426 protein-coding genes, 2 tRNA genes and 11 pseudogenes (2 of these 439 running past the window's edge) are annotated in these 451146 nt (G+C 60.1%); 198 read left to right on the top strand and 241 right to left on the bottom strand.

Going from position 1 to position 451146, the window contains the following annotated elements:
- Positions 1 to 933, top strand: partial view of a phospholipase D family protein gene (locus ABRP30_RS18045; protein WP_349975060.1) — the 3' portion only. 45 nt of this gene lie to the left of the window's left edge; only the last 933 of its 978 coding nucleotides appear in the window; its start codon lies off the left edge, out of view; its stop codon occupies positions 931 to 933.
- A 70-nt stretch (positions 934 to 1003) separates the two neighbouring features.
- Positions 1004 to 5023, top strand: coding sequence for a hypothetical protein (locus tag ABRP30_RS18040; protein ID WP_349975059.1), 4020 nt, complete (start codon positions 1004 to 1006; stop codon positions 5021 to 5023).
- A 61-nt stretch (positions 5024 to 5084) separates the two neighbouring features.
- Here ABRP30_RS18040 and ABRP30_RS18035 read toward each other — a convergent pair whose 3' ends face one another.
- From ABRP30_RS18035 to mobH, 4 genes are all read right to left on the bottom strand, one after another.
- Positions 5085 to 7025 (bottom strand): DUF3732 domain-containing protein, encoded by a 1941-nt coding sequence (locus ABRP30_RS18035; RefSeq protein WP_349975058.1) that lies wholly within the window; start codon positions 7023 to 7025, stop codon positions 5085 to 5087.
- Entirely contained in the window at positions 7022 to 7507 is a 486-nt protein-coding gene (locus ABRP30_RS18030; protein ID WP_349975057.1) for a three component ABC system middle component, read from the bottom strand. Before ABRP30_RS18030 ends, ABRP30_RS18035 begins: the two co-directional genes overlap by 4 nt.
- Before the next feature lie 3 nt (positions 7508 to 7510).
- The gene (locus tag ABRP30_RS18025) at positions 7511 to 8722 is read right to left on the bottom strand and encodes an ABC-three component system protein (protein ID WP_349975056.1); all 1212 of its coding nucleotides are present in this window, start codon (positions 8720 to 8722) and stop codon (positions 7511 to 7513) included.
- A 116-nt stretch (positions 8723 to 8838) separates the two neighbouring features.
- Positions 8839 to 10551 (bottom strand): MobH family relaxase, encoded by a 1713-nt coding sequence (mobH, locus tag ABRP30_RS18020; RefSeq protein ID WP_349975055.1) that lies wholly within the window; start codon positions 10549 to 10551, stop codon positions 8839 to 8841.
- Positions 10552 to 10774: 223 nt separating this feature from the next.
- On the opposite strand from mobH, the gene ABRP30_RS18015 reads away from it, so the two are divergent.
- Both ABRP30_RS18015 and ABRP30_RS18010 read left to right on the top strand, forming a co-directional pair.
- A complete protein-coding gene (locus ABRP30_RS18015; protein WP_349975054.1) occupies positions 10775 to 10969 on the top strand; it encodes a hypothetical protein in 195 nt (64 codons plus the stop codon).
- A gap of 124 nt (positions 10970 to 11093) precedes the next feature.
- Positions 11094 to 11459, top strand: coding sequence for a histone-like nucleoid-structuring protein, MvaT/MvaU family (locus ABRP30_RS18010; RefSeq protein ID WP_349975053.1), 366 nt, complete (start codon positions 11094 to 11096; stop codon positions 11457 to 11459).
- 87 nt (positions 11460 to 11546) lie between these two features.
- On the opposite strand, the gene ABRP30_RS18005 is transcribed toward ABRP30_RS18010, so the two are convergent.
- From ABRP30_RS18005 to ABRP30_RS17995, 3 genes are all read right to left on the bottom strand, one after another.
- Entirely contained in the window at positions 11547 to 12485 is a 939-nt protein-coding gene (locus tag ABRP30_RS18005) for a zincin-like metallopeptidase domain-containing protein (RefSeq protein WP_349975052.1), read from the bottom strand.
- Between the two features lie 87 nt (positions 12486 to 12572).
- Positions 12573 to 12896 (bottom strand): hypothetical protein, encoded by a 324-nt coding sequence (locus ABRP30_RS18000; protein ID WP_349975051.1) that lies wholly within the window; start codon positions 12894 to 12896, stop codon positions 12573 to 12575.
- Between the two features lie 299 nt (positions 12897 to 13195).
- The gene (locus tag ABRP30_RS17995; RefSeq protein ID WP_210014334.1) at positions 13196 to 13561 is read right to left on the bottom strand and encodes a DUF3085 domain-containing protein; all 366 of its coding nucleotides are present in this window, start codon (positions 13559 to 13561) and stop codon (positions 13196 to 13198) included.
- Between the two features lie 465 nt (positions 13562 to 14026).
- Here ABRP30_RS17995 and ABRP30_RS17990 point away from each other — a divergent pair, with 465 nt between their 5' ends.
- Positions 14027 to 14383 carry a hypothetical protein gene (locus ABRP30_RS17990; protein ID WP_372490336.1) on the top strand — a complete coding sequence of 119 codons (357 nt, stop codon included), beginning with the start codon at positions 14027 to 14029 and terminating at the stop codon, positions 14381 to 14383.
- 4 nt (positions 14384 to 14387) lie between these two features.
- On the opposite strand, the gene ABRP30_RS17985 is transcribed toward ABRP30_RS17990, so the two are convergent.
- From ABRP30_RS17985 to ABRP30_RS17970, 4 genes are read right to left on the bottom strand one after another with little or no spacing between them, the layout of a single operon-like run.
- Positions 14388 to 15926, bottom strand: coding sequence for a conjugal transfer protein TraG N-terminal domain-containing protein (locus ABRP30_RS17985; protein ID WP_210014335.1), 1539 nt, complete (start codon positions 15924 to 15926; stop codon positions 14388 to 14390).
- Between the two features lie 9 nt (positions 15927 to 15935).
- Positions 15936 to 16241, bottom strand: coding sequence for a hypothetical protein (locus ABRP30_RS17980; RefSeq protein WP_349975049.1), 306 nt, complete (start codon positions 16239 to 16241; stop codon positions 15936 to 15938).
- Positions 16238 to 17593 (bottom strand): integrating conjugative element protein, encoded by a 1356-nt coding sequence (locus tag ABRP30_RS17975; RefSeq protein WP_349975048.1) that lies wholly within the window; start codon positions 17591 to 17593, stop codon positions 16238 to 16240. Before ABRP30_RS17975 ends, ABRP30_RS17980 begins: the two co-directional genes overlap by 4 nt.
- The gene (locus tag ABRP30_RS17970) at positions 17593 to 18570 is read right to left on the bottom strand and encodes a TIGR03756 family integrating conjugative element protein (protein ID WP_349975047.1); all 978 of its coding nucleotides are present in this window, start codon (positions 18568 to 18570) and stop codon (positions 17593 to 17595) included. Before ABRP30_RS17970 ends, ABRP30_RS17975 begins: the two co-directional genes overlap by 1 nt.
- 339 nt (positions 18571 to 18909) lie before the next feature.
- On the opposite strand from ABRP30_RS17970, the gene ABRP30_RS17965 reads away from it, so the two are divergent.
- Both ABRP30_RS17965 and ABRP30_RS17960 read left to right on the top strand, forming a co-directional pair.
- Complete coding sequence (locus tag ABRP30_RS17965) at positions 18910 to 19257, top strand: phage holin family protein (RefSeq protein ID WP_210014339.1); 348 nt, start codon at positions 18910 to 18912, stop codon at positions 19255 to 19257.
- Between the two features lie 179 nt (positions 19258 to 19436).
- A complete protein-coding gene (locus tag ABRP30_RS17960; RefSeq protein WP_349975046.1) occupies positions 19437 to 20432 on the top strand; it encodes a hypothetical protein in 996 nt (331 codons plus the stop codon).
- A gap of 100 nt (positions 20433 to 20532) precedes the next feature.
- Here the strand turns inward: ABRP30_RS17960 and ABRP30_RS17955 are convergent, their stop codons facing one another.
- Positions 20533 to 21531 carry a hypothetical protein gene (locus ABRP30_RS17955; RefSeq protein WP_210014341.1) on the bottom strand — a complete coding sequence of 333 codons (999 nt, stop codon included), beginning with the start codon at positions 21529 to 21531 and terminating at the stop codon, positions 20533 to 20535.
- A gap of 100 nt (positions 21532 to 21631) precedes the next feature.
- Entirely contained in the window at positions 21632 to 22360 is a 729-nt protein-coding gene (locus ABRP30_RS17950; protein ID WP_349975173.1) for an SOS response-associated peptidase family protein, read from the bottom strand.
- A 102-nt stretch (positions 22361 to 22462) separates the two neighbouring features.
- On the opposite strand from ABRP30_RS17950, the gene ABRP30_RS17945 reads away from it, so the two are divergent.
- From ABRP30_RS17945 to ABRP30_RS17935, 3 genes and pseudogenes are all read left to right on the top strand, one after another.
- Positions 22463 to 22891, top strand: a complete 429-nt coding sequence (locus ABRP30_RS17945; protein ID WP_210014342.1) for a LexA family transcriptional regulator — start codon at positions 22463 to 22465, stop codon at positions 22889 to 22891.
- Positions 22881 to 24155, top strand: a complete 1275-nt coding sequence (locus ABRP30_RS17940) for a Y-family DNA polymerase (protein WP_349975172.1) — start codon at positions 22881 to 22883, stop codon at positions 24153 to 24155. Before ABRP30_RS17945 ends, ABRP30_RS17940 begins: the two co-directional genes overlap by 11 nt.
- Positions 24149 to 24339: pseudogene (locus ABRP30_RS17935) on the top strand (hypothetical protein); the annotation flags it as partial. The gene ABRP30_RS17940 and the pseudogene ABRP30_RS17935, both read left to right, overlap by 7 nt.
- A 304-nt stretch (positions 24340 to 24643) precedes the next feature.
- On the opposite strand, the gene ABRP30_RS17930 reads toward ABRP30_RS17935, so the two are convergent.
- The 17 genes and pseudogenes from ABRP30_RS17930 to ABRP30_RS17850 all read right to left on the bottom strand — a co-directional run bounded on the left by ABRP30_RS17930 (position 24644) and on the right by ABRP30_RS17850 (position 43224).
- Complete coding sequence (locus tag ABRP30_RS17930) at positions 24644 to 27385, bottom strand: conjugative transfer ATPase (protein WP_210014343.1); 2742 nt, start codon at positions 27383 to 27385, stop codon at positions 24644 to 24646.
- Complete coding sequence (locus ABRP30_RS17925) at positions 27385 to 27804, bottom strand: TIGR03751 family conjugal transfer lipoprotein (protein ID WP_210014344.1); 420 nt, start codon at positions 27802 to 27804, stop codon at positions 27385 to 27387. Before ABRP30_RS17925 ends, ABRP30_RS17930 begins: the two co-directional genes overlap by 1 nt.
- Positions 27767 to 29275 (bottom strand): TIGR03752 family integrating conjugative element protein, encoded by a 1509-nt coding sequence (locus ABRP30_RS17920; RefSeq protein ID WP_349975045.1) that lies wholly within the window; start codon positions 29273 to 29275, stop codon positions 27767 to 27769. The genes ABRP30_RS17925 and ABRP30_RS17920 overlap by 38 nt, the downstream gene beginning before the upstream one ends.
- Complete coding sequence (locus tag ABRP30_RS17915; protein ID WP_210014346.1) at positions 29265 to 30071, bottom strand: TIGR03749 family integrating conjugative element protein; 807 nt, start codon at positions 30069 to 30071, stop codon at positions 29265 to 29267. Before ABRP30_RS17915 ends, ABRP30_RS17920 begins: the two co-directional genes overlap by 11 nt.
- Positions 30068 to 30709 carry a PFL_4703 family integrating conjugative element protein gene (locus ABRP30_RS17910; protein ID WP_064492718.1) on the bottom strand — a complete coding sequence of 214 codons (642 nt, stop codon included), beginning with the start codon at positions 30707 to 30709 and terminating at the stop codon, positions 30068 to 30070. The genes ABRP30_RS17915 and ABRP30_RS17910 overlap by 4 nt, the downstream gene beginning before the upstream one ends.
- Complete coding sequence (locus ABRP30_RS17905) at positions 30706 to 31107, bottom strand: TIGR03750 family conjugal transfer protein (protein WP_196154927.1); 402 nt, start codon at positions 31105 to 31107, stop codon at positions 30706 to 30708. The genes ABRP30_RS17910 and ABRP30_RS17905 overlap by 4 nt, the downstream gene beginning before the upstream one ends.
- A 7-nt stretch (positions 31108 to 31114) precedes the next feature.
- On the bottom strand, positions 31115 to 31492 hold the full coding sequence (locus ABRP30_RS17900) for a TIGR03745 family integrating conjugative element membrane protein (RefSeq protein WP_210014347.1): 378 nt from the start codon (positions 31490 to 31492) through the stop codon (positions 31115 to 31117).
- Positions 31493 to 31507: 15 nt separating this feature from the next.
- On the bottom strand, positions 31508 to 31747 hold the full coding sequence (locus ABRP30_RS17895; protein WP_349975044.1) for a TIGR03758 family integrating conjugative element protein: 240 nt from the start codon (positions 31745 to 31747) through the stop codon (positions 31508 to 31510).
- Complete coding sequence (locus tag ABRP30_RS17890) at positions 31734 to 32069, bottom strand: RAQPRD family integrative conjugative element protein (protein WP_182375173.1); 336 nt, start codon at positions 32067 to 32069, stop codon at positions 31734 to 31736. The genes ABRP30_RS17895 and ABRP30_RS17890 overlap by 14 nt, the downstream gene beginning before the upstream one ends.
- A gap of 769 nt (positions 32070 to 32838) precedes the next feature.
- Complete coding sequence (locus ABRP30_RS17885; RefSeq protein ID WP_349975043.1) at positions 32839 to 34749, bottom strand: UvrD-helicase domain-containing protein; 1911 nt, start codon at positions 34747 to 34749, stop codon at positions 32839 to 32841.
- Complete coding sequence (locus ABRP30_RS17880; protein ID WP_183675021.1) at positions 34746 to 36665, bottom strand: ATP-dependent endonuclease; 1920 nt, start codon at positions 36663 to 36665, stop codon at positions 34746 to 34748. Before ABRP30_RS17880 ends, ABRP30_RS17885 begins: the two co-directional genes overlap by 4 nt.
- Positions 36666 to 37079: 414 nt before the next feature.
- Positions 37080 to 37535: a GIY-YIG nuclease family protein gene (locus ABRP30_RS17875; RefSeq protein WP_210014352.1), complete on the bottom strand. Its 456-nt coding sequence runs from the start codon at positions 37533 to 37535 to the stop codon at positions 37080 to 37082.
- Positions 37536 to 37826: 291 nt separating this feature from the next.
- Positions 37827 to 38006, bottom strand: a pseudogene (locus ABRP30_RS17870) (flavin reductase family protein); the annotation flags it as partial.
- Between the two features lie 870 nt (positions 38007 to 38876).
- The gene (locus ABRP30_RS17865; RefSeq protein WP_349975042.1) at positions 38877 to 39188 is read right to left on the bottom strand and encodes a hypothetical protein; all 312 of its coding nucleotides are present in this window, start codon (positions 39186 to 39188) and stop codon (positions 38877 to 38879) included.
- Positions 39189 to 39301: 113 nt separating this feature from the next.
- Complete coding sequence (locus ABRP30_RS17860) at positions 39302 to 40618, bottom strand: OprD family outer membrane porin (RefSeq protein ID WP_349975041.1); 1317 nt, start codon at positions 40616 to 40618, stop codon at positions 39302 to 39304.
- 77 nt (positions 40619 to 40695) lie between these two features.
- The gene (locus ABRP30_RS17855) at positions 40696 to 41997 is read right to left on the bottom strand and encodes an MFS transporter (protein ID WP_349975040.1); all 1302 of its coding nucleotides are present in this window, start codon (positions 41995 to 41997) and stop codon (positions 40696 to 40698) included.
- A 48-nt stretch (positions 41998 to 42045) separates the two neighbouring features.
- Positions 42046 to 43224, bottom strand: coding sequence for a M20 aminoacylase family protein (locus tag ABRP30_RS17850; RefSeq protein WP_349975171.1), 1179 nt, complete (start codon positions 43222 to 43224; stop codon positions 42046 to 42048).
- 133 nt (positions 43225 to 43357) lie between these two features.
- Between ABRP30_RS17850 and ABRP30_RS17845 the strand changes: the two genes are divergently transcribed.
- Positions 43358 to 44311: a LysR substrate-binding domain-containing protein gene (locus tag ABRP30_RS17845; RefSeq protein WP_349975039.1), complete on the top strand. Its 954-nt coding sequence runs from the start codon at positions 43358 to 43360 to the stop codon at positions 44309 to 44311.
- Positions 44312 to 44785: 474 nt separating this feature from the next.
- On the opposite strand, the gene ABRP30_RS17840 is transcribed toward ABRP30_RS17845, so the two are convergent.
- Positions 44786 to 45256, bottom strand: coding sequence for a MarR family transcriptional regulator (locus ABRP30_RS17840; protein WP_349975170.1), 471 nt, complete (start codon positions 45254 to 45256; stop codon positions 44786 to 44788).
- A 198-nt stretch (positions 45257 to 45454) separates the two neighbouring features.
- On the opposite strand from ABRP30_RS17840, the gene ABRP30_RS17835 reads away from it, so the two are divergent.
- From ABRP30_RS17835 to ABRP30_RS17815, 5 genes are all read left to right on the top strand, one after another.
- The gene (locus tag ABRP30_RS17835) at positions 45455 to 46285 is read left to right on the top strand and encodes a p-hydroxycinnamoyl CoA hydratase/lyase (RefSeq protein WP_349975038.1); all 831 of its coding nucleotides are present in this window, start codon (positions 45455 to 45457) and stop codon (positions 46283 to 46285) included.
- Positions 46286 to 46360: 75 nt separating this feature from the next.
- A complete protein-coding gene (locus ABRP30_RS17830) occupies positions 46361 to 47809 on the top strand; it encodes an aldehyde dehydrogenase (RefSeq protein WP_349975037.1) in 1449 nt (482 codons plus the stop codon).
- Positions 47810 to 47897: 88 nt separating this feature from the next.
- Positions 47898 to 49781, top strand: a complete 1884-nt coding sequence (locus ABRP30_RS17825; RefSeq protein ID WP_349975036.1) for a feruloyl-CoA synthase — start codon at positions 47898 to 47900, stop codon at positions 49779 to 49781.
- Positions 49778 to 51019, top strand: coding sequence for a thiolase family protein (locus ABRP30_RS17820; protein ID WP_349975035.1), 1242 nt, complete (start codon positions 49778 to 49780; stop codon positions 51017 to 51019). Before ABRP30_RS17825 ends, ABRP30_RS17820 begins: the two co-directional genes overlap by 4 nt.
- A gap of 14 nt (positions 51020 to 51033) precedes the next feature.
- Positions 51034 to 52776, top strand: coding sequence for an acyl-CoA dehydrogenase family protein (locus tag ABRP30_RS17815; RefSeq protein ID WP_349975034.1), 1743 nt, complete (start codon positions 51034 to 51036; stop codon positions 52774 to 52776).
- Here ABRP30_RS17815 and ABRP30_RS17810 read toward each other — a convergent pair.
- The gene (locus tag ABRP30_RS17810) at positions 52757 to 53782 is read right to left on the bottom strand and encodes a formylglycine-generating enzyme family protein (RefSeq protein ID WP_349975033.1); all 1026 of its coding nucleotides are present in this window, start codon (positions 53780 to 53782) and stop codon (positions 52757 to 52759) included. The two genes, ABRP30_RS17815 and ABRP30_RS17810, sit on opposite strands and share 20 nt — an antisense overlap.
- Positions 53779 to 55443: an arylsulfatase gene (locus tag ABRP30_RS17805; RefSeq protein WP_349975032.1), complete on the bottom strand. Its 1665-nt coding sequence runs from the start codon at positions 55441 to 55443 to the stop codon at positions 53779 to 53781. Before ABRP30_RS17805 ends, ABRP30_RS17810 begins: the two co-directional genes overlap by 4 nt.
- 260 nt (positions 55444 to 55703) lie before the next feature.
- On the opposite strand from ABRP30_RS17805, the gene ABRP30_RS17800 reads away from it, so the two are divergent.
- A complete protein-coding gene (locus ABRP30_RS17800; RefSeq protein ID WP_349975031.1) occupies positions 55704 to 57095 on the top strand; it encodes an alginate export family protein in 1392 nt (463 codons plus the stop codon).
- 33 nt (positions 57096 to 57128) lie between these two features.
- Positions 57129 to 58361: a 3-(3-hydroxy-phenyl)propionate transporter MhpT gene (gene mhpT / locus ABRP30_RS17795; protein WP_349975030.1), complete on the top strand. Its 1233-nt coding sequence runs from the start codon at positions 57129 to 57131 to the stop codon at positions 58359 to 58361.
- 222 nt (positions 58362 to 58583) lie between these two features.
- Here mhpT and ABRP30_RS17790 read toward each other — a convergent pair whose 3' ends face one another.
- The 4 genes from ABRP30_RS17790 to ABRP30_RS17775 all read right to left on the bottom strand — a co-directional run bounded on the left by ABRP30_RS17790 (position 58584) and on the right by ABRP30_RS17775 (position 65632).
- Entirely contained in the window at positions 58584 to 60185 is a 1602-nt protein-coding gene (locus ABRP30_RS17790) for a sensor domain-containing diguanylate cyclase (protein WP_349975029.1), read from the bottom strand.
- 103 nt (positions 60186 to 60288) lie between these two features.
- Positions 60289 to 60579, bottom strand: a complete 291-nt coding sequence (locus ABRP30_RS17785) for a hypothetical protein (protein WP_349975028.1) — start codon at positions 60577 to 60579, stop codon at positions 60289 to 60291.
- Positions 60580 to 60623: 44 nt separating this feature from the next.
- A complete protein-coding gene (locus ABRP30_RS17780; protein ID WP_349975027.1) occupies positions 60624 to 62156 on the bottom strand; it encodes an EAL domain-containing protein in 1533 nt (510 codons plus the stop codon).
- Between the two features lie 92 nt (positions 62157 to 62248).
- Positions 62249 to 65632, bottom strand: a complete 3384-nt coding sequence (locus tag ABRP30_RS17775) for an autotransporter outer membrane beta-barrel domain-containing protein (protein ID WP_349975026.1) — start codon at positions 65630 to 65632, stop codon at positions 62249 to 62251.
- Positions 65633 to 65787: 155 nt separating this feature from the next.
- Here ABRP30_RS17775 and ABRP30_RS17770 point away from each other — a divergent pair, with 155 nt between their 5' ends.
- A complete protein-coding gene (locus ABRP30_RS17770) occupies positions 65788 to 67527 on the top strand; it encodes a response regulator (protein WP_349975025.1) in 1740 nt (579 codons plus the stop codon).
- A 389-nt stretch (positions 67528 to 67916) separates the two neighbouring features.
- Here ABRP30_RS17770 and ABRP30_RS17765 read toward each other — a convergent pair whose 3' ends face one another.
- The 13 genes from ABRP30_RS17765 to ABRP30_RS17705 all read right to left on the bottom strand — a co-directional run bounded on the left by ABRP30_RS17765 (position 67917) and on the right by ABRP30_RS17705 (position 79096).
- A complete protein-coding gene (locus ABRP30_RS17765; protein ID WP_349975024.1) occupies positions 67917 to 68645 on the bottom strand; it encodes a TIGR03747 family integrating conjugative element membrane protein in 729 nt (242 codons plus the stop codon).
- A 35-nt stretch (positions 68646 to 68680) separates the two neighbouring features.
- Positions 68681 to 70807 carry a type IV conjugative transfer system coupling protein TraD gene (gene traD / locus ABRP30_RS17760; protein WP_349975023.1) on the bottom strand — a complete coding sequence of 709 codons (2127 nt, stop codon included), beginning with the start codon at positions 70805 to 70807 and terminating at the stop codon, positions 68681 to 68683.
- Positions 70808 to 70816: 9 nt separating this feature from the next.
- Entirely contained in the window at positions 70817 to 71236 is a 420-nt protein-coding gene (locus ABRP30_RS17755; RefSeq protein ID WP_349975022.1) for an integrating conjugative element protein, read from the bottom strand.
- Positions 71233 to 71787, bottom strand: coding sequence for a transglycosylase (locus ABRP30_RS17750; protein ID WP_349975021.1), 555 nt, complete (start codon positions 71785 to 71787; stop codon positions 71233 to 71235). The genes ABRP30_RS17755 and ABRP30_RS17750 overlap by 4 nt, the downstream gene beginning before the upstream one ends.
- The gene (locus tag ABRP30_RS17745) at positions 71769 to 72488 is read right to left on the bottom strand and encodes a TIGR03759 family integrating conjugative element protein (RefSeq protein ID WP_349975020.1); all 720 of its coding nucleotides are present in this window, start codon (positions 72486 to 72488) and stop codon (positions 71769 to 71771) included. Before ABRP30_RS17745 ends, ABRP30_RS17750 begins: the two co-directional genes overlap by 19 nt.
- 10 nt (positions 72489 to 72498) lie before the next feature.
- Complete coding sequence (locus tag ABRP30_RS17740; protein ID WP_349975019.1) at positions 72499 to 73170, bottom strand: hypothetical protein; 672 nt, start codon at positions 73168 to 73170, stop codon at positions 72499 to 72501.
- A complete protein-coding gene (locus ABRP30_RS17735; RefSeq protein ID WP_349975018.1) occupies positions 73167 to 73682 on the bottom strand; it encodes a PilL N-terminal domain-containing protein in 516 nt (171 codons plus the stop codon). The genes ABRP30_RS17740 and ABRP30_RS17735 overlap by 4 nt, the downstream gene beginning before the upstream one ends.
- Positions 73683 to 73812: 130 nt before the next feature.
- Positions 73813 to 74529: a hypothetical protein gene (locus ABRP30_RS17730; RefSeq protein WP_349975017.1), complete on the bottom strand. Its 717-nt coding sequence runs from the start codon at positions 74527 to 74529 to the stop codon at positions 73813 to 73815.
- Positions 74530 to 74594: 65 nt separating this feature from the next.
- A complete protein-coding gene (locus ABRP30_RS17725; RefSeq protein WP_349975016.1) occupies positions 74595 to 75089 on the bottom strand; it encodes a JAB domain-containing protein in 495 nt (164 codons plus the stop codon).
- Positions 75090 to 75155: 66 nt separating this feature from the next.
- Positions 75156 to 75413 (bottom strand): hypothetical protein, encoded by a 258-nt coding sequence (locus ABRP30_RS17720; protein ID WP_349975015.1) that lies wholly within the window; start codon positions 75411 to 75413, stop codon positions 75156 to 75158.
- 67 nt (positions 75414 to 75480) lie between these two features.
- Positions 75481 to 76014 (bottom strand): STY4534 family ICE replication protein, encoded by a 534-nt coding sequence (locus ABRP30_RS17715; protein ID WP_349975014.1) that lies wholly within the window; start codon positions 76012 to 76014, stop codon positions 75481 to 75483.
- 741 nt (positions 76015 to 76755) lie between these two features.
- The gene (locus ABRP30_RS17710; protein ID WP_349975013.1) at positions 76756 to 78723 is read right to left on the bottom strand and encodes a DNA topoisomerase III; all 1968 of its coding nucleotides are present in this window, start codon (positions 78721 to 78723) and stop codon (positions 76756 to 76758) included.
- Between the two features lie 97 nt (positions 78724 to 78820).
- Positions 78821 to 79096 (bottom strand): helix-turn-helix domain-containing protein, encoded by a 276-nt coding sequence (locus tag ABRP30_RS17705; protein WP_372490333.1) that lies wholly within the window; start codon positions 79094 to 79096, stop codon positions 78821 to 78823.
- A gap of 268 nt (positions 79097 to 79364) precedes the next feature.
- On the opposite strand from ABRP30_RS17705, the gene ABRP30_RS17700 reads away from it, so the two are divergent.
- Positions 79365 to 79532, top strand: coding sequence for a hypothetical protein (locus ABRP30_RS17700; protein WP_372490332.1), 168 nt, complete (start codon positions 79365 to 79367; stop codon positions 79530 to 79532).
- A gap of 93 nt (positions 79533 to 79625) precedes the next feature.
- Here ABRP30_RS17700 and ABRP30_RS17695 read toward each other — a convergent pair whose 3' ends face one another.
- The 9 genes from ABRP30_RS17695 to ABRP30_RS17655 form a co-directional block, all read right to left on the bottom strand.
- A complete protein-coding gene (locus tag ABRP30_RS17695) occupies positions 79626 to 80054 on the bottom strand; it encodes a single-stranded DNA-binding protein (RefSeq protein ID WP_349975010.1) in 429 nt (142 codons plus the stop codon).
- A gap of 5 nt (positions 80055 to 80059) precedes the next feature.
- The gene (locus ABRP30_RS17690; protein ID WP_349975009.1) at positions 80060 to 80554 is read right to left on the bottom strand and encodes a DUF3158 family protein; all 495 of its coding nucleotides are present in this window, start codon (positions 80552 to 80554) and stop codon (positions 80060 to 80062) included.
- Entirely contained in the window at positions 80551 to 81306 is a 756-nt protein-coding gene (locus tag ABRP30_RS17685) for a PFL_4669 family integrating conjugative element protein (protein ID WP_349975008.1), read from the bottom strand. The genes ABRP30_RS17690 and ABRP30_RS17685 overlap by 4 nt, the downstream gene beginning before the upstream one ends.
- Before the next feature lie 151 nt (positions 81307 to 81457).
- Positions 81458 to 82675: an STY4528 family pathogenicity island replication protein gene (locus ABRP30_RS17680; RefSeq protein ID WP_349975007.1), complete on the bottom strand. Its 1218-nt coding sequence runs from the start codon at positions 82673 to 82675 to the stop codon at positions 81458 to 81460.
- Entirely contained in the window at positions 82669 to 83220 is a 552-nt protein-coding gene (locus ABRP30_RS17675; RefSeq protein WP_349975006.1) for a DUF2857 domain-containing protein, read from the bottom strand. The genes ABRP30_RS17680 and ABRP30_RS17675 overlap by 7 nt, the downstream gene beginning before the upstream one ends.
- A gap of 16 nt (positions 83221 to 83236) precedes the next feature.
- Positions 83237 to 84772 carry a ParB family protein gene (locus tag ABRP30_RS17670; protein WP_349975005.1) on the bottom strand — a complete coding sequence of 512 codons (1536 nt, stop codon included), beginning with the start codon at positions 84770 to 84772 and terminating at the stop codon, positions 83237 to 83239.
- 14 nt (positions 84773 to 84786) lie between these two features.
- Positions 84787 to 85665, bottom strand: a complete 879-nt coding sequence (locus ABRP30_RS17665) for a ParA family protein (RefSeq protein WP_349975004.1) — start codon at positions 85663 to 85665, stop codon at positions 84787 to 84789.
- Positions 85666 to 85668: 3 nt separating this feature from the next.
- Positions 85669 to 85884, bottom strand: coding sequence for an AlpA family transcriptional regulator (locus tag ABRP30_RS17660; protein ID WP_349975003.1), 216 nt, complete (start codon positions 85882 to 85884; stop codon positions 85669 to 85671).
- A 113-nt stretch (positions 85885 to 85997) separates the two neighbouring features.
- A complete protein-coding gene (locus tag ABRP30_RS17655; protein WP_349975002.1) occupies positions 85998 to 86735 on the bottom strand; it encodes a hypothetical protein in 738 nt (245 codons plus the stop codon).
- A 706-nt stretch (positions 86736 to 87441) separates the two neighbouring features.
- On the opposite strand from ABRP30_RS17655, the gene ABRP30_RS17650 reads away from it, so the two are divergent.
- On the top strand, positions 87442 to 87543 hold the full coding sequence (locus ABRP30_RS17650; RefSeq protein WP_372490331.1) for a hypothetical protein: 102 nt from the start codon (positions 87442 to 87444) through the stop codon (positions 87541 to 87543).
- A gap of 396 nt (positions 87544 to 87939) precedes the next feature.
- On the opposite strand, the pseudogene ABRP30_RS17645 reads toward ABRP30_RS17650, so the two are convergent.
- The 4 genes and pseudogenes from ABRP30_RS17645 to ABRP30_RS17630 all read right to left on the bottom strand — a co-directional run.
- Positions 87940 to 88062, bottom strand: a pseudogene (locus ABRP30_RS17645) (thiamine pyrophosphate-binding protein); the annotation flags it as partial.
- A gap of 107 nt (positions 88063 to 88169) precedes the next feature.
- Positions 88170 to 89621 (bottom strand): aldehyde dehydrogenase family protein, encoded by a 1452-nt coding sequence (locus ABRP30_RS17640; protein ID WP_349975001.1) that lies wholly within the window; start codon positions 89619 to 89621, stop codon positions 88170 to 88172.
- Positions 89618 to 90586 (bottom strand): NAD(P)-dependent oxidoreductase, encoded by a 969-nt coding sequence (locus ABRP30_RS17635; RefSeq protein ID WP_349975000.1) that lies wholly within the window; start codon positions 90584 to 90586, stop codon positions 89618 to 89620. Before ABRP30_RS17635 ends, ABRP30_RS17640 begins: the two co-directional genes overlap by 4 nt.
- A 10-nt stretch (positions 90587 to 90596) precedes the next feature.
- Complete coding sequence (locus tag ABRP30_RS17630; RefSeq protein ID WP_349974999.1) at positions 90597 to 91988, bottom strand: FAD-binding oxidoreductase; 1392 nt, start codon at positions 91986 to 91988, stop codon at positions 90597 to 90599.
- Between the two features lie 199 nt (positions 91989 to 92187).
- Between ABRP30_RS17630 and ABRP30_RS17625 the strand changes: the two genes are divergently transcribed.
- Positions 92188 to 93249 carry a GlxA family transcriptional regulator gene (locus ABRP30_RS17625; protein ID WP_349974998.1) on the top strand — a complete coding sequence of 354 codons (1062 nt, stop codon included), beginning with the start codon at positions 92188 to 92190 and terminating at the stop codon, positions 93247 to 93249.
- 184 nt (positions 93250 to 93433) lie between these two features.
- On the opposite strand, the gene ABRP30_RS17620 is transcribed toward ABRP30_RS17625, so the two are convergent.
- The 5 genes and pseudogenes from ABRP30_RS17620 to ABRP30_RS17600 form a co-directional block, all read right to left on the bottom strand.
- Entirely contained in the window at positions 93434 to 93772 is a 339-nt protein-coding gene (locus ABRP30_RS17620) for a RidA family protein (protein ID WP_349974997.1), read from the bottom strand.
- 11 nt (positions 93773 to 93783) lie between these two features.
- Positions 93784 to 94134, bottom strand: a complete 351-nt coding sequence (locus ABRP30_RS17615; RefSeq protein WP_349974996.1) for a cupin domain-containing protein — start codon at positions 94132 to 94134, stop codon at positions 93784 to 93786.
- A gap of 10 nt (positions 94135 to 94144) precedes the next feature.
- Positions 94145 to 94420 (bottom strand): annotated as a pseudogene (locus ABRP30_RS17610) (hypothetical protein); the annotation flags it as partial.
- Positions 94416 to 94646, bottom strand: a complete 231-nt coding sequence (locus tag ABRP30_RS17605) for a hypothetical protein (RefSeq protein ID WP_349974995.1) — start codon at positions 94644 to 94646, stop codon at positions 94416 to 94418. The pseudogene ABRP30_RS17610 and the gene ABRP30_RS17605, both read right to left, overlap by 5 nt.
- A 343-nt stretch (positions 94647 to 94989) precedes the next feature.
- Entirely contained in the window at positions 94990 to 95769 is a 780-nt protein-coding gene (locus tag ABRP30_RS17600; RefSeq protein ID WP_349974994.1) for an NAD(P)-binding domain-containing protein, read from the bottom strand.
- A 360-nt stretch (positions 95770 to 96129) separates the two neighbouring features.
- Here ABRP30_RS17600 and ABRP30_RS17595 point away from each other — a divergent pair, with 360 nt between their 5' ends.
- The 4 genes from ABRP30_RS17595 to ABRP30_RS17580 all read left to right on the top strand — a co-directional run bounded on the left by ABRP30_RS17595 (position 96130) and on the right by ABRP30_RS17580 (position 99612).
- Positions 96130 to 97614, top strand: a complete 1485-nt coding sequence (locus ABRP30_RS17595) for an FAD-dependent oxidoreductase (protein ID WP_349974993.1) — start codon at positions 96130 to 96132, stop codon at positions 97612 to 97614.
- Between the two features lie 94 nt (positions 97615 to 97708).
- Complete coding sequence (locus ABRP30_RS17590; protein WP_372490330.1) at positions 97709 to 98446, top strand: SDR family NAD(P)-dependent oxidoreductase; 738 nt, start codon at positions 97709 to 97711, stop codon at positions 98444 to 98446.
- 34 nt (positions 98447 to 98480) lie between these two features.
- Positions 98481 to 99116 (top strand): glutaredoxin 2, encoded by a 636-nt coding sequence (grxB, locus tag ABRP30_RS17585; RefSeq protein ID WP_372490329.1) that lies wholly within the window; start codon positions 98481 to 98483, stop codon positions 99114 to 99116.
- Positions 99117 to 99498: 382 nt separating this feature from the next.
- Positions 99499 to 99612 (top strand): hypothetical protein, encoded by a 114-nt coding sequence (locus ABRP30_RS17580; protein ID WP_372490328.1) that lies wholly within the window; start codon positions 99499 to 99501, stop codon positions 99610 to 99612.
- Between the two features lie 140 nt (positions 99613 to 99752).
- Here the strand turns inward: ABRP30_RS17580 and ABRP30_RS17575 are convergent, their stop codons facing one another.
- From ABRP30_RS17575 to ABRP30_RS17555, 5 genes are all read right to left on the bottom strand, one after another.
- Positions 99753 to 101027, bottom strand: a complete 1275-nt coding sequence (locus ABRP30_RS17575; protein ID WP_349974991.1) for an OprD family porin — start codon at positions 101025 to 101027, stop codon at positions 99753 to 99755.
- A gap of 29 nt (positions 101028 to 101056) precedes the next feature.
- Positions 101057 to 102391, bottom strand: coding sequence for an MFS transporter (locus ABRP30_RS17570; protein WP_349974990.1), 1335 nt, complete (start codon positions 102389 to 102391; stop codon positions 101057 to 101059).
- 193 nt (positions 102392 to 102584) lie between these two features.
- Complete coding sequence (gene fdhA / locus ABRP30_RS17565; RefSeq protein ID WP_349974989.1) at positions 102585 to 103781, bottom strand: formaldehyde dehydrogenase, glutathione-independent; 1197 nt, start codon at positions 103779 to 103781, stop codon at positions 102585 to 102587.
- Between the two features lie 147 nt (positions 103782 to 103928).
- Entirely contained in the window at positions 103929 to 105002 is a 1074-nt protein-coding gene (locus ABRP30_RS17560) for an aromatic ring-hydroxylating dioxygenase subunit alpha (protein ID WP_349974988.1), read from the bottom strand.
- 36 nt (positions 105003 to 105038) lie between these two features.
- Positions 105039 to 105992 carry a PDR/VanB family oxidoreductase gene (locus tag ABRP30_RS17555; RefSeq protein WP_349974987.1) on the bottom strand — a complete coding sequence of 318 codons (954 nt, stop codon included), beginning with the start codon at positions 105990 to 105992 and terminating at the stop codon, positions 105039 to 105041.
- A gap of 284 nt (positions 105993 to 106276) precedes the next feature.
- On the opposite strand from ABRP30_RS17555, the gene ABRP30_RS17550 reads away from it, so the two are divergent.
- The 12 genes from ABRP30_RS17550 to ABRP30_RS17495 all read left to right on the top strand — a co-directional run bounded on the left by ABRP30_RS17550 (position 106277) and on the right by ABRP30_RS17495 (position 121074).
- Positions 106277 to 106747 (top strand): MarR family winged helix-turn-helix transcriptional regulator, encoded by a 471-nt coding sequence (locus tag ABRP30_RS17550; protein ID WP_349974986.1) that lies wholly within the window; start codon positions 106277 to 106279, stop codon positions 106745 to 106747.
- Between the two features lie 320 nt (positions 106748 to 107067).
- Positions 107068 to 108747 (top strand): DUF1302 domain-containing protein, encoded by a 1680-nt coding sequence (locus ABRP30_RS17545; protein ID WP_349974985.1) that lies wholly within the window; start codon positions 107068 to 107070, stop codon positions 108745 to 108747.
- Positions 108748 to 108757: 10 nt separating this feature from the next.
- Positions 108758 to 110122 carry a DUF1329 domain-containing protein gene (locus ABRP30_RS17540; RefSeq protein WP_349974984.1) on the top strand — a complete coding sequence of 455 codons (1365 nt, stop codon included), beginning with the start codon at positions 108758 to 108760 and terminating at the stop codon, positions 110120 to 110122.
- Between the two features lie 54 nt (positions 110123 to 110176).
- Positions 110177 to 111277 (top strand): BNR domain-containing protein, encoded by a 1101-nt coding sequence (locus ABRP30_RS17535; RefSeq protein ID WP_349974983.1) that lies wholly within the window; start codon positions 110177 to 110179, stop codon positions 111275 to 111277.
- A 5-nt stretch (positions 111278 to 111282) separates the two neighbouring features.
- Positions 111283 to 113718, top strand: coding sequence for an MMPL family transporter (locus ABRP30_RS17530; protein WP_349974982.1), 2436 nt, complete (start codon positions 111283 to 111285; stop codon positions 113716 to 113718).
- Positions 113719 to 113821: 103 nt separating this feature from the next.
- Positions 113822 to 115030 (top strand): MFS transporter, encoded by a 1209-nt coding sequence (locus tag ABRP30_RS17525; RefSeq protein WP_349974981.1) that lies wholly within the window; start codon positions 113822 to 113824, stop codon positions 115028 to 115030.
- A gap of 71 nt (positions 115031 to 115101) precedes the next feature.
- Positions 115102 to 115674 (top strand): cupin domain-containing protein, encoded by a 573-nt coding sequence (locus ABRP30_RS17520; protein WP_349974980.1) that lies wholly within the window; start codon positions 115102 to 115104, stop codon positions 115672 to 115674.
- A complete protein-coding gene (locus ABRP30_RS17515; RefSeq protein ID WP_349974979.1) occupies positions 115671 to 116663 on the top strand; it encodes a fumarylacetoacetate hydrolase family protein in 993 nt (330 codons plus the stop codon). Before ABRP30_RS17520 ends, ABRP30_RS17515 begins: the two co-directional genes overlap by 4 nt.
- Complete coding sequence (locus ABRP30_RS17510; RefSeq protein WP_349974978.1) at positions 116654 to 117607, top strand: NAD-dependent epimerase/dehydratase family protein; 954 nt, start codon at positions 116654 to 116656, stop codon at positions 117605 to 117607. The genes ABRP30_RS17515 and ABRP30_RS17510 overlap by 10 nt, the downstream gene beginning before the upstream one ends.
- 49 nt (positions 117608 to 117656) lie before the next feature.
- On the top strand, positions 117657 to 118445 hold the full coding sequence (locus ABRP30_RS17505) for a cyclase family protein (protein ID WP_349974977.1): 789 nt from the start codon (positions 117657 to 117659) through the stop codon (positions 118443 to 118445).
- Between the two features lie 14 nt (positions 118446 to 118459).
- Positions 118460 to 120097, top strand: a complete 1638-nt coding sequence (locus ABRP30_RS17500; RefSeq protein WP_349974976.1) for an arylsulfatase — start codon at positions 118460 to 118462, stop codon at positions 120095 to 120097.
- A gap of 152 nt (positions 120098 to 120249) precedes the next feature.
- Positions 120250 to 121074: a formylglycine-generating enzyme family protein gene (locus ABRP30_RS17495; RefSeq protein ID WP_349974975.1), complete on the top strand. Its 825-nt coding sequence runs from the start codon at positions 120250 to 120252 to the stop codon at positions 121072 to 121074.
- Between the two features lie 120 nt (positions 121075 to 121194).
- On the opposite strand, the gene ABRP30_RS17490 is transcribed toward ABRP30_RS17495, so the two are convergent.
- Both ABRP30_RS17490 and ABRP30_RS17485 read right to left on the bottom strand, forming a co-directional pair.
- Positions 121195 to 122130, bottom strand: a complete 936-nt coding sequence (locus ABRP30_RS17490; protein WP_349974974.1) for a VOC family protein — start codon at positions 122128 to 122130, stop codon at positions 121195 to 121197.
- A gap of 22 nt (positions 122131 to 122152) precedes the next feature.
- A complete protein-coding gene (locus ABRP30_RS17485; protein ID WP_349974973.1) occupies positions 122153 to 123310 on the bottom strand; it encodes a prolyl oligopeptidase family serine peptidase in 1158 nt (385 codons plus the stop codon).
- 305 nt (positions 123311 to 123615) lie between these two features.
- Between ABRP30_RS17485 and ABRP30_RS17480 the strand changes: the two genes are divergently transcribed.
- The gene (locus tag ABRP30_RS17480; protein WP_372490499.1) at positions 123616 to 125583 is read left to right on the top strand and encodes a methyl-accepting chemotaxis protein; all 1968 of its coding nucleotides are present in this window, start codon (positions 123616 to 123618) and stop codon (positions 125581 to 125583) included.
- A gap of 1 nt (position 125584) precedes the next feature.
- Here ABRP30_RS17480 and ABRP30_RS17475 read toward each other — a convergent pair whose 3' ends face one another.
- The gene (locus ABRP30_RS17475; protein WP_349974971.1) at positions 125585 to 126508 is read right to left on the bottom strand and encodes a LysR family transcriptional regulator; all 924 of its coding nucleotides are present in this window, start codon (positions 126506 to 126508) and stop codon (positions 125585 to 125587) included.
- Positions 126509 to 126692: 184 nt separating this feature from the next.
- On the opposite strand from ABRP30_RS17475, the gene ABRP30_RS17470 reads away from it, so the two are divergent.
- Together ABRP30_RS17470 and ABRP30_RS17465 are read left to right on the top strand one after the other, a co-directional pair.
- Positions 126693 to 127817, top strand: coding sequence for an FAD-dependent oxidoreductase (locus tag ABRP30_RS17470; RefSeq protein ID WP_349974970.1), 1125 nt, complete (start codon positions 126693 to 126695; stop codon positions 127815 to 127817).
- An 81-nt stretch (positions 127818 to 127898) separates the two neighbouring features.
- Positions 127899 to 128246 (top strand): Rieske (2Fe-2S) protein, encoded by a 348-nt coding sequence (locus ABRP30_RS17465; RefSeq protein ID WP_349974969.1) that lies wholly within the window; start codon positions 127899 to 127901, stop codon positions 128244 to 128246.
- Between the two features lie 107 nt (positions 128247 to 128353).
- On the opposite strand, the gene ABRP30_RS17460 is transcribed toward ABRP30_RS17465, so the two are convergent.
- From ABRP30_RS17460 to ABRP30_RS17430, 7 genes are all read right to left on the bottom strand, one after another.
- Positions 128354 to 129631 (bottom strand): aconitase X catalytic domain-containing protein, encoded by a 1278-nt coding sequence (locus tag ABRP30_RS17460; RefSeq protein WP_349974968.1) that lies wholly within the window; start codon positions 129629 to 129631, stop codon positions 128354 to 128356.
- The gene (locus ABRP30_RS17455) at positions 129624 to 130073 is read right to left on the bottom strand and encodes an aconitase X swivel domain-containing protein (RefSeq protein ID WP_349974967.1); all 450 of its coding nucleotides are present in this window, start codon (positions 130071 to 130073) and stop codon (positions 129624 to 129626) included. The genes ABRP30_RS17460 and ABRP30_RS17455 overlap by 8 nt, the downstream gene beginning before the upstream one ends.
- A gap of 520 nt (positions 130074 to 130593) precedes the next feature.
- The gene (locus ABRP30_RS17450) at positions 130594 to 131919 is read right to left on the bottom strand and encodes an FAD-binding oxidoreductase (RefSeq protein ID WP_349974966.1); all 1326 of its coding nucleotides are present in this window, start codon (positions 131917 to 131919) and stop codon (positions 130594 to 130596) included.
- Between the two features lie 17 nt (positions 131920 to 131936).
- Positions 131937 to 132836: a dihydrodipicolinate synthase family protein gene (locus ABRP30_RS17445; RefSeq protein ID WP_349974965.1), complete on the bottom strand. Its 900-nt coding sequence runs from the start codon at positions 132834 to 132836 to the stop codon at positions 131937 to 131939.
- A gap of 249 nt (positions 132837 to 133085) precedes the next feature.
- Positions 133086 to 134576, bottom strand: a complete 1491-nt coding sequence (locus ABRP30_RS17440; protein WP_349974964.1) for an aldehyde dehydrogenase — start codon at positions 134574 to 134576, stop codon at positions 133086 to 133088.
- An 81-nt stretch (positions 134577 to 134657) separates the two neighbouring features.
- Positions 134658 to 135986: an MFS transporter gene (locus ABRP30_RS17435; RefSeq protein WP_349974963.1), complete on the bottom strand. Its 1329-nt coding sequence runs from the start codon at positions 135984 to 135986 to the stop codon at positions 134658 to 134660.
- Between the two features lie 260 nt (positions 135987 to 136246).
- A complete protein-coding gene (locus ABRP30_RS17430; RefSeq protein ID WP_349974962.1) occupies positions 136247 to 136966 on the bottom strand; it encodes a GntR family transcriptional regulator in 720 nt (239 codons plus the stop codon).
- Between the two features lie 463 nt (positions 136967 to 137429).
- Here ABRP30_RS17430 and ABRP30_RS17425 point away from each other — a divergent pair, with 463 nt between their 5' ends.
- From ABRP30_RS17425 to ABRP30_RS17390, 8 genes and pseudogenes are all read left to right on the top strand, one after another.
- The gene (locus ABRP30_RS17425) at positions 137430 to 138386 is read left to right on the top strand and encodes a LysR family transcriptional regulator (RefSeq protein ID WP_349974961.1); all 957 of its coding nucleotides are present in this window, start codon (positions 137430 to 137432) and stop codon (positions 138384 to 138386) included.
- A 750-nt stretch (positions 138387 to 139136) separates the two neighbouring features.
- The gene (locus ABRP30_RS17420; protein ID WP_349974960.1) at positions 139137 to 140138 is read left to right on the top strand and encodes an ABC transporter substrate-binding protein; all 1002 of its coding nucleotides are present in this window, start codon (positions 139137 to 139139) and stop codon (positions 140136 to 140138) included.
- Between the two features lie 56 nt (positions 140139 to 140194).
- Positions 140195 to 141082 carry a proline/glycine betaine ABC transporter permease gene (locus ABRP30_RS17415; RefSeq protein WP_349974959.1) on the top strand — a complete coding sequence of 296 codons (888 nt, stop codon included), beginning with the start codon at positions 140195 to 140197 and terminating at the stop codon, positions 141080 to 141082.
- On the top strand, positions 141075 to 142181 hold the full coding sequence (locus tag ABRP30_RS17410; protein WP_349974958.1) for a glycine betaine/L-proline ABC transporter ATP-binding protein: 1107 nt from the start codon (positions 141075 to 141077) through the stop codon (positions 142179 to 142181). Before ABRP30_RS17415 ends, ABRP30_RS17410 begins: the two co-directional genes overlap by 8 nt.
- A 303-nt stretch (positions 142182 to 142484) precedes the next feature.
- Positions 142485 to 143402 (top strand): aromatic amino acid DMT transporter YddG, encoded by a 918-nt coding sequence (yddG, locus tag ABRP30_RS17405; protein WP_349974957.1) that lies wholly within the window; start codon positions 142485 to 142487, stop codon positions 143400 to 143402.
- A gap of 580 nt (positions 143403 to 143982) precedes the next feature.
- A complete protein-coding gene (locus tag ABRP30_RS17400; protein ID WP_349974956.1) occupies positions 143983 to 144732 on the top strand; it encodes an ornithine cyclodeaminase in 750 nt (249 codons plus the stop codon).
- Between the two features lie 688 nt (positions 144733 to 145420).
- Positions 145421 to 146260: a class II aldolase/adducin family protein gene (locus ABRP30_RS17395; protein ID WP_349974955.1), complete on the top strand. Its 840-nt coding sequence runs from the start codon at positions 145421 to 145423 to the stop codon at positions 146258 to 146260.
- Positions 146261 to 146335: 75 nt separating this feature from the next.
- A pseudogene (locus ABRP30_RS17390) lies at positions 146336 to 147648 on the top strand (MFS transporter).
- Between the two features lie 27 nt (positions 147649 to 147675).
- Here the strand turns inward: ABRP30_RS17390 and ABRP30_RS17385 are convergent.
- Entirely contained in the window at positions 147676 to 148563 is an 888-nt protein-coding gene (locus tag ABRP30_RS17385) for a LysR family transcriptional regulator (RefSeq protein ID WP_349974953.1), read from the bottom strand.
- 103 nt (positions 148564 to 148666) lie between these two features.
- Between ABRP30_RS17385 and ABRP30_RS17380 the strand changes: the two genes are divergently transcribed.
- On the top strand, positions 148667 to 149620 hold the full coding sequence (locus ABRP30_RS17380; protein ID WP_349974952.1) for an AEC family transporter: 954 nt from the start codon (positions 148667 to 148669) through the stop codon (positions 149618 to 149620).
- A gap of 46 nt (positions 149621 to 149666) precedes the next feature.
- Here the strand turns inward: ABRP30_RS17380 and ABRP30_RS17375 are convergent, their stop codons facing one another.
- The gene (locus ABRP30_RS17375) at positions 149667 to 150560 is read right to left on the bottom strand and encodes a LysR substrate-binding domain-containing protein (protein ID WP_349974951.1); all 894 of its coding nucleotides are present in this window, start codon (positions 150558 to 150560) and stop codon (positions 149667 to 149669) included.
- 117 nt (positions 150561 to 150677) lie between these two features.
- On the opposite strand from ABRP30_RS17375, the gene ABRP30_RS17370 reads away from it, so the two are divergent.
- Complete coding sequence (locus tag ABRP30_RS17370) at positions 150678 to 151517, top strand: class II aldolase/adducin family protein (protein ID WP_349974950.1); 840 nt, start codon at positions 150678 to 150680, stop codon at positions 151515 to 151517.
- A 90-nt stretch (positions 151518 to 151607) separates the two neighbouring features.
- Positions 151608 to 152915 carry an MFS transporter gene (locus tag ABRP30_RS17365; RefSeq protein WP_349974949.1) on the top strand — a complete coding sequence of 436 codons (1308 nt, stop codon included), beginning with the start codon at positions 151608 to 151610 and terminating at the stop codon, positions 152913 to 152915.
- A gap of 40 nt (positions 152916 to 152955) precedes the next feature.
- Here ABRP30_RS17365 and ABRP30_RS17360 read toward each other — a convergent pair whose 3' ends face one another.
- The gene (locus tag ABRP30_RS17360; protein ID WP_039612635.1) at positions 152956 to 153624 is read right to left on the bottom strand and encodes a GntR family transcriptional regulator; all 669 of its coding nucleotides are present in this window, start codon (positions 153622 to 153624) and stop codon (positions 152956 to 152958) included.
- A 172-nt stretch (positions 153625 to 153796) separates the two neighbouring features.
- On the opposite strand from ABRP30_RS17360, the gene ilvC reads away from it, so the two are divergent.
- The 4 genes from ilvC (at position 153797) to ABRP30_RS17340 (ending at position 157802) form a co-directional block, all read left to right on the top strand.
- The gene (ilvC, locus tag ABRP30_RS17355) at positions 153797 to 154813 is read left to right on the top strand and encodes a ketol-acid reductoisomerase (protein WP_349974948.1); all 1017 of its coding nucleotides are present in this window, start codon (positions 153797 to 153799) and stop codon (positions 154811 to 154813) included.
- A gap of 109 nt (positions 154814 to 154922) precedes the next feature.
- On the top strand, positions 154923 to 156473 hold the full coding sequence (locus tag ABRP30_RS17350; RefSeq protein ID WP_349974947.1) for a Rieske 2Fe-2S domain-containing protein: 1551 nt from the start codon (positions 154923 to 154925) through the stop codon (positions 156471 to 156473).
- Between the two features lie 54 nt (positions 156474 to 156527).
- On the top strand, positions 156528 to 157520 hold the full coding sequence (locus ABRP30_RS17345) for a PDR/VanB family oxidoreductase (protein WP_349974946.1): 993 nt from the start codon (positions 156528 to 156530) through the stop codon (positions 157518 to 157520).
- Between the two features lie 15 nt (positions 157521 to 157535).
- Positions 157536 to 157802: a LysR family transcriptional regulator gene (locus ABRP30_RS17340; RefSeq protein ID WP_349974945.1), complete on the top strand. Its 267-nt coding sequence runs from the start codon at positions 157536 to 157538 to the stop codon at positions 157800 to 157802.
- Positions 157803 to 158738: 936 nt separating this feature from the next.
- Here the strand turns inward: ABRP30_RS17340 and ABRP30_RS17335 are convergent.
- The 10 genes and pseudogenes from ABRP30_RS17335 to ABRP30_RS17290 all read right to left on the bottom strand — a co-directional run.
- Positions 158739 to 158840 (bottom strand): annotated as a pseudogene (locus ABRP30_RS17335) (RHS repeat domain-containing protein); the annotation flags it as partial.
- Positions 158841 to 158957: 117 nt separating this feature from the next.
- Positions 158958 to 159425: an Imm9 family immunity protein gene (gene imm9, locus ABRP30_RS17330; protein WP_349974944.1), complete on the bottom strand. Its 468-nt coding sequence runs from the start codon at positions 159423 to 159425 to the stop codon at positions 158958 to 158960.
- A 35-nt stretch (positions 159426 to 159460) separates the two neighbouring features.
- Positions 159461 to 159754, bottom strand: coding sequence for a hypothetical protein (locus tag ABRP30_RS17325; RefSeq protein WP_349974943.1), 294 nt, complete (start codon positions 159752 to 159754; stop codon positions 159461 to 159463).
- A 35-nt stretch (positions 159755 to 159789) separates the two neighbouring features.
- Positions 159790 to 159975: pseudogene (locus ABRP30_RS17320) on the bottom strand (RHS repeat-associated core domain-containing protein); the annotation flags it as partial.
- A gap of 214 nt (positions 159976 to 160189) precedes the next feature.
- Positions 160190 to 160762 (bottom strand): DUF4303 domain-containing protein, encoded by a 573-nt coding sequence (locus ABRP30_RS17315; protein WP_349974942.1) that lies wholly within the window; start codon positions 160760 to 160762, stop codon positions 160190 to 160192.
- Positions 160763 to 160783: 21 nt separating this feature from the next.
- Positions 160784 to 161062 (bottom strand): AHH domain-containing protein, encoded by a 279-nt coding sequence (locus tag ABRP30_RS17310; protein ID WP_349974941.1) that lies wholly within the window; start codon positions 161060 to 161062, stop codon positions 160784 to 160786.
- Positions 161063 to 161101: 39 nt separating this feature from the next.
- Positions 161102 to 161332: an RHS repeat-associated core domain-containing protein gene (locus ABRP30_RS17305; RefSeq protein WP_349974940.1), complete on the bottom strand. Its 231-nt coding sequence runs from the start codon at positions 161330 to 161332 to the stop codon at positions 161102 to 161104.
- Positions 161289 to 161780, bottom strand: coding sequence for a hypothetical protein (locus ABRP30_RS17300; RefSeq protein WP_349974939.1), 492 nt, complete (start codon positions 161778 to 161780; stop codon positions 161289 to 161291). Before ABRP30_RS17300 ends, ABRP30_RS17305 begins: the two co-directional genes overlap by 44 nt.
- A gap of 26 nt (positions 161781 to 161806) precedes the next feature.
- A complete protein-coding gene (locus ABRP30_RS17295) occupies positions 161807 to 162268 on the bottom strand; it encodes a hypothetical protein (protein ID WP_349974938.1) in 462 nt (153 codons plus the stop codon).
- A 348-nt stretch (positions 162269 to 162616) separates the two neighbouring features.
- Positions 162617 to 163213 (bottom strand): RHS repeat-associated core domain-containing protein, encoded by a 597-nt coding sequence (locus ABRP30_RS17290; RefSeq protein ID WP_349975165.1) that lies wholly within the window; start codon positions 163211 to 163213, stop codon positions 162617 to 162619.
- Here ABRP30_RS17290 and ABRP30_RS17285 point away from each other — a divergent pair.
- Positions 163112 to 163327, top strand: a complete 216-nt coding sequence (locus ABRP30_RS17285; RefSeq protein WP_349974937.1) for a hypothetical protein — start codon at positions 163112 to 163114, stop codon at positions 163325 to 163327. The two genes, ABRP30_RS17290 and ABRP30_RS17285, sit on opposite strands and share 102 nt — an antisense overlap.
- 100 nt (positions 163328 to 163427) lie before the next feature.
- Here the strand turns inward: ABRP30_RS17285 and ABRP30_RS17280 are convergent, their stop codons facing one another.
- The 14 genes from ABRP30_RS17280 to tssB all read right to left on the bottom strand — a co-directional run bounded on the left by ABRP30_RS17280 (position 163428) and on the right by tssB (position 180492).
- The gene (locus tag ABRP30_RS17280) at positions 163428 to 163862 is read right to left on the bottom strand and encodes a hypothetical protein (protein WP_349974936.1); all 435 of its coding nucleotides are present in this window, start codon (positions 163860 to 163862) and stop codon (positions 163428 to 163430) included.
- Positions 163863 to 163866: 4 nt separating this feature from the next.
- Entirely contained in the window at positions 163867 to 168489 is a 4623-nt protein-coding gene (locus ABRP30_RS17275) for an RHS repeat-associated core domain-containing protein (RefSeq protein ID WP_349974935.1), read from the bottom strand.
- A 53-nt stretch (positions 168490 to 168542) separates the two neighbouring features.
- Complete coding sequence (locus ABRP30_RS17270) at positions 168543 to 168974, bottom strand: DcrB-related protein (protein ID WP_349974934.1); 432 nt, start codon at positions 168972 to 168974, stop codon at positions 168543 to 168545.
- Between the two features lie 46 nt (positions 168975 to 169020).
- Positions 169021 to 171006: a type VI secretion system tip protein TssI/VgrG gene (locus ABRP30_RS17265; RefSeq protein WP_349974933.1), complete on the bottom strand. Its 1986-nt coding sequence runs from the start codon at positions 171004 to 171006 to the stop codon at positions 169021 to 169023.
- A gap of 72 nt (positions 171007 to 171078) precedes the next feature.
- Positions 171079 to 171603 carry an Hcp family type VI secretion system effector gene (locus ABRP30_RS17260; RefSeq protein ID WP_267817120.1) on the bottom strand — a complete coding sequence of 175 codons (525 nt, stop codon included), beginning with the start codon at positions 171601 to 171603 and terminating at the stop codon, positions 171079 to 171081.
- A gap of 135 nt (positions 171604 to 171738) precedes the next feature.
- Positions 171739 to 172587: a type IVB secretion system protein IcmH/DotU gene (icmH, locus tag ABRP30_RS17255; RefSeq protein ID WP_349974932.1), complete on the bottom strand. Its 849-nt coding sequence runs from the start codon at positions 172585 to 172587 to the stop codon at positions 171739 to 171741.
- Between the two features lies 1 nt (position 172588).
- Positions 172589 to 173926, bottom strand: coding sequence for a type VI secretion system baseplate subunit TssK (gene tssK, locus ABRP30_RS17250; RefSeq protein WP_267817116.1), 1338 nt, complete (start codon positions 173924 to 173926; stop codon positions 172589 to 172591).
- 52 nt (positions 173927 to 173978) lie between these two features.
- Positions 173979 to 174773 carry a type VI secretion system lipoprotein TssJ gene (tssJ, locus tag ABRP30_RS17245; RefSeq protein WP_349974931.1) on the bottom strand — a complete coding sequence of 265 codons (795 nt, stop codon included), beginning with the start codon at positions 174771 to 174773 and terminating at the stop codon, positions 173979 to 173981.
- On the bottom strand, positions 174770 to 175327 hold the full coding sequence (locus ABRP30_RS17240; RefSeq protein WP_349974930.1) for an FHA domain-containing protein: 558 nt from the start codon (positions 175325 to 175327) through the stop codon (positions 174770 to 174772). Before ABRP30_RS17240 ends, tssJ begins: the two co-directional genes overlap by 4 nt.
- On the bottom strand, positions 175324 to 176340 hold the full coding sequence (gene tssG / locus ABRP30_RS17235) for a type VI secretion system baseplate subunit TssG (protein WP_349974929.1): 1017 nt from the start codon (positions 176338 to 176340) through the stop codon (positions 175324 to 175326). The genes ABRP30_RS17240 and tssG overlap by 4 nt, the downstream gene beginning before the upstream one ends.
- A complete protein-coding gene (gene tssF / locus ABRP30_RS17230; RefSeq protein ID WP_349974928.1) occupies positions 176304 to 178070 on the bottom strand; it encodes a type VI secretion system baseplate subunit TssF in 1767 nt (588 codons plus the stop codon). The genes tssG and tssF overlap by 37 nt, the downstream gene beginning before the upstream one ends.
- Before the next feature lie 3 nt (positions 178071 to 178073).
- Positions 178074 to 178484: a type VI secretion system baseplate subunit TssE gene (tssE, locus tag ABRP30_RS17225; RefSeq protein ID WP_241805374.1), complete on the bottom strand. Its 411-nt coding sequence runs from the start codon at positions 178482 to 178484 to the stop codon at positions 178074 to 178076.
- On the bottom strand, positions 178481 to 179971 hold the full coding sequence (tssC, locus tag ABRP30_RS17220; RefSeq protein ID WP_349974927.1) for a type VI secretion system contractile sheath large subunit: 1491 nt from the start codon (positions 179969 to 179971) through the stop codon (positions 178481 to 178483). The genes tssE and tssC overlap by 4 nt, the downstream gene beginning before the upstream one ends.
- Before the next feature lie 17 nt (positions 179972 to 179988).
- Entirely contained in the window at positions 179989 to 180492 is a 504-nt protein-coding gene (tssB, locus tag ABRP30_RS17215) for a type VI secretion system contractile sheath small subunit (protein WP_241805372.1), read from the bottom strand.
- A gap of 336 nt (positions 180493 to 180828) precedes the next feature.
- Between tssB and vasI the strand changes: the two genes are divergently transcribed.
- The 4 genes and pseudogenes from vasI (at position 180829) to ABRP30_RS17195 (ending at position 187001) form a co-directional block, all read left to right on the top strand.
- Positions 180829 to 181461 carry a type VI secretion system-associated protein VasI gene (vasI, locus tag ABRP30_RS17210; RefSeq protein ID WP_372490327.1) on the top strand — a complete coding sequence of 211 codons (633 nt, stop codon included), beginning with the start codon at positions 180829 to 180831 and terminating at the stop codon, positions 181459 to 181461.
- Positions 181449 to 182917, top strand: a pseudogene (gene tssA, locus ABRP30_RS17205) (type VI secretion system protein TssA). Before vasI ends, tssA begins: the two are co-directional and overlap by 13 nt.
- The gene (gene tssM / locus ABRP30_RS17200) at positions 182914 to 186516 is read left to right on the top strand and encodes a type VI secretion system membrane subunit TssM (RefSeq protein WP_349974925.1); all 3603 of its coding nucleotides are present in this window, start codon (positions 182914 to 182916) and stop codon (positions 186514 to 186516) included. Before tssA ends, tssM begins: the two are co-directional and overlap by 4 nt.
- Positions 186517 to 186527: 11 nt before the next feature.
- Complete coding sequence (locus tag ABRP30_RS17195; RefSeq protein WP_349974924.1) at positions 186528 to 187001, top strand: hypothetical protein; 474 nt, start codon at positions 186528 to 186530, stop codon at positions 186999 to 187001.
- An 89-nt stretch (positions 187002 to 187090) separates the two neighbouring features.
- On the opposite strand, the gene ABRP30_RS17190 is transcribed toward ABRP30_RS17195, so the two are convergent.
- Positions 187091 to 187879: an SDR family oxidoreductase gene (locus ABRP30_RS17190; RefSeq protein WP_349974923.1), complete on the bottom strand. Its 789-nt coding sequence runs from the start codon at positions 187877 to 187879 to the stop codon at positions 187091 to 187093.
- A 265-nt stretch (positions 187880 to 188144) separates the two neighbouring features.
- Between ABRP30_RS17190 and ABRP30_RS17185 the strand changes: the two genes are divergently transcribed.
- Entirely contained in the window at positions 188145 to 188954 is an 810-nt protein-coding gene (locus tag ABRP30_RS17185) for a sugar phosphate isomerase/epimerase (RefSeq protein WP_267817093.1), read from the top strand.
- A 69-nt stretch (positions 188955 to 189023) separates the two neighbouring features.
- Here the strand turns inward: ABRP30_RS17185 and ABRP30_RS17180 are convergent, their stop codons facing one another.
- The 4 genes from ABRP30_RS17180 to ABRP30_RS17165 all read right to left on the bottom strand — a co-directional run bounded on the left by ABRP30_RS17180 (position 189024) and on the right by ABRP30_RS17165 (position 193559).
- On the bottom strand, positions 189024 to 189830 hold the full coding sequence (locus ABRP30_RS17180; RefSeq protein ID WP_267817091.1) for an IclR family transcriptional regulator: 807 nt from the start codon (positions 189828 to 189830) through the stop codon (positions 189024 to 189026).
- 30 nt (positions 189831 to 189860) lie between these two features.
- Positions 189861 to 190859, bottom strand: a complete 999-nt coding sequence (locus ABRP30_RS17175) for a Gfo/Idh/MocA family oxidoreductase (RefSeq protein ID WP_349974922.1) — start codon at positions 190857 to 190859, stop codon at positions 189861 to 189863.
- A 285-nt stretch (positions 190860 to 191144) separates the two neighbouring features.
- Positions 191145 to 191969 carry a shikimate dehydrogenase gene (locus ABRP30_RS17170; RefSeq protein WP_349974921.1) on the bottom strand — a complete coding sequence of 275 codons (825 nt, stop codon included), beginning with the start codon at positions 191967 to 191969 and terminating at the stop codon, positions 191145 to 191147.
- A 159-nt stretch (positions 191970 to 192128) separates the two neighbouring features.
- Entirely contained in the window at positions 192129 to 193559 is a 1431-nt protein-coding gene (locus ABRP30_RS17165) for an MFS transporter (RefSeq protein WP_349974920.1), read from the bottom strand.
- 352 nt (positions 193560 to 193911) lie between these two features.
- Between ABRP30_RS17165 and ABRP30_RS17160 the strand changes: the two genes are divergently transcribed.
- The 10 genes from ABRP30_RS17160 to arfB all read left to right on the top strand — a co-directional run bounded on the left by ABRP30_RS17160 (position 193912) and on the right by arfB (position 204862).
- Entirely contained in the window at positions 193912 to 194706 is a 795-nt protein-coding gene (locus ABRP30_RS17160) for an IclR family transcriptional regulator (RefSeq protein ID WP_267817084.1), read from the top strand.
- A gap of 5 nt (positions 194707 to 194711) precedes the next feature.
- The gene (locus ABRP30_RS17155; RefSeq protein WP_267817082.1) at positions 194712 to 195512 is read left to right on the top strand and encodes a 2-keto-4-pentenoate hydratase; all 801 of its coding nucleotides are present in this window, start codon (positions 194712 to 194714) and stop codon (positions 195510 to 195512) included.
- A gap of 3 nt (positions 195513 to 195515) precedes the next feature.
- Positions 195516 to 196409: a fumarylacetoacetate hydrolase family protein gene (locus tag ABRP30_RS17150; RefSeq protein WP_349974919.1), complete on the top strand. Its 894-nt coding sequence runs from the start codon at positions 195516 to 195518 to the stop codon at positions 196407 to 196409.
- Between the two features lie 16 nt (positions 196410 to 196425).
- Positions 196426 to 197121, top strand: a complete 696-nt coding sequence (locus ABRP30_RS17145) for a hypothetical protein (RefSeq protein ID WP_349974918.1) — start codon at positions 196426 to 196428, stop codon at positions 197119 to 197121.
- A gap of 189 nt (positions 197122 to 197310) precedes the next feature.
- A complete protein-coding gene (locus ABRP30_RS17140; RefSeq protein WP_349974917.1) occupies positions 197311 to 198288 on the top strand; it encodes a LysR family transcriptional regulator in 978 nt (325 codons plus the stop codon).
- Between the two features lie 145 nt (positions 198289 to 198433).
- Positions 198434 to 199975, top strand: a complete 1542-nt coding sequence (locus tag ABRP30_RS17135) for an altronate dehydratase family protein (protein ID WP_349974916.1) — start codon at positions 198434 to 198436, stop codon at positions 199973 to 199975.
- Positions 199976 to 200009: 34 nt separating this feature from the next.
- Positions 200010 to 201590: an aldehyde dehydrogenase (NADP(+)) gene (locus ABRP30_RS17130; RefSeq protein ID WP_349974915.1), complete on the top strand. Its 1581-nt coding sequence runs from the start codon at positions 200010 to 200012 to the stop codon at positions 201588 to 201590.
- Positions 201591 to 201639: 49 nt separating this feature from the next.
- Positions 201640 to 202857, top strand: coding sequence for a fumarylacetoacetate hydrolase family protein (locus tag ABRP30_RS17125; protein ID WP_349974914.1), 1218 nt, complete (start codon positions 201640 to 201642; stop codon positions 202855 to 202857).
- A 159-nt stretch (positions 202858 to 203016) separates the two neighbouring features.
- The gene (locus ABRP30_RS17120) at positions 203017 to 204291 is read left to right on the top strand and encodes an OprD family porin (RefSeq protein ID WP_349974913.1); all 1275 of its coding nucleotides are present in this window, start codon (positions 203017 to 203019) and stop codon (positions 204289 to 204291) included.
- A 157-nt stretch (positions 204292 to 204448) separates the two neighbouring features.
- Positions 204449 to 204862 carry an alternative ribosome rescue aminoacyl-tRNA hydrolase ArfB gene (gene arfB, locus ABRP30_RS17115; RefSeq protein ID WP_267817069.1) on the top strand — a complete coding sequence of 138 codons (414 nt, stop codon included), beginning with the start codon at positions 204449 to 204451 and terminating at the stop codon, positions 204860 to 204862.
- A gap of 156 nt (positions 204863 to 205018) precedes the next feature.
- On the opposite strand, the gene ABRP30_RS17110 is transcribed toward arfB, so the two are convergent.
- A complete protein-coding gene (locus tag ABRP30_RS17110; RefSeq protein ID WP_241805367.1) occupies positions 205019 to 205204 on the bottom strand; it encodes a hypothetical protein in 186 nt (61 codons plus the stop codon).
- Between the two features lie 319 nt (positions 205205 to 205523).
- Between ABRP30_RS17110 and ABRP30_RS17105 the strand changes: the two genes are divergently transcribed.
- Together ABRP30_RS17105 and ABRP30_RS17100 are read left to right on the top strand one after the other, a co-directional pair.
- A complete protein-coding gene (locus ABRP30_RS17105) occupies positions 205524 to 205784 on the top strand; it encodes a hypothetical protein (RefSeq protein ID WP_349974912.1) in 261 nt (86 codons plus the stop codon).
- Positions 205785 to 205978: 194 nt separating this feature from the next.
- Positions 205979 to 206173, top strand: a complete 195-nt coding sequence (locus tag ABRP30_RS17100; protein WP_196996614.1) for a hypothetical protein — start codon at positions 205979 to 205981, stop codon at positions 206171 to 206173.
- A gap of 116 nt (positions 206174 to 206289) precedes the next feature.
- Here ABRP30_RS17100 and ABRP30_RS17095 read toward each other — a convergent pair whose 3' ends face one another.
- Positions 206290 to 207210 carry a LysR substrate-binding domain-containing protein gene (locus ABRP30_RS17095; RefSeq protein ID WP_349974911.1) on the bottom strand — a complete coding sequence of 307 codons (921 nt, stop codon included), beginning with the start codon at positions 207208 to 207210 and terminating at the stop codon, positions 206290 to 206292.
- A gap of 100 nt (positions 207211 to 207310) precedes the next feature.
- Here ABRP30_RS17095 and ABRP30_RS17090 point away from each other — a divergent pair, with 100 nt between their 5' ends.
- The gene (locus ABRP30_RS17090) at positions 207311 to 208072 is read left to right on the top strand and encodes a TSUP family transporter (RefSeq protein ID WP_241805454.1); all 762 of its coding nucleotides are present in this window, start codon (positions 207311 to 207313) and stop codon (positions 208070 to 208072) included.
- Position 208073: 1 nt separating this feature from the next.
- On the opposite strand, the gene ABRP30_RS17085 is transcribed toward ABRP30_RS17090, so the two are convergent.
- The 4 genes from ABRP30_RS17085 to ABRP30_RS17070 all read right to left on the bottom strand — a co-directional run bounded on the left by ABRP30_RS17085 (position 208074) and on the right by ABRP30_RS17070 (position 212262).
- Positions 208074 to 209498 carry a diguanylate cyclase gene (locus ABRP30_RS17085; RefSeq protein ID WP_349974910.1) on the bottom strand — a complete coding sequence of 475 codons (1425 nt, stop codon included), beginning with the start codon at positions 209496 to 209498 and terminating at the stop codon, positions 208074 to 208076.
- 125 nt (positions 209499 to 209623) lie between these two features.
- Complete coding sequence (locus tag ABRP30_RS17080; protein ID WP_349974909.1) at positions 209624 to 211453, bottom strand: SLC13 family permease; 1830 nt, start codon at positions 211451 to 211453, stop codon at positions 209624 to 209626.
- Positions 211454 to 211644: 191 nt separating this feature from the next.
- A complete protein-coding gene (locus ABRP30_RS17075) occupies positions 211645 to 212031 on the bottom strand; it encodes a glycine zipper domain-containing protein (protein WP_267817057.1) in 387 nt (128 codons plus the stop codon).
- 51 nt (positions 212032 to 212082) lie between these two features.
- Positions 212083 to 212262 carry a hypothetical protein gene (locus tag ABRP30_RS17070; protein WP_241805453.1) on the bottom strand — a complete coding sequence of 60 codons (180 nt, stop codon included), beginning with the start codon at positions 212260 to 212262 and terminating at the stop codon, positions 212083 to 212085.
- Between the two features lie 224 nt (positions 212263 to 212486).
- Between ABRP30_RS17070 and ABRP30_RS17065 the strand changes: the two genes are divergently transcribed.
- The gene (locus ABRP30_RS17065) at positions 212487 to 213647 is read left to right on the top strand and encodes a GGDEF domain-containing protein (RefSeq protein WP_349975164.1); all 1161 of its coding nucleotides are present in this window, start codon (positions 212487 to 212489) and stop codon (positions 213645 to 213647) included.
- Between the two features lies 1 nt (position 213648).
- On the opposite strand, the gene ABRP30_RS17060 is transcribed toward ABRP30_RS17065, so the two are convergent.
- Positions 213649 to 213951, bottom strand: coding sequence for an RcnB family protein (locus ABRP30_RS17060; RefSeq protein WP_241805361.1), 303 nt, complete (start codon positions 213949 to 213951; stop codon positions 213649 to 213651).
- A 112-nt stretch (positions 213952 to 214063) separates the two neighbouring features.
- On the opposite strand from ABRP30_RS17060, the gene ABRP30_RS17055 reads away from it, so the two are divergent.
- On the top strand, positions 214064 to 214414 hold the full coding sequence (locus ABRP30_RS17055; protein ID WP_349974908.1) for a hypothetical protein: 351 nt from the start codon (positions 214064 to 214066) through the stop codon (positions 214412 to 214414).
- A 91-nt stretch (positions 214415 to 214505) separates the two neighbouring features.
- Positions 214506 to 215327: a class I SAM-dependent methyltransferase gene (locus ABRP30_RS17050; protein WP_349974907.1), complete on the top strand. Its 822-nt coding sequence runs from the start codon at positions 214506 to 214508 to the stop codon at positions 215325 to 215327.
- On the opposite strand, the gene ABRP30_RS17045 is transcribed toward ABRP30_RS17050, so the two are convergent.
- From ABRP30_RS17045 to ABRP30_RS17030, 4 genes are all read right to left on the bottom strand, one after another.
- Entirely contained in the window at positions 215328 to 216095 is a 768-nt protein-coding gene (locus ABRP30_RS17045; RefSeq protein ID WP_349974906.1) for an SDR family oxidoreductase, read from the bottom strand.
- A gap of 23 nt (positions 216096 to 216118) precedes the next feature.
- Complete coding sequence (locus ABRP30_RS17040) at positions 216119 to 217186, bottom strand: phosphotransferase family protein (protein WP_241805357.1); 1068 nt, start codon at positions 217184 to 217186, stop codon at positions 216119 to 216121.
- A gap of 192 nt (positions 217187 to 217378) precedes the next feature.
- Positions 217379 to 217696: an SCP2 sterol-binding domain-containing protein gene (locus tag ABRP30_RS17035; protein ID WP_241805356.1), complete on the bottom strand. Its 318-nt coding sequence runs from the start codon at positions 217694 to 217696 to the stop codon at positions 217379 to 217381.
- A gap of 55 nt (positions 217697 to 217751) precedes the next feature.
- Positions 217752 to 218462 (bottom strand): histidine phosphatase family protein, encoded by a 711-nt coding sequence (locus tag ABRP30_RS17030; protein ID WP_349974905.1) that lies wholly within the window; start codon positions 218460 to 218462, stop codon positions 217752 to 217754.
- Between the two features lie 197 nt (positions 218463 to 218659).
- Between ABRP30_RS17030 and sohB the strand changes: the two genes are divergently transcribed.
- Together sohB and ABRP30_RS17020 are read left to right on the top strand one after the other, a co-directional pair.
- A complete protein-coding gene (gene sohB / locus ABRP30_RS17025) occupies positions 218660 to 219679 on the top strand; it encodes a protease SohB (RefSeq protein WP_241805354.1) in 1020 nt (339 codons plus the stop codon).
- A 151-nt stretch (positions 219680 to 219830) separates the two neighbouring features.
- Positions 219831 to 219904: transfer RNA gene (locus tag ABRP30_RS17020), tRNA-Cys, on the top strand.
- Positions 219905 to 220143: 239 nt separating this feature from the next.
- Here the strand turns inward: ABRP30_RS17020 and ABRP30_RS17015 are convergent.
- A complete protein-coding gene (locus ABRP30_RS17015) occupies positions 220144 to 220833 on the bottom strand; it encodes an SOS response-associated peptidase family protein (RefSeq protein ID WP_349975163.1) in 690 nt (229 codons plus the stop codon).
- A gap of 102 nt (positions 220834 to 220935) precedes the next feature.
- Between ABRP30_RS17015 and ABRP30_RS17010 the strand changes: the two genes are divergently transcribed.
- From ABRP30_RS17010 to ABRP30_RS16990, 5 genes are all read left to right on the top strand, one after another.
- Positions 220936 to 221364, top strand: a complete 429-nt coding sequence (locus tag ABRP30_RS17010) for a LexA family transcriptional regulator (protein ID WP_241805353.1) — start codon at positions 220936 to 220938, stop codon at positions 221362 to 221364.
- Complete coding sequence (gene umuC / locus ABRP30_RS17005; RefSeq protein WP_349974904.1) at positions 221354 to 222628, top strand: translesion error-prone DNA polymerase V subunit UmuC; 1275 nt, start codon at positions 221354 to 221356, stop codon at positions 222626 to 222628. The genes ABRP30_RS17010 and umuC overlap by 11 nt, the downstream gene beginning before the upstream one ends.
- Entirely contained in the window at positions 222622 to 222831 is a 210-nt protein-coding gene (locus tag ABRP30_RS17000; protein ID WP_267817012.1) for a hypothetical protein, read from the top strand. The genes umuC and ABRP30_RS17000 overlap by 7 nt, the downstream gene beginning before the upstream one ends.
- Positions 222832 to 223166: 335 nt before the next feature.
- Complete coding sequence (locus tag ABRP30_RS16995; protein ID WP_241805350.1) at positions 223167 to 223463, top strand: hypothetical protein; 297 nt, start codon at positions 223167 to 223169, stop codon at positions 223461 to 223463.
- A gap of 162 nt (positions 223464 to 223625) precedes the next feature.
- Positions 223626 to 223883 carry a hypothetical protein gene (locus ABRP30_RS16990; RefSeq protein ID WP_349974903.1) on the top strand — a complete coding sequence of 86 codons (258 nt, stop codon included), beginning with the start codon at positions 223626 to 223628 and terminating at the stop codon, positions 223881 to 223883.
- A 48-nt stretch (positions 223884 to 223931) separates the two neighbouring features.
- On the opposite strand, the gene ABRP30_RS16985 is transcribed toward ABRP30_RS16990, so the two are convergent.
- Both ABRP30_RS16985 and ABRP30_RS16980 read right to left on the bottom strand, forming a co-directional pair.
- Positions 223932 to 224303, bottom strand: coding sequence for a hypothetical protein (locus tag ABRP30_RS16985; protein WP_349974902.1), 372 nt, complete (start codon positions 224301 to 224303; stop codon positions 223932 to 223934).
- Positions 224304 to 224609: 306 nt separating this feature from the next.
- Entirely contained in the window at positions 224610 to 225284 is a 675-nt protein-coding gene (locus tag ABRP30_RS16980) for a polysaccharide lyase family 7 protein (protein ID WP_349974901.1), read from the bottom strand.
- A 251-nt stretch (positions 225285 to 225535) separates the two neighbouring features.
- Between ABRP30_RS16980 and ABRP30_RS16975 the strand changes: the two genes are divergently transcribed.
- Complete coding sequence (locus ABRP30_RS16975) at positions 225536 to 225748, top strand: hypothetical protein (RefSeq protein ID WP_349974900.1); 213 nt, start codon at positions 225536 to 225538, stop codon at positions 225746 to 225748.
- Between the two features lies 1 nt (position 225749).
- Here ABRP30_RS16975 and ABRP30_RS16970 read toward each other — a convergent pair whose 3' ends face one another.
- A complete protein-coding gene (locus ABRP30_RS16970) occupies positions 225750 to 226163 on the bottom strand; it encodes a DoxX family protein (RefSeq protein ID WP_241805345.1) in 414 nt (137 codons plus the stop codon).
- Positions 226164 to 226339: 176 nt separating this feature from the next.
- A tRNA-Leu gene (locus ABRP30_RS16965) sits at positions 226340 to 226424 on the bottom strand.
- 299 nt (positions 226425 to 226723) lie between these two features.
- Between ABRP30_RS16965 and ABRP30_RS16960 the strand changes: the two genes are divergently transcribed.
- From ABRP30_RS16960 to ABRP30_RS16950, 3 genes are read left to right on the top strand one after another with little or no spacing between them, the layout of a single operon-like run.
- Positions 226724 to 227884, top strand: coding sequence for an ATP-binding protein (locus tag ABRP30_RS16960; RefSeq protein WP_349974899.1), 1161 nt, complete (start codon positions 226724 to 226726; stop codon positions 227882 to 227884).
- A 5-nt stretch (positions 227885 to 227889) separates the two neighbouring features.
- Positions 227890 to 229335 (top strand): ATPase domain-containing protein, encoded by a 1446-nt coding sequence (locus tag ABRP30_RS16955; RefSeq protein ID WP_349974898.1) that lies wholly within the window; start codon positions 227890 to 227892, stop codon positions 229333 to 229335.
- A 10-nt stretch (positions 229336 to 229345) separates the two neighbouring features.
- Entirely contained in the window at positions 229346 to 229699 is a 354-nt protein-coding gene (locus tag ABRP30_RS16950) for a response regulator (RefSeq protein WP_349974897.1), read from the top strand.
- A gap of 62 nt (positions 229700 to 229761) precedes the next feature.
- Here the strand turns inward: ABRP30_RS16950 and csrA are convergent, their stop codons facing one another.
- From csrA to ABRP30_RS16910, 8 genes are all read right to left on the bottom strand, one after another.
- Positions 229762 to 229959, bottom strand: a complete 198-nt coding sequence (gene csrA, locus ABRP30_RS16945; RefSeq protein WP_012315047.1) for a carbon storage regulator CsrA — start codon at positions 229957 to 229959, stop codon at positions 229762 to 229764.
- A 252-nt stretch (positions 229960 to 230211) separates the two neighbouring features.
- A complete protein-coding gene (locus ABRP30_RS16940; RefSeq protein WP_241805341.1) occupies positions 230212 to 231234 on the bottom strand; it encodes a DNA topoisomerase IB in 1023 nt (340 codons plus the stop codon).
- Positions 231235 to 231291: 57 nt separating this feature from the next.
- The gene (modC, locus tag ABRP30_RS16935; RefSeq protein ID WP_349974896.1) at positions 231292 to 232383 is read right to left on the bottom strand and encodes a molybdenum ABC transporter ATP-binding protein; all 1092 of its coding nucleotides are present in this window, start codon (positions 232381 to 232383) and stop codon (positions 231292 to 231294) included.
- Between the two features lies 1 nt (position 232384).
- Positions 232385 to 233065 carry a molybdate ABC transporter permease subunit gene (gene modB / locus ABRP30_RS16930; RefSeq protein ID WP_267816947.1) on the bottom strand — a complete coding sequence of 227 codons (681 nt, stop codon included), beginning with the start codon at positions 233063 to 233065 and terminating at the stop codon, positions 232385 to 232387.
- Positions 233065 to 233823, bottom strand: a complete 759-nt coding sequence (modA, locus tag ABRP30_RS16925) for a molybdate ABC transporter substrate-binding protein (protein ID WP_267816945.1) — start codon at positions 233821 to 233823, stop codon at positions 233065 to 233067. Before modA ends, modB begins: the two co-directional genes overlap by 1 nt.
- A gap of 138 nt (positions 233824 to 233961) precedes the next feature.
- Positions 233962 to 235038: a nitronate monooxygenase family protein gene (locus ABRP30_RS16920; protein ID WP_267816943.1), complete on the bottom strand. Its 1077-nt coding sequence runs from the start codon at positions 235036 to 235038 to the stop codon at positions 233962 to 233964.
- 18 nt (positions 235039 to 235056) lie between these two features.
- Positions 235057 to 235227 carry a hypothetical protein gene (locus ABRP30_RS16915; RefSeq protein ID WP_241805336.1) on the bottom strand — a complete coding sequence of 57 codons (171 nt, stop codon included), beginning with the start codon at positions 235225 to 235227 and terminating at the stop codon, positions 235057 to 235059.
- A 7-nt stretch (positions 235228 to 235234) separates the two neighbouring features.
- Complete coding sequence (locus ABRP30_RS16910) at positions 235235 to 235537, bottom strand: DUF1883 domain-containing protein (protein WP_241805335.1); 303 nt, start codon at positions 235535 to 235537, stop codon at positions 235235 to 235237.
- A 160-nt stretch (positions 235538 to 235697) separates the two neighbouring features.
- Between ABRP30_RS16910 and ABRP30_RS16905 the strand changes: the two genes are divergently transcribed.
- From ABRP30_RS16905 to ABRP30_RS16865, 9 genes are all read left to right on the top strand, one after another.
- Complete coding sequence (locus ABRP30_RS16905; RefSeq protein WP_267816941.1) at positions 235698 to 236057, top strand: hypothetical protein; 360 nt, start codon at positions 235698 to 235700, stop codon at positions 236055 to 236057.
- Positions 236058 to 236202: 145 nt separating this feature from the next.
- Positions 236203 to 236853 carry a cytochrome c gene (locus ABRP30_RS16900; protein ID WP_267816939.1) on the top strand — a complete coding sequence of 217 codons (651 nt, stop codon included), beginning with the start codon at positions 236203 to 236205 and terminating at the stop codon, positions 236851 to 236853.
- Positions 236850 to 237782, top strand: coding sequence for a c-type cytochrome (locus tag ABRP30_RS16895; protein WP_349974895.1), 933 nt, complete (start codon positions 236850 to 236852; stop codon positions 237780 to 237782). Before ABRP30_RS16900 ends, ABRP30_RS16895 begins: the two co-directional genes overlap by 4 nt.
- Before the next feature lie 99 nt (positions 237783 to 237881).
- Positions 237882 to 239243 (top strand): UDP-glucose/GDP-mannose dehydrogenase family protein, encoded by a 1362-nt coding sequence (locus ABRP30_RS16890; RefSeq protein WP_349974894.1) that lies wholly within the window; start codon positions 237882 to 237884, stop codon positions 239241 to 239243.
- Positions 239244 to 239291: 48 nt separating this feature from the next.
- Positions 239292 to 240131, top strand: a complete 840-nt coding sequence (galU, locus tag ABRP30_RS16885) for a UTP--glucose-1-phosphate uridylyltransferase GalU (RefSeq protein ID WP_012315035.1) — start codon at positions 239292 to 239294, stop codon at positions 240129 to 240131.
- 175 nt (positions 240132 to 240306) lie between these two features.
- Positions 240307 to 241662: a glutathione-disulfide reductase gene (gorA, locus tag ABRP30_RS16880; RefSeq protein WP_349974893.1), complete on the top strand. Its 1356-nt coding sequence runs from the start codon at positions 240307 to 240309 to the stop codon at positions 241660 to 241662.
- Between the two features lie 263 nt (positions 241663 to 241925).
- Positions 241926 to 242489 (top strand): alkyl hydroperoxide reductase subunit C, encoded by a 564-nt coding sequence (gene ahpC / locus ABRP30_RS16875; protein ID WP_012315033.1) that lies wholly within the window; start codon positions 241926 to 241928, stop codon positions 242487 to 242489.
- Positions 242490 to 242613: 124 nt separating this feature from the next.
- A complete protein-coding gene (gene ahpF / locus ABRP30_RS16870; RefSeq protein WP_267816930.1) occupies positions 242614 to 244176 on the top strand; it encodes an alkyl hydroperoxide reductase subunit F in 1563 nt (520 codons plus the stop codon).
- Between the two features lie 57 nt (positions 244177 to 244233).
- On the top strand, positions 244234 to 244422 hold the full coding sequence (locus ABRP30_RS16865) for a hypothetical protein (RefSeq protein WP_012315031.1): 189 nt from the start codon (positions 244234 to 244236) through the stop codon (positions 244420 to 244422).
- Positions 244423 to 244427: 5 nt separating this feature from the next.
- Here ABRP30_RS16865 and ABRP30_RS16860 read toward each other — a convergent pair whose 3' ends face one another.
- From ABRP30_RS16860 to nhaR, 3 genes are all read right to left on the bottom strand, one after another.
- On the bottom strand, positions 244428 to 245075 hold the full coding sequence (locus tag ABRP30_RS16860; RefSeq protein WP_349974892.1) for a DUF480 domain-containing protein: 648 nt from the start codon (positions 245073 to 245075) through the stop codon (positions 244428 to 244430).
- A 125-nt stretch (positions 245076 to 245200) separates the two neighbouring features.
- Positions 245201 to 246412 (bottom strand): serine/threonine transporter SstT, encoded by a 1212-nt coding sequence (gene sstT, locus ABRP30_RS16855; protein WP_267816923.1) that lies wholly within the window; start codon positions 246410 to 246412, stop codon positions 245201 to 245203.
- A 79-nt stretch (positions 246413 to 246491) separates the two neighbouring features.
- On the bottom strand, positions 246492 to 247385 hold the full coding sequence (nhaR, locus tag ABRP30_RS16850) for a transcriptional activator NhaR (RefSeq protein ID WP_267816921.1): 894 nt from the start codon (positions 247383 to 247385) through the stop codon (positions 246492 to 246494).
- A 134-nt stretch (positions 247386 to 247519) separates the two neighbouring features.
- Here nhaR and ABRP30_RS16845 point away from each other — a divergent pair, with 134 nt between their 5' ends.
- The gene (locus ABRP30_RS16845) at positions 247520 to 247759 is read left to right on the top strand and encodes a hypothetical protein (protein ID WP_012315027.1); all 240 of its coding nucleotides are present in this window, start codon (positions 247520 to 247522) and stop codon (positions 247757 to 247759) included.
- Between the two features lie 25 nt (positions 247760 to 247784).
- The gene (locus ABRP30_RS16840) at positions 247785 to 248537 is read left to right on the top strand and encodes a TerC family protein (RefSeq protein WP_267816916.1); all 753 of its coding nucleotides are present in this window, start codon (positions 247785 to 247787) and stop codon (positions 248535 to 248537) included.
- A 105-nt stretch (positions 248538 to 248642) separates the two neighbouring features.
- Here the strand turns inward: ABRP30_RS16840 and ABRP30_RS16835 are convergent, their stop codons facing one another.
- A complete protein-coding gene (locus tag ABRP30_RS16835) occupies positions 248643 to 249941 on the bottom strand; it encodes an MFS transporter (RefSeq protein WP_349974891.1) in 1299 nt (432 codons plus the stop codon).
- 262 nt (positions 249942 to 250203) lie between these two features.
- On the opposite strand from ABRP30_RS16835, the gene ABRP30_RS16830 reads away from it, so the two are divergent.
- Together ABRP30_RS16830 and ABRP30_RS16825 are read left to right on the top strand one after the other, a co-directional pair.
- On the top strand, positions 250204 to 250758 hold the full coding sequence (locus ABRP30_RS16830; RefSeq protein ID WP_349974890.1) for a chalcone isomerase family protein: 555 nt from the start codon (positions 250204 to 250206) through the stop codon (positions 250756 to 250758).
- A 2-nt stretch (positions 250759 to 250760) separates the two neighbouring features.
- Positions 250761 to 251297, top strand: coding sequence for a DUF3833 domain-containing protein (locus ABRP30_RS16825; RefSeq protein WP_349974889.1), 537 nt, complete (start codon positions 250761 to 250763; stop codon positions 251295 to 251297).
- A gap of 1 nt (position 251298) precedes the next feature.
- On the opposite strand, the gene ABRP30_RS16820 is transcribed toward ABRP30_RS16825, so the two are convergent.
- The 7 genes from ABRP30_RS16820 to ABRP30_RS16790 all read right to left on the bottom strand — a co-directional run bounded on the left by ABRP30_RS16820 (position 251299) and on the right by ABRP30_RS16790 (position 256806).
- Positions 251299 to 251787 carry a DUF2878 domain-containing protein gene (locus ABRP30_RS16820; RefSeq protein WP_349974888.1) on the bottom strand — a complete coding sequence of 163 codons (489 nt, stop codon included), beginning with the start codon at positions 251785 to 251787 and terminating at the stop codon, positions 251299 to 251301.
- 2 nt (positions 251788 to 251789) lie between these two features.
- Positions 251790 to 253049: a cyclopropane-fatty-acyl-phospholipid synthase family protein gene (locus tag ABRP30_RS16815; RefSeq protein WP_349974887.1), complete on the bottom strand. Its 1260-nt coding sequence runs from the start codon at positions 253047 to 253049 to the stop codon at positions 251790 to 251792.
- Entirely contained in the window at positions 253024 to 253836 is an 813-nt protein-coding gene (locus tag ABRP30_RS16810; protein WP_267816904.1) for a DUF1365 domain-containing protein, read from the bottom strand. Before ABRP30_RS16810 ends, ABRP30_RS16815 begins: the two co-directional genes overlap by 26 nt.
- Positions 253833 to 255080 (bottom strand): NAD(P)/FAD-dependent oxidoreductase, encoded by a 1248-nt coding sequence (locus ABRP30_RS16805; RefSeq protein ID WP_267816902.1) that lies wholly within the window; start codon positions 255078 to 255080, stop codon positions 253833 to 253835. The genes ABRP30_RS16810 and ABRP30_RS16805 overlap by 4 nt, the downstream gene beginning before the upstream one ends.
- Before the next feature lie 7 nt (positions 255081 to 255087).
- A complete protein-coding gene (locus tag ABRP30_RS16800; RefSeq protein WP_241805317.1) occupies positions 255088 to 255840 on the bottom strand; it encodes an SDR family oxidoreductase in 753 nt (250 codons plus the stop codon).
- Positions 255837 to 256259, bottom strand: a complete 423-nt coding sequence (locus ABRP30_RS16795) for a nuclear transport factor 2 family protein (protein ID WP_241805316.1) — start codon at positions 256257 to 256259, stop codon at positions 255837 to 255839. The genes ABRP30_RS16800 and ABRP30_RS16795 overlap by 4 nt, the downstream gene beginning before the upstream one ends.
- A 100-nt stretch (positions 256260 to 256359) precedes the next feature.
- Positions 256360 to 256806: a PAS domain S-box protein gene (locus tag ABRP30_RS16790; RefSeq protein ID WP_267816899.1), complete on the bottom strand. Its 447-nt coding sequence runs from the start codon at positions 256804 to 256806 to the stop codon at positions 256360 to 256362.
- A gap of 96 nt (positions 256807 to 256902) precedes the next feature.
- On the opposite strand from ABRP30_RS16790, the gene ABRP30_RS16785 reads away from it, so the two are divergent.
- The gene (locus ABRP30_RS16785; protein ID WP_349974886.1) at positions 256903 to 257850 is read left to right on the top strand and encodes a MerR family transcriptional regulator; all 948 of its coding nucleotides are present in this window, start codon (positions 256903 to 256905) and stop codon (positions 257848 to 257850) included.
- On the opposite strand, the gene ABRP30_RS16780 is transcribed toward ABRP30_RS16785, so the two are convergent.
- A complete protein-coding gene (locus tag ABRP30_RS16780; protein ID WP_349974885.1) occupies positions 257847 to 258776 on the bottom strand; it encodes a LysR family transcriptional regulator in 930 nt (309 codons plus the stop codon). The genes ABRP30_RS16785 and ABRP30_RS16780 overlap by 4 nt on opposite strands.
- Before the next feature lie 115 nt (positions 258777 to 258891).
- Here ABRP30_RS16780 and ABRP30_RS16775 point away from each other — a divergent pair, with 115 nt between their 5' ends.
- Both ABRP30_RS16775 and solA read left to right on the top strand, forming a co-directional pair.
- On the top strand, positions 258892 to 260136 hold the full coding sequence (locus ABRP30_RS16775) for an MFS transporter (protein ID WP_267816893.1): 1245 nt from the start codon (positions 258892 to 258894) through the stop codon (positions 260134 to 260136).
- Positions 260137 to 260280: 144 nt separating this feature from the next.
- Positions 260281 to 261420 carry an N-methyl-L-tryptophan oxidase gene (solA, locus tag ABRP30_RS16770; protein WP_372490326.1) on the top strand — a complete coding sequence of 380 codons (1140 nt, stop codon included), beginning with the start codon at positions 260281 to 260283 and terminating at the stop codon, positions 261418 to 261420.
- A gap of 21 nt (positions 261421 to 261441) precedes the next feature.
- Here solA and ABRP30_RS16765 read toward each other — a convergent pair whose 3' ends face one another.
- On the bottom strand, positions 261442 to 262335 hold the full coding sequence (locus ABRP30_RS16765; RefSeq protein WP_241805308.1) for a LysR family transcriptional regulator: 894 nt from the start codon (positions 262333 to 262335) through the stop codon (positions 261442 to 261444).
- A gap of 147 nt (positions 262336 to 262482) precedes the next feature.
- Here ABRP30_RS16765 and ABRP30_RS16760 point away from each other — a divergent pair, with 147 nt between their 5' ends.
- The 4 genes from ABRP30_RS16760 (at position 262483) to ABRP30_RS16745 (ending at position 267708) form a co-directional block, all read left to right on the top strand.
- Positions 262483 to 263562: a 4-oxalomesaconate tautomerase gene (locus ABRP30_RS16760; protein WP_267816889.1), complete on the top strand. Its 1080-nt coding sequence runs from the start codon at positions 262483 to 262485 to the stop codon at positions 263560 to 263562.
- A gap of 77 nt (positions 263563 to 263639) precedes the next feature.
- Complete coding sequence (locus ABRP30_RS16755) at positions 263640 to 264956, top strand: dicarboxylate/amino acid:cation symporter (RefSeq protein ID WP_267816887.1); 1317 nt, start codon at positions 263640 to 263642, stop codon at positions 264954 to 264956.
- A 125-nt stretch (positions 264957 to 265081) separates the two neighbouring features.
- A complete protein-coding gene (locus ABRP30_RS16750; RefSeq protein ID WP_241805305.1) occupies positions 265082 to 266386 on the top strand; it encodes a CitMHS family transporter in 1305 nt (434 codons plus the stop codon).
- 65 nt (positions 266387 to 266451) lie between these two features.
- The gene (locus ABRP30_RS16745; RefSeq protein ID WP_267816884.1) at positions 266452 to 267708 is read left to right on the top strand and encodes an OprD family porin; all 1257 of its coding nucleotides are present in this window, start codon (positions 266452 to 266454) and stop codon (positions 267706 to 267708) included.
- Between the two features lie 35 nt (positions 267709 to 267743).
- Here the strand turns inward: ABRP30_RS16745 and ABRP30_RS16740 are convergent, their stop codons facing one another.
- The gene (locus ABRP30_RS16740; RefSeq protein ID WP_267816882.1) at positions 267744 to 268535 is read right to left on the bottom strand and encodes a substrate-binding domain-containing protein; all 792 of its coding nucleotides are present in this window, start codon (positions 268533 to 268535) and stop codon (positions 267744 to 267746) included.
- A 206-nt stretch (positions 268536 to 268741) separates the two neighbouring features.
- Here ABRP30_RS16740 and ABRP30_RS16735 point away from each other — a divergent pair, with 206 nt between their 5' ends.
- From ABRP30_RS16735 to ABRP30_RS16725, 3 genes are all read left to right on the top strand, one after another.
- Positions 268742 to 270289: an AMP-binding protein gene (locus ABRP30_RS16735; protein ID WP_267816880.1), complete on the top strand. Its 1548-nt coding sequence runs from the start codon at positions 268742 to 268744 to the stop codon at positions 270287 to 270289.
- A 14-nt stretch (positions 270290 to 270303) separates the two neighbouring features.
- On the top strand, positions 270304 to 271467 hold the full coding sequence (locus tag ABRP30_RS16730) for an acyl-CoA dehydrogenase family protein (protein ID WP_267816877.1): 1164 nt from the start codon (positions 270304 to 270306) through the stop codon (positions 271465 to 271467).
- Between the two features lie 105 nt (positions 271468 to 271572).
- On the top strand, positions 271573 to 272847 hold the full coding sequence (locus ABRP30_RS16725) for an MFS transporter (protein WP_267824008.1): 1275 nt from the start codon (positions 271573 to 271575) through the stop codon (positions 272845 to 272847).
- Here the strand turns inward: ABRP30_RS16725 and ABRP30_RS16720 are convergent.
- Complete coding sequence (locus tag ABRP30_RS16720) at positions 272832 to 273794, bottom strand: LysR family transcriptional regulator (protein WP_241805301.1); 963 nt, start codon at positions 273792 to 273794, stop codon at positions 272832 to 272834. The two genes, ABRP30_RS16725 and ABRP30_RS16720, sit on opposite strands and share 16 nt — an antisense overlap.
- A gap of 170 nt (positions 273795 to 273964) precedes the next feature.
- Between ABRP30_RS16720 and ABRP30_RS16715 the strand changes: the two genes are divergently transcribed.
- Genes ABRP30_RS16715 through ABRP30_RS16705 form a run of 3 tightly spaced genes read left to right on the top strand, consistent with a single transcriptional unit; the run spans position 273965 to position 275994 of the window.
- Entirely contained in the window at positions 273965 to 275287 is a 1323-nt protein-coding gene (locus ABRP30_RS16715; protein WP_372490325.1) for a DUF1329 domain-containing protein, read from the top strand.
- A 28-nt stretch (positions 275288 to 275315) separates the two neighbouring features.
- Positions 275316 to 275702 (top strand): YidH family protein, encoded by a 387-nt coding sequence (locus tag ABRP30_RS16710; RefSeq protein WP_267816871.1) that lies wholly within the window; start codon positions 275316 to 275318, stop codon positions 275700 to 275702.
- On the top strand, positions 275695 to 275994 hold the full coding sequence (locus ABRP30_RS16705; RefSeq protein ID WP_349974883.1) for a DUF202 domain-containing protein: 300 nt from the start codon (positions 275695 to 275697) through the stop codon (positions 275992 to 275994). Before ABRP30_RS16710 ends, ABRP30_RS16705 begins: the two co-directional genes overlap by 8 nt.
- Positions 275995 to 276012: 18 nt before the next feature.
- Here the strand turns inward: ABRP30_RS16705 and ABRP30_RS16700 are convergent, their stop codons facing one another.
- Complete coding sequence (locus tag ABRP30_RS16700; protein ID WP_267816867.1) at positions 276013 to 277971, bottom strand: alkyl/aryl-sulfatase; 1959 nt, start codon at positions 277969 to 277971, stop codon at positions 276013 to 276015.
- A gap of 102 nt (positions 277972 to 278073) precedes the next feature.
- The gene (locus tag ABRP30_RS16695) at positions 278074 to 278973 is read right to left on the bottom strand and encodes a LysR family transcriptional regulator (protein WP_241805296.1); all 900 of its coding nucleotides are present in this window, start codon (positions 278971 to 278973) and stop codon (positions 278074 to 278076) included.
- Between the two features lie 149 nt (positions 278974 to 279122).
- Here ABRP30_RS16695 and ABRP30_RS16690 point away from each other — a divergent pair, with 149 nt between their 5' ends.
- The 6 genes from ABRP30_RS16690 (at position 279123) to ABRP30_RS16665 (ending at position 287172) form a co-directional block, all read left to right on the top strand.
- Complete coding sequence (locus ABRP30_RS16690) at positions 279123 to 280310, top strand: 3-hydroxyacyl-CoA dehydrogenase NAD-binding domain-containing protein (RefSeq protein ID WP_372490498.1); 1188 nt, start codon at positions 279123 to 279125, stop codon at positions 280308 to 280310.
- Positions 280307 to 282094, top strand: coding sequence for an acyl-CoA dehydrogenase C-terminal domain-containing protein (locus ABRP30_RS16685; protein ID WP_267816862.1), 1788 nt, complete (start codon positions 280307 to 280309; stop codon positions 282092 to 282094). Before ABRP30_RS16690 ends, ABRP30_RS16685 begins: the two co-directional genes overlap by 4 nt.
- 41 nt (positions 282095 to 282135) lie before the next feature.
- Positions 282136 to 283299, top strand: coding sequence for an iron-containing alcohol dehydrogenase (locus tag ABRP30_RS16680; RefSeq protein ID WP_267816860.1), 1164 nt, complete (start codon positions 282136 to 282138; stop codon positions 283297 to 283299).
- Between the two features lie 2 nt (positions 283300 to 283301).
- Positions 283302 to 283733 (top strand): thioesterase family protein, encoded by a 432-nt coding sequence (locus ABRP30_RS16675; RefSeq protein ID WP_267816858.1) that lies wholly within the window; start codon positions 283302 to 283304, stop codon positions 283731 to 283733.
- Positions 283734 to 283977: 244 nt separating this feature from the next.
- Positions 283978 to 285831: a DUF1302 domain-containing protein gene (locus ABRP30_RS16670; protein WP_349974881.1), complete on the top strand. Its 1854-nt coding sequence runs from the start codon at positions 283978 to 283980 to the stop codon at positions 285829 to 285831.
- A gap of 21 nt (positions 285832 to 285852) precedes the next feature.
- The gene (locus ABRP30_RS16665) at positions 285853 to 287172 is read left to right on the top strand and encodes a serine hydrolase (RefSeq protein WP_267816854.1); all 1320 of its coding nucleotides are present in this window, start codon (positions 285853 to 285855) and stop codon (positions 287170 to 287172) included.
- 104 nt (positions 287173 to 287276) lie between these two features.
- Here ABRP30_RS16665 and ABRP30_RS16660 read toward each other — a convergent pair whose 3' ends face one another.
- From ABRP30_RS16660 to ABRP30_RS16645, 4 genes are all read right to left on the bottom strand, one after another.
- Positions 287277 to 288314 carry a diguanylate cyclase gene (locus tag ABRP30_RS16660; protein WP_267816852.1) on the bottom strand — a complete coding sequence of 346 codons (1038 nt, stop codon included), beginning with the start codon at positions 288312 to 288314 and terminating at the stop codon, positions 287277 to 287279.
- Between the two features lie 373 nt (positions 288315 to 288687).
- Positions 288688 to 289821 carry an aminotransferase class V-fold PLP-dependent enzyme gene (locus ABRP30_RS16655; protein ID WP_267816850.1) on the bottom strand — a complete coding sequence of 378 codons (1134 nt, stop codon included), beginning with the start codon at positions 289819 to 289821 and terminating at the stop codon, positions 288688 to 288690.
- A 280-nt stretch (positions 289822 to 290101) separates the two neighbouring features.
- A complete protein-coding gene (locus ABRP30_RS16650; RefSeq protein WP_267816848.1) occupies positions 290102 to 290365 on the bottom strand; it encodes a DUF3077 domain-containing protein in 264 nt (87 codons plus the stop codon).
- 144 nt (positions 290366 to 290509) lie between these two features.
- A complete protein-coding gene (locus tag ABRP30_RS16645; protein ID WP_267816846.1) occupies positions 290510 to 290752 on the bottom strand; it encodes a hypothetical protein in 243 nt (80 codons plus the stop codon).
- Positions 290753 to 291437: 685 nt separating this feature from the next.
- On the opposite strand from ABRP30_RS16645, the gene ABRP30_RS16640 reads away from it, so the two are divergent.
- Together ABRP30_RS16640 and ABRP30_RS16635 are read left to right on the top strand one after the other, a co-directional pair.
- Entirely contained in the window at positions 291438 to 291917 is a 480-nt protein-coding gene (locus tag ABRP30_RS16640; RefSeq protein ID WP_267816844.1) for a MerR family transcriptional regulator, read from the top strand.
- Between the two features lie 187 nt (positions 291918 to 292104).
- Positions 292105 to 293361 carry an NADH:flavin oxidoreductase/NADH oxidase family protein gene (locus tag ABRP30_RS16635; RefSeq protein WP_349974880.1) on the top strand — a complete coding sequence of 419 codons (1257 nt, stop codon included), beginning with the start codon at positions 292105 to 292107 and terminating at the stop codon, positions 293359 to 293361.
- A 305-nt stretch (positions 293362 to 293666) separates the two neighbouring features.
- Here ABRP30_RS16635 and ttdB read toward each other — a convergent pair whose 3' ends face one another.
- From ttdB to ABRP30_RS16615, 4 genes are all read right to left on the bottom strand, one after another.
- Complete coding sequence (gene ttdB / locus ABRP30_RS16630; protein WP_267816841.1) at positions 293667 to 294287, bottom strand: L(+)-tartrate dehydratase subunit beta; 621 nt, start codon at positions 294285 to 294287, stop codon at positions 293667 to 293669.
- The gene (gene ttdA, locus ABRP30_RS16625; RefSeq protein ID WP_267816839.1) at positions 294284 to 295192 is read right to left on the bottom strand and encodes a L(+)-tartrate dehydratase subunit alpha; all 909 of its coding nucleotides are present in this window, start codon (positions 295190 to 295192) and stop codon (positions 294284 to 294286) included. The genes ttdB and ttdA overlap by 4 nt, the downstream gene beginning before the upstream one ends.
- Before the next feature lie 10 nt (positions 295193 to 295202).
- Positions 295203 to 296543 carry a dicarboxylate/amino acid:cation symporter gene (locus ABRP30_RS16620; protein WP_267816837.1) on the bottom strand — a complete coding sequence of 447 codons (1341 nt, stop codon included), beginning with the start codon at positions 296541 to 296543 and terminating at the stop codon, positions 295203 to 295205.
- A 97-nt stretch (positions 296544 to 296640) separates the two neighbouring features.
- Positions 296641 to 297696, bottom strand: coding sequence for a tartrate dehydrogenase (locus ABRP30_RS16615; protein ID WP_267816835.1), 1056 nt, complete (start codon positions 297694 to 297696; stop codon positions 296641 to 296643).
- Between the two features lie 181 nt (positions 297697 to 297877).
- Between ABRP30_RS16615 and ABRP30_RS16610 the strand changes: the two genes are divergently transcribed.
- Complete coding sequence (locus ABRP30_RS16610; RefSeq protein ID WP_267816833.1) at positions 297878 to 298798, top strand: LysR family transcriptional regulator; 921 nt, start codon at positions 297878 to 297880, stop codon at positions 298796 to 298798.
- A gap of 182 nt (positions 298799 to 298980) precedes the next feature.
- Here the strand turns inward: ABRP30_RS16610 and ABRP30_RS16605 are convergent, their stop codons facing one another.
- The 3 genes from ABRP30_RS16605 to ABRP30_RS16595 all read right to left on the bottom strand — a co-directional run bounded on the left by ABRP30_RS16605 (position 298981) and on the right by ABRP30_RS16595 (position 300417).
- Complete coding sequence (locus ABRP30_RS16605) at positions 298981 to 299244, bottom strand: DUF3077 domain-containing protein (protein ID WP_241805282.1); 264 nt, start codon at positions 299242 to 299244, stop codon at positions 298981 to 298983.
- Between the two features lie 144 nt (positions 299245 to 299388).
- Positions 299389 to 299631: a hypothetical protein gene (locus tag ABRP30_RS16600; RefSeq protein ID WP_267816830.1), complete on the bottom strand. Its 243-nt coding sequence runs from the start codon at positions 299629 to 299631 to the stop codon at positions 299389 to 299391.
- 501 nt (positions 299632 to 300132) lie between these two features.
- Complete coding sequence (locus ABRP30_RS16595; protein ID WP_267816828.1) at positions 300133 to 300417, bottom strand: hypothetical protein; 285 nt, start codon at positions 300415 to 300417, stop codon at positions 300133 to 300135.
- A gap of 91 nt (positions 300418 to 300508) precedes the next feature.
- Here ABRP30_RS16595 and ABRP30_RS16590 point away from each other — a divergent pair, with 91 nt between their 5' ends.
- From ABRP30_RS16590 to ABRP30_RS16570, 5 genes are all read left to right on the top strand, one after another.
- Positions 300509 to 301501, top strand: a complete 993-nt coding sequence (locus tag ABRP30_RS16590; protein ID WP_267816826.1) for a hypothetical protein — start codon at positions 300509 to 300511, stop codon at positions 301499 to 301501.
- Positions 301502 to 301643: 142 nt separating this feature from the next.
- Complete coding sequence (locus ABRP30_RS16585) at positions 301644 to 303080, top strand: IS1182 family transposase (protein WP_267816637.1); 1437 nt, start codon at positions 301644 to 301646, stop codon at positions 303078 to 303080.
- Positions 303081 to 303442: 362 nt separating this feature from the next.
- Positions 303443 to 304885: an ATPase domain-containing protein gene (locus tag ABRP30_RS16580; RefSeq protein WP_267824005.1), complete on the top strand. Its 1443-nt coding sequence runs from the start codon at positions 303443 to 303445 to the stop codon at positions 304883 to 304885.
- Positions 304886 to 304908: 23 nt separating this feature from the next.
- On the top strand, positions 304909 to 305271 hold the full coding sequence (locus tag ABRP30_RS16575) for a response regulator (protein ID WP_349974879.1): 363 nt from the start codon (positions 304909 to 304911) through the stop codon (positions 305269 to 305271).
- 574 nt (positions 305272 to 305845) lie between these two features.
- Positions 305846 to 306058, top strand: a complete 213-nt coding sequence (locus ABRP30_RS16570; RefSeq protein WP_267816822.1) for a hypothetical protein — start codon at positions 305846 to 305848, stop codon at positions 306056 to 306058.
- 67 nt (positions 306059 to 306125) lie between these two features.
- On the opposite strand, the gene ABRP30_RS16565 is transcribed toward ABRP30_RS16570, so the two are convergent.
- Positions 306126 to 306989: a LysR substrate-binding domain-containing protein gene (locus ABRP30_RS16565; RefSeq protein WP_349974878.1), complete on the bottom strand. Its 864-nt coding sequence runs from the start codon at positions 306987 to 306989 to the stop codon at positions 306126 to 306128.
- A gap of 135 nt (positions 306990 to 307124) precedes the next feature.
- On the opposite strand from ABRP30_RS16565, the gene ABRP30_RS16560 reads away from it, so the two are divergent.
- From ABRP30_RS16560 to ABRP30_RS16545, 4 genes are read left to right on the top strand one after another with little or no spacing between them, the layout of a single operon-like run.
- Complete coding sequence (locus ABRP30_RS16560; RefSeq protein ID WP_267816818.1) at positions 307125 to 308177, top strand: agmatine/peptidylarginine deiminase; 1053 nt, start codon at positions 307125 to 307127, stop codon at positions 308175 to 308177.
- 3 nt (positions 308178 to 308180) lie between these two features.
- Positions 308181 to 309089 carry an N-carbamoylputrescine amidase gene (gene aguB, locus ABRP30_RS16555; RefSeq protein WP_349974877.1) on the top strand — a complete coding sequence of 303 codons (909 nt, stop codon included), beginning with the start codon at positions 308181 to 308183 and terminating at the stop codon, positions 309087 to 309089.
- A gap of 1 nt (position 309090) precedes the next feature.
- Positions 309091 to 310194 carry an extracellular solute-binding protein gene (locus ABRP30_RS16550; RefSeq protein WP_349974876.1) on the top strand — a complete coding sequence of 368 codons (1104 nt, stop codon included), beginning with the start codon at positions 309091 to 309093 and terminating at the stop codon, positions 310192 to 310194.
- Between the two features lie 47 nt (positions 310195 to 310241).
- Entirely contained in the window at positions 310242 to 311357 is a 1116-nt protein-coding gene (locus ABRP30_RS16545) for an agmatine deiminase family protein (protein ID WP_349974875.1), read from the top strand.
- 259 nt (positions 311358 to 311616) lie between these two features.
- Here the strand turns inward: ABRP30_RS16545 and ABRP30_RS16540 are convergent, their stop codons facing one another.
- The 9 genes from ABRP30_RS16540 to ABRP30_RS16500 form a co-directional block, all read right to left on the bottom strand.
- On the bottom strand, positions 311617 to 312510 hold the full coding sequence (locus ABRP30_RS16540; RefSeq protein ID WP_267816810.1) for a LysR family transcriptional regulator: 894 nt from the start codon (positions 312508 to 312510) through the stop codon (positions 311617 to 311619).
- A gap of 80 nt (positions 312511 to 312590) precedes the next feature.
- Entirely contained in the window at positions 312591 to 313643 is a 1053-nt protein-coding gene (locus ABRP30_RS16535; RefSeq protein WP_267816808.1) for an alpha/beta hydrolase, read from the bottom strand.
- A 49-nt stretch (positions 313644 to 313692) separates the two neighbouring features.
- Positions 313693 to 314637, bottom strand: coding sequence for an alpha/beta fold hydrolase (locus tag ABRP30_RS16530; RefSeq protein WP_267824003.1), 945 nt, complete (start codon positions 314635 to 314637; stop codon positions 313693 to 313695).
- A gap of 121 nt (positions 314638 to 314758) precedes the next feature.
- The gene (locus ABRP30_RS16525) at positions 314759 to 315532 is read right to left on the bottom strand and encodes a carboxymuconolactone decarboxylase family protein (RefSeq protein ID WP_349974874.1); all 774 of its coding nucleotides are present in this window, start codon (positions 315530 to 315532) and stop codon (positions 314759 to 314761) included.
- A gap of 229 nt (positions 315533 to 315761) precedes the next feature.
- Positions 315762 to 316229: a cupin domain-containing protein gene (locus ABRP30_RS16520; RefSeq protein ID WP_267816804.1), complete on the bottom strand. Its 468-nt coding sequence runs from the start codon at positions 316227 to 316229 to the stop codon at positions 315762 to 315764.
- Positions 316230 to 316288: 59 nt separating this feature from the next.
- The gene (locus ABRP30_RS16515) at positions 316289 to 317281 is read right to left on the bottom strand and encodes an aldo/keto reductase (protein WP_349974873.1); all 993 of its coding nucleotides are present in this window, start codon (positions 317279 to 317281) and stop codon (positions 316289 to 316291) included.
- A 24-nt stretch (positions 317282 to 317305) separates the two neighbouring features.
- Positions 317306 to 317896, bottom strand: a complete 591-nt coding sequence (locus tag ABRP30_RS16510) for a flavodoxin (RefSeq protein WP_349974872.1) — start codon at positions 317894 to 317896, stop codon at positions 317306 to 317308.
- Positions 317893 to 318882 (bottom strand): aldo/keto reductase, encoded by a 990-nt coding sequence (locus ABRP30_RS16505; RefSeq protein ID WP_267816798.1) that lies wholly within the window; start codon positions 318880 to 318882, stop codon positions 317893 to 317895. The genes ABRP30_RS16510 and ABRP30_RS16505 overlap by 4 nt, the downstream gene beginning before the upstream one ends.
- Before the next feature lie 458 nt (positions 318883 to 319340).
- On the bottom strand, positions 319341 to 320255 hold the full coding sequence (locus ABRP30_RS16500; RefSeq protein ID WP_349974871.1) for a LysR family transcriptional regulator: 915 nt from the start codon (positions 320253 to 320255) through the stop codon (positions 319341 to 319343).
- A 93-nt stretch (positions 320256 to 320348) separates the two neighbouring features.
- On the opposite strand from ABRP30_RS16500, the gene ABRP30_RS16495 reads away from it, so the two are divergent.
- The 8 genes from ABRP30_RS16495 (at position 320349) to ABRP30_RS16460 (ending at position 325963) form a co-directional block, all read left to right on the top strand.
- The gene (locus ABRP30_RS16495; protein ID WP_267816796.1) at positions 320349 to 321296 is read left to right on the top strand and encodes a ketopantoate reductase family protein; all 948 of its coding nucleotides are present in this window, start codon (positions 320349 to 320351) and stop codon (positions 321294 to 321296) included.
- Positions 321293 to 321691 carry a VOC family protein gene (locus ABRP30_RS16490; RefSeq protein WP_267816794.1) on the top strand — a complete coding sequence of 133 codons (399 nt, stop codon included), beginning with the start codon at positions 321293 to 321295 and terminating at the stop codon, positions 321689 to 321691. The genes ABRP30_RS16495 and ABRP30_RS16490 overlap by 4 nt, the downstream gene beginning before the upstream one ends.
- Positions 321688 to 322143: a MaoC family dehydratase gene (locus tag ABRP30_RS16485; protein ID WP_241805265.1), complete on the top strand. Its 456-nt coding sequence runs from the start codon at positions 321688 to 321690 to the stop codon at positions 322141 to 322143. Before ABRP30_RS16490 ends, ABRP30_RS16485 begins: the two co-directional genes overlap by 4 nt.
- Positions 322140 to 323372 carry a CaiB/BaiF CoA-transferase family protein gene (locus ABRP30_RS16480; RefSeq protein WP_241805264.1) on the top strand — a complete coding sequence of 411 codons (1233 nt, stop codon included), beginning with the start codon at positions 322140 to 322142 and terminating at the stop codon, positions 323370 to 323372. Before ABRP30_RS16485 ends, ABRP30_RS16480 begins: the two co-directional genes overlap by 4 nt.
- Positions 323369 to 324187 carry a shikimate dehydrogenase gene (gene aroE / locus ABRP30_RS16475; RefSeq protein WP_267816791.1) on the top strand — a complete coding sequence of 273 codons (819 nt, stop codon included), beginning with the start codon at positions 323369 to 323371 and terminating at the stop codon, positions 324185 to 324187. The genes ABRP30_RS16480 and aroE overlap by 4 nt, the downstream gene beginning before the upstream one ends.
- Before the next feature lie 4 nt (positions 324188 to 324191).
- Positions 324192 to 324629 carry a type II 3-dehydroquinate dehydratase gene (gene aroQ, locus ABRP30_RS16470; protein WP_241805262.1) on the top strand — a complete coding sequence of 146 codons (438 nt, stop codon included), beginning with the start codon at positions 324192 to 324194 and terminating at the stop codon, positions 324627 to 324629.
- Between the two features lie 161 nt (positions 324630 to 324790).
- Complete coding sequence (locus ABRP30_RS16465; protein WP_267816788.1) at positions 324791 to 325351, top strand: nucleotidyltransferase family protein; 561 nt, start codon at positions 324791 to 324793, stop codon at positions 325349 to 325351.
- Between the two features lie 162 nt (positions 325352 to 325513).
- Positions 325514 to 325963, top strand: a complete 450-nt coding sequence (locus ABRP30_RS16460; protein WP_267816786.1) for an NUDIX domain-containing protein — start codon at positions 325514 to 325516, stop codon at positions 325961 to 325963.
- A 165-nt stretch (positions 325964 to 326128) separates the two neighbouring features.
- Here the strand turns inward: ABRP30_RS16460 and arsH are convergent, their stop codons facing one another.
- From arsH to ABRP30_RS16445, 3 genes are all read right to left on the bottom strand, one after another.
- Positions 326129 to 326830: an arsenical resistance protein ArsH gene (gene arsH, locus ABRP30_RS16455; RefSeq protein WP_267816784.1), complete on the bottom strand. Its 702-nt coding sequence runs from the start codon at positions 326828 to 326830 to the stop codon at positions 326129 to 326131.
- A gap of 12 nt (positions 326831 to 326842) precedes the next feature.
- On the bottom strand, positions 326843 to 327313 hold the full coding sequence (locus ABRP30_RS16450; RefSeq protein ID WP_349974870.1) for an arsenate reductase ArsC: 471 nt from the start codon (positions 327311 to 327313) through the stop codon (positions 326843 to 326845).
- 133 nt (positions 327314 to 327446) lie between these two features.
- The gene (locus ABRP30_RS16445) at positions 327447 to 327794 is read right to left on the bottom strand and encodes a metalloregulator ArsR/SmtB family transcription factor (RefSeq protein ID WP_241805248.1); all 348 of its coding nucleotides are present in this window, start codon (positions 327792 to 327794) and stop codon (positions 327447 to 327449) included.
- 507 nt (positions 327795 to 328301) lie between these two features.
- On the opposite strand from ABRP30_RS16445, the gene ABRP30_RS16440 reads away from it, so the two are divergent.
- The 14 genes from ABRP30_RS16440 to ABRP30_RS16375 all read left to right on the top strand — a co-directional run bounded on the left by ABRP30_RS16440 (position 328302) and on the right by ABRP30_RS16375 (position 345925).
- On the top strand, positions 328302 to 329564 hold the full coding sequence (locus ABRP30_RS16440; protein WP_349975162.1) for an OmpP1/FadL family transporter: 1263 nt from the start codon (positions 328302 to 328304) through the stop codon (positions 329562 to 329564).
- A gap of 46 nt (positions 329565 to 329610) precedes the next feature.
- Positions 329611 to 330279, top strand: coding sequence for a DUF3313 domain-containing protein (locus ABRP30_RS16435; protein ID WP_267816779.1), 669 nt, complete (start codon positions 329611 to 329613; stop codon positions 330277 to 330279).
- An 82-nt stretch (positions 330280 to 330361) separates the two neighbouring features.
- Positions 330362 to 330895, top strand: coding sequence for a hypothetical protein (locus tag ABRP30_RS16430; RefSeq protein WP_349974869.1), 534 nt, complete (start codon positions 330362 to 330364; stop codon positions 330893 to 330895).
- Between the two features lie 91 nt (positions 330896 to 330986).
- A complete protein-coding gene (locus ABRP30_RS16425) occupies positions 330987 to 331754 on the top strand; it encodes a transporter (RefSeq protein WP_349975161.1) in 768 nt (255 codons plus the stop codon).
- Positions 331755 to 331829: 75 nt separating this feature from the next.
- Complete coding sequence (locus tag ABRP30_RS16420; RefSeq protein WP_349974868.1) at positions 331830 to 334184, top strand: tetratricopeptide repeat protein; 2355 nt, start codon at positions 331830 to 331832, stop codon at positions 334182 to 334184.
- A 105-nt stretch (positions 334185 to 334289) separates the two neighbouring features.
- The gene (locus ABRP30_RS16415; RefSeq protein WP_349974867.1) at positions 334290 to 335264 is read left to right on the top strand and encodes a MoxR family ATPase; all 975 of its coding nucleotides are present in this window, start codon (positions 334290 to 334292) and stop codon (positions 335262 to 335264) included.
- Positions 335265 to 335277: 13 nt separating this feature from the next.
- A complete protein-coding gene (locus ABRP30_RS16410; RefSeq protein WP_267816771.1) occupies positions 335278 to 336219 on the top strand; it encodes a DUF58 domain-containing protein in 942 nt (313 codons plus the stop codon).
- Positions 336216 to 336725, top strand: a complete 510-nt coding sequence (locus tag ABRP30_RS16405; RefSeq protein WP_349974866.1) for a DUF4381 domain-containing protein — start codon at positions 336216 to 336218, stop codon at positions 336723 to 336725. Before ABRP30_RS16410 ends, ABRP30_RS16405 begins: the two co-directional genes overlap by 4 nt.
- Entirely contained in the window at positions 336712 to 337704 is a 993-nt protein-coding gene (locus ABRP30_RS16400) for a VWA domain-containing protein (protein ID WP_349974865.1), read from the top strand. The genes ABRP30_RS16405 and ABRP30_RS16400 overlap by 14 nt, the downstream gene beginning before the upstream one ends.
- Positions 337705 to 339300 (top strand): VWA domain-containing protein, encoded by a 1596-nt coding sequence (locus ABRP30_RS16395; RefSeq protein ID WP_267816765.1) that lies wholly within the window; start codon positions 337705 to 337707, stop codon positions 339298 to 339300.
- Positions 339300 to 340604, top strand: a complete 1305-nt coding sequence (locus tag ABRP30_RS16390) for a hypothetical protein (RefSeq protein WP_267816764.1) — start codon at positions 339300 to 339302, stop codon at positions 340602 to 340604. Before ABRP30_RS16395 ends, ABRP30_RS16390 begins: the two co-directional genes overlap by 1 nt.
- 43 nt (positions 340605 to 340647) lie before the next feature.
- Positions 340648 to 341649: an HAD family phosphatase gene (locus ABRP30_RS16385; RefSeq protein WP_267816762.1), complete on the top strand. Its 1002-nt coding sequence runs from the start codon at positions 340648 to 340650 to the stop codon at positions 341647 to 341649.
- Positions 341650 to 341747: 98 nt separating this feature from the next.
- Positions 341748 to 343313 carry an arylsulfatase gene (locus tag ABRP30_RS16380; protein WP_267816760.1) on the top strand — a complete coding sequence of 522 codons (1566 nt, stop codon included), beginning with the start codon at positions 341748 to 341750 and terminating at the stop codon, positions 343311 to 343313.
- 83 nt (positions 343314 to 343396) lie between these two features.
- A complete protein-coding gene (locus ABRP30_RS16375) occupies positions 343397 to 345925 on the top strand; it encodes a fused MFS/spermidine synthase (protein ID WP_349974864.1) in 2529 nt (842 codons plus the stop codon).
- Between the two features lie 38 nt (positions 345926 to 345963).
- Here ABRP30_RS16375 and ABRP30_RS16370 read toward each other — a convergent pair whose 3' ends face one another.
- Complete coding sequence (locus ABRP30_RS16370; RefSeq protein WP_267816756.1) at positions 345964 to 346836, bottom strand: DMT family transporter; 873 nt, start codon at positions 346834 to 346836, stop codon at positions 345964 to 345966.
- Positions 346837 to 346957: 121 nt separating this feature from the next.
- On the opposite strand from ABRP30_RS16370, the gene ABRP30_RS16365 reads away from it, so the two are divergent.
- Together ABRP30_RS16365 and ABRP30_RS16360 are read left to right on the top strand one after the other, a co-directional pair.
- Positions 346958 to 348340, top strand: coding sequence for a PLP-dependent aminotransferase family protein (locus ABRP30_RS16365; protein ID WP_349974863.1), 1383 nt, complete (start codon positions 346958 to 346960; stop codon positions 348338 to 348340).
- Positions 348341 to 348445: 105 nt separating this feature from the next.
- Positions 348446 to 348961: a ProQ/FinO family protein gene (locus ABRP30_RS16360; protein ID WP_349974862.1), complete on the top strand. Its 516-nt coding sequence runs from the start codon at positions 348446 to 348448 to the stop codon at positions 348959 to 348961.
- A gap of 185 nt (positions 348962 to 349146) precedes the next feature.
- Here the strand turns inward: ABRP30_RS16360 and ABRP30_RS16355 are convergent, their stop codons facing one another.
- The 4 genes from ABRP30_RS16355 to lpxO all read right to left on the bottom strand — a co-directional run bounded on the left by ABRP30_RS16355 (position 349147) and on the right by lpxO (position 353435).
- Positions 349147 to 350850 carry an amidase gene (locus ABRP30_RS16355; RefSeq protein ID WP_349974861.1) on the bottom strand — a complete coding sequence of 568 codons (1704 nt, stop codon included), beginning with the start codon at positions 350848 to 350850 and terminating at the stop codon, positions 349147 to 349149.
- Between the two features lie 167 nt (positions 350851 to 351017).
- Positions 351018 to 351857 carry a glutathione-dependent disulfide-bond oxidoreductase gene (gene yghU / locus ABRP30_RS16350; protein ID WP_267816727.1) on the bottom strand — a complete coding sequence of 280 codons (840 nt, stop codon included), beginning with the start codon at positions 351855 to 351857 and terminating at the stop codon, positions 351018 to 351020.
- A gap of 85 nt (positions 351858 to 351942) precedes the next feature.
- Positions 351943 to 352512 carry an N-acetyltransferase gene (locus ABRP30_RS16345; protein ID WP_349974860.1) on the bottom strand — a complete coding sequence of 190 codons (570 nt, stop codon included), beginning with the start codon at positions 352510 to 352512 and terminating at the stop codon, positions 351943 to 351945.
- A gap of 23 nt (positions 352513 to 352535) precedes the next feature.
- Positions 352536 to 353435, bottom strand: coding sequence for a lipid A hydroxylase LpxO (gene lpxO, locus ABRP30_RS16340; RefSeq protein WP_267816723.1), 900 nt, complete (start codon positions 353433 to 353435; stop codon positions 352536 to 352538).
- A 169-nt stretch (positions 353436 to 353604) separates the two neighbouring features.
- Between lpxO and thpR the strand changes: the two genes are divergently transcribed.
- Positions 353605 to 354150 (top strand): RNA 2',3'-cyclic phosphodiesterase, encoded by a 546-nt coding sequence (gene thpR, locus ABRP30_RS16335; RefSeq protein WP_349974859.1) that lies wholly within the window; start codon positions 353605 to 353607, stop codon positions 354148 to 354150.
- Between the two features lie 69 nt (positions 354151 to 354219).
- Here the strand turns inward: thpR and ABRP30_RS16330 are convergent, their stop codons facing one another.
- Entirely contained in the window at positions 354220 to 355125 is a 906-nt protein-coding gene (locus ABRP30_RS16330) for an AraC family transcriptional regulator (protein ID WP_241805227.1), read from the bottom strand.
- A 181-nt stretch (positions 355126 to 355306) separates the two neighbouring features.
- On the opposite strand from ABRP30_RS16330, the gene calA reads away from it, so the two are divergent.
- A complete protein-coding gene (gene calA, locus ABRP30_RS16325; RefSeq protein ID WP_267816719.1) occupies positions 355307 to 356359 on the top strand; it encodes a vanillin reductase in 1053 nt (350 codons plus the stop codon).
- A 212-nt stretch (positions 356360 to 356571) separates the two neighbouring features.
- Positions 356572 to 357771 (top strand): sugar transporter, encoded by a 1200-nt coding sequence (locus tag ABRP30_RS16320; protein WP_267816717.1) that lies wholly within the window; start codon positions 356572 to 356574, stop codon positions 357769 to 357771.
- Between the two features lie 62 nt (positions 357772 to 357833).
- On the opposite strand, the gene ABRP30_RS16315 is transcribed toward ABRP30_RS16320, so the two are convergent.
- The 3 genes from ABRP30_RS16315 to ABRP30_RS16305 all read right to left on the bottom strand — a co-directional run bounded on the left by ABRP30_RS16315 (position 357834) and on the right by ABRP30_RS16305 (position 360272).
- Positions 357834 to 358418: a LysE family translocator gene (locus tag ABRP30_RS16315; protein ID WP_267816715.1), complete on the bottom strand. Its 585-nt coding sequence runs from the start codon at positions 358416 to 358418 to the stop codon at positions 357834 to 357836.
- 50 nt (positions 358419 to 358468) lie between these two features.
- Complete coding sequence (locus tag ABRP30_RS16310) at positions 358469 to 359299, bottom strand: AraC family transcriptional regulator (protein ID WP_267816713.1); 831 nt, start codon at positions 359297 to 359299, stop codon at positions 358469 to 358471.
- A gap of 82 nt (positions 359300 to 359381) precedes the next feature.
- A complete protein-coding gene (locus ABRP30_RS16305; protein ID WP_267816711.1) occupies positions 359382 to 360272 on the bottom strand; it encodes a LysR family transcriptional regulator in 891 nt (296 codons plus the stop codon).
- 103 nt (positions 360273 to 360375) lie between these two features.
- Here ABRP30_RS16305 and nfsB point away from each other — a divergent pair, with 103 nt between their 5' ends.
- Entirely contained in the window at positions 360376 to 361029 is a 654-nt protein-coding gene (nfsB, locus tag ABRP30_RS16300) for an oxygen-insensitive NAD(P)H nitroreductase (protein WP_267816709.1), read from the top strand.
- Positions 361030 to 361062: 33 nt separating this feature from the next.
- On the opposite strand, the gene ABRP30_RS16295 is transcribed toward nfsB, so the two are convergent.
- Both ABRP30_RS16295 and ABRP30_RS16290 read right to left on the bottom strand, forming a co-directional pair.
- Positions 361063 to 362217 (bottom strand): cysteine desulfurase family protein, encoded by a 1155-nt coding sequence (locus tag ABRP30_RS16295; protein ID WP_267816707.1) that lies wholly within the window; start codon positions 362215 to 362217, stop codon positions 361063 to 361065.
- Between the two features lie 166 nt (positions 362218 to 362383).
- A complete protein-coding gene (locus ABRP30_RS16290) occupies positions 362384 to 363310 on the bottom strand; it encodes a LysR family transcriptional regulator (protein ID WP_267816705.1) in 927 nt (308 codons plus the stop codon).
- 139 nt (positions 363311 to 363449) lie between these two features.
- On the opposite strand from ABRP30_RS16290, the gene ABRP30_RS16285 reads away from it, so the two are divergent.
- The gene (locus tag ABRP30_RS16285) at positions 363450 to 364679 is read left to right on the top strand and encodes an acyl-CoA dehydrogenase (RefSeq protein ID WP_241805218.1); all 1230 of its coding nucleotides are present in this window, start codon (positions 363450 to 363452) and stop codon (positions 364677 to 364679) included.
- A 63-nt stretch (positions 364680 to 364742) separates the two neighbouring features.
- Here ABRP30_RS16285 and ABRP30_RS16280 read toward each other — a convergent pair whose 3' ends face one another.
- From ABRP30_RS16280 to mrdA, 3 genes are all read right to left on the bottom strand, one after another.
- Positions 364743 to 365807 carry a TerC family protein gene (locus ABRP30_RS16280; RefSeq protein WP_267816702.1) on the bottom strand — a complete coding sequence of 355 codons (1065 nt, stop codon included), beginning with the start codon at positions 365805 to 365807 and terminating at the stop codon, positions 364743 to 364745.
- 171 nt (positions 365808 to 365978) lie between these two features.
- The gene (locus ABRP30_RS16275) at positions 365979 to 367286 is read right to left on the bottom strand and encodes a substrate-binding domain-containing protein (RefSeq protein WP_267816700.1); all 1308 of its coding nucleotides are present in this window, start codon (positions 367284 to 367286) and stop codon (positions 365979 to 365981) included.
- A 96-nt stretch (positions 367287 to 367382) separates the two neighbouring features.
- Positions 367383 to 369275, bottom strand: coding sequence for a penicillin-binding protein 2 (gene mrdA / locus ABRP30_RS16270; RefSeq protein ID WP_267816698.1), 1893 nt, complete (start codon positions 369273 to 369275; stop codon positions 367383 to 367385).
- A 398-nt stretch (positions 369276 to 369673) separates the two neighbouring features.
- Between mrdA and nhaA the strand changes: the two genes are divergently transcribed.
- From nhaA to ABRP30_RS16250, 4 genes are all read left to right on the top strand, one after another.
- On the top strand, positions 369674 to 371032 hold the full coding sequence (nhaA, locus tag ABRP30_RS16265; protein ID WP_267816696.1) for a Na+/H+ antiporter NhaA: 1359 nt from the start codon (positions 369674 to 369676) through the stop codon (positions 371030 to 371032).
- Positions 371033 to 371177: 145 nt separating this feature from the next.
- Positions 371178 to 371693 (top strand): DUF3455 domain-containing protein, encoded by a 516-nt coding sequence (locus ABRP30_RS16260; protein WP_372490496.1) that lies wholly within the window; start codon positions 371178 to 371180, stop codon positions 371691 to 371693.
- Between the two features lie 105 nt (positions 371694 to 371798).
- Positions 371799 to 372347, top strand: coding sequence for a sigma-70 family RNA polymerase sigma factor (locus ABRP30_RS16255; RefSeq protein ID WP_267816693.1), 549 nt, complete (start codon positions 371799 to 371801; stop codon positions 372345 to 372347).
- Positions 372344 to 373063, top strand: a complete 720-nt coding sequence (locus ABRP30_RS16250; RefSeq protein ID WP_267816691.1) for an anti-sigma factor domain-containing protein — start codon at positions 372344 to 372346, stop codon at positions 373061 to 373063. Before ABRP30_RS16255 ends, ABRP30_RS16250 begins: the two co-directional genes overlap by 4 nt.
- Positions 373064 to 373129: 66 nt before the next feature.
- Here the strand turns inward: ABRP30_RS16250 and ABRP30_RS16245 are convergent, their stop codons facing one another.
- Positions 373130 to 374488 carry an 8-oxoguanine deaminase gene (locus ABRP30_RS16245; RefSeq protein ID WP_267816689.1) on the bottom strand — a complete coding sequence of 453 codons (1359 nt, stop codon included), beginning with the start codon at positions 374486 to 374488 and terminating at the stop codon, positions 373130 to 373132.
- Positions 374489 to 374936: 448 nt separating this feature from the next.
- Here ABRP30_RS16245 and ggt point away from each other — a divergent pair, with 448 nt between their 5' ends.
- Together ggt and ABRP30_RS16235 are read left to right on the top strand one after the other, a co-directional pair.
- Positions 374937 to 376727, top strand: coding sequence for a gamma-glutamyltransferase (gene ggt / locus ABRP30_RS16240; protein WP_267816687.1), 1791 nt, complete (start codon positions 374937 to 374939; stop codon positions 376725 to 376727).
- A gap of 44 nt (positions 376728 to 376771) precedes the next feature.
- Positions 376772 to 377653, top strand: coding sequence for a LysR substrate-binding domain-containing protein (locus ABRP30_RS16235; protein ID WP_267816685.1), 882 nt, complete (start codon positions 376772 to 376774; stop codon positions 377651 to 377653).
- A 55-nt stretch (positions 377654 to 377708) separates the two neighbouring features.
- On the opposite strand, the gene dctM is transcribed toward ABRP30_RS16235, so the two are convergent.
- The 8 genes from dctM to ABRP30_RS16195 all read right to left on the bottom strand — a co-directional run bounded on the left by dctM (position 377709) and on the right by ABRP30_RS16195 (position 386232).
- A complete protein-coding gene (gene dctM, locus ABRP30_RS16230; RefSeq protein WP_267816683.1) occupies positions 377709 to 378992 on the bottom strand; it encodes a C4-dicarboxylate TRAP transporter large permease protein DctM in 1284 nt (427 codons plus the stop codon).
- Positions 378992 to 379624: a TRAP transporter small permease gene (locus tag ABRP30_RS16225; protein WP_267816681.1), complete on the bottom strand. Its 633-nt coding sequence runs from the start codon at positions 379622 to 379624 to the stop codon at positions 378992 to 378994. Before ABRP30_RS16225 ends, dctM begins: the two co-directional genes overlap by 1 nt.
- Before the next feature lie 69 nt (positions 379625 to 379693).
- Positions 379694 to 380692, bottom strand: coding sequence for a TRAP transporter substrate-binding protein (locus tag ABRP30_RS16220; RefSeq protein ID WP_241805205.1), 999 nt, complete (start codon positions 380690 to 380692; stop codon positions 379694 to 379696).
- A gap of 121 nt (positions 380693 to 380813) precedes the next feature.
- A complete protein-coding gene (locus tag ABRP30_RS16215) occupies positions 380814 to 381632 on the bottom strand; it encodes a CoA ester lyase (protein ID WP_267816678.1) in 819 nt (272 codons plus the stop codon).
- On the bottom strand, positions 381629 to 382828 hold the full coding sequence (locus ABRP30_RS16210; protein WP_267816676.1) for a CaiB/BaiF CoA-transferase family protein: 1200 nt from the start codon (positions 382826 to 382828) through the stop codon (positions 381629 to 381631). The genes ABRP30_RS16215 and ABRP30_RS16210 overlap by 4 nt, the downstream gene beginning before the upstream one ends.
- Before the next feature lie 18 nt (positions 382829 to 382846).
- Positions 382847 to 384196 (bottom strand): MmgE/PrpD family protein, encoded by a 1350-nt coding sequence (locus tag ABRP30_RS16205; protein WP_267816674.1) that lies wholly within the window; start codon positions 384194 to 384196, stop codon positions 382847 to 382849.
- A gap of 10 nt (positions 384197 to 384206) precedes the next feature.
- A complete protein-coding gene (locus ABRP30_RS16200; protein ID WP_267816672.1) occupies positions 384207 to 385370 on the bottom strand; it encodes an acyl-CoA dehydrogenase family protein in 1164 nt (387 codons plus the stop codon).
- 22 nt (positions 385371 to 385392) lie between these two features.
- Positions 385393 to 386232 carry a MaoC family dehydratase N-terminal domain-containing protein gene (locus ABRP30_RS16195; protein ID WP_267816669.1) on the bottom strand — a complete coding sequence of 280 codons (840 nt, stop codon included), beginning with the start codon at positions 386230 to 386232 and terminating at the stop codon, positions 385393 to 385395.
- Positions 386233 to 386358: 126 nt separating this feature from the next.
- Between ABRP30_RS16195 and ABRP30_RS16190 the strand changes: the two genes are divergently transcribed.
- The gene (locus ABRP30_RS16190; protein ID WP_349974858.1) at positions 386359 to 387279 is read left to right on the top strand and encodes a LysR family transcriptional regulator; all 921 of its coding nucleotides are present in this window, start codon (positions 386359 to 386361) and stop codon (positions 387277 to 387279) included.
- Here the strand turns inward: ABRP30_RS16190 and ABRP30_RS16185 are convergent.
- The 4 genes from ABRP30_RS16185 to ABRP30_RS16170 form a co-directional block, all read right to left on the bottom strand.
- Positions 387276 to 387995: a TorF family putative porin gene (locus tag ABRP30_RS16185; protein WP_349974857.1), complete on the bottom strand. Its 720-nt coding sequence runs from the start codon at positions 387993 to 387995 to the stop codon at positions 387276 to 387278. The genes ABRP30_RS16190 and ABRP30_RS16185 overlap by 4 nt on opposite strands.
- 146 nt (positions 387996 to 388141) lie before the next feature.
- Positions 388142 to 388393 (bottom strand): hypothetical protein, encoded by a 252-nt coding sequence (locus ABRP30_RS16180; RefSeq protein WP_349974856.1) that lies wholly within the window; start codon positions 388391 to 388393, stop codon positions 388142 to 388144.
- A gap of 225 nt (positions 388394 to 388618) precedes the next feature.
- Positions 388619 to 390166, bottom strand: a complete 1548-nt coding sequence (locus ABRP30_RS16175; RefSeq protein ID WP_349974855.1) for a J domain-containing protein — start codon at positions 390164 to 390166, stop codon at positions 388619 to 388621.
- 3 nt (positions 390167 to 390169) lie between these two features.
- Positions 390170 to 391864 (bottom strand): molecular chaperone HscC, encoded by a 1695-nt coding sequence (locus tag ABRP30_RS16170; RefSeq protein ID WP_267816659.1) that lies wholly within the window; start codon positions 391862 to 391864, stop codon positions 390170 to 390172.
- Between the two features lie 193 nt (positions 391865 to 392057).
- On the opposite strand from ABRP30_RS16170, the gene ABRP30_RS16165 reads away from it, so the two are divergent.
- Positions 392058 to 393035 carry a DUF3829 domain-containing protein gene (locus ABRP30_RS16165; protein WP_267816657.1) on the top strand — a complete coding sequence of 326 codons (978 nt, stop codon included), beginning with the start codon at positions 392058 to 392060 and terminating at the stop codon, positions 393033 to 393035.
- 241 nt (positions 393036 to 393276) lie between these two features.
- Here the strand turns inward: ABRP30_RS16165 and ABRP30_RS16160 are convergent, their stop codons facing one another.
- Positions 393277 to 393792 carry a GrpB family protein gene (locus ABRP30_RS16160; protein WP_349974854.1) on the bottom strand — a complete coding sequence of 172 codons (516 nt, stop codon included), beginning with the start codon at positions 393790 to 393792 and terminating at the stop codon, positions 393277 to 393279.
- A 668-nt stretch (positions 393793 to 394460) separates the two neighbouring features.
- Between ABRP30_RS16160 and ABRP30_RS16155 the strand changes: the two genes are divergently transcribed.
- On the top strand, positions 394461 to 394949 hold the full coding sequence (locus ABRP30_RS16155) for a hypothetical protein (RefSeq protein WP_349974853.1): 489 nt from the start codon (positions 394461 to 394463) through the stop codon (positions 394947 to 394949).
- A gap of 402 nt (positions 394950 to 395351) precedes the next feature.
- On the opposite strand, the pseudogene ABRP30_RS16150 reads toward ABRP30_RS16155, so the two are convergent.
- Positions 395352 to 395465: pseudogene (locus ABRP30_RS16150) on the bottom strand (hypothetical protein); the annotation flags it as partial.
- A 275-nt stretch (positions 395466 to 395740) separates the two neighbouring features.
- Here ABRP30_RS16150 and ABRP30_RS16145 point away from each other — a divergent pair.
- Together ABRP30_RS16145 and ABRP30_RS16140 are read left to right on the top strand one after the other, a co-directional pair.
- A complete protein-coding gene (locus ABRP30_RS16145; RefSeq protein WP_349974852.1) occupies positions 395741 to 396106 on the top strand; it encodes a hypothetical protein in 366 nt (121 codons plus the stop codon).
- A 92-nt stretch (positions 396107 to 396198) separates the two neighbouring features.
- Positions 396199 to 396367: pseudogene (locus ABRP30_RS16140) on the top strand (IS5/IS1182 family transposase); the annotation flags it as partial.
- 106 nt (positions 396368 to 396473) lie between these two features.
- Here ABRP30_RS16140 and ABRP30_RS16135 read toward each other — a convergent pair.
- A pseudogene (locus ABRP30_RS16135) lies at positions 396474 to 396830 on the bottom strand (DUF3592 domain-containing protein); the annotation flags it as partial.
- Between the two features lie 257 nt (positions 396831 to 397087).
- Here ABRP30_RS16135 and ABRP30_RS16130 point away from each other — a divergent pair.
- The 3 genes from ABRP30_RS16130 to ABRP30_RS16120 all read left to right on the top strand — a co-directional run bounded on the left by ABRP30_RS16130 (position 397088) and on the right by ABRP30_RS16120 (position 399370).
- Positions 397088 to 397441, top strand: a complete 354-nt coding sequence (locus tag ABRP30_RS16130) for a hypothetical protein (RefSeq protein ID WP_241803798.1) — start codon at positions 397088 to 397090, stop codon at positions 397439 to 397441.
- Between the two features lie 25 nt (positions 397442 to 397466).
- Positions 397467 to 398741, top strand: coding sequence for a DUF4303 domain-containing protein (locus ABRP30_RS16125; RefSeq protein WP_349974851.1), 1275 nt, complete (start codon positions 397467 to 397469; stop codon positions 398739 to 398741).
- Positions 398742 to 398872: 131 nt separating this feature from the next.
- Positions 398873 to 399370, top strand: coding sequence for an HIT family protein (locus ABRP30_RS16120; RefSeq protein WP_349974850.1), 498 nt, complete (start codon positions 398873 to 398875; stop codon positions 399368 to 399370).
- Between the two features lie 172 nt (positions 399371 to 399542).
- On the opposite strand, the gene ABRP30_RS16115 is transcribed toward ABRP30_RS16120, so the two are convergent.
- Both ABRP30_RS16115 and lysA read right to left on the bottom strand, forming a co-directional pair.
- Positions 399543 to 400169 (bottom strand): VOC family protein, encoded by a 627-nt coding sequence (locus ABRP30_RS16115; protein ID WP_349974849.1) that lies wholly within the window; start codon positions 400167 to 400169, stop codon positions 399543 to 399545.
- The gene (gene lysA, locus ABRP30_RS16110) at positions 400166 to 401404 is read right to left on the bottom strand and encodes a diaminopimelate decarboxylase (protein ID WP_349974848.1); all 1239 of its coding nucleotides are present in this window, start codon (positions 401402 to 401404) and stop codon (positions 400166 to 400168) included. The genes ABRP30_RS16115 and lysA overlap by 4 nt, the downstream gene beginning before the upstream one ends.
- A 119-nt stretch (positions 401405 to 401523) precedes the next feature.
- Between lysA and ABRP30_RS16105 the strand changes: the two genes are divergently transcribed.
- Positions 401524 to 402438, top strand: coding sequence for a LysR family transcriptional regulator (locus tag ABRP30_RS16105; RefSeq protein ID WP_349974847.1), 915 nt, complete (start codon positions 401524 to 401526; stop codon positions 402436 to 402438).
- A gap of 324 nt (positions 402439 to 402762) precedes the next feature.
- On the opposite strand, the gene ABRP30_RS16100 is transcribed toward ABRP30_RS16105, so the two are convergent.
- Positions 402763 to 403653: a serine hydrolase domain-containing protein gene (locus ABRP30_RS16100; protein WP_349974846.1), complete on the bottom strand. Its 891-nt coding sequence runs from the start codon at positions 403651 to 403653 to the stop codon at positions 402763 to 402765.
- A 414-nt stretch (positions 403654 to 404067) separates the two neighbouring features.
- Here ABRP30_RS16100 and ABRP30_RS16095 point away from each other — a divergent pair, with 414 nt between their 5' ends.
- A complete protein-coding gene (locus ABRP30_RS16095) occupies positions 404068 to 404817 on the top strand; it encodes an alpha/beta hydrolase (RefSeq protein ID WP_349974845.1) in 750 nt (249 codons plus the stop codon).
- A 423-nt stretch (positions 404818 to 405240) separates the two neighbouring features.
- Here ABRP30_RS16095 and ABRP30_RS16090 read toward each other — a convergent pair whose 3' ends face one another.
- The 3 genes from ABRP30_RS16090 to ABRP30_RS16080 form a co-directional block, all read right to left on the bottom strand.
- On the bottom strand, positions 405241 to 406194 hold the full coding sequence (locus ABRP30_RS16090; protein WP_372490323.1) for an IS110 family transposase: 954 nt from the start codon (positions 406192 to 406194) through the stop codon (positions 405241 to 405243).
- Between the two features lie 414 nt (positions 406195 to 406608).
- The gene (locus tag ABRP30_RS16085) at positions 406609 to 407151 is read right to left on the bottom strand and encodes an AAA family ATPase (protein ID WP_349975721.1); all 543 of its coding nucleotides are present in this window, start codon (positions 407149 to 407151) and stop codon (positions 406609 to 406611) included.
- A 465-nt stretch (positions 407152 to 407616) separates the two neighbouring features.
- On the bottom strand, positions 407617 to 408348 hold the full coding sequence (locus ABRP30_RS16080; protein WP_349975722.1) for a hypothetical protein: 732 nt from the start codon (positions 408346 to 408348) through the stop codon (positions 407617 to 407619).
- A 528-nt stretch (positions 408349 to 408876) separates the two neighbouring features.
- Between ABRP30_RS16080 and ABRP30_RS16075 the strand changes: the two genes are divergently transcribed.
- On the top strand, positions 408877 to 409464 hold the full coding sequence (locus tag ABRP30_RS16075; protein WP_349975723.1) for an MliC family protein: 588 nt from the start codon (positions 408877 to 408879) through the stop codon (positions 409462 to 409464).
- 299 nt (positions 409465 to 409763) lie between these two features.
- On the opposite strand, the gene ABRP30_RS16070 is transcribed toward ABRP30_RS16075, so the two are convergent.
- Complete coding sequence (locus tag ABRP30_RS16070; RefSeq protein ID WP_349975724.1) at positions 409764 to 410237, bottom strand: OsmC family protein; 474 nt, start codon at positions 410235 to 410237, stop codon at positions 409764 to 409766.
- A gap of 85 nt (positions 410238 to 410322) precedes the next feature.
- Complete coding sequence (locus ABRP30_RS16065; RefSeq protein ID WP_349975725.1) at positions 410323 to 410613, bottom strand: YceK/YidQ family lipoprotein; 291 nt, start codon at positions 410611 to 410613, stop codon at positions 410323 to 410325.
- A 606-nt stretch (positions 410614 to 411219) separates the two neighbouring features.
- On the opposite strand from ABRP30_RS16065, the gene ABRP30_RS16060 reads away from it, so the two are divergent.
- Positions 411220 to 412113 carry a PA4780 family RIO1-like protein kinase gene (locus ABRP30_RS16060; RefSeq protein ID WP_349975726.1) on the top strand — a complete coding sequence of 298 codons (894 nt, stop codon included), beginning with the start codon at positions 411220 to 411222 and terminating at the stop codon, positions 412111 to 412113.
- Positions 412114 to 412200: 87 nt separating this feature from the next.
- On the opposite strand, the gene ABRP30_RS16055 is transcribed toward ABRP30_RS16060, so the two are convergent.
- The 3 genes from ABRP30_RS16055 to ABRP30_RS16045 all read right to left on the bottom strand — a co-directional run bounded on the left by ABRP30_RS16055 (position 412201) and on the right by ABRP30_RS16045 (position 414085).
- Positions 412201 to 413037 carry a universal stress protein gene (locus ABRP30_RS16055; protein WP_349975727.1) on the bottom strand — a complete coding sequence of 279 codons (837 nt, stop codon included), beginning with the start codon at positions 413035 to 413037 and terminating at the stop codon, positions 412201 to 412203.
- Between the two features lie 66 nt (positions 413038 to 413103).
- Positions 413104 to 413895 carry a helix-turn-helix domain-containing protein gene (locus tag ABRP30_RS16050; RefSeq protein WP_349975728.1) on the bottom strand — a complete coding sequence of 264 codons (792 nt, stop codon included), beginning with the start codon at positions 413893 to 413895 and terminating at the stop codon, positions 413104 to 413106.
- Position 413896: 1 nt separating this feature from the next.
- Positions 413897 to 414085 (bottom strand): hypothetical protein, encoded by a 189-nt coding sequence (locus ABRP30_RS16045; protein ID WP_267816613.1) that lies wholly within the window; start codon positions 414083 to 414085, stop codon positions 413897 to 413899.
- A 243-nt stretch (positions 414086 to 414328) separates the two neighbouring features.
- On the opposite strand from ABRP30_RS16045, the gene ABRP30_RS16040 reads away from it, so the two are divergent.
- Positions 414329 to 415255, top strand: a complete 927-nt coding sequence (locus tag ABRP30_RS16040) for a universal stress protein (RefSeq protein ID WP_267816611.1) — start codon at positions 414329 to 414331, stop codon at positions 415253 to 415255.
- A 27-nt stretch (positions 415256 to 415282) separates the two neighbouring features.
- Here ABRP30_RS16040 and ABRP30_RS16035 read toward each other — a convergent pair whose 3' ends face one another.
- Positions 415283 to 415831: a GNAT family N-acetyltransferase gene (locus tag ABRP30_RS16035; protein WP_349975729.1), complete on the bottom strand. Its 549-nt coding sequence runs from the start codon at positions 415829 to 415831 to the stop codon at positions 415283 to 415285.
- Between the two features lie 184 nt (positions 415832 to 416015).
- Between ABRP30_RS16035 and ABRP30_RS16030 the strand changes: the two genes are divergently transcribed.
- From ABRP30_RS16030 to ABRP30_RS16020, 3 genes are read left to right on the top strand one after another with little or no spacing between them, the layout of a single operon-like run.
- A complete protein-coding gene (locus ABRP30_RS16030) occupies positions 416016 to 416942 on the top strand; it encodes a universal stress protein (RefSeq protein WP_349975730.1) in 927 nt (308 codons plus the stop codon).
- Positions 416933 to 418300 (top strand): MBL fold metallo-hydrolase RNA specificity domain-containing protein, encoded by a 1368-nt coding sequence (locus ABRP30_RS16025; protein WP_267816604.1) that lies wholly within the window; start codon positions 416933 to 416935, stop codon positions 418298 to 418300. The genes ABRP30_RS16030 and ABRP30_RS16025 overlap by 10 nt, the downstream gene beginning before the upstream one ends.
- A 19-nt stretch (positions 418301 to 418319) precedes the next feature.
- Positions 418320 to 418982 (top strand): hypothetical protein, encoded by a 663-nt coding sequence (locus tag ABRP30_RS16020; protein ID WP_349975731.1) that lies wholly within the window; start codon positions 418320 to 418322, stop codon positions 418980 to 418982.
- On the opposite strand, the gene ABRP30_RS16015 is transcribed toward ABRP30_RS16020, so the two are convergent.
- Both ABRP30_RS16015 and ABRP30_RS16010 read right to left on the bottom strand, forming a co-directional pair.
- Positions 418961 to 419530, bottom strand: coding sequence for a GNAT family N-acetyltransferase (locus ABRP30_RS16015; RefSeq protein ID WP_349975732.1), 570 nt, complete (start codon positions 419528 to 419530; stop codon positions 418961 to 418963). The genes ABRP30_RS16020 and ABRP30_RS16015 overlap by 22 nt on opposite strands.
- A gap of 109 nt (positions 419531 to 419639) precedes the next feature.
- Positions 419640 to 420065: a potassium channel family protein gene (locus ABRP30_RS16010; protein WP_267816598.1), complete on the bottom strand. Its 426-nt coding sequence runs from the start codon at positions 420063 to 420065 to the stop codon at positions 419640 to 419642.
- 239 nt (positions 420066 to 420304) lie between these two features.
- Between ABRP30_RS16010 and ABRP30_RS16005 the strand changes: the two genes are divergently transcribed.
- From ABRP30_RS16005 to ABRP30_RS15975, 7 genes are read left to right on the top strand one after another with little or no spacing between them, the layout of a single operon-like run.
- On the top strand, positions 420305 to 420982 hold the full coding sequence (locus ABRP30_RS16005) for a thermostable hemolysin (RefSeq protein WP_267816596.1): 678 nt from the start codon (positions 420305 to 420307) through the stop codon (positions 420980 to 420982).
- Positions 420972 to 422435 carry an AMP-binding protein gene (locus ABRP30_RS16000; RefSeq protein ID WP_349975733.1) on the top strand — a complete coding sequence of 488 codons (1464 nt, stop codon included), beginning with the start codon at positions 420972 to 420974 and terminating at the stop codon, positions 422433 to 422435. Before ABRP30_RS16005 ends, ABRP30_RS16000 begins: the two co-directional genes overlap by 11 nt.
- Positions 422436 to 422443: 8 nt before the next feature.
- Complete coding sequence (locus ABRP30_RS15995) at positions 422444 to 423124, top strand: iron-containing redox enzyme family protein (RefSeq protein ID WP_349975734.1); 681 nt, start codon at positions 422444 to 422446, stop codon at positions 423122 to 423124.
- Entirely contained in the window at positions 423111 to 423917 is an 807-nt protein-coding gene (locus tag ABRP30_RS15990; RefSeq protein WP_349975735.1) for an SDR family oxidoreductase, read from the top strand. The genes ABRP30_RS15995 and ABRP30_RS15990 overlap by 14 nt, the downstream gene beginning before the upstream one ends.
- Positions 423914 to 424555, top strand: coding sequence for a hypothetical protein (locus ABRP30_RS15985; RefSeq protein WP_349975736.1), 642 nt, complete (start codon positions 423914 to 423916; stop codon positions 424553 to 424555). Before ABRP30_RS15990 ends, ABRP30_RS15985 begins: the two co-directional genes overlap by 4 nt.
- A 2-nt stretch (positions 424556 to 424557) precedes the next feature.
- A complete protein-coding gene (locus tag ABRP30_RS15980; RefSeq protein ID WP_267816586.1) occupies positions 424558 to 425220 on the top strand; it encodes a response regulator in 663 nt (220 codons plus the stop codon).
- A complete protein-coding gene (locus ABRP30_RS15975; protein ID WP_349975737.1) occupies positions 425217 to 426581 on the top strand; it encodes an ATP-binding protein in 1365 nt (454 codons plus the stop codon). The genes ABRP30_RS15980 and ABRP30_RS15975 overlap by 4 nt, the downstream gene beginning before the upstream one ends.
- On the opposite strand, the gene chrA is transcribed toward ABRP30_RS15975, so the two are convergent.
- Entirely contained in the window at positions 426556 to 427782 is a 1227-nt protein-coding gene (chrA, locus tag ABRP30_RS15970) for a chromate efflux transporter (protein ID WP_349975738.1), read from the bottom strand. The genes ABRP30_RS15975 and chrA overlap by 26 nt on opposite strands.
- 185 nt (positions 427783 to 427967) lie before the next feature.
- Between chrA and ABRP30_RS15965 the strand changes: the two genes are divergently transcribed.
- On the top strand, positions 427968 to 428528 hold the full coding sequence (locus ABRP30_RS15965; protein WP_349975739.1) for a hypothetical protein: 561 nt from the start codon (positions 427968 to 427970) through the stop codon (positions 428526 to 428528).
- A gap of 18 nt (positions 428529 to 428546) precedes the next feature.
- On the opposite strand, the gene ABRP30_RS15960 is transcribed toward ABRP30_RS15965, so the two are convergent.
- The 10 genes from ABRP30_RS15960 to nikA form a co-directional block, all read right to left on the bottom strand.
- Positions 428547 to 429281, bottom strand: coding sequence for a proteasome-type protease (locus tag ABRP30_RS15960; protein WP_349975740.1), 735 nt, complete (start codon positions 429279 to 429281; stop codon positions 428547 to 428549).
- A 77-nt stretch (positions 429282 to 429358) separates the two neighbouring features.
- Positions 429359 to 430138: a transglutaminase family protein gene (locus ABRP30_RS15955; RefSeq protein WP_349975741.1), complete on the bottom strand. Its 780-nt coding sequence runs from the start codon at positions 430136 to 430138 to the stop codon at positions 429359 to 429361.
- The gene (locus ABRP30_RS15950; RefSeq protein ID WP_241803769.1) at positions 430135 to 431085 is read right to left on the bottom strand and encodes an alpha-E domain-containing protein; all 951 of its coding nucleotides are present in this window, start codon (positions 431083 to 431085) and stop codon (positions 430135 to 430137) included. Before ABRP30_RS15950 ends, ABRP30_RS15955 begins: the two co-directional genes overlap by 4 nt.
- A gap of 3 nt (positions 431086 to 431088) precedes the next feature.
- Positions 431089 to 432498 (bottom strand): circularly permuted type 2 ATP-grasp protein, encoded by a 1410-nt coding sequence (locus ABRP30_RS15945; RefSeq protein ID WP_241803768.1) that lies wholly within the window; start codon positions 432496 to 432498, stop codon positions 431089 to 431091.
- Between the two features lie 314 nt (positions 432499 to 432812).
- Positions 432813 to 433859 carry a diguanylate cyclase gene (locus ABRP30_RS15940; protein WP_349975882.1) on the bottom strand — a complete coding sequence of 349 codons (1047 nt, stop codon included), beginning with the start codon at positions 433857 to 433859 and terminating at the stop codon, positions 432813 to 432815.
- Between the two features lie 188 nt (positions 433860 to 434047).
- Entirely contained in the window at positions 434048 to 434869 is an 822-nt protein-coding gene (gene nikE / locus ABRP30_RS15935) for a nickel import ATP-binding protein NikE (protein WP_267816576.1), read from the bottom strand.
- A complete protein-coding gene (gene nikD / locus ABRP30_RS15930; protein ID WP_349975742.1) occupies positions 434866 to 435636 on the bottom strand; it encodes a nickel import ATP-binding protein NikD in 771 nt (256 codons plus the stop codon). The genes nikE and nikD overlap by 4 nt, the downstream gene beginning before the upstream one ends.
- On the bottom strand, positions 435637 to 436482 hold the full coding sequence (gene nikC, locus ABRP30_RS15925; protein ID WP_349975743.1) for a nickel ABC transporter permease subunit NikC: 846 nt from the start codon (positions 436480 to 436482) through the stop codon (positions 435637 to 435639).
- Positions 436479 to 437420, bottom strand: coding sequence for a nickel ABC transporter permease subunit NikB (gene nikB, locus ABRP30_RS15920; RefSeq protein WP_241803764.1), 942 nt, complete (start codon positions 437418 to 437420; stop codon positions 436479 to 436481). Before nikB ends, nikC begins: the two co-directional genes overlap by 4 nt.
- 1 nt (position 437421) lies before the next feature.
- Positions 437422 to 438996, bottom strand: a complete 1575-nt coding sequence (gene nikA, locus ABRP30_RS15915) for a nickel ABC transporter substrate-binding protein (protein ID WP_349975744.1) — start codon at positions 438994 to 438996, stop codon at positions 437422 to 437424.
- An 87-nt stretch (positions 438997 to 439083) separates the two neighbouring features.
- Here nikA and nikR point away from each other — a divergent pair, with 87 nt between their 5' ends.
- Positions 439084 to 439500: a nickel-responsive transcriptional regulator NikR gene (gene nikR, locus ABRP30_RS15910; protein ID WP_349975745.1), complete on the top strand. Its 417-nt coding sequence runs from the start codon at positions 439084 to 439086 to the stop codon at positions 439498 to 439500.
- A 45-nt stretch (positions 439501 to 439545) separates the two neighbouring features.
- Here the strand turns inward: nikR and ABRP30_RS15905 are convergent, their stop codons facing one another.
- Complete coding sequence (locus ABRP30_RS15905) at positions 439546 to 440037, bottom strand: DUF1543 domain-containing protein (protein WP_349975746.1); 492 nt, start codon at positions 440035 to 440037, stop codon at positions 439546 to 439548.
- Between the two features lie 258 nt (positions 440038 to 440295).
- Here ABRP30_RS15905 and ABRP30_RS15900 point away from each other — a divergent pair, with 258 nt between their 5' ends.
- The 3 genes from ABRP30_RS15900 to ABRP30_RS15890 all read left to right on the top strand — a co-directional run bounded on the left by ABRP30_RS15900 (position 440296) and on the right by ABRP30_RS15890 (position 443321).
- The gene (locus tag ABRP30_RS15900) at positions 440296 to 440601 is read left to right on the top strand and encodes a DUF6482 family protein (protein ID WP_241803760.1); all 306 of its coding nucleotides are present in this window, start codon (positions 440296 to 440298) and stop codon (positions 440599 to 440601) included.
- 8 nt (positions 440602 to 440609) lie between these two features.
- A complete protein-coding gene (locus ABRP30_RS15895; RefSeq protein ID WP_349975747.1) occupies positions 440610 to 442136 on the top strand; it encodes a cryptochrome/photolyase family protein in 1527 nt (508 codons plus the stop codon).
- A gap of 246 nt (positions 442137 to 442382) precedes the next feature.
- On the top strand, positions 442383 to 443321 hold the full coding sequence (locus tag ABRP30_RS15890) for a LysR family transcriptional regulator (RefSeq protein WP_349975748.1): 939 nt from the start codon (positions 442383 to 442385) through the stop codon (positions 443319 to 443321).
- On the opposite strand, the gene ABRP30_RS15885 is transcribed toward ABRP30_RS15890, so the two are convergent.
- Positions 443298 to 444437 (bottom strand): porin, encoded by a 1140-nt coding sequence (locus ABRP30_RS15885; protein WP_267816561.1) that lies wholly within the window; start codon positions 444435 to 444437, stop codon positions 443298 to 443300. The two genes, ABRP30_RS15890 and ABRP30_RS15885, sit on opposite strands and share 24 nt — an antisense overlap.
- 378 nt (positions 444438 to 444815) lie before the next feature.
- Here ABRP30_RS15885 and ABRP30_RS15880 point away from each other — a divergent pair, with 378 nt between their 5' ends.
- A complete protein-coding gene (locus ABRP30_RS15880; protein WP_267816559.1) occupies positions 444816 to 446117 on the top strand; it encodes an MFS transporter in 1302 nt (433 codons plus the stop codon).
- Position 446118: 1 nt separating this feature from the next.
- Positions 446119 to 447303 carry a M20 aminoacylase family protein gene (locus ABRP30_RS15875; protein WP_241803755.1) on the top strand — a complete coding sequence of 395 codons (1185 nt, stop codon included), beginning with the start codon at positions 446119 to 446121 and terminating at the stop codon, positions 447301 to 447303.
- Between the two features lie 11 nt (positions 447304 to 447314).
- Here the strand turns inward: ABRP30_RS15875 and ABRP30_RS15870 are convergent, their stop codons facing one another.
- The 4 genes from ABRP30_RS15870 to ABRP30_RS15855 form a co-directional block, all read right to left on the bottom strand.
- On the bottom strand, positions 447315 to 448277 hold the full coding sequence (locus ABRP30_RS15870) for a 2-oxoglutarate and iron-dependent oxygenase domain-containing protein (RefSeq protein WP_267816556.1): 963 nt from the start codon (positions 448275 to 448277) through the stop codon (positions 447315 to 447317).
- Positions 448278 to 448333: 56 nt separating this feature from the next.
- Positions 448334 to 449443, bottom strand: a complete 1110-nt coding sequence (locus ABRP30_RS15865) for a BMP family ABC transporter substrate-binding protein (RefSeq protein ID WP_267816554.1) — start codon at positions 449441 to 449443, stop codon at positions 448334 to 448336.
- A gap of 88 nt (positions 449444 to 449531) precedes the next feature.
- A complete protein-coding gene (locus ABRP30_RS15860) occupies positions 449532 to 450458 on the bottom strand; it encodes an ABC transporter permease (RefSeq protein WP_241803752.1) in 927 nt (308 codons plus the stop codon).
- A 58-nt stretch (positions 450459 to 450516) separates the two neighbouring features.
- Positions 450517 to 451146: the 3' portion of an ABC transporter permease gene (locus tag ABRP30_RS15855; RefSeq protein WP_241803751.1), read on the bottom strand. The gene runs 471 nt beyond the window's last position; only the last 630 of its 1101 coding nucleotides appear in the window; its start codon lies off the right edge, out of view; its stop codon occupies positions 450517 to 450519.

The following is a 451146-nucleotide window of genomic DNA, read 5'->3' as shown; positions in this document are numbered from 1 at the left end:
ATCCACCCTGAGATCTCCAAGCCCATCCGGATGATCGTTAACTTGCGCAGCGGGGGTACGAACCCTTGGATGATCAAGGGCCTGCAAAAAAGGGCGAAGAAGAATCCTCATATCGAGATTCAACAGTGCGACCGCCTGCACGCCAAGGTGATCGTAGGTGAAGCGAACCTGGTTGTAGGTAGTGCCAACCTCAGCCGAAATGGGCTTGGTTTGGAGGGGCAAGAGCTCGCTCATTGGCTGGAGGCCGGGATCCACACCACCACGACTGATGAAGTGCGTGCGGCTCAACAATGGTTCGAGCAGCTCTGGACATCAGCTGAGACTCGGGTCATCACCGACGATGACCTCAAAGCCGCCATCGTTGCCTATAACCGCAATCGGAACGCAAGACCTGACTACTCGCCTAAGGGGCCATTCACGTTTGCCAAATATCTACCGCACGAACTCGAAGTGCGCGATGCCTATGCACTGATTTACAACTCTCGCCCCTGCGAAGAGGCCGATGAGGCCGGTGATCGGTACCACCAGCAGATTGTCGCAGAGCAGGGAGGCGAGAAAGGCCGTAGACCCAGAAAACACTGGAATTTCGAGTCCTGGCCCAGGGCGCTCGACACTACGGGGAAGTACGAGTACCTGTGCCTTTTCCTTGAGAATAACGGGGAGCTGGTCGTTGATGGAGTATGCAGGATGACCGGCCTGCGAATTCCATTTGACTACGGTGATGAGGGCGGTGAAGGGTGGGTCGACCTGGCCAGGCCAACATCGACCTTAATGGGGCATAGTCTGAAGAGGGCTCAGTGTGAGGCGCTCGCGCTCGAATTGGGGCCCAGCATCAGCGATATTTGGGAGGAGGCTGAAATACTCGAGGAGGGCGCTCGCAGAATTCACCTGAGTGAGATTGCACGGATCCTGGCACGGCACACCGACCAATGACTCCAGTTACCCGACCCGGGCTCAGCCTCTTGTATCATGTCGGGCTCGATTGAGCCTGGCCCGTCCCCACATGACCATTGCCCCACTTGACCGCCTCATAACGACCGGCACTACTGGTGATGAAGCGAGAGACGCTCGGCCGCTCAGCAGCCTGCTCAGCGAGCCATTCATTGTGCTCCTCGGTGCCCCAGGTATGGGCAAGTCTGTGGCGCTCAGCCAGCTGGCCCAGCTGGAGGGGGAAACCTGCCACCCAGCATTCGCCGTGGTTGAGCAGCAATTTACACCCGGTTCGACAATCTACATCGATGCCCTTGATGAGATTCCGGTGGACGAGGCCAGGAGCATCGCAAGGGCATTACAGCGCATTCCGGACGTCAGGTGGCGAGTAAGTTGCCGGGCTGAAAGCTGGAATGAAGGCGGGCGCCTCTGTCAGGCTTTCGGTGATAAGGGGGCTTCAACTGGTGTGGTCCCTGTAGTTGCCCAATTGCTTCCTTTAACGGAGCAAGAGGCAGCCAGAGTGCTTCACGCGTTCGGCTGCGCAGATCCGGCAGCACTCCTCGCCAAGCTGGAGGTGATACGTTCGACGGCCTTCGCGATGACGCCTCTGGGTTTGAAATTCCTCACAAAGGCCAACATAGAGTCATCCACCGAGTTGACGCGATTCGAGCTCTACCGGTCTGGCGTTGAGCACTTGGCGTTTGAGCACAACAATACCAAACAGGAAGATGGTCAGCGTGCCACCCTCACGATGGACGCCAGGCTCGACATTGCCGGCCGCGTCGGCCTGGCACTGCTGTTGTCAGGCAAGCATCGGATCAAGCTTTCCGTTTTTACAGATGACGCCGCGGTCACTTGTGACGACTTGAGGCTCGACCGCACTGCATTGACAGCAGTGTTGGACACCGCGTTGTTTATCAAAGCCGGGGACGTGTTCCAGCCGCTTCACCGCAGCATTCAGGAATTCCTCGCCGGACGCTTTCTTGCAAGGCTTGTCACTAACGGGATTGGCAACTCTAAGCTCCCAGCTGAGCGCGCGCTGGCGCTCATCGTGTCTGCAGATGGCTTACCTGCTGACGGAATGCGTCCCCTGTACGCGTGGTATGCCGGACACTTGGTCAGCTTCGGATACCCAGATGAAGCCATGAGACTGGCACAACTAGACCCGGATTCATTGCTTTTGCACGGCGACACGGCAAAATTGCCCGTCGACGCGAGGTTAACGGTTCTTAGGGAGGTGGCTTCTAGAGACCCATTCTTCCGGTGGGCGCCTCACCAGTGGGCACCAGCAGAGATCACCACGGTAGGCCTCATCACTGCCGACATGCTTACCCAGGTGATAGGGATGCTGACCGGGGAAACGTCGGGCTACCGCATCAATATGCTTTTGGAGGCGCTGTCTGTAGGTAAGCCTCATGCCGCAGCTGCTGATGCCTGCTGGGGCATGGTAGTGAGTCAAGCCGCGGTTGAGTGGTGCCGGCGAGCAGCAGTCAAAGCCTGGCTCCACTGTGTCCAGCCCACCATTGACGCGATTTGGGCGAAAATTGATTGCCTCTGCCAAATGGCGGAGCACGATTACGGCAACCTGCGCTCGATGGCCCAGCTGTTTTGCGCTATCCCGTCAGAGCACCTGAACGTTACTGATGTGGATCGGCTGCTGAAAATGTTGATGGCGGTGCACAGTGCTCTCTATCACGCTTCGAAAAAAGTGGGTGGCCCCACCCCTACTATCACTTACGCCTTACGAGATGCTGCATGGCATGTAGCGCCGAGGTCATGGCGCGATTTGATTACTGAAGACCCGAAAAGCTGGCGCTTTGCTAGCGGTAAGGGGTCGATACAGCAAGCTTTTGCCTCGCACCTCGGCTATGCCGTTGTTACGCAGTTTGAGCCAACTGTTGAAGAATTCGCCTGCCTGTTGATCGCGACAGGTTTGATCGTAGGTGATGACTCCTCTTTCAGCCGTGCCGCGCGGGAGTACATTGAATCGCGGGGTGTGGCTGATAACCTAGTGGCTGAAATCGCCGCTGTTACCGACCTTGAGATTGCTGATTGTGGCTCGATTGGCATGGGATTGCGGATCCTCGGCATTTCACCCACCGCAACGTCCGTCAGCTTGCTTTTGAACTCAAGTCTACTGCTGGCCAGGACAGAAGGCGCTTATGTTGGGCGGCAGGTGGTGGCCTGGGTTCTGCGGCAGGGTGAGGCAGCACCTGACTGGTTACCAGCCTTGCTTACGGCCTATCTAGACCGAGAAGTGGTATCTACTATCAGGGCCGCTATCACTGCGCATGAGGAGGAGCTTTCGATCCTGCAAGCACGTGCAGCTGATGGTGTGGAGGCGCAGCTACGAAGAGCAATCAAGGCTTGCCAGGCAGCTGAAACAATTACCGATGGCCAATTGAGCGAGCTCCTCTATTGGGGGGCAGAGATTTATGCTGGAAATACACCCCTGCCTCTTGTGGCTTGCAACGGAACAGAAGCGCTGAACGAAGCCTTCGGCGAGACTCTAGCTGGGGTAGTAGTCGACGGGATTGTCGCTGACCAATGTTCTCCTGCAGGCGTTCATCTCGCAGCTCAGGCATCATTGCGAATTGACAAGGGCAGTGACCTCATAGAGTTGTCGACCGCAGAAATAACCAGGGTGTACTTGTCCGCCGAGTACCTGAGAAGCTCATACCTCAGAGATAGGCTAGAGCACCAATGCATCTCTTTGCTTGAAAGTGCCTTCCGCACAGAGCCAGAAATGCTCGCTCAGCTCTCCCGGGCGAATGACGGATCATGGCGCACCCTACTGGAAAGGCTCGGAGAGAAGCCGCGAGCTGGTGATTTGCAGGCATGGGCCGTGAAAGCACTTTTACTGCAACCAGACATGGTCGACAGAGGCTTGCTGGAGACGGCACAAAATCTAGCCTGGCTGAACCTTGACCATGATGAGCTAGTCTCCGTCGCTCGTACCTTCATTGACCGCTTGGTCGAGCAGTGCAAACAGGTGCCTCAGGGTAGGCTCTATTCCACCATCATTTCGGATCGACTTCAGTGGTCATACTTCGGCGTTTGCATTGAGCCGGACTTGTTCAGTGATGACTTCACCCGAGCATTGGAGGTGGCCGATGACCATACGATCCACCGTTTGATCGTCGACGACTACCCTCTCAAAGGCTTCAGTACTGAGCCTTCTACTACGATCAGCATCAGCACCCTCCTGATGCAGTTTTTCATCGCCCGATCGCCATCAATGGAAGGGCACTACGATCGCATTAGGGTCGACACCGCAAAGGTGATGAAATCGATCAGGCTGTCGGGTGAGAGACAGGCGGAAAGTGTCCTCAAGTCGCTGGTTGCCGCTGCGGAGGGAACAGCTTGGGAGCTGCTGCTCAGGCATGACCTCGAGGTGTATCGCCGCGATGCACGGGCTCTGGATTATTCGTTGATTACCCCGGCTGATTTAGCCAAGGTGATTGATAGCAAAGGCCCCATCAGTGTCCGTGATCTGCGAGCTCTGACCCTTATGGAGCTACGCAAAGTTGCAGCAGAAATCCAGTCTTCGCCACTAAACATCTGGAGCCTTTATTGGAATGAAGATGTGCCTAAGCCAGAGAACGATTGCCGCGATATTTTAGCAGACAAACTTCGTGATCGACTGAGGGTTTATGGTGACTTCGAGGTATCTCCAGAGGTGGCCTCAGCAGGAGGGACTCGGGCTGACATGGTGGTCACGCACGGGACCTTGTCTCTACCGTTCGAGGCTAAGCGTTCAGGCCACAGTCACCTTTGGTACGGGCATAGCGGTCAGCTTCAAACCTATACACAGGCGCCGAGCACTGAAGGGCAGGGGATCTACATTGTCTTTTGGTTCGGAAAAGGGCTGAAGATCCCGGCACCGCCGGAGGGAGCCACGCCTGACACACCTGATGCACTGAAGGTCGCACTTGAGGGGCAGTTGCCGGCAGAGCTAAAGGCCATAACATCTGTTGTTGTCCTAGACCTTACTGACGCAGGCGCCGCTGCGAAAGTACGGAAAGAGTCCGGTTATGAGCAGGGAAAAGCGGACAAACGGGAGAGCCGCGCGAGCAGCAGAGCCAAAAAATAGGATTTGGATGAGCCCGCCATAAAAGGCGAGCTGGTTCTGGGGCGTTTGCTGTAGCGATTGCTTACTGGGTGTCCTGCCTTCTCGGCCAGTCCAACGGGATAAGCGCATCGCCCGAAATCTTGTTCCAACGCTTACGAGTGGCAGCGACATACCGTGGATCATCACCGAAGTACGCATGCTCAATCAGCAACACCTGCAGTCCCTCTTGCGCAGATGTAGTATTGAACAGGAAGTCCAGGTGTTTACGCATGGCCGAAACTTCCTCGTTTTCACCGATGTCCGACTCGTCATCGCCACGTTGCGGATAGTAGGGTCGGCTGATCTGGTCGAAAGCGAGGAACCCTGGAACCGGCGCGTTCACCTTAGCCAGGTACTTCTGAAGCGCGAACGACAAGGCAATGTGGATGGCCAGGTAGTTTTCATCCGAGCCCGCATCCGGAAGTCTCAAAACCGCACCGGAATTCTGCTCGATGATCGCGATATCTGGCGGTTTGGCGGAAAACTCCAGCTCGGCACCGATACAAGGTTGGACAGTGGGCAAATCTGCGAACGCTTCGGAGAGATACTGGGAAATCTTGCGCTCCGCGCGAGAAAGCAGGATCTGCTTGGCGTCACTGTCGACAAGGGCTTCCAAGCCCTGGATCTGCTCACGCAAGACGTCCAGGTCGGGGCCTGGCAACGGCGTCGTAGGGTTCATTTCCAGGAACTGATGAACCTTGCCCAACAGCAATGTGCGGTGCTGAGCGGCGGATTCGAACTGCCTGGCTTCCTCACTTTGTCGAACCCACGTCTTGATACGCTCATCGACACCGTTGAGCGTCAGATTCAGACGAGAAAGCTCCAATTGCAGGGAGTCCTCATGCTCTACGAAACGTGGTCGCACATTCTCAACGGCCACGGTTTCAGAGCGAATGATATTCATGGAGCGGTGGATGGCCTCGGCGATCTCGATGCCACGCTCGCTAGGCGTATCACACAGCGGGCAGGCAGTCGCCGCAGGCTGAAGGTGCTCGGCGATCTTCAGCTTCTCGTATTGCCGTCGCACGGAACCTTCGAACGCAGTAATGTCCTGTAGCGTCTTCCGGGTCGCGCGGGACTTTCGGCGCACATTCTCAATATCCGTGAGCAGGCTGCGGCGCTGCGCATGGAGATTCGCCAGCTCACTTTCTTCAGGGTTCTTACCGGCGCCTGGCTTGGCTTGCCTAACGACAGTCAAGACCCCTTGTAGATCAGCCTCAGATGCAGAGTCTGATGGTAAATCGCACAAGCCAATACGGTGAGCATCCATCAACAGACGCATGGCGAATTTCTTGTAGTCACTACCCGCCGCCTGACGCGTTTTGAGCTTGCGTTCTTCGCCCTCAAGCTTCTTGCGAAGGTCGCGCAGGCGCCGCTCTTGCAGCACAGTGTCTTCATTTACCACGCCCAAGAAGTACGGCATGGTTTCGATGATGGCAGGTGCTTCATCTGCCTGGTCAAGCCCATGAAGCAGCGCTGTTTCATTGTAGATCACGTCCTTGGGAACAAACATGTAAGCCGTGGCGTGACGCAGAGTCGGGCGCCATTTGCGCGCCGTGGTGTCTTCGGGGGTTTCCTGTACTGCGCTGATGCCAAATGCTCGCTCTATATAGGCTTTACCCGCTAGCAAGGTAGTGGCGCCTTGAAACTCCTCCACAGAGCTCGGGATGGGAAGATCGCGCCCGTTGCTCACGAACATCCGGGTACTTGTACCTTGACCCACAGGTGGAACGAGACGACCAGTGATCATCTGCGCTTCACCCATCACCCATTTGACTCCCACCGCCAAACTGTGCCTTCTGACATGTGCGGCCAGCTCACATTGGCGCGATCCGAGGCAATAATCGATGGCCTTGATCAGGGTCGATTTGCCGGTACCAGACGCACCGGTGATGATATTCACCTCTCCTGGCTTTAGGTCGAGAACTCGAACCCTTCCGCCTTCACCGATGAAGAAGATGTCAGAAATATTCCAGCGGCTCATAGCTCCAGGCCCATCATGTCGAATGCCGTCCTTGTGGATCCTGCCAAAGCTAGCCAGCAGCCCAGGCGATCAATGTTCTTAAAAATTATCTGAGTCTCTTCGCTGAACTGCTTCGCGAACTGCTTCGGCAAAGGTGATCCGCCAGCAACCAGACGACCTTCTGTATCGATCGTCAGCAGTCGGCTGAAGCAGGCAAAGCGGATTGCCTCGGTAACAATGTCCAGCGAGCCATTCACACGATCTGCCAGGCGGATCTGAATGGCGGGGCTTCGCCGTAGCCATTCCAGCAGGCCGGTACGCCGGTCTGTGCGATCAAATGACGAAGCGAGGTCTCCCGACAGCGCCAGTGGCAGAGCGGCGTAGCAGAGCGAGATGTCCGGATTGACATCGTTACGGCTTCGGTAGGCCTCAACGAAGGTGGCCAGAAGCGCAGCACAGTAGCCTGGGTTCGTTTCGGCATAGATATCATGTGCGATCACCATGCCTTATTTCCCTAAACGCTTGCGGTAGTCAGCATGCCAACCCACCATTAGATCTATCGCAAGCACTTGGTAGGTACCACGGACGTAGTAGTGCCCATTCCAGCTTCGAGAAATTGGCTCGACTTGAATGGGTGCGTCCTTGTGCGACCAGCGCAACAGTTCCAGGCCTTTTGCTTCGATCTCACCTTCATCGAGACCTTCGCAATCTTCAGCCATTTCCAGGTGTCGATCTGACCATTGTTCGGTCAGTTTGGAGTCGTAGCCCGCGATCTTCGAGCGCATGCTGGGGTTATCTACGATCCATTTCGCGCGTTGCATTTTTGCCCGCCACTCCTCTCGAACTGCTTTCTGCACATCAGAAGGCTTACCGCCAACCAGTTCGATCTGGCGATACAGCATGCCGTCCGCTTGATAATCCTCCGGATGGGCCACTGAGTCGAAATCGGCAATCAGCTCCTCGTCCTCCAGTTGCGCGATGATCGAAGAGATGCAGTGCTCCATCTCACTGCGCTGAATGACACGCTCACGTTTGCCGCACAGCGTGTAAACGACCTGCTGATCCCACCATGCCAGCAGGTGCTCGGCGACCTGGGCACGTTGCGCCTTGGGAATGATGTGGAGTCGCTTTGCAACCTCAATCGGGATTTGCCCGATGGTGACGCTTTCCTGTTGAATGCGGATGCGCTTTAGCAGGCTCAGGCGGGCAGTAGCAGTCATCTTGAGGAATGCTTCGCAACCCGCAGCGCGGGCTGCATGCGGCATTTTGCTGCCAGCAGCTTTTGCAGCGACCCGTTCCTCGACCACTCGGGTCGCTTCTTCATTCATCGCCTTGAGTAGCGCTTGTCGACTTTTAACTGGATCGCACAGCGCAATCAAAGGCGAGTCGCTCGGCACTTTTCCTACCGCTACGAGGTGGAAGGTAGTGTCGGCGAGCGATACCAACGGTAAGGCGTCGATCCAAACGCGCACCGTTTTCCATAGCGCTACACAGGCAAGCGTGACAGGCGGCGGGCTGGTCTGCACAGAGTGCTTAAGCTGATAAAGCAGCTTGCCGCCATTCGCAGTGATTTCAACATCGTCGAGTCGCTCGATGGCCACAGCGGCATCATCAGCGAACTGAGAAATCAACGTGAGCAAGGCAAACTGGCTCTGGTAATAAAATCCCAACGCAGATGCTGTTGCTTCATGAACCGCGTTCGAGTCCGTGCTTTCCATCCCTTACAGCGCCTCCGACTGCAGCATGTGATCCATTTTACGGCGCAAGATGATAGCAGAGTGCTATTGCTGGGTGGGAGGCTATGCAGCAGATGCTCGATATGAATAGAAGCTACTTATCTGACCAGCATCAGATATGGGTTATCCGCTGGCGGATGAGCGAAAATATCCGCAGAGCCATGCAGTAGATAGCCATTCAGAGCGCTTGTTTTTCGAGGACCTCTCACCGTGCAGGTCCAAATATTTTGCCCATTAGCTCGTTTCTGATGGATGCCGAGCTTCTCAAAATGACGTTGAATCCGTCGCCAAGCTTCTTTCTGGGCGGCTCCGTCAGGCTGTTCTAGATGCTCGGCGGCGTAGCGCTGGAAAATGCCCGGGGTGACCAGGAAAAAAGAGCCGTCTACGGTGTGGACCTTGGCATTGCTGTCGTTGACCACCAAGCGATGACTGAGAACGCCTTGGCGCAACCATTCGAGGAAGGCCAGACCCTCGGCATCCTTGGGTGGCACAGGGGTGGATTGCAGGCTTTCCGCGCTTGGTCCAGTTTCGACCTCGCTCGGTTCTTGCAGCATGTCGATCAAATCGTCGAGATAGTCAAAATCCTGGTTTGGGTGCTCGGGTACGGGCTGTTTTTCTTCCGGCGTTGGTTGCGGTCGATCCAAAGCCGACTCGCAGCTTTCACCAGTCGGCATTGGATGTTCCATCATCTGCTCAACCGTTCCTTTAAAGCAGCTTGGTCGGGATTCGTCGGCCCAAATCAGGCTCGGTTGTAGTCGAAGAAAGGTAAAACGATGCTGCCAGTCCCCGTCTGTGACGGTGGCGCTCCACACCGCTTTCCCTTCACCTGTCGCATCCACCAATCCATGGGATTGCAGCTCATCGAATAAGGCGATATTGGAGGAGGGGATACCATCCACGGATTGAGCCAGCAGGTAGGCACGCAGTTTGTCTGTCGCAGTTTTGCTGACCAACCACAGGTGCTCCTCTGTGAGCCAGCCGGCCGCGCCGGGCTGGTTGAGCTTGAATTCGTTCTTGATCAGATGGCGCAGCCCCGTCAGCAGGTGATGCTGCAGCGAGTGTTTGGGTGCCTGCAAAGCTTTAGCAGGATTGGCCCCGATGTTCTGTGCCGTGGACACTCGGTCGGCTTGCAGTACCAGCTCCCCGAGGGTGCCGGCGAGCTCGTAGTGGTCGGCCAGCAAGAACAGCAATTGCCCCCACAAGGCAGGGTAACTGCTGAGCCAGTCGAGCAGGGCGGGGGTCAGGATCTGCGTATACAACAGCCCAGCGGCGGCGCCGTGTAGCTGGTAATCCCGGTCGGGGTGGTAGCGGAAGCGGTAAGGCTGGTTCAGGGGGCCGTGCCAGGGGTGCCAGCGTTCACCATTTTGGTACTCCACCTGGAGATCGACGGCTATTTTTCCAACGTCATGGAGCAGGGCGCCGTAGGCAATGGCGGCGCTCCAGGCATCAGCCTGCGCTGCTTGGTCTTCCGGTGCGGCACCACTGGGGAGGAGGTAGGACTGGCGCAACTTCAGGCTGCACGCTATCAGCTCCAAGCCGTGGTCGAGCATGCCACCTGGATAGGCATGGTGGTGGCTCTCACTAGCCGGTAGTTGCTGTACATAGCTGGCGTAGCGACGAATCGGTTCGAGGTAGAGTTGTTCGAACTGTAGCGGGGAGAGGGCCGTATATTGCCAGATGCGCTCGAGCAGCCTTTTGCGGTGGCCAGCAGCAAGCAGTGATTCCGCCGACAGTGGCTGATGAAAGCCCTCGGCGGCGGGGGTGGCCTCCTCGGGAAGGCCTTTTTGCGGTTTGAACCACCAGCGTTTCATCGCAGTACCTGCTTTGCGTTCAAAAGGTCCTTTTGCCTTTTCGGATAAGCCTCTTACCCTTGCGCCCCCTTCCAGTGACACCATTACCCTTTACCGCCCTGGCCTTTTTCGCGAGTGCGATAATCCGAAGTCTGGCGCGTCGGGTTAGCCGGCCGATCGGCATAGCCGACCTTTTCGAGTGGGGGTAAACTGCCCGGCATCATGTTTCTGACCAAGGGCGCTGATGACGCTGAGTGATGCTGTATTGATCGTGCTGCTGGCGGACCGAATTCATGGCACTGATGCTGCCATTCGGTCTGCCGCCAAGCGCTGTGCGAAAAGGTTACCGCGCAGCCAGCGCGAGATCTTGTTCAAGATTGGCAACAGCGCGGCGCCTCGCGAAGTAGTGGCGCACCTTTGCCAGAACTTGGCTGACTGATCTGTCACAGAGCTTTGCAATTAATGAGCATCAAATGACTCTTAGATTGGGAATTAATACTCGGATATTGAGTTTGTCTCAGTTACTATGCCTTCACATGTCTCATACTTAGGAAAGATCTCTCATGTCCAAACTTGCCGAATTCAAAGCACTGGAAGCGCAGCTGGCCGCGCAACTTCAACAGCTGGATGCGATGAAAAACGATTCCGGCCTGAAGCAGGAGATCGAGTTTGAACAAAAGCTGAAAGCCCTGCTGGAAGAGTACGGCATGAGCCTGCGCCAGGTGATCACTATTCTGGATCCGGCCAAGGGTGTGAGCGTGAGTGCCGCAAGCGCGTCGAGCGGCGCTCAGCGCAAGCCGCGCGAGGTCAAGCGCTACAAGAACCCGCACAGTGGCGAGGTCGTGGAGACCAAGGGTGGCAATCACAAGATCCTCAAGCAGTGGAAGCAGGAGCACGGCTCGGATACCGTTGAGAGCTGGCTGCAGTAATCGACTGTGCATTTGCAGCGGCCGATCCACTGCGCTGCAGGCAAAACAAAGGCCCCAAATCCGGGCCTTTTTGCTGGTTGAGGGAAATTACGCCGTGAGTCGCTCCGGCGCTTCAGTGGTGTGATCGGGTTGCAGTGCCAGTAAGTACTCCGAGGCCTCACGGGCCAAGCCACTGGCGCGGAAGATCGCTCGCTTGTCTTCCTTGAGGATCTTCAGCCAGGAGGCCAGGTACTCCTCGTGGCGTAACTCTCCATGCGTACCAGTCAATGCGCAGAGAAACGCTGCACCCATTTCCGCGACCAGTTCCTCAAAGGCATAAGCTGCGGAGCCGAACGCGTGCCCGCCGGTGATGCCATCGCGATTCAGGCGCGATCGATGACCCGACCAGTGAGTCAGCTCGTGCAGGGCCGTCGCGTAGTAGCTGCCGACGTCCTCGAATTGCGCCTTGGTGGGCAGCTGGATGCGATCGCGTAGCGGTTGATAGAACGCGCTATCGCCATAGCAATGCTCGATCTCCGCGCCGCTGGCTAGCAGCAGTTGCTCGGCCGGGGCATGGTCGATAAACGCGGGCAGCTCTGTGTGCTCAACGGGGTCCGGCTCCTCGCCAGGCAAGCCTTCGGTCTGCTCGATGTTGAACAGGCAGTGCGTGCGCAAGAGGGCGAACTGCACCATCTTGATGTTGCCCTGTTCATCGCGAACGACCTGGCCGTCCTCGTCGTGCGCCTCCTTGCTCATCGGTTTGTACAACACTGCAAGGGTGGATTGCTCGCCTTTGCGTACATGGCCACCAGCTTTGCGTGCCTGGTTGAAGGTGAGCCAGCGATCCTGAGTGAAACCTCGCAGGCGCGCCTCGGCCCACAGCAGTGGAATGTTGATGCCGGCGTAGGGGCGTCTGGTGATGGCGTTGATTGGAAAAGGGGAGTCAGCATTTGAACCGGTGGTGGTCCAGGGTTTGATCCAGGGGATCACGCCTTGGCTCAAGGCGCTGACGATCTTGTTGGTGACATCCAGATAGACATCTGACATGGCGTTCTCCGGGCGTGTAGGGGGAACGCTGCCCGGCCGGGAAGGGTTCCCGGTGGGGTAAGTGAGGCAGAAGCGGTGCTGACAGGGTCAGTAGCTGGCGATATCTACTCCGATTTCGCCGGGCAGCCGGACGAACAGAAAAGCCGGGCCGCTGCGTGGCGTGATGCGAGCCAGCTGGAGCTGCGGCAGGTGAGCAGAGACTGAAATGTCCTTGTACCGCGAGTGGTCGAGTTGCAGCTCAATGGGGCAGTGTGAGGTAGGCGGTACCGAGGTCAGCACGCTGTTGAGCAGATCTGCCAAGCGTATGGCTGACAGTCCAATCGGTTCCTCGCCTGTGGCAGGTGCGATGAACTGCTGCCAAACGCCTGGGCTCAGCACCACCGCATCGGAAAAGCGCTTCATCCTGGACATTGGGACCTCCGCGTAGCTGATCCCGCGACCCCTCAGGTGAGGTTCGTGCGTGGACCTGCTCAATCTGAACAAGGCATTGAGCAGGGTGCGTCCATGTATTAAACCGCGCTTGGACGTGGGGTCAATCTCCGATCTAAACCTCATATAGAGGGCTCTATCCAGGGAGTTCCAGCGAAGACTTCCGTCCTTGGATTCCTGACAAACGGCGATCTTCAACCAACTGAAGAAGGATGCGAGAGGCGCCCAGAGAGGCCCGGTTAAGGTGCCGCCCTGGGTACGCGTGGAGCTCGCTTCTGTGTTCAAGATTCGCCTGCCGAATCAACCTCGGCGGCCAGGTACAGGTGGGTGGAGGTGGCCTCAACCACCAGCGATCCTGCAGTGCCGCGAAGGCTGGCGAGGACAGGATCATCGATGTCGAAGTACTCGGCAAAATCATCGCCGCCGAATTCATCGCAGGCGCGATTCCACCAGGTGTCGAAGTCGTCGACGTTGGGGTTGCAGCCAGTGGCATAGGCCACGCGTTTGCGGCCACCGCCATCCGGTTTGCTTTCGCCGATCTCGGACATGAGGTAAACACCGTGGTCTTTCACCAATATCAATCTGCAACCATTGATACCAGCCTCGGCCAACACGGCGTGAAGTTCAGTGCCTGTGAAACGCAGCATGATGAGATCCTCCAGAGGGTGCGGAGGAACGCCGTCCCGTGTGGGAGAGTTCCCAGCACTGGAATGGATGTGAGTAAAGTGCATCGAAGACGCAGGCTCAGTGAGCCCGGGGGATTAGAGAGCGTTCATCACCGGGGAATGGTGACCATGCGAGCTGCCGAACGCGAATCGCATTTCGGGGTAACCATCACATGCGTGACGTAGCCTCAAAGGTTATGGCTACCTGGGTGCTGGAAAACCAGCGATTGCACAATTGGTGTACCAAGCGAACCGATATAGCGTCAATGGCGTTTTTCGGTGGAATCAGCGGTCGCGATCCAATGAGCGCCATTGGCGAATAATCCGCGTTGTCCAAGTGATCAACGGTCAAGGAATTTAGTGAGGGAGGAGTAAGCTAGAGCTTGGATCCAAATTGGCGGTAGCGGCTTGAGCGCGATCGCAGTGAAGGGTATCGGAGGCAATCAAATGTCGACTCCAGCATCCTCGACTTCTGGCCGGACCGGCATCGGCAAGTATCTCATTCGCGCTGCGGTTGGTGCTGGCCGAGTGGTAAACAGATTCGAATCCAAGGTTTTGAACTCCAGCGTTCTGGCCTCCGTGCCGTTCAAGTATCGCAAAATTGGCTTTTATGTAATTAAGTTGATTCTGATGCTCGCCGTTGCTTCAGTTGCGATTTCTCTCGCGCTCGGGATGCTTACTGTGTGGACCATTGCCGCGCTGCCAATCAGCACTGAGAGACAGCCCCGGATCCATGAAATGAGCCACCCTCAACATCATCTTAGATTCCCAGAAATGTACGACGACAATGGAGCCCCCAGGTGATTGGTTATTTCAGTCTGCGGGCACCGGACATGACCTGTGAGGATCCTTTCTCTGCTTGTACCTGAGCACCTTCTGTTCCCCGGGTGAGGAGCGTTTGCATACCGCTACCCACGTTGTATCCCGCCCAACTCATGACGCCGAGGAAAAACATCGGCAGCACTACGAACATTGCACCCATTACGTACTCAATCACCTGCGCGGTGACTGTCCCATCCATGAACCCTGCTGTCGGCAACGACAACAGTGCCTGGTCTGTGGCCGATACCTGGTTATACAGCGTTTCCAGCATGCTCGAGTCGATCCAGCGCGCGAGCTCCCACCAGAAAGTCAGCATGTGCAGGGTGAATAGCGCGAATGTAATCGTCATGAGCGCCTTGAGCTGGTAGGTGCTGATCAACAGTACCAGCGGCAGACTGATGATCGTGCCCATGATCAAAAAGGCCTGGACCATCGGCAATGCCGCGCGAAGTGCATTCATCGCTGGGAAGTTGCTGAACGAGCCCAAGGCCAGGCCGGTGTTGGTGGCTAGGTTGTTCAGTCCTTGCGTCAGCGAACCGCCGCGGGCGCTGCTGCCGTAGTCCTGAAACACCTGCCCAGGTGCCATGCTTAATGATTGCTGCCGTGGGCTTACCAGCTCGCGTAAGGTGGCGTCTTCGACCTCCGTAGAGGTGCGCCCCGTCAGCCAGCCCCGTAGCTGCGATAGCAGTGATGGATCGACCTCGGCCACCAAGCGATCGCGCAGTCCGATCGTGCCGTCGCTCCACCACTGCTTGCAGGTAGGGTAGCCAGCGCCGTTATCAAGCTGAGGCAGGGAGGTGTCCCGGGTCTCGTCGTACGGCCAATCGACACGGGGCATCCGCGAGCGATCGGTATCGTAGTAGCCCGGTGTGTTGAGCAGGTAGGTCGAGCCTATCCAGGACGCATCGTAACTTTGCGACTCGTCCAGCTCGGGGCGATTGGTGAACAGCCGCGAGCGCGAAAAGCCATAGCAGTCTCGGGTGAAGTCGGCGACTTCCTGCAGCAGCACTTGGTCATTGATGCGCGAGCTGTCGATCTCCATGCGCATCGCTCGGATGTCGGGCGCGCACGGAATCGATGCGGTCGCCGCGGCGGTGATGCCTTTGCTCATGGCATGCACGAGGAACCACCACACCGGCACGTTCGCTGACTTCTCGCCGATGGTGTTGAAGGTCGTACCCCAGGCCGTGTCGGCGGGCCTGGCCATGGACACGCCACAGCGCTGGCTCGCGGCATCGTCAAAAGTCACGGAGGACAGGTTCAGCGGGAAGAACGGCATGCAGCCGAACAGAATGACCACGTAGCTCATCCACAACCGGTTCTCGACGCGAGGGATCGACAGCAGGCCTTTGTTGCCTTCGTCAGCACCCTGTTGGCGGGCCGACAGCCATTCCTGCAGGATGACCGCACCGAAGGGGGCGGCGAACAGCCCGGTGTCCACCAGCGTATTCCAGATGCCGTTGTTGATGATCCAGGCCAGCAGCGACAGGTAGTACTCAAGGTAGCTGTTGGTGCTCATGTTCATGGCCGCACCTCACACGCGAGACAGTTCGACCAGGATGATCGAGCTGAAGCCGATCAACCCGATACGCTTTAGCCGTTGCTGGTCCACAGGCGAAGGCCGCATGCGCAACGCTGCGGCCCAACCGGTGAAGATCAGGGTGTACAGCAGGATGCGCCACCACGCGAAGTAGGCGGCAGTTGCCCGGGTTGGTGCGAGCCAATCCAGTTGTGCGGCGGGCAGTTGTAGTGCCATCCAGGCAATCAGCCACATGATCAGCATGGCGCCGATGATCAGCAGCATGTGGACGATCAGTGATCTCATAGATGACGTGATCATGGCGTGCTCTTCTCCTGTTCAGCCCGGCGCAGTCGGTCCGGCATCGGGTCGCGCTGATCGATGCTGCGCGAGGCGTCGGCACCGCCGGCGTGGCGATCAAGAACCAGGCTGGCGGTATTGGTGGCCAGCGACTGGCGTACCTGCAGCTCGGTTTGCAGCAGCCGGATCTCCCGTTCCAGGGTTTCGACGTTGCTGTTGAGGGCGGTAGTGGCGGGCTGCGCCGACGCCACGTTCGGCTCATGGCTGCCAGCGAACAGCGTGCGCTGCAGCAGCATCGCCTTGTAGATCACGCTGGACAGCGCGGTCTCACTGGCCAGGCGCCGGGCCAGCAAGTTCTGGTCGGGATCATCGCGCAGCCCCTCGATGACGCCGCGCGAGACCTGCAACAAGGGGCTGGAGACCTTGCTGAGGTTCTCTGGGGTAGGCTGGTCGGCGTCAGAGACCATGCGCTGCAAGCCTTCCAAGTGTTCCGTGTAGGTTTCCTGGATCAACGGCGACAGGCCTGTCCCGGCGGTTACGCGCAACGTCTCGCAGTCATCGCAGGTTTCCACCTCGGATTCACCGAGCACCCGTGTCGCCCATTCCGAGGCCTCCTCGGGGCTCGACCAGGCTTGGCAGATGGCGCCATTCTGGCAAGCCGAGCCGACGGCGGAGGTGTCCTCGACGGCCCGGTTGTGCAGCAGGTTGTAGCCGGCCTTGACCACGTCCGAGGTCACCCGGATAGGTTGCTGGCCGTTGCCGCCAGCTTTCTGCCCACCGACCCAGCTGACGCCCTTGTTGCCGTTGTTCGACTCGGTATCCTTCACCGCCATTACGGCATCGCCGCCGGACTGCTCGAGGTTGTGCTGCATTTCCTGGTTCTGAGCCAGCGCGCCCCAGCCGGCCTGGTCGACCTTGTCGGCCATTTTCGCGGCCATTGCCTGGCAGGTGAGTTTGGAACGATCGAAGTCGATGCGCCCCTGCAGCACGCCATTGCTCAGCAGCTCATACAGCCCAGGGTTGGCGCGCTGAATGATCATCGCCGGTAGCGACATGACCGCTTGTGTGGCGTTCTGGATGACGTTGCCCATGATCTGCTGGAAGCCTTGGGTGGCGCCATTGAGCTGATTCTGCAGGGTGTTTGAGAGGTTCATGTTTCCGCACATCATGTTGGCCCGCCAGGACATGCCCACACCGAGGCCACTGGGGCGGTAGAGCGAGGAGGGCGCACCAGCCGCCGAACCGCCGCCGATGGTGTACATCACACGGTCGTCCAGGACCGGCGCTTGGTCACCGAGGTGGTAGCCGTTGTCAGCGGCGTGACCTGCGGCACATATGAGTAAGCACACCAAACCGAGCGAGAGCTTGCTCATTACTGACCTCCATCAAAGTCGATGCTGAACAGAAACGTTTGGCCCATACGCTGGCAGCAGCGGTAGGGCCGCCACAGCGACCAGGCATAGGCACCGTCGGCGCTCTGGATCGTTGGGCTGGGGAAGATGGCGCAGGTGCTCTGGATCACCGGGACCAGCAACTGCCAGCGGTGGTTGTTGACGTTGTTCTCCATCACCGGCTGCGGCGGCCAGTAGCCGGGAGCCGGCATCGGCTGCAGCGGCAGATAAACGTGCGGCTGGCCGACGCGGGTAATGAAGTCGCTGGCGCGCTGGGCCATCACGGCAGCCGCCTTGAAATCATCAGGCTGCACCAGAAAGCCGTGTCGCGGATACACGCTGCCCCACATGTCTCCGAGTGCCTGGTTGCCGATCTCGCGCATCCCCGGGACCAGTGCCTGTGGGTAGACGGACTCGGGGATCGCCTGGCGCCACGCCAACGGGTCGAGCGTGCTGAGGTAGTAGGGCGCAAACGGTACGGCTCCGCTTGGGCACGCATAACCGAATTTATGCGCGAGAGCTGTGAGGGCTGCCCCGCCGGGATGGCCAATGCCGTCGATATTCTTGAACCTGGGCAGGTTATCGCGCTGCGGCGAAGGCGTGATCAGGCTGCCCCCCCCTTGCGACGCCGGCGTCGGCGCCGACAGCGCCGACATCTCGCTCCAGGGATTGGCGCCGGTGTCGGCATAGCTCGATACCACCAGCTCGGGAATGAAGTGACGGATCTTCGGTGAGGTTCGAACCGTGCAGCCGAAGGGTGTACAGAGCAGCCAGTAGCAGATGCCGACGACCCGGTACTCCAGGCACTGCAGCGAAGAGACGGAGGCGATGAGCGTTGGCGTGGTCAATGCCAGACACTGCTCAGCGGCCACCAGCAGAGCAGCCGCGGTGAAGGCACGGCCACGGCGAGCCTTTCTGGATTTCGGCGCTTTGCTTCGGGTGAAGGCGGTGACGTTCATGGGCAACGCTCGGCAGGTGGCAGCGGTGTGCATCCGTGCGCCAAGTTTCAGCATCGTGTATCCGAGGCAGGTGGTGGGTCGACAAACCGCGACCAGGACGATCGTATTAGTAAGTGGCCAGATAAAAGGGGCTGATAAGGCAGTAGGGCAGGAGTCCAAATGTACTCCTGTATCGCGTTATCGAATGCTGAGCGCAATGAGGCAAAGGTGGTCGTTTGACTTCGAGGATCTCGGCCGGGACCTCATCGGTAATCCGCTCATACCTTTCGGCGCAACGAGAACCCTGCCATCAGGCGGGGTTTTCTTTTTCCGGCGTCGTGCTTTGCCAATGAGGCTTACATGAACAGCGAGCAACAAACGTTAGCCGACCTGCCGATCTGGATGGTGATCGTGCTGTCCCTGGTCGGTGGTGTTTCGGGAGAGATGTGGCGGGCGGATATGGCGGGTGCTCGCGGTTGGGGGCTGTTTCGCCGGTTGGCGTTGCGCTCTGGTGCCTGTGTGACCTGCGGGCTTTCGACCAACATGCTGCTGTACGCCCTCGGCGTTTCGGTCTGGGCGGCAGCAGCGGTTGGTTGCTTGGCTGCGATAGCTGGCGCCGATGTTGCTATCAACCTCTACATGCGCTGGGCCGCGAAGCGTCTGGGGCTGGAGCGGGTGCCTCCGGCCAGCGGCGAAACGGGGCAGTGACCACCGGCGGATGCTGGCCCGGGCGGCGCCCTCCGATTTTTTGGGTCCTCCCCTGGGGAGGACCCCTGCACGGGGGCCCAGACTGTTAAATTCATTGTGTAAGTGTTGATCTAAGTATGTCTGTTCTATTAAATTGCTACTTTTTCTAAGCAGGTTAAGTAAGTCCGAATTTTATGCCGGTGGCTAATTTAATTAAAGTGTCCGACATACCGTATTTTGATATGTCACAAGCGGGAGGTAAGTTCTTTGGGTCGCTGATTTTCTTTGATGAGGGGAAGTGGCGAAGTTGGTTGCACGTAGGAGGTGGGAATTTAGAGGAGACTGGCACCATACCGGCTGAGGGTTGCTACTATGGAACAGTTCCGGAACGACCTACGGACTTGTTCCTGAGTTTCCTTGACTTTATTCTGCAGAGGGCAAGCTTTTCTGAACTCAAGAAGCCCATTGCAGGAATTCAGGACGATTTGTTTAATCTTTCTGCAAGTCTCGCTAAAGTCGCTCATATCCATAAGACTAGAGGCTCGATAGGTCTGGGCGCGGGACGAATGATTATCACCGAGATTGAGTATGTGTTCTCTATCTGTAGGAGTATGATCGATTTGTTTCAGGAGGTTGTGGCAAAACTGTGGGAGAAAGTTAGGTTTAAAGAAGAATATGCGCTTCAAAAGAAAAAGCTGAAAACTTCATTTCGTGAAATGGTTTGGTTTCAGGGGAAGTTGTCAACTCAGGAGGAACTTGAGTCTAGGTTTGGCCTACCATCAGTATGGGCTAAATTCTATCTTCGGCATGTCGATTTTTTTCAAAAAATAAGAGTTTTTCGTGACAATATTATCCATAATGGCTCCCAGGTCCAGACTGTTTTTGAAGGTGATCATGATTACCTGTTGAATTTTCATGATAGCCCTTTTGTTGGTATGGGGGTCTGGTATGACAAAGAAAGAGTTTCTGGGGATTTTGTACCGCTAATGCCAGCTCTAGCTATGGTCGCTTATCGAACTATTTTGATTTGCGATGATTTTGCAGAAATGGTGACTAGAACTTTAGAGCCGGGTAAGCCTCTGGTGCCTGGTATGACGCTGTTTATGCGAGGGTTCTTTAACGAGCACTTTACAACAGTCTTGGATGATGCCCAAAAGCGTTACTTATTAGGAGTCGAGCAAGGCATTAGAGGGTGATCGAAAGAGGAAGGAATTCGCTTTGAAGCATTCTGCGCAGGCCCAGATGTCGGCATGCGCAGGCCAAAGCACTCATCCCCCTCCCGCCGACGGGCTTCGTCTACTCATCAGGATTTGACTCAAGATATTTAAAGTACTCGCAGTAATTGTTGGCTAGAGATAATTTTTCCAGCTTTTCAATATCTTCCTTCGCGTACTTCATCGAGATATTTGTGCGGGTGAACATCAAGAAAACAAAAGAAAAAGCAGCGGCCAGCAGGGAAAGCAAACCCCCTTTAACTGAAAGAAATGCAGCGCTTAACTCCGCCCACGTGAAGGCGACGTTGGGAGTGCTGACGGCCGGCATGAATGTTAACGGATAGATAACGCCGGCGAGGAATATGCCTCCAACAAAAAGTAGTGACCAGGTTATCTGGGGTGGGGATTCTGGATTGCCTCTTACAGATTCAAGGAAATCACTTATCACTCTGGCATGATGTTTTGCCTCTAAATGACATGCGGTGATCAACTCCCTTTCCTTACGCAGCTCGACCCAAGGTGTATTGAGCCCCGCGACATCTAACACCGTTTTGCGTGTATCGAAGTTAAACATTTCTGTGTTGGAGCGCATCATTGCGGCGAACTGAGCCAGGCCCGTCAGCTGTCCGCTAGCGCTTTCCTCTTTGGCCCGCTCAGCTGCTTCTTTCCGAAGACGTTTATCGAGATTTAGCTGGCAAACGTTGTTAGCTTCTTCACGCAATTTATCAAGTATTGGCTCTCTCTCTGAAAACTTAGAGAAACCAGCGTCGTCGTAAATTTCTAGGAGCATCTCATCTGTGACTTCTGAAGCTTCCTCGTAATCTAGTTCGTCTATCTTTCGCGCGGCACTGCTATATGCGGCTGAGTTCTTTTCTCGATTGTACCAGTCGAATGCAATTGTGTCGATTCTGTCGAGAATCTTTTTGGACTCAACAACAAGAGTTTTCATTCTGTTGTTTTTTTCGGAGAACGACGCTTGGTTTGCAAATATCTTGGCAATAATGAATGCGCCGATGATACCTACGATGGCAGCAGTTGATTGCGATAGTGTGCTGAAAAACCAATTCCAATCGGGTGTCATGATCCATATCCGTGAGGTTCATCAAAACGTAGGCAGAGTGACAGCAGGCAACTCTAACAGATCGCCCAGTCGCAGTATCAGGCTGTGAATGAATACCAACTCAAAGCTCTAGGTCGCCTTGGCGGCCTTGGTGGCCCTGCTCACTCACCGGCTCAATCAGCTGTGACCCTTGATTGCGCACGTTACCGACAGCCTTGCCGACCGGGTACCATCGAAAATCCTCTGCCGGGCGGCATCCCGTCTCTATGATCGCCGCAGCGCGTTCGGGTGATGTGCCTGGGTGCAACCATTCTCTTGCCAGCTCAGGTGCAAGTACCAGGGGCTTCCTGTCGTGGATGTCGACCAAGCCTTGATCCGCAGCTGCAGTGATAACCACGAATCCATCGCGGTCGTCCGGTTCGATTCCCTGGTGCACCTCAGCAAGCGCGCCGAAGAAAAGCGGGCCGCCGTCGGCGCTCGTGATATAGTACGGCTGCTTTCGCTTGGGGTCTGCTGGGTCCGGGATCCACTCGAACCAGCCATTTGCAGGGGCTAGCGCTCTACCGCCTGGCCACAACCCCTTGAAGAACCTCCCCGTCATCACCGTTTCTGCTCGAGCATTGATCGGGTCGGGACGTTTCCCCTTTGCCCAAGATGGCGACCATCCCCATTTGACGCGATCCACACTCAGTCCTTCATCAATCTGGCGAATGATTTCGACACGCGTCGAAGGCGCCACGTTGAAGCGGCTGATTGGCTCGTGGTCATATCCATTGACCACCACCAGATCCAGCGATAGCTGGCGCAGATAGTGATCCATCGACTCATACATCGAGTACCGTCCGCACATAGCCTGCCTCTCGCTTGTCAGAATTTTCATCGCCCAGGATTGACCGAGCACCCAATGCCATATCTACTGTATATGCATACAGTTTGCATTGGACCTTCCATCATGACCATCACATTCTTGGGCGTGCCCGCCGGCGGCACTGAACCCTTACCTCTGTATTCGTTTCGCGTTCCTGCCGGCTTCCCGTCGCCTGCAGCGGATCACCTGGAAGGCCATATTTCCCTCGATGAGCTATTCGACCTCCGTGCGCCGCATGTGTATCTGGTGAAAGTGGAGGGCGATAGCATGCAGGGCGCCGGTATCTATTCCGGAGATATCGTCATCGTAGACCGGGGGCGGGAAGCAGAGCACGACGATATCGTCATTGCGGCTGTCAACAGCGAGCCGGTATGCAAACGGCTTCACCGTCGTGACGGGGTGGTAATCCTCAAATCGGAAAACCCAGCGTATCCCCCACGCTACATCATGGAAGGTGACGACCTGGTCGTTTGGGGTGTGGTCCGGTACAGCGTCCGTGATCATGCGCAGTGAGCCGGTGTTCGCGCTCATTGATTGCAACAGCTTTTACGCAAGCTGTGAGCGCGTCTTCCGGCCGGATCTGGCCAGAACGCCGATTGTCGTACTGAGCAACAACGACGGCTGTGTGATCGCCAGGTCTTACGACGCGAAGCCCTACGTGAAGATGGGGGAGCCTTATTTTCAGGCGAAGGAAAAGCTTCGCCGGCACGGCGTCGTGGCGTTCAGCAGCAATTACGCTTTGTACGGCGACATGAGCGAGCGGGTTATGACGCTGATCGAATCGATGGTGCCGGCGACTGAGGTCTACAGCATCGATGAATGCTTCGCTGACCTATCCGGCATTCCTGAAAACCTGACCGAGTTCGGGCGAAAGGTTCGATCGAGAATTTTCCAGTGCACGGGCATCCCGGTCGGTGTCGGTATCGCCAGCACAAAGACGCTCGCCAAGCTGGCTAACCATACGGCTAAACGCCTCCAGGCGCAGACCGGCGGAGTGGTGGACATCACTGATCCGTTCAAGCGCGATTGGGTGCTGCGCAATACCGAGGTGAAGGAGGTATGGGGCATTGGCCGGCGGATGACGGCTCACCTTGAGGCGATGGGCATCCGGACGGCCATGGACTTGGCCAAGGCCGACGCTTGGACACTTCGGCAGAAGTTCAGCGTGGTGGTGGAAAAGACTGCCCGCGAGCTGGCCGGCACGCCCTGCCTCGAACTGGATGAGGTCGAACCGCCTAAACAAGAAATCTGCTGCAGCCGGATGTTTGGCAAGCGGCTAACCGAGCTGGCGCCAATCAAGCAAGCCGTGGCCACCTACGTCGGGCGAGCGGCAGAGAAGCTCCGCTCCCAAGGTTCGGTGTGCAAGCGAATGCGCGTGAGCATCCGCACGGGGATGTTCAATCCGGACGAGGCCCATCACGCCCAGGGCGCTCTGGTGGAGCTGCCATACCCAACCTGCGACACGCTACTGATGACCAGACTGGCCACCGACGCAGTCGCCCGGGTCTTTCGGCAAGGGTTCCGGTACAGCAAGGCAGAGGTCCTGCTGATGGACCTGCGGCAGCCCGGCGAGTTTTCGGAGGATTTGTTTGCGCTGAAGCAGTCAGTTGCGTGTGACCGGCTGATGCAGGTGATGGACAACATCAACGAGCGCTGGGGAAGGGGGACGATGCGCGCCGGTAGTGTGCCGGTGGCGCCGGAATGGGGGATGAGAAGGGAAATGATGAGCCAATCGTTTACGACCAGGATCGATCAGTTGTGGACAGTCAAATGCTGAGCCTTCCTGCGGCGTGGCTGCTGAACTGAATGATCAGACGGCCCTTCAAGCTGATCCGTGCGGCCGTGCGTTGGTGCTGTACGAGATGGCGTATGCCGCCCATCGCCGGCGGGAGATCAGCGATGAAGATTTGGCAGAGATGCTCGAGCTCGCAGACGCCGGCAGGGAATGGGCATTGCTCGAAGATTAGGAGGATTGGCTCGGAACGGCCTGGGAGGGTGGAGGTGGCAGTCGGTATCAAGGTAGGACGGCGCTCATATCAGCGCACAGAATCCTCACTCAGATGCATGGCGCAGACCATCACCTTACCTTCGCGTAAAAGTGGCCTCAACGGTGAACGCTAAGGTTTGAGCCCGTTTTGCGTGATCGGTGCGGAAGCGGCCAAATCCTAAGACTGTCCTAGAGGGCCGCACAAACTTGAGCTGCCACTCATATCACTGTAGGACTGGGCCGGTGGTATGGGCTGCAAGCCGGTGGTGCTGGAGCAACTATGACATGCCCCGCAGATGATCGATCTCCGCCGCGACCTGCAGGGCGGCTTCAAGCTCTGACTGTTGCTCCTCCTCCATCAACCGCCAGCGCTGGGCTTTTTCCTCGGGCTCGGTCATGGCCAACGCGAGGTACAGACTCGGTGGCACCGCCCGGAACAGCGTCTCCAGGTTCTTCGACAGGACCACGCCCTCGGTGTATTTGCCCGAGGCCTTGCTCGCGGAGAGCAGCAGTGCCTTCTGCGCCGGCGTGAGCTTTTTGAAGCGGGCAATCTCCTCGATTTCCGCTGGCGGCATGTTCAAGCAGATCCACCACTCAATCATGTTGAGCATGGTCTGCGCCGCGTCGGGCAAATCGGCCATGTTCTGCGTCGCCAGCCAGAACCAGGCGCCGAGCTTGCGCCACATCTTCGTGCCCTTGACCACAAAGGGGGCCAGCAACGGGTTCTTGGTGATGATGTGGCCTTCGTCGGTGACCATGATGATCGGTCGCCCCAGGTACTGATCGCGCTCGGCGATGTTATTCACCGTGTTCATCAGGCTGATGTAGCTGATGGACATCTGCGCCTCGTAACCCTCACGGGCGTACGTGGCGAGGTCGACGATCGTCACGTCGCTCTCCGGCCAGGGTGTGCCGGGCCGGTCGAACAGGGCACCTTCAAACCCCTGGCAGAACAGGTCGATGGACTCGGCCATCTCCTGCGCACGCTCACGGCGTTTGTCGGGCAGGTGGGTGTCGCTGGCGACCTTACGCAGGGCATCGCGCACATGGCGGGTCAGCACCTGCTGCTCAGTCGTCGCGCAGTACCGGGCGGCATCGAGGATGCACTCGCGGATCAGACTGCGGTCCGCCCGGGTCAGGCGCGCCTCTTCCTTGGCTTCGCCGCCGGTGATCATCAGCCGCGCGGTGATCTCCAACTCGCCCAGCACATCGCGCTGCTCATCACTGTCCGGCGTGGACTCATCCAGGTCTTCAGTCGACAAGCTGGCGACCTGGTCCGGATGCTCGATCAGGCGCCGGGCATGGGCGAACGGCGCCAGGCTCACATCACTGCCCGGTTTGAGCTGAACCTTGTTGACGGACAACCCGAGCGTGGCGAAGTAGTCGCCCTGCAGGCCAAAGGAGTTGCCAGCTTCGACGATGAACAGTCGCGGCCGGTACACGGCCATGACCTGCATCAGGATCGAGACCAGGGTGGCTGACTTGCCGGCGCCGGTCGGGCCAAACAACAGCAGGTGGCCGTTCATGGAGCGGTCAAAGCGCGACAGCGGGTCGAATGACAGCGGCGCGCCACCGCGGTTGAAGAAGGTGATGCCCGGATTGCCGGTACCGATGCTGCGTCCCCAGAGCGGCAGCAGGTTGGCGACGTGCTGAGCAAACAACAGCCGGGTGTACCAATTGCGTGTGTCCCGTGCCGGGTTGTAGACCATCGGCAACCAGCGCAAATAGCTGTTGCAGGCGGCTACTTCATCGCCGTCGCGCACCGGCTGCAGGCCGGCGCCGAGCAGGACGTTGGCAGCCTGGACCGAACGCTGGCGCAGCTGTTGTTCATCAGCGCCGCGCAAGTACAGCGCCAACGTGCCGCGGTAGAGCTTGTGCTGGCGGCCAATCAGCGCGCGGGCTTCTTCCACGTCCTGGCGGGTCTGGGTCGAGGCGAGGTTCTCGCCGATGGCTTTGCGCGCCAGGCGGTTGAGCTGCTCCTCGAGCACATCCTGGGGCGTGATCACCAGAGTCAGGCTCAGCACCGCCTGCTCGGGCAATTGATCGAACAAGGCGTTCAACGCCTCGCCTTTGCGCGTCTCACCGGTCAGCTGGCCGATATGCGGCGGTCTGCGCAGCTTGTCGACCACCATCACGGTGTGGGGTTGCTGATCGAAGTACCACAGACCCTGCTCGCCGTCGGAGCGCGGTTCGTGGAAGAACAGCCGCTCGGCGAAGTCGTGGTCGAACGGCAGCGGCAGCTCCTCGCTGCCCTCCGTCTCCGGGTAGGGCACACGTAGATAGAACGCGGCAGGCGTTTCGTCGGTGAGGGCAGGAGCTGGGTTGAACCAAGGTAGCAACCAAGCGTAGAAGTCACGCCCAGTCAGGCGTCGAGGGCTGACCCCGCAGGCCTGCAGCGAAGCCACCAGGCGGTCGCAGGTGCGGCTCAACAGCTGGACCGGGTTCTGCCCATCTTCGTCGGCCTGCTCCCCCAGCCAGCGGTAGACCACCAGGCGAATCCGCCGGTTGCTGCCGCGCCAGGGGAGGTGAGACACCACATGGTCGTCGAACAACCCGCCCGGTTTGCCGACGGCGTCGAGGTGGCGTTGCATCGACGTGAGGAAGGCCTCGGTGAACGGCGTACCTCGCGCGCGCGGCGCGATATAGCGTTCCAGGCGTTCAAGGTACGGGGCAAAGTCACTGTCGTCCTGGCAGAAGAACTGCACCACCCAGGGCGCCTGGTCGAACTCGTCGAAGCTGTCCTGCAGCGCATCTTCCAGGGCGTCGCGTGCGGCCATTAGCCACTCGGGCTCACGGCCCTCGGTGCCGATTGGTTGCAGTTCGAACACGGCGCCCACGGAACGGTTGTCGTCGAGCAGAATGGACTGCTCCTCTTCCAGATACTCGACCCAGGGCAGGTGGTCGGCGAAGCTGGGGTTGTGCGCGTACTGGGCAGCCTCATCTGCCAGCGTGGCGCGCCGACGTTGCGCAGCGCGCCAGGGCTGCCAGCGAGGAGGGTCGCGACTCGCGTCATCGGTCATCACAGATCGTCCAGGCGCTCGCCGGGCAGCGCGTATTGGACCCTCTCGTACAACGGGAACACGGTCGAATAGCCAGGCACCGGCGTCTGTTGGGTACCGGCCAGGTGTGGGTACACGTACATGACCAAGTCTGGGTTGGGCAGGCGCGGAAACTGGGCACGGATTTCGTTGGCCGCCGTGCGCGTGTAGGCACTCTGGTCGTTGATCAGGCGTTCGGGGTCCAGCACCGGCCGACGCAGTTCGCCGCGCGCCTCCAGCAGTTGTTGCTGTGTACCGACCGAGCCACCGCCGTTCCAGATATCCAGCATGGTGTGATCGCCGTGGGGCAGCATTTCCTCTTTGCTGGTGGAGCAGCCGGCCAGTTGCAGGCCGAGCAGCAGGCTAATCCAGATCCAGTACCGAGACGGATGGGCTTTCATGGTTCACTCTCCGGCCTTTAGGTTCGTAGTCGATGCTGATTTCGTGGTCCAGGTGCAGGGCCACTTTCGCCCCGGGCGGCACGTAGATGGCGGCGAAGGCTTCACCGTAGAGCTTGTTGATCCACTCACGAATGTCGCCAATGCCCCCGCTGATCACTGAGTTGAGCGCGCTGTTGCCGCTGTTCTGGGACAGGCCCAGGCTGCCGCTGGCCGAATTGATGAATGAGGTGTTGGTCTGCTCGCTGCCCAAGGCCGCGGCAAAGCCGGCGCCGGCTGCGGTGATCAGGCTCTGGCTGCCCAGGTACTGCTGGGCGTTGGAGCGGCGCTCGCCGGAAATGCACGGAATGCCGTACGGGTCGGAGATGTAGCCCAGGCCGCCGCGGATCTTCTCGGTGTCCGATATCTGGGTGCTGCTGCGATTGCGGCTGACGACCTTCTGCGGCTGCGGCACCGTGCGGACGGTACCGTCGATGAAGACAAAGGTGATTGACTCGACCTGGCCGCGCACGCAGGACAGCGTCCAGTCACCGGCGGCGGTGCCGCTCATGACCGCGCCGACCACGTCCGGCAGGTCGATGCCGTTGGCGGTGAGGTTGTCTGGCCCCACTAGCACCTTGAACGGATAGGGATCGTTCACTGTGCCGTCCACCGGCACCCGGCCAATCAGCGCGGTCATGGCGATCGAGCCCATCAGCGTCGAATTCTCGGGGATGGTGTAGACGGGCCTGGCGCCTTCGGTACGGTCCTCGGCGTTCTCCAGATCACGCTCGCCTTTGGCGACGGCACGCAAGCGATCCTGGCCACGGTCGATGGCGTTGTTGTCCAGGGCGTGCAGGTCCTTGAACTTTGAGGTCAACGACGACAGCGGACCGTCGGCGTTGCCGGTGTCCTCTTGGCCCGCGCGGGCTTTCGACGGTTCGATCCATTGCACCGCATCTGCCGGTGCCTGAGCCCCTGCAAACTGCTGCTCGTCTCCCGGCTCAAGGCCGAATCCCGCAGGCACATCCGACTTCGTGGCTGGCTTGCCGGTGAGCTGGTCCTTGAGCCTGGAGAGCAGCCCCTGGGTCTCGCGGTGTTGCTGCTCAGCCTTCTGCCGAGCATCGTTGGCCTGCTGGCGCTGCTCGGTGACCTGTTGGTTGACGCTGCTCAGCGTGCTTTGGATGCGCGTGTCGATGTTGCCTTCGCGCGTGCGCAGCCGGTTGTTCTCGGTCTGCAGCACATCGTTGCCTTTCTTCAGCGTCTGCATCTCGCTGCGCATCGCCTTGACCTGGCCAATCAACGTGGCCACGGTGTCGCGCGGGGTGTCGCCGGCGATGCCCAAGGCCTTGGCCTGCTCCGCGGTCAGCATGGCCTTGTCCGGATCGTGAGCGGGCTCGCCGTCTGGGGTGGCCACCCAGGATTTGACGATGATCAGCACGATGCCCAACAGGACCCCGGGCACCAACCACTTCAGCAGGCTGTTAGCTTTCATGATCGTCAGCCTCCGGCTTTGGTGGAGGAAACAGCAGAGCGTGCTTCAGGTCACCGCCGCGGGTGACCAGGTACGCCACGGTGGTGTCTTCAGGCGTACCGGTGAGACCTAAATCCGCGTGCTGGAAGGTTGCGGCGTACAACGTGGCCTGTAGGTGACGCGGGTCAAGCGCGACCTTGCCGGGACCGCGGTTCACGATCTTTATCGCCGTCACCCAGTAGTCGCCCAGCCGCCAGGCCGCGAGTGCCTTGATCGAAACCCGCTCGGTGGGCAGCAACGAGCTGAACGCAACAGAGTCGCTCAGTGGCACCCGTCGCACACCGGGCAGTGGGGCCACGGTCCGCAGGGGCGCATAGAGGTTCTGCGCCGCATAGCGGGTGAGCACCACCGGTACTGGCGTCGCTGCAGGTGTCGCCTGCTTCGCAGCTTCCACCTCCGGTACCGGAGCCTGGGCCACAATCTTGACCGGCTCCAGCGTCTCGCTGCCCTCAAGGGCCTCGATGTCGATCAGGATGATGTCGCCTGACTTCAGCGACTGCAGCTGCAGCCGGGTAGGCGGCAGGGGTTCTGCGGCACGCAAGTACACCGTGCCGCCGACGGATTGCACCCGTAGCTTGCCGGCGATCGCGCCGGGCAATCCCACGCGAACATCCTCATCCAGCAGCAGGATGCGTTCCTGGCCCACCGTAAGCGGTACGGCCAGCGGCAGGCGATCCCAGTATTTGACCTCGACCGCACCGACTGCAGAACACCAGCCTGCGGCTATCGCCAGCATCATGATCAAGACACGCATCATCCCGCACCTCCAGGCAGCGTCAGCTTCTGCGGTGTGCCTTCGTAGCAGTCCAGGGCCAGGCCCCATTTGTTGTGCTCGGGGTCGACGTCGAAGCGCACCACTCGAAGCGGATAGCGCACCACCACGCGCTTCACCGGCTCAGCGGCGTAGTACTCGTCGGCGTTGAGGTCGAGCTTCACCAGCCAGCTGTGCTTGTCCAACTGCTTCACCCGCAGGTCGGGGTCGTCGCTGTAGCCGCGGCCCAGCACCTCGTACACCCCGCGCACCCGGCCGCGCAGTTCGCCCGCGGCCTTGCGATACTCGAAGTCGCCGTCGAAGAAGGTCTTGCACGCCGGAGTCAGGTAGGGCTGCAAAGCAAAGATGGCGCGGTGGTAGTCGACCTCGCCGTCGGTGGGCCACCGGTTGAGCTGGCCGAAGATGTACAGCGCGAAGGCGTAGATGTTTTCTGGCGGTACATCCCACCATTTGCGCGTACTGCCGGAGCGCAGATCAGGCGGCACGTGAATGGTCAGCTCGGAAGGCGAGGACTGCCAGCCGTACCACAGTCCGCAGCACAGGAGTGCCAGGATCGAAACGGCTAGACGCAGGCTGAAGATGTGCGCCTGCTGCGCATCCACTTTGTTGCGGAAGCGGCTCATGGGGCGGTCCTCACATGTCGGCGCGTGCGGCGCACCGTCCAAGGCCCCGAGTGGAGGACCAGCTGATGAGTGCCGATACCCCAGTGCAGCGCCAGGTGCCACTGCAGACGGCGGTACAGCCAGGTTTCGGGGCGGGCTCGCTTTGCCCGGCGCATCAGCTTACCGCCGCCCAGCAACACCAGCGCCATGCAGATGAACATGCAGGTGGGGAGGGTGGCGATGGACGCGGTGGCCACCGCCAGCGGCGCGCCGAGAATCACACCTAACCCTGCGCCGATGATCAGTGCGACCCACATCTCGTCATTGGTGAGCCCACGGAGAACGGCGGGGTCTCGGTTGAGGCGCTCGGGAAGGAAGGTCAGAGTGCCGTCAGGCAGAGTGGCTGGGGCGTCGGACATGGTGACCTCACAGGATCGTCGCGGCTTTCGTGAGGAACCACAGGATCACCACCACCAGCAGGGCGCCGACGCCGACCACGGCACCGAGGTCCTTCCAGGTCTTGCGCTGGTTTTGCACGTCGGCGTAGACGGTGAGCGAGTGCCAGGCGACGCCAAGGAAGGCAAGGGTAGCAATCAGCAGACCGAGCAGAATGCCGCCGTCGTAGGCGTAGTTCTTGATGGTGTCGATCAGGCCCGAGCCCTCACCGCGAGACGGTGCTTCCATGGTTGGCAGGTCGGCCCAGGCCAGTGTCGAACTCAACAGCATCAGACCGCCGAACAGGGCTTTCGAACAGAACTCCCGCTGCAAAGCGAGCGGGCGAGGACAATGACGGGGGAGGTTCATGGCAAGGTCTCCTGATTACGACAGCATGAAAAACATCAGCACGATCAGGGCGAGGGCCAGGCGTAGCGTGCTGCCGCCGAGCGCACCGAAGTTGAGGTTGCCGGCCGCCCAGCCCCGGTAACCGGTCCACAGGGCCCAGGTGCACCAGAGCAATGCGAGCACCAGCACCGATGAGCGCCATAGCACTGAGCTGAGCTGCGGGGTGGACCCGGCCACGGCAGAGAACGCGCTGAGTTGGGCGTCAGTCATGCTCATGAGAGGGACTCGAGTGAGGCGGTTCAGCACGGTAATCACCGGTCAGCTCGACCAGATCAGCTGGCTGCGCACGCGAGGGCGAAAGGTAGTTGTGGATGCCTTGACGCATACGTCCAAGGTCTGCTGCGAACCTCGAGTAGTCGAAGCGATAGCGGGCGCCTGCGGCATCGACTGAGCCGCTGTTGGCACGGTCGGCCAACAGTTCGATGGCAGTGATCTGTCGCTGCACCAGGCCGAGATCTGATCGCTCCGGCGCGTCTTGAGCGACGGTACCGAGAGACACCAGGCAAGCAAGAAATAGGACGGAGGAGGTAGTTTTCATGGTGAATTCCAGCCTTAGATCTGGCATTCACCCTGAGGAATTAGGACGTTTTTGGCATGGATTAAAGGGATCTTTGATCCTTCACTTTAGAGTCTAAGACTTCAGTGAGTACGTCGTGAGTCACTGGCGCAAGTGTGTTGGATCGGCTACGCATTACTCTCCAATGACCGCAATCGACCCTAGACGCTCATACCCGGTCTCTAGCTCGCGGCGCGCTCCGTCACCAATCGCTACGTTTAATGGGCTAGCCGCTCGACAATCCAGTCTACGAAGCCACGAACACGCGCATTCAACTGCTTGTTTGATGGGTAAATCGCAGAAATGGGTATCGTTGCGCACGTGTGTTTTTCAAGGATGGGTACGAGTACACCGGACTCAAACAGTCGCCCAAAACCTGGAAAGCTGCCCTGCACAATTCCATGACAAGCATGGAGTACATGGGCGGACGTAAAGGTTTGCGTGAGATGGTAACGAAGAAGGGGTTCAAGCTGCTTTAGGAATGAGCCCGCGACCGCTTCTGGCCGTTCGCCGCCCGTCCCGAACGACGGGTATCGGTCGATCGCAGCCCTTTGCGACATGTAACTGGCCGATTTCTTCGGGCCAGAGTCGGAGCGTGGGCAGGTCAAATCCGACGCAAACGACCGGTCAAGTCGAATGCAAATGGGGGGTCAAGTACATACATTTACTCAGCTAGAGGCGCGAGGGAAACAACGGCACGATAACTGTCTAAATATCGTTGGTCGCCTCCCACAAATCCGCCATTGCTCGGCTACAGCAGATGGGTAATAACCCACCCTTGCGCAGCTAACGCCGCTTTACACTCTTCTGAAACCCGTTCTGCGTTGACTGCCAGGCAAAGAAAACTGGTAGGTCGTGACATTCCGACATACAGATTGCGGTACTGAGATAGCTGGCTCTCAGGCGTTTTTTTAGCTCGAGTACCGATCCCTGCAATGATGGGCAGCGCGAGCTCCAGATCGAAACGACGACTTGGATGACCTAGAGACTCCATGACGAGGGTTGCCAAGTGCGTTTCACCTTTCATCGAGGCGAGTGTGCCGATGTGAATGTTTAAGCTGCGACCTTTTTTTTCGACTGAGCAAATCGATCGGTGAAGCCCGTGAATAGCCATGGGCGCTGGCCGTTGAAAAACCGGAAGCTCGGTGAACATCTGCAGTGTCAGATGATCTGGGAGCAGCGAGCGCAGCTTTACGTAAAGCGTATTCACGATACGGACGCGCCTTTCTTCATCTGCTTCCGCCACGTTTGCCATGCATAGATTACGAATCAGCAACCGGAAAGCCGACACGTCCTTATCAGCATCGCGCAATTTGCGAATCAGCTGATGATCAGCTTTCAAGCCTTCGACAATCTCCGCTTTGGCAGCGCGCAGCACCAGAAATAACGCTCTGCGGATCTCTTCAAATCGTGATGAAAACGATGCGTTTACGGCAGGTTTTGACCCACCGAGAAGTGCCCAAAATCGCACAAGCTTGAGCCCAGGCAGTTGGTCGCCAGTGGAAGCAGGCCAGTAGTCCAGTAGGGTACGCCCAGCTATCTGTTTTGCGGCATCGCCCTGTTTCCGAGCGCAAAGAGCTTTGACTTTCCCTTTGGTCAGGTCGGTATCGCTGAAGCGGTCTAAGACATGCTCTCCAAACGTCGAGATCACATCTTGTACACGCTCGGTGCTGTAGACGATCAACATGGAGGCGTGACGGTCTTCGCTCTCTCCAGTTACAGCGGCACCCGTCAGCTGTGTTCTGGACACGGACTGAGCGATGTGAGGACCGAAGCGTTTGCTGGAGGATATCGGCAGCGCGTCGCCTCGTGGGAACGTCAAGTGTTCCGCTCCTTCCGAACTACCTAGGATTCGCTGATTGATATCGCCGAAGCGCTGAATGATGACGGTGTCGTCGAACATCAACTGCAACAAACGCTCTTGCTCCCAGGACGTATCCTGCATTTCGTCGATGAAGACGACAGGGAACCTAAGGGATAGCTGGGCCCGAACCTTGGGGAATTGAGTTAACAGGCACTCCGCGTACGCGAACATGTCCGCGTGCCGGAAAACTCCCTCGGCGGCGAGTGTTTGTTTGATACCGACAATTGTCGGATAGGTTTTCGCGCTTGGCTTGGGGAGTGAGCCGGATTCACTGGCTAGGTCCAGAGATGATCCTTTGTAGACCAGCCCCTCTAGCATGGGCGCAACACCTGGGTTCATTTCCATATAGCGCCGCAAGCTGTAATTGGCATTGGCTAAACCTAGTGCTCGACGGGCAAAGATGTCGTTGTCGATCACATCGACGGTCATCCCCTTGCTTCGCAGGTACGGCAGAGCCAGAAACTGATTCACCATGGCGTGAATCGTTCCTATGAAGTGAGGATGCGTGAGTAGGCGACTCCCGTCATGGCTTGTACCTAACCGGCGCTGAATTTCATCACGGGCAACATTTGTATGACTGAGTACACAAACACCTGCGCGGCTTGAGGTCCATCTGCGGCTTAGCATCAACAGCTTCGCTGCAAGCACTGTGGTCTTACCACTACCTGGCGCGGCGTCGATGTCACGAGACTGGTTCTCCAGTAGCACCGTACGCCGCTCGTGATCATTGAAGTTCAAGTCGGGAGTCAGGTCGTGTAGAGCATCAAGATCACCAGCGCCGATCACAGGGACGGTCATGGCTCCGTCCTACCAGTCAGATGACGCAGCGCCTGCTGTAGATAAGGCGGCAGATTGTTGAACAGCTCATCTCCTTTCCCATAATCGCCTGTTGAAATCAGGTGAGCCGCGTATTGGGCGGTGATGGCTTTTGATGCTTCTTTCTCTACGAGCGGTTGATAGATGATGGACGCCAGCTCCGCTTTCGAATGCCCGGCATTCGAGAGTTTTTCCCAGAACGCTGCTGATTCGACAATGGCTTTCTTCTCATCTTCCTCCGTCAGCCGTTCACCCCTCGAGTTTGCCTTCTTAGCCAGATGAATCGCGTCATGCATCAACCGGTCGCATCCGTAAAAGGCGAGATCGTATTCCAATGTCCATTTGTTGGAGACACAGACAATTGTGCTGCCGCCCTGGGCACGGTCGATCTTTGTCTTGACCAACGCCTCGGCCTCCTCCGGCGTATAGTCTTTTTCGAATCGCTTACCTTTCTTGGGAGCGGATACGTAAGTGGCCTCGTCAGGAACGATGTCACGATCCGTGATGCAGGCGACAGGAATGGGAGTCGCCGAACCATCACTCGGCTGGAGGATTCGAGCGTAGTGATAAAGCCCAACCCCGCCGACGTTTACACAAGAGATCCCGTGTTCGTTGAAAGAGTATCCTGCGGCCGCCGCCAAGGCGGGCAAAAGTAGCGATTCTGCTGGCCCCTCTACGATCGCAACACCGCGAGCGAAGAACAGGTTCGCTTTGGTGGCATCAATAAAACGTCTCAAGAACTCGTAATCGCTTTTCAGCAGCTTGGTCTTCCCGTGAGCCAAGCTGAACAGCTGAGCACGGTTCACCAAGGTGAGGCTCGCGATGTCGGCGCCCGCCGCCAGAGATGGGCTGTGGGTGGTCATCACGATCTGAACAGGTCGGCTATCTTGCTCAACTGCCTTGGCGGTGCGCTCCAGAAGCTGCTGAACGCGCTCCTGCAACTGCGGGTGGAGATGGGCCTCAGGCTCCTCGATCAACAGTAATCCGAGCTCCTCACCGTCACGCAGAAGAACCAGTTCAGTTGCCATGAACAGAGCGTTGTTATAGCCGAGCCCGCGAATGCATCGCTCACCTGGATCGATGGTGGAGGATGGCAGCAGCGCCAACTCAAAACGCTCCAGAATGGGCTGCAGGCCCAGCTCCGGAGCGATCTGGATACGTGAGGACAGGGCATCGCCAGCAAACGCAAACTTGTTCAGGTAGTTGTCATTGACGTCGTCCTGAACATCCTTGATGACCTGATGCTCGCCCAGATGGTGCTGAGCAAACGCCATCAACCCTACCAGGTTGCTGGGGACGGTAGCTGGAGCAGCGACGTCGAAGTCATTTTTCTCCTGCCCATCAATACGCTTATGAGCGCCCAGAATTTGCGATAAGCGAGATTGACGACCCGGGCGTAGCTCGGCTTCGGCATCTCGAAGGGGACGCAAGTAGGTGGCCCGGATGAGTTCACGAACCGCCGTACCAATCTCGGGCCCCGTGCCATTCGGACCTGAGCAGGTGATTGCCTCGACTCGCCCACGCTTGTTGGCCTTGGGTGGTATCCAACGCGCTTGCAGATAGACGACCAAGCTATGAGACCCGTCCGCTTCGTGGGTCATCCATTCGAGAACTGAAGCCTCTTGCGCCGGGTCGAGGTCCACAAGGGTGGCCTCAATGAACAAAGAACAGGCTCGGGTCTTACCCTTGATGTGAAAATCTGTTTCGAAGAGGCGGACGAACTCATAGCTGGTTGTCCAGAGCACGTAGCGGATCGCATCAACTACCGAGGTCTTGCCTGAATCGTTTTCCCCAACAAGGATGTTGAGGCCGGGGGCGAGCTCCCAATCAAGTGCTGGCGCCGCCGTACCATCGCCAAACGCCCTAAAATTCGACGCCCTGATCCGCTTCAAATGCATCTTGCTTCTCCGTCCTGTTGGAAAGCCTGTCCCGGATGGCGTAACGCACTCCGTGCACTCTGTGTGCTGTAAATGGCTTTTATCACGGGAGCAAGCGCGTCGGAAGGGTAATTTAGTAGCAGGAGGCCATTACGGAGCAACGAATGAGAGCCTGAAAGCCAGCCACAAAAACCGCCTGGACGGGCGGTCTTTAGGTGCGCTACGAATGGACGTTCGTTTTTCAGGTCGCTGAAAAACATCAACGACCGCATAGTAGCTATGCGTGTTCACACAGTGCAACAGAGTCAAAATTGCCTCTATATTGCATAGATCGTAGGCGAAGTCGTAAAAATGCGGTCGTGTCGAAGGGCTGATCTTATGGGAAATTAAATGTAGTTAACACACACGAACACGCATCGAAATTTTTGACTACAGTTAATCTCCAGTATTTTTTATAATCCATTCTGCAAAGCTTCGGTCATGAGGGTCAGGTTCATAAATATCCCTTAGATCTGACTCATACATCTTTGTTGGAATGTCTAGGTGGATATCTGCTTGATTTGAAAGCCGGTGATCCAAAAGCTTTTCTAGCAGATAGTCTATATACATTTCTGCTTGCTCAAAATCGACCCTAAACCATTCAGAATTTGTGTCCTCGTGATTGGTGATTCTATAGTCTTTAAAATCATAGTGAATGCTCGACTCAATCTTTGAGATTGGAGCCAATCTTTTGGGTACATAGTATGCTACGTGCAACCCTAGATTGGGATCGCCAGTTCTAAGATTCCTGAACCTTATTAAAGGATTTCCATCAGTTCGACCTATCTTGCAGCGAGTGTAATCCGAAGAGCTAAGCAGTATATATATCCAGCTGCCAGGAAGTGTTATCATGAACATGATTTGCTTTTAGTTGGTGAGTCGCTCATTATAGCTCATTATGAAAACTTTGAGTTTTTTTCTGCTCGTGCCCGCTAAACGGCGACCCAGGTTATGCGGACATCTAAGTAGGATATACGGTTATGCGGGACTGACCTTCGATTTTTGAGAGCAGTGAGCTTTCGCTTTGATTGAGAACTCGTTTGGCGCGATCGAGGCAGGCAACCAGATCCCGCCACGCGAAGGAGTGAAAAAGACGCCCTACGGAAACACCGGGCGTCTTTATTCACGGCTGAACCTTCACGCTCAAATCACGGCAGGCTCGCCGAGGTTGCAATATTGCCCTTTGAAATTCAGCAGTGGTTTCCTGAAGGTTCAACGCCTTCACTTCACCGATAACGATCACATGGTCGCCTGCAGCATGCTCGCGTGAATCTCGCATTCCAGCCAATGCGGGCTGCCAGCAATGACCGGATTGCTCAGCGGCTGGGTAATTGCACTGAGTTGACGACCTGTTTGCATTCGTCTTGACCAGCCATTTGCATCGGACGTGACCAGCGCACGGGTACGTCTTGACCGGCAGGAATCGATCCATTGCGGGTGCTGAACTAGAGCGCGACGCGGACTCTGTGGGAGCGGGTTTACCCGCGAAGCAGGCGCCGCGGTGGATGGCACCGGCTGTGCCGGTGTTCGCGGGTAAACCCGCTCCCACAAAGATTGATGTTCGGCTCACCGGCGGCTATGGGTGTCGATAGCAGTCAGTCGCGAACGGCTGCAATCTACCCATAGCGGACGTTGTCACTGCACCCTGCGTCTAGTAAAAAGGTCATTTCCTGTTCCAGGCACCGAACCGAATTTATGTCTACTCACCATGGTCAACGTGTTTGTAATCGATGCGGCGAATCAATTACTGCTTACTGTCCATCAATTGAAACGCTAGCGATCATCGGGGGGTTCCACGAGAAGGGTGATCAGGCAGTAGTAGAAGAGATAGCCCGCCGAGAAAATATCGATCCGAATGTTGTCTGGGAATATTTCCGCCACCGGATGAGGCATCTGTGCAAGCAAAAAATTGCCCGCTGCTCATTCTGCGGCGGGCAGCTAAAGACTTGGCGTGCGCGTCAATGTATGCACTGTTGTAGGGAGTGGCACTGACGCACAGTGATTATCGAGCTGAGTTTTCAGATTCCGAACTGCATTCGCACGATTTCTGACTGACCACTATTGGCCGATTACCGACCTCGACGAAGGACCGCTTTGGATCGATAGCGGTCGCTCGCGAATGACCGCAATCGACCCATAGCCGTCGTTCGTGACGGCCGGTAATAGCCATTCATAGGTAAAACTTGGCATTCGTCAGGAGCCAATACCTGCGCGATTGGATGATCTAGATTGCGTGAGCTTTGTATCCATGTAACGGGTTCTTTTCCCCTGAGCCAAACGTCTGCCATTCTGAAAAACCTGAACAGCGCTATGCTCCGGTAGATACATGACTATGCCACCCGCCAGGTATTCAATCTCCACTGACGCAGATTCAGCAGGCGCCTCCACAAGCACCTTCACCGACGCTCGGCTATCAATCCAGAACTCACTTGAGGCGGGTTCGACTACAAGTAAAAGGCGGGTCGAGCCGCCGTTGATAAATTTCAATTCCTGCTCGTGTCTCATCGGTATCTCATCTGGCTCCATTGAGCTCGAGCGATTTGGGAAGGTGTACTTTGTGCCGCAACGGCAGCCGTTGAGCCCCGCAATGGCAACTGAAATACACCTCCCGGGTCCGCTTAAAAACAGGTGATTGGCAACTCGAAAATCAGCATATGCATGTTCACATCGCCATCCGGCTGTCCACGTTTTGCATCATGCATACCCTCGCGCAGACGTATCCGCAGGTCCTTGGCCACGCCGGACTGAACAACGTATCTAGCCTCCAGATCGAGTTCCTGATGTTGTGCGTCATCAGCGCTGTTCCAGGCTCCATAGTGGCTGTTGCCTGAACTCTGGATGTCGTAGCCAAATACGTATCGAGCCATGAAGCTCAAGCCTGGGAAACCGCTTGCAGCCATGTCTAGGTCGTAGCGCAACTGCCAGGACTTTTCATTCGGCCCATTGAAGTCCGACGCCATTATCGGATTACTCAGGTAAATCGAATTTCCGAAGGCTCCAGAACCGTTATTGCCAAAGCCGATGTAATCGAACGGGGTATCACCGATGATCCGCTGGTAAGCGATAGCCAGCCGGTGCCTACCAAAGGCATAGGAAACCTGGGAGGAGTAAGCCGTTGTGCGAATGTCGCCGGCGTTCGCCCGTCCTTCGTCGCGAGTATGGTAGAGGTTCACGTCCAGGGCGAACCGGGACCGGTCATCCAGTTCCCAGAGGTAGTTGCCCCCTAGATAAGCTTGCCGCCAGAGGTCCTCGAACTCCGCGACATAAGCGCTTACGCCCCACTGTTTATGGTCATAACGTCCACCGGCGAAGCTGACCGAATCGGTGGGTACAAATGCATAGTTCGCCCAGAGTTCACCTTTATTACTGGTAGACGAAGGCTCGGTGCCGGCCGTGAAACGTCCCGTCTCCAGAAGCAATCCTTCGACATCACGGTTACTTAGCAGGATGCCGGTAGCCGTACTGGGAAACAGCCGAGTGTCTGACGTGGCAAAAACCGGATTCGTAACTTGCATCTGGCCGTAGCGCATTTCAGTGAGGCCGTACTTCGCCTTTATAAGCACACCGGCGCGGCCAAAATTTCGCTGCGCCTCCCCCTCGTGGTTCATCTGGATATTGCCGTATCCCGCATGGCCATCGCCACCATCAAGCTTGAAGCCGCTGAATCCATAAGCATCAAGACCAACGCCTACCACTCCCTGAGTGAATCCCGAGGCGAAGTTGGCTCTCATGCCAAGCGAGACGTCGCGAGGGTCACGCCTGTCATGAGCGAAGCGATGGTGTCCATCGCCCTTCATCTGGCTGTTGAGCACAGTGGATCTACTTGTTATCAGCAGGTGACTATCATCAATAAAGCCTTTTTCAGCATACGAGTACGCGGAGAAAAACAACGGACACAGGAGAACGAGCGGCCTATAGGCCGATAAGTTCATCATCAATCTATTCACCCGGATCTATCTATCGATTTTTTGTTGTTGTCGAGACAGTTGGTGTTAGCTGTTACATGGACGTTTTAGTCAAGCCGCTTGCCCACGGTCTCCTTCACCATCGCCAGGCCTACCAGCGTCGCAACGAGACAGAACATCACGTAGAAGGCTGGTGCGTGTTTATCGCCAGTGAGATCAATCAGGCCAGTGGCGAAAAACTGAGCGAAGCCTCCGAAAATGCACACACCCAAGCAGTAGACGAGCGACAGCCCAGTGGCGCGGATAGAGCGGGGGAACATTTCGGTCAGCATCACCATGGATGGCACGGTGATCAGCACGAGCAGGAAAGTGGTGGCGAACGACACAAACAGCAGGGTGCCCAGCGTGGGGAAGTGGGTCATCAGCATGAAAGCCGGGTAAATCAGCAACAGCATTGGAATGGTGCCCATCGCGATGGTACGGCGTCGACCGATACGATCACTCAAGCGCCCGGCCCAGAGCGACAAAATGATCTGCACCGCGGCGCCCAGACAGGAAGCACCGATGCCGGTCTGCATGGGCAGCTTGAGAATCGCCACTGTGTAGTTGGTCATGTAGTCGAGCACAATGTAGCTACTAGCAGTGCCGCCGATGGCCATGAGTACGCCTGCAACGAGGGTGCGTCGATGCCGAGTGATGATCTGCTTCAGGACCGACGTTTCCTCGTCGCGGGTTTCACTCTTCGCCGCTGTTTCCTGAAGGTGTCGGCGCATGTAAACGCCGATGGGCAGAATGAAAAGGCCCACGGCAAACGGTACTCGCCACCCCCAGCTTTCCAGTGCTTCGGAACTCAGGCCGGTGGTCAGCGCTAAGCTGATAGCCGATCCCAGCAGAAAGCTCAATCCTTGGCTGAAGAATTGCCAACTGCCATAGAAGCCGCGGTTATGATCGCCTGCATACTCCATGAGCATGGCAGTAGATGCTCCGACTTCGCCGCCAATGGCGAATCCTTGAATAAGCCGGGCGAGCACCACCAGCACCGGCGCTGCGAGGCCTATCTGGGCATACGTTGGCGCAGTTGCCAGCACAGCCGATCCCAAAGCCATCAAGCTTAGGGTCAGCAGCATGGCAGGCTTGCGACCCGCCCGGTCGGCGTAGGCGCCGATAACAATCCCGCCCAGGGGGCGCATGACGAAGCCCAACCCAAATGTCGCCAGCGCCAGCAGAAGCTGACTCAGTTCACTTTGTGCCGGGAAATACTGGCGGCCGATCAGTGTCGCGAAAAAGCTGAAGACGGAGAACTCGAAGAACTCCAACGCCGAGCCGATGGTGATCGCCGCGATTGCGCGATAGGTCAGTGTTCGGGAAGCTGTTGCGGCCCCAGCCGCTTGGGATACGGTTGCAGACATGACAGGTCCTCTGCCTCGCAATTGTACGAGGCTGGCAGTTAGCGATGATCAGGCCAGGAAGGTTTCAACCAGGCGTACCCAGTAGCTGGCGCCCAGCGCCAGAGCTTCATCGTTGAAGTCATAGCCGGGGTTATGCACCATGCAGCCACCCTCCCCATCGCCATTGCCGATGACCAAGTAACAACCAGGGCATTCTTCAAGGATCACCGCGAAATCTTCGCTACCTGTCAACGGTTCAATTTCGCCGATAACGGAATCCGCTCCGATCCAGTCGAGCGCTACTTGTCGTGCGAAGGCGGTGGGCTGTTCATGATTGAACAACGCTGGGAATCGCTGCCCCTCATCCACCGAAACGCTCGCGCTAGCCCCAAAGCTCTCGGCCTGAGACCGCGCGATCTTGGTAATACGCTCGATGAGTTCGTCACGCACCGTTGTCTTCAAGGCACGTACGCTCAACTGCAGTCGGCAGTGTTCTGGAATAACGTTGGCCGCGTGGCCGGCGTTGAACGCGCCTACCGAGATGACGCCGCATTCGAGCGGGTCTATATTCCTGGACACTATGCTTTGGAGCGCCATGACAATCGCAGACCCGGCGAGAATGGAATCAACGGCCTTATGCGGCATGGCACCATGACCACCGACGCCGTGGACATCGATATTTACCGTATCTGTCGAGGCCATGAATGGGCCAGTGCGAAAACCGAATTTACCGACTGCCAGGCCAGGCATGTTATGCATCGCGAATACCGCGTCGCAGGGAAAGCGCTCGAACAGCCCATCCTCAAGCATGCTCCGTGCGCCCCCATCTCCTTCTTCGGCGGGCTGGAAAATCAGATTCAGGGTCCCATCAAAATTCTTATCCGCAGCGAGAGCCTTGGCAGCCGCCAGTAACATAGCCGTATGGCCGTCATGCCCGCACGCATGCATCTTTCCTTCGAAGCGGCTCGCATAGGGCAGCCCGGTTAGTTCCTCTATGGGCAAGGCATCCATATCGGCGCGAAGACCAATAGAACGCTGACCTGCACCTCGCTTGAGTTGCCCGACAACACCGGTCTTCCCGATCCCGCGATGAACTTCATAGCCCCATTCCTGGAGCTTCGAAGCGACCAGGTCGCTAGTGGCATACTCCTCGAAACTCAATTCGGGATGTGCATGCAGATGCCGACGCAAACCGATCATTTCTTCTTCGATGGCCTTGATGCCAGGTAGTACCGCAGAGTGGCTCATGATGTTTCCTTCTTGTTGTTCTTCGCACGGCTGGGCATGCTTGCGACCAATCATAAAAAACCACCCTGCGCCTCAGGCAGCCGCAAAGAGGTTGGCCTGAAAACCAAGGGTTTACACCGGAACGTCCAGTCTCATGAAACTGCATCAACTCCAGGCCCTCGTGTCCATTGCGGACAATGGCAGCATCCGTGCAGCAGCACGCAAGCTCGGCGTTTCACAGACAGCTGCTGCGAAGGCCGTCCGAGAGCTCGAAAGCGAACTGCAGTTGCCACTGCTCAACCGTAATGTCAGTGGAGTGGGCCTGACGCGCTATGGCAGATCCCTGCTCACTCACGCCCGACAGATGCTTGAGCAAATGGGGCGTGCCCAGCAGGAGCTCGCCCACCTCAGGGGCGAGACAGTGGGCCATTTACGTTTCGGAATATCACCCTGGATGGGAATGTCCCTGCTTCCTGAGGCGGTTCGCCTGTTTCGCCTGCAGATGCCTGGAATCCGCCTGGAAATCTTCGAGGGATTGATGGCTGTGACGCTGCCGCGTCTGCGCGAGGGCACCATGGATTTCGCTATAGGATTGGTTTCGGCCATGCTGCCCCGGCCGGAATTCTCCTGCGAACCCTTGTTGTCCTACGAAATGTCAGTCATCGCCCGGAAAGGTCATCCAAAGGCAGGTAGTCGCTCGATTCACGAACTGCTGGACCAGGACTGGGCGGTCAACTATCCGGATACTAACCACGAAGACTTCATGCAAGAGCTCTTCTGGCAGCATGATGCGCAGATCCCTATCAATCAGATTCAGAGGGCCCAGTCATTACAGTTGATGCTCTCACTCATGGAGCAGACCGATATGCTGGGGTATTGCCCTGAGCCCATGCTGACGGTGCCGATGTATCAAGAGCGTATCGTTCGGCTGAACTTGGCCGAGTCGTTTGCCACCGACACGATAGGCATCGTCACGCCTCGCAATGCCCAGCTGGGCGCTGCTGCCCAAGTCTTCGTCGAGTGCTTGCTGCAAACGATTCGCCGGCGAGCCCGCTCTTCCAGGCCAGAGGACACTGTGTTGTTCAACACCCTCAAGCTACTGATCTGATCTGATCTCAGCTCAGATCAACAACGCCACTGCATGCACGATTCCCTCGCTGTACTTGGCCCCATATAGATCAATCGACAAATATGAGCTCCTGGCGATTCGCAATGGATGAGAGTGATCAGGTGCTCATTCATCCCTGGGTGTTTCGCTTCTGGCTCCGCACTCATGCGTGTACGGCTTTGCAGCACTTGCAGGGTTGTTAGGCTCACCGCCTACCTAGCTCTAATCAGCCCAATCGATCCAAAAGCAAGTGTGGCAAAAGCGCGGCGGATCAGTTTATTGGCTGCCTGAGTATCAAGGATGGTGTTGATACCGCTACTTGTTAACAGATGGCGCAGTCAACGACGTAGCCCCGAACGCAATCGACATCTGTCTTCGTCACGTACAGTGTCAGAGCTGCCGCTGTCAAAGTTGAGGTGCTACGCGCAGAGCAGGCTGTCTCAGAACTCAAAACTCAGATTTTCCATAGCGGTTTTAGTCGCGATAGATTCTTTTTAGCAGCCGGAGTAACTCGGTGCGTTCGCCATCCGAAAGGCTTGATGTGGCCTCGTGATCGCTGTCCGCGGCGATCTGCTTCAACTCACTGAGCAGCGTTTCACCTCCCTTGCTCAGAAAAATACCATACGAGCGTTTGTCCGGCTTGCAGCGCACCCGCACAGCCAAGGCGCGCTCTTCGAGCTTGTTCAGCATTGGCACGACCTGGGGGGGGTCGATCGCCAGGGCACGAGCCAAGTCGGCCTGCATCAGCCCAGGGTTTTGTTCGATGATCGCCAGTGCCGAAAACTGGGCTGGGCGCAGGTCATGGGCCGACAACCTGGCGATAAGGTTCTGGAACACCTTCAACTGGGCGCGCCGCAAGGCGTAGCCAATCAGGTCCTCAAGTACCCCTTCTTCCGAAGCTGCGGGCACGCAAGCGTCGTCTGTGATGCGGGCTGATCTGGGCATCAGGCTCGGTGCTCCTCGATTATGGATAACAAGATTACCTATTTCTCTTGTCCGCTGGCAATCCGACCAAACCCTTACTGGCAAAAGAGAACCCGCTGATGGGGGGGGCGAAAGATAATTTTCATGATAGTTAATTGACATAACTAATTTGCTCGATTAACGTGAACCCATCACCTCGAACAACAAGAGTGCAGAACCATGAGCAAATACGAAGGCCGCTGGACCACCGTCAAGGTCGAACTGGAATCGGGCATCGCCTGGGTCACCCTCAATCGCCCGGAAAAGCGCAATGCCATGAGCCCGACCCTGAACCGGGAAATGGTCGACGTGCTGGAAACCCTCGAACAGGACGCTGACGCCGGCGTGCTGGTCCTCACCGGTGCCGGCGAGTCGTGGACCGCCGGCATGGACCTGAAGGAGTACTTCCGCGAGGTGGACGCCGGCCCGGAGATCCTCCAGGAGAAAATCCGCCGCGAAGCTTCGCAATGGCAATGGCGGCTGCTGCGCCTGTACGCCAAGCCGACCATCGCCATGGTCAACGGTTGGTGTTTCGGCGGTGGCTTCAGCCCATTGGTGGCGTGCGACCTGGCCATCTGCGCCAACGAGGCCACCTTCGGCCTGTCGGAAATCAACTGGGGCATCCCACCGGGCAACCTGGTGAGCAAGGCCATGGCAGATACCGTTGGCCATCGCCAGTCGCTGTACTACATCATGACCGGCAAGACCTTCGATGGCCGCAAGGCCGCCGACATGGGCCTGGTGAACGACAGCGTGCCGCTGGCCGAGCTGCGTGAAACCACCCGCGCGCTGGCGTTGAACCTGCTGGAAAAGAACCCGGTGGTACTGCGCGCCGCGAAAAACGGCTTCAAGCGTTGCCGCGAGCTGACCTGGGAGCAGAACGAAGACTACCTCTACGCCAAGCTCGACCAGTCGCGCCTGCTGGATACCTCGGGTGGCCGCGAGCAGGGCATGAAGCAGTTCCTCGACGACAAGAGCATCAAGCCCGGTCTGCAAGCCTACAAGCGCTGAGTCCGGCGGCGGGCGTTGGCCGGCTCGGTCAGCGCCCGTGGGTATTTCTCTATAACGACAACAAGAGGAATGAGCATGTTGCAGGTGCCTTTGCTGATTGGCGGACGGTCGCTTCCTGCCAGCGATGGACGAACCTTCGAACGCCGCAACCCGGTCACCGACGCGGTGGTCTCGCAAGTGGCCGCCGCCACCCTGGCCGATGCCGATGCGGCAGTGGCCGCGGCGCAGGCGGCATTCCCGGCCTGGGCCGCCCTGGCACCCGGTGAGCGGCGCAGCCGCCTGCTCGCCGGCGCCGACCTGCTGCAGGCACGGGCCGCCGAGTTCATCGCCGCCGCCGGCGAAACCGGGGCCATGGCCAACTGGTATGGCTTCAACGTGAAGCTGGCCGCCAACATGCTGCGCGAAGCCGCAGCCATGACCACACAGATCACCGGCGAGGTGATTCCCTCGGACGTTCCCGGCAGCTTTGCCATGGCCCTGCGCGCGCCCTGTGGCGTGGTGCTGGGCATCGCGCCCTGGAACGCGCCGGTGATCCTAGCCACGCGTGCCATCGCCATGCCGCTGGCCTGCGGCAACACCGTGGTGCTCAAGGCCTCGGAGCTGAGCCCTGCGGTGCACCGGTTGATCGGCCAGGTACTGCACGACGCAGGTATTGGCGATGGCGTGGTCAACGTCATCAGCAATGCCCCGGAAGATGCGCCGGCCATCGTCGAGCGCTTGATCGCCAACCCGGCGGTACGCCGCGTCAACTTCACCGGCTCCACCCACGTCGGGCGCATCGTCGGCGAGCTGGCTGCCCGGCACCTCAAGCCGGCCCTGCTGGAACTGGGCGGCAAGGCACCACTGCTGGTGCTCGACGATGCCGACCTCGACGCCACGGTCGAGGCCGCAGCCTTCGGTGCCTACTTCAACCAGGGCCAAATCTGCATGTCCACCGAGCGCCTGGTGGTGGACAGCCGCATCGCCGATGCCTTCGTCGACAAGCTGTCGGTGAAGGTCGCCGGGCTGCGTGCCGGCGACCCGCAGTCCAGCACGTCGGTGCTCGGTTCGTTGGTCAGCGCCGGGGCCGGCGAGCGCATCAAGGCGCTGATCGACGACGCCGTGGCCAAGGGCGCACGCCTGGTGTGCGGCGGCCAGCTGGATGGCAGCATCCTCCAGCCGACCCTGCTCGACAAGGTCGATGCCAGCATGCGGCTGTACCGCGAGGAGTCGTTCGGGCCGGTGGCGGTGGTGTTGCGCGCCGAAGGCGACGAGGCCCTGCTGGCCCTGGCCAACGACTCTGAGTTCGGTTTGTCTTCGGCCATCTTCAGTCGCGACACCAGCCGCGCCCTGGCCCTGGCGCAACGGGTCGAGTCGGGCATCTGCCATATCAATGGCCCGACCGTGCACGACGAGGCGCAGATGCCCTTCGGCGGGGTCAAGTCCAGTGGCTACGGCAGCTTCGGCAGCCGCACCGCCATCGACCAGTTCACCCAACTGCGCTGGGTCACCCTGCAGCAGGGCCCGCGACACTACCCAATCTAGCTTTGCGCCCCAAGCAACACGCAACAAGACCGCCGCCTCCATCGCTAGGCGGCGGCAGGATGTACAACAAGAACAAGGAGCAACCTGCGTGAATACCGAAGCTCGTTCACGGTCGACCGACCCTGGCCAACGTCCGCGCTACCGCCAGGTGGCCATCGGGCATCCCCAGGTGCAAGTCAGCCACGTCGACGGCGTGCTGCGCATGCAGCCCGTCGAGCCTCTGGCGCCGCTGCCGGGGCGTCTGCTCGAACGCCTGCTGCACTGGGCCGCCGTGCGTCCCGACACCACTTTCATCGCGGCGCGCCAGGCAGAGGGCGCCTGGCGGACGATCAGCTACGCACAGATGCTCGCCGACGTGCGCACCATCGCCGCCAACCTGCTGGGCTTCGGCCTTAGTGCCGAACGCCCGCTGGCATTGTTTTCCGGCAACGATATCGAGCACCTGCAGCTCGCCCTCGGCGCCATGTATGCCGGCATCCCGTATTGCCCGGTATCGCCGGCCTACGCGCTGCTGTCGCAGGACTTCGCCAAGCTGCGGCATGTCTGCGAGGTGCTCACCCCGGGGTTGGTGTTCGCCAGCGACAGCCAGCCGTTCCAGCGCGCCTTCGATGCGGTGCTGGACGACTCGGTCGCAGTGATCAGCGTGCGCGGCCAGGCCGAGGGCCGTCGCCACCTGGGGTTCGACAGCCTGCTGCAACCCTGCGACCTGGCTGCGGCCGATGCGGCATTCGCCGCCACCGGGCCGGACACCATCGCCAAGTTCCTCTTCACCTCGGGTTCGACCAAGTTGCCCAAGGCGGTGATCACCACCCAGCGCATGCTCTGCGCCAACCAGCAGATGCTGTTGCAGACGTTCCCGGTGTTCGCCGAGGAGCCGCCGGTGCTGGTGGACTGGCTGCCGTGGAACCACACCTTCGGTGGCAGCCACAACCTTGGCATCGTGCTGTACAACGGCGGCAGTTTCTACCTCGACGCCGGCAAGCCGACCCCGCAAGGCTTCGCCGAAACCTTGCGCAACCTGCGCGAGATTTCCCCCACGGCCTACCTCACCGTGCCCAAGGGCTGGGAAGAGCTGGTCAAGGCGCTGGAGCAGGACGCTGGTCTGCGCGAGGTGTTCTTCGCGCGCATCAAACTGTTCTTCTTCGCTGCTGCCGGCCTGTCGCAAAGCGTCTGGGACAGCCTCGACCGCATCGCCGAGCAGCACTGTGGCGAGCGTATCCGCATGATGGCTGGGCTGGGCATGACCGAGGCTTCGCCGTCTTGCACCTTCACCACCGGGCCGCTGTCGATGGCCGGCTATGTCGGCCTCCCGGCGCCGGGCTGCGAGGTGAAGCTGGTGCCTCAGGACGGCAAGCTCGAGGCACGCTTCCGTGGCCCGCACATCATGCCGGGTTACTGGCGTTCGCAGCAGCAGACCGCCGAGGCCTTCGACGAGGAGGGCTTCTACTGCTCGGGCGACGCCTTGAAGCTGGCCGATGCCGAGCAGCCTGAACATGGCCTGATGTTCGATGGCCGCATCGCCGAGGACTTCAAGCTATCGTCCGGGGTATTCGTCAGTGTCGGCCCGCTGCGCAACCGCGCGGTGCTCGAAGGCTCGCCCTATGTGCAGGACATCGTGGTCACCGCGCCGGACCGCGAATGCCTCGGCCTGCTGGTGTTTCCGCGCCTGCCCGAGTGCCGGCAACTGGCCGGGCTGGCCGGGGATGCCAGCGATGCCGAGGTGCTGGCCAGCGACGCCGTGCGCCACTGGTTCGCCGGCTGGCTGGAACGCCTGAACCGCGATGCCCAGGGCAATGCCAGCCGCATCGAATGGTTGTCGCTGCTCGCCGAGCCGCCGTCGATCGACGCGGGTGAGATCACCGACAAGGGCTCGATCAACCAGCGTGCGGTATTGCAACGGCGTGCCGCGCAGGTCGAGGCGCTGTACCGCGGCGAAGACCCGCGCGCGCTGCACGCCCAGGTGCGCTCATGAGTCGTCACGGGCTGTGCACGGTGTTCGAGGACGTGGCCATCGTCGAGATGGCGCGCACCCCTTGGGTCGACCTGGGCGGCTCCCTGGCTGGGGTTTCGCCCATCGACCTGGGCATCCAGGCCGGGCGCGCGGTGCTGGCGCGGGCGGGTATCGCCGCGCAGGCGGTGGACAGCGTGCTCGCCGGCAGCATGGCCCAGGCCAGCTTCGATGCCTACATGCTGCCACGCCATATCGGCCTGTATTGCGGCGTGCCGCAGGCGGTGTCGGCGCTGGCGGTACAGCGCATCTGCGGCACTGGCCTCGAGCTGCTGCGCCAGGCCGGTGAGCAGTTACGCAGTGGCGCGCGGCAGGTGTTGTGCGTGGGCGCCGAGTCGATGTCGCGCAACCCGATCGCGGCCTATGAACACCGGGGTGGATTTCGCCTCGGAGCGCCGGTCGGGTTCAAGGACTTTCTCTGGGAGGCGCTGTACGACCCGGCGGTCGGGGTGGACATGATCGGCACTGCCGAGAACCTGGCCAGCGAATACGGCCTGGATCGCGATGCCGTGGATGCCTGGGCCCTGCGCAGCCATCAGCGGGCCCTGCTGGCCCAGCAACAAGGCTGGTTCGACGAAGAGATCGTCAGCGTCAGCGCCCAGGCATTCGAGGCCGACGGCTGCTTGCCACGCGGCATCGCCTTGCCGCGTGGCGTCGGCGAGGTCAGCCAGGACAGCCACCCACGGCCGACCGATGCGGCTGCGCTCGCGCGCTTGCGCGCGGTACATGCCGGTGGCTTGCAAACTGCCGGCAACAGTTGTGCGGTGGTCGATGGCGCGGCGGCGGCCTTGGTCACGCGCTTCTCCGATTGCGCTCGGCCAGCGCTGGCGCGCTTGCTGATGGCCACGGCCGTTGGCGTGCCGCCCAGGACTATGGGCATCGGCCCGGCACCGGCCATCGAGTTGCTGCTTGAGCGCAGCGGCTTGCACCTGGAGCAGATCGATCGCTTCGAGATCAACGAGGCGCAAGCGGCCCAGGTGCTGGCAGTGGCCCAGGCGCTGCAGCTCGATGTGGACAAGCTCAACGTGCATGGCGGCTCCATCGCCCTCGGCCACCCCTTGGCCGCCACCGGCCTGCGCCTGGTACATACCCTGGCTCGGCAACTGCGCCATGGCAACCTGCGCTATGGCATCGCCGCGGCCTGCATCGGCGGTGGCCAGGGCATGGCGCTGCTGATCGAAAACCCCCATTTCGTTACCTGACCCCGAGGTATCCCATGGCCTGGAAGGCTCCCCTGCGCGACATGCAATTCGTCCTGCAACACTGGCTGCGGGCCGACCAGGCCTGGGCGCAACTACCGGCGTATGCCGACGTCGACCTCGACCTGGCAGCCCAGGTGCTGGAAGAGGCGGCCCGCTTCAGTGAGCAGGTGCTGGCGCCGCTGAATAGCTCGGGCGATCGCCAGGGTTGCCAACTGGAGGCGGGCGAGGTGCGCACCCCAGACGGTTTTCCGGCGGCCTACCGCGCCTATGTCGAAGGCGGCTGGCCGGCGCTGGCATGCGCCCCGGAGCTTGGCGGCCAGGGGCTGCCCCTGGTGCTGGACGCGGCGTTGCAGGAGATGCTGTTCGGCAGCAACCACGGCTGGGCGATGTACACCGGCATCGCCCATGGCGCCTACCTGTGCCTGAAAACCCATGCCTGCGCCGAGCTGCAGGCGCGTTACCTGCCGGGCATCGTCAGCGGCGCGACCTTGCCCACCATGTGCCTGACCGAACCCCACGCCGGCAGCGACCTCAGCCTCCTGCGCAGCCGCGCCGAGCCCCTGGGCGACGGCAGCTATGCGGTCAGCGGCAACAAGCTGTTCATCTCGGGGGGTGAACACGACCTGAGCCACGACATCCTCCACCTGGTGCTGGCCCGGCTGCCGGACGCGTCGCCCGGCAGCCGCGGGCTGTCGCTGCTGCTGGTGCCGAAATGGCGGGAAGATGGCCAGCGCAATGCCGTGTTCTGCGACGGCCTGGAACACAAGCTGGGCATTCGTGGCAGCGCCACGTGCGCGTTGCGCTTCGAAGGTGCGCGCGGTTGGCTAGTCGGGCAGGCCCACGGTGGCCTGGCGGCGATGTTCGTGATGATGAACTCGGCCCGGTTGCATGTCGGGTTGCAAGGGCTGGGGCATGCCGAGGCAGCTTGGCAGCAGGCCCGCGACTATGCCCTGGAGCGGCGTCAGATGAATGCGCCAGGGCGGGCCAAGGGTGCCGAAGGGGCCGATCCGATCCACCTGCACCCGGCAATGCGCCGGACCCTGTTGGAGTTGCGCGTGCGCAGCGAGGGCATGCGTGCATTGGCTTATTGGGCGGCGCACTGGCTGGATATCGCTGCGGTCGCTGCCGAACCTGAGCAACGGACCAGGGCGGCGACACTGGCTGCGCTGTTGACGCCCGTGATCAAGGCGGCCTTCACCGAGCAAGGTTTCAGCCTGGCCAGCAAGGCTCTGCAGGTGTTCGGCGGCTATGGCTACACCGAGGAGTTCGCCATCGAGCAGACCCTGCGCGACAGCCGCGTCGCGATGATCTACGAAGGCACCAACGAGATCCAGGCCAACGACCTGTTGTTGCGCAAGGTGTTGGGCGATGGCGGTGAAGGCATTGCGTTGCTGTTGGCCGAGTTGCGCGCCGAGGCACGGGTGTCGGCTGGCCGCCCCGGGATTGCCCTGGGCAGTGTCTGCGACACGCTGGAAGCGGTAGTGGCCAGGGTGCGATCGAGGGCGACTGACGACCCCGAATACCCGTATCGCGCCGCTGGCGACTTCCTGCAACTCTGCGCCACGGCCCTGCAGGCGTTCGCCTGGGCCCGCACCGCTCGCTGCCTTGAAGCGCTGCCGGTGGAGGCGCCACAGCGCCGCGAGAAGCAGCAAAGCACCAAGTTCTTCTTCGACTACCTGCTGCCCGACCTCGACCGGCAGGTGGCGGCCGTCGACGCGGCCGCTGCACCGTTGCCCTTCATTGCCGAATCGTTCTGAAGCCCACATGTGAGGTTGCCATGAATACCGGCTGCGGCTGACGTGCCGAGGGCCGGTAGCGCATGCAGCGGTCCGCCGAGCACAGGTGCGAGCCACCCTTGATCACTGCCACCGGCACGCCCGGCTCGGCGGGATCGTAGCTGTCAGTCAGTGCCGGGCCCGGCGGGTCGAGTACGGCGTCACGCTGGGCGTCGTGGCCCGGCTGGTAGCCACTGCGGGTCAGCTCCCAGACATTGCCGCCAGCATCGAAGAGGCCGAAGCCATTGGCCGGGAAGCAGCCTACCGGCGAGGTCCCGGTGAAGCCGTCGGCCGCCGCGTTGTGGTAGGGGAACTGGCCCTGCCAGGTATTGGCCATGAGCTTGTCCTTGGGCAACTCGCTGGCGCCCCAGCTGAAGTCCGCATCCGCCAGACCGCCGCGCATGGCGTACTCGAGCTGCGCCTCGCTGGGCAGTGCGCGGCCGGCCCAGCGGGCGTAGGCCTGGGCATCTTCCAGGGCGACCTGCACCACCGGATGGTTGTCCAGCCCGGCCAGGTTGCTCGCCGGCCCTTGCGGATGCTGCCAGCTGGCACCCGGCATGAACTGCCAGCCGGGGCTGAGCACGTCCGGTCCCTGCTGGAACACCATCGCACCGGGCACACGCAGGTCTTCGGGCAGGGAGGGATCGTCGTCAACACTGATGCCGCGCTCGGCATGGGTGACATACCCGGTGGCTGTCACGAAGCGGGCGAACTGGGCGTTGGTGACCGGGTGCACGTCGATCCAGAAGCCCGACACCCTGGCGGGATGTGGCGGGCCTTCCTCGTCGTAGAACCGGCTCGAACCAAAGCTGAACTCGCCGCCAGGCACGTGCACCATGCCGTCCCGCCACGGGCCCTGGCGCTGCGCGGGCAGGCCGCTGTAATCCGCGCACAGCAGCACCGGCGCCGGGGCTTGTGGCCAGGCGCCGTAGAGGGCGACGAGCAGGCCGGCGGCGAGCGCTGCGCCGCCGGCTACTCGAGCGATCATTCCTGCTTGGCCAAGGCTAGCCTTGCCGGACGGCCATCGGCATCGATCGCGATGTTGCTGCGCTGGGCATAGGCTTTCCAGTCGCGCAGCATATGCGCCACTTGCCCGGGGTGCTCGGCGGCGATGTCGTGGTGCTCGCCGGGGTCTTTGCGCAGGTCGTACAGGTGCCAGCCCGGCTTGCCGTCGGTGGCATCCCACAGCAGTTTCATCGGCCCCTTGCGCAGCGAGGCGCTGCCGTTGATTTCCCAGCCCAGGGCTTCATCGCTGGCGTGGATCTGGCTGTCCTTGCCTTGCAGGTAATCCAGCGCCGAGGTGCCTTGCGGCGGCACGATATCGCGGTCGCGGTACTTGATTCCGGGCAGTGGCGCACCGGCCAGTTGCAGCAGCGTCGGCATGATGTCGCGCACGCTCGCCAGCTCCTCGCTGCGACCGGCCTTGATGGTGGCCGGGTAGTAGACGAAGGCCGGTACGCGGATGCCGCCCTGGTAGGTGGTCATCTTGTAGCGGCGGCTGGGCAGGGCGCTGACTTGAGCCCAGGCCGAACCGATCATCAGGAACGAGTCGCGGCGGCCGTAGTTGTCCAGGCGGTTGTCGAAGTTTGCCTTGATCCAGTCGGGGTCGACGCGGGTGGCGTTCTCCGGCCCGTTGTCGGACATGAACAGAATCAACGTGTTGTCCAGCTCGCCGGTCCTGCGCAGGTGCTCGACCAGGCGCCCGACCTCGGCATCCAGAGCCGTGACCATGGCGGCGTACACCTCCATGGTGAGTGCCGACTGATGCTGTTGTTCTTCGCTCAGCGACGCCCAGCTCGGCACGCCTTCCAGTTGCGCCTCCAGGGGGAAGTCGGCCGGTACCAGGCCGGCCTTGCGCTGGCGCAACAGGCGCTCGTGAGCGATGGCCTCGTAACCCTGGTCGTAGCGGCCACGGTACTGCGCCAGATACTGGTCCGGCGCCTGCAACGGCCAGTGCGGCGCGGTGTAGGCGGCGAACGCGAAGAATGGTTTGTTGCTGGCCTTGCCCTGGTCGATGACATCAATCAAGCGGTCGGTGAACCAGGTGGTGGAATAGAAATCGTCGGGCAGTTCGATGGGCTCGCCATTGTGGCGGAAGCTCGCACTGTAGTTCGACTGCAGGTCCATGTTGGCCTGCTTGAAGTGAGCGGCGCCGCCTTCGAGCAGCACGTAGGCCTGGTCGAAGCCGCGATTCTGCGGTTGCTGCGCTGGTTGCATGCCCAGGTGCCATTTGCCGGAGATGTAGGTGCGGTAACCGGCGTCACGCAGCAGTTCGGCCAAGGTGGCGACGTTGCCACCGAGCACGCCTTCGTAGCCGGCCCGTACCTCTGACCCGGGCGGCAGGCGCTTGCGCGCTTCCGACATCATGCCCAGCCCGGCCAGGTGCGGGTCGTTGCCCGACATCAACATGGCGCGGGTCGGCGAGCAGCTGGGCGCTGCATGGAAGTCGAGCATCAGGCGGCCGTCGGCCAGCAGTTTGTCGAGGTTCGGCGTCTGGATTTCGCTGCCCAGGGCCGACAGGTCGGAGAAGCCGAGGTCATCGGCGACGACCAGCAGAATGTTTGGTTGTTTAACGGTTTGTGCTGCCAAGGCCTGGCTGGCGCCGAGCATGAGCACGCCAAGGGCGGCGAGGGTACGTAGATGATTCATTGCAGTGCTCTTGTTGTTCTTATGGATTGATTTTTTTGCATGACCGCACGCTAGAGGCCGCGCCATGGGAATTCTAGCGGCCAGTTGCAGCGTTCCGCAGCCGCCGGGTGCAGAAGTGTGCGATCAGCGAACGCTTGATCGTGGTGACCGCTTGCCGTAGCGATCATCCCTATTGACGGCTTAATAGTTAACAAAAATAATCATTAATAGAGTTATCCAGTTTCAAAAACAAATATAAGAACAAGCGAAGGGAAATTCTGATGACCAGGCCGTTGAAGGGGGCGTGGGTGCCCCTTGTACTGTTTTCGCTCTGCCAATCTGTGCTTGCGGCCAACCCGCTTGAGGACAGCCGACCAGGGCGGCCCGGGGCCCCTCGCTGGATCGAGGACTACCGCTTTCTCGACGAGCCTGGTAAAACCAGCGACCCGTTCGATGGCTTGCGCTATCACCGGCTGTCCGAGTCGGCCTGGCTGCAACTCGGTGCCGAAGCCCGCTACCGGGCCGATGCGCTCGACAAGCCATACTTCGGCCTGCGCGGGGTGAAAGACGATTCCTACCTGCTGCAACGGCTGCAGGCCCACGCCGACCTGCACCTGTTCGACGATGCCGTGCGCACCTTCGTCCAGGTGGAAAACACCCGCGCGTTCGGCAAGGTCCTTTACTCGCCCAACGATGAGGGCCGCAATGAACTACGCCAGGCCTTCGTCGACTTCAACCATGACTTTGCCGAGGGGCGCTATACCACCCGTGTAGGTCGCCAGGAGATGGCCTTCGGCGACCAGGTGTTCGTCACTTACCGCGATGTACCGAACATCCGCCTGAGCTTCGACGGCGTGCGCGCTGGCCTCAACCTCAAGGACGGGCGCAAGCTCGATGCCTTTGCGGTGCGCCCGCTGAAAACCGGCGAGGACAGCTGGGACGACGGCAGCAACAACAGCGTCAAGTTCTATGGCCTCTACGGTACCTTGCCGCTGTCGCCGGCCTGGAACATGGACCTGTTCGCCTTCGGCCTGGAAACCGACGAGCGCAGCCTGGCTGGCGAAACCGGTGACGAGCAGCGCTACACCTTCGGCACGCGGCTGTTCGGTCGCCAGCAGGCGCTGGACTGGAGCTGGAACCTGGCCGGGCAGACCGGCCACCTGGGCAATGCCTCGATCCGCGCCTGGGCGGTTTCCAGTGACAGCGGTTACACCTTCGCCCATCCCTGGCAACCACGCCTGGGCATGCGCATCGATGCCGCCAGCGGTGACAGCGACCCAGGCGATGGCAAGGTCGGCACCTTCGACCCGCTGTACCCACGCAACGGTGTCTATGGCGAGGCCAGCCTGACCACCCTGAGCAACATCATCGTGGTCGGGCCCACGTTCGGTTTTTCGCCCTGGCGCACGGTGCGCTTCGAACCCGGCATCTTCGAGGTCTGGAAGCAGCGCGAGGAGGACGGCGTGTACATGCCCGGCATGAGCCTGCTGGCCAACACCCGCGGCACCGGCCGGCACGTGGGCACCATCTACCGCGCCAATACCCGCTGGCTGGCCACGCCCAACCTCACCCTGGACCTCGACCTCAAGTATTACGACGTCGGCGCGGCCATCAAGGACGCAGGCGGCGAGGATTCGTCGTTCATCTCGGTGCGTGCCACGTTCCGCCTTTGACTACCCGACCGATAACAACAAGAGGGGCCACACATGCGTCATTCATCCGCAACTTCCAACAAGGCAGTACTCACCATCGGTTTGTGTTTTCTCGTAGCGCTGCTCGAAGGCCTGGACCTGCAGGCGACCGGCATCGCCGCACCGCACATGGCCAAGGAGTTTGCCCTGTCGCCGGGCATGCTCGGCTGGGTATTCAGCGCCGGGTTGCTGGGGTTGTTGCCCGGGGCGTTCGTCGGTGGCTGGCTGGCCGACCGGCTTGGTCGCAAGGCGATCCTGATCGTGGCGGTGCTGCTGTTCGGCGGTTTTTCGCTGGGCACCGCCCATGCCGAAAGCTACACCTCGCTGCTGATTGCTCGCTTGATGACCGGCCTTGGGCTGGGCGCGGCGTTGCCGATCCTAATCGCGCTGGCCAGCGAGGCGGCGCCTGATCACCTGCGCAGCACGGCGGTGAGCCTGACCTACTGCGGCGTACCGTTAGGTGGGGCATTGGCGTCAGTGATCGGCATGAGCGGGGTGGGCGAGGGCTGGCGTGCGGTGTTCTACGTCGGCGGCATCGCGCCGATTGCAATTGCCTTGGTGCTGATGCTCTGGTTGAAAGAGTCTCAGGCGTTCCGTGCCCAGGGTGGTGCGCAGGCCGACGCCGATGGCACCCTTGCCCAGCTGTTCGGGGCGGGGCAAATGAGCCGTACGCTGCTGCTGTGGGTGGCGTGCTTCTTCACCCTGACGGTGCTGTACATGCTGCTCAACTGGCTCCCGTCGCTGCTGATCGGCCAAGGTTTCAGCCGGCCCCAGGCCGGAGCGGTACAGATCCTGTTCAACCTTGGCGGGGCAGCGGGCTCATTCCTCACCGGGCGCATGATGGACCGCGGCTTTGCCGGGCGGGCGGTGCTGATCGCCTATGCCGGGATGCTGGCGTCGTTGGCGGGACTGGGGTTGTCGAGCAGTTTTGGCCTGATGTTACTGGCCGGTTTCACTGCGGGTTACTGCGCTATCGGCGGGCAACTGGTGCTGTATGCATTGGCACCAACCCTGTATCCAACCCAGGTACGCGCCACGGGGGTAGGGGCATCGGTGGCAATCGGGCGACTGGGCTCGATTGCCGGGCCGTTGGCTGCCGGGCAGATCCTGGCAGCAGGTGCCGGCGCAAGCGGCCTGGTAGTGGCGGTTTCACCTGGGCTGGTAATTGCGGCGCTGGCGGCAAGAGCACTGCTCAGACATCGCTCGTGCCCACAGTGCTCACAGTCTGTGCCTGGATCCACTACCTAGACCTCGGTAGCCTGCTCCTGCAAGTATGCAGAGCTACAGCTACGGCTCCCATCCGGGCAAAACGTTCACCAAGCCGCAGAGATGGCCCGCCCCCATGTGAAGGCGGCCATCGCTGGTGCCGTGCCAGACATTGGCACGCTGCAGGGGGGCAACTGATCCTCAATGTGGAAGTTCCGAGGACACTAGGTTGTTCAACACTCATGCTAACGATCTTTGGTCTGTTCAACGACGACTGCAGACACGATTCCGTCCACTGTGCTTGGCCTTGTACAGATACTCATCCGCATCCCTGAGTAGAGTTTCAGAACAAGATCCGCCCTGGCCGGTGCCTGCTACACCGATGGAAACAGTGATGCTGCCGACGCCAGGAACAGGATGATCGGCTATAGATTGGCGAATTCGTTCAGCGATAACTTTTGCTACCTCTATATCCGTATCCGGCAACACAACAGTGAACTCTTCCCCTCCCGTCCTGCATACCAGATCATTGGCTCTCGAGTTGATGCGAAGAATCTGGGAGACCTGCTTCAGTGCAACGTCGCCCATATCGTGGCCATAGGTATCGTTGACCTTCTTGAAGAAGTCGATATCGAGAGCCAGTACGCAATAATTCCGTAATGAAGCATCCAGCCGGGCCAGCGAGTCGGCCATGACTCGACGATTGGCCAACCCTGTCAGAGGGTCTGTCCGCGCCTCCTCGTTCAGACGCCCGATCTTCAACTGCAGTAATTCAACCCCTACCAGCATCGCTCGGCGAATTGCAGCCGCATCGCTATACCAGGTGCGAATAGCCTTCAGTCGTTCGGTTGCATCGGTCGCTGATAATTGCGCCGCAATGTTTGATAGCTGTTGCAGCGGCCTTGAGATAAGGACTGCGCCAAACCAGATCATAAGCATCCCGAGCAAGCTGGCAGGCACCATTCCCAATACCATATCTCGCATCAGGACTTTCAAAGGCGCCAGGCTCATCTCTCGGGGTTGCTGCGCGACCACCGCCCAGTTGGCATCTGGCACTTGAGCATACCCCGCCAGCATTGGTACGCCTTTGTAATTGGCTACGGCCATCGACCCGCTCTCTCCTCGAAGCGCTGCATCGACTGTTTTGCTCCATCCCAGCTTTTGGCCGATGCGTTGCTCTTCAGGATGTGAGAGCAGTTGTCGCTGGCTGTCAGCCACGAACGCAAAAGTCCCTTCATGATGGAAGTGTCGACTGATGATGGTGTGCAAAGCACTCTGCTTTTTCAGATACACCGATCCACCAATCGCGCCTAGGTACTCTCCAGAAGCAGCGAAGATCGGCTGAGAGATCATTACGACGAGGTTGCCGGCAGCAGACATGTAGGCGGAACTGACCACCGGCCGGCGCGCAGCGAGCGATTCGTCGATTCCCGGAGAATGAGGCGTGGATCCGTTGATCTGCATCGGATCCGGGTAGGCCTCTATGATCCTCCCGGTCGCATCGATGATGGCAATGGAGTTGAAATCGGTATCCTGACGTTGCAAGCGGATTGCTTCGGCTCGTAGTACTTCAGCATTTCCCCAATGCTTACCCAACTCTTCGGCACTGAAGCGGAGATGACCGTGGGCCGACCGCAGGAACTCGCCGATGCTGGAGGCGACTTTAGCTGCGTACGCGCGGTTGGACTCCAGGGCATGCTCGATCAATGCATCCTGTTGCACTCGATAGGCCGTGACCAAGCTATTGGCCAAGGTCGCCAATACCGAAACAATCACGAACATCAGTATCAACCAGCGTAAATGCAGTCTGCCGACCTTACCGGGAGGCTGGCCATCCGGGCTTGCAGTGTCGGACACTTGTTCCATCATGTATCTCCGTAAGGCGAGGGCTTAACCGGTCGAGCTGTTGTGTCACCAAGCCAGCAGGCGTGGCGGAGGTAACCGCCTCGCCTGAATCAGGATTGTGTTATCAGTTGTCCTGGCTACAGACACCGTTGGCGCCATTTTTGCCGGTGTAGGTTAGCGAGGCTGTACCGTCAGGGTTGATGCTCAGAGAAACGGTCACTCCGGCGCCCTTGATCTCGAAATACTCGTCGCTGAATTTCTTCAACTGACCTTTTTTTCCGTTGATGTAAACCGGACCACCCTTGTCTGCGTGTACCTCAATCCCCCCAGGACAGGTGGCGTTAACCAGTGGAATTGCCGCACTTGCCATGCTCGAGAAGGCCAGCAGAGAAATAACCGAAATCAGCCTTTTCATGATGTTCTCCGTTCGTTCAGTGAGTAAATCTAAAGGTTGTCGCTTCAAAACGCTGTCATGCGTTGGGAAAAGTTGATGAATTCGGCGGCGGCCATTGGTCTGGCAAACAACCAACCCTGGCCGAATTCGACGCCCCGGCTTTGCAGGAACTGCAACTGCCGCTCGGTCTCTATCCCTTCGCCAACCATGGCCAACCCCATTTCATGGGCTAGCGCGATGGTGTGTTCTAGCACCGGGTGGTCATCCACCTGGTCAATGCGTTCCACGAAGCCCTTATCTATCTTTATCAGATCGACGGGCAAATGCTGCAGATACTGCAAGCTCGAGTAACCGGTACCAAAGTCGTCCAGTGCGACAAGATGTTGCCGCAGACGACTGGTCGCCAGATTCAAACGTGCTGGCTCCAAATCCAGTCGATCGTTTTCGGTAACCTCCAGCCAGACCTGCTGTGCATGAACCCCGGCCTCGGCAATTGCACCTCCTAGAACCTCGAGATAGCGACCATTACAGATGTCGGCCGCGGTCAGATTCAACGAGACATGCCGAGAGCGATCGCTTCGCAGGTAATCGCCAAGATCAGAGCAGATGGCCATGATCATCCGGTCCGTAATGGCCTCGATCAGCCCCGCTTCCTGTGCAAGCGGAAGGAAACACTCAGGGGAGATCCAGCCACTGACGGGATGCTGTAGCCGAACCAGCGCCTCCGCACCGCGGCATTGCCCGCTGCGCAGATCAATGATGGGCTGATAATGAGCTTGGATTCGACCGTGGCGTATGGCCTGTTTCAGTTCGGCTTGCGGGGATAACCGCTCAAGGGTTCGGCGCGCCACACTTCGGAGTCCAAGGACGGCCAAAAACACCCCCGGCGGCAGCACCACCAGCAGGGTCAGCCACAATTGGCTAACCAGTTTCTCCCGCGACAAGGCCACCACGACATGCCAGTCCCCACGGCTGACTCTTCGGTATAGGAAACCTTGCTCCAGTTTCGATCGGTCACCGTCATGGATTACGGAAAGTAAGCGGGTGAACGCATCGTTACTCCCTGAGCTTAACCAGCGTCCCATGGGAGTACCGAGTGCCAGATGGAAACCTGGTTCTAACGAGGTGTCCTTCAAAGGACCAGAGTCCAGCAACAGATGGAAAGCCGCATAGCTGAGTGTCAGCAGATCATCTTCAGGTGCAACGCTCTGCGTATAACCGGGCAGGTAGACTGATACGCCGTTTTGAGTCCGGAAGTCTTCTCCGGCGTCGGGTATCGGCTGCCGTGATACGCCAGACGTGCTGCAGGCGAGTACCTCTTCTTCGGCGTAACCAACCGATTTGACAGAGAGGGTATTGAGTACAAGCAAGTTCATCTGCTCGATGCCTTCCGGTGAGCAGGCCGGTAGTTGCGAGTCAGCTACATGCCTGAGGGCGTCGCTAGCCATGGCGATGGTCTGGTCGGCACGTTGTACGGCAAGCTCAGCCAGAACATCCAGCTGCCGCTCAGTGCTCTTGAGCACCATTAGCCAGGCAAGGCCGATACTGCATCCCACTGCAACTGCCACGCAGAGGCCACTCGTCAAAGCACCGGCCATTACTATCCTTGAACGCTTCATAAAGATCTCCGGCGGAGCAAAACCAGCATGTCCTTGAGGATGCCCTCTATCGAGGGCATCCACTGACGGGTTTACCAAAGGATGCGGTAGCCGACCGTTACTTCCAGCGGCTGCTCAATCTTAGGTCCCTGCTCGTAGTGCACTTCGAGCATGACCTTTTGCCGCTCGCTGAGCTGGACGGTGCTACCAAGGCCATAGTCGGTCCGGGCGCCTGGCAGCGAGTTGTCCAGTTGATGGCCGTCTACCGTCACATGGGTTTTGCCGGCCAACTCCTCGATCTGAGAGACGCTGATATAGGACTGGATGTGAGAGCCGTTTTCCATGATGAAATCGCGCCCGGCACGACCGCCAAGTCGGCCCTCGACAGACTCCTGCGCTTGGGCATCGACCTTGAGGCCATCGCTACTGGTGTAGTGCGGACCGTCCAGGTGTACTGCTGATATCTGCGCTTGTGGTTCAACGAACCATCCATCCCCCAGGACGAATTGACGGCCTACTTCCACACTGGCGCCGTAGGCGTTGCCGTCATAACGGCCACGCACTCTGTGACCCAGGTTGTCTGTGACTTTGACTTGGCCGTCGAGGTGGTCGTATTTCACTACGGTATCGACATACAGTCCGGTGTCACCGATCCAGGTGGTATACAAACCAATCGATCGACTGTCGATCACACCCTTGCTGCGTTCGCCGAAATCCTGCTCGGAGCGGGCAGCGCCCAGCATGCCGCCGACGTAGAGACGTCCGTTGCCATCCGTGATAACGGCATCAGCACCCAGTTGCGTACCGTTGATGTTCTGGTCGAAGGCCCGACTATCGTTCGCCTTGAGATGCTGTTCAGTGGTCATCGCCCGGGCCCACAAGCCGCCCTCGTCCTCGCCAAGACGGAGCTCGCCAAGACGACGATTCAAGGTGCCCATCTCGTTATGCCAGAGCCCAGCGGCAGCAGTTTGCATTCCGAGAGCAGCGTTCGCTCCCTTAGATATGCGTTGATTTTGCGGCAGGTGTGGAACCGACTGATTTGGCTGCGACGGGGTCAGGGTAGCCATCGCGACGTTGGTACTAACCGGCGTTGGCACCGATTGAGCTGGCAGCGATGGGTTCAGGGCTGTCATGGCGACGTTGCTACTCACTGGCGTCGGTACCGGTTGAGCCGGCAGCGACGGATTCAGGGCCGTCATGGCGACGTTACTACTCACTGGCGTCGGTACTGATTGAGCCGGCAGCGACGGGTTCAGGGAAGTCATGGCGACGTTGCTGTTCACAGGCGTCGGTACCGATTGAGCCGGCAGCGACGGATTCAGGGCCGTCATGGCGACGTTGCTGCTTACTGGCGTTGGCACCGATTGAGCTGGCAGCGATGGGTTCAGGTTCGTCATGGCGACGTTGCTGTTCACAGGCGTCGGTACCGACTGAGCAGGCAGCGATGGGTTCAGGGCCGTCATGGCAACGTTGCTGCTCCCTGGCGTTGGTACCGACTGAGCCGGCAGCGACGGATTCAGGGCTGTCATGGCGACGTTGCTGCTCATCGGCGCTGGCACCGACTGAGCCGGCAGCGACGGATTCAGGGCTGTCATGGCGACGTTGCTGCTCACCGGCGTTGGCACCGACTGAGCTGGTAGCGAAGGGTTCAGGGCCGTCATGGCGACATTGCTGCTCATCGGCGTTGGTATCGCCTGGTAGGGCCGTGCGGGAGCAAGTGACTGTATGGGCACAATCTGGCCAGTCTCCGCCAGATACCAGTCACTGCCCTGGCGCTGCAGGCCGTAGCGATAGGCGCCAGCGTCCACATGGCCACCCAGGAGACTAAAGGTGCCTGCGCCACCGCTGCTGGCAACTACTTTCAACGGTGCGCCATTCGCATCATGGCCACTGTCCGCGACCATCAGCTCATGTTGACCGCTAACCGAACCCTGTACCGAGAGCAAATCCCCTTGGGTACTGGAAAGATCGGTTTTCATGAGGAAGCGTCCGCTACCGCCAAGATCGCCATGGACGGTCAGCACCTCGAAGTTGCTTGCGCCAAACATCACATCCGAATTGGTCAGGCTGAGATTGCTCACAGCCGAACTGCCCTTCAGCATCCAGCGACTGTTATCCAGATCCATGTTCAACATGCCACTTCCGGGCGCTTGCAGCAGGGTGTCGCCTCTCAGTTCACTGTTGTGTGCCGTCAGGTCGAAGCGGCCGTCGCCATTCACTCGCGCGAGTTCCACTGCGCTGACCTGAGTCGATTGCAACTGCGCTTTCAATTCGCTGCGAGCCCCCACAAGGAAGGACGTACCCTGTGATGAGATGAGGTCACTGTCGTCCAGCAAAGCCAGGCCCTGGCTACCCGGTTGGGTTTCAAAAAGAGCTTGCGGACCGGCGACATGGCTGCCACGCAGTTGCAGGTAGCCAACGCCAGGGGCCTGGGAAGAGCCTTCGAAAACAACGGTGCTTCCGTCAAGGTTACCGACCGAACTATTGGCCAGGCTGATTCGACTTGCTCCTTCCAGGCCGAGCGCTGCCGCCGACGAGCCGGTGGCGAGTACCTGGCTGCGCTCCAGCTCTATAACGCCATCACTGGCAACCCTTGCAGCCGCTGCATAGCGTCCATCGGTCAGCAACGCACCGTCGGCCACGCGAATGCTCGATCCTGTTGTTGCTCGCAACGCAGAGGCGCGTTCACCCAAGGTATGTACCGTGCTGTTACCAAGCAGATCGACCCGGCTTTTCTGCTGGATGTTCACACCATCACTGGATGCACCTTCGGTAAGGATGTCGGTTCTCTCCAGTGAAAGAAGGCCGCTTGAGTTCGAAGCAAGCACACCCGCGCTTTCAGCTTTATGGGTATGAATCAATGTGCCGTTGACGACACCAGCTTGGGTATTGTCGACCTCACGGATACCGGCACTGGACATCTCGAAGGTCTCGATTGAACCTCGCGCTACGTTCAGCGTCGCATTGGCACTTATGTCGATGCCGGGACTCAACACGCCAAGGGTGCGCAGGTCCATATCGACAAGATGCAATTCACCATCACGCAAAAGAACCACTGGACTGCGTCCCCCGGAGGTTTGCAGCACGCCGGGGCCTACCAGATCTGCGCGGCTCGCACCGCTGATGCTGATCACTGGCGCAGCGCTACCGAGGGTCAGGCCATTCAGGGACTGAGCCATTAGCGCTGCGGCGGCTTGCATATCGATACCTGTGCCCGAAGCATTTCGAACCGAAACGCTATCAATGGCGAAGGTCAGCCCCTGCAGGGAGATCGCAGGATTGGCGCTGGTGACATCAACCTGTTTGCGAATCAGGTTGCCGACAGATGATTGGTTGTCGAAGCGAAGCGGGGTCGAGTAGTCCGCAGCTATCGCCGAGCCGCTGATCAATGCCGCGACCACCATAGCTATGGGTAGGAGGCGATGCGGCGGATGACGAGGAGTAGCCATGGTGGTAGAGGCATTATGGGTTTTCATGATCTTCGTCCTGAAGGTAGGTGACTGTTGCCACCATTCTTCGCAACGACGCCATTCCTAGAGAGACGGAAGCCAGTCATGGCTTGTAGGAAAATGACTACACAGCTCTGCCCCGCATGCGTAGAGTGTCCAAAAGCGCCTACAAGGAAAGCGCCATGGCTCGCATCCTGATCGCCGATGAACATCCCTTCACTAGGCACGCCTTGCGAGTGCTGCTGGAAAAAGATCGGCATGTCATCGCTGGTGAAGCGACCGACGGGCTTGAAGCCTTGAGCATGGCGGCGAATCTCAATCCGGACCTGCTGATCATCGATCTCGATCTGTCTCGCATTACTGGCCTCGATGTGATCAGTCGGCTCCGGGCGCGAGGGAGCCTCATCCCTATCCTAGGATTCAGTACCCAAGACTCGGAGCATTTTGTAGGCCGTTTTCTACGAGCCGGTGCTTCAGGCTTCGTCAGCAAACACCAAGACAGCCCAATACTCAGTGAAGCGGTAGGGGTTTTACTCCGAGGACAGACCTACTTTCCCAGCAGCATGCTGGGTACGGTCAATCGGCACAGCGTGCAGGAAGACGATGCAAAACGGGTGGCCTCCCTGTCCAACCGGGAACTCAGCGTTCTCACGCTGCTTGCCACGGGTTACGACAATCATGAGATAGCGAGTGAGCTGACGATTAGCGAGAAATCGGTTAGCACCTATCGTGCCCGGATACGCGCAAAGCTTGGCGTGTACAGCTTGTTGGATCTGGTCGATTTTGCGCGTCGCAATCGCCTGGCAGATGGCGCCAGCCAGATGACGCCTCCCGCTACTGAGACATTGGCCATCACTGATATGTGGCGGTCGATGGTCGAAAGTCTTCCTGGCGCCTTCTATGTGCGCGATACGCAAGCCAGACTTTTGTACGCCAATCCCGCGCACCTGAGGATGTATCGCGCCGATCTAGAACAGGTTCAGGGCACAAAAACCACTGAGGTTGATTGGTATAACCCGACTGATGCGAAGAACATGCTGGTTTTTCTTCAACGCGCTATTACCGAGCGACGCTCCTTCGACAAAGACATCGAATTGACCATTCATGGGCAGCGGCGGGTACTGCATCATTGGGGTACCCCCTACCTTGATCCCGAAGGCAATATGCTGGGGATGATCTGCTGTAGTACCGACGTAACCCACAGATATGAGCAATTGGATGCATTGCGCGCCAAGTCCCAGGCCAGCGAACTCGATACCCAGAGGTTGACTGAGTTGCTTGTCAGTCTTGGTGGGAGCATAGAGGCAGGTTTGGCTACCTTGAGCCAAACCCTGCTGGATGGTCAGAGCGATTCGTCGTCCTTCGCCCAAGAACAAATCAGCGAGCTTCAGGAAAAGTTGAAGACGGTGATGATCGCAGCCACCCCCTCCGAGGAGCCCACATCTAAGCTGGAAGCAGTCAATCTGGCCGGGTTTGTTCGACAAACCTTGATACGATCACCGAGAAAAGCGGCAAACAAGGGCGTCATAACACGCATCGATTCTGATCTGCTCTCGGATAATCTGGTGCTGGTCGACACAGGGATGCTCAGCCAGCTTCTTCGCCATCTGGCGAGTTACCTATCCGAAGTGATATCCGACGGTGAGCTTCATTGCTCCCTGTCCTGTACGACTAAGCAGAACAGCTTCGGTGCCAGGCTCACGTTTAGAAGCGTGCCCGTTAAAAGTAAGCAGCTCCGTTCCTACTCTTTGAGTGAGCTCAATGCATCCGGCGAAGCACAGTCCGATGATCGGGCGCCGTTAGAACTTATAATTGCGCGACAGCTGGCTGCTCGACAGGGAATGGAAATCAACATTTCTCACCATAACCCATGTGAGTTCGTCGCCCACTTACACATGCTTCTACAGCGTCCAATTAATTAAACAATCGATCGAGTTGTTATTGCTTGCCAGGCGAATATTTAAATAAATCTGTCTCCGCTTCATCTACATAACGACCTCGTGCATGTGCATTTTGGCAAGACACTCTAGGCTTGAATTTATAATTCAAGTAGTACTTTAGCCGATGTCTGGCCGGCCTTTAGATTTGAGAAGGCGCACAACGAGCGTTGGTCAGAATTAGACGAAAAATAACCCGTGATGGGCGTGCAAGCGCGTATGTCGTCGAGAACGTCAGTCTTTCGTCAGTCCTCACCGTGACGAACATTCTCCGAATTCATATATGACAGCAAGTAATCCAACGAGCGGATTAAGCTGCCAAAGAGTCGGGGACCGCTATTCGCCACCGGCCGCTTTGGGTCGATAGCGGACGGTCAAAGGTATTTTTTGAAAGTCGCAGCCGTAATTGCCACCATCCATCCAAGCACTGCAGCGCATGGCAGTAGGACCCAAATGGGATTCACCGATAAGGGCAGGGTGAGGTAGATCACCCAAGGGCTTACCATCAGCGGCAGCAACAACCGCTTCGCTCGATGGTAGACAAAGCTGCTCTCCCGGCCCGCTCCAAACTTGCGCAGGTCGCGACGCATCAAACCATCGATCGCGCCGGTGATCACCGCGAGCAGGAACAGAGGCATAGATAGTGTGAGTACGGCCAGTCGCACCACGAAGGTGAAAGTAGTGAACAGGGCCGCTAGTAGGTAGTCCTGCGTCAAAACGTAGACCTGCGCGAACTCCCCCTGCTTTGAAGGTTCTCGGCTGAGCAATCTCAGCTGGGTATCGGAATGCGCCCATCCGGTGCGCACTACGACCCAGTCGTTCAGGTGTTCGAGTACCTTGGCGGCCGCTTGCGCCGGCTCTTGCACGAGCAGCGAACTCTTGAAGTGGCCACTGAGCCAGCCCAGCTCGCTCAGCCACATGGCATGGCTGTGATGCCAGCCCTGCTCGGGCCAGAACCAGAGCATGCCTACGAACTCCAGGGCGATGGAGAAGATTAGCGACGCGAACAGCAGGCCGAGTAGCCGCAGACACAGCTCGAGCATGCCGAAGATAAGCCCCGGACTTCGCTGTGGAGGAGGTGGGCTGTCTGGGGTGGTCGGCATAGGAGCTCCACAGTACTCAGTTGCTCACGACGCGTTCATTGGGAGTGCCTGCGTCCGGGTGGAGGCATCTCTGGATCGAAATCGACTGTCGGTGCTCCGCCAGCGCTGCTCCACCAACTCCCCGCATTGGCGTTGTAGGACTCGCGCATGCGCGCAGCCAGGGTCTGCAGATCCGCCGGCATCGCATCGTCGCTAGCCGGCTTCGGTAGCGGCATGCGTACTTTCCACAGTTGCCCGCCTTCCTGGAACGAGAACATCTGCCCCTTGGGCAAGGCGATGATGTGTGCGGGTTCGATCAGGGGCACGGCGTTGGTGGTGACCCGGTCTTGCGAGGAGGAGGTGAAGTCAGTACGGGCATCAGGATCGGCGGTGTCCGTCGCTCCAGAGACTAGGGTGCGTGTCTGCACGTTGACCTTGGGCAACTGGTTGGTCAGCAGTTCTGCGGTGGCGGTCTCCCGTACCCGCAGCATCTGCAGGGTGTTGAAGTTGCCGATGACCTGACCGGCCTTGGCCCGATTACCGATCCGCGCCTCGATGTCGCTCAAGGTCTGGGTGTAGGCGGTGACCTGGATACCGGCTCCACCACCCTTGTTGATCAGCGGAATGAACTCGTCGCCCATCAGCTCGTTGAACTCGTCGGCGTGCAGGTTGATCGGCACCTTGTCCGCGGCGCTGGAAGAGCCTGGTAGACCATGATCGATACCGTGTTTGTAGATATGGCCCGCCACGGAGACCAGATCGGCAAACATCGAGTTGCCGACTGCAGCGGCCACCTCGGCATCGGACAGCGCATCCAGGCCGACGTAGACGATGCCGCGTTTGCGGATGACCTGCAGCCAGTCGAAGATCGGCCGCGGATCGTCGAGGTCGGTGTAGTTGGGGGCGAGCAGTTGCGCGGTCTTGCCGCTGGTGAGCTTTTCCAGCAGCGGCAGCAGTGAGGCCACGATCTTGTCAAAGTAGGTGCGGTCGTAGCGCACCGCCGAGCGCAGGCCGTCCATCACCGGATCGAATATGCGCTTGGCAGTCAGGTACTGCTCGATCGCCACCACCCGCTTTTCTCGGCCGATCATGTGCCGCGGGATGTTCTTCTCGTTCAGCCGACCTTCGATCTGCACGATGGCTTCCCAGGCCTGTGGATCATGGCGGGCGAAGAAGTGCTGGGCGTATTCGATGAACAGCGCATCGATGTTCACTACGTGCCGCTGGATCTGCAGGTAGTCCGGGCGCCGGCCGAGTTCGATCAGTGCCCGGGCGATGATATTGACGAAGCGCCAGGCGAACTCGCGAAATGCCGCTGAATTGCCTTCGCCGCTCAACTGGCCAGCGATGCGGGTGGCGACTTCGGAAATGCGGCCGAAGCGGCCGATGGCGTTGTAGCGGGCGGAGATCTCTGGCCAGCCCAGGTGGAACACATAGAACTCATGCTCGCGGCCGGCGCGCCGCGCTTCCACGTACATGCGTTTGAGCAGATCGGCATCGCCCTTGGGGTCGAAGACGATGACTACCTCCTGGCTGGAGCGGTGGATGTCTTGGGTGATGTAGACCTCGGCCAGGCGCGTCTTGCCGACCCGGGTGGTCCCCAGCACCAGGGTGTGGCCGACGCGCTCACCCAGCGGCAAGCTGGCTTCCTGTTCCTTTGGCTCGACGCCGTGCAGCAGTGGCGAGCCGCCCACCGGCGGCAGTGGCCGTACGGGGTTGAATTGGCTGTCCCAGGCGGTCAGGCGAGGCAGCAGTGACAGCCCCGGTGGGGCCTTCTCCAGCAAGCGCTCCATTCGCCGCGCCCACTGGTGGGCGGCCGATTGATTGACGTAGCGGGCCAGCGCTGGGTCCTGTGCCTCGAGCAGACGCTGGGTGTGCAGGCGGGTCCAGCGAAAGCCGCGGCCCATGAACAGGCGCTTGCTGCTCACCGGAATCTGCCGGCTGGTCAGCGAGTAGCGCGGCAGGCGGCGGATATTGCGCCGATAGCGCAGAACAATGCGTGCCTCGTTAAGTCGCTTCAGACCGAATGCGGTGTAGGCCAGTGCCATGCCTGCCCCTACCTCGGGCGACAGGGCTACTGCCCAGGGCGAATGCAGGCATAGGGCGCCGGCACCGGCGCAGATGCCCACGGTGTACAGCTCCACCGCAGGGCGCAGTAGGGACTCCATCGCATGTTCGCCCATGATGCACCCTCACTGTTCCAAGCCGGTGGGCGTGATCAGCACCGGGTAGTGCTGCAGCTCCAGGCGTTCGGCGATGTCGTCACCACTCACCGGCCAGATGTCCAGCCCCGGGGCTGCCGCCTGGATGCGGCGCAAGGCTTGGGCGTCGGCTACTTCAACAGCCAGGCCGCTGGCGCCCAGGTCATGCAGCCTCTGTGCATGCTGGGCCAACCATTTCAGGGACGCGGGGTCTTGCCCGACGAGGAACAGCGGCGTGAACCCTGGCAGGTCTAAGGTCCTCGGCGGCACGGCACCGGGTGATAGGCGTGCGCTGTGTACGGGCAGGGTCCAGGTCAGCGCGCGGGGATCGGGCTGCTGGTTGGGGGCCGCGAGCGCGGCAAACGTCCACCACAGGCAGGTAAACAGCATTACCCAGCACCGACGGTTCATGGCTGCGCCCCCCTCGGAGAGGACACGACTGCCTGCACACGCTGCCAGTGCTGGCTGAACTGTCGGCGGTACTGCGCTGCGGGTTTACCGCCGGCAGGACGGTGATAGCGGCCCGCCGCCACGACCCAGTCACCGCTGTCGGCATAGTGGGCGCGCAGCAACTCGGCAGTCACAGCCAGGTTGGCGCGAGGATCGAGAGCCTCGCAAGCGCTGTGGTAACGGTTCGGGTGGTAGCCGAGGTTGGTCTGGCCCAGCCCGACATCGATGCGCTTGGGATCGTGACGGATCAGCGCCTGTTTGAGTGCGGCACACGCTTCCTCACGGCGGGCGAAACGCTGCGGTGTGCCAGCGACATTCAAGGTCCAGGGCCAGGGCATGAGGTGACCCCGCAGCGGCGTACCGCTCTCCTGAAGGGCAATGGCGAACAGCACGGAAGCGGGGATGCCAGCGCGCGCAGCGGCCAGTTGATATGCCGGCGGCGGCAGCGCTTCGGCGTGAACGGCCGTGGCGCCGGTCAAGGCCAGCGCCAGGATCAGTCGATGCGCTGCCATTTCCCATCCACCTGCTGGTAGCGCGCTGGCAAGGGGCGGCTAGCGCCCAGGGCGAACCAACGGCCGCGGTCATGGTTGAGGGTGACTTGACCGCTGCTGACCTGTGCTGGGGTAATGCCTGCGCTGCGTGCCCACTGGCGTAGACGCCCATCGTCACCCTGGCTGCCGATCAGGTACACATCGAGGCGCGCGCCGCCATGCAGCCATTGCAGGGTGTTGGTGACGCAGGGCGGGCAGCGCTCCTCCACAAACAGGGCAAAGCGGCCAGCAGCGGTAGCCGCAGAATCCTCGGCCATACCCTGTACGGGCAGCATCCCAGGGAACAGGCGTGCCCAGGCGGCGGTGTAGGCCTTCTGGTAGGCCAGCTCGCGCTCGGCGCGCTTGGCCTCGAGACGGACCTGCAGCTCGGCGTAGCGTTGCCGTTCCTGGTCTGAGTCGGCCTCCACGCCGAGGGTGGTGAGTGGGTCGAGCTGCGGCGACCAGTAGTGGCGGGGCCCAGTCTGAAGACGCTCAAATTTGGCCCACTCATCATTAGACAGCCCCCAGGCCCTGGCCCGAGCCGCAGCGGATACCTGCCGATCAAGTGGCGTCTGTTCGCTGAACTGCGGAGCCGAGTCAACCAGTTCTGGCGCGCTCCACGCCGCACCTGCAAACAGGCAACTGGAGAGCAGGATGAGCGACAGAAAGGAGAACCGAGTCATACGCACCTCGTCACGGCAGTGGCAGTGTGTGGTCGCCATGCCCCGGGACATGGAACACCACCTGGTCCGCGCGGATCGCGCGCAGCTGCCAGCTGTTCAAGCTGTCGCCAGGCTGTAGCAAGTGCACGGTCGTCAGCGAATGCGCACCCGCAGGCAGGGCTGCCACAAACCTGACGTCACCTCGGGTCTCGATACCCAGCAGGGTGAAGGGCGGGGCCAGAGGCTTGGCCTTGGCTTTCTCACCACTGGAGGCCTGCGGTTGCGTGTTGGCGGTTGCTGGCGCAGCAGGGCGGGCTGACAGTTTCTCGAGCGTGGCCTCTGCCGTGGCCAACCGTTGTTCCAAAGCCGTCAGATCGTTGCTGCTCGGCCCTGGCGGTGCCGCCTCGAGCGCCTTGAGCGAGACGGCCAGCTCATCCTGCTGCTGGCCGAGGGTGGCCTGCGCTGCAGTGTGTCGACCTTGCGCCTCGCCCAACGCCACGACCTGCGGCTGCAGCGTCGTAAGCCGGTCGGCCAACTCATAGACATCGCGGCGCAAGGCCGGCGCTGGATCGGCCGGGGCGTTGTGGGCGGCAGCCTGAAGCTCAGCCAGTTGCTGATGATGGTTGTACGTTTCGGCGGCGAGCACGGCGGCGCCCAGGCACAGGGCACCGACCACTAGGGCCTGAAAATGGAGGACCTTCATGGCGTAAGCTCCAGGGTCGAAAAGGGGGGAGCGGGCGACGGCACGCGCAGGACATAGCACACGGTCCGTTCGACCGGTTCGATGTCGAGTCGCCAGGCCGGGCCGCCGATGATGGTCAGGGCGTCCAGCAGCGAGATAGGTCCGAGCTGGTGCTGTACTGCGGGCAGAGGGCGACGGAACAAGCGATCCACCGCAGCGCTATCGGCACACAGCGCGTAGCCCGAGCGTTGCAGCACGTGACGCAGGGCTTCACCGACGCTGGCATGCAGGGCTGGTGCAATTTGTACGTTGACCAATTGATACAGTGGCTGGCGCTGCTCCAGCGTCGGCCGGGTGGTGACCAGGGTGTAACGGTCCTGGCGCACCCAGGCCGGAAGCTGGGTTTTCGGCTTGGACGATGCCCCCGGCAAAGCGGGTGGTGCTGCGGATGCCGGGGCTGGAGGCGGTGGCGGCGTGCTGCAGCCCGCCAGGGCGATCATCAGTCCGAGGGTGGAGAGTGTGGGTGTGTGCATGACCGTGTCTCGACAAATGTTGCCGATACGATGGCGAAGGTGTGAGTCGAGTCCCCACTGGAAAACCGAATCTAGCCAGCCAGCTTTTCAGTCGGCTACCACAAAAAAGGCGCCCGGGAGGGCGCCTTGGTCAGTCTTCGGTGAATAGCGGTAGCTCCGCCAGTGGTGCGGCGTCAGGGTCAAAGATCAGCAGGCGGGTGTCTGCCTGGCCTGCCAGCATCAGCAGCTGGAGCAGCACCGGCGGGACATGGTCATCGCGCATGCGCGCACAGACTTCGCTGGCGCTCCAGCCGATCCTGCTGGCTTCATGTGCCGCTACCCAGGGTGTCGAGTACAGCTTGCACCCCACGGCATGGTTGCTGTGGAGCTCGAAGCACTCGAAGAAGCCCGCTGGCGAATTGCACCAGGTGCACACCTGCAGGAACTCGAACTCGTCTGCGGGCAGGTGCGCGCTGCTGATCTCCCAACTGCGGCTGTAGTGTCCGGTGGCAAAGGACAGTTGCTCGATCAGGTTACGCGCAGCCTCGACGTTGCCGAGGTCGCCGATATGCATCGAGCGTCCGAGCTGATTGCCCATGATCTGGTAGAGCACCGTGTTCACTAGGCCGTCGGCCGGGCAGCGCATGCGCACAAACTCGGGTATGCATACACCGTCGGTGATCACCGCGACGTCGTCATCGAACCGGCACGGTTGCAGGCTAATGACCTCATCGGGCAGCTCGTTCTGAGCCGGGTGCAGGGCGCGGTAGCACGGTGGGCAATCGTCGGCATAGCTGATTTGCAGGACACGCTCGTAGCGCAGGTCTTGGAAGCCGCGAAGAAACGGATTGGTAAGAGAAGGGTGCATGGTGGTTCTCCGAAAACGCCGAGGCCACCCCGAACGGGCGGTGACCTCATGGGCAAGGTGGGCTGTCACATCCAGCCGTACTCGGCCAACGAAAGCGGAGTGCCTTCGCCGATGATGATGTGGTCCAGGACGCATACCTCGACCAAGGCCAAAGCCTCGGTCAGGCGGGTGGTGAGCACCCGATCGGCGCCGCTAGGTTCCGAGCAGCCGGAGGGGTGGTTGTGGCTGAAGATCACGGCGGCGGCATTGTGTTCGAGTGCCTTGATCACCACCTGGCGGGGATACACGGAGGCACCGTCAATGCTGCCGGTGAAGAGGATGTCGAAGCTCAGCACACGGTGGCGCGAGTCGAGACAGAGCAGGGCAAACACCTCGTGGTGGTAGGGGGCGAGCTGCAGTTTCAAGTAGGCCGCAGCATCGGCGGGGGTTATCAGCACCTCGCCGCGCTGGAAGTGACGCTGGTCCAGCAACTGCAGGGCCTCGGTGATCAGCGCATCCTCACGGGCGCGTTGGGCCAATACGGGATTGATCGGGTCGACCAGGTTCAAGGCGGTGTTCATGGGCAATTCCTCGTGAGAGCTGAGGCGCCTCCTGAGGGCGTGCCCCAGGCTGGTTTAAGTGTGTGATCAAAGGCGCGTGAAGCGATGCCGAGTACCGTGCAGCGGGTTTTGGCAGCCCTCGCACGGTTGCAGGGAGAAGGCCTCGATACCGGCGCCGGTCTGCGGATCGAAATCGGCGCTCAGCGGTAGCAGGGCCTGCAGTTGGGCGCGCATGTGAGCGATGCGGTGTTCGACTTCAGCCTCGCTGTAGTACAGCGACAGTCCGCTGAAGTCGTCGTAGGCGACCGCCTGCAGGCAGTCTTCGCAGAGCCAGAAGCTTTCCATGGCGACCTCCGACGTGAATGAACAACAGCCGCTCCTAAGAGCGCCTGTTGCGGGCGGTCAACCTGCCTCAAGCAGACTGGCGTGCGGCTGTGGATTTGCGTGCAACGGCTGGGGTTGGCTGGCCTTGGTCAGCGTCACCGTCAGCCTGTTCCGACTCTGCTGATTCAGTAGCCTCAGGCGCTGCAGCAGCGTCGGTGCGAGCCGGCGCCCGGTAGCTGAACTGACCGTCGACCTTGATCCACTCGATGAAGATCAGTCGGCCTTTGAGGCTGGCGCCGGGTTGCCCCTTGCGTTCACCTTTCTCGTACATGAACGGATCGATCCAGAGGTCGCCGATGCGAAACGCGATAAGGACCTTGCGTTCCGCGCGGACGTCTTCTAGGTGTTCACGGATCAGCCGGTCGGCTTCACCGCTGGCGACCTTGCAGTCGAAGCGGGTGTACTCGACGTCGTCCGAGGCACCGTGCAGGGCAGCGATGTCACAGGCCATGAACGCTTGGCCGCGGCGAACCGGGACTTCGCGAACACGGTTCAGGTAACCGATGCCTTGGGTGTGCAGGTTGAAGTAGGTGGTGGGTGCGTTATTGCTTGCAGTAGTCATGATGGAGCTCCTGTTCAGCAGAACGCGGACATCCACCGGCCCTGGCGGCTGGTGAGTTCCGCAAGGGGAGGTGCAAACACATGATCGGTCGAGAAGGCGCTCATCACCGATGGGACGGTGACCGTGCGAGCTGCCGAGCGCGAGTCGCACTTTGGGGGAGAACCACCCGAAACGGGCGTAGCCTTGAAGGTCCTGGCTACCTGGGTGCTGTCAACGACAGCGGTGTGCAGCTCATCTATAAAACGCCGCGAAAGGCCCGTCAACCATGGTTTTAAGGCGCTCTGAGCGGGCGGAATCGGGTGGCTTTCGGTGGATTGTCGGCGGCGAAAAAATAGCCCGACGGTCATCAGGCTAGGAGGAGTTGGACCACCCTTGACCCGGCGATGTGGCACCGGAGTCCGTCGCAGACCTCCACTGCCGATCCACCTGGATCAACCGACCCTTGTCGTGGCCTGGGTCGGAATCAACTGGCACGCATCCGCGCACAAAAGGTGCCCAGTGTTTCGCCGGCGGGCACCGGAGCTGAGCATCGTCGCCGAAGCGGATGACCCCTGAGGCCTGGTGCAAGCCGCACGGGTCATCCACCTGGGAGACTTGGAACGCTGAGAAGTCATCCGCAGATGCGCTGGAGTGTGGCTCCGAACTCTAGGAGTCTGACCGAGCTGCCCGGAGCGAATCGGTCTAGGTCGCCAAGCGGCGAGGGGCCAGATCACTACACCAGCGCTGCGGTGCGCCGTCAAGTCATGCGTTTTTCGCCCGTTTGGTTTTTGCCACCGGTTTGGTGCCCTTGCATTCGGGGTAGCGGGTGCACGACCAGAAGCTGCCGGTGCGACCTTTGCGCTGGCGCATGGCGCTGCGGCACACCGGGCAGAACGGCCCCTTGCTGGGGGGCGGGCGCAAGGTGAGCGTGGCGTTACTGCGCACCAGTCGAGTCAGCCATTCTGCCTGTTTGGCGAGAAAGGTCTCGACACTCAGCTGGCCCGATTCGATGCGGTCCAGCGCCTGCTCCCACAGCGCGGTCATGACCGGGTCGGCCACCTCTGGTGGAACCGCTTCGATCAAGGTATGTGCCGCCGCTGAGGCAGCCAGGCTGCGTTTCTTCTTGGTCAGGTAACCGTGGTCGATCAGGCCTTGGATGATCGCCGCGCGGGTGGCCTCAGTACCGAGTCCGCAGCTGTCCTTGAGCTTCTGCTTCAGGCGCGGCTCGGCCACCTGGTTGGCGATGGTTTTCATCGCTCTGACCAGGGTGCCTTCGGTGTAGGCCTTGGGCGGTTGTGTGCGCTGTGCGTTGAGCGTGGCGTCGATCAGCGCTACCGTCGCGGATTCACGCAACGTCGGCAAGCGCTGCGCCTGTTCTGCCGGCTCGGTGCCGTCGGCCTCGTTGATCACTGCCTTCCAGCCGCGAACAAGGATCTGCTTGCCGCGCGCCAGCAAATGGTCGGACTGGCTGTGCAAATGCGCCTGGGTTTTCAGGTACTCGTGCTCGGGCATGAGCTGCGCGAGATAGCGGGCGCGAATCAGCGTGTAAACCGCCCGCTCGCGCTCGGAGAGCTGCGCCAGATCCAGCGTGACGGCGGTGGGAATGATGCCTTGGTGCGCGGTGATCTTGCTGCTGTTCCAGGCACGGGAGCGGCGGCTGGGGTCGACTTCCTTGAGCACTGCCCCCAGCGAGGGTGCGGCTGCGGCCAGGGCGTGAAGTACGCGCGGCACCTCATCGAGCATACTCTCCGGCAAGTAGCCGCAATCCGTCCGCGGGTAGGTCGTTGCCTTGTGGGTTTCATACAGGGCCTGTGCGGTAGCCAAGGTCTCCTGTGCACCCAGTCCGAGCTTGGCCGAGCAGATCTCCTGCAACGTGCCCAGGTCGAACGGCAGCGGCGGGCCTTCGCGCACGCGCTCGACTTCGACACTGTCGATCTGCGCGGTGCCAGCTTGAGTGAGGCGCCTCAGCGCCTGCTGTGCGGCGGTTTCGTCAATACAGCGTCCAACCGCATCGCTGACTGCGGTCGGGGGCTGCCAGCGCGCTTGAAAGCGGATCCCGTCCTGCTCCAGATGCGCATCGACGGTCCAGAACGGCTGCGGCACAAATCTGGCGATCGCCCGGTCGCGCTCGACCACCAAGCGCAGGGTGGGCGTCTGTACGCGGCCCACCGGGAGCAGTCCATCGAAACCGGCGCGGCGGCCGAGCAGGGTAAAAAGCCGGCTCAGGTTGATGCCCACAAGCCAGTCGGCACGGGAGCGGGCGAGGGCACAGTGGTACAGCGGCAAGGTCTGCTCCCCCGGACGCAAGGCGCCCAAGGCTCGACGGATCGACGTCTCATCCAGCGCGGATAGCCACAGGCGCAAAATGGGTCCCTGGTACAGGCAGCGCTCGAGAATCTCCCGGGCGATCATCTCGCCCTCGCGGTCGGCGTCGGTGGCGATGACCACTTCCCTGCAGGTGCGCAGCAGTTGGCTAATCACCTTGAGCTGGCCAGCGACCTTGGGTTTGGCGACCAATTGCCAGTGGCTGGGAATGATCGGCAAGTCATCCAGCGACCAGCGTTTGTAATCGCCATAGGTTTCAGGCGGCGCGGTTTCCAACAGATGGCCAACGCACCAGGTGACAGTGATGTCTTGCCCCTTCAGGCAACCATCACCGCGGCGGCTGGCCTGCAGCACCCGGGCGATGTCGCGGGCTTGGGATGGTTTCTCGCAGATGAACAGGCGCATAAACGTGCCCTCTCGGTGGGTACCGACAGGGTGGGGGTGTGATCGCGGAACGCCAGGGTAAATCCGAAGGTGCCGAGTTCATATCGGCGGGCAGGTGTTACTTGCGCTGTGCGAGGTGGTTCGCCAGCGTTTTCAGAGACTCCAAGGCGAACTGCTTATCTGCGTCATCGAGCTCCTTGATGATCGAGTTGATCTGCACCCCCAGGTCCTGCGGCCGAGGGCTGATCGCGAGCAGCAGTTCATCGGCGGGGCAGCCGTACAAGTCGGCCAATTGCAGCAGCTTGGACACCGAGAGGTCAACGAAGCCTCGCTCCAGGCGCGACACCGCTTCACCAGAGATCTGCAGGTGCTCGCCGACCTGCGTTTGGGTCAAGTGCCGGGTTCGACGATACTTCGCCAACTGGCGACCAATGTGATGTGGGCTAGGCTCTTTGACGGGCAAGGGGGGCGCTCTCCGATTCGACCTATATGGTCGAGCAGCAACCCAAAGATATGAACGACTCAAAAGGTTGACTAACAACCATCTGGGGCGTATCACCGAAAAAAATAGATGACTCGACCGTCACCACGGAGGCAACAACTTGCACGGAACCCACCAGAGTGAGGCAGATGCGTTAGCGATCAAGGCTTATGAGCTGTTCATGGCCACCCATCTGGAACCGGATCAGGAGCAGGCTCGCGCCCGGCTGATTGCCTGGGTTCAGGAGAGTCCGCTGCACTGGCGGGCGTTCCTTGCCCTGGACCAGTGCCTGGCGGAAGTGAAGCAATTGTTGGAAAGTGAGCGGCGCAGGAGTGCCCGGCGAGAATGAGCCAACGGCAGCACCCAGTAATGCCCGCTGAGCTGCCTGCATGGTTCCAGTGATTTCGCGTTGCAGGCGGCGATTCCACTGGATACCACGCACTTACCCGGGCTTGCGTGGTGCTTTCTTGCCAACTCCCTTGCGCGAACCACTGGCGTTATCGCTGGCTTTCTCGCGCATGGTCACCGAAGCTAGGCGGTGCGGCAGGATACCGATCCGCCGCGCCTCCACCTTGAACGTCACGCGCGCATTGTCCTCGCTGTCCTCCCATTCCTCTTTGACCGTGCGCCCCTCGACCAGGACCCGCATGCCTTTCTGGTACAGGGTGGCCCAGTGTTCGGCGTCACGGTTCCAGAGCTCGACGGGCGCCCAGTAGCCGCCGCGATCCTCGTAGCCGCCTTCGCGCGGTACCGGATTGTCGAAATAGACATTCAGCCTCAGCATGCGGCGCGGCTCATCCGGATTGGTGTTGAATTCCTGATACTCCGGAACGCTGCCGATGTTGCCTTCACCAACAAACAAAGTACTCATGCGTGTTACTCCTCGGTGGGGGAACGGGTTAGGGCGAGCTCGGCGGCCTCGAGCTTGCTGGCGCCAGAGATAGCCTGGCGGTACAGCGACTGCAGGCTGCTCATCTGCAGGTTCAGCACCACGCGGTTGGTCTCCAGCTGATACAGCGCCTGCCGCAATTCAGGATGCAGCCGCGGCTGAGCCACTGCCTCCTGCCACACCTGCACGCCCATGCGCAGAAAATCCGGGCTGCGCCAGCGCAGGAAATCGGTGCCCGTCGCGCTGTGCTGGACGACTAGTCGCAGCTCCAACAACGAGAAGGGTGGCTGGGCCATGATCGCCAGCATCACCGCCATCAACTCGGCGACCTGGGCGCGCAGGCGCAGGATCGTCTCGGCGAACTGATGCAGCTCCCCCTTACCCTTAAAAGGCTTTAAAAGGCCTTTTAGGGAGGCACCTTGTGCGAACTCGCGATAGGCATCGGCTGACAAACGCCGGGCAATGGCTTCGGCCAGGGTCATGCCTCACCCCCGTCGTTTGAGGTGTCCGCTGTAGGCTGCTCCTGGGCTTGCGGCGGATTCGAGCCTTCGATCTCGGAGGGCGCGTTGTTGCGCGCGATGAGTGGAGCGAACTGGGAGCGGCGCGTGCCCTCAAGAATGTCCTGCGGCAAGATGCCGAACTTGTCGATGGCTTCGCGGGCGCGGGCGTTGTTGGCGGCCATGTCGTCGCGGCTTACCCCGGCCAGGCGGTAGCGCTGCGCCAGGCCAAACAGGCTGCGCAGCAGATGGGCGCCGCCATCGATCCAGGACTCCATGTCGCCCCGGCCGATCAGTGCGGTGTGGTGGGCGAGCAGCACCCGCCGGACCAGGGTGTCGTAGTCGGTGAGCAGGTAGATCGCGAGAAAGCCCAGCTGGCTGCCGATGAACAGCGGCAGGGTGACGGGGTGAATATTGAGGTTGTCGCCGACATCGACTTGTGTGGGCAGCGCCCGTTCCACTCGGCTCATTTGCTGCGTCAGCGTGGCCATGTCGAGCCTAGCCTGCAGCAGCTTTTCTTCCAGCTGCAGCATGAACCAGTCCGCGTACGGGTCGCCCTGGCTGCTGGCGTGTTTGAGCAGGTTGGTGACGCTGATGTAACCGGGCATGCCCAGGATCGGATGTACCCCGTCGCGACCGCTACGCCCCTGCCACAGCCGTGCCGCATGGTGGGTGTGCAGGGTGAGGGTGATGCTGCTGCGCAGGGAGCCCAGGTTGAGTTGGTAGTGATCGACCATCGCCAGTACCTCGCCGTCGGAATGACGCCGACAATGGGCCTAACCCTGGCCGGCGACGCGCATCATCGCGAAGGTGGTGCGGTCACATTTCCAGAAGGGTGGACGTCTCTGGAGTCAATGGCAATGGCATTATGTCCACCGAGTTCCAGCCCTATGTAGCCGGAGTGATCCCTCGGCAACGTTGTTTCAGTTCCTCAAGGCAGGAGAGGGCAAGTGGCGACGCGCTGCGCTGACTGCCACGCTTCGGTCGTTCGCGGGGCGGTTCCTCTGACGCAGAGTTGGCTGGGCGCGAAGGAGGGGTTGAGGATCTCTCTTCCTCGCTACGCGCGGCCCACAGGGTGAACTCGCCTTGGCACGCGCGCTTGATCAAGCCCATCAGGTAGGCGACGGGTTTTCGGATCTCACCGCGGGCGCAGCGCACCGCCGCTTCGTTGATTACCGCTTGTTGCTGTTCCGGCTCGAGCTGACGCATCGCCTGGGAGGCCATGCGCCGCTCGTTCGGGTTCAGCGGTAAATCTTTGGGCCATCGTGCTCGACCAAACTCCACCTGCCCCAGTACCGTACTTTTTTTGCTTTGCTCTTTCTGTACTGTACGGCCAGCGTCGGTATTCCGAACCACAACTAAATCCGCTGCTTTGCTGCAGGGTTCGGGATTGGTTGCGCCAGCCTGAGAATTCCGAACGAGGTCGAGTGCGCCAGGTTCGGAATCCCCTGTATCTGGTTCATCGCTCATCAGCGGCAGCGTTTGCTGTTGAACCGGTGGTAGCGAGCCGAGCTTGTCCTTGTCGAGTTGGGATATCTGCGGGTCGGCCTGGATTTCCGCGATCACATGCTGCGCCACGTCTCGGACCCCTTTGGTAGCATGCGAGAGGTTCTGTTGCAGCAGCGCCGCGTAGCCGCTGTCCAGTTCCAACTGCTCGGCCGCGGTCAATGGATCGCCGTGCAGCACATAGACGCAACCGCGCAGGCAGCCGTTGGCATCGCGAGACCGGTCCACCAGGCTAAGCCAGCGGGTGGTGCGTAGCACGTTGAGTGCGCGGGCGATGGTTTCGCGCGAGGCCTGGGCACCGCACGGACTGGTCGCCAGGTAGGGCTGCAGGTCCTGATAGCGTGGCGTCTTGACCTTACGTTCGGTAATCAGCCAGCGCAGTACTTGCCAAGTGTTGCGTTCCAGTGGTGTCAGGCGGCGATCCAGCAGCAAGGTCTGCGGCAGCGGGTTGTTGTCGCCGTAGTAGATCGTCCGCACCGCGGGCTCCTCAGTGGGGACAGCCAGTTTGCCGTTCGCCGCGTACCACTCATTTCGCCGCCGAAGGGCGTCGTAGCACTGACGCACCACGTCCTGCCAGTCGACCTCGTAAAAGCTCAGCATGGAGTGCCTCCGTACAGTTCGACCTGTTGCCAGACCAGAGTCAGGCTAATCTGTTGCTCCTCGGCCAGCATCATCATGGTGTCCAACGGATCGTTGTCCGGATCCTCGGTGCGCAACTGGCTCCAGCGCTTCCATACGGCATGCTCCTGCGCTTCGCTGAGCTGGACCGGCCGACCGCGGTGGGTCTCGATCTTCAGCACCCGGCGGCGCAACGCGGTTTCAGAATGGTCCAGGCCAAAGCAGCGATACATGATGTTGGAGCTCGCGCCCAACTTGAGCGCCCGGTTGATCAACCGCTCGTTCTGTTCGTCGCGCTCGGCCTGAACGATCAGGCGCCGCAAAACGGTGATGTCGACCTTCACTTCGACCCAGGCGATCGAAGAGTGCGCCAGGTGAGACAAGGTGGTCGGCGGCAGCGACTGCAGCACCTCGATGTCTTCATCGGCCAGGCCCAGGGCCTTGCAGCGCTGCAGCCGGCCATGGCGTAGCTCATGCAGCACTTGGTTCAACATGGCATGGTTCAACAGATTGAAAGTCGTGCTCATGAGGTGACTCCTCACGTTATCGAGTGGACGACAGCGTCAGTTCGATCAAGTGCCGGGCGTGGAGGATCAGCGTGAACAGCTGCTCCAGCTGGGCGTCAGGAAGGCGTTCAAGGCCCACCGTCAGGGCTGGGCGGTCGGTGAAGGGGAGGTCGTAAACGCCGATCAGCAGCTGACCAAACAGTGCTGCCGGCAACTGCTGGCGTTCCTTCCAGGCCACGTCGTCCTGCAGGCGCAGCAGGGCCGAGAGCAATAGCTGGATACCGGTGTGCCGCGGGCTATGCTCGCCATGCCCCGGTGAAAGCGTGAAGCCGAGGTCATCTGCGAGCGCGTTGACCATGTCGCCAGCGTCTGCGTAAACGGCAAGCTCGGCGGCCAAGGACGCGCAGCTCGCGCGCAAGGCGCTGATCTTTTCCAGTGATGCTGCGTCAGATGGCGACTTAACAAGCAGAGTTGGAGCATACTCGCGCTCTTCCAGGGGCTTGTCTGGCAACGGCTCGTCACCCAGCGCCTGGCGAATATCGGGCAGGCGTGGTGCTTGCTGCGCCGAGAGGCCTGCATCAGCTTTTGTCGGCTCGGGGTTGGGTACCGCAGTCGGCGCTTCTGGCGGATCCACAGGTGAAGACGAGGACTTTGCAAGCTCACCCGCTGGAGTGGACTGAGGGGTAGGAGTGCTGTCGGCAGGGGGGAGCGAAGGGCGTTGCTCCTGGTGCAGCTCCAGAGCCAACAGACGAGGTGTTTGCTCAAGGCTCACCGCCATTCTGGCAATCAAGTCATCCTGCAGCTCACCCGAATCCAGTTCCGGTTTTTCACCGTCGAACGCTGACAGAACCTCGAACCATAACAGCGGGAACTGCTCGGGGGCACCGAAGTACCGATTCCAAATCGACTCCGCTCGCCGTCGCAAACTGATGAGGCGCACGATGGCAGATTTGCCCAGCCCCGCGTACAGCATCTGCGGGATGGCAGGGAGCAGGTGCTCGAGCACGTCGAACATGCGGCTGATGTGTGACTGCGAGATGGGATAGCCACCCTCACTCAAGCGCGCCGCGAGCTCGCGCTGGGTGAGGCGGGTATCGCCGGGCTCAAACATGCCCTGAAGCTTCGCCACTGCGAGGGCCCGCTCGATAAACGTCAACTGGCCGTGCAAGTCACTCTCGGCCAGGTGCCCGAGCAAGGCATGTGACTCCGACTGCCAAGGGCGGAACAGGCAATGGATACGGAAGAACCGCTCTTCGCGCGTTTCCTGCCACAGCTCACCGAGGATGCTCAGACGCGTGTTACCGCCGTTGCGGATGATGAAGTGGCGCTCATTGGGACGCCGGGTGATCGCAGGTGGCTGATCCAGACCACGCTCGCGGATTGAGGCTTTGATGTCGTCATACAGCGGGTTGCGTACCACACGCGGGTTGAGCTCGTAGGACCGCAGTTGCTCGAGAGTGACTACCATCGGTGTATCGCCAACGGTGGCCTTGGCGAGGTCGCGATCGTGTTTCTGCGGAAAGTGCGCCTGTTGCAGCTGACGCGTGATGTCTTCGGAGGTTGGTGGCTTCATCACTCATCCTCCGATCAGACGCGACGGAGCAGTTGGTGCGCGGCAGCAGTCGGAATGCGCGGCGCACGCGCGGCGAGCGCGCCAATCTGCTTAGCCCATTGCGGGAATAGCTCGATGGCCAGGCGGCGCATCACTTCTGCGGCGCAAAGGCTGCGGCTGCCGGGCGCTGGAACTGGCTCTACCCGGTGCACAGGCAGGCCGAGCGAAGCGGCATTCGGGTAAGCCACACGATCGGGGATCACCGTGCTGCAGACGCTGACATGAGGGTCTTCCTGGAAAGAGGCTTGGAGGCTCTGCATGATCAAGCGCGTGTCGCGGCGGTTGGGATTGACCTGGTTGAGGAGCAGCTTTACTGATGGCAAGTCAACGCCCAGGTAGCGGTAGGGTTCCAACTCTTCGAACAGACCCAGCGTACCCCTGCGCAGCTCTCGTGCGGCGAGCATTTCTGGCGGGACCGGGCACAGCGCGCAAGCGGAAGCGAGGATGACCATCTCCACGACTACGCTGCGTGCGCCCTGGGTGTCGATGATCATCATGTCGTAGTGATCCTCGAAGGCAGGCAGCAGGTTGCGCAGGCGTAGGCGGCCATCGGCCGCGTGCAGCAGCAGGGTGCTGATGTGCCCGGCGCGGTCGTTGGAGACGATCAGATCGAGGCGCTGGATGACGGTGGTAGAGATCACCAGCTCGGACGCCGTCAGCCGTTGGGCAATGAGTTCGTAGCTGCCGGCGTCACGAGTCTTGCCCAAGGCGTAGTAGCTGGACAGTGTCGGCTGGCTGTCCATGTCCAGCAGCAGGACGCGAAGGCCGGAGTCGGCTAGCACACCGCCCAGGTTGGCGGCGACGGTGGTCTTGCCCGCGCCGCCCTTGGTCGATATCAGCGAGAGGACGTCCATGGGTCAGTTCCCCGTGGACAGCCGGTCTTGGACCCACTGTTCGATTTCCAGAGAATCCCAACCGACTGCACGGGTGCCAATGCGCCGACATTGCGGAAACTGGCCGGCCTTCATCAGGTTGTAGATGTGCGATCGCTTGAAGCCGGTTTTCTGCTCCACTTCATCGCGGCGCATGATGTGGCGGTCGACTGGCAGAGGGGCAGGGCTGGTGGGTTGCATGATGTCACTCCTTAGCGCCGGGTGGCGCATGGTGGGAAGTGACTGTCAGTGAAGGTCGGAGGAGGGTGAAAAACATTGTCAGGCAATGCCGGGCATTGCCTGACAATGCGGCGTCAGCCCCGTTTTACCTGGGCTATAAGCCGGCGCGCGTCGGCAAATCGCCGATCAATGGTACTTTTGCTCAAACCCTCCACACCGGGAAAGCGCAGCAGAATGGCTTGCACCAACGCTGCCTGGCTGGAATAGATCGACTGCTGCTTGCCGTTTGGGTTTTTCCCTAGAGTGGCCACGAGCATTGCGCCAATCAGCCTGTTTTGCATGGCCTCGGAGGTCTCGGACGGGATGCCAAGCGAGTCGAGTCGCGCTTTCAGCTTGTCGTTGAGCGTGGAGAGTGCTGCCATTTCATCAGCGGCGGAAGCATGGGTTTGCTGCATTTGCTCAATCTGATACAGGGCAAATTCGAGCTCGGCTTGCTTGGCTAAATGTGCATTTAAGCTGACGCAACTCGAGTGAGCAGCGTTTGGAGCAAATAGAAAGGCAGGTCTCTGATCTGGCAGGCTCCGTACGAACCAGACCAAGAGATCAGTGCGCCGAATGGAGTAGTACATCCTATGTACGTGACTGTCCGACGTAATCGGCTGCCCCAGGTAGGTCGCTGGCAATTCGCCGCTGAGAATGGCGTCGTAGATGCACTCGACATGGTCGTGGAGATTAGGCCACTGCGGGAAATGCTTTCGCAGGCTGCCTGGTTGTGACAAGTCGACCTGCAATATTTCGTCTTGGTGCTCTGAGAGATCACACCACAAGATCGCGGCGTCAATGGGGTGGTAGGAGCTTCTTATCGTGATCATGGCACACAGCCTCCAGCTGCGTTCATCCTAGAATCGCTGGCGGGGGCTGATCCGGCCCCGTCGAGCGCGCCGGGTTCCGAAAGACCATTTTCGGATCCAATGCAAATGACAATACTGCCATTACTTGGTTCTGCAAGGTGAAGCCAGTTGCGACAGATTTTGACGCGAATGGATCTCATTCCAGCGCGCTCGTTAATGCCACGCTCAGCACATGCGCCGCTCTAATTAATTTGAGACAATTCAGGGAAAATTTGGTTTTAGAGAATTAAAGCTGTCGCAGGATGCCGATGAGGTCCTTCTCATCGGCATCCTGCGATGCTCCGGGCCCTTCGCCTAGCTCTCGACTCCGTCACCCTTCCTGCACCCTGGGGACCGGCAACCAATGCTGTTGCGAATCCAACCTGATGAATCGCTCCGTTCGTATGTTGAACGAAACCTTTACCTACAATTCCGTAACTCCGATTTAGATATTCTTAAGTCGGCGGATCTCCGTTGCTACAGTTGGAACAACAGGCAAATAAAGCTCCTTGCCAGCATTATGGGGTGGCATGGCTGTTACGGGTTTAATAAACTGGTGCATTTGCATACCGATTACCCGTTTCGGAGTGTGTTTAAGCCAACAAAACTGTTAGCGTGCTCAGGGGCGGAGTTTGTATCTGGGCGATAATGTTTTGATTCCCTGGCAACTACTCGTACCTATTGCCCATTGTGCGTAAGTGAAGACATTCGATCTCTAGGTTACTCGTATTGGCGACGCTTTCATCCGCATGTAACTATATGCGTTAAGCACAACGTCGATTTGCTCTAGTACTGCGAGTTCTGTGAGCAGCCATTTTCCCGCGATGGCCACTCCATCCAGGTGATGTGGAGCGGATGTGCTGGGCGCAGCCTAGGTAGCGCGGAGCCTGTGGTCAACAAGGACCCTTTGGCATTGCGGCTAGCTCAATTCTACGAAAAAATCTGCTTCCTTGAGTACTACCTTCCCCTGGGAACTGTGCTGCTGGTGCTCGAAAGCGAATTCAAAACAATCGATAATGAGTCTGTTGACCTCAGTTTGAGGAAATGTGTCCATGATTTTTTTGGCTGAAAGGGAATTGTGGGAGCACGATGGCCACGGATTTATCATCCACGAGAATCATGTGTTTGATCTGCTTGATTTAATAACGCTGGCCTACGAGAGTTTTGAAGAATTTCTAGGCCATTACTTAAGTTTGGAATCAGACCCAGCATCAAGCAGGTCGAGGTTTTCCTCAGCAGGGATGCCGAATACAAACTCGACACCTTCGTTTTCCAGACATTGCACAACGACATCGGCGGCCTTGGCCATTGCTATCTACCTCAAGTATTGCATTGCGTGTTGGATCGCAATCGGGGGTCAAGCCGCGCCCAAACTGGCTGCTTGAGGTAGCGGACTTGCCCCACGATGAAGCTCGGTTAGGCCAGCTGGTAAGTCGTCTTCACCCGGGTAAAGAACTGCCGCGCATGCGTCCCTTGTTCACGCGAGCCCAGGCTCGAAGCCCCATTCCCCCCAAACGGCACGTGGTAGTCCACCCCCGCAGTAGGCAAATTGACCATGACCATCCCCGCCGAACTGTTGCGCTTGAAGTGCTCGGCATGGCGCAGTGACGTGGTAACGATGCCGGCGGACAATCCAAACGCGGTGTCCTCGGCGGCGGCAAACGCTTCGTCGTAATCACGCACCTTGAGCACGCTGAGCACTGGCCCGAAGATTTCTTCGCGGTAGATGCGCATGCCTGGTGCCACCTCGGTGAACAGGGCTGGGGTGAACAAGTACGCCCCCGCCTGGTTGTCGATCCGCTCGCCACCACATACCAGCTTCGCCCCCTGCTCAAGGCCGGCGGCCACGTACGACAGGTTCTGTTCCAGTTGCCGGCTATCGACCACCGGGCCGATATCGGTGCTGGCCTGCAGCGCATCGCCCACTTTCAGTGCACGGGTACGTTCGGCCAGGCGCGCGACGAAGGCGTCGTGAATGCCTGCGGTCACGATCACCCGCGAGCTTGCCGTGCAACGTTGCCCGGTGCTGTAGAACGAGCCATTCAATGCCATCTCCACCGCCTGCTCCAGGTCGGCATCGTCCAGCACGATCAACGGGTTCTTGCCACCCATCTCCAACTGCACTTTCTTCATGCCTTCGGCGGCCAACCGGGCGATCTGCCGGCCGATGTGTTCAGAGCCGGTGAAGCTGATGCCGTCAACCAGTGGCGAGCGAATGATCGTGTCACCGACGCTGCGCCCAGGGCCGATCAGCATGTTGAACACGCCCGCCGGCAAACCGGCGCGGGCGATGATTTCGGCCAGCGCCCAGGCCGAGGAGGGCACTAGCTCGGCTGGCTTGAACACCACGCAGTTGCCAAAGCAGAGCGCAGGAGCAATCTTCCACGCCGGGATGGCGATTGGGAAGTTCCACGGGGCGATGATGCCGACGACGCCCAGCGGCTGGGTGAACACATCGATGCCTACGTCCTGGCGTACCGACTGGTATTTTTCGCCTTCGGCGCGCAGGGCTTCCTGGGCATAGAACTTGAACGAGCGCCCGGCGCGGTCCACTTCGCCCAAGGCTTCGCGCACCACTTTGCCTTCCTCGCGGGCTAGCAGCGTGGCCAGCTCTTCACGGCGGGCGAGAATTTCCGTGCCGATGAAGTCCAGCGCGTCAGCGCGCTGTTGCGGATTGCTGCGTGCCCAGGCTGGCTGCGCGCGGCGGGCGGCGGCGATGGCCTGCTCGGTCTGCGCCTGGTCGGCGCGTTCGAAGCGCTCGACCACTTCACCCGGATTGGATGGGTTACGGTTTTCCAGGATGTCGGCACTGCTGCCGAGTGCGATGAAGGCGCCGTCGACATAGCTGCTCTTGGTAACGAGGGTCATGCGGTACGAATCCTTTTTGCTGAAAGTTGGCGGGCGACGAAGTCGCTGATGTTGTCCACGGCGCTGTCCATCAGCTGCTGCATGGCATCTTCGCTGCTCCAGGCGATGTGTGGGTTGAGCAGGAAGTCGTCGCGGTCAATCAGCTGGAACAACGGGTTGCTTGGGTGCACCGGTTCTACCTCCACCACATCCAGCGCCACGCCGCCCAGGCGGCCGGCCTGCAGCGCCTGGATCAGCGCTGCTTCGTTGACCACGCCACCACGGCCGGTGTTGACCACCACGGCGTCGGGCTTCATCAGGGCCAGTTGCTCGGCGTCGATCAGGTTGTGGGTTTCTGGCGTGAGCGGGCAGTTGATCGACAGCACGTCGCAGCTTTTCAGCAGCTCGGCCAGCGGCCGGCAGTCGGGGCCTTTACGTTTGCCGCCGCGGTCCTCGAACAGCACCTGCATGCCGAATGCCCGGGCCAGGTGCGCCAGGCGCAGGGCGATCGGGCCGTTGCCGATGATCGCCAGTTGCTTGTCGCGCACGTCACGGATGCGGTGGTTGAAATAGATGTTCTGGTGCGGCTTTTCGCCGGCATGTACCTGGCGCATCAGCCGGGTGAACGCGGCCGGGCGGCGGAACAGTTCGAGGATCATCGCTAGGCTGTGCTCGGCCACGGTGTTGGCGGCATAGCCTGGAACGCTCGACACTTCGATGCCATGGGTCTCGCAGTAGTCGACATCGACGATGTCGCGGCCGGTCAGGGCCAGCGAGATCATCTTCAGCTTGGGCAACTGGCGCAGGTGCTCCTCACGCAGCGGCACGCTGCAGGTCAGTGCCAGCGTCGCGTCTTTCAGGTGCTCCAGCACCTGGTCGGGGTGGGTGTAGGTAAACTGCTGCCAGCTGTGCTCGCAGGCAGGGCGCTTGAGGCGGGTGGAAGGCGCCAGGCCTTCGTCATCGAGGAAGACGATATGTTCGCTCATGCTGGGTTCCTTATTTCTTCTGCGCCGGTACGTAACCGGCCGGTGCCATGCCAACCAGCTGGCGGGTGATGAAGCCAGCGTCCTGGTCGTGGTCTTCCAGCGATTCCTTGCGCACCAGCGCATCGCGCACCAGGTGCGCGCCAAAGAAGCGGAACGGTTCTGGCGGCAGCAGCTTCATCTTCTGGTTGACCAAGCCACAGTTGGCCCACTCGTCATTGGCATGGGTGGCCAGCGACTTGATGATGCGGCTGGCGAACACCGTGGTGGCCACGCCATTGCCCGAGAAGCCGATGCCGTAGCTGACGGTCTGGTGCTGGTCGAGGTAGCCGAAGTTCGGCAGGCCTTTCATGGCCCGGTCGATCGGCCCGGTCCAGCTGCTGACCACTGGCACGTCCTGCAGTTGCGGGTACAGGCGGCGCAGTTCGGCGGCCACCTTGTCGGCAGCCGGCGAGGGCTTTTCATACAGGTTGCCGATGCGCCCGGCATAGGCGAATTGGCCCAGCGGCTTGCCGAATACCACGCGCCCGTCCGGGGTGTTGCGCCAGTAGTTGAGTACGGTGCGCGAGTCGGTCATGCATTCGCCGCGGCTGAAGCCGATGGCGTCGAGCTTGGCCTTGACCGGCGCGGTGGCGACCATGTCGCTGGACATGATCGCGATCATCCGGCGCAGCTCGGGGAACTGTGCGCCCCAGGCATTGAGGGCCAGCACCACGTGGTTGGCCTTCACATGACCCTTGGCGGTGTGCACCACCGGGTTTTTGCCGCGTTCCAGGTGGGTGAACGGCGACTTTTCGAAGATCTGCACACCCAGTTTCAGCGCCACGCGGCGCAGGCCGCGGGCGAGCATGGCTGGCTGCACGGTGGCGGCGTTAGGGTCGTAGATGCCGCCCAGTACCATTGGCGAGCCGACGCGGCCGCGAATGGTCTGGGGGGCCATCTCCTGGAACGGGTTGACGTCGAGCTTCTGCAGGCCGTCGGTGAGCACGCGCCAGGAGTTCATCTGCCTTTGGTTAGTGGCGGTCCATAGCCAGCCGTCCTTGCGGTACTGGGCGTCGATGTCGTGTTCGCGGCAGAAGCTGCCGATTTCGTCGATGGCCGATTCGGCCGCCTCGCAGATGCGCCGTGCCTCGACATCGCCGCAGATGGTGCGCACCGACAGGTACTTGCCCCACCAGTTAGTGGCCACGCCACCGTTACGGCCACTGGCGCCGGAGCCGCAGCGGTCGCGCTCGACGATGACGATAGTTTTTTCCGGGTGCGCCTGCTTCAGGCGGATGGCCGACCACAGGCCAAGGAAGCCACCGCCGACGATGCACACGTCGGCTTGAATCGAGTCCTGCAGAGCAGGGGCCAGGTCGTTGTCCAGGTCAAGCGCCTGGGCATACCAGAATCCACGGTACATGAGAGGTGCCTCTGAGCATGTTTGTCTTGTGGATACATGATGCTCAGCGTGGCAATGGGGCGGATATTACAGGCATGACAATTGATAGTACGGGTGCGCAACACGTCCGAAGAGTACTATTTACTGACAAATCCATCATATTTCGGCTGGAGTGTGATGCTTAAAATGCGCTAATAGCGGATATCCAGAGGTCAAGGCCATGTTCGCGGAACAGGAATTACAAGCCGAGCACACCGCGCAATCGATTCCGACAGTGAAGCCCGAGCTGCGTGTGGGGTTCGTGTTAATGAACCAGTTCACCCTGGTACCGGTAGCGGGGCTGGTCGACTCGCTGCGATTTGCTGCGGACAAATCGTTTCGCAGCCAGCAGTTGTATTGCCAGTGGGATTGGATGACTCTGGATGACCAACCCATTACCGCCAGCTGCGGCATGCCGATATCGCCGACCAAACCGCTGAACCTACGGGGCCAATACGACTACATTGTGCTCGCCGGCGGCCTGCTGGAACAGACCCGGAATCCGCCGGACTGGCTGCTGGATGCGCTGCGGGACTTGCACGCAGCGAACATTCCGATCATTGCTCTGTGCTCCGGCTCATTCGTACTGGGCAAGGCCGGACTGCTTGATGGCCGGCGCTGTGCGCTGCATTTCACCTTGCGCGATGAATTCAAGGAGCGTTTCCCGCAGTCCACGGCGGTGATCGACAAGAGCTATGTGGACGATCACGGCATCATCACCTGTCCGGGCGGGACCGCCATCGACTTGGCGGCCAACCTCATCCGCCGGCATTGCGGTGCGGTGCGGGCGCAGAAGGGGCTGGAATACCTGTTGGTGGAGGAGCGGGCCGACGAGCAGCAGGACAAGGCGGCCAGCGACAGTGTGTACCAGAACGACCGCGTACAGCGGGCTATCAGCTTCATGCGCGCCAACCTGGATGCGTCGGTGTCCCTCAAGGCATTAGCTGAAGCGGTGGGCACCCACCCTCGGCAGTTGCACCGCGAGTTTGTTACGAATACTCAAGATCCGCCAGCCAACTACTGGCGCAAGCTACGTCTGGACCATGCCCGGCGGTTGTTGGTGAACACCAGCCAGAACATCACCACTATCGCCTTGGCGTGCGGATTTTCCGATGCGTCGCACTTCATCTTGTGGTTCCGCAAGCAGTATGGCGAGACGCCGTATAGCTTCCGCAAGCGCCGGCATGAGGTGGAACGGTTCGATTGGCATGGCGACAAGGTGGGGTTAGACCCAGAGCTTTAATCGGGTGACACTGTTCTTGTCATTTGAGGGAATAGCCTTTGTCAACGTAATGGCTGCAAAGCAGAGCCAATTGAGGGATCAAGGCTGAAATCCTGAGTGCCGCGTAGCGGTCCTTTCCCGACATAAAGCCATTTCAGAAGGGATAGCGCTTACGCAAGTCACGCGCTATCCCTGTTGCAGGAAGTCAGAGCTGGCCAAAGGCCTGGATTTCAATACGATAATCCGGTGTAGCCAATGCCGCTCCTACACACGCCCGCACGGGAGGCTGATCCCCCACCCAGGCGTCATACACATCATTCATCGCGGCAAACTCATTCATGTCGGCTAACCAAATCTGCATGCGCGTAAGGTTGCCTTTGCCCGCGCCGATTTGAGTCAACCACTGTTCCAACTGCGCCAGTACACAGCGTGTCTGCGCAGCGATATCGCCGGATTGCAAGGCGACAATGCCCGAGGTTTCGATACGGCCGTCTACCACTACCATCTGACTCGCGCGTCGGCCGGGGTTGATACGTTCGATCATTGTCTCGTTCCTTAGAACAGCACGTATGTCTTGCGCAGGGTTTCGCGTATGTCCCACACGCCCTCGCAGTGTTCCGGGAACAGCACCGCATCACCAGCACGCAGTTCCACCGGCTCACCACCGTCAGGGGTGAAGGTGCACCACCCGCTGATGATGTGGCTGAACTCACGATTTTTCAGGTGACGGCGGAACACACCAGGGCTACTTTCCCAGACACCGACGCTGGCGCCGATCGCCTCGTCGGTGTGATCTTGGCCGAGAGCTGCCTGGGCTATTGGATACCCAATCGGCAGCCGAGCTGGAGATGATGCGCCTAAAGGGGAAGCGGCGGCATTACGTACAACGGTCAAAGTTTGGGTCATAGAATTCTACTTACGCTTTACGTGGTGAGGACTGCTGGGACGCTTTGCGAGGCTGGCTTTTGGTATTACTCCCGAGCGCCGCAGCTTGTTGCAGGTCGAGCTGCCCGGTTTCTGGAGCAAGCCACCAAGAAATGAGTGCGCCAAACAGCGATACGGCAGCGGCTACGAACATCGTGTTGCCAATGCCGTATGAAGCGAGGGACACCGTTATCAGGTATGTTCCAACCGCCGCCCCCACTCGTGACAATGAAGTGGCGAGCCCTACCGCAGTGGCTCTGATTTCAGTCTGTAAACCATCCGCCGAAAAAGCCACCTAAAAATACACCGATCAGGGCTGATGCCGCGATCAGACCTTCCCAGAAAGTGGTCACTTTAAGTGCGTCAGTGATTTGCATCATCACCACGCCAATGATACTTAGTACGTAACCACCCAGAAAAGGACCGCCTGCAGCTAACTTGCGATGGAAGTTATTAAGGGTACCATATTCTAATGAGTGTTTAGGCCCTGACATGTTCTTCTCCTAGTTATTTTTATTGGCGCGTCTCTTCAGGCCGCGGCGAGGAGTGCTTGCTCAAAGTGGATTCAGGTAGTTTCGCACTCTGATTAATTAAGGTTCGATTTCTTGCATCCGTGCTAGTCGATAACTATCGCATTGGCTACGGGGGGAAAATATAACGTCCGTGACGGGTTGTCTTAGTTTCTGGGCTCGCTGGGGCATCCCGACGAATCGGTAGTCGCAAACGTTACACAAGCTGTCTGTCTCGTTCCATGGGGGCTGCGCAGAGAGAATCGCGACGATGCGCTTGCTCTCATTTGGCCCAGGTGCAGGCTGGTGACCGCTCTGGCTGTCCTCGTCACTTGGAAATAGATGCCCGGGTCAACAGAGCATCGAGTACAACCTCGCAGGCGGCGCCCCAATTAGCAGCCAATGGCTGATGCCTGAGAACTGCTAAGCCATCTGCAGTGAAGGTCCCAGGTGTAGCGATCGTCTGCCCAAGTGTGCTCAGGGACTGTTCGTTTTGCTGCTTAGCGCTAGCTACGCAGTCCTGGACATTGCCTAGTACAAGGGCTCTGGCCTGCGCTTCAGGTAGGCCTTTGTCGCTTAGCCATTGTTGCAGGTCATGCAAGAGAAAATAAAACCAGCCGTTCATGCACGCGGCTACAGTAGCGAGCTCGAATGACGGTTCATCATCCAGGACTACCAAATTGCCAAGGACTCCTAAGCACTGCTGAGCAAGCGTGTCGCTCGGATAGATGACTACTGTTGTTGCATTGTATTGCGCAGCTCCGGACAGCATGACCCGCACGCATTGAGCCTCAGGGAACAACGCAGCGAGCTTATCCGAGCCAAAACCGGCAACGAGTGACAGCAAGCGCTGGCCCGGTTTCAGGCGCACTTGGGTTGCCAGCTCGGCGGCGGAGGTCGGACGCACCCCAAGCAAAAGGATCTCAGAGTGATCTACAACCGATTGATTACAGTCCATCACCTTACAGCGGAACTCTTGAGCTAAGCGTTCAGCGCGTTCAGCGTTTCGAGGCGACACCAATATCTCCCCTTCATAGCCGCCTTTGCGAAGGCCTATGACGGTTTTTTCTGTCAGGTCGCCGACCCCGAGGATGCCTATGGTGTACATGTTCTCTCCTTCAGTCAGCATCACCGCGACAGGGTGGCACAAGGGCCGGGTTACCTACACACTTCACTATCACGTGTTTTGGCGTCAAATAGATATAAAGTGCGAGACGGTTGATGGGAGTTCTAGGCCAGGCTCAAAAACACCGTTCAGTGTTTCGATGAAAGCTGCTAAAGCGTCCGGGTAACGGTTTTTGTCATAATCGTAATAGCGGCTGGTAGCGCGGCTACATAAAATTGAAGAAGAGCATTTTAGGCAGAAGCAGAAAGTGTACCCTGTGGGCGCTTACTAGATTCAGCCGCCCGAAAAGCTGAAGTTCCTCCTACGTATACAATAATTCTACAGATTTGATGAGGTAGCTCCATGGCGCGTGCCCCCCTGGCAAATTTCGAAGGTGAGATCTACGACGTTGTCGTAGTCGGAGGGGGAGCAGTAGGTTGCGCTTCTGCGAGAGAGTTGGCTGGGAGAGGCTATCGAACTCTACTGGTAGAGCGTGCCGACATCGGTTCAGGCACATCATCCCGTTCCAGTCGCATGCTGTACTCCGGGGTTGGTTACCTCGCCCCTCATTTCCCGCTCTGGCAAATTCCTTTCCGCCTGCACGAATTGTGGAATCAGTTCGTTTACGCGCGAAATATCATGCATTGCCGGGCGGAGCTAGTGCGGGACATGCCGCACAGATTAACGAAGCACAGATTCCAGTATCCATTCCGAAAAGGCGATCAATATCCGCACTGGCTGGTAGATCTTGGCTTCCGTCTCATGGAGAAGGTAGCAAGCCGAGGTGTGCCGTTGGCTTACAGAAAAATCTCGTCGAGACAGGCAGCCCAAGAAAGCCAGATGGTCGCAGGGCTTTCTGCCCCAATCTCCAGTGTCGCGGTATTCGAGGAATACATGTATGACTGGCCGGAGCGAATTTGCATGGACACTGCTCTCGATGCTGAGCGTCGGGGAGCGACAATCCGTACCTACACTCAGGTCGCTGGGATCAAGCGTAATGATTCGATGTGGGCGTTGACGCTTGACGATCAAGCACCTGGAAGCTCAGGCCAAGCCCGCGTTAAGGCCAAGATGATTGTGAATGCCGCTGGCCCTTGGGTTGATCGAGTACCAGGTGGAGTGTCCGGCCATACCAAGCGAGTCGTGGGGAAAAAAGGTGTGAACGTAATGGTCCGCCTACCCGACTCTTGGAAGGGTCAAGGCCTCGAAGCCTTCTCCAGCAAGGGTGAGCCTTTCTACGTTTTCCCTTGGGGAGATCACCATTTCGTAGGGCCAACCGAAACGGTTGTGTCCGAAAACCCCGATAACGTTCAAGTTTTGGATTCAGAAATTGAGTACATTTTGAATGAGACCAACCTGCTTTTCCCTCAACTCAAGCTAACTCGCGATGACGTGCGACATAGCTGGTGTGGGGTTCGTCCGATGTCGACGACGGACGGCGAGAATGTGAGCCTACCGGTCCGGGCCATTGAAGATCCGAATCTGCCAAACATGGTCACGATGACGGGTTCGTACATCATGATGCATCGTCACGCCGGCCGGTTGGCTGCTACCTCAGTCGAGAAAAGTTTAGGCAAGCGGAATGCCGCTCCGAAGGGAATGCTGGTAGGGCCGAGCATTGCTCAAAACGACGAGGACATCATCCGAATCATCAAAACAGAGCATGTGGTGACGCTGACCGACCTGATTCGGCGTCGACTTCCAGAAGGGTTGAATCCGTCTACTCTCGGCAGAGACAAAGCGCAGCACCTGTCCAAGATCGCGGCGAATACGTTGGGCTGGACAGAAGAGAAACGGGAGCAGGAGCTCCAGAGGTTTGTGTCTGATACAGCGCGTATCTATCACTGAAATCTAGATGCGGCATGGTGCCGCCCTGAGGGAGCTATTTGCCGTATTAGGTTCACTAAGGCCATTTCTGCCTGCGAAGTGAGTGTCTGGAATCGTGGTTAAACGCGTGCTGGTCAGTGGTGCGTCGCGAGGTATAGGCCGAGCAATCGTTGAGTTGTTTCTTCAGGAGGGCGCGCAGGTGGCATTCTGTGCTCGTGGCGCAGCAGGCGTTGAGCGCGCCGAAAAGGATTTCGGTGCTCGTGCGTTCGGTACAGTTGTAGATGTCACGCAGCCCGAGCAAGTGGCGGATTGGGTCACCGCGGCTGCGGAACGAATGGGTGGTCTGGATATCGTGGTCCCGAACGTGAGTGCGCTGGCGGGTGGTGATGATCTCGATACTTGGCGTCGGGCGTTCGACACTGACCTGCTGGGCAGCGCTGGGATGGTTAAAGCCGCACTCCCAGCACTACGCCAACCAGCTGCCGCCTCGATTGTGCTGATCTCCAGCGTTTCCGGCCGGGAGGTCGATATGTTCGCGGAGCCCTACGGAATTCTGAAGGCTGCTTTGCTGCATTACGGCAAAACCTTGTCGGCAAGGCACGCAAGCGAAGGCATTCATGTGAACTCCGTCTCTCCCGGCAACATGTATTTTGCAGATGGCGTGTGGGGCGATATAGAACGCGAGCAACCGGAGACTTTCGCCAAGTGTCTGGCGGACAATCCACTGGGGCGCATGGCTACGCCAGAAGAAGTGGCTAAGGCAGTTGTTTTTCTCGCGAGTCCGGCTGTCAGCTTCACCACCGGTACAAACTTGCTGGTCGATGGCGGGCTTACCCGATCGGTGCAATTCTGAGCCAGACGGTTTCAATGCCATGCAAGGGGAGAGCATGATGAAACTTTATATCTACGAACACTGCCCGTTCTGCACGCGCGCGCGGATGATCTTTGCCCTCAAAGGTCTTCCTGTCGATCTTGAGGTCGTCATGGAAGGCGATGTTGAGACACCCACCCGGCTGATTGGAAAAAAGGCAGTACCCATTCTGGAAAAGGAAGACGGCACCCATAAGGGCGAGAGCCTGGATATCGTCCGCTATGTCGATGTCATCGGAACTCGGGTGCTGCTCGCGCCACAGGACGAGACTCTGGATGCCTGGGTCAAGGAAATCTGGCCCATCGCACTCAAGCTTTTCATCCCTCGTTTCGTCGAAGGTGATTTTTCGGAACTCGCCACGCCGCAAGCCAGAGAGGCCTATCGCCAGCGTGAGGAGCAAGCCTTTGGTGACTTGCAGGTGTTGCGTAACGCAACGCCGAAACTGGTGGCCGATGTAGAACCCATGTTGCAGGCGCTGTTACCGTTATTGAAGGGCAGAGCGACCCTAGGGATCAACGACATCACGCTTTGGCCAGTGCTGCGTTCGCTTTCCATCGTCCGCGATATCTCTTTTCCAGAGGCATTGCGTTCCTTTATGGAGCGCATCAGTCAGAAATCCGGCGTGGAATTACTGTTCAAGCAGTCCAGCTGATCGGTTCTTCCCTACGGGATTATAGCTAGGCAGAACGCTTGTGCAGGGCTAATACGCTGATGGCAACCGTCAGCGTACCGGTATACGCCCTAATGTTGCCATTGGCGGCGATTACTCATGTCTGAAAATGAGCTACCTACCGTGTCTAGTTGCTTCAGCAATGTACCCTGGGATTCGGGGATTTCCGAGATGACGGGCGCTTGCGGGACGGTGCTGTCCCTGAATGTGCGCAAGAAAGTGCTGCACATCAACGAGCAGCGACTTGCGTTGAAGCCAACTTCATGCAAACTTTTTGCGGTTCTGCTTCGACATGGGGGCAAGTCGTTAGTCGCAAATCATTCTGATTGATGTCTGGGGATATGACTTTGATCCAAGTACTAAGATGATTGATCTCCAGATTTGCCACCTTCGCAAAGTGCTCAATACCCTACAAGCTCCTTTCGGGATCAAAGCTCATCGAGGGATTGATATTTCTCTTAACTGTGTCCTCGCATAAGTATCAAGAACGAGGCGGCGCTTAATACCATGTGACACTATTGTCAGTGTTGGCCGTTTTTCGATCAGTTGTGAGGTTGTGGTGGGATCTTCAGAGGCGACTACGCATTCATCATGCGTGCGCAGTCGCTATGCTGGATGTCAAAACTTTATTGTGTAATCTATGTTTGCTCTTATTTCATTGTCATCTTTAAAGGTCGCCGCAGAACTTAAATCGTTTCGGTAGAATGCATGCCGGACTCTAAAGGCCAAATTCTTTGCCGGTCCCGACTGAACGACGTAAGAAAGTTCCAGGTCTTTGGACGACTCCGTTAGGTTGCCCCTGCCAAGATTGGGTAAATCAATGTTCGTTCCTCTCAAGTAGCGAATCATACCTGTTAGCCCTGGGATGCCCATCGCCACAAAGTTGTAGTCGTATCGCAGAAGCATCGTTCGTTCTTTCGGGTTCACGAAATCCGCGCTCATCGTCCCATCACTCAGAACGACGGGCTCGCCCCCTGCGAGGTAGGCGAATGCCGTATCTCCAGTTTGATACATGTAGCCCACGCCAAACGTATGGCCACCCGTTTGGTAGCTCAGCGTTAGCCCGGCATTAAGGTTGTCTACCTTGCCCGCTTCTGCACGGCCGTTCTCTCGGCTGTCGAAAACCCTCAATTCGGTTTTCAATTTCCCGGGGCCAACTGCAATGGAGTGTATGCCTCCAATGAAGTCTTGCTCATAGATATTTTCAAGCGCTGCATGGAAATAGCGTGCTGTGAAATTTTCTGATACGCGATAATCGCCACCCAGATAGTCGAAGCGATCAGAAAACACGCCAGGCCGGAACCGTCCGTTCGGTGAGGCCATAGCGATGTGTTGGTTGTTTGTTGAGTCTCGCAGATTGACTCGATCCATCCGCCCAGCTTGGAACGTGAGGTTTTCGATTTCCGAGCTAGTTATCGACGCTCCTCTAAAGGTCTGCGGCAGGAGGCGGGCAGGGCTGGCAGTAATTACGGGAAGCGAAGGAAGCTGTGTGCCAACAGAGAGATACGTCTTTGAGAACCGCGCTTTCACCGCCACGCCGAGTTCCGAGTATTCGTTCTTGGCTCTGCGCGTCTGAGGATCTATAGGCAAGAGTTGAGTACCTGACCGCTCAGGTGATGAGTCAAGCTTCACACCCAACATCCCCGTCAGATCCAAACCCAAGCCCACGGGACCTTCTGTAAAACCTGAGTTTGCTCTGAAAATGAAGCCTTGTGCCCACTCACGGACCGCGGAAACAGGCGAGTCGCCTTTGTAGTCCCGATCGAGGTAATAGTTTCGGGTGGTCAAAGCAACGGAACTGTCTTCAAAAAATGCTGCTGAAACAGAAGTGCTCATGCAAAGCGATGGCACGCCCAGCGCAATCAGCGGCAAGCAATCGGAAAAACGTCGCATCGGATTTACCTTCTTTTTATTTTGGTATTTCAGAGGCTTGTTGCAGAGCGCAGGGGAGCGGGTGGACTTATTCTCAGTAGCGCGACAGCGATAGAGGCGAGAACGAACGTCATTGCAAACAGCATGTACAGGTCAGAAGGCGTCCACTGCGCGTCGATCAAGCGTCCAGCCACAAGAGGAGAGGCGATTGCGCCTGCCCGGCCAATACCGATACCCCAACCCAGGCCAGTCACACGCTGGCTTGCATCGTAAATGGCCGGTGTTAATGCGTAGAGCCCCGCGACACAACCATTGACGAAGATGCCGATCAAGATAGCCAGAATGAATGCTAAGTTCAGCGTGTCTGTAAATTTCACAAATACCGCGAGCAGCAAAGCGTTGGCGAGGAGATAGATCATCAGCACCCTGGACAGCCGGAAGCGAGCGGCCAATAGCCCTACTAGCGCTGTTCCGAATATGCCACCTACATTAAGAAGCACTCCGCCGGTGATACCTTGCTCGTTGGACAGTCCCGCAGTGACCAGCAATCTTGGCGTCCAGCTCATGACAAAGTAGAAACCGAACATCACCAGGAAGAACGAGGCCCAAATCAGCAGCGTTGAGCGCAAGAGGGCAGGAGAAAATAGCTGAGCAAACGATGCACGCAGTGATGGGCGCTCAATCTGGCTCGACGCAGGCATTTCGCTGAGCGGTGCGAGTTTTACTCTGAGGCGCAGCTGGTTGATACGCTTGATTGCGCTTTCAGATTTGCTCGACATCAAAAACACGAGCGATTCCGGCAGCCACATGAACAGCACAGGAAGCGTTGCGAGGGTGACGAACCCGCCATAAAGAAAGACGGATCTCCATCCCAGCGCAGGAATCATTTTTGCTGCGATTAGCCCGCCAATGGTTGCGCCAAGCGCGTAGGCAGTTGATTGCAGGCTGATTGCGAGCCCTCGCCAACGCTTGTTGGCGTATTCACCCGCGATGACATAGCTGCTGGCCAAGATGCCACCAATTCCCAGACCGGTAACGAAGCGCAAAGCTGCAAGCATTTCCGGGCTGGTAGCTTGGGAAGATGCGATCATGCCCGACCCTGCTACGCCTACGCATACAAGTATTAGCGGTCGGCGGCCGAAGCGGTCGGCCCAGGGAGCAATGAACAGTGAGCCGATTGCCATGCCGACTAAACCTGCGCTCAGTAGATAGCCTAGTCGCAGGCCGTTGAGCCCCCAGTCAGCCGCTACAGAAGAGGCAGTGAAGGCCATCACCAGAACGTCGAATCCGTCCAGCATATTGATTACAAAGCAGAGAGCGATGACCCACCATTGGAAAGCGGACATCTTCTTTTCGTCGAGCTGATTTCCGGCGTAGTTACTCATGATTGCGGGCCTCTTGAGTGTTGAAAGGCCGGAAGGGAAAGCTGGCGGACAGGCTGTCCACCCCTGCCTGAGGGGAGAGTCGGGTAGACATGGCGTTACCTTTTTATTGTTGTGATCAGTGGCACATGCAAAGCGACTTGCTGAACCCAGGCATCAAGCAGATGTGATGCCTGGGTTCTCGATGAGTTAGCTGCTAGTGACCAAAGGTTTTATGCGGGTCGATGACAAACTTCTTGGGAACCCCCGCATCGAACTCGCCGTAGCCTTCAGGCGCCTGATCTAGACTGATCACCTGCACACCCACCACCTCGGCAATGTTGATGCGATCCCACATGATCGCCTGCATCAGCTGGCGGTTGTACTTCATGGTCGGGGTCTGGCCGGTGTGGAAGCTGTGCGACTTGGCCCAGCCAAGGCCAAAACGAATGCTCAGCGCGCCGATCTTGGCGGCGGCATCGACCGCGCCCGGGTCTTCGGTCACGTACAGGCCCGGGATGCCGATGCTGCCAGCAACGCGGGTCACTTGCATCAGAGAGTTCAGCACGGTAGCCGGTGCTTCGTGCTTGGCACCTTCATGACCATGGCCACGGGCCTCGAAGCCAACGGCGTCGACGGCGCAGTCCACTTCCGGCTCGCCGAGGATGTCGACGATCTGCTCGTACAGCGGGGTGTCCTTGGACAGGTCGACCACTTCGAAGCCCTGGGACTTGGCGTGGGCCAGACGGGCCGGGTTCAGGTCACCCACGATCACGCAGGCGGCGCCCAGCAGGCGCGCTGAGGCAGCGGCGGCCAGGCCGACCGGGCCGGCACCAGCAACGTAGACGGTGCTGCCTGGGCCAACGCCGGCAGTGACAGCGCCATGGTAGCCGGTTGGCAGGATGTCGGACAGGCAGGTCAGGTCACGGATCTTCTCCATGGCCTTGTCGCGGTCAGGCAGCTTCAACAGGTTGAAGTCGGCGTACGGCACCAGCACGAACTCGGCCTGGCCACCGGTCCAGTCGCCCATGTCGACATAGCCATAGGCACCGCCGGCGCGGGCCGGGTTGACGGTGAGGCAGACGCCGGTGTGCATCTCTTTGCACGAGCGGCAGCGGCCGCAGGCGACGTTGAACGGTACCGACACCAGGTCGCCGATTTTCAGGCGTTCTACATCACGGCCCAGTTCGACGATTTCACCGGTGATTTCGTGCCCCAATACCAGGCCGACCTGGGCGGTGGTGCGGCCGCGGACCATGTGCTGGTCGGAGCCGCAGATATTGGTGGAGACTACCTTGAGGATTACACCGTGCTCAATCTTCTTACCCCGCGGATCCTGCATTTTGGGGTAGTCAATTTTCTGTACCTCTACCTTGCCGGCCCCGAGATACACAACGCCACGATTTCCGGACATAGCAATGCCTCGCTCTGTTGTAGTTATCATTGAACAAGTTTCACTCTGATGCAGAGTGTTTTAGCGAACCCCTGGCGGGGCGGTGTTGCGTTTACTGCGCGTAAAAAAAGTGCATAGATACCCGCACGATATAAATGCACTGCGCACTCAACTTACGGAGTTGCAAAGCTTTTCTATGATCCGGCGCGCCCTGTTGGCGCCGGCATCAACGTGAATATCAATCATTGGCCGCTCACCAAAACGGCACATATTCCTGTATTGAGATTCGATGACAACCTTGTCTTCATCGAACGTCATCATCGTTTGCTGGACGACTTTTGCCTTCACCTCTTCGTGGTTACTTTTCGGGTTTGTGGCGATTGTCCAGAAATAGTGGCTGGTGGTTTCGGTTTCTGGTGTTACACCGTGGAACCCTCGCATGTGGAAGCCACCCCGTTTTGGGTTGTCCAAGGACTCAGTTCCCGCGTCAGCGGCACCTGTCCAAATACGTAAGTGGCTGACATGGAATTCAATTTCTTGCCACCGGTCGACGGTGTCCTTGAAAGGGTAAGCGGCGACGTATGTCGGGGGCGGAACAGAACCCGGCATGTGGCGAACGACACGCACATAATTATCGTCACTTTCTACGGTCATTTTCGCATTCATGTGAATGCTGGCATTTCCACCAATAGTGCGCAGATGGACATAACCCAAGTGGCTGAGGTCCATCAAGTTGTCGTGAATCAGTTGATACGGGGCATCGTAGTGGTACACATCACCATCAAAAAGATAGTCTCCACTGCTGTGGACATCGTAGGCTGGCGGTTCGCCGATAGGCTCAGGGTGCTCGGCGCTCCCGAACCAGATCCAGACGATCTGGTCTTTTACGACGACGTGGAACGCAGCCACCTTCGCTTTGCTGGGAATTTTATCTTGGCCCGGAATTTCGATGCATTTCCCTGCATCGTTAAACAAGAGACCGTGATAACCACAGCGCAGACCACCCGCTTCAAGGGTGCCGTCTGAAAGAGGCAAAGCCCTATGGCAGCAGCGGTCCTCAAGGGCAGCTACCTTTCCATCTGCAGTGCGGAACATTACGACTGATTTGTTCAGCAAGGTTCGGCCTACGGGACGATCCTTGAGTTCCCAGCCCAGCGCAGCTACGTACCATTGGTTGAGCGGGAATGTGGATGGTTTAGCAGGCGAAATTTCGTGGGCAAGCGAGAGAGGGGAGGCAGTCATAGTAGTCTCCGTTACACAGTGAATGTTTTATGGAAATCAAAGGTCGAGGACGAGCCGAGGCGACTTTGCCCGGGAACAACAAGGCGTGAAGCAGTCATTCCTGGCGTGTTCATCTGCCGTCATGAATTGGTCCCTGTGATCAGGGATGCCTTCCAGTACGCGGGTCACGCAGGTCCCGCAGACCCCTTGTTCACAGGAGGTTTCTATCTCGACGCCTGCCTCGTCCAAGACCTCGAACACGGTACGGTCGGCCGGAACGTCGAAGGTTCTGCCGCTGCGGGCGAGCACTACCTCGAAGCTGGCGTTGGCGTCATGATCAATGGTTTGCCCGGCAAAGAACTCTCTGTGCATCCGTGCCTGCGGCCAGCCAGCAGCCCCACCTGTTTCAAGCACGTGATTCATGAATCCGGCGGGGCCGCAGACGTAGAGATGGCGTCCCTCATCAACCGTGTCGAGTAGCGCGGCAGCATTCAGTTTTTGCTGTTGTGGGCTGCTGTCATCATGAAGAACTACGCGATCCGCGAATGGTGCGTCAGCGAGAGCGTTCACGAAGGCTGCTCGCTCGCAGGAGCGGAAGCAGTAGTGAAGCTCGAAGTCAGCGCCTTGATGGTTAAGCTCATATGCCATTGCAAGGATCGGGGTGATGCCGATGCCACCCGCAAAAAGGAGATGATGCGTAGCGCTATGATCCAGTTTGAACAGGTTACGGGGCGCGCTGATGGTCAGTTTGTCGCCTTGGTTGACCACCGTGTGCATCGCCTCAGACCCACCGCGGGAACTGGGCTCGTTGAGGACACTGATCAGATAGCGATTGCGCTCTCGGGGGTCATTGCACAGCGAGTACTGGCGAATAAGCCCACAAGGGATATGGACATCGATGTGAGCACCGGCCTCGAAGGGTGGCAAGGTTTCCCCATCTACGGGACTCAATTCAAAGCTACAAACACCCTCAGCTTCGTTTGCCTTTCGGCTGACGTTGACTTGAAGCATTACTTACCCCTCCACACTTAAGTGGCTACAAAAAATACGGGAGGTTAATTCAACTGTGGGGAGGTCAGCCTGGTGCGAACGGAGGTAGTCCAGGATTGCGGCTGGATACGTGGGAGGCGGATGGATCGCGATTTTTCATGGCACTACCTGATAATTATTCTTGTGAGGTGCTTTGACGGCATATCATGCTGGGCTGGCCCCAGCTATCGGTTGAGTTAATCCTCGGATCAATTAGTTGCGGTGTCAACTAATTTCTAGAAATGCAGATTGGAGGTGTGCGCTCAATGGCCTCGGAAGCCCAGCTGGACCTCGCTCGCTACGTGCCAGCGCTGCTGAATTTTTTATCCAACAAGCTCTCGTCAGGCGCCTCCCAGTGCTACCGGAAACACTTCGAGATAGGCGTTGTGGAGTGGAGGATGCTTTCCATGCTGGCTGTGGAAAGCGGGATCACTGCCAACCGTATCTGCCAGGTGATCGGTCTCGACAAGAGTGCTGTCAGCCGCTCCCTCCATGCTCTAGAGGTGGCAGGGCGGGTCTGCACTGAGGTCGACCCTGCTGATGGAAGGCGCTATACCGTTTCGCTTACCGAAAGCGGCAAGGAGTTGTACAACCGAGTCTTGAAGGTTGCACTGGAGCGCGAGCGTCGCCTGCTGAGCGGCCTTTCTCCATCGGAAGTGGATACGCTGATTAATCTACTGGGTCGCCTGAACGCCCAGGTTGCCAACGTTAATCAATACGACCCAGAAAAGCCTTAGGGCTTCATCTATTCGTTTCAACTGGTCTCAGTGCTTTAAAGCTGTCCTCTTGGGCAGCTTTTCTCTGTAGATCATCTCACTCTCACTGCGCAATCCTCTCTCGCTCTGTCGTTCGCTCAGGTATCGCGGTTCACGATAGGTCGCATCCGAACAAGCGATTAGTCAGAGCAAACCCTGCACGTCAATCTGTCGCCAACTCCTGGTTTATCCCGCCTGGGAGAGGTCACTCAGATCTACACGCCTGCCATGGCTGGGCAGCCTAACCCAGTTCTCGGTGACAGAAAAAATGCCAACAAAAAAAATAAGAGAGGGTTTGTTCAATGGCTTTTCGCTCCTATGCCATATCGCGGCGTGCACCCTTCGCCGTGACTGTTGCTGCCGCGTTGGTCTGCGGTCTTCCAAGCGCTCAAGCGTTTGAATTCCAAACCGGTTCGCCTGACCTGACCCTTCGGTGGGATAACACGCTCAAATACAGCTCTGCCTGGCGCCTGAAGGATCAGAGCAGCAAGTTATCCAGCGGTCCCGTTGCGCTCAACCAAGATGATGGTGATCGCAGCTTCAACAAGGGTCTCATTTCGAATCGTCTCGATGTTCTCTCTGAGATGGATCTTGGCTATCGAGACTTCGGTGCTCGCGTCAGTGCGGCCGGTTGGTTCGATACCGAGTATCAGAAGGATAACGACAACAACGACCCCAGCCGCGCAAACGCCCGCTCAGTGGCGTATGACGAATTCACTGATGACACCCGTCATCTGCATGGCGGTGATGGTGAGTTGCTCGATGCGTTCCTCTACTGGAACGGCAGTGTCGCAGACCGCGCATTGTCTGTTCGGGCCGGGCGTCATGGTCTCATTTGGGGCGAAAGCCTGTTCTTCGGTGCTAACGGCATTGCGGGAGGCATGGCCCCGGTTGATGTTGTGAAGGCCATTTCCGTACCCAATACCCAGTTCAAGGAGATCACTCGTCCGGTCAGCCAGCTTTCCACGACCTATCAGCTGACCGACGATCTGTCGGTGGGTGCCTACTATCAGTTTGAGTGGGAAGAGACGCGTTTACCGGGTGCTGGCAGCTACTTCTCGGTTAGCGACACGATTGGCGAAGGCAACGAGCGCTTGATCGTTGGGGAGCCTTTCCCACCTTTCCTGGGCGGTAATCCGGGCAGTCCCGCCGCGTTCTTTCACGGTAACGATAAAGAAGCGAAGAGTTCAGGCCAGGGTGGCCTTCAGCTGCGCTACAACGCAGATACGGTGGAATACGGGCTCTATGCAATCCAGTATCACGATAAAACCCCCAAGCTTTATCTAAAGCCAGGCACGACGGGGCCGAATTTTGCGACCGGCCAGGTCGGTGAGTACTACTGGGTCTACCCCGAGAATATACGTGCACTCGGGGCGAGCTTCTCCACGGCCGTGGACGAATACAGCTTCGCAGGTGAGGCCTCCATGCGTTGGAACATGCCTCTGGTTTCGAACGGCCAGACGGTGTTGCCAGGGCTTCAGGCAGACAATGACGACCACCCTCTGTATGCCGTGGGGCGCACAGCCCACTTGAACCTCAACATGATTGCTTCGTTGGGCCCTTCGTTCATTTCGAACGAGGCCAGCTTGGTTGGAGAAGTCGCCTGGAACCGCTTGCTGAGCGTGACAAAAAACAGGGCTGCGCTTGATCCTGGTGCAACGGATGACGGTGTCGGCATCAAGCTTGTGTACTCACCTACCTATCGCCAGGTTTTCCCCGGCATCGATCTCAGTGTACCTGTGGGTATCAGCTACTTCCCGATGGGCAAGTCCGCGGTCGTTAGCTCATTCGGGCCTGATAAAGGCGGCGACTTCAACGTCGGCGTAAGCGCTACTTACATGGACCGAGTCACATTCGGTCTGACGTACACCCATTACTACGGCCCTGAGGACACCAACCTCAATTCGGCCAACCAGTTCACCTTCAAACAATCACTGAAAGACCGGGACTACCTGGCCTTCTCGGTTAAAACAACATTCTGAGGGGACTCGCATGACTACACCATTTTCTCTCAAGACACTCTGCGCAGTATTGATCAGTACCGCTGCGTTGAGCCTGCCGCTCGCACATGCCGCTGGGCCTGATGATCTTGGCAAACAATTGACCCCGCTGGGGGCCGAGCGTGCGGGTAACGCCGATGGCAGCATCCCAGCCTGGGATGGTGGATACGTGAAGGTGGACCCCTCATTCAAAGAGGGAGGGAAACGCGGCGATCCGTTTGCAGCGGACAGGCCTCTTTTCAGTATCACTGCCAAAAATGTGGATCAATATGCCGCTCGCCTTAGTGAGGGCACCAAGGCGATGTTCAAGCGCTACCCAGAGAGCTATCGCATTGATGTTTACCAGACTAGGCGCACCGCAGCTGCACCTCAGTGGGTATACGACAACACATTGAAAAATGCTCGCGAGGCCAAGCTGGTGGAAAGCAGCGCGGGCTTGATTCCTGAGGGCGCTTACGGCGGTATTCCATTCCCAGTGCCTAAGAACGGGACGGAGGCGATGTGGAACCATGTCCTGAACTGGCGTGGCACCTCCGTAGCGATGGACTTCCGTCACTACTTGATGACAGCCGACGGCGCGCCCGTGATGACCACCGACGGTAAGGCTATCCAAGAGATGCCTTATTACTACAAGGATGGCAGTGCATCGACCTTCGATGGCGATTACTGGCTCTTCCGCTTGCTCAACGTAGGGCCACCACTGCGTGCTGGCGAACAGATCTTGGGGCGCACCAACCTTAACGGCGATAAGACTCAAGCACATGTGTACCTGACCGGGCAGCGACGCGTGCGCAAGCTTCCCAATGCATGTTGCGACACACCGACTCCAGCTACCGCGGGTGTCATGTCGTTCGACGAGTTGAGTGTGTTCCAAGGTCGAATGGATCGCTTCAACTGGAAGCTGGTCGGCAAGCAGGAGATGTACATTCCGTACAACACCAACAAGGTGCAAGTAGCGTCGAAGCCGGAGGATCTTTTCTCCAAGCATCACATGAATCCTGACTACGTTCGCTGGGAGTTGCATCGTGTATGGGTAGTGGAGGCGGACCTGGCTCCTGGCAAGCGCCATCAACTGCCTAAAGGGCGCTACTACCTTGATGAGGACACCTGGCAGGCCATGCTGGGTGATCGTTGGGACGCAAATGGCCAGTTGTCTAAAACACTCTGGTCGCTCCCGATTGTAATGCCTGATCTGCCCGCAGTGGCTCAATTGTCTTCCGGCTTCTATGACCTGGTCTCGGGTGCGTGGTTTGTCCAGAACCTCTACGCAGGCAAGGATCAGCAGTACGCGGTCGTCGACAAGTACAAGCCAGCCGAATTCTCGCCCGCCGCAATGGCCGGACGTGGCGTGCGCTGAGTGTGTGAGGAGGGCTTTCGGCCCTCCTTTTCCAGCTAGGAATTCGAGGTAGATATGAACACATTACGTCAGCTTGGCGGCGTGTTGCTTGCCTTGCTTTTGCCGGCAGCCCCACATTGCCTAGCGCAGGCATCACCTCAGGACCTTAAGGTGGGCAACGTGTTGAGCAGCCCCGCAACTAAGGTTCCTTCCCCGCAGCGGGCTGTTTACACGGCATTGGCGCGGGCGGGGGATCGCATAGTGGCGGTAGGGGAGCGAGGACTGATTGTCTGCTCTGACGACAATGGTCAGCAGTGGCGTCAGGCGACCGTCCCCGTGTCCGTAGGCCTGACTGCTGTGCAGTTCGCCGATGACAAAAACGGATGGGCTGTTGGGCACAGTGGTGTCGTGTTGGTTACGCACGATGCGGGTGAGACTTGGCTGTTGCAGTTGGATGGCCGGCGCGCTGCTCAGCTGGAGCTTGCTGCCGCTGAGAAAGACGCTTCCAACGCAGTTGATTCCGAAGCTTCGGATAGCCGCTTGGAGACTGCCAAACGCTTGATTGCAGAGGAGCCTGACAAACCCTTGCTCGCCTTGGCCATAACCGACGCCAAGCAGGTACTTGTCGTTGGGGCTTATGGTCTGGCTCTGCGAACTGAAGACGGTGGCACGACCTGGCACTCGGTAATGGGCCAGATCGACAATCCCATGGGCCTGCATCTTTATGCTGTAGCTCGCCAAGGTGACACGTGGATCTTGGCCGGAGAGCAGGGCTACCTTGCTCGCTCCCGCGATGGTCAGAGCTTCCAGCAACTGGAAGTCAGTTACCCAGGTAGTTTGTTTACCCTGGCTCAACGCAGTGATGGGGCGATGCTGATCGGCGGGCTGAAAGGGCACGCATTTGTGCTGCCGAGAGGTTCCGATAGCCCAGAAGAAGTACCACCTCAAGCACCGGTTACCTTCAGTGACGCGCTCACTTTACGTGATGGCCGAGTGCTGCTGACCAATCAGGCCGGTGGGCTGTTTGCCAGTTCCCTGTCTGCGTTCAAGCCCGTTCTTGAACCGTTGAAAAAGCCCGTCTCGGCAGTGATCGAAAATAACGACGGTAGCTTGGTGTTCGCAGGCTTCACCGGGCTTTCGCGTGTCGCGCAACCCGTAGTAGCGGTTTCGGAGTGAGTGTTATGAATTGCGCTAGCCGCCAACCAATCCCCTCTGGCCCCGAGGGGTTCGATCCACGCTCGGGCTCTATCGTCGAGCGGGCTCTGTTCAATCACCGTCACTGGGTGCTTCTGCTTTGTCTTCTGGCAACTGTTCTGCTCGGCTGGCAGTCAACCCGGCTCGAACTCAACGCCAGTTTCGAGAAAACGATCCCTACTGGGCACCCCTATATTTCAAACTACCTGGACCGGCAAAAAGAGCTGTCCGGTTTGGGAAACGCATTGCGTATTGCGGTGGCTAACCGCAATGGCGACATTTATGACCCAGAGTACCTCCGGGCGCTTCAAGCCCTCAGCGAAGAAATCTATCTGGTCCCAGGGGTAGACCGTGCCTACATGAAGTCGCTTTGGACGCCTGCGACCCGCTGGGTTTCGGTTACTGAAGAAGGCTTGGACGGTGGGCCGGTAATCCCAGATGACTACGATGGCAGTGCCAAATCGATAAACGAGTTGCGTCGAAACGTACAGCTTTCGAATGAGATCGGTCAGTTGGTGGCGTTCGACCAGCGCTCGAGCATTATTTACGTGCCGCTGCTGGCGCGTACGCCTGATGGCAAAGCGCTGGACTATTCGGTACTCGCGGGGCAACTGGAAGCGCTAAGGGCAAAGCACCAAGGTGATGGTGTTGACATCCACATCATTGGATTCGCCAAGAAAGTCGGTGATCTGATCGATGGATTGGAGCAGATTCTTCTATTCTTCGGCGTCGCTATTCTCATTACCACGGCGGTGTTGTTTGCTTACACACGCTGCATTCGCAGTACGCTGCTAGTCGTGGCGTGCTCTCTGGTTGCGGTGGTTTGGCAATTGGGTCTGCTACCCGTGCTTGGCCTGCAGCTCGACCCGTACTCGGTTTTGGTGCCATTCCTTGTGTTTGCGATTGGCATGAGCCACGGCGCGCAGAAGATGAACGGCATCATGCAAGACATCGGCCGTGGAATGCATCGAGTCGTTGCTGCCCGGTTCACGTTCCGGCGCTTGTTTTTGGCCGGGCTGACCGCGCTGTTGTGTGATGCGGTGGGTTTTGCAGTGCTGTTGATCATTCAGATTCGCGTCATCCAGGATCTGGCGATCATTGCCAGTATCGGGGTCGCGGTGCTGATTTTCACCAATCTAATTCTATTGCCAGTATTGCTTTCCTTCGTCGGCGTGAGCCCCAAGGCGGCACAGCTTAGTTTGCGCAGTGAGCGTGCTGAAGAGAGTGGCCAGGCCCGCCATCCGTTTTGGCGCTTCCTTGATCTATTCACTCGTAAGCCTTGGGCTTGCGCGTGCATTGGCGTGAGCCTGGTGATGGCCGTACTGGGCTTTGCTGTGAGCCTTCACTTGGCGATTGGCGACCTGGACGCCGGGGCACCGGAGCTGCGCGTTGATTCACGCTACAACCGCGACGACGCCTTCATCACCCAAGCATTCGGAGCAAGCAGCGATCTTTTCGCAATCATGGTGCAGACGCCCGCGGGTGCATGTGCGCACTATGATGTTCTGCGCAAGGTCGATGAGCTTGATTGGCAGTTGCGTAGCCTCCCAGGTGTTGATTCCACCAACTCACTGGCGCTCTTGAACCGTCGAATGATGGTGGGTTTGTCAGAAGGCAGTGCCAAATGGTACGAGTTGCTGGACAACCAGGCCATGCTCAACATGGTCACTGCCAGCGCCCCTCGGGGGTTGTACAACGAGTCGTGCAACCTGCTGACGCTGTATGTGTACCTGACTGATCACAAGGCGCAAACGCTGACTCGACTGGTTGAGCATGTCGAGGCGTTTGCGGCAGCCAATGATACCCCTGATGTGAAATTCCTCATGGCTGCCGGCAATGCGGGCATCGAAGCCGCGACCAACATCGTTGTCCGAGAGGCCAACCGCGAGATGCTTTTCTGGGTGTATGGCGCGGTGGTCCTACTTTGCCTGGTGACTTTCCGCTCCTGGCGCGCAACGCTCTGCGCCGTGATTCCGTTGGTGCTTACCTCGATTCTGTGTGAGGCATTGATGGTCTGGCTGGGGATCGGTGTGAAGGTCGCCACCTTGCCTGTCATCGCCCTAGGGGTGGGCATAGGTGTTGATTACGCGCTGTATGTGATGAGCATCATGCTGGGGCATCTTCGCCAGGGGGCCTCCCTGTCTGACGCCTACTACCGTGCTCTGCTTTCTACAGGGAAGGTAGTAATGCTGACAGGGGTGACGCTGGCAATCGGCGTAGGGACCTGGATCTTCTCTCCTATCAAATTCCAAGCGGACATGGGGGTACTGCTGGCCTTCATGTTCATCTGGAACATGGTGGGGGCACTGCTTCTGCTTCCGGCCCTGGCTTATTTTCTACTGCCTTCGACCCATCGAGCCAAGACGATGGAAGCCACTGAGCACGTCCCTGAGGATCGCGTCATGGCTGGACACTCGAGCTGATCGTTGAGCCAACAATAAAAAGAGTAAATGATCATGGAACATGAGTTGACGATGCTAGCGTCTGGCGCAGATGTGCCACGCCACCACGGGGCGGAGGTGCTGGATGCGTGCTGACAACTGCGCTGGGGCGCCTCAGTCACTGCTACTGCTGCTTGGCAGTTGCTTGCCGGTTTTGGGAGCTGTTCTGTTAGCTCCAGTACTGCCGGCCATGAAGGAGCATTTTGCTGATAGCCCAATGGTTGGGGTTCTGGTGCCCATCAGCCTGACGATTCCAGCATTGATGATTGCGCTGTTCGCCCCGTTGGCCGGCGTGATCACCGACCGTGTAGGTCGCAAGCCTTTGCTGCTGGCCTCTATGGCGCTATATGGCTTCTTCGGTCTGATGCCTATATGGCTTGACTCCCTGCCAGCGATAGTGGCGAGCCGAGCGGGTTTAGGTTTGGCAGAGGCGGGCATCATGACGTGTTGCACCACGTTGATGGGTGACTACTTTCAAGGGGCTCGACGCGAGCGGCTGTTCGCTTTGCAGATGGTCTGTACGTCGCTGTCGGCAGCTGTATTTATCGCCTTGGGAGGCGCACTAAGCCATTCCAGTTGGCGTACGCCATTCTTCCTCTATGGCGCCGCAGTGGTAATGCTCCCCCTGATGGCCTGGTTACTTTGGGAGCAGCCGAAGGACGCTACCGTCGCCAAAGCACGGGACGAAGAAGAGTTTCCCTGGAAGAGCTTGCTTACGTTGTACCTCTTCAGCGTGCTTGCCGGCATCAGCCTTTTCATCGTCCCTGTGCAGGCAGGTTTTCTGTTGAAACTGCTGGGTGTCGACTCTCCACAGCAGATAGGGCTGATCATGGGGGCGAATCAGCTTGGCGTTCTCGTTGGCGCCCTGGGATTTCGATTCTTGCATCGGATTGCGCGTCACCACTTGCTCTTGCTCGCATTCTTCGTAGCGGGGCTTGGCGGTCTGTTGATGGCCAGCACAAACAATACGCAGCTAGTGACGGTGGCTGTGTTCATCAATGGTGCAGGCGTTGGCTTGATGCTGCCTACGCTGGTGACATGGGTGATGGCTCAAACCAGCGCCTCACAACGGGGGCGGGCGGCGGGAGGTTTTACCGCTGCTTTGTTTGCGGGGGAGTTCATCAGCCCACTTGTCGTCTTGTCCTTGGGTGGCACCTCTGATGGGCGACTACCTGATGCGCTCACCGCCATTGCCGGTATTCAGTTACTCCTGGCGCTTGCCTGCATGCTGATACCCCGAATGGTACGAGGCGCTGAAGTAGCAACGGCGCCTTTGCAGTCCACAGAAGGGTAATACCTTCAGGATGAAGCCGTTCATCGAGGTGCGCGGCACCTTCGACTATCGCAGTTTTTGATGGAGTTTCCATGAAGTCCCTTCCTTCTTTTAAGCGTGTGGTAACCGGGCACAGCTCGGACGGTTCAGCAGTGGTTGCGAGTTCGGGAGCCGCTCCTGGTAGTTTTGCACTGAAGTCTGTCCCAGGCACGGTGTTCCATGAGATTTGGAGCAGCGACGCCACTCCCGCACTGCTGGATAACGGTGCAGATCCGACCCTCAAAGCGCTGGCGCTGAGTCCAGTGACACACGGAAGCGTCATCCGAGTGGTTGATATTCCACCTGATAGCGTACAGAACCAGGTTAGCGCTGAAGATGCCGCCGCTGCATTCGCTGAAATTGGTCAGTCGCACGCGGGTACTGGCAGTACTGACTCGAAACACAAGCTTATGCACCGAACGGAAACGCTCGATTACGGCATCGTCACCGAAGGTGAGGTGTGGCTGGTTCTGGACGACGAAGAAATCCATCTACATCGAGGCGACGTCGTGGTTCAGCGTGGTACCAACCATGCCTGGAGTAACCGGACCAGTGAAATGGCCCGCATGGTTTTCATCCTGCTCGATGGCCGCTATGCCGATAGCCTGCAGGAGGTGCTGCAATGAAGCTCGCCTCTCTTGATGACGGCACAAAAGATGGGCGGCTGTTGGTTGTCTCTCGTGATTTGCGTCATGCCGTCGATGCGGCAGACATCGCCCCCACGATGCAGTCAGCTGTAGAAAAATGGCCTCAGGTAGAGGCCCTTCTTCAAGAGCGCTACGAATCGCTCAACCTGCGCAACGTGCCAGGCATCATCGAGTTCGATGCTGGGCAGGTACTCGCTCCGCTACCTCGCGCATGGCAGTGGCTGGATGGCTCCTGCTTTCTTAGCCATGGCGAATTGATGCAGCGAGCTTTCAACCTGGAGGCGATAGAGGGCGTTGAACATACGCCATTGATGTACCAGGGTGCCGGTGATGATTTTCTAGGTCCATTGCATCCGATTGCGTTACCCAGCGAGGCCCACGGTATCGACTTCGAAGGCGAATTCGCAGTGCTGGTGGATGAGGTCCCGATGGGGTGTAGCGCAGCAGAGGCGCTGAACCACATACGACTGATTCTGCAGCTGAACGACGTAAGCCTGCGTGCGCTGGCGCCTAGGGAAATGAGAACGGGATTTGGCTTTGTCCAGGCTAAGTCTTCCTCAAGCTTTGCACCTGTTGCAGTTACACCTGATGAGCTGGGAGAAGACTGGCGCGAGGGACGAGTGCATCTGCCATTGAATGTCACGTGGAATGGCAAGTGGTTCGGCCATCCTCATGGTGGAGCCATGCACTTTGGCTTCCATCAGCTTGTTTCTCATGCCGCACTGACCAGACGACTGAGTGCAGGCACCGTGATTGGTTCAGGGACGGTATCCAACGCCGATCGCAAAGTCGGTTCAGCATGCATTGCCGAGCGTCGAGCGATCGAGACGATAGCGCATGGCGCCCCACAAACAAACTTCATGCGATTTGGTGACCGAGTACGCATGGAGGCGGTTTGCCGAGATGGCACGCCGCTGTTCGGCGCCATTGACCAGCAAGTGGTTCAGGCGGGCGCACCATGCGAGTGATGGTAACCGGGGCTGCCGGATTTGTTGGTCGGCTACTGGTGGAGCGTTTGCTCAAACTGGGGCGTTTGCGAGGGCAATCCATTGACACTCTTGTGCTGATTGATCACTGCCTGGACAACATCCCGGATGATCCGAGAGTACGGCTGGTCAGCGGCAGCATCACGGAGCCGTCGCTCCTGAGAAGAAGCTTGGCCGACGGCATCGACGTGGTGTTCCACCTCGTCAGTGTCGCCGGCGGGGCCGCAGAGAAGAATTATTCGCTAGGCCGTCAGGTGAACCTGATGGCTAGTTTGGAACTTCTCTCTCAGCTGCGGGATTCGGTTAAGCCGCCAGTGATTGTCTACGCCAGCAGCGTGGCGGTCTATGGCGGTGGGCTGCCGGCCAAAATGGATGAGGGCTACGTACCGCGTCCTGCTTTGGCATACGGCGCGCATAAGCTGATGGTCGAAACAGAGCTGAATGATTTGAGCCGTCGTGGGGAGATTGATGGACGTGCGCTGCGCCTGCCCGGAATCGTTGCCCGTCCAAGCGAACCTAATGGTCTGCGTTCGGCATTCATGAGTGACTTGATGCAGCGTCTTGCGGCGGGTGAGCAGTACGAGTGTCCAGTTTCACCTGAGGCGAGCGCGTGGTGGATGTCCGCTGCGTGCTGCGTAGACAACCTGCTGCACGCTGCGCAAATCAATGTAGCCACTTGCGACTCCCCGCGGATCTGGCAACTACCCGTACTGCACCTCTCGGTGGGGCAGGTGGCAGAGGCTCTGTTCAAGATCCTCGGGAATGACCGACGTAATTTGCTCAGCTATCGACCAGACCCCGATCTCGAAATGCTGTTTGGGCGCCACCCTCCGATCCGCACGCCGCTCGCTCGTGAATGTGGATTCCGTAATGACATCTCTGCCACGAACTTAGTACGCAACTCTTTGGGCTATGCCTGCCGCTAGCGGGCACGCGTCCGCTAGAACGCTTCAGAAGATAATAAGAGGAACAATCATGACCCTGGCTCGAAAACGCCGTTTAGTCGATCTATCCGTAACCCTGGACAACAACCCATACACTGATCCGCCGCCGCTTCTTCCGCGGATCGATTACATGGACCACCAGGAGGGGTGGCCAGAAATGGCTGCGATGTTCCCAGGGCTTGCGATTGATCAAATGCCTGGGCAAGAGTCATGGGCGGCAGAGCGTCTGTCGATCACCACGCACAGTGGCACGCACATGGATGCACCTTGGCATTACGCCTCGACTACCAATGGTGGGCAGCCAGCGTTTGGCATCGATGAGTTGCCTTTGGAGTGGTGCCTCCAGCCGGGTGTCAAGTTGGATTTTCGCGATTTCCCTGACGGTCACGTGGTGACCGCGGCGCAGGTCGAGAGTGAACTCAAGCGTATCGGCTATGTGCTACAGCCGTTGGATATCGTCCTGGTTAACACGCGCGCTGGCAGCTTGTTCGGTCAACCAGGGTATCTCGATGCCGGCGTTGGAATGGGGCGCGAAGCGACGCTTTACCTGCTCGAAAAGGGTGTTCGGGTAGTCGGCACAGATGCCTGGAGTTGGGATGCCCCGTTCAAATTTACTCGTCAACGATTTGCAGAAAGTGGCGATGCCTCGATCATCTGGGAGGGCCATAAGGCTGGACGTGACATCGGCTATGGACAGATGGAGAAGCTGGCCAATCTGGATGCGCTGCCATCGACTGGTTTCCTGGTGTCGTGCTTCCCCTACAAGATCAAACATGCTTCCGCGGGTTTTGTTCGCGCGGTGGCCATTTTTGAAGAGTGAGGAGGAAGGTTCCAATGCGCTTTCCTTTTCTCGTCGCTGCTTTTGCATCGCTGCTGCCAGCTCTGGCGGCAGCCGTGGAGCGACCAAACATCTTACTGATCGTTGCCGATGACCTTGGATATTCTGATCTTGGCGCCTTTGGTGGCGAGATCAACACACCTAATCTGGATAAGCTCGCCTCAAGTGGACTGCTTTTAACCAACATGTATGCAGCGCCAACATGCTCACCGACCCGGGCCATGTTGATGTCTGGTAGTGACAACCACCTAGTCGGGCTCGGCACCATGGCTGAGGGGATGCAACCGTTTCAGCGCGGCAAGCCGGGATATGAGGGTTACCTCAACCGGGAAGCCCACTCAATCGCGCAGCTTTTACGCGATGGTGGCTACCGCACCAGCATGGTTGGCAAATGGCACCTGGGTTTAGCCCCAGATCAAGGTCCAGATCAACGAGGCTTTGAGAACTCATTTAGCTTGCTGGAGGGAGGAGGGGTGCATTTCAAGCCTCCCTCCAAACCCAGCAGCAAAATCGAAGAGGTCACCTACCGTGAAAATGGTCAGCCGGTGGATTTGCCGGAGGACTTCTACTCCACCGATTTCTACACCGACAGAATGATCAGCTTTTTGCGTCGGAGTAACGGTAGTGAGAAGCCATTTTTCGCCTATGTGGCGTATACCTCTCCGCACTGGCCTTTGCAGGCACCGGATGAGTATCTGGACAAGTACCACGGTCGATACGATCAAGGATATGACGTTGTCCGGCAAGCTCGGATTGATCGGCTTCGACAAAAAGGACTGCTGTCGACGCAAGCAGTGCCTGCGTCCACCTTACCCGTCACACCGATACTTCCAGGTTGGGAACAGCTCAGCCCAGAGCAGCGGAAAGTTGAGTCGCGCAAGATGGAAATCTACGCGGCTATGGTCGATAACCTCGATCATAACGTAGGGCGCTTGCTCGATTATTTGAAAGCATCCGGACAGTACGAGAACACCCTGATTGTGTTCATGTCCGACAATGGTCCAGCGGGCGAGCGTCACGAACTGTTCTACCCGGCGGGCCCGGATACTGATAACAGCCTGGGCAACCTTGGTCGGCGGGGCTCGCAGATCGACTACGGGTTGAGATGGGCTGAGGTCAGCTCAACGCCTTTCAGATTATTCAAAGGCAGCACCGCTGAGGGAGGGATCAGTGTTCCCGCTATCGTCCACATGCCGCAGCAGTTCGCGCGTGAGGGGGTAGAGCAAGGCGTGGCGCGGGTCGATGATTTGGCCCCGACGTTCTTGTCCTTGGCCGGTGTCAAAGATCCTGGTAACCAATATCATGGTCAACCGAAACACCCCATCACTGGCCTCTCGATGCTACCGATGCTGCAAGGGAAGGAGGCTAAACCGAGGGTATTTGCCGGTGAGCTTTTCGGCAGTCTTTATTACCGCGAAGGCAATCTCAAACTCCTCGGTTTGAGACCCTGGGCCCTTCCAGGTGAGGCGCCGAAACCGCTTCGCTGGCAACTGTTCGACCTTTCACGTGATCGAGGTGAAGTCGCTGACCTCTCAGCTGACTCACCTCAAACAGTGGAACGGCTCAAACGCGATTGGCAAAAATACGCGACCCAAGTCGGGGTTGTGAGCCCTCCCCAAGAGCAAGCTCAATGACTCGAACCTGGACGGCTATAGCTAGCATAAGCTTGCTGGCTTTAGCTGGCTTGGCGAACTGGCCAAGAACGCTCCCTGCATTAGGTCAGCCTGAGGGGTGTATGGCTTATGGAGGGCTGCCATCAGGTTGGGGAGAACGTGACCATGCAGGCATGGTTTTCGTGAAAGGCGGGCGCTTCACACCAGGCGTTGAAGGCGGCTATCTGGATGAGCGGCCGCTTGCGCCAATCGAGATAGAAGGCTTCTGGATTGATCGGACCGAGGTAACCCGTGCGCAATTTTCAGATTTTGTCGGCTCAACAGGTTATGTAACTGATGCTGAGCGTGAAGGCGGTGCCGCAGTCTTTCTGGTTCCGGATCCAGAGGACACATCGCCTATGCCGTGGTGGAAATTTGTCCCCGGGGCCAACTGGCGATACCCCGACGGCCCTGGTCAGCCTGCGGTGTCTTTGGATAATCTTCCGGTAACCCAAGTCACTTTGGCAGATGCTGAAGCCTATGCTCGCTGGCGTGGCAGTGAACTACCTGATGAGGCGCACTGGGAGTTTGCAGCCCGGGGCGGGAATAGCTCTCAACGCTTGGGAGAAGAGCCAAGAGACGCACAGGGGAAGCCCAGTGCTAATTACTGGCAGGGTATTTTCCCTTTGGTGAATGACGTCGAGGACGGTTTTGCTGGTTTAGCACCAGTAGGGTGTTTTGCTCCTAATGACTACGGGCTATACGACATGATCGGGAATGTCTGGGAGTGGACCACTGACACCCAGCGAAACCCCTTGCTTGGGCACCTGAACGGTGACCCTTCTACTTTGCGAAGCAAGCCACCTGGCTCTGAACCGCGGATAATAAAGGGCGGCTCCTACCTCTGCGCTACATCCTACTGCGCACGTTTTCGTTCCGCAGCTCGGGAGCGACAGGCTTCTGATCTCGCCACTTCACATGTAGGGTTTCGTACCATCAAGCGCATTTCTCGCCAGTAGCTGCGTTGCCATCGATAGCTGACCATCCACATGGTTTGATGTCGACAAGTACAAAAAAGCGCCCTTATGATCCAGGGCGCTTAACTTTATGCGTTTGAAGAGGCGGTGATCGATCTTTAATCAGTGCTTCGCAGGTGGGCCGCCCGGAAACCACTTCTGCTGGTAATGGAAGAGGAAGTACTGCGAATTGTCAGCCCCGGGCGCAGCCACGCGTGCTGTCCACGCTTCGTCATGCATATCCATATCAGCATCGTATTCTACGTGGCAGCCCATCGGGCTATTGAAGTACCAGAACCAGTTGGAGCCGAGCTGGTGGCGACCAGGCCCCCAGAATGATTCATAGCCCTTCTCGACGAAGCGGCTACCCGCCAACATCACCTCAGTTGGGCCTCCGAGATGGAACGTGAAGTGCTCGATCCCTTTCATGAACGGAGGCGTCTGGATCAGGAAGAGGGTGTGGTGGTCTTGAGTGCCGGCAGGTCGCAAGAATGGGCCTGTGTCGACAAATCGATCAGTGCAGACGAAGCCAAGGCGGTTGTAGAAAGCCTCTGCTTTGACTGCATCAGGAACGAAGTAAACGACATGTGACAGGCTACGAGGCAGCGCTGCGATGTCATTGCTTGCACCTAGGGCATTCACAGCACGTGCAGCAGGCGCGCCAGGTGCATGACTGGCTTCAGCAGGGAGGTCCAGTGCACGGCGTTTAGTGATCTGGAAGCCAAGAGCGAATCCCATGTCGTCGCGGCAACGGAGGACGCCATCCTCACCGCGTACGACCTCGCGGTCTTTTCGCAGTTCGGACTCAATTGCCTGTAGCGATGCTTCATCGGCAACGCCGTATACCGTTTCCCGCAAGGTCGTGGCCGTTTCCATCGCCGCGGGCAAACTTGCGTCGCTTCGCAGATAGATTTTTACGCCAGTACCATCCAATGCTTCAAGATAAGTTCCACCACCGTCGCGGCTATGGGGTTTCAAACCGTAGTCAGTGAGGTACTGGATGCAGTCGTCTACGTTGTCGACGCCGAAGACAAGATAGTCAGGTCCGATGATCTTCATTATTGTTTTCTCGTAGGGGCGCTTACGCGGTTCGGCCGCCAAGGGTTTCTGCGACCCAATCGGCAATGAATTGACCGGCATTGATGGAGTTGTCGAAGCTGGAATGCTGCACACCGCCTTCACGAGAGGTGAAAATTTTCAGCTCGCGCTTGGGGCTGTTGATCAATTGCTCGTAGGTGCGGTGGGCCCATTTCAAAGGAATTTGTGAATCTTGCTCACCATGGGTGACCAGGAACGGAACCTTGATCCGCTCAACTACGCCATCGAGATGCACGTTCTCAGCGATTTGCATGAACTCTTCGATGTCTTTACCGCCCCACACCCAACGCACGTGATCCCAGTAATGAGGTACAGGAAGGCTGCCTTCACGCTCCAGGCGACGTTTCTGCACTTCGCGCCAATCATGGTTGGCTCCCCATACCACACCGCATGCAAAGCGTGGTTCGAATGCCACAGCGCGTGGGCAGTAATAGCCACCTAAAGACACGCCCTCACAGCCGATTCGCTTCGGATCGATGTCGTCACGGGTCTCCAGCCAGTCCACGACACGGCTTGCCCAGTGTTCTGCATCGTAGCGGGCTTTCAAATCATGTAGCCGAAGGGCTTCACCGGTGCCAGGCTGATCAATCAGCAATGATGCAATACCGCGTTTTGCCAGCCACTGCGGCAGCCCGACGCGGTATTTCATCTCCTTGGTTGAGTCCAAACCATTGAGTTGAACCAAGATCGGAGCGGGGCCCTTTACGCCTTCTGCCCTTACGTAAAGGCCGGAGATAACCTTGCCCTCGTAGGGGATCTCGACACGCTCACAGTTTTCCTTGGAGAGACAAATGCCCCGCGCGAAGGTATTAAGGAAACGTTGATACAGTTCCAGGCGCCCTGGTGCTCCGTGTCCCTGAAGGCGTTCGCAGGTCAGGTAGTAGGTCGCAGCTCGGTTGTATTTCTCTCCTGCCGAAAGCTGGCGTCCCAGCTCCTGGTCTTCTTGGGCCAGCTCGCAGAGCTTATCTGCCATCGTTGCCCACGTCTGGCGGAATGCCCGAGTGCCCTCGGCATCTGGCTGCTTGGCTGCTTCTTGCAACGGTTCGCACATCTCAACGATTTCACCAATCCGTGCGCCCATTTCAAGGGCAAGGTCCACGGACAAGTTCCAAACGTAGTTGGTGGGGAAGTAACGGAACATATTGTTTTCCTTCTTGTGATCCGGGTCGCCCGTGATCTAGGCATTGGCAGGGTTCAAAGCAGTGCTGTGATTTCTGCTTTTACGCGGGCGACGTCCACCCAGCGGGCGGCCTTGTCAAACTCGCATGGCTTTCAGGAATTGGACAAATCGCTTGTTGGGATGGGAGCTATCAGATTGCGCGATACCCGATTCTGGAGCACGCATGGTGAATGGCGATGTATGGCATCGCGAAGCACGATTAGTTCGTATGGGTGGGGTTGGCTAGTGTGCCGCCTCATTTGTTCGCAAGGATCACCCTCTTGTCACTGGATACTCGGCGCCAATGGAACCCTCTCGGAGGGATAAATGCATGTCTCGGCCAACTTAGCGTTGGGGCAAAGCTATCGCTTGGTTTTGGGACGGTACTGTTTTGTACGATGGTCGTGGGTTTTGTAGCCTGGTACGCGCTTCACGTGAGCCAAGCCAACAGCGCCCAACTGCGTAGTCTGGATCTCTTGCAGACTAACCTTCTTCAGGCTCGAATCGCAGAGCGAGGGTTTGATCCCGTGAAGGCTCCTGAGTTAGCTGACCAGGTCGCCAGGGTGCTACATGCCGTGAGCAGTGGCGTGCAAGAAGCGGCGATAGGTGAACCGTTCAAGTCAGCCGTGGATGAGTCGATCGCCGAGTATCAGCAAGCGTTCCTGACTTACGCCATGGCCTTGAGGCAATCGGTTGATGCTCGTTTACGAATGCAATCGCTGGCCGAAACCGCGGGGCAGAATTTTGCCGGCGTTTTCCTCGATCAGATGGACACCGCCAACGCTCGACTGGAACAAGGACTGTCGCCGGATGAGTCGACTATGCAGTCTCTCGAAGACGCCGCGACATTGCATCAGCGATTGTCCAGTCTGAGGGACAGTGAAATGTACTTTTCGCTGAACCCGCAGAAGCGCTTTCACGACGAGTGGGTGAATCGTATCAACGAGTTGGGCACTGCGTTGTCGGCTTTCGTTGTCCGTCAGGACGGTGAGCGCAGGCAGGCGTTGGAAAGCTCTCGGTCGGCTTTGGAGGATTATCGTCAGGCTTTCTTGTTGTATGTCGCTAGCGGCGAACAAGCGCAGGCTCAACGGGAGGCCATGAGCGCGGCAGCGCAGAGGGTTACGCATTTGCTGGACGAAGAGCTGGCCAGGGCCACTGTGGGGAATGAGGCTCAGCGCGAACAGCTTAACCTGCAACTGATAGGTATGTTGGCGCTGGCCCTTGCTTCCAGTATTGGCTCTAGCATGCTTATCAGACGCTCGATCGCAGTCCCGGTCCGAATGATTCTCGCACTGGCGCGGCAAGTCGCAGCCGGCAATTTGCAAGGCCGCACGCTGAGCCTGGCTCGACGTGACGAATTGGGCCAGCTGAATGAGTCAGTAGGACTCATGATGCAGGCGATTAGAGAATTGGTTGGTCGGATCCGAGAGGATGTCGCGCAACTCGACTTCGCCGCCGGTACATTGATAGAGATGGCTGAGCGGACGGGGGATGGCGTCAGAGCACAGCGTCAGCAGGTCATGGAAGTGACCGATACCATGCAGAGTATGACGATCGCCGCTCTCCAGGTTAACGAAACTGCAAGTGACAGTCAGGTCATACTCCGGCGAGCGAGCCAGATGGTCCATGAAGGTGATGAACTGGTACGCCAGGCGAGCGAGAGCCTTCAACAGCTATCTCAAGAAATGATTGCTGGCACAAATGCGATGGTAGTACTTCAGTCTCAGAGCGAAGCGATCACTGGTGTTCTGGATGTGATCCGGAGCATCGCGGAACAGACCAATTTGCTTGCGCTGAATGCTGCAATCGAAGCTGCTCGTGCTGGGCCGCATGGTCGGGGCTTCGCTGTGGTGGCCGATGAAGTCAGGGCCTTGGCCAAGCACACGCGAGATTCAACAGTACAGATTGAGGTCATGATTCAAGGTTTGGTTGAGGTTACGGGAGAGGTCGCTGCCCGTCTCGGTGATAGCCAGCGTTTAACCGCTGCTGGCGTCCGGTTAACCAATCGGGCGAGTGAAATGCTTTCTACTGCCACAAGAAACGTAGTGCGAGTTGAGGACAGTGGGCAACACATCCTAGGCGCCGCTCAAAATCAGCACTTACTCGCTTGTCAGGTCGACTCAGTGACAGGTGAGGTGGAACGAGTGATTGAGCAAAATGCACAGGAGTGCATCAGGTTGGAGGAAGCGTGCGGCAGATTGCGGCGCCTCAGCGCCAGTTTGGGTGAGGCGCTCAAAGCCTATCGGACGGACTAGGTCAGGCCGCAATTGGTGTAGTGGGGCGACTGGCCATTTCTACCAATGTCGTACGGAGCCAAGCCAGCACAGGGTCTCTATCGAGGCTGCGGTGCCAACTCATATATTCTTGCATTGTGGGCAGGCTGACGGGTGGCGGGACGATACGCAATGGAAGATTGCGTGCATACAAGTGCGCTAGCCGGCTGTGAACGGTCGCTATGCGCTGGGTACCCACTACGAGATGCGGCAGTGTGTTGAAGTCGTGTGTGATGACCTCAATACGGCGTTTGCATCCGTATTCCGCCATGAACCACTCTTCAATCCCGGGCGTGCGATTTCGACCGAAGACCACTGAGACATGGCCCATTTCCAGATACTGCTCAAGCGTCAGCTTTTCGCCCACTGAGCGATTATCGTTGCAGACGACACAGACATGCTGCTCATCGAACAAAATCTGCGAAGGGTGATCCTTCGGGATGAAGTGGTCAGGCGCGATCATCAGATCGACCTCTCCACGCATCAGCATCTCCATGGCTGTTTCGCCTGGGCTCACTAGCTCGAAGGTGATCAATGGAGCGTGTTGGTTGATCTCCCTGATGACCTCTGCAAAAAGGACGCTAATCAGATAATCCGATGCCATGATTCTGAAATGACGTTTGCTTTCTGCAATGTCGAACACCGGCTTTGCGGTGATCGAGGTCTGGATTTTCAATAGGACTTCACGTACCGGAATCTCAAGCTCACGTGCGAGCGGTGTGAGCATCATCTTCCGGCCGACCTGTACGAGGAGATCGTCTTCAAAATACGTTCGTAAACGCCCAAGCACGCCACTTGTGGCGGACTGCGTCATGTGTAAGCGCGCGGCAGCACGAGTAATGTTCTGCTCTTCCAGCAGTACATCCAGCGCCACCAAGAGGTTCAAATCCAGGTGTTTGAAGCGCATGGGAGACATCTCTTGTTGTATTTATTTTCGCGATACCCTGCATCCTAAGTAACGATTAGTCAAATTATTCGCGTGTTCCTAGCCTGTGTTCCAGATTCCAGAGATTTGATCGCCCGCGGCGCAACGGGAGGGTTGAGTCTGTTCTGGTGGGAAGGCCAAAAAACAAAAAAACAAGGGTTCACGCATGAGCGACATCAAAAAAGTACTGGTGGTAGGCGGAGGCATTGGCGGGCTATGTGCGGCCGTTGCATTACGCCGCTGCGGCATTGCGGTAGATCTGGTTGAGATCAAGTCCGAGTGGACGGTGTACGGAGTTGGGATCATCCAGCAGAGCAACGTTGTGCGAGAGATGGCTCGGCTTGGGGTTCTGGATCGCTACCTCGATGCTGCTTATGCCTTCGAGGATGTGGGCATCTACGACCTGCAAGGTAACCCTCTCGTTCGCATTCCAGGGCAACGCCTTGCGGGTCCTCAGTATCCCGCCAACGTGGGGATTTCACGGTTGGCGCTGCATCAGGTGCTGAGTGAAACGGCTATCGAAGCAGGAACCGCTGTACGTTTGGGGACTACCGTCGACTCGTATCGTGATGACGCTACCGGCCTGAGTGTGACGTTCAGTGATGGCAGCGTTGGCCAGTACGACCTGATGGTCGGAGCTGACGGTGTCTATTCCAAAATTCGTAGCATGCTATTTGGCGAGACCTACATCCCTCGCTTTACTGGCCAAGCTGTTTGGCGATACAACTTCCCGCGGCATCCTTCCATTGACCATTTGGCGAGTTTCACAGGGCCTGGAGGGAACGCTGGGCTTGTACCTCTTGCTGACAACCTGATGTACATGTTCTCTACCTCACATGAGCCGGAGAACCCGCGTTTCGCGCATGATGTATTAGCTCAGACTATGCGGGATCGTATCGGCCAGGTAGGAGGCTTGGTGGGCGAGCTGCGAGAGCAGATCACTGACAACAGCCTGGTTGTGTACAAGCCAATGGAGGTCGTGTTCGTCAATGAGCCTTGGTTCAAGGGACGAGTGCTGCTTGTGGGCGATGCGGCTCACGCTACGACTCCGCATCTTGGGCAAGGCGCGGGCATGGCGATTGAGGATGCGCTGGTACTGGCTGAGGAGTTGGTGGGTGGCGGCTCAATTCAAGAATGCTTGCAGCGGTTCATGACCCGACGTTTTGAACGCTGTAAGTACATCAGCGAGAACTCCATCATGGCTGGGGAGCGAGAGATGGCGCGTGATCCTGATTTCGATCGGATTGGCCTCACCAAAGCGATGCTTAAGCTCACTGCCGAACCCATCTGAGTCGACAGTGCCAATCTTGCTTGGAGCGCCCACTCTCAGGGCGCTGTATAGCATCTTTCAGCCCGTGTAGGTGAGGCGAAATTGGACCGCAATGCTCGATACCTTTGTCACTCGAGTCAATTGGAAGAAGGGCTTGCGAAGGGTTTTGACCCTTGGGGTGAGGGGCGTGACACTGTCATCGCACTCAGATGGCGCGCAGAGGTGCGCGTGTACAGGAACCTTTGCCCTCACCTGGATGTTGCCATGCAGTATCGCAAAGACAGGTTCATGTCTGGTGATGGTAACCATATCGTTTGTTTCGCTCATGGTGCTTTGTTTAGACCAGACAATGGAGCGTGCGTGTTGGGACCTTGTCTTGGACAATCTCTTCAGGCCTTAGACGTAGTTCTGGATGAAGACCAGATCCTGTGGGTGATACGACCAGACTGATTTCGAGCGTTTGCTACAACCTTGTCCATATCCCGTTCCATCTTGGGCGGTAAACGTACTTTGAAGATACCGGGCTGTCCGGGTCGATTAAGACCCGGATTTTACCCTTAGTTCAACCAAGCCGGCTTGTTGATCTTGCGTCGGCCCTCGACGGCCGATTCGACGCAGTCTTTCAGGCTACCAAAAGAAACCTTCTTGCCCACCAAACCAGGCCCGTAATGCGCAAATTTTCCGGAGTTAGTCATGGCGGTACGGGTGTCGCTGGGAAACATCGATGCGTTCAGCATGCAGAGGCAGAGGTCGGTACTAACTCGAGCACCGAATCGCTCTATGGGTGCAAGGTAGCCGGCATCGCGTGCTTGTTGGTGAACGTACTGACTGGTTGTGATCAGCATGTCGCAATCAGGGCTGGCCTGCTTGCCGGTTGTGAGTTGCGCTAGCACCTCAAAATCGCCGAGGGTAAAGTGCGGGCTGCCGAGCAGGACCAGATCAAGTTCATCCTCGGTAGTGGTTGAAAGTTTTTGAAATACGGACTGCAGTTCATCTTCAGCGACATCCAGAGTGCGAACGGCCGGGACGCCTCCCAGTGCTTGTTCCAAGCTGTCAGCTTCTGGTGTGACTCCAACCATGTGGAACATCCCAACCGCGCCTGAGGTCGCCAGCGTAGAACTCAGATATTTTAGATCCTCGACACTCGGCTGCACACGGATACCCTGAATCACAGGAATATCGTTACCGGCGTGTTTGCCGATAAGATAGCCGAGAACTGCATAGAACGAGCTATCCAGATTACTCAGTGGAGGAACGTTGATGACGAAATTGCCTTTGCGGTTCTCTGGCAGGTGCAGGCCGCAGGCAGGGGCACGCCCAGTGATGGCGGCGCAGATATCCAGAAAATCACCGTGCCGGTTCGTCCGGGCGCCTAGCACACTATTAGAATAGACGATTGCATTTGACTCAGCCCAAACGATGTCATCGCCCAGTTTTGGTGTGTCTGGGAAAACATAGGGTGTGCAGGAGAAAATTGGCTTGGCGCCCATTTTTTCAAAAGCTGAAGCAAGCCGGTCAGCATAGCCGGCGAATTCTTCATCGATGTGTTGATCACGCCAACGTTGTCGATCAATGGAAATGGCATTAATGGAAGTCGGCACGCGCACTTTTGTGCCCAAGTCTGCCAACGTTTCGATGACCTTAAGGCTGGCCTGTCCGGTGTAGATGCTACCACCAACATGGACATTTGAAATATCCAGTAGGCGAGGGGCGTCTTGGATTAAGGCGATTCGTATAACGATCCGTATGGCGATCTGTGCCGCGCGGCCTTCATTGCCCGCAAGCATCGCTTTATCGCGTTCGGAGAGTTCGATTTTCCCTTCGAATTCATGCATGGAACATCACCTTACCATCCTCTTCAATGGTTGCCCTACGCGCCTTCAGCGCAGCTTCAAAGGCTGCGTCGTCCAGCTGAATCACAGGTATGCGCTTTCCGAAAAACTCCTCGAATACCACAACCCCCAGGGAAATAATTTCGTCGACTTGGTTGAGCAGTATTCCGGATGGGGCATTTCCGTTATGTAGTGCGTCCAGGAGCACGGCGCTGCCGGTGCTTGATCCTTTGCCTTTCGGTAGCGCGAATATTTTTCCACCAACGGTCTGGCCGCTGAGTGGGTGGTGCCGGTCTACGATTTCGCCGCTGGCTGGATCATAACCGCCCCAAAAACTGAGCATATTGCTCGTGGCACACAGATCTGCGGAGGCGCTACCGACAACAAGGACTTTTCCTTTTGTTGTGTGGAAAGCTGGTGGAAGAGGAGCTTCTTCATGACTCATTTCAAATCCTCATACGCGTGGCTAGGTCTTATCACGAGCAACGAGCGAGGTAGGGCAAACCGACTGAGGAAATATTCTTCCAGCCAGGTAGCATGCAAAATCAAATGCTGGCTCAATTTCAAAAGTCTGCCCTGCAGCCTTCGAACTCATTGTTTTTGTACTGCTGCATTTACGGGGTGTACTGATCGGGGTCAGTTATCCTATTCTTTGAGCGAACGCCTCTCAGTGATATAACGGAAATGACAGTTTTTGGAATGGTTTGTCGAAATATAAATCTGGCTTGGTCTAATCTGGGGGCGGTTTTTGTGGGTGGGGGCTGGTATCGAGCTGGTGCCAGATGTAGTTGTAATTCTAAACAGGTCGGCGGTGCTATGTAATAGGGCGGATATTTAGAGTGGATGTCGAGGTGGGTGCAACCAAAGGTTTTGGTCGAAAGGATTTAGGCTATTTCTTCGTGCATTCGTCCAGTGTAAATATGATAAAGGGCCTCGTCAGAGGCCCTTTATCGGTTGCACTTGAATCACTCGTCGCCGGAACGCCATTCTTTGATCTTCATATTGGTTTTTGCGCCAATAGTGAGGAATGGTTGAGGAGGTAGCTGCTTGGGCTTATCGTACCCAGAGAGGATATCGACCATCTCCGATTTCACGCCAAGTACCATATCAGCGGCCGCGATACCTGCAGCTGTGGATTTCGATGCACCAAGACCATTGCACCCGCATGCAGAAATCACGTCCGTTTCAATCTCGCCGAATGCTGGTACTCCATTCCAAGTCAGGGCCATTGGGCCGCCCCAGCGGTGTTCCATCCGCAGCCCTTTGAGGGTAGGGAAGCGGGTTTCAAACTTCGAATCGTGCACACGACCAGCACTGCTCACCTGAGACTCCCCAATGGTGAGCGTCGGGTTGTAGGAGTACCGCCAACGTACCAAGATACGATCGCCATCTCCGTCGCTGATTCGACGGATTGTCGTCCCCATCGGTAGGGCGGGGGTGGCGGCCCAAGTCCGCTGTCCTGGTAAACGGGGCGGGTCAAAACGCTCACTCAGTGACGCGTAGGTGAACACGTGAAGTAGTTTGCTTTTGAAAAAACCGAAGCTCTGGGCGTGGCCGTTGTTGGCAAGGATAATCTTTCGAGCGGTGACAACGCCCTTAGGCGTTTTGATGACCCAGGCGTTATCTTTTCTTTCGAACGACAATGCGGGCGTCTGCTCGAACACCTGCACTGGGTCGTGCAATGCATCAGCAAATCGACGAATGTAATCCGCAGGCTGGATCATGACGGTGCCAGGCATGTGCATGCCTGAGGTGTACGCCGGGCTGCCCGTTACTTCCCGAATTTCCTGGGTGTTCAAGAGACGGTATTTTTCCCCCAACCCATCAAGTTGCTTCGCGTAGGACAAGATGTGATCGTCGCCTTGAGTACCCCGGGCGACGCTGAAGCGACCGCACGGATCAAAGACATCTTTACCCCAACCGTGCTCCTCGGCCATCGCTGCGCCCAGACCAATGGCCGTGCGGTACAGCTTGATATCTCGTCGTGAGCGATCCAGCGATCCGCCGCCTAGGTCGTCAGCATTGACTTCATGAGGCAAGTCAATGATGAACCCGGAGTTCCGGCCCGATGCTCCATCTCCAACCAGCGCCGCTTCGAGCACGACTACGCGCAATGCTGGGTCAAGCAGCGAGAGTTGTCGTGCAGCGGAAAGTCCCGCGAAACCGGCACCGATCACTGCGACGTCTGCAGTGATCGTACTTTCCAATGAAGGCTTAGGTTTACGGCGGGGCAGCATCTCCACCCAACCTGAGCTTCCATAGTTTTTTGGCAATTTGGACGCAGTGTACATTTTACGTACTCCCAAACTCAGACCGCAGCAGCTTCGCGCTCAATCAGAGGAGCGAGGGCTTCACGCAGGACAACCAACTTCTCGGCGGACAGAGCAGCCAGAGGACGGCGCGGCTTGCCAGCGCCGTAACCCATGATTTCTGCACCTGCATAAACCGATTGCACGTAGTCACCTTGCCAGATCAGGGACATTACTGGCTCCAGGGCTTTCCAGAGCTCGCGAGCTTCGTCCCATTTGCGTTCGGAAGCCGCTTTAACGAAGGCAACGCAGGTTTTCGGTGCCATGTTCGCGCCGCCCCAGATCAGGCCAGCTGCACCGGCGTACAGTGCGTATGGAACCAGAGGGTCGGCACCGTTCATGGTAGGCAGACCGGTACGGATCAGCGAAGCCTGAGCAGCCAGGTCGCCGCTGCTGTCTTTCACGGTGACGAAGTTAGGGATCTTGCACAGCTCAGCCATCAGCGCCGGGGTGATCTCGACACCTACGGCGCCAGGCACGTTGTAACCGATGATTGGAAGGCCGGCAGTGCCTACGGCGGTGTAGAAGTCGATGACGCCTTGGTCGTCGGTCGGGCCTTCAAAGAACGGAGGCAGAACCATGACACCTTTGGCGCCGCACTCGGCAGCGTGACGGGTGCGCTCGATCACGTCTTCAACCAGCAGGGCCGAAGTTTGAGCAATGATGGTGGCGCGACCATCGATGACCTTGGCACCGAATGCGATGAGGTCCTTGGATTCTTGCTGAGACAGGTAAACGTGCATGCCGGTACCGGAGCTCAGGACGAAGCCCTTGATACCTGCCTCAAGGTATTTTTCGATCAGCTGTTCGAAGCGCGGGTAATCGATTTTGCCCTCTGCGTCGAATGGAGTAGTGATTGCCAGGTTGATGCCGGAGAACTGGAACTGGAACTGGGACATGGATAAAACCTCGTTGTTATGTGCTGACAATCAGCGTCTAAAGGGGGCTGAGCCTTGGCAGGTCAGTGAAACGATTTCTGCATCCGAGCATTAACGCAATCACTTACGGATGACTCTGGCTGTCCAGGGTCATTTTTCAGTCTGTGTCGCACTTGCAATGCATCAGTTAAATAGGTGGCCACCGCCTGCGTGGAGACGGTGGCCGGGGTAGTGCTGAGCTCCGTCAGAACAGCACTGGTCTTGCTCAGATCACGAAGCGTTGATCCAGATGGTCTTTAGCTCCGTGTATTGGTCATGGGCCCAGATGGACTTGTCGCGCCCACCAAAGCCAGACTCCTTGTAGCCCCCGAACGGCGTGGTCACATCACCTTCGCCGAAGCAGTTGACCGTCACCACGCCCGCGCGGATTTCCCGCGACAGACGCAGCGCATTGCGCAGGCTGCCGGTGTAAGCCGAAGCGGCCAGGCCGTAAACGGTGTCGTTGGCCAGCTCGATCGCCTCGTCGATGGTCTCGAAGCTGGTCACGCTCAGCACCGGGCCAAAGATTTCCTCGACGAACAACTTGTTGTCGCGGCCAACGTTGTCGACGATGGTCGGCTGCACGAACACGCCTTTTTCGGTTTCGCCGCCCTGAACGATGCTGAGCTTCTGCTCGGCAGCGTATTCGAGGTACGACTTCACCTTTTCGAAGTGCGACTTGCTGACCATGGCGCCCAGGCGGTTGTCCGGGTCCATCGGGTCGCCCAGTTTCCAATCCTTCAGGTGCTTGGCCATCAGGCCCAGCAGCTCGTCCTTGACGTCCTTGTGGACGATCAGGCGCGAGGACGCCGAGCAGTTCTCGCCCATGTTCCAGAACGCACCGGCGGTGACGAACTGGGCCACTTCGTCGAGGTCTTCGCAGTCATTCATGACCACGGCCGGGTTCTTGCCACCCAGCTCAAGGACGATGCGCTTGAGGTTGGACTCGGCCGCGTACTTGAGGAACAGTCGGCCGGTGTCAGTGGAACCGGTGAAGCTGACCATCGGGATGTCCATGTGGCGACCGATGGCCTCGCCTACTTCACGGCCACCGCCAGGCACCAGGTTGAACACACCCGCCGGAATACCTGCCTCATGGGCCAGCTCGGCCACGCGCAGGGCGCTGAGGGTGGTTTCCTTGGCTGGCTTGACCACGATCGAACAACCGGCGGCCAGCGACGGGGCGATCTTCCAGGCCAGCATCAGCAGCGGGAAGTTCCACGGCAGCACCAGGCCGACCACGCCGATGGCTTCACGCACCACCATGGTCACGGCCGCGTTGCCGGTCGGGGCGGTAGCGTCGTAGATCTTGTCGATCAGCTCGGCGTGCCAGCGAATGGTGTGAATGGTTTCCGGCACGTCGACGGTCTGGCACTCACTGACCGGCTTGCCGCTGTCCAGCGCTTCCAGCACCGCCAGCTCATGGGCGTTGTCTTCGAGCAGCTGGGCAAACTTCTGCAGCACGTGCTTGCGGTCGTTCGGCTGCATCTTCGACCAGGTGCCTTCTTCGAAAACACGCTTGGCGGCAGCCACGGCGACGTTCACGTCGTTCACGTCGCAGGCGGCGACTTCCGCCAGCTGCTTGCCGGTGGCCGGGTTGGTGGTGACGAAGGTGCGGCCCGAGATGGCATCGCGGAATTCACCGTCGATGAACGCCTTGGTGCGCAACTGCAGGTCGGCGGCGATGGCCGCGTATTGTTCCTTGCTCAGCAAATCAGCCATTTTCTGGCTCCTCAAGTGGTGTTGATCTATAGCTTGTTCATTACTTCAGGTTTGGTCTGGTCAACCTAGGAGCAGCCTGGCTCACGACAAAGCAGCAGCTTCTTCCAGGCTGAGCGACCGAGTTTCAGGCGCCATGGCCACCGCTACGATCAACCCAACTAGGGAAACGGCTGCAGCTGCATACATGGTTTGAGCAATACCGAGAGATGCGAGTGAGGCCGGTACTAGATACGTACCAACCGCTGCTCCGATACGCGAAAGCGAGGTTCCAACACCCATGGCCATCGTGCGAATTTCGGTTGGGAAAATCTCGTTTGGATAGACCATCTGGAGTATCTGCGCGCCGCCGATGAACAGTGCATATGCGCCGAACAGGAACAGGATCAGTATCTCTGAGCTGTTATGGAACACGCCGAGGCCAAGCAAGGCGAGGCCTGAAAGGAGGAAGCTGTAGATCATGGTGTTTCGACGGCCGAGCGAGTTGATCAGGTGGGACGCACCCATACAGCCAACGACAAATAGGAGGGTAATCGCTACAGATCCGTAGGAGGCCCAGTCGCCTTTCAGATTTAACGCTTGCAGCACTGTGGGGGCGAAGGCGTATACAGCGAATACAGGAATGACAGAGCACGTCCAGAAAACGGCGATGAAGAACATCCGCTTGCCGTACCCGGAGCTCAACAGGCTCCAGATGGTCAGTCCACTGGCTTCGGCCTGAGCGGGCATATTGGCCGTGCCGAATTCTGAGCCATAAACCTGCTTGATGATTGCGTCAGCTTCAAGGTTGCGCCCTTTGCTGATCAACCATCTTGGTGATTCTGGCGTACCGAGACGGATAACGATCAGCGCTGCACTGATGATCGCCGAGCTCGCTAAAACCCATCGCCAAGCATCATCGCCACCCACCACTAGAATGTAGTTCCCGATTGCGTAGGCCAGCGCAGCACCCACGAACCAGAGGACAGTGAGGCTAGCCAGGCGCGGGCCACGATACTTACGAGGCATAAATTCGACCAGCAGTGATGTTGCTGCTGGATACTCAATGCCGACAGCAACCCCTGTGAGGAACCGCATGACGAAAAGCATCTCCGCCGATTCCGCCCAAAATTGGCCGAGCGAACACAGCAAGAAAAGCACCGGGCCTACATAAAAAATAATCTTCCGACCTAGGCGCTCAGTCAGCCAGCCCCCTATGAACCCGCCGAAGAAGATACCTATGAGCGCTGAGGCGGCAATCATGCCCTGCCAAAAGGTTGAAAGCTGCAGTGCTGCGGTCATCTGAACCATGCATACGCCGATTATGCTTAAGACGTAGCCATCGACGAGCGACCCCCCACCCGAGCGGACGGTTAGTAGCTTGTGGAACCTGTTGAGTGGAACATCGTCGATTGAAGTCTGCGTTGTTGTCATTATTTTTTCCTGATTCATAGCTACAAGAAATCAAGGCCGAGCGAGACCGAGAAGCTGAATCCAAATTTCAGCATCTGAAGCACAGAATCGACTCTTTACTACTGACGGACTATCAGTTGGCCCGACGCCAAGTTACCTGCCGGAAGGCTCGGAAACGAAATCCTCAAAGATCATGTGTTGCGTGAATTTTCCTCTAATGTCCTATGAGCTTGGCGATGGAGCAGAAATGGCTCGGCCACCGCGCCTTGCACATCAGCCAATCAACAGACCAGCGCTACCTCGATGGGAAAGGGGGATGTGAAATCGACCATCCGCTGCCTGGAGAGCTCCAGATGAGCCCTTGCTGCCTCTCCTGCCTTGGCTGGGTCGCGCGCTTCGAGAGCATCGATAACAAGCTCATGCTGATCACAAGCCAGCTTCATGTCTTCGCCTCCATCAACCGAGGGGTGGGAATAGAAGAATTTGTTCAGGCGGGTGTGATCAATGAGGAGCCGTCGGAGGCTAGGCATCAAGTGATGATTACTGGCGATCTGGCCGATTTGCACATGGAGCTCGTTGCTCAGAAAAATCTTGCGCATGTAGTCATTTGCCGCCACCGCACGCCGCAGATCTACAAGTATGCCTCGAAGCACTTCGATCTCAGGGTTTGAGGCGCGCTTAGCCGCTAGCTGAGCCATTGCGCAGTAGATGAGGGGCGCCACCAGAAAGAAGCTATGAATTGTTTCATGGCCCATAGCGGTGACGCGAGGGGCTCGATTGGTTTCAAGCTCAACAAAACCTTCAGCAGCCATTTGTCGCAGCAGTTCTCTCACGGGCGGGCGGGACAGGCCAAATTCCTCGCAAAGCCTAAGCTCGTCAACCACCACGCCCGGCGCCAGTTCCATGCTCAGGATGCGGTAACGGAGGGCTTCTGCCAGTGCTGCTGTGCGGCTGCCTGGCTGCGAGCTTATAGGGGGATGTGAGGAGGCCTGAACTTTCATCTTCTTTGTGCTTTTGGTAGATGTTGGCTACAAACTGTGTGATCACTATGCAATCTGTCATACGCTCTGTCTACTAGGTGCATGGCACGCTACCGTGCCGTTGAGCCGGGTTTGCTGGGCTGCAGCGAGAGTGGAGGAGGTCTCAACCAATTTATGAAATATAGGACTTAATGATTCAGAATAGAGCTGGATAAATAGCGTGCTAAGCTTTACCAAAGGGCGAGAGATCCAAAATGAAGAGTTATTGGGATTAATGGAAGGTGATAAGGATGGAAAGTGCGGTAGGGTAGGGCAGTTGGTTTGACGAAATTAGTTAAGGGAAGGCGTAGGTGTAGTTGTCTCTGAGCGTATTGAGTGGGTGCGATCTTTAAATGATCTAGTTGTCGGGGTCTGCAGCGTACTACTCGCACTTCGTCAGAGGTAAAATTTTGCGTCATTGGTTTAATGTTATATTGGGGTTTTTATGGTTAGTCATTCCCAGCCAGATCAGTCACTTATCCAAATGCCATCATTGCGCGCAGTTAAGGCATTTGTAGCGGCTGCAAAATATCAGAATTTCACTCGCGCTGCTGAGTCATTATGCGTCTCGCAGGCAGCAATCAGTCGTCAGATCAGAGATCTTGAAAGCTTTCTTGGCGCCTCCCTTTTTGTGAGGATAGGAAGGACAGTGGAGCTGACTCCTGCGGGGACGCTATTCTTTGAGGCTGTGCAGCTTTCCTTTCTGAATATATTGCAGGCATCTGATCGTATTCGTCGCCAGAGCTACGGGAAACGGATGGTCACGGTCTGCTGTACGCCAGCATTTGCGGGCTTTTGGCTGGTGGAGCACCTGCCTGATTTCCTTGCGGAAAACCCCGACATAGACCTCAATTTGGTCACCACTCAGAACTTCATGTCACTGGAGCCGGGCGTCCGGCCGGATATTATAATAAATAAGCTTTCAAAGATTCGTGAGGGATATTCGAGTTATCCATTAGTCCATGATGTGATTTATCCAGTCTGTACGCCAGCGTATTTAAAAGATCACCCGGAGATAAAAAGTCTGCAAGGGCTAAGGTCTGCAGCGTTGATAAACTTAAGTCCACATGGTCGGGCTCAGGTTGCTGAGCATGTAGATTGGGGGGTATGGTTTGCTTACCATGATATGGAGCTGCAAGCGCAAGGAAACAGAGACTCGCAGTTCTTGAATGCCAACGATTACAACTTCACGATGCGGCTAGCATTGAAAAATCAGGGTGTGGCCTTAGGGTGGCATTATTTGGTGAATCCATTGATTCAGCAAGGGTTGCTGGTAAGGCCAGTCAAGGAGCAGCTGGAGCATAAAGACAGCCAACATTTTTTGACTTTTAATGAGGAGCGGAAAGGGGATGACGCATGCTGTAGATTGCGCGATTGGATCTTGGGTAGTTTTAAAGATTAAATAAATTGATCTTCGAGAAAGCCCTTGTTTGAAGGGCTTTTTTTATGCGTTTTTTTGGCTGTTAGTATGTAATCCTTGATAACCTTAGGTTATTAGAAGATCGCCTTAAATTTTTCTTACCGTTAAGTGATTATCCTCTTAATCTGGTCACACCAAGGCAGTACGGTCACAGCTGGCTCACTCAGCTAGCTCCGGACGAGCCCAGTAGTCTAAGAACAACAAGAGTATTGACTATGTCTGTGTGTACCTCCCTGAGGTTACCTTTGGCTGTACCTCTTTCTTCTGCCGATCATCCGTGCCTGGCGGGTAGCTTGACTAGAGTCATGCCGCCGATCCCAGCACCTAGGTAGGAGACTCCAACATGCGGTCGCCTCTGCTCAATCCGACCACTCGCGTCCGCCTCCGATGCTTGCGAATCGGCGCTCTTCGCGATCTTCACGACGCGCGCTTTCGTTCAACAGAGTGCGCATATCGCCATCCCTCTACACTTGCCAAGCAGAGGCTCGCCTCATCTCGGGAGACTTATAAGGGCCTTGCAGTGTTCCGAGGCCAACTGTGTTCACCATCCGGCTCGTGTGGCTCGGGCGGGATACGTCGAATGCCTCCTTCCCACCCTTAAGGGAGGATCAAAACAAGAAGCTCCACTGGCTGCATCGCCCACTGGCCATGCAAGCAAAGCACTCAAACTGCCGACATCGGATGGCGTCAGTCATCCAGCGATCCAACAATAATAGGAACAGAGGAATGCAGATGAAAAAGGTAATCGTTTCTACAGGGCTTGCGGTCAGCATGCTTTCTGCTGCTTCCATGCTCAGCGCAGCTGAGTGCGGGAGAGTCACTATCGCTAGCATGAACTGGCAGAGTGCTGAGGTGCTATCCAACATCGATAAAATGATCCTGGAGAAAGGCTTTGGCTGCGAGGCAGAAATCACCATCGGTGACACTGTGCCGACCATCACGTCGATGGTGGAGAAGGGGCAACCTGATGTGGCTCCCGAGGCTTGGATCGATCTTCTCCCGGCAATCGTCAAAACAGGCCTGGATACTGGGAAGCTGGTCGCTACACCTAAGCTGTTGGCTGACGGTGGCGTAAACGGTTGGTGGATACCCAAATATTTTGCGGACGCCCATCCTGAAATTAAAACCATTGCAGATGTCTTCAAGCACCCTGAGCTGTTCCCTAGCCCTGAAGATTCCAGCAAAGGAGCGCTGTACAACGGCCCTCAGGGTTGGGGCTGGACAGGCATCACTTCTCAGTTGTTCAAAGCTTTCAAGGGAGAGCAGTCCAACTTCGTACTCGTAGATACCGGCTCTGCAGCCGGGCTCGACGGCTCGCTCGCCAAGGCCTATGAGCGTAAGAAACCATGGGTTGGTTACTACTGGTCACCGACAGCACTTCTGGGGAAATACCCGATGGTGCAATTGGAACCAGGTGTTCCATACGACGAAGCTGAATGGAAGCGCTGCATCACCGTCGCAAGCTGCCCGGATCCTAAGCCGACTGGATGGCCTGTGGATCGAGTGGTCTCGCTGGTAGCCAAACCATTCGCAACCAAGACTGATCCTGCGGTGATGGAGTATTTCAACAAGCGTGTCTGGGCGAATCAGGACATCAACCAGCTGATGGCTTGGATGACAGACAACCAAGCGACGGGCGAACAGGCCGCGAAGCACTTCCTCAAAAACAACGACTCGGTCTGGAAGGCCTGGGTCTCCCCTGACGCTGCGAAAAAGATCCAGCAAAGCCTGTGAATGAATTGCCGGTAGCTGAATAACGCTTGTTTGCATCAGTTTTCGAGGTTTGTTTTATGGACTGGTTTTATAAGTTTCCGCATATGGAAGACGAGTCGCTGCTGGGTCTGAAGAAGGCGATCGACGAAGGGTTCCGCAGCTTCACCCGTACCCATGGCGATACCATCGATGCCTTATTCGATCCTTTGCAGCAATTCCTACTTTTTGCTGAACGTCTGCTGACACAGACGCCCTGGCCGATTGTGATACTGGTGGTGCTTGCAATTGCTTGGTTCTCCAGCCGAAGCCTGAAAGTCGTCGGTAGCTGTCTCGCCGTCCTGTTGGCGATTGGTTATTTCGACATGTGGGAAGACACCATGCGAACCGTGGCGATGATATTCGTTAGCACCTTGCTCGCGATTGCCATAGGTATTCCGGTGGGCATCCTAATGTCCCGCTCCGACCGGTTCCAACGCTTCATTAATCCATTTCTGGATGTCATGCAGACGATGCCTAGCTTCGTGTACCTGATCCCAGTAGTGATGCTCTTGGGGATCGGACGTGTACCTGGTCTGATTGCGGTCGTAATCTACGCACTACCGCCCATGATCCGCCTAACCAATCTCGGGATTCGACTCGTTGATAAGGACATAATTGAAGCGGCTGATGCTTTCGGTTCTTCGGCCTGGCAGCGATTGGTAAAGGTTCAACTACCGTTGGCGCTACCCACCATCATGGCTGGCGTCAACCAGACCATCATGATGGCGTTGGCCATGGTTGTCGTTGCGTCGATGATCGGGGTTCAAGGTTTGGGTCAACCGGTTCTTAAGGCCATTGCCAACCAATACTTCACGCTTGGTCTCTTCAACGGCTTTGCAATCGTGGGCATTGCTATCATTTTCGACCGCGTTAGTCAGGCCTATGGCAAACGTCTTCAGCGTCATCAGGAGGTGGCTCATGGCTGATAAACTGGCGGGGGGGATTCAGATCCGTAACCTCTATAAGATTTTTGGCCCCAATGCGCGTGACTACGTTGATTCGGTAAAGGCCGGGCTCAGCAAAACCCAGCTCCTTGAAAATCATGGTCATGTGCTAGGACTGCGGGATATCAACTTGGATATACCTGCTGGCTCTATCCAGGTCATCATGGGGTTGTCGGGCTCTGGCAAGTCCACATTGATCCGCCACATAAATCGACTTATCGATCCTACTGCTGGCGAGGTGTTGGTTGATGGCGTAGATGTCGTCAAAATGGATCAGTCAAAGCTTCGCGAGTTTCGGCGAGCGCAGACGGCGATGGTATTCCAAAAATTCGCGCTCCTTCCTCATCGCAACGTTCTGGAAAACGTGCTTTATGGCTTGGAAATCCGAGGGCGCTCGCGAACCGAAAGCGTCAATATCGCCATGCGCTGGATTGAGCGCGTAGGCCTCAAAGGTTTCGAAAAGCGTTATCCAAACCAGCTTTCAGGCGGTATGCAGCAGCGTGTCGGCCTAGCACGTGCACTCACCATGGATGCTCCGGTGCTGTTGATGGACGAAGCCTACTCTGCACTGGATCCGCTGATCCGAATGGACATGCAGAGCGTGCTCCTTGACCTGCAGAAGGAAATCCGCAAGACCATAGTCTTCATTACCCATGACTTGGACGAAGCACTGCGTCTGGGCGACCAGATTGCGATCTTGCGGGATGGTTGCATGATTCAGCAGGGAACTAGACAAGACATTGTGTTGCGCCCTGCAGATGAATACGTGGAGAATTTCGTTCGTCAAGTGAACCGTGGCAAGGTAGTCAGCGTAGAGTCGGTTATGAAGCCCGTGAAGCCATCAGTTCAGTTGTCTGAACGGATGATCAAAGCTGAGATGACGATTGAAGAGGCTATCCAGTTGGTCGGTAGTGCGCCCGACGTGGACTTCACTGTAGTCAATGCAGCCGGACAGCCAGTCGGATACACCAACCTGGGCCAATTAGCTGGAGCCTTAGTAAATAGCCACCCTTCCAAGCCCGACTCTGCCTTCCCAGCCCCTCCTGTGAGATCAATCGCCGACGCTAGGCACTTGAAGTAGACTTATTGAGCTTTTGAAGCGCTACCGCAGGCATGGACGCCATCGCGTCGGAAGTCAATGGTCATCGGTCATCGTGTGCAGAATGGATGCCTGCTTGATGTCCGTATCGATTTTGCTGCATTGCCCTGAGCGGTTTGAGCTGTTGAGAGGAGGCGGTGAGCCCGTTCGATCCGAGGCTTTGGCTCGTAAAGATGTGTGGCATTTAGCCGCCCTGTACAGGTTGCGCCGCTAAGCGTCCGTTTCAGACATGCGAAACGGATATTGGCCCTGTATCATCCGCGCCCTTTTTGACGGGGATTTGTGATGATTAGCGGTAAGCGCGGTGCCACGTTATGCGGTTTGGTGGCCATCGCAATGTGGAGCATGTCGATCGCCTTGATCAGAAGTATAACGTCCACATTGGGCCCAGCCGGTGGAGCTGCGTTGATCTACACGCTAGGTACGCTGCTATTACTTGTGCTCCTCGGGAAACCTCGGTTGAGAACGTCCTCTTGGTTGTACCTCATAACAGGCGGGGCGCTGTTTGTTACCTACGATGTCAGTATGTCATTAGCTCTGGGCTACGCCCACTCTGACACACAGGCCGTCGAGGTCAGTGTCGTCAACTATCTCTGGCCCTGCCTCACTGTCATACTCTCCATATGGATTAACGGGCAGCGAGCACGGTGGATGGTTGTACCTGGCTCAGCCCTGGCGGTCTTCGGGATTCTATGGGTCGTAGCGGGTGAAGGACTATCCTTTGAACGTTTGGTGGTCAGCGTCAGCTCTAACCCTGTCGCATTTGGTCTTGCGTTTGTTTGTGCCCTGAGCTTTTCCGTTTACTGCAACATCACCCGGCGTTTCGCTGGGGCAGGCAATCAGATCGTCTTCTTCTTTATTCTTTCAAGCTGTGCGCTCTGGACAAAGTATCTATTAAGTGATGAAACACTTCCAGGCTTCACCCTTATCAGCAGCTTGGAGCTGGGAATGGCTGCCCTTGCAGTGGCAGGAGGATACGCATTGTGGAATATCGGGCTTATGCGCGGGAATTTAACCCTCCTAGCGACAGCATCGTATTTTGCCCCAGTTTTGTCTTCCGGGTTCGCAGCGGTTTGGCTAGGAGCTGTGCTCAGCGCTCAATTCTGGCAAGGTGCGCTGTTCGTCACCGGGGGGTCTTTACTCTGCTGGCATGCAACACGCCAGTTGTCACCTTTAACGAATACCCATCAGAATAAGGTGTAGCGTCTGGTTTGGCCCTCAAAGGGGGAGTTATGTTCGTACGGTGGCGCCTACGAGACCCTGAGGTACCATTTTTGGGCTCAAAATATAAAAGCCATATATGGCCATCGGAGATACATTATGTCCAGTCTCCGATGGAAATCGACAGAGTGAGACCCACTGGCAGTCGTCATGCCGGCATCCAGCAGATAGACTATCATTTGCTTTTACTTGCGGTGCCGATGGAGTTCAATTTTGTTCGAGTTTCATGAGCGACTGATTCTTGACCTGCAGTTTATGTGCTCGTGACCAAGGATAGTTGTTGACGTGGCTGCTAATGTGAGGCTCCATAATCTAAATTATAAAAACAAGAATCAACGACAATTGGCGAAGCGCTTAAAGCTTCTCCTTTCTCATGGGAAGGTGACAGATGCGGTTCATTAGTTCCGAGCAAATTCAGGCAGTGTTGGACTGGGATGGGGTGATAGACGCCCTGCATCAGGCGCACCTTGGAAATCGACCTGTCGGCGACAGTTATTTCATCGGGGACTCTGTATACGGACTATTTAACCGTGGAGTAGTTCTACCTGGGAGAGGTGCAGGAGTGAAGGTCGCGTCAATCCACCCTGAAAACGCTTCGGCTTCTCCTCCCCGGCCAACGGAGAGCGCCGTTTTCCTAGTTGTTGACGAAGATACTAAGGCAGTGGTTGCCATTTTAGATGGCCCATCCATAACTACATGTAAAACCGCCGCCGACTCCGCTTTAGCAGCAAAATATCTGAGTCGGGAAGACAGCGAGGTGTTACTCGTTTTAGGGGCAGGCCCGATAGCGAGAGCCCTCACCGATGCCTATTTATATATCCGCCCGTCCATTCGCCAAGTGATTCTGTGGAATCGAACTCCTTCTAAGCTCGAATCTGCGGTCAACGAGCTGATCCGGCGCGGCGTCTCCGTTTGTATTGCTGATGATTTAGATTTGGCAGTGGCACAAGCCGATATCATAAGCAGCGCTACAAGTTCTACTTCGCCAATAATTCGTGGCAGGTCTGTGCGCCCAGGAACTCATGTTGATTTGGTAGGAGGATTTAGACCGGACATGCAGGAGGCTGATATTTTGTTAATTAGTAAATCTAAAGTGTTTGTTGATGATCGTCAGTCTGCTGCTATTGTCGGCGACATTGTCCGCCCAGTAGAGTCTGGGGGGCTTCTGGAGGTGGATATTCAAGGTGATCTCTTCGACTTGTGTCAGAATCAGAGTCTGGCACGGAAGAGTAACGAAATTACTGTCTTCAAGAATGCGGGTGGTGCACATTTAGACTTGATTGTGAGTCAGTATGTGATCTCGAAGTTATAATGTAGAGTGTCGGTAGCCAGCTCGTTCTGGCGATGTTTCTAGTTCATGGTTGTGCTTTAGACCTACCATTGCATATGGCGGGTCTTCATTTTTAGTAAGGTAGCCGGTGCATCTCTCGCACTGCCTTTCTAATCGTTTCGCTGAGTCGCCATTTATTCAGGTCTTCCGTCCAGAAAAATCTTGAGTTCCGCAAAAAAATCTATGAGCAGTTACCTGCGCCGGTAGAGAAAAGCCTGGGTTAGATGTTAGACGCCCTGGGCTTATGCACGGTAATTTTACGCTAACGCATCGTATTTTGTTCTCCCCAACGTTCGGCGCGGTATGGTTAGGGGCCATGCTCAGCGCTCAATACTGGCAAGGTGCAATGTTGGTCACTGTCGGATGTCTCCTTTGCTGGTATGCAATACGGAAAGTTCGACTTTCAATGAGCCTGCTCTAATCGGAGCATATGAATGGGCATGATCCGTAAGCGTATTTGATCCACAGAGCCGATATCCAGCGAATAGTTCTGTTGGGGGGCGGAGTACGTCCGTATCGGATCTGCAATCCGAATCGAATTGGGCGCTTTGGCAAGGTAGCAGCCCTAGACTGAATTTTTTTAAGCCTTGCCTGAAAACGGATCGTTTGTCACTGCACCCATGGATCGAGACCATGACACCACCCCAAACAATAACCAGAGGTGGTAATCGTGGAATCGGTACTCAAACTTGACCCAACCGCAGGCGGCAAGAAGCGCATTTCGATCTATCAGCCTGAACAGGAAGGGCTCATCTTCCCCGAGATTCCTGAATTCAAAAACTTCGAAGAAGAGCGCCAGTACCGCAAGAAGCACCTGGTGGCCGCGTGCCGCGCCTTCGCTGAACACAGCCTCGATTACGGTTTCGCCGGCCACTTGACCGTCCGCGACCCGGAATTCCCAGAGCTGTACTGGACGAACCCGATGGCCGTCCATTTCTCCAAAGTAAAAATGTCCAATCTCATCCTGGCCGATCACAAGGGCAAGGTAGTGCAGGGTGAATACGCCATCAACCGTGCCGGCTTCGTGCTGCATGCCGCCGTACACGAAGCGCATCCGGATATCGTCGCGATGTGCCATGCGCACACCATTTATGGTGGTGCCTGGGCCTCGACGGGGCGCCCGCTGCTTCCGATCACTCAGGATGCTGCTGTGTTCTTTGAAGACCACGTTGTCATCACTGCCGAGGCCGGGGCTGTCGCTGTGGAAACCAAGGCTGGTAATGCCGTTTGCGACTACTTCAAAGATGTGCGAGCTGCCATCCACCAGAACCATGGCTTGCTGACGGCCAGCCGTCACAGCATTGATGAAGCGGCATTCTGGTTCATCGCCCTGGAGCGTTGCTGTCAGCAGCAACTGCTGATCGAGGCTTCGGGTATTACGCCGAAACTTGTATCGCCGGAACGCTGCCGCTACAGCCGTGAAAACGTCGGTAGCCCGTTCATTGGTTGGCTGCACTTCCAGGCGCTCTACGACAAGATCGCAGCTGAACAGCCTGACATGTTCTCCTAATACCTTCAGGCGCTGTCCGTCCGGGCGGCGCCTTTACCTTTCCGCCACACAATAACAATGACTGGAGATAGGCAGATGCCTAATGCTCTTGACGCTGCCTGCGTCACCGATTCGCATTCCACTCCGGACGAGTCAAAGCTGTATGCGCGCTTAGCCCTTCGACTGATTCCATTCCTCTTTCTCTGCTATGTCTTCGCCTACCTGGATCGGGTAAACGTAGGCTTTGCGAAGCTGCAAATGCTGGACGAGCTCAAGTTCAGCGAAATCGTTTACGGGCTTGGTGCGGGGATCTTCTTCTTCGGCTACTTCATCTTTGAGGTGCCGAGCAATATGATGCTCCACAAGATCGGGGCTCGCCGCTGGATTGCCCGCATCATGGTCAGCTGGGGTGTACTGTCGGCTTGCATGGTGTTCGTATAGACGCCTGCAATGTTCTACACTCTCAGGTTTTTCCTGGGTGTTGCAGAAGCTGGATTTTTCCCCGGCATCATCTTGTATTTGACCTATTGGTTTCCGTCTTCCCGGCGTGGGAAGATCACTGCGATGTTCCTTACCGGCATTCCGATGGCAGGTGTTTTGGGCGGGCCTCTCTCAGGATGGATCATGTCGACCACTCACGGTTGGCAAGGATTCTCGGCCTGGCAGTGGTTGTTCGGTCTCGAAGCAATACCGTCAATCGTTGCCGGTTTCGTTGTTCTGGTGTATCTGCGTGACAATCCAGAAGATGCTAAGTGGCTCACACCAGCAGAGAAGGCCATCCTCAAGCGTAACCTCAAGGTGAAGCCCATTCGCACCACGGGCACTCAGCATTCAGTGCTTTCACCAACCTCAAGGTGTGGCTGCTGAGTGCAGGTTACTTCGGTGTGATGATGGGCTTGAACGGAATAACCTTCTGGCTGCCATCGCTGATCAAGAACTCCGGCGTCCAGAGTGCTGCTGAGGTTTCTCTGCTGACCACCATTCCGTATGCACTTGCCACGATTGCGATGGTCATGACCGGGCGACACTCGGAGAATGTACAGGAGCGTCGCTGGCATGCCGCATTACCTGCGGTGATTGGCGCGATGGGGTTGGTGCTTGCAACCACTACGGAGCAGAATCCCTTGCTAACGGTGGCGTTCCTTTCGGTAGGGGCCATGGGAGTTATGACCTCCATGAGCCATTTCTGGTGTTACCCGCCTGCATTCTTAGGAGGTGTGGCGGCAGCAGCAGGGATCGCGATGATCAATTCCATCGGTAACCTGGCCGGCTTCATCAGTCCGTACTTGATCGGATGGGTTAAGGACTCCACTGGGTCAACCAGTATCGCTCTGTACTGCATTGCAGCTGCTTTGGTATGTGCTGCAGTTGTGTGCCTTTCGATGCCTAAAGCGGTAGTAAACCGCTAGCGATCCAGAACCGATGCCCGTACTCGATCAGGTCTGGTCGAGGCGGGTGTCGACTGACTCGATGAAGGCGGTGAGGCACGGGTTGGAGTTATTCGTGTTCCAGACCATTCCCAAGGCAAGCTCGGGTGCGTCGTCAATGCGTATGAAACGAACCGACTCTGGGTTCGACTTCGACATGGATGTGGGGATGATCGAGACTCCCAATCCTTCTCCGACCAGATTCACTATCGTCCCTTGCAGCTGTGTGTACATCCGAGCGCGGGGCTCGAACCCGTTTTTCCGGCACAGCTCAACGATGCTGTCGTGTAGCACCGATGCAGTATCTCGTGGGCTCAAAATGAAGGGCTCATCGATGAGGTCTTTGACGGTTACGGCCTTCTGGCGCGCCAGGCGGTGGTCAGTGGGAACAGCAATGCTCAGTGACTCACGCTGCAGTTCCCGGTATTGATACGGCGGTTGAACAGTGGCCTTAAATGTGAGGCCAATGTCGCACTCTCCGGTTTCTACCGCTTTCATCAAAGCGCTCGGTATCAGCTCGCTCAGCTCCAGGTTTACGCCAGGAGCGCTCTCCGCATATGACTTGATCAGTTTGGGTAAACCCGACCAGGCGATCATGGACGTGAACGCGATACGTAGTTCTCCCTTCTCACCTCGGGCAACGGCTTGGGTGGAGCGAATCGCTGAGTCCATTGCCTGCATAACCAGCTGTGCGCTGCGCTGGAACTCCAGCCCAGCCGAGGTCAGCTCAACAGAACGAGAGGTACGTACAAAGAGCCGGCAGCCGAGCTGCGATTCAAGGTCAGCGATCTGGCGGCTTAACGAGGACTGGGCAACGTTGACCCGCGTGGATGCCTTTCCGTAATGCAGTAGGTCAGCCAGAGCCAGGAAGTAGCGCAAGTGGCGGTGTTCGATCATTGATGCTCCGTAGGTATCAATCGGCTACTTCATAGTCATTGGACTGCATTGATTAGCGATCTTAACCTATGTATGTCCAAAATCCCCCGTCATTGTGGAAGTCATGTACACCGTTCTCGCCATCGTGTTACCCATCTTTGCCCTGATCCTCGCTGGATTTATCTGCCGTAAGACAAATCGACTCGGAGACCAAGCCGCCTCCGAGATCAACAAATTGGTGGTCTGGCTCTGCCTGCCTGCCTTGCTATTCAAAGTGACTGCGACTGCATCATGGGCTGAGATCTGGCAGCCTGGATTCATCATTTCGTTCGGCGCTGGCACGCTCGCGATTTTCGTGGCCACGTTGGCATGGCGACTGTGTACGGGTCATAGCCTGGCCAGTTCAAGCATTGATGGCTTGAGTGCTGGCTACGCAAACACCGGCTACATCGGCATCCCGCTGTGTGCCATTGTCTTCGGTCATCCAGGTCTTCAACCCGCATTGATCTCGACCATCATCGTGGTGTGCATGCTTTTCGCAATCGCGGTGATTTGCATCGAGATCGGTTTGCAGGAGGAGCGGCATGTCGGTAAAGCAATCGCGGTCGTCGTTAAAGCGCTGTCGAAAAATCCGCTGGTTATCGCCCCCATTGCAGGTGCGGCCTGGGCGGTAACCGGCATTCCACTGGCGCACCCGGTCATGAGCTTCCTCGATATGCTGGCAACGGCAACTACACCATGCGCACTCGTCTCTCTGGGCCTGTTCCTGGGTCAGAAAACGATTAGATCGACGGCGGGCAAAAGCAGCCCTTGGCCCCTGGTCACCATTAAGTTGGTGGGACAGCCCCTGCTGACTTGGTTCCTGGCTTTCAAGGTGTTCGCGCTTCAGTCAATGTGGGCGAATTCTGCACTTTTGCTCAGTGCATTGCCGACAGGCACCGGGCCTTTCATGTTGGCCGAGTTCTATCGTCGCGAGGCAGGGTTGATCTCTCGCACCATCCTGATCTCAACCCTCGGTTCATTGGTGACTTTGACGGGGCTGATGATCTGGATGAATGCCGGAGTAGCAGGCACTTGAGGCGTCGACCTCAGTCGCCTGGGATTACGCGGTGAAGGTTTAGGTCTCACACCTCGTGTATCTGGCTCATGATCCATTCCTTGAATCGCTCAATCTTGCGGCTGCCTTTCATCGATCCTCGGTAGCAGAGGAAATGCATCTCGCGTTGCAGTGGCGGCAAATGCCCATTCAGTACCACCAGTGAGCCTTGCCGCAGTTCATTCTCCGCCAGGCGTGTAGATTCCAAGGCAATGCCAAGCCCATCCGCTGCGGCCGAAAGAACGAGAGCGGCGCGGTCGAAGGAGAGCCCTCCCAAGTCTGACCGCTCTGCGACACCCTCATGCCGGAACCAGTCGCTCCATCGAACAGGACTGAGCTGTGAGTCGATCAGAGCACCTGGCTTGAGCGAGCGAGGCTCAAGCATTTTAGATGCGTCGAAGAAGCGCGGGGAGCTCATGGGTACGATGGTCTCGAGTCCTAGAGGCTCGGCAATCACACCGACGCGCTGTATTGGCTCACCGTAGGTGATCGCTATGTCGATCTCCTCGTGCCGTGTGAGTTCTGGTGGCGTAGCGCTGGAGGTCAGGCGGATATGAAGAGGGTTCGGTTCGCCTACCAGGCGTGCCAATCGCGGAGATAGCCATTTGGAGGCAAAGCTTGGCGAGCAGTGAACGGCGAGATGTAACTGCTCTGCATTGGGCATCCACATCGAAAGCGCCGACTCCAGGCCGTCGAGAGCTACCGTGAGGCGTTGAGCGAGCGCTCGCCCCTGAATAGTCAGCTCAACCGAACGCGGCTGTCGTTTGAACAGTTCCATGCCCAGCGTAGCCTCAAGCTTCCTGACTTGATGACTAACCGCCGAGGCAGACAAGTGCAGTTCATCGGCAGCAGCGACGAAGCTTTCCAAGCGTGCAGCAGCTTCAAAAGCCTTGATAGCCGCGAAGTTAGGAATCTTTCTCATTATTATTTGTTTAGGCTAAATTTAATTCAACCTTGGGTGAAAAGCCTTCGTTTGTCAATCCATATGCCTAAAGTCAACTATGAGTCTCCAACAAAAATAAAAGATGAGGTTGGCACTATGGATCCCTTGCTGCGGATTGAACCAGCATCAAATGAAAAGCGCCGAATTTCGGTCTATCAACCTGAACAGCAGGATCTGATCTTTCCGGAAATTCCTGACTTCAAGAGTTTTGAGGAAGAGCGGCAGTATCGCAAGAAACATCTTGTTGCAGCCTGTCGAGCGTTTGCAAAGCACAGCCTCGATTATGGTTTCGCTGGACACCTAACCGTTCGCGATCCAGAGTTCCCTGAGCTGTATTGGACGAACCCGATGGCCGTCCATTTCTCGCAGGTGAAGTTGTCAAACCTGATCCTCGCGGATCATGAAGGTAAGGTCGTGCAGGGCGACTATGCGATCAACCGGGCTGGCTTCGTTCTGCATGCTGCCGTCCACGAAGCGCACCCCGATATCGTCGCCATGTGCCATGCGCACACCATTTACGGTGGCGCCTGGTCTGCCACCGGGCGTTCGTTGCCACCGATCACCCAGGACGCCGCAGTGTTCTTTGAACACCACGGGGTGATCACTGCCGAGGCCGGCGCTGTTGCGGTGGAGGCCAAGGCTGGCAAGTCGGTCAGTGAATATTTCAAAGATGTGCGTGCGGTCATCCACCAGAATCACGGCCTGCTCACTGCTAGCCGGCACAGTATCGATGAAGCCGCATTCTGGTTCATCGCGCTGGAGCGATGCTGTCAGCAGCAGCTGCTGATCGAGGCCAGTGGAATCACGCCCAAGCTGGTGACGCCAGAGCGCTGTCGCTACAGCCGAGAAAATGTGGGCAGCCCCTTCATTGGCTGGCTTCACTTCCAACCCATCTACGACCAGCTCGTGGCAGAGCAGCCGGACATGTTCTCCTGACCCTCCCTCTTTGCAACAGCGCCGAACCTGGAAAGGCGCTGCTGCACGATTCGACGCCTACAACAACAAAATCATTCGGAGATTGGCATCATGTCTAATACTCTAGAGGCACCCTATGTCGTCCAGGATTCAGTAGCTGAGTCCCAATTGTATACCCGTGTGGCCTTGCGACTTATTCCGTTTCTTTTCATCTGCTATGTGTTTGCCTACCTTGATCGCGTGAATATTGGCTTCGCTAAACTTCAAATGCTGGATGAGTTGAAGTTCAGCGAAACCATTTATGGTTTGGGTGCTGGAATATTCTTTCTTGGTTATTTCATCTTTGAAGTTCCGAGCAACATCATTCTGCACCGGGTAGGTGCAAGGCGCTGGATCGCCCGGATCATGATCAGCTGGGGCATCCTCTCGGCGAGCATGATCTTTGTTCAAACACCGACGCAGTTTTACGTGCTGCGCTTTCTGCTCGGGCTGGCGGAAGCTGGTTTCTTCCCCGGCATCATTCTGTACCTTACCTACTGGTTCCCGCCTTCCCGCAGGGGCAAGATCACCGCGATGTTCATGACCGGTATTCCGATGGCGGGCGTCATTGGCGGCCCTCTGTCTGGATGGATCATGGCTTCCACGCATGGTTGGATGGGCCACTCCGCTTGGCAATGGCTGTTCTTCCTGGAGGCGCTGCCATCGATCATTGCGGGTGTCGTCGTGTTGTTCTACCTGCAGGACAAGATCGACGATGCCAAGTGGCTGTCCGCGAGCGAGAAAGAAACGCTGAAGCGTAACTTGGAGAAAGAGGGTGGGACGAAGGAAGTCCACTCGGTGTTCGGCGCATTCCGCAACAAGCGGGTATGGGTACTGAGCTCGGGCTACTTCGGCTTCATGATGGGGCTATACGGTGTCAGCTTCTGGCTGCCATCGCTGATCAAAAGCTCGGGCATCCAGGAAGCCTCCACGGTGTCGTTGCTCACCACCATCCCTTATGCGTTCGCTACCGCAGCGATGATCTTCACCGGTCGTAGCGCTGACCGCAGCAAGGAGCGTCGTTGGCATGCCGCTGTGCCGGCAGTGCTCGGTGCGACAGGACTGGTGCTCAGCACCCTGACGTCTGGCAACCCTGCGGTCTCGCTTGTCTTCCTGTCATTGGCGACCATGGGAATCATGACCGGGCTTTGCCAGTTCTGGTGCCTGCCTCCCGCATTTTTGGGTGGGGCTGCGGCTGCGGCGGGTATCGCCATGATCAACTCAGTCGGTAACCTAGCGGGTTTCATCAGCCCCTACATGATCGGCTGGGTGAAAGATGTCACCTCATCCACTGACCTGGCGCTTTACTGCATCGCAGGCTCGCTGATCTTCGCCGCGTTCATCTGCCTCATCATGCCCAAGTCCATCGTGAATCGATGACACCCTCCAAGCGGGCGCCCGGTCTCCCCGGGCGCCTGTCTCAACCTTGCGACAGCAGATGACCGACTCGGTCAATGAGGTTTTCCCTGGCTTGCGTCGTATGGATATCGGTCAGGCTACCTGCTGCCTCGACATCACCAGCTGAGATGGCAGCGGCTATCTCCTCGTGCTGATCCCAGATGGTGTCGCGCTGGGCTGAGGACTGCAGCACTGCACCCATGGCGCGGCGCAGGTGCACCCAGTAAACCTGAGCGCTCTGGGCGATCAGCGGGTTTCCGGACGCTTCGTAGATGGCGTTGTGGAAAGCCACATCGGCGTCGATCATTTCCTTGATGTTCTTGCCCTGGGAAGCCTTTCGACCGCGCTTGATCAGCGCCGGGTCGAGCTGGAATTTGCGGGCAGCGGCCATCTTGGCAGCCAGATTGTCCAGGGCTCCTCGAATCAGGTAGAGGTTACGAATCGAGTCCGTCGTCAGCGGGGTCACCAGCAAACCTCGCCCTGGTGCATCCTGAACAAGGCCATCTTTCTTGAGCAACCTCAGCGCCTGCAGCACAGGTGACCGGGAAATGTTCATCTGCTCGGCGATTTCTTCCTGCGTCAGGCGAGCGCCGGGTGCCAGCGAGCCGTCGCTGATGGCATCGAGCAGAGCCTTGTAAACCTCATCCACGTAGTCCGTGCGCGACTGGATACGCTTGAGCGTGCTTGTCATTGATTGACCTCGCCGAAGATCGGCTTCCCCTAGTGAAAGCTGCATTGTCCACTTTCTCCCGTGTCATTCAAATTTTCCTTGACTCCCGTTCAGTGTAGGTCAAGACTGTGAACTCTGTATACAGAGTACAGAGCACGAAATCCCGAACACAAAACAAGAAGGTCTGACTGACATGAAGCTGTTCTACGATAAAGATGCTGATTTGAGCCTGCTGCAGGGGCTCTGCGTGGCGATCATCGGCTATGGCGCTCAGGGGCATGCTCACGCCCAGAACCTCCGTGACAGTGGCATTGATGTCATCGTCGGTTTGCGTCAGGGTTCGGCGTCGTCGAAGAAAGCGCTGGCTGCCGGTCTCGCGGTGAGCACCGTTGCGGAGGCCGTTGCCCAGGCAGACCTGGTCATGATGCTGATTCCTGATGAGCTGATCGCGGATGTCTACCGCAGCGACGTCGAGCCGCATCTGCGCCGCAATGCGACCTTGGCCTTCGCCCACGGTTTCAACATTCACTACGGTCAGGTAAAGCCTCGCGTCGACCTCGATGTGATCATGATCGCGCCGAAAGCGCCCGGTCATACTGTGCGTTCTACCTATCAAGCAGGCCACGGCGTTCCGGCATTGATCGCGGTAGAACAGAATACTTCCGGCCATGCTGTCGAACTGGCCCTGGCCTACGCGTCTGCCATCGGTTGCGGCAAGGCGGGCATCATCGAAACCAACTTCCGCGAGGAGACTGAGACTGACCTTTTCGGTGAGCAGGCCGTACTGTGCGGCGGCACCGTCGAGCTGATCAAGCTCGGTTTCGAAACCCTGGTGGAAGGCGGTTATTCACCTGAGCTCGCCTACTTCGAATGTCTGCATGAGCTCAAGCTGATCGTCGACCTGATCTATGAAGGCGGCATCGGCAACATGAACTACAGCATCTCCAACAACGCTGAGTTCGGCGAGTACGTCAGCGGGCCGAGGATCTTGCCGGCTGAGACCAAGGACAGGATGCGTGAGCTGCTCACCAGCATTCAGAACGGCGAGTACGCTAAGGACTTCATCCTGGAAAATAAGGCAGGCAATCCCACGCTCACTGCCCGGCGTAGCCTGCTGCAACGTCACCAGATCGAAGTGGTCGGTGAGCGCCTGCGCGGCATGATGCCGTGGATCCAGGCAGGCGCCCTGGTCGACAAATCCATCAACTGATCCCCACGGAACACAAGCAGTACCCGTAGAAACATTGCGTTCGAACAATATGTATACAGAGTACGAATACCGTATCCCGTATCTAACAATAAGCCTGAGGCAATGAAAAATGACTGAGAAATTCGATAAGCATGATGACCAACGTGGTGCAGGCGGCAACGGCGCTGCCGTTCCCAAAAAGCTGATCGCCTACGGTGGCTACTACACCAACAACACCCCGAACCACGACCCAGAACTGACCGAAACCGGCCCCGGTACGCCGGCTGGCGAGTACCTGCGTCGCTTCTGGCACCCGGTCTGCATGTCGTTGGAGCTCACCGATACGCCTCGCTTCCTGAAGATCATGGGCGAAGAGCTGGTGGCGTTCCGTGACGGCAGCGGCCAAGTAGGTGTGCTGCATGCCCACTGCTGCCACCGTGGTGCTTCGCTGGAGTACGGTGCCATTCAGGAGAAGGGCATCAAGTGCTGCTATCACGGTATGGTCTTCGACGTGGATGGTGCCTGCCTTCATGTCCCATTCCCTGCAGGCGAGGAAAAGGAAGGCGAGAAGTACGCCTGCTCTATCCGCCAAGGCGCCTATAAGGCGTTCGAGCGTCACGGGTTGGTGTTCGCCTACATGGGCCCGCCTGATGAAGAGCCGCCGTTCCCAGAATGGGAGCAGAATTTCACTGTGATGGAAGGCGACGAGCTGGTTCCGTACAGCAACTTCCAGCACTGCAACTGGCTGCAGGTGCAAGACAACGCGGCGGACAACTTCCACCCGACTGCACTGCACTCCGCGAAGAACGTTGTGGGCGGTCAGTTCCAGGGCACCACCTTCGACGAAGTCGGCGCCGCCTCAATGGAAGTCGCTCCGGACATGCAATTCATCCCGGTTCACCAGGGTCGTAGTCTGGCCTGTGCCGGCGCTCGTCGCGTGAACGACGACCGCATGTTCCTGCGTATTCAGCACCAGGTGCTGCCGAACCTCAGCCTGCATGCCTACACGTCGGAGGACGGTTCGGCGAAGAAGCTGTTCAGCCGCTTCCACATCGTCCGCTGGACTGTCCCTGTGGATGACGAGAACTCCAAGATGATCGGTTGGCGCGTCATGGGCCCAGGTATTGACACCCGTGGTGTCGGTGACAAGAGCATGGTCGGTTACGAGACCATCGACTTCCTGGAAGGCCAGGTTGCGATGCGCCGGCCAGAGCGCTTCGGCAAATACAAAATCGATGACATCCCACCGATCCCGTCGAATCACCGCGAGCGCCACAACTACAAGGAAGCTCAATACGCTCCAGGCGATTACGAGGCCATCATCAGCCAACGTCCAATCGCGGTGCACTCGCTGGAGAACCCGACCAAGTTCGACGCCGGCCTGTATGCGTTCCGCAAAATGCTTCGCGACGGTATTCGTGGTACCAACCCGCAAGCAGCAGCTGCCGGCTTCGCTCAGTGGCTGCGTGACATGGGCGGGGAGCCGAACAGCTACTGCACCGGCAACGTGTTCAATATGCCGAAGGCTGCGACGCCAGAGCAGGAGGTCATCAACCGTCGCAAGCTCGCAAGAGAAGCGGTGGCCATCCTCACCGAAGCAGACAAGCTCAAAGGCCAAGAGCGGGCGGACTTCGTCACGGCCCGGTTCGAGCAACTGGAACAGAACTTCAAAGAACAATAAGAAAAAAGCGCGGGCCCTGGGCTACCCAGGGCTCCCGTGCCTTGGTGAGAGGTGATGACGATGACATCTTTAGCAAATCCCAACCCAGTATTGCTGGAACTGTTGATACGTCGCGTTACCCGCGAAGCGCAGGGGATCAACTCCTACGAACTCGTAGACCCGAAAGGTGGTGCATTGCCGCCATTCACGGCAGGATCACACATCGACATTCACCTGCCTAATGGAATGGTGAGGCAGTATTCGTTAAGCAACTCGCCAGCCGAGCCCCACCGCTATGTCATTGGGGTGCTGCGGGACGAGAAAGGCACAGGCGGATCGATGGCCGTGCATGAGTTGCGGGTAGGCGAGACCGTGAGGGTCAGTGTGCCGCGCAACAATTTCATGCTGAGCAAAGATGCTCGCAAGACGATCCTGCTTGCCGGTGGCATCGGCGTAACCCCGATGAAGTCCATGATGCACGCACTTGAGTTGGCCAGGCAGGAGTATGAGCTTCATTACTGCTGCAGAGGCCCCGAGTTCGCGGCCTTCTCGGAAGAGATGGAAGAGCTGATCGGCGAAGGAAAAGTCATTCTGCACTTTGATGGTGTGGATCCCTCCAAACGCCTGGATTTGAATGCACTACTGAAGGACGCCAGCGACGGTTGTCACGTCTACTACTGCGGGCCTGCCGGCTTCATGAATGCCTGCAAGGAAGCTGCTGCGCATTGGCCTAAAGGAACCGTTCATTTCGAACATTTCAAAGCACCAGTGAAAGGCCCCGAAGCGCCGAGCCCGGAACAAGGCGACGGCTCCTTCGTGGCGCGAATCGCGAGCACTGGTGAAGAAGTCGTCGTTCAAGCGCACGAGAACCTTGCGCAAGTGCTTCAGGATGCGGGATATCCGGTCGAGACATCCTGCCAATCAGGGCTATGTGGCACCTGTAAGATCCGTTACTTGGAAGGTGAAGTCGATCACCAAGACTACATACTGGACGATTCGGAGAAGGGGAGCTGTTTGACCACTTGCGTGTCGCGAGCAAAGTCCAAGCTCATCGTGCTCGATCTGTGACACCGGGTGAAGCGTATGAACGTGAAGAAGCTGGAGAGCTGTCTGGCAACTTCTGAACTTGGCACTGTGAGCGCTGCAGCAACGAGACTCGGGATTGGCCAGCCTGCCGTCACCAAGCATCTGAACGCGTTGGAGGCGGAACTAGGCGTGGAGCTTTTCGTGACTGCGTCACGGCGGATGCTGCTCAGCCCAAAGGGGGCAAAGGTATTGTCAACGGCACGTATCATCGTTGAGGCGGTGGGATCGCTGAGGGCCGAATTGAAAGCGGTCTACCGAAGTTAGAGGTTGCATATGGAACTTGGCCCCGGTGATGTGCCTATCGGGGCATTTTTTTGCGTAGTGACAACTTGGGAGCCGAGCGGCTAAGCGCCGCTGCCTGAATGTCCATATGAATACGCAAGCAGATCAGGTATGCAGAGGCGAAGCGTGATGAAGCCCCCAATCGGCGGTTTAGTGCAGGAGCTCAGGCGCTAACCGCAGCAAGCACTACCTGCGCTGGAAACCGACCCCGCTTCAGGGTTGCGTGCATATGTTGCCTCCTACTAAAACAATGGGTTGTGACTTGGCGCTATCAAGCAATCGCCGGTGCCCGATTAGAGTAAGGTAGGCATTGCTGTTTCTTTCTCCAACGCGCCAGCTGCTAAAGCGTCGGGCGCCGGTTCAACGGGCATTGCAAGCAGGAGAAAATGAGTCCAGAATCCTGGCTATTCCCGTTTCGAAATTGTATGAAAACCCTTTGCTTTCAACAGCTCGCAAGCCCGATGCGAGTCTCGTTTCCCGCTCCAGTTATAGATCTACAGAGTTCGATCGAAGTCTGTAAGTCATCGAAAAAAGACGCTTCGGCGTCTTTTTTCGTTTCAGTCAAAGCCACGGCCAAACCAGGGACATCAGCTGCGCCCAGCCTCTGCTGACGTGTGCTCAAACATGTGCGCAAGGTCTACGGCTGTGGATCGTTGTGAACCCGCGCCGGTCACAGCCGACAAGCCTACCCAGTTGATCGAAAAGAGCATGGCCAGCCCCAGCGTGCGGGGTAAGGCGATGCAGTACCTGGCGAGCAACTAGAGTCGGTTGGAACGCTATGTCGTGTTTGTCGTAGCCATATTGCTGAGTGCGTCCGGCTGTATCGGTGACCCGGACCGGCAATGCCCAGTGTCGCAAGTATTTGATGTGTTCGCTGCGGCCGAGGGGATCTCGGGTTTCAATCAGGCGGCCGATATCATCGTAGCTGTAGCGCCATTCGCCTCCTAGTGGGTCGATGCTTTTCAGCAGTTGGCCGGCGACGGTCTCCTCTTGCCAGCAATCGCCGAAAGGGCGATGCATTTGGACACCTCGAACATCGCCCTCCAATAACAACGAAGGGTGTTGGCCAAGGCTATCGATGACGAAGATCTTGCCGTACTCGAGGTGCCGGGTCGGGTGGCAAAACTGATTTTAACCTTATTCCTCAAATTGAATTTTGACGGCGTGACATGTTACGCCTGTTTCAAATGTTTTTCGTATTGCTAGTTCGATGCTGTCTGTGATGAACTCGTCAAGGCTTGTGTAATTTGAGTATTGAGGTGTAATTGCTATAAATTTTTTCTCGTCTATAGCTAGTAAGTAACCGAGCTCCTTTGGGGGTAGGCCATATGATGCGTTATCAAGGCTTGGGGCTGGTATAGAGATTGAGATTTCAAATTCGTTATCAGATGGGTATCTTGTTGTGCGCTTGTAAATGCCAATCTTATCAGTGGTTCTAATGGTTGCGGAGATTAAAATGTTCCACCCATTAAGCTGTTCGATGTTTATGGTTGGTCGCATTTTTGCTATGTATTGATTGGTTCGGTCAGTAATGTCCTTGATGTTGATTAAATCGTTAATGCATGGTACCTCATTGGAGATAATGCATTTTATCGAGTTTCGCATGGTTGTCCTCTGGGGTTGTTCAGATTTTGGTTCAACTAAGGGCACGGTTTAGGATTGTAGCGGTTATCTCGCTCTTTGTTGTTTGGTGACGCAAGCCCCTGATTTCTAAGGGTGCGAACTCTTTCTGCTTCAATTTTTTTCATTTCGCCATTGGTGATGCTTTGGTGCGTGCTGATGATTTTCGCGTATGCCTTCTCGAAGGTAGGGTCTTTTCGCACTTTCCTTGCGCTTGCATGAGCTCTTCTATTTGCCTCATTAGCCATGACATCCTCTGCATTGCCGATGCCAGTTTTGGCATGACCACCCACCGGGTCGATTACGTCGTACAATACCAGTCCCCGATAGAGCTGTGACTGTTCTTATTCCACCCCCATGGATCGATCCAAGTGAGGCCGTTTGATGCGTATAAGTATAGGTTTGTGCCGCCCGCTAGTCCTATCGGATCTGTCTGTATAAACCGAGCTATATCTGGATCATAAAATCTAAAAGTGTTGTAGTGCAGTCCCGTTTCTCGATCAAGACTCTGCCCTTGATACCGTAGGTTCTGCTCTCCATACTGGCATAAACGTACATGCTGACCAAACCGCTCTGCACCTCTTGCAAAAGCCGAAGCCCTTGCCAGTGGAATAACGACTCGGGCCCGGACTTTTCCAAGCTGTATAGGAAGCGATGATGAGAAAAACGCAACGTCGTGGGAACCGTAATGATGGCGGCTTGGATCACCAGCCTGAGAGGATTCACAATGACCATTAATAATCCGCAGTTCAATTTTCTCCTGTTGTTGATGTGCTTGGTGGTGGCTCAGCTGCCTCGAGTAACCATTCTGAGAGGGCGCTAATGGGGTTTAGCCGGATTGCTCTTTGTGTATTGCTGTAATCAGGTGGCATAACCTCCACGTTAATTACTATCTTGTCCCTGTCCTCATCCATCCCAAAAATGCCAAGCTGATCAAGTTTCCTGATCGCGGTTTCCATTGCTTCGATTCGGCAGTCAAACTCATGCTGCCATTCCATTTCTGATCTCGTTTGATCCATTGGGGGGCGTTGCTCGAACAGTTTTCTAACCTTATCGAAATGTCTTGATCCAAAATCCAAATATGGGGATTCTGCATATGACCATTTTATTAGTTCTTTGTCATCATCCTCGTATTTGTTGTCTTTTGCAAAGCGCTCTAGGGCTTCATATGACCAAGCGGATATAAGTGGTGGAAGTGCCTCCCCTGTTGTAATTAGTGAGCAATAGTAAAAGTGTTCGTTTGTGGAAAATAGTTCCATTAGTGCCATGTGGGTGGCTTTCATGATTTCATCGGCTAATGGTTCCGTTGATATGGTGCTCATTTGGTCTCCAATTATTTTTCCTTAGCTTAATGTGCGTGCTCCAACTTTGCGAAGCTCTCGCCTTAGTGCGGTGCGTATAGCGTTTTTTCCGTGATTGGTGTCTCGCATTTGCTCTACAAGTGATGTCAGTCTATCCCGAAGATTATCATGGAATGACCTTGTATACATTGCGTTGTGGGGGCGAGGATGGCCTATAGGAATTCGATTTGCAGCATCATTGATATGGATTCCATAAGTGAAGAGGACTTTTCGGGACTCAATTGAAGAGGCCCACTGCCTCTGACTTCCCTTTGAGCCCACGATATGGCCAGCGGCTTGGCCAGGCCCAACAGGTCTTCCCTAAAGGCCCAGATTTCGATCAAGTTCTTTAGCGTTTCCAGAGTTGGTTTTGTCGCCACCAGTATTTCCAAAGCTAGCTAACCCGAGCGGGTCAGTCCAAGCTAACGGATTAGGCGAATATTCGTATAGATTTTCTTCCCCCGCTAATTCAATAGGGTCCGGCTGGGTAAACCGCCCCACATCCGGATCAAAAAACCTGAATGTGTTGTAGGGCGCTATCCGGGTTGGCATACGCGTACAAGCTGGCCAACCCGTTCTGTACTTCTTGCAGCAGGCGTAACCCTTGCCAGTGGCACAACACCCGCCGACGCGGCTCTGAATAGTCCCTCTGATAAACCTCCTTGCTGATCCGCCGCCCCAACGGGTCATAGGCAAACGCCACACGCTCCCGTTCCCCACTGCGGTACTGCTCCACGCAAACCAGCCGCTGCTCGGCGTCATACTCGAAATACTGCACCGAGTTGCTGCCGATACGCTTCTCGCACAGCCGCCCAAAGCGGTCATAGCGGTAGCGCTTGTCCTGATACACCAACACCCGGTTGTGATTGATCAGGACATTGAGCTTGGGCCCGTCGAACAGATTGCCGGCCTTGTCGTATTTGAAATCCTCGACCTGCTTGGCTTGCCAGTGGGGGCGTGACTGTTGGACAGGTAGATTCTGATGGGTTAAGTACGCCAATGCAGCGTGGGATATAACAAAGTTGTTCAGAGTTTTTTGTTGGGACTGTCAGCTTTGAGATGCTTGGCTGACACTCTGCTCCACCATGGTTTGTTGGTGTTTATTTGTTCGGGTAGGTTGGTAATTCGTTTGCTTTCCAAAGCCTTAATTACTAAGTCGTCAGACTCCTTGATTATGTTGTCCTCATGGTGGAGGCCGAGTATTGTCATGATGTTTATGGATTCAAATAAATGGCCTATTTTTTCGCTCTCCTCGTATAATAGATCCCCTTTATACGTGGACAGGCGCTTTAGGTATTCGAAGGTTAGTTTAATGACGTCGGGGAATTTAGAGTTATCAACGCTTGAGACAAATTCCGTTACAATTTCCCTGTCTGCTAATTTGTTGCTGCAAAGCCAGGTGTAAATTTCGCTGGCCAGTATTTCAATGTCATGAGGTCTTCGATAACCTTTTCTAATGCTGGTCATAATCTTTTGCTCAGGGGACATGGTTTGAGACCTCTAATTTGCTGTGCTGAATCCTGGTAGGCGCCTTAAGTTTGGCCATGATTCAGGGAAGTGAGTTAAAATAATAGGGCCTTTTCCTGTTTGGCTGGTTGCAGTAAATAATCCACTGTCAGGATCATAATAGCCCACTCTTGGCTTGTTAGTATACCGGTCCCTGTAGGTGAATTTTCTGCCATTCTGTATTGTGGTTCTTGCACTGAAATCATATTCTTTACGGTGTTTGCTCCAACTTGTGATCCATGCTTTTCGAAATGATCTCTAAGGCCGGGCCTATTAATACTTTGACGTGCTCTGCTCCATTTTGAGTTTTGGCGACATCACAAAACAATCCTAGAGGGTTGATCCATGCAAGAGGGTTCGGTCCATACGCATATAATTTAACCCGCCCTCCAGTTTAATGGGGTCTGATTGAATAAAGTGACCAGTGGTAAAGTCGTAGAACCTGAAGGTGTTGTAATTTAGGCTTATTTCTCTGTCAATATACTGACCTTGATATCGCAGGTTTTGTTTTCTGGCCTGACGTGGACTGTGCCACTCATCTCGCGTCTTCCCCCAGCCCTCATAATCAGTACACCAAATTGCCTTGCCTTCCGCATCAGTCAGTTGCTCGGGCAACCCGGCTAGGTTGGTATGAAAGTACTGAACCACCTCCCGACCCATCGATCCGTGCCAGCGGTTCATAGCTGTCCGGTGTGGCATAAATATACAAGCTGACCAGCCCGCTCTGTATCTCCTGCAAAAGCCGAAGCCCTTGCCAGTGGAATAACACCCGCCGGTGCGGCTCTGGGTAATCCTTCTGAGAAACCCATCGTAGGTGTAGTCGAGTTGCTGTTTTTCACCTTTGTTGTCCGCGAAGGTGATGGACAGCGGGTTTTCGGCGGCGTCGTAGCGGTAGTCGGTGGTGCAATCTTCAGTGCGCTTGCTGATAAGACGGCCGATTGCGTCACGCTCGAAGTCATGACGGATGACGATCGTTCGTTTGGGGTATTTTATACATTTCCCAAAATGGGCTGGCGAGTCGTGGTGCCTTACGAGTTTTAGGCGGGGTAGCGACGAAATACTAGATAAACCATTTTGCTCTTGCTGTACGTATTATAAGCGTTTTTTGCAGAAGAGTAATCCCGTCTTGGTCGCATTGCTGTTAAATTAATTTAAGGGTTTGAGGATTTTTCAGGTTAATGGTAATTTTAATGTCTGTGGTGGACCTAGCGCTTATTGTTTCGTCGTTGACTTGGGTGACGTCTATGAAAGGGTTTGATGACTCTGAATAAATTACCCAGATAAGTTTTTTGTCTTTGTCCAGGTAAGCAATAAATCCCTCGGATCCGTAGCTTCCCTCACCTACGCAGCAATAGCCTCCATTAGTAAGTGGGATTTCCTTGAAAATATCAAGGTGGCAAACATCGTGTTTATGTTTTGCATGAAAGTCTTCCAGGCTGAATTTTTCTCCGATTTTTATACTAGGCGATGGGTAAGTGGCAATTTTACACGAGTAAGACTCTCCGGTGGATAAGTAGATGGCATCCTTTATTGGAAGTAGCTCCTGTTCCCACAATTTCGTTATGATGTTTTTCATACGTTTATCCACAATGTGTTGGGCGATTGCTAAGTCCCGTATCAGGGACTGCTCCACCATTTCTAACGTTTCTAGGATCGCTGAATCTTTGCTGAAATTTCTGAAGCCATGTCTTGCCAGTGGTTGAATGTGGGTATGGTGAATTGAGATCCACTATGACGATCTTGACTTTTTCGAGCTTTGCTTCTAACGCCGCATCGAGACGTCTGTTGTCATAGCTAACTAGCTGACCATTAAAACTCGCGACATGCAGTGGTGACTGATTCCAATTCCAGCGGCCGGATTTCATGATTTCGGCATAATCATTTTTTGCAATAGTTCTTTGAGAAAAATTGATCTCGTCAGGGCTTATCCACTCGACGGACAACCCTAGCGGGTCTATCCAAGTAATCGGATTCGGCGCATATTTGTAAAAATTTAACCCGCCTACCAAGCCTATCGGATCAGTCTGCGTAAACTGCCCCACCTCCGGATCATAGAACCTGGAGAAGTTGTAGTGCAGTCCGGTTTCCCGGTCAAGGTATTGACCCTGAAAGCTTATGTTCTGTTCACGCGCTTCGCTCTTAGTGTGCCATTCATCATATTTTCCGCCCCAGCCCTTGTGGTCACTTCCCCAAGTTGAATTGCCAGCAGAATCAGTCAGTTGCTGCGGCAGCCCAGCCAGTGTGGTATGGAAGTAGTGAATCGCCTCACTGCCCGATTTGCCGTCGACACGAGCCAGCGGTTCATAGCTATCCAGATTGGCATACACGTACAAGCTGGCCAGCCCGCTCTGTACCTCTTGCAACAAGCGCAGCCCTTGCCAGTGGAACAACACCCGCCGACGCGGCTCTGGATAGTCCCTCTGATAAACCTCCTTGCTAATCCGCCGCCCCAAGGGGTCATAGGCAAACACCACACGCTCCCGCTCGCCACTGCGGTACTGCTCCACGCATACCAGCCGCTGCTCGGCGTCATACTCGAAAAACTGCACCCAGTTGCTGCCGATACGCTTCTCGCACAACCGCCCAAAGCGGTCATAGCGGTAGCGCTTGTCCTGATACACCAACACCCGGTTGTGCTTGATCAGGCCATTGAGCTTTGGCCCGTCGAACAGATTGCCGGCCTTGTCATACTTGAAATCCTCGACCTGCGTGGCTTGCCAGTGGGGGCGTGACTGTTGGACGGTTTGGAGTTGCTCGTTGAGGTCGTAGCCGTAACGGTTGCGTCCCGAGTAGCTCTTGCCGGTGTGTGGCAGGTCATTGAAGCACCCGATGATCCGTTCGAGATGCGCGCTCTCATCGTTGGCAGCGTTGGTCATGCCACGGCGCTGGGTCTGGGTCAGTACCTCGGCAACCAGGTTGTCGCTGGCATCGTAGCGATAGGCCTTGTCCAACAGCGGCAGCACGTCAACAGAGGCGTCGCGGTAATGGATGGCCTTGCCGCTCAGGCGACCGCTGCTGTCGTAGTGCGTGCGCGTGACCAGCTTGCCTTGAGTGCGCAGGACTTCGTCATGCACCGCGTCGCGCTCGAAATCACTGATGACCCGGCCGTTGAGGTTGATCTGGTGCAGGTGCCCGCTGCCGTAGTACAGGTGGTTGAGTTCGCGCTGGTCGGGCAGGACCAGGGTCTGCAGATTGCCCAGTTCGTCATAGCGGTACTGCAGCAGGCCAGCGCTGTTGGTTTCGCTGAGCAATTGCCCGTTGGCATCGTAGCTGTAGTCGAGTTGCTGTTTTTCACCTTTGTTGTCCGTGAAGGTGATGGAAAGCAGGTTGTCGGCGGCGTCGTAGCGGTAGTCGGTGGTGCCATCTTCAGTGCGTTTGCTGATAAGACGGCCGATTGCGTCACGCTCGAAGTCATGGCGTATGGGGATCGTCCGAGTCGGCGGAGCGTTGTCGGACAGCGGCGGCTGTTCTTCAGGCGAGGGCACATAGGTAAGGTGAGTGACCTCATCCAGCACGTTGTAGGCATAGACGCGGCCGCTGCCATCCAGGTCCTGTTGCGCGACCAACCGGTCCAATTCATCCCAACCGAAGCGATATGACTCGTTGTTCTCATTGGTCAGTTGCAGTAGCCGACCATAGGCGTCGTAGCGGAACTTCACGCTGTAACCCATGGCATCCGTGCGCTCGACCAACCGGCCGCTGCGGTCGTAGCGGAACTGCAGGCTCTTTTGCGCAGGGTCGGTGTAGCGCGTCAGTTGGCCAGCAACATCAATTTCATAGCGATCGATGCGACCGTCCGGGCGTTCGCTTTCTACCAGATAACCACGTGCGTCGTAGCGAAAGTGGGCGTGTTCACCGCGGGCATTGATGCTTTCGCGCAAGCGGCCATGGGCGTCGTAGTGATACAGCGCCTGGGCATTGCTGCAGTCGCGGTAGCTGAGCAACTGACCGCAAGTGTTCCAAGTCAGGTACTTGATCTTTTCGAGGGCATCAGTGATCTGGGTAACGCGGCCTTCTGGGTTGTACTGATACTGTGTTTTGCGGCCCAGCGGGTCTTGCTGCCAAAGCAGATTGCCGTGTTTGTCGTAGCCGTATTGCTGAGTCCGCCCGGCTGTATCGGTAACCTGGACCGGCAATGCCCAGTGGCGCAAGTACTTGATGTGCTCGCTGCGGCCGAGGGGATCGCGGGTTTCAATCAAGCGACCGATATCGTCGTAGCTGTAGCGCCATTCGCCTCCTAGAGGGTCGATGCTTTTCAGCAGTTGGCCGGCGACAGTCTCTTCTTGCCAGCAATTGCCGAGTGGATCGATGTGTTTATAGACCTCGTACAATGGCCCCCAATAGTAGTGATCACGGCGGCCGAGATTGTCCGTGACGAGGGTTTCACCGGCTTCCAGGTTGTACTCGAACCGGTACTCTTCTCCATCGCTGCCCCAGTGTCGAACCACCCGCCACTCGTGATCGGGTTGGGGTTCGAGCAGTGGTGGCAAGCGGTAGGGCGTACCGTCTAAGCGCCTGGGAGTAGGGCGCTTTGCCGGAGTGTCGAAGCGGGCCCATTCGTATTCACGGACAGCACCGCTAGCCAGTTGATGACTATTGAGGTAGCCCTCGGGCGTGTAAGTGAAGCGGCGGATCCGTTGCTCCGTCGCATCCAGTACCTCGTGCAATTGCCCGCTGGCGGTGTAGCGATAGCTAACCAGCAGTTCGCTGCGTTCTACAGTCGGTGTTCCACCGTTCTTCAAGAACACCCGCGATATCTCACTGACACGCTGGGGATGCCTGGCGCCATAATGAAGCTGCACGACCGTTTGGCCGTACTTGTCGTAGAGCCCTTTCAAGCGCCCTTGCTCGTCGTACAGCAGGTCTATGCGATTGAGATTACGGTCGCCGAGCCTGATCAGCCGTGAGCGTTTCGGGTTCAGCGGGTCGGTATCGAAGAGCCGATAAAGCCCTTCATTGATATCTTCGACAACGGTCTGACCGTCCTCCAGCTGAAAGAAGGCCAAGCCGTCCACGACACTGACGAAAGCGTCACCAACACTAAGGCGTCCCAGTTCCAGTCGGTTACCTTCCTCGTCAATGTAAATCCACAGTTCACCCCCATGAGGATGTGGCACACGTATGAGCTCAACCTCATACGGTACGCTCCATCCCATGCCTAACAGTCCATCGGGACGTCGATCATTGCTGTCGTAGCTTCGTGACCATTCAATACCCAGCAAGCCGGGAAGACTGAAGTCAACGTCCTCGGCCCCTACAAGGACCTTGCTCCCTGCAGAAACGAGCACGGGGCTACCCTTATATGGGCAGACTTTGGATTTCGGTCTTGGTACCGGTGAGGTTGTGGGGCGTCTACGGGGCAGCCTGATTCTCCGTGCAACGAGCATCCCCGCAATAATCCCGGTAAACATCGCAATTTTGCTCTTGCCGTTGCGAATGTCCCTGACCGTCGCCGTACCGCCACCAATGCGTACATTGGGTGATACGTTTTCATTCACATCAATCTTGGCATCGCAGGTGGTCTTGTCCCCTGAGCGTGCGGCGGGTTGGCCGTTGATAAATACGCTATCAGAGCCCTGCGCAATGAAATTCTCGGGCAGGGGCGTGTGGCGGGAACAGGTGATTTTGTCCTCTTCCTTGGATTCTGAGCCTGGGTCGGCCGGCGTGGTCACTGGCGGGTTGAAGATGTCACGTATCGCCATGCCCAGCCCCATAAACGGGACCAGATAAGGCACCGCAGCCATGGCCATGGAACCAACGTTCTCCAGGATGGAGGGCTCCTGATCAGCATCGGCTGCGCCGCCTCCAGGTGGGCCGGTGGTGCCGGCCGCGCGAGCAGCGGGCTCGCTGTTAATGAAAACATTGCCCGACCCACTCTCGATTTTTCCGTAGGGATCGGGGGCGTCCACGCTGTTACCAAGGCTGTCGCAAAAGCTGGAAATGGCATCGCCGACAGTCTGGTCTTCGCCGACGGTAAGGGTGCTCATTGCACCGACTGCTACACCCGCGACTGCGGCGATGGCGAATCCAGCCGCACCGCCAGTGGCTACGGTGCCAACTACGGCCAAGCTGATGGCTGCGGCGACGGCTGCGGTGGCCGCTGCGTAAATAACAGCTTCGGCAACTGCGCTGATCATTTCAGCGGCAAGCGATGGATGAAGAATTGCATCACCCATTCGGGCGGCATGAACGGTCTGTGCCATTGGCTTCAAGCTCCTAGCTATCCGAAAGTCTTTGTCCTGGGCCGCGAAGGGGCTCAGGCAAATCGGAGCTCGGCTTTGATGGCGCGCCAGTGGTTGATGTCGTCGTCGCTCAAAGGTCCGGGTTTGCTGTAGTTGAGCACCAACATCCGTTGCTGTCCGGGGATCAGGCAGGCCGCCTGGAGCTGGTAATTGGGCTTGTCGCCGACCATGAACTGGATAGCTATTTCCCGGCCTTCCACGGCATGCTCATTTCTTCCAAGGCGAGTCACTTGCGTGGGCGTGATAGTCATCGCCTTTGACTGTATCCGTAATATTGTTAGTTGGTCCTCCAAGGCCTCATCCAGAGTCTTGTTGTCTGCAACTGCGCTGCGCGCTATTACCAACGTGGTTTGTCTGCTGGCAAAGCGCAGCATGTTCAGTGTCAAGTCTTCGGGGATTTCATCACCCAGATTGAGGATTACATCGTGCGTCAGGAATTGGGTCATCTCAGGTAGTCCTTTTTGAGTTCAGTGCAGGGTGGCTGTGCCAGCGCTATTCGAAATGCCCATCCACGTCGGCCTTGAGTGAGCTGCTGTCGCGCCCGTTTGCTACCGCGCCTGGCGAACCGCCCGTTGGGTTGAGGTCCAGCTTTGCCGCCAGGGTGTTGATTTGCCCGGTCTGCTGTGCGGTGAAGTTGAAGGTCTCGCATGTGATGTTCAGCGTGCCATTGGCATGCATTTCGATAAGGGTCTTCCCGCACTTGAGGCGTAGCGTGTTGCCCGCTTCGACTTCGTAGTCGCCTGCGATGAGGTCGTTTTTGCCACCCCCCACTTTCAGGGTGTCGTTGGCCTTCACGGTGCGCAGACGATTGCGGCCAATGGCGACCGATTCGTCCTGGCCAATCTGTTGGGTGCGATCGATGCCCACCGAGAGGGACTGGTTGTTATTGACCAAGGTGTTCTGATCTCTCTGGGCATGGATGAACACTTCCTCTTTGCCCAGTTCATCCTCGAAACGCAGCTCATTGAAACCATCGCCCTTATGTGTCTGGCTCTTGATGGTCATCCGCGTCTTGTGATCGGGCAGGTCATAAGGCGGCAGCTGATCACCGCAGTAGGTGCGCCCGGTTATCATCGGCTGGTCGGGGTCTCCGTTGACGTACTGCACGATCACGTCCTGGCCGATCCGAGGGATGGCCATCGAGCCCCAACTGCCACCCGCCCAGCCTTGAGATACTCGCAGCCAGCACGAACTGAACTCGTTGTTCTGGCTTTCGCGGTCCCAGGGGAAACTGACTTTTACCCGGCCCCATTCATCGCAGTAGATTTCTTCGCCCGGTGGGCCGACGACGGTGGCCATGTGCGGTCCGTCGATTCGCGGTTTTGCCAATGGGGCAGGGCGCCACTCGGTTCTGCCGGGGACCAGCACTGCGGTCTGCTCGTAGCGCGTGCTTGCATCGGCGCCGGCGGCTTCTTCCTGCAGGCTGGTGAACTGGTGGCCTCTATGGATTACGGTGTTCACCCGCCAATGCGTATTGAGATCGTCACGTGGGTGACCGGTGAGGGTGAAACTCAGGCCCGGTTGCAGGCGCACGTCATCGCCCTGGACCTCGGCAATACGGACATCATGGCGCAGCGCAGTGATGCGGTTTTCAGTGAAAGGTTTGCCCACGGCATCGCGTTTATAGCGGCCTGGGTAATCGAAGTATTCGTACTCTCTGGACTGATGCTCCAGGAAGGGCCCGGCGGCTCTGTGCTCCTGGCGGTAGGCCGGGTTGGTAAAGGTGTAGTCGCGCTGCACTTGGCGAGCAGTACGCACCTGCTCGCTGTAGCGCAAGCGGCGCAGGCAGGGTTTGGTTTGGTCACCACCGCTGTTGGTGTGGTACAGCACGCGGTTAGGGTCTATAGGCTCGTCGTCATCGTAGAACCCTTCATCTTCATCGTCGGTTTTGATGGCGCCATGGCTGATCTGGCCCAGGGACTGCAGCCGATCGGTGATGATCAGTTTGTGCAGCTTTTCACTGTGCGCGAAGCGGTAGACGAAGCCCTCTTCGGCCGCCAGGCGGGCGATGAATGCCAAGTCCGTCTCACCGGCCTGGACGCAGAATTCGCGGACCTGATGGTCCATGCTGGCGCGCAGTTGGTATTGGTTGATGCCCTGGCGCTGGAGCATCAATTCAAGAATCTGCGGCACGGTCTTCTGCTGGAAGATGCGCCAGTTCGAACGCAGGTTGGCACGGGCCAGCTGGGGCTCGATCAGTGCGTCATAGTAGGTGCGATAGAAGCCACTTTCCGCCTGGCTGAAACGGCTGACCAGGCCGTGCACGTAGCGCACTGGGCGTTCGCCTTCCCAGAGGGTGAAGAGCACGGGTTGGTCGAGCAGGTGGCCGAAGTCGATATCGTTTTCAAAACTGACCAATTTCAGGTCCAACTCGAAGGGTATGCTGATCCCTTCTCGAAGCTCGAATGACACCACTTCGAATTCAGCTTTGCCAATTAGAGGCTGGAAGCTGTAACGCAAGTCAGATTGGCGAGGCATTTGAAATCCTATTTCGCTGGCCTACACGTCACAGTCCGGGCAGTAAGCCTGCCCGGTTGCTGCAGTGTTAAATTAAACTTCTGTTTCTATTGGTTTACGCCAGTCGTCCGAACCCGCAGTGCTGGCTGTAATGTGTTCCCATTCAATACCGCGATAAGACATTGAAACTTTGAAGAACTGTGTGAAGTCTTTGTTCTGCTGGTTTTGAATGTGCGGCATCGTCAAGTCGATATCGGTGATTACGGCATCGGTCAACTTGGTCGTGAAGAAGCGTTCTTGCTTGCCCTCTATAGAAGTGCGATACCAGCTGAGCTCGACATTTGGCAGCATCTCACCAGTGGACAGAGCGCTGTAAAGTAGCGGTACGGCTTTGTTGAGAGCGCATGTAAACACCAGTGGACCATGAACACGCTGTCCTGCCGGTTGACCGCTTTGAGGGTCGGTGGGCACGGTGATGCGGTGACTGACTTCCTGTACCAGAATTTGATTCTCGTGACCTTCAACATAAACGTTGCCCACCGAGTCGGCAGTAAAGGCATCCTTAGTGATGTTTCCTTGGCTTATACCTTCGATAGAAATGTAAGCGGGTGTTGGCATAACAATGACTCCTGCATCTATGTGGATAAAAACACGCGTGCCAAAGGCGGCGTGGCCATCGAGAGTGATGGGCTTGTCAACGAAGCAAATCGCCTCGTCAATCCGTTGAATTCAGTTGCGTCGGTTGTCGGCTGTTTACTGCTGCAAAATGCTGTTGAGCGACTCCAGCACTTCGGTGGTTATCAAGTGCAGCCGGTAGCTGTAGATGCCGTAGGCCACCGCCATGGCGATCGCGGAAATCACTAACGGGCTCCACCACGGCCATTGCCGGTTCATGCGGAAGTTGCGCGGGGCCACGTTGGTGTAGGGGTCGCAGACCGATTCCGGCACGGGGCCGCGCAGTTCCCGGATGATCCCGTGGAGCTGGTGAATAAGCCCGTTCAGTGACTCTTCGCCTTTCGGCGCGATGGCGTATTTGCCCTTCAGGCCAAGGCACAGCACGAAGTACATGAACTCCAACACGTCCTGGTAGCGCTTGGGTTCCTGCATCAAGCGCGACAGCACGGTGAAGAATTTCTCCCCACCCCAGGTTTCGTCATGGAAGATGCTCAGCAGCGGTTTCTGGCTCCAGCAACTGTTTTTACCCCAGGGCCTTTCCATGACCGCTTCATCGATGAACAGGCAAAGGCCGTAGGAGTACGCCAGCAACTGAGCGGGCTCGTAGCCGTGCTGGCGTAGCTCCTCGCGAATATTGACGATCGTGTTGCTTACCTGCTGGTGCACCTCCTGGATGTTGGGCAACGCATCCAAGGTGCGCAGGCGTATCACCAGGCCAAACAAGGGGGCGGCGGCGTCCAGCATCAGGTTTACGTAACCACCGCGCAGTTGAAATTCCGGGTCGGCGGGGTAGCCTTCAGAAGCAGGCTGGGCCTGTGCTTCTGATTTGGCATCGGCAGGCGATGTATTCACCCCGCTATCAGCATTCTCTATCGCCCCGAAGAACTTTTTATCGTGATCCTGACTGTTGTGAGTGTCATTTTTCATTTCATTCACTCCTAATCGCCCAGAACTGCAGCTCTAGCCCAGGGAAGTCCCCTGCAATATGAATCCCGAAGCCATTGGCTGTTTTCATGCACGTCCACGCAGGGGCACGTCGATCCAGTTCGAAGTAGCTGAAGCCTGCATGGAAGGGCAGGTCGCGAGGCGCCACCGGCAAGGTGTTCAAGGGAATGCCGGGCAGTTGCAACTGCACCAACTCCTCCAGTGCCTCGAGTGAAGTGATCTTGGCTTTCTGGATGAACATCTGGCGCAACGCCTGGGGTGGCAGATCGGCGCGCACCGCAAGGATGAACGTGGCCCCATCGATCAGTCGGCGGTCCTCCAACGCGGCTGTCAAAACGCCGTACTCCAGCGTCTCCAATGGCAGCGAAACGGCGCGTGGTTGCAAGACTGTGCTCAGTGCCCGGCGTAGCGTCTCTTCCAGCGGCTTGAAGGAGGTGCGTAGCGCAGTATGGTGATAGGCGGGATATTCCTGCGGCAGCCGGCTCTCGTCGGTAAAGGTCACGAACTCACCGCAGGCCTGGCTCATGCACAGGTAGAGCTGCTCGGGGTGGGTCTGCCCTTGCCGAGCCAGATGCTGGAAGCACGGCCACCAGCGGTTCATGGCCTGCAGCAGGTTGAAGTCGCGAATATCGGCGATACCGGACTGCCCTGAGGCGCCAATGCGGGCGGCCAGGCTGCGCGCACGTTCGCGAAGGGAGTTGGTGATTTCTTCAAGGAAACGCTGCAGCGCTGGCACCGCACGCACCGAAACGCTGGTGGGGTAGAACCCCTCATCCAGCTGCAGGCTGCCATCGGGGCGGCGTTCCAGAATGCGGGCCAAAGCCAACCGTGTATAAGCGCTGCTGTCTTCAGCCTTGCGTTTGAGCTGTAGATTCGGCACCGCCAGGTCGACTTGCACCAAGTCTCCGTCGGCGCTGTGGGTGTCCTTGATTTCCTCTGCGTGGGCACGGTAACGGAAGTTGGCGGCATTGTCGGGCCAGCTCACCTCCCGGCCACCTTCGGTACGCAGCGGCAGGCACAGGTAGATCTCGCTGTCGTTGGCGCCGTCGTCCTCGATTTCCAGCGGTGGGGGTGGTGGCAGGTCTGCGGGGATATCGAACACTGTGCCGTCCGGCATGATGCCTCGTGCACGGGTGATGGCGACCTTGCCCAGGCTCAGGTATTCATCGTTCAACTGCAGCTCGCTGAAGCCGTAGAAGGCGGCGTTCAGGCTACCAAGACGTTGATGCAACGCCGCTTCGGCGGCACGGCAAGCCTGTTGGAAATGCTGCGGTTTGACGAACAGGCCCTCAGGCCACAGGACGGGGTTACGTGAACTCATGAGCGCTCCATGTCAGCGTGAGTAAGCGATAAATGCACGGCTGCAGGCACCATCAGTCCTCCTCCTTGAGCAGGACCTGCGTGTCGTTGAGCAATACCGACAAGATGATCTGGTGGCCACGGGGCGCAATGCGCAGTACCTGGCTCCAAGTGGCGTTTTCCTGGTTCCGGTAGTCGGCGATCACCGCAACGAAGCGTGTCTCCGGCTCGATGGGCGTAAAGGGGATGAACTTGAACTGGCCTGGCCGCAGCAGGTAATCGTCATCGCGTATGTAGGTGCTTCGCAGCGCCTTGGCAGGGTCCTTGTCCAGCAGTTCGTACACGCTGTTGCGGATGAGCGAGTCGTCGCGAAGTTGCAGGATTTTGATGGCCATGGGCGTAGCGATGGGTTCGGCAGCCACGGTGGTGGTGCGAGGCAAGGTCAGGGCTACGGTCGGATCCTCGTAGCTGCCGGGGGTACTTTCTTCCAGGGGGGAGCGCGCTGGATCGTCGCCATCGTCCAGTGGCATGTCGACGGGCGACAGGGCGGGGAAGTGTTCCTGCAGGTACTCATGCAAGGCCCCGACTTTTTCGGTCAGCACGTAAGGGTCACCGGCGCTCAGGCTAACGGCATATGGGCTGGGCTCGATCACAGGCTCCAACTCGGATATCACTTCAAGGCTGTGCGGATTGCCATTGAGTGTTGGGCTGGCATTGATGCTGAACGCGACTTGAGTGGGGTGTTCATTGGGTGGCCCGACGGGTACCGAGGGGTCCATCACCACTTGGCCGATTTTGCCCAGGGAGGTGCACCCCGAAAATCCGAGCAGCGCAACCAGCAGGCCGGCCACGAGTGAATGACGCATCATGGGCGATCTCCTGCAATCAAATGGTCCAGCGGGGGCTCGTTGGCTGGGCTTGTCGCTGTATCCAGCGCCGTCAAGGGGTCGTTGCCGATACCTGGCGCGAAGGCCGAGCAGATATCGGCGGCAACCTGCGCGGCGCCTGAATCGGTTTGCCAGGCGGTGCCTGGGGCCTCTAGCAACCAGCGGTCAAGGAGGTTCTGTTTAGAACTGAACAACTCCTCCAGGGAATGTGAATCGGCCTGTGAAAATTGAACGTGCAGGCGATAGGCACCAACCCCCAGTTGGTCACCCTCAACCAGACGCCTGGGGGCGAGTGGCCCCAAGTTCTCGCGGCTGTCATTCAGGTAGGTACGCTGACAGCGGTCGATGACGCAGAAGCTGCCCTCGATCCAGCGAATCTCGCAATGGACCGGTGCAACGGTCTGCTCACGATCATTGATAAACCAGGTGCAGCCGGCGCTGCCGATGGTGCCGCCCGCGCAGTCGAACTGATGGCGGGCGGTGACGTTGTGGTGCAGCTGATCAAGGTTGGTGATGCTCAAGGTCAATGTGCTCATGAGCGCCCCCGGAACCGCACCACAGGGCTGATCTGGCCGTGGCGGTCATCGACAAAGCTGGTCCAGCCCAGGTAGGCGCCTTGGCTACGGTGCAGGCAGAAGGATGACAGCGCGTTGCGCTTTATCCGCAGCTCCAAGTCATAGGCCAGCCCGTCGCGCAACAGGAAATCGATCAGTGCACGCAAGCGATTGAAATTGAGGCCGCTGGGCAAAAAGTCACGCAACTGTTCCTGGTCCAGCTCGCTGATCACGATGGTGAACTTGCTGCTGCGGGTTCGCGTGCGGCTGCCGACCAAGAAGGAGTTGCCAAGCTCGCCGTTGCTGCGGCCAAGGCGTACCAGCTGCTTGGCCTCAGTGAGGACCGAGCGCGTTTCGAATTCGCGGATCTGCACCTGCTGCAAGTCGAAACAGTGGGCAATGATGCCGGCAACGGTACCCGGTGCACGGCTGCGGCTGGCAATGACCCCGGCGAAGCTGAGCAGCCGGCTCCAGGGCAGGGCGGTGTGGCCGCGCAGCTGTTTGTCGTTCAACCCGAGCAGGGCAAAGATGTACTGCGAGAAGCCATCGGTAGCACCCGGCTGGAAGCGGATGTAATAGCGGTACTTGCGCCAGATGCGGTGCAACAGGCTCAGCAGGTAGTGATTGAAAAAGTCGAAGAAGGCTGGCCGCACACCGATGCCGTGGGCATGCTCGTACGACACTTCTTCCAAGTAATAGGTTGGCAAGGGCGAGTCAGTGCCGTGCAACCCCATGAAGGTGGTGCACACGCGATAGCGGTCTCCTGCGTCTGGCATGCGTTCGGCCTTGTACACGTCGGCCACCGGAAAGGTCAGCCGCGGGTCGCTCGCAAGCCGCACGCGCCGCCGCGTGGCCGGGTCGGGCCAGCGTGGTTCCAGGTTGTCCCCGTGCAAACCGTGCAGGCGCTCCAGCAACTGGAAGAAGTTGTACTGGTGCGCCTCGGCGAGCAGTTTGTCGGCTAGATCAGCGGTTGCTTGCCGGTCTGGATTGGCCATGTGTAGTGCTCGTTGTTGGTGGTGTTGATCACTTCCAGTTGGTGGAAGGAATTGATGCTGGCGTACAGGGCGAAGAAGTGCGCGAGCACGCAACCGAACAGATACAGGTCGCCTTCGCAGAGGAATGCGCTTTGGTCCAGTTTCAGCCGTGTACGCAGGCCGCGAATGGGCTGGCCCTTGATCAGCCAGTCCAGGGGGGCTGTGTGCACATCGTGGATGCCGTCCAGGCGTTTGCGGGTGGTACGGGTTTGCTGGATGTCATGCAGGGCGGCGAAGTCGTAGGCATTGATGACCGCTTTCAACGGCTCGGCCGAGAGCAGCGACAGGTAGTTCAGCGACATGTTGGAGATCAGGGCCCATTGCAACTGGCCGTCCAGCACCGGCCGACAGGGCCGGCTTGGAGCACAGAGGTTGGTGTAGGTGGCCAGGGGAGGCGTGATCTCGGAAATCACATTGATGTCGTCGACAGCCAACGCCCGCGGCAGATCTCGGTTGGTGCAGGTCAGGTCGATGGAGGCTGTTTCCAGCTCGCCGATGTAGGCGTTGGCGTCTGCGCGTACGAATGCGATACGGTGGGTGACGCTATCGTCCCGCAGGGACGGTTCCATGATGTAGCGGTAATACAGCGCTGTGCGCCCCTGCACGTGCTCGATTTCATGGGCGAACGACTCGAAGGCTCGGAAGGTTCGCAGGTGTTCGCCGGCGCTGCCGTCTGTTGTCGTGCGGGTGCTGATGACCCGATCGACGCTGAATATTTCATACGCGTGGCGCTCCTCACCTCGGGGCGTAAGCTCAGCCTGGGCGAACCGTTGGGACAGGTCGATGGGCTCGGCGCTGTGGCTGAACAGGTTTACCGCGGGGGTGCAGAACAGGCTGAAGTCTGCCCTGCCGACCCGCAGCGAATCAGGCAACTGCCGGGTGAAGTGAAATTCAAGGCAGACCTCCTGAGCCGCCTCAGCGGGCCAGACCTTCTCCAGGCCGGCAACGCTGAAAAAGTGGAAACGCTCGGGAAAGATGAAGTACTCCTGCAAAATCCGGTAGCCGTCGAACACGTTCGGTGGGTAGGGCAGCAAGGCTTCGTCCGGGCTGAACCCTGGTAGGACGATGCTGCTGGCCGGCAGCCGGCGGACCTCGCCGTCGACTGTCACCGCGACATGTTTGAGGTAGTGAGCAATCCACAGATAGAGGGTGCGGGCCGTTTGCGTATCACCGCTCAAATGAAAATCGAGACTGGCGCAGCCCAAGGTGTTCAACGGCCGATCGACCAAGGTTCGCAGGTCGAGCCGAAGCACCGAACTGTCAAGTGTCTGCGTAGCACTGACCGCGTCGATCTCGAACGGATGGATGTCCACCGCCGTACAGGTCCGAAACTCGCAGTGCACGCCATCCACGGGTTTGGAGAACAACCGCGAGCCCTTGGGAATACGCTGCGACTGGCTGAGCGCTTGCTTGCGTGGGGTGAACTGGATGATCGTGGCGCTCGGCAGAGGCCGCAGGTAGTTGGGCCAAAGCAACTGCAGCATCGGGTGCGTCAGCTCCGGCAGCTCGTCCTCCAGCTTCAACCGGAGCTTGGCGGTCAGGAAGGCAAAGGCTTCCATCAGGCGTTCGACATCCGGGTCGCTACCACCCTTGCCGAGCAGCCGGGCAAGTTGTGGGTTGTCCTGAGCGAAATCGTTCCCCAGTTCATGGAGATAACGCAACTCTTCGCTGAATCGATCCTTGAGTGACATTGGTCACCTCACGCGGGTGTGGCGGTTATGGCCGTTGACCAGCAGCTCCAGTTGCAGCTGCTCGGTGTGGTTGTTGACCTGCACGTGGCAGTCCAGCCGGAAATGCAGTTCCAAGGGGGCATGACAATCGGGTACTGCCTTGAGCGTTCGCACGTGCACGCGCGGCTCGAAGCGCTCAATGGTGCGGCGGATGTCTGCGCTCACTTGCTTCAGGAGGTCGCCGCTGCTTGCGTCGTGCCGGTTGAAGTCATGCAGGCCCAGCTCAGGGCTGCTTTGTGAGCAACCCTGGCGAGCGTTGAGCAACGTTTCGAGGTGGCGCTTGATGGCGGCGAACTTCTGGGTAGCGTTTTCTTGCCTGGACAGCGCCCGGCCTGCGAACGGGTTCGTCACCAAGTCATCGAAAAATCCACTCATTGGGTATCAAGCCGGCCAACCAGGGAGATTTCGAAGTTCGCTCCCATGTACTTGAAGTGCGGTCGTACGGCGAGAGAAACCTGGTACCAACCCGGTTCACCGGCAACGTCCGAAACTTCGACCTTTGCAGCGCGCAACGGGCGACGGCTGCGCACATCGGCAGACGGGTTTTCCTGGTCGGCGACGTATTGCTTGATCCATTTGTTCAGCTCGGACTCAAGGTCCTTGCGCTCTTTCCAGCTGCCGATCTGTTCGCGTTGCAGCACCTTGATGTAGTGAGCCAGCCGGTTGACGATGAACAGGTAGGGCAGCTGGGTGCCGAGCTTGTAGTTGGTCTGCGCTTGCAGGCCTTCCGGGGTCTTGGGGAAGTTCTTTGGTTTTTGTACCGAGTTGGCTGAGAAGAACGCGGCGTTGTCGCTGTCCTTGCGCATGGTCAGGGCGATGAAGCCTTCTTCGGCCAGCTCGAATTCCTTGCGGTCGGAAATCAACACTTCGGTAGGGATCTTGGCCTGAAGCTGGCCTAAGGCCTCATACAGGTGCACCGGCAGGTCCTCGACTGCGCCACCCGATTGTGGGCCGATGATGTTCGGGCACCAGCGGTAGCGGGCGAAGCTGTCGTTGATGCAACTGGCCAGCAGAAAGGCGGAGTTGCCCCACAGGTAATTGTCGTGCTGTCCGTCGATGTCCTCGCGGTAGTGATAGCTCTGGACCGGATTTTCCTGCGGATGGTAGGCCGAGCGGAGCATGAAGCGTGGGCCGGTCAGCCCAACATGCCGGGCATCCTCGCTTTCACGGAAGGCACGCCACTTGGCATGCCGTGGGCCGGCGAAAATGTCCTTGACCTCCTTGAGGTTTGGCAGCTCTTCGAAGCTGCTGAGATTGAAGAACTCAGGAGACGGCGCTGCGAGAAAAGGGGCGTGTGCCATGGCGCCCACCGAGGCCATGTAACTCAGCAGTTTGATATCTGGAGAGGAGGGGCCGAAGTTGTAGTTGCCGACCATCGCGGCAATCGGTTCACCGCCAAACTGGCCATAACCTGCGGTGTAGACATGTTTGTAGATGCCACTGCAGGTGATGTCGGCTGAGTTCTCGAAGTCGTCGAGCAGATCACCTTTGCTGACGTGCAAAACTTCAAGCTTGATGTTCTCGCGAAAGTCTGTTCGGTCGACTAAAAGCTTGAGGCTTCGCCAGGCGGATTCAAGTTGCTGGAACTCGGGTTCATGCAGGATGGCATCCATCTGCTTGCTGAGTACTCGATCCAGCTCCGCAATCATCTGATCGACCCGGTGTTTGTTGATGAGTTGATCTGGGTCATGACTTTTAAGGATTTCGGTAATAAAGGCAGACACGCCTTGGCGAGCGACTTGATAACCCTCTTGGCTGGGAACCAATTTGGTTTCCGCCATGATCTGGTCGAGCAGGGTAGCGTTGCTCAGCGTTTCGGTCGTTGTTTCAACCGCGACAGTCGTGTTGTTTTGCTTTGGCATAGGGACGCTCCGTTGTCTCAGTCTTCTTTCGGCGCTTCAAGCACCAAGTCCAGTTCCTGGGCCAGCTGTTTGCGCGCTTGCTCGTCATTCAGCAGGTGCTGCAGTTGCTTGCGGAACGTGGGCACGTTGCCCAGGGGGCCTTTCAGGGCGACCAACGCTTCGCGAAGCTCCAGCAGCTTGTTCAGCTCCGGTACCTGTCGCGCGATGCTGTCGGGCCCGAAATCGTTGATGGACTTGAACCGCAGGCTGACCGCGAGCTCTGCGTCGGGGGCCGTGCTGAGCACGGAGGGCACGGACATCACCAGGTTGACATCGGCATCGTTCAACACATTGTTGAAGGAGTGTTTATCGATGCGCATGACCGAGCGGTCCTCCAAGGCGCGGGCATCTTTCAACCCGAAATCACCAAGCACCAGCATCTTATGCGGCAGCTCTACTTCGGCCTGTTCATCGCCAGTGGCGGGTACATATTTGATGTTGATGCGTTCTTTAGGTGCAACTGACCCTGTGGCTTTTGCCATCGCCGAATATCTCCCTTGTTAATTGTGGGCGTGCGTAAAAGTTATGTGGTGTGCGTCAGTATGTTTTGTAGGAAATTTCCCTGATGTTGGTCTGCGGTATAAACAAAAAAACAACGGTGTTTTAAACAAGCTGGCGGGCTGTATGGGGCGCCCAAAAAAAACATGCGCTCGGTTTGCATGTTTGGTCGAGTGCAAAAGTGTTAAAAAATATTTGTTTGTCGCACAGGAATTTTATCAGCTAGGCTGTTGTCGATTTCCGGATTCAGAAGTGCCTGATGGTTATTTGGATTCGTTGGTGATCAAGGAGTGTGTGCTGTTGAAAGGGAGTTACTTGCGATGGCTGGTAAAAATTCTTACATAGTAAGTCTTGCACTGGTGCTCAGCTTTCTATCGATGTCCGTGTATTCCGATCAGGATTGTCGGCGCATCGTTTCCAATTTGGAGCGCTTGGCCTGTTTCGATAGATCGGCCGGAACGCCTGCTCATCTTGTGCCTGTGCAATGGTCCGCGCCGGAGCAAGACTCGCCCACGTTGCGTCGTGTGTTGACCAATGAGGTGGGACGGCCCCCAGAGGACCTGACGTTTCGCCTCAAGGCTGAAGATGATGGGCTGATGATCTCGGCGCCGGCAATTGCTTCGGTCGCTCCGCATACCTACCTGGTCATCAGCTGCGTGCAAAATATTTCCAGGTTGCAACTGGTTACCGCACAACCCATCGAGGCCAGCCGGGTGAACGTGCAGTTGCAGGGTGAGCGGGGTTCAACTGTCCCTACCCTCTGGCAAGTGACGGAAAACGGCCAGGTGCTTGACGCTGGCAGAGGCTTGCCGGGCATCGAGCAGATCAAAAAGCTGATAAAGGCCCATCGCATTCAGGTCCAGAGCGATAACCCAGCCGTTGACGGGCTGCTTTTCGATGCCCATGGGCTGGACCCACTCATCGATGAGGCGCGCAACGCATGTCGCTGGTAGCAGAGGTCACCGCACAGGACATTGCCCGGCTGCTTGCCCCCATCGACGCACAGAACCCTGCCGGCCTGTTCGACGTGGAGGACGAAACCTACCAGGCCATTGACCAGGAGATGGTCAAGCTGGGTGGGCTGCAGGAGCCCTCCATCGATTGGGCATTCATCGAAGAAGCGTCCCGCCAGTACTTGGGCCAAGCGTGCAAGCACTATCGCATCGTCGCGCACCTGAGTGTCGCTTGGCTACGTAGCCGATGCTGGGAACGCTGGGGTTTTACCCTGGCCTTGTTGGCCGGCATGGTCGAAGCCTATTGGGAAAGTGCACATCCTAAACCGGGCCCTAAAGGGTTTCTCGGTAAGCGTAAGCTGGTTGCCCTGACACTGATCCGCTTGGCCGAGGCATTACCGCGCCTGGATCGCTTCACCTTCAGCCCCGCGCACGCGGCGGCGGCTCAGGGCGCACTGCAAAGGCTGCAACAGCAGCGCGATGCAGCGCAGCTCGAAGAAGCCCCCCTGAGCGAATTGGATCGGTTACTACGCAAGCACATGGAGCTTGCTAACGGGCTCACTGAGCCCCCCACGGAAAAGCCCCCTGCAAAAGGCAGCAAGTCTGCGTCGTTGGCCGAGGTCATCGCCACGCCAATGCCCCGTGTGTCGTTCGCCAACGAGCGTGAATCACGAAGAGCCATGCTCACCATGGCTGAGCTGATCAACCAGCAGGACCCCTACGATCCTGCTGGCTACCAGTTGCGTCGTTTCGGCTTGTGGGCCCACATCCAGACGGCGCCTGAAACCAGGCACGGCCATCGCACTGAGCTGATGGCGGTGCCGCAGGAGATCGCCGGGGACTATGAAGATGCCATCGCCGGCACTGCAGTTGACGTGGCCATCCTCCAGCGGATCGAAAAGAGCGTGACGGCCAGTCCCTACTGGATACGTGGCAGTTTTCTCGCAGCGAGCGCTGCCACGCGCCTGGCGATGAGCGAGGTGGCTGAGGCTATCCGCGCAGCGAGTGCGCGGTTCGTGCAGCGCATACCTGCGCTGCAGCAGCTGTGCTTCAGCGACGGCAGGGTATTTGTCGACGACCAATGTCTGGCGTGGCTCCGGGGTACACAAGGGCAGTCCGATTCGGGCGCAGCTTCACAGGAATTCGCAACGCTTCGAGAGGAACTGGCCTGCCAGCTGGAAACCAGCGGCGTTGAAGCGGTATTGCTCAGGCTGCAGGGAATGCAGGCGGACTTCGGTAGTTTGCGTGAGCGCTGCCATACCACCGTGATCGCGGCTGATCTGTTGGCTGCCCGGGGTGTGTCCTGGCTGGCCCAGGATTTGTGCGCAGGCGTTGCTCGAACGATGCAGGAAACCTCCGCCAGCGCCTGGGAGCCTGAGGTGTTTCAACGCCTTCAGCAGTATGCATCCACCATCCCTCGCGGGCTGATTGCAACAAGAAACGGGAGTCACGATGAGTCGAGTGTGGAAGCATCTTAAACGTTGGGGCCTGCCGCTGCTGACGGGTGTCGGCCTGGCCATGCCGCTGCTGCTTGGGCTGGGCGCCGTCTTGCTACTGGCTGCGATCTGGTGGCTCGGCCCGCAATGGACCTGGCGCGAGCAGCAGCCGCTGGCGAGCGTGGCGCATCGCGCGCTGGCTAGCCTGACACTTGTGTTGGTGCCGCTGCTCTGCTGGCTGGTGGTCTTGCACGGGCGTTCGCGCCGCCTGCAGGCGCAGCAGCAGGCGGTGGCCGCTGAGCTGGATGATGTATTGCCCTTCGTCCAGGCACAAGAAAAGGCATTAGACCAAGGGCTGGCGCGTTATCTGGACAACGCCGGTGGCCGACGTGCGTTGTATCGGCTGCCCTGGTATCTGGTGGTGGGTGACGAACAGGCCGGCAAGACCAGTTTTATCGACCGTACTGAACAAAGCTTTTCCCTGACCCGTATCGACAAAGCACAAGCTCGGGGCCGACAGGCGCAAGCACTGGCACACCCGATAGGCTGGTGGGTCAGTGACGACGCCGTGATCATCGACCCTCCGGGCGCCTTCATTCGTCAGGGGGCGTTGGCGGGCTTGTCCGAAGCATCGAAAACATCGAACCCACCCCCTGCAACCTCGGCCAGGTTGTGGGAACACCTGTTGGGCTGGCTGGTGCGTAACCGAAGCCAAAGAGCCCTCAACGGCCTCTTGCTGGTTGTCGACCTGCCTGCTCTGCTGCAGGGGGCACCTGAGCACCGTGTTGCGCTGGCGCATGTCTTGCGCGCGCGGTTGTATGAGGTAAGCAATCAGTTGGGATCGCGCCTGCCAGTGTATGTGGTGCTGAGCAAATTCGACCTGCTGGACGGTTTTGACCAGCTGTACGCCGCGCTGCCTGCCGCCACACGGGAAAAAATGCTGGGCTTCACGTTCAAGCTGGAGGCTGCCGGCACGTTCGACGATTGGCTGGAGGAATATGGTGAACACTACCGTCGGTTGATCAACGATCTGTTCGAACAGGTGGTCGAACGGCTGGACGTCCTGAACAGTGCAGCACAGCGCTCGCGTCTGTTCACACTGCATGGTCAGTTGATCGGGTTGCGTCCGATACTGCTTGGCTTCTTGAAAGAAGCCCTCGCGAGTGACCGCTTCACCACCCCGGCTCTGGTACGCGGTGTTTACTGGTCCTCGGTCGTGCAGCAGGGCGACATGCTCAACGCGTTCGTGCGTGAGGCGGCGCAGCCCTACAACACCGAGTTTCCGCTGCGTGAGGGCAAGTCGCAGGGGCCGGCGCTGGTCTATTTCATTCAGCATGCCTTCCGGCGTGTCATCTACCAGGAAGCCGGGCTTGCCGGAGACAACATCAAAGTGGCACGCAGCAAACGGCGGTTGCTGTGGGTGGGTTCTGCAGTAGGCGGGCTTGCCTTCTGCGTCGCCATCGCCAGTTGGCAGCGCTACTTTGACATCAATGGCGCCAAGGCCGCCAACGTGCTTGCCAAGAGCAGTGAGTACAGCCATCACCAAGTGGACCAGCGTCTGGACCCCTCCGGGCGCAACCTGTTGGAGCCCCTGGACCAGATTCGCGATGCCGTGTCGGTGTTTGGCAACTACCGTGATGCGTGGCCGGGTATTTCCGACCTTGGTTTGTACCAGGGGCGCGCCATCGGCCCCCGCGTCGATGAGGCCTACCTGGCTTTGCTTTCCAAGCGTTTCTTGCCCGCCCTGGCAAGTGGCGTGATCGATGCAATGGACGCTGCACCACCTGGCAGTGAACAGCAAATGGCTGCTCTTCGCGTTTACCGAATGCTGGAGGACCGCCAGAATCGCCGGCCCGAATGGGTCGAGGACTGGTTCGCCCATCAGTGGCAACAGAAGTATCCCGGCCAGGGGCAACTGCAACGCGATCTGATGCGGCACCTCAACTATGCCTTGGCCTATGCCGACACCGATCTGCCACAGTACAGCCAGCGCATTGCCGAGGTGCAGCAGACGCTGCGCCAGATTCCCCTGCCAGAGCGAGTCTATGCGAGCCTGAAACAGCAGGCTGGGGAACAGCTGCATGTTGGCTTGGACCTGCGTCATCAGGTGGGGCCAGCGTTCGATGTGGTGTATCAGCTGTCGTCTCGCTCCGGGCAGGGTGAGGGGGTACTGATAGCACCCATGCTCACCGCCAAAGGCTTCAAAGAGTACTTCGAACCCCGTAGTCAGCGGTTTGCGGAAATGGCGATGATCGACCAGTGGGCGCTGGGTGAGCGCGGTCAGCTTGATTACTCGGATGCCGACCGGGAGGCGCTAGGCGAACGGCTGCGTAACTTGTACAGCGCCGATTTCATTGACAGCTGGCGGCGCGCCCTGAATGCCTTCGCGGTGGCTGACTTCCGTGATCTGGATCATGGGGTCGCGATCCTGCAGCAACTGACCGGGCCTGCGGCGCCCCTGCATCGGCTATTGGATGCTGTGAAGGAAAATACGTCGCTTACATCGGCCGTGGGCGCAGAGTCTCTTGCGCAAGCCGAAGCGTTGCGGCCTGCGAGTAGCAAACCTGAGCAGCAACAGGCATTGGCTATTCAACGGGCCTTTGCTGGGCTGGGTGCCATGCTGCAAGCAGCCGGTGAGAAACCCAGCTATTACGATGAGACCCTCGGTGCGATCGCGGCCGTGCACGACTATGCCAAGTCGGTGCAGGATAGCCCTGACAGAGGCAAGGCGGCGCTGCAGGCCGTGCATCAGCGATTCTCGATGACGGGGCAGGACCCGATAGGCACCCTGCAGCGGGTGGCTACTGGCTTGCCGGAACCCATCAACCATCAGGTCCGGAAGGTCGCCGATCAAACGGCGCGAGTGCTGAATGTCGAAGCCCTGCGTGAGTTGGAGCGGCGCTGGGACGCTGAGGTCTATAGCTTCTTCCAGCAGCGTCTGGCCGGGCGCTACCCCTTCGTGGTGCGGGCGCCCGATGCCTCCTTGGACGACTTCGAGGCGTTCTTTGGCCCGAAGGGGCGGCTTCAGCGATTCCATGATCAATACCTGAAGGTCTTCCTGCAGGAAAACCTCGAAAGCCTGCAAGCCGGCCATCAGGGGCAATCACTGATCCGTAGCGATGTGATCGAACAGCTGGAACGGGCAGACCGTATCCGTGAGACCTTCTTCGATCAGCGCGGCAACCTGAGCGTGCAGTTCAGCATCGAGCCGTTGGGCCTGAGTGCCAATCAGCGTACAAGTTTGCTGGACCTGGACGGCCAACTGATTGCCTACACCCATGGCCCGAGCCAAATCACCGGTATCGTCTGGCCTAACACCCTGGGGCAGCAGGTGCGCAGCAACCTGACTTTGCTGAGGCAGAACGGTAACAGCAGCAGCCTTGAATACCGTGGCCCCTGGTCGATGTTCCGCTTGCTCAGCCGTGGCTCGCTCAATGGGCGCACGGCGGCCAGCGTGGACCTGAGCTTCAGGGCCGGCGATGGCGTGATGCGCTACAGGCTCAACGCTGAAAAAGCATTCAACCCCATTACTCAGGAACCGTTCAAAGGTTTCCAGTTGCCACGAGGGCTGTTGCAACAGTCGCCCAAACTGGGGTCTAGCACGCAGGCAGGTTTATAAAGGGGAAGATCATGCAAACCGAAGAGCGAGTAAAGGCGCTGAATTATTGTGCCCACGCCATCGAACAACTGGAGTCAGGCACTCATACCGTGCGTAAGGATATGCCCGGTATCCTGCACGCCCATTACGCCGTTGTAAGGCTTTTGCGCAAAAGTGTGAAGTTCATCTTGCCCAACTGCGCTGAGCTAGTGGACATGGGTGAGGTCCGCCAGGCTCACCTGGACCTGGACCTGGACCTGGACCTGGCACGGCTGCCCTTTCCAGTGGGAGCGCTGGAGTCTCCCTGGGTGTTCGATGGTAATGAAGGCGAAGACAAGCCAGGGTGCCACCGTTCAACGAAGCGAATCGCTTTATGCGTCACTATGGAGCCTGATCTGGCCGGCTTGCTACCCGACACTGAGCGGTTCCTGGAAGAGGCAAAGGGGTGGGGGGGGTATACCCGCTGTATTGAAGTGACGCTACGAGCCGCTGCACCCTGCCTATAGGTGGTGTGTTTGTTCCCCATTATGCTCAGTCGAGAAGCTACCCTGGTGTCAGAGGTAGCTTCGAGCTTCGCCGGAACGCGTACTCCCCATCATTTGGAGCTTGGTCGGCCCGGAATGTGACTGAGGATTGATTTGGAGAAGCCGCCGTCCACACAAATATCTTGCCCGGTGACATATCCGGCAAGAGGGCTTACCAGAAACTCGATCACATTTGCGATATCCATTGGCTCACCAATTCTCGCCAGTGGAATGATCCCTTCCCGTGCTTTTTTAATCTGCGGGTCGGCGTACATTTTTTCAGACATCGGTGTATGCGTCATGCCTGGGGACACGACATTGACTCGGATTCCGTCAGGCGCCCACTCCAGCGCGAGGGTTTGGGCGAGCATTGTCAAGGCTGCCTTGGTGGGGCTGTAAGCGCCCGAACCGGCATGCGGAAGCTGGCCAGACATCGACGAGGTGAAGCACGCCGAGCCACGACTCTCGCGCAAATAGGGGTAGCTGGCTTTGGCAAGCAACCAGGCACCGCGAAGGTTGACGGCGAACATGTCGTCCCAATCCTTGAGGGACAAATCACAGATCGCGCCGGGGCTGGCGACGCCGGCATTCGCCACAAGCGTATCAAGCCCACCGAACTCCGCGATTGCAGCTGCTACGAGTTGGTCAGGTACTGCAGGATCGCCAAGGTCACCAGACAGCGAGATCGCGATGCCGCCCATCGACTCTATCTTTCGAACGACCTCATCCTGGGTTGCGTTTGGGGTATGCCCGCACACGGCAATTTTCGGCTGCGAGCCACGGGCAAGCGAAGCCTCCGCGATCCTCACACACGTAGAAGCACCGATGCCGCTACTACCGCCACTGACCAAAGCTCTCATTTAACAGCCCTCGCACACAGATTTTATTGTAGGTGGAAGCCCTAACCTACAAAACTGGGTGTGTCTTTGCAATCAAATTGACAACGTAACTCGATTCCATTATCGTTTTTTCATCATCCAGGTGCCTTCAGCAGCGCAGTGGCTGTCGCCATCCAGTACATCCAAGCCCGCGGATTCGTGCGGCTATAGTGGTCAACCTACAAAATTCACAATATGAATGGCCCGTTTCACTTCGGTGAATCCTCAACTGAAAGGATGTTTCGATATGATCATCAGCACGTTTTCTTATCTGTGGTCATCCACGGCAATCGATGCAATTGCGCAGTTGTCCGAACATGGGCACCGTGTGTTCGAAGTGCCCGTAAGCTCACCACATTGCTGGCCGGTGGAAATGTCGAACGCAGAGCGCTCTGCTGCAAGCGTGCGCCTGCGCCAGTACGACGCGAAGATCAGGTCGCTCAATGCCGGCGGCTATGACCTGAACTTGGCCAGTCCCGCTGCCAATATGCGTCAGAAGAGCATCGAACACATCAAGGCGGTGATTGACTTGGCTGTCGCTTGGGATACTCAAGAAGTGGTGATATCGCCAGGCACCCGGCGCCCGATGATCTCTCCACCGCTTGAGAAAACCTATGACTGGATGTACGAGAGCCTGGCGGTTTTGACACCGCTGGCAAAACAGGCGGGTGTTCGCCTGCTGCTGGAAAACACCCCGTATTGCTTCACGCCTACGATGCGGGAGCTGGCAGAGGTTGTTGGGACCATCAATGATGATGTCGTCAGGGTCGTTTATGACATCGCCAACGCTGCTTATATAGGGGAAGATCCGGTTGCCAGTCTGCTGGCCTATCACAGCGCGATCGACTTTGTGCATGTGTCCGACACCGGCACGGATGTTTGGGGCCATGATCCAGTTGGCACCGGGGTCGTGGACTTCGTCGGACTGGGTGAGGCTGTTAAGGCGACCTGCGGAATTGAAAACTGCGTGCTCGAAATCATCCGCGAAGAAAACGCGCTGTACGAACTGAACAAAGGTGTGCAGGATTTGCGAGAGAAGGGGTGGAATATCCCGTAATTGCGTTTCGATCGCTCGTCATCACGGTAGCCCTGAGGCCCGCAATGGGCCCAGGTGCAGGTTGGAGCGTTAGCGCGCAGGTGGCGAGCATTCACTGCTGACCGAAGTCCACAGCGACCAGCACTCGCCAACCTTGATGGCCGACCGTTTCAAATGTTGGATATGAGCATTCAGGGTTTCTTCTCGCATGCGGGCGATGGGGCCGGCGATGCTGAGGGTTGCCACCGGCGCTGAGTTGCTTGAGCGCGCTGGATCAAATACGGGTACTGCCACAACGCACACACCCACTTCTCCTTCTTCTCTGACTACCGCGTGCCCCTCTTTGCGGATCAGGGCGATGTCATCGAAAATGTCCCGTATCGAAACCCGAGCATTGGGCCCAGCGTACTCTCGGCTGTTCTCGATATCCCAAGTCGCGAGAATACGCATGGCGCGCTCATCGCGCATGGTGGAGAGCCATGCTTTGCCTGCGGCCGTGGTGTGGGGGATGATTTTTTCGTCCAAGGCGCGGCGATATTGAAGACCCCTCGTATTTTTCGTGGCCTGCAGTACCCAGGTCAGATGGTCCTCCGCAACTTCCGCCAAGCGAACATGTTCGCCAGTTTCGCTGGCGAGTTCGTCGAGCAACGGTTGCATTATTCTGGCAAAGCCGGTTTCAGTGATGTAGTTCACGCCCATGCTGGGAATTTTCAACGTCAGGCAGTAGTGGTCCTGCTCGTCCTGGTAAACGTAGCCTCTTTCCCGCAGTGCGCTCAATATACGGTGAGCCGTGGCCATGGCCACTTGAGTCTGTTCACTGATGTCAGACAGGGCGAGGCCGCCTGGATGGGAGAGCAGCAGTTCCAACGTATTGAAGTAGCGGCCTATGTGTGACAATTTTCTAATCCTTTGTTTCGCGTCAGAGTGTTAGACCTTGATGGGGACCCCACCCAGGCGATCTGACTCATAGGCCGCCTCGATGATACGCATGACGCTGTGCATGTTTGCTAGCCCGGCGCCTGCATAAGCGACATCACGATCAGGCGCCAGGATGTCGGTTACGAAGTTGTCGTAATACACGTCAGAGTTCAAGCTCATGTGCAGGTCACTTGCCTGCCCGCTGGCATCGACCAGGCGCATGCCTTCTGTGCTTGAGCGCGCGTAGAACTGATCCGTTGACATTGAAAATGAATACTCCCTTTGTTCGGGCGTATTGGCGGGATAATTGTACCCCGTTTCGATAGTGCAGATGCAGCCGCTCTCAGTCACCAGTGTCATCAACGAGCCGATCTCTACGGCGGTCAGCAGCGGGTCGCGGTACATCACTGCCGATACGCTTCGAATCGCCTCGCCGGTAATTTCCTGAACCAGATCGACGAAATGAGGGGCGAGATTGATCGTGCATCCGCCACCCGAGCGTTTCGGCTCGAGCATCCAGGAGCAACTGTTGGTCAGGTAGCGCCCAGGCGGCCCAGCGTTGAATCGAAACGCCAGCGTTCTCCACTTGGCTTCACGCTGCCTGGCTTCGTGCTGCAGGCGGTTGAGTAACTCGCTGTGCCTCCATATCAACGGCACCGCGACGAACAGGTTATTGGCATCGGTGCGTTTGTGAAGGTTCAGCACTTCGTGCTGGGTTAGTCCGCAGGGCTTTTCCATCGCGAAGGGGACTTTTCGTTCGATCAGTGCTTCACCCATGGCATAAAGCTCATCGTGTGGGCCGAAGGCGAACGCGAAATCAGCTTCCTCATGTTCCAGCAGGGTTTCCCAGTGATCGTAAAGTTGTGCCCCGAAACGTTGGGCGAGAGCAGGCCCCCGCGACCCCGTTGCATCGGACACCGCTGTTACCGTTACATCAGGCAAGCGTTCCAGCGCATCGAGATAGAGTGGGGTGTGCCAATGACTGACTTCCAGGAGAACGACTTTCAAATATCCACCCTTTATTATTAAGTAAGTTTGACAAACTTGCCGACGCTACCGAGGTTGCGGAGCACATACGAATAGCACGCAAGCGACACTGCTGGGGTTTTCAGTAGACTAGCACGACATAATTACGAACGGAAGAGAGTTACGTTTTGCTGAGCGGCCAGTGTGCGGAAGGCATGGCGGCCAGCACCATCCATGTGAGCATGCCCAAAGCATGCGCATCGGGGAGGGTTCAGGTTGGCGTGAAGAAGAACGCTCGGGCTGGCTGCCAGGGGAGGGAGGAGGGGCCTAAAGCCCCGTCGAGTAACGACGCTCGATGTCTTTGAAACCGAGGAACCCAAGTGCCAGCAAGGCCTGACCCAAATGCATGGGTTGGCCATCGAGGGTTTTGCATCCGCGTGCCTGTGCCGCCAGTAACAGCGCGGTTGGCTCGGCCCGAGTGATGATGTCGACCAATACCGTGGCGGGGGTCAACCGCTCTGCGTCTATTGGCATCGGATCATCGTGGTTCATGCCGAGCGGGGTCGCATTGATAACGATGTCATGACCTGCTGGGTCAGGTGGACCTGCTTGGACCTTGCACAAACCCTCGGTGCCAGCTTTTTGCGCCAGGGCAGCGGCGCGATGCGGGTCCAGATCTGAAATAACCAGTGAGCGGGCGCCTGCAGCGGCCACGGCAAAAGCGATGGCCCGTCCCGAGCCACCTGCTCCGACCAGCAGCACAGATTTCCCAAGCAGAGAAACCCCTTGACGCTGCATGCCCAGTACGCAGCCGAGCCCGTCGAATACAGCGCCCTCCCAGCGACCGTCCTGGTCGCAGCGAACCACATTGATTGCGCCTACCTGGCGCGCGGTGGGATGAAGGGTGTCCACCACCTCAAGCATGGCTTGCTTGTGCGGCATGGTGACCAGTAGCCCCGCGAGGTTACGTACAGCGCGCGCGCCTTTGACGAACTCGGCGAGGCCCTGCGTACCGACCTCCAATGGAATGCAGACGGCATCAGTCTGTGCTTCGGCGAATAGCCTGTTCAGCAGCATCGGGGATTTGGCGCTCTTGAGCGGGTCGCCAATCAATCCATAGACGCGTGTATTGCCGGTGATGAGTGGATGCATGTGAACCTACTGTGGTTGGCGGGTGCGCGCCAATTGCCAGCTCGCGGCCAGGTGATGCCTTGCTGGCGGCGCACACGTTCGTCGCCGTGGAACTCAACGTGCTGCGCAGAGCAACTGCGCAGCACGTTGAGCATGATGGGCCGGGCTATCAGGCGTGCATCACTGCAGTTGATTGTTAAGCGCCGGATTGGAGGCGTTACTGCTCGCTTTGGGATTGGATTTTTCCTGAAGCAGTTCGTACTCCTGCTTGGACATCGGCACAGCGTTAGGGTCGCCAAGTTCGCTCAGACGAATACGGAAGGTTTCGCGTGTATAGAATGCTGCAATTGCGCAAATTGCACAGATACCAAAAGTCAGCCCCCCAATTTTCAGAGGAATGTTTTCGGTGCCAGGCGGGGCAACCGATACGAACAGGGCGGGTAGAAACGCAGTGCATGCCACGCCGATGTTTTGCCCGATGGCCATACCGGTGACGCGCACGCGGGTGCGGAACAACTCTGGGAACATGCTAGGGAAAACACCATTGAAGCCTTGGTACGCCACGCCCCACATGAGAAGGGAGAGAATCAGAGACAGCCAGAGATTGTGAATACTGATCGCATAGAGGTAACCGAACGACAAAAGACCGCCGCAGAGCACGCCCACGATCACAGGGGGGCGACGGCCAATTCTGTCAGAGAGTTTGCCGACGAAGGGGATAAGGATCACGGCGCACAAATTGCCCAGCACAGGAATCCACATGAACAGGCCGGAAGGGAAGCCAATACCGTAAGCAGGCTGGACAGCATAGGTGGCGCCGAAAACGGAGGCAAGGATTGCAAGTACTGCAGAGAGTGCCATGCAGATGACGCGCAACACATCCTTCCAGCTCTCGGTGAGCACTTCGATTACTGGCAACTTAGTGGGCTTGTCCTGTGCTCGCGCCTCAGCGAAGACCGGAGCCTCATGTACTTCACGGCGGATGATCCATCCGACGACAAGCACCACAGCGCTCAGCAAGAAGGGAATTCGCCAGCCCCATGACGCAAAGTCATCCGCAGGCATGAATTGGGCCAGCGGCAAGAACACCGCCGCCGCCAGCAGTTGCCCGGCTTGCACGCCTTGCAGCGTAAAACTGGCGAAGTAACCACGGCGCCCGTCAGGTGCATGCTCCATGGTCATGGAGCTTGCGCAGGACACCTCGCCGGCCACTGCGAACCCTTGGATCAGACGCAAGGTAATCAGTATTGCCGGCGCCCACACGCCGATCTGGTCGTAGGTCGGGAGCAAGCCGATGCACATGGTCGAGAAGCCCATCAGGAACATGCAGTAGACCAGTACGGTTTTGCGGCCATGGCGGTCACCCAGGTGCCCCAGCACCACTGCGCCTACAGGCCGTGCGATGTAGCCAACACCGAAGCTGGCCAGTGAAACGATGATTCCGACGGTGGGATTGTCCGTTGGAAAAAACAGCTGCGGGAACAGCAAGGCTGCGGCAGTGGCATAGATGAAAAAGTCGTAGTACTCCAACGCCGAGCCGATCCAGCCGCTAGCAGCGGCCTTCCTTGACTGACGCTTGGAGTGTGGATCGCTCGGGATGCCATGGCTCATGAAGTGTCTCCGGTACCGTGATTTTGTTATTGTAACTCCGTTCCATTTGTAATGTTGTTCCCGGAATTTGCCTTTGTCAAGGGTGATGGTGGCACCTGCGTGCTTGGCATCGATCCGCGCCGATTTGGGTACTCGGGGCCGATTCGCTGTGGACGGCCAGGCGCAATGGCCGGGTGAGCCGCCCCGCACTTTCAGTACGCCGGGCAGGGGGGAAGTCGCGACGCGGTTGCCACCGGTTAACCGTGATGCGTTGACTTGACGATCACACGATGCTTACTATTGTAACCGTGTTCCAAATAGAACAGCGTGACAATTTGGTTGGCGCTGCTCATAACCAGCTGAGAAGAATTCCATGAGAGTCGTTAAAGGTGCAGTTGATCGCTGCCTTGAGGCTATCGAGCTGCTGGCTCGTGAGGCCCGCTGGATGCGAATGTCAGATATCGCAGGTGAACTGGGGATGGAAAAGGGGCCGGCACACCGTGTGCTTGCGCAGTTGGTGGAACAAGGATGGGCCGAGCAGGACGAGGCGACCTCCCAATACCGCCTGACACTCAAGTTGGCACTGTTGGGGCAGCGTTACCTGAACGGCATCGGGTTGCCGGAGCTTGTTCAGCCGATAATTGAACATGTAGCGTCGTTATCGCATGAGCTGGTACGCCTGACTGTCGTCTGCGAAGGCGGTTTGTCCTGGCTGGCCTCCGCCCAAGGCGCTGCACCTGGTTTGATGTACTCGCCAGCCATGGATCAGCCAATCAATCTGTACACCACTGCAAACGGCAAAGCCTGGCTTGCATCCATGCCAGACGAGCAAGCGGTCGAAATTGCTATCCGCGACGGTCTGGGTAAAGACCAGGGTGTAGGGAAGGGCCCCAAGGCCATCAATACCGTCGAACGTTTGCTTGCCGACTTGGCGGCGACACGATCACGGGGTTATGGGCTTGTTGTAGAAGAGGCCGAGGCTGGCGTGTGGGCGATCGCGGTTCCGGTGAAGATGATTCCTTCTGGCCTTGTAGTCGGGACCATGAGCATCGCCGGCCCGGTATTGCGCATGCATCCAGACCGCTACGACGAATTGCATGCCCTGCTCGAGGATGCTGCGAACAAGCTAGGTACGGTTTGGCCTCGGCAACCCAGTGTGCACGGGTGAATCTCATGGAACTGAGCAGCCAATCAGCTGATGTGCCTGAGTCCATCCTGCTGCAAGCCGCCGCATCCCTGGCGAACGCTCGCCAAACCGGTGATCGCTTGGATGCATTGCCCTTTCATGAGGCGTCGTTGAGCCTGGAGCAAGGCTTTGAGATACAGCAGCATGTGGGTGTGTTGGCCGGGAAAAAAGTGGGTGGCTGGAAATGCGCACTGCCCAAACCTGGCAAGTGGATAGTCGCGCCCATCTATACCGATAGCATCGTGAGTTGCGACCAGTACCCTCTGGGCTTCGCAGCTTCCAAGGTGCGAATCGAACCCGAGCTTGCTTGCGTGCTGGGTGCCGGTCTTCCTGCCCGCGCGGCTCCCTACACGGCCGACGACATCACGCGCTCGATCAGTCAGATACACCTTGCACTCGAAGTCATCGACTCGCGGTACACCGATCCGCAGAAGGTTCCGTTCGAGCAGTTGCTGGCTGACGGGTTGTTCAACCATGGGCTAGTGCTGGGGCCACGCGCAATGTCGCTGAGCTCGAACAATTTGCCCACTCACCTTGATGTGACGCTGAGCCATCCGGGGGTAGAGCCTGTGAGCATTGCCGGCACCCACCCGGATCAAGACCCTGTCTCGCCGATCGTCTGGTTAGCAAATTTTCTCTCTGCACATGGCATCGACCTGCAAGCGGGTCAGGTCGTGATCACCGGGTCCTATGCAGGGCTACTCGAAGTTCCCACCCACCAGCCGCTGGACATCCAGTTCGGCGAGGCAGGATCCCTGTCTGTCTTTTTTTCAACGCTTGAGGAGTAACGTATGCGCTTGGTTCGTTTCGGTTTGCCAGGACAAGAACTGCCTGGGATTTTGGATGCTCAAGGACAGGTCAGGGATCTTTCTGGCATCGTGGATGATATCGACGCCGCAGCGCTGTCGCCTTCCAGTCTCGAAAAACTACGTGGCATCGACACGGAGCGTCTGCCACTGGTACCGGCCGGTACACGTCTGGGCCCGTGCGTGGGTAGCGTGCCGAACCTGATCTGTATCGGCCTCAATTACTCAGACCATGCAGCCGAAACCAACACGCCGATTCCGAGCCAGCCCGTTGTGTTCAACAAGCACACGGGGTCGATCAGCGGGGCAAACGACCCTGTGATCCTGCCTGGTGATGCGAAGAAGCTCGACTGGGAAGTCGAACTGGCGATCGTCATCGGTTCACCCGCCTGGCACGTTGAAGAAAGCAAAGCGCTGGATCATATCGCCGGTTACTGCCTGGCGAACGATGTCTCTGAACGCGCCTATCAGCTGGAGTACGAAGGGCAATGGACCAAGGGTAAGAGCAGCTTTTCCTTTGCGCCGCTTGGCCCCTGGCTGGTGACTCGCGATGAAATCGCCGACCCGCAGAACCTCGACCTCTGGTTGGAAGTGAACGGCAAGCGTTATCAGAACGGTAACACGCGGACGATGATTTTCAGCGTGGCTCACATCGTGTCCTACCTCAGCCGTTTCATGCCACTGCTGCCGGGTGACGTGATCATCACCGGCACGCCGCCCGGCGTAGGTCTGGGCCAGAAACCCCACGTGTTTCTCAAGGCCGGGGATGTCATGCGCGTCGGTGGAGCGGGCCTGGGTGAGCAGTCCCAGACAGTCGTTCCCTATGTTTCGGAGATGGGCGCAGCCTGGGTTGACGGTCGCTACCCTAACGTTGATTGATCCCGGAGACAACGATATGAGCTTTGCTGGAACAGGTGTAGTTGCAATTTGGCATGACCTTTTGCCCGAGGCGCGCGATGAGTTCTACGAGTGGCATAACCGGGAGCACATGCCAGAGCGCGCGGCGATCCCCGGCTTTCAGCGCGGGCGGCGATACATCGCACTCGATGCTGGGCCTGTCTATTTCAACCTGTACGAGGCCGATACCGTTGACGTGTTAGGGGGGCCAGATTATCTGGCGCGCCTGAATGCGCCGACACCCTGGACGCAGAAAGTCGTGCAGTCTTACCGCAATGTCGCACGATCGATCTGTGACGTGCACTACACCGCCGGGGTGGGAAATGGCGCTTACCTGGTTACCCTCCGCTTCAATGTAAGCGCCGAACGCCACGAAGACGTCCTGCAAGCGTTGCGTGATCGGTTGTTGCCTCCGCTGACGGATGCTCAAGGGATCACGGGGGTTCATCTGTGCACCGCCGATGAAGCCGTGAGCAAGGTTGAGACCGCAGAGAAAAAGGCCCGGTCGGAGGGTACTGAAATCCCATCCTGGATCATCATCATCGAAGGCTGCGCCGCCGATTATGTAGGCCATGCCAGAGAGCAATTGGTCGCTGCCGTTGGCAATTTGCTGGACGTGCCTGAAACGCAACTCGCCACGACACTTTATCAACTGGAATATACGCGCTGCAAAACACCTTCGAGCGCGGGATGATAATGGCTGACTTGCAATAATCAGACTGTGTTTCGCGTTTTCCTCACCGGGGCGCGCCTGCCAGCGCAATAGGTATTGCTTAGGGCGCCCTCTCTTTTTTCGGAATGACGTGGGAAACCGTCGGGTCGAGCTCGGTGTACGACTTGCAGGTGGCATATATACACGTTACCGAATTGGGAGTAGTTGTTGATGCCGCCGGATATGACCCATTCCAGTTTTTGCAACGGTATTCGATATAAGCATTTAATGCTGATCGACACGCTCGCACGCACGCGCAATATGCATGCTGCGGCAACACGTATGAGCCTCACCCAGCCTGCCTTGAGCAAGATGCTGCGAGACGTGGAGCAGCAGTTCGGCTTTGCACTGTTCGAGCGGCTGCCGCGGAGCATGTCCCCAACCGAACTCGGCGATCATGTTATTCGGTTCGCTCAAAATGCTTTGGCTGAGTCGCAACAATTTGTCGATCAGGTCAACCGCCTGCGCAATGGCGGTCATGGCTGTTTGCGTGTGGGTGGAATCTTCGCGTCAACTGCGCAGGTGTTGCCGCAAGCAATCGCTGCTATCAAGGCTCGCTACCCGTTGCTGTCGATTGAGGTTATCGAGCAATCAAGCGATCACCTGCTGGCCCTGCTGGAGCAAAAAAAACTCGACATCATGATTGGCCGCTTCACTGATGAGCGCTTCCACGCGTTATTCGATTTCCAGCCTTTAGAGCCCGAACCCTTCAGCCTTGTGGTCAACCATTCGCACCCGCTCAATACGCAGGTGAGTATTGACCCTGCGGCCTTGGGTGATTGGCCGTGGGTGCTGTACCCCGTTGGCACGCCGATCCGCGACCGCTTGGAGCAAGCTTTCAAAGTCGTCGGCATCCCCACACCCCCGGACAGTGTCGAAACTGTCTCGATGTCAGTGTTTCTGCAATTGCTGCAGTCTGCGCCGATGATTGCCATGCTGCCGCGCTCAATGATTGCCGCTCAACTTACAAGTGGGCTTCTTAAAGAGTTGCCCTGTTCGCTAACACTGTCGCCACTTGAGTATGGCGTAGTGACGCGTAAGGATGAAACGCTGAGCGCTTCTGCTCGCCTGTTCGTCGACATCCTTATAGAAGGGGTCCGGCGACGGGGCGAATATGTTACGTGGGGTGATCGATTTTCCTGCGCATAAGACAGATGCGATAACGCTCCGTTATCAAATGATCAAATCATCTCATTGGGAATGTTCAGCAAAAGTTCTTAAGGTGCACCAATAAAGTCCGGTTATCCGGACCAAGCCATAACAAGAAGCTCGCCGTGACGCACTGAGAGGTTTTATGCAACTCATCGCTAAAACGGGTGATCTTGCGGTCATTCGCTTGAACCCACTGGATAATGTTCTCATCGCTCGGCAGCCGCTTGCGCAGGGCCAGTATCTGGAAGCCGAAGGCATCACCGTAGGGCAGCCAATTCCGTCAGGCCACAAGGTTGCCACCGAGCGGGTAGAGCATGGCCAGCCGCTGCGCCGTTATGGGCAAATTATCGGTTTTGCCTCGCAGGCTATCAACGCGGGTGATCATGTGCATGTGCACAACGTGCAGATGGGCGAGTTTGACCGCGACTATGCCTTTGGTGTCGATCTGCGCAGCCAGCCAGCCACTGAGGCGACGTTTCAAGGCATTGTGCGAGAGGATGGCCGGGTCGCTACGCGTAACTACATCGGTATTCTGACCTCGGTGAACTGCTCTGCAACTGTCGCGCGTGCAGTGGCCGACTATTTCCGGCGCGATATCCACCCCGAGGCTTTGGCCGATCATCCAAACATTGACGGTGTAGTGGCCCTGACACATGGTTCCGGCTGTGCGGTCGACCCTGGCGGCGAGTCACTGGGGCTGCTGCGCCGCACCTTGGCCGGTTATGCCATACATCCTAATTTTGCCGCCGTGCTGATTATCGGCCTGGGCTGTGAAACCAATCAGATCGAAACACTGCTCGAAACCCATGGCCTTGAGGCCAGTGCGCAGTTGCGTACCTTCACCATCCAGGGAATAGGGGGGACTTCGAAGACCATTGCTGCCGGTATCGAGCAGGTCAAATCATTGTTGAACAAAGCGAACCAGGTTCAGCGTGAGCCGGTCAGCGTCCGCCACTTGGTGGTCGGCCTGCAGTGTGGTGGTTCCGATGGTTATTCAGGCATTACTGCCAACCCCGCGCTGGGCAATGCGGTCGACCGTCTGGTGGCCGCAGGTGGTACCGCAATTCTTTCCGAAACCCCCGAAATATACGGGGCAGAGCATCTGCTGACACGGCGCGCAGTCAGCCGCGAGGTCGGCGAGAAGCTGGTCGCGCGTATCCATTGGTGGGAGGCGTACTGCCAGCGGATGAACGCCGAGCTGAACAACAACCCCTCGGCCGGTAACAAAGCCGGTGGCTTGACCACCATCCTGGAAAAGTCTCTGGGCGCAGTCGCTAAAGCCGGCTCCACCAACCTGGTCGACGTCTACGAATACGCACAAGCAGTGCGGGCGCACGGGCTGGTTTTCATGGATACACCAGGCTATGACCCGGTTTCCGCCACTGGCCAGGTGGCAGGGGGGGCGAACTTGATTGCCTTTACCACCGGCCGGGGCTCGGCTTACGGCTGCGCGCCGGCGCCCTCGATCAAGCTGGCGACCAACAACCGTGTCTTCGAGCATCAGGAGGAAGACATGGACGTCAATTGCGGCGGCATTGCCGATGGTTCCACCACCATCGAAGAACGCGGCGCCTACATCTTCGACCACATGTTGCGCATCGCATCAGGCGAGCGCAGCAAAAGCGAACAGCACGGCTATGGGCAAAACGAGTTCGTGCCCTGGCAGATCGGAGCCGTGACCTGATCGCCCTGCATACCAATTTTGAGGCCATAAACCTATGAATGTCAGTGGATACAATTTTATTGCAGGCCAGCGCAGTGGCCAGGGTGACAGCCTGGTGTTCAGCATTGACGCGGGGACCGGCGAGCGCCTACCCGGCGGGTTTCGCCAAGCCACTGTGGAGGAAGTAAACGCTGCGGTAGCGGGTGCTGTGTCCGCTTTTGCAACGTACCGAAACCTGGCGGCAAGCCGCCGTGCCGAGTTCCTCGACGCCATTGCCGATGAGCTCGACGCGCTGGGTGAGGACTTCATTACGCTGGTTTCCCAGGAAACCGCATTGCCCGCCGCCCGGATTCAGGGGGAGCGCGGTCGCACCAGTGGCCAGATGCGCTTGTTTGCCCAGGTGTTGCGTCGTGGCGATTTCTACGGTGCTCGCATCGACCAGGCGTTGCCAGGGCGTACCCCGCTACCGCGGCCGGATCTGCGTCAATACCGAATTGGCGTGGGGCCGGTGGCGGTGTTCGGCGCCAGCAATTTCCCCTTGGCCTTCTCCACCGCCGGCGGGGACACCGCCGCCGCTTTGGCTGCGGGCTGCCCAGTGGTGTTCAAAGCGCACAGCGGCCATATGGGCACTGCTGAACGGGTGGCGCAAGCGCTGGTCCGGGCAGCCGAACGCACGGGCATGCCAGCAGGTGTGTTCAGCATGATTTTCGGCAGTGGCGTCGGAGAGGCGCTGGTCAAGCATCCGGGCATCCAGGCGGTGGGCTTTACCGGTTCACTCAAGGGTGGTCGCGCGCTGTGTGACATGGCTGCCGCACGGCCGCAGCCGATCCCGGTGTTCGCAGAAATGTCGAGCATCAACCCAGTGCTGGTGCTGCCTCAGGCACTGGCCAATCGCGGCTCATCCATTGCCAAGGAGTTGACTGCGTCCGTTGTGCAGGGTTGTGGGCAATTTTGCACCAACCCGGGCCTGGTTCTGGGTATCCGCTCGCCGGCGTTCAGCGCGTTCATCAACGACTTGGCCGGGCTCATGGCTGAACAGGTTGCGCAAACGATGCTTAATCCAGGCACGTTGAACAGCTATGGCAAAGGCATCCAGGCATTGCTGGCTCATCCGCGGGTCAGCCGGCTCAGCGGCTCAGCGCAACACGGTAATCAGGCGCAACCACACCTCTTCGAGGCGGATGTCAGCCTGCTGCTGGAGCATGACGAACTGTTGCAGGAAGAGGTATTCGGCCCTTGCACCGTGGTTGTCCAAGCCGCTGACGAGCAGGAGCTAGTGCGAGCGATCGAAGCGCTGCAGGGCCAGTTGACGGCCACGTTGCAGGCAGACAGTGAAGACCTGGTCACCTACAGCCACCTCCTTGCCAAGCTTGAGGTCAAAGCGGGTCGCGTCCTGCTCAACGGCTACCCCACCGGCGTAGAGGTTTGCGATGCCATGGTCCATGGAGGTCCTTACCCGGCAACCTCCGATAGCCGTGGCACCTCCGTCGGCAGCTTGGCCATTGACCGATTCCTGCGCCCGGTGTGCTACCAGAACCTGCCGGATGCTTTGCTGCCGGCTGCTCTGCAGAACGCCAACCCACTGGGTATCGAGCGCTTGGTCGACGGTAAGCCCAGCACCGCAGCCTTGAGTTGACGGACGCAAGCCTACTCCTCTTTTCGACGGATACAGTAAGGGTAAACAGATGACCGAACGATTGAATGACGGCGCGCCACGACCATTGCGCCACAGCGCCAGCGTATTTGAAACCGGCAGCTGGGTGGGGCGTGTCTGGCTACCGGAGCAGGGGCCTGCGGTGGTGCTGGTCAAGGCCGGCGCCGTATACGACATCAGCCGCTACGTAGCGACCGTCTCAGCCCTGTTGGAGGAGGCCGACCCGGTGGCCTACCTACGGGGTATACCGCTGGCTGAACCATTGGCCGAACTGGAGCCGTTGCTGGCCAACAGTGATTCGGTTCGCCGTGACCCCCGCCAGCCGTGGCTGCTGGCCCCCATAGACCTGCAAGCGGTCAAGGCTGCAGGCGTGACCTTCGCGACCAGCCTGCTGGAGCGTGTTGTGGAAGAACAAGCCAAAGGCGACCCGGCCAAGGCTGATGCGGTGCGGGCCAACCTGGTCAGCCGCATCGGCGCTGATCTGTCGCAGGTCGTACCAGGTTCTGCCCAGGCCGAGGCGCTGCGCAAGGTATTGATGGAGCAGGGCCTGTGGTCACAGTACCTTGAAGTGGGGATTGGCCCAGATGCTGAAGTGTTCACCAAGGCCCAGCCGCTGTCGGCGGTCGGTCACGGCGCTGAGATCGGCATCCACCCCGGCTCGAGCTGGAACAACCCAGAACCCGAAGTGGTGTTGGCGGTGTCGAGTGAGGGCAGCATCAAAGGCGCCATGCTCGGCAACGACGTCAATCTGCGAGACTTCGAAGGCCGTAGCGCGTTGCTCCTGTCGAAGGCCAAAGACAACAATGCTTCCACCGCGCTGGGGCCTCTGCTGCGCTTGTTCGACGAAACCTTCAGCCTGGACGATGTACGCAACGCTGAAGTCGACCTGAAGGTAGAAGGGGAAGACGGTTTCATTCTCTCTGGGCGCAGTTCCATGCGCCAGATCAGCCGTGACCCGGAGGATTTGGTGAAGCAGACCCTGAACGAAAACCACCAGTATCCCGACGGCCTGGTGCTGTTCCTCGGTACGCTGTTTGCCCCCAAGCAGGACCGTGATCAGCCCGGCAGCGGTTTCACCCACAAGCGGGGCGATGTGGTGACCATCAGCAGCGCGCAACTGGGTTCCCTGTCCAATCGGGTGACCACCAGCGATCTGGCACCGCAGTGGGAGTTCGGCCTGCGCTCATTGATTGACAGCCTCGGCCGTCGTGGACTGCTGGAAGTCGCAACCACCGCGCGGCAGCTGTGATCCACGTGCTGCGCAGGGAGGGCGCAGCACGAAGCCTGCAGCCATGCAGGCTTGCATTATTCAAAGAATAAAGAAGAGGCGCGTATGAACACTCGTTGATTGAGTATTCAGCGTGAAGGGTTGCGTTCATATCAAATGTCTGTGATGGAAATAATAAAAATGAAAATCCGCGCATCCGTACAACAATTCAACCATGCAAACGTGTTTTTCGTCGTGCCGCTGCTGAGTGCTGCCATCAGCGCGCAGGCAGCGGCTGAGTCCGGATTTATAGAAGATTCGTCTGCTGGGTTGAGCCTGCGTAATTATTATATCAATCGTAATTATGTCAGTGACTCGGCTAGCCAAAGCAAGGCAGAGGCGTGGAGCCAAGCGTTCATCTTGAACTATAAATCCGGCTTCACCCAAGGCCTGGTAGGTTTTGGTGTGGACGCCATGGGGCTCTACGCTGTGAAACTTGACGGTGGCCGTGGCACGCCTGGCACACAGTTGCTACCCATTCATGACGATGGTCGCGCGGCCGATGATTATGGGCGCCTGGCGATTGCTGGAAAAGCGCGAATCTCGGCTACAGAGTTGAAGGTTGGCGAATGGATGCCGACACTGCCTATCTTGCGTTCAGATGACGGACGATCATTACCGCAGACGTTCAAAGGTGCGCAGGTCACTTCTCGAGAAATCGAAAACCTTACCCTGTATGGCGGCCAGTTCCGTGCCAACAGCCCACGAAATGATGCGAGCATGGAGGATATGTTCCTTGCGCAGAAGCCAGGCGTCACTTCCGACCGCTTCAACTTTGTTGGCGGCGAGTATACGTTCAATGACAAACGGACGATGCTGGGCGGGTGGGGGGCCGAGCTGAAGGATATCTACCGCCAGCAGATGATACAGGTCACACACAGCCAGCCCATTGGTAAATGGACGCTGGGTGCCAACCTTCAATGGTACACGGGCAAGGAAGACGGGCAGGCGCTGGCGGGGAATCTCGACAACCGGACCTGGTCCGGGTTGTTCTCAGCGATGTACGGCGCGAATACCTTCTACATCGGCTTGCAGAAGGTTTCCGGTGCAGATGGCTGGATGAAAATCAACGGTACGTCGGGTGGCTCATTGGCCAACGACAGCTTCAGCTCCAGCTACGAAAATGCCAACGAGCGCTCCTGGCAGGTGCGCCACGATTACAATTTCGTGGCTGTGGGTATTCCGGGCCTGGTGCTTATGAACCGCTATATCAAAGGGAGCGGTATTCGTGTGGGCGGGGAGTCGGGCGTCAAGGAGTGGGGCCGGGAGACCGAGGTGGCTTATGTGTTCCAGGCTGGCGCGCTCAAGGATTTGAATATCAAATGGCGTAACTCGACGTTGCGTCGGGGTTGGGGCACCAACACAAGCTTCAATGAAAATCGTTTGATCCTCAACTACCCGCTTTCGCTGTTTTGATCCATAGGGATTGGCGGCGGCATGTGCCGGCGGTGATCAGCTACAGGGCTGCAAAAACGGGCTGACTGTACCGACCGGCACCTCTCCTGTAATCAAGGTCTTCTATGGGGCAGCGGCGAACCCTGCGATAATCGGGGGGAATTGCAAGGGCCTGATCATGCTGACCATCTCCAACAACGTACAGATACCGGATGCCGAAATCGAACTGACCTACATCCGCGCGCAGGGCGCGGGTGGGCAGAATGTCAACAAGGTATCCAGCGCCGTGCACCTGCGCTTTGACATCCCGGCCTCTTCGTTACCCGACTTCTACAAAGAACGGTTGCTGGCGCTGCGTGACAGCCGCATCACCGGCGAGGGGGTGTTGATCATCAAAGGGCAGCAGTACCGCACGCAGGAGCAGAACCGTGCTGACGCACTGGCGCGCCTTGCCGAGTTGATCATCAATGCCGGCAAGACCGAGAAGAAACGCCGTCCCACCAAGCCGACCCTTGGTTCGAAGACCCGTCGCCTGGAAGGCAAAGCCAGGCGGAGCAATGTCAAGGCGGGGCGGGGCAAAGTGGATTTTTAGTGCTGGGGTCTCCAGCACCATCTGCGCCAAAAGCTAGGGGGCGATGGCCACGCGGCCAAAGCTGTCCGCGACCCACTCAAGTATCGTGCGCCGCGCGGGCGGCGCTCGATATCCAGCCCGCAGTGGTGACGAGCGAGCATCGGCACACGGACAGGGCTACTGCAGTGTCACCGGCCTCATCTCCAGGGGCATCCCTGCCAGCGTCGCCTCCATCCCCGCGATTTTACGCGTAAGCCGTTGCGCCTCCTCATCTTTGCCCTGTGCTTTCAGAAGATCCCGCTCCTTGCGTAATGCGAGCAGGCATTTTTGCAGACCCAGGCCAGAAGTATTGAACTGGTCCATGTTTCCCTCATGCTGAAGGCTTCCGTGCCGTTGTAGGAAAAATGGAACCTAGCAGTTCGATATCGCAGCGGAAACTGAGGTTTCATACAGCACATACTCAGCAGCAAGATGCGGCCTACAGCCGAGGGGAAAACTTCCTACAAATTAACGAGGGGCTATTTCTATTCGTGTAGATCAGACGTGCGGCGGATGCCCGTAATTGCTGAGCCGGCGATGACCAAGCCGTTCAAGTAGGCACGATGGTGTTGGCGGGCTGGCCAGTCTGCGCTGAAACTTAAAGTTGCAATTGTGCGGGGGCGGGCAGGTCGAACTCGCTCTTGTGAACGCCTACGAACCCACTGCCACCTTGGCGATCACGGTCGACCGGGCGCTTATCTGCGTCGCGGTGACCGCGAGCGCATCTGATACGCTTTTTTTCATCCGACCTGACTCTGTATCCATATCAGCTCTGCGCCGACAATGCCTTCATTCCCGCTATCACGTTGAAGAGGTTCTGATGGGCAAGCTCGCGCTGTTTCTGGGTGGTTTTCTGCTGCTGACCCTTTTGGTAGGCCTGCTGGGCACCATCCCCCCCGGCTGACACCGTTCCCTGCGGCCTGGCTATTTTCTCGCGCGGGCCCGCGTCGTGCCGCCACGGCAGTGGTCCTTGGTATACCGTTAGACTGGCGGTAGCTGCAAGTCATTCTCAAGTGAAAAGGCCTCGTGTACTCTCCCGCTCGCGTCATAATGAGTCGCGGCAGTGGGCCGGCCTTTTACCTTGGAGTCGATAGATAGATGGAATGCAAGAAGGACCCTTCAGCGCTGCTGGAGTGGCGTAGCCGTTTCCTGGCCGCAGGTATTCTCGAAGAAAACGAATACGACCAGGCGTTGCGCAGTGCCGATGCGCTGGAACAATCTGGCGTGATCAGTGCGGTTGAGTGGATCGAACTGGTCAAGGCGGCGAATGCAGCACTGCTGCGCGTGCGATAAGTCCTTCTTTACGCGGGGAAATCTGTCCACAAAAAACGTGGGTAGGTCTGTGGATAAAATGCTGTAAGCCAAGCCGTTTGCGGCTTCTGTTGAATTGAGCAGATTTTGAACAGATGTCAGCGTGCCTGCCGGCTGCCCCCGTTGCCTGCCTCGCGCAATGCCAGCAGCAGCTCACGGACCCGCGCTGGCAACTCGCCGGCAGGATACACGGCGTGCATTTGCGGGTCTTGGCCGGTACTGGATGTCAGCCGGTAATCAGCGCAAACACGTACCAAACGGCCGGCGCTGACTTGTGCTTCGCCCACCCAGTCGGCCAGGCGGGCAATGCCGGCACCGGCCAGCGTACTGTGATAGACCGCATCGCCTGAGCTCAGTCGCAGCCTTGGATGGGGGCGCAGGCTGGTAATTCGGCCGTCGCGGGAAAAGTGCCAGGCCTTGAGAATGCGCGGGGCGGTATGCAGGATCAGCGAATGGTCAGCCAGATCCTCTGGCCGCTTGGGCATGCCATGGCGCGCCAGGTAGTCCGGGCTGGCATAGAGATGGCGCTGGTACCGCCACAGTGGATAACCGATCAGCTCGCTTGATTGTGGAAACGCGCCGCGCACCACGAAATCAAGCTTGCCCAGCAATGGGTCGAGCGCCTCGTCACGGTAGTGCACGTCCAGCGTTACCTGTGGGTGGCGCTGGGAAAACGCCGCCAGCACACCGGGCAGCACGTGTTCGCCAAGCAGTTGCGGCACGCCGAAGCGGATCCAGCCTTGGGCGCTGCCACTGAGTGCGGCCAATTCATCCGCGGCATCACGTTGCACATCAAGCAAGCGCTCGGCATGGGGGAGTAGTCGCTCGCCGGCATCGGTCAGGGTCACCGCGTTGGCGTTGCGGTTGAGCAACTTGCACCCGGTGTTGTCTTCGAGGGCCTGCACCGCCCGTGTAACGGCGCTGGGCGAGCGGCCCAGGGCGCGCGCAGCGGCGACGAAGCTGCGTTTGTGCGCGACGCTGACGAACGCCTGAATTTCGCGCAGCATGTCCAATGCCATGGGTGTCTCCTGGTTGCAGTTTTCGCAATGTGGCATTTCAACACAGGCGCGCCATTTTGATTAGCCTTGCAGTCTGCTTTCACTGCCTGGAACCCGCGCCATCATGGATATCGCCGTACTCTCCCTGTTCGCTTTTGCCGCCGGCCTCATCGATGCTGCGGTCGGAGGTGGTGGGCTCATTCAGATTCCGGCACTGTTCAATGTACTGCCCACGGCGCAACCTGCGGCCTTGCTGGGCAGCAACAAACTGGCATCGGTATGCGGCACGGCGTTCGCAGCGCGCTCGTTCATTCGCAAGGTCACCCTGGACTGGGGGTTGATCGTGCCGGCGGCGCTCAGTGCGTTCATCATGTCGTTTGCAGGGGCCGCCACGGTGTCGCTGGTGCCGCCCAGCGTGATGCGGCCAGCCGTGCTGGTGCTGATCGTGCTGATGGCGATCTACACCTTTTGCAAGAAAGATTTCGGCACCTTGCACGCGCCGGCGAAGATCGGCCGCAAGGAGCAATGCCTGGCGGTACTGATCGGCGGCGCCATCGGTTTCTACGACGGCCTGTTCGGGCCGGGTACCGGCAGCTTCCTGATCTTCCTGTTCATTCGCTTTTTCGCGTTGGATTTCCTGCACGCTTCGGCATCGGCCAAGGTGGTCAACATCGCCACCAACCTCGCGGCGCTGGTGTTCTTCGTGCCCTCGGGCAATGTGCTGTATGCCATTGCTTTGCCCATGGCCGCATGCAACGTGCTTGGAGCGCTGACCGGGACCTGGCTGGCCGTGCGCAAGGGCGCAGGCTTTGTGCGCGGGCTGTTCCTGGTCTTGCTGTGCGTGCTGATCGCCAAGCTGTCCTGGGACTTGCTGATAGGCTGAGTCAAATCACCTGGCGCTGCGCCTTCGCCACTTCGACACGATTGCGGCCGTAGGCCTTGGCGCGGTACAGCGCCTGGTCCGCACGGGCCAGCAGGTCGTCCAGGTTCGGCGCCGGCTCGTGCCCGGCGCAGCCGTCCAGGCCGATACTGACGGTGATCTGCAGGCGCCCGTCGCCCTGTGCCAGGTGCAGGTCCTGGACTGCTCTGCGCAGGCGTTCGGCGGTGAAGCTGGCGCGCTCCGGTGCCAGGCCTGGCAGCAGTACCACAAACTCCTCACCGCCCATGCGCGCCAGTAGCTCGCCACCGTGCAACTGGTCTTGCAGGGTCCGGGCGAACAGGCGAAGCACTTGATCGCCCACGCCGTGGCCGTGGCGGTCGTTGATCGACTTGAAATGGTCGATATCGAGCATCATCAAGGTCAGCGGTAGCGCCTGTGCATGTTTTTGCCGGCTGTCGAGCAGGGCGTTGGCGCGGCGGCTGAAGGCGCTGCGGGTCAGCGCGCCGGTCAGGTGATCGATGGTGGCCTGATGCGCCAGGCGCGCGAGCAGGCTGCGATTGGTCTGGCTGACACAGGCGACCACCAGTGGCCCGAGGATCAGCATGGCGATGCCCAGGCGAGCCGACATCAGTGTGGTGACCCCAAGCTCGCTTTGCGGCACGCTGAAGTGCATCAGGTTCTGCGCCACCGCGACGATCAGCGTGCTCCCGGCAATCAGGGTCAGCAGCGAAACCAGAAACGGTGAGTAGGTCCATGCACACCACAGCAGTGCCGCGATCGGGAAGGCAATCCCGCCTGGCCCGCCGAAGGCGATGCTGAAGGCCAGCGAGGCCAGCAGCACCAATAAAGGTGCCATGGCTACCGCCTGGGCGCTGCTGCGCACCAGTGCCCGTGTGGAGGGTGCCGTCAGTAGGACCGGCAGGAGCAGCACCGCCGTCGAGAATTGTTCGCTGAACCAGGCCAGCCAGGTGGCGCGCACCGATTGCTCGAACCAGGGTGTAGCCATAACACAGGCCAGGCTCGCCGCCACCGTCGCACCGGCCGCGCAGGCGCCGAATACACTGAGCACCCCACGCGGGCTGCGCATGCGCCGGTGCAGGCGCGGCAAGCGTGATAGCAGTAGCCACACGGTCACTATGACGCTCAGGTTGCACAGGTTGAGCCACAGCGCTGGCGGCCAGGCGCTGCCGCAGGCCAGGTCGGCGGCGACCATGCCCAGCCAGACCAACGTGAACCCCAGCAGGGTGGCCTGGCGCGGGTAGCGCAAGAGCACGCCGGTCAGTACCGCATTGACGGGCCAGAACAACGACAAGGACTCGATCGGCCGCGCCAGAATACCGCCCAGGGTCAGGGCGAAGGTCAGGCCGAACAGAGCGACATAGGGCAACACGCGCGATTTGGCTGAATAAACCATAGGCTCGACCGACAAGCGGAGACGAAATCCAGGGCAACGGCCTAGGGCACCTGGAGCGATAACGTGTCAGTGTGTTTCCAGCGGCCGCTTCATGTCAATCTGCCGCGATCGCGCAGGATAACGGCCAAAAACCTCTCGCTTCATAGACCGTAGAACCACGGCACCATCACCACCGCTACCAGCATCACCAGCACAGTGAAGGGCACACCAACCTTGACGAAGTCGGCGAAGCGGTACTGGCCCGGGCCGAGCACCAGGGTATTCACCGGCGAGGAAACCGGGGTCATGAACGCCGCCGATGCGGCCAGGGCCACGATCATGGCGAACGGATACGGCGACAGGCCCAGCTGGGCCGCGGTGCTGATCGCCACGGGTGCCATCAGTACTGCGGTCGCCGTATTGGAGATGAACAGGCCGATCACTGCTGTGACCATGAACAGGCAGACGAGCATGGCGATCGGCCCGGCGTCGCCCAACAGGCTGACCAGCCCGCCCACTGCCAGGTCGATGCCCCCAGTCTGCTGCAGCGCCTGGGCGAAGGGCAGCATGCCGACGATCAATATCAGGCTTGGCCAGTGAACGGCGCGGTAGGCGCTGTTCATATCGATGCAACGCCCGGCCCCCATCAATAGGCAGCCGATCAACGCGGCGATCACATTGGGTACCACGCCGCTGACCATCAGCCCGACCATCACCGCCAGGCTGATCAGGGCATAGGGTGCCCGGGTACGGGCCGGTGCCACTTGGTCGATTTCGGCAGGCAAGCTCAGTACCAGGAAGTCCTTTGGCTGGCTTTGCAACTGGCGCACCGCCTTCCACGGGCCGACAACCAGCAGCGTGTCGCCCAGGCGCAGGGGCTCTTCTACCAGGCGCTCGTCGATCGCCTTCTGCTCACGGCGCAAGCCCACCACGTTAAGGCCGTAGCGGGTACGAAAGGCGAGGCTCAGGATACTTTTACCCACCAGTTGCGAGCCGGGCGGCAGGGACACTTCGGCCATGCCCAGCTCCTGGGACTGGTCGATGAAATACGCGGCCTTGAAGTGCAACGGTTCCAGCTGCATGGTCTGGCACAGGTTGCGCAGGTCGTCGCGATTGGCGAACAGGTCGAGCAGCAGCACATCACCCTGCTGCAGGACGGTGCTCGAATCGGCTGCGATCACCCTGGTGGTGAATTTGTGCTGGCGTTCGATGCCAATCACGTTGGCGCCATGCCGGGTGCGCAGCTCCAACTCCCCGAGGGTATGGCCGATCAGCGGGGAGCGCGGGCGAATACGCAGGCGCCGCTCCCGGCCGTTGAGCTTGTAGTCCAGCACCAGGTCGAGCAGGGTACGGCGGCTTTCCACTCGGCCGTCCTTGCGTATTTCGCCATTGAGCCAGTGGCGTGTCAGCAGCATGTAGCCGACCCCCAGCACCAGCACCACCAGGCCGAAGGGCGTGAAGCTGAAGAAGCTGAAACCTCGCTCGCCGTGGCGCACCAGCTCGCTGTGCACCACCACGTTGGGCGGTGTGGCCACCAGGCTGAGCATGCCGCTGATCAGGCCTGCAAAGCTCAGCGGCATCATCAGGCGGCTGGGCGAAATCTGCAGGCGTGCGGCGATGCTCAACACCACCGGGATAAAGATCGCGACCACGCCGGTCGAACTCATCACCGAGCCCAGCCCGGCCACCGATACCATCAGCAACACCAGCAGGCGTGCCTCGCTATTGCCGGCCCGGTCGCTCATCCATTCGCCGATGCGGTAAGCGATGCCGGTCCGCACTAGCCCTTCGCCGATCACGAACAAGGCTGCGATCAATACCACGTTGGGGTCGCTGAAGCCGGCCAAGGCCTGCTGCACGGTGAGGATGCCCGACAGGGGCAGGGCGAGAATCACCATCAGCGCGACGACGTCCATGCGTGGTCGGTTGATGACGAAGAGCACGATGACGACAGCCAACAGGCCGAGGACCCAGAGCAGTTCCTGGTTCATGGGGCGGGGGTGTTCCTTCACTCAAGGGGGCACGAAAGACAGTAGCATTCAGTGTGGCAGCTTGTGGTGAAGAGGGTGTTGATGAGGGTCAGCGTGGAGGGGGCTGCCTTGTTCAGGCGCTGGAGCTTGTGGGAACGATGAGGGCCGGAAAGCAGGAGCCGGCAAGCCGGCCCCGCAAAGGCTGTGCTGAATCAGTGACGGTGCCGGCGATGCTTCTTGCCGTTGTTGTCACCCAGGTGGTTGCCAATCGCGCCACCTGCCGCGCCGCCCAGGCCGGCGCCGATGGTCGAGCCGGCCGAGCCGCCGACCTTGCCGCCCAACAGCGAACCGCCCGCCGAGCCCAGGCCGCCGCCGATGGCGGCTTCGGTGCGATTGCCTTTGCGCGCAGCCACCGCGCTGCCCGCGGCGCCGCCAAGGCCTGCGCCGACTGCTGCACCCGTGCTGCCACCGAGCTGTTGGCCGACGACATTACCCAGGACGCCACCCAGGCCACCGCCAATGGCGGCAGTACCGTCACCGGCGAAAGCGCCTTGGCACAGCATCAGGCCAAGGGCAAGGGAAGGCAAAGTCAGACGCATGATAGGGAGCCTCGGAAATTCATCAGGTTAAGAATGGGGTGCAAAATAGTGTCAGCGGTAGTTGCGGTCACGGTAGCGGCGATCATCATCGTCTCGGTCATGCCGCTGATGGTGACGGTGATCACGGTCGCCGTCGCGCCATCCACCCTCGTCATCGTGGTAGTGATGATGGTGGCAGCCGGCAACCAATAGAAAAGTGGCGATCAGAGAAAAACTTGCAAGGCGGGTCATCACGATATAGGTCCTTGATCCGCTTAGGTTTACGGGGCACATGCTGAGACTGTGATCGATCCGTTTGGTTTCCTGAGCGGACAATTTTTTGCTGCGGTGACGATCAATGGCGTGCTTGCCGGCAGCTGTTCTGTCCCGCTCGGTCATGGCTCGGCTGTGGCAGCGCGCTTAGACTTGCGCACAGGCCGCAAAGAAGACGGCCATCTGCCACACGGTGAATCATGATGATCGCCCATACACCCACGCTGTTCGCCGCCGTTGCACTGGTCGCGACCATCCTGGCGTTCTGCCTGTTGCTGGTCGGCCGGTCCAATCGCCACGACAACCTCTGGCTTACCGCTTGCGGCTTGCTCGCCCATGCGTTGGCCTACGTTTGCTACACCGTCTATGGTCACGCCCCGCTGTGGCTCAGCTATGGGGTGGGTAACAGCCTGCTTTCATTGGCCCTGGCTTTCTATTCGGCCAGCCTGTTTCGCGTGCGCGAGCAGGCTGTGCCCTGGCGGCAGGTCTTCATCATTCCCGTCTGCATGTTGGTGGGCCTGATGCTGCTGCTCGACACCGTGGAGCCGCGCATGCTGCTGGCGACGCTGGTGCTGATGCTGCAGTGCACGCTGATCCTGTACTGGGTGCGGCGCCATGTGGAGCGGCCGGGCAGGGCGCACCTGTTGCTTCAGATTGGCGCCCTTGTCAGCCTGGTAGGGCTGGGCATGCGGGCGGTGGCAGTGATCAATGGCACTGCCGTGGAAATGCGCTACGACAGCAGTAACCTCAAGCAGAGCATTTCCGTCGCTATCGGTACGGTAACGGTGATGATGTACTCCATTGGCCTGGTGCTGATGGCCAAGGAGCGCAGCGAATCGCGGTTGAAGCACCTGGCCTTGCGCGATGTACTGACGGGCACCTATAACCGTCGGGCGATTCTCGAGCGCTTTGCCGTCGAGCTGGACCGCGCCCGTGGCGAGCGCAGCAGCTTGGCCGTGGCGATGATCGACCTCGACCATTTCAAGCGTATCAATGACCTGTACGGGCACCTGGCCGGGGACGAGGTGTTATGCCATTGCGTTCGGCAGTTGGAGCAGCGCCTGCGTCACCGCGACAGTCTGGGCCGCTATGGGGGGGAGGAGTTCCTGCTGCTGTTGCCGCAAGCCGATCGTAATGGCGCGATGGCAGCTCTGCAGGGCCTGAGGGAGGCCATTGCCCTCAGCCCGGCGCACTTCGCCGGGGACCAGATCACGCTGCGCTTCAGTGTGGGTCTGTGGTGCGGCGTGCCTGGCCCGCACGACACCACCGCGAGCCTGCTTGCCCAGGCTGACGCGGCGCTGTATCAGGCCAAGGCAGCCGGGCGCAACACGGTGTACATGGCGGCGTTGACCGCTGCCAGTTGAGTCAGGACGCCGGGTGGATGGCCAGCACCACGCCATTGGTGATCTGCACCAGCACATAGTGGTCGCCCATGCGTACCCAGTGGCTTTCTTTCTCCGGTGCTGGCAGGCCCTTGGCTTTCCAGTCGGCCACGGCTGCTTCGTCGCGTTTGTACTGGTCGGGGGCCTTGTCGCCCACTTTGAGTTCGCGGTTATGGGTTTCTGGTGCGGTAACGCTCTCTTGAGCCGAGGGTGCGGCTGACGCCATCATTGGCAGGCAGGGCAGGGTGGCCAGTAGCAGCGAAGGCAAAAGGCGAGGGACTTTCATTTCAATCTCCTGAGATGGCATGCCTTATCTGCGACAACAGCCCCCATCCGACAATTCACTCGCGATGCTGCGCAGTGCTAGAGTCGCCTTCTTTTTGTCCCGAGGATGGAACATGCGAGCAATTCTGCCGATGGCTGCGGCGCTGGTATTGGTCGGTTGTGCTTCAGCGACCATGGATACGGCCCGTGGTGGCAAGCCGACTGCACAGCTCGATTCGCAAAAGGCGCCGGAGTTGGTGGCCCAGTGCATCCAGTTCAGTTGGCAGAAAGAGGATGTGTTCGGGGAAGACGCCAGCGGCTATCTGCAGCCGCGCAAGCAAGGTGGGCTGACGGTGTATACCCGCGAAGCGGAGTCGTTCGTGGATGTCTATCCTCAAGCGGGCGGCACGCGGGTGGATTACTACGCGCAGAAGAATGACGGCGTGGCCCTGCAGCGGCGGGCGGCGGCGGCTACCTGCCTGTAACGTTTGCAGGATTAGGGGCTTTGCCGGCGCCTGCGTGGGCACGCTCGGCAAGGTGCCGATGGCCGCAACTCAAACGACAAGGACGTACAGCATGGACCGATCACATCAACTCAACCGCGCCAGCTGGGATGAGCGCGCGCCGCTGCATGCTGCCTCGAAGGACTACGAGGTCGAGCAGTTGGTCCAGCAGCCGGCGCACCTTTCCCAGACCGTACGCTTCGACCTGCCACGCCTTGGCGATATTCAGGGCCTGCGCACCGCTCACCTGCAATGCCATATCGGCACCGACACCTTGTCGCTGGCGCGCTTGGGCGCGCTGGTGTGCGGGCTGGATTATTCGGCAGCTTCGCTGATGCAGGCGCGGCGCCTTGCCGGGCGTTGCAACACAGCCATCGACTACGTAGAAGCCAATGTCTATGAGGCCGATCAGGTACTGCAGGCAGGCACCTTCGACCTGGTCTACACCGGAATCGGTGCATTGTGCTGGCTACCGCGCATCGAGCCTTGGGCCCGGGCAGTGGCGGCCTTGCTCAAACCTGGCGGTCGGCTGTTTCTGCGCGATGGCCACCCGATGCTGATGGCCGTCAATGAAGACCATCAGGACCGGCTGCAATTGGAATATTCCTACTTCGAGCACGAAGCGCCGACGGTTTGGCACAGCGACCAGACTTACGTCGACAGCGATCAACGCCTCACCCAGACCGAAACCCATGAGTGGAACCATGGTCTGGGCGAAGTCGTCAGTGCCCTGCTGGCGCAAGGGCTGCAACTGACGGCACTGGTCGAGCACCAGAGCATCCCCTGGGAGGCGTTACCCGGCCAGATGGACAAAGGCGCCGACGGCGAATGGCGCCTGCGCCGGGAGCCTGAGCGCTTGCCGCTGAGTTACACCCTGCAGGCGATCAAGGCCTGATCAGGACAGGTAACCTCCGTCGACATTAAGCGCTGTACCGGTGGTGTAACTGGAGGCATCGCTGGCCAGGTACAGCACGGCGCCGGCCATTTCCTTGGGGTCGGCCACGCGTTTGAGCGGAATCTGCTGCAGTGCAGCGTTGAGGATGGCGTCGTTTTTCACCAGCGCCGAGGCGAACTTTGTGTCGGTCAGGCCAGGCAGCAAGGCATTGCAGCGGATGCCGAACTGCGCGCACTCCTTGGCGAAGACCTTGGTCATGTTGATCACCGCAGCCTTGGTCACCGAGTAGATCCCCTGGAAATGCCCCGGCGAAACCCCATTGATCGACGCCACGTTGATGATGCTGCCGCCGCCGTTTTCACGCATCAGCTTGCCGGCTTCGACGGACATGAAGAAATAGCCACGGATATTGACGTCGACGGTCTTCTGGAAGGCGCCCGCGTCGGTGTCCAGCACGTTGCAGAACTGCGGGTTGGTGGCGGCGTTGTTGACCAGCACGTCCAGGCGGCCGAACTGTTCGCGGATACCGGAGAAAACCTGCTGGATCTGTTCCAGTTCGCCGATGTGGCAGGCCACTGCGGTGGCCTTGCCGCCTGCGGCGATGATCGCGTCGGCCACCTGCTGGCAGCCCTCGAGCTTGCGGCTGGAAACGATCACGTGAGCACCTTGCTGGGCCAGCAGGTGCGCGATGGCCTCGCCAATGCCGCGGCTGGCGCCGGAGACGAAAGCGATCTTGCCATCGAGGTCGAACAGGTGGGTCTTGGACATGCTGTTTTCCTTGTTGTCTGTCGTCAGAGCGTGGACTTGGCTATTACCTGCAGGCTCATCTGCTCCAGCAGCCGGTTCATGTGAATGAACTGGGCAAAGCGCTTGTCCTGAGTCTGGCCGTGGTAGAAGCGGTAGTAGATCTGCTGCACGATGCCCGCCAGGCGGAACAGGCCATAGCAATAGTAGTAATCGAAGTTGTCCAGGCGGATGCCCGCACGCTCGGCGTAGTAATCGACGAACTGGCGGCGGGTCAGCATGCCCTGGGCATTGCTCGGCTGGCGCCGCATCAGTTGCACCGGCGCCGGGTCGCTCGCCTCGATCCAGTAGGCCAGGCTGTTGCCCAAGTCCATCAGTGGGTCGCCGATCGTGGCCATCTCCCAGTCCAGTACGCCAATGATGCGCATGGGGTTTTCGGCATCGAGGATCACGTTGTCGAAGCGGTAGTCGTTATGCACGATGCCTGGGCGAGGGTGGTCGGCCGGCATCTTTTCGCGCAGCCAGGCAATGACCTGCTCCCAGCGCGGCGCATCGGGTGTCAGGGCTTTTTCGTAGCGGCTGGTCCAGCCTTCGATCTGGCGCTGTACATAGCCCTCGGGCTTGCCCAGGTCGGCGAGGCCGCAGGCCTGGTAGTCGACTTGATGCAGCTCTACCAGGCGGTCGATGAAGCTTTTGCAGAGGGCCTCGGTACGGCTGGCATCCAGGTTCAGTTCGGCGGGAATGTCCGAACGCAGGATGATGCCGTTCACCCGCTCCATCACATAGAACTCGGCACCGATCACCGTTTCATCGGTGCAGTGGGCGTAGGCCTTGGGGCAATAAGGAAAGCCGCTGTTGAGCTGGTTGAGGATGCGGAACTCACGGCCCATGTCGTGGGCCGACTTGGCTTTCTGGCCGAAAGGCGGGCGCCGCAGCACGAACTCACGGCCTGGGTACGCCACCAGATAGGTCAGGTTGGAGGCTCCCCCGGGGAACTGGCTGATGCGTGGTGTGCCCTCAAGGCCGGCGATGTTGGCCTTCAGGTAAGGATCGATGACGGCCGCGTCGAGTTCTTCGCCGGGGCGTACCTGAGTGGACTGATCGGTGAGCGTCATGCGTTTACCTTATTATCGATCGCAAGGATTATTGGCTAATCTAATGGCCTTGAGGCATTGGAACAAGCGTGCCAGGTGTCCTATAGGTTTGCGTGTTGCCGGCCGATCACTGCACCGAATACGCCACGGCGGGCAAAAAAAAACCGAAGCCGGTCTGGCTTCGGTTTTCGTCTCGCGCGGTGCGCCCATCACTCAGGAAGGGAACAGCTCGCTGAGTTTCATCGACAGCATCATGTCGCCTTCAACGCGAAGCTTGCCGCTCATGAACGCCTGCATGCCGTCGGTCTCGCCGCTGACGATGCCCTTGAGGGTGTCGCTGTCCATCACCAGGGTGCAGTTGGCGTTCGGGTTCTCGCCTTCCTGCAGGTCGCAGGTACCGTCCTTGACGATCAGGGCGTATTTCTTGTCTTCGTCGGTGATGTCGAAGCCGAACACCAGGTCCAGGCCTTCGGCTGCAGACGGATTGAACTTCTCTTGCATCTTTTTCACGGCATCAGCTACGGAGGTCATGGCGTATTCCTTATTGAGTGATTTACGTCCCCGATCGGGACACAACAAGCCGGGCTCATCTGTAGGTAATGAGCTCCGGCACCTTCAACAACTGCACGTGGGCCTGGTTGTTGAAGGAAGCCAGTGCCACGTCGCGGCCGCGGAACTTCAGCTGGCTGAGCGACGTGTTGATGATCTGCCAGTTCAGCGAGAAGGCCTGGCTGGGGGTAATTCCAGTAGTCAGGTGAAGCAGGGCGGCAATGGTGCCTCCTGAGGTGAACACCGCGATGTTGTCGCCACTGCCGGCGCTGTCCAGCACACGTTGCAAACCACCCTGGACTCGCGTGGTGAACGCTTGCCAGGTTTCCAGGCCGTCGTCGGCCTGTTCGCCGTCGTGCCAGCGCTGCACCATCACGGCGAACAGGCGCTGGAATTCGCTGCGGTTCTGCGCGCCATTGCGCAGGATGTGCAGGGCCTGTGGCTCTTCGGCCAGCAAGCCGGGCAGCAGGGCACGGATAACACCGTCGGCATCGAACTCATTGAACGCAGGGTCGGTCTCAATGGCGGGCACTGCGCAGCCATTGGCGTGCAACGCCTCCAGCGCCAGCCGCGCAGTGTCTTGCTGGCGGCGCAGGTCACCCGCCACGCATCGGTCCAGGCGCAGGTCCAGCCGGGCAAGGTGCTCACCCAGTGCCTGGCTTTGCCGCATGCCCACCGGCGACAGCACGTCATAGTCGTCTGCGCCGAATGAGGCTTGGCCATGTCGGATGAGGTAGAGGTTGCCCACGAAGGTATCCGGCCGCTTGAAGGTTGCTGCGAGGTTAGGATGCGCCAGACGGGCTGTCAACGAAAAAACATACAAGCGTTTGAAAAGGTCGTTTGAACTGTGTTGCCAGCGTTTACCGCAGCTGGCAGCGCCACGGGCGCACCGGTATGCTTGCTAAAGTTTCGCGCCGTACAGGCGCAGGTTCATAAGGAGTCAACGTGGAGTTTCTTGCCGAATACGCAAGCTTTCTCGCTAAAACCGCCACCCTGGTGATTGCCATCCTGGTGGTGCTGTCTGCCATCGCCGGCTTGCGCGGCAAGGGGCGGCGCAAGGCTGGCGGGCAGTTGCAGGTTACCCGCCTAAACGAGTTCTACAAAGAGTTGCGCGAGCGGCTGGAATCCGGCCTGCTCGACAAGGCCCAGCTCAAGGCCCTGCGCAAGCAGCAGGCCAAAGCGGAAAAACAGCAGAAAAAAGGCAAGGTCGAAGAGAAAGGCCGGGTGTTCGTGCTCGACTTCGATGGCGACATCAAGGCGTCCGCCACCGAGAGCCTGCGCAACGAAATTACGGCGCTGCTGACCCTCGCCACGCCGCGTGACGAGGTGGTACTGCGCCTGGAAAGCGGTGGTGGCCTGGTGCACAGCTACGGCCTTGCAGCCTCGCAGCTGGCGCGCATCCGCCAGGCTGGCATTCCGCTGACCGTGTGCATCGACAAGGTGGCCGCCAGCGGTGGTTACATGATGGCCTGTATCGGCGAGAAAATCGTCAGCGCGCCGTTTGCCGTGCTCGGTTCGATCGGCGTGGTGGCGCAGTTGCCCAACGTCAACCGCCTGCTGAAGAAGCACAATATCGATTTCGAAGTGCTGACTGCCGGTGAGTACAAGCGCACCCTGACCGTGTTCGGCGAGAACACCGAGAAGGGGCGCGAGAAGTTCCAGGAAGACCTGGACATTACGCACCAGCTCTTCAAGGATTTCGTCGCCCGCTACCGCCCGCAGTTGCACATCGACGAAGTGGCCACCGGCGAAGTCTGGCTGGGTGTCGCCGCGCTGAATCGCAAGCTGGTGGACCAGTTGCAGACCAGCGACGAGTACCTCAGCGAGCGCGCTCGCAACGCCAACCTGTTCCATGTGCACTATGCCGAACGCAAAAGCCTTCAGGAGCGAATCGGCATGGCGGCGAGCGGTGCGGTGGAGAACGCCGTGGTAGGGTTGTGGAGCAAACTTGGCCGCTTGCGCTAACACCTTGAACCTCTTGAATATTTTTTCTGTTCAGGGGGTTGCAAGGTTGAATGAATGCAGACATAATGGCGCCCATCGAAACGCAGCAAACTTTGAAAAAGGTTCTACGTTTCAAGGAGATAGAAGCGTAAGCAACTAGATCCGAACTTGAGGCCGAGTAGCAAAGTGGTTATGCTCCGGATTGCAAATCCGTCTACGCCGGTTCGATTCCGACCTCGGCCTCCACATTCGAAAGCCCCGCAGATTAACGTCTGCGGGGTTTTTCTTTGGGCGTTAGAAAACCTGATCGTTTCCGCAGGCTTGAGTCATGGTGGTGAGGCATGAGTTGTGCACACCGTGCAGCTTTCGCCGTTCCAGCAGCGCCTCGATAAACTGACCAAGGTCTGCGAGTCGTTGTTTCAGACAGTAACCGACCACCACCTTCGCGCTACAGCTAAAGCCCGCGCAAAGAATTTACCGCCTCTTCACTGAATCGGCCGTATCAACTCAGCGCCCTGATTACGTACATTCCCCACGGCCTTGCCCACCGGGTACCACCTGAAATCCTCAGCCGGGCGGCATCCTGTCTTCACGATCGCTGCAGCGCGCTCAGGCGACGTGGTAGGGGCCAGCCACTCTAGAGCGGTCTCTGGCGTCAGCACCAAGGGCTTTCTGTCATGGATGTCGATCAGCCCCTGGTCTGCCGCCGCCGTGACGATCACGAACCCGTCGCGCTCGTCCGGCTCAGTGCCCTGGTGCACTTCAGCAAGCGCAGCGAAGTAAAGCGGGGCGCCATCCACGCTCGTGATGTACATCGGTTGTTTCCGCTTTGGCTCTGCTGGGTCGGGTATCCACTCGAACCAACCGTTCGCTGGCGCCAGGGCTCTACCGGCTGGCCACAGGTCTCTGAAGAACTTCCCCGTCACGACCGTCTCAGCACGAGCATTGATCGGGTCGGGGCGCTTCCCCTTCGCCCAAAATGGCGACCACCCCCACTTCACCCGATCCACGCTCAGCCCCCCGTCTACCTGGCGTATGACCTCGACGCGGGTGGAGGGCGCCACGTTGTAACGGCTTATTGGGTCGTGGTCATAACCATTTATCACGACCAGGTCCAGCGATAGCTGGCGCAGGTAATGATCCATCGATTCGTAGATCGAGTACCGTCCGCACATTGCCCACCTCTCGCCCGTCAGAATTTTCATCGCCCAGGATTGACCGAGCGGCCGATGCCGGATTTACTGTATACACATACAGTATTCATCAGGCTCACCATTATGACCATCACAATTTTGGGTACGCCATCTGGCACTACCGAGCCGCTACCGCTCTATTCATTTCATGTGCCGGCCGGATTTCCATCCCCGGCAGCGGACCATCTGGAAGGCCATATCTCTCTTGATGAGCTGTTCGACCTCCGCGCACCCCATGTGTATCTGGTGAAAGTGGAGGGCGACAGCATGCAAGGGGCGGGGATTTACTCCGGCGACATTGTCATCGTAGATCGCGGCCGTGAGGCCGAGCACGGCGACGTGGTCATTGCCGCGGTAAACAGCGAGCCGGTCTGCAAGCGCCTGCATCGTCGCGACGGCGTGGTGATCCTCAAGTCGGAAAACCCGGCGTATCCGCCGCGGTACATCATGGAGGGCGATGATCTGGTCATATGGGGCGTTGTGCGTTACAGCGTTCGCGACCATGCGCAGTGACCAAGTTTTCGCACTCATCGATTGCAACTCGTTTTACGCGAGCTGCGAGCGAGTATTCCGGCCCGACCTGGCCAAGACCCCGATCGTTGTGTTGAGCAACAATGATGGGTGCGTGATCGCCAGGTCATACGACGCCAAGCCATTCGTGAAGATGGGCGAGCCGTACTTTCAGGCCAAGGACAAGCTGCGTCGGCACGGCATCATGGCCTTTAGCAGTAATTACGCGCTTTACGGCGACATGAGCGAGCGCGTCATGTCCCTGATCGAGTCGATGGTGCCTGCCGCCGAGATCTACAGCATCGACGAGTGCTTCGCTGATCTGTCCGGTATTCAGGAAAACCTGACCCAGTTCGGGCGAAAGCTCAGGTCCAGGATCTTCCAGTGCACCGGCATACCTGTGGGGGTTGGGATCGCCGGCACAAAGACCTTGGCCAAGCTTGCCAATCACATGGCCAAGCGCTTGCAAGCGCAGACTGGCGGGGTGGTCGATATTACCGAGTCGTTCAAGCGCGATTGGGTGTTACGCAATACCAAGGTGAAGGAGGTGTGGGGAGTGGGCCGCCGTATGACTGCCCACCTTGAAGCGATGGGCATTCACACGGCGATGGATCTGGCTAGGGCTGACGCCTGGACGCTGCGACAGACATTCAGTGTGCTGGTCGAGAAAACTGCCCGCGAGTTGGCTGGCACGCCTTGCCTGGAGTTGGACGAGGCTGAGCCGCCGAAGCAGGAGATCTGCTGCAGCCGGATGTTCGGCAAGCGGCTGACTGAGCTGGCGCCCATCAAGCAGGCGGTGGCCACCTATGTCGGTCGGGCTGCAGAAAAGCTTCGGGCCCAGGGTTCGGTGTGCAAGCGCATGCGCGTCAGCGTCCGCACCGGCATGTTCAACCCGGATGAGGCGCACCACGCACAGGGGGCTTTGGTTGAGCTTCCATACCCTACCTGCGACACGCTGTTGATGACCCGATTAGCCACAGAAGCGGTTGGCCGTATCTTCAGGCCCGGTTTTCGCTACAGCAAGGCAGAGGTGCTGCTGATGGACCTGCGGCAATCAGGTGAGTTTTCAGGGGACTTGTTTGCGCTGAAGCAATCGGTGGCATGTGACCGGTTGATGCAGGTGATGGATGGCATCAACGAGCGCTGGGGGAGGGGGACGATGCGCGCCGCCAGTGTGCCGGCGACACCGGACTGGGCAATGAGGAGGGAGATGATGAGCCAATCCTATACGACGCGGATCGACCAGTTGTGGACGGTCAAATGTTGAGGCTGCCAACGGCCTGGTTGGCCGAACTCAATGACCAATCGGCTCTGGTGGCCGATCCCGATGGTCGAGCAGCTGTGCTTGCTGAACTCGCGATTGCCGCGCACCGGCGCAGCGACGTTGATGCAGACCAGCTCGTCGAGATGCTGGAGTTTGCCGAGTCTGCTCGGCTATGGGCACTGTTTGAGCGTGAAGAGGTAGCTTGAGGCGCTCGAAGCGACTGGGGGCTATAGGCCGTTCTTGTATCGGTTTGCAAAACGTCTTCGCCCGTTCGATGGTGATGCAGTTGATGCCGACCCCCTTTGAGCAGGTGGCAGGTGACGCCGCGCCAAGGCTTGAGCGCCTCCATGCTCAGGTCGATCGCACGGTCTATGCCTGATGCTCCGTGCCCGCCATATCACGGTAGTGAATGGCGGGGAGACGATTACAACCGATTGTCCGATTCAAATCACAAACCGGTGGTACTCGGTTGCTTAGCGCCGGGCTTTGGCTATGGTGGCAATACACCATCCGAATAAGACCAAAGTATTAGGAGAGCGCCATGAGGATACGCGGTGAAGTTTTCTGGGCTTGGGCTGACCCGACGCTTCACAGTAGGACTCATGACGAAAGACTCGATGACGGAACATTCATAGATGTGCAGGTGCGACTGTCGCGCACAGGTAACACGCAGATGTTCATCGGGGTGTATGCCTCAGGCGGCATGGCCCTACATGAGGAGGCATTCGATTCACGTCCCGGTGAATCCATGACCAGAGCGCTGGCCTGGGGTGTGGGGCGTGCCCGCCGGATCGCGGCCGGAGAGATTGATCAGTCGGAGCGCTCTAAGACTGGTTAAGGCCTCCCGTTTTCGCGCTTATCTTGGCAGCTAAGAGTGAGCTCAGCGGGGGGAGAGGTGATACGTTCGTCGGGTTTTCACCAGCAGTAAGAAACACCAGGCAGGTGTGCTAGTCGGTGTAAGTAGTACTGATAAGAAACATGGACTTGCGGGTGAATTCTCATGGACACTGATAATCAAGAGCGCCAGTATCATGCGTACCAAGCGCTCAAAAGGCTCAGCGAGTTGACGGCTGATACGATGACCAAGATTGCCTATGGGCAAATCGATAGCATCGATTGGTACGATACCTGCCGCAGCCACCGTGAGGCGTTCGATTACTGGATGGAGTTCGCCGATGCCCAGAATCTCAGGGTTCTGGAGGCGCCCCAGTTGAGAGGCGCGAGCAATAACTCTAGCCAGCGTTTAAGAAGTCGATAGCATTTAGAGCGTCAGGGCGTTCATGAATGATTTCCCTCAGGCCTTGCGCTACACGAGGGCAAAATCAGTGACGCAGCCCTTTGCGTCGATGGCGACCGTGAGCACTTGAGGGTCGCTCAGGCCCAGGCCCTCTTCTGTATAGACAAACGCCCACCGAAGCAATCTCAGCTCCCCCCGGCTCTCGCAGTTCTCATACGGGCCAAGCAGTCGCTCTAGCTCGGCTGATGTGGAGTGCCCGCAAACGATGTACTTCAACTGCTCCTCAATCCGGGTAGCGCTGATGCTGAAACTTTCAAGCAGCATTTTGCGCTCCAGAGCGGTCATCAGGCGATTTGAATCCGCTTGCATCGTCTCAATACACTCCATAACCAGCTCGTAGGTTTGTAGGGCAATTCCCGGTCGGGAGCGGATTTTACCCATGAAATGTACTGAGTAGTACAAAAAGATGACCAAGGGTCTTGCGCTAGCTGATCACCCGCTGTGGCGCGCGACGGCCTGGGAGTCGGTTGTTTCCTCGGGGCCAAAGATTTCCGAAACCGAGCAGCTACGGAGTGAGGGTGAGGCTGCGTGACGGTTGGCATTCAGCGTCCGGCGGTATTAGGCCCACCAGAAAAAGAAAACCCGCCAACAAGTGGCGGGCCCAAAGAACGTGAGAAGCAGTGTCAGTGTGCCAAGGCGTGTGTCATGAATTCGTGAAGAGCATGTAGACAATCAGTAATGCCTGGCTCACTCATGGCTCAGCTCAAGTGCGCTGATCACACACACCGAAGCATCCTCTGCCGGCGTGTCATCGCTGAAGTCCACTTGATTGTAGACCCCGCCGTGGAAATTCAGCGTCTGCGTTGCCCACGATGGCCCCAGTTGCAGCCCGACCGTGGTGCCACTGCGGCCATTGCAGTTCGCGCTGACCTTGCAAGCGCCGTCTTCGCTAACCTCGATACTCACATCGAAACGCACGCCCAGCGGCACATCGGCCAGCACGGTGCTGTTGAGAGGCGTTGCCTGAGTCAAATCTGAGCGAAAGCCTACAGTGATTTTGCCTTTGTTCCAGAACACCTTGATTGGCGGGCTGTTGTTATCTTTCACATGCAATTGGGCAATGACCACCTTTTGCGCCAGATTGACCTTCTCAAGGGTCATGGTCTGGTGATTGCGGTGGCGGGCGGCACTGCCCAGTGACCAGTACACGGCTTCCTTCCATTCGCAGCGTGTGCGGTGAGTACTCTTGCTGGCCGCGCCCTTGGTCGGGGCGGTCATGCGTATCGAGCCGTCACTCTGGCGGGCAACAACGCTGGTCAGGGTAGCCAAGGCCTGTGCGCCAGTGACCTCCAGGGCAACCGGGTTGGAGGGCGATTTCGGCACCGGGGTGGTGATGATCAGATTGTCGATGTATACGGCCATGAAATTTCTCCTTGAAAATTCCGAGTCCTGCAAGGTTTGCGAGCCTGGCAGGCAGGGGGGAAGTTCCATCGAAGACGTGTTTCACTGATGAGGCGCAGGGAGAAAAAAGCCCGCCATGCTGGCGGGCAAGTCACGTTTGAAGGGAGAGCCTGTAGGATGGGGGCAACCGGTTAAGTCAGTATTAACCCCCCATCCATTGACCATGGCTGCAGATGCGCCTATACAGGCGTGCCATTTTTCCGGGAGCGACCATGCGCGACGAAGACGACCTGCACGAGCCTGAACACGATCACCTGCTCGACCACGAATTTCTCTACGACGGCTTTGAACCTGAGGCGGATGCGCAGGGTGCCGAGGATGAGGTCGAAGAGGATGATGCGCTGCTGGATGACCTCGATGACCTCGATGACCTCGATGATGACGAGCGCGACCATCCAGCCTGGCACGATGACCTGGACGACTGACTCAGCGCCCGTCCAGCGAGAATCGCCCGGGGCCGCTCACCGCCAGCAACAGCAAACCGCCAACGATGCTGAGGTTCTTCAGGAACTGGGTCATGTTGGCGGCACGTTCAGGGTCGACCATATTCCAGAACGGGTGCCCCAACAGCGCGGTGCCCAGTACGAACAGGGCGAACAGCAAGGCTAGCGGACGGGTATAGAAGCCGAGGATCAGGATGATGGCGACGAAGAATTCCATGATCACGGCGACCGCTGCGGCAACCATGGGCGCGGGGGCCCCCAGCGACGTCATGTAGCCGACCGTGCCCTCGAAGCCGGTCAGCTTCGCCCAGCCGGAAATGACGAAGAGGATCATCAACAGCACACGGGCGACCAGGATGATCACGTCGCGTTGACCAGCAAGCAGGGAGTAGCGCATGGCAGCCTTCCAGTGGATGCAGACAAACTCCACTCTAGCAGCTGCAAGGCGAATTTCCGCCGGGCAGCAAAAAGGCGCCGTATGGCTAATGTCGGTCAGTTGGCGTTGTCAGGGCTGCTATGCAGCACATCGCTTGACTGAAGGGCATCACCGGAAGGGCGCCTTTTCGAGGAATATGGTGCGAGTGGCGGGACTCGAACCCGCAAGGCTCACGCCGACAGATTTTAAGTCTGCTGTGTATACCAATTCCACCACACTCGCACGCTTGAAACCGGCGCGCCTCTGAACAGAAGGCGCTGGTAATCAGGCGCGCTTTATAACCCATTGTTATAGTTGAGTCAACCATAGCGCCTATGATCAAAGGAGTGGGTGGCATTTGCACAGGCGATTGACACCTCGCTGTCATTAGGCCACTGTGCCGTTCCTTACTGGATCCAATAAGTGCAGCGTCTGCGTACTTAGCCAGCCATCATCGTGCTAACGGGTGCATCGTCCGCCCATGCCTGAGGCTACGCTGGCCACACTCATTACCGCCCAACCGCTGTGCCAGTGGAGTTTGCATGGTTTCAGCCGACTGCATCGCCCCACCTGCAATGACCGCCAACCGCTACGAGCAACTGGTGCAGGCTGTGGTGGACTATGCCATCTACATGCTCGACCCTTCTGGCCTCGTGGTGTCGTGGAATGCCGGCGCTGAACGGATCAAGGGCTACCGTGCCGACGAGGTGATAGGCCGGCATTTCTCGCTGTTCTTCACACCCCAAGACCGCGCTGAAGGGCGCCCTGACTATCTGCTCAAGCAAGCCCTCGAGCTGGGCGTGGCGCAAGATGAGGGCTGGCGGGTACGCAAGGACGGTACGCAATTCTGGGCGTTGGCCGCCCTCGATGTGATCCGCGATGATCTGGGACAGATCATTGGCCTGGCCAAGGTCACGCGCGATATTACCGACCGGCGCGAATCGGCACTGCAACTGGACGCCATGCGTGCTCAGCTGTTCCAGGCGCAAAAGCTCGAGGCGCTGGGCCAATTGACGGGCGGATTGGCGCACGACTTCAACAACCTGCTCACCATCATCATGAGTTCGGCCAAGCTGGCACTGAACAGCCCGGACCCCGTGCGCGTGCAGCGTATGCTGGAGCACATCCTGGATGCAGGCCAGCGTGGTACCGAGCTGACGCAGCAACTGCTGACGTTCGCCAGGCATCGGCAGATGGATGTCACGGTGGTGGCGCCCGCTACGGTACTGGCTTCCACGCGCAGTTTGCTGGAGCACGCCTTGCCGAGCGCTATCGAACTGCAAGAGCACCTGCAACCTGACCTGCCCGTGATCGAGGTGGATGCCGGGCAGTTGCAGATGGTACTGCTCAATTTGCTGTTCAATGCCCGCGATGCCGTCGGTGAGCGCGGCACAATCTGTATTGCGCTTGATGCTGTCGAGCTTACCGGCGAAGTAGACGGGCTGCACGGCACGTTCGTGTGCTTTGAAGTGCGCGACTCCGGTGCTGGCATCGACTCCCACGTGCTGCCACGCATCTTCGAGCCATTTTTCACCACCAAGCCTTTTGGCAAGGGTACAGGTCTCGGGCTCAGTCAGGCCTACGGCTTTGCCAAGCAAAGCAACGGCGCAATCACTGTGCAAAGTACGGTCGGCAAGGGCACCTGCATGCGCCTTTACCTGCCGGCGTCGGAGCACGCTGCGGCCCCTCAACCCCACAGGTAACTCCCATGGTTCAGGCACTCAAGCGGCTGTTGACGGGGATCGAAGGGCTCGATGCCTTGCTCAAGGGCGGCCTGGTCACAGGCGGCTCCTACATCGTTCAGGGCCCACCTGGCGCGGGCAAGACCATCCTCGCCAACCAGTTGGCATGTGGTCATGTACGCAAGGGTGGACGAGTGTTGGTTGCCACCCTGCTCAGCGAGCCCCATGAACGGCTTTTTCAGTATCTGGCGACCATGGGGTTCTTCGACTCGGCGCTGATCGGTGACCAGATCCAGTTCGTCAGTGCCTTCGATACCCTCGAAAAGGAGGGGCTCGATGCGGTGGTCAAATTGCTCCGCCAGGAAATTGCCCGGCAGCAAGCCAGCCTGCTGATCGTCGACGGCCTGCTCAATGCCAGGGTCCGCGCGGAAACCACACTGGATACCAAGAAGTTCGTTTCTGAACTGCAGGGGCATGCCGCTTTTGCCGGCTGTACCGTGCTGCTGCTGACCAGTGCCCGGCTCGATGAAGGCAGCCCCGAGCACACCATGGTCGATGGCGTGATCGAACTGGGGGAACAGTTGCTGGGTAGCCGCGCCGTGCGCCATGTGCAACTGCGCAAGACGCGGGGTAGCGGGGCACTGTCCGGGCGCCATGAATGCCTGATCGACGAGGACGGGATCCATGTTTACCCGCGCCTGGAAGCGCTGTACAGCCACCCCAGCCAGCTGGGTTCGGCCACGCTGAGCCAGGTGACCTCGGGCGTAACCGCGCTGGATGAAATGTTGGGCGGCGGGCTGGCCAGTGGTTCGGTGAGTTTGTTGATGGGCCCCTCCGGTGCAGGCAAGACGTCGCTGGGCCTGGCCTTTCTTGGCGCAGCAACCGCCGAGAGCCCTGCGCTGCATTTCGGCTTCTATGAAACACCTGCCAGGGTACGCCTGAAGGCCGCTTCCTTGGGTTACGACTTCGACGCGCTGGAGCGGCAAGGTGCTTTGCAACTGAGCTGGCAGCCGACGACCGAGGGCTTGCTCGACCAGGTGGGTGCACGCCTGTTGGAACAAGTCCAGCAGCAGGGTAGCAAGCGTGTGCTGATCGACAGCCTGGGCGCATTCAGCCGCCTGGCAACTGACCCGGCACGGCTCAATGCGTTTTTCCGCGCCTTGACTGGCGAGCTGCGCGCACGCGATGTCAGCGTCATGCTCACCTGGGAGATGCGCGACCTGTTTGGCGCGGAAATCACCGCCCCGGCTCCCGACCTGTCGAGCATCGTCGATAACCTGTTATTGATGCGTTTTGTCGAACTGGATTCGCAACTGCGGCGCATGTTGTCAGTGCTCAAGGTGCGTGACAGCCATCACGACCCTGCGCTGCATGAGTTGCATATCGGCCCACAGGGCATTCACCTGCACAAGGCTTTCGAGGGCGCATCCGGTGTGCTCTCAGGTACGCCCGTGCCCCAAGGCGGCGGGTGAAGGGCGGCGGATGAACACTATTCTGATCGTCGATGACGAATACCTGATCGCCGATATCCTGGGCTTTGCCCTGGAGGACGAAGGCTTTCTGGTAGAAAAGGCGAGCAATGGGCGCACGGCCCTGGAAGCGTTACAGGAAAAACGCGTGGATCTGGTGATCACCGACTACATGATGCCGGTGCTCAACGGCGAAGAGTTGGTGCTGGCTATTCGCAAAGAGCTGCAGTTGCCCGACCTCCCTGTGATCCTGATGAGTGGCGCGCAGGCCAGCCAAGGACGCCCGGAGCTGTTCGCTGCGGCGTTCGACAAACCGTTCGACGTGGACAAGTTGATCGCCAAAGTGCGCGAGCTGCTTGGCGCCTGAGGCTCGGGCTGCGGTAGGTACGCAATCGATCAAGCGCGTCCGTGCGGCTTGAAGTGTCGCAATCAGTGTTGATCGTCGTGCTTTTCCGGCGCCGGGCTACCGGCCTGGATACGCTTGAAGATTTCTTCACGGTGCACCTGGACATCTTTTGGTGCATCAATGCCAATCCTCACCTGCATCCCCTTGACGCCCAGAATGGTGACTTTGATGTCATCGTTGATGACGATGCTTTCGCCAACCTTACGGGTGAGTATCAGCATGTAGTTCTCCTTGGTGGTATCGAAATCCACCCGGCAAGTGCCGCAGTGGTGGGAGCCTGTCCCTCTTCCTTCTCATTAAAGACGCTTTCGGCGGATATTAATTCCCCGTAAAGCAAATTCTGTTGTGTGTCTTTAGTTGCAGGTGCCGTGGTGAAACGCGGGTAAGCGTCCGGCGAAGGTGCTCGGTGGCAAGGATAGGGCGCTTCGGCCTTAATGGGAAATTTCTCTGCATGATTACAGGTATAGGCTCGTTCAATTGGCTTGTGCTTGCTCCAGTGCCTGCAGAAACAACAGCAATGCCACTTCTTCGGGATCAAGGCCCTTGCGCACGCGGCGGCCAGGAAGCTCTGCCAGGCGTCCCAACGCGTAATGCTCCAGCACGGCAGGGTGGATATAGCAGCGCCTGCATACGGCCGGGGTGTTACCCAGGCGCGCGGCCACCTGCTTGACGATGCTCGCAACCTGGCGCTTGGCCTCGCTCTCCGGCTCCCAGGCCAGCGGCCTGAGCAGGCTCAGCGCCAGGCTGCTACCTGCCCAGGTGCGGTAATCCTTGGCAGTGAAATCGGCACCGGTCAGTTGCTGCAGGAACTGGTTGATCTCACTGGACCCAATGCTGTGCCGCTGGCCTTCTTCGTCCAGGTACTGGAACAGCGCTTGGCCCGGCAGCTCCATGCAACGTTTGAGCAGGTTGGCCAGGCGTCGGTCGCGCAGGGTGACATTGTGTTCCACGCCGCGCTTGCCGCGGAACTGGAAGCGGATGGTGCTGCCCTCGACCTTCACATGGCGGTTGCGCAGCGTGGTCAGGCCGTAGGATTTGTTGTCGCGCAAATAGCGCTGGTTGCCAATGCGGATCAGTGTGTGGTCCAGCAGGCTGACCACCAGTGCCATTACCTTCTCCCGGTCCAGCCCCGGGCGCGCCAGGTGCGTCTCCAGCTGTGCGCGAAGCTTGGGCAATGCCTGGGCGAAGGCCAGCATGCGTCCATATTTGTGTTGATCGCGCAGCTCACGCCACTGGGCGTGGTAGCGGTATTGCTTGCGGCCACGCGCATCGCGCCCTGTGGCTTGCAGGTGGCCTTGCGGGTCGGCGCAAATCCACACGTCGGTGTAGGCTGGCGGGATCACCAGGGCGGCGATGCGCGCCAGGGTTTCGCTGTCGCGCACCCGCTGGCCTTGGGCATCAAGGTAGATGAAACGGTCGCGCCAGCGGCGCCGGCTCAGGCCGGGCTGGCTATCGTCAACGTAATGCAGGCTGGCGGGTAAGGTGCAGTCAAGCATGGGCGGCACGCCTCGATCAGGTCACTGATCAATGGACAGCGGCCGCGCGAGTGATGCTCAGCCCAATAGCGCTACCGACTTTATCTGCGCGATCAACGCCTGCCCTGGATGCAGGCCGAGCTGGTCCGCCGAGAAGCGGGTGATGCGCGCCAGCAGGGCATTGCCGCCGGCATCCAGGCTGACCAGCACATGCGCCGGGTTGTCTGCCGGGTGCACGTCACGCACCCGCACGGCCAGCCGGTTAAGGATGCTGGAGGCGCCATCTGGCGATAGCGTCAGGCTGACGTCGCGGGCCTGAATCTTGACCCGCAAGGTGCTGCCCGTTTCGTGCGCCGGGTGGGCAATCCGGAGCAACGGCGCTTCACTGCCAGGCAGGCGCAGGTCGAGCAAGCCGTAATGGGCGTCGTGGTCAACCACCACGCCCTCTAATACCGCGCCGGCATCGTCGCCCTGGGCCAGCGACAGGTCCAGGCGCGCGAGGGTTTGCCCAATCGGGCCGCTGGCCGTTGCCCTGCCTTGCTCCAGCAGCACCAGGTGGTCGGCCAGCCGCGCCACTTCGTCCTGGGCATGGCTGACGTAGATCACGGGAACGTCCAGTTCATCGTGCAGGCGCTCCAGGTAGGGCAGGATCTCGCGCTTGCGCGGCCCGTCCAGTGCGGCCAGGGGCTCATCCATCAATAACAGGCGCGGGCTGCTGAGCAGCGCCCGGGCGATACCCACACGCTGAGCCTCGCCGCCCGACAGGGTTGCCGGCCTGCGTTCGAGCAGGTGGCCGATGCCCAGCAGTTGGCAGGCCTGGTCGAGGTTGACCTTGCGCTCGCCTGGTGCAATTCGCCGCCAGCCGAACGCCAGGTTGCCGCGCACCGACAAGTGCGGGAACAGGCTGGCCTCCTGAAACACGTAGCCGACCGGCCGCAGGTGGGGCGCCTGGAAGTGGTTGCGCGCACTGTCTTCCCAGACTTCACCGTTGACCTCTATATAGGCGCTCGCGGCCCTTTCCAGGCCGGCCAGGCAGCGCAGGCACGAGGTTTTGCCCGAGCCGGAATGGCCGAAGAGGGCGCTGATGCCGCGCCCTGGCAGTTGCAGGTCGACATCCAAGGTGAAGTCGTCACGCGCAAGCTTGATGCGCGCCACAATCGATCCGCTCATTTCAGCTCCAGCCAGGCTTGCCTCGGCGCCCTGCGTACAGCAGGAGCAGCACCAGGAACGAGAACACCAGCATGGCACCGGCCAGCCAGTGGGCTTGCGTATATTCCATGGCCTCGACGTGATCGAAGATCTGCACCGAGACCACGCGGGTCTTGTCAGGGATGTTGCCGCCAATCATCAGTACCACACCAAACTCGCCTACGGTGTGGGCAAAACCAAGGATGCTGGCGGTGATGAAACCAGGCCGTGCCAGCGGCAGCACCACATGTACGAAGGTGTCCCACGGGCTGGCGCGCAAGGTCGCGGCGACTTCCAGCGGGCGCTGGCCGATGGCAGCGAAGGCGTTCTGCAGCGGTTGCACCACGAACGGCAGGGAGTACACCGTCGAGCCGATCACCAGGCCAGTGAAACTGAACACCACGCTGCCCAGGCCCAGGGCCGCGGTGGCCTGGCCTATCCAGCCATGCGGGCCGAGGGCGATCAGCAGGTAAAACCCGATCACCGTCGGCGGCAGCACCAGCGGCAGCGCAACCACCGCGCCCACCGGCCCGCGCAGCCAAGAGCGCGTACGCGCCAGCCACCAGGCGATGGGCGTGCCGATGAGCAGCAAGATCAGGGTGGTCAGGCTGGCCAGCTTGACGGTCAGCCAGATGGCCCCCAGGTCACTGGCGTCCAGTGGCATCAGCGTTCATAACCATAAGACTTGATGATCGCAGTGGCTTTGGGGCCTTTGAGGTATTCAACCAGTGCCTTGGCCGCCGGGTTATCTTTGCCCTTGTTGAGAATGACGGCGTCCTGGCGGATAGGGTCGTGCAGTTCGGACGGTACGACCCAGGCCGAACCACGGGTGACTTTGCCGTCCTTGTAGATCTGCGACAGGGCGACGAAACCCAGCTCGGCATTGCCGGTGGAGACGAACTGGAAGGCCTGGGTGATGTTCTGGCCTTCGACGATCTTGCCCTGGGTGGCTTGAGCCAAGCCAAGCTTGGCCAGTACTTGTGTGGCGGCCAGGCCGTAGGGCGCCGTTTTCGGGTTGGCGATGGACAGGTGCTTGTACTGGTTTTTCTTCAATACCTCACCTTGGGCGTCAACGTAGCCGTCCTTGGCCGACCACAGGGCCAACGTACCAATGGCGTAGGTGAAGCGCGAGCCGGGGACGATGTCCTTTTCCTGCTCCAGCTTGGCCGGGGTGCTGTCATCGGCGGCGAGGAACACCTCGAACGGCGCGCCGTTCTTGATCTGTGCGTAGAACTGCCCGGTGGCGCCGTAGGCAGCGATCAGCTTATGGCCGGTGTCTTTCTCGAAGTCCTTGGCGATGGCCTGGATCGGCGCGGTGAAGTTTGCGGCGACCGCAACCTGCACCTCGTCGGCCCAGGCGCTGTTGACGGATAGGATGCAGGCGAGGGCAGTGGCGGCCAGGAGGGGCAAGCGTGTACGCATGAAAACAGCTCCTTGGGAGTTCAGGTTATCGTTATAGCGGTAACTATATAGCGATAGCTCTGAAGCCGGAAGGTGCTGCCTGGTTTGATAGCTGAAATTGGCGCACTCCCTTCAGGGGCAGGCACCCCACGCCAGTCGCTAGCGCCCAACCAGTGTCAACGCCCTCTCTGCAATTTCCCGGGTCAGCTGTTCAGCCGGCATCGCCTTGCCCAGCCGCAACGCTTGCCCTGCCCACAAGTTGCTGAAGTCGCTGTTGCCTTGTGGATCGGTGATTGCCCGCAACGGCATCAGCGCGCCGCCAGCCAGGGGGAAGCGTGGCGCCAGTTCACTTATCGGCCCCAGTTCGCGCATGACGCGGTTATTGATGCCGCGTGCCGGGCGCCCGGTGAACAGGTTGGTCAGGGCCGTGTCGCTGGCCGAAGCACTGTCCAGCGCGCGCCGGTGGGCCGTAGACACCTTGGCCTGCGGGCAGAACAGGTAGGCCGTGCCGATTTGCACGGCGCTGGCCCCCAGGGCCAGCGCGGCAACCAGGCCACGAGGGTCAGCGATGCCGCCAGCGGCGATCACCGGCACCCCGACTGCATCGGCAACCTGCGGCACCAGGGCGAAGGTGCCGATCTGGCTGTTGATGTCTTCACTGAGGAACATGCCGCGATGGCCACCGGCTTCACTGCCCATGGCAATGATCGCATCGCAACCCTTGGCCTCCAACCACAGTGCTTCTTCCACCGTAGTGGCGCTGGACAGCACCTTGGCTCCGGTTGCTTTCACACGCTGCAGCAGCGCAGCGTCGGGCAGGCCGAAGTGGAAGCTCACCACCTCCGGGCGCAGTTGTTCGACCCACTGGCAGCTGTGCTCGTCAAAGGGGGCGCGATTGGACACCGGGGTGGGAGCCTCGAAGTCGGCGCCCACTTCGGTGTAGTACGGCTTGAGTGCCAGCTTCCAGCGCTTGTCGCGGTCGACGTCAGGGGCTGGCGGCTGGTGGCAGAAGAAATTCAGGTTCAGCGGGGCGCTCGGGCAAGCGCTGCGAAAGGCTGCGATCTCGTCGCGCACCTGCTCGCCGGTGAGCATGGCGCAGGGCAGGGCGCCCAGGCCCCCGGCGTTGGCCACGGCGATGGCCAGGGCCGAGCCGCTGGCGCCGGCCATGGGCGCCTGGAGAATGGGCAACTCGATGCCCAGCAGATCGAGAATACGACGGTCTGGCCAGTTGCTCATGCAGTTCTCCCAGCGGTTTTACAGGGCCTTGCTGACGTGGATCTCGCTGATCTTGTCGGCGTCGTCGCCGTGGATCTTGCGCAGGGCTTCCAGTGCCTGCTCGTGCGAGGCATCGGACATGACGGCGAAGTCCCAGCGGCGTTCGCCGTCGAGCTTGTATTTGATGACGTACTTGATGTTCTGGTTCATGGCGGTCTTATCTGAGTTTGGACGACGAACGACGGATGATCTTGATCTTGTGGGACAAGGTTGGCTTGCGCGTTACCGAGATCGGGCGCGTGGTCACGGTGTCGATGGTGATGTTCCAGAAACCGGTGCTAGGTACCGTGATCTTGGCCGGGAACCGCTCGAAGTGGCCGCCGTGGTAGGTGTGTCGGCCGCCGTTTTTGAAGCTGCGGAAGTTGGCGTCGTTCATCAGGCGGATGTTGCAGCGTTGAGAGCACTCGATGACGACGATGTCGTCCTCGTTGAGATGCTCGCGCTGGTGTACGAATTTCATGGGGTGCTCCGCAAAGTCGGGTTCAGCAAACGCGAACGATACCACGATGTCGGGATTGGCTGGCGCGCCGGATGGCGTGGGGCTAGATAAATCTGCCAAAGCACGGAGCAAAAGTGCCTGGCCGTGGTCTGATGCATTCCTGATAGCTGAGGTATGCCAAATGAAGTGGATGGTGGCGGCGTTGTCCCTGACGCTGGGTGGTTGTGTCAGCGTTTCCGAGCTGGAGCAGTCGCACGAAACGATGGATGTGATCTCTGGCAAGACGCCCCGCGAGTATGCCGACTGTGTCAAGAAGGAGCTGGCGAACACCCGTGATCCGTTGGTCGAAGAGCAGCGCGGCGATGGCCTGCGCTTGATCGTGCCGCAAAAGCTGACGGCCGGCGCCGGGCCAGCGGCACTGGTGGATATCGATGAACGTGGCAGCGGGAGCAGCATCAAGCTGCATGAACGCTTGAACAACTTCCCACTGCGTTTGGGCGATGTGCGCACTGCGGCGACCAAGTGCATCTCTGGCGGTTGATCTGGCTCAAGTAAAACGCGGTTAACAAGGCCAATTGCCATGTGCTGGTCGTGTTGCCGTTGTTGGCAGTTCCCAGGCGGGGCTAGTATCCATTTGCTTATGTGTTTTAAGCCTAAGCTTATAACAAAAGAAATGGAGATTCGTGATGACCCCGTTGAGTCGAGTCCTGATCGGCAGCCTGCTGATCGTGGCCTGGCCCATGGCGCATGCCGCCGATGGCCAGAAGATCTTCACCCAGGGTGGCGCCAACCCCGCCGCCATGGCTTGCCTGGGCTGCCATGGCCCTGACGGCAAGGGCATAGTCGCCGCTGGCTTCCCACGCCTGGCCGGCCTGCCGGCAGGTTACCTGAGCAAACAGTTGCATGACTGGCGTGCCGGCAGCCGCAAACAAGCGGTGATGGAACCGCTGGCCAAGGCCTTGACCGAGGATGAGATCACGGCCGTCAGCAGCTACCTGGCCGCCCTGCCAGGCGAGCAGGCCCCAGGCGTGCGCCGTCAGCAGATCGCTAACGATCCCACCACCCGCCTGGCGCTTTACGGTGACTGGAGCCGTAACATTCCCGGTTGCGTGCAATGCCATGGTCCTGGTGGCAGTGGTGTGGGCGAGCACTTTCCGCCCCTGGCAGGTCAGCCTGCCAGCTACCTGGCGGCGCAACTCAACGGCTGGCGCGATGGCAGCCGCAGCAACGACCCCAATCAGCTGATGGTCGGCGTGGCCAAGGCCCTGACCGACCAAGAGGTCCAGGCAATCGCAGCATTCTTTGCCAACCCTGCCAGCCAGGAGGTCAAGCCATGAAAGCCGTGAAAGCCAAGAAAGCACTGATGCCAGCGTTGCTGCTGTCGGCCATGGGGCATGCGGTTGCGGCGCCCATCGCCATGGAAGACCAGTCGCAGTTGAACGTTACTGCTGCCAAGGGCTCAGCGCAGTTTGCGCCTCCCGCTGAGCGTGAACTGCCCGACAACGCTTTCGGCAACATGGTGCGCGAGGGCCATGCGCTGTTCGTCGACACCCGCCGACTGATGCCTGAGGCGGTGGGTAACGGCATGAACTGCAGCAACTGCCACCTGGACCAAGGCCGCTTGGCGCACTCCGCGCCGATGTGGGGTGCGTACCCTATGTATCCGGTATATCGCAAGAAAAATGACAAGGTCAACACCTTCGCCGAGCGTATCCAGGGCTGCTTCCAGTTCAGCATGAACGGCAAGCCACCGGCCGCAGACAGCCCGCAGATGACCGCGCTGTCGGTCTATGCCTACTGGTTGGCTACCAAAGCCCCTACAGGGGTGGAGATCGCCGGGCGCGGGTACCCTGAAGTACCGCAACCCAAGGGTGGCTATGACTTCAAGCGCGGTCAGCAGGTCTACCGCGAGCAGTGCGCCATCTGCCACGGGGACGACGGCGAAGGGCAGAAGGTGGCCGACGAATACGTGATGCCGCCGTTGTGGGGCAAGGATTCCTACAACTGGGGCGCCGGCATGCACCGGATCAATACGGCCGCTTCCTTCATCAAGCACAACATGCCGCTGGGCCGGCCAGGCAGCCTGAGTGATCAGCAGGCGTGGGATGTGGCAGCCTGGGTCAACCGCCACGAGCGGCCGCAGGACCCTCGGCTGGTGGAGGGCTCTGTCGAGAAGACCCGGCTGAAGTTTCATGCCAACGACGGCGTCAACCTGTATGGGCAGAAGGTCGACGGGGTGCTGATCGGGCAGGGCACCGGTAGCTGACGCGCTCACCGTTGGCGCACTGTTCTGTCATCGCGCCGTCACCGCTTTGCAACCCCCGGGCGGTAGCAATGTCCGCTATCTCACTCAAGGAGCGCGGCCATGGACCTCTGTGTGATCGGGGCAGGGTATGTAGGGTTGGTGACGGCAGCCTGTTTCGCCGGGATGGGCAACCGGGTGGTGTGCCTGGAGCGCGACCCGCACCGCCTGGCACAGCTGCGGAAGGGCCAGTGTCCGATCCATGAACCGGGGTTGCAGGCACTGCTGCAAGCGGGTATGGAGCAAGGGCTGCTGAGCTTCAGCGACCAGTGGCAGCCGTCGCTGGCCACGGCGCAGGTGGTGTTCATCGCCGTGGGTACGCCCAGCCTGGAAGACGGCTCGGCCGACCTGCAGCACGTCCTGGCCGTGGCCGACAGCCTTGGCCGCCATTTGCCGCGCAGTTGCCTGGTGGTCAACAAGTCGACCGTGCCGGTCGGCACCGCAGAGCGCGTGGCCCGGCAGGTGATGCAGGGCCTGCGCGAGCGCAGCGCAGGCTTTACCGTCGAGGTGGCGAGCAACCCGGAGTTTCTCAAGGAAGGCAGCGCCATCGACGATTTCATGCGCCCGGACCGCATCATCATAGGTACGGACAACGAGGCCGCACGGCAGTGCTTGCAACGCCTCTACGCGCCCTTTGTGCGCAACCGCGAACGTATCCTGGTGATGTCCCCGCGTGCGGCCGAGTTCAGCAAGTACGCCGCCAACGCCTTCCTGGCCACCAAGATATCGTTCATCAACGAACTGGCCGGGCTGTGCGCCCACCTGGCCGTGGCCATCGAGCAGGTGCGCCACGGCATTGGCAGCGACCGGCGCATCGGCAGCCATTTCATCTACGCCGGCTGTGGCTATGGGGGATCGTGCTTCCCGAAGGACATCCGTGCGTTGCTGCGCACAGCCGAGCAGCAAGGTTATCAGCCTGCCATCCTGCGGGCAGTACAGGCCCGCAACGATCAGCAAAAAACCCTGTTGTTCACCGCCCTGCAGCAGCATTTCGGTGGTGTGCTGCGCGGCCGTACCGTGGCGGTATGGGGGCTGGCCTTCAAACCGGGCACCGATGACCTGCGCGAGGCGCCCAGCCTGGTGCTGCTCGATGCGTTGCTGGCCGCAGGCACACGTGTGCAGGCCTGCGATCCGGTGGCGCTGGCCGGGGTTGCCGAGCGCTATGCGCAGGCGCTGGCCAGTGGTCAACTGAAGCTGACCGAGGACCCTTACGCCTGCGTGGAAGGTGCCGATGCACTGGCCCTGGTGACTGAATGGAAGCAGTTCCGCCAACCGGATTTCAGCCGTGTGCGCGGGCTGATGCGCATGCCAGTGATATTTGATGGCCGTAATATTTACGATCCCTTGGAACTATCTACACTGGGTTATCTCTATCATGGCATCGGTCGGCCGCAGGCGGGGCATTGTAAGGTGACTGCCGCCTGATTAGACTGCGCCGAATTCCACAGGCTCCGCCTTTGTTTAAGGACGTTTATGATCAAGAAATGCTTGTTCCCGGCAGCCGGTTACGGCACTCGCTTCCTGCCTGCTACCAAAGCCATGCCCAAGGAAATGCTGCCAGTGGTCAACAAGCCACTGATCCAGTATGGCGTTGAAGAGGCCCTGGACGCTGGCCTGAACGAGATTTCCATTGTCACAGGCCGCGGTAAGCGCGCCCTGGAAGACCACTTCGACATCAGCTACGAGCTGGAAAACCAGATCAAGGGCACCGACAAGGAAAAATACCTGGTCGGCATCCGTCGCCTGCTCAACGAGTGCTCGTTCTCCTACACCCGCCAGACCGAAATGAAAGGCCTGGGCCATGCCATCCTCACCGGCCAGCCGCTGATCGGTGACGAACCGTTTGCCGTGGTGCTGGCCGATGACCTGTGCGTCAACCCGGAAGGTGACGGCGTTCTGACCCAGATGGTGAAGCTGTATAACCAGTTCCGCTGCTCGATCATCGCCATCCAGGAAGTCGATCCGCAGGAAACCAACAAGTACGGCGTGATTGCCGGCGACATGATCCGCGACGACATCTTCCGTGTGACCAACATGGTCGAGAAGCCTGCCCCGGAAGACGCTCCGTCGAACCTGGCGATCATCGGCCGCTACATCCTGACCCCGGATATCTTCGATATCATCCGCAACACCCCACCGGGCAAAGGCGGCGAGATCCAGATCACTGACGCACTGATGCAGCAGGCGCAGAACGGCTGCGTGATCGCCTACAAGTTCAAGGGCCAGCGTTTCGACTGCGGCGGCGCCGAAGGTTACATCGACGCGACCAACTTCTGCTTCGAAAACTACTACAAGACCGGCAAGGCTTACTGATAAGCCACCGCGGGTCTACGAGCCACCCTTCGGGGTAATGCACTACAGTCAAGCGACTTGGAGCCGCACTGCGGCCCTGAAAATGCTGACTGCCGTGCATTACCCGGCTGGGTGGCTTTTTTGTTTGTGGCGGCCAACGGCGGTATGCTGAGCGCCAGCCAAGGAGACTGAATACATGGCCTACGATTTTGATCTGTTCGTGATTGGTGCCGGGTCCGGTGGTGTGCGCGCGGCGCGCTTCGCAGCGGGCTTTGGCGCAAAAGTGGCGGTAGCCGAGAGCCGCTACCTGGGTGGCACCTGCGTCAACGTTGGTTGTGTGCCCAAGAAGCTGCTGGTGTATGGCGCCCACGTCGCGGATGAACTGGAGCAGGCTGCCGGCTACGGCTGGACCTTGGAGGAGGGCCACTTCGACTGGGGTACCCTCATCGCCAACAAAAACCGCGAAATCGAACGCCTCAACGGCATCTATCGCAACCTGCTGGTCAACAGCGGCGTGACGCTGCTGCAAGGCCATGCGCGCATCACCGGCGCCAACGAAGTGGAAGTGCAAGGCCAGCGCTACAGCGCCGGGCACATCCTTATCGCGACGGGTGGCTGGCCACAGGTGCCGGACATTCCGGGCAAGGAGCTGGCCATCACCTCCAACGAGGCGTTCTACCTCAAAGCGCTGCCACGCCGGGTGCTGGTGGTGGGCGGCGGCTACATTGCGGTCGAGTTCGCCGGCATTTTCCAAGGGCTGGGCGCTGCCACCACGTTGCTCTATCGCGGCGACATGTTCCTGCGCGGTTTCGACGGTTCGGTGCGTACCCATTTGAAGGAAGAGCTGGAAAAACGCGGCATGGACTTGCAGTTCAATGCCGATATCCAGCGCATCGAGCAGCTTGAAGACGGCTGCCTCAAGGCCACCCTCAAGGATGGCCGTGAACTGGTCACCGATTGCGTGTTCTACGCCACCGGCCGACGCCCGATGCTCGACAATCTGGGCCTGGAAAACACCGGTGTGGAGCTGGACGGCCGCGGTTACATCCGTGTGGACGAGCAGTACCAGACCACCGCTCCGACGATCCTGGCCATTGGCGATGTGATTGGCCGCGTGCAACTCACCCCGGTCGCCCTGGCCGAAGGCATGGCCGTGGCACGGCGCCTGTTCAAACCCGAGCAGTACCGCGCGGTGGATTACCAGAACATCCCCACCGCAGTGTTCAGCCAGCCGCCGATCGGTACCGTGGGCCTGACTGAAGAGCAGGCACTGGAAGCCGGGCACAAGGTGCAGGTCTTCGAGAGCCGCTTCCGCGCCATGAAACTGACCCTCACCGACATCCAGGAAAAGACCTTGATGAAACTGGTGGTGGACGCCGAAACCGACAAGGTGCTGGGCTGCCACATGGTCGGCCCTGAGGCTGGCGAGATCATCCAGGGCTTGGGTATTGCCCTGAAGGCTGGCGCTACCAAGCAGCAGTTCGACGAGACCATTGGCGTGCACCCGACGGCGGCGGAAGAGTTCGTCACCATGCGCACCGTTACGCGCTGAACCTCATTCCCCCTGAAACCCGCAAGCCGGCTTCCCGGGTATGCCCAGCCCTGAAGCCGGCGCCTACCCATGGCAGCCTGCTTGCCGGCGAGGGCCGCACAAGCGGGCGCAATCCTTTGCTCAGCCCAATCCCTTCTATTAATAAACCTCGCTTATAGCCAAAACCAATCGCAAGCATGAGGTTTGCCAATGAGCCTTCATGGCGACCAGCGGTTAGGATTCTCTCCATCAACTGATTCCAACCCCATGAAGGAGCATCTCTCATGCCAATCATCAACAGCCAGGTCAAACCGTTCAACGCCACCGCCTTCCACAACGGCGAATTCGTTCAGGTAAGCGAAGCCGACCTGAAGGGCAAGTGGTCTGTCGTGTTCTTCTACCCGGCCGATTTCACCTTCGTCTGCCCGACCGAGCTGGGTGACCTTGCTGACAACTACGCCGAGTTCCAGAAGCTGGGCGTGGAAATCTACGGCGTGTCCACCGACACCCACTTCACCCACAAAGCCTGGCACGACACTTCCGACACCATCAGCAAGATCAAGTACCCGCTGATCGGTGACCCGACCCACGTCATTTCGCGCAACTTCGACGTGCTGATCGAAGAAGCCGGCATGGCCGATCGCGGTACCTTCGTGATCAACCCGGAAGGCCAGATCAAGATCGTCGAAATCAACGACGGTGGCGTAGGCCGCGACGCCAGCGAGCTGCTGCGCAAGGTCAAGGCTGCCCAGTACATCGCCGCTCACCCAGGCGAAGTCTGCCCAGCCAAGTGGAAAGAAGGCGAAGCTACCCTCGCGCCATCCCTGGACCTGGTCGGCAAGATCTAAGACCGTGCGCCAGTCGTGGGCGGTGAGCAGCCGCCAAAGCTGAAGTACTCACTGCCCCGCCAAACGCCCGGGCGCTATTGCCTGGGCGTTTTTGTATCCGAAGATTGAAAAAGGAATCGCCCGTATGTTGGACGCCACGCTTAAATCGCAACTGAAAACCTACCTGGAGCGGGTCACCCAGCCGATCGAGATCGTTGCATCCCTCGACGACGGCGCGAAGTCCCGCGAACTGCACGACCTGCTGGTGGAAATTGCCAGTCTGTCGAACCTCATTACCTTGAGCGCGGACGGTACCGATGCCCGTCGCCCGTCGTTCTCGCTCAACCGCCCGGGTGCCGACATCAGCCTGCGTTTTGCCGGCATCCCCATGGGCCACGAATTCACCTCCCTGGTGCTGGCGCTGCTGCAAGTCGGCGGCCACCCCTCCAAGGCCAGTGCCGAAGTGATCGAGCAGATCCAGGCCCTGGAAGGCGAGTTCACCTTCGAGACCTACTTCTCGCTGTCGTGCCAGAACTGCCCCGACGTGGTCCAGGCGCTGAACCTGATGGCGGTGCTCAACCCCAACGTACGCCACGTGGCCATTGACGGCGCGCTGTTCCAGGACGAAGTCGAGTCACGCAAGATCATGGCCGTGCCCAGCATCTACCTGAACGGTGAAGTGTTCGGCCAGGGCCGCATGGGCCTGGAAGAGATCCTCGGCAAGATCGACACCAGCTCCGGCGCCCGCCAGGCCGAGAAGATCAACGCCAAGGACGCTTTTGACGTGCTGGTGGTCGGTGGTGGCCCCGCCGGCGCTGCCGCCGCCATCTACGCAGCACGCAAGGGTATCCGTACCGGTGTCGCTGCCGAGCGTTTCGGCGGCCAGGTGCTCGATACCATGGCCATCGAGAACTTCATTTCCGTGCAGGAAACCGAGGGGCCGAAACTGGCGACTGCACTGGAAGAGCACGTCAAGCAGTACGATGTCGACATCATGAACCTGCAGCGCGGTGAAGCGCTCATTCCTGCCACCGACGGTGGCCTGCACGAAGTGCGCCTTGCCGGCGGCGCCTCGCTCAAAGCCAAGACCGTGATCCTTGCCACGGGCGCCCGCTGGCGCGAAATGAACGTGCCGGGTGAGCAGCAATACCGCGCCCGTGGCGTGGCTTACTGCCCGCACTGTGACGGCCCGCTGTTCAAGGGCAAGCGTGTGGCGGTGATCGGCGGCGGCAACTCCGGCGTGGAAGCAGCGATCGACCTGGCAGGTATCGTCGCCCAGGTGACGTTGATCGAGTTCGACAGCCAGCTGCGTGCCGACGCCGTGCTGCAGCGTAAGCTGCACAGCCTGCCGAACGTCAAGGTGATCACCAGCGCGCTGACCACCGAAGTGCTGGGCAATGGCGAGAAGGTGACCGGCCTGCGCTACAAGGACCGCACCAGCGACGAGCTGCATGACCTGGCGCTGGAAGGTATCTTCGTGCAGATCGGCCTGTTGCCCAACACCGACTGGCTCAAGGGAACGGTCGAGCTGTCGCCGCGTGGCGAGATCATTGTCGATGCCAAAGGTGCTACCAGCATCCCGGGTGTCTTCGCTGCCGGGGACGTGACCACCGTGCCGTACAAGCAGATTGTCATTGCAGTGGGCGAGGGTGCCAAGGCATCGTTGGCGGCCTTCGATCACCTGATCCGCACCTCCGCGCCGGCGTAACGCTGACAACCGGGGGGTGTCTATGCTTAGTGCCGACACCCTCCGGAATTGTTAGCCATGACCCTGATCAGCCGTGAACCCTGGTGGCTAGTGCCACCCCAGCCCGGGCAGCAGGAGCAGGACCTGCACTGGGGTTACCTGGAGATCTACGCAGACGGCCGTACCGTGTTCGTCGACCAGCGCCCCAGTGACCGGGAAATGGCCGAGCGCAAAAGCTGCCGCAACTTCCCCGAACCGGAACACTGAGTGGCTTAGCCTTCAAGCTCGGCCAGGCGCGCCTCCAGCGCGGCAATTCGTGCCTCCAGCGCTTCGATCCTTTCTTCCGACACATTGCCGCCACTGTTGCGCGCCCCGCCTTCCTGCTGGCGAGCTGCAAGAATCGCCTCGATTTCTGCCGGATTCCCCAGCGCATGGGTATAGCGGTCTTCGCGCTGCCCGGCCTGGCGTGGCAGGTGCAGCGCCAAACCACGCGAGATCAGGCGCTCGAGCTGGTGCTGGATCTGCTCGGTGTCGTCGAAGTCGTGCAGGCGGTTGCTGCGCGTGAGCAGCTCGTTGAGCGTTTGCGGCCCACGCAGAAACATCAGGCCCATCAGTATCAACTGGGCCGGTACCAGCTCCAGTGCCTTGTCCACCCGCTGCTCCCAACGGTCTGCGCGGCTACCCATCTGCAGCCGGGTCATGCCTTGGCCTTCCAGGGCACGCAGCGCCAAGCCGACCTGGCCCTGGGTCAGGTTCATCACCGGCTCACGGCTGGTCTTCTGGTTGCAGGCCAGCACCAGGGCATTGAGGGTCAGTGGGTAACTTTCAGGGCTGGTGGCCTGTTTTTCGATCAGCGCGCCGAGAATGCGGATCTCGATACTGCTGAAGCGGCCTTCGTCTGCGGTTTGATGTTCTGACATGGCCAACTCTCATTGCGAGGAAAAGGCCACTAGCGTAGGTAAAGCGCCTGGCTTAAGCAATCACTTGGGGGCTGCTATGGGAGCCTGCTTTGCAGCGAAAGGGCCGCCATGCGGCCCCACGTGTCTCAGGCGCTGCGCCGCTCTTGCGCCTGGCAGGCCGCCGCAGTGAACAGCACATCGGTCGAAGAATTCAGTGCAGTCTCGGCCGAGTCCTGCAGCACGCCAATGATGAAGCCCACAGCCACCACCTGCATGGCAATCTCGCTGGGAATGCCGAACAGGCTGCATGCCAGCGGGATCAGCAGCAACGAACCGCCAGCCACGCCAGACGCACCACAGGCGCACACCGCCGCCACCATGCTCAGCAGCACGGCGGTAGGCAGGTCGACCGGGATGCCCAGCGTGTGCACCGCTGCCAGGGTCAGCACGGTGATCGTGATGGCCGCGCCCGCCATGTTGATGGTCGCACCCAGCGGGATCGATACCGAATAGGTGTCTTCATGCAGCCCCAAGCGCTCGGACAGTGCCAGGTTGACCGGAATGTTCGCCGCTGAGCTGCGGGTGAAGAACGCCGTGATACCACTCTCGCGCAGGCACAGCAGCGTCAATGGGTAAGGGTTGCGGCGGATCTTCCAGAACACGATCAGCGGGTTCATCACCAGTGCCACGAACAGCATGCAGCCAATCAGCACCGCCAGGAGGTGCAGGTAGCCAAGCAGGGCATCCAGGCCAGACTGGGCGAGTGTCGAGCTGACCAGGCCGAAGATACCCAGCGGGGCGAAGCGGATGACCACACGCACGATCAGGGTTACGCCGTTGGACAGGTCCTCGACCACTGTCCGGGTGGTTTCGCCGGCATGACGCAAGGCCACGCCCAAACCAATGGCCCAGGTCAGCACACCAATGAAATTGGCGTTGAGCAGGGCGTTGATCGGGTTGTCGACGGCGCTCAGTACCAGGTTTTGCAGCACTTCACCAATGCCGCCAGGCGCGCTCAGGGTGACATCGCCGGCACTCAGGGCAAGCTGCGAAGGGAACAGCATGCTGGCGACAACGGCCACCACGGCAGCGGAGAAGGTGCCCAGCAGGTACAGCCAGAGAATCGGGCGGATGTGGGTTTCCTGGCCGTGGCGATGGTTGGCGATCGAGGCCATCACCAGAATGAACACCAGCACCGGTGCGACTGCTTTCAGGGCGCTGACGAACACCTTGCCGAGAAAGCCCAGGTCGAGGGCGATGGCTGGCGCAAGCAAGGCCAGGACAATACCGGCAATAAGGCCGATGACGATCTGGGTCACCAGGCTGGTGCGGTTCAGGACGCGGAGGAAGGGGGACATGTGCTGCGCTATCTCGGTATTTTGAAAGGGCGTGACTTTACCATAGACCTTGGCAGGGGGCGTCCCGGCCTCTTCGCGCTCACCAATTGAACAACTCCCGGCGCGCCCCCTCGGTGATGGCCACGATCCCAGGGTGCTTGACCTTGCGCTCGACTGAAATAGCGTAGAACGACTCGTGCACCGCCTCGGTCTGCCCGATCAGCTCCACCCCGTATTGGCGGCACACTTCCTCGGCAATCACACTGGGCGCCACGAAGATACCGCTGCCGGACTGGCCGAATGCCTGCATCAAGGCGCTGTCGTCGAATTCGCCGATTATCCGCGGCTGCACCTGCTGCTCGCCAAGCCAGCGCAGCAGCCGGCTGCGCACCACCGTCTCCTGGCCCGGGATCAGCAAGGGTGCATCGTGCAGGCAGCCAGGAAAGACGCCAGCGTGGCGTTGGGCCAACGCTTTGGTAGCGAAGAAGCTCAAGCCGCACTCCCCGAGCTTCTGGCTGTAACCCTTGATATCCAGGTGGCTGGGCATCGGGCTGTCAGAGATCACCAGGTCCAGGCGCTGGATCGCCAGGTCGGCCAGCAAACGTTCGAGTTTGTCCTCACGGCAGTTGATGCGCAGCACGTCGTCCAGCTCCATGGTGGGCGCGAGCAGGCGATAGACGATGGACTTGGGTACCACGTCCGCCACCCCCACGCGGAACAGGATCTGCTCCTGCGGGCCCGCTCGCAACATGGCCTCCAGCTCACTGCCGATCTGGAACATCTGTTCGGCGTAGACCAAGGTCTGGCGACCGGTTTCGGTCAGCTCCAGCTGCCGCCCAACCCGCTGGAACAGTTCAAGGCCGTAGGTTTGCTCGAACAGGCTGATCTGACCGCTGATGGTCTGCGGGGTCAGGTTCAGTTGCTCACTGGCGCGGGCGATGCTGCCGGTCTTGGCCACGGCCCAGAAATAGTGAAGCTGTCGATAGTTGAGCATCACTGGATTCCCGATTCGTTAAAACCGAAGTATACCCGGTGAAAATACGAATTTTCCTGATGTATCGTCATCTTTAGAATTCGACGCCATCAGGCGTATTGCGCGCCGCCGGTATATCGACAAGCGAGGACCCCATGCTGCAATTCAAATCCATTGGCACACCCTTGGTGCTAGCCTTGGCACTGATGAGCCTGGCAGGCTGCGATCAGGCCGAGAAATCTGCACAGCAGATGCTCGACCAGGCCGCCAAGTCGGCCAAGCAGGCCATCGATGACACCAACGAGGCGGCGCAGCAGGCGCTGAGCGACGCTATCGGCACCGAAGGGCAGAAGCCCAAGGACGCTGACCAGCAAGACAAAACCCAGGACATCTGACCCAGAAACGTTGCAGGACTGAAAAATGGAATATTTGCTGGAACTCGCCGCAAGCCCCACCGCCTGGATAGCACTTGCCACGCTGGTGGCCATGGAAGTGGTACTGGGCATCGATAACCTGATCTTCATCTCGATCCTGACCAACAAGTTGCCGGTCGAATACCGCTCCAAGGCCCGCCGGATCGGTATCAGCATGGCCTTGATCATGCGCTTGGCGCTGCTCAGCACGGTGGCGTGGATCGTTCAGTTGACCGACCCGGTGTTCGAAGTGTTCGGTAATGCCTTCTCCTGGAAGGACGTGATCCTGATTGCCGGTGGCCTGTTCCTGCTGTGGAAAGCGACCAAGGAAATCCATGAGAACGTCGACCCGCACGGCGCCAAGGAAGAAGCCAAGGTGTCCTCCACAGTCACCCTGGGCTTCGCTGCCGCGATCTTCCAGATCCTGTTGCTGGACATCGTGTTCTCGGTTGACAGCATCATCACCGCTGTGGGCATGACCGAGCACCTGCCGATCATGATCATTGCCGTGGTCACTGCCGTGATCGTGATGATGGTGGCCGCTGACCCGTTGGCGAACTTCATCAACGACAACCCGACCGTAGTCATGTTGGCCTTGGGCTTCCTGATCATGATCGGCATGACCTTGATCGCTGAAGGTTTCGGTGCCCATGTGCCCAAAGGGTATGTGTATGCGGCAATGGCCTTCTCGACGGCGATCGAAGTGCTCAACATCCTGGCCCGCCGCGCACGCATGAAGCGTGAAGCGACCGAAGGCTGATTCAAGGCGGGGGCGCGAGGCGCCCCATTCGCCGGCAGCCCGGCCCCCAGTCGCTTGACTGACGGTCTCTGCCGGCAGGCCCTGCCGGAAGAACGCAACTGCCCCTTACGCCGCTTCCACCTTGCGCGGTGCCATGAAGTACAACCACACCAGTGCAATGAAGTACATCGCCGGGATCATGGTGAACAGCACGGCGTAGTTGTTATTGGTAACCGTCAGCACCGTGCCGACGATCTGCGTCATGAACATGCCGCCGATGGCCGCACACATGCTGCCAAAGCCGAACACCGTGCTTATCAGGTGCTTGGGCGTGTAATCCATCAGCAGGCTCCATATGTTCGCCGTCCAGGCCTGGTGCGCGCCGACCGCCACGGCAATGGCGAGCACCGCTACCCACAGGCCACTGGCGTTGGCGGCGAAGGTCACGCTGATCATGGTGCAGGCGAAGATCAGCATCGATATCAGGCGGGCCCGTATGGCGCGTACGCCACGGCCTATGAGCCAGGACGAAAGGATGCCGCCGCCAATGCTGCCGAAGTCGGCCGTTAGCCAGATCAGGATCAGCGGGATGCCCATCTGGGTCACGCTGATGCCCAGGTTGTACTGCTGGTTGAGAAAAGGTGGCAGCCAGTACAGGTAGAACCAGAACACCGGTGCGGTGATCGCGAACGCCACGGCGAAGGCCCAGGTACCGCGCATGCGCATGATACGGCTGAAGGGCACACGTACCGCCTCAGGCTCGGCCTCGCGCTGAATGTACTCCAGCTCGCTCTGGCGCACGGTGGGGTGCTCATCGGGGTTGAAGTATTTCAAGCCCCAGAACACCACCCAGACCAGCCCCAGGCAGCCCATGGCGATAAAGGCCGCCTGCCAGCCCCAGGCAGCCAGGATCACTGGCAGCAGCGCCGGGGTGACCATCGCGCCAACGTTGGTACCGGCGTTGAACAGCCCGGTGGCGATGGCTCTTTCACCTGCGGGGAACCACAGCCGGGTGGTCTTCACACAGGCTGGGTAGTTGGCGGCCTCGGTCAGGCCGAGGATGAAGCGGCAGACCATGAAGCCTGCGGCCGATGTGGCCAAGCCGTGGGCCCCGGTGGCCAGGCTCCAGAGCAGTACTGCCATGAAGAATGCGCGTTTTACGCCGATGTTGTCGATCAACCGGCCCTGCAGCAGGAAGCCGATGGCGTAACCCACCTGGAACCAGAAGTTGATGTTGGCGTAGTCCATCGCCGTCCAGCTCATGTCCTTGGCCAGCATGGGCTGCATGATGCCGAGGGCGGCGCGGTCGATGTAATTGAGTGTGGTGGCGAAGAATACCAGGGCAAGCATGCCCCAGCGCGTCTTGCCGACAGCGAAGGCGTCGCGAATCTTGCTGCCCATGGAAGCAGGGGGAATAGGAGGCATGGCCGATGTACCTGTTTCTTGAAATTGTAATGAGTTGCTGGATGCTTCTAGCCCGCGGGTTTGGCTCAAGGCAGGGAGCACTCGCAAGGCCGGGCATGGTGAGCAGTGAAACAAGGACCGTCAATGCCGGAGAATGCTCTAGCGTTCGATAACCGAACAGTCGCCGTCCGTCATTATTTTGCGTGAAACAACCGATATCTCTACATAAAGTTGTACATGAAAATATACTTGTACAATATTTAGGTATCACGGTCTTCAACGTATGGCCATGCGCAGCTCTATCTCAGCCCTGAATCTGTTCGTGCTTACCGTGGCGCTTACCGCCTTGCCACCCGCCGTGGCGGACTGGCGGCCAGCGGTGCCCGACGCACGCACCGTGGGCAGCGGTGAGTTCACCTGGTTCGGCCTGCGTGTCTATACCGCCCGTTTGTGGAGCGCCGGCTCACCGCAGGGCTGGAGTGAGCCGTTTGCCCTGGAGCTTCTCTACCACCGGGAGCTGTCACGCGACACGCTGGTGCAGGCCAGCCTCGATGAAATGCGTCGCCTCAGCGACCGTCCCCTGGCCGAGGCCACCCTTGAGCGTTGGGCGCAGGCGATGAACGGGGCGTTCGTCGATGTGCGCCCAGGCACGCGCATCACCGGGGTGTACCTGCCGGGACAGGGCAGTCGGTTCTATGTCGGTGGCCAACTGCGTCGCGAAATCGCCGACCCGGCATTCGCCCGGGCATTTTTTGGTATCTGGCTGGACCCGCGTGCCCGTGACCCCCAATTGCGCCAGCGCCTGCTCGGCCTGGCCGGTAATGAACCAGGAGATTGAACATGCGAAGAATCTTGCTACTGGTCGGCTGCCTGCTGCTGGCCAGCTGCGGCAATGTCGAAGTCGACCATTACGCCCGTGAAAAACCCGCGCTGGACCTGGTCACGTTCTTTTCCGGGCCGGTGCAGGCTTGGGGCATCTTCCAGAATCGCTCGGGGGAGGTGGTCAAACGCTTCGATGTGCGCATCGACAGCCGCCGCGAAGGGGATCGGCTGATTCTTGATGAGCACTTCGTGTACAGCGACGGTACGCGTCAGCAACGCACCTGGACCCTGACCCCGGACGGCCCCGGGCGCTGGCGCGGGCGTGCGGGCGACGTGATCGGCGAAGCCCGCGGCGAGGTTGCGGGCAATGCTTTGCACTGGCGCTACCGCCTGGACCTGCCGGTCGACGGCCGGCATTGGGAAATGGACATCGATGACTGGATGTACCTGATGGATGAGGACACCCTGATCAACCGCTCGAGCATGCGCAAGCTGGGTGTGGAGGTTGGGCAGATCACCTTGTTCTTCCGCCGCCTGCCAACGGCTGTGCCGTGACTCAGGTTGCTCTTGCCAGGCGTAGCATCAACGGAAATGCCACCGCCCAGACCGCTGCCAGCAGCAGGGCGGTAGGCATGGGCCCCATCGGCAGTTCCACACCGGCTATCCGCGCCCCGGCCAGGTAGGCCAACGGCCCACCGAACAGTCCCAGCAGCGCCCCAAGCCAGAGCGGGTGGGTAGCCCAGGCCAAGCTGTGGCGTAAACCACTGGCCAACACCAGCCACATCAGGGCCAGCCAGCCGGGCAGGGGCCACTGGGCAAACGCGAATACCCCCAGCGCCCCCAAGATGCTGTCCAGCAGGCAACCTGCAAACCCTACCGCCAGCAGCGCACGCGCTTCTGCCCGGCGCTCATGGCAATAACCCAAGTGCAGCGCCAGGCCCAACGGTACCAGCGCAAGCAACCAGGGCGTGTGGGCGCCGAGTACACACACCCACCAGCCAGCCTGCAACCCTACGGCGTTGGCGACAAGCCAGGTACGGGACATGTTCAGGCACCTGACAAAGGCGCCCGACGGGCCTTCGGCGCGGCCCACAACAATTGCGCCACGCCGATGGCACGCTCCTCGAAACCGCCCTGGCAGTAACACAGGTAGAACTCCCACAGGCGCTGGAAGGTTTCGTCGTAACCCAGTTCCTTGAGTGCCGTGCGCGCCTGGCGCAGGTTATCGCGCCAGTGGCGCAAGGTGCGGGCATAGTCCTGGCCAAAGTCCTCCATATGCACCAGATTCAACCCGGTCTTGCGGCTGGCGGTGTCCAGCAGCACGGTCAAGGATGGCAGCGCACCGCCCGGGAATATGTAGCGCTGAATGAAGTCCACCGAGCGCCGCGCCTGGGCATATCGTTGGTCGCGAATGGTGATGGCCTGCAGCAGCATCAGGCCATCCTCTTTGAGCAGGGCGGCACACTGGCGGAAGTAGGTGGGCAGGTACCGGTGGCCGACGGCTTCAATCATCTCGATCGAAACCAGCTTGTCGAAGCGCCCGCTCAGGTCGCGGTAGTCCTCGCGCAGTACCGTGATCTGTTGCGTGAGGCCCAGCGCTTGCACCCGCTGTTGGGTGTGGGCGTACTGCGCCTCGGACAGCGTCGTGGTGGTGACGCGGCAGCCATACCGGGTGGCAGCCTGGATGGCCAGGCTGCCCCAGCCGGTACCGATTTCCAGCAGGTGTTCGTGGGGTTTGAGTTCGAGCTTCTGGCAGATGCGTTCAAGCTTGTTCAGTTGCGCCTGCTCCAGGGTTTGCTCGGCGCTCTCGAACTGCGCCGCCGAGTACATCATGGTTGGGTCGAGCAGGCGTTCGAACAAGGCGTTGCCCAGGTCGTAATGGGCCAGGATGTTGCGCCGCGCACCGCGTCGGCTGTTGCGGTTGAGCCGGTGCAGCAGGTGCAGGGCCGGGCGTGCCAGGCGTGCCAGCCCGCCCTCCATGGCATCGAGCACCTCAAGGTTGGCGACGAACAAACGGGTGACCGCGGCCAGGTCAGGGGTGCGCCAGTAGCCATGGATATAGCCTTCCCCAGCGCCGATCGAGCCGTTACTGGCGACCAGGCTCCAGGCGGCCTCGTCAACGATCTCGACCTCGGCTTGCAGGGCGCTGCCGGCTTCACCGAAGGTCCACTGACGATCATTGCAGATGACCCGCAAACTGCCGTGGGCCAAGCCGCGCAACTGGGCCAGTACGGCGGTCCTGGCCAGGTTGCCAAGCAGCGGTGTCAGGCCGGTGGACTTGCTAACGCTCAGGGTGGGCTCGGTCATCATCTAACTCCTTGGAGGCGGCTTGGCCCAGGCTCAGGTTGCCCAGGCTGGCGCTATGGTCGTGGACGGGCGTGCGCTTGAGCAGTAGCTGCAAGGCCTGCCAATAGATGGCCGCTACGGTGCGCAGGCTCATCCAGGGGAAACTCAGGATGTGGCGGTGCAGGGCAGTGCGATCCAGCGGCCCGCGCTGCAGCGCCAGGTCGGCATCGAACACCTTTTGCCCTTCGCGCCAGTTCTCCATGTGCACGTGCACGCGCCGCGCATCGAGCAAGAAACGCAGGCGGTACTCCATGTCCAGGGGCATGAACGGCGACACATGAAACGCCTTGGCCACGGAAAACCCGGTAGACAGGCCGTCCTGCACCGGCAATACGTAGTGAAAGCGCTCGCGCCATGGCGTGTTGCGCACCTCCAGCAGGATGGCTTGCAACTGGCCCGCCTGGTCGTGGCAGAAGTAGACACTCACCGGGTTGAACGAAAGGCCCCAGCAGCGCGGCTGGGTCAACAGGTGTACGGCGCCTTCCGGCGTTTGCCCGGTCGCCTGGCCAACCAATTGCCGAGCGGCCTGGGCCAGTGGCGTGCCATTGCCGGTCAGCGCTGGCAGGTAATCGCTTTCGCGCCAGCTCAGCGGCGCCAGTCGCGACCGCCCCAGCCAGCGGCTGAGGCTGAGCAGGTGGGTTTGCTCATCCAGGTTCAGGTAGAGCATGCCGATACGATAGCGAAAGGCATGCTGGCGCGGGGTCAGGCGCCGATGGCTGACCCAACCGTGGCACAGGCTGCTGATCACAACGCTTCCCCAAAACACTCGGCCACTTTCAAGGCGCTGACCACACCGTCCTCGTGGAAGCCGTTGGCCCAGTAGGCGCCGCAGAAGTAGCTGTGCTGGCGGCCCTGCAGTTCAGCCTGCCGGGCCTGGGCGGCGAGGGCGACAAGGCTGTACTGCGGATGCGCGTAGTTGAAGCGAGCGAGGATCTGCGTCGGGTCCACCAGCGCGGTCTGGTTCAGGCTCACGCAGAAGGTCACCGGCGCTTCGATACCTTGCAGGATGTTCATCGCGTAGGTCAGCGCAGCCGGTGCCTGTTGCGGCCCGCCAAGGCGGTAGTTCCAGCTGGCCCAGGCTTTGCGTCGGGTGGGCAGCAGCCGGGTGTCGGTATGCAGCACCACATCGTTGCTGGCATAGGTGATGGCGCCGAGCACTGCACGCTCATCGGCACTCGGCGCCTCCAGCAAGGCCAACGCCTGATCGCTGTGGCAGGCGAACACCACGCTGTCGAAACGTTCGCTACCGGCCGCGCTGAACACGGTCACGCCACCTGCGTCACGGCTGACCCGGTCAACAGGGCAGTTGAGGCGGATGCGCTCGGCAAAGGGTTTGCACAACGGCGCCAGGTAGCTGCGCGAGCCGCCTTCGATCACCCGCCACTGCGGGCGGTTGCTCACCGAGAGAAGGCCGTGGTTACGGCAAAAACGCACGAAGAACTGCAGCGGAAAACTGAGCATGTCAGCGCGTGACATCGACCAGATCGCCGAGCCCATTGGCACGATGTAGTGGTCGATAAAACGCTGGCCATAGCCTTGCGTCTGCAGGTAGCCGCCCAGGGTGGTGGCCTCGTCGATACGTTGGCTGTCCAGGTCGGCAATGGCCTTGCGGTTGAAGCGCAGGATATCGCGCAGCATGCCCCAGAAGCCTGGCGATAGCAGGTTGCTGCGCTGGGCGAACAGCGTGTTCAGGTCATGGCCGTTGTATTCGAAGCCGCTGCGCGGGTCATGCACCGAAAAGCTCATTTCAGTGGGCCGGGAGGCAACCTTGAGCTGGTCGAGCAGGCGGATGAAGTGCGGGTAGGTCCAGTCGTTGAACACGATAAAACCGGTGTCCACAGCGTATTGCCGGCCACCCCATTGGACATCGACGGTATGGGTGTGGCCACCGATCCAGTCGGCGGCCTCGAATACGGTGACTTCATGCCGCCGAGACAGCAGATAGGCACAGGTGAGGCCGGCAATGCCGCTGCCGATGATTGCGATGCGCATGTTTATTTCAGTCCTGTTGCTTACGTGCCAGGCGCTGGCCTAGCTTCAGTCGCCAGCGCACCGGCATTGCGCCCAGCAGGCGCAGTACCACAGTGAAGACACCGGGGAAGTTGATTTCCAGCGGGCGCTTGGGTATGCGCTCGGCAATGTGCCTGGCGGCGCGCTCTGCACTCCAGATCTGGGGCATGGGGAAGTCATTGCGGCGGGTCAATGGCGTATCGACAAAGCCAGGGCTGACCAGCGTGACATCGATGCCCTCGTTGACCAGATCGATGCGCAGGGACTCGATCAGGTAGCGCACGGCCGCTTTGGAGGCGCCATAGGCCCCGGCACGGGGCAGCGCCAGCCAGGATACCGAGCTGCCGATCACCACCAGGTGCGGGCGTCGACCGCGGCGCAGCAAGGGCAGGGCAGCCTGCAGGCAGTGACTGACGCCGAGCAGGTTGGTGCGCACCACGCGCTCGACCAGCTCTGGGTCGAAATGGCCTGGCTCCAGGTATTCACAGGTGCCTGCATTGAGGATTACCAGGTCGAGCGCGCCCCAGTTGCGCTCGATGTGCGCGGCAACATCAGCGACCTGTCGAGGGTCACTGATATCGCCGATGGCCTGCAGCGTCTGTTGGGGGTACTGGGCGGCCAGCGGCGCCAGTTTTTCCGCTTGCCGGCCACCCAGCGCCACCTGATGCCCCTGCTCAAGCAGCTGTTGCGCCAGCGCAGCGCCGATGCCGCTGCTGGCGCCCGTCAGCCAACAGCGGCTCATGCCAGCCGACCCTTGAGCCAACGCACAGCGCTGCCCATCACCGGTACATGCTCATAAAGCAGTGCACCGGCGTCGAAGTAGTCTTGATGAAAGTGCACGCGTTCATGCCAGCGCAGGTGGCTGCAACCCTGCAAACTGATTAGGCGCCCGTTGGCCAGGCGTGGGTGGCGGAAGTTCAGCGTCCAGCGAATGTAGCCGTGGCCGGGTTGGACTTCGTCGGTACCCTCGAAGGTGTAGTGCACCTCCTGGGTATTGGCGTAGAGCTCTGCAAAGTACGCGCGCAGGTCGCTCAGCCCGTCGATCTTGTGCAAGGGGTCGCGGAAGGTGACATCCTCGCTGTACAAGTCACCCAAGCGGTCGAGGTTGTTCGCATCGAGGCTGGCAAAGCGTTCGGCGAAGGTTTGCAGGTAGCTTGACATGCGCGGCCCTGTACAAAAATGGTTTCTTGTACAGGTATAGTCGATCCCGCTGCATAAAGCTATACAGGTTCATATTTTTGTACAGTTTTGCATGGGCGTGTCAGCTGTCCCTTTCATCCAGTTGCCGGCGCAATTGGGCCACCTCTGCTTCCAGCTCTCGTACCCTTTCCTCGGCAAACACCTGGGCCGTGACATCACGCTGTATGCCAATGTAGTACGTCAACTGATCGGCCTCGTTGCGTATCGGCGAAATCGACAGTTCATTCCAGAACAGGCTGCCATCCTTGCGGTAATTGCGCAGCACCTGGCAGCACGGGCGCCCGTCCCGGATGGCCTGGCGAATGGCGTCCAGCGCCTCCTGATCATGGTCCTGCCCCTGCAGGAAGCGGCAATCCTGGTAGAGAATGTCATCGGCAGCGTAGCCGGTCAGGCGCTCGAAGGCGGGGTTGACGTAGATGAGGATGCTGTCGTTTCCTTCCTGCTCGGCAATGACGATGCCGTCGTTGGACGCCTCGACCATCAATTGCAGGAGTTTTGCGTCGATCATGGGGCCTCCTTGAAGTGGTTGCGTATGCTTATGCGCAGCTTAGCCTGCATGCAGCTATAGGTTTAGTATGTGTAACCGCCCTGATGATCCGCCGCAATGAACGAAGCGACCTTCACCGACCTGTTGCCAATGCGTGACGTTGTCAGCCTGACCGGGGTCAACCCGGTGACCTTGCGTGCCTGGGAGCGCCGTCATGGCCTGATCCAGCCGCAGCGTACCGAGGGTGGTCACCGGCTGTACACCGCACAGGATGTGCAGCACATCCGCGACATACTGCGCTGGACCGCCAGCGGGCTGCCGATCAGCAAAGTCAGCGAAATGCTGGCCAGGCGGCGAGACGCCTATGAGCAAACGGTTGAACCGGCTGCCGATGGCTATGCCACGTGGCGCGCTGCGGTGCTCCGCGTAACCCTGGCGTTCGATGGCCAGGCGCTAGAAGCCATTCATGGCCAGCTGTTCACACTGTTGCCCAAATCCACGGTGCTGCTCGACATACTGATGCCTGTGTGGCGCACATTACAGTCAGGCAGCTCATACGGCCAGCGGAGCCAGTGGCTGTTTCTCGATGCCTTTCTGCGCGCCCGTTTGCTGCTACGCCTGCAGTTGAACCAGGCCGCCGCCCCCCGCGTGCTGTTGGCCGGCACCGGTGGCAGCGCTGAGTTTGAACTGCTGTGCCACGGCTTGCTGATGAGCGGCGAGCAGCAGCGGATCGAGGTGCTCAGCAGCGAACAACCGCTGGAGGAGTTGCCCCTGTTGTGTGCAGCCATTGCGCCTGCCGCGCTGGTGCTGCTGGTGCAGCCCCCTGTGAGCCGTGGCCTGGCAGATCGTCTGCGCGCCTTGCAGATGGATATTGCCTGCCCATTGGCGCTGCTCGGCGATGGCCTGGCCGAATCGGCGACTGCGCTCAAGGGTATTCCACTGCGCCTGCTGGAAGGGCAGGGTGGTGATGCCGGCGCGATGCTCAATGCCTTGCTCAGGGGGGCGTTGGAGCTCTCGACCACCCAGCCTGCACCAGGGAAGCAAAGCGCCGAGCAATCCCGCTAGCCGGCGTTGGCTGTTGCTTGATCGCTTAGCCTGGTGCAGATGGCATCGACCAATGCGGCTACTTTGGGAAGCGACTGCCGGCTTTTCAGCCATGCGACGTTGATAGGCAGGCCGGTGGTGCTCAGCTGCGGCAGGATCTGGACCAGCGAGCCCGCATCAAGATGCTCCTGCACCAGCCAGGAGGGCAACTGGGCCACCCCCAGCCCGGCCAGCACCATGGCAAGCTGGCCTTCTGCGTTGCCGATGGCAATACGGCCCGAGACCACGCGCTGCTCGCTGTCGCTGGCATGGGCACCTGGGAAGTGCAGCGGATACACACCGCCGTCGGTCCGGCCATAAAGCACGCAGCCGTGCTCATGGAGGTCCCGCTCCGTTTCAGGCACGCCCCGGCGTTGCAGATAACCCGGTGCGGCGCAAAAGATGTGCTGCTGCACGCCAATCAGCCGCCGCTCTACACCTTGGGGCCAGATGTGCGGCCCGCCAATGCGGACCAGGATGTCGATGTCATGCTCGATGGGGTCGAGGAAGCGGTCCGTGAGCGTGATATGTGGCATCAGCAGCTCATGCTCGGCAATCAGCTCGATGAGCAAGGGCAGTACCCGCAGTTTGCCGTAGGAAGCAGGCAAGTCGATGCGCACCCGGCCACAGGGCTCGACCTGGGCACTGTGCATCTGCATTTCGGCCTCTTCCAGGCTGGCCAGGATCTGCTTGCAGGTCTGATAGTAATTGGCTCCCGCATCGGTCAGCGCCAAGCGCCGTGTGGTGCGTGCGAAGAGCTTCATGTTCAGGCGTTGCTCCAGCCGGGTCACGCTTTTGCTGACGGCGGAGGTGGTCAGGCTCATGCGTTCGGCCGCAGCAGTGAAGCTTCCGGCCTCTGCCACGCAAATGAAGACCGCAATGCCCTTCAAGCGTTGTTCATTGAGCAATGACGCCTCCAATTGTTGAATGAATTTCTCAAATGGCCTTTCTTAAATACCAAAGACGATAATTTTATTCCAGGATACCCTCCTGCTCCAATTCCCTGTTCTGGAGTAGTCGCTCATGCATGCCAACCCTGCGTCCCTGTCGGGGGCAGCAGATGCCCGTGCAGGCACCAGTATTCTGATCCTGACGATGGCGGCGTTCGCTGTGCTGACCACCGAATTCATCATTCTCGGCATCTTGCCCGGGCTCGCCCGTGATCTGGGTATTTCTGTGCCGAAAGCGGGCCAGTTGGTCACCGTTTTCGCCTTTACCGTGATGCTGGTCGGGCCGTTTCTCACCGCTGCTATATCCCACTGGGACCGCAAAAAGGTGTTTCTCGGGGTGCTGATCATCTTCGCCGCATCCAATGCGCTCTCGGCGGTCGCTACGGATTTCTGGACCATGGCCTTGTCGCGCATCCTGGCTGCTGCCACGCTTCCGGTGTTCTGGGGCACCGCCAGTGAATCGGCAGGCCAGCTGGCGGGTAAAGGCAATGAAGGCAAGGCCGTAGCGCGGGTCTATCTGGGCATCACGGCGGCGTTCGTGTTCGGCATTCCGCTGGGCACACTGGCAGCCGATGCCCTCGGCTGGCGGGGTACCTTCTGGTTGATCTCGGGCCTTTGCCTGGTCATCGCGCTGCTGATGTGGGTGTGCCTGCCACAGCTGCCGGAGGCGCCCAAAAGGGCGGGCGGCGAACGCCAGACGATCATCCTGCGGGACCCGAAATTCATCTTCCATGTCGCGCTCTCTGTGGTGGTGTTCACTGCGATGTTCAGCGCCTACACCTACCTGGCCGACATCCTCGAGCGCCTTGCCCACGTGCCCAGCGCGCAGGTCGGCTGGTGGCTGATGGGCTTCGGTGCGGTGGGCATGATCGGCAACGCCATCGGCGGGCGGCTGGTCGACCGCAGCCCGCTTGGCGCGACCATCGTGCTGCTGACGGTGCTGGGCGCCGGCATGGCAGGCGCGCCGCCTGCGGTCGATACGCGGTGGTTACTGGTGGTGGCCTTGGCCGCGTGGGGTATTGCGTATACCGCGTTGTTCCCTGTTTGCCAGGTACGCGTGATGATCGCAGGTGCCAAAGCGCAGGCCCTGGCCGGCACATTGAATGTCTCGGCGGCGAACGCGGGCATCGGGTTGGGCGCTGTGATTGGCGGCTTCACCATCGAGCAACTGGGGCTGGCTGCGCTGGGCTGGGTGGGCGCGCTGATTGCAGTGCTGGCGGTGGGCTTCTCACTGCTGCTGTGGGTGGCAAGCGATCGGGCCGGCAAGGCTGCTCACCGCGCCCGCCCAGCGGCATCCGCGCCAGTGAAGCAAGGCTGATGGTGAACACGGCCTGCGCATGGGCATATCGATATACCCTTTAATTCTTTGTTTCCTGGGCCCGCCTGCTTTCAACTACCGCCTTTTTTGAGCGAGCGATAGTCAGTGGAGCATTGCGAAGTAGTCGTCATCGGGCTTGGTGCAATGGGGGCCGCCACCGCTTATCAACTGGCCAAGGCGGGCGTCGATGTGGTGGGGGTCGATCGCTACCACCCACCGCATACCCTCGGCTCGAGCCACGGTGATACGCGCATTACGCGTCTTTCCGTCGGCGAGGGTGCCCAGTACGTGCCGATCGTGAAGAGGGCTCAGCAGATCTGGCGTGAACTTGAGGCGCTGTCTGGCGAATCGTTGTTCGAACAGTCCGGTCTGCTTGCACTGACCTCCAGTCCCGACTTCGATCCGCACGATAAAAGCGATTTCACCTTGCGCACCATAGGCCTGGCCCAGGCCTATGGAATCGAGCACGAAGTGCTTGGCGCCGCACAGATCCGTCAACGCTTCCCGCAATTTGCCAATGTGCGCGACGATGCGATCGGCTACTTCGAGCCCGGTGGCGGCTTCGTGCGCCCCGAGCGGTGCATCGACGTGCAGCTGCGCCTGGCAATGCAACACGGGGCGACGCTGCACACAGCAGAAACGGTCACTCAGATCAGCTCGGATGACTGCGGTGTCACGGTCTGCACCAACCTGCGCACATTAAAGGCGCGCAAGCTGGTGTTCAGCGCCGGCAACTGGGCGGGCGGTTTGTTGGGCGAGCCGTTCGACCGTTTGCTGGGGGTCTACCGGCAGAAACTGTTCTGGTTCGAGCTCGCGGCCGAGGCGGACCTTGAGGGTGCATCGCCAACGTTCATCCTCACCCATGGGCGCGGGGACGACAAAATCAACTATGGTTTCCCAGCGCTGCCGGGGGAGGGCAGCATGAAGATTGCCACGGCCCAATACCACACGGCATCGCTGCCCGACCTGCTGGACCGGACCGTGAGCGCAGAAGAACAGCGGCAGATGTATGAGTCGCAAGTACAAGGCCGTATCGCCGGGGTGACCGACAGGGTGGTCAAGTCGGCTGTTTGCGCCTACACCGTCACTGCCGATCGCCACTTCATCATCGATGAACACCCTGCGCTGAAGCACACCCTGGTGGTGTCAGCGTGCTCTGGTCATGGTTTCAAGCACTCCGCCGCCTTGGGCGAGGCATTCGCCCAGTGGTGCATCCGGGGTTGGACCGACCTCGATCTTTCATCATTCACCCTGCAACGATTTCAAGGACAACGCTCAACCTGATGCGTGGCTGGCCACGACCGATCAACGATTCGGCCATTTCTCCAGCAGAATGGAAACGAACTTTTCGGCCGCAGGTGAAAGCGAGGCCCCACGCCGATACACCAGCCCGAGCGTACGCGTCACCTCGGGCTCCATCAGCGGAACGCTCACCAACGTCGGATGGTCGGCAGCCGGCATGGCCAGGCTTGGCATGGCCGACACCCCCAGCCCCGCTTCGACCATGCCCAACGAGGTGGAAAGGTGCTGCACCTCATAGAACCACTTCGGCCGCCAGCTGAGGCCGGACAGCGCATGGTCCAGCAACATGCGATTGCCGCTCAGGCGCCCGACGCCGATGAGCCTGTAATCGGCAAGCTCTGTCCAGGTGACCGATGCGCGATCGGCCAGTTCGTGATCGCGCCGGCACGCCAGCACGAAACGCTCCTGCACCAGCGACACGAACTCGATATCCGGATGCTGGCCGCTCATCATGTTGATACCGAAATCGGCTTCACCGCGCAGCACCGCCTCCAGCCCCTCGTTGGCACTGAGGTCCAGCAGCCGAATACGGATTTTCGGGTACTGCTCGTTGTAGTCCCGAATCACCGAGGGCAGGAAGTAAAACGCAGCGGTCGGGATGCAGGCCAGGGTCACTTGGCCGGTCTGGCGCTCGGCAAGTTCACGAATGCTCAGGATCGAATCTTCGAAATCGTCCAGCAGGCGCCTGGCCTTGGGCAGAAAGTCGCGGCCGACCGTGGTCAGGCTCACGCGCCGGGTGGTCCGTTCGAGCAAGGGCGTTCCCAGGCCCTCTTCGAGCTTTTTTATCCGCCGGCTCAACGCCGGTTGTGACAGGTGCAGCACCTCCGCCGCCTCGTGGAAGCTGCCAAGTTCGGCGATTTTCACGAAAGATCTGATGTCTTGCAGCTCATATTCCATGACGTTTTCCTAAGGGAATTCACCGCTTTATTGTTTTGTAAAACGCAACAATGGCTACGATATTTGCATTGGATCGATTTATCAAACTTTGTCACTCTTGTGTCCAGAACATCAATTTCCCCAATTGATCAACAAGAGTCAGTAGTCATGCAACGAATTCCTTGTGTGCTCATGCGCGGCGGTACCTCCAAAGGCCCGTTCTTTCATGCGTGGGATCTGCCAGCCAATGTGGTCGAGCGCGACGAGCTGCTGATCAACCTGATGGGCTCCGGTCACGAGCTGGAGATCGACGGCATTGGCGGTGGCAGCCCGCAGACCAGCAAGGTGGCCATCATCAGCCCTTCGCTGCATGCCGACGCCGACGTCGACTACCTGTTCGTGCAAGTGATGGTTGCCCAGCGCCGCGTCGATACCGCCCCCAACTGCGGCAACATGCTGTGTGCCGTGGGCCCTTTCGCCATCGAGCAAGGGCTGGTCAAGGGCAATGACGGCAAGACCCTGGTGCGTATCCGTAACCTCAATACCAACACGTTCGTCAATTCGCTGGTGGAGACCCCCGGCGGCATCGTGCGCTACGAAGGGCGTACGGCGATCGACGGCGTGCCGGGGACTGCCGCCCCGGTGCACCTGACATTCCTCGATGCCGTGGGTAGCAAAACTGGCAAGCTGTTCCCTACCGGGCAGGCCAAGGATGTGATCGACGGTATCCCTGTCACCTGCATCGACATGGCCATGCCGATGATGATCGTCGATGCCGCGCAAATGGGCGTGACAGGTTCGGAAACCCCCGCGCAACTGGATGCGAACACGCACCTGCTGCAGCGCCTGGAAGCCCTGCGCCTGAAAGCGGGCAAGGCCATGGGCCTGGGCGACGTCAGCAACATGGTGATCCCCAAGCCCGTGCTGATCTCTGCGCCGCGCTATGACGGTACGCTGCAGGTAAGGTATTTCATGCCGCACAACTGCCACCGGGCGCTGGCCATCACAGGATCCATCGGGCTGGCAACTGCCTGCGTCAGCCCAGGCACCGTCGTGATGGACATGCTCGGTGATACCGCCCAAGCACTCACCGAAGTGCGCCTGGAACATCCTAGCGGCGGTATCGATGTCGCGCTTTCGCGCGGTGGCCCGGATGGCCAGACCATTCAGGCCTCGGTGGTTCGAACCGCCCGCCGGCTGTTCTCCGGATTTGTATACGCCCCTGGTTTTCAGCGCATGGCGGGTTGAAACCTGCCAGGCGTCAAACCGTGGTAACCCAGGCAACACAAGCGCATCCGCACAATTTCAACAATGGGTGATGCCTCATGAAGATCGCAAAATCACTGTACTTCCAGATCCTCTGCGCCGTCCTGCTGGGCGTGGTGGTCGGGCATTTCTGGGCGCAACAGGCGGTTGCGCTCAAACCGCTGGGCGATGCCTTCATCAAGCTGATCAAGATGATGATCGCGCCTGTGGTGTTCTGCACCATCGTCACCGGGATCGCCGGCATGACCGACAAGCGTTCGCTGGGGCGTTTGATGAGCAAGACGTTGCTGCTGTTCCTGGGCCTGACCGTGGTCAGCCTGATCATCGGCCTTGCAGCGGTCTACCTCTTTCGGCCTGGCGAGGGCATGAACATCGACCCCGCCACCCTCAGCACCGAAGGGCTGAGCCAGTATGCTGCGTCTGCGGCGAAACTGAGTGTGGTCGACTTTTTCATGCACATCATTCCCGATACCTTCATCGGCGCATTCAACAAAGGCGAAGTGCTGCCAGTGCTGTTCATCGCGGTACTCAGCGGCTTTGCCCTGTCGTCGATGGGTGAAAAGGGCAAGCCGGTGCTGGATGTGCTCGAATCCGCTTCGACCATGGTGTTTCGCATTTTCGGCTACCTGATGCGCTTCGCGCCGATCGGTGCGTTCGGTGCACTGGCCTTTACCGTAGGCCAGTACGGAATCAGCTCGCTTGGCGCCCTGGCGAAGCTGGTCGGCACCTTGTACATCGCCTGTGCCTTCTTCGTCATCGTCGTGTTGGGTGGCATCTGCCGCGCGCACGGTTTCAGCCTGTGGAAACTGCTGCGTTATTTCCGTGAGGAGTTTCTGGTGGTGCTGGGTACTTCTTCCACCGAGCCGGTGTTGCCGCGCATGTTGGAGAAACTGGAAGCACTGGGCTGCAAAAAAGGTGTGGTGGGGCTGGTGCTGCCCACCGGTTACTCCTTCAACCTGGACGGCACGGCGATCTACCTGTCGCTGGCGGCCATCTTCATCGCCCAGGCCTGCAACATCGACCTGACCTTGGGCCAGACCATCACCATGCTCGCCATCATGCTGCTGTCTTCCAAGGGCGCTGCCGGTGTCACCGGGAGTGGCTTCGTAGCCCTGGCCTCCACCCTGACCGTCATCCACGACATCCCCTTGGCAGGCTTGGCGTTGCTGATCGGCGTCGATCGTTTCATGTCCGAGGCGCGCGCCCTGACCAGCCTGGCCAGCAATGCCGTTGCCACCGTGGTGGTTTCGCTGTCGGAAAATGCCTGTGAGCGGGAGACCTTGATGCGCACCCTGAACGGTGAGCCTGAGCCGCTCGCCGAGCAGGGTACGCCAACGGTGTCCAGCTGGCCTGCAGAGCCCCGTCGTCACGGCTGATCGTCACCCTTAACCCCCTTCGTTGACTTGGCCCCCGCTCAGCATCACTGTGATGCCGAGTGGGGCAGGGGGCCGTCTGCGCGCCAGATGGCCACGCCTTAGAATAAAAACAAGAGAACCCAATCATGCTTGCATTGCTTGGCTTGATCATGGTGGTGACATTCACCTACCTCATCATGAGCAAACGCCTGTCGCCGATCGTTGCGCTCACCGTAGTCCCCATCGTTTTCGCCGTGATCGGCGGTTTTGCGCCGACCACCGGCAAGATGATGCTCGACGGCCTGAAGATGGTTGCCCCGTCGGCTGCCTTGTTGCTGTTCGCCATTCTGTTCTTTGGCCTGATGATCGACGCAGGGCTGTTCGACCCGCTGATCCGCAAGATTCTCAAACGCGTCAATGGCGACCCGATCAAGATCGCCATCGGCACTGCACTGCTTTCGCTGCTGGTGGCGCTCGATGGTGATGGCACCACCACCTACATGATCACCTGCGCGGCCATGTTGCCGCTGTACAAGCGCATCGGCATGAACCCAATGATCCTGGCAACGGTGGCGATGCTTTCACTGAGCATCATGAGCGGCCTGAGTCCTTGGGGCGGACCGGCGACGCGGGCGATCGCGGCGCTGGGGCTCGATGCGACCGAGTACTTCATCCCGATGTTGCCCACCATGATCGGTGGGGCTGCCTGGGTGGTCTTCACCGCGTTCCTGCTGGGCCGTGCTGAACGCAAACGCATCGGCAACATCAAGCTCGAGTCTGGTGGCGGCAATTGCTACATCAAGGCGATTCTCGAGGACACGCCGCACAAGCGTCCGCGGCTTGCCTACGTGAACCTGCTGCTGGTGGTAGCGGTAATGGTCGCGCTGGTCCTGGGCGTGATGCACGCAGCGATTCTGTTCATGATCGGTTTCGTTGCTGCCTTGATGATCAACTACCCGCAACTGGAGGTGCAGAAAGAGCGCATCCTGGCCCACTCCGGCAACGCCATGACGGTCGTGCTGCTGGTGTTTGCCGCAGGGATTTTCGCCGGCATCTTCTCCGGCACGAAAATGGTCGATGCGCTGGCGCAGACACTGGTGGACTGGATTCCGCAGTCCTGGGGCCACTGGTTCCCGCTGGTGGTGGCGATCACCAGCATGCCGCTGACGTTCGTGCTGTCCAATGATGCCTATTACTTTGGCGTGGTGCCGATCCTGGCCAACGCGGCGGCTGCCTACGGCATCGACCCGGTAGAGATCGCCCGCGCTTCGGTGCTCGGCCAGCCTGTGCACCTGATGAGCCCGCTGGTGGCCTCGACCCTGCTGCTGGTGGGTATGGTCGACCGCGATATCGGTGATTTCCAGAAGGCCACCGTCAAATGGGCGGTGCTCACCTCCCTGGTGATCACCGCCCTGGCCCTGGCCACCGGGGCCTTGTCCTTCTTCGTCTGAACCGCCCTGGGCGCCGCCGGGCGCCCGCTTTCAACTCATTCAAAAACAACAACAGAGTACCGACCATGTCCCCAACTGCTCTGCGTGCGGCGGCCGCCTGTGGCCTGCTCTGCGGCTGCCTGCCTGTTGCCGGCGCTGCTGGATTCGTCGATGACGGCACGCTCAAACTGCAACTGCGCAACGTTTATTTCAACGAAAATTTCCGCGACGAGCAGGGCATGAGCGCCCGCGCCGCCGCCACCGCCAAAAGCGAGCGAACCGAGTGGGCGCAGGGTTTTCTGCTCGACTATCAGTCAGGCTTTACCCAAGGCACGCTGGGCCTGGGGCTCGACGCCATGGGGCTGTTGGGAGTCAGGCTGGACTCCGGCCGTGGCCGCAGCGGTACGGGCCTGTTGCCGGTGCATGACGACGGTCGCGCTGCCCAGGAATTCGCCAGTGCCGGGGTGACGGCCAAGGCTCGCCTGGGCCGTACGGTGGTCAAGCACGGTACCTTGCTGCCCAAGACGCCGGTATTGGTCTACAACGATGCCCGACTACTGCCGCAGACCTACCAGGGCACGCAGCTGACCAGCACCGACATCGAGCGGCTGACACTCACTGCCGGGCATCTCGACCGATTCAAACAACGCGACTCGTCCGACAGTACCGGCTTGTACCTGGACGGTTATGGCGGCGCCGAGTCGGGCGATTTCAACTTCGCCGGCGCCGACTACGCGCTCAGCAAGCACGTGCGCTTGAGCTACTTCCACGGTCAGCTCGAACACTTCTACCGCCAGGACTTCGCCGGCCTGGTGCATGACCTTGCGCTGGCCGGCGGGGTGCTGACCACCGACCTGCGGTATTTCGCCAGCCGTGACAGCGGCGCCGCATACGGCGGCAGCATCGACAACGACATGTTCAGTGCGCAAGTGTCCTACGCCCATTCAGGGCACACCTTCGGCGCTGGGTACCAGGTGCTCGACGGTGAAGCCGGGCTGCCGTACATCAGTGGCGCAACGGTGTATTCGTTCAGCAACGTTGGCATCGGCAAGTTCATCGAGGAAGAAGAAAAGACCTGGATGGCAAGCTATGCCTACAACTTTGCCGCCGCAGGGGTGCCCGGGCTGACCTTCATGACGCGCTACCTGAGCGGGGACAACGGCCGCTCCGGAGCGCAGGGCTTGAGTGAGTGGGAGCGTGACGCCGAGCTTGCGTATGTGGTGCAGGGCGGGGCCCTCAAAGGGCTTGGAATACGGCTGCGCAACTATGTCTACAGGTCTGACTTTTCCCGCGGTCGGGACAGCAACCGCCTGTACCTGACCTATGACGTCGCCATCTGGTGAGCCAGCGGCCGGGCATGAGCCCGGCCCGTCGACCGCTATTGCCTGGCGGCATGCTGCAGCGGTGTCAGGCCGCTGGCCTGGATAGCTGCGTCGGACTGGGCCGAGGCAAGATAGTCCAGCAGTTGTCGTGCCTGTGCCTGATGGACGCTGTTGCTGACCACAGCGCCGGCATACAGCGTCATCTTCTGGGCCTGCGATGGAACCAGCCCAACGATGTCGATGCCTGGGACGGGTTTGAGCTCGCTCAATTGCTGGAAGCCGATCTGCGCCTGCCCGCGCGCTACCACTGCCCCCACTGGCTCGGCGGGAATCATATGGGCTTTGGCCTTGAAGCTCTCGCCCAGCGCCATACGGGGGAACAATGAACGGGAGAGGTAAACGCCGCTGGCGCTATCGGAATAGGCTACCGATGTGCTGTCCAGCAGCGTTTGGCGAAAGCTTTTCATACTGCTTATGTCTGGCTTGGGCTCACCCTTGCGTACTGCCATGGCGATATAGGATTTGCCGAGATCGACACGGCTGGTCGGCTCGACCAGGCCTTTGGCCTGCAAGCCGTCCAGCGCCGAACCTACCATAAGCACGACATCCGCAGGTTCGTCGCGGGCGAGTCGGTTAGGTACGGCCTGTGGGGTGTCACCCATCGAGGGCGCCGCCTGGATGTCGAGCTTGACGTGGTAGGCCTTTTCATAAGCAGGTTGCGCCGCGCGGATGGCGCCCATGATGCCCCCCGAGCTGAGTACGGTGAGTGTTGGTGTCGGTGCGGCAACTGCTGCCGATGCCGCAGTTACGGAAAGAAGCAAGGTTGCGCGTAACAGCGTATTTCGCATTGCTGAGAATCCTGGGTCAAAGACGCGTCATGTTAATGGCGCGTGCTCCGCAGGATGGGTGAAATCAGGTTAAACATCCTTAACCAATGGCGTTGATGATAGCGCCAGCCAAATTCGTTATGGCCGGCATCGGAAACTGGTATTACATCCGGCCACGCCTGGGTGTTTAGCATCGTCGATGTCTTCCTGTCGACGAGAACAACAACGTGAACCTTGGAAAGATCATTACCCGCAGTGCCCGCTACTGGCCGGACCACACTGCCGTGGCGGACAGCCAGACGCGCCTGACCTATGCCCAACTGGAACGGCGCAGCAACCGCCTGGCCTCGGGGCTGGGCGCACTGGGCGTGGCCAGCGGTGAACATGTGGCGATCCTCGCTGCCAACCGCGTGGAACTGGTAGAGGCAGAGGTGGCGCTGTACAAGGCAGCGATGGTCAAGGTGCCGATCAACGCGCGGTTGTCGCTGGATGAAGTGGTACGGGTACTGGAAGACTCCTGCAGCGTTGCGCTGATCACCGATGCCACCTTCGCCCAGGCGCTGGCCGAACGACGCGAGGCTTTGCCGATGTTGCGCCAGGTGATCGCGCTGGAGGGCGAGGGCGGTGACCTGGGTTACGCCGCGCTGCTTGAGCGCGGCAGCGAGGCGCCGTGCAGCCTTGACCCTGCCGACGACGCCCTGGCGGTGCTGCATTACACCTCCGGTAGCTCCGGGGTACTCAAGGCGGCCATGTTGTCGTTTGGCAACCGCAAGGCGCTGGTCCGCAAGAGCATCGCCAGCCCCACGCGGCGCTCTGGCCCTGATGATGTGATGGCCCATGTGGGACCGATCACCCATGCCAGCGGCATGCAGATCATGCCGCTGCTGGCGGTAGGCGCCTGCAACCTGCTGCTCGACCGCTACGACGATCGCCTGTTGCTGGAGACCATCGAACGTGAGCGGGTGACGCGGCTGTTCCTGGTGCCGGCCATGATCAACCGCCTGGTCAATTACCCCGATGTCGAGCGCTTCGACCTGTCCAGCCTCAGACTGGTCATGTATGGCGCTGCGCCCATGGCGCCGGCCCTGGTGAAGAAGGCCATCGAACTGTTCGGGCCGATTCTGGTGCAAGGTTATGGCGCCGGCGAAACCTGCTCGCTGGTCACGGTACTGACCGAGCAGGACCACCTGGTCGAGGACGGCAACTACCAACGCCTGGCCTCTTGCGGGCGCTGCTATTTCGAGACCGACCTGCGTGTGGTGAACGACGCATTCGAGGATGTGGTGCCGGGCGAGATCGGCGAAATCGTGGTCAAGGGCCCGGACATCATGCAGGGCTACTGGCGCGCGCCCGCGCTCACCGCCGAAGTCATGCGCGACGGCTATTACCTGACCGGCGACCTGGCCACGGTCGATGCGCAGGGTTACGTGTTCATCGTCGACCGCAAGAAGGAAATGATCATTTCCGGGGGCTTCAACGTGTACCCCAGCGAAGTGGAGCAGGTGATCTACGGCTTTCCCGAAGTGTTCGAGGCGGCAGTGGTCGGTGTGCCGGACGAGCAGTGGGGTGAAGCGGTGCGTGCTGTGGTGGTGCTCAAGCCTGGCGCGCAGCTTGACGCCGCCGAGCTCATCGAGCGCTGCGGCCGTGCACTGGCCGGTTTCAAGAAGCCGCGAGGCGTGGATTTCGTCACCGAACTGCCGAAGAACCCCAATGGCAAGGTGGTCCGCCGCCTGGTCCGGGAAGCCTACTGGCAACACAGCGATCGTCGTATCTGACAGGGAGCATGACCATGTATCAACCAAGTGCAAAAGCTGCGCAGATCATTGAAGCCATCGAAGGGTTCGTCCGCGACCAGGTTCGCCCGCTGGAGCAGCAGATGCAGCTGAATTGGGCGCGCCCGCATCCTCAGGCGGTCTTGCGGGAAGTCTGGAAGCGCTCCAGCGAGCAGGGCCTTTACACCCTCATGCTGCCCGAAGCCATGGGCGGTGCAGGTTTGAGCGTGGCTGACCTGTGCGCCGTGAAAGAAGCCACGGTGCTGACCGGTTCGATGCTCGCCCCGCACGTACTGGGCGAGCTGTCCGGGCCGCCGCGGGTGGGCCACCTGCTCAAAGTGGCCAGCCCCTATCAGGTGGAGCATTTCCTGCAGCCAGTGTGCCGTGCCGAGAAAGCCGTGTGCTTCGCCCTGACCGAGGCCGAGGCGGGTTCAGACGCCACTGCCATCCGTACCCAGGCGCGCCGCGATGGTGATCACTACGTGCTGAGCGGCAGCAAGCGCTACATCTCTGGTGCCACGTACGCGGACCTGGCGGTGTTGCTGGCCGTGACCGGCCCCGGGCAGGGCGCACAGGGTATTTCGGCGTTCTTCGTCGACCTCAAGGCCCCGGGCGTGCGTGTCGAAAGCGACTATGCGGTGATGTCCGGTGGCGGGGCCCACGGCGACATCGTGCTGGATGACGTGCGCGTGCCAGCGGCCAACCTGATTGGCGAGCAGGGCCAGGGCTTCAAGCTGGCCATGGGGCGCATTACCCTCAACCGGCTGCTGCATTGCCCGACCTTGCTGGGCATGGCCGGCCTGGCCCTGAACCTGTCGATCGAGCATGCCCGTAGCCGTAAGCAGTTCGGCCAGCCGATCGCCATGTTCCAGGCGGTCAACCACATGATCGCCGATATGGCTACCGAGCTGCATGCAGCACGCAGCATGGTCTACGCCACGGCGCAGGTGAACGATGCCGGCGGCGATATCCGTACCCAGGCGCCGATGTGCAAGCTGTTCGTCTCGGAGGCTGCATTCCGCATTGCCGACAAGGCCGTGCAGGTGCATGGCGGTGCCGGGTTGATGCAGGGCCACCCGGTGGAATGGATTTTCCGTGCCACCCGAATGATGCGCATCCTGACCGGGACCAGTGAAATTCAGCGCAACACCATCGCCAAAAGCGTGCTGATGCCCGCGTGACCCTCAGGCCGCCACCAAGGCGGCCTTTTGTCACATTCCACAACAATAACAAGAGTAATCGCCATGACTGTGGATGCTTCCCTGCCCAACCCACGGACCGCCTGGATGGTGGCCGTACTGCTGGCCATGCTGATGCTGATCAATTTTCTCGACAAGGTGGTGATTGGCCTGGTTGCGGTGCCGATGAGCGCCGAGCTGGGCCTGACCGCGACCGAGTTCGGGCTGATTGGCGGCGCTTTGCATTGGTTCTTCGCCTTGTCCGCCGTGGTGGGTGGCTTCATGGCCAACCGGCGCCCCACCCGCACGCTGCTATTGGGCATGGGCCTGTTCTGGGCGGTGATCCAGTTGCCGATGCTGTTCGCCACTTCACTGTGGGCCATCGTTGCCTGCCGCGTGTTGCTGGGCATCGGTGAGGGCCCGGCATCGCCGGTCGCTACCCATGCGCTGTACAAGTGGTTTCCCAATGACCGTCGCAACCTGCCCGTGGCGTTGCTGCACACCGGTAGCGCCATGGGGCTGCTGGTGGCCGGCGCGATGATCCCCTGGGTCAGCCTGCACTATGGCTGGCGCACCAACTTCATCATCCTTTCATTGATCGGCGTGGTGTGGTGCCTGCTGTGGTGGCGGCTGGGGCAGGAGGGCACCCTTGAGCGCCTGCGTGCCAGCCAGCTCAAGAGCGATGAGCCGGCAATACCGTACCGCAAGCTGCTGGGCGACCCCAGCGTGATGGGCAACTACCTTTGCCACTTCGCCGCCAACTGGTCACTGGCCCTGACGCTGACCTGGGTGCCCAGTTATCTGCAGGTCGGCCTGGGCATAGACCCCTTGCAGACCGGGCGGATCTTTGTGATGTTCGTGGTGGTGACCACGCCGTTGAGCCTGTTCATGGCCTGGTTGTCACAACGCCTGATGCGCCGTGGCGTATCTTCGCGCGTGGCGCGCGGCGTGTTCGTCTCGCTGTGCCTGGTGCTTTCCGGGCTGCTGTCTGCGTCGCTGATGCTGCCAGGCCTGAGCACCGCCGTGCGGGTTGGCGCACTGACCTTCAGCGGTGGCCTGGCGCTGGTGATGTACTCCGTAGGGCCGGCCATGCTCGCCGAGTTCACCCCGACGGCCCAGCGCGGCGGGGTGCTTGCCATCGGTAACGGTATCGCTTCGCTGGCCGGGCTGGCTGCGCCGGTGGTAACCGGGTTGCTGGTGCAGGGCGCAGGTGCCGCGCATCCCACCGGGTATGCCCAGGGCTTTCTGGTGTGTGGCGCAGTACTGGTCGTGGCGGGGCTGGTGGGCCTGGTGAGCCTGAACCCGCAGCGCACCCTGAAGCGCTTGGCTGAACCGCGTGCGGTGGCGCCTGGGGTGCCGGCGCGCTCTCAGACAGCCAGCTGAACCCCCGGCACCGACCCGAGCGGCGCGTCATCGCCGCCGATCAGCTCACCACGCCAGCGGCCGCCGAGTACCAGCTCGATCAGCAGCCCGCGCACCAGGTCGTGCAAGCAACCGGCGGCAAACGACAGGGGCTTGTGCCGTGAGTGCGCCAAGGCAATGGTGCGGCTGATGCGTGGCTCGACGATGAGCCGCGCCTGGGTCGGTTCGAGCAGCTCGCACAGCGGCGGCCAGTTGCTGATGGTCGCCGCCAGCCCTGCGCGGACCAGGCTGGCGATGCCGGGGGCCGACTGCTGCTCGTAGGCGGCCGCCAACGGTACGCCGGCTTCCATGGCCGCCTGTTCGATGCGCCGGCGCAGGTGCAGTGCCCTTGGTGGCAGCACCAGCCGCGTGGCGGCGGCTTCGGCCAGGGTGATGGTATCGGCGACGCCAGCGGCTGAAGGGCCGACCCAGTACAGCGCCTCGGTGAAGATCGGCTCGGCCTCGACATGCTCCAGCTCCTCGGCATTGGGCACCACGCCGAAGTCGACCTTGCCCAATTCGATGGCTTGGCCGCCGTTGCGGCTCAGGCCGTCCCACACGGTCAGGGTCACGCCGGGAAAGCGCTGCTCGGCACGCTTGATGATTTCTGGCAGCAGCATGTCTGCGGCGGTGGCAGGAATGGAAATGGCGACGTGGCCCTTGGGGTCACCGCGGCTCGATTTGAGCTCGTCCTTCACCGAATCGAGCTTCTGCACCACCTGGCGGGCCACCTCGTAAAGCTGCCGACCGGCGTCGGTCAGGACGATGCCGTCGTGCTGGCGGTCGAGCAGCTGCATTTCCAGTTCACTCTCCAGCAGGCCGATCTGCCTGCTCAGCGCCGGCTGGGCGATGTAGGCACGACGCGCGGCCGAGGAAAAGCTGCCGGCTTCGACGATTGCGATCAGGTAGCGGAGCTGTTTGAGGGTCATCGCAGCGGTTCCAAGGGTATGCCGAACTGATATGGCACGTATCCGAACACGTTATTTGTGGGGTTCGAAGCGTGGCTCCTAGTATCACCCGGAAGGGGCGTGCCAAAGCAAGCCCGCCCGGCCAGGTCAGCCAACAACAACAAGAGGCCAACCCCATGAAACCTGCTGCCATGCTGCGAAGTATCCTGCTCGTCAATGCCAGCCTGCTGGCCCTTCACCTTGGCGCTACGCCACTGCCCCCGCAACTGACACCCGTGGGTGCCGAGCGTGCGCCCAGCAGTGATGGCCGCATACCGGCCTGGAACGGGGGGCTGCAACCGGGGCAGGTCTCACTGGCGGTCAACGGCACGCCGCTTGACCCCTACGCCGATGAGCAGCCGCTGTACACCATCACCGCGCAGAACTACCGGCGCTATCGCGAGCAGCTCACGACAGGCCAGGTGGCGCTGCTCGAGCGTTTTCCCGACTCTTTTCGCCTGCCGGTATACCCCTCGCACCGCAGTGTCGCGGTGCCGGCTCGGGTCAGCGAGTGGGCCCGGCACAACGCCGCCAGCGCCCATCTGGTCAATGACGGCAATGGCGTGCAGGGTTTTGCCGGGGTACTGGCGTTTCCGCTGCCACGCAATGGCCTGCAGGTACTGTGGAACCACCTGACGCGGCCACGCAACGGCAGTTACAGCCTGGCGTCGGACAGCATCACCCCGCGTCGTGATGGTCGCTTTGTCATGTTCAGCGCGCAGCAAACCTTCGCCAGGCCCGATGTGCTGCCTGGCGGCCAGGCAAGCAACGTACTGTATTACCTGAGCTACCGCATGACCGCGCCATCGCGCCTGGCAGGTGACGCCTTGGTGCTGCACGAAACCCTCGACCAGGTCGCCCAGCCACGCCTGTCGTGGTTGTACAGCAGCAGCCAGCGACGCGTACGGCGCGCGCCTGCCGTGGCCTACGACAGCATCACCCCAGGGACGGCCGGGCTGCGCACCGCCGACAGCCGCGACATGTTCAACGGTGCCCCGGACCTTTACCACTGGACCCTGATCGGCAAGAAAACCCTGCACGTACCCTACAACAGTTATCGGCTGGCTTCGCCACAGCTGAGCTACACCGCGCTGGTCGGCCCGGGCCACGTCAACCCGCAGCCAACCCGCTACGAATTGCACCGGGTATGGGAGCTGGTCGGTACCCTCAAGCCCGGGGCCGAGCATATCTATGCCAGCCGCCGCTATTACCTGGACGAGGACAGCTGGGCCATCGTCGAAGCCGACTTCTTCGACCACCAGGGGCGGCTGTGGCGCACGGCCCAGGCGCACAGTTACTACCACGTCACCGGGCAGGCACTGGTCAACGCCATGGAGGTGATCTACGACCTGCGCAATGGGCGTTACCAGCTGTCGGGCCTGACCAACGAGCAACCCAAACCCTTCACCTTCGACCTGCGCACCAGCGCTTCGTACTTCTCGCCCGGGGCATTGCGCAGCCAAGGGCTGCGTTGAGCGCCCAGGGCCACACACAGGACAGCCGATGAGTTCCGATCACCATTACAGCGCCTGGGAGCGCTGGTTGCTGGGGCCTGGCAAGCCACCTGACCCGCGCTTCACCCTGGCCAATGAACGCACCTTTCTGGCCTGGCTGCGCACCGCCCTGGCATTGCTGGGCGGTGCCATTGCCCTGGAAACCTTTGCCGCGCATGCCTGGCCGCAATCCGGGCGCCTGGCGATGGAGTTCGCGTTGCTGCTGGCGAGCCTGCTGGTAAGCCTGGGGGCTGGTTGGCGCTGGCTGGTGGTGGAACGCGCCCTGCGCCGCGCTGCGCCATTGCCGCTGCCACGCTTGGTACCGCTGTTGAGCGTGGCCTGCGCGCTGGGCTGCGCGGCACTGATACCGCTGTTATGGGGGCGTTGGCATGGCTGACGGCCCGGCCGATACCGGGCTGCAGGCCGAGCGTACGGTGTTGGCCTGGCGGCGAACCCAGTTGGCTTTACTGGTACTGGCTTGCCTGGCCTGGCGCGGCGGCCTGGTGGCTGTGGCCGGCGCGGCACTGTCGTTGGCGCTACTGGGCAGGGTCCGCGAACGCGCCATCTACCGCCGGGGCCTGGCCATGTTGCGCGGCGAGCGGGGGTGGGCTGCAGTGCGCACCGTACCGCTGGCTGCGTTATTGGTGGCCGGGTTGGTGCTGGGCGTGTGGTTGCGCCGCACTGCTTAGCACGGCGCCGTTGCAGGCTCAGGGCGTGACGATATTGAAGCGCCCGTCCGGCTCATCCAGCCCAGCCATGAACTGCATGAACTTCACCCGCTCACCGCTGATGTCGATATCACCCGTCTTGGCTTCCTTGAGAAAACCGGTCTGCTTGAGTGCAATGCGGTCCAGGGTGGCCTTGCTCATGTTGATCTGCACATCCGCTTGGGCGTGCTGTGCATGGTCGCGGTGGGTCAGCACGCCATTGCGCAGGGTCAGGGCGTAGTCTTCATCGATGTCGGTGAAGCGCCAGTTGATGGTCAGGTCCTGCTCAGCCGCCTTGGCGGCATCGACGCGCACACCCAGGTAGTCGAAGAACAGCGATGGGGTCAGTGCGCGTACCAGGTCGTCGGCGCTGCCGCCTTTGCTGGCACCGGCCGCGACGCCGTTGCGCAGCTCCTGCGCACCGGTCAGGTAGGCGTTGCGCCAGGTGGCGTTCTCGCTCTGGTAACCCAGTTGCTCCAGGGCATCGGCTTGCAGGTTACGTGCAGCGCTGTTGTCGGCTTGGGCGAACACCAGGTGCCGGGTGAGCTCCGCCACCCAGCGGTAGTCACCCTTGTCGTACGCCTCACGCGCCAGCGTCAGCACCCGCTCGCTGCCGCCCAGCGCCGCCACGTAGCGCTGGCCCGCATCGCTCGGCGGCAAGGGGTTGAGGGTCGCCGGGTTGCCGTCGTAGAAGCCCATGTAGCGCTGGTACACCGCCCGCACGTTGTGGCTGAGTGAGCCGTAGTAGTCACGGCTGTACCATTTGTTGGCCAGGCGGGGGGGCAGCGAGGTCAGTTCGGCGGCGATCTCAGTAGGGGTGAGGCCGCGGTTGAGCAGGCGCAGCGTCTGGCTGTCGAGGAAGGCGTACATGTCGCGCTGATCGGCCAGGTATTCACGGATCGCCGCGCCGCCCCAGGTCGGCCAATGGTGCTGGGCGAACACCACCTCGGCCTTGTCGCCGTAACGCAGCAGCGACTGGTCCAGGTAGTGCGCCCAGACCTTCGCATCGCGCACCTGCGCGCCACGCAGGGTGAGGATGTTGTGCTGCACATGGGAGGCGTTTTCGGCCATGCACAGGGCTTTGAACGCCGGGAACCACAGGTTCATCTCGGCCGGTGCTTCGGTGCCGGGCGTCAGCTGGAACTCGATATCCACGCCGTCGATGCGCAGGGTCTCGAACGGTTTTTCGATCAGCCGTGTCGGGGCGATGAGGCTGACTGTGGCATTGGCCGGCACGGCCTTGCCGAGGCCTGCGTCAACCTGCCCGCGGGCGCTGCGTGGCAGAGGCGCACCATACATGTACTGCGCCCGGCGCTTCATCGCCGGCCCGGCCAGTACGTTCTCGCTGATGGCATGTTCCAAGAAACCTTGAGGGGCGATGACCTGAACCTTGCCGGCCTTTACGTCGGCCTCATCGATCACCCCGCGCGCGCCGCCAAAATGGTCGACGTGTGGGTGGGTGTAGATCACTGCCACCACCGGCCGCTGCGGGCGATGCCTGAAGTACATGGCCAGCCCGGCCCGGGCGGTTTCCACCGACAGCAGCGGGTCCATCACGATCAGCCCGTGTTCGCCTTCGATCAAGGTCATGTTGGCCAGGTCCATGCCGCGTATCTGGTAGATGCGGTCGGTAACCTTGAACAGGCCGGCGATGGTATTGAGCTGGGCGATGCGCCACAGGCTGGGGTTGACCGTCGCCGGCGCCTCGCCCTTGAGGAAGGCGTAGCGCTGCAGGTCCCAGACCGTCTTGCCATCGGCATTGAGCACCGCCTGGTCGGCACTTTCCAGCAGGCCGCGGCGGGCGTTGTCGAAGTCTGCCCGGTTCTCGAAGGGCAGGCGCTGCAGCCACTGCTGGTTGCTTTGGCGCGTCAGCTCGGTGGCGTCCTTGGCCGGTGCCTGGGCCAGCACCGCAGAGGGCAGGGCGAGGGCCAGCAGGGTGGGCAGGTAGCGTAGGCGCATAGGGGTGGTCCTTGTTGTTATGGGGGCCACCACTCTAAGGACATCGATTGCCAGCGAACCAATACCACTCTTGCATGGGTGGCCATACCTGAATGCGATGGCTCAGCCGGCGCGAATATCCATGATGCGCGCGACCAGCCAGGCCAGTGCCGGGTCGTGCTGACGATGGGCAAGGTACACCAGTTCCAGCTCGAAGGGCTCCAGGGCGAAGGGCAGGTCAAAGACCTGCAAGGGCAGTAGCTGGGCGAAATGGCGGGCCAGTGCGGTGGGCAAGACCACGCACAGGTCGGAGCTGGCGGCCAGGTGTGCGGCCTGCAGGTAATTGGGCGTGGTATAGGCGATGCGCCGCGCAAGGCCCTGTTCGGCCAGCCACTGGTCGACCATGCCCCGGGTCTGGCCGCCGTGCACCCAGAGGTGACGCAAGCCCAGGAAGGCTTGCAGGTCGAGCGCGCCATCGACCTCTGGATGCCCCTGGCGCACCGCCACGTGCAGGGTTTCGCTGCGCCAGTGGCGGCGCTCGTAGCGCGCCGGCACATCGTCGAAGCGCCCCAGCACCAGGTCGAGTTCGCCACGGTCGAGGGCTTCGGCCGGCAGGTTGGGTGCCAGGTGCAGCACATCCACACGCAGATGCGGCGCCTGGGTTTGCAAGGTGGCAAGCAACCTGGGCATGCACAATTGTTCGGCGAAGTCGGTCAGGGCGATGCGCAGTTGCCGGTGGCTGCGGCCTGGGTCGAAGCTGTCGCCAGCGCCGAGGGTCTGCTCGATCTGCTGCAGGGCCGCGCGAATCGGCCCTTCCAGGGCCAGGGCGCGGGGGGTTGGGCGCATGCGTCGGCCGACCCGCACCAGCAGCGGGTCACCGAGAATGTCCCGTAGACGCGCCAGGGCGTTGCTCACCGTCGGCTGGGTCAACGCCAGGCGCTCGGCAGCACGTGACACGTTCTGTTCACGCAGCAGCATGTCCAGCACACGCAGCAAGTTGAGATCAAAGTTGGCTATATTCATGCGAAAAATACATGGGATGGAAAATTAGAATTTCAAAAATAGTAGGCGCCTGACTAGGGTGGGGGCAATGCCTTTACACCGAATCAGGAGTGTCACCCGTGAGTACTTCCTATAACGTTCAGCAGGCTGCAGTGATCGGCGCCGGCACCATGGGCCGCGGCATCGTCATCAGCCTGGCCCGTGCCGGGCTGCCTGTGCTGTGGCTGGACAACGACCCCAGCGCCACCGAGGCAGGCCTTGCCATGCTTGCGCAGACGTGGGCGCAGCAGGTCGCCAAAGGCCGCATCGACCAGGCCCAGGCCGATGCCTGCCTGGCTCGCGTGCGGCAGGTCACGGCTTACACCGAGCTGGCCGAGGCCGACCTGGTGATCGAGGCGGTGTACGAAAACCTGGCGCTCAAGCAAGAGATCTTCCGCACCCTGGACAGCACACTCAAGCCTGAAGCGATCCTGGCCAGCAATACCTCGGCGCTGGACATCGATGCCATCGCCGCCGTTACCGGGCGGCCTGAACAGGTGTTGGGGCTGCACTTTTTCAGCCCGGCGCATGTGATGAAGCTGCTGGAAGTGGTGCGTGGGAAGTGCACCGCGCCCGCAGTGCTGGAGGCGGCCGTGGCGCTGGGCCAGCGCATCGGCAAGGAGGTGGTGGTCGCTGGGAACTGCCCCGGTTTCATTGGCAACCGCATGTTGCGCACCTATGTCGCCGAGGCCCGGCAGTTGCTGCTCGAGGGCGCCACGCCGCGGCAGGTGGACGAGGCGCTGCAGGGGTTCGGCTTTGCCATGGGGCCGTTCCGTATGTACGACGTGGTAGGCATCGACCTGGAGTGGCGCGCACGTCAATTGGCCGGGCAGGGGATGGATGCCCCGTTGGTCCAGGTCGACAATGCCCTGTGCGCACTCGGTCGTTTCGGGCAGAAGGTTGGCCAGGGCTATTACCGTTACGCACCCGGCAGCCGCGAAGCCGTGCATGACCCCGAAGTGGATGCCTTGGTGTTCAAGGTCGCTCAGGACCTGGGGGTGCGTCGGCGTCCGATCGACGATGAGGAAATCCGTGAGCGCTGCCTGCTGGCGCTGGTCAATGAAGGGGCGAAGATTCTCGAGCAGGGCATAGTCAGCAGCAGCCAGGACATCGACCGGGTCTACTTGCATGGTTATGGCTTCCCGGCAGAGACGGGCGGGCCGATGTCCTGGGCCGATCGACAAGGGTTGGGGCTGCTGCTGGCGAGGCTGGAGCGGCTGCAAGGCCTGTTTGGCGAACACTGGCGCCCGGCGGGTCTTCTGATGCGGCTGGCGGCAGCTGGCAAACAGTTGGCTGACGTGAATGAGGGCCGCGTATGAGCTACCGAGCCCCCCTGCGTGACATGCAGTTCGTCCTGCATGAGGTGTTCGATGTGGCGCAGCATTGCGCCCGCCTGGGCAACGGTCTGGACCGTGAAACCATCGATGGCATCCTTGAACAGGGCGCTCGCTTTGCCAGCGAGGTGGTGGCCCCGCTCAATCGCCAGGGCGACGAGCAGGGCTGCCGCCTGGAACAGGGGCAGGTGCTGACCCCCGAAGGCTTCCGCCAGGCCTACCGGCTGTATGTCGAGCAGGGCTGGGGCGGCATGACCGGCCCGACCGAGCACGATGGCCAGGGCCTGCCGCAGATGGTCGCCGCCTGTTTCCACGAAATGCTGATGGGCGCCTCGCTGTCGTTTCGCATCTATTCGGGCCTCACCGAAGGCGCTGTGCTGGCGCTGCATCGCCATGGCAGCCCGGCGCTCAAACGCGACTACCTGGGCAAGCTGGTCAGCGGCGAGTGGGCCGGCACCATGTGCCTGACCGAACCGCAGGCTGGCACCGACCTGGCGCTGTTGCGTACCCGGGCCGAGCCGCAAGGCGATGGCAGCTATCGCATCAGTGGCAGCAAGATCTTCATCAGTGGCGGCGACCAGGACCTGACCGACAACATCATCCACCTGGTGCTGGCGCGCCTGCCCGATGCGCCGGCCGGTGTCCGCGGCATCAGCCTGTTCCTGGTGCCCAAGTTCGAGTGCGCGGCCGACGGTGGGCCGGGGGTGCCCAACGCCTTGGGCTGCGGTGCCCTTGAACACAAGATGGGCATCAAGGGGGCAGCCACCTGCGTGATGAACTTCGACGGCGCCCGCGGCTGGCTGGTGGGTGAAGCCAACCAGGGCCTGGCGTGCATGTTCACCATGATGAACGATGCGCGCTTTCAGGTGGGGCTGCAGGGGCTGGGCATTGCCGAAGCTGCCTTCCAGGGCGGCCTGGCCTACGCCCGCGAGCGCTTGCAGTCGCGTAGCCTGGCCGGCTCGGTGGCGCCCGAGCGCAGCGCCGACCCGATCATCTGCCACCCTGATGTGCGGCGCATGCTGCTGACCCAGAAGACCCTCAGCGAGGGTTGCCGGATGCTGGCGGCCTATGCTGCACAGGCGCTAGACCTGGAGCAGGGTGCGGCCCAGCCTGAAGTGCAGGCTGCCGCCGGGCGTCGGGCAGCGCTGCTGATTCCGGTGGTCAAGGCCTTCCTCACCGATGTCGGCCAGGAGGTCGCCAGCCTGGGCGTGCAGCTGTATGGCGGCCATGGTTACATTCGCGAGTGGGGCATGGAGCAGTTGATGCGCGACAGCCGCATCACCCAGCTGTATGAGGGCACCAATGGCATTCAGGCCCTGGACCTCGTGCGCCGCAAGGTGCTGGCCGATGGTGGCGAGCAGCTGCGTCTGTTGATCGATGACCTGCTGGAGGCGGCGCACGCGTGCCGCGCAGATGACCTGGCTGCGATGGCCGAGGCGGTGACCCTGCGCCTGCAGGAGTGGCGCAACCTGAGCACCGAGGTGCTCGATGCCTGCCGCTGCGACCCACAGGAAATTGGCGCGGTGTCGGTCGATTTTCTTGCCTATTCAGGCTATGTGCTGCTGGCTGCGCTGTGGCTGCGGGCGGCCCAGCGGGCCCGTGCGGCACTGGCCGCCGGCAGCGGCGACAGCGCTTTCTATCAGGCCAAATTGCACGCAGCGGACTTTTACTGGCGGCGCATCCTGCCGCGCGCAAGTGCCCACTGTGAGGCTTTGCGTGGCGGCGCGCAGTGCCTGATGAGCCTGAATGAAGCGCACTTCGCCTTCTGAGCGCTGCGCCGTTCACCCACAAGAACAAAAGGACCCTGAACATGCAGCCATTCAGTTTTGCCACGACCGCTCACCTGCTCTGCGAACCGGGCGCCGCGGGCCGCCTGGCCCAGTTGTGTCAGCAACGCGGCGTGCGTCGCGTGCTGATCGTTACCGACCCCGGTCTGGTCAGCCTGGGGATGCTCGACGACATCCTGCCTGGCTTCACCCAGGCGAACCTGAGTGCGGCGATCTTCAGTGATGTCAGCGCCGACCCCAGCCATGCCTGCGTGCTGGCTGCCGTCGGCCGTGCCCGGCATATCGGTGCCGAGCTGATTGTCGGGTTCGGTGGCGGCAGCTCCATGGATGTCGCCAAGCTGGTCGCGCTGCTGGCCCACCCAGGGTGCGACCAGACCCTGGAGGCGGTGTATGGCATTGACCAGGCCAAGGGCCAGCGCCTGCCCCTGATCCAGGTCCCAACCACTGCGGGTACCGGCTCGGAGGTCACGCCCATTGCCGTCATCACCACCGGCGAGTGCGCCAAGATGGCGGTGATTTCACCGCTGCTGCTGCCAGACCTGGCGCTGCTCGATGCCGAGCGCACGCTGGGCCTGCCACCGGCGATCACGGCCGCCACGGGCATCGATGCGATGGTGCATGCCATCGAAGCCAGCACCAGCAAGTTCAAGCGCAACCCACTGTCCAGCCTGCTGGCCCGCGAAGCCTTGACACTGCTGGCAGGCAACCTCGACCAGGCAGTCCACAACGGCGGTAATCTGCAGGCCCGTCAGGCCATGCTGCTAGGGGCTTGCCTGGCCGGCCAGGCGTTCGCCAACGCACCGGTCGCTGCGGTGCACGCCCTGGCCTACCCGCTGGGGGCGCGCTTTCACGTACCGCACGGGCTGGCCAATGCCTTGGTCCTGCCGCATGTCATGCGCTTCAACCGTAGCGAGGCATTCGCCGACTACGCGGCGCTGGCGCCGGCCTTGTTGGGCGAGCGGCTGGTGCCTGGCGGGCCCCATGAGTTGTGCAGCCAGTTCATTGCCGAGCTGGAGCAATTGGCACCTCGCTGCGGCTTGCCGAGCCGGTTGCGGGATGTCGGCGTGCCCCGGCACAGTTTGCAACAGCTTGCTGAAGAAGCGCTGCAACAGCAGCGCCTGCTGGTGAACAACCCGCGCAAGGTCACCCTTGCCGATGCTGTCGAACTCTACCAGGCGGCGTTCTGATCATGGCCAGGGAACGCCCGCTACGCGGCGCCTATCGCCACTTCCAGCCGATCACCACGCGCTGGCACGACAACGACCTGTATGGGCATGTGAACAATGTCGTCTACTACGGTTTTTTCGACAGCGCGGTGAACACCTGGCTGATCGAGCATGCCGGTCTGGATATTCACCGCGACCCGGTGGTGGCCTATGTGGCCGGGTCTGCTTGCGACTACTTCGCCGCGGTCGCCTTTCCGCAACGCATCGAAGTGGGTATTGCGGTCACGGGGATAGGCAACAGTTCGGTGAACTACGCGCTGGCCGTCTTCGTCGAGGGGGAACCTCAAGCGTGCGCGGCCGGGCGTTTCACCCATGTATTCGTCGATCGTCGTGAGCAGCGGGCGGTTGCCATACCAGGCAACGTGCGCAGGGCCTTGGAACTGTTGGCGGTTTGAGGTCACCTGCGGGGGGCGGTGCTCGATTCGCGCCGCCCCATGAGCCCAGGCAGCCCTGAAGGCCTCTCTCAAACCCTGCCCAGGCCATAACAATCTGGCATGGCACTGATCCGAAGACGCTATTTGTGAGCCCGCTTTCACTGCCCCGATAATCCAGATTACCGGTACCGCCTGCCTCGGCGACCGGCACTTCATCTGTGCTACCCCACCTTTCACTCTCGAATAAAACAACAAGAGGTTAAGAGTGAGCGAATACATCCGTATCTGCCGGCGCCAAGCGCCGCTGGCGGCTCTATGCTGCCTGCTCGCCGCCCCGGCGGCTGCCTTGCAGTTCCAGGCCGGCCCGCTCGAAGGGCGCTTCGACACGGCGCTGTCGTTCGGCACTGCCGTCAGCACAGCCAACCCCGACAAACAGCAGTTGCAGGCCGCCAACAGTAATGACGGGCGGCGGAACTACCGCTCGGGTGATGTGTTCTCGGCCATTTTCAAAGCAACCCATGACTTGGAACTGCACCGGGACAACGTTGGGGTGTTTCTGCGCGGCACCTACTGGTATGACACGGTGCAACGCGACCATAGCCAGCGTGCAGTCGACATCGACGACCACAACCGCCAGGCATCGGCTAAAACTGCCGCAGCGGAACTGCTCGATGCCTTTGCCTATGCCCTCTACGACATCGACGGCGAGCCCGGCTCGGTGCGCCTGGGCAAACAGGTCGTGAACTGGGGCGAAAGCCTGTTCATCCAGGGTGGCCTGAACGTAATCAGCCCGTTCAATCAGGCCGCGTTGCGCCGGCCGGGCTCAGAGGTCAAAGACGCGCTGGCGCCGGTCAACCTTCTGTATGTCACGCAGAACCTCAACCAGGCCCTGTCATTCGACGCCTTCTACCAACTGGACTGGGAGCAGACCCGGTTGGACAACTGTGCGACCTTCTTCTCCAACAACGACTTCATGCCCGAGGGCTGCCAAGGCCTGGATGTCGGTGGGCAGATGGTCGCCAACCCGGGTGTTTCCCAAGCGCTGGCGTCCCTGGGTGTGACGCTCACCGATGAGGGCGTGCGCGTGCCGCGCGGGGCCGACCAGGATGCGCGTAATGGAGGCCAATGGGGGTTTGCCTTGCACTGGTATGTCCAATCGCTGGATACCGAGTTCGGCCTGTTCGCGGCCAACTACCACAGCCGTTCTCCCTACCTGGGCACGGTCAGCAGCCGCTACTACGCCAATACCGGATTTGCCAGGGACCTGTGCAGCACCCTTGGCGTGCCACTGTCTGGCTGCGGTGCCTTCCTGGCGTCGAGCAGCGGGCAGTCCCTGGCCGGCGCCCTGCGCATGGGAACCTCGCAGTACCTGGCGCAGTACCCCGAGGATATCCGGCTCTACGGCATCACCTTCGCCACCACCCTGCACAACGGCACCGCCGTGCAGGGGGAGTTGAGCCACCGCCCCAACCAGCCGGTGCAGCTCAACGGTAACGATGTGCTGCAGTCGCTGCTCAACGCCCCGGGCCGCAGCCCGCTCAACGCCGAAGGCCTGCGCCCATCGACCGACGACACCTTGTTCGACGGGTATCGACGCAAGGAAGTGACCCAGGCCCAAGTGTCGGCGATGCAGGCGTTCAGCCAGGTGATGGGCGCCAACCAGTTGCTGCTGATGGGGGAGGTGGGCGCAACCTATGTGGGCGGGCTCGAGGGGCGTTTCGGGCCGCGTTATGGCCGCTCGGGGGCCTACGGCAACGGTGAGCTGGCCGATAACGGCCTCTGCCAGACGATCTCGAAAAGCCCTGCTGACTGCAACGGCGAAGGGTTCGTTACGCCGTTTTCCTGGGGCTACCGCCTACGGGCGACCTGGAGCTACCAGAACCTGGTCCCGGGCGTGGACATTCGCCCTAACCTGGCCTGGTCCCACGACGTGAAAGGCTATTCGCCCGCCGATGGGTCGGGCTTCAATGAAGGCTCGCGCTCGATCAGCCTGGGCGTGGACGTGGCGCTGGCCAGCAAGTACTGGGCAAGCCTTGCCTACACCGATTATCTCGATGGCGATTACGGCATCCGCGGCGACCGCGACTACGTGGCCGTGAGCGTCGGCGCCAACTTCTAGACCGTTCAAGGAGACAAGACCATGTCCAAACGCAGCATGCACCCATCACCGGCCAACCTGCCGGCCATCGCTTTGATGCTGGCCGGTACACTTGCCCCGGGCGTGGCCAGCAGCGCACCGGCAGAGCAGGGCGTGATGCAAGGGTTTCCCCCCGCACCGCAGTTGCGCGTGAACCAGGCCAACGCGTTCCAGCCACCGTTCCTGCGCTGGTCCATGCGCCACGCCCGCGAGGTTTCGCCGACCCGGGGCATCGGCCGCGCGTCCACGCCGCTGGCCTTGCCAACAGGCACCGAGCTGGCGCTTGACCAGGTGGCGTTCACTGCCGGCGAGCAGCCCCTGACGTTGGCGAGCTACCTGCAACAGACCAGCACCGATGGGCTCATCGTGCTGCACCGTGGCCAGGTGGTGTACGAGCGTTATCTGGAAGGTTTCCAACCCGGGCAGCCGCATATCTGGGCCTCGATGACCAAGTCCGTGACTGGCCTGATCGCCGCCCAACTGATCGCCGAAGGCACGCTGGACCCGCAACGTACATTGGCGCATTACGTGCCGGAACTCAGCGGCACGCCATTTGGCGAGGCAACGGTGCAGGCCAACCTCGACATGCAGGTGGCGGTGGAGTACCCGCCGCAGATGCCGCCGGACCTGGGGCTGTTTGCCGCCACGGGGCTTATACCTCGGGCCGAAGGCATGCCGGGGGATATCTACAGTTTCCTCCAGCACGCACGAAAGGCGCCCGACTCAGGCGCCAAACCGCTGTTTTTTTACCAGAACGGCTCACCCGAAGCGTTGGCCTGGGCACTGCGGCGCATCACCGGGCTGAACTGGGCGCAACTGGTTGAACAACGTATCTGGTCACGCTTCGCCCAGGACGACGCCTATGTGCAAGTCGACCCGCTCGGTACCGAGATGGCCAGCGGCGGTATCAGCTGCAACCTGCGCGACACGGCGCGCTTCGCTGAACGGGTGCGCCGTGAGCTGGCCCGTGACGTCAAGGGTGACAGTTTCAACCAAGCGGTGCGCAGCACGTTCCAGCCCGCCGATCCGGCGTCGTTCGCCCAAGGTAACCTTGCCCCCGGCCGCCCGGGCTACGCTTATCGCAACTACTGGTATCAGAAAAACGATGGCGACGGCTCTGTCGAGGCCAGCGGGCGCTTCGGTCAGAAAATCTATATCAACCCGCGCCGCGAAGTAGTGATCGTCAAGCTGTCGGCCACTGCCGACCAGGCCCGGCGCGCCACCCGTGCCGACGGTGAGGCGAAAGTCACTGCACGCGTGGTGGACTCACCGGCGACGTTCAACGGCATGGTCACTGCGGTATTGGCGGCGCTGCCGGGGTGATGTTTGTCTCTGTCTGAGGGTAGCGATCACTAGCTCGCTTACCGGGCACTGGAAGACTGGCCATGGCGGCGTACACCCTGAGGAGGTGCTCGCCGCCGTCCAGGTCAGTCAACGGTTGCTACATAAACCACCCGGTCACGCCCATTCTGCTTGGCGCTGTAGAGCCCGGAGTCGGCGCGTTCCAGCGCCCGGTCGAGGTGCTCTTGATCGTTGAGCAGCGTGCAGCCGATGCTCAGGCTGACACGCAGCGGGCCGGTGGGCAGTTGTAGCGGTTCGCTGCCAATCATCTGCCGCACCCGCTCTGCAATCCCCTTGAGCTCTTCGCTGTCGTTGACCATGACCAGCGCGACGAATTCCTCGCCGCCCTGGCGCACCACCAGATCGTCCGGGCGCAGCGCTGCGCGCAGGCGGCGGGCGCATTCGCACAGCACCTGATCGCCAGTGGCATGGCCATACCGGTCGTTGATGCTTTTGAAGTGGTCGAGGTCTGCATAGATCGCCCCCAGGCGCAGGCTGCTCTGTGCTGCGCGGCGCCGCTCGTGGTCCTCGAACGCTGTCAGACCGTTGCGGTTCCACAGCTGCGTCAAAGGGTCGAGCATGGCCTTGCGCTGCTCTCGGTCCATTTCCAGGCGCAGGTCACGGTTGGTCTGGATCAGGCCACGCAACTGCAGGTAACCCTCTGCGAGGGTGGCCAGGTCCTTGAAGTTGGCTTGCTGCGTTTCGTTCAGCGTGCGCGGGCGAGGGTCGAGCATGCACAACGTCCCTATGGCTTTGCCATTCCCCGCGCGCAACGGATGGCCGGCGTAAAAGCGGATGTAGGGTGGGCTGAGTACCAGCGGGTTGTCGACGAAACGCGGGTCATGCGTGGCATCGGGCACCAACAAGGTGCCTTCGCCAAGGATGGCGTAGCCACAGAATGAAACGTTGCGCGGCGTCTCGGTGGCCTCCAGCCCGATACGTGCCTTGAACCACTGGCGCTCCTGGTCGATCAGGCTGATCAGCACGGTGTCCACTTGTGCCAGTTGCTGGGTAAGCCGTACCAGGGTGTCGAGGTAATGCTCGGCCGGTGTGTCGAGCAGGTGCATCTCATCCAGAGTGCGTTGGCGAGCTGCTTCGTCGGAGGGCAGGGGACAAGCTGGCATGGGGCTTCCTTTTTCTGGGGGTGCGGGCGGCACCTGTCAGAGGCTGCGGCATTCGTTGCGAGGACAGGATCAGCACGCGATTTCTAGCGAAACGGGATGTTCTGGTATAGGACGCAAACTGCAGCATTTCCAGGCCACATGCTAAATCCGCAGGCCAGGCTCAAGCCAGTGCTTCGCTCTACCGACAAATCATTCTTGCTGCTTGAAGCTCACTCGAGACGCCCAGTCTGAGCCGAGCCCTGCAAGTGGCTTTGCTGCCGTGCTCCTTCTGCCGCGAACCCGCCTAGCGATGAGGGCGTGTAATGGCCGATGCTGTTCGGCGCGCCTTGGGGGCACATTCACCACTGACAGGCGCTGCGGCCAGGATGATGGCTTAGCTCGCCATCACCTTGTCGATCGCCTGCTCAAGGGTGCTGACCGTGCGCTCGATATTGTGCAGTTTTTCGAGCCCGAACAGGCCGATGCGGAAGGTCTGGAAATCGGCGGGCTCGTCGCATTGCAACGGCACCCCGGCGGCGATCTGTAGGCCGTGGTCGGCAAATTTCTTACCGGTCTTGATCCCCGCATCGTCGGTATAGCTCACTACTACGCCAGGGGCCTGAAAACCGTCCGCAGCCACGCTTTTGATGCCTTTGCGGGTCAACATGGTGCGCACCCGATCGCCCAGAGCCTGTTGTTCCCCGCGGACCTTATCGAAACCGTAGGCCTGCATCTCGTTCATCACGTCGTTGAATCGCGCGAGCGAGTCGCTGGGCATGGTCGCATGGTAGGCATGCCCGCCCTGTTCGTAGGCCTGCATGATCTGCAGCCACTTTTTCAGGTCGCAGGCAAAACTGCTGCTATGCGTGTGCTCCATGCGCTCCAGGGCCAACGCGCTGAACATCACCAGGGCACAGCAAGGGGAGGCGCTCCAGCCTTTCTGCGGGGCGCTGATCAGCAAGTCCACTGCACATTTCTGCATATCAACCCAAAGCGTGCCTGAGGCAATGCAGTCCAGCACGAACAAACCACCCACTTCATGGACAGCGTCGCCGACGGCCCGTATGTATTCGTCGGGCAGGACAATCCCTGATGAGGTTTCAACGTGGGGGGCGAAGACCATTTGCGGCTTGTGCGCCTTGATGGCCGCCAGGACTTCGTCAAGCGGAGGTGGGGCGTAAGCCGCTTGGCGACCCGCGTCTATCGGTCGGGCTTTGAGCACCGTCGTGGCCGCCGGGATGTTGCCCATTTCAAGTATCTGGCTCCAGCGATAACTGAACCAGCCGTTGCGTATCACCAAGCATTGCTGGCCAGTGGCAAACTGCCGGGCCACCGCTTCCATGCCGAATGTGCCGCTCCCTGGGACCACCGCAACAGCCTGGGCGTTGTAGACCTGTTTCAGGGTCCTGGAAATGTTTTTCATCACGCCTTGAAATACCTGTGACATGTGATTGAGCGAGCGGTCGGTGTAGACCACCGAGTACTCGACCAGCCCCTCAGGATCAATACTGGGATAAAGCGTTGACATAGGTGACTCCTTTGGCATGGATATCAGTGGTATCGACCCTGCTCCAGGCATTTGGCAAAAGCGAGGATGAGTCGGGACTGATGCGGCGTCTTTCAGCCGGCAGTTACCACCATAGCCATTGTTCCAGCTCGCGTGTTGGTCAGTAGCCTCATTCCCTACGAATCTGGCCCACAGAATGGACTTCAGGCATGCGCTGTACCCGTGGGAGCCGCGCTTGCCGGCGATGGGGCGCGAAGCGGCCCCGGTTGCAGATGTCCGCCATGGTCAGGCAGCCCAGCCCTCAGTGCATCATGCCCAGCTCGGCATCATCCATCAGTGCTTTGGCCAACGCACTCAGGTAGTGCGAGGCCCAGATCAGCTGTGGTTTACCTTCCATCAAGCCTTCGATGGTCAGGTCCCGCACATAGCCCATCAGCTCTGAAGCCTGTTCGCGGGCATTCTGGCAAGGGATACCCGCTTCGATGCGAAACAATGGGTGGGTCTGGTTTTCACCCTGGTAGAACGTGGTCTTACCGACAGTGACTTTGGTGTCATCTGGGGTCATTGCGTTGCCTCCCTGAAGGTTTAGGGCCTGGGCGAACGTCATGACGGGCAACCCGCCTCTAGCTCAGCACCGGTCTCACGCAGCGCGCTGTGCGTACGGGCTTGCCGGCCACAGCGCCCGCCCAGGCAACACAGGCTTAACGGCCTAGTGCAGGGTGCGTGGTTCGTTCGGCATCTGCAGCTGGATCAGGGCTGATTCGAGCAGCACGCGTAGCGACTCGAGCTCATGCATCGAGGCCATCATCAGAACCGAGGCGGGCGTTCTGGGCTGTAGCGAAACAGCCTGCTGCGCCACGCTCTGCGCGCACAGGGCGAACTCCGCAGCCTGGATGATCGTGTCTTCGAGGGCGTGGTGGTTGTGGGGTGGATCGGGGACCATTTTGAGCATTGCATAGTACCTTCAATTAGGCGGTCACCTATCGGCTGTCAAACAGAAGGGTGGCAGCTGTACATGGGTTGACAGACCGGCGGACTATGCAAGTTCCGGCGCACGCAAGCGTGCCCGCACGTACAGCCGCCATTGAAGGCAAGCCGTATGCATAATACCGTCGCGGCCTGTCAAAGCCGATCGCTGAACAACAGCGACCCGCCGAGACTAGAATGCAGCCCAAGCGACCGCAACGGAAAAAGTGCGGCGGGAGTATGTTTGGGAAATGGACTACAAGGAAGAGGCAAAATCTGATTTCTTGGCGTTTTCAGCGCTCAAGGTGTGCGGGTATTGATCGGTCTATGTCAACCAGTCTCGTGACGAATCGATGTGACTGATGCCGGGGAAGTGATGATCGAAACACAAGTATGTGAAGGATTTCCTAGGCTGGAGTGTGGGCCTCATGGTCCCTAGGAGCTGGTTGCAAGCCTGCGTTAAGCGCTGACGGTCATTTGCTGTTACCTGGTGGCTATCGCAGGCCGCCCGCAGAGTAAAGCCTTCTTGAGGCAGTTTAGCGGACGCGCGCTGGATGAGCCTCCGCTTCCCCATGAATACCATGGCGACCAAGTCCTACCTGATGCCTGGCCGCCCGCTGGCTTTAGGTTTAAAGTCAACTTCAAGGTCAACAGGCATTTCAGGGTGAGGCATGAGAATAGGCGAACTGGCGAAAATCAGTGGATTGACTCCGTCACGCATCCGATTCTACGAGGCCAGTGGCTTGATCAGCTCCGTCGAGCGCAAGGCCAATGGATACCGCGACTATGCGCCTGATACCGAATGGGTTCTGGAACTGATAACCGGCGCACAAGCGGCAGGTTTTTCTTTGCAGCAGATCCGGCAATTGATGCCGATGTACGCCAGTGGCTGGCGGCATGACGAGTTGCTCTCAGGACTCAAACAGAAGGTGGAGGAAATCACTGTTCTGGAGCAACGGCTCGCACAGAACAAAGCGCAACTTCTGCTCGTCATCAAGGGCATCGAGGATAAGCCCGAGGGCATGGCGTGTGCCGACAATGCGCAAATGCTGATCAATCGTCTGCGCGAAGAAGGGGTTGGCCAAGCCTCCGGCAAACCTGCGGTGAAGTCTTCCACCAGAAAAAACGCCCGCCAGGCGTCCGGGGCCTGACAGACTCAGCGCGCCCCGTTGTCGCCAGAAAGCACCGCCATCACGGCCTCAGCCACGGCTTTGGGCAATTGAACACATTTTCGATACCGTAAGGAGCGATTGAAAATCGCCTGACCTTGAAGAAGGCATTGACCTTAAAGTTAACTTCAAGCTTAAGGTGGCCTCATACCCAGTTGAGGACTGCTCCATGAATTTGTTCGACGCCCTGATGCTTCCCAACGGTTCGACCGTCAAGAACCGAATCGCCAAAGCCGCCATGGAAGAGAATATGGCGGATGCCGACCAAGCGCCTTCCGAAGCACTCATGCGTTTGTATCAAGCGTGGGCGGACGGTGGTGCCGGCCTTATCATCACCGGCAATGTGATGGTCGACGGCCGTGCCATGACCGGGCCGGGGGGCGTGGTATTACAGGACGATCAGCAACTGGACAAGTTCAAGCGCTGGGCGCGTATTGGTCGATCCGGCGGTGCGCAGTTTTGGTTGCAGATCAACCACCCAGGGCGGCAGATGCAGTCCAATCTTGGGCAAAAAACCTGGGCACCATCAGCCGTACCGCTGGAACTGGGCAACATGTCCAAGCGTTTTGCCATGCCTCACGCGATGACCCCTGGCGTGATCGAAGAAGTTATTCAGCGCTTCGCCAACACCGCTCGCCTGGGTGAACAAGCCGGATTCACCGGTGTGGAGATCCACGCCGCCCATGGCTATTTGTTGAGCCAGTTCCTTTCGCCGTTGACCAACCAACGGAACGACCAGTGGGGTGGCTCTTTGGAAAACCGGGCGCGCCTGTTGCTGGAAATCGTCAAGGCGATAAGGGCCGTGGTTTCTGCGGATTTTGCGGTGGCGGTCAAACTCAATTCCGCCGATTTTCAGCGCGGAGGATTCACCACCGATGACGCGAAAAAGGTTGTTGAGCTGCTCAATGACCTGGGCGTAGACATGGTGGAGTTGTCGGGAGGCAGTTACGAAGTACCTGCCATGCAGGGGCACGCACGCGATGGTCGCACCCTGGCTCGCGAAGCGTATTTCGTCGAGTTTGCCCGTGATCTCCAAACCGTTGCCAGAATGCCGGTGATGGTCACCGGCGGTATACGTCGCCACCCGGTGGCCGAAAGCGTCGTGCACAGCGGGGTGGACATGGTGGGTATCGGAACGGCGTTAGCCATCGATCCGCACCTGCCTCGTGCCTGGTTGCAGGGCAAAGACAACGCCCCTGAATTACCGCCGATCACGTGGAAAAACAAAGCCATCTCGGCCTTGGCGAACATGGCGGTGGTGAAGTTTCAATTGCGCAAACTGAGCCGGGGTAAAAAGCCCGACCCGAGCGTGTCGCCGCTGCGCGCGCTGATCCTGCAACAGCTCAACATGGCTTTTCGTACTCGCCAGTATCGTAAATGGAGTGAAAGGTCGGAGCATTACAACGGCCTGAGAGACGCAAGATGACCCGTGCGCAGGGCCAATCTGGTCAAAGTGCGCGGTGGATCTCGTTCACAGGTGGGAAGTAGAGGAGGCGGCCCGTACTGATTTCGGCAATCGCTTCAGGCATGAGACCCGCGTCATGGAGCTGCTTGGCGTGGTGCCGTCCATTGACTGCTCGTCGCGATACCTTCGCCTTTTTCTGCAACCTGAATGCTGGGCGCAGATGCACGTGGCAGTGATGATCTGCGGGAGCAGCGTTACGAGGGCGTTAGCGAAACCTGAGGAAGCAGGTTTCGCGTTCTGCAACGGAAAACCGCCACGCTGCTACATCACTTGATGAAGCGAACCTGTGAGTTGATCTTTTCGATCACCGAACCTTTACGCTCGTTAAAACGCACCTTGTTTTGCTCAAACAGGTTATTGCCTTTGGTATCGATGGAAATGATCAACGGCCCGAACTCGCGTACGCGGTTCACCCATAGGGTTTCCGGCATGCCCAGATCCTGCCATTCGGCGCGTTCGATCTCTTCGACCTGAGTTGCCGCCAGTACCGCGCAGCCACCAGGGAACACCGCATGTACGGCTTTGTTCTCCAGACAACCGGTGGTGGTCTCCGGCCCCATGCCGCCCTTGCCGACGATCAGCTTCACACCCGTCTGCTCGATGAATTGCTTCTCGAACTTTTCCATGCGCATGCTGGTGGTCGGGCCGATGGACACCATTTCGAAGCTGCCATCGTCTTTTTTCTTCACGATCGGCCCGGCATGGAAGATCGCGCCGCCACGCAGGTCCACCGGCAGCTCGCGACCGAGCTCGATCAGGCGGCGGTGAGCCACGTCACGGCAGGTCACCAATTGGCCAGTGAGGTAAACGACATCCCCGACGTTCAGGCCAGCCAAGTCTTCGTCGCTGATCGGGGTGTTGATGATCTTTTTCGCTGGACTGTTCACAGTACTACGCCTTCATGGGAGAGGATGTCATAGGAAAGGTCGGCGTTGATGCGGATCTTGCCGCGACGGTGCGCCCAGCAGCCGGTGGAAACGGCCACGCCAATGGTCGAAGGGTGACGCGCCGATGACTCGATGTTCACGCCCATCACGCTGCTATTACCGGTCAGGCCTTGGGGGCCGATACCGATTTCGTTCAAGCCTTCCTCCAGCAGCTTCTCCATCATTGCCGCGCTTTGGTTGGGGTGGCTGGAATCCACCTCGCGCAGGATGGCCTTCTTCGACAGGCGGGCCGCAGTCTCTACCGAGGTCGATACGCCAACCCCCACCAGAAGTGGCGGGCAGGCATTGATGCCGCGGGAGGTGATCACATCGAAGACGAACTCGGTCACCCCTTCGTAACCTTGCCCCGGCATCAGCACCTTGGCTGAGCCCGGCAGGGTGCAGCCACCACCGGCCATGTACACGTCGACGATCGCGTAGTCCGCATCGGGGATGATCTCCCAGTCGAGCCAAGGGATCTTCGAGCCGGTATTGGTGCCGGTGTTCTTTTCGATGAACGTTTCCACTGCGTTGTGGCGCAAGGGCCCGTGGACAGTGGCCTGCTTGGTGGCACCTTCCAGGATGCCCTCCATTTCACCGAGCAGCGGGAACCGCGCGCCCGCCGAGATGAAATACTGAATCACGCCGGTATCCTGGCAGCTGGGGCGGTTCAGCTTGTCGGCGTATTCCTGGTTGTCGGCCATCGAGTCGTACACAGCGATGGCCAGTGGGTTGGTCTCTGCCGCACGCAGCTTCGCAGTCTTGGCTTTGACGTCCTTGGGCAGACGCTTGCCGATATAAGCGGTGAACCTGGCCAAGGTGTCGGTCAGCGACGACACGGCATGTTCTTTTTCTAGGTTATCCACGGTGTTTTCCTCAGGGCATCACAAGGTTTTTTTTGTCGGAAACGGCAGCGGGCGTGGCAGGCACGGTGTTGGAAGGGCGTTCTTCTGCCTTCTCGACTGCCCGACCATCGAGGACCTGTTTCATTCGTTCGCCATCCAAGGCGCCAACCCATTTGGCGATGGCGACGGTGCCGACCGCATTGCCGATGGTGTTGGTGATGGCGCGGGCCTCGGACATGAAACGATCTATTCCGAGCAGCAGAACCATGCCGGCCACCGGGATCTTGTCCATGGTCGCCAGGGTCGCGGCCAGGGTAATGAAGCCCGAGCCTGTTACGCCGGCCGACCCCTTGGAGGTGAGCAGTAGCACGCCCAGCACGATCAGCTGGTCCATCAGGCTCAGCGGCGTGTTCGTGGCCTGAGCGATGAAGATCGCGGCCATTGTGTAGTAGATGCACTGGCCGTCGGGGTTGAAGGTCAGCCCAGACGGAATCACCAGGCCCACCACCGGCTTGGAGACCCCGGCCTTTTCCAGCTTGTTCATCAATTGCGGTACCACCGACTCAGACGAACTGGTGCCCAGCACGGTGAACAGTTCCTCGCGAAGGTACTTGAGGAACTTCCACAAACTGAAGCCGGACAAGCGTGCGATAAAGCCGAGTACCACCGCGACAAACAGGAAGCAGGTGACGTACATGGTCGCGACCAACTTGCCAAGCGACACGATCGAACCCAGGCCGTACTTGCCGATGGTGAACGCCATCGCGCCAAAGGCTGCCAGCGGTGCAAGGCGCATGATCATGCCGACGATGTGGAACATGCCGTGAGAGAAAGACTCGAGCACATCGACCATGGGTTTGCCACGTGGCCCCAGATGCGCCAAGGCGATACCGAATAGGGTGGAAAACAGCAGGATCGGCAAAATCTGATTCTGTGCAAACGCATCGGTGACACTGGCCGGGATGATTTTCATCAAGAACTCAGTGATACCGTCGCCACTTTGCGCAGCCACGGTATAGGTGGCGATGCTGGAGGCGTCGAGGTGTGCGGCATCAACGTTCATTCCCGCGCCAGGCTTCACGAAGTTGACCACCAGGAGCCCCAGCACCAAGGCGAAGGTAGAAAGCACTTCAAAGTAAATGAGTGCCCGGGCGCCCACGCGCCCCAACTCTTTCATGTTTTCCATCTTGGCGATGCCCAGCACCACCGTGGCGAAAATGATGGGTGCAAACACCATCTTGATCAGCCTGATGAACGCATCGCCAAGTGGTTTCAGGTCGGTGCCGATCTGCGGCCAAAACACACCCAGCGCTATGCCGGCGGCGACGCCGATCAATACTTGTACATATAACTTACCCAGAAGGCTTTTCATGACAGGACCCTGATTTTTTATTCTTGTCAGGCGATACCAAGAAGGCAGGTCAACGGCCCCCCTCTCGGCGCTATGTCTCGATTACGGTTCTGAACAGTCAGCGATTTATGAGCGCGATCACTGCATCAGTGATCTGCCGGGTAGTCGCTGTCCCGCCCAGATCAGGGGTGTGCAGGCCGCTTTCGGTAACGGCTTCGATAGCTGACATCAGCTGTTTTGCCGCTGCCACCTCGCCCAGGTGTTCAAGCATCATCGCCGCGGTCCAGAAGGTCGCAATCGGGTTGGCTACGCCTTTGCCGGTGATGTCGAAGGCTGAACCGTGAATCGGCTCGAACATCGAGGGGAATTGACGCGATGGGTTGAGGTTGGCGGTGGGGGCGATACCCAAGCTGCCAGACAATGCGGCGGCCAGGTCGGACAGGATGTCGGCGTGCAAGTTGGTGGCCACGATCACATCCAAGGTGGCCGGTTTGAGTACCATGCGCGTAGTGACAGCGTCGACCAGCTCCTTGTCGATCCTCACATCCGGGAAGTCCTTGGCGACTTCGTAGAAGATCTCATCCCACAGCACCATGCCATGGCGCTGGGCATTGGATTTGGTCACCATGGTCAGGTGCTTGCGTGGGCGACTCTGCGCCAGCTGGAAGGCAAAGCGATGGATGCGCTCGACACCGGCGCGCGTAAATACCGATACCTCGGTGGCCACTTCTTCCGGCAGGCCGCGGTGTACGCGACCACCATTACCGGAGTATTCACCCTCCGAGTTCTCCCGCACCACCACCCAGTCGATCTGGTCGCCGTTGTGCAACGGGCTCTTCACGCCGGGCAGCACGCGTGCCGGGCGCACATTGGCGTACTGATCGAAACCCTGGCAAATCGGCAAGCGCAGGCCCCACAAGGAAATATGGTCCGGTACGTCCAGGGCACCGACCGCGCCGAAGAAGATCGCGTCGAAGGCCTTCAATGCTTCCAGGCCACCCTCGGGGATGTAATGGCCAGTCTGCAGATACTTCTCCGAGCTCCAGTCAAAATCCTTGAAGGTCATTTCGAAGCCGGATTTTTTCGACAGGGCTTTGAGAACCTCAACGCCGGCGGCAATCACTTCAATGCCAATTCCGTCGCCAGGGACAGCTGCGATGTTGTAACTATTCATGGACACCTACCTTCTCTGGATTTTCTTGTTTTCCCTGTCGATCACACCGAGGGACAGGTTGTGAGCAGAGTGTAATCAGAAATCCAAAGGCAATAAGTCATGCAAAATAACTAGATAAATTACTTGAGGTTACTAATCGCCAGGCCCATTCTGTAGGCCCATTCACTGTGCTGAGCCAGGCATGAACCAGACATTGGATCTTTCCTTTTTCCATCTGCTCGCCACCCAAGGCAGCCTCGCGGCCACTGCGCGCGAGCTCGGCATAACGCCACCGGCGGTGAGCAAGCGGCTGGCGGCCTTGGAGGCACGGTTTGGTGTGCGCCTGGTCAATCGCACCACCCGCGCGATGAGCCTGACGTCGGAGGGTGAGCTGTATTTTTCACACGCTGCGCGGATCCTCACGCAAATCAACGAGGTGGAGCAGATGGTCGTCAGCAGTCGCGCGACGCCCAAAGGCCTGATTCGCGTCAATGCCTCCCTCGGTTTTGGTCGGCGGCATATCGGCCCGGCGTTGGCGGCGTTCTACAGCCGCTACCCGGAAGTGGAAGTCCAGCTTGAAATCACCGACCACCCACTGGACCTGGCTACTCACGGTTTTGACCTTGGAATCCGCTTCGGCACGATGCCGGATTCTGCATTCCATGCTCGCAAGATAGCTTCCAACCGCCGACTGTTGTGCGCCTCGCCGCTGTACCTGGAAAAGCACGGCATTCCCACGCGCCTGTCGGATCTGCAGCAGCACAACTGCATCTTCATCCGCCAGAACGAAACACCTTATGGCGTATGGAGTTTCACCACGGGTAGCCGTACGCAAAACATCAAGGTACGCGCTGCTTTGGGTTGCAACGACGGGGAGGTCGCACTGAACTGGGCATTGCAGGGTTACGGGATACTGATGCGTGCCGAGTGGGATATCGCCCGTTACGTACGCAGCGGCCGGCTGCGCCTGGTACTGGAGAATGAGACCCCGACGTGTGCGGATGTCTATGCGGTGTACCCCCAGCAGCTACATCTTTCAACGCGCGTGCGCAGCCTTATCGACTTCCTGGTCGAACGTTTCGCTCATATCGACCATGTTGAGGATAATGAGGGAGCGACCTGAGCCGGGAAACTCAAGCTCTGGACTGCCCCCATGAAGTTGGACGCCATCCGCCCCTTGGAGGCAGTCCGGGAATGTCACCAGCCTTCAGGCATGCGCTGTACCCGTGGGAGCCGCGCTTGCCGGCGATGGGCCGCGAAGCGGCCCCGGTTGCAGATGTCCGCCATGGTCAGGCAGTTCAGCCCTTAGTGCATCATGCCCAGCTCGGCATCATCCATCAGTGCTTTGGCCAACGCACTCAGGTAGTGCGAGGCCCAGATCAGCTGTGGTTTACCGTCCATCAAGCCTTCGATGGTCAGGTCCCGCACATAGCCCATCAGCTCTGAAGCCTGTTCGCGGGCATTCTGGCAAGGGATGCCCGCTTCGATGCGAAACAATGGATGGGTCTGGTTTTCACCCTGGTAGAACGTGGTCTTACCGACAGTAACTTTGGTGTCATCTGGGGTCATTGCGTTGCCTCCCTGAAGGTTTAGGGCCTGGGCGAACGTCATGACGGACAACCCGCCTTTAGCTCAGCACCGGTCTCACGCAGCGCGCTGTGCGTACGGGCTTGCCGGCCACAGCGCCCGCCCAGGCAACACAGGCTTAACGGCCTAGTGCAGGGTGCGTGGTTCGGTCGGCATCTGCAGCTGGATCAGCGCTGATTCGAGCAGCACGCGTAGCGACTCGAGCTCATGCATCGAGGCCATCATTAGAACCGAGGCGGACGTTCTGGGCTGTAGCGAAACAGCCTGCTGCGCCACGCTCTGCGCGCACAGGGCGAACTCCGCAGCCTGGATGATCGTGTCTTCGAGGGAGTGGTGGTTGTGGGGTGGATCGGGGACGGCCTTTAGCATAGCTATTTACCTTTTTTGTGCTGCCACCTGTCTGCTGTCAAACAGAAGGGTGGCAGCTGTACGTGGGTTGACAGACCGGCGGAAATAGCTAAGTTCCGGCGCACGCAAGCGTGCCCGCACGTACAGCCACCATAAGGGGGCCGCACACTATTTGCCGTCACAGCCTGTCAAAGCTGTATCGTTGATGAGCAACGACCCGCCGAGACTAGAACGCAGCCCAAGCGACGGCAACGGAAAAAGTGCGGCGAGAGTATGTTTGGGAAATGGACTACAAGGAAGAGGCAAAATCTGATTTCTTGGCGTTTCCAGCGCTCGAGATGTGGGTGACGGAGTCTTGAAACACCACAGGTCATGGCTCAGCACTTTCACCCATGGCTGGAGGAGCGGCTCGGCGACGCTCGGTATTATAGATTCGGGCGCTTGGATGGTGACCTGCCAGTCGGTTGCGGGGATTGGCCTCGTGAGCATTGTTGAGGCTGCTCAGCCGAAGCAATGAACGGGTTATAAGAATGGAGTTAACGTGGCAACTGCGACACCGGCTTGAACCAAGAGCGTGACCGAGAGCCATTTGGGCTCCCGCCGTATAAACCAGTAAACCGCGTTGAAGATCATTGAAATCAGGTTGGTGAGCGCCAGGATCGCAAATGCAAGAATGCCCGAGATCTTGACGGGGGAAGTGGTTGGCGACTGAAGTACGTAAAGCGCCAGGATCGGGCCAAGGATCACTGTTGTGATCGAAAGGCCAGCCACCGTGCGGGTGAATTTCAAAGCCTCGTCGGGCGTCATTGCGTGGGATGTCCTTCTATGTCCGGGCTTGTGGCATCACTGCCAATGGGTACATTCTGCGGCGTTCATGTAAGGGTTCACAAGGACGTCCATGATTCCCGTCGATATGCCGCTCATGTTGCTCGGCTACATGATCTACCTCTTTTCCGAAGTTTTTCTCTGGCTTTTCATCGCCGGCCTGATCGCCTTGCTGATTCCGCGAAGCCGTCGTTGTATGGTGGCGCGGCGCTGGAGGTTCGGCTTGTTGCTGATGTTGCTGGCAGTCGGGAGTGTGCCTTACATCGAGTCCAGCTACAGGCTCTGGCAGGATTGGCGTGCGCACAATCCTCGCCTCGAACACGATGAAGTGCTCGGTGATCTGGTGCTTCCAGCCGGGACGCGGGTCCATCTGGGAAACCTGGAGCCTTTCAACGACCTGTCTGGCGATCCCGTGCCCTATGGCATGCAGAGCCTGGATCATGCTGATTTCGACCGCACGCCAGGTCACATCATGGGCATGCCCGTGCGTCGTCTGAAACTGGCGCTGGGCCATGGTTTCGCGACGGTCGAGACCCTGTCGGCCCATGACCTGGCAGGATGGAAATGTGAGCCTGGGGAGATCGAGTTTGATTTTCCGTTCGGTGCTCATTTCAAGTTTGCCGAATGGAAGATGAGTCGATGCACGCTGGCGCCAGGTACCGAGCTGGGCGGCATCGTTTGGCCTGGGCCGGTAAGCGTATCCCCCGACACTACTGGTTGGCTGGCCAGGTCAGAGGAGCGCCCGGTCAAGGTACTGGGGATCGAAATGCGCTCACTGATCATGATCGTGGATCGCCCATATGGGGAGGGGCGCTGGTGGCAAGGCCACGCGAACCAGCCCTTCGACTTCGGCCCTATTCACTATCCGGCCGACATCCAGGTCAGCCGTGATCGAGGCCAGATGCTGTTCAGTCTGCCACCGGACGCACAAGCCCAGGATCGACGTACTGGTGCGCCCATAGAGGGCGGGCAGACGGTGGTGCAGAGTATGGCCGGGGAGGTGCTGGCAGTACGTACCAACCGCTCCATGGGTGTTTATTTTCCTGACGAAATCATAGTGCGCTGAGGGTCAATGAGCTCAGGCGGGCCGCAGTGTCCGCAATGGGTCGCAAGCTTCCGGTCGTGGATGACCGCTACCGACCCAGGCTGTGTGAAAACGCCCGCAGTTGTCTAACCTTCTGACCGTCGTGATCGTGGCGGGGACAATCATGAAGCGGTTCATCGAAGGTGAAGCTCGGACGCAGGTCACATTGCTGCCAGAGTGCCTGGATGACTACATCACCAATGAAAACCCAGTGCGAGTGGTCGATGTCTTTGTTGATGAACTCGACCTGAGCGCGCTCGGTTTCGCAGGCGTCGATCCGGCAGCAACAGGTCGCCCGGCCTACCATCCAGCGGTCCTGCTGAAGATCTACATCTACGGCTACCTAAACCGCATTCAGTCCAGCCGCCGGCTCGAGCGTGAAGCTGAACGCAATGTCGAGTTGATGTGGCTTACGGGGCGTCTGGCTCCAGATTTCAAAACCATCGCCGACTTTCGCAAGGACAACGGTAAAGCCATTCGCAGTGTCTGCCGTCAGTTCGTGATCCTCTGTCGCAACCTCAACCTGTTCTCTGACTCAATCATTGCCATCGACGGCAGCAAGTTCAAAGCCGTGAACAATCGCGACCGTAACTTCACCCAGGCCAAGGTGAAGGCCCGTATGCAGCAAGTCGAGCAGAGCATTGAGCGCTATCTGACAGCGATGGATTCGGCGGACCGGGCAATGCCGGAGGTGGCTGTGGCCAAGGCCGAGCGACTGAAAGAGAAGATCGAAACGCTGAAACAGCAGATGCAGAAGCTCAAAGACATTGAAACGCAGCTACTTCAAACCCCAGACAAACAAATTTCTCTCACAGATCCCGATGCTCGCTCCATGTCAGTTGGTGGTCGGGGCAGTGGCACCGTTGGCTATAACGTGCAGACGGCCGTTGACGATCAGCACCATCTGATCGTTGCACATGAGGTGACGAATGTCGGTCATGATCGCGGCCAGTTGAGCAACATGGCGAAGCAAGCGCGTGACCAAATCGGTACTGAATCGCTGAATGTCGTTGCCGACCGGGGCTACTACACAGGCACGGAAATCGTTGCATGTGAGCAAGCTGGAATCTCGCCCTTCGTACCGAAACCACTGACCTCTAGCAGCAAAGCCGAAGGTCGATTTGGCAAGCAGGATTTCCTATACGTCTCGGCATCGGATGAGTATCGATGCCCTGCGGAGCAATTACTGACCAAGCGTTACTCAACTTGGGAAGACGGGATGCTGATGCATGTTTATTGGTTCTCGGGCTGCCAGTCCTGCGCGATGCACAAGCAATGTACGACGGGCAAAGAGCGCCGGTTGAAACGCTGGGAACATGAAGCGACCCTCGACTCGATGCAGGTTCAACTGGAGCACGATCCGGGGAAAATGAAGGTGCGCCGCCAAACCGTTGAGCATCCATTTGGAACGCTCAAGTACTGGATGGGGGCGACCCACTTCCTGACCAGGACCCTGCCAAGGGTCAGTACTGAAATGAGCCTCCATGTGCTCGCTTACAACCTCAAGCGAATGATGAGCATCTTGGGCATCAGGGGGCTGCTCGAAGCGCTCAAAAGGTGAAATGGCCTACTGAGCCGCCAGTTAGGGGCCCCAAAGTCTCCACGAAGGACTCATACCGGCCAGATGCACCCTTGCGAGGCCAACTGAGCTAATCCAGGCAATTTCCTGCCAGTTTTGCAAGCGCCCCTAGATAGCCACGACCTTCAACGCATTCCGCGAGTTTTCACACAGCCTGGACCCAAATCGGCCATCCGCGAAGGGGCGGCTGTCGGCCAAAAGCGGATTCTCGTAGGCAGCTCTCTTGTCCGCAACACGGTACCGTCGCTCCAGCTTTCAGCTCGCTCTGAATGGCTAAGAAACAAGAATGGCGGTAGCATTCTATCCTCTCGGCTTAAACAGCCTGTTTTTCAGATCAGGGTCGCATTGTGGAAAAGCTAAAACGCCTCCAAAGTGGAATCGAAGGGCTCGACGCTCTGCTCAAGGGAGGTCTGGTCGCAGGCGCCTCATACATAATCCAAGGGCGTCCGGGGTCTGGAAAAACAATCCTCGCCAACCAGCTTGGGTTTCATCATGCGAACAATGGCGGTCGGGTTCTCGTCGCCACGCTGCTGGCTGAGTCACATGATCGTCTATTCCAGTTTCTTTCTACCCTTAGCTTTTTCGACTCGTCAAAAGTCGGTGCCGAAATCCAGTTTGTCAGTGCCTTTGACACCTTGGAAAACGAGGGGCTGGATGAGGTAGTGAAACTGCTTCGGCGTGAAATTAGCCGCCAGAAAGCCACTGTTATGGTCGTGGATGGTTTGCTCAATGCACGTTCGAAAGCTGACTCCCCCATCGACACTAAGAAGTTCATCTCGGAGCTGCAAGGGCATGCAGCTTTTGCTGGTTGCACGGTGCTATTTCTCACCAGCTCGCGACTTGACGATGGCAGTCCTGAGCACACCATGGTTGATGGCGTAATTGAGATGGGCGAAGAGCTATACGGTACTCGCTCAGTGCGTCGTATTCAGCTGCGAAAGACTCGGGGCAGTGGCGCAATGACCGGTCTTCATGAGTGTGAAATTACCGAAAATGGCTTGGTTGTTTACCCGCGACTCGAAAGTCTCTACAGCCACCCGTCGTCTCCCGATAGCGCTGGCATGACGCGAATCCCCAGCGGCATTAAGTCACTGGACGACATCTTAGGCGGAGGCCTGCACAGTTCCAGCGTGTCGCTGGTAATAGGCCCCTCCGGGATCGGCAAAACAACACTGGGCCTCAAATTTCTGGCTGAGTCGACCGCAGAGTCTCCGGGCCTGCATTTTGGCTTTTACGAAAGTCCACAGAGGTTGCGACTCAAAGGCCTGTCATTGGGTATTGATATCAAAGGCATGGAAGACAGCGGCGCGTTGAGCATTGCCTGGCAGCCTACTACTGAAGGTCTTCTGGACGGGCTGGGCACACGACTGCTGAGTCTTGTCGAAGAAAAGGGCATCAACCGCGTATTCATCGATAGTCTGAGCGGCATGACACGAGTTACGACAAATCCGGCGCGGATAAATGATTTCTTCAGTGCTCTGATGAACGAGCTTCGATCCAGGGGGGTTACGGTATTCGCATCCTGGGAGATGCGCGATTTATTTGGCTCCGAGGTCAGCGCACCAAACTCTGACCTGTCCAGCATCGTCGACAACCTGATGCTGATGCGATTCGCTGAGAATCACTCTGAATTAAGCAGGACGCTTTCCATTCTTAAAGTACGAGACAACTCTTACGACCCTTCGCAATTCGAGGTCGTCATCCGTGACCAAGACGTTTTCCTGAAAAAGGCTTCAAGACATGAACCATCAGTACCCACTGAGTCATCGCCTGGTTCAAAATCTTAAGCTTTTGTGCGGGTTGAATTAACATGACCACCATCCTGGTCGTCGACGACGAGTATCTGATCGCTGACATTCTCAGTTTTGCGCTGGAGGATGAAGGCTTCATGGTGGTGACGGCCAGTAATGGCCAAAAAGGGCTCGAAGTACTTGATAGAGAACGTCCAGATTTGATCATTACCGACTTTATGATGCCGGTCATGGATGGCCAAGAGTTCGCCACCGCCGTCCGCGCCCTTCCTTCCTGTAAGGATTTGCCAATTATTTTGATGAGCGGCGCTCAGGCGCACATAGGCATGCAGAGATCGGATCTGTTTGACGCGGTATTGCCAAAGCCATTCAGGATGGACGCGGTTCTAGCCGAAGTTCGAAAGCTACTTTCTCTCGAATAGACCTGTGCCGTGCTGATGATCACCACCATTAATCTTAGGTTCTCCTTCACTGCGAGAGCCCACCTATGCGGGCTTTTTCCCCTTAAATAAACAGAAGCCATAGAGTTGCCACGTTTTTTAATGTCGTCCAATGACTGTTTCTGGCCGTAGCGGTCGCGGCCGAGTGTCCGCTTATGGCCGTTAGCTGCCTGTCGCGAACGGCAGTTGGGTCGAAAGCACTCAGTCAGCAATAACTTATTTCGGCCCATGGCGGACATCGGAAGGCCGGGGCCGCTTCGCGGCCCATCGCCGGCAAGCCCGGCTCCCACAGGTACTGCGCAGGCCCGGAGACTGGTCATATCTCTGTGGGAGGAAGTGCTTGGTGACTTGCTGCTTGCGCCTGGTACGCGAGTCCATCTGCCAGATCTGGAGCCTTTCAACGACCTGTCCGGCGATCCCGTGCCCTATGGCATGCAGCGCCTGGATCAGGCTGATTTCGACCGCACGCCAGGTCACATCATGGGCATGCCTGTGCGTCGTCTGAAACTGGCGCAGGAGGTCAGAGGAGCGCCCGGTCAAGGTACTGGGGATCGAAATGCGCTCACTGATCATGATCGTGGATCGCCAATATGGGGAGGGGCACTGGTGGCAAGGCCACGCGAACCAGCCCTTCGACTTCGGCCCTATGCACTATCCGGCCGACATCCAGGTTCACCTGTGGGCGCCGCGCTTGCCGGCGATGGGCAGCGAAGCAGCCCCGTTTACAAATGTCTGCTTTGGGGCGGTTAGCGCCTTGGGGTCGAGCTGACCATCCTTGTCTTCCCTCAGATGGAGCTTTCGGCCACCAGCCGCCATTTGTGAGTGATCGTCTTCGATCAGGCTGGATTGTCAGCTTCCAGGTTGCTTGTCAACCAATCGATGAGCTGTTGAGCATTGCTTTCACTGTCACGGTGAGTCAGTAAGGCCCAGTTCGGGCCGCGAATGGTTTGCTCTACCAGCGGCTGCAACAGACCGCTGTCCCGCGCCTGACGGCTGAGCAACTGGCTGACCAACGCAATCCCCAAGCCGGCGCACGCAGCGTCCAGCAACAGGCCCGGATCGGAGAAGTTCAGCCCCTGATCCTGCTGACCGACATCGATCCCGGCTTCCACCGCCCAATGGCTCCAGTCCATCTCCCGTTCGCCGTGCAGCGTCGTGCGTTGTACGGCGGGCTGCGCCAATACGCTCGGGTGGCAGGCCGGGTAGAGTCGGTCAGTATGCAGCACCTTAAAGCTGCATTCGGCTTGCGAGCTGATGTCGTCGCGCACGGCGAGGTCAATTGTTTGGCTGACCATGTCCGGCACCTCGTCGGTGCTGAAAATCCACAGATCGACATGCGGGTGCTGTTGCCGGAAATCCGCCAGACGCGGCAGCAGCCAGTGCCGGGCAAACGCCGGCGTGGTGTTGAGCACCAGCTGGTTGGGCTTCTGATATTGCCCGAGGCGACGGATGCCGACTGCCAGTTGCTGGAGCATCGCCTGGGTGGTGCTGAGCAGATCGTGGCCGGCGTCTGTCAGTGTCACCCTGCGCCCGCTGCGAAAGAACAGAGGCTGTTCAAGGTACGCCTCGAGGCTGCGGATCTGCTGGCTGATCGCCGACTGGGTGAGGTGCAGCTCATCGGCCGCCTTATGAAAGCTGCTAAGGCGAGCAGCCGCTTCAAAGCCGCGCAGCCAACTGAGCGGAGGCCAGTGCTTCAGCATATTGATAAGTTCCTCTAATCAGTTGTGCGCAAAATCCATCGTTTGTTGGCGCGGTTTCACGTGGGTAGCATCCATCTCACGCCAAATCACGGCAGTTGTCATTGAACACAATGGCTTAATCGAGAGGTGCTTGCCATGCCGCGCAACGAGAATAACAACAACGCTTGGATGATGCCCGCCGAGTGGGTCACGCACGCCGCTACGTGGATGGTCTGGCCGCACAACCAGGCGCAGTGGGAGTCGGGTTGGCGCGTGACGCTGGCGCAGGTTCAGGAGGACTTCGCCCGCGTCGCCAATGCCATCGCCCGTTTCGAACCGGTGAAAATGGTTGTCGATCCGTCGGCCCTCGCCAGTGCCAACGCCCTGTGCGGGCCGAACATTGACATGATCACGCTGGCGGTCAACGACAGCTGGTGCCGCGACTCCGGCCCGAGCTTCGTCATTCACCCGGAGCAAGGTCTGGCCGGGGTGAGCTGGCGTTTCAACGCCTGGGGCGGCAAGTCGGCCCATGATCTGGACGAAAGCCTGGCCCGTCGCGTGCTCAATCACTTGGGCAGCGAGTGCTTCGGCACGGCGCTGAGCAATGAGGGTGGCGCGATCCACGTGGACGGCGAGGGCACGCTGATTACCACCGAATCGGTGCTGCTCAACCCCAACCGCAACCCCGGCGTGAGCAAGTCCGAGATGGAAGAGATCTTCAGCCGCTTGCTCGGTGTGAAGAAAACCATCTGGCTGCCGGGCGATCCGGATTACGTCACGGGCGACATGACCGACGGCCACGTCGATGGCATCTGCGCCTTCGCTCGTCCCGGTGTGTTGCTGGTGGATGCGACGCACGATCGCACCTCGGTGTACGCCGAAGTCGTAAGGGAAAACCGCCGCGCACTGGAGCTGGCCAGCGACGCTCAGGGCCGCAAGTTCGAGATGATCGAGCTGTACGAAGCCACCGATGCGATAGACAGCGAAGCCGAGGTGTTTTGCGCTTCGTACACCAACTTCTACATCGCCAATGGCGCGATCATCATGCCGGCGTACGGTATCGAAGCCGATCATGTCGCGGCAGAAACGCTGGCCAAGGCGTTCCCGGGACGTGAAGTGGTGCCAGTGCAAATCAATCACTTGGCTCATGGTGGTGGCGGTGTGCACTGCATCACTCAGCAACAGCCAGCTTTGCCGGTGGAGGGTTGATAGATGACGTCACTTAAAGTCGCCACCACCCAGATGCCATGCACCTGGGATCTGAAGAGCAACCTCGACAGAGCCGAGCAGTTGGTGCGTGAAGCGGCTGGGCAGGGCGCGCAGGTGATCCTGTTGCAGGAGCTGTTCGCCACGCCGTATTTCTGCATCGAGCAGCGCCATCAACACATGGCGCTGGCCGAGGAGTACGGCAACAGTCAGGTGCTGTCGCGTTTCGCCACGCTGGCCCGTGAACTGGGTGTCGTGTTGCCGCTGAGCTGGTACGAGAAGGCTGGCAATGCTTACTTCAACTCCCTGAGTGTGGCGGATGCCGACGGGCGCCTGTTGGGCGTGTACCGCAAGACCCACATCCCCAACGCCATCGGCTATCAGGAGAAGGAATATTTCAGTCCCGGCGATACCGGTTTCAGAGTATGGGGCACCGCGTTCGGTCGCCTGGGGGTGGGCATCTGCTGGGATCAGTGGTTCCCGGAAACCGCCCGCTGTCTGGCCTTGATGGGCGCTGAAGTGCTGCTGTTCCCCACGGCTATCGGTTCTGAACCGGGCTGCGCGGATCTGGACTCGCGGGACCACTGGCAGATGACCATGCGCGGCCACGCCGCTGCCAATCTGCTGCCGGTGATTGCGTCCAACCGGGTCGGCCGTGAAGTGGCGGGCACCGATGCAACGCTGCAAATGAATTTCTACGGCTCATCGTTCATCTGCAACCACAAGGGAAAAATGCTCGCCGAAGCCGACCGCACCAGCACCGGTGTTTTGTTGCAAAGCCTGGATCTGGCGGCCATGCGTGAAGATCGCTTGAGTTGGGGCATCTACCGCGACCGCCGCCCGGAAATGTACGGCGCCTTGCTGAGCCAGGACGGTCGTCACCTTAATGCTCGTTGGAATCCTCAAGGAGTCTGATATGCCGACTTCACACAAGTGGTTGCTGGGCGCTTTGGGCCTGGCGCTGGCCGGTATGATGCCTGCCGTACACGCTGAAGACAAAACCCTGCGGTTGTACAACTGGGCGGATTATTTTGCCGAAGATACCCTGACCCAATTCACCGCCGAAACCGGGATCAAGGTGATCTACGACGTCATGGACGGCAGCGAAACCTTGGAAGCCAAGATGCTTTCCGGCGGTAGCGGCTACGACCTGATCTTTCCCGGCGACACTGTGGCCGAACGCCTGATGCGCGCCGGCAGCCTGTTGCCGCTGAATGCTTCGAAGATCACGGCGATGAACGACATCGAACCAGGCCTGCAAAAACTGCGCAGCCATTACGAGCGGTCGAACAAGGCCACGGTGCCGTACACCTGGGGTACCATCGGCCTGACCTACAACGCCGAGCAGATCGAGCAGCGCATGGCCGACGCCCCGGCCAACAGCCTGGACATGCTGTTCAAACCGGAGCTGGTCGCCAGGTTCGCCGATTGCGGGATTTCGATGATCGACTCGCCGGACGAAGTGCTCGCCGTGGTGCTCAATTATCTGGGCCGCGACCCGCGCAGCGCCAAGCCTGCGGATCTGGCAGCGGCCAGTGATCTGCTGATGAAGCTGCGGCCGTACATTCGCAAGTTCCAGTCGCAACCGGTCACCGACCTAGTCAACGGCAACCTGTGCCTGTCCCTTGGCTACAGCGGCGACATGACTCAGGCCCAGCGCACTTCGGACAGCGCCGGCAAGCAGACCCGCTTCCAGTACCGCGTGCCGCGCGAGGGCACCACGGTGTGGATGGACACCATGGCCATTCCCGTGGATGCCAAACATCCGGAATACGCCTACGCCTTCATCAACTTCGTGATGCGCCCGGAAAACATGGCCGCGATCAGCAATTTCACCGGTTATCCGACCTCCAATGCCAAGGCCCGGCCAAACGTGGATGAGGCGATGCGCAACAACCCGGACATCTACCTGGACGAAGCGACCTATGCTCGCCTGATACCGGGCAAGGATATTCCCCAGGCCGACATGCGCGCCCGCATGCGCACCTGGACCAAGTTCAAGACCGCCACTGCAAAGTGATTTTGCCGGGCTGCTTCGGCATTCCCCTACCTATCAGGAAGTTACCCATGCCAACCCGTCGCGAGTTCATCAAACAGGTTTCTGTCGCTGCCGGTGTAGGCGCTGCCGTCATGGGCCTCGGCCTGTCTCCGGCGCGCGTAGTGGCGGCCAGCGAACAGCGCTGGTTCATGCCCGACGAGGGCAATGAACACGCACGCGCGTACATGGCCTTTGGCGCGCAGGATGCGATCTGGGAAGACTTCACCGAAGACGTCCAGGAAGCCCTCGGCCGGATCGCCCGCGCTATTGCCCGCTACGAACCGCTGACCCTCTACTGCCGCAGTGGCGAACGCGGCCTAGCTGAAGAGATGTGCGGCACCTCCAACATCACCTACCAGATCGCCAATCTCGACGACATCTGGATGCGTGACATCAGCGCCAACTTTGTCATCAACGACAATGGCCTGGGCGCCGTGGACTTCAACTTTAACGGCTGGGGCAACAAGCAGCGGCACTCGAAGGACGCGAAGATCGCCAAACGTGTGGCGGCCGATGCGCAGGCGACCTATCAGCGCAGCGGGCTGGTGGGCGAGGGCGGCGGCATCGAAGTCGACGGCCACGGCACCGCGATCATGACTGAGAGCTGCTGGATCAACGAAAACCGCAACCCCGGCTGGAGCAAGGGTGACGTGGAGGCGGAACTCAAGGCGTGCCTCGGTCTGCGCAAAATCATCTGGCTGCCGGGCATCAAGGGCAAGGACATCACCGATGCCCACGTCGATTTCTACGCGCGCTTTGTCTCACCCGGCGTGGTGATCGCCAACCTCGACACCGACCCGCGCTCCTACGACAGCAAGGTCACCATGGCGCACCTGGACATCCTGAAAAAGGCCACCGACGCCGATGGTCGGCCATTGCAGATCCAAACCGTTTCGCCACCTCTGAAACCGCGCAAAACCAAATTCAGCAAGGACAACGACGACTTTGCGGCCGGCTACATCAACTACTTCGTGATCAACGGCGCGGTGCTCGCCCCGGAGTTCGGCGACAAGGAGGCGGATAATAAGGCCTTCGACCTGCTGAAAAAACTCTACCCGAGCCGAGACGTGGTGCAGATCAACATCGACGCCATCGCCGCCGGTGGTGGTGGCATTCACTGTGTGACCAGTCATCAGCCCGCCTAGATAGGGCCACCGCTTTGCCGACCGTAAACGCGCAAGCCCAAAACTGCATTGGTGCGCAGGAAGCGATGTTTGCAGCATTGGCTTGTGCTTCGGGCTGCCTGACTGTCGCTTCGGTTGGAGAGCGACTGACATCCCCATTGACGCGATAGGAACGACTCATCACTGTTTCTATTGAGTATTGAGACGCCGAAGATTTACTCACAGAGACATGAGCGGAGGGTAACGATCGACTAAGTGTCATACAAAGGAGGTCGTTGGCTCAGCGCTTGTAGAGTAACGCGTCAACTACAACGCCAAACGCTGATGAGTGTTCTCGGCGATTGGGGTAGTAGAGATGGTATCCGGCAAAGGGTTGGCACCAATCTTCCAACACCCGCACAAGGGTACCGTCAGCGAGCTCCTTCGCCACCATGTCCTCCGGCAGGAAACCCAAGCCGCATCCCGCCACGGCCGCACGCAGGATCGGCATGCTGCTGTTGAACGTCCATTGGCCTTCTACACGGGCCTTCAGTTCGTGACCATCCTTTTCAAAATCCCATTGCATCAGGCTGCCATGGGTGGGTAGGCGCAGATTGATACAATTTTGCACCGCCAGATCTCCAGGCTCCTTCGGCACCGGCCGCTGTTTGAAGTACTCGGGTGAGCCCACGACCGCGATCCGCAATGGTGGCCCGATAGGAACGGCGATCATGTCCTTGGCCACCTGATCTCCCAAGCGTACACCGGCGTCATAGCGTTGCGCGACGATGTCGGAGAGGGCGTAGTCGACGGTGATTTCGACTTTGATGTCCGGATAGTCGGGAAGCACCTTTAAAAGCTTGGGCCACAGAATATTGTTGGCGGCATGTTCGGATGCTTGAATCCGCACATTGCCTGCCGGGGTGTCACGGAACTCGCTGACCGCAGCCAGTTCGAGCTCGATCTCATCGAACCGCGGCGCCATCGCCTGATACAGCCGCTGACCGGCCTCGGTCGGCGAAACGCTACGGGTGGTACGTGTCAGCAGGCGCACGCCCAATCGGCTTTCCAGCGCGCGCATGGTGTGGCTCAGCGCCGACTGCGAGACGCCAAGCTGAGCGGCCGCGCGGGTGAAACTGCCTTCGCGGGTGATGACCACGAAGGCTTGCAGGTCGTTGAGATTGGCGCGGGACATTGATGAGAACCTCTCATAAGGGGCGCGGAATTAATCCATAAAAGCAGGTTGCACGCGAATGCGCGACCCCAAGAGCTTGATTACAGGGTGCGGGCGTAAAATGCGCTTAGTTTGCCAATTGCGGCATCGACATAACGCGGCACCCAATAGGTTTCGATGTGCGTCGCGCCGTCGAGAATAAATACTTCCTTGTCGGTGGTGCCGGTGGCTTTGGGGAAGGCGTCCTGTGTCATGTACAGGCTGTCGGCTTTGCTGCCAGCGATCATCAGCAACGGTTGGTTGATCAGTTCGATATGGTCAGTGGCGTCGAAACGCATCAAGTCGAGCAGGCTGCTGGTGGTGTATTTGAAGGTCGAGTTCGGGTGCGCGTGGGTCTTCCAGTAATATTCATAACCTTGGCGATAGAGCGCGAAGGGCAGTTTGGCAATCTGCTCGTCGGTGAGGTTGGCATCCCCCGAATACAGCACCGCGCCGCCGGCGGCCTCTTGCGCGCGGGCTGCTGATGACTGTTGCAGGCGTTGCTGAATGCTGTCCATCTGCGAGTCATTGTAGCCGTTGCGACGTACCCGGCCCGAGTTGAACATGCTCACGGTTGCCAGTGATTTGAAGCGTTTGTCGGTCTGCGCTGCCGCCAGCGAATAACCACCACCACCACAGATGCCAAGCAGGCCCAGACGCTTGGCATCGACGCCAGCGAACTGGCTGATGAAGTCGGCCATGCCGTGAATGTCTTCGATGCGATACGCCGGTTTATCGATGCTGCGCGGTTGACCACCGCTGGCACCCTGATACGCCGCGTCGGCCGTGATGGTGATGTAGCCCTGTTCGGCCAGGCGTTGCGCGTACAGGCCGGCGACCTGTTCTTTCACGCCGCCATTGGGGTGTGCAACGACCACGGTCGGGTAGGTCTTCTTCGCGTCATAGTTGGCCGGAGTGTAGACGTTGGCAGCGATATCCAGCCCGTTGAGCGTGTAGCTGACCGGGTGGATGTTGACCTTGCCCGGTTCGTTCTTGCTGATCGCGCCTTCGTAGGCGAGGGTGAACGGGTTCTTTTTGTAATCGGCGGCCAAGGCTTCGCCCGCCGATAGGCCGACCAATGCCGACATGAACGTGGCTTTGAGAGTGTTTTTCACGTGAAGCTCCTGAGCAAGCATAAGGGTGGCAGTTGCAAAAGTATCTGGGTCAGTCCAGCTGCTTTTCTTTGAGGAATTGCGCGACCAGGTCAGCGATCTGCACATTGTTCAGATCCGACATGGGGAAGTGGGTATTGCCGTGAATGCCGATCTCCGGCAAGTGGATCAGCCGCACATCACCGCCGTGGCGATTGACCGCGTCACGCCAGAGCCGGGCCATTTTCAGGCGTGCCCGCCAACTGTCCTGGGCGGGCAGGTCGACCGCCTGTTCCGGGATGTTGTCGCCGTACAGGATCAGAATCGGAATGCGTGTCAGGGCCATGAATTGCTCCATCGGCACTGCCGCGCCTTGCACCGTGTCGAACGCACTGGGAATAGGCGCAGGCACTTCACCATCAGCGAACACGAAGCTGCTGCCCGGTTCGAACGCCACGATGGCTTTGACCTTGTCGTTCTTGATCGCTGTCAGCCAGCCAGGCCCGCCACCTTGCGAGTGCGTAAACAAAATCCCTGGGCCGATTTTATCGAACAGCGCTGACACGCCATCAGAGACCACGCCCATGTCGAACGGCCCGGTGTTCGGCGTCATCGCCCGGAAAAACTGCTCGCGGGTCTGGTCATCCTGAGCAACTTGCACGCCGTTGAAGTAGTTGGGCCACAGCCCGATGCGGAACTGGTTGAACCACAGTTGTTCGTCAGGCACGGGCTTGATTGTGGTCTCGACCATGCTGCGCCCGGCATCGCCACGCCGGGGCTGGTCCATCAGGTAGACGCCGTAATGGCGGCGCAGGAAGATGTTCTGAAAGCCTTCGCGACCATCGGCGGTGGTTTCCCAGGTCTTGGAAAACTGACCCGCACCGTGCCACATGACGATGGGTAGTTTTCGCGCATCCACCGGGATTTGATAGAAGGCGTAGACGTGGTCACCGTGGTATGTCTGGCCGTTTGGCATCATTGGTTGGCGTGGGTTGAAGGTGCCCGGTGCAGTGGTCACTGAGCCGCCGGCGGCGAAGCTGCCTTGTTGTTGAATCAGCAACGAGCCATCGGGGTGGTTCGCGCAGGCCGCCAACAGGCTCAACAGTGTGATGCTCAGCAGGGACTTTGCAGTTTTCATGTCACTTCCCCGAAGCCGCGAGGGCTTGTGTCAACGCGGTGTTGGCACGTTCAGCCGTCTGTGCATCAGCGTGTTTTTTCAGCAGTTCCGCGACCTCTTGCAACTGTGCCGTGCTCAGGCCGACGCGCAGGCTCGCCGCCATGTGCGAGCGCAATTGCTGCTCGACTCCTGGCGTTGCCGCCAGCGCGCCGACAGTCGCCAGTTCGCGACTTTGCCAGTCGAGGTTGTCGCGCTCGAAGATGTCGCCGAACAGGTGGGTTTGCAGGAACCGGTTGATCACCGGAGCGAACTCGAACACCGGGCCTTTGACCGGAGCGCCGGAGATCCTGGTTTGATTCGCTGTGCCGGCGGCCAGCAGCTCATCCCCCATCGGAATCGCCCGGCTCGGCTCACGCCCCGGCGCGTCTTCGATACCGCGCTGTTTGCGTGTTTGCACCACCGTCATCAGCTCGTTCAAGGCGTTGAGGCTGCGTGGGAAGCCCACATAGGCGTACAGCTGCACGAGAATTTCCCGGATTTCGCTGATGGTCAGGCCGGCATCGAGCCCTTGATTGAGGGCGGTGTTGAGGTTGGGCATGTCGCTGGTCGCCATGAACGCGGCGATCAGAGGGATCGTTTGTTGTTGGCGCGACAAGGTGGCTGCGCTGGCGGGCGTGCTGGCCATTGTCTTCGATGCCTCGGCTGCTTGAGTGGTAACGCTGAACATCGCCCCGATGCCCAGACAAAACGCCATGAGTGCGGGGAGGGTAGGGTTGCTGCGTGCATCAGTGGTCATCTTGAAAGGCTCCAGCCATTGCGGGGCACCGCGGTGTCGCTGGATCGTACGGAGGATGGTTAGGTCGATTAACCCCGAAATTGCGCAAGGACTTCTGAGCAGAACTCATGAGTAGAAATGGCCACAACCGCCGCAATTGCGGCGCGACTCCGCTGATACGGGGCCTGTAGGGCGGGTGACGGTTTGCGACAAAGGTGCCGGGCGAGCACCTTTGACACATTCCGTAACTTCATTGGCCGGCGTATTGCGCCTCCGAGACCTGTTCCGCCCAGGTGACGGTCTTGCCGTCTTCGGCTTCGGCGATGGCGATGTGGGTCATACCGTTGCTGGCCGTGGCCCCATGCCAGTGTCGGATGTGTGGCGGAATCCAGACAGTGTCGCCCGGCCGTATTTCCTGGCGGGGGCCGCCCTCCTGCTGCACGTAGCCCACACCTGCGGTGACGATCAACGTTTGCCCCAGCGGGTGGCTGTGCCAAGCCGTGCGTGCGCCGGGCTCGAAGGTCACCGTGCCGCCGCCGATACGCGCCGGCGCATCACCGCTGAACAGGCCATCAACGCGCACCGAGCCGGTGAAATTTTGAGTCGCGCCCTTGACCGAGGGCTGCGAGCCGTTAGGTGTGACGCGTATTTCGCTGGCGGCCTGAGATTCTGTGGCCATGAATGACAAAGCAACGAGTGGTGCGATCAATCGGTTCATCGGGTCAACTCCGGTCAGATGTGAAAGTGGCGGCGCAAAGCGCGCCGCATTGGGCAGGCTCAGAGTCCGGTCATCTTCAGTGCCGATTCCGGCAGGCGTTCACCGTGCACTTGAATCTGTGCCATCTGTTCGTTGATCTCGCGCAGATCGTCACCGGTCAATTGCAGTTCAACGGCGCCAATGTTCTCTTCCAGTCGATGGGTTTTGGTCGTGCCCGGGATCGGCACAATCCACGGTTTCTGTGCGAGCAACCAGGCCAGTGCGACTTGCGCCGGTGTGGCGTTTTTGCGATGCGCGACGGCTTTCACCACATCGACCAGCGCCAGATTGGCCTTGCGGGCTTCAGGGGAAAAGCGTGGTACAACGTTGCGGAAATCGCTGGCGTCGAACTGTGTGTGCTCATCGATCTGACCGGTGAGGAAACCCGCGCCAAGCGGGCTGAACGGTACGAAACCGATTCCCAGTTCTTCCAGCACCGCCAGCAGCTCCAATTCCGGGCCGCGCCAGAAAAGCGAGTACTCACTCTGTACCGCCGTGACCGCTTGCACCGCGTGCGCCCGGCGGATGGTTTCCACACCTGCCTCAGACAGGCCGAAATGCTTGACCTTGCCCTCGGCGATCAGATCCTTGACGGTGCCGGCGACATCTTCGATCGGTACCTGCGGATCGACGCGGTGCTGATAGAACAGGTCGATGCAATCGGTGCGCAGACGCATCAACGATGACTCGGCAACAGCGCGTATATGTTCCGGGTGGCTGTTGGTACCACCGCCGCGTGCGCCGGTGATCAGGTCGATATCGAAGCCGAACTTGGTGGCGATGACGACCTGCTCGCGAATCGGCTGCAAGGCCTCGCCCAGCAGTGCTTCATTGGCGAACGGGCCATATGCTTCAGCGGTGTCAAACAGGGTGATGCCTTGCTCGTGAGCCGATCGAATCAGCTTGATCATGCTGGCTTTGTCGGCAGCCGGCCCATAGGCCGAGGTCATGCTCATGCAGCCCAGGCCCAGTGCAGACACTTTCAGGCCATTGCCCAACGTGCGGATATTCATGGTGTCACTCCTTACTGAATTCGATCAACGCGTGAGGGGGTGATCGCTCAGCCAGCCATTCACGCGTTCCATGGTCTTGCGCTCCTGCTCACTCTCCATCACAAAACCTTTGAGAACCTTAGCTTTCGGTGCGTGCTCGACCAGCACGCTGCGGCTGTTACCCAAGCCATAACCGCCGTGGGTGTTGAAGGGAATCAGGGTCTTGCCGGTCAGGTCGTGGGCGCTGAGAAAGGCGCGCACGATGGGTGGGGCGGTTTCACCCCAGATCGGAAAGCCGAGATAGATCGTGTCGTAGTCGCTAAGGGCGTGAATCTTGTTTTGCAGCTCGGGTTCGAAGCCGCTGTCACGCTCCTGTCGCGCCTGCTCAACGGTTTGCAGATAGTCCTCGGGGTACGCGTTGGCCGGGCGGATCTCGAAGAGGTCGGCACCCAGTCCACGCTGGATTAGCCCTGCGACCACGCGGGTATTGCCCGAGCGCGAGAAATACGCGACCAGAATCCGCGAGCCTGAGCGCTGTGTTTCACTGGCACCTTGGGTGCCTGCAAGCGACAGCAGCGGGGCGCTGGCCAGCGCGGCGATCACCGTGCGCCGCAGCGGATCGTGATGGGTGCTCATCGGCCGACTCGCGCTTTGAGGGCCTCGGGATAACGCTCGCCTTCGATGCGGATCTGCGCCAACGCTGTATCAATGGCCTTCAGTTCGACGGGGTCCAGCGTGATGTCCGCGGCGCCGAGGTTTTCTTCCAGTCGATGCAGTTTGGTCGTCCCCGGAATCGGCACGATCCACGGCGTCTGCGCAAGCAGCCAGGCCAGCGCGATCTGTGCGGGAGTGGCTTGTTTCTGTGCGGCGATCTGACGAATCAGCACCACCAGGCCCTGATTGGCTTGCAGCGCCGACTGGCTGAAACGCGGGACGATGCTGCGGAAATCGTCGCTGCCATAAGTGGCCTCCGCCGACACCGTGCCGGTGAGAAAACCTTTGCCCAATGGGCTGAATGGCACGAGGCCGATGCCTAACTCCCAAAGCGTCGGCAGGATTTCCTGCTCGGGCTCGCGCCACCACAGCGAGTATTCGCTTTGCAGTGCTGTGACCGGCTGCACCGCGTGCGCTCGGCGAATGGTCTGAGCGCCGGCCTCCGACAGGCCGAAGTGCTTGACCTTGCCCTCGCTAATCAAGTCCTTAACCACCCCGGCGACTTCCTCGATCGGCACGGCCGGATCGACGCGGTGCTGGTAGAGCAGATCGATGTAATCGGTCTGCAGTCGACGCAACGAACCCTCGACGGCGACTCGGATGTGCTCGGGGCGGCTGTTGAGAATCTGCTGTTTATTGTCGTCGCCAAAGGTGAAACCGAACTTGGTGGAGATGACCACTTGATCGCGCACCGGTGCCAGGGCTTCGCCCACCACTTGTTCGTTCAGGTAAGGGCCGTAAACCTCGGCGGTATCAAAAAGCGTGACGCCTCGGTCAACCGCCGATCGGATCAACGCAATGGCTTGTTGTGTATCAGTCGCCGGGCCGTAGCCATGGCTCAAGCCCATGCAACCGAAGCCCAGGGCTGATACTTCGAGTGAACTGTTTCCGAGCGTGCGCTTGTGCATTTTTTGGATCTCCCGACATTTGGCGTTGGGAGAACAGTAAGTGAGCTAACGAGTGGGGACTAGACGGTTAGATCGGCAAGGCTTCATGAGGTTTGCTCATCAGTCCCAGCCCACGGGAGATGGCGACTGTGTCCTCATGGGCTCAGAAACAGGGCTCAACGACAGCGTTTGGTACTCAATAATCGAGCTACCGCTCCCGACCCAAATCAGACATGTGCGACCGGGGCCGCTTCGCAGTCCATCGCCGGCAAACGCGGCTCGCGTAGGTACACCGCATGTCTGAAGGCTGTTGATATTCCTGGACTGTCCGCAAGACATTGGACGCCAAGCCAACCCTTGGGGCAGTTCATTTTGTGCCGGCTTGCCGGCGATGAGTCCGGGTCTGCCCACAGCGCTTTGAATCGCTGCCTGCTAAGGGCACGGCCTGAAGCACATGCGCGCGCTAAGTCGAAACAACGTCATGCCTGGCTTGCGGACTGAAACAATCCGCGAACGACTTCCCTCAACCACCGGTTTCCACTGTCCTGATGATATCGGGCATGCCAATGCTGTTTGACTGTGAACCCCTCAACTTCGAACGGGCAGTCATGGACCTGCAGCCCATGCATGTCGGCCAGTGTCCGGCCGATATGCCGCGGCAAGGTGGCGAGTAGATCGGTAGTCCCGATTATCATCCCTAAGCCGAGAAACGCCGGCAGCTCCAGCATGATTCGCCGTTCGATCCCGGCCCGCGCCAATCCCGCTTCCAGCAGCTTCTGCCCGGTGCCGAAACTGATCTGCACATGCCCCTCGGCCCGATACCGCTCCAGGCTCATGCCCTTGCCCAGGCGCCGATGTTGCGGGTTGCTCAGGCACACCCAGTCCTGCTCGAACAGCACCTGCTGATACATCCCCCCTCCCAGCCAGGGCACGAAGCCGATGGCCAGGTCCGCTTCGCCCGATTCCAGGGCACTCTCGGTATTGCCATCGATCCGCGCCGCCTCCAGGCGTATGCCCGGCGCATGCTTGCGCAAATGGTTGAGGATGCTGGGCAGCAAGGTGATGTGGCTGGCATCGCTGACACACAGGCGAAATCGCCGCTGCGCGGTGGCGGCGATGAACTGCGGCTCCCAGGCGGTCAGCCGCCGTAGCGATTCCAGCACCTCGCGGCACGGGCCTATCAGCTGGTCGGCGCGCGGGGTCGGGGCCATGCCGCCCGGCGTGCGCACGAACAGTGGGTCGTTCAATTGTTCGCGCAGGCGCGCCAGCCAGATGCTGATGGTCGGCTGGCTCTGCCCCAACTGCTCGGCGGCGCGGGTCACGCTGCGGCAGTGGTACAGCACGTCGAACAGTTGCAGCAGCTTGGGCTCGGGCAGGGCCTCCAGGGTCGTCATTATTAACAATCTCAATAGGCTTATTGAGGTCATTGTATAGCGCAAATAATCCCCGCTGCATAAGGTGATCGCAAATCACAGGAGGTCTGCGACGTGAAAATCTGCATTCTGGGTGCCGGTGCACTGGGTTGCGCCATCGGTGCGGCCCTGAGCGAGGCAGGGCATGAAACCTGGCTGTTGAACCGCGGCCGCGCGCACGTCGAGGCGATGAACCAGCAGGGCCTGCGGGTGCAGGACGAGCGGGGCGAGCGCTATGTACCGGTCAACGCGGCCATCGAAGCCGAGGACGTCGGCGTGACCGACCTGGTGGTGGTGTTGGTGAAGTCGTTTCACACCGCCGAGGCCATCGCCGGTGCCGCCGCGCTGATCGGGCCGCAGACGCTGGTGCTGTCGCTGCAGAACGGCCTTGGCCACGAGGACATCCTGGCCGAGGCGGTGGGCCGCGAGCGGGTGCTTGCTGGCAAGACCTATGTCGGCGGCGTGCTGCTCGCCCCGGGTTCGATCAGCGCCGGTGTCGTCGGTAAACAAACCTTCATTGGCGAGCTCGACGGCCAGCTGACGCCGCGCGTGCAGGCCATCGCCGAAGCTTTCAACAACGCCGGGCTGGCCACCACGGTCAGTGACAACATCCTCGGCACCATGTGGGACAAGCTGCTGGTCAACGTCGCGACGGGCGCGTTGAGCGGCATCACCATGCTCAGCTATGGGCAGCTGTACAGCGAGCCGCTGCTGGAAAGCACGGCAAAGGCTGCCGTGGCCGAGGCCATCACCGTTGCCGAACGGGCGGGCATTCGCCTGAGCCTGACCAGCCCCGAAGCGGCATGGACGCTGGCTGCCGAGGGCCTGCCGGCCAGCTTTCGTACCTCGATGCTGCAAAGCCTGGAAAAGGGCTCGATCACCGAAATCGATTTCATCAACGGCTCCGTCGTGCGCTGGGGCCAGCGCCATGGCGTTGCCACCCCCGTCAACGCGACCTTGGTGGCCTGTATCAAGGGCATCGAACGCGCGATGGCCGATCACCAGAAAAGGGACACTCCATGAGCCAGCCGAAAGCCTATCTCGAACACGTTGCCTTCTGGGTGCGGGACATTCAGTGGCATATCCGTTTCTTCAACGAAGTGTGCGGTATGACCATGCGGGAAGTGCAGGGCGACGTCGAGCAGCCGACGCAGTACTGGACGCTGGGCGGCCTGCAGTTCATTCACCAGCCTGACTTCGCCGGGCCGGAGGGTCGCATGGCGCACTTGGGCATCATGTGCGAGGACCTGGAAGCCACCCTGGCCACAGCCCAGCGCTTCGGTGTCAGCGAAATGCCTCAGGGCCGCAACTGGCTACGCCTGCCCGACGGTTTGGCGGTTGAGTTCATCCAGGCCTCGCCGGCCAGATGCGTCGCCCAGGCACTGGCCATCGACCCGCGTGCGGAGGTATCGGCATGAGCGTAGTGGAGAAATTCTGGGACGATGCCCGCGAAGGCGATGAATGCCTCAGCCCCACCTACACGGTAACTCGCGAGCGCATCCTGGCCTACGCCGACCTTACCGGCGACCACACCCCGGTCCATGTCGATGAGGCATACGCCAATGCCAGCCATTTCGGCTGCCTGGTCGCCCACGGCTTGTTCGGGTTGTCGATCGCCGACGGCCTGAAGACCCAATGCGAGTACCGCTTCGTGCCGGGCATGTCGCTGGGCTGGACCTGGGATTTCGTGCTGCCGATCAAGGTCAACGATGTGCTGCATGTACGCATGCGCGTGGGGGCGATGCGTCCCAGCAAAAGCCGCCCGGGCTGGGGCATCGTGGTCCTGCCGTCGGAACTGATCAACCAGAATGGCGAAGTCGTGCAGCGCGGCGAGCACCGCCTGATGGTGCCGAGGAGGGCAGACGCATGAGCCAGGCATTGCCATTGGCGGGTATCCGCGTCATCGACTACAGCCACTTCCTCGCCGGTCCTTATGTGGGGCGCTGCCTGGCGGCGCTGGGTGCCGAGGTGATCAAGGTCGAACGGCCGGGCAGCGGCGATGCCGGCCGCCAGCATGCGTTTACCCTGGATGACCAGCAGAGCGGCTACTTCCTGCAACTGAACATGGGCAAGCAGGGCGTCAGCGTCAATATGAAGGACCCGCGTGGCAAAGCCTTCATGCAACGCCTGACCGATTCGGCCGATGTGTTCATCGAAAACTACCGCCCCGGCGCTCTGGACAAGCTGGGCCTGGGTTACGCCGAGCTGTCGGCGCGCAACCCGGGTCTGGTGTACTGCTCGATTTCCGCCTACGGGCACACCGGGCCGGACGCCCACCGCGCCGGCTTCGGCCTGATCGCCGAGGCCAAGAGCGGGATCATGCAGATGGTTGGCGTGCCGGGTGAGGCGCCGCCGCTGCTGCGTATTTCCCTGGGCGACATGTACACCGGCATCCACGCGGTGGCGGCGATCAATGCCGCGCTGCTCGGCCGCGTGAACAGTGGCCGTGGCCAGCACATCGACATGGCCCTGTACGACACCCTGGTGTCGATGCACGAATACGCGGTGCAGTGCTACACGCTGTCCGGTGGCACGGTATTGCCCCAGCAGACGGGCCACGACATGCCCACCTCGACCCTTTACGGCGTGTTCCGCGCCGCCGACGGCGACCTGGTGATCGCCGCCCAGGTCGACGATGCCTGGCGGCGCTTCGCGGCCATGCTCGAAGCCAACGGCGGCCCGCCCGGGTTCGGCAGCGACCAGCGCTACCACAGCCTCAACGGCCGCAATGCCCACCGCGAGGCGATCCTGGCGGTGGTCCGCGACTGGGTCGGCGCGCGTCGGGTGGCTGAGATTCTGGCGTTGCTCGATGCCATCGACATCCCCAGTGCCAAGGTCCAGCGCATCGACGAAGTGCTGGCCGACCCGCAGATCCAGGCACGCAACATGGTCATCGAGCAGCAGCATCCACGCTACGGCACGCTGCGCCTGCCCAACCTGCCGTTCCGCTTTTCCGACTGCGATACCACGATCCACCAAGTCGCCCCGGACCTTGGCCAACACAACGCCGAAGTGGCTGCCGGGCTTGGCTTCAGCCCTGAAGAAATCGCCGTCCTGCAGGCGGATGGTGTGCTGTTTACCCACGGAGATGCACGATGAGCGACCGCTACGCAGTGATCGGCCGGCCGATCAACCACACCAAATCCCCGTTGATTCATGGCCTGTTCGCCCAGGTCAGCAACCAGCAGATGGAATACGGGGCTATCGAAGGCTCGCTGGATGACTTCGAAGCTCAGGTGCTGCAGTTTCGTAGTGAAGGCGGGAAGGGCATGAACATCACCGCCCCGTTCAAGCTGCGTGCCTTCGAACTGGCCAGCCGGCGCAGTGAGCGGGCGCAACTGGCACGGGCGGCCAATGCGCTGAAGTTCGAGGACGGCTGCATCATTGCCGAGAACTTCGATGGCATCGGTTTGCTGCGCGACATCGAGGAGAACCTTGGCGAGCCGCTGCGCAACCGCCGTGTGCTGCTGCTGGGCGCCGGCGGTGCGGTGCGCGGGGCGTTGCTGCCGTTCCTGCAGGCGGGGCCATGTGAGCTGGTGATCGCGAACCGTGACATGGCCAAGGCGCTGACGCTGCGTAACGAACTCGATCACCCGCGTCTGCGCATCAGCCGCTACGAGGAGCTGGAAGGGCAATCGTTCGACATTGTGGTCAACGCCACCTCGGCGAGCCTGACCGCCGATTTGCCGCCACTGCCGGCGGATGTGCTGGGCGAAGCGCGCCTGGCCTATGGGCTGGCCTATGGCAAAGGCCTCACGCCGTTCCTGCGCCTGGCGCGCGAGCAGGGCCAGGCGCGCCTGGCCGATGGCGTCGGCATGTTGGTGGAGCAGGCCGCCGAGGCGTTCGCCTGGTGGCGCGGGGTGCGGCCCGACACACGTGCGGTGATCGATCAGCTGACGATTCCCCTGGAGTAGGTCGATGGTCGCCAAAGTACTGATGCTGCATGGCATCAACCACAACATGTTCGGCAAGCGCGACCCGCGCCAGTACGGCACGGCGACCCTGGCAGACATCGACCAGGCGTTGCAGGCCTTGGGCGAGGAGCTGGGCGCGCAGGTCGAGAGCTTCCAGAGTAACTTCGAAGGCGCGATGTGCGAACGCATCCATCAGGCCTATGAGGACCGGGTGGATGCGGTGCTGATCAATGCCGGCGCCTGGACCCACTACAGCTACGGCATTCGTGATGCACTGGCCATTATCGAAGTGCCGGTGGTTGAAGTGCACATGTCTAACATCCATGCCAGGGAGCCGTTCCGCCATCACTCGGTGTTTGCCGAGGTGGTGCGAGGGCAGATCTGCGGGTTTGGTGTCGAAACCTACCTGCTGGCGTTGCGTGCGGCAATCAACATGCTCTGAGCAGGGCCGCTTCGCAGCCCATCGCCGGCAAGCGCGGCTCCCACAGGTACACCGCCTGCCTCAAGGCTGGCGACATTCTTTAGAGTTGTACCAGTGTCTTCACTGGTCACACTGTTGGCAGGTATGCTCGGCGTTCTGAGACGACACCAAGGACGACATCCATGTGTTCCCTGACGAACGAGCAGCTACAAGCGATCGTCCATCAGAACCCGATAAATCGTGCGCTGTTGGCGACGCTGCCAACACTCGACATTCCGAATGCCATGTTGGTCGCAGGGGCGCTGTTCCAGACGTTCTGGAATCACCGTTCGGGAGAAGCTGCCGAGTGGGGCATCAAGGATTACGACATTGCCTACTTCGACACAGACTTGTCCTGGGAGGCGGAAGATCGAGTCATAGCTAAGGTTCAGCAGGCGTTCTCTCATCTGGGCGTCAACATCGAGATCCGCAACCAGGCCCGCGTGCACTTGTGGTACGAAGCGAAATTCGGCGGGGCCTATCCACCGTTGAAAAAGGTAACGGATGGTATCGACCGCTATCTCATTCGATCGACCTGTCTCGGCGTTGACGCCGGTACTGGTGAGCTTTATTGCACCCATGGCTTGAACGATCTCTCGAACAACTGGCTCAGGATGAACGAGTTGAATCCACGCCCAGATTTATTTAGAGCGAAAGCTGCCAGCTACCGGGCTCGCTGGCCATGGCTTCAATTGGTTGAATGAGCGTCGGCCAGCGGCAGCAATTGTTCGATGACGCTATTGGCGTCCGTTGTCATGGGACAGTCCCAAACCAAGATACGGTGGTGGCCTCAACGATTCGGCGTTCTGCCCCTCAAAGCTAAGGCGTACCCTGGATGGCCCTTTATGTCGCATAGGGAGATTGCGATGACCCCCGACAAAGTCTGCCCTGTAGTGCTCTCGTATTCACTACCCACCAAGATTCTTCTGTTCAGGCACCCTTTGGCAGGCACGCAACTGGTGAAGGGCACCATCGAGAATGGGGAAACACCCCGCATGGCTGCATTGCGTGAGCTGGCAGAGGAGTCCGGTATTACTGACGCAGTGATCGACAGCGATCTGGGTTGTTGGAAGGCTGATCACCAACATCAGGTGTGGTCGTTTCACCTTTGTCGCGCTGAGAGCGAGCTGCCCGAGTGCTGGGCTCACCAGACGCTGGATGATCACGGCCACCGCTTCGAGTTTTTCTGGGCTTCGCTCGACAACCTGCCCTACAGCGACTGTCACCCAGTCTTCCAGCGAGCACTGGTATTTTTATGCGAAACGCTGAGCGCGTCCGGCCATTGGAGAGAGGAGGGGCGCCAGCACGATGATTGAACAGCTATCAAAGGTCGAAAGCGGTCGCTCCGGCCGGCAGATCTCGACCCCTGGCACGCATTGGTAACCAACGCCGGCTTTGGGTGTTTGCTGCCATTGGCGAGCAACTGTTGTCGACCCAAAGAAACGCGGCGTTGTCCAGTCTCGTCCATGCCGCTCAAAGCCTCAGATCGAGCGCTGGTTCACACGGGCAGAGAGTTGCTCAGCGTTTTCCTTGCGCTCCGAATAACGGTCTACCAAGAACGCCTGGCGGTCGCGCAGCAGGACGGTGAACTTCACCAGTTCCTCCATGACATCCACCACGCGATCGTAGTACGGCGAGGGCTTCATCCGCCCGGCGTCGTCGAACTCAAGGTAGGCTTTGGGCACCGAGGACTGGTTCGGGATGGTGAACATCCGCATCCAGCGCCCAAGCACGCGCAGTTGGTTGACCACGTTGAACGACTGCGAGCCGCCACACACCTGCATGACCGCCAGGGTCTTGCCTTGAGTAGGGCGCACCGCACCCAGTGCCAGGGGAATCCAGTCGATCTGCGCCTTGAATACCGCAGACATCGCACCATGGCGTTCTGGCGAGCACCAGACCTGGCCTTCCGACCACTGCATCAGCTCACGCAGTTCCTGCACTTTGGGGTGCTCGGCAGGTGCATCATCAGGCAGCGGCAGCTCCGACGGATTGAAGATCCGTGTCTCGGCGCCCAAGTGCTCCAGCAAGCGTGCGGCTTCTTCCACCAGCAAGCGGCTGAAGGAGCGCTCACGGGTCGATCCATACAGCAGCAGGATGCGCGGTTTGTGCTCGCTGGAACGGGCTACCGGTGGCGGCCCATCGAGCAGCGCCAGGTCGAGATTGGGCAAGTGCTCAGACATGTTTCCTCCCGCTCAAAGCGTGCCGATGCGATCCAGCTCATGCTTGAGCTGGTCACGGTCGAGGTGATCGAAAGGCAGTGCGAAGAATGCCTGGCAGCGTGAGGCGATGCGGGCCAGTGTGGCGCGGAACGCAGCGTCGACCGCCGCCGCCTCACCCACGACATCGGACGGGTCCTCCAGCCCCCAATGCGACTTCAAGGCCGGGCCGAAATAGACCGGGCAAGCTTCGCCGGCGGCCTTGGCGCAAACGGTAATGACGATGTCAGGAGGGCAATCCTCGAACGCGTCATTGCCTTTGCTGCTCAGCCCATCGCTCGAGATGCCGGCGTCTTGCAAGGTTGTCAGGCTGCGAGGCAACACCTGGCCTTTGGGAAAGCTGCCGGAGCTGACTGCTTCAAATCCGTGAGGCGCCAAATGATTGAACATGGCCTCGGAAAGGATGCTGCGGCAACTGTTGGCCGTGCACATGAACAGGACTCGCATAGAGGCTCCTCCGCTTCGTGGCGGATGTCAGAGGCTCAGGCCCAATGCCAGAGCCGGGTTGCCAGATGACCAGGATGAGAGTGAATACAAAGACTGCAATGGCGACCAGCATGAAGACCTCGCTCGATATAGGTCAGCAGCAGGCAGCATCACGGACGGGCCGGCCGTCCATGTTCTTCAGCCGCAGAGCGTTATCTGCCAACCACTGTGCGTTGGCCTGCAAGGTCACCTGCAACATTTCATGCACCCAGGCGGGCAGTTCCGGGTTCAGGCGGTAGTACACCCACTGGCCCTGCCTGCGATCGAGCAGCATGCCATTGCTGCGAAGCTGAGCGAGGTGGCGGCTGATCTTAGGTTGGCTGTCGTTCAGCGCGCACATCAGTTCGCAGACGCAAAGTTCACCGAGACTGGCAATCAACAGTGTGGCCCGAGCACGGGTTTCGTCGGAGAGGCATTTGAAGACATCAGGCGGGGTGAACATGGCAGCACCGTAACATATGGATAGCCGAATATACGCATTTACACATGTATTGTGCAAGTTTCTCAGGGCTGAGCGGTCGCTAAGGGGCCAGGCTGTGTGAAAACACCTGCGGCGATCTAGCCATTAGCCGACGCAACCACTGCCGACGGTGAGCACAGCAGCGAGTTGTGCTCGCGTGCGACCTCAAGCCAATGATGAGTATCGATCCCTTGCGTAAACACGACGTCACTGAGAAGCAGAGTACTAAACCACGGTCTACTCTCTTTAGTCGTCATAGAGGCTATGCCGAAACGATGTAGGGCATTGTTCAAAAGGTACTGGAAATGGCTGTTCTCAAATAACGCATGAGACACCCAGGCAGCTGGTTTCCGACCTTAACGCCCTGATTGCTCTGTTGACGCAGACTGCGCCAGGCGGGGCACTGAGCAATCGGTGTCCTGTTCCATTCCAAGTGTGGAGCAAGGAACGATGACCACTTCGAATCGTATCGCGCACGGGAAAGGGTGGATGCCCGCGGCGATAACGGTATTGGCTTTGCACAGTAGTGGCGTGTCAGCGGGAGGCATCTTCATCTATGAGGCCGGCCAGGAAAGTAACGGCCTGGCCAACGCGGGCTCGGCGGCGCTCGCCACAGACCCCAGCGTGTTGATGAGCAACCCGGCAGGCATCGCCTTGCTGCCCGGCACGCAGGTCAGCGCCAACGCACAGGTCATCCTCGGCGACCTGCGTTACTCACGCGACAGCAACAACCAGTTCGACGGCAACGAGGGCGGCAATGCTCTGCAGTATCTACCGGGCGCCAGCCTGTTCATCAGCCACCAACTCGATGACCGTTCGGCGATCGGATTCGGCCTGTACGGCAACTTCGGCCTGGCACTGAACTACGACGACGACTGGGCAGGGCGGTACTTCACCCAGGAAGCGGCTGTGATCGGCGTCTCGTTTCAACCCACCTTTGCCTACAAGTTCACCGATGACCTCACTGTCGGCATCGGCCCTCGCATGATGCTGGGCTATTACCGCACTGAGATGGCCGTCAACAACAGCCTGCTGGGTTTGGTCGAGCGGCCCGATGGCCAACTCGAATACAAGGACACCGACTTCGGCATGGGTGTGAACCTGGGCGTGCTCTACCAGGTCGACCCCCGCACGCGCATTGGCCTGGCCTACACCAGCAAGGTGAAGCTGGAGTTCGAGGACAGCCCGCATGTCAGCGGCATCAACAACCCCCTCATCAACGCCGCGCTCAACCGCTTGGCGGTGGACACCCTGGAATTGGACATGAACGTGCCGCAGACCGCGACGTTCAGCGTGGCCCACCAGTTGGACGAGCAATGGACGTTGCTTGGCAGCGTGGGTTGGCAGGACTGGAGCGATTTCGGGGATATCGGCGTGGAGGTCGATGCCAATGCCGCCGGTGTCAGCCGCACGGTCGATCGCAAGTACAAGGATACCTGGCACGCCTCACTCGGCGCGCAGTACCAAATGACCCGCCAGCTGCGCTGGAGCGTTGGGGTGGGGTATGACAGCTCGGCCGTCGATGACAAGGACCGCACCGTGGACAACCCGATGGGCGAGACGTGGCGCTTCGCGACCGGGGTGAACTATCAGGTTGAAGAAGGCTTGGACCTGCACCTGGCCTACACGCTGCTCTGGCTCGGCGATATGGACGTGGAGCAGACCAAGGCACGCTCCGGCGATACGTTGTCAGGCAGTTTCGACAACGCCGCCTTGCACGTCATCGGCGGCGGTGCAACGTGGCGATTCTGAAGGTTTTCATCCTCGATAACCGCTTCAACGTGGAAGGAGAAGTTGCATGAAAAGTAGGTCGCTTATTGCAACCGTGTGCCTCGCATCGCTGTTGCTGCATGGCTGTGCGAGCAAATACGTGGAGCCTGATGATTACTCCGGGTTTCTGAAGGACTACAGCAAACTCAAAGAGGAAAAGTCACCGTCAGGTGCGGAGGTTATGCGCTGGATCAAGCCTGGCATCACTGCCAACCAATTTACCAGCGTCTATATCGAACCCAGCCAGTTTTATCCCAAGCCGCAACCCACTGCGAAAATTCCGCAGCAAACCTTGCAAGGCATAACCCAATACTACGATCAGGCGCTGAAAAACCAGTTTTCCACCGTGCTGCCGCTGGCGACCAGCCCTGGGCCAGGTGTGCTGGTGGTGCGCCCGGCGATCACTGGGGTAAGCGCTAAAACCAAGGGGTTGCGCCCGTATGAAGTTATCCCGATCGCGTTGGTGGCCGCCGGCATCAGCACGGCGACGGGGATCCGCGATCAAGACACCAGCGTGGCCACCGAGGCCGCATTCATTGACGGAAATTCCAATGAGGTGGTGGCCCAAGTGGTACGCAAAGGAGCAGGTACTGAATTGGACAACGCCTCGCAGGTCATGCAGGCCACGGACGCACGTGCCGTGCTCGATGGCTGGGCCAAGGACATGGTCAGTTCATTCAAGGCTTTGAAAAAATAGCCCGAATGTTCCCCCTGCCGTGGCTGCGCGGTAGGGGGCATCGGCGTTTGATGCACGGACTCGAAGTTTCAAGGATGCCCCGATGAAAACGGTCATGCTCAAGCTCAAACATGAATTCCTGAAAGTGCTTCCTCCCACCGTGTTTTTTTTCGTGATCCTGCACATCGTTGCGCTGATTCGTGCGCTGATGATCAAAGGGTCAGGGGTGGAGCTGCCTGTTTCAGCGTCGGTCCTGATCGCCGCGCTGATATTGGGCAAGTCCGTGCTGGTGGCGGATATGCTGCCTTTCATCAATCGCTTCCCCGACAAGCCACTGATCTGGAACGTCGCCTGGAAGACCTGCATTTATGCCTTGGTCGCGCTGATCGTCCATTACCTGGAGCGTCTGTACGAGTATTGGAAAGAGGCGGCTGGCGTGATGGATGCCAACGCGCTGTTGTGGTCATCCATTAACTGGCCTCGCTTCTGGGCGGTTCAGATCCTGTTGATCACCTTGATATTCATGTATTGCGTCATCGCTGAACTGGCGCGCCTCATTGGACGCGAGCGCCTTAAACGCATGTTCATTGGGCCGCTGCCGCCAAAACAGCCCGACATGCCGCAACACAGCGGATAGCCGAACGACTGATCCGGTTTGGCCACTTGGCTTGCAGTTGACGGGAGACACCGCGTTGAAAAAGAACGTTTACCCGCTTTACGCGCTTGCTTTGTTGGCGCACACCGGCCAAGGCCACGCAGAGGATTCGGCAGAGCTTGCCAAGAAGGCGCTGAACCCGGTTGCGGCCATGTACAGCTTGCCGGTGCAATATAACTGGGACCAGAAACTGGGCCCCAATGGCGAGGGCAAGCGCAGCCTGACCAATATCCAGCCCGTGCTGCCGTTCAGCCTGAATGATGACTGGAACCTGATCTCCAGGACCATCCTGCCCGTCGTCGACCAACACGGTTTGGGTGGCGCGGCGGACACCTCCGGTGTGGGCGATGTGACCCAAAGCTTTTTCTTCTCACCGAAACACCCCACGGCCAGTGGCTGGATACTGGGCGCAGGGCCGGCGCTGTTGATACCAACAGGCAGCAATGACGTGCTGAGCAGTGAACAGTGGGGGCTCGGACCGACAGCGGTAGCCTTGAAGCAAGCCAACGGGTGGACGCACGGGATACTGGCGAACCATATCTGGGGGCTGGAGGGCAGCCCTGCAGATGGCAAGGAGAAGGTCAACCAGACGTTCATGCAGCCGTTTCTTTCCTACACGAACAGCGCTTTGACCACATTTGGCATCAACAGTGAGTCGACCTACGACTGGCAATCCAAGCAATGGTCAATTCCAATCAACCTGATGGTGACCCAACTACTAAAAGTGGGTGGGCACCCCATTACCGTCCAGGCGGGCCCGCGTTATTGGCTCGACTCACCGGATAATGGCCCCGAAGGCTGGGGCTTTCGGTTTGCTGTAACGCTGCTTTTCCCAAGGTAATGCACGCCGGCATCGCTAATACGCCTGCAAGAACAACCCGCAGGGTTGCTGATTCTATTGATCACGGAGCTAAGGATGGGGCGTCGCGACAAAGGCAATATTCTGGGCTTGGCATTGAAGGCCTTGTCCTGGTCTGCAGTTTTGATCACCTGCCTGGTTGGCTCAGTAGGCACTGCGCTGTGTGCCGAGCAGGCGGGGGCTGCACCCGCCTTTTCGACCGAATCCGAAGGCTATGTGGCTGCCGCTACTTGCCTTGGCTGTCACGTTGACCAGGCCAAGGCCTGGAAGGACTCGGATCACGGTTGGGCGATGCGCGACGCCAACGAGGCCAATGTGCTTGGCAATTTCAACGACGCGCGCTTCGACGAGGCCGGGGTCTCGGCGCATTTCTTTCGCAGGCACGGCGGCTTTTACGTCAATACCGAAGGTGAGGATGGCCAGCCGGCAGACTTTAAAATCATCTACACCTTCGGCCACTATCCGCTGCAGCAGTACCTGGTTGCACTGCCCAAGGGCCGCCTGCAGGCGTTGACCATCGCCTGGGACAGCAGGGCCAAGGGCGAGGGTGGGCAACGCTGGTTCTCGCTCTACCCTGGGCAACGTTTTGCACCCGATGACCCTTTGCACTGGACCGGTCGCTACCAGAACTGGAACGGTATGTGCGCCGATTGCCATTCCACGCGTTTGATCAAGCACTACGACGATCGCCAGGACAGCTTCGCGTCCACCTGGAAAGAGCAGAACGTTGGCTGCCAGAGCTGTCATGGGCCTGGCCAGGCCCATGTCGATTGGGCGAACAAAGCCACATCCGCTGAGCAAGCCGATGCGTCGGCCAAGGACATGGGCCTGGCTGTCGATTACAAGGCGTTGGGCAGTCAGGGCCTGGTCGAGCAGTGTGCGTTCTGCCACAGCCGGCGGCAGACCCTTGGCGTGGGCCAGCTACCCGGTCATCCGCAGCTCGACCAGAGCCTGCCGGCAACATTGCGCGCGGGGCTTTATCACGCAGACGGCCAGGTCGACGGTGAGGTGTACGAGTACGGCTCCTTCACGCAAAGCAAGATGTACAACGCAGGGGTGGGCTGCACCGACTGCCACAACCCTCATACCGCCAAGGTCAAGGTCGAAGGCAACGGGCTGTGCCTGCAATGCCACAACGGCAATCCACCGGTAGCCCGCTTCGCCACCCTGCAGGCCAAGGACTATGATACGCCCGCGCACCATCACCACGTCGCCGGCAGCCCTGGCGCCCAGTGTGTCAGTTGCCACATGCCGACCAAGACCTACATGGTCGTCGACCCCCGGCGCGACCACAGCTTGCGGATCCCGCGTCCGGACCTCGCCAGCAAGGTCGACAGCCCCGATGCCTGCACGGCTTGCCACCAAGACCAGCAACCGGCTTGGGCCGCCAAGGCGATCGAGCAGTGGTTTGGCAAGCCGCAGCGCCCGGTTTTGTTTGGCGAGGCGTTCCAGGCGGTGCGCAATGGCCAAGGTATCCCATTGAGCCTTTTGGGCACGGTGCTGGCAGACAAGACCAAGCCAAGCATCGTGCGCGCCACTGCCGCCGAACAGATGGCTGACCTGGGCCCTCAAGCCCTCATCAGCCTGGGCTGGGCGTTGAACGATCCGAGCCCATTGGTGCGTGCCTATGCCACGTCTGGGTTCTCGAGCGTGCCGCCAGAGCAGCGCCTCAAGCCGCTGTTGCCCCTGCTCGAAGACCCCTACCTGGCGGTGCGCGATGAGGCAGTGCGGGCGCTTGCGGATGTGCCCAGCACGCAGTTGCCGGCCCAGGCGAAGGAGGCGTTCAGCACAGCGCTGGCAGACTACGAGGCGCGCCTGCGTGGCAATGCAGACCTGCCAGGCGGGCGCTTGAACCTGGCCGTTCTGTTGAGCCGCCAGGGGCGTCAGCAAGAAGCCATGGAGCAGTACCGTCAGGCACTGCGCCTTGACCCATACTTTGTGCCGGCGCGGGTCAACCTGGCCAATCTCGCCACAGCCGAGCACCAGCTCGATGAAGCGGAAAACGTACTGCGCGCAGGCCTGGCGCTGGAAAAGATGTCGACGACCGATCACGGCAACCTGGCGTACATGCTGGCCCTGCTGCTGGTGGAGCGACGCCAGCCCGAAGAGGCCGTGGGCTTGATGGAGTCGGCAGCGGTCGCGCTGCCAGGCAATGCGCGGATTCGCTACAACCAAGGTTTGCTGCTGTCGCGCATGAACCGTCGCGATGAGGCCTTGGCGGCGCTGGAGCGTGGCCTTGAGCAGGCACCGGATAACGCCGACCTTCTGTACTCGTTGATCTACCTGCATGCCTTGGCCGGTGAACGCAGCGAAGCCTATGCCTATGTGCAACGGATGCGCAAAGCGGCCCCTGACGATTCACGCCTGCAAGGCATCGAGCCTTACTGGCAAAAATACGAAAGCACCAACTGAGCTGGCGATGGCGCTGTGAGCGGCTAGATTTACCTCGTCGCCTTCGAGCAGTTGCGAACATCCGTGGGGCCTCGTGTCGATGCTCCGACTGACAAGGACCGAGCAGTGGATATACGCGAGCAAATTGCTGAACTCGAAGCCAGTGTGGCGCAGAGCGTGCTGGGCCAGGCCGACACCATCCGGCATGTGATTCTTGGCTTGCTGGCCAATGGTCACGTATTGCTGGAAAGCCTGCCGGGGCTGGCCAAAACGCGTACCGTCAAGGCGCTGGCCACCCACCTGGAGGCCAGCATGCGGCGCATCCAGTTCACCCCCGACCTGCTGCCGTCGGACATCACCGGTGGCGAAATCCTCCAGCAGACCGCACAGGGCAACGAGATCAAGTTTCAACCCGGGCCGCTGTTCGGCAACGTGATTCTTGCCGATGAGATCAACCGCGCCCCGGCCAAGGTTCAGGCGGCCCTGCTTGAAGCCATGGAGGAGCGCCAGATTACCGTGGCCGGTCAGAGCTACCCGATGTCAAACCTGTTCATGGTGCTGGCGACCCAGAACCCCATCGAGCAAGAGGGTACCTACCCGTTGCCCGAGGCGCAGATGGACAGGTTCCTGATGAAGCTGCAACTGGACTATCCCAAGGTGGAGGATGAAACCCGGGTGCTGCGCCTGGTGCGCAACGAGGAACAACAGGCAGGCCACCCGCACCAGGCGCCTGGGCGTCTGCCCCAGGACGTGGTGTTCGCCGCACGCAGTGCGATCGCGGGCATTGAAGTGTCGCCGGCGATCGATCGTTACCTGATCGACTTGATCAACGCCACCCGCCACCCGGTCGAGCATGATCCGGACCTTGCGCGCTGGCTCAAGATCGGCGCCAGCCCACGTGGCGGGATCAGCCTGGACAGAGTGGCGCGTGCCCACGCATGGCTGGCCGGGCAGGGGTACGTCACCCCGGACAATGTACGAGCAGTGGTCCATCCGGTGTTGCGTCACCGATTGCAGCTCTCCTACGACGCGGTTGCCGATGGCATCGGCGCCGACCAGGTGATCGACCGGCTGCTGGACACGGTCGCCATCCCGGCCTGAACGGAGCGAGCCCATGCAACCGACCCAGGATGGTTTCGTCTACGCCTCGCTCAGCCAGCTGATGGCGTTCGAATACCGCGTGCGCGGCTTGAGCTTCCTGGCGCGTCAGCCGCTGGCAAGCATCCTGGCGGGCAATCACGCCTCACGCCTGCGTGGCCGCGGCTTGAGCTTCGACGAGCTGCGCCGTTACATACCTGGCGATGATCTGCGCCACCTCGACTGGCGCGCATCGTTACGCTACGGCAAGCCGTTCGTGCGCACCTTCACCGAAGAGCGCGACCGGCCGACACTGCTGCTGGTCGATCAACGCATGAATATGTATTTCGGCTCCCGGCGCAGTTTCAAGTCAGTCACCGCTGCCGAGCTTGCCGCATTGTCGGCATGGATAGCCCTGCAGGCCGGTGATCGGGTGGGCGGGCTGGTATTCGATGATCAGCAAGTGGTGCACATCAGGCCGCTGCGCAGCCGCGCACGGGTGCAGGCCCTGTGCGCGGCAGTGGTGCGCAGCAACAACCGCCTTAGCGCGTCAGGCCCGGACAGCGAGCAAGAGGGGCAACTCGACACTGCGCTGCGCAACGTCATCGGCCTGGCCGGGCATGATGCGCTGGTCTGCATCATCAGTGACTTTGCCGGGGTGACGGAGCAGACCTTGAAGCTGTTGCGGCAACTGGGCGCGCACAATGACGTGATCGCCATGCAGGTGTATGACCCTATCGCGCTGGATGTCCCCGACAAGGGGCGTTTGAGCGTGACCCAGGGCGAGATGCAGATCGACCTTGAAATCGGGCGGCGCCAGGTGCACCGGCCGCTGGGCGATTTTCTCTCCGGGCGCCTTGAGCAAGTGGCGCAGTTGCTGCGCCGCAGCCAGATACCGCTGATGATGATCAGTACCGGCGATGAGGTGTTGGGCCAGGTGCAGCGTGAACTGGGGCGGCTTGGGGGCAGTGGCCGATGAGCGCCCGGCCGTCGCCTGCCGCCATCGACCAGCTCAAGGAGCTGCCGTTGCCGGTGCCTCCGTTCAGTTATGCCCCGCAAACCTGGGGCTGGGCGGTATTGCTTGCTGTAGTGGTGGTGGTAGGGCTCGCGTATGCCGTGTATGCCTGGCGGCGCTGGCAGCGTGATCGTTATCGACGTGAGGCGTTGCAGCGGCTCGACGCCCTTGTTGCGGCGCAGGCCCATCCCGAGCAGCGTTTGCCAGCGCTGCGTGAATTACCGGCGTTGCTCAAGCGGGTAGCGCTTTCCATGCCTGACGCGCCAGCGGTGCGCGGCCTGTCAGGCCAGCAATGGCAGGTGTTTTTGCAGCAGCGGGCACGCTTTACCTTGCCTGAGCAGTTCGCCGCGCAACTGCACACGCTGGCTTATGCGCCAGACCTGCAGGTGCAGGCAATCGGCGAGCCTGAGCTGCGCACCTTGGTGAACACCTGCAGGCGCTGGATCGAGGCTCACCATGTGGCAGTTTGATTACCTGTGGGTGTTCTTGTTGCTGCCCTTGCCCTGGCTGGCCTACCGCTTCATGCGCCCCTATCACGAGGCGCGCAGCGCACTGCGGGTGCCTTTTTTCTTCGCCATGAGCCGTGCGGTGAACCAGCTCCCCGGCACCACGCCACCCTCGGGTGGGCGCTGGCAAGTGCTTTTGAACCTGCTGGTATGGGGCCTTCTGCTGGCCGCCTGCGCGCGGCCCGTACTGGTGGAAAAGGCCATCGAGCGTGAGCAGCCCATCCGCGACATGCTGCTGGCGATCGATATTTCTCAGTCCATGCAGGCCAAGGACTTTACCGACGCCAATGGCCAGCAAGTGGACAGGTTGAGCGCGGTGAAAGCGGTGGTGCGCGACTTCATCGCCCAGCGCAAGCAAGACCGCATCGGCTTGATCGTATTCGGCACCGGCGCCTACCCACAGTCGCCCCTGACCCTCGATCATGCCAGTCTCTCGCTGCTGCTCGATGAAGTCGGGGTGGGCATGGCCGGGCCGAACACCGCCATAGGCGATGCCATTGGCCTTGCCATCAAGCTGCTGGATCAGGCCATGGAGCAGGAAAAGGTGATGGTGCTACTGAGTGACGGCAATGACACCGGCAGTGCGATCACACCCGCACACGCGGCAGGCTTGGCCAGCGAGCGGAACATCGTGGTACATACCATTGGGATCGGCGACCCCCAGGCCAGCGGTGAAGACAAGGTCGATCTGCAAGCGCTGGAGGGCATCGCACGCACTACCGGTGGCAGGTTCTTTCGCGCCGACGACCGGAGCGCGCTGGCCCAGGTGTATGCCACGCTGGACCGGATCACCCCGCACAGCGTGAAGACCTTCAGCCACCAGCCCAAGCGTGACCTGTTCTGGTGGCCACTGGGGGCGGCCTTGCTGTTGCTGGCCTTGGGGCATAGCCTGGCAGCCGTGGCCGGCCCGTTGCGGGCACGGCCTGCGCAGGGGAGGCCATGAATGGACATCGACCTTAGTGCCTTGCACCTGCTGCGCCCCTATTGGTTGTTACTGTGGCTACCGGCCGCGCTGCTGCCCTGGGCCTGGCAGCGGCGCAATGACCTGAAGCGGCAGTTGCACGGCGTGATCGCTCCACACCTGGTCGAGCATCTGCTCATCACCCCCGAGGAGCAAGCGCGGTTACGGCCCGTTCACCTGCTGGCAGCACTGCTCGGCCTGGGTGCCCTGGCCGCCGCGGGGCCGACCTGGCAGCGCGACATCCCCGCGTTCGTCGACAACCGTGCGCCGCTGATCCTGGCGCTGGACCTGTCGCCGTCGATGGATGCCGACGACGTACCCCCATCCCGCCTGCAAGCCGCCAAACATACCTTGCACGACCTGGTGATGCGCCGCGCAGGGGCACGCACAGCGCTCATCGCGTATGCCGGCAGCGCGCACCTGGTGCTGCCCGCCACCGAAGACCCACAGTTGCTCGACACCTTCTTGCAAGCACTGACCACCGATTTGATCGCGCAACCTGGCAAGGATGTAGCAGGGGTGATCGACGTGGCGAAACGCTTGCTGGCAGCCGAGCAGGTGCCCGGTACGCTGGTGCTGCTGACCGATGGCGCCGATGCCGGGCAATTGTCGGCACTGACGGGCGCGCTCAAAGGCAGCGACCTGCAGGTGATGGTCCTGGCCGTGGGCAGCCAAGACAGCGGGGTTGTGCATGACGCCCAGGGCCGTACCCGGGTCGATGCCGAAGGGCGCCCGCTGCAGGCGGACTTCGACCAGCAGGGCTTGAGGCAGTTGGCCGACGCCGTCAACGGCCCGCTGGGCAGCCTGACCCTGAGCGACGATGACCTGGACTGGATCGAACTGCATGCGCAGCAGCATTTTCAGGCAGCCCAAGGCGACCCGCAGCAGGTGCACTGGAAGGACGCCGGCTACTGGCTGTGCTGGCCGCTGGCGCTGCTTGCGCTGCTGTGCCTGCGCCGTGGCTGGAAGGTGCACTGGATGGCCACCGTGCTGGTGGCGGTAGTGTTGGGCACGCAGCCGCAAAGCGCGCGGGCCGGGCCTGTCGCGGATGCCTTCTTCACCCCTGACCAGCAGGGCCGCTGGGCCTTCGAGCATGGCCATTACCCGCAGGCCGCAGCGCATTTCAACGACCCTTACTGGAAAGGCCTGGCTGCCTACACCGCCGCCGACTATGACGTTGCCTTGGCCAGCCTCGGCAAGCTCGACACCGCCCAGGCTTTTTTCTACCGGGGCAATATCTACGTGCGCCAGTTCAAGTTTCCCCAGGCGGTTCAGGCCTACCAACAGGCTTTGCAGCGCCAGCCTGCGTTCCCCGAGGCCAGTGCCAACCTGGCACTGGCGCAGGCGCTGCTCAAAGACTATGAAGACCAGCAAAAGGCAGGCACACCCGACGAGAAGGCCGACAAGGTGGTGGAGGACCAGACGCCTTCCAAAGGCGCCCGGCAAAAGCAGCAGCAAACGCCGCAGGCCGCTTCGGACCAGGTCTGGCTGAATAACCTGACGACGTCGCCGGCGCAGTTCCTCAGGCGCAAGTTCCTGCTTCAGGATGCCTCACGACACACAGCGGAGGGCAGCTGATGAAACGCATGCTGTTGCTGCTAGGGCTCTACCTGCCATTGCTCGCGGTCGCGGCACCCGAGGCTCGTGTGCAGGCGCGCCTGCTGCCGGCCGGCGACACGGTGGTAGGCGCGACGCTCGAGTTGCAGGTCGATCTGCTGGTAGACACCTGGTTCACCCAGCCGGCCGTGCTGCCGGTGATCGAGTTGCCGGGTGCTACGGTGAGCGCACCCAGCGGAGAAGCGCAGCATCTGAACGAACGGCTCGACGGCAAGGCCTTCTTCGGCCTGCGCTATACCTATCAGATCACCCCGCAAACGGCCCAGGCCTTCACCCTTCCTGCGCAAACCTTTCAGGTGTTCCCCGGCCAGTCGGATGCGCCGGTCACACTGGCCAGCGCGCCGCTTTCATTCGTCGCCAAGGCACTCGCCGGTGATGCGACCGTGCACCGCCTGGTGGCACGCAAGGTCAGCCTTGAGCAACAAACGCAGCTGTCGCATTCACCGCTGCGTGCAGGGGACAGCATTACCCGTCGGGTGGTGACGCGAGCCGAAGGTGCGCAGGCGATGCTCATACCACCGCCACCGCTGATCGAGATCGAAGGCCTCAAACGCTATGTGCAAACCCCTCGTGTTGCGCCGCTAAGCGATGGGCGAGGGGGCTCGACCGGCGGCCAGCGCGAGGACAGTGTGAGCTATGTGGTATCGGCCGCCGGACGTTACCAGCTGCCCGCGATCGAACTGCAGTGGTGGGATGCGGCGACGGGTGAGGCCAGGCAAGCAACGTTGCCCCCGATCGACGTCACCGCCATCGAGGGTGGTTACAAAGCGCCGTTTTCCATCGACCAGGACCTGCGCGCGCTCGGCCGTCAGGCACAGTTGCGCCTGCCTGGCCACTGGTTGTGGGCTGCAGGCTTGCTGCTGCTTGGCGGGGCGCTGATTTACGTTGCACGGCCGTGGCTATGGGCGGTGTGGCGGCATTTGCAAAGCTGGCAAGCAGCGCGGCGTATGGCGCGGTTGCACTCTGCTGAGCATGCCTGGCGGCAGGCGCGTGCTCAACTTGCGCAAGACCCGCCGCAGCTCGACGGGCTGTACCTGTGGATTCGCAGGGCTACCGGGCAACGCACAGTGTCAGCATTTTCCTCAGCTTTGCCGCCCCAATTGCGAATACGTCTACTAGACTGGCTCCAGAACCGCTACGGCAATGGCCGTGAAGTACGCCAGAGCGCGCCGTCACTGAGCCCGATCCTACCAGCCTTGCGGCGAGCGGCAGTGAGCGGGCGGCAGGTCAGCCACCCTGAAGGCTTGAAACCACTCAACCCATGAGTCTTTGCCTGAAGTGATAGGCAGCACTGAGAAGGGATACTTCATGCTCGTTCTACACCGTGCGCGCTGGTGGTTGGCCTTGTTGCTCGTGTTGCCTCTGGCGGTGCAGGCGGCCAATGCGCTGCCTTCCTGGCGGGATGGCCCCTCACGGCAAGCCATCGAAGCGTTCGTGGGCGCTGTGACCACCGAAGGCAGTGAAGACTATGTGCCCGAGGCCGAGCGCATTGCCGTCTTCGACAATGACGGCACGCTATGGAGCGAGCAGCCGCTGTATTTTGAGGTGTTGTTTGCCCTTGATGAGGTCAAGAGGCTCGCACCGCAACACCCGGAATGGACCAGCCAGCAGCCGTTCAAGGCCGTTCTGGAGGGCGACCAGAAGGCTTTGAGTGACAGCGGCATGGACGGCATGCTCAAGATCGTCGCCGCCACTCATGCCGGGGTCAGCACCGAGGCGTTTATCGCCAATACCCAGCGTTGGCTGGCAACGGCCGTACACCCTCGCACCCACAGGCCGTACACCGAGATGGTCTTCCAGCCCATGCTCGAACTTTTGCAGTACCTGCGGGCCAACGGTTTCAGGACCTACATCGTCTCGGGCGGTGAGGTGGCATTCATGCGTGCATTCGCAGAGGAAGTCTACGGGGTGCCGCCAGAGCAGGTGATCGGCACCACGCTGGAGGCTCGCTTCATCGATGACAACGGCACACTGTCGATCGAACGTCTGCCCAAGTTGCTGCACAACGACGATGGCCCAGGCAAGCCGGTGAGCATCGATGCCCATATCGGCCGTCGCCCGATCTTCGCCTTTGGCAACTCCGACGGCGACTTGCAAATGCTGCAATGGACCATGGCTGGCGACGGCAAGCGCTTTGCCGGCCTGGTCCATCACACCGACGCGACACGCGAATGGGCCTATGACCGCGACAGCAAGGTCGGGCGCTTGGACAAGGCGCTGGATGCCGCCAAGGGTGCGAACTGGACCGTGGTCGATATGGCCCGTGAGTGGCAGCGCATCTACCCATTCGAAAGCAACCAGGCTCAATGAAAGAGAACCGCAGGGCACAGGGAACCAGCCAAGCAGTAGGTCGATCGTGCACGTAGTCGTGGCCAACGCCAGCAGACGTGATACGGAGAAACCGCCCCATGAAGTCCAGCAGAAGATGGATAACCTCATTCGCGCTAGCCGCTACTGCAGCGGTGAGCGTGTGCACGGCAACCGCCGCGGAAAAGCCCAATATCCTGGTGATATTCGGCGATGACATCGGCCAGACCAACATCAGCGCCTATGGCAAGGGCGTGGTCGGCTATCAGACGCCCAACATCGACCGCATCGGCCAGGAAGGCATGCTGTTCACTGACTATTACGCCGAGAACAGCTGCACCGCTGGGCGTTCTTCCTTCATCACCGGGCAGACACCGCTGCGCACCGGCTTGTCCAAGGTCGGCATGCCGGGTGTGCCCGTGGGTTTGCAGGCGCGCGATGTCACCATTGCCCAGGCGCTCAAGGCGCAGGGCTATGCCACCGGCCAGTTCGGCAAGAACCATTTGGGCGACCGGGATGAATACCTGCCGACCAATCATGGCTTCGACGAGTTTTTCGGCAACCTGTATCACCTGAACGCCGAGGAAGAGCCGGAGCGTGAACTGTGGCCCAAGGATGACGAGGCATTCGTCAAGGCTACCTCGCCGCGGGGTGTGATCAAGTCGAGCGCCGATGGCAAGATCGAGGATACCGGTGCGTTGACCAAGTCGCGCATGGAGACCATCGACGACGAGACCACCCAGGCGGCAATCAACTTCATCGACAAGCAAGCCAAAGCTGACAAGCCGTTCTTCGTGTGGATGAACACCACCCGTATGCACCTTTATACCCACGTGCGCGAGTCGATGCGCGGGCAGAGCGGTATGCAGGGCAATGAGTATGCAGATGGCATGGTGGAGCACGACGGTGACGTGGGCAAACTGCTCAAGACCCTCGATGATCTGAAGATCGCCGACAACACCATCGTGGTTTACACCACCGACAACGGCCCTAACCAGTTCTCCTGGCCTGATGCCGCGACCACACCGTTCCGCAACGAGAAGAACTCCAACTGGGAAGGCGCCTACCGCGTGCCGGCGATGATCCGTTGGCCTGGCAAGGTCAAGCCGGGCACGGTGTCCACCCAGATGTTCTCGGGGCTGGACTGGTTCCCGACACTGCTGGCCGCAGCCGGTGACACGGGCATCAAGGACCGCTTGCTCAAGGGCGCCGATGTGGGTGGCAAGAACTTCAAGGTGCATCTGGACGGTTACAACCAGCTGGACTACCTGACCGGCAAAGCAGACAAGAGCGCACGTAGCGAATTCTATTACTTCAACGATGACGGTGAACTGGTGTCGATGCGCTTCGGCGACTGGAAGCTGGTGTTCTGCGAACAGCGCGCCCCCGGTGGTTTCGCGGTTTGGAGCGAACCGTTCACCTGCTTGCGGGTGCCCAAGATCTTCAACTTGCGTATGGACCCGTATGAGCGCGCCGATGTGGTCTCCAACCAGTACTACGATTGGGTGACCAAGAACGACTACCTGATCTTCCAGGGGACCCGCAAGGCTGCCGCCTTCCTGCAGACGTTCGTGGAATACCCGCCGAGCCAGCGTCCGGCCAGCTTCAGCATCGACCAGATTCGTGCTGACGTGGACAAGAAGATCGAAGAGAAGATGAAGCAGTAAACGCGATGCCCGCGCCCGCCGTTGGCGGGCGCATTCTTTCCTACCCAGTGCGGACAGACGTGTGGGTCCGCTAAGGCTTGTCGATGCCCGCAGTCGTGAACCTTCCCCGCGCTGACAGTTCCAGCACCACCGAAACGCAGGCACCGTTGCCATGGCTACTGCCTGCGGCGCTGCTGTTCGTTTCTGGCGGTGCAGCGCTGATCTATCAGGTGCTCTGGGTCAAGCAGTTGTCTCTGGTGGTTGGGGTTGAGGTGTATGCCATCACCGCGGGCATCAGCGCGTTTTTTGCCGGGCTGGCCATGGGGGGGCTGCTGTTCGGTCGCTGGGCTGACCGCTTGCGCCACCCGGTCAAGCTCTATGCGGGGCTGGAGTTGGCGGTGGCAGTGCTGGCGGTGGCCGCAACCCTGGGACTGGCGCAGAGTGCGGCACTGTTTGCCCGCCTGGAAGCGAGTGTCGGTTTGCTGGCCTGGCTGCTGCCATTGAGCCTGGTGGGGGTGCCGGCTTTTTTGATGGGCGGTACCTTGCCAGTACTGGTGCGAGCGCTGACCCCCACTGATGCACAGACGGGGGAGGCGGGCGGTCGGCTTTACGCCGCCAATACCGCTGGCGCGATCTGCGGCACCTTGCTGGCGGCATTCGTCTTGCTGCCGCAGCTTGGCGTCACCGGGGCCGCCTGCGTAGCGGGTGCGCTGAATCTGCTGGCCGCGCTGGGTGCCTGGTGCGGGCGCGGCAGGGATGAGCGGGCCTTGCCTGCTTGCGCTGCGGCCCCGCTGCCGCGCACGCCGCAGGCTCGCTTGGCCATTGCCCTGTATTGCCTGGCAGGTGGCGTGGCGCTCGGTTACGAAGTGGTGTGGACGCAATCGATCGTGCAGTTCATGAGTACCCGCGCGTTTGCCTTCTCCGTGGTGTTGGCCACCTACCTGACCGGGCTGGTCCTGGGCAGTGCGCTGTACGCCCGGCGCGCCGACCGCATCCGCGACCCTTGGGGGCTGTTCGGCCTGCTGATCGCGTGCGCCGGGCTGCTGGCGTTGTTGCAGATTGCCGGGCTCGGGCGCTGGCTGGTGGCCTGGCAGACCCTGCTGGAAAGCCATGTACTGCAACTGACCGGCAGCCAGTTGGCAGGGATGTGCGCGCGCTTCGCGGCTGCCGCGGTGTGTGTGGTGTTCATCCCGACCACCTTGCTCGGGGCGGCGTTTCCCCTGGCCCTGCGCCTGGCCGTGGACAGTGGCCAAGTGGGGCGGGACGTGGGCGCGGTGGTTGCCCTCAATACCCTGGGCGGCATCGTCGGTGTCATGCTCACGGGGTTTGTCCTGGTGCCTGGAATAGGGCTGGTGCGAACCTTGGTGGTGCTCGCCTGCGTGGCGGCGGCCATCGGCGCGGTAGCGACATGGCGCGGCCAGGCCGTGCACAAGGGCATGCGGGCAGCGGTCCTGCTGGTTGGCGGCGCGACCCTGGTTACCGGCGCGCTCACCCCACCAGAACGCTTGGCGCAGTTGTTACCAGGCGCGCGTAGTGGTGAGCTGGTGTTCTACCAGGAAGGCCGCGGCGGTACGGTAGCGGTGGTCCACCAGCAGCGTCAGGGGCAAGCGTTCAACCGCCTGTACATCCAGGGTGTGTCCAACACTGGGGATGCCATGCCGTCACTGCGCTACATGCGCCTGCAGGCGTTGTTGCCTTTGCTGATACATCGCGGCGAGCCGCGCTCGGCGCTGGTGATCGGCTTCGGCACCGGGATCACCGCCGGGGCAATGCTGCGCTATTCAGGGCTGGAGCATCCGGTGGTTGCCGAGCTGCTGCCGCAGGTGCTGGCAGCGGCGCCGCTGTTCTCTGGTAACTTCGGTGCGGTGAACGACCCGCGCCTTGACATCCGCCTGCGTGACGGGCGCCGTGAGCTTTTGCGTAACGCGCAACGCTACGACGTGATCACCCTGGAGCCGCCACCGCCTTCGGCGGCCGGGGTGGTGAACCTGTACTCGCGCGACTTCTACCAACTGGCAGCGTCGCGCCTGCAGGAGCATGGGCTGGTCGCCCAATGGCTACCGCTCCCCACTCAGAACGACGAGGACAGTCGCTCGCTGGTTCGCAGCTTTCTTGACGTGTTCCCGCATGCCTCGTTGTGGACCACCGAGTTTCACGAGATGCTCTTGATCGGCTCGGCAACGCCGATGGTGCTGGATGTACCGCGCATCCGCCAGCGCTTCGAGCAACCCCAGGTTTCGGCTGCTTTGGCCCAGGTGGGCGTGAGTTCGGTCGAGGCATTGCTGGCCACTTGGGTCACCGACAGGCAAGGGCTTGAGCGTTATGCCGGCGATGCACAGCCGGTTACCGACGATCGGCCCCGGATCGAGTATGCGCCGTGGGTACGGCCGCGCGAAATCACCCGCGTGCTGCCGGCATTGCTGGCGCTGCGGGTGGCGCCGCCCTTGGCGAATGCCGCCCCCTCGGTGCAAGCCGCGGTGAATGATGAGTGGGCGTTGCTGCGTCGTTTTTATGGGCTGTCATTGCTGGCTTACAACGGCAATCGCCAGGCCTGGATGCGCGAGGCGCGGGCCTTGGCACCGATCAGCGCACAGAACCCTTACATGCGCTGGTTTACCGGCGGCAACCGCTGAGCTGAACGCAGGGCGCGCGGCAAGCCCGCAGCGAAACGTCATGCGCTGGCGTATTTCTTGGCTCCGGCAACACAGAGGACCGCACCCAGCGTTACCACAAGCATCACCCAGCTGACGTGCTCGTGCAGAAGCAACGCAGCCAGCCCAAGCCCCATGAACGGCTGAACGAGTTGCAGTTGGCCCACGGCGGCGATGCCGCCCTGGACGAGCCCTTTGTACCAGAACACAAACCCGATCAGCATGCTGAACAGCGAAACGTAGGCGAAGCTGAACCAGGCGCCGGTGCTGACCCGGGCGAAGGCATCGGGCGCCGGGAAATTCGCGATCGTCAGCAGCAGCATGAACGGCAACGCTACCAGCAATGCCCAACTGATCACCTGCCACCCACCGAGCGTGCGCGACAGGCGCGCCCCTTCGGCATAGCCCAACCCACAGACCACCACCGCCGCCATCATCAGCAGGTCGCCCAGCGCCGACGCCTCGCCTCCATTCATCAACGCATAGCCAACGACCAGCCCGGCACCGATCAACGAGAACAACCAGAACAGTGGCCCAGGTCGTTCACCGCCCCGCAGCACGGCGAACCCTGCAGTACACAGCGGCAGCAGCCCGACAAAAACGATGGAATGAGCAGAAGTGACGTGCTGGAGGGCCAGCGCCGTCAGCAGCGGAAAACCGATAACGACGCCAAGCGCTGTGACAGCCAGTGACGACAGGTCACCACGCTGGGGCCGGGGCTGGCGTAGCACGATCAAGAACAGCGCACCCAACAGGGAGGCAATGGTTGCCCTGGCACATGTCAGGAACGTAGGTTCGAAGGCCGTCACAGCCACACGGGTCGCCGGCAAGGAGCCGGCAAATATGGCCACGCCGATGAAGCCGTTTATCCACCCGCTCGTTGTTTTGTCCATCCGTGAGTCCTCGATAAGTCAGGGCTCAGTACATCACTGACGGGTTCGCCGAGGCCATGTACACTCCACTACAATTCAACCGAACTGTTATGCAAGTGAATCCAGCACAGTTGAGGGTGCGATGAAACGTAACGGAACGCGGATCCGAGCTGTGATGGGGGAGGTCCAGGCCAAGATCGCCTCGCGAAGCTACACGCCAGGCGCGAGAATTCCTTCAGTTCGCGCAATGGCTCAGAGCATGCAGGTATCGGTTTCTACCGTTCTGGAGGCCTATGAACGGTTAAGCGCAGAGGGTGTGCTTAGCGCCCGCCCTGGCTCCGGTTTTTACGTGGCTGGGCCGGTTGCGCCATTGGCACTGACTGAGCTCGGCCCCAAGCTCGATCGTAATGTCGACCCGCTGTGGATCTCGCGCCAGTCTTTGGAAACCTCCGGCGATGCGTTGAAACCCGGGTGCGGTTGGCTACCCCCCTCCTGGCTGTACGAAGCCGGCATGCGTAAAGCGCTACGAATGGTCGCGCGTTCTGACACGTTGAAGCTGAGCGAATACGCTTCACCGCTTGGGTATCCGCCCCTCAGGCAATTCCTGTCGCGACGCCTGGCGGGCATCGGTGTAGAGGCCCCCCTGGAACAGATCATGCTCACGGAGTCCGGCACCCACGCCATCGACCTGGTTTGCCGTTTTCTGCTGGAACCGGGAGACACTGTGCTGGTGGACGACCCCTGTTATTTCAATTTTCACGCATTGCTCAAGGCACATAGGGTCAACATCGTCGGGGTGCCCTACACGGCAAGGGGCCCAGATATCGATGCGTTTGGCGCCGCGCTGCTCGCGCATGCTCCGCGGTTGTACATCACGAATTCCGGCATCCACAACCCGACCGGGGCCACCTTGTCGCCCGTCACAGCACACAGGCTGCTGAAGCTGGCCGACGCCTCCAACCTGGTCATCGTGGAGGACGACATTTTTGCTGATTTCGAGCATAGCCCGGCTCCACGACTGTCTGCCTTCGATGGCCTGGCTCGGGTGATCCAGATCGGTAGTTTTTCCAAGACCATTTCCGCGTCGATCAGGTGCGGCTATATCGCTTCGCGCAGGGAATGGATCGAGAGCCTGGTCGACCTCAAGATTGCCACCACATTCGGGGGCGGGCGCATGGCTGCGGACATCGTTCATCACGCGATTACCGATAGCGGGTACCGAAAGCACATGGAAGGCGTCCGCCTCAGGTTAGCCGAGGAAATGGACAAAACAGTCGCGAGGCTTCAGGCGATTGGGATCAAGCCTTGGCTGGTGCCCCAGGCAGGGATGTACGTGTGGTGCCAACTCCCTCAGGGCAAGGATGCAGCGACGCTGGCCAGGGTGTGCTTGAAGGAAGGCGTGGTGCTCGCGCCCGGCAATGCGTTCAGCCAGTCCATGAGTGCGAGTGATTACCTGCGTTTCAACGTCGCTCAATCTGGTGACAGCAAGCTCTACGAAGTGTTGAAACGGGCGCTGAATGCTTAGTCGCAGCACCCATTTGGCGGCGGTTTATCCTGTTCTAGCTGCGTTCAAGGCTAGCATGGCATATCCTTGCGTAACGCAATCAACCTCGAAGCAGTGAATTGAACGATGGGTTTTGAACAACTAGCTGAGCTACGTGACCGCCTCAGGTCGGAAAAAGAGCAGGTAAAAGGCGAGGGTGGTAAACACCCCAAGCGCAAGGCTTCCCCCCAGGCGAAGCCTCGCGACCTGGACCCTGCAGTGCAGGCGATCTGGCCGTTGCAGAAGCATTTTCCATTGGCCTTCCCGGTCAATCCGGCGCCCAAGGTGCCGCTCAAGGAGGGTATTTTCAAGGATGCCGAGCAGCACCTGGAATTGCTCGGCCTGACCCGCGAACAACTCAAGCTGGGCATTTCTACCTGGTGCCGCGGAGCGCGGTACTGGACAGCGATGGTGGAGAATGCACCGCGTCTTGACTTGAATGGTCAACCCTCTGGCACCGTGACCGCCGCTCAGGCGCTGCATGCCAAGCAACAGGCTTCGCGGCAACGCAGCCAGGGCCGACGCAACCGTGCGAAGGCCGCAGCGAGTGTCCCGGCCGCAACCGCCGATAGCACCGCGCAGCAGATTACCGACGTGAAGTGATTTGTGGCGCTGCCAGCTCTCTCGATGCCCGCGCAGTTCTTGAGGCATGCGCGGTAACGGTAGGAGCTGGCTTGCCGGCGATGGGCCGCGAAGCGGCCCTGGATCGCGTGACTGACAGGCCTCAACGGGCCTCAAACGGCGCTCGACCCCAGGGATGGGCAAGCAAATGGCCTTTCAGGCCATCCTCAGCCCAGTGCCGGTGTACGCGGCGGGACCATGCGGCGTGAGCCGGTCGCCTCAAAGGCCGCGGCAAAACTCAACAGTGCATTGTCGCTGTAGGCACGCCCGGCGAATGTCAGCCCCACCGGCATGCCGATGTCAGCCATCACGCCCATTGGCACGGTGACGGTCGGCACGCCCAGATGGCGAATGGCGAGGTTGCCGTTGGCCACCCAGATGCCGTTGCTCCAGGCGATGTCCGCCGAGGCTGGGTTCACGTCGGCGTCGGCCGGGCCAACATCGGCCACGGTGGGGAACAGCACCGCATCGAGGCCTTGAGCGTCCATCCAGTCTTCCAGGTCCAGCTTGCGCGTCTTTTCCAGGCCGCGCAGCCCGTCTGGCAGGGTGTCGATCTGGTCCCAGCCCTTCAAGCCGCGTTTGGCCATGTTGACGTACTCGTCCATGCCGGCGGCCAGGTCGTCTTCACGGTTGGGCAGGGTGCCTGGGTCGTGGGGGAATATCAGCGGGCCGTCGACATCGGCCAGGCGGTTGAGCTTGGGGTCGTTATTGGCGCGCAGGAAATCGTCGAAGCCCCAGCCGGACAGTTCCCACAGCTCGTCATGCAGGAACGCCTTGCTGACGATGCCGCGGTTGTACACGGTCGGTGCGCCGGGGCGATCGCCCTCGCAGTTGGAAACCAGCGGGAAATCCACCTCGACCACTTCCGCGCCCGCTGCTTCCAAGGCCTGGCGCGCCTGTTGCCACAGCTCGATGACCGTGGCACGGGTGTTGATGCGCTGGCCGGTAGGGCCACCGATGCCAGGTTTTTCGGACGTGCCGGCCTCGGGGTCGGCATTGATGTACATGCGCGGTACGCCGAAACGCTTGCCCTTGAGCGCGCTGGCGTCAACCGCCAGGTCCAGGTAGGACGCCGGGCGGACCGAAGAGGCTGCCGGGATTGGCACCCAAGGCTGCAGGCGCCAGAGGTCGCCGCGCTTGTCGGCATCGTCGGCAACCACCACATCGAGCACTTCCAGCAGGTCGGCCATGGTGCGGGCGAAAGGCACTACCACGTCCATGGTCGGTGTCAGCGGCCAGTTGCCGCGCACCGAAATGACCCCGCGCGAAGGGGTGTAGGCGCACAGGCCGTTGTTGGAGGCCGGGCCACGGCCACTGGACCAGGTTTCCTCGGCCAGGCCGAAGGCGCTGAAGCTGGCAGCGGTGGCGGTGCCGGCGCCGTTGGATGAGCCGGAGGCGAACGGTGCGGTCAGGTAGTTGGCGTTGTATGGGCTTTCGGCACGGCCATAGACGCCGCGCTGCATGCCACCGTTGGCCATGGGCGGCATGTTGGTCTTGCCCAGGCAGATGGCACCGCCGGCGCGCAGGCGCTCGACGGTGAACGCGTCGCGCTGGGCTACCAGGTCCTTGAACGCCGGGCTGCCGGATGCCGCGGTCAGGCCCTTGACCAGGTAGCTGTCCTTGGCGGTGTAAGGGATGCCGTCGAGCGGGCCGAGCAGTTCGCCGCGGGCGCGGCGCGCGTCGGACGCCTCGGCCTCCTTGATCGCCTCGGGGTTGCGTACGACCACAGCGTTCAGCGCAGTGGGGGTATCGGCTCCATCGTAGGCGTCGATGCGCGCCAGGTAGGCCTTGACCAGCTCGACCGCCGTCGTGCGGCCCTGTTCGAGCGCATCGCGCAGCTCGGCAATGGAAACCTCGGTTACCTCGATCATGCTTTCACCAAAATGTGTGCAGGTGGGGGCTTTTGCGAGGAGTGTACAAGAAGGGCTGGGCGGAAGCAGGTTTGCGCGGGGGCAAATGGATTTTTGCAGCGGGGCATTGTCGGGCACTGCAGCGGCCGGCGTGCCCGGCGAAGGGCCGCCTGGCGGCCCTCACGTGTTTAATCCAGGTCCGCTGCCGAATGGCGCTCGGGCACCTGGCTGGCTTCGTCCCCCCAAGTGCGGTTGACCCGGGTGCCTCGCTGCACGGCCGGGCGTTGCGCGATTTCCTCGGCCCAGCGCTGCACCTGCGGGTATTCATGCACGGCAAGGAACTCTGCTGCGTCATACAGGTTGCCGCGCACCAATTGGCCATACCACGGCCATACGGCGATATCGGCGATGCTGTACTCGTCGCCACCCAGGTAGCGGCTTTGCGCGAGGCGCCGTTCGAGCACATCCAGCTGGCGCTTGGCTTCCATGGTGAAGCGGTTGATGGCGTATTCGAACTTTTCCGGGGCATACACGTAGAAGTGACCAAAGCCCCCACCCAGATAAGGCGCCGAACCCATCTGCCAGAACAGCCAGTTCAGGGTTTCGGTACGCGCGGCCGCACCGCTGGGCAGGAAGGCCGCGAATTTCTCGGCCAGGTAGAGCAGGATCGAGCCCGATTCGAATACCCGCACCGCTGGCTCGACGCTGCGGTCGAGCAGGGCGGGGATCTTCGAGTTGGGGTTGACCTCAACGAACCCACTGGAGAACTGGTCACCTTCGCCGATGCGGATCAACCAGGCGTCATACTCGGCGCCGCTATGGCCCAGAGCCAGCAGCTCCTCAAGAAGGATGGTGACCTTCACACCGTTTGGGGTGGCCAGCGAGTACAGCTGTAGCGGATGCTTGCCGACAGGTAACGCCTTGTCGTGGGTAGGGCCGGCGATGGGGCGGTTGATGCTGGCGAACTGGCCGCCGGAGGCAGCGTCGCTACGCCAGACCTTGGGAGGAACGTAGGGGGGATTGTTCATGCGGGGCTCCTTGAGTGGCGCAAACGGTCACATACAGGCGTTGACCTGCATCTATGCCACGGGTTCGCAGAAAAGTGCAACGCACCTAGCGCCCACGCCGCCGCGACACGCGCGCCTCGATGTTCTTGCGGCCAATCAGCAGCGGCGGTTTTTCCACTACCGGCTCGTCGGCCAGCCATTTGTACATCACCAGGCAATCCACCAGGCCCAGGCGGGCATGGCGGTAAGCCTTGGGCAAGCGGCCGACGGTCTCGAAGCCCAGTTTGTGCCACAGCGCCACGGCCACTTCATTGCTGGCCACCACCGAGTTGAACTGCAGCGCCAGGAAGCCTTCCTGGCGCGCCAGTTTCTGTGAATGCTCGCACATCAGCCTGGCCACGCCACGGCCACGGGCGGCTTCGTCAACCATGTAGCCGCAGTTGCCGACATGGGCGCCGGGGCCAGCGGCATTGGCCTTGAGGTAGTACGACCCCAGCAACACACCGTCCTGCTCGGCCACCAGCGTGCGCAAGGGCAGCTCCAACCATAGCTGGCGCGCCTGTTCGAAGCTCAGGGCGGGGTCGTAGGCGTAGGTTTCGCGGGCCTGGACAACGGCCTGGAAGGTGGGCCAGAAACGTTCGAAATCCTCGGGCGTCATGGGGCGGATGTGGATCATGGCGGCAAAGGCTCCCGGCCCATTCAGATATAGATGAACACCAGAACCAAGGCCGCCACCACCAGCCACTTCTCCAGGTAGTAGCGCATGCGGTTGCGTTTTTTCAGTGCCTTGCCCCGTTCGCGGATCTTGTAGATCCGGGTGAACAGGCGGTTGATGCCGCCAGTCTTGTCATTGGCATTGTTCGGCGCTGCCGCGGCAGCCATGACATTGCGGCTGAACCAGCGGTTGAACGCCGTCGCCCAGCGGTATTTCAGCGGGCGCTCGATGTCGCAGAACAGAATGATCCGGTTGTGCTCGGTGGTGTTGGCGGCGTAGTGGATGTAGGTCTCGTCGAACACCACGGCTTCGCCGTCACGCCATGAGTACTTCTCGCCATCCACATCGATGTAGCAGCCATCGTCGTTCGGCGTGTCCAGGCCCAGGTGGTAGCGGTACGAACCGGCATACGGGTCGCGGTGGCGCACCAGCTTGGCGCCCGGCGGCAAGGTCGCGAACATGGCTGCCTTGACCGAGCCGATGCCTTGCAGCAACTCGGTGGTGCGTGGGCACAGGTTCATCGCAGACGGGTGGCTTTCGCCGTACCATTTCAGGTAGAAGCGCTTCCAGCCGGTCTTGAAGAAGGAATTGAAGCCAACGTCGTCGTAATTGTCGGACTTCTTGATCTCGCCAACATGCAGCAACTGCTGGGCCTCCTGGCGGATTTCCTGCCAGTGATCCTTCAGTGGCTGCAGCTCGGGGAAGGCCTCGACCGGCAGGTAGGGTTTGGCCGGGTGCCTGGAGAACAGGTAAAGGAAGCTGTTGACCGGGGCCAGGAAACTGGAGTGGTCACCCAACTGGCGGGTGAGCTTGTGGCGTACCCGACCGCGCAGATGAACATAGGCGATCGAGAGGGCGAAGATGAGTACGAGTGCAATTTTCATGGACGATTACTTGTCGAAAAATGGCCATGCGCCATGGCATAAGCCCGCCAGCATAAACAATCATGGGGGGAGTTTGTACAGATAGTTTGCACCGTGGTGGGCGAGATTTGCGGCCGACCAAGGTGCAATGGCCGCAGTATGCGCAAACGTTTAACGTAAAGGAGCCCGCATGGTTCAGGACCCGCGCCTCACTGGCGCCCCCTTCAAACGGCTGTTTTTCGCCCTGCCGGTCACCGACGCCCAGCAGCGTGCGATCGCCCAGTGGCGGCGTGGCCTCCAGCTGCGTAGTGGCAAACCGGTGCCGAGTGCCAACTTCCACCTGACCTTGATGTTTCTAGGCGATGTGGATGCCGTGCAGGTGCCGGCGATTTGCGCGGCGGTGGACAACCTGGCGCGTCCCGATGCCCCCCTGCGCCTGCTGCTCGATCAGCTCAAGGTCTGGCCCCGGGCAAACGTGCTGGTACTCGAGCCGCAGCAGCCCCCGGCGGCGCTGCGCCAATTTGTCTATGGGCTGCAGCAGGCACTGCTGCCCATGGGCTTTGCCGAGCAGGCCCGTGAGTACCGGCCACACCTGACCCTGTCACGGGACTTTCGCGGCCAGGTGCCCGAGGCCAGCGTGGCCCCCGACTTTTTCATCGCAGCCCGGCACTTCACGCTCTACGAATCGCGCAAAGGCCAGTACCTGCCGCTGGCGCAGTGGCCGTTGACGCCCTGAGGCGGGTTCTGCTTGATCTGCCGCCATGCTTGCACGGCAACCACGACGGGGGCTCGTGGCTGCCTGCCGTCATACAGGCAAACTCTGATAGGCCTGCTCATCCCCCGGGCTACGGGCAAACTGGCGTTTGTACTCGCGGCTGAACTGCGAGGTGCTCTGGTAGCCCACGCGATGCGCTGCCTGCGCCACACCCAGCCCTTCGCCGATCAGCATCTGCTGCGCCTTGAGCAGCCGCAGGCGCTTGAGGTACTGCATCGGCGCCATGTCGGTGCAGCGCTTGAAGTGCTCGTGGAAGGTCGACACGCTCATGTTCGCCCGTGCAGCCAACGCTTCCACGCTCAGCGGCTCGGTGTAGTGTTCACGCAGGTGAGCAAGGGCGGCGCCGATGCGCGCGAAGTGCCCCTGCTGTTCGACCAGCGCCCGCAACACACCGGCCTGCGGCCCGCGCAGTGCGGTGTACAGAACCTCGCGTACCCGCGCCGGGCCGAGCACCTTGGCATCTGTCGGATCCTGCAGGCAGCGTAACAGCCGCTCGACGCACTCGCGCATGGGCGCATCCAGCGCTGCCGAGGTCATCGATTGCGGCGTCTGCGCCTGCACTGCAGGGTCAGGCGCCAGCGCCATGCTTTGTACCAGTTCACCCAGCACGCCGCGGTCGATGTCCACTGCAACGCCCAGTAACGGCGCTTCGGCGGTGGCGAAGGTTTCGCACATGAACGGCACCGACAGCGCCTGCACGAGGTAATGCCCGGCGCCATACTCCAGCGTGCGCGGGCCAAGGCGCGCCAGCTTGCTGCCCTGGGCCAGGATCATCAGGCTGGGTTCATAGATCTGCGGGCTGCTGGCCACGTAATGGTCCCAGCTCAACACCTGGACTTGTGGCAGATGAGTGGGCACGAAGCCTGGGCGTGTGGCCAGGCTGCGGATCAGGGCGCACAGCGTGGCGTTGGCGTCGACGTGGCGGGTCAGTTGCATGATGGACCATGGGCAGAGAATCAGACACTTTCATCATCTCAGATCCAAGGCTCGGCGCCAGGGGGCTCAGGCCAGGTTCGGAGAATCAGGCATTCACCTCGGAGGATTTGCTGTGGGCGGGCAGGGCGAGGACGGGGAAAATATACCGCCTGAATCGTTTCACTGTCACCTGAGGTCTTGTATGTACACTGCTATCGGTTACGCCGCGCAAACCCCGACCAGCCCCTTGGCGCCCATGACCTTCGAGCGTCGCAGCCCGCGCCCGGACGATGTCGCCATCGAGATCCTCTACTGTGGCGTCTGCCACTCCGACATCCATCAGGCCCGCAACGAGTGGGGCATTGCCGTGTACCCGCTGATGCCCGGCCACGAGATCATCGGCCGCGTCACGGCGGTGGGCGAGAAGGTATCGGCGCACAAGGTCGGTGACCTGGTCGGCGTCGGCTGCATGGTCGACTCCTGCCGCCACTGTGAGGCTTGCGCCAAGGACCTGGAGCAATACTGCCTGGAAGGCCCGACCATGACCTACGCCACCCCGGACCGGGTCGATGGCAGCAATACCATGGGGGGTTACTCCAGTAGCATCGTGGTCAGCGAACACTTCGTGGTGCGCATCCCGGCTGGCATGGACCTGCCCAGCGCGGCGCCGATTCTGTGCGCCGGTATCACCACCTACTCGCCGCTCAAGCACCATGGCGTCGGCCCTGGCCACAAGGTCGGCATTCTTGGCATGGGTGGCCTGGGGCACATGGGCATCAAGCTGGCCAAGGCGTTGGGCGCTGAAGTGACCCTGTTCACCCGCTCGCAGGCCAAGGCTGATGAAGCCCGTCGCCAAGGCGCCGACCATGTGATCGTCTCCACCGATGCCGAGCAGATGCGCGCCGCTGCCGGGCGCTTCGACTTCCTGCTCGATACCATCCCGGTGCAGCACGACTTGAACCCGTACCTGGAGACGCTGAAGTTCGACGGCGTGCATATCCTGGTGGGCCTGATCGAGCCGATCGACCCGGCGCTGCACGCGGCCAACCTGGTGATGAAGCGCCGGGTGCTGGCAGGCTCGCTGATTGGCGGTATCGCCGAGACCCAGGAAGTACTGGATTTCTGTGCCAAGCACGATATCCGCTGCGATATCGAGATGCTGGATATCCGTAATATCAACCAGGCTTATGAGCGCATGATCGCCGGTGATGTGAAGTACCGTTTCGTGATCGACATGGCGACGCTGCAGGGCTGATCCTTCCCAGCCACGCGTTGCCCCCAGACCCTCCGGGCGATCGGGTCTGGGGGCGGCGCCCATTCCCCTGTGCGCGCCTGGTTGTGAGGTGCGCTGTTGACGCGTACCATGCCGGCATTCCCTCCAATAACAAACCCGTGCCTCAGCGCGGCCGATACTTGGCCCCTGACGCGCGTCTTTTCGCCTTGCCTGCGGAGAATAGAATTCGCCCCATGAACGGACCCATCCCCACCAACCTGCCGCCAACCGCCGGCGGCGGCAGCTGGCTGAGTGTGATCGCCCTGGCCCTTGCAGCTTTCATCTTCAACACCACTGAGTTCGTCCCGGTAGCGCTGCTCAGCGACATCGGCCGCAGTTTCGACATGAGCACCGCTCAGGTCGGCCTGATGCTGACTATCTATGCCTGGGTGGTGGCCTTGGCCTCGCTGCCCATGATGCTGCTCACGCGCAATATCGAGCGTCGGCGCCTGCTGTTGTGCGTGTTCGTGGTGTTCGTGGTCTGCCACCTGCTGTCGTGGCTGTCGCAAAGTTTTGCGGTACTGCTGCTGAGCCGCATCGGCATCGCCCTGGCCCATGCCGTGTTCTGGTCCATCACCGCCTCGCTGGCCGTGCGTGTGGCGCCGCCAGGCCAGCAGGCCAAGGCGTTGGGCTTGCTGGCTACCGGTACGACCCTGGCAATGGTCCTGGGCATCCCGCTGGGGCGCGTGGTGGGTGAGGCGCTGGGCTGGCGGGTGACCTTCCTCAGCATCGCCGGGGTGGCGCTGGCCACCATGCTTTGCCTGGTGAAATCGCTGCCGCTTTTGCCCAGCCAGAACTCCGGCTCGCTGCGCAGCTTGCCGATCCTGTTCAAACGCCCGGCGCTGGTGATCACGTATGTGCTGGTGACCCTGGTGATCACCGCGCAATTCACGGCGTACAGCTACATCGAGCCGTTCGCCCTGCAGGTGGCGCAGATCAGTGGTGAGCGCATCACCTTGTTGCTGCTGCTGTTCGGCGGGGCGGGGGTGTTTGGCTCGGTGCTGTTCAGCCGCTACAGCGAGCGCTTTCCGCATGGCCTGCTGGTAGGCTCGATCGGCTTGCTGGCAGCGTGCCTGCTGCTGCTGTTGCCTTTGGCAGGCAACTTCTATCTGTTTGCCGGGCTGAGCATGTTCTGGGGCGTCGCGATCCTCAGCTTCAGCCTGTCGCTGCAGTCCAAGACGCTGAAGCTGGCGTCCGATGCCACTGACGTGGCGATGGCGTTGTTTTCGGGCATCTATAACATCGGCATTGGCGGCGGGGCGCTGCTGGGCAGTATTGTCAGCAGCCAGATGGGGGTGGCCTCCATCGGGTGGGCCGGCGGCACTGTGGCGGTGGCCGGGTTGCTGCTGGCCTTGGCCAGCACCCGACGCTTTCGCGAGGCCCTGCGTCAGTGATTGACGGTGCCAGCCCTGTCGTCGGCTTGCTGCCGACAGGGCCGCTACAAACCACCTTCGGCTCAGCCAAGCAGCGCGGCCCAGGCCGACACCAGCAACATGCCCGCCAACCCTCGGTTGAACCACAGCAACCGCTCCGGCGTCTGCAACCAGCGTGCACTTCCGACCCCCAACAGTGCCCAGGCCGTCATGCACGGCAGGGCAATCACGAGAAACACCAGTGCCAATTGCCACACCGGCAGTGACGGCGCGGCGAACACCCCGATCACCGCCACTGCCATCAGCCACACTTTCGGGTTGACCACTTGCAGCGACGCGGCACTGAGGGCGCCGAAAGGCTTGGCTGCACTGACATCCAAGGGCTGCCCCGCGCTGCGTAAAATGCGCCACGCCAGCCAGCTCAACCACAGTACGCCGGCCCAGCTCATCACCTGCTGGGCCAGCGGGTGACGCATCAGAAACTCACCAAGGCCCAGGCCGACCAGCAATACGACCGCTGCCGCCGCACTGCAACCCGCCAGGATCGGCGCCACACTCGCGCGCAGGCCCTGCCGTGCGCCATGGCCTAGGATCAGCAGGTTGGTCGGCCCTGGGCTGATGCTGGCGACCAGGGCGAAGAGCATGAACGGCAACAACGAATGCGACATGGTGAACGGCTCCTATTGAACAGGGCACCATGCTGGCCGATTGCTGCGTGTCAGTCTGGAAGGTTTGAGCAGCGGCGCCGGTAGTCCGCGGGGGTGAGCCGGTAGGCACGGCGGAACCAGCGCCCCAGGTGGCTCTGGTCAGCGAAGCCCAGGGCCATGGCCACTTCGGTCGGGGTCCGGCCTTGGGCAAGCAGACGTCGGGCGCGCGCCAGGCGCAGCTGGATCAGATAGGCGTGCGGCGCCAGGCCAAATGCAGCCTTGAAGGCACGGGTCAGACGGAAGCGGTCTACGCCGCAGGCCAGTGCCAGGTCGTCGAGGCCGATGTCCTGATCGAGGTGTGCATGCAGGTAGTCGCGTGCCCGCTGGGCGGTCAGCGGCAGGCGCGGATCGGGGTTCAGGCGTTTGCGCCAGTGCAGGTGGCCGGTAAGGCAACTGAGCAGGTCATCGGTGGCGGTTTGCCGCACGATGCGCAGCTCCCCGCCATGCACCGCCTGAAAGGCGAGGGTGGTGGCGCGGGCAAGCTGGCGATCATCGCACAGCGTATCGGCGAAGCTTGGCAGGCTGTCACTGGGCGCTTGCTCGAACAGCACGCGCAGCTCCGCCTCCAGCCAGGTCGGCTCCAGGTACAGGGTCGAATAGGTAAAACCTTCTGCCGTTGGCGCATCGCCGTCGTGAATGTCGCCTGGCTCGAGCAGGAACACCTGCCCGGGTGTGCTGTGATGGCGTGTACGCCGGCAGTGGAACTGCTGCACACCCTGCTCGGTGACGCCGACCAGAAAGCTCTCATGCCAGTGCGGGTCGTAGGCGTGGCCAACGAAATGCGCACGCACCGACTCGATGCCGGTGTCGGCGTCTTGCTTGAGGTCGATCCAGTCTGGCATGGCGGCAAGGCTGCAGAAGGTAGGGCAGTTCACCTTAATGCAGAATCCGCCCTGCGTTTAGAATAATTGTGCACAGCAGGCTTCAGCGCGGCTGCTGCGCCGCGAAACGCTCGCGCAGCCATAGATGCAACTGCGATACCGCAGGCGACAGCTGCTTGCGGTGTGGACACACCAAGGTTACCGGGCTCAGTTCACCCGGGTGCTCCGGCAGCAGCACTTGCAGCTCGCCAGTTGCCACATTGGCGCTGACATCCAGCCACGATTTGTAGCCGATACCCTCGCCAAGGATGGCCCAGCGCCGCACCACATCGGCATCGTCGCTGAACAGTGGGCCACTCACCTGAACGGTACGGTTGCCCAGCCGCCACTTGTCGTAGATACGCCCCTGTTGCAGGTAAAGCAGGCACGCATGCTGCTGCAAGTCATCCAGCGTCTGCGGCCGCCCGTGACGCGCCAGGTAGGCCGGCGAGGCCACCAGCACACGACGATTCCACGGTGCCAGGGGCAGGGCGATGTAGTTGGCTTCTTCGTTCAGGCCATAGCGTATGGCCACGTCCACCGGGTCGCGGAACAGGTCGGCGACCTGGTCGGACAGGTGCAGGCGCAGGGTCAGCTCAGGGTGCTCGCGGCGGAAATCACTCAACCATGGCAGCAGGATATTGCGCCCAAGGTCCGAGGGCGCCGACACCTGCAGCACCCCACGCAGGGTGCTGTTGGCGCCGTGCAGGTTCTCCCGGCCTTGGCGCAGGCTTTGCAGCACGCTGAGCGCGGTAGGCAGGTACAGCTCGCCCTCGGCTGTCAGGCGCAGGCTGCGGGTGGTCCGTGCGAACAGGCGCACGTCGAGGTCACGCTCCAGGCGTTTGATGGCAGCGGCGACCTGCCCGGGCAGCAGGTCGGCCTCGTGGGCGGCGGCGGTGAAACTGCCCAGTGCGCTGCTGCGCACGAACAGTTCGAGGTCGGTGATGCGGAGCATTTTCACTCCATGGGTGAAAGTGTTGCTGCATTTTGCTGCTTTTTTTGACTGGCAGGAAAGATAATATGCGCCGCACGTCCCGTTCCGCTTAAGGAGTTGCAACATGGATACCGTTTCTCTGGCCAAGGGCCGCTACACCACCAAGGCCTACGATGCCGCGCGCAAGATCCCTCAGGCCACCATCGACGCCTTGCTCGAGCAGCTGCGCCACAGCCCATCCTCGGTCAACTCGCAGCCATGGCACTTCATCGTGGCCGACAGCGCAGAGGGCAAGACACGCCTGGCCAAGAGCACCCTGGACGGTTTTGCCTACAACACGCCGAAGATCCTTGATGCGTCCCATGTGATCGTGTTCTGTACCCGCACCGACATGACCGAAGCACACCTGGACGCGGTGCTCGACCAGGAAGCGGCCGACGGACGTTTTCGCGATGATCAGGCCCGTGCCGGCCAGAACCAGAGCCGTCGCCATTATGTGAACCTGCACCGCTACGACCAGAAAGACCTGCAGCACTGGATGGAGAAGCAGACTTACCTGGCCCTGGGCACTGCATTGCTCGGCGCTGCCGCCCATGGGCTGGACGCAACGCCGATCGAAGGTTTCGACAGCAAGATCATGGATGCCGAACTGGGCCTGCGTGAGCAGGGGTACACCAGTGTGGTGGTGCTGAGCCTGGGTTACCGTAGCGAGTCGGACTTCAATGCCGGGCTGAACAAATCGCGCCTGCCGGCTTCGAAGGTCTTCACCTTCCTCTGACGGAGGCCGGTGCAGCAAGCGGTAACGCCAGGTTCACCACAAGGCCAGCGAAGCGCCCGCAACTGAGCGTTCGAACACCTCGATCGCTTTGTCCACCTCCGCTTCGCTGGTAAACCGCCCGATGCTCAAGCGCACGCTTTTGCGCGCCTGCGCCTCATCCAGCCCCAGCGCCAGCAGTACATGCGACGGCGCGTGACTCGCCGAGTTGCACGCCGAGGTGCTCGATAGCGCCAGCTCACTGGCCAGCGCCAGGCTGTTGAAGCTCGGGGCTTCGATACAGAGGTTCAGGGTATGCGCTACGCGCTGGCGGGCGCAGCCGTTGAGGCGGACCCCAGGCACGGCCAGCAGCCCTTCGCGCAGCCGCCGGGCGAGCTGCTCGATGCGCTGATGCTCGCTGTCGCCAGGCTGGCCGGCCAGGGCGAAGGCGCTGCCCATGCCAACGATCTGATGGGTAGGCAGGGTGCCTGAGCGCAGGCCAAGCTCATGGCCACCCCCGTGGATCTGGGCCCGCATCCAGGCGCGTGCGCGAGGGCCGACATACAGCGCGCCAATCCCTTTTGGCCCATAGACCTTATGGGCAGAAAACGACATCAGGTCTACCGCCATCGCCCGCAACTCGATGGCCAGCTTGCCCACCGCCTGGGCCGCATCCACGTGCAGCAGGGCGCCATGGGCACGCACGCGCTCGCCAATGGCAGAGAAATCGGTGACGGTGCCCAGTTCGTTGTTGACTGCCATCAGCGAGACCAGGCGGGTATCCTCGCGCAGGGCCGCCTGTACGTCGTAGGGCTGAATCAGGCCGGCAGCGTCCGGGGCCAGGCGGGTGACTGCCCAGCCCTGGCGCTCCAGTTCGCTGACGGTATCGAGTACGGCCTTGTGCTCGAGTGCACTGGTGATCAGGTGGCCTGGCTGGCCAATGCCCTGCGCGATGCCTTTGAGCGCAAGATTGTTGGACTCGGTGGCGCCCGATGTCCATACCAGCTCTTCAGCGCTCGCCCCGACACGCTTGGCCACTTGCTGGCGAGCCTGCTCCACGGCCTCGCGAGCCCGCTGGCCGTAGGCGTGACCCGAGGAGGCGGGGTTGCCGAAGTTCACCTGGCGGCCGAGGCAGGTGAGCATGGTTTCAATGACGCGGTCGTCTACCGGTGTGGTGGCGGCGTAGTCGAAATAGAGTGGGGCGCTGGGCATGGTGTTGGGTCCGTAGCTGTCGCCGCGGGTTCGGCGATCCTGACAGCAAGCGTACCCCGGGCGCTGCGAAAATTTTTGCCCTTGTTTTCATGGTTTACCCGTTTCCGTAGAAAACTATTCTCCAAAAGTGAATGATCGTAGGTCGTTTTATAACTTTGGCCGACCCTCACGCGCTTTCCAAACTCCGCTCTTCTTCAGCCACTACCCGTTGGCACAGCTCGATGATCTGCTCGCGCATCCAGCGGTTGGCCGGATCCTGGTCGGTGCTCTCGTGCCAGTACAGGTGCGTCTCGAGCGCAGGCACTTCCACCGGCAAAGGCTGGTAGCGCAATTGGTGGCGGCGGGCGAACCGTTCTGGCACGGTCATCGCCATGTCTGTCTGTTGCAGCACTTGGGAAGCCATCAGGTAATGCTGCGAGCGCAGGGCGACTTTGCGTTGCACACCCATCTTGCCCAGCGCCAGGTCGACATAGCCCAGGCCGTTTCGGCGGCTGGAGATATGGATATGGGTCATGCCCAGGTAGCTCTCGACGGAGAGCTTGGCGTCGGCCAGCGGGTGGCCCTGGCGTACGGCGCAGACGTAGCGGTCCTGCATCAGCTTGACATGGCGCACCTGCGGATCGGTGTTCAACGGCGCGTCGACGGCAAAGTCCAGGCGCCCTGCAGCCAGCTCCTTGGTGGTTTCACGCCGCTTGCACAGGAAGCTCTCGATCAGCACCGCAGGCGCCAGGCGCCGCAGGCGCTGGAACAGCGGGGGCAGGATCACCGCTTCGGTAAGGTCGGTCATGCTGATGCGGAAGGTCTTGTTGGCCTGCTGCGGGTTGAAGATGCGGCTTTCCTGCACCGAGGTGCGCAGCAGCGCCAAGGCGTTGCGCACCGGGCCGATGATGTTCTGCGCCATGGGGGTCGGCACCATGCCCTGGGCGGTGCGCACGAACAACGGGTCGTTGAAGGTTTCGCGAAGGCGCGAGAGCGCGTTGGAAACCGCTGGCTGGGTAATGCCGACGATCTGCCCGGCGCGGGTCAGGTTGGCTTCGGTATAGATGGCATCGAAGACGATGAACAGGTTCAGGTCGACCTTGCTGAGGTTCATGGGCGCCGCTCTTTGTTGGAATTATCGGCCGATCATATATCGGTTATGAATGTTTATACACGCAGAAAATAGACTAGGTGGATTGAGCTGTGCTGCTCTAGGCTCTGCCCATGTACTTCGAACCGTGAAGGTAGCCCCGATGGATTTCGCCTATTCACCCAAGGTCCAGGCTCTGCGCGAGCGCGTCACCGCGTTCATGGATGCCCATGTCTATCCCGCCGAGCCAGTGTTCGAGCGCCAGGTCGCAGAAGGTGACCGCTGGCAACCTACCGCAATCATGGAGGAGCTCAAGGCCAAGGCCCGCGCCGAGGGCTTGTGGAACCTGTTCTTGCCGGAGTCGCAGTACGGTGCCGGCCTGAGCAACCTGGAGTACGCGCCCCTGGCCGAGATCATGGGCCGCTCGCTGCTGGGGCCGGAGCCCTTCAACTGTTCGGCGCCGGACACGGGCAACATGGAAGTGCTGGTGCGCTATGGCAGCGAGGCACAGAAGCAGCAGTGGCTTGAGCCGCTGCTGCGGGGCGAGATTCGCTCGGCATTTGCCATGACCGAACCTGACGTAGCCTCCTCGGACGCCACCAACATGGCCGCCACTGCCGTGCGTGACGGTGATCAGTGGGTGATCAATGGCCGCAAGTGGTGGACCTCCGGGGCCTGCGACCCGCGTTGCAAGGTGATGATCTTCATGGGCCTGTCCAACCCTGACGGGCCGCGCCACCAGCAGCACTCGATGGTGCTGGTGCCGACTGACGCACCGGGGGTGAAGATCGTTCGGCCGTTGCCTGTGTTCGGTTACGACGACGCCCCCCATGGCCACGCCGAGGTGCTGTTCGAAAACGTGCGTGTGCCCTACGAAAACGTGATCCTTGGTGAGGGTCGCGGCTTTGAGATCGCTCAGGGGCGCCTGGGCCCAGGCCGTATTCACCACTGCATGCGCTCGGTCGGCATGGCCGAACGAGCGCTGGAGTTGATGTGCCGGCGCTCGGTCGAGCGCACGGCGTTCGGCCGGCCGCTGGCACGGCTGGGCGGCAATGTCGACAAGATCGCTGATTCACGCATGGAAATCGACATGGCGCGGCTGCTGACCCTGAAGGCGGCATACATGATGGACACGGTCGGCAACAAGGTGGCGCGCAGTGAGATCGCACAGATCAAGGTGGTGGCGCCGAATGTCGCATTGAAGGTGATCGACCGCGCCATTCAGCTCCATGGTGGTGCAGGGGTGAGTGGGGATTTCCCGCTGGCATACATGTACGCGATGCAGCGTACCTTGCGCCTGGCTGACGGGCCGGATGAGGTGCACCGGGCGGCGATCGGCAAGTACGAGATCGGCAAATATGTGCCGGTTGAAATGTTGCGTAGCGGGCGGTGAGCGCGGCCTCGATAAACGCTTGCTCAGTGTTCTGAAAGCAATGTACGCAGCAGATGGAGGGGATCAGACCCGCAATTGCGGGTCTTCTTCCTTTTTGGCGCTTTCGGGCTGCTTGGGTGGGAGCTGCTCCCCTTGCACGTCGCCCACGACCGCTTTCTCGCCGCGGGTCTTGATCAGCGACACCACGACCCCACCGAGCAACAAGCCGAAAGTCACGCCCAGCGACAGCAGTGCCGGCACCTTGCCGACCATGCCGTGGTAGAAGATCTTGCAGCCAATGAAGATCAGCACCAGCGCCAGCGCGTACTTGAGGTACACGAAGCGGTGCATCAATGCCGACAGGGCAAAGTACAGCGAGCGTAAACCCAGAATGGCAAAGATGTTCGAGGTGTAGACGATGAACGGGTCCTGCGTGATAGCGAAGATTGCCGGCACGCTGTCGACCGCAAACACCAGGTCGGCCAGCTCGATCAGCACCAGCGCGAGGAACAGCGGTGTGGCATAGCGCAATGCCTTGCTCTCGCCTGGCGGGGTGAGGCGCACGAAGAAGTGTGAGCCATGAATCTGGTCGGTCACGCGCATGTGCCGCTTGACGAATTTGAGTACCGGGTTGTTGGCCAGGTCGGGGTGGCTGTCTTCTTTCGAAAGCGCCATTTTTACCCCGGTAAACAGCAGGAATGCCCCGAAGATGTACAGCACCCATTCAAAGTTCTGCACCAGTGTCGCGCCCACGCCGATCATGATCGCGCGCAGGACGACCACACCCAGAATGCCCCAGAACAGTACCCGATGCTGGTAACGGCGGGGGATGGCGAAGAAACCGAAGATCATCGCCATGACGAACACGTTGTCCATCGACAAGGACTGTTCGACCAAAAAGCCGGTGTAGAACTCAAGCGCCGACTGCGCGCCCAGTTCGTACCAGACCCACGCGCCGAACAACACGCCCACGCTGAAATAGCCCGAGTACAGCAGCAGGCTTTCGCGCATTTCGATTTCGCGTTCTTTGCGGTGCAGCACACCCAGGTCGAGTACCAGCAGGCCGATGACGATGGCCAGGAACACCAGCCACAACCAGGTGCTGGTGCCGAGAAATGGGGTTGTGAGAAAGGTCTGTAGAGCTGTCATGAGCCCCTCCTTGATTGTCGACGTTGCATGGCAACAGTGATCCGACATGGCGGCGCGCAGCCGTCAGAGGGGCCCGGTATCACATGGATTTGAGCCTAGCCCCATTTCCCTGTGATGCCGAGTGGCGTGCTGTTACAAATTTTTGCCTGAGCCCATGCGCGGCGGCCTGCCTCAGTACACCCAAACCTCCACCCGGCGGTTACGCAAGCGCCCCTGTTCCAGCTCGTTACCCGCGACCGGCAGCTCGTCGCCCATGCCGGTGACCTCCAGCACTTCCACACCATCGCGCGCCAGTTCACGGCGTACCGCCTGTGCTCGCAGGCGCGAGAGCAGGGCGGCGCGGCCTGGTGTTTCCTTGGGGTCGCCAAAGCCGACCAGCACCGCCTTGCTTTGCAGCTTGCCGGCCTGGCGCAGGTAGTCGGCGACCCGCTGTACATCGCGCAGGGCTTTGTTGTCGAGGCTGGCACTGCCCTCCTGGAAGCGGAAGTTGACGCTCAGGCGTTGCGCTTGCTGGGCCAGGTTGCGGTAGCGCGGTGGCATGTCGGCTTGCGCCGGCACTGCAAGGGGCCGGATCTGCTGTGAAACGAACCCCTGCTCAGCGACGATCGACTGGCCAGCAGGGCTTTGCGCGAACTCCGCCAGAGCCTTGGCCTGAGGTTTGGCGTTGGCGGGCAGATACAGATACAGCCGGCGCGAGAGGGGGTAGTCCTCGCTGGCCACTTGCGGGCGGTCAGGTAGCATGGCCGGCGCATTGCCTTCGGCAATTGCCAGCACCTTGGCCCCGTGCACGGCTGCCAGGCTACTGAAACCGATGGCCTGGCGATCGGCAACCACGTTGTCGGCCAGCCTGTCACCGGACTCGAAGCGCTGTGCTCCGGGGGCCAGTTCACCTTGATGCGGCTCCAGCACCAGCGCCTTGAAGGTCTCGAAAGTACCGGAGCGATCGTCGCGGGCATACACGTGGATCGGCCCCCCCGCGATACCCAGTTGCTCCCAAGTGCCGATAGCGCCGGAAAACACCTGAGCCAACTGCGCAGTGGTGAGCTGCGGCAGGGGGTTATCGGGGTGGACGATCACTGCCACGCCATCCAGCCCGATCACCTGCTCGGCGCCGGCTGCACGCAAGTCGCCCAGCGCCTTGAGCTGGCGCACCTCGGTATCGTTGATGGGGCGAGACGCTGCGGCCAGATCGGCCTCGCCACGGCCAAGCGCGATAAAGCCGGTGCTCGAGCCGTGCGCCGCGATGTCGATGCGCAGCGGCTGGCCGTGGGCGTCTACGGCGGTGATCACGGTCTCGTTGGCCAGCGCGCCTGGGCGTTGCTCGATCGCCGTTGCCTGTTGCGCCCACAGGTGCCCTTGCACCAGCGCGGGCAACAGCGCCGCGCCGATGGTGTTGGACCCTTGCACCCGCAGGTGTACGGGGTCGGCCACGGCCGTCAGCGGGAGCAGGTGAAGCAGCAAGAGCAACAGACGGAGCATGCCGGGCGACCTTTGGCACAGAATTGCCCGGCAGATTACGACGGTAGCGTGACCGAAATGTGACTATGGGGCCGGCGATCAGTTTGCCGGGCAGCCTCAGGCGTGTGGAACCTGCTTGGGCGCTGCATCACCGGCATACTGCGGTTTCAGGTGTCCCTGGTCATCCAGCAGGTATGCATCCATCACCTCGCGCACCACAGGGCCGGCCACCCGGCCACCGGCCTCACCGTTCTCGATCAACACCGCCACGACCACGCGCGGGTGGTCAGCGGGTGCAAAGCCGACGAACAGGGCATTGTCACGGTGGCGCTCCAGTGTCTTGTTGCGGTTGTAGCGCTCACCTTGCTTGATCGCCACCACCTGCGCCGTGCCGCTCTTGCCAGCGATGCGGTACTGCGCGCCGGCGGCGGCGGCGCGGGCAATGCCGCGCGGGTCATGCATGACCATCTGCATGCCCTGGCTGACCTGGTCCCAGGCGTGCCGGTCGTGCAGCACGATGTCCGGCATCGGGTTCGGGTCGACCGGTGTTTCGTCACCCACGGTCAAAGCCAGGTGTGGGCGGTGCCATACGCCCTTGCTGGCCAGAAGGCTGGTGGCCTGGGCCAACTGCAGCGGGGTGACCTGCATGTAGCCCTGGCCGATGCCCAAGATCAGCGTTTCGCCGGGGTACCAGGCCTGGCGGCGGGTGGCGCGTTTCCATTGAGCGGACGGCATCAACCCCGAAGCCTCTTCGTTCATGTCCAGCGAGACCTTCTGGCCAAGGCCGAATTCGGCCATGTAGTCGTGCAGGCGGTCGATACCGAGCTTGTGCGCCAGGTCGTAGAAGTACGTGTCGTTGGAGCGCATGATGGCGGTGTACATGTCCACCCAGCCATCGCCGCTGCGGTTCCAGTTCCTGTACTTGTGCGCGTAGTTGGGCAGCTCGTAGTAACCCGGGTCGAACACCCGGCTGCCGGGGGTGATCACGCCACTGTCGAGGCCGGCGATGGCCACTTCCGGCTTGACCGTCGAGCCCGGTGCATACAGCCCGCGCAGCACGCGGTTGAACAGCGGCCGGTCGATGGAGTCACGCAGGGCGGCGTATTGCTTGAAACTGATGCCCTTGACGAACAGGTTGGGGTCGAAGCCTGGGTTGCTGACCATTGCCAGCACGTCACCGTTGGCCGGGTCGAGCACCACCACCGCGCCGCGGCGGTCACCCAGGGCCTTTTCGCTGGCCAGTTGCAGGTGCGCGTCGAGGCTGAGGTGGATGTCTTTGCCGGGGATCGGGTCCTGATGGTTGAGCACGCGCATCACCCGGCCCTGGGCGTTGGTCTCGACCTCTTCGTAGCCGACGTGGCCGTGCAACTGGCTTTCATAGAAGTGTTCGATACCGGTCTTGCCGATCGATTGAGTGCCGCGGTACTCGGTGCTGTCGAGGGTCTTGGCTTCCTTTTCGTTGATCCGCCCGACATACCCGACCGAGTGGGCAAAGTGCTCGGCCAACGGGTATTCACGGATGAACTGCGGTTCGACATCCAGGCCGGGCAGGCGGAACTGGTTGACTGCCACCAGGGCGATCTGCTGCTCGGTCAGGCCAACCATCAGGGTGACCGGTTCGAACGGCTTGCGCCCACGGCGCAGGTCCTTGTCGAACTGCTTGCGCTCATCCTCGCTCAAACCCAGAACCTGGATCAGGGTATCGAGCACCTTGGCCGGGTTGCCGGCGCGCTCTCGGGTCATGGTCAGGTCGAAACTGGGCTTGTTGTCGGCCAGTACCACACCGTTGCGGTCATAGATCAGCCCGCGCTCGGGGGCGATGGGCAGTACGTGTACGCGGTTGTTTTCCGATACCGCGCTTTGCTGGTCGTGTTGCAGTACTTGCAGCACGTAGAGACGGCCGACCAGCACGGCGACCAGGCTGAAGACCAGGGCAGCGCAAGCCAGGAGCCGGCGGTTGACCAGGTGCTTTTCCTTTTCGTGGTCTTTGAGAGGGATCGGTTGGGGCATGGGCGGTGATGTGTCGGCTGAACGCGAAACCTGTGGGAGCCGGCCTGCCGGCGACTACGCCAGGCCAGCCAACATGGATGTAGACGAGTGCCATGCACTCGAATCGCCGGCAGGCCGGCTCCCACAAGCATGCGGGGCGGCGATGCTACGCGTGCCGGGGGCTCTGCTCAAGACAGCTGCCATGCGCACAACCGAGCATCCGGCGTTTCACCCCGCAACCCGGGCGCTCACAGGCACTATGAAGATTTGTTCATGCAGCTGCGTTGGCCTGAGACCGACAATGGATGACGTGGGGCAGGCCATGTGGTTAGAATGCCCGCGGGTGCTAGCTGCATGAAGCAGTGACGCAGGTTAAATAACTACGCAGGTCGGGCCGCCGTGCGGGAGTTCTTGTGCCCATGCAAAAACATGCAATGCCCCGTGCCCAGCAGCTTGCCCAGCGTGCATTCGCCAACTTCGAGCGCTTTCTGCACATCGAGGCCGTGAGCGGTGTCGTACTGTTGATCGCCGCGGTTGCAGCACTCATCTGGGCGAATTCGCCCGCTGCCGAAAGCTACGACGCCCTCTGGCACACGCCGATAAGCTTCGGCCTCGGCTCCCTGGTCTATTCCCAGTCACTGCACTTCTGGATCAACGACGGCCTGATGACCATCTTCTTCCTGGTCGTGGGTATGGAAATCCGTCGCGAAATCCATGAAGGCGCGCTGTCCAGCCTGCGCCAGGCCACGTTGCCGATGGCGGCAGCAGTCGGCGGTGTGGTGGTACCCGCACTCATTTACCTGGCGTTCAATCATTCGCCACCCGCGCAAGAGGGCTGGGCTGTGCCCACCGCCACCGACATTGCCTTTGCGGTGGGTGTACTGGCGCTGCTGGGCAAGTCGATTCCTTCCAATGTGCGGGTGTTCCTGCTCGCCCTGGCGATCATCGACGACATCATCGCCGTGCTGATCATTGCCTTCTTCTATTCCGGTGGCCTGGATTACAGTGGCTTCGGCGTCGCTGGCATCGGCCTGCTGCTGGTGCTCGGCCTGCAGAAGATCGGTGTCGGTACGGCCTATGCCTACGTCATCCCCGGGTTCATCACCTGGCTGGGTATGTTGATGACCGGTGCCCACCCCACCTTGGCGGGCGTGGTGCTCGGCCTGATGACACCGGTCAGGGCGATGCCCTTGGGCGAGCGCCCGCTGGAGGCCGTTACCCGCTTCACCGACGACCTGCTAGGGCGCGCCAAGGCACCGGAGATCGATGACAGCGAGTTGATGAACCCGTTGAAGAACCTGCGTGTGGCGCAGCGGGAGCTGGTTGCTCCTGTGCTGCGCGTGCAAGGCCATCTGCACCCTTGGGTGGCTTTCGCGATCATGCCGCTGTTCGCCCTGGCCAACGCCGGTGTCGGGCTGTCTGGTGTCGACCTGTCTGCCGATGGCCCTCACTGGGTGATGACAGGCGTCGCTGTGGCGCTGGTGCTGGGCAAGCCGTTGGGTATCGTGACGATCAGTTGGCTGATGGTCCGTTTGGGCTGGTGTGCGCTGCCGGCGGGCGTTACCTGGCACGGCATCACGCTGATCGGGCTGTTGGCGGGCATCGGCTTTACCATGTCGATCTTCATTGCCAACCTGGCGTTCTCTGACCCTGGCGTTCTGGGCGCGGCGAAGCTTGGCGTGCTGTCCGGCTCGGTCATCGCGGCTGTGATCGGCGTGACCTGGGGTGTATGGAGCCTGCGCAAGGCAGCCAAGGCCGCACCCGCCCAAGTTGGCTGATGGGCGAGCCGGGTAACGGGCGAGTGGGTGCACATTTTTTTCTGCAGGTGCATCCAATCTGCAACCTGGCGGGTATTACCGGTAGCGCGACTTCGCGCTGTCGATTACTCGCCAGGAGATTTGCACCATGAACAGCCCAGTTACCATGTTGATGCTCACAGGCGGCTTAGTCTTGATCGTGGCCAGCCAAGCCGCACACGCTCAATCCGCGTTGCCGGCCGCGGTCAAGGTTCCGGACGGCCACAGCGTCATGCTCGAAACCGTCGGTGTGGGCCAGGTCACCTACGAATGCCGCGACAAAGCCAATGCACCCGGCCAGACCGAGTGGACATTCGTCGGCCCCAAAGCGGTACTCAAGGACAGGTCTGGCAAGGCGGTGGGCGACTACTTCGGCCCCCCAGCCACCTGGCAGGCCAAAGACGGTTCGAAGGTCACCGGCACCCAGTTGGCCGTGGCGCCAGCGGGCAAGGGCGACCTGCCTTACCAACTGGTTCAGGCCAGCCCGGCCGAAGGTAAAGGCGCCATGACGGGTGTGAGCTATATCCAGCGCGTGGCTACCCGTGGCGGGGTCGCCCCGGCAACTGCCTGCTCGATGCAGAACAAAGGTGAGCGCAAAATCGTCGACTACCAGGCCGACTATATCTTCTGGGCGGCAAAATGATGGCAGTGCGTATAGGCAGGTGAGCCACTGGCGTCTACGCTGATCGACAGCCCCCCGGCCCAATGGCCGGGGGAACCGTCCAGGGACTACAGGGCTGACCTTGCATTGAACTCACCTTTGCCCCCTTTCGATTTTCAGCGTTGCCTTGAAGCTTGCGCAGAGGGAGACCGCCGAGCGCTGCATGCACTCTACGAGGAGGAGGGCGCACGCCTGTTAGGTGTGGTGCGCCGTATCGCCCGTGACCACGCTACAGCGGAAGACATCCTGCACGATGCGTTCATTCGGATATGGTCCCGCGCAGCCAGCTTCGATGCTTCACGTGGTTCTGCGCGGGGCTGGATCTATAGCGTGACCCGGCACCTGGCGCTCAATTACATACGCGACACCCGGCGCGAAGTCGTGCTGGATGAAGAAGCGTTCGACAGCGCACAAGTCCCGTTGCCCTATGCCAGTGATATCGATCTCATGGCGGACTCGGCCAAGGTTCACCGTTGCCTGGAGCAACTGGAGCCTTCACGCAAGCTGTGCATCCTGCACGCGTATGTCGACGGTTGCAGCCATGCCGAAATCGCCGGGTTGCTGAACACGCCGCTGGGCACCGTCAAAGCCTGGATCAAACGCAGCCTGAAGGCGTTGCGGGAGTGCATGGGATGAAGAAGCCACAAGGCGAGACCGCCGACGCACTCGATGAATTGGCCGGGGAGTATGTGCTGGGTACCTTGTCGGCTGAACAGCATGAGGCTGTGCGTAAACGCCTTACGGAGGATCGGCAGTTGCGTGCTGCCGTGGATGCCTGGGAGCAGCGGCTACTGGCGTTGAATGCGCTCGCTGAGCCTTTGGCGCCCAGCCCACGGTTGTGGGCGCGGATCAGCCGCAGCGTCGACGCACAGCAACAGCCGCAGCGCGTCGGGCCGCCAGCGCAGGCCGAGCGTTGGTGGCATCGCTTGGTGCTGTGGCAGGGCCTGGCCGGTGCAGGCCTGGTTGCCAGCCTGTTGTTGGCCTTCACGCTGCTCACCGCCAAACCGCCAGAGCCTTCCTACCTGGTGGTGCTGGTTGCGCCGGCAGACAGTGCCCCGGGTTGGGTGGTGCAGGCAAGCGATACACGCAGCATTCAGCTGATACCCTTGGGGCAGTTCGCGGTACCGAGCGACAAGGTGCTGCAGTTCTGGACCAAGGGCGAACAGTGGCAGGCGCCACTGTCGCTGGGCCTGGTCAAACCTGGCGAGCAATACCGCGTGCCCGCCGATGGCCTGCCCCCGCTGGAGCCCAACCAACTGTTTGAGTTGACCCTGGAAAGGGCCGGTGGCTCGCCGACCGGACGCCCAACCGGGCCGGTGCAGTTCATCGGTCGGGCGGTGAAGGTGCTGTGACAGCGCCTTGCGCAGGGCCCGGCAAAGCGGCGCCCGCGCGCCGCTCCACGGGCTTGCATGCCGGTATCAGTCGCCGCTAACCAGCTGGCGGGCCAACTGGTTGTGGCGCTCCAGTACCAGCGGCAGGTCGACGGTGGTGATGCGCCCATCCTTGACCACTACACGGCCGTTGATCAAGCTGGTGTGGACCTGGGTCGGGGTGCAGAACACCAAGGCCGCAAGCGGATCGTGGTGGGCGCCTGCGTAGGCGACATGGCCGAGGTCGAAGGCGACGACGTCGGCGACCATGCCCGGTGCCAATGCCCCAATGTCATTACGGTTGAGTACCTTGGCACCGCCCAGGGTGGCAATTTCCAGCGCTTCGCGGGCGGTCATCGCATCAGGGCCGAAGCCGACACGTTGTAGCAGCAGAGCCTGGCGCACTTCACCGATCATGCTCGCGCCATCGTTGGAGGCCGAGCCGTCGACCCCCAGGCCTACCGGCACCCCGTGGTCGCGCATCTTGCGGATCGGCGCGATACCGGAGGCCAGGCGCATGTTCGAACACGGGCAGTGAGCGACGCCGGTGCCGGTACGGGCGAATAGCTCGATGCCGTGCTGGTCGAGCTGCACGCAGTGCGCGTGCCACACATCATGGCCGACCCAGCCCAGGTCCTCGGCGTATTCAGCCGGTGTCATACCGAACTTTTCGCGGCTGTAAGCGATATCGTTGACGTTCTCAGCCAGATGAGTGTGCAGTGAAACCCCGTAGTTGCGTGCCAGTACCGCGGCTTCGCGCATCAGGTCGCGGCTGACCGAGAATGGCGAGCAGGGCGCCACGACCACGCGCAGCATCGAGCCATGGCTGGCGTCATGGTAGTCCTCGATCAGGCGCTGCGACTCCTTGAGGATATCGCTTTCCTTTTCCACCACCGAATCTGGCGGCAGGCCGCCTTGGCTGCGACCCACGCTCATGCTGCCGCGCGCGGCATGGAAACGCATGCCGATTTCCCCGGCGGCGTGGATACTGTCGTCGAGCTTGCAACCATTGGGGTAGATGTACAGGTGGTCGCTGGAGGTGGTGCAGCCGGAGAGGATCAGTTCGGCCATCGCGGTCTGGGTCGACACCGCGATCATCTCGGGCGTCAACCGTGCCCAGATCGGGTAAAGGTTGGTCAGCCAGTTGAACAGTTCACCGTCCTGGGCCGCTGGCACCACGCGGGTCAGGCTTTGGTACATGTGATGGTGGGTGTTGACCAGCCCCGGGATGACCACCTTGCCGGTCATGTCCAGAATCTCGTCGGCATGCTGGGGCAGTTCGTCGCTGGGGCCGACCTGCTTGATCAGGTTGTCTTCTATGAACAGGCCGCCGCGTCTGATTTCGCGGCGCTCGCCGTCCATCGTCACCAGCAGTTCGGCGTTCTTGATCAGCAAAGTCTTTGGCATAGGTATTCCTTCCCGCTAAGGGCGGGGTGCAATTTGTCAGTGCGGACACCTGGTTGTTATCGCGGCAACCAGGCCCGGCTTGGAAAACACGGTGTGGGCAGCAGGGCCGGTCAGCGCAGCCGGGCACGCACCGACGACGCCGGGTCACTAAGACTTGGCGTAAGGCGGTGGAGGGGTGCAAAGGGCAACGGGTGAACGGCGAATGCGTCGATTCGCAAGGGGCGCTCGAAGGGAATGAGCAGATAGGGGTAGTACATGGCTTTAGCCTGTCGCAATACGCAGCAGCGATTACCACTGTCGTAGGCGCGGGTTGATGTAACCAGAAATGTTCATTTTTGTATACGAGAAATTGTGCATTCAATGCCCCGGTGGTGCCACGGCGCTTTGCGCAGTACCTGCCCTGGTTTATGTTGGGCGACCAAGGCACGCACTTCGACAGGACGCCACCATGCCATCGTCTTCCCAATTGATCAGCACCCTGTGCCTTGCCCTGGCCAGTCCCTGGGCCTGGGCCGACCAACCGCTGCCCGCGCCGCCTGAGCTTGAGTCCGGGTACCGCTCTGGCCTGCAAGCGGTTCACGCCAACCGGCACATGGTGGCGGCTGCCAACCCGCTGGCCAGTGAAGCCGGGCGGGCAATGCTGCGTGCCGGTGGCAGCGCTATCGATGCCGCGATTGCCATGCAGATGGTACTCACCCTGGTCGAGCCGCAATCGAGCGGCATTGGCGGTGGGGCGTTCATCCTGTACTGGGATGGCAAACGGGTGCAGGCATTCGACGGCCGCGAGACCGCGCCGGCAGCGGCGACGCAAACGCTGTTCCTGCAACCGGACGGCACCCCGATGCCGTTTCGGGCAGCGCAGATCGGCGGGCGCTCGGTAGGCGTACCCGGGGTGCTGCGTGCCTTGGAAATGGCGCACGAGCAACATGGCAAGCTGCCGTGGAGTCAACTGTTTGCGCCGGCCATCGCGCTGGCACGCAGTGGCTTCCCCGTGTCCGAACGCCTGCACGCGTTGCTGGCGGGTGACCCTTTCATCGCCAAATCACCCGCCATGGCCCGCTATTTCCTGGATGAGCACGGCCAGCCGCTGGCGGTGGGCACGCAGCTACGCAACCCCGAACTTGCCCATACCTTCGAACGCATCGCGCAGCAGGGCGTTGAGGCGTTCTATACCGGTGAAATTGCCGAAGCGATAGTCGCCCAGGTACAGGGGCATGCCAATGCCGGGTTCCTGTCCCTGGCGGATTTACGCGCGTACCAGGCCAAGGAGCGCACGCCGTTGTGCGGCCCCTACAAGGCCTGGCAGATCTGTGGCATGCCGCCGCCCTCGTCCGGTGCGGTGACCGTGCTGCAGACCCTGGGTATCCTCGAGGCGCTGCAGCACGCCATGCCACAACGGGACCTTGTGAAGCTGCCGCCCAGCCCCAGTGCCTCGCCTGCAGGCCTTGAGCCTGCGCCGCTGGCCGTTCACCTGATTGCCGAGGCCGAACGGCTGGCCTACGCCGATCGTGCCCAGTACCTGGCCGACAGCGACTATGTGCCGATACCGCTCAAGGCACTGACCGCCCCGGCGTACCTGGCCCGGCGGGCCACGCTGATCGGTGACTTCAGCATGAAACAGGCCCGGCCGGGCAGGCCGCAGGGGGCGGACCTGGCCTTGGCCCCGGACCGCTCGCCACTGCGCATTTCCACCTCGCACGTTTCGGCGGTGGATGACAGCGGTCAGGCGCTGGCCATGACCACCTCGGTAGAGGCGGCATTCGGTTCGCACCTGATGGTCAAGGGCTTCCTGCTGAACAATCAGTTGACCGACTTTTCATTCATCCCTCAGGAGAAGGGCAAGCCCGTTGCCAACCGGGTGGAACCGGGCAAGCGGCCGTTGTCGGCGATGGCCCCGACCCTGGTTTTCGCGCGGGCGTCCGGGGAACTGGTGGCCAGCCTCGGATCACCCGGTGGCTCGCAGATCATCGGTTACGTGAACAAGGCGCTGGTAGGTTTGCTGGACTGGCGGCTCGACCCGCAACAGGCCAGCAACCTGCCAAATTTCGGCAGCCGCAACGTAGGTACTGAAGTGGAAGCCGGGCTGACCAGCCCGGCGCTGGTCCGGCAATTGGCGGTCTGGGGCCATGAGGTGACGCCCATGACCATGACCAGCGGCATGCAGATCATCCAGCGCTCCGGCGCAGGCTGGGCGGGGGGCGCCGACCCGCGGCGCGAGGGCGTGGCGCTTGGCGATTAGTCGTGGTAGAAGACAACCTTGCCATTCAAAAGTTGAATACCGGGATGTCTATCAGCGTTAAATCGAATAGGAGCCTGTTCGACCTCGACCTGCTGCGTGCCATTGTGGTGGTGGCCGATTGTGGCAGCTTCACCACCGCTGCCGCACGCCTGCATTCGACGCAATCGACCATCAGCCAGAAAGTCCGCCGTCTCGAGGACATGGTTGGCCACCGCCTGCTGGTGCGCGGGAACCGTGACGTGTTGCCGACCGACGCCGGCCAGACCTTGCTCGGTTATGCCCGGCACATGCTGGCATTGAACGACCAGATGCTCGAAGCCCTGGCCGGTGCCATGGTCGGCGTCACCGTACGCCTGGGCGTTCCCGAAGATTTCGTCGGTGGGCGCACCACCAACGCGCTGTCGGCATTCAGCCGGCTCCACCCGCAGGTCAAGCTGGAGGTCACCAGCGGGCTGTGCCGCGACCTCAGCCAGGCCTATGACAACGGTGAACTTGACCTGGTACTGCTCAAGCAGCGACGCAACAGCCGCGAAGGCGTAGCGTGCTGGCCCGAGCGCCTGCAGTGGATCGACAGCGCACGCATGCCTGCCTTCGAACTCGACCCGATCCCGCTGGTGACATTTCCGCCCCGCGGGCTGTACCGCGATGACATGATCAGCGCCATCGAAGGCATGGGCCGGCGCTGGCGCATCAGTTTTACCAGTTCCAGCCTCAGTGGCATCCAGGCAGCGGTGGCCGATGGTATGGGCATAAGCCTGTTGCCGCCACGGGCGGCCACTGGGGAGCATCGAGTGCTAGGGGGGGAACAGGGACTGCCGGAGGTGGACAGCTACGAAATCGTCATCGTCCACCGGCCGACCGCAGATGTGATGGTCACGGCATTGGCCAAGGTGATGTCCCAGGTGCTGGAGGGGGGAGGGATCTGATGCCTTTACGGCCCCAGCGCCGGCGTGCCGCCGATGGGGCCGGATGATCAGTGGATCACGGCATGCCCAGCCACTGCGGCAGTGCCAGCGAAATGAACGGCACGTACGTCACCAGTATCAGGAACAGCAGCAGGATCGACAGCCACGGCAGTGCGGCGCGAATCGTCTGCCCCAGCGTCAGGCCCGTCACCGCTGACGTGACGAACAGGTTCAGCCCCACCGGTGGATGCACCAGGCCGATCTCCATGTTCACCACCATGACGATCCCCAGGTGGATCGGGTCGATCCCAAGCTTCATGGCGATCGGGAAGAAGATCGGCGCCAGAATCAGGATGATCGCCGACGGCTCCATGAAGCTGCCCGCGATCAGCAGCACGACGTTGACCATGATCAGGAAACCGATCGGCGTCAGGCCCTCGGACATCACCCACTGGGTGATCTGCTGCGGGATCTGCTCGGTGGTCAGCACATGGGCGAACAACATGGCGTTGGCGATGATGAACAGCAGCATTATGGTCAGCCGGCCCGACTCCAGCAGTACTTTCGGGCAGTCGCGCAGGCGCATGTCCTTGTACACGAACAGCGCGATGAACGCCGAGTACACCGCTGCCACGGCGGCCGCCTCGGTGGGGGTGAACATGCCGCTGTAGATGCCGCCCAAGATGATCACCAGCAGCAGCAGCCCCCAGAACGCACGCCTGGCGGTACTCAACCACTGGGCAAAACTGGCACGAGGTTGTGCCGGCAGGTTCTTGATCCGGGCGACGATGTAGATCGTCACCATCAGCGCCAGGCCCAGCAGGATGCCGGGTACCACACCGGCCATGAACAGCTTGCCTACCGAGGTTTCGGTCGCCGCCGAGTACACCACCATGACGATCGATGGCGGAATCAGGATGCCCAGGGTGCCGGCGTTGCAGATGATCCCGGCGCCGAACTCGCGCGGGTAACCGGAGCGCACCATGCCGGCAACGGCAATCGAGCCCACCGCCGCGACCGTGGCCGGTGACGAGCCCGACAGCGCGGCGAACAGCATGCATGCCAGCACCGCGGCAATGGCCAGGCCGCCGCGTATGTGGCCGACACAGGCGTTGGCGAAGTCGATCAGCCGCTGCGCCACGCCCCCGGTGGTCATGAACGCGCCTGACAGCAGGAAGAAGGGGATGGCCAGGAAGGTGTAGCTGTCGGAGGTCTCGAACAGCTTGATCGCCAGCGAGCTCAGGGAGTCCTGGCTGAACATCAGGATTGAAAGTGCGCCCGACAAGCCCAGCGAAATCGCGATCGGCACCCCCAGGAACATGAACACGAACAACAACAGGAACAGGCAGATGACCGTCATCAGTGATGCTCCTCACCTGGGTTGGCCAGCTTGCTCGCCTCGGCAGCCTCGTCGGCCAGGCCCAGGCCATACTGGCGATGGGTGAACAGGCGATAGAGGATCTGCAGGTAGCGGACGATGACCAAAGCGAAACCGAAGGGCACGATCAGTGCGATATGGCCGACCTTGATGCCGTAGCGGTCAAGGTCTTCGGCGCCGATGCCGGCGACCAGCACCGCGCTTACCCACTTGATGCTCGCCACCAGGAACAGCCCGGCATACGCCAGGCAACAGGCACAGGCGATCATCGCCAGCACGCGTTGCACAGGCTTGCGGGTGCGCCGCACCAAAACGTCGACCCCTAGGTGGCCGGCGGTGCGCACGCCATAGGCAATACCGAAAAAGATCAGCCAGCCGAACAGCGCCTTGGTCAGGGCTATGCTCCAGGTCATTTCCTGGGCGTAACCCATCAGGTGGTCGCCGATGCCCAGCAGCAGGTCACTGGCAAAACTCCAGTGATCACTGAGCGTGTAGAACACGGTATAGAGGTTGTTCAGTGCTACGTAGACGAAGGTCACCAAGGTCATGGCCGCCAGGAGAAAGGCGATCATGCCTTCCTCGAAGTGCTCCCAGACACGCCTGAGCGATTGCATAGGAATTCTCCACACAGAGAGAGGGTTGGCCACCTGTGCCAGAGGTGGCCGGGGCAGGGCGGGCGGCTGTCAGGAAGCCTTGTTGGCCGCCTCGGCGGCCTTGATCAGGTCTGCGCCGATCTGGTCGGAGAACTTGTCCCACACCGGGCGCATGGCCTCACGCCATTGCTGGCGCTGCTCGGCAGTCAGGGCATCGATCTCGCTGGTCTTGGCATCGATGATTTTCTGCCTGGAGGTCTGGTTGAGGGCTTCGGCCTGCTTGTTCACCTCGACGGTGACCTGGTCCATGAGCGTTTGCAGCTCGGTACGTACATCCTCAGGCAGGCCGCTCCAGAACTTGGCGTTGGTGATCACCATGTAGTCGATCAGGCCATGGTTGGTCTCGGTGAAGAACGGCTGCACCTCGTTGACCTTCTGGCTTTCGTAATTGGACCAGGTGTTTTCGGTGCCGTTGACCGTGCCGGTCTGCAGGCCCTGATAAACCTCGGCGAAGCTCATCTTGCGCGGGTTGGCGCGGATCGCCTTGAACTGCTCTTCGAGCACGCTGGAGGCTTGCACGCGGAACTTCAGGCCGCGGGCATCTTTGGGCAGGATCACTTTCTTGTTGGCCGACAGCTGCTTGAGACCGTTGTGCCAGTAGGCCAAACCGTGGATGCCTTTATCGTCCATCGAGGTCAGCAATGCCTTACCCTGCGGCCCTTGCTGGAAGCGGTCGACGGCCGCCAGATCGTCGAACAGGAACGGCAGGTCGAAGATCTGCACCTGCTTGTTGTAGTGCTCGAATTTGGCCAGGGAAGGCGCCAGCATCTGCACATCACCCAACAGCAGTGCCTCCATCTCCTTGCCGTCGCCGAACAGTGACGAGTTGGGGTAGACCTCGACCTTGACCTTGTCCTTGAGCTTCGGGTCTTGCGCCACCAGCTTCTGGAACATCAGCGCACCCTGGCCTTTGGGCGTGCTGTCGGCCACCACGTGGGCGAACTTGATGATTATCGGATCGGCAGCCTGTGCAAGGCTGGCCATGGACACTGCAGCGGCGCAGAACAGCGCCTGGGTCAGCTTCAACATCGATGTCACCTCTGATTTATTGTTGTAGGAGGATTGGAGGTAAAGATGGACCAATGGCTTGCGTGTGGTGAATTAGCATTTGTATAAGACAGCATTCGGTATAGCCGAACGCCCGCGCGGTTCAAGCGGGCGCCTGTGCCAACAACCGTTGCGCCCGCAACACCACCGGCGCATCCACCATTTGCCCGTCCAGCTGAAACGCACCGGCCCCGTTGGCTGCGGCGCTCGCCGCCAGCACCCGGCGGGCCCATGCCAGCACTTCGGCGCTGGGGGTGAAAGCCGCGTGAATCACCGCCACCTGCGCGGGGTGAATGCACAACGCCCCGCCATACCCCAGGTCGTAGGCATGGCGCATCGCCTGGTGCAAACCTTCGGCATCGGCAATGGCCGGAAATACCCCATCGAGCGGTGGCAGCAGGTCGGCACCCCGCGAGTGTAGCTGCACGGCCATGCGTGCTTGATCGAGAAATTGCCGGGCAGCAGCGCTGTCGGTGTTCAGGTGAAGGTCCAGCGCCAGGTCCAGGCTGCCGAACGACAAGCGCTCGACCCCCTCGGCATGGGCGATCTGCTCCAGCGCCAACAGCCCCTTGGCGCTTTCGATGATGGGCCATACCGGTTTGCCGGTGTGCCGTGCTACGGCCACCTGGGCTGCGTTTTCCACCTTGGGCAGCAGCACGCCGGCGATGCCAGGCTGCTGCGCGCAAAAGGCCAGGTCCGAGGCATGTTCCGGGTGCTGCGGCGCGTTCACCCGGACCCACACCGACGCCAGTGGCGTGGCCTGCAGGAAAGCCTCCAGGTTGTCCCGGGCCTGACGCTTGAGGGGCTCCTCCACGGCATCCTCGAAATCGACGATGACGGCATCAGCCCCCGCCGCCAGCGCCTTGGCGAAACGCTCAGGCCGGCTGCCGGGTACGAACAGCGCAGAGCGGACGGCGTTCATACCACACCGCTTGCGGCCAGGCTGGCCTGCTCTGCCGGGCTCAAGCCCAGTTCGCCGAGGATGCCCTGGGTGTGTTGCCCAAGCGCCGGCACGGCGTCCATGCGCGGGGCAAAGGCTGCATTGCGCCCTGGTGGCAGCAGCGAGGGCAGCTTGCCGGCAGGGCTGTCCACTTCACGCCAGCAGTCGCGGGCCTGCAATTGTGGGTGGTGCCAAACCCCGTGCATGTCGTTGACCCGGGCGTTGGCGATTTGCGCCTCTTCAAGGCGTGCCACTACCTGGTCCAGCGACAGGGTGGCGAAGCCCTCGATGATGATCTGGCGCAGCACCTCGCGGTTATCCGAGCGCTTGAAGTTGGCATTGAAGCGGTCATCACTGGCCAGCTTCGGGTCAAGCAGCACCTTTTCGCAAAACAGCGCCCATTCCCGTTCGTTCTGAAGGCCAAGCATGATGGTGCCGCCACCGCCGGTGGGGAACGGCCCATACGGGTAGATGGTGGAGTGCGAAGCGCCGGCACGCGGCGGCGGCGGCGCGCCGTCGTAGGCGTAGTACATCGGGTAGCCCATCCACTCCACCAGGCTTTCGAGCATCGAGACGTCGATGCGGCTGCCGACACCGGTTTTCTCCCGCAGCAGCAACGCCGAGAGCACGCCGGTATAGGCGTACATGCCGGCGGCGATGTCGGCGATCGAGCAGCCGGCCTTGGCCATGTCGTTTTCGCCCGAGCCACCGGTCACCGAAAGAAAGCCGCCTTCGCTCTGGATCAGCAGGTCATAGGCTTTTTTCTTTTCATAAGGCCCGCCTTCGCCATAGCCGGAGATATCGCACACGATCAGCCGTGGGAAGCGCGCGTGCAGGGCCTCGAACGACAGCCCCATGCGTGCGGCTGCACCCGGGGCGAGGTTTTGCACCAGCACATCCGCCTTGGCCAGCAGGGCCTGGAGAATACCGTCGGCGGCGTCCTGCTTGAGGTCCAGGGTGAGGCTTTCCTTTGAGCGGTTGGTCCATACGAAGTGCGAGGCCAGGCCATCGACACGTTGATCGTAGCCGCGGGCGAAATCGCCGCTGCCAGGGCGCTCGACCTTGATCACGCGGGCGCCTAGGTCGGCTAGCTGACGGGTGCAGAAGGGGGCCGCGATGGCGTGCTCCAGGCTGATCACGGTGATGCCGTCCAGCGGGCGGGGCGTTGTTTGAGTCATAGGGTCACCTGTTGGTGTTCAGTGCAGATCAGCCAGTGAGCGGGCGTCGCGCAGTTGCCACACGCTCTCGATCAATGCCTGGCCCTGGGCCGGGCTGCGCGCGCCGGAATAGGCCAGCAGGCGCTGGAACTTGGCCTCGAGCTCAGGGCGCGACAGGGTGTTGCCGGGGTCGCCTTTGGGTTCGTCGATGGCGGCGCTGAAGCGCCGGCCGTCGTTGCTGGTGACCTCCACGCGGCCCAGCCAGCGCTTGGGGTAGGCGGCGTCCACTTCGGTGTCCAGGTGCATCTCGACGCGCTCGCGAAAGTGCGCAACCTGTGGGTCGTTCAGCGCCAGGTCACGGAAGTCGATGAGTTGAGCGCTGCCATGCACCGCAATCAGGCCAAGTACGGTGCCCATCGAGAACTTGGCCTGGTGGACGGTGGCCGGTGTGGTAACGCGGCCAAGCACATCGATCGCGCCCTGATGCACGCGGGTGACGACGTTGGCGATCTGATCATGGCGCAGGCCTTCGCGCTGCATCAGCACCAGCAAGGCATCGGCGGCGGGGTGGGTATGGCGACACGACGCGTGATACTTGAATGAGGTTTCCACCAGGGCCCAGCGGGTGCCCAGGCGGTCGCTCAGGCGCGCCGGGTCAGCATCGCAGGACATGCCGGCGGCCATGCCCTGTTCGCCTTCGAGGATATTGCGCGCACCGCTCAGGCCATCGGCGGTGAGGTAGGCGGCCAGCAGGCCGTCGGCGGCAGCCTTGGCGGTGTGCAGCTGTTTGGAATCGGCGGCGTCGCGCAGAAACTCCCAGAGCCCGGCGGCCTGGGTGCCAGCGCTGCCGAGCAGGTTGATGAACTGCGCCTGGTTGAAGCCCAGCAGTTTGCCCACACCCACGGCGGCGGCCAGGGTGCCGACAGTGGCGGTGGTATGGAAGATGCGGTAATGCGAGCGGCCGAGGAATTCACCGATGCGGATGCCGGCTTCATAGCCGGCTACCGCAGCCAGCAGCAGGTCCTGGCCAGACTTGCCCAAGTCCTGCGCCGCCGCCAGAACGGCAGAAAACACGACGGTGGCCGGGTGCAGCACCGAGCTGTTGTGCAAATCGTCCTGCTCGACCAGGTGCGAGGCCGCGCCATTGACCAGGGCGGCGAAGTAGGGCGATGACGTGCGCCCGTTGGTCAGCACCTGCGCACGGCCTTGCGCAGGCCCCATGCGTTCGGCATAGCGCTCGACCAGCGGGATCGGATGCGCGCCTTGGCTTGCCAGGGCTGAGCCAAGCCAGTCCAGGAACAGGTCTTCGGTGCGGTCCAGCACGTGGCCGGGCAGGTGCGGGTAGCGCAGGTCGGCGAGAAAGCCGGCCAGGGCATGGGTATGCTGCATGCTCAAGCCCTCAGAAGCTGCGCGGCAGTTCGAGCAGGTGCTCGGCCACGTAGGACAGGATCAGGTTGGTGGAAATAGGCGCCACCTGGTAGAGGCGGGTCTCGCGGAACTTGCGCTCGACGTCGTATTCGCAAGCGAAGCCAAAGCCGCCGTGGGTCTGCAGGCACGCATTGGCAGCCTCCCAGGAAGCCTTCGCCGCCAGGTACTTGGCCATGTTGGCGCTGGCCCCGGCCGGCTGCCCGCTGTCGTACTCCGCGCAGGCGCGCCAGCGCATCAGGTCGGCGGCCTCGATTTCGATGTGCGCCTCGGCGATGGGGAACTGCACGCCTTGGTTCTTGCCGATCGGCCGGCCGAACACCTCGCGGTCACGGGCGTACTGGCTCGCTTTCTCGACGAACCAGCGGCCATCGCCGATGCATTCGGCGGCAATCAGGGTGCGCTCGGCGTTGAGGCCGTCGAGGATGTAGCGGAAGCCCTTGCCTTCTTCACCGATCAGGCTGCTGGCCGGCAGCTCGAGGTTGTCGAAGAACAGCTCGTTGGTCTCGTGGTTGACCATGTTGGCGATCGGCTGCACGGTCAGGCCCTTGCCGATGGCCTCGCGCAGGTCGACCAGGAAGATCGACATGCCCTCGGACTTTTTCTTCACCTCAGGCAAGGGCGTGGTGCGGGCCAGCAGGATCATCAGGTCGGAATGCTGGACCCTCGAGATCCACACCTTCTGCCCGTTGATCACATACTTGTCGCCCTGGCGCACCGCCGTGGTCTTGATCTTGGTGGTGTCGGTACCGGTGGTCGGCTCGGTCACGCCCATCGACTGCAGGCGCAGTTCGCCACTGGCCAGTTTGGGCAGATAGTGGCGCTTCTGCTCCTCGCTGCCATGGCGCAGCAGGGTGAACATGTTGTACATCTGCCCATGCACGGTGCCGGAGTTGCCACCGCAGGCATTCACTTCTTCCAGGATCACCGAAGCTTCGGCCAGGCCCAGGCCCGATCCGCCGTAGTGCTCGGGGATCATCGCCGACAGCCACCCAGCGTCGGTCATGGCTTTTACAAAGGCTTCGGGGAAGCCTTTTTCTTCATCGATCTTGCGCCAGTAGCCGGCGTCGAATTCGGCACACAAGGCGCGCACGCCTTCGCGGATGGCATTGAGATCATCGCTGTCGTACGTATGCATGCGGGGGTTCCCTGTCCAGTTCTCAGTCGAAAAGCACGTCGGCGCTCTGCGCCACGCCGTCGGCATTGCCGGCCCATAGTTGCGCCTGGCCCGGTGCGCCCATGCGCCCGGCCACGTCGAATGGGGTGGGCACGGTCAGTGGGCGTACGCCGCGGTAGGCGAACTGGCGCAGGCGTTTGCCAGGGTTGGCGCGCTGGAAGGCGCGCAGGGTGAGGGTGGCGATCAACGGGCCGTGCACCACCAGGCCGGGGTAGCCTTCGGTGCCGGTGACATAGGGGTAGTCGTAGTGGATGCGGTGGCCGTTGAAGGTGACGGCGGAGTAACGGAACAGCAGGGTCGGGGAGGGCGTAACGGCCTCGCTCCAGTCGCTTGGTGCGCTTGGCACGGCACTGCTGAGTTTGGGCGGGGTCGGTTCGCGGTAGACGATATCCTGCTCTTCACGCACGCACAGTGCGCCGTGCTGTGAATACTCGTGGCGCACGGTGACGAACAGCAATGCGCCACTGCGCCCGTGCTTTTCTTCGATATTCACGATGGTCGACAGGCGCTGGGCCTCGGCACCGACCTTGAGCGGGGCAATGAACTCGACACGGCCCCCGGCCCACATGCGGTTGCGGTTGTCGGCGGGGGGCAGGAAGCCGCCGCGCGTCGGGTGGCCATCGCCGCCCAGTTGCGATTCGGCCACCGGCTCCTGGAAAAAACACCACATCCACAGCGGTGGCAAGGGTTGCCCCACGGCAGGGGCGCTTTCGCCGAGCGTGGCGGCGATGCGCTTGATCAGGTTGCGGCTGAGCTCATCGACGGCTTCTTCGGTGCGGCCGATCCAGGCGCTGTAATCCGTGGGCGGGTGCGTAGCAGTCATAACCATTGGCCTCTGCATTTGTTGTTATGCAGCGATCATGCGAGGCACCTGGCATTCTGTGAATTTGCATTTGTGTAAAGCAGCGTTCGTGTATGCTGAACGCCTGTACCCCTTTCGGATAGGCCGATGCATTTCGATCTGGCAGACCTGAGGCTGTTCATTCATATCGGCGAGTCACCGAGCCTGACCCAAGGCGCGCGGCGGGCATTCCTCTCGCCGGCCGCCGCCAGTGCACGTGTCAAGGCCCTGGAAGCGCAGCTGGACACGCGCCTGTTGTACCGTGACAGCCGGGGTGTCGAGCTGACGCCGGCGGGGCAGAAACTGCTCATGCATGCGCGGTTGATCATGCGCCAGGTGGACTACCTGAAAGCCGAATTCGCCCAGTTCGGCACCGATTCGGCCGGGCATATCCGCATCTTTGCCAACACCACTGCCGTGACCGAGTTCCTGCCCGAAGTGCTGGCGGGCTTTCTCGCCAAACGTCCCGGCGTGACCGTGGACCTGCAGGAGCGCCTGTCGCGGGATATCGTGCGCGGTGTGCTCGATGGCAGCACCGACATGGGCATCATTGCCGGCCCCGTGGAAGCCAGCGGCTTGCAAGTGCTGCACTTCAGTACCGACCGGCTGGTGCTGATCGTGCCGGCAGGGCATGAGCTGGCTGGCAGCCGGCAGGTCACGTTGAGGCAGACGCTGGCGTTCCAGCATATCGGGCTGCACGACGGCAGCACCTTGCTCAGCTTCCTGCGCGACCATGTCGAGCGCATGGGCCTGAGCCTGTCGCTGCGTATCCAGCTGTCGAGCTTTGAGGCCATCTGCCGGCTGGTGGAGGCGGGCGTGGGGATTGGCATCATCCCCGAGTCGGCGGCGATCCGCCACAGCCAGACCATGAACCTGGTCACCATCGAACTGGATGAAGCCTGGGCCGTGCGCGAGCGGAGCATACTGGTGCGTGAGCTGGATGCGCTGCCTGGGACGGTGAGGGCGTTGATCGCCACCTTGATGCCTGAGGGGGAAGACAGCGCATTGCAACCGCCCCCGGCCCCCTAGAAGAAACTACGCTGAGCCTTGAACGTGACCATGCTCTCGCAATACGTGTTGATACCGGCATAGGCATCGCAGCCCCCGCCGTTGAGGTCGGAGTTGCTGTAGATCAGGTTCAGGTCGATGCCCAGCCAGGGCCGCGACAGCTCCAGTGACCAGTCGGAGAAGGCATTGACCTGGCTGCCGTCGCCGATGGTGAAGGGCGTGCCCAGGCGATGATGGGCGAGTTTGACCGTGAGGTCGATGTCGAACAACGGCAATTGGCCGAAATCGGCGAACAGCGTACCGGTGCGATTGTCCGGGTTGTCACGCCAGGCCCCGCCGATCCGGCTGCCCATGACCGAAATGCCGCCATACAACGCATAGCTGTCTGGCCCTGCGATGTTCGGCTGGCTGTAATGGATCAGGCCTACCTCATAACCCAGTGTGCTGTCGAAGTGGTGCTTGTAGCCCAGGTAGCTGTCGAGGCGCAGGGTCGAGTCAGGCGTTACCCCCATGCTCGGCGCATACTGGCCCACGTACCAACCGCTGGGGTGGGTGAGGTCCAGGCCACCGTGAAAGGCGCCGCTGGCGCTGGGCGAAATCAGCCCCTGGGCCATGCTGCGTGAAGGCGTGGTGCCAAGTTTGAAGTCGAAATCGCCCAGTTCGCGCTGTATTTGCTGCGCCTGCAGCGCTGTGCTGAACAGCAGAGCCGCACTGAGCAACAGAAAGGGCCTGGTCATGGTCACCGTCCTGGAAGGCTTGCGCTTGAGCGGCACAGGATACCTGTGTTGGCGGGTGGGGAAAACAATACGGCGTATTCCAGCGGATTCAGGCGGGCTCGATCAGGTTCTGGCCCAGGTGGCGAACGTACTGCCTGCTTTTGAATTCAACCTTCGATCACCCCGGGCGTTTCGGCCACCTCGGTCACCACCTGCTTGCTGGCGGCGCGCAGGATCACGCGCTTGCGCAGTTCGTACTCATCCAGGGACAGTGCCTGGCGCTGGATGGCTTCGAGCTGCAGCTGGCGGGTTTCTTCCGCGGTGTAAGGGCGCAATTCCGGGTGGCTGGCGCAACCGCTGAGCACGGCAATGGCTGTAGCGGACAGGGTGGCGAGCAGCAGGCGGGCCGTGGTGTTCATCGCGAAGCTCCAGGATTCGGGGATGGTGTATGACGAATCGATGGAGCAAGGTTATTGAGCGGCCGCGATCATTAGAAATTGCCATTCTCGATAGTGACTATCGATTGCACCGTGTGAGAACGGCAGGCTTTGCTAACCCTGAGCGCCACGCGGTACGGGCCTGAGGGATACTGGGATGCGCATGCCATTGTCATGTCTCGTGGCTCACTCAGGTGTCAAAGGCGATCAGGCTACCCACCGCATCCAAGCGATCACCACCACCATCACGCTGCAAAGCAGCCACTGCACGCCACTGAGCCCGGCAATGCGATACACCGCTTGCAGCGGCCTGCGCCAGCGATAGTCGCGGGCCTGCGGCCCCCAATCGGCGGGTTGCAGCAAGCCGATGATGCCAATGAGCACGTAGGTGCCCAGGCCAAGCAGCCCCAGCCAGTGCCATAACAGCAGGGCCAGCCCAAGCAACGGCCCTGCGTTGCGTATGACCAGGTAGCGGCGGTCGCGGGTGATGCGCTTGCTGACGCACCAGGCGCTGAGGCGTTGATCGATGTCCTCAAGGCTGGCTGCAATCTGCGCCCAGTGGCCGAACAGCCACTGGCCCATCTTCGCTGCAAGCAGCCCGCCCACCGCGTAAAGCGGGAGCAGGATCAAGGTGGTGACAGGGTCCAGATTGGGCAAGCCTTTCAGCGCCAGGGCCAGTGTGATCACAGCGGCGGCGCGTTTGACGCCGTGGGGCGGGTCGCGGGGCTCGACCAGCATTTTCCAGAACCAGGCGTCATGGTTGGGGAACATCCCCAGCAGGTCGGGGTAGCGCGCTGCGAACGCCTCTGACAGGCGCTCGCAGGCTTGCCAGTCGGCCTCGACGAAGGTGGCGGCCATTGCCTTTTGCTGCTCAGGGTGAGGCGCCGACAGAAACAGCGCGGCAGCGTTGGCATCGGGGCTGGCCTGCGCCTCGCGGCGATCCGCCAGGCTGCGCAGGTGGCTCAGCCAGGCTCGCTGTTGGTAACGCCTGCGCAGGGTTTGCCAGTGCTCGTCTGCAATCGGCGGCTCGGCACCTGATGCGTTCCAGGCGAATGTCTGGCACAGGTGCTCGAACAGCTCGGGCGGCCAGCCTTCATCGTTCAGCAACAGGGTCAGCACGTGCACTTGAAGCGCTTGGCGACGCTCCAGGTCCGCTAGCCAGCCTTGGCGACTGGCCCGTTCGAGCATGCCGCTAAAGCGCTCATGCTCGCCTGCGGCCAATAATTGTTCGAGCGCGTTGTAGAGGGTGGCAGCGAGTATGAGCGACAGGTGCTGCTGTTCGGCGTGCGAGGCGGGAAACTGCTGCCATGGGGTAAGCCACTGACGCTGTTCGATACCCCAGTGCAGGGTATGGCAATGGGCTGATGCGGCGCGCAGGCAACGCTCGAACAAGAGGCGTTCGAAGACGCCCTCGATGCCTTTTGCTTGCGCTTGGGCCCAGGCCTGTTCGATGGCCGAGTCGACGAACCCGTCCAGCAAGGCAACGGCTTGCTCATGGGCTGAACCCGCGTGGAGCGTACGGCTGGAAGGTGGTGTGTCGGGCGCTGGCGCGCGTTCGGTAACTCGAGCATCCGTGCGTTCCCCCTGCAGAGCCTGCAGGGCCTCTTCATAGGCGTCGCGCAGCTGCTGGAACGCGGCCGGGTCTTCGTCCGGTCGGGTGACCTTGAGCAGCTTGGCGTACTGACGCTTGAGGCTTCGCGCGTCGCACGCGGATGTAAGCTCCAGCACCTGCCAGCAATCGGCAACCGAGCTCATCGGTCAGCGCCCGTCGCTGCTTTCGAATGCTGCCATGCGCGCGTTCAGCTCGTGGCGCGCCTGGCCGATGACACGTTCATCCTGGCTGGCAAGCGCCTCTTGGAACCGTGTGGCCCAGTGGTCTACCAGCTCACGACGCTCGCCCAGGCTTTCTTCATACAAGCGCTCCAGGCGGGCGACCAGCAGGGTGTTGACCTGCTGGTCGCGTGGGTGCACTTTCAGGGCTTCGAGCTTGTGCAGGCGTTCGGCAATTTCATCGGCGCTGAGCACGCCGGGGTTGTTCTCGATGACCAGCGCGTACTGCTCGCCTGTGACGGGGATGCTGACCTGGCATTCGAGCAGGCCGTTGCTGTCGTAGGTGAAGCGCACATCAATTTCAACCACGCCCTTGTTCGGCGGCACCGGGATTTCCAGTTCGCCCAAGGCGATGTTGTCACGCACCAGGCGGCTCTCGCCCTGGTAGATCTGTACCCGCACGAGCTCTTGCGCCTCATGCACCGTGCACACGGTTTTCACCCGGCTGACGGGGACGGTGGAATTGCGCTCGATGATCGGCAGATAGTGCCCGCTCTCATGTTCGTTGCCCACCCGCCGCAGGGTCGCGATGCCGAGGGTATAGGGACAGACGTCGGTCAGCACCACTTCTTCCAGGGCCGCGTGCCGTGCCTTCAAGGCGGCCTGCACCGCAGCGCCCAGCGCTACGGTTTCGTCCGGGTTCAACTGCACCGAAGGGAAGCGGCCGAACAGGCTGGCAGCCAGCTTGCGGACCAGCGGCATGCGCGTGGCGCCGCCCACCAGCAGCACCTGGTCCAGCTCGTCGCTGCGTATGCGGGCATCGCGCAGGGCGCGTTCCACAGGGTTGCGCAGCCGCTCCAGCAAGGGCTCGAACAGCGTGGCCATGGCCTGCTGGGTGAAGGTGTGCTGCCAGCGTCGCGCACCGACCTGCAGCACGAATTCGCTGGTGGGGGAGTGGCCCAGTGCGATGCGTACCCGCTCGGCCTCGCGGCGCAGTAGCGGGCTGATCGACGCGCTATCCGGGAAGTCCGGATCTTCAGCGTGGGCCTGGATAAACTGCCTGGCCAGCAATTGATCGAAGTCCTCGCCACCCAGGTAGTTGTCGCCTGCGCTGGCACGTACCTCCATCACGCCGTCGAACAGCTCGAGGATCGACACGTCGAAGGTGCCACCGCCCAGGTCGAACACCAGAAACGACGACTCACTGCCGTGCTGGGGCAGGCCGTAGGCGAGCGCCGCGGCGGTAGGCTCATTGATCAGCTTGTCGACTTTCAGTCCGGCCAGCTCACCGGCGATGCGGGTCGCCTTGCGCTGGGCATCGTTGAAGTAGGCCGGCACGCTGATCACCGCTTCGGTGACTACCTCGCCATAGGCGCGCTCGACATCTGCCTTGAGGCTTCTGAGCAGCATCGCCGACAGCTCTTCGGCACGAAACGGCGTCGCGCCCAGCTGCAGCGTGCGGGCACTGCCCATATGCCGTTTGAATAGCGCTGCGGTCAGTGACGGGTGCGTGCACAAGCGTTCGCGGGCAGCCTGCCCGACCAGTATCCGGCCTTCGTCGTCGAGCCCGACCACAGAGGGCGTCAGCAATTGCCCCAGGGCATTGGGCACCAGCTCACTGGTGTTTTCGTTCCATACCGCGACCAGGCTGTTGGTCGTACCAAGGTCAATCCCGACAATCATGGCGAATTCCTTTTCGTTCCGAATGCAAGTTTACGGTGCTGTCACCGAGGCAGAATGCGAGACCGGCCACAAAAATGTAAAAAGGCAGGCCCTGCTTGAACTTCATCGAGTATTGAGCCTCTAGAATACCGCGCCCGGCTGATGGCAATGTGTCAGCAGCTGGTCGCCCCAGGACAAGACAAGGATGAAGACGATGCAAGCAAGCAGGGTATGGCTAGGACTGCTGATCGCCGCAGGGGTTCTGCTGGCCGGTTGTGACAACGCGCAAGCACCTCGCAGTGCGACGGCCCCTCAAGGCCAGGTTGCGGCCGAACAACCCAGCGCCGAACAAATCGAGATCGAGAAGTACAACGCCTATGTCGATGCCGCCAACAGCGGTGGCAATTTTGCGGCCATTCTGGATCACCGCCGAACAGAGTATTCGAAGGACCTGCAGTCCAAGAACAAGCTGTCGGAGTACTACCTGTTCAACGCCTACGACATCAGCCTCCTGCGCGACAACCTGAACAAGGCCCTGGCCTTGCCGTCACCCATGCCGGACCTGGACGCGCCAGCAAAAGCGATGCTGGTGGCGCTGGACAAGCTCCAGCCCGTCCACAGCGAACTCGCCAACTACGCCGCCTCCAAAGGCTACCTGAGCGATGGTGGCCAGAAGGCCAGGGCGATGGAGCCGGCCCTGGATGCAGCGCTCGAGGGCGTTGCCATCGAGCAGGCCAAGTTCTATGACGGCCTGGCCAAGCGCGATGAAGTCAACACCCGACAGGCGTTCGACGAGGCCGAAAAGGACTCGCTGGCGTATTACCGCGCCGGGATCGTGCTATACGCCAAGCAATCGATGCGCTTGTCCACCGACTTCTTCCAGTCGGCCGGGGCCGAGGCGTCGGTCAAGCCGTTTGAAGAAAGCCTGGGTAAAACCGCGCAGATGATTGAAGGCTGGCACAAGCAGAACACGGCAACCGGCCCAGGCTGCAGCGTGATGCTCAGCCGCCTGAATCAGTTTGTCGGCAAGGGCCGTGAAGCTATCGATACCGCCAGATCCGGTGGCTACAAATACAATGAGCAACGCCAGATGGCATGGAAGCACAACAACCCGATCGAACATGATGCCAAGTTCTTCGGTAGCGCGTTCGACGATGTGATCAACGACCTGAACTCCACGAGCTGCAGCTGAGCAATTTTGGCATTTGCGCGACGCGTCGGTAGCTGCCGTACACCGGCGGCACGCGTCGCCCAAAGGTATGTCACCAGCCTCCGGGCCTGCGCCCCTCCTGTGGGAGCCGCGCTTGCCGGCGATGGGCCGCAACGCGGCCCCCGTTACCAATGCCGGCTTCGGGTTGAAAGCTGCCGGTCGGGATGGGTTGCTTTCCACCCAATGCAGACACTTGATACTGGGTCGCTTAGCGATATTTCAGTCATCCAGGAACGGCAATACCGGCATGTAGTAGTGCCGCGATAATAAACGGAGACTTTTTCTCCAGATACTCAGCCATTCCACCCGTATTGCTCGACTCCAGTTGGAGCTTCAACGCTTCATACTGCTGGCGCATTGAGGCATTGCATCTGAGCAAATCTCTGAACCCCAGCATCTGGGTGATCGCAATGTGGCCACGAACACAAGCGTGGAGCTTGTGCGTGCGAATCCCATCCACATTACGCCGATAGAAATGATGCCCTTCCGACAGATCACTTCCTCGTATATACCCCAAACCCATCAACACCTCGTCCCGCGCCGAGGCGTTGCTATGATCGTGAACCTCGATGAGTACATCGATCTCGGGCTTCGCCGCGAGTCCTGGAACGGAGGTACTTCCAACATGTTGGATGGCAATCAGTTCATCGCCAAAGGCCGAAGCGATGAGTGGCTTGTCTGCCAGAAAGCGGGCGGGCCACGTGGGGTTGTAGGGGGTGATCTTGCTGGTCAATGCCATTTCCGTTCCTTGGTGGCTAGTACCTAATGCCCCGAATGTTCCCTCAAAACTTGTGCCCTCGCCAGCGACTGATAACTAGACCCCGGAAGTACGGCAATTTAGCAGACCTCGAATCTGATCGAGGCGGGCTAGCTGGCCTGTCCGGCGTCTACTTCTGGCCGACTGCCGCCCTATGTGAAGGGCAGCGATGAGTCGATTGGAGCCGTTCACGACTGACCGCTATCGACCCAGTGCGGACCCTACATGCCGGCGGATTGTCACAGACAGCAGCACTGCGCTGGTGGTGGTGAAAAAGATATCGGCGCTCAGCCTTCTGACGGAGGTAGACAAAATCGTGTGCGCAGAGGTATCAGCAGGTTATGCGGTACCAATCGCGATGTAGTTCTTGTCGGTGTTAACTCCACTTGGCCGTCGATGAAACCCCGTCATGGGTATTGGTAATGCAGAAATAAATAGTTGGTCATGCGTCTCTCGTTTTTAACGACATAGGGCGTTGCAAGAGGGGAATAGCCTGATAAATCAGCAGCCCCAGTGATCCCTCTTGCAAAAATTTCAGCAGCGCATCGATATCTTCGCAGCCTGACAGATCCACTGCTACCGCGTAGAATAAGCCCCTTATTGGGGACGGCTTACGCCCTGAGTCAAATCACATCCATAAAGGACTTTTCATGCGTAAATTTCTCCGTTTGCCAGTCTCGAAAGTAACCTGTATTACATTTCTTTCGCTCATCGCACTGACCTTTGGCACGACAGCAACGGCGGCTGATTACTCCTGTGACGGATTTGTCGGTAGTTTCGCCAGTCGTCCCGATAATGAAGCAGCCTTGAAAATCGTTAAAGATGGCAACGGCTTTGCAGTGCTTGTCCAAGGTGACTTACCTGACGACTGGGAGCGCGTGCCGCTGAAGGTTGGTGTACCCGAAGATGTACAGAAAGAGATGCTCGCGGAGGGAAAAAAAATGACTCCGCTAACGTGCGCATTGTCAGCTGACGGCATTATACTCTGGCAGTTTCCAGCCGGTAGCCCAGACAACCCTTCTGAGAGCAAAAGCCGCAACCGTTCCGAGTACCCGCAAAAGACCCCTTATATTATGGTCGTCAACGGGGGAGTTGTTGCTGGGGAAACTGGACTCTACCGAGTTAGAACAGAGGATTAAGCCCGCCTAGGGTAAGCGTCCGCCCAACTCACTTTGCGTAAGTTAGGCAGTCACCCGCTGTGTTGACAACCGCGTCAGCACATCTTTGGAAGTCGTTGACCACCGCCCATTGCTGCAAGCACCGACGCTCAACTTTGGGTCGGTGCAGGGCCAACACCAAATAGCACAGATCCCTGCGGGTTTCGTTTTGGTTGCCATATGGCGTTCACCAACGTCTGCTTTCGACCCAGGCTGTGTGAAAACACGCGAAATGCGTTAAAGGGCGCGGGGATCTAGGGAGGCTTGCAAAACTGGCGAAAAATTGCGCGGTTTAGCTCTAATCGCCGTGCTGGGGCGTATGTGGCGATGTGAGTCGTTCTTGAGGTCTTTTGGGCATGCATGCCGGCGCCTCAGTAGGCCAGTTCACGCCTTGATCGCTTCGAGCAGCCCCTTGATGCCCAAGATGCTCATCATTCGCTTGAGGTTGTAAGCGAGCACATGAAGGCTCATTTCAGTACTGACCCTTGGCAGGGTTCGTATATCGGTACTGCGCTGGATATGGCCGCCACAGGCTTGTCGATTCATAAACCCTGCACACTGGGCCGGGAGGAGCAATGCCGTCGCGCCAAATATGTTGAAGGCACGTCTTTGTTGGGTAGCCTGGGGGCGGCAGCCTCGGGGGTTACTACAGGCGGCCCTGGAGCGCTGGTTTGTGTTGTGGTAGGCGGTGCAGTTGGCGGTAAAATCTTCGGAGACACCGGGAGCTGGGGAGGCGAGATGGTGGGTGATTTTTTATATCGTGAGGTATCGGAGTGAATGCAGTTGACCCTGGATTGATTGCGCTGTTGATCCTTGCGCCCATAATTCTGTCTATGATCGTGCTGTGCTACATCGCACATAAATACACCGAGCACTTTGAGTCGTTTCTTCCGAACTGTACGTACGTGACCGGCAATAAAAAAATATTCCAGCATGCAGGCTTGCTGGGCAAAGTCATGCGCACGGGGTCGATCTCTTTGGTACTGGCGATACCGTCAATTTTTTTGCGCAGAGGCTTGATTGACTTAAATGAAGTTAAACGTTTCCCGCCCAACATGAGACGATTATTGGTGAGCATGTTAGCTATTCAAATCGTACTGCTCATTGCTCTAACCATTTCCCATTATGTATATCGTTGAAGCTTAGGGATTCTCCGATCAAGACAGCACAGGCCGTCTGACCTGTGCTGAAATAGCCCTCCGTCCACTGCCCTCTACAAGCCCTCCATCTCATGAGTCAGATGAGCTTTTCCGATTTCCAGTAACGCCGGTAAGCGCAAGCAAACCCGTTGCGAGCGTTTCATGGCCGAGATGGAACAGATGGTGCCGTGGAGCTGTTTGGTGGCATTGATTGAGGCGCACTACCCAAAGGCCGGCGGTGGTCGCAAACCATTTCAACTAGTTGCGCCATCCGGCGTCGGTAAATCCATGCGGCCAGGTGGTAGCGGCTACCTCCCAACGCGAATACGCAAGCGAACAGACCGGCCAGCAGGCTCGCGCCCCACAGCGCGCCTCGGTCATCGATGAGTGCGGTCGTAGCGGGCGCTTCAGGGCGATACAACACGTTAACCCGGTCGCCTATCGCGTAGCCGAAGATCAACCCATTTTCGGGTGAGCTGATCACTCTGCCAGTGGCGTCCCTAAAGTCGATTTGTGGATGACTGCCGCCCGCGTTCACAGCGCTGACATTGCCTCGGGCGCGTTGGGCGTGAACTACAAAGCCCAAGCGGTCTTCAACCAACCAAAATGTAAGGCAGACCAGAAACAAGCCCACCGGAATGAAAACCGAGGCACGGAGGATGCCCCCCGGGAACAGGATGGCGTCTTGCCCATGGCTGGTTCCTTGGTTCGTCCCTGAACGCATTTCAGTGCAGTGAATTTGAAGAGTGCTGTCAAGCCAGAGCCAGCAGTAATGGCGATCGGAGGCCTCGGTTTGCAGTACTCCTTTCCGTGAGTGTCTGCAATGGGTCGAAAGCAGTCAGTCTTGACCGGCAGCCGTTACCCCATATGATGGGCTCCCGAATCAAGGACTGATTTCATGATTACCTGCCATGTCAAATACATCTTCGACCCGTTCCAAGTAGGCGCCTTCGATGGCCACGCCTTTGCGAACGCACACTCATGAGTGAAATTGAAATACTGTCCTTGTCTCCAGACGGTCGCTACCAAGTCCAGGCGACCCCGTGGGAAGCAGGCAACACGCACTGGGTGTTCCCGCCGCAAATCATCGATACCCAAAACGCAAACGTGGTGTTTGGCTTTCAGGATCCTCTATGGTCAGCAGACCTCAGCACCTGGTTGAGCCCGACCCGGGTCGAACTCAAGCTGCGCAAGTACCCCGGCCATCGAGCCCCTCGGGGGCTCACGGTGATCATTGAGTGTGCGCTGCGTACCGCTGAATATGGCGATGGTACGCACATTGAATTAGCCCGTCTGGAAAGCACCCTTGAGGGGATGCTCGATCTGCTCGGCTGAACTCTACTTGTCGGCAAGGACCTGAATGATGAATTGGAAAGCGCTGGAACTGGCGCTGTTCGACGCCGCCAGGCAGGCATTGCAAACGCTGCTCGATGAGGGGTGCAGCCCTTTGTACGCCGCAGCCTTTCATGCCAGCTACCGAGAAGAAGGGGCGGTTTTGTCGCTGCCCAGCTTTGCCGCAAACAGCCTGCAAGCACTCAGCGAAGACTACCCCGACGAGGAAGATGAAAGCTTCAGTTCGGTGAAGTGGAACCCGGCGGACTGGCGCTGGGATTGGGAGATTTGCGCGGGTGAGTCGTTCACGCGGCTTGATGATGAACTGCAAGCCCACGCCAACCGGCTTGGCCCCCGCCAATGGCAAGCGGCTGAGCAACGCTTGCTGGTCACCGCTAGCCGTGCCGCCAGGGCGCTGGGCCGCCATTTCGCTCAGCATCCTGGTGTGACGCCTGGTTTCGTGGTGATCTTTCATGACTTTGCTGGCTATATGGCCTTGGCCAAGCGCAGCATGACCCGCCAGCAGTTCGAGGAAAATTTCCCGGTCGAACTGGCCATTGAAAACACCCAGCGCGCAGTCGCTGCCTTGCCGCTCGCCGAGCAGGCCGCGTTCTACGCCAGCCGCTTGCATTGTTCGGATGGCATTTCGGGGGAGGACGCAGAGCGCTGGCTGATTGCCAACGGCCGTCCGGCACAGGCAGCGCTTATCGAACAGCTCAACGGGCACAAAGAGCCTACCGCTGCCGCGCGCATTCTCGGGCTGGCTGGCATGGCTGATGAGCCCGTCATTCAGGCCCTGCGCCGGCAGGCTATAGAGGCCTGTGAACAACCGACCCGCAACTGGTGCGCAAAGGCCTTGGGTTACCTCGAGGATTTCGACTGGCTCATGCAGCAAGCGTTCGACGTCGCTGTGGCGGGGATCTGCGCCAACTTTGACGGTTTCCGCTGGCGGAGCGTGGAGCCACCGGTGCTGGACTACACACCTGTTGAGCGTCTGCTGGATCAGCGTCCTGAGCTCGCGGCTGCTGTTGAAGAGGCCCTTGTAGACGTCTACGGTCAGATCGACACCACCACCGCCGATGTCAACGAAGCCTTGCGTGGTTTGGCTTCACCCCACGTAGCCATTCGTCGTCACGCCGTGAGTGGGCTGAATAACCGTGGCCTGCTGCCCGACGACGCGCTTCGAGCCATCGAGGCGCTACGCCTGGCAACCCAGGATGCCGATGAGCAGGTGCGGCACCTCGCGGGTCTCGGCCTGGAAGCCATGCAACCGTTTGCTGCCTTCCACCAAGGGTCGCTTTAGGTCGAAAGCAGCCAGTCACGGTCGGCAGATCTTGACCCCTAGCAGCCCTTCTAGAAGGGCTGCAAACCGCCATACTCGGACATCGATCTGTCGCAATGCTACCCTGCAACCGATCCACTCAGGGCAGCCCAATGGACGTACCGTCTAGCTTCATCATCCATGAATCCAGGTATTGGATTCTCAATCACCGCATGGACAGTGCGTTGCCGGGCTATTTGATACTCAGTGCCAAGCAGATGACCAGTTCCCTGGCAGCGCTGCCGATCAAAGCGCAAGCGGAGCTGGGCGTGTTGCAGGCGCGAATCCAGCATGCCATCGAAGCTGATCTTCGACCCAAACGCCTGTATATCGGTCGCTTTGGGCATGATGCCGGTTACTCCATACACTTCCACTTCATCCCAGTGTATGACTGGGTGGAAGCATTATTCTGGCTGGACGAAAGGTATAGGCTGCTGCAAACCTTCGGCTCGATCGACAGCGGGCTACTGCAAACGGATGGTGCAGAACTGATGCTGTTTGTCTGGCGGGAATTTTGTGAACGCCCTGTGCCACCATCGGTACAAGGCCCCTCTGTTGATGACGTTATTGGGGTCCTACGCGGCGCTTTGGATTGTGAGCTGCCTGATTAACCTGGGAAGTTTATCTTCCGCAGTTGGCCGCTATGGGTCGATAGCCGTTCATGACAGGCCGCTATCGACCCAAAGCGGAATTCCGTGGCCTGTCCGCTTCTACTACATGCTGACGCTTTTGGTCTCGCCCGGGAGAGCCTAATCGTAAAGTCCAGCCTGAACATCGCTAGGGCTACAGGACTTTAAGACCATTGGTAGTCTCGATGTATGCCTGCAGACCATATCGCTCACTCCGCAGGACACTGACCGGTCCGGAAAAGCCGATAGTCTCAAGGTGATGTTCCACTCCCTCTGGATCGGGATGAACGATCTCCAAGCGTTGCAATTGGCAGCCCTTATCAGCGAGCCTCTGTGCTGGATGCTCCGAGTCGCCCCAGTCGATCAGGCTAGGCACTACCCCACCCAGCGGTAACCGGCCGTCAGGCTGAATCGAAATATTCCACGACAGCGCTCCCCTGCTCATCGGCTCAATCATTCCAAAAGCCTTCTTGAGCCTTTCGTCTGCGGCATTTAGATGCTCTGTACGCGCTACCCAATGGGCTAGATATGGAGCTGCTTGTGCACTCAGCTCATCTAGGCCGAACCACCTTGGTCTAGTGGGTAAGGGCGCCATAGCGTCGGGGGCAATTACCTCGAGATAAAAAGACTCCCCTAACCGCAGCAGCAAGTTATGTGTACTCATACGCGCATGCTTACCTCCCGGCTGCAACTGCACCCCCAGTTGGTGCTCGACGAGTTGCGCGCCTGACGTAAGGGTCGGTGCCACGATGACCAAATGATCCAGGGTGGAACGCCTCATATGCACAGCTCCATGTTCAGAAGGTCCTGTATATCTTGTCGTCGCCTAATCACTCGAAAACTTGCGTTCTCAATCAAGACCTCGGGCAACAAAGGCCGACTGTTGTAGTTTGAAGACATCGAAGCACCATAGGCGCCCGAATCATGGATCACCAGAAGATCACCGACATGGGCCTGCGGGAGGTCTTGGGCAGCCAGGGCATGTTCATCCTGGGTGAAAACATCGCCAGACTCGCACAGCGGCCCAGCAACCATGGTAGGTTGCAAAGGGCGAGACACCGGAATCCCGTTAGCGTCTAGCAACGTCATGCGGTGGTAACTGCCGTACAAGGCCGGCCGCATCAAGTCGTTAAAGCCGGCATCAACCAGGATGAAAGTATTGCGGCCCATTTGCTTCACGGCGCGGACCTCGGTCACCAGGTAGCCCGACTCTGCGATCAGATATCGGCCCGGCTCTATCTCCATTCGCACGGAATAGCCAAGTACGTCCTCGATTTCCTTCCGGGCCGCCGCCCATGTCCGAGAGTAGCGCTGGATATCGACCGGCGTGTCGGTGCGTCTATACGGAACAGACAGTCCTCCGCCAATCGAGAAAGCCTCGATATCCCTATCTAGCTGACCAACAAGCTCAATCATCGATCGAGCAACCTGCTCCAAGTGCTCGTAATCCACCCCTGAGCCGATGTGCATGTGCACGCCTACCAGATGCAAATCGTAGGTCCTGATACAGTCAAGCGCCTCGCGCAGCTGTTCGTGCCAAATACCATGTTTGCTGTTTTCACCGCCCGTGTTGGTCTTGCGACTATGTCCATGGCCGAACCCAGGGTTGATCCGAATCCAAACCCGGTGTCCTGGGGAGCGCTCGCCCAACTGCCGGAGCATGTCAATTGAGCCCGCGTTCACTTCTATCCTTGACTCGATCACCCGGGCCAGTGTCACCTGGTCCAGCACATCGCACGTCAGCACCACCCCCGCTGGGTGGCCATCGAACGATGCCCCCGCAGCCAGGGCCCGTTCGATTTCACCTATTGAGACGGCGTCAAGGACCAGGCCTCGTGCCCGCATCAAGCGCAGGATATGCACGTTTGGATTGGCCTTCTGCGCGTAGCGAACCGTGTCGAAGTCTTGCAGATTTTCGATACGATTGATGATGGTTTTAGCGTCGTATGCCCATAGGGGTGAGCCGTGTCGTCGAACCGCGTCGGCCAATACTTCGAACGGTGCAGAGTCGCTCATAAATAGTCCTCGTCCAGGGGGACCATGAGGATGGAGCAAGACGAGCATTCATAAAAATAGCTTTTTTTTTGGAATAGATTCATATCTGATATGACCATTCCATACTTTCTGGTACCGCTGTGAAGCTATCCTTTCGCCATATCGAGATCTTTCGAGCCGTCATGTCAGCCGGAAGCGTCACGGGTGCCGCACGTCTTCTCTTCACCTCACAACCCACCATCAGCCGTGAACTTTCACGGTTGGAACAGCTGCTTGGGCTACGTTTGTTCGATCGCGAGGGTGGCCGCTTGAAGCCCACGGCGCAGGCGTTGCTGTTGATCGATGAAGTTGAGCTTTCCTACATTGGCCTCGAACGTATCGATCGGTACGCTCAGGCCATTCGCAACTTCGAACATGGGAGGCTGGCCATCACCTGCCTGCCACTCTTCTCCCAGACTCTCCTACCCGAGGTATGTCGGCACTTCCATCAGCATCACCCAGGCGTGAGCGTAGGCATTACGGCTCAGGAGTCACCATTACTGGAAGAGTCGCTGGTCGCCCAGCAACACGACCTTGGGTTGACCGAAGTCGAGCAGATTCCCCGAGGGACGTCCGGCGAATTGTTGTTCAGCGCCAAGATGGTCTGCGTGTTGCCGAACCAGCACCCCTTGTTACAGAAGACTCAGCTTGAGCTAAGGGATTTTCACGAGGTGGATTTCATCAACCTATCCAGCCTCGATACGTACAGGCAGCAGTTGGATCAGCATTTCAGAATCGCCGGAGTCAACAGGCGCACGGTCATCGAGACCACCAACGCGGCATCGGTGTGCGCTATGGTTAGGCAAGGGCTGGGCGTGGCGGTTATCAACCCGCTGAGTGGGCTGGAAGCCGTGCAGAGTGGACTGTCGATTCGCCAGCTAGGTGTTTGCGTTCGTTACCAGGTGATGATGATTCGCCCTAATCACCGGCCAGGCTCGGCGGCGGTGGATTTGTTCAGTGAGGCGCTGCGGACGCAAGCCCGAAAAATGAGCGATATCCTGGTAAAAGAGCCTTGAAAAGACGTTCACTTGGGCCTGTCCCAACTTTATCCGCGATCTGGCGCTTTACGAGGGTGGCCCGGATATCCTCATGTCGAGATCATTCACTGGCGCTTACGTTGCTGGATGGGAAAGTTCGATGTAGCGGGCCATCACCCGAAAAATCCCGTTAAAGGTATATGTACTGGGTCACAAAGTTGTTAGGGAGTGATCTTACCCGGAATGGCGTTTCCAGCCGTTCGCCACCGGCAGCTCTGGGTCGAGATCTGCCGGCCGGGATTGGCTGCGTTCGACCCAAGGCAGGCGTTGCGAGGAGAGGCGCCCCGAGTGGCACGCATAACTTCAGCGTGTCACTGCTAGCGCCTCTCGTATTTCTTGAACTACCAGCTTTTCAATACCTGCCTCTTGCGCCCCCACCGAGTGAACTGCACAGCATACGGCGGAGTCACCAACATCACACCGATAAACCGCAATAACACTGCCTGGCCCCGATCCGGTATGCCCAGCCAATATCAGGTCACCCTCGATTGCACCTCGCATCAGGCCGAGCGCGTAACCAGGCGTCAACCAAGGCCGACCTGCCATTGGGCCACCCAGTACTCGTGTGGCCTGCATTTCCCGAATCAGATTGTCAGGTAGGACGTCTCCAGCAAGCACACCATCCAAGAGCCGGGCAGCTTGTGAAACAGGGCCAATCAGCAGTCCGTGATAGACCCAGCCGGGGTCGTAACTCAACGACCTGTCCAGGTGATTCCCATTCAGTTCAGCGCGCTCAGTTGCAAAACGAACCGTCGATAGGTCGAGCGGCCTCAGGACTTGCTGTCTGACAGTGTCTGCAATCGACAGGTCGGCAGCACGCTCGATGATTTGGGCTACCAGCATGAAACCAACATTCGAGTAACGCCAACCCGCTCCTGGGCTGTATCGGAGTCGGTGCCCATCCAGGCGCTGCATCATTTCGCCTACGGGCCATGCAGACTCATGATTGGCTACGGCGGCGTGGTACTCGGGAAGTTCGCCATAGTCCGCGAGCCCAGCCTCGTGACGCAGAAGTTGGCGCAGAGTGAATACACCCTCGGGAAGCGAAGCATCCAGGTCAAGCCTGCCGTCGCGGACTAATGTCAGGGCTGTCGCGGCTAGTACCGTTTTCGTGAAACTCCACCAGGGCACGAGGGGGTCGTCCTGCAACGGTGGAATTCTCAATCGGCCGTTGATAAGGGTAGAGCTCAGCATCGGCTACTCAGGCATGAATGACAGGTGGGTCTGGAGAGTGGGACGAGAGCATGCTTTATTATCACCGCGCAACCCTTCAATCTGATGTCTTTTGATGCGAGCTTTCCACGCGAACGTCCACTGGCGGCCGTTTACTACCTTCCGCGAACGGCGCTAGGGTCGATAGCAGCCCTTGGCGACTGACGACTTTCGACCCAGAGCTGGGCCTCACTGCAGAAATCATACGGCCTTAAGTAGAGCAACCCACACCGTCACTCACCTCAACAGACTTGAGTGCTGCCTTCAGAGTGGTTCACCGGCCAGCTCTTTGCTTGTTCACCGTCTGTGCATGCGTCAATGCAAAAAACAGATGCTGGCGAGAGTCCATCTAAAGCGTGCAAGATCCATCATTCTTCATGCCATCGGGGTGCACTCATGCACAAGGAAACGCCCGTAGTGTTCATTAACGGCCTTATCGGCTGCCTTGACCACAGCGCCCTGCATAAACGCCTGTGTCCTCTGCCGGTCGTCGTGCCTGACCTCCTCGGATATGGGCGTCTGAGTACTGTTACGCCATGCTGTGTGAACATCCCCTCTCAGATCGAGCACCTGCATCGAGAGATCAGGAAGTATGCGCCCGGTGGGCGAGTACACCTGGTCGGTCACTCCGTGGGTGGGGTTGTAGCCATGCTCTATGCGAGGCGTTATCGAGATGAGGTAGCTAGCATCACGAGCGTAGAGGGCAATTTTTCACTGAAAGATGCGTTCTGGTCTTCGAGTGTGGCGAAAATGTCAGCGCAGGAAGCAGAGGCTCTGCTAGGCGGCTTTCGTGCAAACCCGAGAGCTTGGATGGAGCGCGCAGGGGTTGCTTTCAGCCAGCAACGCCTTGAGGTTGCTGCGGCCTGGTTGGCTCATCAACCCTCCAGCACAGTGCAAGCCATGGCCCGATCAGTACTGGTCGAGACCGGAGGTGATTATTACCACGATGCATTGAAGACGGTATTTTCTTCTGTACCTGTGCACCTGCTAGCCGGAGAGCGCTCCCGAGCTGAATGGGATGTGCCTGACTGGGCGATAGCACAGTCGGCCAGCATCACGATCATGCGTGAGGTGGGCCATTTGATGATGCTTGAGCAGCCACAGGCATTTGCCCAGGAGATTGCCCAGATACTCAATCGGGTTTGATCGGATTCGCGCAAGACCTGCACTGCTATCACAGTGGAGCCGACGGCCGATGGCAAGCTGCGTAGAGCATATGTGATCGGTGCCAAGCGCTTAGAATCAGTGAATCGCCCTTGGTTTCATAGACACCTCGAGCGGCTGCAGTGGGTTCAGGCTGTGTGAAAAGCCAAACGCATCTCGTAAACGCGCAAGCGTACGTGAAATCTGTAATGGCTTGGTTTCAGTTAACCCAGATTTCGAGAAGGAACGCGAAACCCTGGCGATTTTCTAGCAGCCGGATCGCACCAACGTTTTTACACAGCCTGGACCCAAAGCAGACATTTGTAACCGGGGCCGCTTCGCGGCCCATCGCCGGCAAGCGCGGCTCCCACAAGGTATACCGCATGCCTGAAGGTTGCTGACATTTTGTGGGAGATTCTATGGTTATCAGCAAGCCATTTTCCCGCCTTTGGTGACGTATTCGTCCTGATTTCTCATCAGGGCGAATGCCACTCGTGCGAGCTTCCTGGCCAGAATTACCAACGCCTGGGTCGTTGCCTTACCGCTGTTTCGATACTGCTCATATACCCCTTTCCAAGCGGCCGACCTGCTGGCCGCCATTGCTGCGTTATGCAGCAAACGACGGATTTCCGAGCAGCCGCGCTTGGTGAGCCGACGACGTCCATTCTTCTCTCCAGAATCATTAACCCGTAGGTCCATTCCCAGGAATGCGATGTACGAATCACTGCTCTTGAACTCGCCCCTTACAAAAGCCATTACCAGGGCTGTAGCGGTAAGAAACCCAATTCCCTCTACCGCCTGACAGCGGGCAACTTGCTCGTGCAGCCCAGCCTCTCGTAGCACTTCCTTAATCTTTTTTTGTATCAGCTGATCCAGCCGATCTATCGATGTTACGAAGGTTTTGAAGGCGGCCTTCAGCAGGCTTTCGTTTGTCCAGCTCTGAGCTAATGCAGTGCGAGCAGTCACCAAGACAGCTCTGCGTCGAAGGAGGCTCTGAAGCTTGCCGTAGACAGCAGGAGGCGGGGTCCAAGGACGAAGATCGTCGCCCTCGTTTTTCAAAAATCGGGACAGCAACCGAGCATCAGAGGGGTCAGTTTTAACCCGCCCTCCAACACTTTTCCTGTAGTTGCTCAGTTGGAAACCATCGATGACATAAACGTCGAAACCGAAGCCATGGGCTAGCTCAACCAGGTCCAGATGGTAGACATTGGTCGCCTCAACAGCGATTGCAGTGCCGAGGGGCTGTTGCTTTAGCCAGCTTTTGATTTCGGGCTTGGTATTTTTCAGCCTGATAATTTCATCACGATCATCGTGATGAATCACTAATTCGGCTTTTGCGACATCCGCACCCACGATCAGTTTGTTTACCTGCATTGCCATGGGCGGCTCCTCGCGTTATGGTTTTTGAGCTTGAAGGGTTTTCACCAAGAGGCGCTGGCTTGCTTCTATCGTCGTTTGCAAACGATGCATTCTTTATCGGCGCTTTGGTGGAAGGGGTGGGGCGATGTCTCCCACAGTCTGTACTGCGTCAACAGTCAGAATCCGGCATTTAGTCCCACCACCCCTTCAAGTCTAACCATACAAGCCGGCTTGCCGGCGATGAGGCCGGAACTGACCACAGAGCGTTGAGTCGCTGGCTGCTATCGATACATTGCAGACATTCCGGACACGGCTTCAGACTGATCGCTGTTTCACACGAGCATATAGCTACTCGGTGTCTTCCTTACGCTTTCATTAGCGATCCACAAAAATTCTTGGCGGTCACGCAGCAGCGCCTCACTCGCGATTTAGCATCTAATGACCTGGGGTAACCTGACCAGGCTGTGTGCCCACACTCGCGAGAAAAACATCGGTATCTCGATTACTCCGCAGGCAGACCACGCGACAGCTCGACGGGGCCGTTAGCACCAATCGCTTCATCACCTCGCGCGACGAGGTTTTCGTCCGCCACATGAACCTGAAAAACTCCGGCAGGTTGGCCAGCAAATCCGGACAGTTGTCCGGCAAGTCAGGTCGGGTGCGACCGCGGTTCCACATCGCTCTGAGGAACACGCGCCAGAATCGAAGCGGTGCCGAGCGATCAATCCAAATCAACATGTCAGCCCGGGCCAGCCGGTTGTTCCATGTGGCCGAATGCCCACCTTCGAAGATCCAGCGCTCACGGGCCTCGACCTCATGACAAAGACGCGTCTTCTCGTCCCGGCTCCGCTCGACCCACCCTGGCTGCCAATGAATCGTGTCGATATGCACGACCGGCAAGCCTGTACGTTCACCGAGCTTGCGCGCCAGGGTACTTTTCCCAGACCCTGGCTGACCAATGATCATCACCCGTTGCATTGAAGCTCCCTCTCGCCATGCCTGCTGAATTTCGGGCGCGGGATTTTACGGCAATGGGCGAGGAGGTCAACCGCAAGCACACTTATGTTCTGGGCGTTCGGTGCAAATCGGCAACTGCTGTTGATAGCGAGTATCGACCTATATCGGTGAGCCGAGCCGAGACAGAATGCTGGCCTGTGTCTACCAGGGCGCAGCGTAGTCGACGTGCGCATGTCTTTGATGCGTCGGCACGTGGGGAGGTATCAAGCGTTCCTAGCGCTATGGATATCCAGCCGGCATATTCACCTTCACAGCGTGACCAGAATAAAGTCGAGAGCCGCACGCCATACAAAATTCGCGCATTACTTTCGGTGAAGGTGCAAATAACCGGCTGGAGCTTAGTGTTGACAAGGCACTATGAGGCCACTGACGCAAAACAAAAGAGCCACGCTGGGCATGACTCTTTTATTTCAGCGGACTGCGCTTTTACAGCGACTGCAGGGAAATACTGGCGCTCGTAGAGTCTTGTGGGCTATCAGCGTCCATCCAGACCCACTGCGTACCGTCACCTTGCAAGTTAGTGCTGACACTTTGAATCTGTGTCGCCACAATGCTAACCGCTCCGGGCTCCGAAGCGGTAGGCCCAATATTGGTAACTTGCCCAGCCAGTAAGCCGTTGGACGTTTCATTCACAACAAACACCGTCGCAGCGGCTTCGCGGAACTGGCACGAGATAAACTGGGTGATCTTGCTGGCGATGGTCAGATTCATCCATTTTGATGGCGGCACCGCATAATAGCGACTGTATTTGTTGAAAGGGTATTGCTCGCCATTGGCCTGCAAGGGGTTATTGTTAATCCCGCTGGTGTTGGTCGGCATGCTGGTACTGCCCAACCACAGTTCGACCTGGGCTATGCCACTGTTGCTTGGTAAGGAGACCGAAATGGTCTGGGTGTCGGTGCCCGAAACGAAGCCCAATGAGGCCAAACCTGCATTAGCCGTGGTACCTGGCACGGTAATCCGTGCCGGAGGCTGGCTATTGCTCCATACCACACTGACGGTGGCATTATTGTCACTCCCCGCCGAGTTATACAGGAAAATCCCGTATATCTGGCCCGGACGTAACGTCGTGCAGGTGGCGGTATCACCAGGGCTCAACGTAATCCGTTGGCCACCATTCCAGTTGATTTGTGATGCGGCGATAGCGAAGCTTTCCATTTTCATACTCCTTTAATAGATCCGTCATGGTAAGCGCGCGTACATCCCTAATATCCGTTGCGCGCTTACGAGCTTAGTCACGCTTGAAAAAATGGCTATCGCCCATTTAGAATCATTGGCGATTAGTGAAATATGGCTAAAAGCCATTTATCTTGCCTGATTATGCAATGGCTGTTTCCATGCAAATGGATGCTGCACTAATGTCTGTAGTGACAATTGGATGCCGACTATTCTTCGGATTCTATTGAATAGCCCGAGCGCTCCGGCTTTGCGACCAATGGCACATCGTCGGTTTTCCTCGTTCGAAAGGTCAGGCAGCGACATCAGCGACGCCCAACCACTGTCGAATGTGCAGCGTGCTATCGCGGGTGGCGGTGGATGACTGCCAACGGCCCATAGCTGCCCTTCATGGAGGGAGCTATGGCCATTAGCAGTCATTAGCCGCCGACAAAAGCTGGGGCATCCTCCACGCAATTGAGCACAGCGCTAGACTGAGCCCAGTATTCTAAATCGCTAATGGTGGCTCCCATGAAGCACTGGCTTCTTCCCCTGCTGCTCATCTTGCCTCAATCGCACGTCCTAGCTGCGGGACCTGCCTTCAACTGCACTCAGGTCGAGGCCGGCAGCATCGAACAGCAGATCTGCCAGAGCGAGTCGCTCTCGGCACTGGACCGGCAAATGGCCGAGGTCTACACAGCCGCACAGCAGAAGGCCGGCAATGAACATCCGCCGGTGCTCAAGGCCGAGCAACGGGGCTGGATCAAGGGTCGCAACGATTGCTGGAAAAGCGCGGACCAGCCCACTTGCATCGCCGACAGCTACCGCCTGCGCATCGCCGAACTGCAGGCCCGCTATCGGCTGGTCGAGGCCACCGGTCCGGTGTCCTACCAGTGTGACGGCAACCCGGCCAAGGAAGTGGTTGCCTTCTTCTTCCGCACCGAGCCGCCCACGGCTATCGTCGAGTTCGGTGACCGCAGTTCGCTGATGTACATAGAACAGAGCGCCAGCGGCGCGCGCTACAAGGGGCAAAATGAGAGTTTATGGGAGCACCAAGGTGAGGCCACCGTAGTATGGGGCTATCAGGCTCCGGAAATGCACTGCACGGCGCGTCGATAGCCATCGGGAGGGACGATTTCTGAGCGGGTTCCACTGATTCGGCAGAAGCTCGGCGATTCGCTCCCAGCTTCTATAAGGCACCGTCTCGCTAAGAGGTGTGAGTAGGTCGCAGCGCTATGATCATTTGATCAAAAGCTGCCACCGCCTACCTTCCATCAATGCTTTTCAAGGTTGGCATTTCTAAAGGAAAGCCAAGTCGCAAGAGTCGCTGTTATCGACGATGCTATCGCAGGTGACTCATGGTGGATTCCAGAGGGCTACGCAGAGATTTGTACCATCCCCGTAGCCCCAGACTTTCGTTAGCTTCGATAGTTGATAACAGGCTTGCATTTGATTGGGAAGTTGACCGAGTTGGCAATGAAACACTCGTGGTGAGCATCGTCATGCAAGCGCATTGCAAGATCTTTATCTGATTGGCTACCAATGATGATTTGAGGTCTTAGCTCTGCTTCCACGAAATGGCCCTTGCGCTCGCCATCTCCTTCGACCATCCGGCCCACCGGGTAATCGACGTACTCCAGCACGCACACATTGTTGACGGCGCACAGATGAAGATACCAGAGCTTGTGGCAGGCCGAGATCGAGGCCAGCAACATGTCTTCAGGGTTCCAGCATTCGGGTTTACCACGAAAAGCAGGGTCGGCCGAACCAAGGATAGGCGCTTTCCCTGGCGCCTCGACAGTGAAGTCTCTCTGGTAAGCCATATAGCTGGCAGTACCCTCACCTGTGTTGCCTATCCAATTGATGGTTACAGCGTAGTTGTGTTCTTTCATCGTCACTCCTGTGTTGGTTCACGGGGAAGCAGGTAACTCGGACGACGGCACGGGCTTTACCCGTGTTCGTGGGTTAAGGGGCGGATTACATGATGACGTTCAACCCGCCCTTGATCACGCATTCGCTTCGGTCGCCACCCAGGCTGTCGGGTAAAAAGGCCGTCAGGTCATAGGGCAGCAACAGGGTGTCCAACGCAAAAGAAAACGGCGTATCGATTAGAAATGGCCAACTGCTCAACGTGTCTGGGTGATTTGCCCAGGCCCACGATGCGCGGGTACCGTGATAAACGCAACGTTCCCCGCTCATGTGGCCAATCGTGCTGAAGCAGCCGCCTAGCGATAACACGGTTAAAAGCAACAGAATTTTTGCCGGCATACATTCCCTTGTAGATTTAGTTGTCGTCCGTGGCGATGAGGCTCAATCAGGGCGCCCTGGCAGCACACATCCGACTTCCAGGGTCGGACGTGGTGCATCAGTGCGAGCTGGTTTATTTTGTGTGGTCTGCATTAGGAATTACAAGGACGTCCATGATTCCTGTCGATATGCCGCTCAGGCCATATGCCAAGAAGCACGATTGCTGCAAAGGCCATGATGCTTACCTGCTCGCAAACCATCTTCAATTGAAGGCCTCCATTGGCCGCTAGCCATTTACCACGAGCGTCCGCCTCACGCCCTGATGAGTCAGTACCGGCCTCATCGCCGGCAAGCCGGCTCCCACAAAATGGACTGCCCCCAAGACCTTGGACCCCATCCGACCCTTGTGGGCAGTCCAGGCAGCCTTCAGGCATGTCGTGTACCTGTGGGAGCCGCGCTTGCCGGCGATGGGCCGCGAAGCGGCCCCGGTTACACATGTGGTTCGGCACTGGATAACGCAGCGCTGGGCCGCCGCCTGAGCAGACAAACGAGCAAGACGCATCAGCCTGTGAGAGGATGTTCGCCAACCAAGCCATAAGGCCAGACAGGACCCCGAACACAAGCCTGATGAAGACGCCAAAACGAATCGAACCGCTGATTGAAGACGGACTGGTCGACGAAGTACTGCGACCCTTGATGAGCGGCAAGGAAGCAGCCGTCTACGTGGTGCGTTGCGGCGCCCAGGTACGGTGCGCCAAGGTCTACAAAGAGGCCAACAAGCGCAGTTTCCGCCAGGCCGCCGAATACCAGGAAGGCCGCAAGGTACGCAACAGCCGCCAGGCCCGGGCGATGGCCAAGGGCAGCAAGTACGGCCGCAAGGAAGCCGAGGACGCCTGGCAGAACGCTGAAGTGGCGGCGTTGTTCCGCCTGGCCAATGCCGGTGTGCGGGTGCCCAAACCCTATGATTTCCAGGATGGCGTACTGCTGATGGAGCTGGTGACCGACGCCGATGGCGATGCGGCCCCGCGCCTGAATGACGTGCACCTGGAGGCTGAGGAGGCGCGTGAGTACCACGCCTTCGTCATCCGCCAGATCGTGCTGATGCTGTGTGCCGGCCTGGTGCATGGCGACCTCTCCGAATTCAATGTGCTGCTGGGCCCGGACGGCCCGGTGATCATCGACCTGCCACAGGCGGTGGATGCAGCCGGCAACAACCATGCATTCAGCATGCTGCAGCGTGACGTGGCGAACATGGCTCACTATTTCGGGCGCTTTGCCCCGGAATTGAAAGACACCCGCTTTGCCCAGGAAATGTGGGCGCTGTACGAGGCTGGTGAACTGCGTGCGGACAGCCCGTTGACGGGCGAATTCGAGGACGATGAGCATGTCGCGGACGTGGGGGGCGTGATGCGCGAAATCGACGCTGCCCGCTTGGACGATGCCCGCCGCCGAGCCGCACGGACCGAAGCCGAGCATGGGCCGGTCAAGGGCGAAGAACCGCCGCCGCCTTGGCTGCAATGATCTGTCAGCCAAGGCAAAGCATCGCTTTCTGGGCTACACGATTTTCCGTGTATCGCATGTTGTGACGAAGGCACTGATCGCCGGGGTTCAGTGCGACAGCAGTATGGGCATTCGAAGGGCTTGCAGAACCCCGCGGGTAGCGCCGCCCAGGACGAATGCTTTCAAGCGCGAATGACCGAACCCGCCCATGACCAACAGATCGGCGCCGACGGTGAGGGCTTCTTGCTGCAGGCACTCAGCGATCGGTCGCCCGGCCAGCTTCACGCTCAGCGGCCGCGCGTTCAGGCCTCGGTGCTGTAAGGCATGGGCCATGTCCTGCGCGATGTCGGCGTGCTCGAGTGGCTTTTCGCCCTGCACGGTCAGGACCGTGATGAGCATGTCGGCAGTCATCAGGTGTGACGCGTCAGCGAGTGCTCGCGCCGCGACGCGGCTGCCGTCCCAGGCCAATGCCATGTGCCTGATGGGCTTGCTGGGCAAAGGGGGAACGAGGACGCATGGCCTGCCAGCGCCAAAAATTACCGACTCTGCCAGCTCCTGGATGACGGGCTTGTCGACTGCCCACGGCAGGAAGGTCAGGTCGAAATACCTTGACGCCTCTGCCGCTGCGGTACCCGTCAGGCCGGGCACTACCTCTCTGGTGGAGAATTCCACACTGCTCTGGCCGTGTTCCAGGCCGCCCACCATGGCCTGCAGCGCTTTGCACTGCATGCGACTGTTGCTTTCGGTGGTTTGAATCATGTCGGGGATATTCAGCAGGGTGCTGCCAATGGACGGCGAAAGGTAGGGGATCCTTACCGCAAAGGTCATGACATGCAGGTCATACCCCAGCGCGACGGCCAGGTGTACACCGGCTGCCACAGCGTCATCGGGGAGCACATCCGGATAGGTGACCAACGGCATGTAAGCCAGATGAAAATTTGCCATGTCCGATACCTTCAGCTGTTGCGAGGCGATGCGCTGCAAGCCAGGTGCACACAGGCAACTGGCAGTTCAGTGAGGCGGGCTGTTTGGGTAACCCAGTTCCAGTGCCATCAGTGCAGGCATGTCCAGAATTTCCACCAGCCGGCCGTGCAGGTTGACGATACCCAGGGCGCGCAAGTGGGCGACCGAGCGGCAGATGGTTTCCAGGCGCAGCCCCAGGTAGGAGGCCATGTCCTCGCGCGACATGCGTAGCATGAAGCCGTGGGATGAATAGCCGCGGCTGACGAAGCGTCGGGACAAACCCAGCAGAAAACTGGCCAGCCGCTGCTCGGCAGAGAGGTTGCACAGCATCAGCACGCGCTCATGCTCGCGGATGATTTCCCTGCTCATCAGGCGGTTCAAGCTCTGCTGCAGCGTGGGAAAATCACGCGCCAGGGCCTGCAGGCGATGGTATGGGACGGGGCAGACTTCGCTGTCCTCCAGGGCAATGGCGTCACAGACATGGTGCTCGGTGGCGATGGCGTCGAGCCCCAGTACGTCGCCCGGCATCCAGAAATTGATGACCACACCCTGGCCTTCGGCATTGTTCAGGTTGGTCTTGAAACTGCCTGAATACACGGCATACAAGGCGCTCAAGGGCATATTGGCATTGAAGAGCGCAGCCCCCTTCCTGATGCGGATGCGCGGGCCGATCAATGTGCCCAGGCTGCTGTTGTCGCGCAGGGGCAAACCCGTGGGCAAGCACAAGCCGTTGACCCGGCACCCATTGCAGCGCGATGCCAGTGGTTGTAGGTGAATGGGTGGGGACGGGCGCAGCTGTACCGGCTCGCCGAGCGACTGAACGTCGATCAGGCCCGACATCTCAGGCCTCCCTCGCCGGTCTGGAAGCGACGGTGGCGATCTTGCTCAGTGAATGGGGCGCGTTAAGCCGGGCGGTCAGCACGCCGACGAACTGTTCGGCTTCTATGGGGGTTCTGAAACTCACCCGCCATTCGTCCATGTGGACCCACCAGCGGTTGTCATTGGCGCTTTTCTCGACGTAGACGTTCATCGGAACCTCCAGTGCCTGCATGGGCAAGCAATAGCGATTGATTCGAGGCGCAATGGCGTCCTTGTCAGCAGCGAGGCTAGGTACAGCGTGCGCCGAAAAAACCAATAAGTCTTGATCCGTGTCAATTGCCCGGTAAGCGGCAACAGCCGTTGGTCTGCTCGCTTGCACTGTTGACATACATCAAACCGGGCAGCCGCCGGCAGCAGAGCATCGAGGTACTCATCGAGCCCGCAGAGGTGTGCCATGACCAACTCGCAAAGACTTCTTTTCATCGCTTCGCCCTTGATGCGCCGCACGCCGGTCTTTGATCGAGCGGCGGCGCTGGCCAAAGCCAAGGGCATGCCATTGCACATCGTCGCGTTCGACTACCTCGAGGGGCTGGCCACTGCCGGCCTGGTCAACGACCAGGCCTTGGCGGTCATGCGCGAGGGGTATGTGCAGCAACATCGTCAATGGCTGGAAACCCAGGCATCGTCGATGCGCCGCAATGGTGTGACGGTCACTACCGAGGTGTTGTGGGTACAGCACCCATTGGACGAGATCCAGGTGCATCTACGTGAACAGCCGTTCGCCATGCTGATCAAGGGGCTTGAACATGAGCCTTGGTGGATACGAGCCATGTTCACCTCGCTGGACGTGCAGCTGCTGCGTGACACCCGGATTGCGCTGCACCTGGTGCACAACGCCAGTAATGCCTTGCCGCGCCGGATACTGGCAGCGGTCGACCTGTCGCGCCCGGAGGATCAGTTCGAAGGCTTCAACGACCTGATCATCAGCGAAGCGCTCAAGCTGGCCCTGCAATGCAACGCTCAGATCGAACTGCTGTATGCCTACGATATGGGCGCGATGTACCTGAACGCCGAAGGCACTCGGGAGCATTCGTTCCTGTTCGATTCGAACCGTTCACGGACACTTCACGAGGCACAGGCCGATGCCTTCCAGGCATTGGCCGAGCGCAACGGGATCGCCTTCGAGCACCGCCACATGCGGGTGGGGGACCCGGCCAAGGTGCTGGCGCTGTTCATGGACAACAACGACATCGATGTGCTGGTGATGGGCAGCTACCACCATCACGGCATCGGCTGGTTCATCGGCAGTACGGCCGAGCGGATCCTGCACCGGCTCAGCACCAGTGTGCTGGTGTTATCACCCGAGCATTCGCAAGGTTAGAGGGGCAAGGCCCGCAAGGGCCTTGTTTCACCTGCGCAGGTCAAGTTCATGAAGGATTTCGCTGACATCGCCGCCCAGGTAGCGCGAGGTGAACCCCAGCGCCTTGGTCAGCCGGTGCATGGCGTAGTTGTTCGAGAGGTCCCTGGACACCATGCACTGGTATCCATTGCGCCGTGCCGCGTCGATCAGGTGCTGCAACAACAGCTTGCCCAGCCCCTTGCGCTGCCAGCGCTCGTCGACAGCCACGGCGCATTCGCAATTGTGGCTGCCCGGTATCGCGGCATAGCGGCTGACGCCAAGCTGATGCAGCTGGCCATTGTCATGGGCCAGCGCGACGTAGGCCATGTGCTGGTGACCGTCGACCGGCATCAACTGCGCGTCCAGGCCGGGCAAACCACCGCTGAGCCCGGCGAGAAAACGAAAACGGCGGGCCTCATGGCTGATCGTGCTCACAAAGCGCCGGTCCCGTTCGTGATCATCATTGCGCAGCGGCCGAATCAGCACGGCTGTGCCGTCAGCAAGGGTGTCGACCCAGTGCTCGCTTGAATCTTCGGTTTCCAGCAACGGCTTGTTCATAGGGCCTCCAGAGGGCTCGACCAACGTGGGCTGTACTGGTTGTACCGTGAGACGGCGTCATGGTTCTGACATTGATCAACTTGGTGCGCCAGTGGTGACTTTCTGATCTGCATCAAACGCGCTATGGCAGGGGGTTCGAAGATCGATGCTACTTGCCATCGCCGCGTGCGGCCGGAGGTTTCCCATGGGTCAGTATCGACAACTGCTGGTGCTGGTTACCGACATCGACCCGCACTCGGCGGCTTTGCGCCGGGCGCTTGCCCTGGCGCATGTCAGCGGCGCAGCGGTGCATATCGTTGGGCTGTTCGAGCCACACGCGGACCATGCGTTACGCCAGGAACAGCTGAACGAAGCCGAGATGCAGCGCCAATACGGGCGCTATCGCGAGCAGCTCGAGGCCCTGGTCGAGCGTCACCGGCCCAGCGATGCCTGCCTGACGTTCGATACCGTCAAGGCCGAAGACCTGCGCGAGCAGGCCGCCGATTACATCCGCGAGCTCAAGCCCGACATGGTCATCAAGGACACCGAAAAAACACCGGCACTGGCCCGGTTTTTCGCCACGCCACTGGACTGCGCGCTGCTGCGAGCGTGCCAGTGCTTGCTGCATTTCGTACCTCGGGCAGCCGCGTCCTTGCCAAAACGCATACTGGTCGCCGTGGACACCGCCCTGCACGATGCGCCCCATGAACAGATGCTGTTCAATCACGCCCTCATCCGTGCAGCCGATGCCCTGGCGTTGCAATGCGATGCGCAGTTGCATCTGCTGGGTGCATATGACCTGGCGGGTGTGTTCGCCCCAGAAATGCTGGTGACGCAGACCTGGGTCGAGGAGATGCGAGATGCCTTGCAGGTGTCGTTCGATGCATTGGCCGATGCCGAAGGTGTGCCCCACGATTGCCGGCACTTCAAGGAAGGAGGGGCAGTGCAAGTGATTCGCGAGCAAGTGGCGGCCCTGGACATCGACGTGGTGGTTATGGGGGTTGTGCAGCCGAGGGGGTTGAGCAAGCTGCTGGGCGACACCACCGAGCGCATTGTGAGCGACCCACCGTGCAGCGTGCTGTCCGTTCATCCCTGCGTGATCGACACCTGGGAGCCGCCACCATGCAACTGACCTTCTTCGGCGGTACGGGCACGGTGACGGGCAGCAAGTTCCTGCTGACGCGTGATTCGACACGGGTGCTGATCGACTGCGGGCTTTTCCAGGGTTACAAGCAACTGCGCCTGCGTAATTGGGAGCCACTGCCGGCGGCGCTGCGGGCGGTCGATGCGGTAGTGCTCACACATGCCCACCTGGACCACAGCGGCTACCTGCCGGTGCTGGCGCGCGAGGGCTTCAGCGGGCCTGTGTATGCCACCCCGGCAACCTGTGCCCTTGCTGAAATCCTGTTGCTCGACAGCGCCCGATTGCAGGAGGAACAGGCCGACCATGCCAATCGTCATGGCTATTCCAAGCATTCGCCGGCCCGGCCCTTGTACACCGAGCAGGATGCCAAACGTGCGCTGCAGCTGTTCAGGCCCGTCGAGTTGCACCAGCGTACCCCGATCGCACCGGGTGTCGAACTGTTGCTGCGCACGGCCGGGCACATTCTGGGCGCGGCGACCGTGCAACTGACGGTGGATGGTCAGACGCTGGTGTCATCAGGTGACCTGGGGCGGCCCAACGATCCCGTGATGCGTGCACCCGAGCTGATCGGTGCGGCCGATGTGCTGCTGGTGGAGTCGACCTACGGTGACCGCTCACACCCCGCCCAAGCCCCGGAACGCTACCTGGCCGACGTGATCAACCAGACCCTGCTGCGCCATGGCATCACGTTGGTGCCGTCTTTCGCGGTGGGCCGTGCGCAACTGTTGCTGTACTACCTGTACAGGCTCAAGCGTGACGGGCTGATACCCGACATCCCCGTGTACCTGAACAGCCCGATGGCCACGGATGCCACCGCCCTGTACCAGCAGTTCAGGCGTGAGCACCGCCTGACGGCGCTGGAGTGCGCGCAGATGTGCAAGGGTACGCAGATCATCCGCACGGTCGATGAGTCCAGGCGCCTGGACCAGTTGCGCGAACCTGCGGTGATCATTGCCGCCAGCGGCATGGCCACGGGGGGGCGGGTGTTGCATCACCTCAAAGCGCTGGCGCCCAATGCGCACAACAGCATCCTGTTCTCTGGGTTTCAGGCGGGTGGGACCCGGGGCGCCGATATCGTTGCTGGGGCGCGCAGCGTGCGCCTGCATGGCGAAGACGTGCCGATTCGCGCGCACGTCTTCGCCATGGACAATCTGTCGGCCCATGCCGACGCGGACGAAATCATGGAGTGGTTGCGCGGTTTCACCCGGCCACCGCGGCAAACCTACGTCATTCATGGCGAACCGCATGCTGCGGACACCTTGCGTCGGCGGATAAGCCTTGAGCTCGGCTGGCAGGTGTGCGTGCCCGAGCACATGGAAACCGTTGCCATAGACCCTGTGCGTTGACCCGGGGCTGGAGGCTTTGATGAACATGCAAACCAGGCTGAGGCTAAGCGCCTGGGCAAGACGGCCCAAGGGCAGCATTGGGTGGATCGCGGCCATCGCCACATTGGCCATTGCCGCCTCGGTATACCAGGTACTGGGCCCAGCCTGGCGCCTGCCGATGCATGAGCCGGCCATCGCGCTGACGCTGCTGACGCTGAGCGCGGCGGTCGGGTTGGGCGTGCACCGGGTTTTCAAGAAAACAGTGGGCACCACCATTTTTTCCGGGCAGGCCACCGGTTGGCAGGCAAGGCTTGCCATGGTCCGGGATGTGGCCAGAGAGTCGAACATTCTGCTGGGCATGCTGCTACTGCTGGCGATGCTGGGCGTCGGCACACTAGGGCTCGCCAGCCGCTCCGTGCAAGGCATCGTCAACGGCTGCGAGACCAACCTGCAGGCACAGGTCGATCTGCCAGAGGACCAAGCGCTCGCCGCGTTGATCGCCAAGCCCGTCTGTCAGTGCCTGGCGCAGACGTTTCTGGAGCGCAATGGCGTTCTTCGGCTCGCGCTGTTCAATACGCCGTTGCTGGAAGTCAGTGCTTTCAAAGGGCTGACCGAGGCTGATGAGCGGCGGTGCCTGGAGCAACTCGACCTGCTGCCCGAGGCTACCGCCGCAGCGCCGCCTCAGGCCAGCGATAGCCGGTGAATCACCTGGCTTGGGTCGTCCGGGTCTCTGGCAGTGGTAAACCCAGCTGCCTGGGCCAGGTCGCGCATCGCCACATTGGCCGCAGCGTCAATCGAATACATCTGGCGCAGGCCCTTGGCCCGTGCGTGGTCGATCAGGTGCCGGAGCAGCAATGTGCCCAGGCCGTGACGCTGCCAGCTGTCGAGCACGGTAACGGCGCATTCGCATGCTTGGTGATCCGCACCGGTGGCGTAGCGGGAGATACCGACTTCCTGCAGCTCACCGTCGACATGCGCGAGGGCCACATAGGCCATATGCTGGTCCTGATCGACCACCATCAGTTGGTCCAGCAGGGCGTCCCCAGGCTCCTTGAGCTGGGACAGAAAACGGAAGTGGCGCGACTGAGGAGACAAGCGTTCGATGAAGTGCTTTTCGCGTTCACGATCCTTGGGCTGCAAGGGCCTGATCAGTACATGGGTGCCATTGTCGAGTGCTTCGATCCAGTGTTCGCCGGTGGTCGCAGGAAATGCTGGTGCTGCTAGTGGGCGGGGTGTTTCGGCGGATGCCATGGCAAGCCTCCTTACGGTTTGCGGGTGTTCAAAGGAGGTTCAGTTTCAACGCGTTGCCTTTGGCGCGCTTGATCGTTGTCAATTGCCGGGTTGATAGGCCCACGCCTCGCTACTTGGCCTTCCAGTATTTCTGCATTTCCAGAAACAGAAAGGAGGCCGTCCAGGTGATCATCACCAGCCCCGTGAGTGCCTGCAGGCCTGTGAGGTATTTGAGGTCGCCGCTGGGCGTGATGTCGCCGAAACCGATGGTGGTATAGGTGGTGAACGAGAAATACACGCAGTCCATGAACGTGCCGTCGAAGTTGCCACTCAGCGTGCCCCAGCCTTCGGTACTGGCCATCAGGTAATAGGCCAGGGCAAAGCACCAGACTTCCAGTGCATGGGCCGCCAGCGCGCCGAGCACACCGATGACGATGCGGAACCGGCTCCAGAGCTTGAGCCGCGGCAGCCAGTCGTTCAGGCGCAGCAGGCATTCATAATGGATCACCACCACCAGCACCACGACCAGCGCGTTGATCAGCGTGACGGTCAGCATCGACGGCTCCCCTGCGGCTTTGAGAGAAGTGTGGCCGGTTATGGCCATCGTGTCGGTTCTACAACTGAAAATCAGCAGGGGATTGATAAAGATCACCCACCTGCCAATTAGCCGCTGGCTTGCCGCCGATGGCGATGGTGGGGGAGCAGCCCAACAACGCAGGTCAAATCCGTAACTTCAGATTGCCTTCAGATTGACCACAGATACTCACCCCATCAAGCCCAAACGGGGGGAGTTTCATGACCCAGTCTCAGTGGAGCAGCCTGCTCCCATTGCCTATCGGCAGCCACGTCGACCACCAGGCTCACTTGTCGCTTCATCTGCACAAGGCCCCGGGGCGCGATGAGCTCGAGCATTTCATCCATCAGTGTTTTGCCAACGTGCATCACGCTGATGTGCACCATTACCTGCCCGAACTGCTGGCGTTGCATGACAGCCAGGGGCGGCTGGTCGCTGCCGCAGGCATGCGCCCGGCCAGCAGCGGGCCGCTGTTCCTGGAGCACTACCTGGATGAACCGCTGGAAGCTGCAGTTTCTCGCGTGGCTGGCTGCACCCTTGAGCGCGCGTGCATGGTCGAAGTCGGCAACTTGGCCGCGCTCAGTGCCGGTAGCGCGCGGATCATGATCATCGCGGTGACCTGGTTGCTGGCCCTGCGCGGCTTGAGGTGGGTGGCGTTCACCGGCGCGACGACATTGATCAACAGCTTTCAGCGCTTGGGGCTGGTGCCATCGGTACTGGCGTCGGCCGACCCAGCCCGGTTGAACGGGCAGGTGGACCAGTGGGGGACCTACTACGCCCAGCACCCGAAAGTCTTTGCCGGCAATATCGGTAGTGGCTTCGATGCCTTGAGCAGGGCAGGGGTGTTCCAGCGCCTGGGCTTGCCAATGGTTTTTGAGGAAACTGGCCATGCCGCATGAGCTGGAGCGTTTTCATCAGCTGCTGGTCTCGTATGCCCGCGACCACGGTGACGCAATCGCCGTACAAGATTCGACAGAGCGCTTCACATTCAGGCAATTACTGGCAGAAGTGGGTTTGCGCATCCAAGATTTGCGCACGCGTTCGCCAGGCACGCTGGTACTGGCCCTGGATAATGGCCCGCAGTTGCTCTTCTGGGATCTGGCGGCGCTTTTTACCCAGCGCCCCTGCGTGGTCGTGCCCCCGTTCTTCAGTGTTGCCCAATTCAGCCACTGCATCGAGCAGAGCGGCCCCAGCCATGTCTTGTGCGGCCCGCAATGGTGCGCTGCGCTCGCTGAGCTTGGGTTCGCCCAACAGGATGGGTTTTGGGTTCGCGAGGCAGACGCCACTGCGGCGCTGCCGCCCGGTACTGCCAAGATCACCTACACCTCTGGCAGCACGGGCAAGCCCAAAGGCGTGTGCCTGTCTGCCGAAGCCCTGTTACGCGTAGCCCGGGAACTGGAGGTGGCCAGCCGTCCCAGTGAACCGCAGCGTTACCTGGTGGTGCTGCCGCTGGGTGTGCTGCTGGAAAATCTTGGTGTTTATGCCGCACTGATGGCTGGCGCGAGTGTATTGCTGTATCCCCAGGCACAACTGGGTATGGGAGGAGCCAGCCAGGTCGATTTCAAGCGCTTGCTGGGGGCAATCGCCCTGAGCGGCGCGCAAAGCCTGATCCTGGTACCGCAGCTGCTGATGGGGTTGATCACTGCCATCGAGCGCGGGCTGATGCGGGTGGGGGCGCTGCGCTTCGTTGCGGTCGGCGGTGCCCGGGTGGCGCCCAGCCTGTTGGCCCGCGCCGAAGCGATCGGCCTGCCGGTGTTCGAAGGCTATGGCTTGTCCGAGTGCGCTTCGGTGGTGGCCTTGAACCGACCTGGCGCAACCCGCCGGGGCAGTGTCGGCAAACCGCTGCCCCATGTGCAGGTGCGTATCGCCGAGGACGGGGAGGTGCTGGTGGCGGGCTCAGTGTTGCTCGGCTACCTGGAGGAACCACCCGTCTGCGATAGCTGGTGGGCTACAGGCGACCTCGGCCACTTCGACGAGGAGGGCTACCTGTACCTCGATGGCCGCAAGAAACACCAGTTCATCACCAGTTTCGGGCGCAACGTCAACCCGGAATGGGTCGAGGCCGAACTGACCCAGGGCGGTGTGATCGCCCAAGCGTTCGTGCATGGCGAGGCCCTGCCAAAGAACCTGGCATTGCTCTGGCCGCTGGACCCTGCCACCCCCGACACCTTCATCGACCAGGCCGTACAGCAGTGCAATGCCTTGCTGCCGGACTATGCCCGGGTACATGCCTGGCGTCGCCTGCCGTGCCCGCTGTCCAGTACCGACGACACCTTGACCGCCAACGGCCGCCCGCGACGCGAGGCCATCCTGCGGCGTTACCACTCCCTGTTATCCGATACCCCGTTGTGAGGGCTGCCATGTCTTTTTTCGACACGCTGCAACTGCAAACCACCCAGGAGCGCCAGGCCCTGTTCGCCGTGCCGGTCATACGCGATGCGTTGGCGGGCCACGTCAGCCTCGACAGCTATGTGGCCTTCCTGGCCCAGGCATACCACCATGTACGCCACACCGTGCCGCTGATGATGGCGTGCGGGGCGCGCCTGCCTTCGCGCCTGGAATGGCTGCGCGGCGCTGTGTGCGAATACATCGAGGAGGAGTATGGCCACGAGCAGTGGATCCTCAATGACATCAATGCCTGTGGCGGTGACTGGGAAGCGGTGCGTGACGCTCGGCCAGCACTGCCGATCGAGCTGATGGTCGCGTACCTTTACGACCTGATCGCCCGTGGCAACCCGGTCGGGCTGTTTGGCATGGTCAATGTGCTCGAAGGCACCAGCGTTGCCTTGGCCACCCAGGCTGCCGGCACGATCCAGACCACGTTGGCGTTGCCGGACCGGGCCTTCAGTTACCTCAGCTCCCACGGTGCTCTCGACCAGGACCATATGGTCACTTACAAGCGCCTGATGGACCGCCTTGATGACGCTGATGACCAGCGCGCTGTGATCCATGCGGCCAAAGTGGTTTATCGCCTGTATACCGACATGTTCCTGGGGCTGCCGCGTGCGGGCCTGCATGAGGTGCGTCATGCGCTTGCCTGAGTGCGTAGTGATACTCACCGGCGCCAGCGGAGGCATCGGCCTGGAGTTGGCCGAACAGTTGTGCGCAGACGGTGCCCGGGTGTTGGCGGTGAGCCGGCAGATGGGCAAACTCGCCGGCCTGATGAACCGTTACCACGACAGGCTGCTGTGGCAGTCGGCCGACCTGCGCAGCCATCAGGGGCGTGAACAGGTGCTTGCCCGCGCCCGGGCGATGGGGGGCGTCAACGTCCTGATCAATGCTGCAGGCGTGAACCGCTTTGCCCTGCTTGATCAACTAGACGAGCAGGCGCTGGACGAACTGCTGGACATCAACCTCAAAGCCGCGGTGCAACTGACCCGTGTGTGCCTGCCGCTGCTGCGCGAACAACCCCGGGCGATGGTGGTCAACGTCGGCTCCACCTACGGCTCGATCGGTTACCCAGGTTACGCCACCTACTGCGCCAGCAAATTCGCCCTGCGCGGTTTTTCCGAGGCGCTGCGCCGGGAGCTGGCCGATACCTCGGTGAATGTCATGTACGCCGCACCCCGGGCAACCCGCACCGCGATGAACAGCACCGCCGCCACGGCGCTCAACCAGGCACTGAAGGTCGGCATGGACGACCCTGCGGATGTGGCCCGCGCGGTGCTCAAGGCCGTGCAGTCAGAACGCAACGAGCTGTACCTGGGGTGGCCGGAAAAGCTCTTCGTACGCATCAACGGCATGTTGCCCGGTGTGGTCGACCGTGCGCTGCGCAAGCAACTGCCGGTGATCCGTCGATACATCGCCAGTCATTCCAAGGAGTCGCTCAAATGAAAGGTCTGTTCATCGCTGGCCTGCTGGCCTTCGCACCGCTCACCTGGGCGCTGGACCAGGCTGGCAGCCAACAACTGGCTGACTTGCAACAGCGCTGGGCGCAGATTCAGTACCAGATGCCTGAAGGCAAGCGCGCCGAGGCGTTCGAGAGACTGGCAAGCGACGCCTCCACGCTGGTTCATCAGCACCCTGGCTCGGCCGAACCCTTGATCTGGGAGGGCATCATCAATAGCAGTTGGGCAGGTGCCATTGGCGGGCTGGGGGCGTTGGGCAAGGTCAAGTCGGCCAAGGCCAGCCTGGAAGAGGCGATCAAACTCGACCCCAGTGCCCTGCAGGGCTCGGCGTATACCAGCCTGGGTACCTTGTATGACCAGGTGCCCGGCTGGCCTATCGGTTTTGGTGACAGCGACAAGGCCGACACCTTGTTGCGCAAGGCGCTGCAGATCAACCCCAATGGTATCGACAGCAACTACTTCTGGGCCGATCATCTGTTCCGGCAAAAGCGCTATGCGCAGGCCACTGCCGCCCTGGAAAAAGCCCGGCAGGCGCCGCCACGCCCGGGACGCGAGTTGGCCGACCAAGGCCGGCGCGGTGATATCGATGCTTTACTCAAGGCCATCAAGGACAAACAGGACTGAACATGCGGCTGCTGCTGGTTGAGGATGATACCGCCCTGGGTGAGGGGATCTGCGACGGGTTGCGCCAGGAGGGTTATACCCTCGACTGGTTGCGCGATGGCCTGAGCGGGCTGCATGCCCTGCAAAACGAAATGTTCGACCTGGTGATCCTCGACCTCGGCCTGCCGCGCCTGGGTGGCATCGAGTTGCTGCGACGGGTCAGGGCAGGGGGCGACAGCCTGCCGGTGCTGATCCTTACCGCGCGCGATGCCACCGAGGATCGCATCATCGGCCTGGATGCCGGTGCCGACGACTACCTGGTCAAGCCCTTTGACCTCAACGAGCTCAAGGCTCGGCTGCGCGCCTTGCTCAGGCGCAGTGCCGGCCGGGCCACGGTGCTCATCGAGCACGCAGGCGTAAGCCTTGACCCTGCCACTCAGCAGGTGCACTACAACGGTGTACCTGTGGTACTGACGCCCAAGGAGTATCGGCTGCTGCACGAGCTGCTGGCGCAACCGGGCAAAGTGTTCACCCGTGAGCGGCTGACCCAGCTGCTGTACGGCTGGGACGAGGAGCCTGAAAGCAACACGCTGGAAGTGAACATCTATCACCTGCGCAAGAAGCTGTTCAACGGCCTGATCCGCACGGTGCGCGGTATCGGGTATCTGGTCGAGGGCAAGCTATGAGCTCGCTGCGCCAGCGTACGCTGTGGCGGGTGATGGCGCTGATGCTGCTCGGCACCGGTTTGTTGGCGCTGTACAACTATCACGACAGCCGGCGCGAGATCAACGAAGTCTACGATGCCCACATGGCTCAGAATGCCCGGCTGCTGCAGGGTGTCATGAACCTGCCGGTGCAGGATGGCAATCGCGAAAAACTGTATCGGGCGTTCAACGAAGCGTTGGGCAAGGCCGGGCGCCATCGCGTGGGCCACCCCTATGAAAGCAAGCTGGCGTTCCAGGTATGGGGAGAAGGAGGGCGGCTGCTGGTGCACACGCCCAGTGCGCCGACGCTCGACGCACCGCCCACGGCCCCTGGCTTTTATGATTTCGCCAGCGGTGGCGAGCAATGGCGTGGCTTCGTTCTACCGGTGCCCGAGAAGCAGTGGGTGATCTGGGTGGGTGAGCGCGACGATGTGCGCTACGACCTGATCGACCGCATCGTGCGCCATACCCTGTTACCGTTTCTGCTCGGCAGCCTGGGCCTGGTAGTGCTGGTCTGGGCAGCCATCGGCTGGGGATTGCGGCCGTTGCAGAACATGGCCGATGTGATTCGTGCGCGCCATGCCGACTCCCTGGAGCCTTTGCAACTGGTGCCGTTGCCGACCGAACTGGAACCCATGCAGGCTGCCATCAACCGCCTGCTGGCGCAGATCGAGGACCTGTTGCGGCGCGAGCATCGGTTCATCGCAGACGCCGCCCATGAGATGCGCACCCCGCTGGCGATCCTGCGCCTGCATGCGCAAAACGCACAAGCCGCCACTACCGATGCCGAGCGCCAGAAAGCCTTGGGCTTTCTGATTGGCGGTGTGGACCGGCTGACCCGGGTAGTCAACCAGTTGCTGACCTTGGCCCGTGTCGAGCCGCGCCTCGGTCAGCGTCCCACCGCCCTTGTCGACCTGAGCGAAGTGGTCACCGATGTGCTGGCGGATCTCACACCCTGGATACTGGACCGCGGCCTGGAGCCCTCGCTGGATATCAGCGAGGGTGACCACGGTTTGCTGATCGATGCTGGTGCGTTGGCCATCGCCCTGCAGAACCTGGTGTCCAATGCAGTGGAGCATTCACCGCCCGGTGGGCGCATCACCGTATCACTCAAGCGCCTGGCCAATCGCCTCGAACTGGTTGTCGAAGATGAAGGGCCGGGCATCGACGAGGCCAACCTCGGGCGGGTGTTCGAGCGCTTCTACAGCCGCAATAGCCCCAATGGGGCAGGGCTTGGGCTCTCGATCGTGGCTACCATCACCGAGCGCATGGGCGGCCAGGTGCGCCTTGAGAACAGGGCCAGCGGCGGGCTGGCAGCTACCCTGACGTTTGCATTGCAGTAAGCAGCCAGCCAAACAGGCCGCAGCCCAGGACCACCAGCCAGGGTGGCATCTTCCAGAACATCAGGGCCACGAGGGCTGTAAGCGCAAAAGCAAAGTCCGATGGCGTGGCAATGGCGCTCGTCCAGACCGGGTGGTACAGGGCGGCTAACAGCAGCCCTACCACGCTTGCGTTCACACCACCCATCGCGGCCTGGCTACGCGCGCTGTGCCGCAGTGTTTGCCAGAAGGGCAAGACGCCGACCACCAGCAGGAAGGAGGGGGTGAAAATGGCCAGAATGCAGACCGTAGCGCCCACCCAGCCGGAGGGCTGCACGGTCATGGATGCCCCCAGAAATGCCGCAAAGGTGAAGAGGGGCCCCGGTACCGCCTGTGCCAGGCCATAACCCGCCAGGAAGGTGTCGTTGCTGACCCAGCCGTTGGGCACTGTCGCCGACTGCAGCAGCGGCAGCACCACATGCCCGCCACCGAAGACGAGTGAGCCTGCATTGTAGAAGGCGTTCACCATCGCCAGGACCTGCGACGGCCAGACCTGGGCCAGCAGCGGTAGCCCGAGCAACAGAGCAAAGAACACTGTCAGCGCGATCAGGCCGGTTTTGCGGCTGACTGAAAACGGTAGTTTTTCCGCTGCCGGAGGTGGCGTGGACTTGAACAGCACCCAGCCTGCCAAGGCAGAACACACGATCACGCTGGTCTGCCCCAGCGCAGTGGGCCACACAAGCGCCGCGCAGGTGGCGCACAAGGCGATGGTCACACGCGCAACATCGGTGCAAAGGCTGCGTGCCATGCCCCACACCGCCTGGGCGACAACCGCGACTGCAACGATCTTCAGTCCGTGCAGCAAACCACCAGGGGCGGCGCCGCCCCATGCCGAGATGCCCTGGGCCAACAGGATCAGCATGATGGCCGATGGCAATGTGAAGCCTGCCCAGGCTGCCACCGCGCCCGCAAAACCTGCGCGTGAGAGGCCAAGGCCTATCCCGACCTGGCTGCTCGCCGGGCCGGGGAGGACCTGGCACAGGGCGACCAGTTCGGCGTAACTGCGTTCACTGAGCCATTGGCGGCGCGATACCAACGCTTCGCGAAAGTAGCCCAGGTGGGCAATGGGGCCACCGAAAGAAGTCAGCCCCAGGCGCAGGAAAATCAGAAAGACCGACCAGGCAGAGTCGCAGGACTTCACCTCGCTGTTACTGCGTTCTGACATGCAGGCTCCTTGGATTGATGTCGCCGCTGTTTTCCTGGGGCGCAACCACCTGCGTCGGGCGCAGGGTGGCGTCCGGGATCACAGGCACTGAAAATCCCACGCCACGCCCAAACTACCGACTCATTTTTTCAAAGTTTGCTGTGCGCCGCCTACGCTGTCCAGAACAGTGGCTGGCAGGAAGCACCATGAGCAATTTCCCTATCGTTGCTACCGTCCTCTCGATGATCTTGGGGCTGTCGGTCACCCGCCTGCTGCTGGGCGCGCTGACGGTCTTTCGTATTCGGCGCAGCGCTGCCCCTGATTGGGTGGCCCTGGTCTGGGCGGTCATGCTCTTCACCACGCAGATGGATTTCTGGTGGGCGGTCAATGCACTGCCACAAGTAAGGGCGACCTTCTCGTTCCAGGAATTTCTGCTGCTGGTGCTGCTGGCGCTTTCGCTGTTCGTTTCCTCGGCGCTGATGTTGCCCAGCCGAAGCGAGGACGAAGTGGGAGGGCTGCGCCTGTACTTCGAGCAGGATGGCCGGTACGCGCTGTTGTTCCTGTCGGGCTATTACCTGCTTGGGCTCATCGTCAACATTTTGCTGTTCGGTGTCTCGCCGCTGGCGCTTTGGGGCGCCGTTGACGTGGTGATGATCGTGATCCCCCTGTGCGTGTTCGCAGCCCGCTCGCGGAGGGCCTATTCGCTGCTGACCGTGGTATTCGTGCCTATCAACATTGCGGACCTGGTGATAACACTACTGGCGTGACCGAGGGTTGGCCCCGGCTCATTTGGCCATGAAGCCCGGCGGTGGCGGGGTAAGCTCGCCCAGCAGGCTTTTCAAACCGTCACCCCATTGTTTGCGGATATGGCTGTAGTAGGGGTCGTCTTGATGGATGCGCACCGGCTCCCTGGCCGTGAGGCTGTCCTTGCCATACACCAAAAGGTCCAGCGGCATGCCGACCGACAGGTTGCTGCGAATGGTCGAGTCGAATGAGATCAAGCCGCAGCGCAGCGCTTCGTCCAAGGGCGTGTCGTAGGTCAGGTTGCGGTCGAGAATCGGTCTGCCGTACTTGCTCTCGCCCAATTGCAGGAACGGCGTGTCCGGCGTTGCCTGGAAGAAGTTGCCTTGGGCGTAGACGTTGTAGATGCCCATGGCGCTGCCCGCGATCTGACCGCCCACCATGAACGAGGCGCTCAGGTCGATCTGCGCCGTCAGCTTGCTGCGGTCACGGGTGATGACTTCGCGAAGGGTTTCGGCCACCAGTGCCGCCGCGTCGTAGAGCGTGCCGACGTTCAGCAGGTGGCTGCCGGTACCTCGGCTACGTTGCTCAAGCAGGTTGACCACCGATTGCGAGGTGGCAAGGTTGCCGGCGGTCTGCAGGACGATCAGCCGGTCCCCCGGCACGCTGAAAACGAACAGTTTGCGAAACGTGGATATCTGGTCGATCCCGGCATTGGTACGGGAGTCGCAGATGAATACCAGCCCGTCCGCCAAATGCATAGCGACGCAGTAGGTCATGCTTTCTACCTTGTTCTTGGAATGGAGCGGCCCCGCCGCGCAGGGCGCGACGGGGCCGTTAGCGTTGCGCCAGGCGCTTACTGGCGGTGCACGTGGACGCTGGCCTGCATGGATTCGACGCCGCCACCGCGGCGCACGCCCCGGACCGGGCAGGCGTCGAGGTAATCCAGGCCGACCGCCAGTTTCAGGTGCCGTTCGGGCCGGGTGAGGCGGTTGGTGACGTCGAAGCTGTACCAGGCATCATCGATCCAGGCTTCGGCCCACGCGTGGCTGGCCAGGTGGGTTTCGTCTTCGGTGCACAGGTAGCCGGACACGTAGCGCGCCGGGACGCCCAGGCTACGGGCGCAGGCCAGGAAGGCGTGGGTATGGTCCTGGCACACCCCGGCGGCGCCGGCAAATGACTCGCTGGCGGTGGTGCCCACCGAAGTAGCCCCCGGGCTGTAGGGCATATGGTCGGCCAGCCCTTGCATCAGGGCGGTCAGCGCGCCCCGGTCGCGGCGCTCGCCGCACTGCTGGGTGGCAAAGGCCTTGAGTGCGTCACTGGCCTGGGTGAGGTGGCTGCTGCGCAGAAAAGGCAGGGGCGACTGGCCGCCGGCCTCGTGTTCACAGGCCGGGTCGATTTCTACCTGGCCACTGGCGGTAAGGGCCAGGTGGCCATGGGGTTTGTCCAGGGTCAGTACGTGCAGGATATTGCCATACGGGTCGATCTGGCTGTTCACCTTGCAGGGCAGGTCCAGTTGCCACTCGAGGATGCGCTGGCGCTCGCTGCTGCGTGGTGTCAGGCGCAGGAACTGGATGCTGTTGCACACGTCACTGGCGTAGCTGTAGGTGGTGTCGTGGCGAATGGACAGTTTCATACGACCTCCAGGTAGGAATTGTGCACTGTCTGGCCCAGTTGGTGGATGCGGCCGATGAAGTCGGTCAGCCACACGTGCAGCCCGGCTTCGAGAATCTCATCGATGGCGGTGTAGCGCAGCCGCGCGTTGAGTTCGGCAGCCATCCGTTGTGCGGCGCGGCCGGTAGTGCCAGGCAGCGCGGCGAGGATCTGGTCGAGCTCTTCGATGCAGGCATGCAATGAGCGTGGCACGTCGACGCGCAGCAGTAACAGCTCCGACACCGGCCGTGCGCTGGGCGCGTTGCGGTAGATTTCGTTGAAGGCTTCGTAGGACGTCAGCGCGCGCAACAAGGCGCTCCACTGGTAGTAACCCCTTGCCGAGTCGTCGCTGACCTCCTCGGAAGTTTCGCCGAACATTTCGTAGCGGGCGTCGAGCAGGCGCAGGGTGTTGTCCGCCCGCTCCAGGAAGGTGCCCAGGCGAATGAAGCTGTAGGCATCGTTGCGCATGATGGTGCCAGCGGTTGCGCCGCGGAACAGGTGGGAGCGTTCCTTGACCCAGTCGCAGAACTGGCTGATGCCATAGCGTCCAAGGCCATTGCTGGCGATGTTGCGCATTTCGATCCAGGTGGCGTTGATGTTTTCCCACATGTCGGCGGTTATGCGCCCACGCACCGCATGGGCGTTGGTGCGCGCTGCCTGCAGGCAGCAATAGATGCTGCTGGGGTTGTTCGCGTCCAGCGCAAAGAAGTGCAGCATGCGCTCGGTGTCCAGCTCGGCGTGCTTGCGGATGTAATCGTCCAGCGTGCCGGATGCCAGCAGCGACATGGCGAGCTCTGTGTGGCCATCCGAACGGCCGGCTTGCGGCATCAGCGACAGCGAGTAGCTGACCTCGAGCATGCGCGCGAGGTTTTCGGCGCGCTCCAGGTAGCGGGACATCCAGTACAGGTCGGAAGCGGTTCTCGAAAGCATGGCTCAGTCCTCCACCACCCAGGTGTCCTTGGTGCCGCCGCCCTGCGACGAGTTGACCACCAGCGAGCCTTCCTGCAGTGCAACGCGGGTCAGGCCGCCGGGCACCAGGCGCGTTTCGCTGCCTGACAGCACGAACGGACGCAGGTCGATGTGGCGCGGCGCGATACCGCTTTCGACGAAAGTCGGGCAGGTGGACAGGCACAGCGTGGGCTGAGCGATGTAGGCGTGCGGGCGCGCCTTGATGCGGGCACGGAAGTCCTCGATTTGCGCCGCCGTTGCAGCGGGGCCGACCAACATGCCATAGCCGCCGGAGCCTTGGGTTTCCTTGACCACCAGCTCGGGCAGATGGGCCAGAACGTGGGACAGGTCCTGTGGCTTGCGGCATTGCCAGGTGGGCACGTTCTTCAGGATCGGCTCCTCGCTCAGGTAGAAGCGGATCATCTCGTCGACGTAGGGGTAGATCGACTTGTCGTCGGCAACGCCGGTGCCCACCGCGTTGGCCAGCACGACGTTGCCAGCCCGGTACACCGAGATCAGCCCCGGTACCCCCAGCATCGAATCAGGGTTGAACGACAGGGGGTCGAGGTATTCGTCGTCCAGGCGGCGGTAGATCACGTCCACTTGCTGCGGGCCTGCGGTGGTGCGCATGTAGAGGTGGTCGTTGCGCACGAACAGGTCGGCGCCTTCGACCAGCTCGATGCCCATCTCCCGCGCCAGGAAGGCGTGCTCGAAGTAGGCACTGTTGAAGCGCCCGGGGGTAAGCACCACGGCGGTCGGATTGTCCAGCGGGCTGGCACTCTTGAGTGTGTCGAGCAGCAGGTTGGGGTAGTGGTCGATCGGTGCGATGCGTTGGGCGGCGAACAGTTCAGGGAACAGGCGCATCATCATCTTGCGGTCTTCGAGCATGTAGCTGACGCCGCTGGGGGTGCGCAGGTTATCTTCCAGTACGTAATACGTACCATCGCTGTCGCGTACCAAATCAACGCCGGCGATATGGGCGTACAGTCCGCGGTGCAGGTTCAGGCCCTGCATGGCGACCTGATAACCCTCGTTGGCCAGCACTTGCTCTGGCGCAATGATGCCGGCCTTGAGGATGCGCTGATCGTGGTAGATGTCCTGGAGGAACAGGTTCAGCGCCTGAACCCGCTGGATGCACCCACGTTCAACGATGCGCCATTCGCTGGCGCGGATGCTGCGCGGGATGATGTCGAAGGGGATCAACCGCTCGGTGTCCTGCTGGTCACCGTAGAGGGTGAAGGTGATACCGGCCCGGTGGAACAGCAGGTCGGCCTCATGCCGCCGTTGTTCCAACAGTTCCAGCGGTGTGTTCGCCAGCCAGCGGGCGAACTCCTGATAGTGCGGGCGGCAACTTCCGTTTGCCTCATACATTTCATTGAAAAAAGCCCGGGACATACCCACTCCTTGCCACGACTCGTCGGCAGTTTCGTTTCTCGCTTGCCAAGCGATCGGGAGAGGGCGTTGCAATGACGATGCCGGAACGGGCAGGTCGCAAGCGTCAGGAACAAAAATGGCTCTGGAGCAGCGTGAGTGCGCTTGTTGCTATCAATATCGCGACAATATCAGGCGATTTGACGGAGGTTGGCGTGGGCGGAGCGCGCCGCCGGCCGCAGCTTGCTGCATCAAATGGGTGCACTCCCGGGTTTACCGAAAAAGTCGAACCAAATCAGGGCAAGCGGTCAGGCGTCAGGCCCTGGCCAGCCGTACCATCAGGCGGTTGCATGCCTGTGGTCGACAACCGTCACGCGGTTGCGGCCCGATGCCTTGGAACGGTACATGGCCTTGTCGGCACTGCTGAGCAAGGTATCGAGTTCACTGGCGGGGGCTTTGGCGAAGGCCAGGCCTATGCTGGCGGTAACGGCGTGTTCGCTGTTGACGCTCAGCTTTGCGATCAAGGTCCGCAGGCGCTCGGCGATCTCGCTGGCAGTGGCCAGAGGCGTGTCGGGTAGCAGGATGGCGAATTCTTCGCCGCCCAGCCTGCCAGCGATATCGTCAGCACGCAGGCTGGCGCTGATGGCTGCACCGATCCGTTGCAACACCTGGTCGCCCGCCGCATGCCCGGCGGTGTCGTTGATCTGTTTGAAATGGTCGACGTCCAGCATCAGCACGGCTACGTACGTCTGCGCCTCCTGGCACAGGGTGTGCTGCGCCAGGGCGCAGTCAAAGAAGGCACGCCGGTTGTTCAAGCCGGTCAACTCGTCCGTGCATGAGGCCACGATGGCAAGGCGGTGTGCGCGCTCCATTTCATGCCTGAGGCGCCAGGCGGTGACCAGCGCTGAAGACAGGCTGTTCGTTGCATTGACCACGAACGAGGCGAACACCAGCACCGCCAGGGCGATGCCCTGTTGCAGCGCGGCTGGCTGCAGCAGCAGCCAGCCGGTGCAAGGCAGCAGTACCAAGGCGATCGAGACCAGGGTCATGTTGCGGTACGAGGAGTAACACGAGACTGCGCTGACGGACATGCCCACGGCAAACAGCATGATCAATGCCTGCCCCAACAGGTCGTCGGCAGGCATCACCGCCAGTGCGCCCAAGCCCCAGACTGCCGCGGACAACGCCAGGGTGGCCCAGTAGCGCCACTCCCAGCGTTCGGCCGTGCGTTGGCTGGCGGGGGCTCGCAGGTAGGCGACGAACATCGCGGTGCGCAGGGCCGTCGACAGGCTCAGCACTGTCATCCAGACGGCTACCGTTTGCTGGTCGAAACGCTCCCAGCCCAACCAGCACAGCATTGCCGCCGCCAGGAAACTGCCAAGCACAGCGGGTGCCGACTGGACGAACAGCTGGTGCAGGCGATCCGTCCTAACGCAGTGCGCTATCTCATCGCCTGGATTGAGCTCTGTCATGGCATCGGCCGCAATTCGTGATCGGTGGCGCATTGTGGCACTTTGCCTGCGCACTGGAAAAGCGTTCTGGCGTTCACGCCGGATGCACCCTCATGTTGGTGTCAGTGCATGCCGAGTGGCAGCGCTTGTCTTGCCTGCCTCTTGTCGGGCCGTACGGGCAACATGGCAGACTGTAGCTGCTTTCCAACGGGATGCTCGAAAACAGTGCCGTGCTCGACGGGCCGGTCCTCGACGATGCGACCAGCGTCCAGCAGCACGACCCGCTGGCAGAAGTACTGCACCAGGCTCAGGTCATGGCTGATCAGCACGAAGGCGGTGCCGCTGCGCTGGCGTAACGCCTCGAGCTGCTGCAGCGTTTGCAACTGCAATACCCGGTCCAGGTTCGACAACGCTTCGTCCAGCACCACCAGCTGCGGCGAGGCGGCCAGCGCTCGGGCGATGTTGGCACGCTGCAACTGGCCGCCACTCAACTGCTGCGGCAGCCGTTGCGCATGCTCGGCGCGCAGGCCCATGGCCTGCAGCAGTTCGAGCGTGCGCGCTTGCCGCTGGGCTTCATCCATGCCGGTGAGGTGGCGCAACGGTTCGGCGATGCTCCAGCCGATGCTGCGCTGCGGGTTGAAGGCACCGGGGGCGTCCTGGAACACCAGTTGCACGGTGCGCTGGAAGTCGCGCGCCTGCTCCCCCCGTAGCTGGCTGACATCCTGCCCGGCAAAACTCACCTGGCCCTGGGTCGGTTTTTCCAGCCCGAGCAGCAGCCGCGCCAGCGTACTTTTGCCGCTGCCACTGCTGCCCAGCAGGCCGACCGACTCACCGGCATGCAGTTGCAGCTCGATACCGTCGAGCACCTGCAGCCAGCCCCGTTTGCGCAACAGCCCCCCGGTGCGATAGCGATGGCTCAGGTGGTGGACGTGCAGCAGGCTCATGGCTGGCTCCCGCAAAGTATCTGGTGGGCGTGGAGGAGGGTACGGGCAGTGGCGCTGGCAGGGCGCTGGAAAAGCACATGCACCGGCTGGTACTCGACGACGCGGCCGGCTTCCATCACCGCCACCTGGTCTGCGCAGCGCGCCACCACGCCCATGTCGTGAGTGACCAGCAATACCCCCAGCCCATGGACCTGCACCAGTTCCATCAACAGGTCGAGAAAACGCGCCTGGCTCAGGGCATCGAGGTCACTTGTGGGTTCATCGGCCAGGAGGAACGGGGTTTCGGCCATGAGCGCCAGGGCGATCATCATCCGTTGCAGCATGCCCCCGCTGAGCTGAAAGGCGAACGATTGCAGCACCCGTTCACGGTCTGCCAGGCCCACCGCCTCCAGGCACTGGGCCATCCGCGCACGGGCTTGCGTACCGGTGACTCCGCGCTGCCGGAGCGTCTCCAGGCCGTGGCTGGCCATGTTGCGTACTGGGTTGAAGGCGCTGCGCGGGTTTTGCAGTACCAGACTGGCCAGGCGGCCACGGGCACTGCTGGCAGCCAGCGGCTGGCCATCGAGCAGCAACTGCCCTTGGGTGCGGGACAGGCCTGGTGGCAGCAGGTCGAGCGCACCAAGGCAACTGAGGGATTTGCCCGAGCCACTGGCACCGACCAACGTGCAGACTTCGCCGCGGCGCAGTTGCAAGTCGACGCCGTGCACCAGCACGCCGGCCTGCGCCTCTATGCGCAGGCCGCGGATTTCAAGGACCGACGGGTTCATTCAATGGCGCTCCTGTGTAGGGTCCAGGCGGTCGCGCAGCGCATCGCCCAACAGGTTGAAGGCCATCACCGAGAAGAAGATCATCAGCCCTGGCAACAGCAGCAGTTGCGGGTGCGTCCAGATGAACTCCTTGGCGTCGTTGATCATCACGCCCCATTCGGCGGTGGGCGGCGCCACTCCAAGGCCGAGGAACGACAGGCCGGAGACGTGCAGCATCATGTGGCCGATGTCCATGGTCGCCAGCACCAGCAGGGGGCCGGCGATGTTGGGCAGCACATGCTGGCGCAGCCGCGTCCAGCGTGAGGCGCCGGCCAGGCGTGCAACCAATACGTACTCGCGACCGCGCTGGGCAATCACCAGGCCACGCACCATGCGTGCATACCAGGCCCAGTGGGACAGTGCGATGGCGATGATCACGTTGCTAAGGCCTGTGCCCAGCAAGGTGACGAAGAAGAATGCCAGTACCAGGGTGGGGAAGGTCATGAACATGTCGCACACGCGCATCACCAGCAGGTCGGTGCGCCCGCCGACGAACCCGGCCACGCCGCCGACCGCGAGGCCAAGCGCCAGCACCAGCGCCAGGGTCAGCATCACGCTGCCCAAGGACAGCCGCGTGCCGACGATCAGCCGTGAAAGCAAGTCGCGCCCGAGGTGGTCGGTGCCCAGCCAGTGGTTGGCGTCGGGCGCCTGCAAGCGCCGGCCGAGGTCGACCAGGTCGGGGTCATGCGGGGCGATCCACTGGCCGAACAGCGCCAGCATTACCAGCAGGCCGACCAGGACCAGGCCGATCGTCAGGCTCGGGCGGCGCAGCAGCCAGGGCTGACGCAGGGCAGACAGCGCACTCATGCGTTCACCCCTTCCAGCCGGCTGCGAGGATCAAGCCAGGCGTAGCAGACATCGACGACCAGGTTGCAGATCATCAGCAGGCCGGTCAGCAGCAGGGTGAAGCACTGCATCACCGGGAAGTCGCGGTTCAGCACTGCTGACACCGCAAAACGGCCAACGCCGGGCCAGGCGAAGATGGTCTCGATCACCAGTGCGCCGCCGATCAGTTCGCCGATGTGCATGCCGGTGGCCGTTACCAGCGGCAACCAGGCATTGCGCAGGATATGGTCGCGCCAGACGTGCCGCTCGGGCAGGCCGCGGGCACGGGCATAGGTGACGTGGCGTTGCCCGCCGGCTTCCAGCAGGCTGGCACGCAGCAGACGGGCGTTGATCGACATCGACATCAGGGCGATCGCCAGCACTGGCATGACCAGGTGCCCGGCCCCCCCGCGCCCCAGCGGTGGCAGCCAGCCCAGCCACAGGGAAAACAGCGCGATCAGCAGAAATGCCAGCCAGAAATTGGGCATGGACACTCCCAGGAAGGTCACTGCCCGCACGGCGTGGTCGGGCCAGCGCCCTTGCCAACGGGCCGCCAGCAGCCCCAGCGGGATCGACAGCAGCAGCGTGCAGGCCAACGCCAGGCCGCCGAGTTGCAGGGTGGCGGGCAGGTAGTAGAGCAGGTCATCGAGCACTGGCCGGCCGGTGATGTAGGAGATGCCGAAGTCCAGGTGCACGGCGTTCCACAGCCAGCTCAGGTATTGCGCATACAAGGGGCGATCCAGCCCCAGGGTATGGCGAACTTCGGCGATGGCTGCGTCGGTCGGTGGAATGTGCGAAAGCCGAAGGTAGTCCAGCGCCGGGTCGGTGCTGCCCAGGTGCAGCAGCACGAACACCAGCAACGACACGCCGAGCATGACCGGCACGAGCAGCGCCAGGCGCAGCAGGATGTAGCGCAACATGTCAGTCTTCCTGTTTCGGTGTCATGGTTTCGAACGGCACGTCGAACAAGGTGCTGCCGAACTGGACCTTGGCCACCGAGTCACGGCGCACGCTGATGGCCGTGAGGTGCGAGATGGGCAGGTAGACGGCCTGTTCGTGCAAGGTGGTGAGGATGAAGCGGTACTGCTCGGCACGCTGCTGCTCATCGGTGCTGGCCAGCACTTGGCCTATGCGCTTGTCCAGTTCGTCCTTGATGGCCAACCCACGCTGGGCCATGTAGTCGGCATGGCCGGCGTAGCGCATGGAGCTGACGAACGAGTGCGGGTCGTAGGGCGCACCCCAGGTGTCGGCGAAGATCATGCCGAAGTCGCCGTCGCGCTGGCGCCGCACCAGCGGCCCTTCTTCGACCGCACGCAGATCGATGTGGATACCGATTTTCGCCAACTCCCCCTGCAGGACTTCGGCCAGGCTCTTCTGCAAGGCACTGGTGCCGAGGAACACCAGTTCGATGGATAACGGTTCGCCGCCTTTGCTACGCACTGAAGCGCCTGGCGCCAGGACCCACCCGGCAGCGTCGAGCGCACGTGCGGCCAGGGCAGGGTCATAAGGGTAGGGCTTGAGGCCGATATCGGCGTACGGCATGTTGCTGGCGAACAGGGTGTCTGCCCGTGGCTCAAGGCCATAGAGGATCTTGTCGATGATGGCTTGCTTGTCCACCGCCTCGTTGATCGCCTGGCGTACGGCCAGCTCGCGGGTGGCGCCACGGCCGGTGTTCATCGCCAGCGTGCGGGTGGCCAGCGGCGCCGACAGTGCGGTGGCGAAGCCTTGCTCGCGCAGGCGCACGAACGTGCCGGCCGTGATCTCGCCAGCGGCGCCCTGGATCAGCTCGATTTCGCCGGCCTGCAGGGCCAGTGCGCGGCTGTTGGGGTCTGGGATGACCTTTACCATGACCTCGGCATAGGCCGGCTTTGGCCCCCAGTAATGGGGGTTGCGCACGAAGCGGTCGTATTCGCCCAGGCGCGATTCGGCGCGCATCCACGGGCCGGTCCCGGCGGGCTGGCCAGGTTTGGCCTGAGGCGAGGCAAAGCGTAAGGGGCGAACCTGGGCCAGTTCCATCAGCGTCGGGTAGTAGGGGTGCTTGAGTACCAGACGCAGGGTCAGGCGCTCAGGTGCTTCAACGTGGTCCAGGGTGGTCACCAGCTCCATCCAGCGGTGGCGCTGAGTGTTGGCCAGCACTGCGTCGAGGTTGGCTTTGGCTGCAGGCGCATCGAAGGGCGTGCCATCACTGAAGCGCACACCGTCACGCAGCGTGAATGTATAGGTCTTGCCGTCATTCGACACCTGCCAGGCCTCAGCCAGCCAAGGCTCCAGCGTACCGGCCGCGGTATAGCGCACCAGGGGTTCATAGACCATGGCCTGGGCGTACATCTGGTTCGGGGAGTAGCCACGCGGGTCGAGCGGCCCGGCATTCACAGGCCACGAGTACACCAGCCGTGGCCCTTGCTCGGCGGCGCTGCTGGCCGGTGCAACCGTGCACGCAGCAAGAAAAAGGAGGCCCAGGAGGGCGGGCTTTCGTTTACCTGGCTGCTGCTTCACACTGCGGTCCCCACTTTCACGGAGGCCGTAGGCTAAAGCGCAGTGGGTATGATGTCTATGTAAAATCATCTTACTGGAAGTTACCAAATGCAACGAATCACCATCACGCTGGATGAGGAGCTGCTCGACGTCATCGACCGGCGGGTGGCGAGCCAAGGCTATCAGGGCCGCTCGGAGGCCATTCGCGACCTGTTGCGTGCGGGCATGCGCGAGTCTGAAACGTTGCCGGATGATGCCGCCTGCGTGGCCGTGGTCAGCTACCTGTACGACCACAGCACCCGCGAACTGCCCAGGCGGCTCAACCAGACCCCGCATGCCCACCACGACCTGACCCGGTCCACCTTGCACGTGCACCTGGACGCCGGCCATTGCCTGGAGGTCTCGGTGTTGCAGGGCGAAAGTGGCCGCATTGGCGAGGTGTCTCGGCAATTGATGGTCGAGCGTGGGGTGGAGCATGGCCAGGTGCAGGTGATGCCGGCGCCGGGTCAGGCCAAGGTGCGCTGAGGAACGGGATCGCTGCCCCAGCGCCGATGCCAGGCAGCCGGGGCCTCAGAGCAGGATATAGTCGCTGTATTGCCGCAGCCCGCCATGCGCACCTTCTATCAAGTGCACATAGCGCCCGCCCACCAGGTCGACTGGCAGGCAATCGTCGACCTCAAGCACTGCATCGGTATGCGGCTTGAGCCAGCCTGCCTGCATGCGTTGCTTGCCCAGGTGCTTGGCCTGGGCCTTGTCCCTGGCCACTACCAGCAGGTAGCGATGTGCCTCACCGAACACCTGTGGCTCGTAGCCACCCAGGTTGATGAAGAACAGCCGCATGTCGTCCGGGCCTGGCGCCAGGGGGCTGAACGCGACACGGTAGCGGTCGATACCGTCGACTTCCAGCCACGAGTCGATATGCAGGCCTGGACGGCTGCCGAACCAGCCTTCGCGCAGTTGCGGGTACGCCTGCTGCAGTGAGTCCGCCTGCGCGAACAGCACGTCGTGCACCTCGATACTGGCCCGTGGGTGGCGGCCACCGAGCATGACTACATACAGCATGAGCAATTCCTTCACAGGGCCGAAGCCACCTATTCTGCGGGTTATGAGGCCGGTCGACCATCGTCTCTCGACTCACCATTACCTGCCGGCTCTGGCGCCGGTCGCAGCGGCCCAGGGGCCATCACTAAAGATGAGCCTAAATCTATACAATAAAAACCAAAACCTATACATAAGTCTATTATTGTATAGGATTTACTGAGTCTGACATTTGCAAATGCCCCCCTGCGCAGCTGAAGCCTGCCTGATGGAGTACACGCCATGAACCTGCACAACCTGACGGAGCTGGCCGCAGCCGGTAACGTTCGAGAACTTGAGCTGCTGTCGCTGGAAGGCGGCTTTTACATCCTGCGCGCGCTGACCGAAGAAGGGCCGCTCACCCTTAGCGATGCGAACGGCCAGGCACTGCGCTTGCGCTCGACGACCGAGCTGCGCCAACTGTTGGCCGATCTGCCGCCCGTGCCTTGCATGCTGGTGCAACAGGTGGTGCATGACGAGATGTGCGGCCAGCGCAACGGCCCTGTCGAGCCCCTGCGCGTGCCGGTGACGCTGGCCAGCCAGTGGTAAACCGTGCGATGCGCCTGGGCCTGGTGCTGGGGGATCAGCTGTCGTTCGACCTGGCGAGCCTGGCCACGCTGGACCCTGCACACGACGTTATCCTGATGGCCGAAGTGCAGGGCGAGGCGCGCTATGTGCCCCACCATCCGCAAAAGATCGTGCTCATCTTCAGCGCCATGCGCCATTTTGCCCAGGCGCTGCGTGATCGCGGCTGGCGGGTGGAATATGTGGAGCTGAACGCACCCGGCAACAGCGGCAGCATCGTCGGTGAGTTGCGCCGTTGGCAGCAGGCGGTGGGGGCGACGCACATCCACCTGACCGAGTGTGGTGAGTGGCGCCTGGAGCAGGCGTTGAACGATGCCGGCTTACCGCTGGTATGGCATCGCGATACACGCTTTCTGTGCTCGCGCGAGGCGTTCGCACGTTGGGCGAAAGACCGTCGCCAATTGCGTATGGAGCATTTCTACCGCGGCATGCGCAAGCGCTGCGGCCTTTTGCTGGAGCTCGATGGCAGCCCTGTGGGTGGGACCTGGAACCTGGACGGTGACAATCGCAAACCCTTGCCACGGGGGCTACGTGGGCCATTCCCGGCGCGTTTTGAGCATGACGAAATCACCACGGCGGTCGTGGCGCTGGTCGGCGAATGCTTCAATGACCACTACGGCGCGGTCGAAGGGTTCGACTATCCCGTGACCCATGAACAGGCCCAGCAGCTCTGGCAACATTTTCTCGAGTTCGGCCTGGCCGCGTTCGGCGACTATCAAGACGCCATGGCCGAAGGCGAGCCGTTCCTGTTCCATGCGCGAATCAGTGCGGCCCTGAACATCGGGCTGCTGGATGTGCGGCAGTTGTGCGACGACGTGGACACTGCCTGGCGTGAGGCGCGCATACCGCTCAACGCTGCTGAAGGGTTCATCCGCCAGCTGATCGGCTGGCGCGAGTATGTGCGCGGCATCTATTGGCTACGCATGCCTGAGTATGCCGCGCTCAACTACCTTGGCAACGACCGTGCGTTGCCGGAATTCTACTGGACCGGGCGTACCCGCATGCGCTGCATGGCGCAGGCCATCGGCCAGACGCTGCAACTGGGCTACGCGCATCACATCCAGCGGCTGGTGGTCACGGGCAACTTCGCACTGCTCGCCGGTATTGTGCCCAGCGCGATATGCGAGTGGTACCTGGCGGTGTACATGGATGCCTTCGATTGGGTGGAGCTGCCGAACACGCTCGGCATGGTGATGCACGCCGACGGCGGCTACCTGGGGTCCAAACCCTATTGCGCCAGTGGCCGTTATATCCAGCGCATGTCCGACCATTGCAAGGCTTGCAGCTACAAGGTCGAACATGCGGTAGAGGAGGATGCCTGCCCATTCAATGCGCTGTACTGGCACTTCATCATCCGCCATCGTGACCTGTTGGCCGGCAACCCCCGCCTGGCCTTGGTCTATCGCAGCCTTGAGCGCATGTCGGTAGCCAGGCGTGAAGGCGTGTGGGCGCGGGGCGAAGCCTTGTTGGCCCGGCTCGACAATGGCCAGAGCCTGTGAAATAACCGTTCGATAAGCGACCACTTTTCCATGATCTGCAGCTACCGCTGGGCAGCCATCATGCACATTTGTGATGCTCGCAGATCAACCGCTCGGCGCAGTGCTCGCAGGTTCTGGATGCCAAGCCCGGCAGCAGGGCGTTCGGCGCCAGGCTGGGGCTGATCATGAACCGATTCCGGGCCTTCTTTTTGCAGTTCAAGGTGAGCTGCAACCTGAAACCCGCCGCTCTCGATAAGGTGTTCACGCTTGAAACTTCATCAGCTCAAGGCGCTTGTCGCCATTCACCAGGGGGGGAGCATTCTCGAGGCCTCCAAGATCCTGCACATCACCCAACCTGCCCTGAGCCGTTCGATCAAGGAGCTGGAGCGGGAGCTTGGGTTCATCCTCCTGCAGCGGTCGTACAAGGGCATGGCGTTGACCGATGAGGGCAAGCGCATCATCCGCCATGCCAACCTAGTGGTGGAGAGTATCCGCCGTTTGCAGATCGAGGCGGCCAGCATTCAGGATGCTGCATTGGGGGCGGTGTCGATCGGCGTCACCTCGCTGACGGCGATGCTTGACGGCGTGGATGAGAGCATCCTGGCTTTTCGGCGCAAGTACCCGCGGGTGAAAATTACCATCACCGACCTGCGCCCCAGCCAGATCCTGCAACGCCTGCGCGACGGTAGCCTGGACTTCGCCATCACCTCCCAGCAACCCTTGAGCCGTCTGAATCTGGATTGGGAGGCGGTGGGCAGCATCAAGGGCAAGGTGATCTGCCATGCGTCCAACCAACAGAAGTTTTCCCAGTCGCTGCGTTCGCTGCAGTACGCCAACTGGATCAGCCTGGACGAGTTGAGCGATCAGGCATCGCAGTTCCACCAATTGTTCGAGGTCAACGGCCTTCGGGTGCCGCCGAACGCAGTGGAATGCACGTCGATAATGATGGCCCTAAAGCTTTTGAAAAACACCGAGTCGCTGATGACCATCAGTGAACTGGCCGTGAACGACGCCACCACCTTTGCCATCCGCCCAGAGTTCATTCAAGTGGCGGTGCAGGAGTTGGTCCCCGACTATCCGATCAACCTGGTCTGCATCGACCGCGATAGCCTCACGGCTCCGGCTCAAGAACTCTTCCACAGCTTGCGCGCAAGAGTCCTCAAGACGCTGCCACGTGACGTTTCAGAAGTGGTAGTACATGCCTAGTGAAACATTGCTTGGGTCATCGCCCACCTGATCGACAGGGGTGCCTGCGTAGGTCACCGATGACGCGCTCTGGTTGGCGATCATGCCCACGCGCGCATAGGCGGCCCAGCGCGGGTTGAAGAAATGGTCGTAGCCCAGCATCACGCCCAGCGCGTCTTTGTCGCGGGCCGACACCGACCGCTGGACCACCGCCAGCCTGAGCACGTCAAGCTTGCCCACCGGGGCCATCAGGCCGAAGGTGTAAACGGTGGTACTGGGTGTGCCGGCTTGGTCTACCTCTTGGCGTTGCCAGGTCAGGCTGGTGGACAGCGGGCCGAAATCATAGAACGCCGACAGGCTTGTGAAGTGGTTGGCAGTCTGTCGCGAGTTGCCACCATCGTCCCACGGGTCGCTGTAATACAGGTTGTAAGACCCCAGCAGGATCACACGGCTGTTCCGGTACTGCAACTTCGCACCCCCACCACGCACCGTACGCCCCTGGCTGGCGACATCATCGAAGCCGAAGCTCACGGCCGTTGCGACGCTGAAGCCGTTCATGCTCGGGCTGGTGTAGGCCAGGGTGTGCTTGGGCCGCAGGTCGAGATAGTAGGCGCCTCTGCCGGCAGCAGGTATGGACAGAAACGTATACGGTGAGCCGTATGCCGCCAGAAACGGGTCGGCGTAGGTCGGGGTGCTCACCCCGTAGGTTTTGCCGAACTCAAGCCTGCCCAGGCTGCGCGAACGCAGGGCGACCGTTGCCAGGCGCAGCGTGCCGATAGTGTCCCACGTCCCCTCCATGGCCTTGCCGTTCAGATTGAAGCCTTCTTCGACGTCCAGTTCCAGCACCATATCGGGGGCAACTGCTTTGCGGGCATACAACCCGAGCTTGTTGGTCCAGGCGCCGCCGCCTGCAAGTTGGAAACCTGAGTGGTGCTCGGAGTCGTGGTAGCTGGCGAATGCATCCACGGTACCGTAGACCTTCAGCTTGTCATCGAAACCCTGATCTACCCCGTAGTAACCGAACCCGGAAGCCAACCGGTTGAGGGTAGGGAAGCCCTCGGCCTCAGCCTGCGTGGCAAGACAAATCCCTTGGCTCATCAACAGCAACGACACGGTGCGAGTGATGCAAGTATTCATTCACGACTCCAGGCACAGGATACGGTCGCGCTAGATTCGATGAACATCAGGTTGCAGCGTGATTGCTTGTTTGGCCAACGTATGCCTGTTGGTTAATAAGGTGGGTTGGACTTGGCAGGGCCGGGAAACGATGGCCACCAAGCGGCTGCCTGGCAGTGCGCGATCCCTGTTCCCAGCCCAGTGCGTGGCCGATTCCGGTGACCCTTATCGGGGCACATGGACGATGCCAGGGCATCTGTGCGCCATGCCAAGGCAAAGCGGCCACATCAGCGCCAGGTCAATTAACCATTGGTTAGCTCATTGCCAAAACCGCAAGTGTGTTGGCAGCGCGATTGGCTGATAGTCACTGCATGCCGTGATTCGCCATCGGAGATAACAATGAACAGACCGCTACCTGCACCTACGATCCTGGAGGCCGGGCCAAAGCGTCATGCGCAGGCATCATCCTCACGCAGAACCCTGATAGCGTGCTCACTGGGCAACGCGCTGGAGATGTACGACTTCACGATCTACAGCTTCTTCGCAGTGCTGATCGGCCGGCACTTCTTCCCGTCGGAGTCGGCACTGGCCTCGCTGCTGATGTCGCTGGCAACCTTTGGTGTGGGCTTTTTGATGCGCCCTGTCGGGGGCATCATCATCGGCCGGTACGCCGACAAGCATGGCCGCAAAGCCGCCTTGAGCCTGACGATCGGTTTGATGACATTGGGCACTGCCTTGATCGCCTTCGCGCCGACCTATTCGCAAGTGGGCATCTTTGCAACGTTCATGCTGGTCGCCGGGCGGCTCATTCAAGGGGTGTCGGCAGGTGGCGAGGTCGGTACCGCATCCGTTTACCTGATGGAGTCCAGTACTGCCGCCAAGCGCTGCCAGAGCGTGAGCTGGCAGGCGGCCAGCCAGGGGTATGCCGCGCTGGTCGGGGCGGGGTTCGGGTTCACCCTGAGCCAGTTGCTGGACCCGGCCAGCCTCGAGAGCTGGGGCTGGCGCATTCCATTCATTTTCGGCCTGCTGATCGGCCCGGTAGGCTTGTATATCCGCAACCGCCTACCCGAAACCCATGAGGCCGCGGCGGCACAGGAGGGCAGGCAGCCGCTGGACCCGGAGCTGCTCAAACGCATCGGCCTGGGCATCGGCCTGATGGCCAGTTCCACCATCGGCATGTACCTGTTCGTGTTCTACATGCCCACCTACCTGACGACCGCCATGCACTACCCGCAAAGCAGTGCCATGGCGATCGCCGGCATCAGCAGCGGCTGCATGGCGATCATATGCCCGCTGGCCGGCAAGTTCGCCGACAAGTACCAGCTCAGGAAACGCCTGCTGGTCTGGACCATTCTTGCGCCCGTGGTGCTGACGCTGCCGGTGTTCTACGTGCTTGGGCACGTGCAGCACATGGGCCTGGCGATGATGTGTGTCGCGGCGTTGATTCTGCCGACCTGCATAGGCGCCGGCGCGTACTTCGCGTTGATCATGGAGGGCTTCCCCAAGGCACAGCGTGCCTTTGGCACCTCGGTCAGCTACAGCCTGGGGGTCACGCTTTTCGGTGGGTTTTCGCCACTGATCGCTACCTGGCTGATTGCCGCAATGGGCACGCCATTGGCACCGGCCTACTACCTGTTGGTGGGTGGTGCGGTAAGCCTGGTCTGCCTCAACTACTTCCCTGAAAACAAAGGATGCGAATGACATGGGTACCTTCGAACGAAATCAAGCGCCGCAGCTGGCCGAAGACCTGGACGCGTTCATCAAGATCCGCCGCCAGATCCATGCCGCGCCAGAGCTCGGCGGCGACACGCCTGACACTGCTGCCCTGGTGGCGGAGAAGCTGCAAGCCTGGGGCTATGAGGTACACCGTAATGTGGGCGGGCACGGCCTGGTAGGGGTGCTTAAAGTGGGCGACAGCCCCCGCAGCATCGGGCTACGGGCAGACATGGACGCGCTGCCCATGAGTGAGAAGAACCCCTTCGCGCATGCCAGCAAGATCCCTGGGCGCATGCATGCCTGTGGCCATGACGGGCATACCGCGATCCTGTTGGCGGCGGCTTCGCGATTGGCTGCCACGCGCAACTTCAACGGTACCTTGAACCTGATCTTCCAGCCCGACGAAGAAGGCCTGGCCGGCGCCAAGGCCATGATCGATGATGGGCTGTTCGAGCGTTTCCCGTGTGATTCTGTGTACGCGCTGCACAACATGCCGGGCATGCCGGTGGGCACTTGCGTGGTGCAGAGCGGGCCGACCATGGCGTCTTCCCAGCGGGTCAGCATTCGCATCAGCGGCAAAGGCGGGCATGGCGCCATGCCGGAGCTTGCGGTGGACCCGATCTCGGCGTTGAATAGCCTGATCAGTGGCATCCAGACCATCAAGTCGCGCAACCTGAGCGTTGAAGAGTATGCGGTGATCAGTATCGGCATGATCCAGGCGGGCACGGTCTACAACATCATTCCCGATGAAGCGAGCATGTTGCTCAGCGTGCGCACCGATACGCCCCAAACCCAGTCGAAGATCAACCAGCGCATCGAGGCGCTGGTCAAGGGGCATGCCGAGAGCTTTGGGGTGGAGATCGCGCTGGACTTTACCCAGCTGGCGCCTGCGCTGAGCAATAGCGAGGCGCAAAGCGCACAGCTGCGTGAAAGCCTGCGCCCGCTATTTGCCGAGGGGCAGATGCTGGCGCGGATGCCCAAGAAGGTGATGGGAACCGAAGATTTCGCCTACATGCTCCAGGCGCGGCCGGGGTGCTACTTCATGCTGGGCAACGGCACAGGGGAGTTCCACGGTTGCTCGGTCCATAACCCGCACTATGACTTCAACGACGCACTGGTGAAGATCGGCTCCGATTGCTGGGTGAAGTGGGTTGAAGACTACCTGAGCTGATGTGGCGCAGGCTACGTGGCCTGCTCACGGCGATAGGCATAGGTTTCGGCGAAGCGCGACAGCATGTAGGCGCTGCACGAAACCGGCGGGTACTTGGGTGGGTTGTCGGGGCTGGAGCAGTTGGGCAGGCAACTGATCATCGTGTCCGGATGCGGTTCGGCAAAGAACGGCATCGAGTAGCGGTGCGCGCCCTGCGGGCTGACGACCCGGTGGGGCGTTGAGGTGTACCTGTCGTTGCTCCAGCGCGCCATCATGTCGCCGATATTGACCACATAGGTGCCCTCGATCGGCGGCGCATCGATCCACTGGCCATCCACGCTCTGCACCTGCAGGCCGCCGGTGCTGTCCTGATACAGCAAGGTGACGCACCCGTAGTCGGTGTGCGCGCCGGCGCCTTGTTGGTCGATGCTGCTGGCAGCCTGGCGCGGCGGGTAGTGGATCATGCGAAAAACGCTGATGGGGTTGGCGAAGCGCTGGTCGAAGAAATCCTGCTCGATGCACAACGCCTGCGCCATCGCTCGCAGCAGGGTGAGTGACAGGGCGTGCATGTCTTGGTAATGCGCTTGCAGCAGCGCCTCCCACCCGGGGATGGCGGGGTGCCGATTGGGCCCACGCAGTGGCTTTTTCGCGAGCACGTCGGGATGATCCGGGGCCATGTGAAAGCCCATGTCGAAGGTTTCTTTCAGGTCGCTTGGCCGGCTCGGGTCCAGCTGTTCGGTGGCGATGGCGCCGTAGCCGCGATGGTGCTCGCTCTGGGTGATGTCGATGCGCAGCTTTTCCTCGGCAGGGCAGGCGAAGAACTGTTCGGCGGCCGCTTTCAGTGCGCCAATGCGGCTGGCCGGGATGGGGTGCCCCTTGATGTAGTAGAAGCCCCACTGCCTGCAGGCGGCGTCGATCTGCCGGGCTACGGCCAGGCGGGCGGTGGGATCTTGCTGGTACAGCGGGCTGATATCGATGATCGGCAGGGTGTTCATGAATGGCTCCGTGAAAGGGCGGTGCAAGCGGGAGCGGCTGGCGCTCCCACCCGTGTTTACTTGGGCAGTTGCGCCGTGATGCCTTTGACGTAGTAGTTCATGCCTGCCAGTTCGGCGTTGCTGGCCACGGCGCCTGCGGGGATCTTGACCGCACCCGCCTGGTCCAGGATCGGGCCGGTGAAGGGGTGGAACGTGCCGTCCTTGATGCTGGCGATGATCTGTTCGGCGCCGCTTTTGACGTCGGCGGGTACCAGGTCACTGATGGGCAGCTGGACGGTGCCATCGGCAAGCCCGCCCCAGTAATCCTGGGGTTTCCAGGTGCCGTCCATGACCGCCTGAGTGCTTTTTATGTAGTGCGGCCCCCAATTGTTGACGATGGAGGTCAGCACTGCCTTGGGCCCGAAGTGGGCCATGTCCGAGGCGTAGCCGACGGCGTAGATGCCACGCCGTTCGGCGGCCTGGATCGGTGCCGGGCTGTCGGTGTGCTGGAACAGCACGTCAACGCCCTGGTCGATCAGGGCGTTGGCGGCATCGGCCTCTTTGCCCGGGTCGAACCATGAGTTGACCCACACCACCTTGATTTCGGTACCAGGGTTGTATTTGTCCAGCGCCAACTGGATGGCGTTGATATCGCGCAGCACTTCGGGAATAGGGAAGGAGGCCACATAGCCAATCTTCTTGCTCTTGGTCATCTTCGCGGCCAGGTAGCCGCCAACGTAACGGCCTTCGTAGGAAGTGGCCAGGTAAGTACCAAGGTTCTTGTCCTGCTTGTAGCCGGTGGCATGTTCGAAAGTGACCTTCGGGAACTGCTTGGCGACTTTGGCGGTGGGGTTCATGTAGCCGAACGAGGTGGCGAACACCAGGTCATAGCCGCCCTTGGCCATGTTGCGGATGACCCGCTCGGCATCGGCGCCTTCGGGCACGTTTTCGACGAAGCTGCTGTCGACCTTGTCGCCGAATTGCTTGATCAGGGCCTGGCGGCCCTGCTCATGCTGATAGGTCCAGCCATGGTCGCCGATCGGGCCGATATAGACGAAGCCAACCTTCAGTGGATCGGCGGCGACGGCGGTCAGGGCGGTGCTCAGGCCAATGGCGGCTGCCAGGGCGCGCAGCAGGTGTTTGCTTTTATTGTGAGGTTTCAAGGTGTGGCTCCTGTAGGTCTTCATATTGGCTGTGTAAGGCGCGTTGGTAATGCAAGAAAACAGAGCAGAGGGGCATCGATAGCGGTGCACGGTGCAGCCCAGGCGCGAGGCCTCAGCGCCCGGTCTTCCACGGCTGACCCAGTGAAACCGGGGCGTACAGGCGGGTTTTGATGGCATCGCGCGACAGCACCACCAGCACCAGAATCGTGGCCACATAGGGCAACATGGCCAGCAGGTTGGCAGGGAAGCTCACGCCGATACCTTGGGCCACCAGGTGCAGGATGCTCGCCAGGCCAAACAGGTAGGCACCGAGCAGCACCCGCAACACCCGCCAACTGGCGAATACCACCAGCGCCAGGGCGATCCAGCCGCGCCCTGCGGTCATGTTCTCCGCCCACATCGGGGTGTAGGCCAGCGACAGGTAACCCCCGGCCAGCCCGGCCATGGCACCGCCGAACAGCACCGCCAAGGTGCGCACGCGCAGCACGGGCAGGCCCATGGCGCTGGCGGCGTCGGGGTTTTCACCAACCGCCTGAAGGATCAGCCCGGTGCGGCTTTTGAGCAGCGTCCAGGCGATCAGCACGAACAGGCCGAAGGACAGGTAAACCAGTACATCCTGGTTGAACAGCATATGGCCGATGACCGGGATGTCCGCCAGCAGCGGTATGGCCACCGGCTCGAAGCCGCTCAGGGGCTTGCCGACCCAGGCGGTGCCGACGAAAGAAGACAGGCCGACACCGAAGATGGTCAGCGCCAGCCCCGTCGCCACCTGGTTGGCCTGGCAGCCGAGTGCTACGAGTGCGAACAGCGAAGCCAGCAACATGCCGGCCAGGCACGCCATCAGCACGCCAAGCCAGAGGCTGCCGGTGGCGTAGGCGGCGATGAACCCTACCACCGCGCCGAACAGCATCATGCCTTCCTGGCCGAGGTTGAGCACGCCGCTCTTTTCGCACACCAGTTCGCCCAGGGCGACCAGTAGCAGTGGGGTACCGCAGCGCACCATGGCGTAGAGAATGTTGCCAAGCAGATCGAGATCCATAGTCGAAGCCTCAGCCTGCACGCGGTGGGCGGCAGGTAAACGAAAAGGTCATGGGAATTCAGGCGCTGGCAGGTTTTGCCAGCGGCGCGCGCCGGCGCCAGTTCAGCTTCAGGCGTAGCCGGTAGAGGATCAGCACGTCGCAGGCCAGCAGGTAGAACAGCATCATTCCCTGGAACAGCCCGGTCAGCGATTGCGGCAGGTTCAGGCTCATCTGCGCGTTCTCGCCGCCCAGGTACAGCAGGGCCATCAACAACCCGGCCACCAGAATGCCAAAGGGGTTGAGGCGCCCGAGAAACGCGACGGTAATCGCCGCGTAGCCGTAGCCGGGAGATACCTGCGGCACCAGTTGGCCGATCGGCCCGCTGACTTCGCTGACCCCGGCAAGGCCTGCCAGGCCGCCGCTGATCAGCAGCGCCAGCCAGACCAGGCGCTTGTGGCGAAAGCCGACAAACCCAGCGGCGCGCAGGTCCTGCCCGAGCACCTTGATCTGGAAACCCAGGAAGCTCTTGTGCAGCAGCACCCACACCGCCACCAGTGCCATCAGCACGAAGTACAGGCCGATATGCAGCCGGCCATCCTCGAACAGCGCCGGCAGGCGGCTGGCATCGCCGAACATAGCCGACTGCGGGAAACTGAACCCTTCGGGATCCTTCAGTGGCCCGTGAACGAAGTACAAGAGCAGGTTCAA

Origin of the sequence: Pseudomonas sp. WHRI 8519 (genome assembly GCF_040224055.2) — a bacterium.
GTDB classification, from domain to species: Bacteria; Pseudomonadota; Gammaproteobacteria; order Pseudomonadales; family Pseudomonadaceae; genus Aquipseudomonas; species Aquipseudomonas putida_X.
The sequence above is the reverse complement of the archived record's forward strand: the minus strand, read 5'-3'. Positions and strand labels throughout refer to the sequence as shown.

Excerpts from the sequence above, each read along its gene's own strand:
- ABRP30_RS17530 (WP_349974982.1), top strand. The coding sequence starts at position 111,283 with ATGAATTGCGCTAGCCGCCAACCAATCCCCTCTGGCCCCGAGGGGTTC.
- icmH (WP_349974932.1), bottom strand. The coding sequence starts at position 172,587 with ATGAAAAATGACACTCACAACAGTCAGGATCACGATAAAAAGTTCTTC.
- ABRP30_RS16435 (WP_267816779.1), top strand. The coding sequence starts at position 329,611 with ATGAAAAGTAGGTCGCTTATTGCAACCGTGTGCCTCGCATCGCTGTTG.
- ABRP30_RS17040 (WP_241805357.1), bottom strand. The coding sequence starts at position 217,186 with ATGACGCTCACCGATCAGTCCACTCAGGTACGCCCCGGCGAAGAACTC.
- ABRP30_RS17780 (WP_349975027.1), bottom strand. The coding sequence starts at position 62,156 with ATGGCCGGTGCTTTGACGAGTGGCCTCTGCGTGGCAGTTGCAGTGGGA.
- ABRP30_RS17550 (WP_349974986.1), top strand. The coding sequence starts at position 106,277 with ATGGCCTCGGAAGCCCAGCTGGACCTCGCTCGCTACGTGCCAGCGCTG.
- ABRP30_RS17950 (WP_349975173.1), bottom strand. The coding sequence starts at position 22,360 with ATGTGCGGACGGTACTCGATGTATGAGTCGATGGATCACTATCTGCGC.
- ABRP30_RS17440 (WP_349974964.1), bottom strand. The coding sequence starts at position 134,576 with ATGGCTGATTTGCTGAGCAAGGAACAATACGCGGCCATCGCCGCCGAC.
- ABRP30_RS16375 (WP_349974864.1), top strand. The coding sequence starts at position 343,397 with ATGCCCGCAGTCGTGAACCTTCCCCGCGCTGACAGTTCCAGCACCACC.
- galU (WP_012315035.1), top strand. The coding sequence starts at position 239,292 with ATGATCAAGAAATGCTTGTTCCCGGCAGCCGGTTACGGCACTCGCTTC.
- ABRP30_RS17905 (WP_196154927.1), bottom strand. The coding sequence starts at position 31,107 with ATGTCCGACGCCCCAGCCACTCTGCCTGACGGCACTCTGACCTTCCTT.
- ABRP30_RS17055 (WP_349974908.1), top strand. The coding sequence starts at position 214,064 with ATGCGAGCAATTCTGCCGATGGCTGCGGCGCTGGTATTGGTCGGTTGT.
- ABRP30_RS16370 (WP_267816756.1), bottom strand. The coding sequence starts at position 346,836 with ATGGACAAAACAACGAGCGGGTGGATAAACGGCTTCATCGGCGTGGCC.
- ABRP30_RS16920 (WP_267816943.1), bottom strand. The coding sequence starts at position 235,038 with ATGAGCAACTGGCCAGACCGTCGTATTCTCGATCTGCTGGGCATCGAG.
- ABRP30_RS17490 (WP_349974974.1), bottom strand. The coding sequence starts at position 122,130 with ATGAAGATCATCGGACCTGACTATCTTGTCTTCGGCGTCGACAACGTA.
- ABRP30_RS15860 (WP_241803752.1), bottom strand. The coding sequence starts at position 450,458 with ATGGATCTCGATCTGCTTGGCAACATTCTCTACGCCATGGTGCGCTGC.
- tssF (WP_349974928.1), bottom strand. The coding sequence starts at position 178,070 with ATGTCACTCAAGGATCGATTCAGCGAAGAGTTGCGTTATCTCCATGAA.
- ABRP30_RS17430 (WP_349974962.1), bottom strand. The coding sequence starts at position 136,966 with ATGAAAGTTCAGGCCTCCTCACATCCCCCTATAAGCTCGCAGCCAGGC.
- ABRP30_RS16890 (WP_349974894.1), top strand. The coding sequence starts at position 237,882 with ATGGACCTCTGTGTGATCGGGGCAGGGTATGTAGGGTTGGTGACGGCA.
- ABRP30_RS16660 (WP_267816852.1), bottom strand. The coding sequence starts at position 288,314 with ATGCCAGCTTGTCCCCTGCCCTCCGACGAAGCAGCTCGCCAACGCACT.
- ABRP30_RS17075 (WP_267817057.1), bottom strand. The coding sequence starts at position 212,031 with ATGCGTCTGACTTTGCCTTCCCTTGCCCTTGGCCTGATGCTGTGCCAA.
- ABRP30_RS17125 (WP_349974914.1), top strand. The coding sequence starts at position 201,640 with ATGACCGAACGATTGAATGACGGCGCGCCACGACCATTGCGCCACAGC.
- ABRP30_RS16305 (WP_267816711.1), bottom strand. The coding sequence starts at position 360,272 with ATGCTCCGCATCACCGACCTCGAACTGTTCGTGCGCAGCAGCGCACTG.
- ABRP30_RS16115 (WP_349974849.1), bottom strand. The coding sequence starts at position 400,169 with ATGAGGCGTTCCACCCTGGATCATTTGGTCATCGTGGCACCGACCCTT.
- ABRP30_RS16275 (WP_267816700.1), bottom strand. The coding sequence starts at position 367,286 with ATGCTCCGTCTGTTGCTCTTGCTGCTTCACCTGCTCCCGCTGACGGCC.
- ABRP30_RS16975 (WP_349974900.1), top strand. The coding sequence starts at position 225,536 with ATGCGCGACGAAGACGACCTGCACGAGCCTGAACACGATCACCTGCTC.
- ABRP30_RS16175 (WP_349974855.1), bottom strand. The coding sequence starts at position 390,166 with ATGAGCTCGGTTGCCGATTGCTGGCAGGTGCTGGAGCTTACATCCGCG.
- ABRP30_RS17385 (WP_349974953.1), bottom strand. The coding sequence starts at position 148,563 with ATGATCGAACACCGCCACTTGCGCTACTTCCTGGCTCTGGCTGACCTA.
- ABRP30_RS16725 (WP_267824008.1), top strand. The coding sequence starts at position 271,573 with ATGGTGGCCGTACTGCTGGCCATGCTGATGCTGATCAATTTTCTCGAC.
- chrA (WP_349975738.1), bottom strand. The coding sequence starts at position 427,782 with ATGTCAGAACGCAGTAACAGCGAGGTGAAGTCCTGCGACTCTGCCTGG.
- ABRP30_RS16420 (WP_349974868.1), top strand. The coding sequence starts at position 331,830 with ATGGGGCGTCGCGACAAAGGCAATATTCTGGGCTTGGCATTGAAGGCC.
- ABRP30_RS17515 (WP_349974979.1), top strand. The coding sequence starts at position 115,671 with ATGAAGCTCGCCTCTCTTGATGACGGCACAAAAGATGGGCGGCTGTTG.
- ABRP30_RS17135 (WP_349974916.1), top strand. The coding sequence starts at position 198,434 with ATGCAACTCATCGCTAAAACGGGTGATCTTGCGGTCATTCGCTTGAAC.
- ABRP30_RS17525 (WP_349974981.1), top strand. The coding sequence starts at position 113,822 with ATGCGTGCTGACAACTGCGCTGGGGCGCCTCAGTCACTGCTACTGCTG.
- ABRP30_RS16365 (WP_349974863.1), top strand. The coding sequence starts at position 346,958 with ATGAAACGTAACGGAACGCGGATCCGAGCTGTGATGGGGGAGGTCCAG.
- ABRP30_RS16225 (WP_267816681.1), bottom strand. The coding sequence starts at position 379,624 with ATGCAATCGCTCAGGCGTGTCTGGGAGCACTTCGAGGAAGGCATGATC.
- ABRP30_RS16720 (WP_241805301.1), bottom strand. The coding sequence starts at position 273,794 with ATGACCCTCAAACAGCTCCGCTACCTGATCGCAATCGTCGAAGCCGGC.
- ABRP30_RS17655 (WP_349975002.1), bottom strand. The coding sequence starts at position 86,735 with ATGATCACGATAAGAAGCTCCTACCACCCCATTGACGCCGCGATCTTG.
- ABRP30_RS17930 (WP_210014343.1), bottom strand. The coding sequence starts at position 27,385 with ATGACCGATGACGCGAGTCGCGACCCTCCTCGCTGGCAGCCCTGGCGC.
- ABRP30_RS17770 (WP_349975025.1), top strand. The coding sequence starts at position 65,788 with ATGGCTCGCATCCTGATCGCCGATGAACATCCCTTCACTAGGCACGCC.
- ABRP30_RS17015 (WP_349975163.1), bottom strand. The coding sequence starts at position 220,833 with ATGTGCGGACGGTACTCGATCTACGAATCGATGGATCATTACCTGCGC.
- ABRP30_RS16715 (WP_372490325.1), top strand. The coding sequence starts at position 273,965 with ATGCTGCGAAGTATCCTGCTCGTCAATGCCAGCCTGCTGGCCCTTCAC.
- ABRP30_RS15905 (WP_349975746.1), bottom strand. The coding sequence starts at position 440,037 with ATGCTGTATGTAGTCATGCTCGGTGGCCGCCACCCACGGGCCAGTATC.
- ABRP30_RS16055 (WP_349975727.1), bottom strand. The coding sequence starts at position 413,037 with ATGGCAAATTTTCATCTGGCTTACATGCCGTTGGTCACCTATCCGGAT.
- ABRP30_RS17710 (WP_349975013.1), bottom strand. The coding sequence starts at position 78,723 with ATGCGCCTGTTCATCTGCGAGAAACCATCCCAAGCCCGCGACATCGCC.
- ABRP30_RS17925 (WP_210014344.1), bottom strand. The coding sequence starts at position 27,804 with ATGAAAGCCCATCCGTCTCGGTACTGGATCTGGATTAGCCTGCTGCTC.
- ABRP30_RS16070 (WP_349975724.1), bottom strand. The coding sequence starts at position 410,237 with ATGAAAGAACACAACTACGCTGTAACCATCAATTGGATAGGCAACACA.
- ABRP30_RS16460 (WP_267816786.1), top strand. The coding sequence starts at position 325,514 with ATGACCCCCGACAAAGTCTGCCCTGTAGTGCTCTCGTATTCACTACCC.
- ABRP30_RS16030 (WP_349975730.1), top strand. The coding sequence starts at position 416,016 with ATGGGTCAGTATCGACAACTGCTGGTGCTGGTTACCGACATCGACCCG.
- ABRP30_RS17660 (WP_349975003.1), bottom strand. The coding sequence starts at position 85,884 with ATGCAACCCACCAGCCCTGCCCCTCTGCCAGTCGACCGCCACATCATG.
- ABRP30_RS16165 (WP_267816657.1), top strand. The coding sequence starts at position 392,058 with ATGCAAGCAAGCAGGGTATGGCTAGGACTGCTGATCGCCGCAGGGGTT.
- ABRP30_RS17980 (WP_349975049.1), bottom strand. The coding sequence starts at position 16,241 with ATGATCACGTCATCTATGAGATCACTGATCGTCCACATGCTGCTGATC.
- ABRP30_RS17045 (WP_349974906.1), bottom strand. The coding sequence starts at position 216,095 with ATGTCCAAGACCCACCTGTTCGACCTCGATGGCAAGATCGCTTTCGTC.
- ABRP30_RS17990 (WP_372490336.1), top strand. The coding sequence starts at position 14,027 with ATGTCGACTCCAGCATCCTCGACTTCTGGCCGGACCGGCATCGGCAAG.
- ABRP30_RS16390 (WP_267816764.1), top strand. The coding sequence starts at position 339,300 with ATGAAACGCATGCTGTTGCTGCTAGGGCTCTACCTGCCATTGCTCGCG.
- calA (WP_267816719.1), top strand. The coding sequence starts at position 355,307 with ATGTACACTGCTATCGGTTACGCCGCGCAAACCCCGACCAGCCCCTTG.
- ABRP30_RS17260 (WP_267817120.1), bottom strand. The coding sequence starts at position 171,603 with ATGCCAACACCCGCTTACATTTCTATCGAAGGTATAAGCCAAGGAAAC.
- ABRP30_RS16645 (WP_267816846.1), bottom strand. The coding sequence starts at position 290,752 with ATGCTCAAAATGGTCCCCGATCCACCCCACAACCACCACGCCCTCGAA.
- ABRP30_RS16285 (WP_241805218.1), top strand. The coding sequence starts at position 363,450 with ATGGATTTCGCCTATTCACCCAAGGTCCAGGCTCTGCGCGAGCGCGTC.
- ABRP30_RS17160 (WP_267817084.1), top strand. The coding sequence starts at position 193,912 with ATGAGAGTCGTTAAAGGTGCAGTTGATCGCTGCCTTGAGGCTATCGAG.
- ABRP30_RS16220 (WP_241805205.1), bottom strand. The coding sequence starts at position 380,692 with ATGTTGAAGCTGACCCAGGCGCTGTTCTGCGCCGCTGCAGTGTCCATG.
- ABRP30_RS16050 (WP_349975728.1), bottom strand. The coding sequence starts at position 413,895 with ATGTCGGGCCTGATCGACGTTCAGTCGCTCGGCGAGCCGGTACAGCTG.
- ABRP30_RS16480 (WP_241805264.1), top strand. The coding sequence starts at position 322,140 with ATGAGCCAGGCATTGCCATTGGCGGGTATCCGCGTCATCGACTACAGC.
- ABRP30_RS17640 (WP_349975001.1), bottom strand. The coding sequence starts at position 89,621 with ATGACCCTCGTTACCAAGAGCAGCTATGTCGACGGCGCCTTCATCGCA.
- ABRP30_RS17060 (WP_241805361.1), bottom strand. The coding sequence starts at position 213,951 with ATGAAAGTCCCTCGCCTTTTGCCTTCGCTGCTACTGGCCACCCTGCCC.
- ABRP30_RS17740 (WP_349975019.1), bottom strand. The coding sequence starts at position 73,170 with ATGAAGGTCCTCCATTTTCAGGCCCTAGTGGTCGGTGCCCTGTGCCTG.
- ABRP30_RS16010 (WP_267816598.1), bottom strand. The coding sequence starts at position 420,065 with ATGCTGACCGTCACGCTGATCAACGCGCTGGTCGTGGTGCTGGTGGTG.
- ABRP30_RS17010 (WP_241805353.1), top strand. The coding sequence starts at position 220,936 with ATGACCATCACAATTTTGGGTACGCCATCTGGCACTACCGAGCCGCTA.
- ABRP30_RS16990 (WP_349974903.1), top strand. The coding sequence starts at position 223,626 with ATGGACACTGATAATCAAGAGCGCCAGTATCATGCGTACCAAGCGCTC.
- ABRP30_RS17630 (WP_349974999.1), bottom strand. The coding sequence starts at position 91,988 with ATGTACCGTGGATTCTGGTATGCCCAGGCGCTTGACCTGGACAACGAC.
- csrA (WP_012315047.1), bottom strand. The coding sequence starts at position 229,959 with ATGCTGATACTCACCCGTAAGGTTGGCGAAAGCATCGTCATCAACGAT.
- ABRP30_RS17520 (WP_349974980.1), top strand. The coding sequence starts at position 115,102 with ATGAAGTCCCTTCCTTCTTTTAAGCGTGTGGTAACCGGGCACAGCTCG.
- ABRP30_RS15960 (WP_349975740.1), bottom strand. The coding sequence starts at position 429,281 with ATGACCTACTGCGTCGCTATGCATTTGGCGGACGGGCTGGTATTCATC.
- ABRP30_RS16505 (WP_267816798.1), bottom strand. The coding sequence starts at position 318,882 with ATGCACAAGCGCACGCTCGGAAACAGTTCACTCGAAGTATCAGCCCTG.
- ABRP30_RS17695 (WP_349975010.1), bottom strand. The coding sequence starts at position 80,054 with ATGAGTACTTTGTTTGTTGGTGAAGGCAACATCGGCAGCGTTCCGGAG.
- ABRP30_RS17455 (WP_349974967.1), bottom strand. The coding sequence starts at position 130,073 with ATGAGTCATGAAGAAGCTCCTCTTCCACCAGCTTTCCACACAACAAAA.
- ABRP30_RS16865 (WP_012315031.1), top strand. The coding sequence starts at position 244,234 with ATGACCCTGATCAGCCGTGAACCCTGGTGGCTAGTGCCACCCCAGCCC.
- ABRP30_RS17535 (WP_349974983.1), top strand. The coding sequence starts at position 110,177 with ATGAACACATTACGTCAGCTTGGCGGCGTGTTGCTTGCCTTGCTTTTG.
- ABRP30_RS16440 (WP_349975162.1), top strand. The coding sequence starts at position 328,302 with ATGCCCGCGGCGATAACGGTATTGGCTTTGCACAGTAGTGGCGTGTCA.
- ABRP30_RS17830 (WP_349975037.1), top strand. The coding sequence starts at position 46,361 with ATGTTGCAGGTGCCTTTGCTGATTGGCGGACGGTCGCTTCCTGCCAGC.
- ABRP30_RS18015 (WP_349975054.1), top strand. The coding sequence starts at position 10,775 with ATGACGCTGAGTGATGCTGTATTGATCGTGCTGCTGGCGGACCGAATT.
- ABRP30_RS16550 (WP_349974876.1), top strand. The coding sequence starts at position 309,091 with ATGCCGACTTCACACAAGTGGTTGCTGGGCGCTTTGGGCCTGGCGCTG.
- lysA (WP_349974848.1), bottom strand. The coding sequence starts at position 401,404 with ATGAGCGACTCTGCACCGTTCGAAGTATTGGCCGACGCGGTTCGACGA.
- ABRP30_RS17505 (WP_349974977.1), top strand. The coding sequence starts at position 117,657 with ATGACCCTGGCTCGAAAACGCCGTTTAGTCGATCTATCCGTAACCCTG.
- ABRP30_RS16955 (WP_349974898.1), top strand. The coding sequence starts at position 227,890 with ATGGTTCAGGCACTCAAGCGGCTGTTGACGGGGATCGAAGGGCTCGAT.
- ABRP30_RS16820 (WP_349974888.1), bottom strand. The coding sequence starts at position 251,787 with ATGTCCCGTACCTGGCTTGTCGCCAACGCCGTAGGGTTGCAGGCTGGC.
- ABRP30_RS17675 (WP_349975006.1), bottom strand. The coding sequence starts at position 83,220 with ATGAGCACGACTTTCAATCTGTTGAACCATGCCATGTTGAACCAAGTG.
- ABRP30_RS17940 (WP_349975172.1), top strand. The coding sequence starts at position 22,881 with ATGCGCAGTGAGCCGGTGTTCGCGCTCATTGATTGCAACAGCTTTTAC.
- tssJ (WP_349974931.1), bottom strand. The coding sequence starts at position 174,773 with ATGATGCGTCATTCACTCGTGGCCGGCCTGCTGGTTGCGCTGCTCGGA.
- ABRP30_RS17410 (WP_349974958.1), top strand. The coding sequence starts at position 141,075 with ATGGCTGATAAACTGGCGGGGGGGATTCAGATCCGTAACCTCTATAAG.
- ABRP30_RS17275 (WP_349974935.1), bottom strand. The coding sequence starts at position 168,489 with ATGGCACAGACCGTTCATGCCGCCCGAATGGGTGATGCAATTCTTCAT.
- ABRP30_RS16355 (WP_349974861.1), bottom strand. The coding sequence starts at position 350,850 with ATGATCGAGGTAACCGAGGTTTCCATTGCCGAGCTGCGCGATGCGCTC.
- ABRP30_RS17450 (WP_349974966.1), bottom strand. The coding sequence starts at position 131,919 with ATGTACACTGCGTCCAAATTGCCAAAAAACTATGGAAGCTCAGGTTGG.
- ABRP30_RS16590 (WP_267816826.1), top strand. The coding sequence starts at position 300,509 with ATGATTCCCGTCGATATGCCGCTCATGTTGCTCGGCTACATGATCTAC.
- ABRP30_RS16095 (WP_349974845.1), top strand. The coding sequence starts at position 404,068 with ATGCACAAGGAAACGCCCGTAGTGTTCATTAACGGCCTTATCGGCTGC.
- ABRP30_RS17345 (WP_349974946.1), top strand. The coding sequence starts at position 156,528 with ATGACGATGACATCTTTAGCAAATCCCAACCCAGTATTGCTGGAACTG.
- ABRP30_RS16825 (WP_349974889.1), top strand. The coding sequence starts at position 250,761 with ATGCGAAGAATCTTGCTACTGGTCGGCTGCCTGCTGCTGGCCAGCTGC.
- ABRP30_RS15865 (WP_267816554.1), bottom strand. The coding sequence starts at position 449,443 with ATGAAGACCTACAGGAGCCACACCTTGAAACCTCACAATAAAAGCAAA.
- ABRP30_RS17730 (WP_349975017.1), bottom strand. The coding sequence starts at position 74,529 with ATGCACCCTTCTCTTACCAATCCGTTTCTTCGCGGCTTCCAAGACCTG.
- ABRP30_RS16595 (WP_267816828.1), bottom strand. The coding sequence starts at position 300,417 with ATGACGCCCGACGAGGCTTTGAAATTCACCCGCACGGTGGCTGGCCTT.
- ABRP30_RS16690 (WP_372490498.1), top strand. The coding sequence starts at position 279,123 with ATGGGCCGCGGCATCGTCATCAGCCTGGCCCGTGCCGGGCTGCCTGTG.
- ABRP30_RS16520 (WP_267816804.1), bottom strand. The coding sequence starts at position 316,229 with ATGAACCGATTGATCGCACCACTCGTTGCTTTGTCATTCATGGCCACA.
- ABRP30_RS17305 (WP_349974940.1), bottom strand. The coding sequence starts at position 161,332 with ATGCCAACCCGGATAGCGCCCTACAACACATTCAGGTTTTTTGATCCG.
- ABRP30_RS16740 (WP_267816882.1), bottom strand. The coding sequence starts at position 268,535 with ATGCGAAATACGCTGTTACGCGCAACCTTGCTTCTTTCCGTAACTGCG.
- ABRP30_RS16025 (WP_267816604.1), top strand. The coding sequence starts at position 416,933 with ATGCAACTGACCTTCTTCGGCGGTACGGGCACGGTGACGGGCAGCAAG.
- ABRP30_RS16705 (WP_349974883.1), top strand. The coding sequence starts at position 275,695 with ATGGCTGACGGCCCGGCCGATACCGGGCTGCAGGCCGAGCGTACGGTG.
- ABRP30_RS17820 (WP_349975035.1), top strand. The coding sequence starts at position 49,778 with ATGAGTCGTCACGGGCTGTGCACGGTGTTCGAGGACGTGGCCATCGTC.
- ABRP30_RS16090 (WP_372490323.1), bottom strand. The coding sequence starts at position 406,194 with ATGGCAATGCAGGTAAACAAACTGATCGTGGGTGCGGATGTCGCAAAA.
- ABRP30_RS17080 (WP_349974909.1), bottom strand. The coding sequence starts at position 211,453 with ATGAACCAGGAACTGCTCTGGGTCCTCGGCCTGTTGGCTGTCGTCATC.
- umuC (WP_349974904.1), top strand. The coding sequence starts at position 221,354 with ATGCGCAGTGACCAAGTTTTCGCACTCATCGATTGCAACTCGTTTTAC.
- ABRP30_RS17785 (WP_349975028.1), bottom strand. The coding sequence starts at position 60,579 with ATGAAAAGGCTGATTTCGGTTATTTCTCTGCTGGCCTTCTCGAGCATG.
- ABRP30_RS17280 (WP_349974936.1), bottom strand. The coding sequence starts at position 163,862 with ATGAAAAACATCATAACGAAATTGTGGGAACAGGAGCTACTTCCAATA.
- ABRP30_RS17110 (WP_241805367.1), bottom strand. The coding sequence starts at position 205,204 with ATGGACCAGTTCAATACTTCTGGCCTGGGTCTGCAAAAATGCCTGCTC.
- fdhA (WP_349974989.1), bottom strand. The coding sequence starts at position 103,781 with ATGTCCGGAAATCGTGGCGTTGTGTATCTCGGGGCCGGCAAGGTAGAG.
- ABRP30_RS17270 (WP_349974934.1), bottom strand. The coding sequence starts at position 168,974 with ATGACCCAATTCCTGACGCACGATGTAATCCTCAATCTGGGTGATGAA.
- ABRP30_RS17130 (WP_349974915.1), top strand. The coding sequence starts at position 200,010 with ATGAATGTCAGTGGATACAATTTTATTGCAGGCCAGCGCAGTGGCCAG.
- ABRP30_RS17885 (WP_349975043.1), bottom strand. The coding sequence starts at position 34,749 with ATGACCGTCCCTGTGATCGGCGCTGGTGATCTTGATGCTCTACACGAC.
- ABRP30_RS16575 (WP_349974879.1), top strand. The coding sequence starts at position 304,909 with ATGACCACCATCCTGGTCGTCGACGACGAGTATCTGATCGCTGACATT.
- ABRP30_RS16830 (WP_349974890.1), top strand. The coding sequence starts at position 250,204 with ATGGCCATGCGCAGCTCTATCTCAGCCCTGAATCTGTTCGTGCTTACC.
- ABRP30_RS16200 (WP_267816672.1), bottom strand. The coding sequence starts at position 385,370 with ATGCATACGTACGACAGCGATGATCTCAATGCCATCCGCGAAGGCGTG.
- ABRP30_RS16815 (WP_349974887.1), bottom strand. The coding sequence starts at position 253,049 with ATGACCGAGCCCACCCTGAGCGTTAGCAAGTCCACCGGCCTGACACCG.
- ABRP30_RS16330 (WP_241805227.1), bottom strand. The coding sequence starts at position 355,125 with ATGCAACTGACCCGCCACGTCGACGCCAACGCCACGCTGTGCGCCCTG.
- ABRP30_RS17485 (WP_349974973.1), bottom strand. The coding sequence starts at position 123,310 with ATGTTCCGTTACTTCCCCACCAACTACGTTTGGAACTTGTCCGTGGAC.
- ABRP30_RS16235 (WP_267816685.1), top strand. The coding sequence starts at position 376,772 with ATGTCTATCAGCGTTAAATCGAATAGGAGCCTGTTCGACCTCGACCTG.
- ABRP30_RS16985 (WP_349974902.1), bottom strand. The coding sequence starts at position 224,303 with ATGGGTAAAATCCGCTCCCGACCGGGAATTGCCCTACAAACCTACGAG.
- ABRP30_RS16100 (WP_349974846.1), bottom strand. The coding sequence starts at position 403,653 with ATGCTGAGCTCTACCCTTATCAACGGCCGATTGAGAATTCCACCGTTG.
- modC (WP_349974896.1), bottom strand. The coding sequence starts at position 232,383 with ATGAGCGGATCGATTGTGGCGCGCATCAAGCTTGCGCGTGACGACTTC.
- ABRP30_RS16750 (WP_241805305.1), top strand. The coding sequence starts at position 265,082 with ATGCTTGCATTGCTTGGCTTGATCATGGTGGTGACATTCACCTACCTC.
- nikB (WP_241803764.1), bottom strand. The coding sequence starts at position 437,420 with ATGTTGCGCTACATCCTGCTGCGCCTGGCGCTGCTCGTGCCGGTCATG.
- ABRP30_RS16005 (WP_267816596.1), top strand. The coding sequence starts at position 420,305 with ATGACCCAGTCTCAGTGGAGCAGCCTGCTCCCATTGCCTATCGGCAGC.
- ABRP30_RS17620 (WP_349974997.1), bottom strand. The coding sequence starts at position 93,772 with ATGATCGAACGTATCAACCCCGGCCGACGCGCGAGTCAGATGGTAGTG.
- ABRP30_RS16125 (WP_349974851.1), top strand. The coding sequence starts at position 397,467 with ATGATGAATTGGAAAGCGCTGGAACTGGCGCTGTTCGACGCCGCCAGG.
- ABRP30_RS15950 (WP_241803769.1), bottom strand. The coding sequence starts at position 431,085 with ATGCTTTCGAGAACCGCTTCCGACCTGTACTGGATGTCCCGCTACCTG.
- ABRP30_RS16450 (WP_349974870.1), bottom strand. The coding sequence starts at position 327,313 with ATGCGAGTCCTGTTCATGTGCACGGCCAACAGTTGCCGCAGCATCCTT.
- ABRP30_RS15985 (WP_349975736.1), top strand. The coding sequence starts at position 423,914 with ATGAAAGGTCTGTTCATCGCTGGCCTGCTGGCCTTCGCACCGCTCACC.
- ABRP30_RS16385 (WP_267816762.1), top strand. The coding sequence starts at position 340,648 with ATGCTCGTTCTACACCGTGCGCGCTGGTGGTTGGCCTTGTTGCTCGTG.
- ABRP30_RS17775 (WP_349975026.1), bottom strand. The coding sequence starts at position 65,632 with ATGAAAACCCATAATGCCTCTACCACCATGGCTACTCCTCGTCATCCG.
- ABRP30_RS17865 (WP_349975042.1), bottom strand. The coding sequence starts at position 39,188 with ATGAGACACGAGCAGGAATTGAAATTTATCAACGGCGGCTCGACCCGC.
- ABRP30_RS17145 (WP_349974918.1), top strand. The coding sequence starts at position 196,426 with ATGAGCTTTGCTGGAACAGGTGTAGTTGCAATTTGGCATGACCTTTTG.
- ABRP30_RS16665 (WP_267816854.1), top strand. The coding sequence starts at position 285,853 with ATGTCCAAACGCAGCATGCACCCATCACCGGCCAACCTGCCGGCCATC.
- ABRP30_RS18035 (WP_349975058.1), bottom strand. The coding sequence starts at position 7,025 with ATGAGCCGCTGGAATATTTCTGACATCTTCTTCATCGGTGAAGGCGGA.
- ABRP30_RS16130 (WP_241803798.1), top strand. The coding sequence starts at position 397,088 with ATGAGTGAAATTGAAATACTGTCCTTGTCTCCAGACGGTCGCTACCAA.
- arsH (WP_267816784.1), bottom strand. The coding sequence starts at position 326,830 with ATGTCTGAGCACTTGCCCAATCTCGACCTGGCGCTGCTCGATGGGCCG.
- ABRP30_RS16250 (WP_267816691.1), top strand. The coding sequence starts at position 372,344 with ATGAAGAAGCCACAAGGCGAGACCGCCGACGCACTCGATGAATTGGCC.
- ABRP30_RS16615 (WP_267816835.1), bottom strand. The coding sequence starts at position 297,696 with ATGAATAGTTACAACATCGCAGCTGTCCCTGGCGACGGAATTGGCATT.
- ABRP30_RS16635 (WP_349974880.1), top strand. The coding sequence starts at position 292,105 with ATGAATTTGTTCGACGCCCTGATGCTTCCCAACGGTTCGACCGTCAAG.
- ABRP30_RS17790 (WP_349975029.1), bottom strand. The coding sequence starts at position 60,185 with ATGGAACAAGTGTCCGACACTGCAAGCCCGGATGGCCAGCCTCCCGGT.
- ABRP30_RS16570 (WP_267816822.1), top strand. The coding sequence starts at position 305,846 with ATGCGCTCACTGATCATGATCGTGGATCGCCAATATGGGGAGGGGCAC.
- ABRP30_RS17800 (WP_349975031.1), top strand. The coding sequence starts at position 55,704 with ATGACCAGGCCGTTGAAGGGGGCGTGGGTGCCCCTTGTACTGTTTTCG.
- ABRP30_RS16860 (WP_349974892.1), bottom strand. The coding sequence starts at position 245,075 with ATGTCAGAACATCAAACCGCAGACGAAGGCCGCTTCAGCAGTATCGAG.
- ABRP30_RS17560 (WP_349974988.1), bottom strand. The coding sequence starts at position 105,002 with ATGACTGCCTCCCCTCTCTCGCTTGCCCACGAAATTTCGCCTGCTAAA.
- nikR (WP_349975745.1), top strand. The coding sequence starts at position 439,084 with ATGCAACGAATCACCATCACGCTGGATGAGGAGCTGCTCGACGTCATC.
- ABRP30_RS17855 (WP_349975040.1), bottom strand. The coding sequence starts at position 41,997 with ATGTCTGCAACCGTATCCCAAGCGGCTGGGGCCGCAACAGCTTCCCGA.
- ABRP30_RS17570 (WP_349974990.1), bottom strand. The coding sequence starts at position 102,391 with ATGAGTAACTACGCCGGAAATCAGCTCGACGAAAAGAAGATGTCCGCT.
- ABRP30_RS17840 (WP_349975170.1), bottom strand. The coding sequence starts at position 45,256 with ATGCCCAGATCAGCCCGCATCACAGACGACGCTTGCGTGCCCGCAGCT.
- ABRP30_RS16525 (WP_349974874.1), bottom strand. The coding sequence starts at position 315,532 with ATGACCACTGATGCACGCAGCAACCCTACCCTCCCCGCACTCATGGCG.
- ABRP30_RS15875 (WP_241803755.1), top strand. The coding sequence starts at position 446,119 with ATGGGTACCTTCGAACGAAATCAAGCGCCGCAGCTGGCCGAAGACCTG.
- ABRP30_RS17095 (WP_349974911.1), bottom strand. The coding sequence starts at position 207,210 with ATGGCATTGGACATGCTGCGCGAAATTCAGGCGTTCGTCAGCGTCGCG.
- ABRP30_RS17340 (WP_349974945.1), top strand. The coding sequence starts at position 157,536 with ATGAACGTGAAGAAGCTGGAGAGCTGTCTGGCAACTTCTGAACTTGGC.
- ABRP30_RS17545 (WP_349974985.1), top strand. The coding sequence starts at position 107,068 with ATGGCTTTTCGCTCCTATGCCATATCGCGGCGTGCACCCTTCGCCGTG.
- tssB (WP_241805372.1), bottom strand. The coding sequence starts at position 180,492 with ATGGCAAAAGCCACAGGGTCAGTTGCACCTAAAGAACGCATCAACATC.
- ABRP30_RS17715 (WP_349975014.1), bottom strand. The coding sequence starts at position 76,014 with ATGACTACTGCAAGCAATAACGCACCCACCACCTACTTCAACCTGCAC.
- ABRP30_RS16795 (WP_241805316.1), bottom strand. The coding sequence starts at position 256,259 with ATGTCAAGCTACCTGCAAACCTTCGCCGAACGCTTTGCCAGCCTCGAT.
- ABRP30_RS17240 (WP_349974930.1), bottom strand. The coding sequence starts at position 175,327 with ATGAGCACATTGACCTTGAGCATCACCAACCTTGATCAGCTGCACCAC.
- ABRP30_RS16080 (WP_349975722.1), bottom strand. The coding sequence starts at position 408,348 with ATGGAAAGCTTCGCTATCGCCGCATCACAAATCAACTGGAATGGTGGC.
- ABRP30_RS16060 (WP_349975726.1), top strand. The coding sequence starts at position 411,220 with ATGAAGACGCCAAAACGAATCGAACCGCTGATTGAAGACGGACTGGTC.
- ABRP30_RS17995 (WP_210014334.1), bottom strand. The coding sequence starts at position 13,561 with ATGCTGCGTTTCACAGGCACTGAACTTCACGCCGTGTTGGCCGAGGCT.
- ABRP30_RS18010 (WP_349975053.1), top strand. The coding sequence starts at position 11,094 with ATGTCCAAACTTGCCGAATTCAAAGCACTGGAAGCGCAGCTGGCCGCG.
- ABRP30_RS16170 (WP_267816659.1), bottom strand. The coding sequence starts at position 391,864 with ATGATTGTCGGGATTGACCTTGGTACGACCAACAGCCTGGTCGCGGTA.
- ilvC (WP_349974948.1), top strand. The coding sequence starts at position 153,797 with ATGAAGCTGTTCTACGATAAAGATGCTGATTTGAGCCTGCTGCAGGGG.
- ABRP30_RS17500 (WP_349974976.1), top strand. The coding sequence starts at position 118,460 with ATGCGCTTTCCTTTTCTCGTCGCTGCTTTTGCATCGCTGCTGCCAGCT.
- imm9 (WP_349974944.1), bottom strand. The coding sequence starts at position 159,425 with ATGCGAAACTCGATAAAATGCATTATCTCCAATGAGGTACCATGCATT.
- ABRP30_RS17295 (WP_349974938.1), bottom strand. The coding sequence starts at position 162,268 with ATGTCCCCTGAGCAAAAGATTATGACCAGCATTAGAAAAGGTTATCGA.
- ABRP30_RS16445 (WP_241805248.1), bottom strand. The coding sequence starts at position 327,794 with ATGTTCACCCCGCCTGATGTCTTCAAATGCCTCTCCGACGAAACCCGT.
- ABRP30_RS17985 (WP_210014335.1), bottom strand. The coding sequence starts at position 15,926 with ATGAACATGAGCACCAACAGCTACCTTGAGTACTACCTGTCGCTGCTG.
- ABRP30_RS17945 (WP_210014342.1), top strand. The coding sequence starts at position 22,463 with ATGACCATCACATTCTTGGGCGTGCCCGCCGGCGGCACTGAACCCTTA.
- ABRP30_RS16745 (WP_267816884.1), top strand. The coding sequence starts at position 266,452 with ATGTCCCCAACTGCTCTGCGTGCGGCGGCCGCCTGTGGCCTGCTCTGC.
- nhaR (WP_267816921.1), bottom strand. The coding sequence starts at position 247,385 with ATGCTCAACTATCGACAGCTTCACTATTTCTGGGCCGTGGCCAAGACC.
- ABRP30_RS16640 (WP_267816844.1), top strand. The coding sequence starts at position 291,438 with ATGAGAATAGGCGAACTGGCGAAAATCAGTGGATTGACTCCGTCACGC.
- ABRP30_RS17580 (WP_372490328.1), top strand. The coding sequence starts at position 99,499 with ATGATTGATCTCCAGATTTGCCACCTTCGCAAAGTGCTCAATACCCTA.
- ABRP30_RS16465 (WP_267816788.1), top strand. The coding sequence starts at position 324,791 with ATGTGTTCCCTGACGAACGAGCAGCTACAAGCGATCGTCCATCAGAAC.
- ABRP30_RS16315 (WP_267816715.1), bottom strand. The coding sequence starts at position 358,418 with ATGTCGCATTCGTTGTTGCCGTTCATGCTCTTCGCCCTGGTCGCCAGC.
- grxB (WP_372490329.1), top strand. The coding sequence starts at position 98,481 with ATGATGAAACTTTATATCTACGAACACTGCCCGTTCTGCACGCGCGCG.
- ahpC (WP_012315033.1), top strand. The coding sequence starts at position 241,926 with ATGCCAATCATCAACAGCCAGGTCAAACCGTTCAACGCCACCGCCTTC.
- arfB (WP_267817069.1), top strand. The coding sequence starts at position 204,449 with ATGCTGACCATCTCCAACAACGTACAGATACCGGATGCCGAAATCGAA.
- ABRP30_RS17665 (WP_349975004.1), bottom strand. The coding sequence starts at position 85,665 with ATGGACGTCCTCTCGCTGATATCGACCAAGGGCGGCGCGGGCAAGACC.
- ABRP30_RS16805 (WP_267816902.1), bottom strand. The coding sequence starts at position 255,080 with ATGCGCATCGCAATCATCGGCAGCGGCATTGCCGGCCTCACCTGTGCC.
- ABRP30_RS17835 (WP_349975038.1), top strand. The coding sequence starts at position 45,455 with ATGAGCAAATACGAAGGCCGCTGGACCACCGTCAAGGTCGAACTGGAA.
- ABRP30_RS17315 (WP_349974942.1), bottom strand. The coding sequence starts at position 160,762 with ATGAGCACCATATCAACGGAACCATTAGCCGATGAAATCATGAAAGCC.
- ABRP30_RS16785 (WP_349974886.1), top strand. The coding sequence starts at position 256,903 with ATGAACGAAGCGACCTTCACCGACCTGTTGCCAATGCGTGACGTTGTC.
- ABRP30_RS18030 (WP_349975057.1), bottom strand. The coding sequence starts at position 7,507 with ATGGTGATCGCACATGATATCTATGCCGAAACGAACCCAGGCTACTGT.
- ABRP30_RS16650 (WP_267816848.1), bottom strand. The coding sequence starts at position 290,365 with ATGACCCCAGATGACACCAAAGTCACTGTCGGTAAGACCACGTTCTAC.
- ABRP30_RS16395 (WP_267816765.1), top strand. The coding sequence starts at position 337,705 with ATGGACATCGACCTTAGTGCCTTGCACCTGCTGCGCCCCTATTGGTTG.
- aroQ (WP_241805262.1), top strand. The coding sequence starts at position 324,192 with ATGGTCGCCAAAGTACTGATGCTGCATGGCATCAACCACAACATGTTC.
- ABRP30_RS17625 (WP_349974998.1), top strand. The coding sequence starts at position 92,188 with ATGTTCGCGGAACAGGAATTACAAGCCGAGCACACCGCGCAATCGATT.
- ABRP30_RS16940 (WP_241805341.1), bottom strand. The coding sequence starts at position 231,234 with ATGCTTGACTGCACCTTACCCGCCAGCCTGCATTACGTTGACGATAGC.
- ABRP30_RS17190 (WP_349974923.1), bottom strand. The coding sequence starts at position 187,879 with ATGAGAGCTTTGGTCAGTGGCGGTAGTAGCGGCATCGGTGCTTCTACG.
- ABRP30_RS16755 (WP_267816887.1), top strand. The coding sequence starts at position 263,640 with ATGAAGATCGCAAAATCACTGTACTTCCAGATCCTCTGCGCCGTCCTG.
- ABRP30_RS16840 (WP_267816916.1), top strand. The coding sequence starts at position 247,785 with ATGGAATATTTGCTGGAACTCGCCGCAAGCCCCACCGCCTGGATAGCA.
- ABRP30_RS17425 (WP_349974961.1), top strand. The coding sequence starts at position 137,430 with ATGGTTAGTCATTCCCAGCCAGATCAGTCACTTATCCAAATGCCATCA.
- tssE (WP_241805374.1), bottom strand. The coding sequence starts at position 178,484 with ATGAGTGGATTTTTCGATGACTTGGTGACGAACCCGTTCGCAGGCCGG.
- ABRP30_RS16980 (WP_349974901.1), bottom strand. The coding sequence starts at position 225,284 with ATGGCCGTATACATCGACAATCTGATCATCACCACCCCGGTGCCGAAA.
- nfsB (WP_267816709.1), top strand. The coding sequence starts at position 360,376 with ATGGATACCGTTTCTCTGGCCAAGGGCCGCTACACCACCAAGGCCTAC.
- ABRP30_RS17140 (WP_349974917.1), top strand. The coding sequence starts at position 197,311 with ATGCCGCCGGATATGACCCATTCCAGTTTTTGCAACGGTATTCGATAT.
- ABRP30_RS15990 (WP_349975735.1), top strand. The coding sequence starts at position 423,111 with ATGCGCTTGCCTGAGTGCGTAGTGATACTCACCGGCGCCAGCGGAGGC.
- ABRP30_RS17445 (WP_349974965.1), bottom strand. The coding sequence starts at position 132,836 with ATGTCCCAGTTCCAGTTCCAGTTCTCCGGCATCAACCTGGCAATCACT.
- ABRP30_RS16380 (WP_267816760.1), top strand. The coding sequence starts at position 341,748 with ATGAAGTCCAGCAGAAGATGGATAACCTCATTCGCGCTAGCCGCTACT.
- ABRP30_RS17815 (WP_349975034.1), top strand. The coding sequence starts at position 51,034 with ATGGCCTGGAAGGCTCCCCTGCGCGACATGCAATTCGTCCTGCAACAC.
- ABRP30_RS17805 (WP_349975032.1), bottom strand. The coding sequence starts at position 55,443 with ATGAATCATCTACGTACCCTCGCCGCCCTTGGCGTGCTCATGCTCGGC.
- yghU (WP_267816727.1), bottom strand. The coding sequence starts at position 351,857 with ATGAACAATCCCCCCTACGTTCCTCCCAAGGTCTGGCGTAGCGACGCT.
- ABRP30_RS16585 (WP_267816637.1), top strand. The coding sequence starts at position 301,644 with ATGAAGCGGTTCATCGAAGGTGAAGCTCGGACGCAGGTCACATTGCTG.
- ABRP30_RS16760 (WP_267816889.1), top strand. The coding sequence starts at position 262,483 with ATGCAACGAATTCCTTGTGTGCTCATGCGCGGCGGTACCTCCAAAGGC.
- ABRP30_RS17890 (WP_182375173.1), bottom strand. The coding sequence starts at position 32,069 with ATGAAAACTACCTCCTCCGTCCTATTTCTTGCTTGCCTGGTGTCTCTC.
- ABRP30_RS17725 (WP_349975016.1), bottom strand. The coding sequence starts at position 75,089 with ATGAACACCGCCTTGAACCTGGTCGACCCGATCAATCCCGTATTGGCC.
- ABRP30_RS16710 (WP_267816871.1), top strand. The coding sequence starts at position 275,316 with ATGAGTTCCGATCACCATTACAGCGCCTGGGAGCGCTGGTTGCTGGGG.
- ABRP30_RS16605 (WP_241805282.1), bottom strand. The coding sequence starts at position 299,244 with ATGACCCCAGATGACACCAAAGTTACTGTCGGTAAGACCACGTTCTAC.
- ABRP30_RS17170 (WP_349974921.1), bottom strand. The coding sequence starts at position 191,969 with ATGCATCCACTCATCACCGGCAATACACGCGTCTATGGATTGATTGGC.
- modA (WP_267816945.1), bottom strand. The coding sequence starts at position 233,823 with ATGCGTACACGCTTGCCCCTCCTGGCCGCCACTGCCCTCGCCTGCATC.
- ABRP30_RS17100 (WP_196996614.1), top strand. The coding sequence starts at position 205,979 with ATGGAATGCAAGAAGGACCCTTCAGCGCTGCTGGAGTGGCGTAGCCGT.
- ABRP30_RS17595 (WP_349974993.1), top strand. The coding sequence starts at position 96,130 with ATGGCGCGTGCCCCCCTGGCAAATTTCGAAGGTGAGATCTACGACGTT.
- ABRP30_RS15955 (WP_349975741.1), bottom strand. The coding sequence starts at position 430,138 with ATGAAACTGTCCATTCGCCACGACACCACCTACAGCTACGCCAGTGAC.
- ABRP30_RS17435 (WP_349974963.1), bottom strand. The coding sequence starts at position 135,986 with ATGACAACAACGCAGACTTCAATCGACGATGTTCCACTCAACAGGTTC.
- ABRP30_RS17050 (WP_349974907.1), top strand. The coding sequence starts at position 214,506 with ATGGACCGATCACATCAACTCAACCGCGCCAGCTGGGATGAGCGCGCG.
- ABRP30_RS16540 (WP_267816810.1), bottom strand. The coding sequence starts at position 312,510 with ATGTCCCGCGCCAATCTCAACGACCTGCAAGCCTTCGTGGTCATCACC.
- sstT (WP_267816923.1), bottom strand. The coding sequence starts at position 246,412 with ATGTCCCCCTTCCTCCGCGTCCTGAACCGCACCAGCCTGGTGACCCAG.
- ABRP30_RS16120 (WP_349974850.1), top strand. The coding sequence starts at position 398,873 with ATGGACGTACCGTCTAGCTTCATCATCCATGAATCCAGGTATTGGATT.
- ahpF (WP_267816930.1), top strand. The coding sequence starts at position 242,614 with ATGTTGGACGCCACGCTTAAATCGCAACTGAAAACCTACCTGGAGCGG.
- ABRP30_RS16075 (WP_349975723.1), top strand. The coding sequence starts at position 408,877 with ATGAAGCACTGGCTTCTTCCCCTGCTGCTCATCTTGCCTCAATCGCAC.
- ABRP30_RS16160 (WP_349974854.1), bottom strand. The coding sequence starts at position 393,792 with ATGGCATTGACCAGCAAGATCACCCCCTACAACCCCACGTGGCCCGCC.
- ABRP30_RS17065 (WP_349975164.1), top strand. The coding sequence starts at position 212,487 with ATGATCGCCCATACACCCACGCTGTTCGCCGCCGTTGCACTGGTCGCG.
- ABRP30_RS17265 (WP_349974933.1), bottom strand. The coding sequence starts at position 171,006 with ATGCCTCGCCAATCTGACTTGCGTTACAGCTTCCAGCCTCTAATTGGC.
- ABRP30_RS17900 (WP_210014347.1), bottom strand. The coding sequence starts at position 31,492 with ATGAACCTCCCCCGTCATTGTCCTCGCCCGCTCGCTTTGCAGCGGGAG.
- ABRP30_RS17150 (WP_349974919.1), top strand. The coding sequence starts at position 195,516 with ATGCGCTTGGTTCGTTTCGGTTTGCCAGGACAAGAACTGCCTGGGATT.
- nikD (WP_349975742.1), bottom strand. The coding sequence starts at position 435,636 with ATGAACCCGTCGGTCCTTGAAATCCGCGGCCTGCGCATAGAGGCGCAG.
- ABRP30_RS17670 (WP_349975005.1), bottom strand. The coding sequence starts at position 84,772 with ATGAAGCCACCAACCTCCGAAGACATCACGCGTCAGCTGCAACAGGCG.
- ABRP30_RS16845 (WP_012315027.1), top strand. The coding sequence starts at position 247,520 with ATGCTGCAATTCAAATCCATTGGCACACCCTTGGTGCTAGCCTTGGCA.
- ABRP30_RS17895 (WP_349975044.1), bottom strand. The coding sequence starts at position 31,747 with ATGAGCATGACTGACGCCCAACTCAGCGCGTTCTCTGCCGTGGCCGGG.
- ABRP30_RS17375 (WP_349974951.1), bottom strand. The coding sequence starts at position 150,560 with ATGAGAAAGATTCCTAACTTCGCGGCTATCAAGGCTTTTGAAGCTGCT.
- ABRP30_RS17415 (WP_349974959.1), top strand. The coding sequence starts at position 140,195 with ATGGACTGGTTTTATAAGTTTCCGCATATGGAAGACGAGTCGCTGCTG.
- ABRP30_RS17185 (WP_267817093.1), top strand. The coding sequence starts at position 188,145 with ATGATCATCAGCACGTTTTCTTATCTGTGGTCATCCACGGCAATCGAT.
- ABRP30_RS17380 (WP_349974952.1), top strand. The coding sequence starts at position 148,667 with ATGTACACCGTTCTCGCCATCGTGTTACCCATCTTTGCCCTGATCCTC.
- tssK (WP_267817116.1), bottom strand. The coding sequence starts at position 173,926 with ATGAGTTCACGTAACCCCGTCCTGTGGCCTGAGGGCCTGTTCGTCAAA.
- aroE (WP_267816791.1), top strand. The coding sequence starts at position 323,369 with ATGAGCGACCGCTACGCAGTGATCGGCCGGCCGATCAACCACACCAAA.
- ABRP30_RS15965 (WP_349975739.1), top strand. The coding sequence starts at position 427,968 with ATGAGCAATTTCCCTATCGTTGCTACCGTCCTCTCGATGATCTTGGGG.
- ABRP30_RS16675 (WP_267816858.1), top strand. The coding sequence starts at position 283,302 with ATGGCCAGGGAACGCCCGCTACGCGGCGCCTATCGCCACTTCCAGCCG.
- ABRP30_RS17035 (WP_241805356.1), bottom strand. The coding sequence starts at position 217,696 with ATGACCTCCGTAGCTGATGCCGTGAAAAAGATGCAAGAGAAGTTCAAT.
- ABRP30_RS16490 (WP_267816794.1), top strand. The coding sequence starts at position 321,293 with ATGAGCCAGCCGAAAGCCTATCTCGAACACGTTGCCTTCTGGGTGCGG.
- ABRP30_RS16510 (WP_349974872.1), bottom strand. The coding sequence starts at position 317,896 with ATGAGCACCCATCACGATCCGCTGCGGCGCACGGTGATCGCCGCGCTG.
- ABRP30_RS17685 (WP_349975008.1), bottom strand. The coding sequence starts at position 81,306 with ATGGTCGATCACTACCAACTCAACCTGGGCTCCCTGCGCAGCAGCATC.
- ABRP30_RS17965 (WP_210014339.1), top strand. The coding sequence starts at position 18,910 with ATGAACAGCGAGCAACAAACGTTAGCCGACCTGCCGATCTGGATGGTG.
- tssM (WP_349974925.1), top strand. The coding sequence starts at position 182,914 with ATGAGTCGAGTGTGGAAGCATCTTAAACGTTGGGGCCTGCCGCTGCTG.
- ABRP30_RS16995 (WP_241805350.1), top strand. The coding sequence starts at position 223,167 with ATGAGGATACGCGGTGAAGTTTTCTGGGCTTGGGCTGACCCGACGCTT.
- ABRP30_RS17975 (WP_349975048.1), bottom strand. The coding sequence starts at position 17,593 with ATGAGCAAGCTCTCGCTCGGTTTGGTGTGCTTACTCATATGTGCCGCA.
- ABRP30_RS16500 (WP_349974871.1), bottom strand. The coding sequence starts at position 320,255 with ATGACGACCCTGGAGGCCCTGCCCGAGCCCAAGCTGCTGCAACTGTTC.
- solA (WP_372490326.1), top strand. The coding sequence starts at position 260,281 with ATGGGGGCCGCCACCGCTTATCAACTGGCCAAGGCGGGCGTCGATGTG.
- ABRP30_RS17195 (WP_349974924.1), top strand. The coding sequence starts at position 186,528 with ATGCAAACCGAAGAGCGAGTAAAGGCGCTGAATTATTGTGCCCACGCC.
- ABRP30_RS16915 (WP_241805336.1), bottom strand. The coding sequence starts at position 235,227 with ATGAACCAGAACATCAAGTACGTCATCAAATACAAGCTCGACGGCGAA.
- ABRP30_RS17955 (WP_210014341.1), bottom strand. The coding sequence starts at position 21,531 with ATGACACCCGATTGGAATTGGTTTTTCAGCACACTATCGCAATCAACT.
- ABRP30_RS16775 (WP_267816893.1), top strand. The coding sequence starts at position 258,892 with ATGCATGCCAACCCTGCGTCCCTGTCGGGGGCAGCAGATGCCCGTGCA.
- traD (WP_349975023.1), bottom strand. The coding sequence starts at position 70,807 with ATGGGCGAACATGCGATGGAGTCCCTACTGCGCCCTGCGGTGGAGCTG.
- ABRP30_RS17555 (WP_349974987.1), bottom strand. The coding sequence starts at position 105,992 with ATGCTTCAAGTCAACGTCAGCCGAAAGGCAAACGAAGCTGAGGGTGTT.
- ABRP30_RS16185 (WP_349974857.1), bottom strand. The coding sequence starts at position 387,995 with ATGACCAGGCCCTTTCTGTTGCTCAGTGCGGCTCTGCTGTTCAGCACA.
- ABRP30_RS16700 (WP_267816867.1), bottom strand. The coding sequence starts at position 277,971 with ATGCGCCTACGCTACCTGCCCACCCTGCTGGCCCTCGCCCTGCCCTCT.
- ABRP30_RS17700 (WP_372490332.1), top strand. The coding sequence starts at position 79,365 with ATGGCCACCCATCTGGAACCGGATCAGGAGCAGGCTCGCGCCCGGCTG.
- ABRP30_RS16210 (WP_267816676.1), bottom strand. The coding sequence starts at position 382,828 with ATGACTCAAACAACGCCCCGCCCGCTGGACGGCATCACCGTGATCAGC.
- ABRP30_RS17735 (WP_349975018.1), bottom strand. The coding sequence starts at position 73,682 with ATGCACACACCCACACTCTCCACCCTCGGACTGATGATCGCCCTGGCG.
- ABRP30_RS16730 (WP_267816877.1), top strand. The coding sequence starts at position 270,304 with ATGTATCAACCAAGTGCAAAAGCTGCGCAGATCATTGAAGCCATCGAA.
- ABRP30_RS17165 (WP_349974920.1), bottom strand. The coding sequence starts at position 193,559 with ATGAGCCATGGCATCCCGAGCGATCCACACTCCAAGCGTCAGTCAAGG.
- ABRP30_RS16360 (WP_349974862.1), top strand. The coding sequence starts at position 348,446 with ATGGGTTTTGAACAACTAGCTGAGCTACGTGACCGCCTCAGGTCGGAA.
- ABRP30_RS17120 (WP_349974913.1), top strand. The coding sequence starts at position 203,017 with ATGAAAATCCGCGCATCCGTACAACAATTCAACCATGCAAACGTGTTT.
- ABRP30_RS16040 (WP_267816611.1), top strand. The coding sequence starts at position 414,329 with ATGACCAACTCGCAAAGACTTCTTTTCATCGCTTCGCCCTTGATGCGC.
- ABRP30_RS16680 (WP_267816860.1), top strand. The coding sequence starts at position 282,136 with ATGCAGCCATTCAGTTTTGCCACGACCGCTCACCTGCTCTGCGAACCG.
- ABRP30_RS17720 (WP_349975015.1), bottom strand. The coding sequence starts at position 75,413 with ATGGAAAGCTTCTGGCTCTGCGAAGACTGCCTGCAGGCGGTCGCCTAC.
- ABRP30_RS16280 (WP_267816702.1), bottom strand. The coding sequence starts at position 365,807 with ATGACAGCTCTACAGACCTTTCTCACAACCCCATTTCTCGGCACCAGC.
- ABRP30_RS17460 (WP_349974968.1), bottom strand. The coding sequence starts at position 129,631 with ATGCATGAATTCGAAGGGAAAATCGAACTCTCCGAACGCGATAAAGCG.
- ABRP30_RS16085 (WP_349975721.1), bottom strand. The coding sequence starts at position 407,151 with ATGCAACGGGTGATGATCATTGGTCAGCCAGGGTCTGGGAAAAGTACC.
- ABRP30_RS18000 (WP_349975051.1), bottom strand. The coding sequence starts at position 12,896 with ATGTCCAGGATGAAGCGCTTTTCCGATGCGGTGGTGCTGAGCCCAGGC.
- ABRP30_RS17910 (WP_064492718.1), bottom strand. The coding sequence starts at position 30,709 with ATGAGCCGCTTCCGCAACAAAGTGGATGCGCAGCAGGCGCACATCTTC.
- ABRP30_RS17540 (WP_349974984.1), top strand. The coding sequence starts at position 108,758 with ATGACTACACCATTTTCTCTCAAGACACTCTGCGCAGTATTGATCAGT.
- ABRP30_RS17370 (WP_349974950.1), top strand. The coding sequence starts at position 150,678 with ATGGATCCCTTGCTGCGGATTGAACCAGCATCAAATGAAAAGCGCCGA.
- ABRP30_RS16485 (WP_241805265.1), top strand. The coding sequence starts at position 321,688 with ATGAGCGTAGTGGAGAAATTCTGGGACGATGCCCGCGAAGGCGATGAA.
- ABRP30_RS15870 (WP_267816556.1), bottom strand. The coding sequence starts at position 448,277 with ATGAACACCCTGCCGATCATCGATATCAGCCCGCTGTACCAGCAAGAT.
- ABRP30_RS16065 (WP_349975725.1), bottom strand. The coding sequence starts at position 410,613 with ATGCCGGCAAAAATTCTGTTGCTTTTAACCGTGTTATCGCTAGGCGGC.
- gorA (WP_349974893.1), top strand. The coding sequence starts at position 240,307 with ATGGCCTACGATTTTGATCTGTTCGTGATTGGTGCCGGGTCCGGTGGT.
- ABRP30_RS17755 (WP_349975022.1), bottom strand. The coding sequence starts at position 71,236 with ATGAACCGTCGGTGCTGGGTAATGCTGTTTACCTGCCTGTGGTGGACG.
- ABRP30_RS16695 (WP_241805296.1), bottom strand. The coding sequence starts at position 278,973 with ATGAATATAGCCAACTTTGATCTCAACTTGCTGCGTGTGCTGGACATG.
- ABRP30_RS17880 (WP_183675021.1), bottom strand. The coding sequence starts at position 36,665 with ATGCATTTGAAGCGGATCAGGGCGTCGAATTTTAGGGCGTTTGGCGAT.
- ABRP30_RS17420 (WP_349974960.1), top strand. The coding sequence starts at position 139,137 with ATGAAAAAGGTAATCGTTTCTACAGGGCTTGCGGTCAGCATGCTTTCT.
- ABRP30_RS16610 (WP_267816833.1), top strand. The coding sequence starts at position 297,878 with ATGAACCAGACATTGGATCTTTCCTTTTTCCATCTGCTCGCCACCCAA.
- ABRP30_RS16600 (WP_267816830.1), bottom strand. The coding sequence starts at position 299,631 with ATGCTAAAGGCCGTCCCCGATCCACCCCACAACCACCACTCCCTCGAA.
- ABRP30_RS15900 (WP_241803760.1), top strand. The coding sequence starts at position 440,296 with ATGAACCTGCACAACCTGACGGAGCTGGCCGCAGCCGGTAACGTTCGA.
- ABRP30_RS16000 (WP_349975733.1), top strand. The coding sequence starts at position 420,972 with ATGCCGCATGAGCTGGAGCGTTTTCATCAGCTGCTGGTCTCGTATGCC.
- ABRP30_RS16035 (WP_349975729.1), bottom strand. The coding sequence starts at position 415,831 with ATGAACAAGCCGTTGCTGGAAACCGAAGATTCAAGCGAGCACTGGGTC.
- ABRP30_RS15975 (WP_349975737.1), top strand. The coding sequence starts at position 425,217 with ATGAGCTCGCTGCGCCAGCGTACGCTGTGGCGGGTGATGGCGCTGATG.
- ABRP30_RS16515 (WP_349974873.1), bottom strand. The coding sequence starts at position 317,281 with ATGAATATCCGCACGTTGGGCAATGGCCTGAAAGTGTCTGCACTGGGC.
- ABRP30_RS16800 (WP_241805317.1), bottom strand. The coding sequence starts at position 255,840 with ATGAGCCGCTGTTGGCTGACGGGCGCCAGCAGCGGCATCGGCGCTGCG.
- ABRP30_RS18040 (WP_349975059.1), top strand. The coding sequence starts at position 1,004 with ATGACCATTGCCCCACTTGACCGCCTCATAACGACCGGCACTACTGGT.
- ABRP30_RS17495 (WP_349974975.1), top strand. The coding sequence starts at position 120,250 with ATGGTTTTCGTGAAAGGCGGGCGCTTCACACCAGGCGTTGAAGGCGGC.
- nikC (WP_349975743.1), bottom strand. The coding sequence starts at position 436,482 with ATGAGTGCGCTGTCTGCCCTGCGTCAGCCCTGGCTGCTGCGCCGCCCG.
- ABRP30_RS17845 (WP_349975039.1), top strand. The coding sequence starts at position 43,358 with ATGAAACTGCATCAACTCCAGGCCCTCGTGTCCATTGCGGACAATGGC.
- ABRP30_RS16620 (WP_267816837.1), bottom strand. The coding sequence starts at position 296,543 with ATGAAAAGCCTTCTGGGTAAGTTATATGTACAAGTATTGATCGGCGTC.
- ABRP30_RS16310 (WP_267816713.1), bottom strand. The coding sequence starts at position 359,299 with ATGCCAGACTGGATCGACCTCAAGCAAGACGCCGACACCGGCATCGAG.
- ABRP30_RS15895 (WP_349975747.1), top strand. The coding sequence starts at position 440,610 with ATGCGCCTGGGCCTGGTGCTGGGGGATCAGCTGTCGTTCGACCTGGCG.
- ABRP30_RS17070 (WP_241805453.1), bottom strand. The coding sequence starts at position 212,262 with ATGACCCGCCTTGCAAGTTTTTCTCTGATCGCCACTTTTCTATTGGTT.
- ABRP30_RS16345 (WP_349974860.1), bottom strand. The coding sequence starts at position 352,512 with ATGATCCACATCCGCCCCATGACGCCCGAGGATTTCGAACGTTTCTGG.
- lpxO (WP_267816723.1), bottom strand. The coding sequence starts at position 353,435 with ATGAAAATTGCACTCGTACTCATCTTCGCCCTCTCGATCGCCTATGTT.
- ABRP30_RS16205 (WP_267816674.1), bottom strand. The coding sequence starts at position 384,196 with ATGCAGCATACCCATGCCCTGGCCGGCTTTCTCGCCGACCTGCGCTAC.
- ABRP30_RS16020 (WP_349975731.1), top strand. The coding sequence starts at position 418,320 with ATGAACATGCAAACCAGGCTGAGGCTAAGCGCCTGGGCAAGACGGCCC.
- tssG (WP_349974929.1), bottom strand. The coding sequence starts at position 176,340 with ATGGCCAATCCAGACCGGCAAGCAACCGCTGATCTAGCCGACAAACTG.
- ABRP30_RS15885 (WP_267816561.1), bottom strand. The coding sequence starts at position 444,437 with ATGAATACTTGCATCACTCGCACCGTGTCGTTGCTGTTGATGAGCCAA.
- ABRP30_RS16900 (WP_267816939.1), top strand. The coding sequence starts at position 236,203 with ATGACCCCGTTGAGTCGAGTCCTGATCGGCAGCCTGCTGATCGTGGCC.
- yddG (WP_349974957.1), top strand. The coding sequence starts at position 142,485 with ATGATTAGCGGTAAGCGCGGTGCCACGTTATGCGGTTTGGTGGCCATC.
- ABRP30_RS17360 (WP_039612635.1), bottom strand. The coding sequence starts at position 153,624 with ATGACAAGCACGCTCAAGCGTATCCAGTCGCGCACGGACTACGTGGAT.
- ABRP30_RS16245 (WP_267816689.1), bottom strand. The coding sequence starts at position 374,488 with ATGCCAAAGACTTTGCTGATCAAGAACGCCGAACTGCTGGTGACGATG.
- ABRP30_RS15995 (WP_349975734.1), top strand. The coding sequence starts at position 422,444 with ATGTCTTTTTTCGACACGCTGCAACTGCAAACCACCCAGGAGCGCCAG.
- ABRP30_RS18005 (WP_349975052.1), bottom strand. The coding sequence starts at position 12,485 with ATGTCAGATGTCTATCTGGATGTCACCAACAAGATCGTCAGCGCCTTG.
- ABRP30_RS16260 (WP_372490496.1), top strand. The coding sequence starts at position 371,178 with ATGTTGATGCTCACAGGCGGCTTAGTCTTGATCGTGGCCAGCCAAGCC.
- ABRP30_RS16545 (WP_349974875.1), top strand. The coding sequence starts at position 310,242 with ATGCCAACCCGTCGCGAGTTCATCAAACAGGTTTCTGTCGCTGCCGGT.
- ABRP30_RS16320 (WP_267816717.1), top strand. The coding sequence starts at position 356,572 with ATGAACGGACCCATCCCCACCAACCTGCCGCCAACCGCCGGCGGCGGC.
- ABRP30_RS15945 (WP_241803768.1), bottom strand. The coding sequence starts at position 432,498 with ATGTCCCGGGCTTTTTTCAATGAAATGTATGAGGCAAACGGAAGTTGC.
- ABRP30_RS17920 (WP_349975045.1), bottom strand. The coding sequence starts at position 29,275 with ATGAAAGCTAACAGCCTGCTGAAGTGGTTGGTGCCCGGGGTCCTGTTG.
- ABRP30_RS17350 (WP_349974947.1), top strand. The coding sequence starts at position 154,923 with ATGACTGAGAAATTCGATAAGCATGATGACCAACGTGGTGCAGGCGGC.
- ABRP30_RS16895 (WP_349974895.1), top strand. The coding sequence starts at position 236,850 with ATGAAAGCCGTGAAAGCCAAGAAAGCACTGATGCCAGCGTTGCTGCTG.
- ABRP30_RS15980 (WP_267816586.1), top strand. The coding sequence starts at position 424,558 with ATGCGGCTGCTGCTGGTTGAGGATGATACCGCCCTGGGTGAGGGGATC.
- ABRP30_RS16190 (WP_349974858.1), top strand. The coding sequence starts at position 386,359 with ATGCATTTCGATCTGGCAGACCTGAGGCTGTTCATTCATATCGGCGAG.
- vasI (WP_372490327.1), top strand. The coding sequence starts at position 180,829 with ATGGCTGGTAAAAATTCTTACATAGTAAGTCTTGCACTGGTGCTCAGC.
- ABRP30_RS16560 (WP_267816818.1), top strand. The coding sequence starts at position 307,125 with ATGCCGCGCAACGAGAATAACAACAACGCTTGGATGATGCCCGCCGAG.
- ABRP30_RS16430 (WP_349974869.1), top strand. The coding sequence starts at position 330,362 with ATGAAAACGGTCATGCTCAAGCTCAAACATGAATTCCTGAAAGTGCTT.
- ABRP30_RS16970 (WP_241805345.1), bottom strand. The coding sequence starts at position 226,163 with ATGCGCTACTCCCTGCTTGCTGGTCAACGCGACGTGATCATCCTGGTC.
- dctM (WP_267816683.1), bottom strand. The coding sequence starts at position 378,992 with ATGACGGTCATCTGCCTGTTCCTGTTGTTGTTCGTGTTCATGTTCCTG.
- ABRP30_RS16655 (WP_267816850.1), bottom strand. The coding sequence starts at position 289,821 with ATGTCAACGCTTTATCCCAGTATTGATCCTGAGGGGCTGGTCGAGTAC.
- ABRP30_RS16790 (WP_267816899.1), bottom strand. The coding sequence starts at position 256,806 with ATGATCGACGCAAAACTCCTGCAATTGATGGTCGAGGCGTCCAACGAC.
- ABRP30_RS16905 (WP_267816941.1), top strand. The coding sequence starts at position 235,698 with ATGAAGTGGATGGTGGCGGCGTTGTCCCTGACGCTGGGTGGTTGTGTC.
- mhpT (WP_349975030.1), top strand. The coding sequence starts at position 57,129 with ATGCGTCATTCATCCGCAACTTCCAACAAGGCAGTACTCACCATCGGT.
- mobH (WP_349975055.1), bottom strand. The coding sequence starts at position 10,551 with ATGAAACGCTGGTGGTTCAAACCGCAAAAAGGCCTTCCCGAGGAGGCC.
- mrdA (WP_267816698.1), bottom strand. The coding sequence starts at position 369,275 with ATGCCCCAACCGATCCCTCTCAAAGACCACGAAAAGGAAAAGCACCTG.
- ABRP30_RS16155 (WP_349974853.1), top strand. The coding sequence starts at position 394,461 with ATGCGTAAATTTCTCCGTTTGCCAGTCTCGAAAGTAACCTGTATTACA.
- ABRP30_RS16045 (WP_267816613.1), bottom strand. The coding sequence starts at position 414,085 with ATGAACGTCTACGTCGAGAAAAGCGCCAATGACAACCGCTGGTGGGTC.
- ABRP30_RS17750 (WP_349975021.1), bottom strand. The coding sequence starts at position 71,787 with ATGGCAGCGCATCGACTGATCCTGGCGCTGGCCTTGACCGGCGCCACG.
- ABRP30_RS16950 (WP_349974897.1), top strand. The coding sequence starts at position 229,346 with ATGAACACTATTCTGATCGTCGATGACGAATACCTGATCGCCGATATC.
- ABRP30_RS17635 (WP_349975000.1), bottom strand. The coding sequence starts at position 90,586 with ATGAGCGAACATATCGTCTTCCTCGATGACGAAGGCCTGGCGCCTTCC.
- ABRP30_RS16215 (WP_267816678.1), bottom strand. The coding sequence starts at position 381,632 with ATGAACGCCGTCCGCTCTGCGCTGTTCGTACCCGGCAGCCGGCCTGAG.
- ABRP30_RS16295 (WP_267816707.1), bottom strand. The coding sequence starts at position 362,217 with ATGCCCAGCGCCCCACTCTATTTCGACTACGCCGCCACCACACCGGTA.
- ABRP30_RS17475 (WP_349974971.1), bottom strand. The coding sequence starts at position 126,508 with ATGCGCTTCAAACACCTGGATTTGAACCTCTTGGTGGCGCTGGATGTA.
- ABRP30_RS17810 (WP_349975033.1), bottom strand. The coding sequence starts at position 53,782 with ATGATCGCTCGAGTAGCCGGCGGCGCAGCGCTCGCCGCCGGCCTGCTC.
- ABRP30_RS16180 (WP_349974856.1), bottom strand. The coding sequence starts at position 388,393 with ATGAACACCACGGCCCGCCTGCTGCTCGCCACCCTGTCCGCTACAGCC.
- modB (WP_267816947.1), bottom strand. The coding sequence starts at position 233,065 with ATGCCACTGGACGCCAGTGACCTGGGGGCCATCTGGCTGACCGTCAAG.
- ABRP30_RS17510 (WP_349974978.1), top strand. The coding sequence starts at position 116,654 with ATGCGAGTGATGGTAACCGGGGCTGCCGGATTTGTTGGTCGGCTACTG.
- ABRP30_RS16685 (WP_267816862.1), top strand. The coding sequence starts at position 280,307 with ATGAGCTACCGAGCCCCCCTGCGTGACATGCAGTTCGTCCTGCATGAG.
- ABRP30_RS17600 (WP_349974994.1), bottom strand. The coding sequence starts at position 95,769 with ATGTACACCATAGGCATCCTCGGGGTCGGCGACCTGACAGAAAAAACC.
- ABRP30_RS17970 (WP_349975047.1), bottom strand. The coding sequence starts at position 18,570 with ATGAACGTCACCGCCTTCACCCGAAGCAAAGCGCCGAAATCCAGAAAG.
- ABRP30_RS17155 (WP_267817082.1), top strand. The coding sequence starts at position 194,712 with ATGGAACTGAGCAGCCAATCAGCTGATGTGCCTGAGTCCATCCTGCTG.
- ABRP30_RS17850 (WP_349975171.1), bottom strand. The coding sequence starts at position 43,224 with ATGAGCCACTCTGCGGTACTACCTGGCATCAAGGCCATCGAAGAAGAA.
- ABRP30_RS17575 (WP_349974991.1), bottom strand. The coding sequence starts at position 101,027 with ATGCGACGTTTTTCCGATTGCTTGCCGCTGATTGCGCTGGGCGTGCCA.
- ABRP30_RS17365 (WP_349974949.1), top strand. The coding sequence starts at position 151,608 with ATGTCTAATACTCTAGAGGCACCCTATGTCGTCCAGGATTCAGTAGCT.
- ABRP30_RS17860 (WP_349975041.1), bottom strand. The coding sequence starts at position 40,618 with ATGATGAACTTATCGGCCTATAGGCCGCTCGTTCTCCTGTGTCCGTTG.
- ABRP30_RS16565 (WP_349974878.1), bottom strand. The coding sequence starts at position 306,989 with ATGCTGAAGCACTGGCCTCCGCTCAGTTGGCTGCGCGGCTTTGAAGCG.
- ggt (WP_267816687.1), top strand. The coding sequence starts at position 374,937 with ATGCCATCGTCTTCCCAATTGATCAGCACCCTGTGCCTTGCCCTGGCC.
- ABRP30_RS16290 (WP_267816705.1), bottom strand. The coding sequence starts at position 363,310 with ATGAACCTCAGCAAGGTCGACCTGAACCTGTTCATCGTCTTCGATGCC.
- ABRP30_RS17470 (WP_349974970.1), top strand. The coding sequence starts at position 126,693 with ATGAGCGACATCAAAAAAGTACTGGTGGTAGGCGGAGGCATTGGCGGG.
- ABRP30_RS18025 (WP_349975056.1), bottom strand. The coding sequence starts at position 8,722 with ATGGAAAGCACGGACTCGAACGCGGTTCATGAAGCAACAGCATCTGCG.
- ABRP30_RS16835 (WP_349974891.1), bottom strand. The coding sequence starts at position 249,941 with ATGCCTCCTATTCCCCCTGCTTCCATGGGCAGCAAGATTCGCGACGCC.
- aguB (WP_349974877.1), top strand. The coding sequence starts at position 308,181 with ATGACGTCACTTAAAGTCGCCACCACCCAGATGCCATGCACCTGGGAT.
- ABRP30_RS16405 (WP_349974866.1), top strand. The coding sequence starts at position 336,216 with ATGAGCGCCCGGCCGTCGCCTGCCGCCATCGACCAGCTCAAGGAGCTG.
- thpR (WP_349974859.1), top strand. The coding sequence starts at position 353,605 with ATGGTTCAGGACCCGCGCCTCACTGGCGCCCCCTTCAAACGGCTGTTT.
- ABRP30_RS16765 (WP_241805308.1), bottom strand. The coding sequence starts at position 262,335 with ATGGAATATGAGCTGCAAGACATCAGATCTTTCGTGAAAATCGCCGAA.
- ABRP30_RS16015 (WP_349975732.1), bottom strand. The coding sequence starts at position 419,530 with ATGGCATCCGCCGAAACACCCCGCCCACTAGCAGCACCAGCATTTCCT.
- ABRP30_RS17875 (WP_210014352.1), bottom strand. The coding sequence starts at position 37,535 with ATGATAACACTTCCTGGCAGCTGGATATATATACTGCTTAGCTCTTCG.
- nhaA (WP_267816696.1), top strand. The coding sequence starts at position 369,674 with ATGCAAAAACATGCAATGCCCCGTGCCCAGCAGCTTGCCCAGCGTGCA.
- nikE (WP_267816576.1), bottom strand. The coding sequence starts at position 434,869 with ATGAGCCTGCTGCACGTCCACCACCTGAGCCATCGCTATCGCACCGGG.
- ABRP30_RS17605 (WP_349974995.1), bottom strand. The coding sequence starts at position 94,646 with ATGTCAGGGCCTAAACACTCATTAGAATATGGTACCCTTAATAACTTC.
- ABRP30_RS17915 (WP_210014346.1), bottom strand. The coding sequence starts at position 30,071 with ATGATGCGTGTCTTGATCATGATGCTGGCGATAGCCGCAGGCTGGTGT.
- ABRP30_RS17765 (WP_349975024.1), bottom strand. The coding sequence starts at position 68,645 with ATGCCGACCACCCCAGACAGCCCACCTCCTCCACAGCGAAGTCCGGGG.
- ABRP30_RS16410 (WP_267816771.1), top strand. The coding sequence starts at position 335,278 with ATGCAACCGACCCAGGATGGTTTCGTCTACGCCTCGCTCAGCCAGCTG.
- ABRP30_RS15880 (WP_267816559.1), top strand. The coding sequence starts at position 444,816 with ATGAACAGACCGCTACCTGCACCTACGATCCTGGAGGCCGGGCCAAAG.
- ABRP30_RS17745 (WP_349975020.1), bottom strand. The coding sequence starts at position 72,488 with ATGACTCGGTTCTCCTTTCTGTCGCTCATCCTGCTCTCCAGTTGCCTG.
- ABRP30_RS17680 (WP_349975007.1), bottom strand. The coding sequence starts at position 82,675 with ATGCTGAGCTTTTACGAGGTCGACTGGCAGGACGTGGTGCGTCAGTGC.
- ABRP30_RS17690 (WP_349975009.1), bottom strand. The coding sequence starts at position 80,554 with ATGACCCTGGCCGAAGCCATTGCCCGGCGTTTGTCAGCCGATGCCTAT.
- ABRP30_RS16400 (WP_349974865.1), top strand. The coding sequence starts at position 336,712 with ATGTGGCAGTTTGATTACCTGTGGGTGTTCTTGTTGCTGCCCTTGCCC.
- ABRP30_RS16910 (WP_241805335.1), bottom strand. The coding sequence starts at position 235,537 with ATGAAATTCGTACACCAGCGCGAGCATCTCAACGAGGACGACATCGTC.
- ABRP30_RS17000 (WP_267817012.1), top strand. The coding sequence starts at position 222,622 with ATGTTGAGGCTGCCAACGGCCTGGTTGGCCGAACTCAATGACCAATCG.
- ABRP30_RS16195 (WP_267816669.1), bottom strand. The coding sequence starts at position 386,232 with ATGACTGCTACGCACCCGCCCACGGATTACAGCGCCTGGATCGGCCGC.
- ABRP30_RS16960 (WP_349974899.1), top strand. The coding sequence starts at position 226,724 with ATGGTTTCAGCCGACTGCATCGCCCCACCTGCAATGACCGCCAACCGC.
- tssC (WP_349974927.1), bottom strand. The coding sequence starts at position 179,971 with ATGCCAAAGCAAAACAACACGACTGTCGCGGTTGAAACAACGACCGAA.
- ABRP30_RS17615 (WP_349974996.1), bottom strand. The coding sequence starts at position 94,134 with ATGACCCAAACTTTGACCGTTGTACGTAATGCCGCCGCTTCCCCTTTA.